Source organism: Micromonospora sp. WMMD1076 (assembly GCF_029581475.1).
Taxonomy (GTDB): Bacteria; Actinomycetota; Actinomycetes; order Mycobacteriales; family Micromonosporaceae; genus Micromonospora; species Micromonospora aurantiaca.
Genome location: NZ_CP120862.1, coordinates 3563285 through 4020621, shown reverse-complemented (window position 1 = coordinate 4020621; position 457337 = coordinate 3563285). Strand labels below are relative to the sequence as shown.

General features: G+C 73.5%; 419 protein-coding genes, 9 pseudogenes and 2 riboswitches (2 of these 430 running past the window's edge). Of the genes and pseudogenes, 186 read left to right on the top strand and 242 right to left on the bottom strand.

Translation table 11 applies throughout. From position 1 onward, the window contains the following. Window positions 1–222: the 3' end of a BTAD domain-containing putative transcriptional regulator gene (locus O7622_RS19085; RefSeq protein ID WP_282309520.1), read on the top strand. The gene continues 1746 nt to the left of window position 1, outside the view; 222 of the gene's 1968 nt are visible here — the last part of the coding sequence; its start codon lies beyond the left edge, outside the window; the stop codon is at window positions 220–222. Between the two features lie 41 nt (window positions 223–263). After that, the gene (locus tag O7622_RS19080; RefSeq protein WP_282309519.1) at window positions 264–1631 is read left to right on the top strand and encodes a pyridoxal-dependent decarboxylase; all 1368 of its coding nucleotides are present in this window, start codon (window positions 264–266) and stop codon (window positions 1629–1631) included. A gap of 6 nt (window positions 1632–1637) precedes the next feature. Here O7622_RS19080 and O7622_RS19075 read toward each other — a convergent pair whose 3' ends face one another. Genes O7622_RS19075 through O7622_RS19055 form a run of 5 tightly spaced genes read right to left on the bottom strand, consistent with a single transcriptional unit; the run spans window position 1638 to window position 4201 of the window. After that, window positions 1638–2051, bottom strand: coding sequence for a hypothetical protein (locus O7622_RS19075; protein ID WP_282309518.1), 414 nt, complete (start codon window positions 2049–2051; stop codon window positions 1638–1640). Between the two features lie 2 nt (window positions 2052–2053). Continuing rightward, window positions 2054–2539: an EndoU domain-containing protein gene (locus O7622_RS19070; RefSeq protein WP_194802462.1), complete on the bottom strand. Its 486-nt coding sequence runs from the start codon at window positions 2537–2539 to the stop codon at window positions 2054–2056. Further along, complete coding sequence (locus tag O7622_RS19065) at window positions 2532–3026, bottom strand: hypothetical protein (RefSeq protein ID WP_282309517.1); 495 nt, start codon at window positions 3024–3026, stop codon at window positions 2532–2534. Before O7622_RS19065 ends, O7622_RS19070 begins: the two co-directional genes overlap by 8 nt. A 1-nt stretch (window position 3027) precedes the next feature. Beyond that, window positions 3028–3354 carry a hypothetical protein gene (locus tag O7622_RS19060; RefSeq protein ID WP_282309515.1) on the bottom strand — a complete coding sequence of 109 codons (327 nt, stop codon included), beginning with the start codon at window positions 3352–3354 and terminating at the stop codon, window positions 3028–3030. A gap of 19 nt (window positions 3355–3373) precedes the next feature. Next, window positions 3374–4201, bottom strand: a complete 828-nt coding sequence (locus O7622_RS19055) for a hypothetical protein (RefSeq protein ID WP_282309514.1) — start codon at window positions 4199–4201, stop codon at window positions 3374–3376. Window positions 4202–4365: 164 nt separating this feature from the next. On the opposite strand from O7622_RS19055, the gene O7622_RS19050 reads away from it, so the two are divergent. From O7622_RS19050 to O7622_RS19035, 4 genes are read left to right on the top strand one after another with little or no spacing between them, the layout of a single operon-like run. After that, window positions 4366–4767 carry a YbaB/EbfC family nucleoid-associated protein gene (locus O7622_RS19050; RefSeq protein ID WP_282309513.1) on the top strand — a complete coding sequence of 134 codons (402 nt, stop codon included), beginning with the start codon at window positions 4366–4368 and terminating at the stop codon, window positions 4765–4767. Continuing rightward, window positions 4754–5074, top strand: coding sequence for a type VII secretion target (locus O7622_RS19045; RefSeq protein ID WP_282309512.1), 321 nt, complete (start codon window positions 4754–4756; stop codon window positions 5072–5074). The genes O7622_RS19050 and O7622_RS19045 overlap by 14 nt, the downstream gene beginning before the upstream one ends. Continuing rightward, a complete protein-coding gene (locus O7622_RS19040) occupies window positions 5071–6210 on the top strand; it encodes a hypothetical protein (protein WP_282309510.1) in 1140 nt (379 codons plus the stop codon). The genes O7622_RS19045 and O7622_RS19040 overlap by 4 nt, the downstream gene beginning before the upstream one ends. A 3-nt stretch (window positions 6211–6213) precedes the next feature. Then, the gene (locus O7622_RS19035) at window positions 6214–6498 is read left to right on the top strand and encodes a hypothetical protein (RefSeq protein WP_282309509.1); all 285 of its coding nucleotides are present in this window, start codon (window positions 6214–6216) and stop codon (window positions 6496–6498) included. Between the two features lie 24 nt (window positions 6499–6522). Here the strand turns inward: O7622_RS19035 and O7622_RS19030 are convergent, their stop codons facing one another. Continuing rightward, window positions 6523–7314, bottom strand: a complete 792-nt coding sequence (locus O7622_RS19030; protein WP_282309508.1) for a class I SAM-dependent methyltransferase — start codon at window positions 7312–7314, stop codon at window positions 6523–6525. Between the two features lie 203 nt (window positions 7315–7517). Here O7622_RS19030 and O7622_RS19025 point away from each other — a divergent pair, with 203 nt between their 5' ends. From O7622_RS19025 to O7622_RS19015, 3 genes are read left to right on the top strand one after another with little or no spacing between them, the layout of a single operon-like run. Continuing rightward, a complete protein-coding gene (locus O7622_RS19025; protein WP_282309507.1) occupies window positions 7518–8354 on the top strand; it encodes a CPBP family intramembrane glutamic endopeptidase in 837 nt (278 codons plus the stop codon). Further along, window positions 8354–9508 (top strand): histidine kinase, encoded by a 1155-nt coding sequence (locus tag O7622_RS19020; protein ID WP_282309506.1) that lies wholly within the window; start codon window positions 8354–8356, stop codon window positions 9506–9508. The genes O7622_RS19025 and O7622_RS19020 overlap by 1 nt, the downstream gene beginning before the upstream one ends. Continuing rightward, window positions 9505–10164 (top strand): response regulator transcription factor, encoded by a 660-nt coding sequence (locus O7622_RS19015; RefSeq protein WP_282309505.1) that lies wholly within the window; start codon window positions 9505–9507, stop codon window positions 10162–10164. The genes O7622_RS19020 and O7622_RS19015 overlap by 4 nt, the downstream gene beginning before the upstream one ends. Window positions 10165–10228: 64 nt before the next feature. Here O7622_RS19015 and O7622_RS19010 read toward each other — a convergent pair whose 3' ends face one another. From O7622_RS19010 to O7622_RS18985, 6 genes are all read right to left on the bottom strand, one after another. Further along, complete coding sequence (locus O7622_RS19010) at window positions 10229–10840, bottom strand: hypothetical protein (RefSeq protein ID WP_120569999.1); 612 nt, start codon at window positions 10838–10840, stop codon at window positions 10229–10231. A gap of 4 nt (window positions 10841–10844) precedes the next feature. After that, window positions 10845–14300, bottom strand: coding sequence for a protein kinase (locus O7622_RS19005; RefSeq protein ID WP_282309504.1), 3456 nt, complete (start codon window positions 14298–14300; stop codon window positions 10845–10847). A gap of 9 nt (window positions 14301–14309) precedes the next feature. Further along, window positions 14310–14900 carry an SAVMC3_10250 family protein gene (locus O7622_RS19000; protein ID WP_282309503.1) on the bottom strand — a complete coding sequence of 197 codons (591 nt, stop codon included), beginning with the start codon at window positions 14898–14900 and terminating at the stop codon, window positions 14310–14312. A gap of 141 nt (window positions 14901–15041) precedes the next feature. Further along, window positions 15042–15575, bottom strand: coding sequence for a hypothetical protein (locus tag O7622_RS18995; RefSeq protein WP_282309502.1), 534 nt, complete (start codon window positions 15573–15575; stop codon window positions 15042–15044). Window positions 15576–15723: 148 nt separating this feature from the next. Then, window positions 15724–15975, bottom strand: coding sequence for a hypothetical protein (locus tag O7622_RS18990; protein ID WP_282309501.1), 252 nt, complete (start codon window positions 15973–15975; stop codon window positions 15724–15726). Beyond that, window positions 15972–16253 (bottom strand): DivIVA domain-containing protein, encoded by a 282-nt coding sequence (locus O7622_RS18985; RefSeq protein WP_282309500.1) that lies wholly within the window; start codon window positions 16251–16253, stop codon window positions 15972–15974. Before O7622_RS18985 ends, O7622_RS18990 begins: the two co-directional genes overlap by 4 nt. 322 nt (window positions 16254–16575) lie before the next feature. On the opposite strand from O7622_RS18985, the gene O7622_RS18980 reads away from it, so the two are divergent. Together O7622_RS18980 and O7622_RS18975 are read left to right on the top strand one after the other, a co-directional pair. Continuing rightward, the gene (locus O7622_RS18980) at window positions 16576–17460 is read left to right on the top strand and encodes a helix-turn-helix transcriptional regulator (protein WP_282309499.1); all 885 of its coding nucleotides are present in this window, start codon (window positions 16576–16578) and stop codon (window positions 17458–17460) included. After that, on the top strand, window positions 17453–17653 hold the full coding sequence (locus tag O7622_RS18975) for a DUF397 domain-containing protein (RefSeq protein WP_282309498.1): 201 nt from the start codon (window positions 17453–17455) through the stop codon (window positions 17651–17653). Before O7622_RS18980 ends, O7622_RS18975 begins: the two co-directional genes overlap by 8 nt. Before the next feature lie 45 nt (window positions 17654–17698). Here the strand turns inward: O7622_RS18975 and O7622_RS18970 are convergent, their stop codons facing one another. The 8 genes from O7622_RS18970 to O7622_RS18935 all read right to left on the bottom strand — a co-directional run bounded on the left by O7622_RS18970 (window position 17699) and on the right by O7622_RS18935 (window position 30411). After that, complete coding sequence (locus tag O7622_RS18970) at window positions 17699–18391, bottom strand: DUF6308 family protein (RefSeq protein WP_282309497.1); 693 nt, start codon at window positions 18389–18391, stop codon at window positions 17699–17701. Continuing rightward, window positions 18388–19539: a hypothetical protein gene (locus tag O7622_RS18965; protein ID WP_282309496.1), complete on the bottom strand. Its 1152-nt coding sequence runs from the start codon at window positions 19537–19539 to the stop codon at window positions 18388–18390. Before O7622_RS18965 ends, O7622_RS18970 begins: the two co-directional genes overlap by 4 nt. A gap of 5 nt (window positions 19540–19544) precedes the next feature. Next, on the bottom strand, window positions 19545–21167 hold the full coding sequence (locus tag O7622_RS18960) for a serine/threonine-protein kinase (protein WP_282309495.1): 1623 nt from the start codon (window positions 21165–21167) through the stop codon (window positions 19545–19547). A gap of 46 nt (window positions 21168–21213) precedes the next feature. Beyond that, on the bottom strand, window positions 21214–21996 hold the full coding sequence (locus O7622_RS18955) for a hypothetical protein (RefSeq protein WP_282309494.1): 783 nt from the start codon (window positions 21994–21996) through the stop codon (window positions 21214–21216). A gap of 25 nt (window positions 21997–22021) precedes the next feature. After that, window positions 22022–25069 (bottom strand): type I restriction endonuclease, encoded by a 3048-nt coding sequence (locus O7622_RS18950; protein WP_282309493.1) that lies wholly within the window; start codon window positions 25067–25069, stop codon window positions 22022–22024. Then, complete coding sequence (locus O7622_RS18945) at window positions 25066–26235, bottom strand: restriction endonuclease subunit S (protein ID WP_282309492.1); 1170 nt, start codon at window positions 26233–26235, stop codon at window positions 25066–25068. Before O7622_RS18945 ends, O7622_RS18950 begins: the two co-directional genes overlap by 4 nt. A 95-nt stretch (window positions 26236–26330) precedes the next feature. After that, complete coding sequence (locus O7622_RS18940; protein ID WP_282309491.1) at window positions 26331–28343, bottom strand: class I SAM-dependent DNA methyltransferase; 2013 nt, start codon at window positions 28341–28343, stop codon at window positions 26331–26333. Window positions 28344–28509: 166 nt separating this feature from the next. Continuing rightward, complete coding sequence (locus O7622_RS18935; protein ID WP_282309490.1) at window positions 28510–30411, bottom strand: N-6 DNA methylase; 1902 nt, start codon at window positions 30409–30411, stop codon at window positions 28510–28512. A gap of 99 nt (window positions 30412–30510) precedes the next feature. On the opposite strand from O7622_RS18935, the gene O7622_RS18930 reads away from it, so the two are divergent. The 3 genes from O7622_RS18930 (at window position 30511) to O7622_RS18920 (ending at window position 33395) form a co-directional block, all read left to right on the top strand. Next, on the top strand, window positions 30511–31080 hold the full coding sequence (locus O7622_RS18930) for a DUF4352 domain-containing protein (protein WP_282309489.1): 570 nt from the start codon (window positions 30511–30513) through the stop codon (window positions 31078–31080). Between the two features lie 99 nt (window positions 31081–31179). Further along, entirely contained in the window at window positions 31180–32865 is a 1686-nt protein-coding gene (locus O7622_RS18925) for a DUF6119 family protein (RefSeq protein WP_282309488.1), read from the top strand. Window positions 32866–32963: 98 nt separating this feature from the next. Then, the gene (locus O7622_RS18920) at window positions 32964–33395 is read left to right on the top strand and encodes a hypothetical protein (RefSeq protein WP_282309487.1); all 432 of its coding nucleotides are present in this window, start codon (window positions 32964–32966) and stop codon (window positions 33393–33395) included. Here O7622_RS18920 and O7622_RS18915 read toward each other — a convergent pair. Beyond that, the gene (locus O7622_RS18915; protein WP_282309486.1) at window positions 33379–33804 is read right to left on the bottom strand and encodes a hypothetical protein; all 426 of its coding nucleotides are present in this window, start codon (window positions 33802–33804) and stop codon (window positions 33379–33381) included. The two genes, O7622_RS18920 and O7622_RS18915, sit on opposite strands and share 17 nt — an antisense overlap. Window positions 33805–33884: 80 nt before the next feature. Here O7622_RS18915 and O7622_RS18910 point away from each other — a divergent pair, with 80 nt between their 5' ends. Both O7622_RS18910 and O7622_RS18905 read left to right on the top strand, forming a co-directional pair. Further along, window positions 33885–34616, top strand: coding sequence for a class I SAM-dependent methyltransferase (locus tag O7622_RS18910; protein WP_282309485.1), 732 nt, complete (start codon window positions 33885–33887; stop codon window positions 34614–34616). A gap of 38 nt (window positions 34617–34654) precedes the next feature. Then, the gene (locus tag O7622_RS18905; protein WP_282309484.1) at window positions 34655–35545 is read left to right on the top strand and encodes an arginase family protein; all 891 of its coding nucleotides are present in this window, start codon (window positions 34655–34657) and stop codon (window positions 35543–35545) included. Here the strand turns inward: O7622_RS18905 and O7622_RS18900 are convergent, their stop codons facing one another. Further along, a complete protein-coding gene (locus O7622_RS18900; protein WP_282309483.1) occupies window positions 35546–35959 on the bottom strand; it encodes an NUDIX domain-containing protein in 414 nt (137 codons plus the stop codon). Window positions 35960–36106: 147 nt separating this feature from the next. Here O7622_RS18900 and O7622_RS18895 point away from each other — a divergent pair, with 147 nt between their 5' ends. Together O7622_RS18895 and O7622_RS18890 are read left to right on the top strand one after the other, a co-directional pair. Continuing rightward, the gene (locus tag O7622_RS18895) at window positions 36107–37051 is read left to right on the top strand and encodes a sugar phosphate isomerase/epimerase (protein WP_282309482.1); all 945 of its coding nucleotides are present in this window, start codon (window positions 36107–36109) and stop codon (window positions 37049–37051) included. Window positions 37052–37126: 75 nt separating this feature from the next. Beyond that, a complete protein-coding gene (locus O7622_RS18890) occupies window positions 37127–37747 on the top strand; it encodes a class I SAM-dependent methyltransferase (RefSeq protein ID WP_282309481.1) in 621 nt (206 codons plus the stop codon). A 72-nt stretch (window positions 37748–37819) separates the two neighbouring features. Here the strand turns inward: O7622_RS18890 and O7622_RS18885 are convergent, their stop codons facing one another. Both O7622_RS18885 and O7622_RS18880 read right to left on the bottom strand, forming a co-directional pair. Further along, window positions 37820–38329, bottom strand: coding sequence for a pyridoxamine 5'-phosphate oxidase family protein (locus tag O7622_RS18885; RefSeq protein WP_091427041.1), 510 nt, complete (start codon window positions 38327–38329; stop codon window positions 37820–37822). A gap of 39 nt (window positions 38330–38368) precedes the next feature. Beyond that, window positions 38369–39388 carry a LacI family DNA-binding transcriptional regulator gene (locus tag O7622_RS18880; RefSeq protein ID WP_282309480.1) on the bottom strand — a complete coding sequence of 340 codons (1020 nt, stop codon included), beginning with the start codon at window positions 39386–39388 and terminating at the stop codon, window positions 38369–38371. Window positions 39389–39491: 103 nt separating this feature from the next. On the opposite strand from O7622_RS18880, the gene O7622_RS18875 reads away from it, so the two are divergent. From O7622_RS18875 to O7622_RS18860, 4 genes are all read left to right on the top strand, one after another. Further along, entirely contained in the window at window positions 39492–40643 is a 1152-nt protein-coding gene (locus O7622_RS18875) for a Gfo/Idh/MocA family oxidoreductase (RefSeq protein ID WP_282309479.1), read from the top strand. Beyond that, the gene (locus O7622_RS18870) at window positions 40640–41803 is read left to right on the top strand and encodes a dihydrodipicolinate synthase family protein (protein WP_282309478.1); all 1164 of its coding nucleotides are present in this window, start codon (window positions 40640–40642) and stop codon (window positions 41801–41803) included. Before O7622_RS18875 ends, O7622_RS18870 begins: the two co-directional genes overlap by 4 nt. Next, window positions 41800–42639 carry a sugar phosphate isomerase/epimerase family protein gene (locus O7622_RS18865; protein ID WP_282309477.1) on the top strand — a complete coding sequence of 280 codons (840 nt, stop codon included), beginning with the start codon at window positions 41800–41802 and terminating at the stop codon, window positions 42637–42639. Before O7622_RS18870 ends, O7622_RS18865 begins: the two co-directional genes overlap by 4 nt. Window positions 42640–42713: 74 nt before the next feature. Next, entirely contained in the window at window positions 42714–43880 is a 1167-nt protein-coding gene (locus O7622_RS18860) for an SGNH/GDSL hydrolase family protein (RefSeq protein ID WP_282309476.1), read from the top strand. A 142-nt stretch (window positions 43881–44022) separates the two neighbouring features. Here O7622_RS18860 and O7622_RS18855 read toward each other — a convergent pair whose 3' ends face one another. From O7622_RS18855 to O7622_RS18845, 3 genes are all read right to left on the bottom strand, one after another. Further along, a complete protein-coding gene (locus O7622_RS18855; protein WP_282309475.1) occupies window positions 44023–45954 on the bottom strand; it encodes a beta-propeller domain-containing protein in 1932 nt (643 codons plus the stop codon). Between the two features lie 122 nt (window positions 45955–46076). Further along, the gene (locus tag O7622_RS18850) at window positions 46077–46373 is read right to left on the bottom strand and encodes a MoaD/ThiS family protein (protein ID WP_282309474.1); all 297 of its coding nucleotides are present in this window, start codon (window positions 46371–46373) and stop codon (window positions 46077–46079) included. Beyond that, complete coding sequence (locus O7622_RS18845) at window positions 46370–47485, bottom strand: sialidase family protein (RefSeq protein WP_282309473.1); 1116 nt, start codon at window positions 47483–47485, stop codon at window positions 46370–46372. Before O7622_RS18845 ends, O7622_RS18850 begins: the two co-directional genes overlap by 4 nt. Window positions 47486–47651: 166 nt before the next feature. On the opposite strand from O7622_RS18845, the gene O7622_RS18840 reads away from it, so the two are divergent. Further along, entirely contained in the window at window positions 47652–48062 is a 411-nt protein-coding gene (locus tag O7622_RS18840) for an MmcQ/YjbR family DNA-binding protein (protein ID WP_282309472.1), read from the top strand. 1 nt (window position 48063) lies between these two features. On the opposite strand, the gene O7622_RS18835 is transcribed toward O7622_RS18840, so the two are convergent. After that, on the bottom strand, window positions 48064–48600 hold the full coding sequence (locus O7622_RS18835; protein WP_282309471.1) for a GNAT family N-acetyltransferase: 537 nt from the start codon (window positions 48598–48600) through the stop codon (window positions 48064–48066). Window positions 48601–48741: 141 nt separating this feature from the next. Here O7622_RS18835 and O7622_RS18830 point away from each other — a divergent pair. Next, window positions 48742–48975: pseudogene (locus tag O7622_RS18830) on the top strand (ASCH domain-containing protein); the annotation flags it as partial. 15 nt (window positions 48976–48990) lie between these two features. Here the strand turns inward: O7622_RS18830 and O7622_RS18825 are convergent. Beyond that, the gene (locus O7622_RS18825; RefSeq protein WP_282309470.1) at window positions 48991–50118 is read right to left on the bottom strand and encodes a CoA transferase; all 1128 of its coding nucleotides are present in this window, start codon (window positions 50116–50118) and stop codon (window positions 48991–48993) included. Between the two features lie 132 nt (window positions 50119–50250). Between O7622_RS18825 and O7622_RS18820 the strand changes: the two genes are divergently transcribed. Then, on the top strand, window positions 50251–51651 hold the full coding sequence (locus tag O7622_RS18820) for an acyl-CoA synthetase (RefSeq protein WP_282309469.1): 1401 nt from the start codon (window positions 50251–50253) through the stop codon (window positions 51649–51651). A gap of 9 nt (window positions 51652–51660) precedes the next feature. On the opposite strand, the gene O7622_RS18815 is transcribed toward O7622_RS18820, so the two are convergent. Genes O7622_RS18815 through O7622_RS18805 form a run of 3 tightly spaced genes read right to left on the bottom strand, consistent with a single transcriptional unit; the run spans window position 51661 to window position 54371 of the window. Further along, window positions 51661–52761: an FUSC family protein gene (locus O7622_RS18815; protein WP_282309468.1), complete on the bottom strand. Its 1101-nt coding sequence runs from the start codon at window positions 52759–52761 to the stop codon at window positions 51661–51663. 33 nt (window positions 52762–52794) lie between these two features. Then, the gene (locus tag O7622_RS18810; RefSeq protein WP_282309467.1) at window positions 52795–53172 is read right to left on the bottom strand and encodes a sensory rhodopsin transducer; all 378 of its coding nucleotides are present in this window, start codon (window positions 53170–53172) and stop codon (window positions 52795–52797) included. Then, a complete protein-coding gene (locus tag O7622_RS18805) occupies window positions 53169–54371 on the bottom strand; it encodes a D-arabinono-1,4-lactone oxidase (protein WP_120570024.1) in 1203 nt (400 codons plus the stop codon). The genes O7622_RS18810 and O7622_RS18805 overlap by 4 nt, the downstream gene beginning before the upstream one ends. Window positions 54372–54422: 51 nt before the next feature. Between O7622_RS18805 and O7622_RS18800 the strand changes: the two genes are divergently transcribed. Together O7622_RS18800 and O7622_RS18795 are read left to right on the top strand one after the other, a co-directional pair. After that, entirely contained in the window at window positions 54423–56249 is a 1827-nt protein-coding gene (locus tag O7622_RS18800) for a glycoside hydrolase family 15 protein (RefSeq protein WP_282309466.1), read from the top strand. Window positions 56250–56298: 49 nt separating this feature from the next. Beyond that, window positions 56299–57033: a zf-HC2 domain-containing protein gene (locus tag O7622_RS18795; RefSeq protein ID WP_282309465.1), complete on the top strand. Its 735-nt coding sequence runs from the start codon at window positions 56299–56301 to the stop codon at window positions 57031–57033. A 105-nt stretch (window positions 57034–57138) separates the two neighbouring features. Here the strand turns inward: O7622_RS18795 and O7622_RS18790 are convergent, their stop codons facing one another. Further along, window positions 57139–57705, bottom strand: a complete 567-nt coding sequence (locus tag O7622_RS18790; RefSeq protein WP_282309464.1) for a sigma-70 family RNA polymerase sigma factor — start codon at window positions 57703–57705, stop codon at window positions 57139–57141. A 149-nt stretch (window positions 57706–57854) separates the two neighbouring features. Continuing rightward, entirely contained in the window at window positions 57855–58328 is a 474-nt protein-coding gene (locus tag O7622_RS18785; protein ID WP_282309463.1) for a molybdenum cofactor biosysynthesis protein, read from the bottom strand. A 147-nt stretch (window positions 58329–58475) separates the two neighbouring features. Here O7622_RS18785 and O7622_RS18780 point away from each other — a divergent pair, with 147 nt between their 5' ends. Continuing rightward, the gene (locus O7622_RS18780) at window positions 58476–59675 is read left to right on the top strand and encodes a hypothetical protein (protein WP_282309462.1); all 1200 of its coding nucleotides are present in this window, start codon (window positions 58476–58478) and stop codon (window positions 59673–59675) included. A 429-nt stretch (window positions 59676–60104) separates the two neighbouring features. Here O7622_RS18780 and O7622_RS18775 read toward each other — a convergent pair whose 3' ends face one another. The 5 genes from O7622_RS18775 to O7622_RS18755 all read right to left on the bottom strand — a co-directional run bounded on the left by O7622_RS18775 (window position 60105) and on the right by O7622_RS18755 (window position 64851). Further along, window positions 60105–61175, bottom strand: coding sequence for a PIN domain-containing protein (locus O7622_RS18775; protein WP_282309461.1), 1071 nt, complete (start codon window positions 61173–61175; stop codon window positions 60105–60107). 35 nt (window positions 61176–61210) lie between these two features. After that, on the bottom strand, window positions 61211–61435 hold the full coding sequence (locus tag O7622_RS18770; RefSeq protein ID WP_013286169.1) for a hypothetical protein: 225 nt from the start codon (window positions 61433–61435) through the stop codon (window positions 61211–61213). Window positions 61436–61562: 127 nt separating this feature from the next. Further along, complete coding sequence (locus O7622_RS18765; protein WP_282309460.1) at window positions 61563–63152, bottom strand: DHA2 family efflux MFS transporter permease subunit; 1590 nt, start codon at window positions 63150–63152, stop codon at window positions 61563–61565. A 317-nt stretch (window positions 63153–63469) separates the two neighbouring features. Then, window positions 63470–64117, bottom strand: coding sequence for a DUF305 domain-containing protein (locus O7622_RS18760; RefSeq protein WP_282309459.1), 648 nt, complete (start codon window positions 64115–64117; stop codon window positions 63470–63472). Continuing rightward, window positions 64102–64851, bottom strand: a complete 750-nt coding sequence (locus O7622_RS18755) for a lytic polysaccharide monooxygenase (protein WP_282309458.1) — start codon at window positions 64849–64851, stop codon at window positions 64102–64104. The genes O7622_RS18760 and O7622_RS18755 overlap by 16 nt, the downstream gene beginning before the upstream one ends. A 240-nt stretch (window positions 64852–65091) precedes the next feature. Between O7622_RS18755 and O7622_RS18750 the strand changes: the two genes are divergently transcribed. Beyond that, window positions 65092–67149: a cellulose binding domain-containing protein gene (locus O7622_RS18750; protein WP_282309457.1), complete on the top strand. Its 2058-nt coding sequence runs from the start codon at window positions 65092–65094 to the stop codon at window positions 67147–67149. Window positions 67150–67156: 7 nt separating this feature from the next. Here the strand turns inward: O7622_RS18750 and O7622_RS18745 are convergent, their stop codons facing one another. Both O7622_RS18745 and O7622_RS18740 read right to left on the bottom strand, forming a co-directional pair. Beyond that, complete coding sequence (locus tag O7622_RS18745) at window positions 67157–67999, bottom strand: phosphatase PAP2 family protein (RefSeq protein WP_282309456.1); 843 nt, start codon at window positions 67997–67999, stop codon at window positions 67157–67159. Between the two features lie 74 nt (window positions 68000–68073). After that, window positions 68074–69714 carry an MDR family MFS transporter gene (locus tag O7622_RS18740; RefSeq protein WP_282309455.1) on the bottom strand — a complete coding sequence of 547 codons (1641 nt, stop codon included), beginning with the start codon at window positions 69712–69714 and terminating at the stop codon, window positions 68074–68076. Between the two features lie 122 nt (window positions 69715–69836). Here O7622_RS18740 and O7622_RS18735 point away from each other — a divergent pair, with 122 nt between their 5' ends. The 5 genes from O7622_RS18735 (at window position 69837) to O7622_RS18715 (ending at window position 76335) form a co-directional block, all read left to right on the top strand. Beyond that, window positions 69837–70427 (top strand): TetR family transcriptional regulator, encoded by a 591-nt coding sequence (locus O7622_RS18735; RefSeq protein ID WP_282309454.1) that lies wholly within the window; start codon window positions 69837–69839, stop codon window positions 70425–70427. A gap of 80 nt (window positions 70428–70507) precedes the next feature. Beyond that, on the top strand, window positions 70508–71839 hold the full coding sequence (locus O7622_RS18730; protein WP_282309453.1) for a low temperature requirement protein A: 1332 nt from the start codon (window positions 70508–70510) through the stop codon (window positions 71837–71839). 21 nt (window positions 71840–71860) lie between these two features. Beyond that, window positions 71861–72925, top strand: coding sequence for an SRPBCC domain-containing protein (locus tag O7622_RS18725; protein ID WP_282309452.1), 1065 nt, complete (start codon window positions 71861–71863; stop codon window positions 72923–72925). A 229-nt stretch (window positions 72926–73154) separates the two neighbouring features. Continuing rightward, a complete protein-coding gene (locus O7622_RS18720) occupies window positions 73155–74582 on the top strand; it encodes a non-reducing end alpha-L-arabinofuranosidase family hydrolase (RefSeq protein ID WP_282309451.1) in 1428 nt (475 codons plus the stop codon). Window positions 74583–74610: 28 nt separating this feature from the next. After that, entirely contained in the window at window positions 74611–76335 is a 1725-nt protein-coding gene (locus tag O7622_RS18715) for a cellulose binding domain-containing protein (protein WP_282309450.1), read from the top strand. A 59-nt stretch (window positions 76336–76394) separates the two neighbouring features. Here O7622_RS18715 and O7622_RS18710 read toward each other — a convergent pair whose 3' ends face one another. After that, a complete protein-coding gene (locus O7622_RS18710; RefSeq protein ID WP_282309449.1) occupies window positions 76395–77960 on the bottom strand; it encodes a pectate lyase in 1566 nt (521 codons plus the stop codon). A gap of 331 nt (window positions 77961–78291) precedes the next feature. Between O7622_RS18710 and O7622_RS18705 the strand changes: the two genes are divergently transcribed. Together O7622_RS18705 and O7622_RS18700 are read left to right on the top strand one after the other, a co-directional pair. After that, a complete protein-coding gene (locus O7622_RS18705; protein WP_282309448.1) occupies window positions 78292–79026 on the top strand; it encodes a hypothetical protein in 735 nt (244 codons plus the stop codon). A 42-nt stretch (window positions 79027–79068) separates the two neighbouring features. Further along, on the top strand, window positions 79069–79500 hold the full coding sequence (locus O7622_RS18700) for a hypothetical protein (protein ID WP_282309447.1): 432 nt from the start codon (window positions 79069–79071) through the stop codon (window positions 79498–79500). Here the strand turns inward: O7622_RS18700 and O7622_RS18695 are convergent. Further along, a complete protein-coding gene (locus O7622_RS18695) occupies window positions 79438–80433 on the bottom strand; it encodes a DMT family transporter (RefSeq protein ID WP_282309446.1) in 996 nt (331 codons plus the stop codon). The two genes, O7622_RS18700 and O7622_RS18695, sit on opposite strands and share 63 nt — an antisense overlap. Window positions 80434–80473: 40 nt before the next feature. Here O7622_RS18695 and O7622_RS18690 point away from each other — a divergent pair, with 40 nt between their 5' ends. Beyond that, entirely contained in the window at window positions 80474–81910 is a 1437-nt protein-coding gene (locus O7622_RS18690) for a PLP-dependent aminotransferase family protein (RefSeq protein WP_282309445.1), read from the top strand. Between the two features lie 71 nt (window positions 81911–81981). On the opposite strand, the gene O7622_RS18685 is transcribed toward O7622_RS18690, so the two are convergent. The 7 genes from O7622_RS18685 to O7622_RS18655 form a co-directional block, all read right to left on the bottom strand. Then, window positions 81982–86268: a discoidin domain-containing protein gene (locus O7622_RS18685; protein WP_282309444.1), complete on the bottom strand. Its 4287-nt coding sequence runs from the start codon at window positions 86266–86268 to the stop codon at window positions 81982–81984. 98 nt (window positions 86269–86366) lie between these two features. Beyond that, window positions 86367–89237 (bottom strand): discoidin domain-containing protein, encoded by a 2871-nt coding sequence (locus O7622_RS18680; protein ID WP_282309442.1) that lies wholly within the window; start codon window positions 89235–89237, stop codon window positions 86367–86369. 149 nt (window positions 89238–89386) lie between these two features. After that, a complete protein-coding gene (locus tag O7622_RS18675; RefSeq protein ID WP_282314177.1) occupies window positions 89387–91012 on the bottom strand; it encodes a glycoside hydrolase family 13 protein in 1626 nt (541 codons plus the stop codon). Window positions 91013–91119: 107 nt separating this feature from the next. After that, window positions 91120–92007, bottom strand: coding sequence for a carbohydrate ABC transporter permease (locus O7622_RS18670; RefSeq protein WP_282309441.1), 888 nt, complete (start codon window positions 92005–92007; stop codon window positions 91120–91122). A 3-nt stretch (window positions 92008–92010) separates the two neighbouring features. After that, the gene (locus O7622_RS18665; RefSeq protein ID WP_282309439.1) at window positions 92011–92970 is read right to left on the bottom strand and encodes a sugar ABC transporter permease; all 960 of its coding nucleotides are present in this window, start codon (window positions 92968–92970) and stop codon (window positions 92011–92013) included. 59 nt (window positions 92971–93029) lie between these two features. Continuing rightward, window positions 93030–94406 (bottom strand): extracellular solute-binding protein, encoded by a 1377-nt coding sequence (locus O7622_RS18660; protein ID WP_282309438.1) that lies wholly within the window; start codon window positions 94404–94406, stop codon window positions 93030–93032. A 304-nt stretch (window positions 94407–94710) separates the two neighbouring features. After that, entirely contained in the window at window positions 94711–95712 is a 1002-nt protein-coding gene (locus tag O7622_RS18655; protein WP_135239990.1) for a LacI family DNA-binding transcriptional regulator, read from the bottom strand. A 199-nt stretch (window positions 95713–95911) separates the two neighbouring features. Between O7622_RS18655 and O7622_RS18650 the strand changes: the two genes are divergently transcribed. Continuing rightward, window positions 95912–97912 carry a glycosyl hydrolase family 28-related protein gene (locus tag O7622_RS18650; RefSeq protein WP_282309437.1) on the top strand — a complete coding sequence of 667 codons (2001 nt, stop codon included), beginning with the start codon at window positions 95912–95914 and terminating at the stop codon, window positions 97910–97912. A gap of 51 nt (window positions 97913–97963) precedes the next feature. Here the strand turns inward: O7622_RS18650 and O7622_RS18645 are convergent, their stop codons facing one another. From O7622_RS18645 to O7622_RS18630, 4 genes are all read right to left on the bottom strand, one after another. Beyond that, the gene (locus O7622_RS18645; protein WP_282309436.1) at window positions 97964–98773 is read right to left on the bottom strand and encodes a SigB/SigF/SigG family RNA polymerase sigma factor; all 810 of its coding nucleotides are present in this window, start codon (window positions 98771–98773) and stop codon (window positions 97964–97966) included. 132 nt (window positions 98774–98905) lie between these two features. Then, a complete protein-coding gene (locus tag O7622_RS18640; protein WP_282309435.1) occupies window positions 98906–99469 on the bottom strand; it encodes a GerMN domain-containing protein in 564 nt (187 codons plus the stop codon). Next, window positions 99466–100815 (bottom strand): HAMP domain-containing sensor histidine kinase, encoded by a 1350-nt coding sequence (locus tag O7622_RS18635; protein ID WP_282309434.1) that lies wholly within the window; start codon window positions 100813–100815, stop codon window positions 99466–99468. The genes O7622_RS18640 and O7622_RS18635 overlap by 4 nt, the downstream gene beginning before the upstream one ends. Further along, window positions 100812–101486 (bottom strand): response regulator transcription factor, encoded by a 675-nt coding sequence (locus O7622_RS18630; protein WP_128138374.1) that lies wholly within the window; start codon window positions 101484–101486, stop codon window positions 100812–100814. Before O7622_RS18630 ends, O7622_RS18635 begins: the two co-directional genes overlap by 4 nt. A 150-nt stretch (window positions 101487–101636) precedes the next feature. On the opposite strand from O7622_RS18630, the gene O7622_RS18625 reads away from it, so the two are divergent. The 5 genes from O7622_RS18625 to O7622_RS18605 all read left to right on the top strand — a co-directional run bounded on the left by O7622_RS18625 (window position 101637) and on the right by O7622_RS18605 (window position 104779). Continuing rightward, window positions 101637–102002, top strand: a complete 366-nt coding sequence (locus O7622_RS18625) for an STAS domain-containing protein (protein WP_282309433.1) — start codon at window positions 101637–101639, stop codon at window positions 102000–102002. A 9-nt stretch (window positions 102003–102011) separates the two neighbouring features. Then, entirely contained in the window at window positions 102012–102326 is a 315-nt protein-coding gene (locus O7622_RS18620; protein ID WP_282309432.1) for a hypothetical protein, read from the top strand. Continuing rightward, on the top strand, window positions 102323–102889 hold the full coding sequence (locus O7622_RS18615) for an STAS domain-containing protein (RefSeq protein WP_282309431.1): 567 nt from the start codon (window positions 102323–102325) through the stop codon (window positions 102887–102889). Before O7622_RS18620 ends, O7622_RS18615 begins: the two co-directional genes overlap by 4 nt. After that, a complete protein-coding gene (locus O7622_RS18610; protein ID WP_176739676.1) occupies window positions 102889–103173 on the top strand; it encodes a BON domain-containing protein in 285 nt (94 codons plus the stop codon). Before O7622_RS18615 ends, O7622_RS18610 begins: the two co-directional genes overlap by 1 nt. A 139-nt stretch (window positions 103174–103312) precedes the next feature. Next, window positions 103313–104779 carry a cellulase family glycosylhydrolase gene (locus tag O7622_RS18605; protein ID WP_282309430.1) on the top strand — a complete coding sequence of 489 codons (1467 nt, stop codon included), beginning with the start codon at window positions 103313–103315 and terminating at the stop codon, window positions 104777–104779. A 44-nt stretch (window positions 104780–104823) separates the two neighbouring features. Here the strand turns inward: O7622_RS18605 and O7622_RS18600 are convergent, their stop codons facing one another. Further along, window positions 104824–105726 carry a diiron oxygenase gene (locus tag O7622_RS18600; protein WP_282309429.1) on the bottom strand — a complete coding sequence of 301 codons (903 nt, stop codon included), beginning with the start codon at window positions 105724–105726 and terminating at the stop codon, window positions 104824–104826. Window positions 105727–105774: 48 nt separating this feature from the next. Here O7622_RS18600 and O7622_RS18595 point away from each other — a divergent pair, with 48 nt between their 5' ends. The 4 genes from O7622_RS18595 to O7622_RS18580 all read left to right on the top strand — a co-directional run bounded on the left by O7622_RS18595 (window position 105775) and on the right by O7622_RS18580 (window position 108265). Further along, window positions 105775–106491 carry a TetR/AcrR family transcriptional regulator gene (locus O7622_RS18595; protein ID WP_282309428.1) on the top strand — a complete coding sequence of 239 codons (717 nt, stop codon included), beginning with the start codon at window positions 105775–105777 and terminating at the stop codon, window positions 106489–106491. Continuing rightward, window positions 106488–106757: a DUF4873 domain-containing protein gene (locus tag O7622_RS18590; RefSeq protein WP_282309427.1), complete on the top strand. Its 270-nt coding sequence runs from the start codon at window positions 106488–106490 to the stop codon at window positions 106755–106757. The genes O7622_RS18595 and O7622_RS18590 overlap by 4 nt, the downstream gene beginning before the upstream one ends. A 21-nt stretch (window positions 106758–106778) precedes the next feature. Further along, window positions 106779–107417, top strand: a complete 639-nt coding sequence (locus O7622_RS18585) for a YdcF family protein (RefSeq protein ID WP_282309426.1) — start codon at window positions 106779–106781, stop codon at window positions 107415–107417. Between the two features lie 89 nt (window positions 107418–107506). Continuing rightward, window positions 107507–108265 (top strand): glycosyltransferase family 2 protein, encoded by a 759-nt coding sequence (locus O7622_RS18580; RefSeq protein WP_282309425.1) that lies wholly within the window; start codon window positions 107507–107509, stop codon window positions 108263–108265. 173 nt (window positions 108266–108438) lie between these two features. Here O7622_RS18580 and O7622_RS18575 read toward each other — a convergent pair whose 3' ends face one another. The 3 genes from O7622_RS18575 to O7622_RS18565 all read right to left on the bottom strand — a co-directional run bounded on the left by O7622_RS18575 (window position 108439) and on the right by O7622_RS18565 (window position 113865). Beyond that, complete coding sequence (locus O7622_RS18575) at window positions 108439–111027, bottom strand: discoidin domain-containing protein (RefSeq protein ID WP_282309424.1); 2589 nt, start codon at window positions 111025–111027, stop codon at window positions 108439–108441. Window positions 111028–111301: 274 nt separating this feature from the next. Further along, window positions 111302–112651: a PHB depolymerase family esterase gene (locus O7622_RS18570; RefSeq protein ID WP_282309423.1), complete on the bottom strand. Its 1350-nt coding sequence runs from the start codon at window positions 112649–112651 to the stop codon at window positions 111302–111304. Window positions 112652–112779: 128 nt separating this feature from the next. Further along, window positions 112780–113865, bottom strand: a complete 1086-nt coding sequence (locus tag O7622_RS18565; protein ID WP_282309422.1) for a DUF4037 domain-containing protein — start codon at window positions 113863–113865, stop codon at window positions 112780–112782. Window positions 113866–113964: 99 nt separating this feature from the next. Here O7622_RS18565 and O7622_RS18560 point away from each other — a divergent pair, with 99 nt between their 5' ends. Continuing rightward, a complete protein-coding gene (locus tag O7622_RS18560) occupies window positions 113965–114888 on the top strand; it encodes a 5'-3' exonuclease (RefSeq protein ID WP_135239974.1) in 924 nt (307 codons plus the stop codon). A gap of 8 nt (window positions 114889–114896) precedes the next feature. Here O7622_RS18560 and O7622_RS18555 read toward each other — a convergent pair whose 3' ends face one another. Together O7622_RS18555 and O7622_RS18550 are read right to left on the bottom strand one after the other, a co-directional pair. Beyond that, a complete protein-coding gene (locus O7622_RS18555; RefSeq protein WP_282309421.1) occupies window positions 114897–115784 on the bottom strand; it encodes an MHYT domain-containing protein in 888 nt (295 codons plus the stop codon). Between the two features lie 165 nt (window positions 115785–115949). Then, window positions 115950–118730, bottom strand: coding sequence for a DEAD/DEAH box helicase (locus O7622_RS18550; protein WP_282309420.1), 2781 nt, complete (start codon window positions 118728–118730; stop codon window positions 115950–115952). A gap of 103 nt (window positions 118731–118833) precedes the next feature. Here O7622_RS18550 and O7622_RS18545 point away from each other — a divergent pair, with 103 nt between their 5' ends. Next, window positions 118834–119580: an HAD-IA family hydrolase gene (locus tag O7622_RS18545; RefSeq protein WP_282314176.1), complete on the top strand. Its 747-nt coding sequence runs from the start codon at window positions 118834–118836 to the stop codon at window positions 119578–119580. Between the two features lie 57 nt (window positions 119581–119637). Continuing rightward, window positions 119638–120618, top strand: a complete 981-nt coding sequence (locus O7622_RS18540) for an EamA family transporter (RefSeq protein ID WP_282309419.1) — start codon at window positions 119638–119640, stop codon at window positions 120616–120618. Here the strand turns inward: O7622_RS18540 and O7622_RS18535 are convergent. The 3 genes from O7622_RS18535 to O7622_RS18525 all read right to left on the bottom strand — a co-directional run bounded on the left by O7622_RS18535 (window position 120581) and on the right by O7622_RS18525 (window position 123083). Further along, window positions 120581–121507, bottom strand: a complete 927-nt coding sequence (locus O7622_RS18535; protein WP_282309418.1) for a diacylglycerol kinase family protein — start codon at window positions 121505–121507, stop codon at window positions 120581–120583. The two genes, O7622_RS18540 and O7622_RS18535, sit on opposite strands and share 38 nt — an antisense overlap. Window positions 121508–121614: 107 nt before the next feature. Continuing rightward, on the bottom strand, window positions 121615–122265 hold the full coding sequence (locus O7622_RS18530) for a fasciclin domain-containing protein (protein WP_282309417.1): 651 nt from the start codon (window positions 122263–122265) through the stop codon (window positions 121615–121617). Between the two features lie 119 nt (window positions 122266–122384). After that, complete coding sequence (locus O7622_RS18525; RefSeq protein WP_282309416.1) at window positions 122385–123083, bottom strand: hypothetical protein; 699 nt, start codon at window positions 123081–123083, stop codon at window positions 122385–122387. A 139-nt stretch (window positions 123084–123222) separates the two neighbouring features. Here O7622_RS18525 and O7622_RS18520 point away from each other — a divergent pair, with 139 nt between their 5' ends. After that, entirely contained in the window at window positions 123223–124167 is a 945-nt protein-coding gene (locus tag O7622_RS18520; RefSeq protein WP_282309415.1) for an ABC transporter substrate-binding protein, read from the top strand. Window positions 124168–124260: 93 nt separating this feature from the next. Here O7622_RS18520 and tatC read toward each other — a convergent pair whose 3' ends face one another. The 5 genes from tatC to O7622_RS18495 all read right to left on the bottom strand — a co-directional run bounded on the left by tatC (window position 124261) and on the right by O7622_RS18495 (window position 128026). Next, window positions 124261–125214, bottom strand: a complete 954-nt coding sequence (tatC, locus tag O7622_RS18515; RefSeq protein ID WP_282309414.1) for a twin-arginine translocase subunit TatC — start codon at window positions 125212–125214, stop codon at window positions 124261–124263. Between the two features lie 21 nt (window positions 125215–125235). Continuing rightward, window positions 125236–125547, bottom strand: coding sequence for a Sec-independent protein translocase subunit TatA (tatA, locus tag O7622_RS18510; protein ID WP_282309413.1), 312 nt, complete (start codon window positions 125545–125547; stop codon window positions 125236–125238). 217 nt (window positions 125548–125764) lie between these two features. Then, window positions 125765–126013 carry a hypothetical protein gene (locus O7622_RS18505; protein ID WP_282309412.1) on the bottom strand — a complete coding sequence of 83 codons (249 nt, stop codon included), beginning with the start codon at window positions 126011–126013 and terminating at the stop codon, window positions 125765–125767. A gap of 10 nt (window positions 126014–126023) precedes the next feature. Beyond that, window positions 126024–127031, bottom strand: coding sequence for a YafY family protein (locus tag O7622_RS18500; protein ID WP_282309411.1), 1008 nt, complete (start codon window positions 127029–127031; stop codon window positions 126024–126026). Beyond that, window positions 127028–128026, bottom strand: a complete 999-nt coding sequence (locus O7622_RS18495) for a WYL domain-containing protein (protein WP_282309410.1) — start codon at window positions 128024–128026, stop codon at window positions 127028–127030. The genes O7622_RS18500 and O7622_RS18495 overlap by 4 nt, the downstream gene beginning before the upstream one ends. A gap of 104 nt (window positions 128027–128130) precedes the next feature. Between O7622_RS18495 and O7622_RS18490 the strand changes: the two genes are divergently transcribed. After that, a complete protein-coding gene (locus O7622_RS18490) occupies window positions 128131–129123 on the top strand; it encodes a cation diffusion facilitator family transporter (RefSeq protein WP_282309409.1) in 993 nt (330 codons plus the stop codon). A 44-nt stretch (window positions 129124–129167) separates the two neighbouring features. Beyond that, window positions 129168–130253, top strand: coding sequence for a DUF3866 family protein (locus tag O7622_RS18485; protein WP_282309408.1), 1086 nt, complete (start codon window positions 129168–129170; stop codon window positions 130251–130253). A 125-nt stretch (window positions 130254–130378) separates the two neighbouring features. Here the strand turns inward: O7622_RS18485 and O7622_RS18480 are convergent, their stop codons facing one another. From O7622_RS18480 to arc, 8 genes are all read right to left on the bottom strand, one after another. Continuing rightward, window positions 130379–130597: a hypothetical protein gene (locus tag O7622_RS18480; protein ID WP_282309407.1), complete on the bottom strand. Its 219-nt coding sequence runs from the start codon at window positions 130595–130597 to the stop codon at window positions 130379–130381. 59 nt (window positions 130598–130656) lie between these two features. Continuing rightward, window positions 130657–132015 carry a Pup--protein ligase gene (gene pafA / locus O7622_RS18475; protein ID WP_282309406.1) on the bottom strand — a complete coding sequence of 453 codons (1359 nt, stop codon included), beginning with the start codon at window positions 132013–132015 and terminating at the stop codon, window positions 130657–130659. A gap of 144 nt (window positions 132016–132159) precedes the next feature. After that, entirely contained in the window at window positions 132160–132993 is an 834-nt protein-coding gene (gene prcA, locus O7622_RS18470) for a proteasome subunit alpha (RefSeq protein ID WP_282309405.1), read from the bottom strand. Window positions 132994–133048: 55 nt separating this feature from the next. Beyond that, window positions 133049–133888 (bottom strand): proteasome subunit beta, encoded by an 840-nt coding sequence (gene prcB, locus O7622_RS18465; RefSeq protein WP_176739678.1) that lies wholly within the window; start codon window positions 133886–133888, stop codon window positions 133049–133051. Further along, window positions 133807–134070 carry an endonuclease VII domain-containing protein gene (locus O7622_RS18460; protein WP_282314175.1) on the bottom strand — a complete coding sequence of 88 codons (264 nt, stop codon included), beginning with the start codon at window positions 134068–134070 and terminating at the stop codon, window positions 133807–133809. The genes prcB and O7622_RS18460 overlap by 82 nt, the downstream gene beginning before the upstream one ends. Window positions 134071–134258: 188 nt before the next feature. Beyond that, window positions 134259–134465, bottom strand: coding sequence for a ubiquitin-like protein Pup (locus tag O7622_RS18455; RefSeq protein ID WP_282309404.1), 207 nt, complete (start codon window positions 134463–134465; stop codon window positions 134259–134261). 107 nt (window positions 134466–134572) lie between these two features. Continuing rightward, window positions 134573–136090: a depupylase/deamidase Dop gene (gene dop / locus O7622_RS18450; protein WP_348774033.1), complete on the bottom strand. Its 1518-nt coding sequence runs from the start codon at window positions 136088–136090 to the stop codon at window positions 134573–134575. 167 nt (window positions 136091–136257) lie between these two features. Further along, a complete protein-coding gene (gene arc, locus O7622_RS18445; RefSeq protein ID WP_282309403.1) occupies window positions 136258–138039 on the bottom strand; it encodes a proteasome ATPase in 1782 nt (593 codons plus the stop codon). A gap of 176 nt (window positions 138040–138215) precedes the next feature. Here arc and O7622_RS18440 point away from each other — a divergent pair, with 176 nt between their 5' ends. After that, on the top strand, window positions 138216–138509 hold the full coding sequence (locus O7622_RS18440) for a ferredoxin (protein WP_013286103.1): 294 nt from the start codon (window positions 138216–138218) through the stop codon (window positions 138507–138509). 59 nt (window positions 138510–138568) lie between these two features. On the opposite strand, the gene O7622_RS18435 is transcribed toward O7622_RS18440, so the two are convergent. The 3 genes from O7622_RS18435 to O7622_RS18425 form a co-directional block, all read right to left on the bottom strand. Then, window positions 138569–139141, bottom strand: coding sequence for a hypothetical protein (locus tag O7622_RS18435; protein WP_120570080.1), 573 nt, complete (start codon window positions 139139–139141; stop codon window positions 138569–138571). Between the two features lie 175 nt (window positions 139142–139316). Further along, window positions 139317–140261 carry a tRNA (adenine-N1)-methyltransferase gene (locus O7622_RS18430; RefSeq protein ID WP_282309401.1) on the bottom strand — a complete coding sequence of 315 codons (945 nt, stop codon included), beginning with the start codon at window positions 140259–140261 and terminating at the stop codon, window positions 139317–139319. Next, entirely contained in the window at window positions 140258–141316 is a 1059-nt protein-coding gene (locus O7622_RS18425) for a M50 family metallopeptidase (protein WP_282314173.1), read from the bottom strand. The genes O7622_RS18430 and O7622_RS18425 overlap by 4 nt, the downstream gene beginning before the upstream one ends. Before the next feature lie 227 nt (window positions 141317–141543). On the opposite strand from O7622_RS18425, the gene O7622_RS18420 reads away from it, so the two are divergent. The 4 genes from O7622_RS18420 (at window position 141544) to O7622_RS18405 (ending at window position 147239) form a co-directional block, all read left to right on the top strand. Next, window positions 141544–142443 (top strand): PD-(D/E)XK nuclease family protein, encoded by a 900-nt coding sequence (locus O7622_RS18420; protein ID WP_282314172.1) that lies wholly within the window; start codon window positions 141544–141546, stop codon window positions 142441–142443. A gap of 533 nt (window positions 142444–142976) precedes the next feature. After that, complete coding sequence (locus tag O7622_RS18415; protein ID WP_282309400.1) at window positions 142977–143705, top strand: response regulator transcription factor; 729 nt, start codon at window positions 142977–142979, stop codon at window positions 143703–143705. A 220-nt stretch (window positions 143706–143925) separates the two neighbouring features. After that, window positions 143926–144690, top strand: a complete 765-nt coding sequence (locus tag O7622_RS18410; protein WP_282309399.1) for an ABC transporter ATP-binding protein — start codon at window positions 143926–143928, stop codon at window positions 144688–144690. After that, window positions 144690–147239: an ABC transporter permease gene (locus O7622_RS18405; RefSeq protein WP_282309398.1), complete on the top strand. Its 2550-nt coding sequence runs from the start codon at window positions 144690–144692 to the stop codon at window positions 147237–147239. The genes O7622_RS18410 and O7622_RS18405 overlap by 1 nt, the downstream gene beginning before the upstream one ends. Before the next feature lie 52 nt (window positions 147240–147291). On the opposite strand, the gene O7622_RS18400 is transcribed toward O7622_RS18405, so the two are convergent. Together O7622_RS18400 and O7622_RS18395 are read right to left on the bottom strand one after the other, a co-directional pair. Then, the gene (locus O7622_RS18400) at window positions 147292–147930 is read right to left on the bottom strand and encodes an HAD family phosphatase (RefSeq protein WP_282309397.1); all 639 of its coding nucleotides are present in this window, start codon (window positions 147928–147930) and stop codon (window positions 147292–147294) included. 115 nt (window positions 147931–148045) lie between these two features. Beyond that, on the bottom strand, window positions 148046–148786 hold the full coding sequence (locus tag O7622_RS18395; protein WP_282309396.1) for a neutral zinc metallopeptidase: 741 nt from the start codon (window positions 148784–148786) through the stop codon (window positions 148046–148048). Between the two features lie 131 nt (window positions 148787–148917). On the opposite strand from O7622_RS18395, the gene O7622_RS18390 reads away from it, so the two are divergent. Further along, the gene (locus O7622_RS18390; RefSeq protein ID WP_282309395.1) at window positions 148918–149277 is read left to right on the top strand and encodes a hypothetical protein; all 360 of its coding nucleotides are present in this window, start codon (window positions 148918–148920) and stop codon (window positions 149275–149277) included. A 9-nt stretch (window positions 149278–149286) separates the two neighbouring features. Here the strand turns inward: O7622_RS18390 and O7622_RS18385 are convergent, their stop codons facing one another. Next, window positions 149287–149469, bottom strand: a complete 183-nt coding sequence (locus O7622_RS18385) for a hypothetical protein (protein ID WP_282309394.1) — start codon at window positions 149467–149469, stop codon at window positions 149287–149289. Window positions 149470–149845: 376 nt separating this feature from the next. On the opposite strand from O7622_RS18385, the gene O7622_RS18380 reads away from it, so the two are divergent. From O7622_RS18380 to O7622_RS18365, 4 genes are all read left to right on the top strand, one after another. After that, window positions 149846–150175 carry a hypothetical protein gene (locus O7622_RS18380; RefSeq protein WP_282309393.1) on the top strand — a complete coding sequence of 110 codons (330 nt, stop codon included), beginning with the start codon at window positions 149846–149848 and terminating at the stop codon, window positions 150173–150175. A gap of 208 nt (window positions 150176–150383) precedes the next feature. After that, window positions 150384–150719 carry a YnfA family protein gene (locus O7622_RS18375; protein ID WP_013286088.1) on the top strand — a complete coding sequence of 112 codons (336 nt, stop codon included), beginning with the start codon at window positions 150384–150386 and terminating at the stop codon, window positions 150717–150719. A gap of 75 nt (window positions 150720–150794) precedes the next feature. Next, on the top strand, window positions 150795–151793 hold the full coding sequence (locus tag O7622_RS18370; RefSeq protein WP_282309392.1) for an RNA polymerase subunit sigma-70: 999 nt from the start codon (window positions 150795–150797) through the stop codon (window positions 151791–151793). Further along, entirely contained in the window at window positions 151793–152479 is a 687-nt protein-coding gene (locus O7622_RS18365; RefSeq protein WP_282309391.1) for a DUF6069 family protein, read from the top strand. Before O7622_RS18370 ends, O7622_RS18365 begins: the two co-directional genes overlap by 1 nt. A 50-nt stretch (window positions 152480–152529) precedes the next feature. Here the strand turns inward: O7622_RS18365 and O7622_RS18360 are convergent, their stop codons facing one another. Beyond that, window positions 152530–153573, bottom strand: coding sequence for a hypothetical protein (locus tag O7622_RS18360; RefSeq protein ID WP_282309390.1), 1044 nt, complete (start codon window positions 153571–153573; stop codon window positions 152530–152532). 35 nt (window positions 153574–153608) lie between these two features. Between O7622_RS18360 and O7622_RS18355 the strand changes: the two genes are divergently transcribed. After that, entirely contained in the window at window positions 153609–154301 is a 693-nt protein-coding gene (locus O7622_RS18355; RefSeq protein WP_282309389.1) for a TetR/AcrR family transcriptional regulator, read from the top strand. Between the two features lie 195 nt (window positions 154302–154496). On the opposite strand, the gene O7622_RS18350 is transcribed toward O7622_RS18355, so the two are convergent. Then, window positions 154497–154844 carry a hypothetical protein gene (locus tag O7622_RS18350; protein ID WP_282309388.1) on the bottom strand — a complete coding sequence of 116 codons (348 nt, stop codon included), beginning with the start codon at window positions 154842–154844 and terminating at the stop codon, window positions 154497–154499. 936 nt (window positions 154845–155780) lie between these two features. Between O7622_RS18350 and O7622_RS18345 the strand changes: the two genes are divergently transcribed. Beyond that, window positions 155781–156212 carry a hypothetical protein gene (locus tag O7622_RS18345; RefSeq protein ID WP_282309386.1) on the top strand — a complete coding sequence of 144 codons (432 nt, stop codon included), beginning with the start codon at window positions 155781–155783 and terminating at the stop codon, window positions 156210–156212. A 428-nt stretch (window positions 156213–156640) separates the two neighbouring features. On the opposite strand, the gene O7622_RS18340 is transcribed toward O7622_RS18345, so the two are convergent. After that, the gene (locus O7622_RS18340; protein WP_282309385.1) at window positions 156641–158341 is read right to left on the bottom strand and encodes an IS1634 family transposase; all 1701 of its coding nucleotides are present in this window, start codon (window positions 158339–158341) and stop codon (window positions 156641–156643) included. 45 nt (window positions 158342–158386) lie between these two features. On the opposite strand from O7622_RS18340, the gene O7622_RS18335 reads away from it, so the two are divergent. Next, complete coding sequence (locus O7622_RS18335; RefSeq protein ID WP_282309384.1) at window positions 158387–158926, top strand: hypothetical protein; 540 nt, start codon at window positions 158387–158389, stop codon at window positions 158924–158926. On the opposite strand, the gene metH is transcribed toward O7622_RS18335, so the two are convergent. After that, complete coding sequence (metH, locus tag O7622_RS18330) at window positions 158913–162428, bottom strand: methionine synthase (RefSeq protein ID WP_282309382.1); 3516 nt, start codon at window positions 162426–162428, stop codon at window positions 158913–158915. The two genes, O7622_RS18335 and metH, sit on opposite strands and share 14 nt — an antisense overlap. A 241-nt stretch (window positions 162429–162669) precedes the next feature. Here metH and O7622_RS18325 point away from each other — a divergent pair, with 241 nt between their 5' ends. Together O7622_RS18325 and O7622_RS18320 are read left to right on the top strand one after the other, a co-directional pair. Further along, window positions 162670–163539: a PAC2 family protein gene (locus O7622_RS18325; protein WP_030504102.1), complete on the top strand. Its 870-nt coding sequence runs from the start codon at window positions 162670–162672 to the stop codon at window positions 163537–163539. Window positions 163540–163654: 115 nt separating this feature from the next. Then, window positions 163655–164446 carry a GntR family transcriptional regulator gene (locus O7622_RS18320; protein ID WP_013286080.1) on the top strand — a complete coding sequence of 264 codons (792 nt, stop codon included), beginning with the start codon at window positions 163655–163657 and terminating at the stop codon, window positions 164444–164446. Window positions 164447–164478: 32 nt separating this feature from the next. Here O7622_RS18320 and mshC read toward each other — a convergent pair whose 3' ends face one another. The 4 genes from mshC to O7622_RS18300 all read right to left on the bottom strand — a co-directional run bounded on the left by mshC (window position 164479) and on the right by O7622_RS18300 (window position 167982). Further along, the gene (mshC, locus tag O7622_RS18315) at window positions 164479–165717 is read right to left on the bottom strand and encodes a cysteine--1-D-myo-inosityl 2-amino-2-deoxy-alpha-D-glucopyranoside ligase (protein WP_282309381.1); all 1239 of its coding nucleotides are present in this window, start codon (window positions 165715–165717) and stop codon (window positions 164479–164481) included. A 67-nt stretch (window positions 165718–165784) separates the two neighbouring features. Then, window positions 165785–166603 carry an SCO1664 family protein gene (locus O7622_RS18310; RefSeq protein ID WP_282309380.1) on the bottom strand — a complete coding sequence of 273 codons (819 nt, stop codon included), beginning with the start codon at window positions 166601–166603 and terminating at the stop codon, window positions 165785–165787. Continuing rightward, the gene (locus O7622_RS18305) at window positions 166600–167181 is read right to left on the bottom strand and encodes a DUF3090 domain-containing protein (RefSeq protein ID WP_282309379.1); all 582 of its coding nucleotides are present in this window, start codon (window positions 167179–167181) and stop codon (window positions 166600–166602) included. The genes O7622_RS18310 and O7622_RS18305 overlap by 4 nt, the downstream gene beginning before the upstream one ends. An 87-nt stretch (window positions 167182–167268) precedes the next feature. Then, window positions 167269–167982 carry a histidine phosphatase family protein gene (locus O7622_RS18300; protein WP_282309378.1) on the bottom strand — a complete coding sequence of 238 codons (714 nt, stop codon included), beginning with the start codon at window positions 167980–167982 and terminating at the stop codon, window positions 167269–167271. A gap of 765 nt (window positions 167983–168747) precedes the next feature. Between O7622_RS18300 and O7622_RS18295 the strand changes: the two genes are divergently transcribed. Next, window positions 168748–169338, top strand: a complete 591-nt coding sequence (locus O7622_RS18295; RefSeq protein WP_282309377.1) for a hypothetical protein — start codon at window positions 168748–168750, stop codon at window positions 169336–169338. Between the two features lie 80 nt (window positions 169339–169418). On the opposite strand, the gene O7622_RS18290 is transcribed toward O7622_RS18295, so the two are convergent. Together O7622_RS18290 and O7622_RS18285 are read right to left on the bottom strand one after the other, a co-directional pair. After that, the gene (locus tag O7622_RS18290) at window positions 169419–170255 is read right to left on the bottom strand and encodes an undecaprenyl-diphosphate phosphatase (RefSeq protein ID WP_282309376.1); all 837 of its coding nucleotides are present in this window, start codon (window positions 170253–170255) and stop codon (window positions 169419–169421) included. Then, window positions 170252–171304, bottom strand: coding sequence for an LLM class F420-dependent oxidoreductase (locus tag O7622_RS18285; protein WP_282309375.1), 1053 nt, complete (start codon window positions 171302–171304; stop codon window positions 170252–170254). Before O7622_RS18285 ends, O7622_RS18290 begins: the two co-directional genes overlap by 4 nt. A gap of 164 nt (window positions 171305–171468) precedes the next feature. Between O7622_RS18285 and O7622_RS18280 the strand changes: the two genes are divergently transcribed. Both O7622_RS18280 and O7622_RS18275 read left to right on the top strand, forming a co-directional pair. Next, complete coding sequence (locus O7622_RS18280; RefSeq protein ID WP_013286071.1) at window positions 171469–172437, top strand: aldo/keto reductase; 969 nt, start codon at window positions 171469–171471, stop codon at window positions 172435–172437. Between the two features lie 70 nt (window positions 172438–172507). Further along, window positions 172508–172699 carry a DUF5703 family protein gene (locus tag O7622_RS18275; protein WP_030274256.1) on the top strand — a complete coding sequence of 64 codons (192 nt, stop codon included), beginning with the start codon at window positions 172508–172510 and terminating at the stop codon, window positions 172697–172699. A gap of 57 nt (window positions 172700–172756) precedes the next feature. Here the strand turns inward: O7622_RS18275 and O7622_RS18270 are convergent, their stop codons facing one another. Next, window positions 172757–173410, bottom strand: a complete 654-nt coding sequence (locus O7622_RS18270; RefSeq protein ID WP_013286069.1) for a hypothetical protein — start codon at window positions 173408–173410, stop codon at window positions 172757–172759. 61 nt (window positions 173411–173471) lie between these two features. After that, complete coding sequence (locus O7622_RS18265) at window positions 173472–174800, bottom strand: M20/M25/M40 family metallo-hydrolase (RefSeq protein ID WP_282309374.1); 1329 nt, start codon at window positions 174798–174800, stop codon at window positions 173472–173474. Between the two features lie 128 nt (window positions 174801–174928). Here O7622_RS18265 and O7622_RS18260 point away from each other — a divergent pair, with 128 nt between their 5' ends. From O7622_RS18260 to O7622_RS18250, 3 genes are read left to right on the top strand one after another with little or no spacing between them, the layout of a single operon-like run. Next, window positions 174929–175546, top strand: a complete 618-nt coding sequence (locus tag O7622_RS18260) for a hemerythrin domain-containing protein (protein ID WP_282309373.1) — start codon at window positions 174929–174931, stop codon at window positions 175544–175546. Window positions 175547–175593: 47 nt separating this feature from the next. Continuing rightward, window positions 175594–176580, top strand: a complete 987-nt coding sequence (locus tag O7622_RS18255; RefSeq protein ID WP_282309372.1) for a LysR family transcriptional regulator — start codon at window positions 175594–175596, stop codon at window positions 176578–176580. A gap of 20 nt (window positions 176581–176600) precedes the next feature. Next, the gene (locus O7622_RS18250; protein ID WP_013476980.1) at window positions 176601–176837 is read left to right on the top strand and encodes a hypothetical protein; all 237 of its coding nucleotides are present in this window, start codon (window positions 176601–176603) and stop codon (window positions 176835–176837) included. A 47-nt stretch (window positions 176838–176884) separates the two neighbouring features. Here the strand turns inward: O7622_RS18250 and O7622_RS18245 are convergent, their stop codons facing one another. From O7622_RS18245 to O7622_RS18235, 3 genes are all read right to left on the bottom strand, one after another. Then, the gene (locus O7622_RS18245) at window positions 176885–177235 is read right to left on the bottom strand and encodes a DUF3140 domain-containing protein (RefSeq protein WP_282309371.1); all 351 of its coding nucleotides are present in this window, start codon (window positions 177233–177235) and stop codon (window positions 176885–176887) included. After that, window positions 177235–177405: a hypothetical protein gene (locus O7622_RS18240; RefSeq protein WP_282309370.1), complete on the bottom strand. Its 171-nt coding sequence runs from the start codon at window positions 177403–177405 to the stop codon at window positions 177235–177237. The genes O7622_RS18245 and O7622_RS18240 overlap by 1 nt, the downstream gene beginning before the upstream one ends. Window positions 177406–177467: 62 nt before the next feature. Next, window positions 177468–180017, bottom strand: coding sequence for an ATP-dependent Clp protease ATP-binding subunit (locus O7622_RS18235; protein ID WP_282309369.1), 2550 nt, complete (start codon window positions 180015–180017; stop codon window positions 177468–177470). A gap of 112 nt (window positions 180018–180129) precedes the next feature. Here O7622_RS18235 and O7622_RS18230 point away from each other — a divergent pair, with 112 nt between their 5' ends. The 5 genes from O7622_RS18230 to O7622_RS18210 all read left to right on the top strand — a co-directional run bounded on the left by O7622_RS18230 (window position 180130) and on the right by O7622_RS18210 (window position 185163). Next, entirely contained in the window at window positions 180130–180507 is a 378-nt protein-coding gene (locus O7622_RS18230) for a hypothetical protein (RefSeq protein WP_282309368.1), read from the top strand. 175 nt (window positions 180508–180682) lie between these two features. Then, window positions 180683–180943 (top strand): hypothetical protein, encoded by a 261-nt coding sequence (locus O7622_RS18225; RefSeq protein WP_013286060.1) that lies wholly within the window; start codon window positions 180683–180685, stop codon window positions 180941–180943. A gap of 8 nt (window positions 180944–180951) precedes the next feature. After that, complete coding sequence (locus tag O7622_RS18220; protein ID WP_282309367.1) at window positions 180952–181830, top strand: hypothetical protein; 879 nt, start codon at window positions 180952–180954, stop codon at window positions 181828–181830. Beyond that, a complete protein-coding gene (locus tag O7622_RS18215; RefSeq protein ID WP_282309366.1) occupies window positions 181823–184495 on the top strand; it encodes an FtsK/SpoIIIE domain-containing protein in 2673 nt (890 codons plus the stop codon). Before O7622_RS18220 ends, O7622_RS18215 begins: the two co-directional genes overlap by 8 nt. Beyond that, window positions 184492–185163 (top strand): hypothetical protein, encoded by a 672-nt coding sequence (locus O7622_RS18210; RefSeq protein WP_282309365.1) that lies wholly within the window; start codon window positions 184492–184494, stop codon window positions 185161–185163. The genes O7622_RS18215 and O7622_RS18210 overlap by 4 nt, the downstream gene beginning before the upstream one ends. Before the next feature lie 93 nt (window positions 185164–185256). Here the strand turns inward: O7622_RS18210 and O7622_RS18205 are convergent, their stop codons facing one another. Both O7622_RS18205 and O7622_RS18200 read right to left on the bottom strand, forming a co-directional pair. Next, a complete protein-coding gene (locus O7622_RS18205) occupies window positions 185257–186534 on the bottom strand; it encodes a cupin domain-containing protein (RefSeq protein ID WP_282309364.1) in 1278 nt (425 codons plus the stop codon). A gap of 3 nt (window positions 186535–186537) precedes the next feature. Continuing rightward, window positions 186538–186840: a hypothetical protein gene (locus O7622_RS18200; protein ID WP_262015574.1), complete on the bottom strand. Its 303-nt coding sequence runs from the start codon at window positions 186838–186840 to the stop codon at window positions 186538–186540. 185 nt (window positions 186841–187025) lie between these two features. Here O7622_RS18200 and O7622_RS18195 point away from each other — a divergent pair, with 185 nt between their 5' ends. Then, window positions 187026–187769 (top strand): PIG-L deacetylase family protein, encoded by a 744-nt coding sequence (locus O7622_RS18195; protein ID WP_282309363.1) that lies wholly within the window; start codon window positions 187026–187028, stop codon window positions 187767–187769. A 9-nt stretch (window positions 187770–187778) separates the two neighbouring features. Continuing rightward, a complete protein-coding gene (locus O7622_RS18190) occupies window positions 187779–188075 on the top strand; it encodes a hypothetical protein (protein ID WP_282309362.1) in 297 nt (98 codons plus the stop codon). On the opposite strand, the gene O7622_RS18185 is transcribed toward O7622_RS18190, so the two are convergent. From O7622_RS18185 to O7622_RS29255, 9 genes and pseudogenes are all read right to left on the bottom strand, one after another. Further along, complete coding sequence (locus O7622_RS18185; RefSeq protein ID WP_282309361.1) at window positions 188060–188488, bottom strand: DUF2267 domain-containing protein; 429 nt, start codon at window positions 188486–188488, stop codon at window positions 188060–188062. The genes O7622_RS18190 and O7622_RS18185 overlap by 16 nt on opposite strands. Before the next feature lie 282 nt (window positions 188489–188770). Continuing rightward, window positions 188771–189640 carry a DUF72 domain-containing protein gene (locus O7622_RS18180; protein WP_282309360.1) on the bottom strand — a complete coding sequence of 290 codons (870 nt, stop codon included), beginning with the start codon at window positions 189638–189640 and terminating at the stop codon, window positions 188771–188773. A 48-nt stretch (window positions 189641–189688) separates the two neighbouring features. Beyond that, on the bottom strand, window positions 189689–190087 hold the full coding sequence (locus tag O7622_RS18175; RefSeq protein ID WP_013286049.1) for a TraR/DksA C4-type zinc finger protein: 399 nt from the start codon (window positions 190085–190087) through the stop codon (window positions 189689–189691). Between the two features lie 182 nt (window positions 190088–190269). Beyond that, complete coding sequence (locus O7622_RS18170; RefSeq protein ID WP_282309359.1) at window positions 190270–190899, bottom strand: uridine kinase; 630 nt, start codon at window positions 190897–190899, stop codon at window positions 190270–190272. Window positions 190900–190997: 98 nt separating this feature from the next. Beyond that, a complete protein-coding gene (locus O7622_RS18165) occupies window positions 190998–191609 on the bottom strand; it encodes a winged helix-turn-helix domain-containing protein (RefSeq protein ID WP_282309358.1) in 612 nt (203 codons plus the stop codon). A 291-nt stretch (window positions 191610–191900) separates the two neighbouring features. After that, complete coding sequence (locus tag O7622_RS18160; protein WP_282309357.1) at window positions 191901–192494, bottom strand: winged helix-turn-helix domain-containing protein; 594 nt, start codon at window positions 192492–192494, stop codon at window positions 191901–191903. A gap of 52 nt (window positions 192495–192546) precedes the next feature. Continuing rightward, window positions 192547–193038, bottom strand: coding sequence for a rhodanese-like domain-containing protein (locus O7622_RS18155; RefSeq protein WP_282309356.1), 492 nt, complete (start codon window positions 193036–193038; stop codon window positions 192547–192549). Between the two features lie 38 nt (window positions 193039–193076). Further along, window positions 193077–193529 (bottom strand): cysteine dioxygenase family protein, encoded by a 453-nt coding sequence (locus O7622_RS18150; protein WP_282309355.1) that lies wholly within the window; start codon window positions 193527–193529, stop codon window positions 193077–193079. Between the two features lie 105 nt (window positions 193530–193634). Continuing rightward, window positions 193635–193914: pseudogene (locus O7622_RS29255) on the bottom strand (signal peptidase I). Between the two features lie 70 nt (window positions 193915–193984). Here O7622_RS29255 and O7622_RS18140 point away from each other — a divergent pair. Both O7622_RS18140 and O7622_RS18135 read left to right on the top strand, forming a co-directional pair. After that, entirely contained in the window at window positions 193985–194377 is a 393-nt protein-coding gene (locus tag O7622_RS18140; RefSeq protein WP_282309353.1) for an ankyrin repeat domain-containing protein, read from the top strand. A 23-nt stretch (window positions 194378–194400) separates the two neighbouring features. Then, on the top strand, window positions 194401–195381 hold the full coding sequence (locus O7622_RS18135) for a DUF3500 domain-containing protein (protein ID WP_282309352.1): 981 nt from the start codon (window positions 194401–194403) through the stop codon (window positions 195379–195381). Here O7622_RS18135 and O7622_RS18130 read toward each other — a convergent pair. From O7622_RS18130 to O7622_RS18105, 6 genes are all read right to left on the bottom strand, one after another. Then, window positions 195359–195493, bottom strand: coding sequence for a hypothetical protein (locus O7622_RS18130; RefSeq protein WP_282309351.1), 135 nt, complete (start codon window positions 195491–195493; stop codon window positions 195359–195361). The two genes, O7622_RS18135 and O7622_RS18130, sit on opposite strands and share 23 nt — an antisense overlap. 62 nt (window positions 195494–195555) lie before the next feature. Beyond that, a complete protein-coding gene (locus O7622_RS18125; protein WP_282309350.1) occupies window positions 195556–196065 on the bottom strand; it encodes a DUF2231 domain-containing protein in 510 nt (169 codons plus the stop codon). Window positions 196066–196141: 76 nt separating this feature from the next. Then, window positions 196142–196882 (bottom strand): GAF and ANTAR domain-containing protein, encoded by a 741-nt coding sequence (locus tag O7622_RS18120; RefSeq protein ID WP_282309348.1) that lies wholly within the window; start codon window positions 196880–196882, stop codon window positions 196142–196144. A 179-nt stretch (window positions 196883–197061) separates the two neighbouring features. Beyond that, the gene (gene secA2 / locus O7622_RS18115; RefSeq protein WP_282309347.1) at window positions 197062–199356 is read right to left on the bottom strand and encodes an accessory Sec system translocase SecA2; all 2295 of its coding nucleotides are present in this window, start codon (window positions 199354–199356) and stop codon (window positions 197062–197064) included. Between the two features lie 163 nt (window positions 199357–199519). After that, window positions 199520–200608: a zinc-binding alcohol dehydrogenase gene (locus O7622_RS18110; RefSeq protein ID WP_282309346.1), complete on the bottom strand. Its 1089-nt coding sequence runs from the start codon at window positions 200606–200608 to the stop codon at window positions 199520–199522. Beyond that, window positions 200601–201623, bottom strand: coding sequence for a Gfo/Idh/MocA family oxidoreductase (locus tag O7622_RS18105; RefSeq protein ID WP_282309345.1), 1023 nt, complete (start codon window positions 201621–201623; stop codon window positions 200601–200603). The genes O7622_RS18110 and O7622_RS18105 overlap by 8 nt, the downstream gene beginning before the upstream one ends. A 213-nt stretch (window positions 201624–201836) precedes the next feature. On the opposite strand from O7622_RS18105, the gene O7622_RS18100 reads away from it, so the two are divergent. The 5 genes from O7622_RS18100 to ctaD all read left to right on the top strand — a co-directional run bounded on the left by O7622_RS18100 (window position 201837) and on the right by ctaD (window position 207585). Beyond that, window positions 201837–202850: a glucosyl-3-phosphoglycerate synthase gene (locus tag O7622_RS18100; protein WP_282309344.1), complete on the top strand. Its 1014-nt coding sequence runs from the start codon at window positions 201837–201839 to the stop codon at window positions 202848–202850. Between the two features lie 28 nt (window positions 202851–202878). Then, on the top strand, window positions 202879–204033 hold the full coding sequence (locus O7622_RS18095) for a glycosyltransferase (RefSeq protein WP_282309343.1): 1155 nt from the start codon (window positions 202879–202881) through the stop codon (window positions 204031–204033). Window positions 204034–204139: 106 nt separating this feature from the next. Continuing rightward, window positions 204140–204592, top strand: a complete 453-nt coding sequence (locus O7622_RS18090) for a DUF4383 domain-containing protein (protein WP_282314171.1) — start codon at window positions 204140–204142, stop codon at window positions 204590–204592. 170 nt (window positions 204593–204762) lie between these two features. After that, window positions 204763–205494, top strand: coding sequence for an ATP-binding protein (locus O7622_RS18085; RefSeq protein ID WP_282309342.1), 732 nt, complete (start codon window positions 204763–204765; stop codon window positions 205492–205494). Window positions 205495–205581: 87 nt separating this feature from the next. Next, a complete protein-coding gene (gene ctaD, locus O7622_RS18080) occupies window positions 205582–207585 on the top strand; it encodes a cytochrome c oxidase subunit I (protein ID WP_282309341.1) in 2004 nt (667 codons plus the stop codon). Between the two features lie 99 nt (window positions 207586–207684). Here the strand turns inward: ctaD and O7622_RS18075 are convergent, their stop codons facing one another. Both O7622_RS18075 and O7622_RS18070 read right to left on the bottom strand, forming a co-directional pair. Then, entirely contained in the window at window positions 207685–208818 is a 1134-nt protein-coding gene (locus O7622_RS18075) for a SigB/SigF/SigG family RNA polymerase sigma factor (RefSeq protein WP_282309340.1), read from the bottom strand. Window positions 208819–209062: 244 nt separating this feature from the next. Beyond that, window positions 209063–210478, bottom strand: a complete 1416-nt coding sequence (locus tag O7622_RS18070) for a hypothetical protein (protein WP_282309339.1) — start codon at window positions 210476–210478, stop codon at window positions 209063–209065. A gap of 188 nt (window positions 210479–210666) precedes the next feature. Here O7622_RS18070 and O7622_RS18065 point away from each other — a divergent pair, with 188 nt between their 5' ends. Next, window positions 210667–210891 carry a CDGSH iron-sulfur domain-containing protein gene (locus O7622_RS18065; protein WP_282309338.1) on the top strand — a complete coding sequence of 75 codons (225 nt, stop codon included), beginning with the start codon at window positions 210667–210669 and terminating at the stop codon, window positions 210889–210891. A gap of 284 nt (window positions 210892–211175) precedes the next feature. Here the strand turns inward: O7622_RS18065 and O7622_RS18060 are convergent, their stop codons facing one another. Continuing rightward, on the bottom strand, window positions 211176–212924 hold the full coding sequence (locus O7622_RS18060; RefSeq protein WP_282309337.1) for a thiamine pyrophosphate-binding protein: 1749 nt from the start codon (window positions 212922–212924) through the stop codon (window positions 211176–211178). After that, a complete protein-coding gene (locus O7622_RS18055) occupies window positions 212917–214041 on the bottom strand; it encodes a Vms1/Ankzf1 family peptidyl-tRNA hydrolase (protein WP_282309336.1) in 1125 nt (374 codons plus the stop codon). The genes O7622_RS18060 and O7622_RS18055 overlap by 8 nt, the downstream gene beginning before the upstream one ends. A 142-nt stretch (window positions 214042–214183) precedes the next feature. Between O7622_RS18055 and O7622_RS18050 the strand changes: the two genes are divergently transcribed. After that, window positions 214184–214729, top strand: coding sequence for a hypothetical protein (locus tag O7622_RS18050; RefSeq protein ID WP_282309335.1), 546 nt, complete (start codon window positions 214184–214186; stop codon window positions 214727–214729). Window positions 214730–214765: 36 nt separating this feature from the next. After that, entirely contained in the window at window positions 214766–215656 is an 891-nt protein-coding gene (locus tag O7622_RS18045; protein ID WP_282309334.1) for an alpha/beta hydrolase, read from the top strand. Here the strand turns inward: O7622_RS18045 and O7622_RS18040 are convergent. Next, a complete protein-coding gene (locus O7622_RS18040) occupies window positions 215637–215978 on the bottom strand; it encodes a DUF3817 domain-containing protein (protein WP_282309333.1) in 342 nt (113 codons plus the stop codon). The genes O7622_RS18045 and O7622_RS18040 overlap by 20 nt on opposite strands. A gap of 187 nt (window positions 215979–216165) precedes the next feature. On the opposite strand from O7622_RS18040, the gene O7622_RS18035 reads away from it, so the two are divergent. Further along, complete coding sequence (locus tag O7622_RS18035; RefSeq protein WP_282309332.1) at window positions 216166–217644, top strand: glutamate--cysteine ligase; 1479 nt, start codon at window positions 216166–216168, stop codon at window positions 217642–217644. A 113-nt stretch (window positions 217645–217757) separates the two neighbouring features. Here O7622_RS18035 and O7622_RS18030 read toward each other — a convergent pair whose 3' ends face one another. Together O7622_RS18030 and O7622_RS18025 are read right to left on the bottom strand one after the other, a co-directional pair. Beyond that, a complete protein-coding gene (locus tag O7622_RS18030; protein ID WP_282309331.1) occupies window positions 217758–218363 on the bottom strand; it encodes a DUF6518 family protein in 606 nt (201 codons plus the stop codon). Between the two features lie 70 nt (window positions 218364–218433). Beyond that, window positions 218434–218724, bottom strand: a complete 291-nt coding sequence (locus tag O7622_RS18025; RefSeq protein WP_282309330.1) for a helix-turn-helix transcriptional regulator — start codon at window positions 218722–218724, stop codon at window positions 218434–218436. Window positions 218725–218790: 66 nt separating this feature from the next. Between O7622_RS18025 and map the strand changes: the two genes are divergently transcribed. After that, window positions 218791–219564 (top strand): type I methionyl aminopeptidase, encoded by a 774-nt coding sequence (gene map / locus O7622_RS18020; RefSeq protein WP_282309329.1) that lies wholly within the window; start codon window positions 218791–218793, stop codon window positions 219562–219564. Between the two features lie 46 nt (window positions 219565–219610). On the opposite strand, the gene O7622_RS18015 is transcribed toward map, so the two are convergent. The 4 genes from O7622_RS18015 to glgX form a co-directional block, all read right to left on the bottom strand. Beyond that, window positions 219611–220258, bottom strand: a complete 648-nt coding sequence (locus tag O7622_RS18015; RefSeq protein ID WP_282309328.1) for a maleylpyruvate isomerase family mycothiol-dependent enzyme — start codon at window positions 220256–220258, stop codon at window positions 219611–219613. 174 nt (window positions 220259–220432) lie between these two features. Further along, the gene (gene treZ, locus O7622_RS18010; RefSeq protein WP_282309327.1) at window positions 220433–222163 is read right to left on the bottom strand and encodes a malto-oligosyltrehalose trehalohydrolase; all 1731 of its coding nucleotides are present in this window, start codon (window positions 222161–222163) and stop codon (window positions 220433–220435) included. Beyond that, window positions 222160–224460 carry a malto-oligosyltrehalose synthase gene (gene treY / locus O7622_RS18005; protein WP_282309326.1) on the bottom strand — a complete coding sequence of 767 codons (2301 nt, stop codon included), beginning with the start codon at window positions 224458–224460 and terminating at the stop codon, window positions 222160–222162. Before treY ends, treZ begins: the two co-directional genes overlap by 4 nt. A 3-nt stretch (window positions 224461–224463) precedes the next feature. Beyond that, window positions 224464–226584 (bottom strand): glycogen debranching protein GlgX, encoded by a 2121-nt coding sequence (gene glgX / locus O7622_RS18000; protein WP_282309325.1) that lies wholly within the window; start codon window positions 226582–226584, stop codon window positions 224464–224466. 317 nt (window positions 226585–226901) lie between these two features. On the opposite strand from glgX, the gene O7622_RS17995 reads away from it, so the two are divergent. Continuing rightward, window positions 226902–228299: a glycosyltransferase family 4 protein gene (locus tag O7622_RS17995; RefSeq protein ID WP_282309324.1), complete on the top strand. Its 1398-nt coding sequence runs from the start codon at window positions 226902–226904 to the stop codon at window positions 228297–228299. Between the two features lie 178 nt (window positions 228300–228477). Here O7622_RS17995 and O7622_RS17990 read toward each other — a convergent pair whose 3' ends face one another. The 4 genes from O7622_RS17990 to O7622_RS17975 form a co-directional block, all read right to left on the bottom strand. Next, window positions 228478–229761, bottom strand: a complete 1284-nt coding sequence (locus tag O7622_RS17990; RefSeq protein WP_013286008.1) for a citrate synthase — start codon at window positions 229759–229761, stop codon at window positions 228478–228480. A gap of 176 nt (window positions 229762–229937) precedes the next feature. Beyond that, complete coding sequence (locus tag O7622_RS17985) at window positions 229938–232001, bottom strand: sulfatase-like hydrolase/transferase (RefSeq protein ID WP_282309323.1); 2064 nt, start codon at window positions 231999–232001, stop codon at window positions 229938–229940. Further along, window positions 231994–233409 (bottom strand): methyltransferase domain-containing protein, encoded by a 1416-nt coding sequence (locus tag O7622_RS17980; protein ID WP_282309322.1) that lies wholly within the window; start codon window positions 233407–233409, stop codon window positions 231994–231996. The genes O7622_RS17985 and O7622_RS17980 overlap by 8 nt, the downstream gene beginning before the upstream one ends. Next, window positions 233406–233564: a hypothetical protein gene (locus O7622_RS17975; protein WP_282309321.1), complete on the bottom strand. Its 159-nt coding sequence runs from the start codon at window positions 233562–233564 to the stop codon at window positions 233406–233408. Before O7622_RS17975 ends, O7622_RS17980 begins: the two co-directional genes overlap by 4 nt. A gap of 183 nt (window positions 233565–233747) precedes the next feature. Between O7622_RS17975 and O7622_RS17970 the strand changes: the two genes are divergently transcribed. After that, window positions 233748–234149 (top strand): VOC family protein, encoded by a 402-nt coding sequence (locus tag O7622_RS17970; RefSeq protein WP_282309319.1) that lies wholly within the window; start codon window positions 233748–233750, stop codon window positions 234147–234149. A 7-nt stretch (window positions 234150–234156) separates the two neighbouring features. Here the strand turns inward: O7622_RS17970 and O7622_RS17965 are convergent, their stop codons facing one another. From O7622_RS17965 to O7622_RS17945, 5 genes are all read right to left on the bottom strand, one after another. After that, entirely contained in the window at window positions 234157–234861 is a 705-nt protein-coding gene (locus O7622_RS17965) for a helix-turn-helix transcriptional regulator (protein WP_282309318.1), read from the bottom strand. A 104-nt stretch (window positions 234862–234965) separates the two neighbouring features. Then, entirely contained in the window at window positions 234966–236189 is a 1224-nt protein-coding gene (locus O7622_RS17960; RefSeq protein ID WP_282309317.1) for a dolichyl-phosphate beta-glucosyltransferase, read from the bottom strand. A gap of 3 nt (window positions 236190–236192) precedes the next feature. Continuing rightward, window positions 236193–238541, bottom strand: a complete 2349-nt coding sequence (locus O7622_RS17955; RefSeq protein WP_282309316.1) for a glycosyltransferase family 39 protein — start codon at window positions 238539–238541, stop codon at window positions 236193–236195. 45 nt (window positions 238542–238586) lie between these two features. Further along, complete coding sequence (locus O7622_RS17950) at window positions 238587–240119, bottom strand: HAMP domain-containing sensor histidine kinase (RefSeq protein WP_282309315.1); 1533 nt, start codon at window positions 240117–240119, stop codon at window positions 238587–238589. After that, complete coding sequence (locus O7622_RS17945; protein ID WP_282314170.1) at window positions 240097–240837, bottom strand: response regulator transcription factor; 741 nt, start codon at window positions 240835–240837, stop codon at window positions 240097–240099. Before O7622_RS17945 ends, O7622_RS17950 begins: the two co-directional genes overlap by 23 nt. Before the next feature lie 141 nt (window positions 240838–240978). Between O7622_RS17945 and O7622_RS17940 the strand changes: the two genes are divergently transcribed. Both O7622_RS17940 and O7622_RS17935 read left to right on the top strand, forming a co-directional pair. After that, a complete protein-coding gene (locus O7622_RS17940; protein ID WP_282309314.1) occupies window positions 240979–241872 on the top strand; it encodes an SDR family oxidoreductase in 894 nt (297 codons plus the stop codon). Further along, a complete protein-coding gene (locus O7622_RS17935; RefSeq protein WP_282309313.1) occupies window positions 241869–242666 on the top strand; it encodes an alpha/beta fold hydrolase in 798 nt (265 codons plus the stop codon). Before O7622_RS17940 ends, O7622_RS17935 begins: the two co-directional genes overlap by 4 nt. Before the next feature lie 27 nt (window positions 242667–242693). On the opposite strand, the gene O7622_RS17930 is transcribed toward O7622_RS17935, so the two are convergent. After that, window positions 242694–242918: a hypothetical protein gene (locus tag O7622_RS17930; protein ID WP_282309312.1), complete on the bottom strand. Its 225-nt coding sequence runs from the start codon at window positions 242916–242918 to the stop codon at window positions 242694–242696. A 129-nt stretch (window positions 242919–243047) separates the two neighbouring features. Here O7622_RS17930 and O7622_RS17925 point away from each other — a divergent pair, with 129 nt between their 5' ends. Together O7622_RS17925 and O7622_RS17920 are read left to right on the top strand one after the other, a co-directional pair. Then, window positions 243048–243995, top strand: coding sequence for a serine/threonine-protein kinase (locus O7622_RS17925; RefSeq protein ID WP_282309311.1), 948 nt, complete (start codon window positions 243048–243050; stop codon window positions 243993–243995). A gap of 80 nt (window positions 243996–244075) precedes the next feature. Then, window positions 244076–244504 carry an OsmC family protein gene (locus O7622_RS17920; protein WP_013285994.1) on the top strand — a complete coding sequence of 143 codons (429 nt, stop codon included), beginning with the start codon at window positions 244076–244078 and terminating at the stop codon, window positions 244502–244504. 4 nt (window positions 244505–244508) lie between these two features. Here the strand turns inward: O7622_RS17920 and O7622_RS17915 are convergent, their stop codons facing one another. From O7622_RS17915 to O7622_RS17890, 6 genes and pseudogenes are all read right to left on the bottom strand, one after another. Continuing rightward, complete coding sequence (locus O7622_RS17915) at window positions 244509–245447, bottom strand: endonuclease/exonuclease/phosphatase family protein (protein ID WP_282309310.1); 939 nt, start codon at window positions 245445–245447, stop codon at window positions 244509–244511. 336 nt (window positions 245448–245783) lie between these two features. Then, entirely contained in the window at window positions 245784–245939 is a 156-nt protein-coding gene (locus O7622_RS17910; RefSeq protein WP_282309309.1) for a hypothetical protein, read from the bottom strand. 150 nt (window positions 245940–246089) lie between these two features. Then, window positions 246090–246869 (bottom strand): phosphotransferase, encoded by a 780-nt coding sequence (locus tag O7622_RS17905; RefSeq protein ID WP_282309308.1) that lies wholly within the window; start codon window positions 246867–246869, stop codon window positions 246090–246092. Window positions 246870–246884: 15 nt separating this feature from the next. Beyond that, complete coding sequence (locus tag O7622_RS17900) at window positions 246885–247376, bottom strand: hypothetical protein (RefSeq protein WP_282309307.1); 492 nt, start codon at window positions 247374–247376, stop codon at window positions 246885–246887. A gap of 168 nt (window positions 247377–247544) precedes the next feature. After that, a complete protein-coding gene (locus O7622_RS17895) occupies window positions 247545–247868 on the bottom strand; it encodes a hypothetical protein (protein WP_282314169.1) in 324 nt (107 codons plus the stop codon). A 268-nt stretch (window positions 247869–248136) separates the two neighbouring features. Next, a pseudogene (locus O7622_RS17890) lies at window positions 248137–248478 on the bottom strand (hypothetical protein); the annotation flags it as partial. Between the two features lie 412 nt (window positions 248479–248890). Between O7622_RS17890 and O7622_RS17885 the strand changes: the two are divergent. Continuing rightward, the gene (locus O7622_RS17885; RefSeq protein WP_282309305.1) at window positions 248891–249634 is read left to right on the top strand and encodes a hypothetical protein; all 744 of its coding nucleotides are present in this window, start codon (window positions 248891–248893) and stop codon (window positions 249632–249634) included. A gap of 11 nt (window positions 249635–249645) precedes the next feature. Here the strand turns inward: O7622_RS17885 and O7622_RS17880 are convergent, their stop codons facing one another. The 5 genes from O7622_RS17880 to O7622_RS17860 form a co-directional block, all read right to left on the bottom strand. Further along, a complete protein-coding gene (locus tag O7622_RS17880; RefSeq protein WP_282309304.1) occupies window positions 249646–250131 on the bottom strand; it encodes an ATPase in 486 nt (161 codons plus the stop codon). A gap of 118 nt (window positions 250132–250249) precedes the next feature. Beyond that, entirely contained in the window at window positions 250250–250696 is a 447-nt protein-coding gene (locus O7622_RS17875; protein WP_013285990.1) for a response regulator, read from the bottom strand. A 71-nt stretch (window positions 250697–250767) separates the two neighbouring features. Next, window positions 250768–251115 (bottom strand): STAS domain-containing protein, encoded by a 348-nt coding sequence (locus O7622_RS17870; protein ID WP_282309303.1) that lies wholly within the window; start codon window positions 251113–251115, stop codon window positions 250768–250770. Window positions 251116–251191: 76 nt separating this feature from the next. Beyond that, window positions 251192–252238, bottom strand: a complete 1047-nt coding sequence (locus O7622_RS17865) for a cobalamin-dependent protein (RefSeq protein ID WP_282309302.1) — start codon at window positions 252236–252238, stop codon at window positions 251192–251194. After that, on the bottom strand, window positions 252235–253995 hold the full coding sequence (locus O7622_RS17860) for a PP2C family protein-serine/threonine phosphatase (RefSeq protein WP_282309301.1): 1761 nt from the start codon (window positions 253993–253995) through the stop codon (window positions 252235–252237). Before O7622_RS17860 ends, O7622_RS17865 begins: the two co-directional genes overlap by 4 nt. 251 nt (window positions 253996–254246) lie before the next feature. Here O7622_RS17860 and O7622_RS17855 point away from each other — a divergent pair, with 251 nt between their 5' ends. Together O7622_RS17855 and O7622_RS17850 are read left to right on the top strand one after the other, a co-directional pair. After that, a complete protein-coding gene (locus tag O7622_RS17855; RefSeq protein ID WP_282309300.1) occupies window positions 254247–254591 on the top strand; it encodes an STAS domain-containing protein in 345 nt (114 codons plus the stop codon). Between the two features lie 99 nt (window positions 254592–254690). Next, a complete protein-coding gene (locus O7622_RS17850) occupies window positions 254691–254981 on the top strand; it encodes an STAS domain-containing protein (RefSeq protein ID WP_282309299.1) in 291 nt (96 codons plus the stop codon). A gap of 94 nt (window positions 254982–255075) precedes the next feature. On the opposite strand, the gene O7622_RS17845 is transcribed toward O7622_RS17850, so the two are convergent. Then, the gene (locus O7622_RS17845; protein ID WP_282309298.1) at window positions 255076–255390 is read right to left on the bottom strand and encodes a hypothetical protein; all 315 of its coding nucleotides are present in this window, start codon (window positions 255388–255390) and stop codon (window positions 255076–255078) included. Between the two features lie 184 nt (window positions 255391–255574). Between O7622_RS17845 and O7622_RS17840 the strand changes: the two genes are divergently transcribed. The 3 genes from O7622_RS17840 (at window position 255575) to O7622_RS17830 (ending at window position 258570) form a co-directional block, all read left to right on the top strand. Further along, entirely contained in the window at window positions 255575–256546 is a 972-nt protein-coding gene (locus tag O7622_RS17840) for a DUF2267 domain-containing protein (protein ID WP_282309297.1), read from the top strand. A gap of 71 nt (window positions 256547–256617) precedes the next feature. Next, complete coding sequence (locus O7622_RS17835; RefSeq protein WP_282309296.1) at window positions 256618–257406, top strand: fused MFS/spermidine synthase; 789 nt, start codon at window positions 256618–256620, stop codon at window positions 257404–257406. Window positions 257407–257445: 39 nt separating this feature from the next. After that, window positions 257446–258570, top strand: coding sequence for an AI-2E family transporter (locus O7622_RS17830; protein WP_282309295.1), 1125 nt, complete (start codon window positions 257446–257448; stop codon window positions 258568–258570). A gap of 27 nt (window positions 258571–258597) precedes the next feature. Here O7622_RS17830 and O7622_RS17825 read toward each other — a convergent pair whose 3' ends face one another. Continuing rightward, complete coding sequence (locus tag O7622_RS17825; protein WP_282309294.1) at window positions 258598–259896, bottom strand: NAD(P)/FAD-dependent oxidoreductase; 1299 nt, start codon at window positions 259894–259896, stop codon at window positions 258598–258600. Window positions 259897–259996: 100 nt separating this feature from the next. Here O7622_RS17825 and O7622_RS17820 point away from each other — a divergent pair, with 100 nt between their 5' ends. Then, window positions 259997–261424, top strand: coding sequence for a M20/M25/M40 family metallo-hydrolase (locus tag O7622_RS17820; RefSeq protein ID WP_282309293.1), 1428 nt, complete (start codon window positions 259997–259999; stop codon window positions 261422–261424). Between the two features lie 10 nt (window positions 261425–261434). Here the strand turns inward: O7622_RS17820 and O7622_RS17815 are convergent, their stop codons facing one another. After that, a complete protein-coding gene (locus O7622_RS17815; protein ID WP_282309292.1) occupies window positions 261435–261980 on the bottom strand; it encodes a GNAT family protein in 546 nt (181 codons plus the stop codon). 625 nt (window positions 261981–262605) lie between these two features. Between O7622_RS17815 and O7622_RS17810 the strand changes: the two genes are divergently transcribed. After that, window positions 262606–263256 carry a C39 family peptidase gene (locus O7622_RS17810; RefSeq protein WP_282309291.1) on the top strand — a complete coding sequence of 217 codons (651 nt, stop codon included), beginning with the start codon at window positions 262606–262608 and terminating at the stop codon, window positions 263254–263256. Window positions 263257–263514: 258 nt separating this feature from the next. Next, a pseudogene (locus O7622_RS17805) lies at window positions 263515–265089 on the top strand (glycosyltransferase family 2 protein); the annotation flags it as partial. 30 nt (window positions 265090–265119) lie between these two features. Here the strand turns inward: O7622_RS17805 and O7622_RS17800 are convergent. The 4 genes from O7622_RS17800 to O7622_RS17785 are packed head-to-tail and all read right to left on the bottom strand — an operon-like array spanning window position 265120 to window position 267875. Beyond that, window positions 265120–265413 (bottom strand): DUF6510 family protein, encoded by a 294-nt coding sequence (locus O7622_RS17800; protein ID WP_348774081.1) that lies wholly within the window; start codon window positions 265411–265413, stop codon window positions 265120–265122. 17 nt (window positions 265414–265430) lie between these two features. After that, window positions 265431–266150, bottom strand: coding sequence for a ferredoxin reductase (locus tag O7622_RS17795; RefSeq protein WP_282314167.1), 720 nt, complete (start codon window positions 266148–266150; stop codon window positions 265431–265433). Between the two features lie 40 nt (window positions 266151–266190). Next, entirely contained in the window at window positions 266191–266790 is a 600-nt protein-coding gene (locus tag O7622_RS17790) for a sulfite oxidase-like oxidoreductase (RefSeq protein WP_282309290.1), read from the bottom strand. Window positions 266791–266840: 50 nt separating this feature from the next. Then, window positions 266841–267875 (bottom strand): TerC/Alx family metal homeostasis membrane protein, encoded by a 1035-nt coding sequence (locus tag O7622_RS17785; protein WP_282309289.1) that lies wholly within the window; start codon window positions 267873–267875, stop codon window positions 266841–266843. A 242-nt stretch (window positions 267876–268117) separates the two neighbouring features. Between O7622_RS17785 and O7622_RS17780 the strand changes: the two genes are divergently transcribed. Beyond that, window positions 268118–269314, top strand: coding sequence for a CaiB/BaiF CoA-transferase family protein (locus O7622_RS17780; protein WP_282309288.1), 1197 nt, complete (start codon window positions 268118–268120; stop codon window positions 269312–269314). 16 nt (window positions 269315–269330) lie between these two features. Here O7622_RS17780 and O7622_RS17775 read toward each other — a convergent pair whose 3' ends face one another. Then, on the bottom strand, window positions 269331–269738 hold the full coding sequence (locus tag O7622_RS17775) for a DUF2267 domain-containing protein (RefSeq protein WP_282309287.1): 408 nt from the start codon (window positions 269736–269738) through the stop codon (window positions 269331–269333). Window positions 269739–269915: 177 nt separating this feature from the next. Between O7622_RS17775 and O7622_RS17770 the strand changes: the two genes are divergently transcribed. Beyond that, window positions 269916–270185, top strand: a complete 270-nt coding sequence (locus O7622_RS17770) for a DUF2795 domain-containing protein (RefSeq protein WP_013285970.1) — start codon at window positions 269916–269918, stop codon at window positions 270183–270185. Between the two features lie 331 nt (window positions 270186–270516). On the opposite strand, the gene O7622_RS17765 is transcribed toward O7622_RS17770, so the two are convergent. The 4 genes from O7622_RS17765 to O7622_RS17750 are packed head-to-tail and all read right to left on the bottom strand — an operon-like array spanning window position 270517 to window position 273426. After that, window positions 270517–271185, bottom strand: coding sequence for a hypothetical protein (locus tag O7622_RS17765; protein ID WP_282309286.1), 669 nt, complete (start codon window positions 271183–271185; stop codon window positions 270517–270519). A 44-nt stretch (window positions 271186–271229) separates the two neighbouring features. Then, window positions 271230–272201 carry a pirin family protein gene (locus tag O7622_RS17760; RefSeq protein ID WP_282309285.1) on the bottom strand — a complete coding sequence of 324 codons (972 nt, stop codon included), beginning with the start codon at window positions 272199–272201 and terminating at the stop codon, window positions 271230–271232. A gap of 16 nt (window positions 272202–272217) precedes the next feature. After that, window positions 272218–273054, bottom strand: coding sequence for a hypothetical protein (locus tag O7622_RS17755; RefSeq protein WP_282309284.1), 837 nt, complete (start codon window positions 273052–273054; stop codon window positions 272218–272220). 30 nt (window positions 273055–273084) lie between these two features. After that, window positions 273085–273426, bottom strand: coding sequence for a MazG-like family protein (locus O7622_RS17750; protein ID WP_013285966.1), 342 nt, complete (start codon window positions 273424–273426; stop codon window positions 273085–273087). A gap of 91 nt (window positions 273427–273517) precedes the next feature. On the opposite strand from O7622_RS17750, the gene gdhA reads away from it, so the two are divergent. After that, on the top strand, window positions 273518–274849 hold the full coding sequence (gene gdhA / locus O7622_RS17745; RefSeq protein WP_282309283.1) for an NADP-specific glutamate dehydrogenase: 1332 nt from the start codon (window positions 273518–273520) through the stop codon (window positions 274847–274849). 219 nt (window positions 274850–275068) lie between these two features. Here gdhA and O7622_RS17740 read toward each other — a convergent pair whose 3' ends face one another. Continuing rightward, the gene (locus O7622_RS17740; RefSeq protein WP_282309282.1) at window positions 275069–275842 is read right to left on the bottom strand and encodes a DedA family protein; all 774 of its coding nucleotides are present in this window, start codon (window positions 275840–275842) and stop codon (window positions 275069–275071) included. Between the two features lie 103 nt (window positions 275843–275945). Here O7622_RS17740 and O7622_RS17735 point away from each other — a divergent pair. Further along, window positions 275946–276227: pseudogene (locus O7622_RS17735) on the top strand (carbon-nitrogen hydrolase family protein); the annotation flags it as partial. Between the two features lie 25 nt (window positions 276228–276252). Next, window positions 276253–277014, top strand: coding sequence for a phosphotransferase (locus O7622_RS17730; protein ID WP_282309281.1), 762 nt, complete (start codon window positions 276253–276255; stop codon window positions 277012–277014). On the opposite strand, the gene O7622_RS17725 is transcribed toward O7622_RS17730, so the two are convergent. The 4 genes from O7622_RS17725 to O7622_RS17710 all read right to left on the bottom strand — a co-directional run bounded on the left by O7622_RS17725 (window position 276975) and on the right by O7622_RS17710 (window position 280409). Then, window positions 276975–278399 carry a serine/threonine-protein kinase gene (locus O7622_RS17725; protein WP_282309280.1) on the bottom strand — a complete coding sequence of 475 codons (1425 nt, stop codon included), beginning with the start codon at window positions 278397–278399 and terminating at the stop codon, window positions 276975–276977. The two genes, O7622_RS17730 and O7622_RS17725, sit on opposite strands and share 40 nt — an antisense overlap. A gap of 62 nt (window positions 278400–278461) precedes the next feature. Further along, entirely contained in the window at window positions 278462–279124 is a 663-nt protein-coding gene (locus O7622_RS17720) for an SAM-dependent methyltransferase (protein WP_282309279.1), read from the bottom strand. Between the two features lie 37 nt (window positions 279125–279161). Next, on the bottom strand, window positions 279162–280049 hold the full coding sequence (locus O7622_RS17715) for a helix-turn-helix transcriptional regulator (RefSeq protein WP_282309278.1): 888 nt from the start codon (window positions 280047–280049) through the stop codon (window positions 279162–279164). Between the two features lie 105 nt (window positions 280050–280154). Continuing rightward, the gene (locus O7622_RS17710) at window positions 280155–280409 is read right to left on the bottom strand and encodes a DUF397 domain-containing protein (protein WP_282309277.1); all 255 of its coding nucleotides are present in this window, start codon (window positions 280407–280409) and stop codon (window positions 280155–280157) included. A gap of 224 nt (window positions 280410–280633) precedes the next feature. On the opposite strand from O7622_RS17710, the gene O7622_RS17705 reads away from it, so the two are divergent. Next, window positions 280634–281269: a GGDEF domain-containing protein gene (locus tag O7622_RS17705; protein ID WP_282309276.1), complete on the top strand. Its 636-nt coding sequence runs from the start codon at window positions 280634–280636 to the stop codon at window positions 281267–281269. Window positions 281270–281422: 153 nt separating this feature from the next. Here the strand turns inward: O7622_RS17705 and O7622_RS17700 are convergent, their stop codons facing one another. Next, entirely contained in the window at window positions 281423–281917 is a 495-nt protein-coding gene (locus O7622_RS17700; RefSeq protein ID WP_282309275.1) for a type II toxin-antitoxin system PemK/MazF family toxin, read from the bottom strand. A gap of 58 nt (window positions 281918–281975) precedes the next feature. On the opposite strand from O7622_RS17700, the pseudogene O7622_RS17695 reads away from it, so the two are divergent. The 3 genes and pseudogenes from O7622_RS17695 (at window position 281976) to O7622_RS17685 (ending at window position 284458) form a co-directional block, all read left to right on the top strand. Further along, window positions 281976–282593: pseudogene (locus tag O7622_RS17695) on the top strand (DUF4291 domain-containing protein). Between the two features lie 94 nt (window positions 282594–282687). Further along, window positions 282688–283200, top strand: coding sequence for an NUDIX domain-containing protein (locus O7622_RS17690; protein WP_282309274.1), 513 nt, complete (start codon window positions 282688–282690; stop codon window positions 283198–283200). A 43-nt stretch (window positions 283201–283243) separates the two neighbouring features. Next, a complete protein-coding gene (locus O7622_RS17685) occupies window positions 283244–284458 on the top strand; it encodes a hypothetical protein (protein ID WP_282309273.1) in 1215 nt (404 codons plus the stop codon). A 20-nt stretch (window positions 284459–284478) separates the two neighbouring features. Here O7622_RS17685 and O7622_RS17680 read toward each other — a convergent pair whose 3' ends face one another. From O7622_RS17680 to O7622_RS17630, 11 genes are all read right to left on the bottom strand, one after another. Next, on the bottom strand, window positions 284479–284730 hold the full coding sequence (locus O7622_RS17680; protein WP_282309272.1) for a hypothetical protein: 252 nt from the start codon (window positions 284728–284730) through the stop codon (window positions 284479–284481). Window positions 284731–284824: 94 nt separating this feature from the next. Further along, entirely contained in the window at window positions 284825–290311 is a 5487-nt protein-coding gene (locus O7622_RS17675) for a non-ribosomal peptide synthetase/MFS transporter (RefSeq protein ID WP_282309271.1), read from the bottom strand. Beyond that, window positions 290311–293430, bottom strand: a complete 3120-nt coding sequence (locus O7622_RS17670; protein ID WP_282309270.1) for an amino acid adenylation domain-containing protein — start codon at window positions 293428–293430, stop codon at window positions 290311–290313. Before O7622_RS17670 ends, O7622_RS17675 begins: the two co-directional genes overlap by 1 nt. Further along, on the bottom strand, window positions 293427–293615 hold the full coding sequence (locus O7622_RS17665) for an MbtH family NRPS accessory protein (RefSeq protein ID WP_013285950.1): 189 nt from the start codon (window positions 293613–293615) through the stop codon (window positions 293427–293429). The genes O7622_RS17670 and O7622_RS17665 overlap by 4 nt, the downstream gene beginning before the upstream one ends. A 1-nt stretch (window position 293616) precedes the next feature. After that, the gene (locus O7622_RS17660) at window positions 293617–294570 is read right to left on the bottom strand and encodes a TauD/TfdA family dioxygenase (RefSeq protein ID WP_282309269.1); all 954 of its coding nucleotides are present in this window, start codon (window positions 294568–294570) and stop codon (window positions 293617–293619) included. A gap of 32 nt (window positions 294571–294602) precedes the next feature. Continuing rightward, a complete protein-coding gene (locus O7622_RS17655) occupies window positions 294603–300053 on the bottom strand; it encodes a type I polyketide synthase (RefSeq protein ID WP_282309268.1) in 5451 nt (1816 codons plus the stop codon). Between the two features lie 28 nt (window positions 300054–300081). After that, window positions 300082–303585, bottom strand: coding sequence for an amino acid adenylation domain-containing protein (locus tag O7622_RS17650; protein WP_282309267.1), 3504 nt, complete (start codon window positions 303583–303585; stop codon window positions 300082–300084). Further along, window positions 303582–305888 carry a lantibiotic dehydratase gene (locus O7622_RS17645; protein ID WP_282309266.1) on the bottom strand — a complete coding sequence of 769 codons (2307 nt, stop codon included), beginning with the start codon at window positions 305886–305888 and terminating at the stop codon, window positions 303582–303584. The genes O7622_RS17650 and O7622_RS17645 overlap by 4 nt, the downstream gene beginning before the upstream one ends. Continuing rightward, on the bottom strand, window positions 305885–308995 hold the full coding sequence (locus O7622_RS17640; protein ID WP_282309265.1) for a thioesterase domain-containing protein: 3111 nt from the start codon (window positions 308993–308995) through the stop codon (window positions 305885–305887). The genes O7622_RS17645 and O7622_RS17640 overlap by 4 nt, the downstream gene beginning before the upstream one ends. Then, window positions 308992–312453, bottom strand: a complete 3462-nt coding sequence (locus O7622_RS17635) for an AMP-binding protein (RefSeq protein ID WP_282309264.1) — start codon at window positions 312451–312453, stop codon at window positions 308992–308994. Before O7622_RS17635 ends, O7622_RS17640 begins: the two co-directional genes overlap by 4 nt. A gap of 329 nt (window positions 312454–312782) precedes the next feature. Further along, window positions 312783–313175, bottom strand: a complete 393-nt coding sequence (locus O7622_RS17630; RefSeq protein ID WP_282309263.1) for a DUF2267 domain-containing protein — start codon at window positions 313173–313175, stop codon at window positions 312783–312785. 180 nt (window positions 313176–313355) lie between these two features. Here O7622_RS17630 and O7622_RS17625 point away from each other — a divergent pair, with 180 nt between their 5' ends. Both O7622_RS17625 and O7622_RS17620 read left to right on the top strand, forming a co-directional pair. Beyond that, window positions 313356–314183 carry a molybdopterin dinucleotide binding domain-containing protein gene (locus tag O7622_RS17625; protein WP_282309262.1) on the top strand — a complete coding sequence of 276 codons (828 nt, stop codon included), beginning with the start codon at window positions 313356–313358 and terminating at the stop codon, window positions 314181–314183. Window positions 314184–314277: 94 nt separating this feature from the next. Then, complete coding sequence (locus O7622_RS17620) at window positions 314278–314982, top strand: CBS domain-containing protein (protein WP_282309261.1); 705 nt, start codon at window positions 314278–314280, stop codon at window positions 314980–314982. Window positions 314983–315026: 44 nt separating this feature from the next. On the opposite strand, the gene O7622_RS17615 is transcribed toward O7622_RS17620, so the two are convergent. Genes O7622_RS17615 through O7622_RS17605 form a run of 3 tightly spaced genes read right to left on the bottom strand, consistent with a single transcriptional unit; the run spans window position 315027 to window position 318216 of the window. Further along, the gene (locus O7622_RS17615; protein ID WP_282309260.1) at window positions 315027–316364 is read right to left on the bottom strand and encodes a hypothetical protein; all 1338 of its coding nucleotides are present in this window, start codon (window positions 316362–316364) and stop codon (window positions 315027–315029) included. Then, a complete protein-coding gene (locus O7622_RS17610) occupies window positions 316361–317179 on the bottom strand; it encodes a sugar phosphate isomerase/epimerase family protein (protein WP_282309259.1) in 819 nt (272 codons plus the stop codon). Before O7622_RS17610 ends, O7622_RS17615 begins: the two co-directional genes overlap by 4 nt. Further along, window positions 317179–318216, bottom strand: coding sequence for a zinc-binding dehydrogenase (locus O7622_RS17605; protein WP_282309258.1), 1038 nt, complete (start codon window positions 318214–318216; stop codon window positions 317179–317181). Before O7622_RS17605 ends, O7622_RS17610 begins: the two co-directional genes overlap by 1 nt. 121 nt (window positions 318217–318337) lie before the next feature. Here O7622_RS17605 and O7622_RS17600 point away from each other — a divergent pair, with 121 nt between their 5' ends. The 5 genes from O7622_RS17600 to O7622_RS17580 are packed head-to-tail and all read left to right on the top strand — an operon-like array spanning window position 318338 to window position 322814. Continuing rightward, the gene (locus O7622_RS17600; RefSeq protein WP_282309256.1) at window positions 318338–319729 is read left to right on the top strand and encodes an extracellular solute-binding protein; all 1392 of its coding nucleotides are present in this window, start codon (window positions 318338–318340) and stop codon (window positions 319727–319729) included. Then, window positions 319726–320685, top strand: a complete 960-nt coding sequence (locus O7622_RS17595) for a sugar ABC transporter permease (protein WP_013285936.1) — start codon at window positions 319726–319728, stop codon at window positions 320683–320685. Before O7622_RS17600 ends, O7622_RS17595 begins: the two co-directional genes overlap by 4 nt. Continuing rightward, window positions 320685–321551: a carbohydrate ABC transporter permease gene (locus O7622_RS17590; RefSeq protein ID WP_282309255.1), complete on the top strand. Its 867-nt coding sequence runs from the start codon at window positions 320685–320687 to the stop codon at window positions 321549–321551. Before O7622_RS17595 ends, O7622_RS17590 begins: the two co-directional genes overlap by 1 nt. Before the next feature lie 22 nt (window positions 321552–321573). Then, the gene (locus tag O7622_RS17585; protein WP_282309254.1) at window positions 321574–322176 is read left to right on the top strand and encodes a phosphatase PAP2 family protein; all 603 of its coding nucleotides are present in this window, start codon (window positions 321574–321576) and stop codon (window positions 322174–322176) included. Window positions 322177–322208: 32 nt separating this feature from the next. Next, window positions 322209–322814, top strand: coding sequence for a class I SAM-dependent methyltransferase (locus O7622_RS17580; protein WP_282309253.1), 606 nt, complete (start codon window positions 322209–322211; stop codon window positions 322812–322814). A 136-nt stretch (window positions 322815–322950) separates the two neighbouring features. On the opposite strand, the gene eccB is transcribed toward O7622_RS17580, so the two are convergent. Continuing rightward, complete coding sequence (gene eccB, locus O7622_RS17575) at window positions 322951–324360, bottom strand: type VII secretion protein EccB (protein ID WP_282309252.1); 1410 nt, start codon at window positions 324358–324360, stop codon at window positions 322951–322953. 623 nt (window positions 324361–324983) lie between these two features. On the opposite strand from eccB, the pseudogene O7622_RS17570 reads away from it, so the two are divergent. The 14 genes and pseudogenes from O7622_RS17570 to O7622_RS17505 all read left to right on the top strand — a co-directional run. Next, window positions 324984–325193, top strand: a pseudogene (locus tag O7622_RS17570) (thiol reductase thioredoxin); the annotation flags it as partial. Window positions 325194–325250: 57 nt separating this feature from the next. Then, window positions 325251–325520: a metal-sensitive transcriptional regulator gene (locus O7622_RS17565; protein ID WP_091427369.1), complete on the top strand. Its 270-nt coding sequence runs from the start codon at window positions 325251–325253 to the stop codon at window positions 325518–325520. Window positions 325521–325659: 139 nt separating this feature from the next. Next, window positions 325660–327060: an MBL fold metallo-hydrolase gene (locus tag O7622_RS17560; RefSeq protein WP_282309251.1), complete on the top strand. Its 1401-nt coding sequence runs from the start codon at window positions 325660–325662 to the stop codon at window positions 327058–327060. Between the two features lie 84 nt (window positions 327061–327144). Next, complete coding sequence (locus O7622_RS17555; protein ID WP_282309250.1) at window positions 327145–327729, top strand: rhodanese-like domain-containing protein; 585 nt, start codon at window positions 327145–327147, stop codon at window positions 327727–327729. Next, entirely contained in the window at window positions 327726–328622 is an 897-nt protein-coding gene (locus O7622_RS17550; protein ID WP_282309249.1) for a sulfite exporter TauE/SafE family protein, read from the top strand. The genes O7622_RS17555 and O7622_RS17550 overlap by 4 nt, the downstream gene beginning before the upstream one ends. Continuing rightward, the gene (locus tag O7622_RS17545; protein WP_282309248.1) at window positions 328561–329169 is read left to right on the top strand and encodes a class I SAM-dependent methyltransferase; all 609 of its coding nucleotides are present in this window, start codon (window positions 328561–328563) and stop codon (window positions 329167–329169) included. Before O7622_RS17550 ends, O7622_RS17545 begins: the two co-directional genes overlap by 62 nt. A gap of 81 nt (window positions 329170–329250) precedes the next feature. Next, entirely contained in the window at window positions 329251–329961 is a 711-nt protein-coding gene (locus tag O7622_RS17540) for a spermidine synthase (RefSeq protein WP_282309246.1), read from the top strand. Between the two features lie 72 nt (window positions 329962–330033). Further along, complete coding sequence (locus tag O7622_RS17535) at window positions 330034–330213, top strand: hypothetical protein (RefSeq protein WP_262015447.1); 180 nt, start codon at window positions 330034–330036, stop codon at window positions 330211–330213. A 101-nt stretch (window positions 330214–330314) separates the two neighbouring features. Then, on the top strand, window positions 330315–331994 hold the full coding sequence (locus O7622_RS17530) for a long-chain-fatty-acid--CoA ligase (protein ID WP_282309245.1): 1680 nt from the start codon (window positions 330315–330317) through the stop codon (window positions 331992–331994). Window positions 331995–332042: 48 nt separating this feature from the next. After that, the gene (locus tag O7622_RS17525) at window positions 332043–332261 is read left to right on the top strand and encodes a hypothetical protein (RefSeq protein ID WP_282309244.1); all 219 of its coding nucleotides are present in this window, start codon (window positions 332043–332045) and stop codon (window positions 332259–332261) included. A 50-nt stretch (window positions 332262–332311) separates the two neighbouring features. Then, window positions 332312–333403 (top strand): winged helix DNA-binding domain-containing protein, encoded by a 1092-nt coding sequence (locus tag O7622_RS17520; protein ID WP_282309243.1) that lies wholly within the window; start codon window positions 332312–332314, stop codon window positions 333401–333403. A 24-nt stretch (window positions 333404–333427) separates the two neighbouring features. Next, window positions 333428–333982, top strand: a complete 555-nt coding sequence (locus O7622_RS17515) for an AAA family ATPase (RefSeq protein ID WP_282309242.1) — start codon at window positions 333428–333430, stop codon at window positions 333980–333982. Further along, window positions 333979–334749, top strand: a complete 771-nt coding sequence (locus O7622_RS17510) for a maleylpyruvate isomerase N-terminal domain-containing protein (RefSeq protein WP_282309241.1) — start codon at window positions 333979–333981, stop codon at window positions 334747–334749. Before O7622_RS17515 ends, O7622_RS17510 begins: the two co-directional genes overlap by 4 nt. A 32-nt stretch (window positions 334750–334781) precedes the next feature. Beyond that, the gene (locus tag O7622_RS17505) at window positions 334782–335549 is read left to right on the top strand and encodes a class I SAM-dependent methyltransferase (protein ID WP_282309240.1); all 768 of its coding nucleotides are present in this window, start codon (window positions 334782–334784) and stop codon (window positions 335547–335549) included. On the opposite strand, the gene O7622_RS17500 is transcribed toward O7622_RS17505, so the two are convergent. After that, window positions 335550–336476 (bottom strand): LysR family transcriptional regulator, encoded by a 927-nt coding sequence (locus tag O7622_RS17500; protein ID WP_282309239.1) that lies wholly within the window; start codon window positions 336474–336476, stop codon window positions 335550–335552. Between the two features lie 112 nt (window positions 336477–336588). Here O7622_RS17500 and O7622_RS17495 point away from each other — a divergent pair, with 112 nt between their 5' ends. Further along, window positions 336589–337827 (top strand): MFS transporter, encoded by a 1239-nt coding sequence (locus tag O7622_RS17495; protein ID WP_282309238.1) that lies wholly within the window; start codon window positions 336589–336591, stop codon window positions 337825–337827. A 17-nt stretch (window positions 337828–337844) separates the two neighbouring features. On the opposite strand, the gene O7622_RS17490 is transcribed toward O7622_RS17495, so the two are convergent. The 3 genes from O7622_RS17490 to O7622_RS17480 are packed head-to-tail and all read right to left on the bottom strand — an operon-like array spanning window position 337845 to window position 339079. Next, the gene (locus O7622_RS17490) at window positions 337845–338489 is read right to left on the bottom strand and encodes an alpha/beta hydrolase (protein ID WP_282309237.1); all 645 of its coding nucleotides are present in this window, start codon (window positions 338487–338489) and stop codon (window positions 337845–337847) included. A gap of 39 nt (window positions 338490–338528) precedes the next feature. Then, window positions 338529–338690: a hypothetical protein gene (locus O7622_RS17485; protein ID WP_282309236.1), complete on the bottom strand. Its 162-nt coding sequence runs from the start codon at window positions 338688–338690 to the stop codon at window positions 338529–338531. 14 nt (window positions 338691–338704) lie between these two features. Further along, window positions 338705–339079, bottom strand: coding sequence for a hypothetical protein (locus tag O7622_RS17480; protein ID WP_282309235.1), 375 nt, complete (start codon window positions 339077–339079; stop codon window positions 338705–338707). 44 nt (window positions 339080–339123) lie between these two features. Here O7622_RS17480 and O7622_RS17475 point away from each other — a divergent pair, with 44 nt between their 5' ends. Then, the gene (locus tag O7622_RS17475; RefSeq protein ID WP_282309234.1) at window positions 339124–339780 is read left to right on the top strand and encodes an HAD family hydrolase; all 657 of its coding nucleotides are present in this window, start codon (window positions 339124–339126) and stop codon (window positions 339778–339780) included. On the opposite strand, the gene O7622_RS17470 is transcribed toward O7622_RS17475, so the two are convergent. Then, complete coding sequence (locus O7622_RS17470; protein WP_282309233.1) at window positions 339777–340073, bottom strand: hypothetical protein; 297 nt, start codon at window positions 340071–340073, stop codon at window positions 339777–339779. The two genes, O7622_RS17475 and O7622_RS17470, sit on opposite strands and share 4 nt — an antisense overlap. Before the next feature lie 41 nt (window positions 340074–340114). On the opposite strand from O7622_RS17470, the gene O7622_RS17465 reads away from it, so the two are divergent. From O7622_RS17465 to O7622_RS17455, 3 genes are all read left to right on the top strand, one after another. Then, window positions 340115–340720: a YdeI/OmpD-associated family protein gene (locus tag O7622_RS17465; RefSeq protein ID WP_282309232.1), complete on the top strand. Its 606-nt coding sequence runs from the start codon at window positions 340115–340117 to the stop codon at window positions 340718–340720. A 75-nt stretch (window positions 340721–340795) separates the two neighbouring features. After that, on the top strand, window positions 340796–341032 hold the full coding sequence (locus O7622_RS17460; RefSeq protein ID WP_282309231.1) for a hypothetical protein: 237 nt from the start codon (window positions 340796–340798) through the stop codon (window positions 341030–341032). 66 nt (window positions 341033–341098) lie between these two features. After that, complete coding sequence (locus O7622_RS17455) at window positions 341099–341323, top strand: hypothetical protein (RefSeq protein WP_282309230.1); 225 nt, start codon at window positions 341099–341101, stop codon at window positions 341321–341323. A 13-nt stretch (window positions 341324–341336) separates the two neighbouring features. On the opposite strand, the gene O7622_RS17450 is transcribed toward O7622_RS17455, so the two are convergent. Next, on the bottom strand, window positions 341337–341801 hold the full coding sequence (locus O7622_RS17450; RefSeq protein WP_282309229.1) for a MarR family transcriptional regulator: 465 nt from the start codon (window positions 341799–341801) through the stop codon (window positions 341337–341339). Between the two features lie 112 nt (window positions 341802–341913). Between O7622_RS17450 and O7622_RS17445 the strand changes: the two genes are divergently transcribed. From O7622_RS17445 to O7622_RS17420, 6 genes and pseudogenes are all read left to right on the top strand, one after another. Continuing rightward, a complete protein-coding gene (locus O7622_RS17445; protein ID WP_282309228.1) occupies window positions 341914–342690 on the top strand; it encodes a hypothetical protein in 777 nt (258 codons plus the stop codon). Between the two features lie 207 nt (window positions 342691–342897). Beyond that, a complete protein-coding gene (locus tag O7622_RS17440; protein WP_282309227.1) occupies window positions 342898–343488 on the top strand; it encodes a class I SAM-dependent methyltransferase in 591 nt (196 codons plus the stop codon). 169 nt (window positions 343489–343657) lie between these two features. Then, window positions 343658–344146 (top strand): YcxB family protein, encoded by a 489-nt coding sequence (locus tag O7622_RS17435; protein WP_282314166.1) that lies wholly within the window; start codon window positions 343658–343660, stop codon window positions 344144–344146. Between the two features lie 26 nt (window positions 344147–344172). Next, on the top strand, window positions 344173–344736 hold the full coding sequence (locus tag O7622_RS17430; RefSeq protein ID WP_282309226.1) for a hypothetical protein: 564 nt from the start codon (window positions 344173–344175) through the stop codon (window positions 344734–344736). Window positions 344737–344745: 9 nt separating this feature from the next. Beyond that, window positions 344746–344940, top strand: coding sequence for a DNA-binding protein (locus tag O7622_RS17425; protein WP_282309225.1), 195 nt, complete (start codon window positions 344746–344748; stop codon window positions 344938–344940). Between the two features lie 25 nt (window positions 344941–344965). Beyond that, window positions 344966–345139: pseudogene (locus O7622_RS17420) on the top strand (VOC family protein); the annotation flags it as partial. 116 nt (window positions 345140–345255) lie between these two features. On the opposite strand, the gene O7622_RS17415 reads toward O7622_RS17420, so the two are convergent. From O7622_RS17415 to O7622_RS17405, 3 genes are all read right to left on the bottom strand, one after another. Continuing rightward, window positions 345256–345420: a hypothetical protein gene (locus O7622_RS17415; protein ID WP_282314271.1), complete on the bottom strand. Its 165-nt coding sequence runs from the start codon at window positions 345418–345420 to the stop codon at window positions 345256–345258. Continuing rightward, window positions 345417–345785, bottom strand: a complete 369-nt coding sequence (locus tag O7622_RS17410; protein ID WP_282309224.1) for a YciI family protein — start codon at window positions 345783–345785, stop codon at window positions 345417–345419. Before O7622_RS17410 ends, O7622_RS17415 begins: the two co-directional genes overlap by 4 nt. Window positions 345786–345939: 154 nt before the next feature. Beyond that, complete coding sequence (locus O7622_RS17405; RefSeq protein WP_282309223.1) at window positions 345940–346794, bottom strand: PhzF family phenazine biosynthesis isomerase; 855 nt, start codon at window positions 346792–346794, stop codon at window positions 345940–345942. A 100-nt stretch (window positions 346795–346894) separates the two neighbouring features. Here O7622_RS17405 and O7622_RS17400 point away from each other — a divergent pair, with 100 nt between their 5' ends. Next, complete coding sequence (locus O7622_RS17400; protein WP_282309222.1) at window positions 346895–347362, top strand: SAM-dependent methyltransferase; 468 nt, start codon at window positions 346895–346897, stop codon at window positions 347360–347362. 323 nt (window positions 347363–347685) lie between these two features. Here O7622_RS17400 and O7622_RS17395 read toward each other — a convergent pair whose 3' ends face one another. The 4 genes from O7622_RS17395 to O7622_RS17380 form a co-directional block, all read right to left on the bottom strand. Further along, entirely contained in the window at window positions 347686–348063 is a 378-nt protein-coding gene (locus O7622_RS17395) for a hypothetical protein (protein WP_282309221.1), read from the bottom strand. Window positions 348064–348163: 100 nt separating this feature from the next. Then, window positions 348164–348907, bottom strand: coding sequence for an SDR family oxidoreductase (locus O7622_RS17390; RefSeq protein WP_282309220.1), 744 nt, complete (start codon window positions 348905–348907; stop codon window positions 348164–348166). Between the two features lie 106 nt (window positions 348908–349013). Then, window positions 349014–349349, bottom strand: coding sequence for a hypothetical protein (locus tag O7622_RS17385; protein ID WP_282309219.1), 336 nt, complete (start codon window positions 349347–349349; stop codon window positions 349014–349016). A gap of 190 nt (window positions 349350–349539) precedes the next feature. After that, entirely contained in the window at window positions 349540–350121 is a 582-nt protein-coding gene (locus tag O7622_RS17380; RefSeq protein WP_282309218.1) for a dihydrofolate reductase family protein, read from the bottom strand. Between the two features lie 298 nt (window positions 350122–350419). On the opposite strand from O7622_RS17380, the gene O7622_RS17375 reads away from it, so the two are divergent. After that, window positions 350420–351073, top strand: a complete 654-nt coding sequence (locus tag O7622_RS17375; RefSeq protein WP_282309217.1) for a Type 1 glutamine amidotransferase-like domain-containing protein — start codon at window positions 350420–350422, stop codon at window positions 351071–351073. A gap of 6 nt (window positions 351074–351079) precedes the next feature. Here O7622_RS17375 and O7622_RS17370 read toward each other — a convergent pair whose 3' ends face one another. Beyond that, window positions 351080–352003, bottom strand: coding sequence for an AEC family transporter (locus O7622_RS17370; protein WP_282309216.1), 924 nt, complete (start codon window positions 352001–352003; stop codon window positions 351080–351082). A gap of 483 nt (window positions 352004–352486) precedes the next feature. Here O7622_RS17370 and O7622_RS17365 point away from each other — a divergent pair, with 483 nt between their 5' ends. Further along, the gene (locus O7622_RS17365) at window positions 352487–353083 is read left to right on the top strand and encodes a GIY-YIG nuclease family protein (protein WP_282309215.1); all 597 of its coding nucleotides are present in this window, start codon (window positions 352487–352489) and stop codon (window positions 353081–353083) included. An 18-nt stretch (window positions 353084–353101) separates the two neighbouring features. Here the strand turns inward: O7622_RS17365 and O7622_RS17360 are convergent, their stop codons facing one another. Genes O7622_RS17360 through O7622_RS29250 form a run of 3 tightly spaced genes read right to left on the bottom strand, consistent with a single transcriptional unit; the run spans window position 353102 to window position 353846 of the window. After that, window positions 353102–353275: a hypothetical protein gene (locus O7622_RS17360; RefSeq protein WP_282309214.1), complete on the bottom strand. Its 174-nt coding sequence runs from the start codon at window positions 353273–353275 to the stop codon at window positions 353102–353104. Then, complete coding sequence (locus O7622_RS17355; RefSeq protein ID WP_282309213.1) at window positions 353272–353490, bottom strand: hypothetical protein; 219 nt, start codon at window positions 353488–353490, stop codon at window positions 353272–353274. The genes O7622_RS17360 and O7622_RS17355 overlap by 4 nt, the downstream gene beginning before the upstream one ends. Beyond that, window positions 353487–353846, bottom strand: a complete 360-nt coding sequence (locus O7622_RS29250) for a hypothetical protein (protein ID WP_348774032.1) — start codon at window positions 353844–353846, stop codon at window positions 353487–353489. Before O7622_RS29250 ends, O7622_RS17355 begins: the two co-directional genes overlap by 4 nt. A gap of 219 nt (window positions 353847–354065) precedes the next feature. Here O7622_RS29250 and O7622_RS17345 point away from each other — a divergent pair, with 219 nt between their 5' ends. Both O7622_RS17345 and O7622_RS17340 read left to right on the top strand, forming a co-directional pair. Further along, a complete protein-coding gene (locus O7622_RS17345) occupies window positions 354066–355193 on the top strand; it encodes a helix-turn-helix transcriptional regulator (protein WP_282309210.1) in 1128 nt (375 codons plus the stop codon). After that, complete coding sequence (locus O7622_RS17340) at window positions 355190–355765, top strand: HD domain-containing protein (protein WP_282309209.1); 576 nt, start codon at window positions 355190–355192, stop codon at window positions 355763–355765. Before O7622_RS17345 ends, O7622_RS17340 begins: the two co-directional genes overlap by 4 nt. A gap of 442 nt (window positions 355766–356207) precedes the next feature. On the opposite strand, the gene O7622_RS17335 is transcribed toward O7622_RS17340, so the two are convergent. The 7 genes from O7622_RS17335 to O7622_RS17305 all read right to left on the bottom strand — a co-directional run bounded on the left by O7622_RS17335 (window position 356208) and on the right by O7622_RS17305 (window position 366937). Beyond that, on the bottom strand, window positions 356208–357869 hold the full coding sequence (locus O7622_RS17335; protein WP_282309208.1) for an AIPR family protein: 1662 nt from the start codon (window positions 357867–357869) through the stop codon (window positions 356208–356210). Between the two features lie 146 nt (window positions 357870–358015). Further along, entirely contained in the window at window positions 358016–359836 is a 1821-nt protein-coding gene (locus O7622_RS17330; protein ID WP_282309207.1) for an acyl-CoA dehydrogenase, read from the bottom strand. A 16-nt stretch (window positions 359837–359852) separates the two neighbouring features. Then, window positions 359853–361313, bottom strand: a complete 1461-nt coding sequence (locus O7622_RS17325) for an ATP-binding protein (RefSeq protein ID WP_282309206.1) — start codon at window positions 361311–361313, stop codon at window positions 359853–359855. Between the two features lie 193 nt (window positions 361314–361506). Beyond that, window positions 361507–362700 carry an alanine--tRNA ligase-related protein gene (locus tag O7622_RS17320; protein ID WP_282309205.1) on the bottom strand — a complete coding sequence of 398 codons (1194 nt, stop codon included), beginning with the start codon at window positions 362698–362700 and terminating at the stop codon, window positions 361507–361509. A gap of 347 nt (window positions 362701–363047) precedes the next feature. Continuing rightward, complete coding sequence (locus O7622_RS17315; RefSeq protein WP_282309204.1) at window positions 363048–364523, bottom strand: glycosyltransferase family 4 protein; 1476 nt, start codon at window positions 364521–364523, stop codon at window positions 363048–363050. Between the two features lie 168 nt (window positions 364524–364691). Next, the gene (locus O7622_RS17310) at window positions 364692–365831 is read right to left on the bottom strand and encodes an acyl-CoA desaturase (RefSeq protein WP_282309203.1); all 1140 of its coding nucleotides are present in this window, start codon (window positions 365829–365831) and stop codon (window positions 364692–364694) included. Window positions 365832–365845: 14 nt separating this feature from the next. Then, entirely contained in the window at window positions 365846–366937 is a 1092-nt protein-coding gene (locus O7622_RS17305) for a ferredoxin reductase (RefSeq protein WP_114920191.1), read from the bottom strand. 83 nt (window positions 366938–367020) lie between these two features. Here O7622_RS17305 and O7622_RS17300 point away from each other — a divergent pair, with 83 nt between their 5' ends. The 11 genes from O7622_RS17300 to O7622_RS17250 all read left to right on the top strand — a co-directional run bounded on the left by O7622_RS17300 (window position 367021) and on the right by O7622_RS17250 (window position 378193). After that, window positions 367021–368244 (top strand): helix-turn-helix domain-containing protein, encoded by a 1224-nt coding sequence (locus O7622_RS17300; RefSeq protein ID WP_282309202.1) that lies wholly within the window; start codon window positions 367021–367023, stop codon window positions 368242–368244. A gap of 106 nt (window positions 368245–368350) precedes the next feature. Further along, on the top strand, window positions 368351–369364 hold the full coding sequence (locus O7622_RS17295) for a nitroreductase (RefSeq protein ID WP_282309201.1): 1014 nt from the start codon (window positions 368351–368353) through the stop codon (window positions 369362–369364). A 140-nt stretch (window positions 369365–369504) separates the two neighbouring features. Next, on the top strand, window positions 369505–369900 hold the full coding sequence (locus O7622_RS17290) for a hypothetical protein (RefSeq protein WP_282309200.1): 396 nt from the start codon (window positions 369505–369507) through the stop codon (window positions 369898–369900). Window positions 369901–370144: 244 nt separating this feature from the next. Continuing rightward, on the top strand, window positions 370145–371458 hold the full coding sequence (locus O7622_RS17285; protein ID WP_282309199.1) for an aminotransferase class I/II-fold pyridoxal phosphate-dependent enzyme: 1314 nt from the start codon (window positions 370145–370147) through the stop codon (window positions 371456–371458). Continuing rightward, window positions 371455–372636, top strand: a complete 1182-nt coding sequence (locus tag O7622_RS17280) for an MFS transporter (RefSeq protein WP_282309198.1) — start codon at window positions 371455–371457, stop codon at window positions 372634–372636. Before O7622_RS17285 ends, O7622_RS17280 begins: the two co-directional genes overlap by 4 nt. Further along, complete coding sequence (locus O7622_RS17275) at window positions 372633–373604, top strand: sulfotransferase (RefSeq protein ID WP_282309197.1); 972 nt, start codon at window positions 372633–372635, stop codon at window positions 373602–373604. Before O7622_RS17280 ends, O7622_RS17275 begins: the two co-directional genes overlap by 4 nt. A 4-nt stretch (window positions 373605–373608) precedes the next feature. Further along, window positions 373609–374439: an SDR family oxidoreductase gene (locus O7622_RS17270; protein WP_282309196.1), complete on the top strand. Its 831-nt coding sequence runs from the start codon at window positions 373609–373611 to the stop codon at window positions 374437–374439. A 29-nt stretch (window positions 374440–374468) separates the two neighbouring features. After that, window positions 374469–375308, top strand: coding sequence for a class I SAM-dependent methyltransferase (locus O7622_RS17265; protein WP_282309195.1), 840 nt, complete (start codon window positions 374469–374471; stop codon window positions 375306–375308). 14 nt (window positions 375309–375322) lie between these two features. Next, window positions 375323–376201 carry a family 3 encapsulin nanocompartment shell protein gene (locus tag O7622_RS17260; protein WP_282309193.1) on the top strand — a complete coding sequence of 293 codons (879 nt, stop codon included), beginning with the start codon at window positions 375323–375325 and terminating at the stop codon, window positions 376199–376201. A gap of 13 nt (window positions 376202–376214) precedes the next feature. Continuing rightward, on the top strand, window positions 376215–377495 hold the full coding sequence (locus O7622_RS17255) for an FAD-dependent oxidoreductase (protein ID WP_282309192.1): 1281 nt from the start codon (window positions 376215–376217) through the stop codon (window positions 377493–377495). Continuing rightward, entirely contained in the window at window positions 377492–378193 is a 702-nt protein-coding gene (locus tag O7622_RS17250; RefSeq protein ID WP_282309191.1) for an aspartate/glutamate racemase family protein, read from the top strand. The genes O7622_RS17255 and O7622_RS17250 overlap by 4 nt, the downstream gene beginning before the upstream one ends. Before the next feature lie 69 nt (window positions 378194–378262). Here O7622_RS17250 and O7622_RS17245 read toward each other — a convergent pair whose 3' ends face one another. Next, a complete protein-coding gene (locus O7622_RS17245) occupies window positions 378263–378523 on the bottom strand; it encodes a hypothetical protein (protein ID WP_282309190.1) in 261 nt (86 codons plus the stop codon). Window positions 378524–378542: 19 nt separating this feature from the next. Beyond that, complete coding sequence (locus O7622_RS17240; RefSeq protein WP_282314165.1) at window positions 378543–380327, bottom strand: N-acetylglutaminylglutamine amidotransferase; 1785 nt, start codon at window positions 380325–380327, stop codon at window positions 378543–378545. A 233-nt stretch (window positions 380328–380560) separates the two neighbouring features. Between O7622_RS17240 and glnA the strand changes: the two genes are divergently transcribed. Together glnA and O7622_RS17230 are read left to right on the top strand one after the other, a co-directional pair. Continuing rightward, window positions 380561–381985 (top strand): type I glutamate--ammonia ligase, encoded by a 1425-nt coding sequence (gene glnA, locus O7622_RS17235; RefSeq protein ID WP_282309189.1) that lies wholly within the window; start codon window positions 380561–380563, stop codon window positions 381983–381985. A 141-nt stretch (window positions 381986–382126) separates the two neighbouring features. Beyond that, the gene (locus O7622_RS17230) at window positions 382127–383266 is read left to right on the top strand and encodes a glutamate--cysteine ligase (RefSeq protein ID WP_282309188.1); all 1140 of its coding nucleotides are present in this window, start codon (window positions 382127–382129) and stop codon (window positions 383264–383266) included. Between the two features lie 34 nt (window positions 383267–383300). Here the strand turns inward: O7622_RS17230 and O7622_RS17225 are convergent, their stop codons facing one another. Further along, window positions 383301–384128, bottom strand: a complete 828-nt coding sequence (locus O7622_RS17225; protein ID WP_282309187.1) for a PIG-L family deacetylase — start codon at window positions 384126–384128, stop codon at window positions 383301–383303. A 73-nt stretch (window positions 384129–384201) separates the two neighbouring features. Between O7622_RS17225 and O7622_RS17220 the strand changes: the two genes are divergently transcribed. Further along, window positions 384202–384915 (top strand): hypothetical protein, encoded by a 714-nt coding sequence (locus O7622_RS17220; RefSeq protein WP_282309186.1) that lies wholly within the window; start codon window positions 384202–384204, stop codon window positions 384913–384915. A 109-nt stretch (window positions 384916–385024) separates the two neighbouring features. Here O7622_RS17220 and O7622_RS17215 read toward each other — a convergent pair whose 3' ends face one another. From O7622_RS17215 to O7622_RS17200, 4 genes are read right to left on the bottom strand one after another with little or no spacing between them, the layout of a single operon-like run. Continuing rightward, window positions 385025–386008 (bottom strand): nitroreductase, encoded by a 984-nt coding sequence (locus O7622_RS17215; RefSeq protein WP_282309185.1) that lies wholly within the window; start codon window positions 386006–386008, stop codon window positions 385025–385027. Between the two features lie 2 nt (window positions 386009–386010). Next, complete coding sequence (locus O7622_RS17210) at window positions 386011–387093, bottom strand: hypothetical protein (RefSeq protein ID WP_282309184.1); 1083 nt, start codon at window positions 387091–387093, stop codon at window positions 386011–386013. Further along, entirely contained in the window at window positions 387090–387530 is a 441-nt protein-coding gene (locus O7622_RS17205; protein ID WP_282309183.1) for a DUF4188 domain-containing protein, read from the bottom strand. Before O7622_RS17205 ends, O7622_RS17210 begins: the two co-directional genes overlap by 4 nt. Before the next feature lie 3 nt (window positions 387531–387533). Then, the gene (locus O7622_RS17200; RefSeq protein WP_282309182.1) at window positions 387534–389096 is read right to left on the bottom strand and encodes a phenylacetate--CoA ligase family protein; all 1563 of its coding nucleotides are present in this window, start codon (window positions 389094–389096) and stop codon (window positions 387534–387536) included. Window positions 389097–389256: 160 nt separating this feature from the next. On the opposite strand from O7622_RS17200, the gene O7622_RS17195 reads away from it, so the two are divergent. From O7622_RS17195 to O7622_RS17175, 5 genes are all read left to right on the top strand, one after another. Continuing rightward, window positions 389257–389667, top strand: a complete 411-nt coding sequence (locus O7622_RS17195; RefSeq protein ID WP_282309181.1) for a hypothetical protein — start codon at window positions 389257–389259, stop codon at window positions 389665–389667. A gap of 7 nt (window positions 389668–389674) precedes the next feature. After that, window positions 389675–390718, top strand: coding sequence for a polyprenyl synthetase family protein (locus tag O7622_RS17190; protein ID WP_282309180.1), 1044 nt, complete (start codon window positions 389675–389677; stop codon window positions 390716–390718). Window positions 390719–390914: 196 nt separating this feature from the next. Then, the gene (locus O7622_RS17185) at window positions 390915–391871 is read left to right on the top strand and encodes a hypothetical protein (RefSeq protein WP_282309179.1); all 957 of its coding nucleotides are present in this window, start codon (window positions 390915–390917) and stop codon (window positions 391869–391871) included. A gap of 59 nt (window positions 391872–391930) precedes the next feature. Then, on the top strand, window positions 391931–392422 hold the full coding sequence (locus tag O7622_RS17180) for a hypothetical protein (protein WP_282309178.1): 492 nt from the start codon (window positions 391931–391933) through the stop codon (window positions 392420–392422). A 121-nt stretch (window positions 392423–392543) separates the two neighbouring features. Next, window positions 392544–393542, top strand: a complete 999-nt coding sequence (locus O7622_RS17175) for a helix-turn-helix domain-containing protein (RefSeq protein WP_282309177.1) — start codon at window positions 392544–392546, stop codon at window positions 393540–393542. 74 nt (window positions 393543–393616) lie between these two features. On the opposite strand, the gene O7622_RS17170 is transcribed toward O7622_RS17175, so the two are convergent. Genes O7622_RS17170 through O7622_RS17140 form a run of 7 tightly spaced genes read right to left on the bottom strand, consistent with a single transcriptional unit; the run spans window position 393617 to window position 401359 of the window. After that, on the bottom strand, window positions 393617–395209 hold the full coding sequence (locus O7622_RS17170; RefSeq protein WP_282309176.1) for an amidohydrolase: 1593 nt from the start codon (window positions 395207–395209) through the stop codon (window positions 393617–393619). A 32-nt stretch (window positions 395210–395241) separates the two neighbouring features. Further along, window positions 395242–395640: a monovalent cation/H(+) antiporter subunit G gene (gene mnhG, locus O7622_RS17165; RefSeq protein WP_013477152.1), complete on the bottom strand. Its 399-nt coding sequence runs from the start codon at window positions 395638–395640 to the stop codon at window positions 395242–395244. Next, window positions 395637–395900: a monovalent cation/H+ antiporter complex subunit F gene (locus O7622_RS17160; RefSeq protein WP_013285827.1), complete on the bottom strand. Its 264-nt coding sequence runs from the start codon at window positions 395898–395900 to the stop codon at window positions 395637–395639. Before O7622_RS17160 ends, mnhG begins: the two co-directional genes overlap by 4 nt. Next, complete coding sequence (locus O7622_RS17155) at window positions 395897–396496, bottom strand: Na+/H+ antiporter subunit E (RefSeq protein ID WP_282309175.1); 600 nt, start codon at window positions 396494–396496, stop codon at window positions 395897–395899. Before O7622_RS17155 ends, O7622_RS17160 begins: the two co-directional genes overlap by 4 nt. Then, on the bottom strand, window positions 396493–398064 hold the full coding sequence (locus tag O7622_RS17150; protein WP_282309174.1) for a Na+/H+ antiporter subunit D: 1572 nt from the start codon (window positions 398062–398064) through the stop codon (window positions 396493–396495). The genes O7622_RS17155 and O7622_RS17150 overlap by 4 nt, the downstream gene beginning before the upstream one ends. Further along, window positions 398061–398528, bottom strand: coding sequence for a Na(+)/H(+) antiporter subunit C (locus tag O7622_RS17145; protein WP_282309173.1), 468 nt, complete (start codon window positions 398526–398528; stop codon window positions 398061–398063). Before O7622_RS17145 ends, O7622_RS17150 begins: the two co-directional genes overlap by 4 nt. Continuing rightward, the gene (locus O7622_RS17140; protein WP_282309172.1) at window positions 398525–401359 is read right to left on the bottom strand and encodes a Na+/H+ antiporter subunit A; all 2835 of its coding nucleotides are present in this window, start codon (window positions 401357–401359) and stop codon (window positions 398525–398527) included. The genes O7622_RS17145 and O7622_RS17140 overlap by 4 nt, the downstream gene beginning before the upstream one ends. Before the next feature lie 190 nt (window positions 401360–401549). On the opposite strand from O7622_RS17140, the gene O7622_RS17135 reads away from it, so the two are divergent. Beyond that, window positions 401550–402500 (top strand): hypothetical protein, encoded by a 951-nt coding sequence (locus tag O7622_RS17135; protein WP_282314164.1) that lies wholly within the window; start codon window positions 401550–401552, stop codon window positions 402498–402500. An 80-nt stretch (window positions 402501–402580) separates the two neighbouring features. Beyond that, window positions 402581–403807, top strand: coding sequence for a helix-turn-helix domain-containing protein (locus O7622_RS17130; protein ID WP_282309171.1), 1227 nt, complete (start codon window positions 402581–402583; stop codon window positions 403805–403807). 42 nt (window positions 403808–403849) lie between these two features. Here O7622_RS17130 and O7622_RS17125 read toward each other — a convergent pair whose 3' ends face one another. After that, window positions 403850–404080, bottom strand: a complete 231-nt coding sequence (locus O7622_RS17125; protein WP_282309170.1) for a potassium transporter TrkA — start codon at window positions 404078–404080, stop codon at window positions 403850–403852. A 495-nt stretch (window positions 404081–404575) separates the two neighbouring features. On the opposite strand from O7622_RS17125, the gene O7622_RS17120 reads away from it, so the two are divergent. From O7622_RS17120 to O7622_RS17110, 3 genes are read left to right on the top strand one after another with little or no spacing between them, the layout of a single operon-like run. After that, window positions 404576–405370 (top strand): rod shape-determining protein, encoded by a 795-nt coding sequence (locus O7622_RS17120; protein WP_282309169.1) that lies wholly within the window; start codon window positions 404576–404578, stop codon window positions 405368–405370. A gap of 2 nt (window positions 405371–405372) precedes the next feature. Then, window positions 405373–405684: a TraR/DksA C4-type zinc finger protein gene (locus tag O7622_RS17115; protein ID WP_013285817.1), complete on the top strand. Its 312-nt coding sequence runs from the start codon at window positions 405373–405375 to the stop codon at window positions 405682–405684. A 48-nt stretch (window positions 405685–405732) separates the two neighbouring features. Further along, window positions 405733–406698, top strand: a complete 966-nt coding sequence (locus O7622_RS17110; protein WP_282309168.1) for an acyltransferase domain-containing protein — start codon at window positions 405733–405735, stop codon at window positions 406696–406698. A gap of 33 nt (window positions 406699–406731) precedes the next feature. On the opposite strand, the gene O7622_RS17105 is transcribed toward O7622_RS17110, so the two are convergent. Next, window positions 406732–407343 carry a CGNR zinc finger domain-containing protein gene (locus O7622_RS17105; RefSeq protein WP_282309167.1) on the bottom strand — a complete coding sequence of 204 codons (612 nt, stop codon included), beginning with the start codon at window positions 407341–407343 and terminating at the stop codon, window positions 406732–406734. 84 nt (window positions 407344–407427) lie between these two features. Here O7622_RS17105 and O7622_RS17100 point away from each other — a divergent pair, with 84 nt between their 5' ends. Both O7622_RS17100 and O7622_RS17095 read left to right on the top strand, forming a co-directional pair. Continuing rightward, window positions 407428–408003, top strand: a complete 576-nt coding sequence (locus O7622_RS17100; protein WP_282309166.1) for a hypothetical protein — start codon at window positions 407428–407430, stop codon at window positions 408001–408003. A gap of 29 nt (window positions 408004–408032) precedes the next feature. Then, window positions 408033–410117, top strand: coding sequence for a cupin-like domain-containing protein (locus O7622_RS17095; protein ID WP_282309165.1), 2085 nt, complete (start codon window positions 408033–408035; stop codon window positions 410115–410117). Between the two features lie 48 nt (window positions 410118–410165). Here the strand turns inward: O7622_RS17095 and O7622_RS17090 are convergent, their stop codons facing one another. The 7 genes from O7622_RS17090 to O7622_RS17060 form a co-directional block, all read right to left on the bottom strand. Next, window positions 410166–410351: a hypothetical protein gene (locus tag O7622_RS17090; RefSeq protein WP_282309164.1), complete on the bottom strand. Its 186-nt coding sequence runs from the start codon at window positions 410349–410351 to the stop codon at window positions 410166–410168. 105 nt (window positions 410352–410456) lie between these two features. Next, window positions 410457–411008 (bottom strand): adenylate kinase, encoded by a 552-nt coding sequence (locus tag O7622_RS17085; RefSeq protein ID WP_282309163.1) that lies wholly within the window; start codon window positions 411006–411008, stop codon window positions 410457–410459. A gap of 49 nt (window positions 411009–411057) precedes the next feature. Further along, complete coding sequence (locus O7622_RS17080; protein ID WP_282314163.1) at window positions 411058–412281, bottom strand: multidrug effflux MFS transporter; 1224 nt, start codon at window positions 412279–412281, stop codon at window positions 411058–411060. A 179-nt stretch (window positions 412282–412460) separates the two neighbouring features. Next, window positions 412461–414479 carry a 2-oxo acid dehydrogenase subunit E2 gene (locus O7622_RS17075; RefSeq protein WP_282309162.1) on the bottom strand — a complete coding sequence of 673 codons (2019 nt, stop codon included), beginning with the start codon at window positions 414477–414479 and terminating at the stop codon, window positions 412461–412463. After that, window positions 414476–415378 (bottom strand): thiamine pyrophosphate-dependent dehydrogenase E1 component subunit alpha, encoded by a 903-nt coding sequence (locus tag O7622_RS17070; protein WP_282309161.1) that lies wholly within the window; start codon window positions 415376–415378, stop codon window positions 414476–414478. The genes O7622_RS17075 and O7622_RS17070 overlap by 4 nt, the downstream gene beginning before the upstream one ends. Beyond that, complete coding sequence (locus O7622_RS17065; protein WP_018786864.1) at window positions 415375–415614, bottom strand: acyl carrier protein; 240 nt, start codon at window positions 415612–415614, stop codon at window positions 415375–415377. The genes O7622_RS17070 and O7622_RS17065 overlap by 4 nt, the downstream gene beginning before the upstream one ends. Continuing rightward, window positions 415611–416621 carry a 3-oxoacyl-[acyl-carrier-protein] synthase III C-terminal domain-containing protein gene (locus O7622_RS17060; protein WP_282309160.1) on the bottom strand — a complete coding sequence of 337 codons (1011 nt, stop codon included), beginning with the start codon at window positions 416619–416621 and terminating at the stop codon, window positions 415611–415613. Before O7622_RS17060 ends, O7622_RS17065 begins: the two co-directional genes overlap by 4 nt. A 45-nt stretch (window positions 416622–416666) precedes the next feature. On the opposite strand from O7622_RS17060, the gene O7622_RS17055 reads away from it, so the two are divergent. Beyond that, window positions 416667–418982, top strand: coding sequence for a lantibiotic dehydratase (locus O7622_RS17055; protein WP_282309159.1), 2316 nt, complete (start codon window positions 416667–416669; stop codon window positions 418980–418982). On the opposite strand, the gene O7622_RS17050 is transcribed toward O7622_RS17055, so the two are convergent. The 11 genes from O7622_RS17050 to O7622_RS17000 all read right to left on the bottom strand — a co-directional run bounded on the left by O7622_RS17050 (window position 418950) and on the right by O7622_RS17000 (window position 445425). Then, on the bottom strand, window positions 418950–424256 hold the full coding sequence (locus tag O7622_RS17050) for a non-ribosomal peptide synthetase/MFS transporter (RefSeq protein WP_282309158.1): 5307 nt from the start codon (window positions 424254–424256) through the stop codon (window positions 418950–418952). The genes O7622_RS17055 and O7622_RS17050 overlap by 33 nt on opposite strands. After that, window positions 424253–428557, bottom strand: coding sequence for a type I polyketide synthase (locus O7622_RS17045; protein ID WP_282309156.1), 4305 nt, complete (start codon window positions 428555–428557; stop codon window positions 424253–424255). Before O7622_RS17045 ends, O7622_RS17050 begins: the two co-directional genes overlap by 4 nt. Then, window positions 428554–430869 carry a lantibiotic dehydratase gene (locus O7622_RS17040; protein ID WP_282309155.1) on the bottom strand — a complete coding sequence of 772 codons (2316 nt, stop codon included), beginning with the start codon at window positions 430867–430869 and terminating at the stop codon, window positions 428554–428556. The genes O7622_RS17045 and O7622_RS17040 overlap by 4 nt, the downstream gene beginning before the upstream one ends. After that, the gene (locus O7622_RS17035; protein WP_282309154.1) at window positions 430866–434375 is read right to left on the bottom strand and encodes an amino acid adenylation domain-containing protein; all 3510 of its coding nucleotides are present in this window, start codon (window positions 434373–434375) and stop codon (window positions 430866–430868) included. The genes O7622_RS17040 and O7622_RS17035 overlap by 4 nt, the downstream gene beginning before the upstream one ends. Then, a complete protein-coding gene (locus tag O7622_RS17030) occupies window positions 434372–436018 on the bottom strand; it encodes a polyketide synthase (protein ID WP_282309153.1) in 1647 nt (548 codons plus the stop codon). Before O7622_RS17030 ends, O7622_RS17035 begins: the two co-directional genes overlap by 4 nt. After that, a complete protein-coding gene (locus O7622_RS17025; RefSeq protein WP_282309152.1) occupies window positions 436015–438363 on the bottom strand; it encodes a non-ribosomal peptide synthetase in 2349 nt (782 codons plus the stop codon). The genes O7622_RS17030 and O7622_RS17025 overlap by 4 nt, the downstream gene beginning before the upstream one ends. Beyond that, on the bottom strand, window positions 438360–439715 hold the full coding sequence (locus tag O7622_RS17020; RefSeq protein WP_282309151.1) for a DUF6002 family protein: 1356 nt from the start codon (window positions 439713–439715) through the stop codon (window positions 438360–438362). The genes O7622_RS17025 and O7622_RS17020 overlap by 4 nt, the downstream gene beginning before the upstream one ends. Next, a complete protein-coding gene (locus O7622_RS17015) occupies window positions 439712–440863 on the bottom strand; it encodes a potassium transporter TrkA (protein ID WP_282309150.1) in 1152 nt (383 codons plus the stop codon). The genes O7622_RS17020 and O7622_RS17015 overlap by 4 nt, the downstream gene beginning before the upstream one ends. Further along, window positions 440844–443498 carry an amino acid adenylation domain-containing protein gene (locus tag O7622_RS17010; protein WP_282309149.1) on the bottom strand — a complete coding sequence of 885 codons (2655 nt, stop codon included), beginning with the start codon at window positions 443496–443498 and terminating at the stop codon, window positions 440844–440846. Before O7622_RS17010 ends, O7622_RS17015 begins: the two co-directional genes overlap by 20 nt. Further along, the gene (locus O7622_RS17005; protein WP_282309148.1) at window positions 443495–444499 is read right to left on the bottom strand and encodes a class I SAM-dependent methyltransferase; all 1005 of its coding nucleotides are present in this window, start codon (window positions 444497–444499) and stop codon (window positions 443495–443497) included. The genes O7622_RS17010 and O7622_RS17005 overlap by 4 nt, the downstream gene beginning before the upstream one ends. A 161-nt stretch (window positions 444500–444660) precedes the next feature. Next, on the bottom strand, window positions 444661–445425 hold the full coding sequence (locus O7622_RS17000) for an alpha/beta fold hydrolase (RefSeq protein ID WP_282309147.1): 765 nt from the start codon (window positions 445423–445425) through the stop codon (window positions 444661–444663). A gap of 312 nt (window positions 445426–445737) precedes the next feature. Here O7622_RS17000 and O7622_RS16995 point away from each other — a divergent pair, with 312 nt between their 5' ends. Then, on the top strand, window positions 445738–447375 hold the full coding sequence (locus tag O7622_RS16995; RefSeq protein ID WP_282309146.1) for an ABC-F family ATP-binding cassette domain-containing protein: 1638 nt from the start codon (window positions 445738–445740) through the stop codon (window positions 447373–447375). 9 nt (window positions 447376–447384) lie between these two features. Here O7622_RS16995 and O7622_RS16990 read toward each other — a convergent pair. Then, window positions 447385–447507: pseudogene (locus O7622_RS16990) on the bottom strand (ATP-binding protein); the annotation flags it as partial. Between the two features lie 40 nt (window positions 447508–447547). Continuing rightward, window positions 447548–447742: riboswitch (cobalamin riboswitch) on the top strand. A 130-nt stretch (window positions 447743–447872) separates the two neighbouring features. On the opposite strand from O7622_RS16990, the gene O7622_RS16985 reads away from it, so the two are divergent. Beyond that, complete coding sequence (locus tag O7622_RS16985) at window positions 447873–448385, top strand: acyl-CoA thioesterase (protein ID WP_282309145.1); 513 nt, start codon at window positions 447873–447875, stop codon at window positions 448383–448385. 3 nt (window positions 448386–448388) lie between these two features. Further along, window positions 448389–449012, top strand: coding sequence for a LysE family translocator (locus tag O7622_RS16980; RefSeq protein WP_282309144.1), 624 nt, complete (start codon window positions 448389–448391; stop codon window positions 449010–449012). A 6-nt stretch (window positions 449013–449018) separates the two neighbouring features. Here the strand turns inward: O7622_RS16980 and O7622_RS16975 are convergent, their stop codons facing one another. Further along, the gene (locus O7622_RS16975) at window positions 449019–449834 is read right to left on the bottom strand and encodes a PrsW family glutamic-type intramembrane protease (protein WP_282309143.1); all 816 of its coding nucleotides are present in this window, start codon (window positions 449832–449834) and stop codon (window positions 449019–449021) included. Window positions 449835–449955: 121 nt separating this feature from the next. Beyond that, window positions 449956–450173, top strand: a riboswitch (cobalamin riboswitch). Between the two features lie 177 nt (window positions 450174–450350). Between O7622_RS16975 and O7622_RS16970 the strand changes: the two genes are divergently transcribed. After that, window positions 450351–452684 (top strand): ribonucleoside-diphosphate reductase subunit alpha, encoded by a 2334-nt coding sequence (locus O7622_RS16970; protein ID WP_282314162.1) that lies wholly within the window; start codon window positions 450351–450353, stop codon window positions 452682–452684. Continuing rightward, on the top strand, window positions 452675–453703 hold the full coding sequence (locus O7622_RS16965) for a ribonucleotide-diphosphate reductase subunit beta (protein ID WP_282309142.1): 1029 nt from the start codon (window positions 452675–452677) through the stop codon (window positions 453701–453703). The genes O7622_RS16970 and O7622_RS16965 overlap by 10 nt, the downstream gene beginning before the upstream one ends. Before the next feature lie 21 nt (window positions 453704–453724). Here O7622_RS16965 and O7622_RS16960 read toward each other — a convergent pair whose 3' ends face one another. The 3 genes in view from O7622_RS16960 to O7622_RS16950 are tightly spaced (at most 38 nt apart) and all read right to left on the bottom strand, a layout consistent with a single transcriptional unit that may run on beyond the window. Next, on the bottom strand, window positions 453725–454960 hold the full coding sequence (locus O7622_RS16960; protein WP_282309141.1) for an MFS transporter: 1236 nt from the start codon (window positions 454958–454960) through the stop codon (window positions 453725–453727). Between the two features lie 38 nt (window positions 454961–454998). Next, a complete protein-coding gene (locus O7622_RS16955; RefSeq protein ID WP_282309140.1) occupies window positions 454999–456438 on the bottom strand; it encodes a condensation domain-containing protein in 1440 nt (479 codons plus the stop codon). Window positions 456439–456451: 13 nt separating this feature from the next. Further along, a protein-coding gene (locus O7622_RS16950; protein ID WP_282309139.1) for a glycosyltransferase crosses the window boundary here: on the bottom strand, window positions 456452–457337 show its 3' portion. It continues 293 nt past the right edge of the window; only the last 886 of its 1179 coding nucleotides appear in the window; its start codon lies off the right edge, out of view; the stop codon is at window positions 456452–456454.

Below are 457337 nucleotides of genomic sequence, written 5' to 3'. Positions count from 1 at the left end.
CCGCGTGACCTGCTCATGGAGGCCCTGTGGTGCCTGACCGGCCGCGCCGCCGTGACGCTCGGCGACCGGGACGCGGTGCTCCGGGCCCGGTCCGCGCTCGCCCCGGCGGCGCACGAACTGGCCGGGGCCGGCAGCGGCCTGCTCACCGTCGGGCCGGTCGCCGCGCACCTGGACCGCCTCGACGCCGCCCTCGGGGTGACCGACGGCCAGGACCGTTCATGAGTGCGACTCGGATGGAACCAACCCTCGGCTAGGGTGCGGCGATGGACGAGCTGAGGCACCTGTTCCGGCGCGCCGCCGACCACGCGGCCGACTACCGGCTGTCGCTGCCGGACCGGCCGGTCGGCGTACCCGTGGACCAGGCCGCGCTGAACAAGGCGTTCGCCGGCCCGCTGCCGCACGCGTCCACCCCGCCCGAGCAGGTGCTCGCGGAGCTGGTGGCCGCCGCCGAACCCGGACTCGTGGCCACCGCCGGGCCGCGCTACTTCGGCTTCGTCGTCGGCGGCGCCTCCCCGGCCGCCACGGCCGCGGACATGCTGGCCACCGGGTGGGACCAGATCGCGTTCAACGCGGTCACCTCCCCCGCCGCGGTGGCCGCCGAGACGGCCGCCGGGACCTGGCTCAAGGAGCTGCTCGGCATCCCGGCGACCGCGTCGGCCGGGTTCGTCACCGGCGGGCAGGCCGCCAACACCGCCGGGCTCGCCGCCGCCCGCCACCAGGTGCTCGCCGACGCCGGCTGGGACGTGGAACGACGCGGACTGCCCGGCGCGCCGGCGGTCCGCGTGTTCGCCGGCGCCGAACGGCACGCCACCATCGACAGGTCGCTGCGCCTGCTCGGTCTCGGCACCGACACGCTGCGCGCGGTGCCGACCGGCCCGCAGGGCGCGATCGACCCGCACGCGCTGGCCGCGGCGCTGCGCGACGCCGGTCCCGGCCCGACCATCGTGTGCCTGCAGGCGGGCAACGTGAACACCGGGGCGTGCGACGACCTGCGCCGCGCCTGCGACCTGGTTCACCGGTACGGCGGCTGGGCGCACGTGGACGGCGCATTCGGGCTGTGGGCGGGTGCCAGTCCGGTCACCCGGCACCTGGTGGACGGGCTGGAGGCGGCCGACTCGTGGGCCTGCGACGGGCACAAGTGGCTGAACCTGCCGTACGACACCGCGTTCGCGTTCTGCGCCCGGCCCGACGTGCACGCGGCGGCCATGTCGTACGCGGCCGCGTACCTCGTGGGATGCGGCGGCGTGCCCGCGGGCGCGGACCTGACCGCGGAGTCCTCCCGCCGTGCCCGTGGTTTCGCGGTCTGGGCGGGCCTGCGGGAGCTGGGCCGCGACGGCGTCGCCGCGCTTGTCGAGCGGTGTTGCGCGCTGGCCCGGCGGTTCGCCGACGGGCTGACCGCGGCCGGGTTCGAGGTGGTGAACGACGTGGTGCTCAACCAGGTGCTGGTCGGGTTCGGCGACGACGCGCGCACCGACCGGGTGGTGGCCGCGGTGCAGGCCGACGGGACGTGCTGGGCCGGTGGGACGACGTGGCGGGGACGGCGGCTGATGCGGATCTCGGTGTCGAACGCGACCACGACGGAGGCGGACGTGGACCGGTCGGTGGCGGCGATCGCCCGGCTGGCCCGCTGAGCTGCGTCAGCCGGGCAGACGCAGCAGGTGCCGCCCGGGGAACGGGCCGCCGTGCTCCCGCTCCCAGGTCGTGAGGTGGCGCTTCTTCTCCTCGGGCGAGGGGGCGAGGAAGTCGAAGTAGGCGAGGATCACCGTGCGGGCCTCGTCGACCGTGTACGACGCCCCCGACGGCACCGGTCCGAGGCTGTCCACGCTGACACCGGTCGGCGTGCAGCGCACAACGGCCGAGTTGCCCTCGTACTCCTCGTAGTCCGAGCGCCCGGACATCACGTCGTCGATGCACTGCAACAGCTCGAGGCAGTCCGGGGCGTAGGTCTGGATGTCGCTCACGAGCTGGGAGGCGAAGGGGCGGAAACGCGCGTCGCCGCTGGTCATGGTGGGCGCGCCGTTCTGATTGCGCCCGAACTGGATGTCACCCACAGCTAGCGTCCCCCCACCGGCCAAGCCGAGTACCACGTCGTGCCACCGGGATTGTAGAAGCCCTCGACGAGCAGCCCGTTGGCCCTCCCCTGCCACTTGTTGGGGTCGTCCGGGTGCGGGCCACCGGACCGGAACGCGCCCTCGATCGTCTCGTCGACCCGCTGCGGCGTCCAGTTGTCCGGGAAGAAGGTGCTCGAACCGCGCTTCTGACGCCAGACACCGCCGTCGTCCTGCACGTCGACGCGGGCGCGGTACGTACCGTCGGCGTGCCGTTCGAGGATCATCTCGCGGCCGTCCGCATCGACCCGGACCCGGGCACCCGGCGGGTTCTCCCCCATGAACCGATGGTGGAAGCCGGTACCCCGGGGCGGAGTGGCGTTGGTGTTCACGTGGCCGCGGAAGATGTGCGCGTAGCGGCGGTGCCGCATCCGGGCCCGGAGCCACTTCTCCACCGGCGTGAAGAGACCGGCCTTTCCCCGCTTACCCACCGAGCACCGCTTCGGTGGCCATGTTCAGCAACTGGTCGATGAGGACACCGGTGATGAGCTTGAAGATCGGGATCTCCAGCAGGGAGGCGCCGAACGTGACAGCGGCAGTGGCGACTGCCTGCGCGATCTGAATCGCCAGGAGCGTCAGTTGCACGATCACGTTGATCTTCAACGCGAGGACGATTCCGGCGCACACCATGAGCCCGGTTCCGATGAGCGCCGCCGCGGAGGCACCGTCGTCCAGGTTGGTCTTCGCCGAGTCGGCGGCCTGCCAGTTCGTCTGGAAGCGTTCGATGGCGTCGTCGCGGTTCTGGGTCCACATCTGCAGCGCCGACCGGTCGGCGTCGGCCACCGGAGTCCGGAGCCGGTCCGGGAAGGCGAGCCACGCCTGGCCCATCTCCAGCAGCTTCGTCTCGTCGGCCTCGGGCCAGGTGTAGCCGAGCATGCCGAGCAGGGACACCAGTTCGCCGGGCAGGGTCATTCCCATGTCAGCCGAGCACCTCGCGGAAACGGCCGAGGCTCTGGGTGATCATGCGTTCGGTCTCCTGGTAGTTGAGGCCCATCACCCGGCTCAGCTTGCCGATGTCCTCGATCTCGACGAGGTTCGCGTCGTAGCTCTCCAGCGCCAGGTCGCGGATCGTCTCGTACACCATCCCGATGAGCGAGCCGAGGTCGTCGTTGCCCCACGGCGTGCCGAAGGCCGCCAACTCGGCGTCGAACGCGGACAGTGCGGCGCGCATACGCTGCGCCGAGGCGACGATGTCGTCGCCCGCCCCGATGATCGATTCGGGGTCGATCTCGATCTCTCGGGCCATCAGTGCTCCCCTCCGCCGGTCATCGTCCCGGGTCCCGGATGGTCTGCATCACGCCGGTCAGCGCGCCGGTGAGCGCGGACATCTGGCGGACGCTCGCCTCCTGCAGCTCGCGCAGCCGCGCGTCGAGCGCGGCCGAGCCGAGCCCCTGCGGCGCCGCCGCCGGGGGGACCTGCTCCAGCGCGCGGTTGACCGCGACCACCACCGACTCGCCGAGATCCGCCGAGGACAGCCGGCGGGGCGGTCGGGTGACCTCCAGCCGGGTCAGCCGAGCCGAGCCGTCGACCTCCGCGCGCACGGTCCCGGCGTCGTCGCATCCGCTCCACCGCTCGTCCCCGCCGTCGTCGGGCGGCGTCCCGCCGGTCGTGGTGCCCAGCACCTCCATGACCTGGTGCAGGAGATCCGCCGGGCCGTTCGCCGGGACGTCCCCGCCGAGCCCGGTCGCCGGACCGGCCGTGGCGACGGCCTCGGCGATCGCGCCGTGGAGGCGGCGCATCGCCGCCTCGCTCTCGGCGAGGACGGCCCCGAGGCTTCCGGTCAGCGCGGACAGGTCGGCCACCGGTTCGCTGCTCGCCAGGCTGCCCCGGGACGCGGTCAACGCGTCGTTCACCGCCTGCTCGACCAGGGGGCCCAGCTCGTCCTCGGACAGCCGCATCAACGGCGCGGCCAGCTCGACGGAGCGCAGCCGCCCGTCCTCCGCCGTCACCTCGACCTGGCCGTCGGCGGCGCGGCCGCGCGCCTCGGCGGTCACGCCGCCGACGGGATGCCCGCCGACGCGCAGGGCCGCCAGCTCCTCGCGGTAGCCGGAGATGCGCAGCGCGTAGTCGCCGGCCGCGGCGTCCTGTGTCATCCCGTTGCCTCCCCGTCACGGTCAACCAGACCCTAGCAACGCCCGGCACGCCGGGACGTCCCTCCACAGGGGAGTGCGCTTGTCGCCGTGACGTCACGGGGTCCACACGCAGCGCGACGGGTTGCTACCGTGCCGGTGACCGCAGTCCTCTGGGGAGGGTCGTCATGTGGGCGGACGAGGCCGCGCTGGACGCGGCGGCACGACGGCTCGACGAATGGGAGTCGTCGCTGGCCGAACGGGCGGAGCGCGCCCGCGACCTGTCCGCCCGCACACAGGCGCTGACCGGCACCGCCCGCACCGCCGACGGGTTGATCGAGATCACCGTCGACGCGAACGGGCTGCTGGCGGATCTGCGCCTGGACGAGCGCGTCCGGCAGCACTCCGCCGCACACACCGCCCGGCAGATCCTGACGGTCACCCGGGACGCCCGGGCCGACCTGCTGCGGCGGCTCACCGATGCGACCACCGACGCCCTCGGCGCGGACGACCCGGCCGCGCGGGCCATCGTCGAGACCCACCAGCGGCGTCTCGACCCCGACCGGGGCACACCGGATGCCGGCCGGTGACGGCCTCCGGGTCGACCCGGACGACCTGACCGCACACGCCGCCCACCTCGGCCGCTGCGCCGACAGCATCGACACCGCGCGGCAGGCCGGACAGCACGTCCGGCTCAGCGCCGAGGCGTACGGGCAGCTCTGCGCGATCATGCCGGTCCTGCTCGACGGCCTCCAACGGACCCTGACCGACGGCATCGGCACCGCCGCCGCCTCGGTCCGGGACACCGCCGGGAGGCTGCGGTCCAGCGCCGAGCGCTACCGCGCGTCCGACGCGCACGCCGCCGACCTGCTCGACCGGGTACGGCAGCGGCGGTGACCACGAACCCGCTGGTCGCCGCCGCGGCGGACTCCGGACCGAGCCCCTGGGCCGGCGTATGGATCTGCGAGGACATCGAACTCATCGCCCAGGGCGTCCGCACCGGCAGCTGGATCGACGGCAGCCTCGGCGTCGTCAGCGCCGGCCTCGACGCGCTCGCCCTCGTGTCCGACCCCGCCGGGGTCCTCCTCCAGTACGGCATCGCCTGGCTCATCGAGCACGTCAAGCCGCTCAGCGAGGCCCTCGACTGGCTCGCCGGCGACCCCGCCGAGATCACCGCGCACGCGCAGACCTGGCGCAACGTCGCCGCGTCGCTGCGCGAGGACGCCGCCGAGCTGTCGCACGCCGTGCGTACCGAGGTCGCCGTCTGGACCGGCACCGCCGCCACCGGCTACCGCCGCTGGGCGGCCGAGCAGCAGCAGGCCGTCACCGGTCTGGCGCAGGGCGCCGAGGCGATGGCCGCGATCACCGAGGGCGCCGCCGGCCTGGTCGCGGCCGTGCGGCTGCTGGTCCGCGACGCCATCGCCGCCTGCGTGTCCCGGCTGATCGTGTACGCGGCCGAACTGGTCGCCACGGCCGGGCTGGCGACGCCGCTGGTGGTCGAGCAGGTGACGACGACCGTGGCGTCGTGGGCGGCGCGGATCGGGCGGTTGTTGCGGGGGTTGCTGGCGAGTCTGCGGCGGTTGATGCCGGAGATGCGGCGCCTCGGCGACCTGATCGGCAAGCTCCGCGAGGCGCTGAGCCGCTTGCGAGCGGCTGAGCCCGAAGCGGGAAACCTGAACCGGGTACGCGGCAGAGGACGCGGACCCCGCATGCCGATGACCATGGAGTCGGTGCAGCAGATCGCCGCGAAGTACGGCATCGAGACCTCCGACGTCCGGTTCGTGATCGACAAGGGAAGGTCGGGGATTCACGGCGTGACCAGGGCTGACCAGTCGGTCATGCTCTGCCGGAACGCCTTCCACAGCGAGGAGGACCTCGCTCGTACGCTCGCGCATGAGCGGTTCCACGTGGAGGAACTCCGCGCAGGGCGCCCGTATCCCCGAAACCGCGACGAGGCAATCGCATTCGAGGATCGTGCCTATGCTCACGAGGACCAGTGGTGGGAGAACCAACCGGTCAGACCGGAGGAGTAGCTGGTGGCTTCATTCGACGAGTGGCTGGATGCGTACGAGGTCGTCTATCGCCTGCTGCCGGCCGTGTCCGACCACCAGTGCCCGAACTGCGGTCACCGGACGCTGCGCATGGTGTTCACCACGCCGCCCGGCGCCGGGCACGGCTACGTCTCGTTCTGGTGCGACACCTGCCTGGAGGGCATCCACGTCTCCCGGGCGCCGGTTCCCGCCGGTGTGACGGCCCTGTCCACTGCCGCACCGATCGAGGAACGCACCAGAGGCATCCCCAACTACCGCCTGGTGACGTAGCTGAAACCCCGTCCGGCGATCGGGCTATGAGCTGGCGATCCCGCACTGCAACCGGACGGTGACCCGCTCGGTCACCACGTCCACTCCGCCGAGAGCGTCGCGCACGTCGGCGGCGAACGCCGCGCGTTGTTGCAGGCCAGGCAGCTTTTCGGCGGACATGGGGGAGAAGACGCCGCCGACCATGTCGTCAACGGTGAGCGGCGCGTCGTACCGCACCGACGTCTCCTCGTACCGATAGCCGGCACGCACGAGCGCCTCCCGATTGCGCCGACGCCCGTCCTCGTCGGTCTGGCATCTCGCCGTGACGGGGTGGCCGAGCATCCGCTCCAGGCATCCGCGCAGCGCGCGCGACCAATCGTCGTCCTGCGTCCACAGGGGGTCGCCGTTGGTGACGACGGCGATGCCACCGCCGGGGCGCAGCAACGGCCGGGCCGCCGCGAACAGGGCGTCGCGGTCCATGAAGTGAATGGCGACGGCGACGGTCAGCGCACCGACCGTCCGCTCGCCGAGCAGCCGGGACAACGCGGGCACATCGCCATCGCTGCCGAGCACCCAGGTGGCGTTGCCGATGCCCTGGTCGAGGGCGGCACGCCGGGCGATCGCCAGCATGTCCGGTTCCGGATCCACGCCGATGACCGCGGCCGCCCGATCGGCGAGCGGGAGGCTCAACTGACCGGTGCCGCAGCCGAGGTCGACCACCGTGTCGTCGCCGCCGAGACGGAAGGCTGCCGCCAGGGCGTCGAGCACCTCGGGCGGATAGCCGCGCCGATGCCGTGCGTAGTAGGTCGCCACCTCACCGCCGAATCCCGTCGCCATGTCCGGCAGCCTGCACGCCGCGACCGTCGTGAGGCCAGCCGTTCTGCTCAAGGCACGCCCCAAAACGCCCCGACCGCCGCGCCTGTCCCCCGTGCGAGCTACCCGCAAGTGTCCACCGCACGGTGACGATTCCCGACCTGCGAATCCATAGCGTTCCAGGTGAACCGCGGCGCTCCGGCCGCGGACCTCTCGAAGGAATCGTCATGCGTGTGGTGAAGCAGCTCCTGGCCGTCGTCGCGGTCAGTCTCGTCGGCAGCCGGGCGGTCGTCGCGGCACAGGACAACGCCTGGCTCAGCCTGATCCTCGGCGTCGCGACCGCCGCGGCGGCGATCATGGTGTACGGGTGGGTGGTGCGCCGCACCGAAGGCCGCGAGGTCACGGAGCTGGCCCGGGACGGCGCGGCGGCCCGGCTCCATCGCGGGGTGCTGATCGGTTTCGCCATGTTCGCGGCGGTCATCGTCAACATCGCCCTCATGGGCGGCTACCACGTACACGGCATCGGCTCGGTGTCCGGCGCGGTCGGCATGTTCGGGTTCATGGCCGCCGCGGCGGTGACCGAGGAGCTGATGTTCCGCGGCCTGCTGTTCCGCCTGGTCGAGGAACGGCTCGGTACGTGGCTCTCGCTGCTGCTGACCGGCGTACTGTTCGGCCTGATGCACCTGCTGAACCCGGACGCCAGCCTGTGGGGCGCGACCGCCATCGCGATCGAGGCGGGGTTCATGCTGGCGGCCTGCTACGCCGCGACCCGCAACCTGTGGGTGCCGATCGGCCTGCACTTCGGCTGGAACTTCGCCGCCGGCGGCGTCTTCAGTGTCGTCGTCTCCGGCAACGGCGAGTCGACCGGGCTGCTGGACGCCAGCACGTCGGGTTCGATGCTGCTCAGCGGCGGCGACTTCGGGCCGGAGGGCAGCCTCTACACGGTGGCCGCCGGGGCGGCGCTGACTGTGGTCTTCCTCTGGCTGGCCCACCGCCGCGGCCACATCGTGCGGCGCCGCCGCCGCGCGGTCGAGGCCCCGGCGGAGAGCGTTACGGTCTCCTGATGATCACCCGACGGATGCTCCCGGACTCGTGGCGGCACTGGCCCGTCACGGTCCGGGATCTCCCGCTCGCCCTGGTGATCGCGCTCGCGGCCGTGACCCCACCGCTGCGTGGCATCGGTACGCAGCTCGGCGACCTGCCCGCACGGCCGTTCGACGCGCTCACAGTGGTGGTGATCGCGCTGGAGTGCCTTCCGCTGGCGCTGCGCCGCAGCCGTCCGGCGCTGTCCCTCGCCCTCGTGTCGCTCGGCTTCGCCATCGACCAGGTGCGCGCGTACCACACCTTCGCCGGCGCCGCGCTCGCCGTCGCGCTGCTGAGCGCGGGCGCCCACCTGGACCGGGGCCGCCGTACCACGGTGCTCGCCGGCTCCCTCGCGTACGTCGGACTGGCCGTCGCCCTCGACCGGCAGGGGTCGAGCGAAGGGGTGGTCGGCTTCACCACGTTCTACCTGCTGCTGGCGCTCGCCTGGGGCACCGGGTCGTGGCTGCGGCAGAACCGCGCCGCCGAGGCCGAGCGCCGCCGGCACGTGGCCGAGACCGCCCGCGCCGCCGAACGCGCCCGCATCGCCGGTGAACTCCACGACGTGGTGACCCACCACGTGACGGCGATGGTGGTGCAGGCCGAGGCGGCCCGCTACCTGACCGCCGCGCCCGACCGCCTCGACGCCGCCCTGACCGCGGTCACCGACACCGGCCGCCGCGCCATCGGCGACCTGCGGGTGCTGCTCGACGTGCTCAACCCCGACCACGGTACGGAGGCACGCACCCCGTCGGTGGGCGACCTGCACGCCCTGGTGGAGCAGACCCGCCGGGCCGGGCAGCCGGTGGAGTTCACGCAGGAGGGCAGCCCGGCGGAGGTGACCGGCGGCGCGGAGGTGGCCGCGTACCGGGTGGTGCAGGAGGCGCTGACGAACGCGCTCAAGTACGCCCACGGCCGTCCCACCGCCGTCCACGTACACCATGGCGACAGGGAGATCACTGTGGAGATCAGCACGGACGGTCCCGGCACGCGCGCCGCGGGTCCGGGCGGCAGCGGACGCGGCCTGGCCGGGCTGCGCGAGCGCGTCACGGTGCTCGGCGGCGAGTTCGACGCCGGACGCTGGGCGGGCGACGGTTTCGTCGTTCGGGCCCGCATCCCCACCGGGAGCGCGTCGTGACCGCGCCGATCCGGGTGCTCGTCTGCGACGACCAGGCCCTGATCCGTACCGGATTCGCCACCATCGTCGGCGCGCAGCCGGACATGGAGGCGGTGGGTGAGTGCGGCGACGGCCGCGCCGCTGTCGACCTCGCCGGCCGCCTGCGGCCCGACGTGGTGGTGATGGACGTCCGCATGCCGGTGCTCGACGGCATCGAGGCGACCCGCCTGCTGGTCGGCGCCGGCGTCGCCCACCCGGTCAAGGTGCTGGTGGTGACGACGTTCAACCTCGACGAGTACGTCTACGAGGCGCTGCGCGCCGGCGCGAGCGGGTTCCTGCTCAAGGACGCCCCACCGGCGCAGCTGCTGCACGGCATCCGCACCGTCGCCTCCGGCGCCGCGCTGCTCGCGCCCGAGGTGACGCGGCAGCTCGTCGGCCGGTACGCGGCGCGCATCCGCCCGGCCGAGGGGACGCCTGCGGACGTCGGGCTGACGCCGCGTGAGCTGGAGGTGCTGCGGCTGATCGCCGACGGGCTGTCGAACAGTGAGATCGCGGCGCGGCTGGTGATCAGCCAGGAGACGGTGAAGACGTACGTGTCGCGGATCCTGACGAAGCTGGACCTGCGGGACCGGGTGCAGGCGGTGGTGTACGCGTACCGGACCGGCCTGGTCACCTGATTCGCCGGACGCGGTCAGCCCAGCCCAGTGGCCGATCACGGCCATGCCGCACAGTGCCCCTGGTCTAGGCGCCAGGAACCGACACCCCGTCGTCGTCGAGGGGTGAGCCGTCCAGGGCGCGGTCGGTCTCCGCTGCGGTCAGACGCACGATCACGTCCCCGTCGGAGGTCGGAAAGCGGGTGAACCGCAACAGGACGAACCCCGAACGTTTGCTGCCCCGCACACCGTTGTCGAGGGGCATGGTGTGCACACCCTCGACGAGCCATTGATAGAGCGGCTGCGCGTCGGCGTCACGCCAGCCCTTCAAGCCGGCGTGGTGAACCGCGAGGGTCAGCTTCTCGGCCAGGTACTCGGGGTCACAGACGCTGGTGATCGTCAGATCGAGTTCCGCGAACCGGTGTGCCGGCCCGAAGTGCCACAGTGCCCGCACCTCGCGGACCCCCGGGGTCAGCGGCCGTCCGACGAACAACCAGTCGTACGCGTCCAGGAAGGGTGCGTGGCGCTTGAGCCAGCTCTGCCTTTCCTGCTCCCGCACGACCCAGGGCAGAGGGATCTCGTTGAACTCGTCGGTCCACACCACTTCGGGAATCTCCCAGGCGTCGAGCCAGGTTCTGACGCGCTCCCGGTTGGCCAGGAACGCGGCTCGCAGTTCCTCGTGCTGACGGCGTCCGGTCATCGGATCACTCTCCGTAGTCCCAATCGAGGCCCCAGATGCGGACATTGCCCTGGTGGTCGCCGGTGACGACGGTGCCGAACGCGTCGTCGGCGCGTATCGCGTTGACCCGGACGTGGTGACCGTGCAGGGAGCGGATCCGGCGTCCGGCGCGCAGATCCCACACGTCGACGGTCTGCTCTCCCGGGTCTCCGGCCACCGCGAACCTCCCGTCGGGCGACACCACCACCTCCTCGACCCCGGAGAGGCTTCCGGCCGGGCCGTCGAGAGCCCTCCCGTCGAACACCAGCTCTCCGCTCGCGGCGTCCCACACGACGAAGCCGGTCAGCCCGGCGATGACGGCGAGCCGACGGGAGTCCGTGAAGGCCAACGCCGCCGACGAGCTGTGCTTGACCCGGTCGAGCCGGTACGACGGGCGCCTGTCCCCCGGTCGCCACGCGGTCAGGCGGGTCATCTCGGCCAGCAGCAGCATCCCGGAGGCGAACCGGATCTCCGTGTGCGGGTCGACGTCCGCAAAGGTCTTCACCGGCTTTCCGGTGTTCATCGACCGGACCTCCACGGTGGCCGCGTCGTGGGTTCGCAGCTGCACGGCGATCGAGCGAGACGCCTCGTCGGCCGTGACGCCGACGATCGTGCCGGGTCCGGTGCGGACCGTCGCGACGCAGGCGGCCGCCTCCAGCGACCACACCGTCGCCAATCCATGGCCGAAACCGACCGCCAGCAGGTCGCCCATGATGTCGAGCGTGGTGTTCCCGTCGTCGCGAGGCAGGGCGCCGGCCACCTTGAACCGGGGCTGGAACGTCCGGGTGTCGTGGCAGGCCACCGATCCGTCCGAGTAGCCGATGATCACGTCCCGGCCGCCCCTGGCGAAGGACAGGCTGGTGGCGGGGTTCCGCCGCTCGGTGACCCCGCCTGCCTTCTCCAGCGTCTCCAGGTCGAAGATCTCGACCTCGTCGACGTTGGCCGGGAAGGCGAACAACCGGCCGGAGGCGCCGACGTCGAAGGTGCCACGGGCGAGCATGACATCGGACAGCTCCTGCTCCAGCCAGATGCCGGTCAGCCCGGTGCGCCGCAGGTTCCGGCCCAGGGCCCCGGAGGCCCGGCGTAGCCGCGGGTGACGTTCATGGCCGGGAACGGCACGCGCCTCGCGGATCGCGTCTGCCGCGCGCCGATCCTCTCCGGCCGCGATCATCGCCTCGACGCGCTCCATGACCTGGTCGAACGCCCGCTCGTCGCGCGCGAGGGCACCGACCGGGCGGGGCGGCGCGTACGACCAGGGAGCGAGGTGCCCACTGAGCGGCATGGGAAGGCGGGAGAGCGAGGTCTGGCCGCTGTAGCCGTGCGATTCGGCGATGACGGCGTAGCCGCAGTCCCCGCTGAACGCTGTCGCGTCGCGACGTGCACCCCGCGCCCAGTCCTTCGGGAAGGTGCGGACGCATCGGCGGATGGCGAGTTCGAGGACCTGAAGGTCGCCGGTCCCGGGGTCGAGCAGCGCCCAACCGGCCCGGCCGGAGACGCCGAGCATGCGGTATCCGGTCAGCCAGGGGACCTCCCACCGTCGCGGTTCGTCCCAGACCCGCATGTCCACCACTGTCAGGGACTGGTAGCCGATCCTCAGGACCGTCGACCCGTCCGCCGCCAGGGCGACCTTCTGGCCGTCGCCGTCCATCTCGTCGGCGGGTATGTGCAGGCCCCGCATCCTCGTGGCCCGCAGGGGCCACCACTGCTCCACCCGGTGGTCGACAGCGGAGCCGGGGCGGCCCAGCGAGGCGGAGACGCACACCTCGGCGTCCGGGCCGAGGATCACCCGGGTGACTGTGCCGTCGTGGGGCCGGATGCCGGCGACCGGCTCCCACGCGCCGGTGCGGAAGACGAGGACGCGGCCGTCGGCCGTACCCACAGCCGCGAAGCCACCCTCAGGGCTGAGCGCCACGGCTGTTCCTCCATCCAGCCGGCCTTCGAGGTGGGCCGTGCCGTCGGCGAGCCGCCACCGCTCGACGCGGGAATCCTGGTAGCAGACGAGGATCCGCGCTCCGGCGTGGTCGATCGCGACGTCGACGGGAGCCGGGCCGGAAGCGGCGAGTTCCGCGACCACCCGGCCCGCGAAGGCGTCCCAGACCCGCACCCGCCCTGACTTCTCGGCCACCACCACGTGTGTCGCGTCGTGATCGCAGGCCATCGCGACGACCTGGCCGGACAGCTGCCCGAACACCTCGAGCATGCCCCTCGGCTCCAGCCGGGCGCAGCGCACCCGCGCGGCCGCGATCTCCGGCGAACCCGGATGCTTGCGGTCCGCCTCAGCCAGGTGCCGGGCCGCGAGGACGCCGTCACCGCGTTCCATGTGCACCATCGCGGCCAGGTAGTCCGCCTCCCAGGAGTCGCCCGTGGCGCGCAGTTCCGACAGGAGGGTCTCGTCGGTGACCATGCCGTCGGCCCATCTGAGGAGCCCGTGGTTGTAGACCGCGCGGACGTTGTGCGGGTCGATCGCCTTGGCCCGCTCGAACATCTCGATGGCCCGGCGTTGGTCGCCGAGGTCCCACAGGGACAACGCCTTGTTGGACAAGCCGTCGGCCTTGAGAGACGGCGGCACCCGGTCGGGGTGCGGGTAGGGACCCGATGTGCAGTCCGCGTAGACGCTCAGCAGGACGGCCTCCGCCTCGGCGGTGTCGCCGATCCTCGACCGGGGGTCGCGCGCCAGGCAGCCGGACAGGAGGTCGCGCAGCGGCCGCGGGAGACCGCCGCGTAGCGACGCCAGCGCATCCGCACCGTCGTGTCCCCACTTCCAGAGCCGGCGCCCGTGCAGCAGCTCGATCACCGTCAGCGCCCAGGACCACATGTCGCTGGTCCGGCCGATCCTTCCGTCCGGGTCGACCTGCTCCGGGGAGCAGTACTGCGGCGTGAATCCGCCGAGCGTCGCGTACGAGGTCTCGACGCCACCCGCTGCGCTGTGCGACACGGACGCTTTCGCCTTGGCCGTTCCGAAGTCGGTCACCCGTGCGGTCTCACCGTCGTACATGACGTTGGAGGGCTTGATGTCCTGATGCACCAGACCTGCCGCGTGCGCGTGGCCGATGCCGCGCAGCATCTGGATCGCGACGTCCAGGGCCCGCGGGAGATCGCGGCACCGCCCGTCCCGCACCGCCGCGGTCAGGTCGCCGCCCGCGACCCATTCGGCGAAGACCACCGGGTACGCCCCGACGCGCTGCACGTAGTTGCAGCCGACCACGTTCGGGTGCGGGTCGAGATCGGTCCAGGCCTGCGCCTCCTGCGCGAGCAGATCGAGGATCCCGGGCGCCGCTGCAAGGTCGGGGCGCGGCGTCTTCACCGCCAGGTCGACGCCCCAGGCGAGGTGATGCGCGCGGTAGACGAACCCAGTGCCGCCCGTCTCGACGACCTCCTCGATGCGGAACGTGTCGAGGACGGTCTCCCCCGGCCGCCACCGGATGACCTGCCCCGCGTCCACGCCGAGGCCCTAGCCGACAAGCGCCACGTAGATCGGGCTGCCCAGCAGCGTGCCGTTCGGGCCCGGCTTCTCGGCCAGCCGCTTCGCGACGAACTCGACCCGTTGCGCCGGCCCTGGGAGCGCGGCCCCGATCTGCGCCAGCGACTCGTGGAAGCGCTCGTCGTCGAACTCGCCCGGGTCGGCTCGCAGCTCCTGGAGCTTGCGGAACAGGTACGGCGGGACCGATCCGACCGGTTCGGCGTCGCCGCCACCGACCACGTGCGACGCCGACCCGCCGAGGACGATGACCTGGTCGTCGAGCGTCCCCGCGAAGACCACGATGCCGGCGGTCGGGAAGACCTGCCAGCGCATCTCCAGACAGGCCTGGACGTACGGGCACTCCTCGTCCGCGGCGCCGATCTGGTCGGCGTCCTGCAGGTGCCGGATGACCTTCTCCAGCTTGTCGAGGTCGTGGCGCTCGGGCAGCACCGCCTTGCGGCTGTAGCGGACGACCTTCAGGTCCACGGCCAGCTCGGTCTCGTGCTGCGCGGAGGAGGCGACCTGTGCGGCCAGGAGCCCGATCTTGAGATGCGACAGGTAGAGGTAGTACTTGAGGCTCAAGATGCACTCCGATTACGGGGAGACGTCCGAAGCCCACCCTACGTGGCGCACGCTCGCGATGCTGACCCTCGATCGACGATGATCGGTGTTCGCGTGGGCCGCGGAATTGGGGGCGGTAGTGGAGATGAGCTGCCCCACGTGTCACCGGCGGCGTTTGTTGATGCTTGGAAGGCCGCCCGACACCGTACCTATACTGCCGTCCGGGTCGCTCCGGTCGGGTTTCCGCATCGCCTCCACGACCCGCCGGCCCGACAGGTCCGAGGCGTCGAGGTTGGCCGCGATCCGGGCGGACCGACGCCAGCTCCGGAGGCAAGCCAACGCTTTCTCGTGGTCGGCAACCCCGGTCAGCGCACAGATGGCCGGCATCGCCCGGGACGGGTCGGCAAGCAGGAGCCGGGCGACGTCCGCGGGGCTCAGCCGACGCGGCGGCGTGTCGTCCACCGGGACGAGGGAGGCGTGGACCTCCTCATCCTGCAGCCACAGCCATACGGGCCTCCTGCCGTCGCCGGCCCGCATCGCCGGGATCTCCCAAGGGCCGCGTCGGACCGTGTATTCACGCTTCACCGTGGTATTGGGCGGCGGAGCGCCCTTACCGCCGACTTGTCGCGGCGCCCGTTTCGGCACCTTGTGGCCTTCCTTTTTGAACCGGGCGTCCCCTTGCACCAACGCGGCCACCTCCCCCGCCGAGCACGTTAGCCGAGCCAGTGATCTCTGCGGCATCTGACGCAACTGCCTGCGGGCCGACGGATCTACTGCCCAGGCCGAGCAGCCGGCGTCCGGGAAAAGCGGACGTGCGCCGACGATTCGGCAACGGCGAGCGGCGTCAGCGATGGACGCGGCGGAGGCAGGGGCCGTCGTGGTCGGCGCAGAGCAGGCACCGCCGGCCGCCGGGCATGAGCAGGTCGCAGAAGACCCGATGGCGTACGTTCTGGTCGTCCTCGGCCGACACGGTCGTCTCCCCCGGATCGGCCTGCGGCAGCATCCCGGTCCACCGGCCGACGACGCGGGCCAGCCGCTGCGCGGCGGGCAGGTCGGCGGCGGTCACCGGCAGGTGGATGACCCAGCGCCCGGTCACCGGCGCTCGCCGTTCGCCAGCCGCGCCTGCTCGGACTGCCAGCGCCGCAACGCCACCTTGATCCGCAGGGTCTCCTGGCGGTGCCTGGTGATCTCGGCGTGGAGCGAGGCCATGTCGCCGGCGACCCGGCCGAGGTAGGCGTACACCGCGTCGGGGTCGAGGCCGCGGCGCCCGAACCGGGCGGGCGGGAAGCGGCGCTCGCGCACCTGCCACGGCAGCAGTGAGGGGTACGCGGCCGTCGCGCTGCCCCGCCCCGGTCCATCGTTACGGACGCTCATCAACCTGTCCTCCTTGTCGTGGATGGGGTGGGCCCGCCTGCCCGTCCCGCGCCGGCGGGCCCACCCCGCCCTGACACCGCAGCTCCGTTCAGCGGTACGGCACCAGGGCTGCTCAACGAATCACCGATCGATAGGCACAACGGCCGGGCCGTGGAGATCGCCGGGCCATCGTGCCGGTAGTCATCCTGTGACAGTGCGCAGTGGATACGCAACGTTCCAACCACGACTTTCCGCGTTGTGCATTGACTTATTTCGTGGGAACGAGTAGACGTTGCAGAGCAATGTCACTCGTTGTTGCCGGATGGAACCAGGGAGTGCCCGGATGGCGGAAGACATCGGTTCGACCGTGCCGCGCCGACAGCTCGGCCGTCTGCTGCGCCAGTTCCGCAACGAGGCCGGCGTGACCCTCGACGCCGCGGCGGAGGCGCTGGAGTACAGCCGACAGAAGATCTGGCGCATCGAATGCGGCCTCGGGTCGGTGCGGGTGCTCGACGTCAAGGCGATGTGCGAGCTGTACGGCGTGTCCGCGGAGATGACCGAGGCGATGCGTGGGCTGGCCGCGGAGACGAAGTCGAAGGGGTGGTGGCACGCGTACGGAGACGCGGTGCCGAGCTGGTTCGAGCTTTACGTCGGCTTGGAATCCGCCGCCGCCCACCTTCGGGAATACGGCGACAATTTGATCCCCGGCCTGCTTCAGACTCGCGCCTACGCTCTGGGTCTCTACCAGCCCGGCAGCCGACTCAGCGTTGAAGAACGCGAGCGCGCGGTCGAGGTGCGACTCCAGCGGCAGAGTCTCCTAACCCGCAGGCTGCCGCAGCCCCCACGCTTGGGCACAGTGTTGTCCGAGGCGGTACTCCGGAGGACGGTTCATGGACCAGGGGTCATGACCGGCCAGCTCACCCGTTTGCTCGAAGTCTCCGAACTACCGAACGTCTCCCTGCGCGTCGTGCCCTTCGCGGCCGGCCCTCACCCGGGGTCAGTCGCCGGTTCGTTCGTCATCCTTGACTTTCCCATCAGCAAAGGAGGTCGAGCCCCCGAGCCGTCCGTCGTCTACAGCGAGTCCCTCACCGGAGCGCTCTACCTGGACAAGCCAGACGAGTTGCGCGCCTACGAGAACGCCTGGACCGGACTGGATGCGCTGGCGTTGAGTGAGGCAGAATCGAGAGACATGATCAAGAGGGTCATCGGAGAGATACGCCATGACTGACCTGACCGGCGCCGCCTGGCGCAAGAGCACCCGCAGCGGCGACAACGGCGGCAACTGCGTGGAGGTCGCCACCAACCTCCCCGGCATGATCGCGGTACGGGATTCGAAAGACCCCGGCGGCCCGCTGTTGAGCTTCGAGCCGGCTGCCTGGGCCGCGTTCGTGGCCACGATGAGAAGCGACAGGTCGGCCTGAGGCGAGCGTCAGGGTGTAGTCATCAGATCCGGGCACACGCGCACGCTACCGGCTCTGGCCGACACCTTGCGGCCGCAGACCAGGGCATCGGTATGCCGTGTGCTCGCTTCGGTGCCGCATCCAGAACACCACGTCGAGGGTGCGCAGGCGCGATACTTCCTGCGGCAACCTCGCCTGAGCCTGCAGCTCCGCGAGGCGCCCAACGAGCATGCCATTGTCCTCGCGAAGACGGCCGTGCAGCCAGCGCCAGAACCCCCTGCGGGTCCCGAACGCGCAGGAGACGACTTCGTCGTAAACGGGCACCAACGCGGGGCGCTTTCGCGCCAGCAGCTTTCCTGCAACCACCCAGCCGATACCGTCGGCCCTCTTGACAAGACGCCATGCTCGGTCGGCGTGGCTTCCATCGTCAACGAAGGCAAGGGCACCTTCATCGCTCAGGTCGACGCCGGTCGGGATCCCGGCCAGGTGAGCCGACAGCTCCCGGCCAAGCCGCCCCTGCAGCAGGTCGAGGGCCGTCTGAGGGGGCACCCGCACGCTGAGCAACTCGATCGCTATCAGGTCGTCGGCGGTGATGACGTTACAAGAATCCGGACGGTCCCCACCGCCACCGAGCCGCTCGAACTGGCTACCGGTACGAGGCGTCGCACCTCCGAGCCCGAAGTACGCTTGAAGCTCGGGTACCGAGCGAGGCCTATCCAAGACCACAAGGACTTCGACGAGAGACAGTGGACGTCTCATGCGCCACTTCCGATCGCCACGCGCCGCCGAATCTCCTTGAGCGCCACCACATCACCGGCTCGTGCATCCTCGGCGGACCAGAAGTCCAGCCCGTCGGTTGCCCTACGTGTGGCACTGATCTCTGGTCCGTACACATCGATCTTCACCGCCTCACCGGCGGCGCTGGGGGACGCATGAGTACGGTTGCCGTACCGGATGGTGCCATCGGCGAGCAGCTCGGCAACATACTGTTTGCCGAGGTATTTCGCATATAGCTTGGTACCGGGACGCAGTCGGCCAGCCCTGATCAGGTCGACAAGCTTGATTGCGCGCTCCGCATCCGAAACCGGTCGCTTGGCGGTACGACGGGTCGCGGACCCAGGTGGTTGCGATCGAGGAGGCCGCGGGGTCGGCAATACAGGCGGCGCAGCTGCTGGCGGCATTGCCGCACGGACCACCACCGCCGGACCGGTGCCACTGCCGGTGGCAGACGCGGCGGACGAAGGGAAATCGAAGCTGGCGCGCACTCTGACGAGGCTGGATCGTACCTCGTCCCGCGTCAGTCGGCCGAGCCGGCGAGCGAGCATCGCCACCATCTCGGGTGCAGGCTCTCCTGCCTCGAATAGCTTACGCAGCTCCGCATGTACCTGCCGATCGACGAAGTAGCTTTTCCACAACTCTTCGATACGGTTGTCGCGCATGTTCTCTTTGCTGAGCAAGGAGAGCAGCTCAACAGCGCCCTCGAAGTCCTCCTCGAGCCGCACCGCGCGAAAGAGCTTGTGCTCGATGGGGACCGGAGCGTGGGCGTTGTAGACGCGCCATTCCGCCCCGTCCGTCAGGGCAACCCACTCCACGCCCGCGACGGTGGCATAACTGATGGTCTGGTTGGCCCAGCGCGGATCGTCGAGGTTCTCGCCGAGCCCTTTGGCCTCAATGAACAAGCGTGGGGTGCGCAGCAGCAGGAGGGCGTAGTCCACGGGGTTGTCGGCACCGCGGCGCCGGTACTCGCGGTGCACCTCGTCGACGTCGAAGAGATCCCAGCCCAGCGCTCCGATGATCGGCTCGATGAGTCCGGCCTTGGTGTTCTGCTCACCGATGCGCTGGTGTTGGCGCCGGAAGCGCACCAACCGATCAAGGCATTGCTTGACGGCGTCTTCCAGTTCGAACATGCTCCTCATCCTTCACGCGGTGCGGCACTGAACGAACTTGGCCCAGCGAACCCGGGCGCTTCCTCCCTCAACCGCTGCAGGTGGCTCAGCAGCGATTCGATCTCGGCCGCCGGCGCGGACCCCGAGCCGTGCAGCGCGCTGATGTCAAGCCGTAGCCCCTCCAGTTGGCGCCGCGCCTCGGGCACGTCGCCCAATCCGGCGACGAGCATGGCGATCTGTTGCCGCAAGGGAAAAAGTTCCGGCGAGTCCGACCGCATCACCTGCTGTTCCTCGGCGAGAAGCGCGCGTAGTTCTCTCAACGCCTCGGTCGCCTCGCCCAGCTCCGCCTGGCAGCTCGCTGCCTGCTGCCGGCACTGCCAGATCAGTTCCTCGTCCGGCACGGGACGCTTGGCGAGATCGACGACGAGCCGCTGAAACTCCGGAAGCGCCTGCCGGAACGCCCCGGCCAGGACGTACAGGTTCGCCAGGTTAAGCCGCAGCTCCAAGATCCGCGGTTGTCTGGCCGCGTGCCCGCCGCTGATCGGCCGCAGCACCGATTCGAGCAGCTCGGCGGCCTGGGTGAACCGCTCTTCCTCGGCAAGTTCCCAGGCACGCTCCTCCACCTCGGCGAGCTGGTCGAGCGATGGCGGCTCGACGATCTCTGCCGCTGCTCGTGGACGGACGATGTCGACGCGCGTCGGCGGCAGCGCGGAGCGGGGCGGCAGCGGCCCGAACGGATACCGGTACGGCATTGTCGGGTCGACCCGCTGCCCGTCCGCCACCGTCGGGGCAGCGTCGGCTGCCTTCTCGGCATCGACCGCCCCGAACGGCGCCAGCGTCTCGTAGACCTCAGCCGCCGACTCGGGCCGGTGCTGCGGGTCCTTGGCGAGCAGCCGTACGAGGAGGTGCACCAGGACGTCCGGCACGCCCGCGCGGTGCTCCTGCACCGACGGGACAGGGTCGTTCAAGTGTCGGTGCAGCATGCCGAGCGGGTTGTCGGCCCGGTACGGCGGCTGACCGGTGAGCAGCTCGAACAACACGCAACCGAGCGCGTAGAGGTCGGTGCGCGGGCCCACGGCACTGTTCAGCGCCTGCTCGGGAGCCATGTATGTGGGCGTACCCAGCGTGTGGCCGGTGGCGGTCAGCCGGGGCACGTCCGGTCCGAGCAGAGCGGCCACCCCGAAGTCCAGAACTTTGACGGCGCCGCTGGGGGTCACCATGACGTTCTGCGGCTTCAGGTCACGGTGCACGAGTGAGGCGGCATGCGCCACCGCCAGTACCGAGCAGATCTGTGTGCCGATGGCGGCCGCCCACGGCACGGCGAGCCAGCCGCGCTCGGCGATCAGATCGGACAGAAGCACGCCCGGCACGAGCTGCATGACGATGTAGAGGTCGTCGCCATGGTGGCCGACATCGTGCACGCTCGGCACGCCGGGGTGGTCCAGGCGGGCGGTCACCCGTGCCTCACGGATGAACCGGTCGACAGCGGTGTCACGGTCGCCTTCGGACATGGCGATCTTACGCAGGAACTTGATGGCGACGGGCCGGTCCAGCTTCTCGTCGAAGCCCGCCCACACCTCCCCCATACCGCCGTGACCGATCGGATACGTCAGTTCGTATCGATCCGCGACTCGTTCTTGCGCGTGCATTCTTCTCCCCCGGCAGCCCTGTCAGACGACACCGACGAGTCGTCGGCTAGTACCGCTCGCCATAGATGTCGAGCAGCTCCTGATAAGCCTCCCGGACCGCATCGTCCGCACCGGGATCGTGTGCCGCGTTCTCGGCAGCCACGGCAGCGAGTTCGAGCGCGTTACGCACCCGGGTCAGTTCCGACTCCGTCTCGTCCCACAGCGTTGTCACGCGCTGCCGCTGTTCGGTCAGCGCCTTCCCCACGCTGCTCGTCGAATCCCCCGCCGGGCCGGGCTGCCGGCGCCCGATCTGAGTACGCAACTGCTGCCGGCGGCTGAGCACGTCGCTCGCCTCCCAGAGCGCCTGGGCCAGGATCTGCCCGCCCTCCGCGGCGTCCATCACACGGTCCACCTCGGGCAGCGCCCGTCCGGCTCGCTCCGCCAACTCCACCAGGTCGAGGAAGTCTTCCCGGTCCTCGGCATCGGTCAGGGTGTGGTGCAGAGCCGGAAAGGCCGCCTGGTCGGGCGCCTCGATCTGAGGTGGCGGCTTCGTCGCCGTGATGCCGGCGAGCCCGAGGCACAGCAGGAGTGCAACCAGAAACAGAATGACCAGCAGTGGCGCGCCCGCGGAGCAGAGCACGACGGAGATGAGCACCGCGACGGTGCAGAGCACGACGACGCCAGGAAGCTTGGACGGCTCCGGGGCGGTCGGGACCGCCCGCAGGTCGGTGATGCTGCCCCACTCGTGCCGACGTGGCGAGCGGGTCACTTTCAGCGGGGTGAGCGCGGTCATGACCCGGGACTCGTCCACCGCGATCCAGAGGTGGAAGGTGGGCTCGGACGGGGACAACCGTCCTCCTTTCGGCAAGTCTCGGTTAAGCGATGCCCTTGCGGCGACGGATCATCTGGTACGCCTGCCGGCGTGCGAACTGGTTGAGCTGCGACCGCAGGCTCTCGTCGTCGAGGTAGCGCTGCATCAGCTTGCCGTTGTCGTCGTGGCGGGACAGGATCACGTCCTCGATCCGCTTGTCGCAGACGACGCCGAAGTTGCTCTCGTCGTTGACGAGCGCTGCGGCTTCCAGCGTGCCGTCCTCGGCCAGGGCGACGATCTGCTGCTCGACCCAGACCTTGTCCGCCTCGCCCAAGCCGATGCCGAACCGGTCGTTGAACACGTCGATCAGTTCCGAGAGCGCGACCTTCTCCGGGTCGTGTTGCGAGCCGGCACCACCGCCGACGAAGCCGGGTAGCATCTGTTCCCCCTCGGGGGACAGCGAGGCGTCGTGCTCACCGGTCTTGCTGACCCGCAGGTGGGTCAGCTGCACCTCGCCGATATCGACGGACGGGTCCTGCCGTCGCGGGAGCCGGTTGAGCAGCGCCCGTCCGTACAGGTAGAGCCGCTCCAGTTCCTCGTCGTGGTAGGGCACCACCTGGCTGAGGAACGCGTACATCCGGGTGGAGTCGCGCAGCGCGGAACGGAAGCCGTCCGCGGCCTCCGGGTCGTCGGCGGCCAGGGCGTTGAAGCGCTGGACGGCCGGCTCGGTGAAGCGGTAGAGGGCGGCGTGGGCCCGCTGGAGACCGGTCTCCGTGGTCGCCTTCCGCTCCGCCTCCAGCAGTGCCTCGGCGTACGCCTGCATCTCCGAGTCGACGAGGACCGGGTAGCCCGTGACCGTGTTCTGCGCGGTGTAGAGCAGGTTCGGGTCGGTGGGGATGGTGGCGGCGGTTTCGAAGTACGGCTTGAACTGCTCGGCGATGTCGCCGGCCTCGTTGACGAAGTCCAGGACGAACACGTCGCCCTGCGTCTTGAGCGGATGGGTGCGGTTGAGCCGGGACAGGGTCTGCACCGCGGCGACGTTCTTGAGCAGCTTGTCGACGTACATCGTGGTGAGCAGCGGCTGGTCGAAGCCGGTCTGGTACTTCTCGGCAACGACCAGGATCTTGTACTCGGTGTCCTGCTTGGCCTTCGGCGTGCCGGCGTACTTGTCGTCGGCGGCGGTGTAGCCGAACTTGCCGGGAAGCTCACCCTCGCCGAACCCGTTGATCCGCGCCTCGGTGTGCTCGACGCCGTCGACCTCCAGGTCACCGGAGAACGCCACGAGGGAGTCGCAGCCGACATAGCCCTGCATCTCGACGTACTTCTTGATAGCGGTGTGCAGACGGACAGCGGCCTCGCGGGAGCCGGTGACCACCATGGCCTTGGCCCGCCCGCCGAGGCGCGGCGCGGTGTGCTTGCGGAAGTGCTCGACGATGATCTCCGCCTTCTGCGCCTGCATGGTGGGGTGCAGGCTGGCGAAGCGGGCGAGCTGGGCGCCGGCCTTCTTCGGGTCGACCTCCGGGTCGTCGGGGTTGGCGTTGGCCAGCTTCCAGTACGACTTGTAGGTCAAGTAGTTCCGCAGCACGTCGAGGATGAACCCCTCGTCGATGGCCTGCCGCATGGAGTAGGTGTGGAACGGGTGCGGGTTGCCGGTGACCGGGTGCGGCGTGCCGAACAGTTCGAGCGTCTTCGGCTTCGGGGTGGCGGTGAACGCGAAGTACGACAGCGTCTCGTGCCGGCCTCGGGCCAGCGCCGACGCCGTTAGCAGGTCACCGGACTCGTCGACGTCGTCGCTGCCGAGCTTGAGCAGCACCTTTTTCAACGCGGCGGCCGAGTCGCCGGACTGCGACGAGTGCGCCTCGTCGACGATGACCGCGAACCGCTTCCCCTTGAGCCCCTGCACCTGGTTGAGCACGTAGGGAAACTTCTGCATCGTGGTGATGACGACCTTGGCCGTCTCACCCTGAAGCGCGGCGGCGAGCTGCGCGGAGTCCTTGTCGATCCGCTGCACCACGCCAGGCACGTGCTCGAACTGGAACACGGTGTCCTGCAACTGCCGGTCGAGGACGACCCGGTCGGTGATGATGATGACCTTGTCGAAGACCGGCTCGTTGGGGCGCAGCCCGTCCTTAGCGACGTTCGGCGCGGTGTGCAGACTGGACAGCCGGTGCGCCAGCCACGCGATGGTGTTCGACTTGCCCGACCCGGCCGAGTGCATGACCAGGTAGTTGTGACCCGATCCGTGAAGGGCCGCGTGGTCAGTGAGCTGGGTGACCGCGTGCCACTGGTGGTAACGCGGGAAGATCAGCGCCTTGGATTCCTTGTCGTAGTGCAGGAACCGCCGGACCAGGTCCATGAACACGTCGGGGTGCCAGATCTGCTCCCACAGGTAGGAGCTGCGGTAACCCTTGTCAGTGGCCGGCGGGTTGCCGGCGCCACCGGACACGCCGGGTCCGTTCGACCCGGTGTTGAACGGCAGGAACCGGGTCTTCTCCCCCGCCAGCTTCGTCGTGACGAAGACCAGGTCGGGGTCGACGGCGAAATGCACGAGGGTACGGCGCGCGAAGATCAGTTCCTTCGGGTCGCGAGTCTTGCGGTACTGCTCCTTGGCGTCCTCAACGGTCTGGCCGGTGAGCGGATTCTTCAGCTCGGCGGTGGCGAGAGGGATGCCGTTGACGAAGAGGACTAGGTCGAGGGTGTTGTTGTTGCTTGTCGAGTACGCGAGCTGGCGGGTGACGGTGAGGCGGTTGGCGCGGTAGAGCTTGAGCGCGTCGTCGGTGATGGCGTGGGCGGGCTTGAAGTAGGCCAGCCGGATGAGCACGCCCTTGTCCTTGACGCCTCGTCGGAGGACATCGAGGGGACCGCGCTCGTCGATCTGCTTGGCGAGGTGCTGGGCGAACTGCCGCTGCGCCACGTTCGGGTCGTTCCCGTGGTACGCCAGTAGCTTGGCCCACTCGTCCGGCTGGGTCGCGCCTACGAACGCGAGCAACTCCGCCGTATCCAGCCCCATTTGCCGGTCGTAGTTACTGGATACGCCGCGCGACCAGCCCGACCCCAGCAACGCTCCCTCAATTGCCACCTCGAACGACCGCTCCCGACGAACGTTACTCATTCGTGTCCACCCCGCGCCGTAGTCGGATCGATCTGACCCGTTATCGCCGCAGTAATGAGCGCTTGTCGCCGCTCAGCAAGAAGATCTTGGCGCTTCCTCAAAGCCTCAATCTTAACCCTGGACACATTTTCTTGCCGCTGGATTGTCTGCACAATATTAACCTGCTCGCAGAGCGCCGGGGCAGGCATTTTGAGTTTGCGGATAAGCTCTTGACTCAGATTTGGCTGACCAGCACCCGCCGCCAGTCGGACAATGCCGTCACGATGGGAGCGGAACCAATAATAGGCAAATTCGGCAGTTATTCTCCCCATACTCATCAGCACACAGCATGCCTGATTCACGCATGCCGAGACGCTAAGAACGCCCACCCGCCCCTTCGTCGCGCCCGCGCCGTACATAGCAACAACGAGCGCGCCAGGGGGGAACATCTTGAGCGCCGGGTAATCGCGTAGAGCGGCGGACGTGACAGCTTTGACGGTAGTGGTGATAGGACCATCTGGAACGTCGCCGCTGTTCACCCAAGGCACATCGCCCTCGAAGTACTTGGCATCGTTCGAGCTCGGCGTCGTACCACTGCCGGTGGCGAAGGCGTAGCTGACCTTTAGCAGAGGCCAAGCAGTGGACGCCACGGGCATCCAGGAGAGCCCAGTTTCCCGGTTCGGAACTCCCGAAGAGGTGCTGGTCGCCAAGCGGAGAAACTCTGACAAACGCTTCGTCTCCAGCCATTGCTGACGCTGCGTCAGCTCACGTAGTTGGCTGATCCGCTTAGTCTCCAAATCAAGGAAATCCGCAATGCGCCGCTGCTCCTCCACGGCTGGCAGGTCCACCCTGAAGTCCCGAACGAAGTCGTCAGGTACGCGTTTCTGTCCTGCGACGCCATACATTTCAGCCTCACCGAGCTTTAGGAACGGCCGGCTTTGCGTGATGTAGGTCAAATACCTTGGATCAATCTCACGCGTTGGCCTCAGAACATGAAGCTCGGTCGTTCCAGCACCCACACCATTACGAAGCCCTGAAATTAGGACTGAGCGGCCCGCCTCGAACGTCGGAGTGATCTTTGGCAGCAGAACATCGCCATCTTGGAATCGAGTGTAACCCGTCGCTGCATCGCTCTTTAACGTCACTCGGGTGACGTCGAGCCTTGCATCGGCCCACACCGCCTCCATCGGCAAGAAGGTCAGCTCCGAACTTGGCGCCAATTTGTCAAATGTCGGACACGGCGGGTTGACGTGGACAACGTGCCGAAGGCGCACCCCGTTCATCACTTTGCAACCTCGCTCAGCAACATCTGAATCTTCGTCTCAAGCGCCCGAATCTCGGCATCGATCTCACCGAGCGAACGCGGCGGGGTGTAGACGTAAAAATGGCGGGTGAACGAGATCTCGTACCCAATCTTGGTTTTAGGCTCGTCAACCCAGGCATCCGGGACGTGTGGGAGCACCTCGCGCTTGAGGTAGTCCTGGATGTCCTCGTCCAGCGGCACGTTCTCGTTGTCGCGCAGGTCGGCATCCGGCAGTGGCTTGCCCTTGCGGTCGGTCTGCACCTCGCCCTCCGGGTCGCTGACCGAGAACGCCTCCCACACCGCCTTCTCCACCGCCGCCGGCAACTTCCCGAGCCCGTTCAGCTTCATCGCGAACTCAGCGCGAGTCGCGGACGACGTACCAATCAGCGACTTCGCCGCCGCCAGGAGCGACTCCCGCTCCGCGTACTTGAGGACCGCCTTCGTGTCCGCGAGCAGCGCCACCGTCTCCTCGGTCACCTCGAACCGCAGCCGCAGCGGCCGCTCGACGGTGATCCGCTGGTAGCCGAAGTCGGTGGTCTTGAAGACCTTCACTTTGGCGTGCTGCGGGTGCTCCGGGTCGTCCGCGATGGCCAGCGCGTTCACGTACGCCCGGGTCAGGTCGGCAATGTGCTCGTCGGTGAGCATCTTGCGCTTGTCACCGAGGCTCTTGCGCATCTTCGTCCAGTAGTCGCGGCCGTCGAGCAGCACGACCTTCCGACGGCGAGCCGGCGCCTTGCGGTTGGTGAGGATCCAGAAGTAGGTGAAGATGCCGGTGTTGTAGAAGAGCTGGTCGGGCAGCGCCACGATGCCTTCGAGGAGGTCGTTCTCCAGGATCCAGCGGCGGATCTCCGACTCCCCCGACCCGGCGGCGCCGGTGAACAGCGGCGAGCCGTTGAAGACAATCGCCAGACGGCTGCCGCCGTCCTCGGGGCGCTTCATCTTCGAGATCATGTGCTGGAGGAAGAGCAGCGAGCCGTCGTTGATCCGGGGCAGCCCGGCACCGAATCGGCCGGCGTGACCGCGGGCCGCCTCGTCCTTGACGAACGTCTCGACCTTCTTCCACTCCACCCCGAACGGCGGGTTGGCGAGCATGTAGTCGAACCGCTCGCCCTCGTGGCCGTCCTGGTTGAACGAGTTCCCGAAAGCGATCTTCGTCGGGTCGCCGCCTTTGAGCATCATGTCGGAGCGGCAGATCGCGTACGTCTCGCCGTTGAGCTCCTGACCGTAGACCTCAACGGTGGCGTGCGGGTTGTGGGCCTGGATGTGCTCCTGCGCCTCGGTGAGCATGCCGCCGGTGCCGCAGGCTGGGTCGTAGATCTTCCGGACGATGCCGGGGGTCACGAGGTCATCCTCGTCGGGAGCCAGCAGCAGGTTGACCATCAGCCGGATGACCTCGCGCGGCGTGAAGTGCTCACCGGCGGTCTCGTTGCTGATTTCCGAAAAGCGACGGATCAAGTCCTCGAAGACGTAGCCCATCTGGTGGTTGGACACCACGTCCGGGTGCAGATCCACTTCTGCAAACTTCGTGAGCACCTGGTAGAGCAACCCGGCTTCGGCGAGGCGGCTGATCTGGGTATCGAAGCCGTACTTGTCTAGCACGTCGACCGCACCTGGCGAAAACCCGCCGATATAGGCACGCAGGTTGAGCGCCGCATGGTCCTGGTCGCCGAACGAGGTCTTGAAGGACAACTCGCTGGTGTTGTAGAACGGCAGCCCGGCCGCCCTCCGCAGCACCGGTTCCATGTTCTGCACGCCGGCGTCCTGGAGCTGCTGGTACCGGGCGAGCACCGCGTCCTTCGTCGGCTCCAGCACGCAGTCAAGCCGTCGCAGCACTGTCAACGGGAGGATCACACGTCCGTACTCGGACTGCTTGTAGTCGCCGCGGAGCAGGTCGGCCACGGACCAGATGAAGTTGGCCAACTCTTGGTGCTTGGTGCTCACCAGTTTCCTTCCGATTGCCTTAAGACAAGCAGTATCACTGCCGTCCTGCATCGTTGTAGTCGCCCACTCGGCCGAAACGATCAACCGAGCGTCAGCGTGTCGTTTCAGGCGGAGGATGCACGGCGGGCCACCGGCACCGGCCCGCAGGCTTCCGCATCTGTCACCGAAGCGCCGCCCCCGCGTCGGGTATCTGACGGAAGGAACGTCCGCCGGGGAATCATGTTGGCCCATCCGAGGGGCGAACCGCGCCACGGGCCAACCCGTCGGCGGTGAGCTGCACCAGTTCCGCCCCGAGCGCTGCCGCCTGCCGCAGCGCCGACTCGAACGCGTGCAGCCGCCGGAACGCCTCCCCGTAAGCCTCTTGTTCCTCCCGCGACACCCGCCGCACCTGCGCCCGCCGCACGTCGAACCGCAGCGTCCCCGACAGGCTCGACGCCTGCCGCTCATTCGTCGACGTCCGAAGCTGGCCTGCCAAAAACCACGAATCCAGCGCCGCCGGATTCGGCCGCAGCAGATACAGGTTGCGCCCCAACAGCGCACCCTCCGCCGTCACCACCCGCGCGGTGAGCTGCCGCGCGATCATCGGCACCACCACGTCCCCTGCGGCCAGCGCGATCTCCTGTCCGAGCCGCCCGTCGTCGCGACCCGAGGGTTCGCCGCCGCCCAAGACGTCCGGCACGGTCAGCACCGGCCTGCCGTCACCGGCGAGCTCACCGTCGTCGCCGGAAGCACCCCGGATCGGCCCGAGGAGTTGCAACGCGCCAGCCCGCACCAGTTCGCCGACCGTGAGGAACTCCCCCTGACCCTCGTCGGCTACGGACGTGACCTGCGGCATCAGCGTGGGCAGGTCGGCGACCACGGCGGCGAGGCGCTCGCGTGTGCGTACCAGATGTTCGCCTGTCGCCTCGCCTGCGACGGCGGGCTGGCGACGTGCGGGGGTGAGGTCGATCTCCTCGTCGAGCAGTTCGATGACCGGGACGGCGCGGGCGTAGCCGGGCTCGTCGACCTCGCCGTCGTTGGCGAAGAACCGCCAGGTGTCGAGGATCCGGGTGTGGTCGCCGGTGGCGGCGTCGACGAGCAGCGTCCGCGCCGGTGGCGGCGCGTCGGCCGGTGGACGGCGCAGCACCCACAGGTGCAGGGGTACGCCGTGCGGCGCGGCCGCCCCCGGTGGCAGCGCGATGACGGCGCGTAGCACGCCGCGGCGCAGCAGTTCGGCGCGGATGCGGCGGCCGGGGCGGCGGCCGGCCACGGCGGGGGGCATGAGGAGTACGGCGTGGCCGCCGGGGCGCAGGTGGGCCAGCGCGTGCTGGCCCCAGGCCAGCTCCGGTTCGGTACGTGGGGTGGTGCCGACAATCCAGCGGGGGTCGTGGCCGAGTTCCTCGTCGCCCCAGTTGCTGGCGCCGAAGGGTGGGTGGCAGACAACCGCGTCGAATGTGCGTCCCTGGTAGTCGTCGGCGCGCAGCGAGTCGCCGGTGGTCACCTCGCCCGGCACGTCGCGCAGCGCCAGCCACAGTCCGGCCAGCCGGGCGAGGTCGGGGTCGAGTTCCTGCCCGTGCGCGGAGGTGCAGCCGGCGCGGACGGCGGCGCGCAGTGTGGCGCCGGTGCCGGCGGCGGGGTCGAGGACGGAGCCGCCCGCGACGGCGGCGAGCCCGGCCATCAGGTCGGCGATGTCGTCGGGGGTGGCGTGCGGGCGAGCCGGTCCGGGGGCGGAGAAGCATTGCCAGAGCGCGTCGAAGGCGCCCTGTGGACCGAGTTCGTCGGCGAGCGCATCGACGTCCGGCGCCAGCGCCTTCAGCTGTGGGTCTGCCGGGCGGGTGGGGCGCTGGCCGCGTTGCCGGGCGAGCAGCCGGGCGCCGACGGCGGCCAGCCCGGCGGCCGGTGACGTGCCGGCCGAGGCGAGGTGCCGCCAGAGCCGGTCGGCGGTGGTGAGTTCCGGGAGCTTGCCTTGGGCGTGCAGCCAGCGCTCGACCTGGGCGAGGTCGAACTCGGGGCTGGTGGCGCTGCCGCCGACCGGCGCGGGGAAGTCGCCGTGCCGTTTGCGCCAGTTGCTGACGGCGGCCCGGCCGACACCGGCGAGCCGGGCGATCTCCGCTGCGGTGATTGTCGGTGTCTCCTGCACGTTCGGAGTGTGTCACACCTGTCAAGCATCGTGCCTGTTGACACCGTTCACAGATAATGCTCTTATTGACGCCGCCACGTTCACAGCAGGAGGAAAACGATGCGCAAGACCACCACGCTCGCCCTGATCGCCGGCGCCCTCGTCGTCCTGGGCTGCGGTGCCGGCACCACCGACGACGCCACCGGCAAGGCGGAGACCGGCACCGAGGCGGCCGCCGGTGACACCGACAGCGGCAAGGCGGCCGCCGGCAAGAGCGACGACAAGCCGAAGACCGCGAAGATCGGCCAGCCGGCCCGCGACGGCAAGTTCGAGTTCACCGTCAAGTCCGCCAAGTGCGGCGTCAGCAAGGTCGGCACGTCGACGTTCGGCGCCAAGGCGCAGGGCCAGTTCTGCCTGGTCACCGTCAACGTGAAGAACGCCGGCAAGGAGTCGCAGATGTTCGACGGCAGCAGCCAGAAGGCGTACGCCGCAAACGGCACCGAGTACTCCGCCGACGGTTCGGCCGCCATCTACGCCAACAAGAACGCCGAGACGTTCCTCAACGACATCAACCCCGGCAACCAGGTCACCGGCGTGGTCGTCTTCGACATCCCGAAGGGCGTCAAGCTCGCCAAGCTCGAGCTGCACGACTCGCCGTTCTCCGGTGGCGTGACCGTCTCCTTGAGCTGACCTGACCTGCGCCGGCCGGGGCGGGATCCGCGAACCCCGCCCCCCGGCGCTACTCCACCGCACCACCGCCAGCACGAGTCTCTACGCGAGGAGATCGACATGCGCAGTGCGAACAACCCGGACGACGACCGCGACCGTCAGTCGCCGCCCGGCACCTACCCGACGACTGTCTACCGGCTCACCGTTCCGGCCACCGACGACGGCATCCGTACCGCGCTCAACCTGGACTACCTGCGGCGGCACGACTTCGAGCCCGCGCCGCACCGGGTCCTCGACACACCGGCGCTACTGGTGCACGGCAGCGCGCCGCGTGACCGGGCCGAGTGGTGCGGCGTCCTGTCCGGCCTGGTCGGCGCGGACGTGACAATCGGCTACAGCAGCGGAGGCGGCGCCCTGCTGCTTGCGGTGGACGACCGGGCGTACGCCCTGACCTTCGGCACCCTGGGTCGGTTCATGATCGAGCCGGAGAAGGTGGACCCGACGTTCGGCGTCTCCTTCGCCGTGCGGACGCTTCAGCCCGACGGCATCCGCCAGGTCCGTCGCCGGGTGGTGGGTGCCAGCGGCCGGGTGGACCGCAGCATGGTCCCGGGTGGCCAGCCCATCTGGAGGTACGGCATCGACAAGTGGGGGGAGATCGTCGGACAGGTGTGCGGCCGCGTCGACAACCCGAACCTGACGGCGTGCCAGGCGGCACGCGGTTCGGTGAAGGTCGAAGGCAGCGACGCCCTGCGCATCCCTCTCGGCGTCACCCCCGAGCGGCTGGTCGCCGATCTCCGGGAGATCGACCGGGTGTGCCGGCAGGAGTCGCCGCTCGCCGACCTGGAGTTCATCGAGCAGATCCGCCCTCTGCGGCCCAACGATCCCCGGCACACGGCGCTGACCGAGGTTCTCGACCGGCGGCTGGGCCTTCCCGACCCTCCGGATGTCGGTGTCGCGGTGCCGGGCAGCCTGGTGGCCGACGTCGAGCACGTCGGTTCGTACCGCGTTCGGGTGCCCCGCACCGGGCAACGCCCGAGCGTGACCCCCGACCTGGACCTGGGGACCATCCTGTCGCACACCTCCCACGCCCTGGACGGTGACCGGTGGACCGGGCTGCGCAACGGCACGCTGACGCTCTACGCCGACGCCGCCGGTACCGAGGAGATGACATCGACGCCGGTGTCCCGGTGGATCACCGCCGAGGTCGCCGTCGGCGGCAGTCACATGCTGCTGCACGAGGGCCAGTGGTACGAGATCGGCGACCGCCACCGCGAGTTCCTGCGCCAGGAGGTGGCTCGCATCCTGAACCGGCCGCCCACCGTGGTGTTGCCGCCGTGGACGAAGGAGCTGGTGAACGAGGACTGCTACAACCGCGAGGCCGCCGAGAATCACCCAGGGCTGGTGCTGCTGGACAAGAAGCTCCTCCGCACCGGGCAGCACCCGCGAGGCGTCGAGGCGTGCGACCTGCTCGGGCCGAACGGTGAGCTGATCCACGTCAAGCGGGCGTCGGGCAGCTCGCCGCTCAGTCACCTCTTCGCGCAGGGCGTCACGTCGTTCGACGCGTTGCGCTACGACAACCAGGCGCGTAACCGATTCCGCGACTTGGTGCGCGCACAACCTGGCGGACCCGACCTGCCCGAGGACTTCCGCCCGCGCACCGTGGTCTACGCCATCGCTCTGAGCGGCGGCCGCGCCGTCACCGTGGATTCGCTGTTCACCTTCGCCCAGGTCGCGCTCTACCAGGCGGTGAAGACGCTGCGCACGGAGGGCGTCGACGTCGAAGTCGTCGCCATCCCGCCCACCTGACCGGCACCGTTTCCGGATCCGACCGCCCGGCGCGCCGCGCGCCCGCCGGGCTGGTCACCCCTGCCTGCCGCCGCGCCATCGACCGCCCAGGAGGAACGATGCGACCCGACGAGTTCCGCCATGCCCTGAGCCTGCTCCCCGCTCCCCTGCGCGCCCACGCCCTTCCGCTGGGCCGGTGTGCCTTCCACACCGCCTGCCCGCAGTGCCAGCGCGTCGGCGACGCTGTCACGCTCGCGCTTACCGCGGCCCACTACGGCCAGGTCGCCTCGGCCGGGCACCTCCTCGACAACGCCGTCCGGCTCGCCGAGGAACACGGCACCATCCGTCCCCCGCAACCCGATCCGTCACCCGGCCACGGCCTGCCCGTCCAGCGGACGGTGGCGCCCGCGCCGGTCGTCGCCGTGACCGGCGCCAGGCGGCGAGGCCGCACCGGTGGCATCGGGTACGCGACCGGACGGTGGACCCGCCGGGTCACCAGTCTCGGGCCCAGTCCGGCGACGGTACGACGGCGAGCTACGGTTCCCCGCTGATCGGCTCCAGCGCGTGCGCGATCCGCAGGTCCCCGTCGGCGGCGGCGTCGGAGTCGGTCAGCACCCGGCCGATGCTGCCGTCGGCGCTCACCAGCACCCACCGGTCGGGGTGGATGCCGCCGTCGTCGACGAGCGCCCGTACGCCGAACGCGCGGGCGAGGGTGACCGCGAGGTCATGTTCGCGCAGACCGGTGGCGTCGGCCAGCTCGGTGTCACCGGTGAGGATCCACCCGAAGCCCTCGTCCTCGTCGGGCGGCGTGAGCATCGCCACCGGCCGCGGGTCGTCGACGGCCCGGTCCTCGATCCGCCCGACGTACACGGCCTCCGGCGCGACGCCGTACTGCAACAACAGGAACGCGCGCAGGGCGTCCGCAGGTAGCTCGGCGTCGAAGTGGATCCGATACCGCACCCTCTACCCCTCTCCGAGGTTCGCAGGTAACGCGTCACAATGCTTGCCCTGGCAGCCCGCCGGGGAGTTGGCTGTCGGGTATGGCCCGCATCGCGTACCACGACGCCGACGCCGAGGCGTTCGCCGCGACCCGGCACCTCACCGAGGACGGTCTCACGGCCTGGCGGGCCGCCGTCGCCCGCCACCTCGCCCCGTGTCCCGGCATGCGACTGCTCGACCTGGGCGCCGGGACCGGCAGCTGGGCACGCGCGTTCACCGACTGGTTCACCGGCGTCGAGGTGGTTGCCGTCGAGCCGTCGGCGGCGATGCGCGCCCGGTGCGCGTTCGCGCCACTGGTCGCGGGCAACGCCGGACACATCCCGCTGACGGACGGGAGCGTCGACGGCGCGTGGCTGTCCACGGTCATTCATCACGTGCCCGACCTGGCCGTCGCGGCGCGCGAGCTACGCCGGGTGCTGCGGCCCGGTGCCCCGGTGCTGATCCGGTCCGCGTTCGCCGGACGGCACGAGGCGATCACGCTGTTCGACTACTTCCCCGAGGCCGTTCGCGTGCTGGACACGTACCCGGGCATCGCCGACGTCGAGGCCACCTTCGCGGCCGCCGGTTTCGCCACCGCGGCGGTCGAGCAGGTCCCGCAGGTCACCGCGCCGTCGCTGCGGGAGGCGGCGGCCGGCCTGCGACGGGAGGCGCACACTCCGCTTCAGCTGATCACCGACGCGGAGTACGCCGCCGGCGTCCAGCGGTTGCACGAAGCAGCACAGGCGCAGAGCGGCCGGGTGATCGACGCGCTGGACCTGCTGGTGCTGCGCTGATTCCGGTGTCGGGCCCCACCCACGGTTAGGGTGGGGCGATGGATCATCGTCAGTGGACGGTCGTCGGAGCGCCGTCGAGCGCCGGCGCCCACACCCCCGGGATCGAGCGCGCACCCGCCGCCCTGCGCGCCGCCGGTCTGCTCGACCTGCTGGGCGCCGACGTCGAGGACGCCGGTGACGTGCCGGGCTTCCGGTGGCGACCGGATCCGGCGTACCCGAGGGGTCAGAACGCGGGCGCGGTGGCCGCCGTCGCCTCGGCGGTGGCCGACCGGGTCGCGGCGGCGCTGGGCCGGGGGCGTGCGCCGCTCGTGCTCGGCGGCGACTGCACAGTCACTGTCGGCCTGGTCGCCGGCTGCGCGCGGGCCGGGCTGTCGCCCGCGCTGGTGTACGTGGACGGCGGCCCGGATCTCTACACGCCGGAGACCCGCGCGAACGGCAACCTGGACGCCATGGGGTTGGCGCACATGCTCGGCCTGCCGGGGACGCTGCCCGAGGTGGCGGGTGTCGGGCCGGCGGTGCCGCTGCTGTCCCCGGAGCGCGTGGTGGTGTACGGGGATTCGCTGCCCCGCGGTGACCACGAGCGGGAGCTGGTGGCGGAGCTGGGGCTGGCGTACGTGCCGGCCGACGAGGTGCACGCCGACGCGCGGGCGGCGGCGCGACGGGCCCGGTCGGTGGCCGAGGGCGCGGCCAACCGGTTCGTGGTGCACTTCGACGTGGACGTGCTGAGTTTCGTGGACGCGCCGCTGGCGGACGTGCCGGAGCCGTTCGGGCTCAGGCTCGACGAGGCGGCGGCGACGCTGGCGGAGCTGGTGGCGAGCCCGCGGTTCGCCGGGCTGTCGGTCACCGAGATCAACCCGGATCATCTGCCCGACGACGAGCTGCTCCCCCGATTCGCCGGCGTGCTGGCGGGGGCGTTGGCCGGGCGCTAGCTAGGCGGTTTCCGCGAGGTGCAGCGGCAGCACCTTGGCCGCGCTGACCGCCAGGTCGCGGTCGAGCACCTCGTCGCGGGGCACGAACACCATCGCTTGTCCCTCGCCGAGCACCACGTCCTCCTGCCGGGCGTCGGTGGCGCCGCGGAAGACGTACACGGTGACGGCGTGCGCGAAGCCGTCCTCGTGCGGGCGGGGGCCGCTCCACAGCAGGTGCAGTTCACCGGCGGTCAGTCCGGTCTCCTCGCGTAGCTCGCGGCGGGCGGCCTGCTCCGGGGTCTCGCCGGGCTCGATGCTGCCGCCGGGCAGGCTCCACTGGTACGGGGAGACGGGCGCGTTGCCGTCGCGGTGCTGCATGAGGATCGCGCCGGTCGGGTCGACGAGCAGGACGAGAGCGACGTCGTATGCGGCCACGCCCCCGAGCCTGCCACGCGGTACCGGCAACGCGCAGTACCGACTTTCCGCCACTCCGATCGAAAGTTCTATTCACGGCACCGAAAGCCATAGACATATCGACATGCCTTTTGTAGCGTCGGTCACAGGCGACGAAGGAGTGCGATCATGTGCTACGGATTCGACGGACACGCCGCGCTGCGGCAGTCGCTGGACCGGCGCGACCTGCTGCGCGGCACCCTGGCGGCGCTGGCCGGGATCGGGCTCGCCACCGGGCTCGGCGCGACTGCCGCGCAGGCGGGCGGCGGACACCACCACGGCCGGCGCCCGGTGCCGAAGGAGCTGATCAGCCTCCAGCTCTGGACGGTCCGCGACGCGCTGAACGGCCCTCCCGGCTACGACGCGACGCTGGCGCACCTGGCCCGGATCGGCTACCCGCGGGTCGAGCTGGCACTCGGCTACTTCGGCCGTACCGCGCGGGAGCTGCGCCGCTTCCTGGACGGCATCGGCATCAAGGCCAGTTCCAGCCACGACGGCATCGCCGCCGACGCCGCCGCGCTGGAGGAGAAGATCGCGAACGCCCGGACGCTGGGCCAGCGGTTCATGGTGGTGCCGTACCTGAACTCCGACCGCGAGGACGACTGGAAGCGCTGGGCGGAGCAGATGAACGTCGAGGCCGTCGCGGCGCGCAAGGCGGGCCTGCGGTACGGCTACCACAACCACGCGCACGAGTTCACCATCGACTTCGGCAACGGCCGGCGGCCGTGGGACGTGCTGACCGAGGAACTCGACCCGCGCCTGGTACACCTGGAGATCGACATCTACTGGGCGGTCACCGGCGGCATCAACTCCGGTGAGGGCGTCGACGACCCGGAGGGCTTCACGCTCGACGTGATCCGCTCGGCGCCGCAGCGGGTGTTGCAGTACCACGTCAAGGACCGCGACCCGGCCACCGGCGACATGGCCGACCTGGGCACCGGGATGATCGACTTCGCGCGGATCTTCCGGGGGCACCAGGTCATGGAGTACATCGTGGAGAACGACACCCCTGATGTGACGCCGCAGCAGACCGCCGCCGTCGGCTACCGCTACCTGCGCCGCCTACGGTTCTGACCTCCGGCGGGGCACGGACCGCCGCCGGACGTGACACGCTCGGGGGTGGGCCGGCGCCGACCGAGGGGGTACGCGATGAGCGACGAGCCGGACGACGTCCACTACGACCGCCTCTACCGGGCCACCGACCGGCCGCCCTGGGAGATCGGCGGCCCGCAGCCGGCGCTCGCCGCGGTCCTCGACACCGGGGTACGCGGCCCGCGCGTGCTCGACGTCGGCTGCGGCACCGGTGAGCTGGCGCTCGCGCTGGCCCGCCGTGGATACGACGTGACGGGTGTCGACATCTCACCGGCGGCGATCGACCAGGCCCGGGCCAAGGCGTCGGCGGCGGGCCTGCCGGTGCGCTTCGAGGTGTGCGACGCGACGGCGATCCCGGTGCCGCCGGTGCCGTACGATTCGGTGTTCGACTCCGGGCTGCTGCACTCGCTGGACCGGCGGGGCGCTGCCGTAGGCGACTACCTGGCTCTGCTGCCACGGCTGACCGCGCCCGGCGGTGCGGTGTTCGTGCTGGCGGTGTCGCCGGACGCGGGCGAGGGCTGGGGCCTGGACGCGGACACGCTGCGCGCGGCCTTCCCCGACCCGCTCTGGACGCAGGTGACGGTCGAGCGGATCGACGTGCTCGCCCGGGTGGGCGGCGCGGACCTGCGCCTGGCTGGCAATCTGCTCCGCGCCACCCGCTCCCCCGCCGGTCCGTAGCGCGCCTCGGCCGTAGGTGGCGGGCCGCGGGCGACGCCCGCCGCGACACCACCGCAAGGACGGCGAGCGGCGTCAGCGACGCCAGTGCTGGCGTGGGGCGTAGCCCTCGCGGCGCAGCCAGTGTTCGGTGTAGACGATGCGGTCGGCCTCGATCACGACAAGGGGGTCCTCGGGTGGCTCGGACAGCGACCGGCCCCGCTCGGCATGTTCGTTCTCCCAGCGGAACGCGGCCCAGTGGCGGGCCCGGTCGGGGTGCTCGGGGCCGAGCACCCGGGCGGTGCCGAACACCTGGGCGCCGCGGCTGCTCGCCAGGCCGACCAGCGGCGCGAAGACGCCGACCGACACGCGCGGGTCGGCGGCGATGTTGCGCATCTTCGGTGAGCGCGGCGCGGCGGTGAACATCAGCGTGAAGTCGAGCGGGTAGTAGCGCACCGGCGTGGCCAGCGGCCCGTCCGGCCCGGCGGTGGCGAGCACGCACATGTTCTGCGACGACAGCAGGTTGAGGATGCGTTCGGCGAGGCGGTCCCGGTCCAGCTTCCGCGTCGGCGTCGGTCCGGTCAGCCAGGGGTTCGTCAGCGGCACGTGGCGTCCTCGATCATGACGGCACCCTACCGGCCGGGCTCAGGCGACCGGCGCGGTGCTGGCCCGCATCACCACCTCGCCGGGCAGCCGCACGATCCGGCGGCGGCGACCGGCGTTCTCGGTCAGGGCCAGCTTCATCGCCTCCTCGCCGAGCCGGTGCAGCGGCAGCGCCACTGTGGTCAGCGGCGGGGTGAGGTCGCGTACGACCGGGATGTCGTCGAAGCCGGCGACCGAGACGTCGCCGGGCACCGACAGCCCGCGGTCACGCAGCGCCGCGTACGCGCCGACGGCCATCACGTCGGTGCACGCGAACACGCAGGTGGCGTCGAGCCCGCGGTCGAGCAGCTCGGTCATCGCCCGGTAGCCGCCGTCGCGGGTGAACGCCGCCTCGGCCACCGCGCCCGGGTCGAGCGTCACACCGGCGGCGGTCAGCTCGTCGCGGAACCCGCCGAGCCGGTCGGCGACTGTGGTCAGCTCGGGCGGGCCGGAGAGCACCGCGAAGCGACGGTGTCCCAGGCTGAGCAGCGCGCGGGCCAGCTCGGCGGCGCCGGCCCGGTTCTCCGGCAGGACGCTGTCGACCTTCAGGGTGCGGTGCCGGCTGACCACCGCGACCCGGCCGCCGCCGTCGAGGTAGGGCGCCAGCTCGGCGGCCACGGCCCGCTCCCAGCGGGGATCCTCGAATCCGGAGCCGATGAGCAGGATGGCCGGTGCGCGTTCGGCGCGCAGCATCGACACGTACGCGATCTCGCGTTCCGGGTCGCGGAACGTGCTGGCGAGCATGACCAGCAGGTCGTTGTCGGCGGCGACGCGCATGACGCCGCCGGCGACGGCGGCGAAGTAGGGGTCGGTGACGTCGTGGCAGACGACGCCGACGCTGCGGCGGGACGCGCCGGCCAGCGCGCGGGCGTGGGCGTTCGGGGTGTACGCGAGGCGCGCGGCGGCGGCCAGGACCCGGTCGTGCAGGTGCGGGGTGACGCGCCGCCCGTTGAGCGCCCGGGAGGCGGTGGCCAGGGATACGTCGGCCGCCCTGGCCACGTCTTCCAGCGTCACGTGCGACATCGATGCGTCTCCCTGCGGAACGTCTTGACCCGGTGTTCCCGCGTGGCTACGGTAGCACCCTGAAAGCGCTTACTGAAAGCGCATTCAGCTGCGGGGAGGCCCAGTGGAACGCACGTCCGTCGGCATCATCCTCAACGGCGTCACCGGCCGGATGGGCTACCGGCAGCACCTCGTCCGGTCCCTGCTCGCCATCCGCGACCAGGGCGGCGTCCCGGCCTGCGACGGCAGCCGCATCTGGCCCGAGCTGACCCTGGTCGGCCGCGACGAGAACCGGCTCGCCGAGATCGCCCAGCGGCACGGGCTGTCGGCGTACACCACCGACCTGGACGCGGCGCTCGCCGACGACGCCCACCGGATCTACTTCGACGCGCAGGTGACCACCGCACGGGAGAAGGCGATCCGGGCGGCGATCGAGGCCGGCAAGCACGTCTACACCGAGAAGCCGCTCGCCGAGGGGTTCCTCGCCTCGCTGGAGCTGGCCCGGCTCGCCGCCGCCAAGGGCGTCCGCAACGGCGTCGTGCAGGACAAGCTGTTCCTGCCCGGCCTGCGCAAACTCAAGCGGCTCGTGGACGGCGGCTTCTTCGGCCGGATCCTGTCCGTGCGCGGCGAGTTCGGCTACTGGGTGTTCGAAGGCGACTGGCAGGCCGCTCAGCGTCCGAGCTGGAACTACCGCGCCGAGGACGGCGGCGGGATCACGCTGGACATGTTCCCGCACTGGCACTACGTGCTGGAGCAGATCATCGCCCCGGTCACCGCCGTCACGGCTGTCACCGCGACGCACATCCCCGTACGCGTCGACGAGACCGGCGCCCGCTACCGGGCCACCGCCGACGACGCCGCGTACGGCATCTTCGAGCTGGCCGGCGGCATCGTCGCGCAGGTCAACTCCTCCTGGGCGGTCCGTGTGCACCGGGACGAACTGGTCGAGTTCCAGGTCGACGGCACGCACGGCAGCGCTGTCGCCGGGCTGCGCGACTGCCGCATCCAGCACCGTGGCGCCACCCCGATGCCGGTGTGGAACCCCGACCTGCCGGTCACCGAGCCGTTCCGCGCGCAGTGGCAGACAGTGCCGGACAACGGCGAGCACGACAACGCGTTCAAGGTGCAGTGGGAGGCGTTCCTGCGCCACGTCGTCGACGACGAGCCGTTCCCGTGGGACTTCCTGGCCGGCGCCCGGGGCGTGCAACTGGCCGAGGCCGGGCTGCGCTCGGCCCGCGAGGGGCGGCGGGTGCGGATCGAGGAGATCCCCGGGTGAGCACACGGATCACGCTGCCGGTTCCGGGCGGCGGCACCGAGAAGCTGACGCTGCGCGAACCGCCCGCCTGGCGCCGGCCGCCCACGCCGCCGGTCACCCGGATCGCGTACGCGGCGGCGCACGTCGTCGCCGACCCGTACGCCGACAACTCCCCCGGCCGCCCGGCGGAGCTGGACTGGGACGCGACGCTCGCGGTGCGGCGCGACCTGTGGTCGTGGGGCCTCGGTGTGGCGGAGGCGATGGACACCGCGCAGCGCGGGATGGGGCTGGACTGGGCGGCCACCCGCGAGCTGATCCGGCGCAGCGCCGCCGAGGCCGCCGCGTGCGGCGGGCGGATCGTCGCCGGGGCCGGCACCGACCAGCTCACCGGTGTCCCCGGCACGCTCGACGAGGTGGTCGCCGCGTATGCCGAGCAGGTCGCCGTGGTCCAGGAGTGCGGTGCCACGCCGGTGCTGATGGCCAGCCGGCACCTCGCCGCGCTCGCCGCCGGGCCGGACGACTACCTGCGCGTCTACGAGCGAGTGCTGCGCGAGGCAGGCACGCCGGTGGTGCTGCACTGGCTCGGCGACATGTTCGACCCGGCGCTGTCCGGCTACTGGGGTTCGACCGACCCGGACGAGGCCACCGCGACGTTCGCCGCGCTGGTGCACGCCCACGCCGACCTGGTCGACGGGGTGAAGGTGTCGCTGCTGGACGCCGGCCGGGAGGTGCGGCTGCGGGAACTGCTGCCGCCGACCGTGCGGGTCTACACCGGCGACGACTACCACTACCCGGAGCTGATCGAGGGCGACGGGAAGCGGTTCAGCCACGCGCTGCTCGGCGCGTTCGCGGCCATCGCCCCGGCCGCGTCGGCCGCGCTGGGACGGCTCGACGCGGACGACCGGGCCGGTTTCCGGACGATCCTCGACCCGACGGTGCCGCTGTCCCGGCACCTGTTCGGCCCGCCCACGCCGTACTACAAGACCGGCATCGCGTTCCTGTCCTGGCTCAACGGGCGGCAGCCGGGCTTCACCATGGTCGGCGGCCTGCACGGCGGGCGCGGCGTCCCGCACCTGGTCGAGGCGTTCCGGCTGGCCGACGCCGCCGGGCTGCTGCACGACCCGGACCTGGCGGCGCGGCGGATGCGCGCGTACCTGGACGTCGCGGGCGTCCCCGGATGACCGCCGACCCCCGGCTGGCGCGGCTGTCGCTCAACCAGCGCACCACGCAGCGCTGGTCGGTGGTCGAGGCGGTCGACGGCTGCGTGCGCGCCGGCATCCCGGCGATCGGGCTGTGGCGCGAGCCGGTGGCCGAGATCGGCGTACCGGCCGCGGCGCGGCTCGTCGCGGATGCCGGGCTGCGGGTGTCGTCGCTGTGCCGGGGCGGGTTCCTCACCGCCGCCGACGAGGCCGGACGGGTCGCCGCGCTCGCGGGCAACCGGCGCGCGATCGACGAGGCAGCCGAGCTGCGTGCCGCCTGCCTGGTGCTGGTCGTCGGCGGCCTGCCGCCCGGCTCCCGCGACCTGGCGGGTGCCCGGCAGCGGGTCGCCGACGCGCTGGCCGAGCTGGCGCCGTACGCCGGCGATCGGGGGGTACGCCTCGCGCTGGAGCCGCTGCACCCGATGTACTGCGCCGACCGGGCGGTGCTGTCCACGCTCGGGCAAGCGCTCGACCTGGCCGAGGCGTTCCCGGCCGAGCAGGTCGGCGTCGTGGTGGACACGTTCCACGTCTGGTGGGATCCGGACGTGTGGCGGCAGATCGCCCGCGCCGGGGCACGGATCGCGAGCTTCCAGGTCTGCGACTTCCTCACCCCGCTGCCGGCCGACGTGCTGCTGGGCCGCGGCATGATGGGCGACGGGCACATCGACTTCCCGCCGCTGCGCCGCGCGGTGGAGGCCGCCGGGTACACCGGTGACGTCGAGGTGGAGATCTTCAACGCCGAGGTGTGGGCCACCGACCCGGACCGGGTCCTCGCCACCATGATCGCCCGGTACGTGGAGCGGGTGCTCACCGACTGACCCAGCGTGACGAGTCCGGCCTGTCGGATAAATCAGGTGGCCGCTCCCCGGGATCCGGGGGCAGGATCGGGATCATGCCCTCCCCGCACATCACCACCCCGATCACCACCGACCTGCTGCGCGGCGCGCTCGACCTGGAACAGACAGCGGACGGGGTGCTGCCGCACCGGCTGCCCGCGTGGGCCCGGGCGCAGAACACCGACCCGCAGCTGACGACGGCGGAGGCGATGCCCTCGGGCGTACGGCTGGTGTTCCGTACCCGCGCCACGGTCGTGGAGCTGGACGTGCTGCCCACGAAGATGGTCTACCGGGGCACCGGGCCGCGTCCCGACGGCCGCTACGACCTGGTCGTCGACGGTCGTCTCGCCGGCCAGGCCACCGCCGACGGCGGCAAGGTGCTCACCATCGACCTGGCCGCCGGCACGTCCGGCGTCGAGCCGGGTCCGGTCGGCACGGTGCGCTTCACCGACCTGCCCGCCAGCGCCAAGGAGGTGGTGATCTGGCTGCCGCACCGCGAGATCACCGAGCTGGTGGCGCTGCGCACGGACGCGCCGGTCGAGCCGGCCGGCACGGGCGGCCGCCGGGTGTGGCTGCACCACGGCAGCTCGATCAGCCACGGCTCGGACGCGGAGAGCCCCACCGGCACCTGGCCGGCCGTGGCCGCCACGCTCGCCGGCGTGGAACTGGTCAACCTGGGGTTCAGCGGCAGCGCGCTGCTCGATCCGTTCACCGCCCGCGCGATGCGCGACACCCCGGCCGACCTGATCAGCGTCAAGATCGGCATCAACCTGGTGAACAGCGACCTGATGCGGCTGCGCGCGTTCGGCCCCGCCGTGCACGGCTTCCTGGACACGATCCGGGAGGGTCATCCGCACACGCCGCTGCTGGTCGTGTCGTCGGTCCTGTGCCCGATCCAGGAGGACACGCCCGGCCCCGGCGCGGTCGAGTTCGTCGACGGGAAGGTCCGGTTCCGGGCCACCGGCGACCCGGCCGAAGCGGCCACCGGCCGGCTCACGCTGCGCGTCATCCGCGCCGGGCTGGCCCGGATCGTGGCGTCCCGGGCCGGGGCGGACCCGAACCTGCACTACCTCGACGGGCTGGAGCTGTACGGCGAGGCCGACTACGCCGAGCTGCCGCTGCCCGACGAGTTGCACCCCGACCCGGCCGCCGACCGCCGCATCGGCGAGCGGTTCGCCGCGCTGGCGTTCGGCCCGAAGGGACCGTTCGCCGCAGCGGGATGACTGACGGCACCTCACGGCGTGGTGCGACCCGGGTCACGCCGCGCCGTGATCCGCCGGAGGTGCCGTGCACGGCGCCCGCCGCCGCGACGGGTCTGCCCCGGGTCGACGTCAGACCGGCGGCGGGTCTCCTCCTCCGTCGTTGTCAGGTCAGCGGCACCCAGGCCAGCGTGGCCATGCCGGACAGGGCGGTCGCCTTGAGACCGGCGTCGGAGACCGTCCAGAGCACACCGTCGATCATCAGGGAGCGGCGGATCGGCGTCCACTCACCGCCGTCGTCCAGAACGCCCGGATGGTCGACCACGCCGGCCACCGTGAAGCCCTTGTCGCCGATGCGCAGCGCCAGCACACCTCCGGACGGCGTGCCCTTGACGCCCTCGGCCCGGTCGGTGACCACGCCCGGCCGGGTCACCGGGATCACCACCAGGCGCTCGGGCGGCCAGTACAGGAACGCGTGCGGGTCGTTCTCCGCCTCGGACCAGCCGCCCGGGACGTGGTGCTGGGCGATCCGCGCCGGCCGGGCCGGGTCGGCCACGTCGAACAGCGACACCTGGGTGCCCGTCACCCGTCCCCGGTCGGTCGCGTCCTGCCCGACCCCGATCAGGCGGCCGTCGCCGGCCGGATGCAGGTACGCCGAGTATCCGTTGATCTTCAGCTCGCCGGTGACCCGCGGCGCGGCCGGGTCGCGCAGGTCCACGCCGTACAGCGGGTCGGTCTGCCGGAACGTGACCACGTATCCGGTGCCGCCGACGAACCGCACCGCGAAGATCTGCTCACCCTTGCCGAGGCCGGTGACCGCGCCGACCCGCTTCAGCGTGGCCCCGTCGGCACGCAGCACGTAGACGCCGGACTGGGAGGACCTTTCCCGCCCCCACGTGTCGCCGGTGGTGGTGGCGACCCGCAGGTGACCGTCCCACTCGGACAGCGCGTACTGGTCGATCAGCCAGCCGGGCACCGACCCGGCGGCGACGAAGCGTGGCGTGGCCCCCGCGGTGTCGAACTGGTAGATCTCGGTACCGGCGTCACGTGCCCCGGACGACCCGCCACGCCACGTCCGCCAGCGCTGGTCGTTGGCGACGTAGAGGCGCGGGCCGTTGCTGTAGACGGTCTCACCGTCGGCGACCACGGTGACCGGGTCACCGGCGCCGAGCGCGGACGCACCCAGGTCGAAGCTGAGCACCGTGACCATCGAGGCGCCGGAGAAGCCGGTCGGCCGGCTGACCCGGTCGCAGCCCACCCGTCCGGTGCCGACGGTCCGGACGCTGTCGCGGATCTCGTAGCGGGGCAGCCAGTCGTCGAGCGCGGCCTTGCCGATGATCGCCCGGTTGGCGGCGATCCGCTGGGCGTCCGTCTTGCGGTCGGACTGGTAGGGGAAGTCGAGCCGGGGCGCGGACCGGATCACCACGCGGGCTGTCGCGCCGGACTGCCGGGCGTCGACCAGGAGGCCGTCGATCCGGTACTCCCCGACCACACGGGGCGGTCCGGCGAGGTCCAGCAGGACCAGCCGGGCCTGCGGGGTCGTGCCCCGGCGGGTCTGCCCGCCGGGTACGGGGCCCTTGACGGTCCGTCCGGCGTGCAGCAGGACGAGCGCCCGGTCACCGTGCAGCAGCAGGCTCCCCTCGTCGCCGGAGAACCGCTCGGTATCGGGATCGAGCGCCAGCCGGCCGGTCACGCGGCGGCTCGCCGGATCGACCACCGACAGCACGCCCCGGGTGACCGTGACGATCCGCCGCCCGTCGGTCTTGACCAGGTCCGGTTCGTCCACACCGGCCTCGTGCACGTTGGTGCCGGAGTAGCCCGGCGCGGACGCCGACACCGCATCCTTGGCGGCGCCGCCGAGCGCCGTCGCCCGTTCCGCGCTGAACTGCCGGAGGACGTCCGGCCCGAAGCCCCACGGGCCGACCGCCGCCTTCGCGGCCGTGCGGAGCTGCCGCAGCGCCTCGTCGCAGCTGTCGAACGCCACCAGCCGCAGCCCGCCGGCCGGTACGACCTGCCCGGCGGGCGGCGGGTCGGCGGCAGGCGGATCGTCGGCCGGGGGTGACGCGGTGCAGCCGGCGAGAGCCAGCGCGGCGGCCATCGTCCATCCGAGCGTCCGGGATCCGTGACGGGTCATGCCGGTCAGACGTGGCGGTGACGGGCGCGGTTCCCGGCCCTGCCGCGCAACCGCCGATCGTGCCGCGCGACCGCCGATCGTGCCGCTCAACCGCCCGCCATGGCGCCGAGCACGATGAACGGCTCCTTGCCGGCGACCACCTCCTCCGGCAGCGGCGCGTCCGGCGACTCGTTGGAGAGGTCCAGCTCGCAGGCGTAGAAGCGGACGAACGGCCGGCGCTGCCCGCTGTGCCGGTCGCGGATCGTGCCGAGCAGCATCGGGTACGCGCTCTCCAGCGCGTCGAGCACCTCCCGCTGGGTGGGCGGCCCGGCCACCTCGACGCGTACCTCGCCGGTGACGTGCGCCAGGTTCTTCAGGTGCGCCGGCAGCACCACCCGGATCACGGCAGCACCTGGACCTCGACCGAGAGCACGGCCGGCAGGTCCCGCACGATCGGTGCCCACGTGTCGCCGCCGTCGGCCGAGTGGTAGACCTGACCGCCCGTGGTGCCGAAGTAGACGCCGCACGGGTCGAGCGTGTCGACTGCCATCGCGTCGCGCAGCACGTTGACGTAGCAGTGCGACTGCGGCAGCCCTTCGGTCAGCGGTTCCCAGCACTCACCGCCGGTGCGGCTGCGGTAGACGCGCAGCTTGCCCTCCGGCGGGTAGTGCAGCGAGTCGCTGGTGATCGGCACCACGTAGACCGTCTCCGGCTCGTGCGCGTGCACCGCGATCGGGAAGCCGAAGTCAGTCGGCAGGTCGCCGCTGACCTCCCGCCAGTTCGCGCCGGCGTCGTCGGTGCGCATGACGTCCCAGTGCTTCTGCATGAACAGCGTGTCCGGCCGGGACGGATGCTGGGCGAGCCGGTGCACGCAGTGCCCGACCTCCGAGTCGGTGTCCGGGATCTCGCCCGAGCGCAGCCCCTTGTTGATCGGCAGCCAGCTCGCGCCGGCGTCGTCGCTGCGGAACGCGCCCGCCGCCGAGATCGCCACGTAGATCCGGTCCCGGTCGGCCGGGTCGAGCAGGATCGTGTGCAGGCACATGCCGCCCGCGCCGGGCTGCCAGGAGGGACCGGTCGGGTGCTGTCGCAGGGCGGTCAGCTCGGACCACTTCTGGCCGCCGTCGGTGGACAGGTAGAGAGCGGCGTCCTCGCCGCCCGCGTACACGGTGTCGGGGTCGTGGCGGGACGGCTCCAGGTGCCAGATCCGCTTGAACTCCCACGGCCGCGGAGTGCCGTCGTACCAGAGGTGCTGCCCCACCTCGCCGCTGTAGGCGAAGTCGTTGCCGGCCGTCGTCCAGGTCCGGCCGCCGTCGTCCGAGCGCTGGATCAGCTGCCCGAACCAGCCGCCGGACTGGGACGCGTACAGCCGGTCCGGTTCGACAGGCGAACCTGTCAGGTGGTATATCTCCCAGCCGCCGAAGTGCGGCCCGTCGACGGTCCAGTCGTCGCGCTTGCCGTCCGAGGTCAGGATGAACGCGCCCTTGCGCGTGCCGACCAGTACTCGTACGCCGCTCATGTCTCGTCCTCTCGTCCGAGGGGTTCTCCTCGCAATGACCGTGCGGCTCACCGAAACTCATCGCTGTCGTACTCCCCGGCTACGACATTTCCCGGTCGGACGCGCGGCGGCGGCGCCGCCACGCCGGTGCGGCCGGAATGTCGGGGGCTGCGGCTAGCCTGCGCGCATGACCGGCCCCGGAGACGCCCCGCCCGAGCACCTCGACCGCCTGCGGCCGGTCTGCCTCGGCCTGCCGGAGACCTACGAGGAGGCGGCCTGGGTGGGAGTCCGGTGGCGCGTCCGCGGCCGCACGTTCGCCCACGTGCTCACCGTCGACCCGGGCCACCAGGCGGCGTACGCGCGGGCCGCGGCGGCCGACGAGCCGGTCTGCGTGATGACGTTCCGTTCCCCCGGCGACGAGATCGCCGGGCTGCTCGCGGCCGGGCCGCACTTCTTCAAGCCGGACTGGGCCGCCGACGTGGTCGGGCTGCGCCTCGACGCGGACACGGACTGGACCGAGGTCGCCGAGCTGCTCACCGAGAGCTACTGCGTGCTGGCCCCGAAGAAACTGGTCGCGCTGGTCGACCGGCCGGGCTGAGTCAGCCGAGCTTCTTGCGCAGCGTCTCGAACGCCAGGTCCGCCCGCAGCGGCACGCCGAACCGCTCGTCGCCGTACGGGAACGGGCTCATCTCGCCGGTGCGGACGTAGCCGCGCCGCTCGTACCAGGCGATCAGGTCGTCGCGCTGGACGATCACGGTCATCCGCATCTCACCGGCGTGCCACCGCTCGGACGCGTAGCGCTCGGCCTCGGCCAGCAGATCCCGGCCCACGCCGCCGCCCTGCCGGCCGGGCGCGACAGCGAACATCCCGAAGTAGACGTGGTCGTCGCGGCGCTCCAGCTGGCAGCAGGCCACCAGGTCGCCGCCCTGCTCGGCGACCAGCACCACGCCGTCCGGGCCGGTGACCGCCGCGGTCACCATCTCCGGATCGGTGCGCTGCCCGGCCAGCAGGTCCGCCTCGTGGGTCCAGCCCTGCCGGCTGCGCTCGCCCCGGTACGCCGACTCGATCAGGTCGACGACGGCTGCGACGTCCTCGGGGCGGGCGACCCGGACGGCACGGGGTGCGGGGCTGGTCATGGCGGTTCTCCACGGTCGCGGCGGCGTACCCGGTCAGCGTACGCACGCGGGTGGCCCGGACGGCGGCCGGGACCACCGGGCGGGACGGCTCGTGGTTCACTGCACGCCATGGTGACGACCGTCGGCACGGCGGGCCTGCCCGCGGTCCTCGACCTGCCGGCCGGGCCGGTCCGCGTCACCCCGCTCGGCGACGTCGACCTCGACCACGCCCGGGACGAGGGCGAGGGGTTCGAGACGGTCGCCGCCTGGCGCGCCGGCCACGAGAGGTTCTGGCACGGCGACGACTACCGCGGCTGGCTCGGCGACCCCGGGTTCACAGTGGACGACGGCACCCCGGCCGTGCTGGAACGCTTCCGGCTGGTCGAGACGCTCTGACGGCGGCCGGGCTGGTCACTCCGCGGCGAGCCAGGCGCGCAGTTCGGCGCCGTGCTCGTCCAGCTCCGGCGGCGGCAGGTCGTAGCGGGGCGGCGCCCCGGACAGGCCGATCGGGTTCCGGATCCCCGGCACCCCGCCGGTCGTCGCCACCGGGTCCAGGCCCAGCCCCTGGGCCAGCGCCACCCCCTCGGCCACCGAGTTGATCGGGCTGCACGGCACACCGGCGGCGCGCAGCTCGGCGAACCACTCCGCACTGCCGCGCCGGGACAGCGCCGCCACCAGCAGCGGCCGCAGCTCGTCGCGGTGCGCGACCCGGTCGGCGTTGCGGCGGAACCGCGCCTCGTCGGCCAGCTCCGCCACGCCGAGCACCCGGCAGAGGGTACGGAACTGGCCGTCGTTCCCGGCGATCACCACCAGCTCGCCGTCGGCGGTGGGCAGTGGTTCGTACGGCACGATGCTCGGGTGCGCGTTGCCCATCCGGTGCGGCGCCGCCGCCCCCGCGACGTACGCGCTGGTGTGGTTGACCAGCCCGGACAGCGCCGATGAGAGCAGGTCCACGGTGACGTGCTGCCCGCGCCCGGTCTCCTCGCGGTGCCGCAGCGCGGCCAGGATCCCGACCGCCGCGTGCAGCCCGGCGATCACGTCGAACACTGCCACCCCGGCCTTGTAGGGCGGGCCGTCCGCGTCCCCGGTGAGGCTCATCAGCCCGGCGGCGGCCTGCACCATGAGGTCGTACCCGGGCAGGTCGGCGCCCCCGGCGTCGCCGAAGCCGCTGATCGAGGCGTACACCAGGCGGGCGTTGCGGGCGGTGACCGTGCCGTGGTCGAGGCCGAAGCGGCGCAGCGCGCCCGGGCGGAAGTTCTGGATCAGCACGTCCGCCCGGTCGGCCAGCCGGTGGGCCAGCGTCAGGTCGCCGGGATCGGTCAGGTCGAGCACCAGCGACCGCTTGTTGCGGTTGACCGCCAGGTAGTAGGTGGAGACGTCGTCGCGCGCCGGGGGCCGCCAGCCGCGGGTGTCGTCGCCCCCGGGCGCCTCCACCTTGACCACGTCCGCGCCGAGGTCGGCCAGCAGCATCGTGGCGTACGGCCCGGCGAGGATCCGGGAGAAGTCGGCGACCAGCACCCCGCGCAACGGACCCGACATGCCCATCCCTCCCTCGCCGCCGACCACGATGACACATTCCTGACGGCGCGCCGGGCCGGGGTGTCCGCCCCGGCTACGGTCACTGTGGGTCCGCCGACACGCCGGGCGGACGGACCGGTGAGAGGGGTGCCCGTGTCGCTGCTGAACCGGCTCGCCGAGGCCACCGACGACCGCCCGGGCGCGGTGCGCGTGGGAGACCGGTCGCTGTCCTGGGTGGAGCTGCGCCGGGCGGCCACCGCCGTCGCCGACGACCTGCGCGGCGCGGCCCGGGTGGCGGTGCCCGCCACGGCGAGCCTGGAGACGGTGGTCGGCGTGGTCGGCGGGCTGCTGGCAGGCGCGGCGGTGGTGCCGGTGCCGCCGGACGCCGGCCCGATGGAACGCGACCACATCCTGCGCGACTCCGGCGCGGAACTGCTGCTGGCGGCGCCGGGCGCACCGGACGCCGACGCCGGCTCGCCGCCGGTCGTGCCGCTGGACCTGGCCCGGCGCTCGGACACCCGGCACCCCGAGCCCGACCCGGCGGCCACCGCGTTGATCCTCTACACCTCCGGCACCACCGGCGCGCCGAAGGGCGCCTTGCTGTCCCGCCGCGCGATCGCGGCCTGCCTGGACGGGCTCGCCGACGCGTGGGCGTGGACCCCGGACGACGTGCTGGCACACGGCCTGCCGCTGTTCCACGTGCACGGACTGGTGCTCGGCGTGCTCGGCCCGCTGCGCGTCGGCAGCCGGCTGCGCCACGTCGGCCGGCCCCACCCCGAGCGGTACGCGGCGGCGGGCGCCACGATGTACTTCGGCGTACCCACGATCTGGTCGCGGATCGCGGCGCGACCGGCGGCGGCGCGGGCGCTGCGCGGCGCCCGGCTGCTGGTGTCCGGCAGCGCGGCACTGCCGGAGCCGGTCTTCGCGGCGCTGGCCGGGCTGACCGGGCACCGGCCGCTGGAGCGGTACGGGATGACCGAGACGCTCGTGACGGTGAGCGCCCGCGCGGACGGTCCCCGGCGGCCCGGCACGGTGGGCATGCCGCTGCCCGGCGTGCTGACGCGGGTGGTGGACGAGCACGGCGGCCCGCTGCCCGCCGAGGCGACGGGTGAGCTCCAGGTACGCGGCGGCACGTTGTTCGACGGCTACCTGAACCGGCCGGACGCCGACGCGGCCACCCGCACGGCGGACGGCTGGTTCCGCACCGGCGACGTCGCGACTGTCGGCCCGGACGGCGCCCACCGGATCGTCGGCCGGGCCGCCACCGACCTGATCAAGAGCGGCGGGTACCGGATCGGGGCCGGCGAGGTGGAGGACGCGCTGCTGGCCCACCCGGGGGTGCGGGAGGCGGCGGTGGTCGGCACGCCCCACCCCGACCTGGGGCAGCAGGTGACCGCGTACGTGGTCGGCGACGGCGTGGCCGAGGCGGAGCTGATCGACTTCGTGGCGCGGCACCTGTCCGCGCACAAGCGCCCCCGGCAGGTGCGGCTGGTCGGCGCGCTGCCCCGCAACGCGATGGGCAAGGTGCAGAAGTCCCGCCTGACCGAGGTGTGAGCGGCCCGTTCAGCGGGCCGCCGCCGCGCGGCGGACCTGGCGGCGGGCCTCGTCCGCGGGTACGCCCGTGGCGCGCAGCAGGTCGTTGGCGACGGTCCGCAGCTGCGACACCACGATGGTGCCGGAGAAGCCGATGTCCTGCCGGCACGCCTCGCCCGCGGCGCGGACCGCGCGCAGCACCCGTTCCCGGGCGGCGACCGGCTCGTCGGCGGCCAGGAACGCCCGGTGCAGCAGCCGGATCGCCTCGCTGAAGTGTTCCAGCGCGGCGGGCAGCTCCGGCGGCACCGGCTCCCGTTCCCGCAACATGGTGCCGATCCGGCGGACCATGCCGCGGCTGTTGCGGAACGCCCGGTCCAGGTGCTCGGCGCCGTGCCGGTACGCGGCCAGGGCCCGTCGCCGCCGCCAGCGCACCGGGGAGAACCGGACCACCTCGTCGGCGGCGGTGACCATCTCGTCGATCTGTTCCAGCTCCGTCTCGGCGGCGCGCATCCGGGCCAGCACCTCGTCGGCCGCGCGCACGTCGGCCCGCGCCAGCGCCTCCGCCGACTCGGTCATCTGGCTGGCGAACGTGTCTAGCGCCGGGTCGGCGACGCTGCGGACCGCGCGCAGCGGGTTCAGCGGCGCGATCACCAGCACCACGAGCAGGCCGACCACACCGCCGACGAGCGCGTTGACGGTCCGGGGCAGCTCCAGGTCGGGTGACACCGGGGTCAGCGTGGCGACCAGTACAGCCGTACCGCCGGCCTGGGTGACGAGCGCGCCGGTGCCGCGGACGAGCACCGCCGCGGTGACCGCCAGGAACACGATCACACCGGTCTGCCACGGCCCGGTACCCAGGAGACTCACCAGCAGGTCGCCGACGACGATACCGAGAACCACCCCGACCACCAGCTCCACCGTCCGCCGGGTGCGGTTGCCGAGCGAGGCGGCGATGACACTCACCGCGGCGGCCGGCGCGAACGTCGGGTCGGGGTTGCCGAGCACCTCGCGGGCCACCGTCCAGGCCAGCGCGGCGGCCAGGCCGGCCTGGACCGCCACGAGGAAGTACGTGCGCAGCCTCCGGCGGCTCGACCGCCCGGCGTCGCGTACCCGGTCGACGGCATCCCGCATGCGCCCGGGTACCCGCGGTCGCCCGCTCGAACCTCACCCGGGGTACGCCATCGTGCCGGTCAGCGCCACCACCCCGGGCAGCCGGGTGTCCTGGCGCAGGAACTGCACCACCACCGGGACCGGGGAGCGCAGCATGCAGCCGTACGGGCGGTCCAGCCGCACCGCCTCCGGGTCGATCAGGTCGTTCACCCGTACGTGCCGGATGCGTCGGGCACCGACCCGTATCCGGTACGGTCCGGCCGGTTCGGCGTCCTGGTAGTAGAAGTCCAGCTCCAGCTCGGCGTCCTCGTCGCCGGCGTTGAGCACGCAGAGCTGGTCGAAGGCGGTGAACGCCGGTTCCGGGCCGTGCGCGGGGAACGGCACGTGCCCGCCGGGCACCACCCAGATCCGGGCGCCGACCGGCCCGTTCACTGCTCCTCCAGCAGGCGGGCCAGGTCCGGGGTGAGGAACACCCCGTCCGGGTCGAGCCGGCGGCGCACCGCCTGGAAGTCGTCCCAGCGAGGAAAGAGGGGACGCAGGTCCCGCGCGCCGAGCCAGTGCTTCTTGCCCCAGTGCGGGCGTCCGCCGTAGTGCCGGAACACCGCCTCCACGTCCCGGAAGTACTCCTCGTACGGCAGCGAGGTGTTCTGCAGGCAGGCGATCGTGGTGGTGGGGCGGCCGTAGGCGTTGCTGAGCCAGATGTCGTCGGCGGCTATGGTGCGCACGAGCACCCGCCAGGCGGCCACCCGGCGGTGCCGGTCGCGTACCCGGCGGCGCACCTCGGCGAAGCAGGCCGGGAACGCCTCCGACGGCAGCATGTACTCGATCTCCTCGAAGCGCAGCTCCCGGTCCCGGGGAATGGTGCGGTGGGTCGGCCCGACCTGGCTCTGCCGGGGCTCGCCGTCCGGCAACCGGACCTCCGCCCGCTCCGGCGCGGCGTCCGTGTCGATGCGGTTGATCACCCGGATCTGCGTGCGATCGCTGCGCGGGTACCAGTAGAAGTCCATGTTGCGGTTGGTGTGCTGCAGCTCGGCGAGGTGGTCGAGGGTCCAGTCCAGGTGCGCGCACCAGGAGCGGCGGTGCAGCTGATAGGTCGGCTGCACGTCGAGCGTGATCCGGGTGACCACGCCCAGCGCGCCGAGGGAGAGACGGACGGCGGGCAGCAGGTCCGGGTTACGGCGCGCGTCGACGTCCAGCACGTCGCCGGTGCCGGTGACCAGGCGTACGCCGGTGACCTGCGTGCTCAGGTTCCCGAAGCCGATGCCGGTGCCGTGGGTGCCGGTGGCGGTCGCCCCGGCGATCGACTGGTAGTCGACGTCACCCAGGTTGTCCATGGCCAGCCCGGCGTCGTAGAGCCCTTCGCCGAGCGCCCTGAGCTTGGTGCCGGCCCACGCGGTCGCGAGGCGCCCGTCGTCGGAGATCACGCCGGACAGCCGGTCCAGGCTCAGCAGGATCCCGTCGGTACGCACCAGCGGGCTGGACGAGTGCCCGGAGCCGACCGGCCGGACGGTGGTGCCGCTCTCCCGGGCGCGGCGTACCAGCGCGCACACCTCCGCCTCGTCGGCGGGCTCGGCCCGCTCCGCCGGCGTGAAGCGGAGGCTGCCGGACCAGTTCACGAACTCGCGTGTCACAGCGGCCCTCCCCGGCCCGCTTACCCGTGCCCGCCCCGGGTAGTCACCGCCGTGCCCGAGTCGCCGCCGGCGTTCCCGCCGATCGACGCGTACGCGTTCCTGTCCGACACGCACACCACCGCGCTCGTCGCGCCGGACGGGGCGGTCGAGTGGTTCTGCGTACCGGACGCGGCGGGCGACGCGGTCGCGGCCCGGCTGCTCGACCGGGACGCGGGCGGCCGGTTCACGCTCACCGTCGCCGGCTGCCCGGCGCCGCGGCGCCGCTACCGGCCGGACACGCTGGTGCTGGAGAACGACTGGGCCGGCCCGTCCGGCGCGGCGGCCGGCGAGGACCTGCTCGCGGTCCGGCCCGGTTCCGCCGACCGGCCGATCCACGCCGAGCGGGTGCTGGTGCGCCGGCTGCGGGTCACCGACGGCCTGCTGCGGGTCCGCGCCGAGCTGACGCCCCGCCCCGGGTACGGGGCACGTCCGGTGCGCTGGCGGCGCGCCGGTACCGGCTGGCACGCCGACGGCACGCCGCTGCGGCTGTACACCGACCTGCCGGTCAGCGTCGAGGGCGGCACGCTCGTCGCCGAGGCGGAGCTGCGCGCCGGGCAGGACGCCACGCTGCTGCTCGGGTACGCCGACCCGGTGCCCGCCCTCGCCGACGCCGGCGAGCTGACCGAGCGGACCGCCGGCACCTGGCGGGCGTGGTCGGCGCGCGGCGACTACAGCGGCTTCGCGGCCGGCGCGGTCCGGCACAGCGCGCTGGTGCTGCGCGGCCTGTCCTACGACGAGACCGGCGCGCTGCTGGCCGCCCCGACCACGTCGCTGCCCGAGGAGCTCGGCGGGGTACGCAACTGGGACTACCGCTTCACCTGGCACCGGGACGCGGCGCTGCTGCTGCTCGCGCTGTTCCGCCTGGGCCACGCCGAGGAGGGCCGCCGCTACCTGCGTTTCCTGCTCGGCGTCTGCGCCCGGCAGCATCCGCTCGCCCCGCTCGTCGGCATCCACGGCCACCCCACCGAGGAGCGCGAGCTGCCGCACCTGTCCGGCTACGCCGGCTCGGCGCCGGTGCGGGTCGGCAACGAGGCGGCACACCAGATCCAGTTCGACACGTACGGGCACATCCTCGACGCGGCGCTGGCCTACCAGTTGCTCACCGGTGAGCTGACCGGCCCGCAGTGGGCGCTGCTGCGGCGTCACGTCGAGACCATGGCGCAGCGCTGGCGGGAACCGGACCACGGGGTGTGGGAGATCCGCGGCCCGTGCCGGCACTACGTCAACTCGAAGGTGATGACCTGGGTCTGCCTGGACCGGGGCATCCGCCTCGCCGGGCTGCTCGGTGACCGCACCGCCCCGGTGGACCGGTGGCGCCGGGAACGTGACGCGCTGCACGCCGAGGTGCTCGACCGCGGGTACGACGAGCGCGCCGGCAGCTTCGTCATGGCGTACGGCGACACCGAGCCGGACGCGTCGCTGCTGCGGATGCCGCTCGTCGGGTTCCTGCCCGGCGACGACCCGCGGATGGTCGCCACAGTCGAGCGGATCCGCGCCGACCTCGCCGTCGCGCCCGACCTGATCCGGCGCTACCGCGTCGACGACGGGCTGCCCGGCACCGAGGGCGCGTTCCTGCTCTGCTCCTTCGAACTGGTCTCCGCGCTGGTGCTGGCCGGCCGGCACGGCGAGGCGCGGGAGATCTTCGACCGGCTCGCCGGCCTGGCCGGGCCGCTCGGCCTGCACCCGGAGGAACGCGCGCCCGACGGCACCGCTCTGGGCAACTTCCCGCAGGCGTTCACCCATCTGGCGCTCATCGAGGCGGCGCTGAACCTCGACTCCGCCGGCGACCGGGACGCGCTGCACGCCTGGGCGGAACGGTCACCGGCCGCGCGGACGTGACCCGCACCCCGCCGGGAACCAGGCGGGGTGTCCCGACGACTATCCCTACATGGTGTGTGAGCAGTGGCGGGAGATCCTGTCGGCACAGCTGGACGGTGAGGCGTCCGGGTCGGAGAGCGAGGCGGCCGAGGCGCACCTGACCGGCTGCGCCGGCTGCCGCGGCTGGTTCGACTCGGCCGCGTCGGTGACCCGGCGGGCCCGTACGCAGCTCGCCCCGCGGGTGCCCGACCTGGTCGACGCGGTCCTGGCCGCCGCTCCCCCGCCCCGGCCCAGCCGCCGCCACCGGATCACGCTCGGGCTGCGCGGGGCGCTCGGCCTGCTCGGCGCGGTGCAGCTCGTACTCGGCCTGGCCCAGATCGGCCGGGAGGCGGTCGTCACGCACGCGCACGCCTCCGGCCAGCACCTGTGGCACGAGTCGGCGGCCTGGAACGTGGCGGTCGGCGCCGGGTTCCTCTACGTGGCGGCGCGCCGGTCCGCCCCGTCCGGCCTGCTGCCGATGCTCAGCGCGTTCGTCGCCACGCTCGTCCTGCTGTCGGTGAACGACCTGATCACCGGGCAGGTGGCGATGACCCGGCTGGTCAGCCACGGCTTCCTGCTGGTCGGCTGGGCCGTGATGCTGGTGCTGTCCCGCCTGGGCCGGCGCCCCGGCGACACCCCGCCCGGTCAGCGCCGGCCGGACGGATCCCGGTGGGCGCTGCCGGCCGAGGAACCCGCAGCGCCGGCGCTGCGGCTGGTGCCGCCCGGCCCGTACCCCGCACAGGCCCGCGACCGGCGCGCCGCCTGACGGTCACGCGGGTCTCCGGGTCGCCGCGTTCCGGCGGCCCCGGCGGTCACGGTCCCGCCGGGCCCCGGCCGGTCGCGGTCCCCGCAGGCCCCGGCGGTCGCTGCCTCAGCGGGCCCGGCGGTCGCGGGCGTCGCCGGACCAGGCGGCGACCAGGTCCTCCCGGGCGCGGGCCACGCGGGAGCGGATGGTGCCCACCGGGCAGCCGCACACCTCGGCCGCCTCGGCGTAGGACAGGCCGAGCACCTGGGTGGCCACGAACGCCTCCCGCCGGTCCGGCGCCAGCGTGGCGATGAGACCGCGCAGCACCACCCCGTCCTCCCCGCCGCCGGTCACCGCGCCGGCCGACTCGGCGGCGGCCTGCCAGTCCGGCAGCGCCGCGACCCGGGGCCGGGCGGTCGCCGCCCGCACGTGGTCCACCGCGACCCGGCGGGCGATGGTGAAGATCCAGGTACGCGCCGAGGACCGGCCCGCGAAGCCGGGCAGGCTGCGCAGCGCGCGCAGGAAGGTCTCCTGGGCGAGGTCGTCGGCCTCGGCGGGCCCGGCCAGGTGGGCGAGGAAACGCCACACCGGCCCCTGGAGGGCCCGGACGAACGCGGCGGCGGCCAGCTGGTCACCCCGGGCGGCGCGGCGCGCCCACCCGGTCACCTGCTCGTCGTCGGCGTCCGGGCTCATCCGCGGCCGGCCCGCCGGTCCGGCATGCTCATGCCGGACGGTACGGATGCGCGCCCCGCTCGGTTCATCAGTGGCGTCCCTCCTGCCGGCGCCGGAGTGCCGGTCGCCCCCGGTTGGTCGGCCGGCGGGGCAGGAAAGTTCCCTCGCTGTCAGTCGTCGACGGACACGGTGACCGGCCCGACCCGCAGGACGCCGTCGGTGAGCGGCGCGCACCGGACGCCGCCGCGGCGGCGCAGCGCCTTCCACGTGCCGGGGGCGACCACCACGTCGAGCCAGGCGCAGGGCGGCGCGGCCCGGTGCACCCGCAGCCGGACCGGGCCGTCGCCGCAGTCGAGCGTGAGCACGCGGCCGACCAGCTCGTCCACCGGGATGCCCTCGGTCAGTACGTTGCGCCGCAGCTGGGTGAGGTCCGCGCCGGGCGGCAGCGACTCCCGCGCGATCAGCGTGACGCTCGCCTGCCGGTGCGCGGGACGGCCGAAGTAGCGGTCACCGACGATGCCGAGCCCGGCGCGCAGCTCCACCCGGTCGACCAGTTCGCCCGGCGGCGCGGGGGCGGGTCCGTCCGCCGGGCGGCCCACGTACCGGTGCACGGGCGAGGCCAGCAACTGGACGATCCGCGGCATGCGCGAAGTCTAATCGCGGGCATACCACCGCCAAACCGGACGATAGCCGCGCTCACGTATCCGCGCTCTCCGCAGGGCGTTGTACCAGGTGTGACGGCGAGGCGACCCGACGCGATCGGGGCTCATCCGCAGCGGCGACTGGCCTGGGTGCGGCGCGAGAACGAGCGCCGGCGCCAGGCGTACGAGACGGCGGTCCGGACCTGGCGCCGCCGCGCCGAGCACCTCGACCGGCTGTCGATGGAGGCCGCGGGCTTCAGTGGGTGCGCGTTGCCGGGCACGACGCTCCCGGTGCCGCTGGGAGACGGCGAGGTCGTCTACCGCGTCCTGCCCACAGTCGACCTGGTCGAGGCCACAGCCCGGCACCTGCCCGGACTGCCGGCGCCGGGCCGCACGCTCGTCGGCTGTCTCGACCCGGCCGACGGCCCGCTACCGGCGGGACTACGCGTGGTCGACAGCGGCACCGCCGTGGTGACCGACCGGCGGGTGGCCTTCGCCGGGCAGGACGCCCGGAGGGACTGGCCCTTGCGGGACGTACGCGGCCTCGGCCATCACCCGGACCGTCCGGTCACCCTGCTGCACGACGCCGACGGCGGCACCCCGGCGGGCCTGCGCGTACCGGCCCCGGGCGCGGCGAACACCAGGTTCTACCTCACCCTCGCCCACGCCGGCGCCACCGGCACACGGCAGGCGGTCGTCGAAGACGTCGAGGCGCTGCGGTCCGCTCACCGGGCCGCCCGGCCCCGGCCACCCCGGCCGCTCGGCCCGTGGGACGCCCCGGCCGACCGGGCGCTCCCCCGGCGGCTGGCCGCAGCGGGCGTCGCGGCTGTGGCCGTACTGCTGGGCGTCACCTCCGCCGGCACCTGGACGGCCACAGCCGGGCAGACGGATCCGGCACACCGACCGGCCGCCCACCCGCTCGCTCCGGCCACGACGGCCGCTCCTGGGGTGCCGCCCGTGGCGACTCCGGTCGACCCGTCGTCGCCGTCGGTCCGGCCGACCCGGCCCGCGCCGCCACCGAAGCACCTCCCGGCGGCGACCGCTCGGTCCGGCGCACGAGTTCTCACCACCGCACCGCCCGTCGCCGGGTCGCCGCCGGCACGGGTCGGCGACCGCCCGCCGGCGCCCGTCGAGCCGCCCAGCCCTCCCGCCGGCCAGGTGACTCCGGCGCCGACCGCGAGCCCGACGGGCGACCCGAGCCCGACCGGAGAGCCCGGTCCCACCGGCGACCCGAGCCCGACCGCCTCGTCCGAGGCGGCCCCGCTGGACCTGATCGGCCAGCTGGGCCGACGGCTCGGCCTGACCGTAAGGCTCGGCGCGACAGCCCAGGTAGACGCGGCCCTCTCCTGACCCCGTGAAGTCGAGTGCCAGCCGGGGAATGAAGGTGCCACCATCCTCGACGTACCGGTCGAGGATGGCGAACCAGGTGGCCGCGCCCGGGCTGCTGATCGGCTGTGCCCGGGCGGTTGCCGTGGCGGCCGCTTGATCGACACCATTGCGCCGAGGTGGCGGCATGCGGCGGGCTCGGACCCCGCCACCTCGGCGAGCTGGCGTGGATCAAGCTGGGGTGCCCCCGAGCCCCGAGCCCCGAGCCCCGAGCCCCGAGCCCCGAGCCCCGAGCCCCGAGCCCCGAGCCCCGAGCCCCGACGATCTTGCACTCACTGCCCTCGGGATGGGCGATTCATCCCGCTTTCAGAGGTCAGCAAGTGCAAAATCTCGGAGGCGAAGGGCGGGGCGGCGGGCGACGGGGCGGAGCGGGGGCGGGGGCGGCGGAGTGGGTCAGGGGGTCTGGGGAGTCAGGAGGTAGTCGCCGTCGTCCGGGCTCCAGCGCAACTCCACCGCACCGCCCGTCGCCGCCGCCTTGCAGAACTGGAGGAAGCTGCGGTAGCCGAGCTTCTTCTCGCTGAAGTCGGGCCGGGCGCGCCGGAGCTGGTCCTTCAGCCCGGACAGCGCCACCGCTCCGCCGTCCGTGGCGAGGTCCACCACCACGGAGCGGAGCAGCCCGAACGCGACCTCCCGGTCGCCCCGCTCGGGAAGTGACACCTCCGGGTCACCCTTAGCGGGCCCGGCGGCCAGCTCCACCACGTTGTGCGCCGCGAGGTGGCGCAGCAGTTCCCCGAAGGTGCGGAAGCCGTAGTCGGACTCGCTGAACGTGGGGTCCTTGCGGAGCAGGGCGCGCTTGAGCGCGGAGGCGGTCACGTCGCCGCTGGAGCTGCCCTGCATGCCGGCCACTGTCTGCACGAGCTGCACGGCGAGCGTGTCGACGTCCCTCGCCGACTCCTCCTCGGCCGCGGTCTCCACCACGGGCTCGGGCGCCGGCTCCGCCGGTGAGGGGCGGGCGGGACGCGACCGGCGGGCGGCCGGTGGCGGTACGTCCACGCCTTCGAGGCGGTCGTAGTAGAGGAACTCGTCGCAGGCCGGCGGCAGCAGCGCGGAGGTGGACTTCTCCACCCCGACGCCGATCACCCGCTTGTTGAGTTCGCGCAGCTTGTGTACGAGCGGGGTGAAGTCGCTGTCCCCCGTGCAGATCACGAAGGTGGAGATGTAGCCGCGCTCGAACGCCAGCTCGACCGCGTCCACCGCCATCTTGATGTCGGCGGCGTTCTTCCGCGAGGCGCCCATCCGCTGCGGGATCTCGATCAGCTCGACGTGTGAGCGGGTGAGCATGCGCCGGTCCTCGTCGAAGTACGACCAGTCGGCGTACGCGCGGCGTACCACCACGCGTCCCCGCTCGGCGAGCGCGTCGGCGATCGGCCGGAAGTCGAACGGCCGGCCGCCGTGATGGTCCCGTACGCCCAGGGCCAGGTTCTCGTAGTCGAGGAACAGCGCGATGCGATCTTCGTGATCCACCGTGGCAGCCTAGCCCGGCCGGAGCGCCGGACCGGTCAGCGCCGCTCGTCGCGGTAGACGGTCTCGCGGCGGGCCACCCGCTGGATCGCGTAGCTGGTCACCAGCAGCAACAGCGCGAGCACCACCTCGACGCCCGCGACGGTGCCGGTGGCGACGGTGAGGCCGAGCAGCAGCAGGATCAGCCCGACGACGGCGAGCAGGCCCGCGAGCAGCAGCCGGTTACGCCGTCGCGCCGACCGCTGCGCGTCGTCTGCGCTCACGCTGGCCCGCCTTCCTCCGGTTCCGCCTCCGATCCTAGGTGCCGGCCGTCGCCGGGGAGGCGGATCGCGGCGCCGGAACGGCCCGGGGCCGGACGCGTCCGCGTCCGGCCCCGGGTCACGGCGGCGGTCAGTGGATCGGGACCGGCACCGGACGCTTGTCCTCGCCCGGGTCGCCGTCGAGCAGGTGCGACGGCTCGCGGCGGCGGGGCAGGAACGCGGCCGGAATGAAGGTCAGCAGCACCAGGCCGAAGGCGACCCAGAACGTGGTGGAGAAGGAGTTCGCCGCGTAGTCGAGCCCGCGCTCGATCAGCGACGGCGGCACCGGGAACTGCTGGATCAGCTCGGGCTGCTGCTGGGAGGCGATGGCGAGCTGGGCCTCGGTCAGCGGGGTGCCGGTGGCCGGGTCGGTGACGCCGGGGATCGGCCGCGAGCCGTTCAGCTCGCTGGTGAGGATGACCGACATGACCGCGGCCCCGACCGAGCCGCCGATCTGCTGGAGGATGTTGACGAGCGTGGAGCCGCGCGCCACCTCCGCCGCGCTGAGCGTCTTCAGCGCCGAGGTCATGATCGGCATCATCGTGCCGCCCATGCCGAGGCCCATCACGAACAGCGAGCCGCAGAGCAGCCAGTACGACGTGTCGGTGCCGAGCTGGGTGAAGGTGAAGAACCCGGCCGCGATGAGCACCAGCGCGAACGGCACCGTCCGGCCGACCGGCACGCGGTCGGCGAGCATGCCGGCGATCGGCATGGTCAGCATCGCGCCGATGCCCTGCGGCGCGATCAGCAGGCCCGCGGTCAGCGTCGTCTCGCCGCGCACCTGGAGGAAGTAGCTCGGGAACAGCAGGCCCGCGCCCATGAACGCGATGATGAACACGAACATGGTCACCGTGGCGATGGTCAGGTTGCGGTTGCGGAACAGCCGCAGGTCGAGCAGCGGGTGCCGGGGCCGGAACGAGTAGAGCACGAAGGCGACCACGAGCGCGCCGCCGGCAAGCATCGGCAGCCAGACCTTCGTATCGGCGACGGTGCCGGTCTCGGGCAGCGTGGAGATGCCGTAGAGGAACAGCGCGAGACCCGGCGAGAGCATGAGCATGCCGAGGAAGTCGAACGACTCGGACGGCTCGGCGTTGTCCCTGGGCAGCGCCATCTGGGCGTAGACCAGGGCGACCACGCCGATCGGCAGGTTGATCAGGAAGATCCAGTGCCAGCTCGCGACGTCGATCAGCCAGCCGCCGAGGATCGGGCCGGTGATCGGGCCGAGCAGCATCGGGATGCCGAGCACCGCCATCAGGCGGCCGATGCGGTGCGGGCCGGCGGCCCGGGTCATGATCGTCATGCCGAGCGGCATGAGCATGCCGCCGCCGAGGCCCTGGACCACCCGCCAGGCGATCAGCTCGCCGATCGAGTCGGCCGTGGCGCACAAGCCCGAGCCGATGGTGAACAGCGCCAATGCCACCATGTAGAGGCGTTTCGTGCCGAACCGGTCGGCGGCCCAGCCGCTGAGCGGGATCACCGTGGCGAGCGCGAGGGTGTAGCCGGTCATGGTCCACGCGACGCGGGCGTACGTGGCGTCGAACTCGCTCTGGAACGTCGGCAGCGCCACGCTGACGACTGTCACGTCGAGGATCGACATGATCGCACCGAGCACGACGACGCCGGCCACCTTGAGTACGGCGGCGTCGAGCTTGGTCGACGTCGCAACGGGTTGCTGGGTCACTGACGGTCTCCTGGATCCGGTCCGGCACTGGGAGGTGGTGGCGGCGCCGCGCGCCGTCTGCGGAACGCGCGGCGGGGCGGCGTCCGGGCGACAGCGTAGCCATGACCTGGGACGAGATGCGGCCGGTTTTGCCGACGGGAGGACCGCGGCGGCGCGCGAACCGGCCGCGCCACCGGCTCGGAAGTGGCCCGGCGGCTCGCGGAAAGGGCTGGTGCGCGCCGATTCGCCGGTCTTGTCGAGGCGGTCACCGGCGGCGACGACCGTGACGAAGGTCATGCCCCGTCCGGGCAGCCCCGGCGCCTCCGCGGGCCCGCCGCTCAGCCCAGGCCGGCCATCAGGTCGACCTCGGCCGTACGCGAGCGGTCGATGCGGCGGGCGAGGTCGCGTACCCGCTCGCTGGTCCCGGCGGCGACCTGGGCGCGGGCCAGGTCGGCCGCGGTGCGCTGGTGCCGGCTGAGCACGTCGAGCAGCACCCGGTCGGCGTCGGCGGGCGCGGCGGCGCGCAGCCGGGCCAGTCCGGCGGCGGCGTCGCTGTGCCCGGAGTGGTCGTGCCGGGCGGCCGCGGCGGCGGCCGACGGGCCGGCGTCGCGCAGCCAGCCGCGCATGGTGGCCAGTTCGTCGGTCTCGGTGGCCCGGACGGCGGCGATCAGCGTGCGGATCCGCGGATCGGTGGCCCGGTCGAGGCCGAGCCGGACGATCTCCAGCGTCTGCTCGGTGTGCGCCACCATCATGGCCAGGAACAGCGCGTCGATCCCGCTGGTCGTGGCGTCCGCGCCGGCCGGGACCGAGGCCGTGGCGGACGGGTTCGGCCGGGAGGGGTCGCCCGCGGGCGGGCCGCCGCACCCGGTCAGCGCCAGCACTCCCGCGAGCAGCGCCGCGGCCGGCCGGGCGGCGGCGGACGCGCGGCGGAGCCGGGGACCGGCCGGCTCCGCCGCGCGGGTACGCGGGCTCAGATCTGCTGCCACAGCGCCGGTACGTTCGGCGGCTCCCAGCCGGCGATCGCTGTGTGCGCCTGGCGGCAGCGGTAGCTGCGGCCGTCGTAGGTGACCGTGTCACCGACCTGGTACGCCCGCCCGGCCGTCCACGTGCCGCCCGGCGCCGGGGTGCTGGTCCGGGTGGGTGTGGGCGAGGGTGCGGGGGTGGTGGGCGCCGCGGTCGGCGTGGGCGACGGGTTCGGGTTGCCGCCTCCGCCGCCGATCTGGAGGTCGACGCAGGAGTAGAACGCGTTGGCGGTGTCGGAGATGTTCCAGATCGCGAGCAGCTTCTGCCGGCCGGAGAAGCCGCCGAGGTTGACCGTGTGCGACACGGTCGCGCCGGGCTGCCGGCCGCCGCCGTCGACCACGGCGACCCGGGTGCCGCCGATCCAGTACTCCCAGTTGGCGGTGGCGTGGCGGGCGGTGTTGACCCAGGTGAACGTGACGGTGCTGCCGACCGCCGTGGCCGGCCAGTTGCGGCTGTCGTCGTTGAGCACCGCGAACTGGGCGATGCCGGCGTGGCAGCTGCGCAGGCCCTTGGGGCCCTCGACGCTCTGCGGCTCGTACTTGATCTGACCGCAGTCGGGCACCCGGTTCTGCGCGCAGAGCGCCTGGCGGCTGGGCGGCGAGGAGACGTACCCGTGGGCCTGCGCGGGCGCGGCGAGCGCCAGCGTGCCGGTCACGGCACCGGCGGTGAGCAGCGGGAGGGTGATTCTTCGGCGCATGGTGGCAACTCCTTCGGGGGGATCGGAAGGTGCCCCGAACATAAATTAAACATTGTTAACAGTAAAGACTCCCGTCTATAAATTAAGTCCTGCACGCCCACCGCCGGGCGTATGATCCTCGTCGATGGCTCGCCGCGCGGAGCCGATCGTCGTTCGTGGGCACCCGCCGCCGTCACGGCTCCGGGAGGACGACGCAGACCGGGCATCGCCTCGTCGTCCCACTCCGAAGGACACCCCCGCATGAGGAGAACCACCGCGTTCGCGGCCAGCCTGCTGCTGCTCGCCGCCGCGCTCAGCACCGTCGGCGGGCCGGTCGCCGCCGCCGACCCCACCGACCCGGTCACCGTCACCGTGAACACCCGCGCCGGGCTGGCCACCGTCCCGGCCACCGCGCTCGGCGTCAACCACGCCATCTGGGACTCGCAGCTCGGCACCGCCGAGACGTCCGACCTGCTCAGGGCTGCGGGCGTGAAGATGCTGCGCTACCCCGGCGGCTCGTACGCCGACATCTACCACTGGGAGACCCACACCGCGCCCGGCGGCTACGTCGCCCCGAACACCGACTTCGACACGTTCATGGCCGGCGCCCGCCGGGTCGGCGCCGAGCCGATGATCATCGCGAACTACGGCACCGGCACGCCCGCCGAGGCGGCGGCGTGGGTCCGCTACGCCAACGTCACCAAGGGCTACGGCGCGAAGTGGTGGACCGTCGGCAACGAGAACTACGGCAACGGCCACTACGGCTCGGCCTGGGAGGCCGACGACCACCCGGACAAGAGCGCCTCCCAGTACGCCCGGCTGGTCGTCGAGTACGCCGACGCGATGAAGGCGGCCGACCCGAGCATCAAGGTCGGCGCGGTGCTCACCATGCCCGGCAACTGGCCGGACGGCATCACCGCCGGATCCGATCCGGGGCCGTGGAACCAGACAGTGCTGTCCATCGCCGGTCCGAAGATCGACTTCGTGGACGTGCACTGGTACCCGGGCGGCGCCGCCGCCGACTCGCTGGCCCGTACCAGCCACCTGCCCGACGCGGCCTGGCTGCTGCGCCAGCAGATCGCCCGGTACGCCGGCCCCGGCGCGGACCGGATCGGGATCAGCCTCACCGAGCTGAACGTGGACGCCGGCCGCACCACCGCGCCCGGCGCGCTGTTCCTGGCCGACGCCTACAGCGGCCTGCTGGAGCAGGGCGTGTTCACGGTGCAGTGGTGGAACGTGCACAACGGCATCGGCACCGTCTCCGAGGTGGCCGGGCAGACCGACTACGGCGACTTCGGGCTGCTGTCGAGCGGCAACTGCACCAGCGACGGCGAGGTGTGCCAGCCGGCGTTCAACACCCCGTTCGCGCCGTACCACGCGTTGTCCATGATGAACCTGTTCGTCCGGCCCGGTGACCAGCTCGTCCGCGCCGGGACCGATCAGCCGCTGGTCGCCGCGCACGCGGTCCGCCGGCCCGACGGCAGCGTCGCGGTCCTGCTGCTCAACAAGGATCCGGACACCGCCCACCCGGTGGCGCTCGGCTACGCCGGGTTCACCCCGGCCGACGAGGCGCCGACAGTGCACACGCTCACCAACGGCGCGACCGAGATCGGCACCGCCCGCTCCGGCAGCGCGACCGCGCGGACGCTGCCGCCGTACTCGCTCACCACGCTCGTGCTGCGACCGGCCGGCAGCTCGGCCGGGCGGCCCGGTGCCCCGGGGCGGCCGGCGGCGAGCGCGGTGACCGACCGCGCGGCGACCATCTCCTGGCCGGCGGCCACGCCGGGCGCGGCACCGATCGCCAAGTACGAGGTGCATCGGCAGTACGGCGCGGTGAGCGAGCAGCTCGGCGAGACCGCCGGCAGGTCGCTCACAGTGGGGAACCTCGAACCGGGCACCCGCTACACGGTCAACGTGCTGGCCCGGGACACCGCCGGGCGGGTCTCGTGGTCGTCGCCGCCGCTGACGTTCGCCACCGGCAGCCCCGCCGACAGCTCCTGCGCGGTGCGGTTCGACGACGACAACGACTGGGGCAACGGGTACGTGGCGAACGTCGAGGTGATCAACACGGGCACGAAGGCCGTCGACGGCTGGACGCTCACCTGGACCTGGCCTACCGCCTGGCAGCAGGTGAGCAGCGGGTGGGCCGCCACCTGGGACCAGCAGGGCCGCGATGTCCGGGTGACGCCTGCCGCCGACAACCGGCGGCTCGCCGCCGACGGCGGGAGCACGACAGTGGGCTTCGTCGGCGCGTACAGCGGGCCGAACGTACCGGTGGGTGCGTTCCGCCTCAACGGCACGGTCTGCACGCTGCGCTGAGCGGCCCTCAGCCGCGCCCGGGTGGCCGCAGCCGCACGTCGGCCGCCGCCGGGACCTTCGGGTTCCGGCGGCGGCCGGCACGGCGCGGCGCCGGCACCACGTGCGGGCGCACCGGTCCGGGCGGGAGCGTGGGCAGGTCCGGTGCGGGTGCCGGCAGGACGGCCAGGATCACCACGAGAAGCACCACCGCGACGGCGCCGTCGAGCCAGTAGTGGTTGCCGGTGACCACCACCACGAGCGCTGTCACCAGCGGATGAAGCAGCCAGAGCCAGCGGCGGCGTCCGGTGGTGACAGCCATCAGCGCCACCGCGATCGCCAGTGCCCAGCCCACGTGCAGCGACGGCATGGCCGCGTACTGGTTGCTCAGCTGGTCGGTGTCGGGAGGTCCGTAGACGCTCGGCCCGAACCGGGTGCCGGTGTCGACCAGCCCGGTGAGCGCGGTCAGCCGTGGCGGCGCGAGCGGGACGCAGACGTGCAGCACCAGCGCGACCGCTGTGAGCGCCGCCAGGGCCCGCCGCAGCCGCACGTAGTGCGCAGGGCGGCGCAGCCAGAGCCAGACGAGGCAGAGCACGGTGGCCGGGAAGTGCACATAGGCGTAGTAGGAGTTGGCGACACGTACCAGCAGATCGTGCGCCAGCAGCGGTCCCTGCACGAGCGTCTCGTCGGGCAGGCGCAGCAGCCGCTCCAGCCGCCAGACCCACTCGCCGTTGGCCAGGGCCACCCCGGCGTGCCCGGCCACCACCTGCCGGCCCGCCTTGTAGGCCAGGAAGAGCACGGCGACGAGCGCCAGCTCGCGCGCGGCCCGCTGCCATGCGGCGAGGCGGGCGGGCGCGGTCCGCGTGACGTCCACGGCTCCTCCTTCGGTTCGTCCCCGCATGGACCAGGGCCGCCGCCGGGGTCGGCGACGGCCCTGGGGGTACGGGCTCAGCGGCGGGCGCGTTCCTCCCGGCCGGCCGAGTCCACGCTCACCTCGTCGAAGGCGGGCGCGCCGTCGACGGCGTCCGCTCCCACCGCCACCGAACGGCCGGTGTCCGGCAGGTCGAGGCTGGAACGCAGGGTGACCGGGCGCAGCAGCAGCGCCGCAACGATACCCACCACCGCGATGGCGGCCGAGATCAGGAAGATGTGCCCCGTTGCGTCCCCGTACGCGGCCCGCACGATCTGCCGTACCGGCTCGGGCAGCGCGTCGAGGTTGAGCGTGCTGCCGCCGCCCCCGCCGGAGGTGGGGATGCCGGCCGCCGCGAGGTCGTGCGTGATCCGGTCGGTGACCCGGCGGGCCAGCACCGCGCCGAGGACCGACACGCCGATGGTGCCGCCGAGCGAGCGGAAGAACGCGACGCTGGCGCTGGCCGCGCCGATGTCCTTGAGCGCGACGGTGTTCTGCACGGCGAGCACCAGGTTCTGCATGGTCATGCCGACACCGACACCGACGATGAACATCGCGAGGCCGACGAGGACCAGCGACGTCTCGTGGTCGATGGTGCCGAGCATGGCGAACCCGACGACCAGCACGACGGAGCCGAACACGATGTACGGCTTGATCTTCCCGGTGGCGGTGATCATCCGGCCGGCCACGATCGAGGAGACCAGGACGCCGGCCATCATCGGGATGGTGAGCAGGCCGGCCTCGGTCGGGCTGTAGCCGCGGCCGATCTGGAAGTACTGGCCGAGGAAGACCGCGCCGCCGAACATCGCCATACCGACCGCCAGGCTGCCCAGGATCGCCAGTGCGGTGGTGCGCTCGCGGACGATGTGCAGCGGCACCACCGGCTCGGCGGCCCGTGCCTCCACCCAGACGGCGAGCGCGAGCAGCAGGACCGCGCCGCCGACCATGGCGCCGCTCTGCCAGGAGACCCAGGCGAACGAGTCGTCGACGAACGAGATCCAGATCAGCAGCACGCTGACACCGGCGGCGATGAGCGCGGCGCCCAGGTAGTCGATCTTGACGTTGTCCCGGCGCACGGTGGGCAGGTTCAGGGTGATCTGGAGCAGGAACAGCGCGACGGCCGCGACCGGTACGCCGACGAAGAAGCACCAGCGCCAGCCGAGCCAGGAGGTGTCCACGATGAGGCCGCCCAGCAGCGGGCCGCCGACTGTGGCCAGCGCCATGACGCCGCCCAGGTAGCCGTTGTAGCGGCCGCGCTCGCGCGGCGGGATCATGGCCGCGATGGCGACCTGGACCAGCGCCTGGAGACCACCGACACCGATGCCCTGGAACGCGCGGGCGGCGATGAGCTGCCCGGCGCTCTGCGCGAAGCCGGCCGCGACCGACCCGACCAGGAAGACCACGATGGCGACCTGGATCAGCAGCTTCTTGTTGAACAGGTCGGCCAGCTTGCCCCAGATCGGGGTGGTCGCGGTGGCGGTGAGCAGGGTGGCGGTGACCACCCAGGTGTACTGCGTCTGCGAGCCGTTGAGCGCTCCGATGATCTTCGGCAGGGCGGTCGAGACCACGGTGCCGCTCAGCATGGCGACGAACAGCACCAGCAGCAGACCGCTGAGTGCCTCCAGCGTCTGCCGCCGGTTCATGGGTGCGGCCTCAGCCGTCATGGTGGGTGCGCTCATGCGCGCGTCCTCCAGGTGTGTCGATGTCGGGTGGCCGCTTCGTTGCCTCAAGCAATCAACACTAAACCTTGCCCGGTAGGCAAGTTTGCCCATTGAGAAATGGGTCACCTACGCTGGCCCTCATGGACGAGTGCACCGGGCTGCGGGAGCGGAAGAAGGCGGCGACCCGCCTGGCGCTGCACGAGGCGGCGCTGTCCCTCGCCGTCGAGCACGGCCCCGACCAGATCACCGTCGAGGCGATCGCCGACGGCGCCAACGTCTCCCGGCGGACGTTCTCCAACTACTTCGGCGGCAAGGAGGAGGCCATCTTCCACGGCGACACGCTGCGGCTGCGCCGGCTCCTCAGGCTCGTCGCGGAACAACCGGCGGAGCTGTCGCCGTGGGCCGCGCTGACCCGGGCCGCCCTGGCCCAGGCCGAGGAGGGCTACGACGACCCGGCCGAGCCCTGGCTCAACCGGCGCCGCCGGCTGCACGGCCACCCGAGTCTGGCCGCGCACCAGGTCGGCGCGTACGCGGGCTTCGAACGGGAGATGGCCGCCGAACTGGCCCGCCGGCTGACCGGACCCGACGCGGCGCTACGGGCCCGGATCGTCGCCGCGACGTTCCTCGCGTCCCTGCGGATCGCCGCCCACGAGTGGCTGGAGCACCCCGGGCGGGCGCTGCGCGACGTGCTGCGCGACGTGCTCGCCCACGCCGCCCCGACCGCGGGCTGAACGCGCCGCTCCCCCGCCGGACCGGTGGAATGGCCGACGAAAGCGACACTCCGCCCGACCCGGGCTGACACACTCGCCCGGTGAGTGGCGACCGGTGGCGCAAAGGGCTCGGGCCGGCGACCGGCGTCGCCCCCGCCACCCGGGTGGACCGGTTCGAGATCTTCTTCGACCTCGTCTTCGTGGTGTCCTTCTTCATCATCACGCGCGCCACCGCCGCGAACGTGACCCCTGGGGAACTGCTGCACGCGCTGCTGGTGCTCGCCGTGCTCTGGTGGTGCTGGGTGGTGCACAGCGCGGTCGCCGCCCGGCTGCGTCTCGGCGAGGGCTTCGTGCCGATCCTCATGGTGGTCGGCATGATCGCGCTCTTCACGTTCGCGCTCGCACTGCCGCAGACGTTCGGCGACCTGGACAAGGGCAGCGCCGGGCCGATCCTGGTCACGATCAGCTACGTGGTGATCCGGCTCGTGCACACCGCCCTGTACTGGTACGCCACGAGCGGCGATCCACCGGCCCGGCGCAAGCTGCGACTGTTCCTGCCCGAGGCGCTGGTCACCGCCACCCTGCTGCTGGTGGCCGCGCTGCTGTCACCGCGCGTGTCCCCCGAGGTCGGCCCGTGGCTGCGCGACGGGCTGTGGATCGCGGTGGTGGCCATCCAGTACAGCAGCGGCCTGCTGGCCGGCACCGGCGGCTGGAAGATCACCTCGGCCGAGCACTGGACCGAACGGTACGACCTGATCCTGATCATCGCGCTCGGCGAGTCGGTCATCTCGGTCGGCGTCGGCGGCAACCTGCTCGGCCAGGCCGTGACCTGGCCGGCGATCCCGGCGGCGATCTTCGGCATCCTGTTCACCGCGGCGCTCTGGTGGGCGCACTTCGACATGATCGGCCCGGCCGCCCGGATCGCGCTGCACGCCGCCCAGGGCCACGCGCGGGTGACGCTGGCCCGCGACGCGTACGCCTACCTCTACCTGCCGATGATCGCCGGGGTGATCCTGTTCGCGATCGGCGCCGAGGAACTGGTCCGGATCGTCACCGACCCGGCGGGCGGCCCGATGGAACGCGGCCACGGGCCGGCGGTACCGCTGCTCTTCGGTGGCGTGATCGTCTACTTCGCCGCCAACATGGCGTTCCAGTGGCGCGCGCTGCGCACGCTGTCCTGGACCCGGCTCGGCACCCTGGTCCTGCTCGCCGCGGCGCTGCCGGTCGGACGGCACCTGCCGGCGCTCGGCGCGCTGGGCCTGCTCACCGCGATCTGCGTGGCACTGGTCGCGGCCGAGCTGGTGATCTTCGCAGACTCCCGGGCCGCGTTGCGCCGGCTGATACACGAGGAGAAGGCCAGCGCCGAGGAGAGCGAGGCCGCCTGGCGGGCTCGCTGGCACGACGACGGCGACAGCGCCCCGCACCGACCTTGACACAGGCCCTAGAGTCTCCGCGTGATCGAGATCGTCACCGAGGTCGACCTGTTCCACCCGCCCGCCCGGATCTGGCGGGCGCTCACGGAACGCGCGCTGCTGGCCAAGTGGTTCGCCGACAGCGCGCCCGGGTCCGATCGGTCGATCCTGGCCACCGCCGCGCTGCCCGGCTACGACGGCGACACCGAGGTGGAGACAGTCGAGCTGCGCGCGCCGGACCGGCTCGTGGTCCGCTGCCGGGAGACCGGCCGGGCCACCCGGCTCGCCTGCGACCTGACCCCCACCGCACACGGCACCCGGCTGTCCGTGCGGGAGGTGCTCGAAGAGGGCGACTGGGACGCCGACGCCCGCGCCGAGCAGCACGAGCAGGCCGTGACCGGACGGCTGCCGGCGATCCTCGACTGGCTGGCGTTCCAGAACGTCGACCTGCGCCGCGCCGAGGGCGGACTGACCGCCGAACTGCCTGTGATCCGGCTGCTCGGCGACGACGAGCGCAGCCCCGGGCGACGCCGCGTGCTGCTGGCGGCCGGCGCGGTGACGCTGGTCGCCGCCACGGCCGGGGCCACGGTGTGGGCCACCGCCGACGAGCCGCCCGCGCCGGCCGCGCCGACGCCCACGACCTCGCTGGTGATGCCGTCCAGCGCCACGCCGTCGGTCCGGCCCACGACCGCGCGACCCACGCCCGGTGCCAGCCGCCGCAGCGCGTCGCCCTCGCCGACGCCGCCAGTCACCCCCAGCCGTACGCCGAGCCCGACGCCCTCGGCGGTGGTGGCGGTACCGCTGACCGCCACCTACGAGACGGTCACCGACCGGGTATTCGGCTACCGGGGCGAGGTGGTGCTGCGCAATCCCGGCCCGTCACCGCGTCCGGGCTGGACGGTCACCGTGACGCTGCACGACGGCGCCACCGTGGGCAGCGTGAGCGGGGCCGAGGCCACCCAGGACGGCACCGTGGTCACGTTCACCGGTGGGGCGTTGCCGGGCGGTGAGTCCGCCACCATCCGGTTCGACGTCCGCGACCCGGACCCCCAGAACGACGCCCCGTCGGCGTGCACCGCCGACAACACCCCCTGCACCCCCGCCTGACCCCCACCCACCCCCTCTCCCTCCCCTTTCACCCCGTCGATCATGAAGTTGGACCGCGGATTTGTCCGCATTGAACCCGGCCAACTTCATGATCGACGGGGTCGGGCCGGTGGGTGGGTTGTTGAGTGTGTGGGAGCGCTCCCGTAACATCTCTGACGCGGCTGTTAACGCTCACAACACAATCGCCGCCGCCAATGTCGGAGCCGCTCCCCCCGCAGGAGGTCAATTCATGTTCAGATCCAGGTCAGTCAATGTCATATGGGCATCGGCCGGCGCCGCACTGCTGGCGTCGGCGTCGGTCGCCGTGGCACTGCCCGCCGGTGCGGCCGCCGCCGGCTGCTCGGTCGACTACGCGATCTCGTCGCAGTGGCAGGGCGGCTTCGGCGCCAACGTCACCATCACGAACCTCGGCGACCCGGTGTCGAGCTGGACGCTGACGTGGTCGTTCGGCGCCGGGCAGACGGTGACCCAGTCGTGGAACACCGAGCTGACCCAGAGCGGAGCCGCTGTGACCGCCCGCAACGTCAGCTACAACGGGTCCATCCCGACCAACGGCACCGCGTCGTTCGGCTTCAACGGCTCCTGGGGCAGCAGCAACCCGGCGCCGACCAGCTTCGCGCTCAACGGGGTGACCTGCACCGGCGGCACCACCACGCCGACCGGCGGCCCGACCGGCGCTCCCACCACCGCACCGCCGACCACCGCACCGCCGACCACCGCACCGCCGACGACGCCGCCGCCGGGTGGGACGTGCAGCCTGCCGTCGTCGTACCGGTGGTCGTCGACGGGCGCTCTGGCGCAGCCGCGGTCGGGATGGGTGTCGTTGAAGGACTTCACTGTGGTGCCGTACAACGGCCGGCACCTGGTCTACGCCACCACCCACGACACGGGGTCGTCGTGGGGGTCGATGAACTTCGGGCTGTTCTCCAACTGGTCGCAGATGGCCTCGGCATCGCAGAACGCGATGTCGTCGGGGACTGTGGCGCCCACGTTGTTCTACTTCGCGCCGCGCAACATCTGGGTGCTGGCCTACCAGTGGGGACCGACCGCGTTCTCCTACCGCACCTCCACCGACCCCACCAACCCGAACGGGTGGTCGTCGGCGCAGCCGCTGTTCACCGGCAGCATCTCCGGCTCCGGCACCGGCCCGATCGACCAGACCCTGATCGCCGACGACCAGAACATGTACCTGTTCTTCGCCGGTGACAACGGCAAGATCTACCGCTCCAGCATGCCGATCGGCAACTTCCCCGGCAGCTTCGGGTCCACCTACACCACGATCATGTCGGATTCGACGAACAACCTGTTCGAAGCAGTGCAGGTCTACAAGCTGCAGGGGCAGACCCGCTACCTGATGATCGTCGAGGCGATCGGCAGCCAGGGCCGCTACTTCCGCTCCTTCACCGCCACCAGCCTGGGCGGATCCTGGACCCCCCAGGCCGCCACCGAGTCCAACCCGTTCGCCGGCAAGGCCAACAGCGGCGCGACCTGGACCAACGACATCAGCCACGGCGAACTGATCCGCACCACCGCCGACCAGACCTTCACCGTCGACCCCTGCAACCTCCAACTGCTCTACCAGGGCCGCTCCCCCAACTCCGGCGGCGACTACGGCCTCCTGCCCTACCGACCCGGACTACTCACCCTCCAGCGCTGAGCCGGTCGATCGAGGAGAGAGAGGTCCGATGAGAAGGCACCAGACGACCCGTACCGCGGTGTTGTCGGCCGGGGCCGTCCTGCTGGCGTCGACAGCGGTCGCCGCGGCGCTGCCGGCCGGGGCGGCGGCCGCCGGCTGCGCGGTCACCTACGCCGTGTCCTCGCAGTGGCAGGGCGGCTTCGGCGCGAACGTCACAGTCACCAACCTCGGTGACCCGGTGAACGGCTGGACGCTCACGTGGTCCTACGCCGCCGGCCAGACGGTCACCCAGGCGTGGAACGCCACTGTGACGCAGAGCGGAGCGGCGGTCAGCGCCCGCAACGTCGACTACAACGGGTCCATCCCCACCAACGGCAGCACGTCGTTCGGCTTCAACGGGGCCTGGACCAGCAGCAACCCCGCTCCGACCAGCTTCGCGCTCAACGGGGTGACCTGCACCGGTGGCACGACGACGCCGACCACGTCACCGTCCACCTCCCCGCCGAGTTCGCCGACCAGCTCACCGAGCAGCCCGCCGCCAACCGGGGCGGCGGACATCACCGTCAACACCGCCAGCCGCTACCAGACGATCGACGGGTTCGGCGCCGCGGTGTCGATCTGGGGCGGCGCGTGGTCGACGGCCGAGACGCAGACACTCGTCGGGCTCGGCCCCAACCAGCTCGGCCTGTCCATCGTGCGTACCGGCGTCTCGCCGGTGTCCGGCGAGTGGGGCACCCAGGTCAGCGCGCTGCGGACGGCGAAGTCGTACGGGTCCGACGTGAAGATCATGGCGTCGCCGTGGACCGCCCCGGCGGCCTGGAAGACGAACAACAGCCGGATCAACGGCGGCAAGCTGCGCACCGACTACTACGACGACTACGCCAACCACCTCAGCAGCTACGTCCAGTACATGCGCAACCAGGGCGTGACGATCGACGTCACGTCCGTGCAGAACGAGCCGGACTGGCACCCGGACTACGACTCGATGGACTGGAGCGGCACCGAGCTGCAGACCTTCGTGCGGGAGCAGGGCGCCAAGGTGCAGAACACCAAGCTGATGGTCGCCGAGGCGGTGAACCTGAACTACGGCTACACCGACCCGACGCTCAACGACGCGGCGGCCCGCAACAACATCGGCTACATCGGCGGTCACCTGTACGGCACGGAGGCGTCCGGCCGGCTGAAGCCGTACACGCTGGCGCAGCAGTACGACAAGCCGGTGTGGATGACCGAGTGGAACCTGCACGAGGCCGACGGCGGCGGGTCCGACATCTGGGGCAACCCGGCCAACGCCGCGGTCTGGAACGAGACGCTCGACGACATCATGCGCACCGTGCACAAGTCGATGGAGTCGAACTGGAGCGCGTACGTCTGGTGGTACGGCAAGCGCTACTACTCGTTCATCGGTGACGGCGAGTCCGCGTACGGCACCGTGGCGGGCGCGCCGCTCAAGCGCGGGTACGCGTTCGCGCAGTACGCGAAGTACGTGCGGCCCGGCTACCAGCGGGTCGCCCTGACCAAGAGCTCGAAGGCGTCGCCGCTGGAGGTGACCGCCTACTCCGGCGACGGGAAGGTCACGCTGGTGATCCTCAACCGGTCCACGAGCGCGGTGAACAACGCGATCATCCAGGCGCCGCAGACCGTGAGCCGGGCCGAGTACGTGGCTACCTCGCAGAACGCCGGCGCGGCGAGCCAGCCGGTGGGCGTGAACGGCAACCAGGTGACGGTGAACGTCGGCGCGCGGAGCATCTCCACCGTCGTGCTCACCCTCTGACCGGGGGACACGCACGAGGGCGGGGGCGGCCGATCGGCCGCCCCCGCTCGTCACGCCTGCTAACCGGCGTACGTCTCGAACTCGCCGACTCTCGGCGTACCGCCGGAGCTGTTGATCTTGAAGTTGATCTTCTTCAGTGAGGTCGCGCCGAAGGTGATCTGGCCGGCCCCGCTGCCGGAGGCGAGCACCGCGCCGGTGTCGTTGTTGACGAGCTGCCACGACCCGATCGAACCCGAGGTGCCGGACGGCTCGCGGATGACCACGCGGGACACGGTGGTGGCCGAGCCCCACTTGATCGAGACGGTGCCGGTCGACCCGGACGGCGACCAGTACGTGCTCGGGTTGCCGTCGCGCACGTTGCCGTAACTGGTGCCGTCGGCCTTGCTGGACCCGTCCGCGCCGGCGCCGGAGACCAGGCTCAGGTTGGTCCCGCCGGACGGCGGCGGAGTGGTCGTCCCGGGCGGCGGCGCGGTGGGGGCGGGCGTGGTCGGCCCCGGCGTGGTGGGTGCCGGGGACTGCGGCGTGCAGTTGCCGTCGGAGACCCGCAGGCCGGTGTTGGCGCCCGCCGTCTGCCGCACGATGTCCGGCACGCAACTCGCCGCGTCGAGCCGGTACGAGTACGGGACGCTGACCGTGGTCGTCGAGGTCACGTTCGGCCCCGCCGGGTAGTTGTCGCTGCCGGGCGAGGACCAGGTCACGTTGTCGAAGATGTTGCCGCTGACCTGCCAGGTGCCGCGCTCGCTGGTGTAGAACGTGCCGAGCACGTCCTTGGAGTTGCGGAAGTAGTTGCTGTCCACCTTGGCCCGCGCCCCGGCCCGGGAGTTGATCCCCGACTCGTGCAGCCCGTTGTAGTGGTTGTTGAACATGTGGGCGATGCCGCCGCGCAGCAACGGCGTCCGGGAGTCGATGTTCTCGTACAGGTTGTGCTCGAACGTGATGTAGCCGTTCCCGCGGTCGCTCTCACTCGATCCGATGAGGCCACCCCGGCCGGAGTTGCGCAGGATGCTGTACGACAGCGTCACGTACTGGGTGTCGTCCTTCATGTCGAACAGGCCGTCGTAGCCCTCCGACTCCCCGCCGGACGCCTCCAGCGTCACGTGGTCGACCCACACGTTGCGGACGCTGCTCTCCATGCCGATCGCGTCGCCGCCGTTGGAGGTGGGCGAACCCGACTTCTTGACGTTCCGCACCGTCACGTTCCGGACGATGATGTTGCGGGAGTCGCGGATGTGGATGCCGAGCTGGTCGAAGACGGCGCCGCCGCCCACCCCGATGATGGTGACGTTGCTGATCTGCTTCAGCTCGATCACGCCGTCCGCGGTGTTGCAGCTCGACCCGGAGACCTTGCTGGTGTTGCCGTGGTTGATGGTCCCGGTCACCTCGATGACGATCGGGGTGCTGCTGCTGGCCCGGCCGCAGAGCGCGGCGTGGATGGCGGTGCCGGTGGTGGCGCGTACCGTCTGCCCGCCCGCACCGCCGGTGGTGCCGCCGTTCTGGGTGGCGTAGCCGGTGGCGCTGCCGGCCGCCGCCGACGCCTGCGGGGACGGCAGCACCACGGCGACGGCGATACCCACGACCGCCGTGGCCAGTGCCGCGTGGAGTCGCAGCGAGACTGGTCTTCTCATGTCGCCTCATTCCTTTTCGAGCATGCGGGAATTGCCGCCGAGCAGCGGCAGTCACCGAATGGGAATAATGAGGAGCCGCGACGCGATCAGGCGCGTCGCCAGCGAATGTCGTTCATCTGCGATGCCCGGCCCGCACATGAAACATCGATGTGACGCAATCGTATGAAAGCGCTTTCCAGGAAAGCAAGAGCTGGCGTTTGCAGGTTTTTTGCACTACTCCGGGCGGCCGGAGGCCGCGGACGCCTGCTTGACGGGACGCGCGATCGGTGATTGCCTGCACCTCACCCGGCAGATCGATGTTTGTCTACTTTCCGCCCGCACGAGGAGCGCCATGCCCCACCTCCGCAGGACCCTGCCGGCCGCTGTCGCCGGCGCGCTCGCCGCCGTCCTGGCCGTCTCCCCGGCGCCCGCCGCACCCCCGGCGGAACCGGCAGCCACCGGCAACGCGTGGACCGCCGACCTCACCGTCGTCGACGCCGACGACGTCGGCGTCCGCTGGACCGGTGCCGGGCTACGCCTCGCCGACACGGCGAGCCGACCGGCCGCCCAGCGCCGGCAGACGGCCGGGGGCATGCTCGTCACCGCGCCCCACCCGCTCGCCGCGCCGGCCAACCGGGTCCGGGCCGACGTCGACGCGACCACCGGCACCGGCACCGTCGAGGTGGCGGCACGCGGCTGGCGATCGGGCGCGTGGACCGAGTGGCGGTCGGTCTCCGGCCAGGCCGTCTTCGACCAGCCCGTCACCCGGGTGCAGATCCGGGTGGCCCTCACCGCCGAGCGGCCGTCCACCGCGCCCGCAGTGCGCGCGGTCCTGCTCGTCGCCGATTCGGTCGCCGCCGTCACGGCCGCGACCCCGGGCCTCACCTACCGGGTGTACGCCACCCGCGAGGGCCTGGTCGGCGGCACCACCGCCAACGGGCACGTGATCGTCTCGCGGGACCACTTCGTCGCGTTGCCGTCTGCTCGCGGCCTCGCGCCGAAGAACACCGGCGACTACACCGTGCGGGTCTGCACCACCACCCGCAGCCGCTGCGAGTACGCGCCGGTCTGGGACATCGGGCCGTAGAACACCAGGGACGACTACTGGAACCCCGGCGGTGTCCGGGAGATGTGGAAGGACCTGCCGCAGGGCCGGCCCGAGGCGCAGGCCGCGTACCAGAGCGGCTACAACGGCGGCCGGGACCAGTTCGGGCGCACGGTGGGCAGCCCGGCCGGCATCGACCTCGCCGACGGCACGTTCTGGGACGGCCTGCTGCTCACCGACAACGCCTGGGTCGACGTCGCCTACCTCTGGACCGGCACCGGCACCCGGGGCCGGATCGGCAGCGGCCCGCTCAACATCCGGTCCGGCCCCGGCACGGGCAATCCCGTCGTCGGCCTGGCCGCCACCTACGCCGACGTGCCGATCGAGTGCGCGGTCACCGGCCAGTCGGTGAGCGGCCCGTACCGGACCACCAGCCAGTGGAACCGCCTCGCGTCAGGACACTTCGTCAGCCACGCGTACGTCTCCAGCGTGACCGGCACGATCGCGGCCTGTTGAGGACGGCTCGCCCGGGGTGCGCCGTCCTGCCGCGGCCGGCTCGCCCGGGGTGCGCGCCGGTGTGGCGCCGCCCCGGGTGCGCTGGATGAGCACGACGCAGGCGAGCACCGCGCCCGCCACCACCAGCGCGCCGGGCGTGACCGCCTCGCCGAGCAGCACCGCCGACCAGATCAGCGTGAGTACCGGCTGGACGAGCTGGATCTGGCCCACCTTGGCGATGCCGCCCCGGGCCAGCCCGGCGTACCAGGCGAAGAAGCCCAGGAACATCGACACCACTGTGAGATAGCCGAACCCGGTCCAGGCGGCGACGCCGCCCCGCGGCGGGTGGACGAGCGCGGCCACCACAGTGACCGGCACGGTGACCGGGAGCGACAGCAGCAACGCCCAGCAGATCGTCCGGGCGCCGCCGAGGTCGCGGGCGAGCCGGCCACCCTCGGCGTACCCGAGTCCGCAGAGCACCACGGCGGCGAGCAGGAACACGTCGGCGGCCGACAGCGCGCCGCTCACCGCGCCGCTCGCGGCGAGGAACGCGAGCACCAGCACCAGGCCGGCGGCACCGGCGATCCAGAACAGCGGCGGCGGCCGTTCGCCGGCGCGCAGTACCGCGAACACGGCGGTCATGGCGGGCAGCACGGTGACGACCACGGCGCCGTGCGCGGACGTCTGCGTGGTGAGCGCCAGCGAGGTGAACAGCGGGAAGCCGACCACGACGCCGAGCGCGACGATCGACAGCCGTCGCCACTGGTCCCGGGTGGGGCGCGGCGCACCGGTCAGCCGCAGGTAGGCCCACGCGAGCAGCGCCGCGCCGACGGCCCGTCCGAACGCGACGAACCAGGGGTCGAGCGTGTGCACCGCGACGCGCGTGGCCGGCAGCGACATGCTGAAGGCCAGTACGCCCAGCGCGCCGAGGGCGATCCCGGCGCCCGGTCTCACCGTTACCGTGGTCGGGGCAGTAGCGCTACTCTGTGCTGTCATGAATGATGGTAGCGCTATCGACCGTGTGGTCCGGCATCTGGGTGCGCTGGCGGCCGACGCCGCGCCCGGCACGCGGCTGCCGTCGGTGCGGGAGCTGACCACGCACCATCACGTCTCCCCCGTGACGGTCGCCGAGGCGACCCGGCGGCTCGTCGCGGATGGGCTGGTCGAGACACGTCCGGGCCGTGGCGCGTACGTGGCGGCCCGGCGCGCCGGCCCACCGCGGGCGGACCTGTCGTGGCAGACCGTCGCGCTCGGCTCGCGGCGGGGCGGCGAGGAGGAGATGCAGGCGCTGCTGGCGCTACCGCCGTCGGGCGCGATCCCGTTGACCGGCGGCTACCTGGACCCGGATCTCCAGCCGGCCGCCGCGCTCGGTGCGGCGCTCGCCCGCGCGGCCCGGCAGCCGGCCGCGTGGCAGCGCGGCCCGGTCGAGGGACGCGCCGACCTGCGCGCCTGGTTCGCCCGCGAGGCGGGTGGCGGCCTGCGCGCCGAGGACATGGTGATCTGCCCGGGCGGGCAGGCCGCGCTCTCCTCCACGCTGCGGGCGCTCACCGTCCCCGGCGACACGATCCTGGTCGAGTCCCCCACCTACCTGGGCGCGCTCGCCGCCGCGCGCGCCGCCGGGCTGCGCGTGGTGCCCGTCCCCGCCGACACCGACGGGGTACGCCCCGACCAGCTCGCCGCCGCGTTCGCCCGCACCGGCGCCCGCCTGTTCTACTGCCAGCCGCTGTACGCCAACCCGCACGGCGCGACGCTCTCCCCCGCACGGCGCGCCCAGGTCGCCGACGCGGTCCGCGAGGCCGGGGCGTTCCTGGTCGAGGACGACTACGCCCGCGACCTCGCCATCGACGGCGAGGCACCGCCACCCCTGGCTGCCGACGACCCGGACGGGCACGTCGTCTACCTGCGTTCACTCACCAAGTCCACAGCACCCGGCCTGCGGATCGCCGCGATCGGCGCGCGGGGACCGGCCAGGGCACGGCTGCGGGCCGCCCGGCTGCTCGACGACCTCTTCGTCGCCGGGCCGCTGCAACAGGCCGCCGTGGAGTTCCTCACCGCGCCGGCCTGGGACCGGCACCGCCGCACGCTGCGCGTACAACTGCGGGCCCGCCGGGAGGCGCTGCTCGCCGCGCTGGACCGGCACCTGCCGTCGCTGGCCCCGCGCGACGTCCCGCGCGGTGGCCTGCACCTGTGGGTACGGCTGCCCGACGGCACCGACGACGTAGCAGTGACCACTGCGGCCGCGGCAGCAGGGGTGACCGTCTTCCCCGGCCGCCCCTGGCACGCCGCCGAACCCCCCGCCCCGCACCTGCGCCTCACTTACGCCGCCGCCCCACCCGAGCAGATGGACGAGGCCATCCGCCGCCTGTCCACCACCCTCCCCCACCCCCACACCCGCGATCTTGCAGTTTGGCACCCCGCATACCAGGAGTAATCCGGCATCCAAGGGGCCGAACATGCAAGATCGCGAGGGCGGAGGGGGCGGGGGCGGGGGTTAGGGCGGGGTTAGTTGCGGGTGATGGTGAATGTACTTGTGGTGTTCTTGATGTCCTGGAAGTTGTCGGTCAGGCGGAGGTTGGTGAATGTGGCCGCGCCGACCGCGGGGCCCTGACCGGCCTCGGGCATCTCGTTGACCCAGATGCCGAAGCCGGACTTCGCGTCGAACGCGTCACCGCTGCGCCGCGCACCGGAGATCGACACGTTCGTCAGCACCGTGTCGGTGATCGGGTTCTCCGGCTGGCTGCCGTTGTACTTGGTCTGGAACATGATCCCCGAGTACGTCGGATCGACGATGTCCACGTCGGTCACCCGGATGCCCCGGAACTCCTTCGACGCCGAGAACAACCACATCGCCGGGAACGTCTGCGCGCCCCAGAAGTGCCCGCCGGAGCGGATCAGCGAGATGTTCTCGAACCGGGTGGGCGGGCTGGCGCCGAACCCGACGAACGGGTAGCCGAAGTCCAGCGAGCTGATCGTGATGCCCGAGTACGTGAGCTGGTCGGCGATGTAGAGGTTGCGGAACACGTTGTCGTACCCGCCGTACACGGCCAGCCCTGCCGCCCGCCAGGTGAGCGTGGCGGTGAGGTTCTCGAACACGTTGCCGTGGTTGCCGCCGGATGCGCCCTGGTCGGTGGCGGAGAACAGCGCGAACGCGTCGTCGCCGTTGGAGCGGCCCTCCGAGTTGGTGACCAGGTTGCCGGTGCTGCCGTTCGTCATGTTCACGGCGTCGGCGAAGGTGTTGCGGAACCGGCTGTCCCTGATGGTCAGCCCGTCCACGCTCACCCCCCAGTACGCGCAGACGGTGTGCTCCACCCAGACGCTGTCGAGTGTCAGGTCGTCCACGTCCTTCAGTTCGCCCCACACCTTGCCGGGACCGTCGATCCGGTTGGTGTAGTTGCCGAAGAACGCCAGGTGGGCGAACGTGGAGCCGCCGGCCGAGGACTCGACCCGGAAACCGGCGTCGGTGTTCTGCTGGTTGCGCGGCGTCTGGAACCGGGTGTACCACATGCCGGCGCCGACGACCTTCACCGCCTTGCCGTACACCTGGAACTTCTGCGCGGTCTCGTACGTGCCGGCGGGCAGGTAGACGCCGACCAGGGTGCCGGTGGTGTCCATCCGGACCGCGTCGAGCGCGTTCTGCACGTCGGCGTGGCTGAACCCGGCCGGCACCTTGTAGCGGGCCGGGTCGGGGTTGGCGCGCGGCGACACCAGTTCGGTGTCGACGAAGTCGATCGCGTAGGTGGTGCTGTTCGCCGGGTCCTTCTGGAGCCGGATCCGGCTGCCCGCCGGGATCGTGGAGTCGAGCAGCACGTTCGCCTCGTCGTACAGGTGCCGGGGCGCGCCGGCGCTCGGCGAGTCGCTCGGACCGGCCTCGGCGCCGTAGAGCCAGATGTGCTTGGAGGTGAGGCTCATCGGCTTGTGCAGCACGCCGTTGACGTAGACGTTGATGGTCGAGTCGATCCCGCCGCCGCCCGGTGCGTCCGGGATGGAGTAGCGGGCGACCAGGGCGTTGGCCGCCGAGCGGGTGGTCCACTCGACGTACGCCCCGGTGGTGTCGAGCGTGACCGCGCGGCGTCCGGACGCCTCCCCGGCGAGGTCGCCGATGGTGCGGTTCGGGCCGATCACCTGCGCGCCGCCGCCGGTCGTGCCGTCCTCGGCCTCGTACGCGTCGTACGGCAGGTTGGCGCCGCGGCCGACGAACAGCGACCGCTCGCTGGTGTTGTTCTGCCGCTTGACCGGCAGTTCGTTGGCGTCGTCGGCGAGCACCACCCGCACCGTGTACCGGCCGTTGGCGGCGGTCCAGGTGCCGAGCGACACCGGGCCGGCGGTGGCACCGGCGGCGATCGTGCCGCTGTACGAGCCGGTGAGCGTGCGGACCACGGCGCCGGACTGGTCGCGCACCGTCAGGGTGATGCCGTGCGCGCCGCTCGCCGACGCGATGGTGCCCTGGTTGCGCAGCGTCACCGCGAAGGAGACGGCTGCGCCGGCGCTCGGCGTGCCGGGCGACCAGGTGACAGCGGAGGCGATCAGGTCCGAGCTGGCGACCGGGCTCACAGTCAGCGGGGTCGGGCTGGTGTAGGAGTTGTTCGCCTCGTTCTGCTCGATCACCGTGTTCGACTCGTCGACCTTCGCGGTGAGCGGGTAGCTGCCGGCGTCGCGTACGCCGATGCTCGCCGAGACGGTGCTCGACGCGCCTGCGGCGAGCGCGCCGACGGCGGCGGTGCCGACCTTCGCCGTACCCAGGTAGAGGTTGACAGTGGTGGCGGCGGAGGCCGCGGTGCCGGCGTTGCGCACGGTGGCGGACAGCGTGATCGTGTCGGTCTCCACCGGCGCGGACGGCGACGCGGTGACGGCAGTGACGGTGAGGTCCGGGTTCGGTGCCGGAACGCCGATGACCTGGAGTTCGGCGACCTGCCCGTTGGAGGAGCCGGAGTTCGCGGTGAACTGGAGCCGGACGTCGGCGGCGGTCGCGGAGACCGGGACGGTCACCGTGTTGGCGCTGTTCGGGTTGAAGGAGTACGTCGCGGAGCCGACCAGGCTGGTGAACCCGGATGCGGATTGCTCCCGGCCGAGGACCTGGAACGTCTGGGTGCGCGCGCCCCACGCCGGGTCCGGGTTGAGCTTCACGACGACGGCGCTGATGCTCGCGTTGGCGCCGAGCGCGACGGTGAGCGTGCTCGGGTACGCGCCGGGCGCGCCCTCCCAGTACGTGGTGACGTCGTTGTCGACGGCGTTGGCGGCGGCGAACACGTGCACCATCGACGACGCGGTCGCGGGTTTGCCGGCCGCCAGGTTGGTGCCGCCGGTGCCGCTGCCGGTGCGGGTGACCGTGTTGCTGTTCGCCGACACGTTCCCGGCCGCGTCGCGGGCCCGCACGTGGTACGAGACGGTGGCGCTGGCCGGCTGGCTGTCGGTCCAGGTCAGAGTGGACCCGCTCACTGTGGTGCGCAGCGTGCCGTTGGCGTACACCTCGTAGCCGGTGACGCCCACGTTGTCTGTCGACGCGGTCCAGGTCAGCCGGATCTGCCCGCTGGCTGGCTGCGTGTAGGCCAGGTTGCCGGGCGCTGTGGGCGCGACCGTGTCCCCGGTGTTGCCGGTACGGGTCACCGTGTTGCTGTTCGCCGACACGTTCCCGGCCGCGTCCCGCGCTCGCACGTAGTAGGCGACTGTGGTCCCGGCGGGCTGGGTGTCGGTGTACGTCAGCGTGGACCCGCCGACGCTCGTGCGCAGCACACCGTTGGCGTACACGTCGTAACCGGTCACGCCGACGTTGTCGGTGGACGCGGTCCAGGTCAGCCGCACCTGGTCGGTGGCGGGCTCGGTGAACGCGAGGTTGCCGGGCGCGCTCGGCGCCTGGGTGTCGCCGGTGGCCGGGCCGTACACCTCCAGTTCGGCGAGCTGCCCGGCGGGCCAGGCGCTGTTGGCGGTGAACAGCAGCCGCACGTACCGGGTGGACGCGGTGGGCACTGTCACAGTCACCGTGTTGCCGCCGGCCGGGTCGAACGCGTACGGCGCGGACCCGACGAGCGTGCCGAACGTGGAGCCGTTCGTGCTGCCCTGCACGGTGAGCGTCTGGGTGCGCGCGCCCCAGCCGGAGGGCAGCCGCAGCACCAGCCGGTTGACGCTGGTGGCGGCGCCCAGGTCGGCCTGGATCCACTGCGGGAACGCGTTGTTCGGGCTCTCCCAGTAGGTGGCCGCGTTGCCGTCGTTGGCGTTACCCGCGCCGTACACGTCGGCGTGGCCGCTCTCGGTCATGGTCCGGCCGAGCGCCAGGTTGGTCGAGGAGGTGGCCGCGCCGTACACCTCCAGCTCGGCGAGCTGCCCGGCGGCCCAGCCTGTGTTCGCGGTGATCACGACCCGCAGGTAGCGCGCGTCGGTGGCGGTGAAGCCGAGCGTCACGGTGTTGCCGGCGGCCGGGCTGAACGAGCGGCCCGCCGCGGCGACGACTGTGGTGAAGCCGCTGCCGTCGGCGCTGGCCTGCACCGACAGCGTCTGGGTGCGCGCCTCCCAGGCGGCCGGGAGTTTGAGCACGACCTGGTCGACGGCGCGGCTGGTGCCGAGGTCGACCTGCGCCCACTGGGGCAGCGCGCCGCTGCTCTCCCAGTAGCTGCCCTGGTTGCCGTCGGTCAGGTTCGCCGCGACGTAGGGGCCGTTGACGCTGCTGGCGGTGGCGGTGCGCCCGGCGGCGAGGTTCGGGCCGCCGGCGGCGAGGGCCGGTGGGGCGGGGGCCGCGGTGACGACCAGGCCGACCGCGGCGAGCACCGCGACGATTCCGGTACGGAGTCTGGACATGGTGGACGGACACCTTCTTCCCGGGGGAGGTGGAGAGGCGTTCGGGGGTGGGGGTGCGGTGGCGCGGCGGGGACCGGGCCGGTCCCCGCCGCGCCGGGTCAGGAGGCGTACACCTCGAACTCGGACAGCTGGCCGGCCGGCCAGCCGGTGTTGCCGGTGAAGGTCAGCCGCACGAAGCGGCGGTCACCGGCGGGCAGCGCGATCGACACGCTGTTGCCGCCCGCCGGGTCGAACGTGTAGCCCGCCGCCGCCTTGAGCGTCGAGAACGACGAGCCGTCGGTGGAGCCGAGCACGGAAACGGTCTGGGTGCGGGTCTGCCAGGCCGCCGACGGGGGCAGCTTCAGCACCACCCGGGCGACCGGCCGGACACTGCCCAGGTCGACTGTCACCGACTGGGGGAAGGCGTTGTTGGCGCTCTCCCAGTAGGTGTTCGCGTTGCCGTCGACGGTGTTGGCGGCGCCGTACACGTCGGCGTGGCTGGTCTCCGCGACCGGCCGCCCCGCCGCCAGGTTCCCGGCCGGCGGCGCGGTGGTGGGTGGCGGAGTCGTGGTGGGCGGCGGTGTGGTGGTGCCGCCGCCGTACACCTCCAGTTCGGCGAGCTGACCCGCCGGCCAGCCGGTGTTGCCGGTGACTGTGACCCGGACGAACCGCCGGTCGCCGGACGGCAGCGCGATCGACACCGTGTTGCCGGCGGCCGGGTCGAACACGCGGCCCGCCGACGCGGCGAGCGTGCTGTACGAGGAGCCGTCGGTGGAGCCGAGCACCGACAGCGTCTGGGTACGCCGTTCCCAGCCGGACGGCAGCTTGAGCACCACCCGGTCGACGGTGCGGGACGCGCCGAGGTCGACGGTGAGCGACTGCGGGAACACGTTGTTGGCGCTCTCCCAGTAGCTGGCCGGGTTGCCGTCGACGGCGTTGCCGGCGGCGTACGTCTGGGTGGTGCTGGTGGCGGTGGCCGGCCGGCCCAGGGCCAGGTTGCCGCCGGCCGGCGGCGGCGTGGTCGGCGGCGCGGTGGTCGGCGGGACCGTCGTCGGCGCTGCCGTGGTCGGCGCCGGGCTGGTGGGTGGCGGGCTGGACGGGCCGTTGCCCCACTGCGGCTGCGGCCACGGCCCGCAGTACGGGGTGGGCGTGTACCAGCCGGAGTTGCCGGCGCCCTGAGTGATCTGGAAGCCGCTGCCGACGCAGTTGTGGATCGGGTTGGACTGCGCGATGCCGGTGGCGCGCACGTTGGTGAACCTGACCTGGCTGGGCGCCTGCACCTGGAGCGCGTACGTGCCCGCGCCGTCGATGCGCACGTTGTCGAACGAGATGCCGCTGGTCTGCCCCTCGATCCAGTGCAGCGCCGCGTACGAGCTGTCCAGGATGTCGGTGTCGGTGACGTTGATCGCGGCGCCCTGGATCGGCTCGTTGAGCGCGGAGAACCAGATCGCACCCACGCCGAACTGCCAGTTGTAGTCGGAGTTGCCGTTACGGATCAGCGTGTTGCGGGCGACCGTGATGGTTCCGGCCACGGCGGTCGGCCCGGTGACGCCCGGATAGCGGTTCGCGACGTGGATGCCGCCGCCGTTGGTGACCGAGTCGGCTGTGACGTTGTCGGCGATGGTGATGTTCCGCCCGCCGTAGGTGACCAGGTGGTTCGCCAGGATCGTGACGCCGATGGTGTTGCGGGTGAAGGAGTTGTCGACGTTCGGCACGCTCTGCGCCCACATGGCCAGCGCGTCGTCCCCGGTGTTGCGGACGAACGTGTTGGTGACTGTGGAGTTGGTGACGCCCCAGTGGAAGTTCACCCCGTCGGCGGTCTGGTCGAGGATCCGGCTGTTGCGGATCGTGAAGTTGTCCATCGGCCCGTCCATCCAGGCGCCGACCTTGGTGTGCTGCAACCACAGGTTATCCACCACCGAGTTGGTCATCGCCCCGCCGATGGCGTTGACCTGGTCCTCGTCGACGCGTTCCCGGATGTCGCCGATGATGGCGAAGTCCCGCAGCGTGACGTTGCGGCTGGGCCCGCCGGCCTCGTGCGGGCGGATCTCGCCGGAGTAGCCGCCGCCCGGCACGTACTTGCCGTAGATGCCGGCGGCGCGTTTGCGGTCGGTGGGGTGCCGGCCGCCGAGGACCGAGTACCAGGGGCCGGCGCCGCGCAGCGTCACGCCGTCGACCACCACGTGGTCCCAGAGCGTGAACGTGCCGGCCGGGATCCACACCGCCCGGCCCTGCGCCTTGCCGGCGTCCACGGCGGCCTGGAACTTCGCCGTCGAGTCGGTGGCGCCGGTCGGGTCGGCGCCGAAGTCGGTCACCACGTCCAGCACGCCGGACGGCTTGGTGATCTGCGCGCCGACCAGCTCGAAGTCGGCCAGGTCGATGGTGAACGTGGGCGACTGGGCGGTCGAGGAGACCTGGAGGCGGATCTTCGTGCCGGCCGGGTAGGTGGTGCCGAACATGGTCCGGGTCTCGTCGTAGAAGTGGTGCGGGTTGGTGTCGCCCGGGTTGTTGTTGAACGGGTAGCCGCCGTAGTACCAGCCGTACCGGGAGGTGACCGGCACCGCCTTGACCAGTGTGCCGTTGGCGCGCAGGTCGATGGTGGCGTCGCGGCCGGTGCCGGCGGCGTTGTCCGGCAGGCTGTACCGGAACGTGACCGCGTTCGCCGGGGCGGTGAGCGTGAACTCGACGTACTCGCCGACGGCGTCGAGCGTGACCGCCTCCCGGCCGGACGCCTCGGACGGCAGCGTGCCGTAGCGCCGGTCGGGGCCGATCTTCGTGCCGGTGTGGGCGGCCTGTTCGGCCTCCTGCTCCCGGAACGGCACCGTGGCGCCGCGTCCGGTGATGTCGAACGGGGACAGTCCGGCGGCGCGCGCCGGGGTGGCGGTCGTGGTGAGCGCCACGACGACGAGTGTCGAGGCGGCGAGCGCGGCGGCGGCGAAGGCGGCCACGCCGGTGCTGCGGTGGCGGTGCGGGGTGCGGTGCTCGGCCATGCGGGGTGTGCTCCCTTTCGTCGGTGGCCAGATCCCCCCGTGCGGCGTTGCCTCTCCTTCCTCCTCCCCAGGTGTGTCACGTGGTGGCGGCCGGAACGGGCCGCCGGTGGCGCGGCGCCGGCGGCGGGACGGGACCGCCGGCGCCGCGGTCAGGCCGATCGGGTACGCAGCCAGACCGCGGTGTCCGGTGGCAGCCGGTCGTCGTCGAGTGGGCCGCTGGCGAGCAGCAGCCGGTCGTGCGCGGGCAGCGGCACCGCTGTGCCGCCGAGGTTGACCAGGCAGGTGAAGCCGGGTTCGCGGGCGAACGCCAGCACCCCGTCCGGTGCGGGCAGCCAGGTCAGGGTGCCGTCGCCGAGCCCGGGTTCGGCGCGGCGCAGCGTCAGCGCGGCCCGGTACAGCTCCAGCATCGAGTGCGGGTCGCCGGTCTGGGCGCGGACCGTGCGGTCCTTCCAGTCGGCCGGTTGCGGCAGCCAGGGCGCGGCGGCCGCACCGTCGGGGCTGAACCCGAACGGCGGGGTGTCCCCCTGCCAGGGCAGCGGCACCCGGCAGCCGTCGCGGCCGGGGTCGACCCGCCCGGACCGCTCCCACATCGGGTCCTGCCGCAGCTCGTACGGGATGTCCTCGACCTCCCAGAGTCCCAGTTCCTCGCCCTGGTAGACGTAGGCGGCGCCGGGCAGCGCGAGGGACAGCAGCGCGGCGGCCCGGGCGCGACGGGTGCCCAGTTCCAGGTCCGTGGGGATGCCCTCGCGCTTGGCGGCGAAGCTGAACCGGGTGTCGGCGCGGCCGTACCGGGTGACGTGCCGGGTGACGTCGTGGTTGGACAGCACCCAGGTGGCCGGCGCACCGACCGGGGCGTGCGCGGCGAGCGTGCCGTCGATGCTCTCCCGCAGCGCCGTGGCGTCCCAGGCGCAGCCGAGGAAGTCGAAGTTGAACGCGGTGTGCAGCTCGTCCGGGCGCAGGTAGTTCGCGAACCGCTGCCGGTCGGGCAGCCACACCTCGCCGACCAGGGCCCGCCCGCCCGGGTACGAGTCGGCGATGCGCCGCCAGGCGCGGTAGACGTCGTGTACGCCGTCCTGGTCGCGGAACGGGTGTGGCCGGTCCGGGCCGACCTCGGGCAGCGTGCCGTCCTTGACGAGCAGCCCGGCCGAGTCGATGCGGATGCCGTCCACGCCCCTGTCGAACCAGAAGCGCAGGATGTCCTCGAACTCGGCGCGGACCCGGGGGTGGTCCCAGTTGAAGTCGGGTTGCTGCGGGGCGAACAGGTGCAGGTACCAGTCGCCGGGGGTGCCGTCCGGGTCGGTGGTGCGGGTCCAGGTGGGGCCGCCGAACTCGCCGGTCCAGTCGGTGGGCGGAAGGTCGCCGCCCGGTCCCCGGCCGGCGCGGAACCAGAACAGGTCCCGCTCGGGCGCGCCCGGTCCGCCGGCGAGCGCGGCCCGGAACCAGGGGTGCGCGTCGGAACAGTGGTTGGGCACCACGTCGACGACGCTGCGGATGCCGAGCGCGTGTGCCTCCGCGATCAGCGCCTCCACCTCGGCGAGGGTGCCGAAGACCGGGTCGATGTCGCGGTAGTCGGACACGTCGTAGCCGGCGTCGGCCATCGGCGACGGGTACCAGGGGCTGAACCAGATCGCGTCGACGCCGAGCGCGGCGAGGTGATCCAGGCGGGAGCGGATGCCGGCGACGTCGCCGATCCCGTCGCCGTCGCCGTCGGCGAAGCTGCGCGGATAGACCTGGTAGATCACCGCGGAGCGCCACCACGGGCTGTTGTCGGCCATGGACACGGGCACCTGCTTTCTGCGGGGTCGGTTCTGCGGCGGCGGGGGTGCGGCGGGCTTACGGCCTGCCGGCGGGCCTGCGCCCGGCGGCGGGCGGCGGCGCCCGGTCAGCCCTTGAGGCCGCCGGTGGTCAGGCCGGACATGATGTTGCGCTGGAAGATCAGGAACAGCACGACTGTGGGGATCGCGGCGATCACCGACGCGGCGACGACGACGTTCATCGGGGTGCCGCCGGCGAAGGCGTAGATGCCGACGCTGACGGTCCGCGTCTCCGGTGACGGCATGACCAGCTTCGGCCAGAGGAAGTCCTTCCAGACCGCCGTCACCGCGAAGATCGCCACGACGCCGAGGATCGGGCGGGACATCGGCAGGACGATGGACCAGAGCGTGCGCAGCGGGGTGGCGCCGTCCATCACGGCGGCGGCCATCAGGTCCTCCGGGATCGAGTCGAAGAACCGTTTCAGCAGGAAGATGTTGAACGCGTTCGCCACCAGCGGCAGCCAGATCGCGAACGGCGAGTCGAGCAGGTTGACGTGCACGATCGGCAGGTCGATGACCGTGACGTACTGCGGGACGATGAGCACCATCGCCGGGATCATCAGCGTCGCCAGCATCATGCCGAGGATCAGCGTGCCCAGCACCGGGCGCAGCTTCGACAGCGCGTACGCCGCCGCGGTGTCGAAGACGAGCTGGAACACCACCGCGCCGGTGGCGTAGTAGAACGTGTTGAACAGCAGCTTCGCCAGGTCCAGGTTGGTCCAGGCGTCGACGTAGTTGCCCGGCTGCGGGTCGCGCGGGAACAGCGACGGCGGTGTCTGCGCGATCTCCTGGCCGGACTTCAGCGCTCCGGTGACCATCCAGTACAGCGGGCCGAGGAACACCAGCGTGAACCCGGCCACGACCACGGTGAGCACGACCCAGTAGAGGACGCGGCCGCGACCGCGGCGCAGCTGGGCGTGGGAGATGAGGGTCCGGGTGGTGGTGTCGGCGGCCATGTCCTAGTCCTGTCTCGCGGTCAGTCGCAGGTAGACGGCGGAGAACCCGGCCAGCACCACCAGCATGATCACGCCGAGCGCGGCCGCGCCGTTGAGGTCGTTCTGGAAGAACCCGTGCTGGTAGATCAGGTACGCCACGGAGGTCGCCGAGTCCTGCGTACCGGCGCCGTTGGCGAGGATCAGCGGTTCGATGAAAAGCTGCATGGTGGCGACGATCTGGAGCATCGCCAGCAGCGCGAGGATCAGCCGGGTCTGCGGGACTGTCACGTGCAGGATGCGCCGCCACACCCCGGCGCCGTCGATCTCGGCGGCCTCGTACAGCTCGCCGGGGATGTTCTGCAACGCGGCCAGGTAGATCAGCACGGCACCGCCCATGTTCATCCAGGTCGACGCGATCACCATCGCCGGCATCGTCATCGTGGACGACTGCATCCACTCCGACGTGGGCAGTCCCAGCGCGGTGAGGATCGCGTTGAACAGCCCCGCCTCGCTCGGGTCGTACGCGTAGAACTTGAACAGGAACAGCGCGGACGCCGGCGGCAGCATCACCGGCAGGTAGACGAGCACCCGCAGGTAGCCCTTGGCGTGGCGCAGCTCGTTGAGCAGGATCGCCACGAAGAACGGCACCAGGTAACCGAGCACGAGCGCCAGGCCGGTGAAGACGAACGTGTTCTTCCAGGCGGTCCAGAAGCTCGGATCGGCGATGATCCGGCTGTAGTTGTCCCAGCCCACCCAGGTGGTCTCGCCCCGGCGGGTGCGCTGGAAGCTCATCACGACGCCGCGGACCATCGGGTACCAAGAGAAGACGGCGAAGCACACGACGGCGCCGATGAGGAACGTGTGCCCGGTGAGGTTGTCCCGGACCTTGCGGCCGAGGCCGGCGCGGCGTCCGGCGGTACGCGACGGCGTCGGCGCGGCGGGACCGGGACGGCGGGTGGCGCCGGGGGCGGTGGTGAGCGCCAAGGCGACTCCTGCGGTGCTCGGGGAGGTGGGGCCGGTGCGCGGCCCCACCTCCGGTCGGGTCAGCTCTGCGCGGCCAGCAGCTGGTTGACCTTGTCCTCGGCGGTCTTGAGCAGCGCGTCGATGTTCGCGTTCGGGTTGGTCAGCACCCCGGACATCGCGGCGTCGAGCACCGCGTAGACGGCCTGGGCGTTACGCGGCTCCCCCTTGATCGGCACCGGGTTGGCCTCGAAGACCGCGAAGTTCGTGGTGTCCACGTTCGCGTTGGCCTTGCGCAGCTCCAGTTCCTGCTTCTGCGCGTCGCTGCCGTTCGAGAAGAGCAGCGGCTGCGGCAGGCCGACCGGGTAGTTCTGCGGCTTGGCGCGCACGTAGTCGAACTGGCCCTTGCCAGGGGTGAGCTTCTGGTAGGCGAGCCACTTCAGACCGGCCTTGACCTGCTCCGGGCTCAGGCCCTTCTTGAAGAAGTAGCCCTCGCCGCCGCCGAGCGTGGCCTTGGCCGGGCCGTCCTGGCCGGGCAGCGGGCCCATCGCCCAGTCCTGGTACTTGCCCTGGAACTGGCTGACGATCGCCTGGGTCGCGTCCGGCGCGCCGATGAACATGCCGACCTTGCCGGCGCCGGCGTTGGTGAGCAGGTCACCCCACTGGAGGAGCTGCCGGCTGCCCATGCTGTTGTCGCCGTACCGCATGTCCTTGAGGTTCTGCAGGACCTGCTTGCCCATCGCGTTGTTGAAGTCGGCCTTCTTGCCGTCGGCGCTGAGCACCTGGCCGCCCTGGGAGTAGAGCAGGGAGGTGAAGTGCCAGCCGCCGGTGTTGCCGGCGCTGTACTCGGCGTACCCGGCGACGCCGTCGCCGAGCGCGGAGATCTTCTTGGCCGCGGCCCGCACCTCGGGCCAGGTCTTCGGCGGGTTGTTCACGTCGAGCCCGGCCCGCTGGAACAGCGCCTTGTTGTAGATCAGGCCCATCGAGTAGTTCTTCACCGGTACCGCGTAGAGCTTGCCGCCGTCGGTGAAGACCTCCTTGAGCGCCGGGTCGACGCTGTCCCAGGTGGGGATGGTGTCCTTGGTGGCGTACTGGCCGATGTCCATCGCCTGGCCGGAGTCCAGCACCTGCTGGAGGTCGGTCATGTAGCCGTAGAACACGTCGGTGACTGTGCCGCCGGCGAGGCGGGCGGTGAAGTCCGGCGGGTTGTTGCACTGCTCGCCGACGCTGACGCTCTTGACGACGATGTCCGGGTTCTGCCGCTGGAACTCGGCGACGTCGTCGTTCCAGTTCTTCAGCAGCTCCTTCTGCGCGCCGACCGGCTGGCAGTCGACGGTGATGGTGACCTTGCCGCCGGCGTCGCTGCTGTCGTCGCTCTTGGTGGAGCACGCCGCAAGGCTGAGCCCGAGGCCGGCCGCGAGCGCGAGCGCCGCGACCTTCCGATACTGCGGTACGGACATCTGTCCATCCCTTCGGGAACGGGTGTATCCATGGCCTTCACTGATGTGCGGTGACCGCGCGGCTGCCTCCGGTGGGGGAACGGCAACCGGCGCGCGCCCTGCCTCCGGAAACCGCGCCCCGGGTCAGGTGTGAGTGGAGTCACTGTAACGACGCGATGCGAGGTCAGCAAGATGCGGACTCAGGAATGCAAGAACTCGACTTTCGCGCAAGAGGATGCGCGGGTTCACCCGGCTGCGGGCATGAGGCGTCCACCCGGGACCGGGGAGGGACGCGCGAGAGGGAGGCGGGTGGAACCGCCCGGGGTCAGCGGCGAGGGGCGGGGGCGGTGGAGCCGCGTACCACCAGTTCGGGCTCGAACAGCAGCTCGTCGTGCAGCACACCGGCACCCTCGATCTGGGTCACCAGCAGGTCCACGGCCGCCTGGCCCATCGTCTCGATCGGCTGTCGCACAGTGGTCAGCGGCGGATCGGTGCAGGTCATGAACGCCGAGTCGTCGAAGCCGACCACCGAGACGTCGGCCGGTACGGCGCAGCCCAGGCGGCGGGCGGCCCGGATGGTGCCCAGGGCCAGCACGTCGCTGGCGCAGACGATCCCGGTGGCGCCGCGCTCGATCAGCTTCGTGGCCGCGACCCGCGCGCCCTCCATGGAGAAGCTGGACCGCTCCACCAGGGACCGGTCCTCACCCCAGCCGGCGGCCCGGATCATGGCGTCGAGCTTGCGGCGTGAGGGCACGTGGTCGGCCGGGCCGAGCACCATGCCGATCCGCTCGTGGCCGAGGGAGCGCAGGTGCCCGTACGCCTGCTCGACGGCGACCGCGTCGTCGGTGGACACCCGCGGGAAGCCCAGCTCCTCGACGCCGGCGTTGACGAGCACCACGGGCAGGCCGCGGTCGGTCAGGCGCCGGTAGTGCTCGTGCGAGGCGTCGGCCAGGGCGTACGAGCCGCCGGCGAAGATGACGCCGCTGACCTGGTGGTCCAGCAGCATCTCCACGTACCCGGACTCCGGCACGCCGCCGATGGTGCGGGCACACAGCGCCGGGGTGAACCCGCGCTGGGCGAGGGAGCCGGTGACCACCTCGGCCAGCGCCGGGAAGATCGGGTTCTGCAGCTCCGGCAGCACCAGGCCGACCAGGCGGGCGCGCTCGCCGCGCAGCTTCGTCGGGCGCTCGTAGCCGAGCACGTCGAGGGCGGTCAGCACGGCGGTCCGGGTCGCCTCGGACACGCCGCCGCGGCCGTTGAGCACCCGGCTCACTGTCGCCTCGCTGACGCCCGCCTTGCGGGCCACCTCGGTCAGGCGCTTCGTCACGGCGGCAATCGTACGTCGAATTCTTGCAAGAAATGAACAGCCCGAGCGGTCAGTTCTTGCCACGATCGGTGGCAGTCGGTCCGAAAGATGCGAGCAGATTGATGCTTGAAAGACAACAGAGCACCGGAATAACATGAGGAACCTTGTCGATGGCCTGCGCCGCCGAGGCCACCCGTCCCCCGAGAAAGTGGGTGCTCCGATGTCGCGGAGCGTGCCGAGGATCCTCACGGCGCTGGTCGTCGCCACCGCCCTGCTCGTACCGCCCGGCGCCGCCACGGCGGGCCCGCCGCGCGGACCGGCTCCCGTGGTGACCCGCGCCGGGCTCGACCCCGCGCTCGTGGCCGGTCGCGGCGCGACGGTGGACTACGTCGAGCAGGAGGCGGAGAACGGCCGGACCACCGGCGCCGTGATCGGACCGGACCGGTCGGCGTACACACTCGCCGGTGAGGCGTCCGGCCGCCGGGCCGTACGCCTGCTTCCCGGTCAGTACGTCGAACTCACGCTCCCCCGGCCCACGAACGCGCTGACCGTGCGCTACAGCATCCCGGACGCGCCGGGTGGCGGCGGGATCACCGCGCCGCTGCGGGTGTCCGTCGGGCACGCGCCCGCTCGCACCATGACGCTGACCTCGCAGTACGCCTGGCTCTACAACCAGTACCCGTTCACCAACGACCCCGGCGCCGACCTGCTGCACCCGGACTGGTGGATCACCGAGTGCTCCTGCGTCCCGGCGGCCACCACGCCCGCGCCGGTGATCAGCAAGCCGTTCCGGCCGCACCACTTCTACGACGAGCAGCGGATGCTGCTCGGCCGGACCCACCGGGCCGGCGAGGTGGTCCGGCTGACCGCGCCGCGCGGCACCGCCGCCGCGTGGACCGTGATCGACCTGGTGGACGCGCACCTGGTCGCGCCGCCCCGCGTGGTCCCCCGCGCGGTGAACGCGCTGTCCTTCGGCGCCGACCCGACCGGCCGCCGGGAGTCCGCCGACGCGTTCGACCGCGCGATCGCGTACGCCCGCCGGGCGGACCGCCCGCTCTACCTGCCGCCCGGCACCTACCAGGTCAACCGGCACATAGTCGTCGACGACGTGACGATCGCCGGAGCCGGCAGCTGGTACACGATCGTGCGGGGACGCGAGGTCGAGCTGGACACACCCGCCCCCGACGGCTCCCGCCACACGGGCGTCGGCTTCTACGGCCGCGACGCCGCGGACGGCGGCAGCAGCGACGTGCACCTGTCCGGCTTCGCCGTCGAGGGCGACGTACGGGAGCGGATCGACACCGACCAGGTCAACGCCGTCGGCGGGGCGCTCAGCCACAGCACGATCGACGGCCTCTACCTGCACCACACGAAGGTCGGCATGTGGTTCGACGGGCCGATGACCGGCCTGCGGGTCACCGACACGGTGATCGCCGACCAGATCGCCGACGGGCTGAACTTCCACACCGGCGTCACCCACTCGTCGGTGACGAACTCGGTGGTCCGCAACAGCGGCGACGACGCGCTGGCGATGTGGTCGGAGGGCACTGCGAACGCGTCGAACACGTTCGCGTACAACACCGTGCAGTCACCGGTGCTCGCCAACGGCATCGCGCTGTACGGCGGCGCCGACCTGACCGTCGCGCACAACCTGATCGCCGACCCGGTACGCGAGGGCAGCGCGATCCAGGTGGGCTCCCGGTTCGGGGCCGAGCCGTTCACCGGCCGGCTGCGGATCACCGGCAACACCACTGTGCGGGCCGGCACGTACGACCTGAACTGGAACATCGGCCTCGGTGCGATCTGGTTCTACGCGCTGGACCGCAGTATCGACGCCGCCGACATCCAGGTGACCGGCGACGCGTACCTGGACAGCACCTACAACGCGATCATGCTGGTCAGCGACTGGCCGGTGAAGGACAGCGTCCGCATCGACAACGTCCGCTTCCGGGACATCCGGGTCGACGGCGCCGGGACGTCGGTGGTCAGCGCGCGTACGGCGGGCGGGGCGAGCTTCGCGAACGTCGACGCCCGCAACGTGGGCGCGGTGGGCGTGAACAACTGCGGGTCGTTCCACTTCACCCCGGCCGGGTCGGAGTTCGGCCTGACCGACCTCGGCGGCAACGACGGCGGCTGGCTGGCTCCGTGGCTGCTGCCGAACACCGTCACCTGTGACGACCGGCCGCCCGTGGTGCCGCCGCCCCCGCCCGCCCGCTGGTGACACGACGCGACCCCCGCCGGACGGGCCGGCGGGGGTCGCGGTACGGCCGGCTCAGGCCTCGGTGAGCTGGCCGCGCAGCTTGGTCAGGGCGCGGGCGAGCAGCCGGGACACGTGCATCTGGGAGACGCCGACCCGGGCGGCGATCTCGCTCTGGGTCAGGTTGCCGTAGAAGCGCAGCGTGAGGATCTTCTGCTCCCGCTCGTCGAGCGTGGCGAGCGCCGGGCCCAGCGAGGCGCGCAGGTCGGCCAGCTCGTACTCGTTGTCCTCGGTGCCGAGCGTGTCGCCCAGCTCGGTGGCGCTGTCGCCGTCGCCGATCGGGGTGGACAGCGAGACCGCGTTGTACGCGCGGGCGCCCTCCAGGCCCTCCAGCACCTCTTCCTCGGTGACGTCGAGGTGGGCGGCGATGTCGGCGACGGTCGGGGCCCGGTTGAGCGTCTGGGTCAGCGTGCTGTTGGCCTCGGAGATGCGCAGCCGCAGCTCCTGGAGGCGCCGCGGAACCCGGATGTTCCAGGTGCGGTCGCGGAAGTGCCGCTTGATCTCGCCGAGGATGGTCGGGATGGCGAAGCCGGCGAAGTCGACACCGCGCGAGGCGTCGAACCGGTCGACTGCCTTGATCAGGCCGAGCGCCGCGGTCTGGGCCAGGTCGCCGGCCGGCTCACCGCGACCGCTGTAGCGGGCGGCCAGGTGGTTCGCCAGCGGCAGCCACGCCTCGATGACCTGGTTACGCAGGGCGGCCCGCTGCGGGTGGTCGGCCGGCAGTGCGGCGAGCGCCGCGATCAGCTCGCTGGCGCGGGTCTCCTCGCCCGCCTGCGGCGCGCGGTGCACCTCGGTGGCGGTCGATCCCATGGTCATCGTGGTCATGCTGCCCTTCCTGTCCTCAGAGAACGGGTGGCCTCCCACACCGGTCGTGCCAGCCACACTAGACCAAAGGCCACCACCAAATCAACCGAACGGACGATGGAGATTGTGCCTCATATCCGGACATCGAGTGTGTCATCGGGGTAGCAACGGCCGGTAGTCGGCGGCGGTGAGCGGCAGCGCGGAGAGGCTCCCGTCCGCGCGTGGCACCTCCAGCGGCTGCCCGTCCCGGCGGAACGCCACGCTGTACACGTCGGGCCGCTGAGTGAGGCTGCACACGATCTGCCCGAAGGCCAGCACCTCGTCGTTGCGGCCGGTCTCCTCCCCGGCCTGGCGTACGTCGACCGTGGCGAGCGTGCCGGTGAGCGTCGCCCCGGCCACCGCGACCGTGCCGGGCAGCGCCGTGGCCAGTCCCTGACGGCGCTCGCCGCCGTCCGGACCGGCCAGCAGGTGCTGGAGGTGCGAATCCACCTCCGGCAGCCCGTCCACCCGGCGCTTGACCACGACCAGCCCGTCGTCCCGGACGAAGCAGAACGGCTCGTCCACCCGCCCGTCCCCGTCGGCCGTCGAGGACACCGCCGGGGTCGGGAACGCGCCCGGCGGCGTCTGCACCAGGCGGGGCTCGTCGTCCACCGGCACCCCGCAGCCGGCCAGCAGCACTGCCGCGAGCAGGGCGGGCAGGAGCCGCCGCCGGCTCATCGCAACGCTCCGGGCAGCTCGACCCGGAACCGGGCGCCGGGCTCGCGGTCCAGCACCGCGGCCGTACCGCCGTGCGCGGCGGCGTGCTGCGCCACCAGCGCGAGCCCGAGACCGGTGCCGTCGGTGCCGGCCCGGTCGTGCGCCGCCCGCCCCCGCACGAACCGGTCGAAGATGATCTCGCGGTCACCCGGCGGCACGCCCGGACCACCGTCGTCGACCTCCAGCACACCTACGCCGTCGCGCCCGCCGAGGCGTACGGCGACCGGCCCACCGCCGTACCGCTCGGCGTTCTCCACCAGGTTCAGCAGCGTCTGGGCGAACCGGCGCCGGTCGACCCACCACAGGCGCGGGACGTCGCCCTCGACCGTCACCAGGCTCTCCGGCAGCGACCGCTCCCGGCAGACGGTCCGGGCCAGCTCCACCACGTCGACCGTCTCGCGGTGCGCCGGCTGCTCGGTGCGGGCCAGCTGGATGAGATCGTCGACCAGGCGCTGGAACCGGGTCACCTCGCCGGCGACCAGACCCGCCGCGGTCGCGGTGCGTTCGTCCTGGTGCTCCCGGCGGCGGTTGAGCACACTCGCGGCGGCGGCCAGGGTCTGCAGCGGCGAGCGCAGCTCGTGGCTCACGTCGGCGGCGAAGCGCCGGTCCCGCTCGATGCGGTGCACCAGCTTGTCGACCATCTCGTTGAACGAGGTGGACAGGCGGGTGAGGTCGGGATCGGTGGTCGGGTCGAGCCGGGTGGCGAAGTCGCCGGCCGCGATCCGTTCCGCCGCGTCGGCGACCGCGGTGAGCGGCCGCAGACTGTGCCGGGTGGCGTACCAGCCGAGCGCCGCGCCCGCCCCGGCGACCATGATCGCCACGGCGATCAGCGCCAGGCCCACCACCTGGAACGTCTCCTCGACCTCCCGCAGCGAGGTCAGCTCGTAGTAGCCGAGCGCGCCGGGCAGCGGCACGCCGACCAGCAGCACGGGCTGCCCGTCGAGCCGGATCCGCTGCACCGCGGGCTTGCCGTCGGCCACCACGCGCTGCAACTCCACCGGCACCGACCTGGCGCCCACGTCCGCGGTACGGGCGTACCAGCCGTCGGGCAGGTGCAGCAGCGGGCGGCGGGCGCTGCCGGTGTCGAGCGAGCGCAGCACGGCCACCACGTCCGGGGTGCCGGTGTCCAGGCCGGAGCGGACCACCGCGGCGTCGTAGTAGGCGGCCCGCACCGCGGTGCGCTCCCGCTCGTCGAGCAGCGAGCGCCGGGTCAGGTCGTACGAGAAGAGGGCCATCAGCGCGGACAGCAGCAACGCCCCGACGGCGAACGCCGCGGTGACCCGGGCGCGCAGGCCGGGCCGGGTCATCGCTGGAGCTTGTAGCCGAGGCCGCGCAGCGTGACCAGGTGGCGCGGGTTGGCCGGGTCGGGTTCGATCTTCTGCCGGAGCCGGCCGACGTGCACGTCGACGAGCCGCTCGTCGCCGGTCTCGTAGCCCCAGACCCGGCTGAGCAACTGCTGGCGCGACAGCACCCGCCCGGCGTGCTCGGCCAGCTCGCAGAGCAGCCGGAACTCGGTGCGGGTGACCGGCACCGGCTGTCCCGAGCGCCGCACCTCGCCGGCCTCCGCGCTGATCTCCAGGTCGCCGAAGAACTGGGCGGGCACCGGCCCGGCCACCGTGCGTACGCGCCGGCGCAGCGCCCGCAGGCGGGCGGACAGCTCCTTGATCGCGACCGGCTTCACCACGTAGTCGTCGGCGCCCGCCTCCAGCGCGGCGACGATGTCGTGGGTGTCGTCGCGGGCGCTGATCACCACGACCGGCACGTCGTCGTCGCGACGCAGCTGACGGATGCAGTCGAACCCGTTCATGCCGGGCAGCATCAGATCGACGAGCACGTAGTCCGCCGGCTTCTCCCGCTGCCGGCGCAGGCCGTCCTCGGCGGTCGGCGCGCCGTACGCCTCGTAGCCCTCCTCCTCCAGGGCGAGCTGCAGCGCGAGCCGGATACGGTCGTCGTCCTCGATCACCAGTACGGCCGTCATATGGGCATCATGACCGGCCCGGCACGGGTCGCCCAATCACGTGGGCCGTTCGTGGTTTTTGTCATCGAACCGTCATACAACCGTCCGGTGACCTCCAAGGTCCCTGAGCAGAGTGGGGGTCTGACCCGATCCCACCACGGAAGCGACCCGATGCCTGCCAGCCTGCCGTCCCCGCCGGAGTCCGCCGTGCCGCACGTGCGCGTGGACATCACCGACGAGCTGGACCTCGCCGGGCTGCCCGAGGTCGCCCACGTGGTGGACCGCATCCTCGCGCTACGGCCCCGCGAGCTGACGATCGACCTCGCCGGGTGCCGGCATGTGGACGCCGCCGCCGTCGCGCTGCTGCTGGACGTGCACCGCCGGCTGGCGCGGCAGGGCGGCCTGCTCACGCTGAGCAATCCACATCCGCGGATCCGGCGCATCCTGGAGAACTCCGGGCTCGGCGCCGTACCCGTCGTCGACACGCCCCGTCCGGCCGCTCGCGGCCGGGCCCGGGTCGCGTCCGCATCACGCTGAGGAGGAGTGGTGACCGGCAGCACGCTCGTCGGAGCGCTCGTGGTGGGTCTGGCCGTCGGTGGGCTGGGCCGCCTCGTCCTGCCCGGACGCAAGGCCGTCCCGGTGTGGCTGACACTCGCGCTCGGCGTGGCGTCCGCGCTGCTCGGCGCGATCGTGGTCGGGCTGGTGGACCACCGCACCGACGGATCGCCCGTGCTGCCGCTGATGGTGCAGACCGGCTTCGCCGCCGTGGCGGTCGTGCTGGCGGTGGTCGCCGCCGGCCGGCCGGAGGCGGAGGGGCAGACGCCGCCCGGTACGGGCGACCGGCGGAAGGAGGAGGTGTGACAGTCGTACCCGCGGACCACCTCATGATGCTCATCTGCGACGGCTGCGGCGACAGCGTCACCGGCACTGGAGCCACGCTGCCCGACGCCGAGGTGGTGTGGACGCTCGTGTTCGAGCACGACTGGGTCGGCTCGCCGTTCGCCTCTGGACCGCATCACTGCCCCCGGTGCAGCGCCCGCGCGGCCGTCGCCGACGACGGTCTGGGCCTGGACGAGCTGGAACAGGTCGCCGGCACCCCGGCCGCCCACGACCTCGACCCGGCCACGGCGGTCCGCCGCGCTCTCGACGAGCGTTCCCTCCGCGACGACATGGAGCTGGTCGACCTGTCCGGGCTGGAGGTGATCGACCCCGCCGGGCTCAGCCTGCTGGTGCGCGCGCACCAGGACGCCCGGCGCGACGGCCGCCGGCTGTGCCTGCTGTCCCCGTCGCGGTTCGTGCTCACCGTGCTGCACACCATGCGGCTCGACGGCGTCTTCACAGTCGTCGACGGCCGCGTCCCGGCGCCGGGCCCCGCGTCCCGGCGACCGGTCCTGACCGAACAGAAGGAGTCCTCCCCGTGGTGATGCCCTGGCCGTACCCCGAGTTCCCGTACACCGGCGGCGGACCGGAGCCCGACGACGCGGACACCCGGCTCGCGTCGCTCGTCGCGCAGCGGCTCAGCGCCGACTGGACCACCCGCCGGCAGCAGATCACAGTGACGGTGCAGAACCGGGTGGTGATCCTGGCCGGCCTGGTGGCCGACCCGGAGACGCGCCTGGTCGCCGCCGAGCTGGCCTGGGACGTACCGGGTGTGTTCGACGTCTGCAACGCGCTGCGGCTCTACGGCGGGCGGCGCGGCGGCCGCTGAGCGGCCGGCTGTTGCACGCATCGGCGTCCACCTCTACGCTCGGCCGTGGGAGCGCTCCCCAGGCCGCCGCGTCGGACTTTCCGGGCAGGTTCACGACGGGCATCGTCCGATCACCACCCACCAGATGGGACCTTCCCGCATGTTCTCGATTCCCCGCCCGTCCCGGCGGCACCTGCTCGTCGGCGGCGCGGTCGGCGCGCTCGCCCTGGCGGCGACCGCGGTCCTGCCGTCCGCGAACGCGCTGGCGGCGACCGGCTGTGCCGTCACCTACACCACCAACTCCTGGCCCGGGGGCTTCACCGCCACTGTCGCGGTGAAGAACCTCGGCGACCCGGTGAGCAACTGGACGCTCGGCTTCACCTTCCCCGACGCGGGTCAGCGTGTGGTGCAGGGCTGGTCGGCCACCTGGCAGCAGAGCGGCTCGGCGGTCACCGCGCGCAGCATGGACTACAACGGCTCGCTCGGCACCGGCGCCAGCACCACAGTGGGCTTCAACGGCTCCTGGGCCGGGTCGAACCCGAGCCCCACGTCGTTCACGCTCAACGGCACTGTCTGCACCGGCGGCACCGGCACACCACCACCGAGCACGCCTCCGCCGAGCACCCCGCCGCCCAGCACTCCCCCGCCGCCGACAACTCCCCCGCCCACCACGCCGCCGCCGACCGGCACCACGCCGGTCGCGATCAACGGCCAGCTCCAGGTGTGCGGCGTCAACCTCTGCAACCAGTACGGACGGCCGATCCAGTTGCGCGGCATGAGCACGCACGGGTTGCAGTGGTTCGCCAACTGCTACACCGACGCCTCGCTCGACGTACTCGCCAACGAGTGGCGGTCCGACCTGCTGCGCATCTCCATGTACGTGCAGGAGCAGGGCTACGAGACCAACCCGGCCGGCTTCACCAACCAGGTGAACACGCTCGTGGACAAGGCCGAGGCCCGGGGCATGTACGCGCTCATCGACTTCCACACGCTGACGCCCGGCGACCCGATGTACAACCTGGACCGGGCCAAGACGTTCTTCGCCAACGTGTCCGCGCGCAACGCCGCCAAGAAGAACGTGATCTACGAGATCACCAACGAGCCCAACGGGGTGAGCTGGTCGACCATCCGCAACTACGCCGAGCAGGTCATCCCGGTGATCCGGGCCAACGACCCGGACGCGGTGGTCATCGTCGGCACCCGGGGCTGGTCCTCGCTGGGTGTCTCCGAGGGCGGCAACTCCGACGAGATCGTGAACAACCCGGTGCGGGCGCAGAACATCATGTACACGTTCCACTTCTACGCCGCGTCGCACAAGGACAACTACCGCAACGAGGTGCAGCGCGCGGCGAGCCGGCTCCCGCTGTTCGTCACCGAGTTCGGCACGGTCACCTACACCGGTGACGGCGCTGTCGACACCGCCAGCAGCAACGCCTGGCTCGACCTGCTCGACCGGTTGAAGATCAGCTACGCGAACTGGACGCTCTCCGACGCCTCCGAGGGCTCGGCGGCGCTCCGGCCGGGCACCTGCGCGTCCGGCTCGTTCGGCGGGACGTCGGTGCTCACCGAGTCCGGCGCGTACATGCGCGAGCGCATCCGTACCGCCGACAACTTCCCCACCTCCTGACCGGGCGGCCGGCGGCGATCCTTTCCCCTTCGGGTCGCCGCCGGTCAGCCCTCCACCAGCCCGGCCCGGCGCCACAGCGCCCGGCCCGGCCCGGCGACCAGGCCCAGTTCGGTCAGGTGGTCGGCGATCCGCTGCGCGGACCAGCGCAGCGTGGCCCGCCAGTGCGGGTTGGCCCGCGCCGCGGCCCGGCCGGCCGCCGGGTCGATCCCGACCGCCGCGTACGCCCGCGGGTGCACCAGGCGCCGCGTGATCGAGTGCGCGGCCCGGCCGATCACCAGCCGCGAGTACGCGAGCGCCACCGGCCCGGCGGCCTCGACCTGCCGGGTCAGCTCGTCGCGCGCGAAGCGCACGTGCCGGGCCTCCTCTACCACGTGGATGCGCGACACCATCCGGATCAGCGGCTGCAACGACTCGTCGGCCATGATCTCGCGCTGGAACGAGTCGAGGATCTCCTCGGCGATCAGGATGGCCGCGTACATCTGCGGGCCGGTCGCCGTGGACTTGAGCCAGCGCCCGAGCAGGTGGTCGAACGGCTCGGCCCGGTAGACCGGCGCGCCGGCGGCCTCGATGAGCCGGCCGAACATGATGGAGTGCCGGCACTCGTCGGCGACCTCGGTGAGCGCGTACTGGGCGTGCCGGCTGGTCGGATCGGCGTCGTAGTAGTGCCGGATCAGCATCTGCATGAGGATCGTCTCGAACCAGATCCCGGCGCTGGCCGCGCTGACGACCTCGTGCTTGGTCAGCTCGACCCGCTGGTCCTCGGTCATGGCGTCCCACAGTGGAGTGCCGTAGAGGCTGCTGCGCGACGGCGGCAGCCAGTACGCGCCGGGCACCGGTGGCGCCGACCAGTCGATGTCGACCACTGGGTCGTAGCTGGTGCGTACCGAGGCGGAGAGCAGGCGGTCGGCGACCGCCTCGCGCGGGAATCCGGCCGTCGTCCGCTCCATGACCCCTCCATATTGACGTAACTTCGAGTAACTGTTACGAGTGGCAGCATGCGACGGACCACCACCGATGTCAATGGCCCCGACGATCCCCCGGAGCCGGCCGCACCCCGTACCGGCGGGCGGCGCGACCGCTGGGCCGACCACCGCGAACAGCGACGGCAGGAACTGATCGCCGCCGCCGTGCAGGCGCTGCTGCGGCACGGCCCGAGCGTCGACATGGACCAGGTCGCCGCCACCGCCGGGGTCAGCAAGCCGGTGCTCTACCGCTACTTCGCCGACAGGGCACAGCTCTGGCTGGCGGTCAGCGAGGTGGTCGCGGAGCGCGTGGTGGCCGCCATCGCCCCGGCTGTGGAGCAGGTTCGCGAGGAGCGCGCGCTGGTCGAGGCGACCATCGACGCGTACCTGAGCGTGGTGGAGTACGAGCCGTCGCTCTACCGGTTCCTCGTGCACGAGTCCGGGCATCCCGGCATCCAGCAGGTGGTGACAGGCACCAGCCGGCGGGTCGCGACCGGGCTGGCCCGGGTCATCGGCGACCGGCTGCGCGCGCTCGGCCTCGACGCCGGCCCGGCCGAGCCGTGGGCGTACGGGCTGGTCGGGTTCGTGCAGGCGGTCGGCGACTGGTGGACCACACACGGGCAGCCGATCCACCGGGCCGCGCTCACCGAATACCTGACCACGCTGCTGTGGAGCGGCATCGAGGGGGTCCGCCGGGGCGCGGACCTGCCACCGGAGCTGACCCGCGCGCACGAACGGATCGACAGGTGACCTGGCAGGGCACGGCGCAGATCGCCGGCACCACGGTCCGGCTGCACGCCGGCGGGCGGTTCGAGCCGGTCGACGGCCGCTACCACTGGGCCGGGCGGGTCGAGCCGGAGCCGCGCCTGGTCCGGCTGCTGCGCTCCGGCCGCCGCGAGGTGGAGGTCCGCATCGGCGAGCGGGTCGCCAGGGCCCGGCTGGCCGAGGTGGACCCGTGGGGCGGCGTCCGCATCACCGGCGTCGGCATCCCGCCCTGGCCGCCGGACGACGAGTGATCCGGCCCGTACCGTGAAGGGATGACGCCTCCCGCCACCGTGCTGCTGGTCTTCGGCCGTGGGGTGGTGGCGGGCGACGACGGCTACCGGCTCACCGCGGAGAGCGTCGCGCGCACCGAGGCCGCGGTGGCCTACGTCCGCGCGCACGCCGAGGCGTTCCGCCGTACGCCCGGCGCCCGGGTGGTGTTCACCGGCGGCTGGCCGCACGGCCCGGCCGGCGCGCCCGGCCCGCCCGCCGGCTACCGGGAGGCGGAGCTGATGCGGGCGCTGGCGCGCGAGGCCGGGCTCGACGCGTACGCCTCGTCGGCGGCCGAGACCCGCTCCCGCACCACGGTGCAGAACCTGGCGCACACCGTCCAGGACGGGCTGCTCGACGCGGCGGAGTTCACCGCGCGGCGCCCGCTCGGGCTGGTCTCCCACCCGTGGCACCTGCCCCGCGTCCGGCTGCTCGCCGCGCGCGTGCTCGGGCTGTCCGGCCCGGCGCTGGCCGACGTGCCGGTGACCGCGCCCGACCCGGTGCCCGTCCGGCGGGAGCGGGCCGCCCGGGCGTTCAGCCGGATCGGCTTCCTCGGTGTGCGTACCCCGGAGGCATCGCTGCGCCGCGAGCGCGCGCTGGCCCGCGCCGCCGACCGCATCGGACGCCTCACGCCCCGCCGGTGATTCGCCGCCGGTCGCCCGGGGTACGAGCGTCCTCGATCGACCCGGCGGGCCGTGCCGGCGGGCAAGTCCACCCGGGAGGTTCAGTGATCGTGCTCGTGCCGGTGTACCGACCGGGTGACCGGCTGCCGCCGCTGGTCGGCGACCTGCGGGCGGCGCTGCCCGGCGCGGACGTGCTCGTCGTCGACGACGGCAGCGGTCCGGCCGCCGCCGGGGTGCTGCGCGCGGCCCGCGACCGGGGTGCGACTGTGCTGCGCCGCCGGGTCAACCGGGGCAAGGGCGTGGTGCTGCGCACCGGCTTCCGGTACGCCTCGACGCACCACCCGGGACGCGACGTGGTCTGTGTCGACGCCGACGGCCAGCACGGTGTGCCCGACGTGTGCGCCGTGGCGGACCGGATGCGCGCCACCGGAGCGCCGGCGCTCGGCGTCCGCGAGTTCGGCGGCGAGGTCCCGGCGCGCAGCCGGTTCGGCAACGCGGCGACCCGGGTGGCGTTCCGCCTGGCGACCGGCCGGGACGTGCGCGACACCCAGACCGGGCTGCGCGCCTACCCGGCCGCGCTGCTCGGCTGGCTCACCACGATTCCGGGCGACCGCTTCGAGTACGAGATGACGGTGCTGCTGCGGCTGGTGCGCGCCGGGCTGCCGGTCGAGCAGGTGGAGATCGCCACCCGCTACCACGGCGACAACTCGGGTTCGCACTTCTCCGCGCTCGCCGACTCGGTACGGATCTACCGGCCGCTGGCCGCCTCCGCGCTCGCCCGCCTGCTCTCCCCCACGCCGCCGGAGCCGCACCCACCGGTGGACGGCGTCACGCCCGCGCTTCCCGGACCGGTGACGCTTACTCCCTGACCTGATCGCGCCGCCGCCGGCGGGTGCGCGGCGCGGTAGGGGTGGGCGGTGGACTCGTCCCACCACTGCGCCCCTCCCGTTCCCGCGATGTCCGTCCGGCGCGGGTACCCGCCGGGGTGGCGGTCATGCCCGGGGGCGGCCGGCCCGTGCGACGGGCCGCCCCCGGGCCCCGGTCAGGGGTAGCTGACCACGTTCACCGGCACGGTGTTCGTGCCCTGCGCGGTGCCACCGGTGTCGTTGATGACGTGGGTGATCGACCCGTTCCCGCCGAGCGAGACGGTGAGCAGGTCGTGGAACCGGACGCCGGCCCTGGTGGGGGCCTCGAAGGAGTGGTAGGCCGCGATGGTGGGGTCGACGTTGAAGTAGCAGTAGCTGCCCATGCCCCACCCCTCGAACGTGGTGACCGTGTCGGCGACCTTGAACGCGGCGTAGCCCACCCGGGAGCCGTTCATCCAGGAGGCCGCGTTCGGCGGGTCGTACGGCAGCTCGTTCTGGAAGAAGATCGTCCGCCCGTTGTTCCCGTTCCAGATCACCTCGTACTTCTGGTAGTGCTCGACGAAGAGCCCGAGCGCGGTGACGTTGTCGCCGTTGACGATCAGGCCGGTGTCCGCGGTGTTGACGGTCCAGCCGATGCCGGTGCCGTGATCACCCCGCCAGGCCCAGATGTGGTCGATCAGCGCGTCGTCCTGGTTGACCACCAGGCTGGTGGTGGCCTTCCCGGCGTGGGCGCCACCGATGCGGAAGAAGACGTCCTGGATCGAGGTGGGGTTGGTGGCGTGGCTGGCGGTCGACCCGGCCGGGCCGACCTGGAGCAGCATCGGCGAGTTCACCGCGCCGGCGTCGAAGAGCAGCCCGGCGAGGCGGACGCCGTCGACGTCGGCGACCGTCATCGGCACCACGCCGTTCTGCGGCACCAGCGTCGGGTAGCCGATGCCGAGCACCACCGCGCCGGCCCGGTTGACCGCGATGGTCTGGTCGACGGCGTAGACGCCGGGGGTGAAGAGCAGGTTCAGGCCCTGGGCCAGGGCGGCGTTGATGGTGGCCGCCGAGTCGCCGGGCTTGGCCACGTAGAACTGGCTCAGCGGGATCGACGTGCCCGGGGTGGCGCCGCCCAGCCAGGACGCCCCGCTGGCGTTGGTCCGGGTGGACGGGGCGAAGACCTGGTAGGCGCCGCTTCCGTCGAGGTAGAGGTAGGGCACGTCGCGGCTGACCGGGGTCTGCGCCAGCGTGGTGTACGGCGGGTTCGGGAAGCTGGTCGCGGGCGCGCCGACCACCCCGGAGTTCGTCACGTTCCACACCGCGTTGAGGTAGCCGCCGACGTTGCTGTCCCGGGTGTACCACTGCTGCTGGGAGTACGGCTGCACCACGCCGGTCACCCGGCTGTCCGCGATGTAGCCGCCACTAGCCCAGCCGTAGCCGTTCGGGGCCAGGTTCAGGTCACCCTGGATGTCCATCCGGCGGAACGGCGCGGCCTGCGACACCGCCCAGCGGGTGAACCCGGCCGACGGGAAGACCTGCATGTTCGACGCCGAGCGCCAGAAGTTCTGGGTGGCGTTGCCGTTGAACCAGCCGGCGTCCACCGTGACGTCGCCGTGGATACGCACGTCACCGGGGTTCCGGCCGAGCCCCATGATCGAGGTGTAGAAGCCGATCTGCGCGTTGATCCCGGAGTAGTCGCCCGGCTTGAACATCAGCGCGTACCGCTGGGTGCCGAACTGGTTGGACTCCTGGGAGCGGAAGACGGAATCGAGCTGGGCCTGGATGCTGGCGGCCGACATCGACGGGTCGAACGTGATGACGTTGGGCCCGAGCGACCCGCCGCCCGGCAGGGTGCCGCCGCCGGTGGTGTGCACTGTGAACTCCCACAGCGAGTAGCCCCAGCCGGTGGCCCGGGCGGTGCCGTAGACACGCACGTAGCGACCGGAACCGTTGACCGTCAGGGTGTCGGTCCCACCGTCGCCGCTGGTGGTGCTGTAGACGGAGGTCCAGGTGGCGCCGTCGGTCGAGGTCTGGATCTGGTACGCGCGCCCGTAGGCCGCCTCCCAGCTCAGCACGACCCGGCAGATCGCGCGGACGCTGCCCAGGTCGACCTGGATCCACTGCGGGTCGGCGGCGGCGCTGGCCCAGCGGGTACCCGGGTTGCCGTCGACCGCCGCGCCGGCGGGGGTGCCGGCGTTCTCGGTCGAGGAGGCGGTGGCCGGCCGGCCCTGGGCCGCGTTCGTCGCGGTGTCGCAGCCGCCGCTGCCACCGCCGGTGCTGCCGTAGACCTGGAACTCCCAGAGCGAGTAGCCGTAGCCGGTGGCGCGGGCGGTGCCGTACACCCGCACGTAGCGGCCGGTGCCGCTGACGGTCAGGTCGTCGGTGCCACCGTCACCGTTGGTCGTGCTGAACACCGTGGTCCAGGTGGCGCCGTCGGTCGAGGTCTGCACCTGGTACGCCCGCGCGTAGGCCCCCTCCCAGGCCAGGCTGACCCGGGAGACGGTGGCGGTCGCGCCGAGGTCGACCTGGATCCACTGGGGATCGGCGAACGCGCTGGACCAGCGGGTGCCGGAGTTGCCGTCGGTGGCGTTGGACGCCGGGGTGCCGGCGTTCTCGGTCGAGGAGGCGGTGGTGGGCCGCCCCTGGGACAGCAGCGGGTCGGCGGCGCGGGCCGGACCGGGCGGGCCGGCCAGCGCCACGGCGGCGAGCAGTGCGGTCAGCGCGGCGACCGTCCGCCGGGCCGGCCGGCGGGGTGGGGACAGCAGGAGTCGTACGGGTGACATGGGCATCTCCGGGACGGGTGGAGTGCGGGACGGGGTTTGCGGTTCCGATGCGGCGCACGGGTTCCGGCCGGATGACCGGTGCCCGCCCGTGCGGTGGACCATCCCCGGACGCAGTGGCGCATGTCAATTCCCGGATGCCTCACCCGCTACTTTTTTCGCGCCTTGTGAAAAGTCCGGAACAAAGCCTCTCACCAGGTTCGCATCCGGCGTGCGGGGTGGCGGCGTCCGCGCGGAGCGATGCCGCCACCCCGACCGGCGGCCCGGGTCAGCGGATTCAGGCGACGGCGCAGGGGCTGCCGTTGAGCGTGAACGCGGCCGGACTACCGGTGTTGCCGGCGTGGGTGGCCTGGAAGCCGATGGTCACCGAGCCGCCCGGCGCGACGGTGCCGTTGTAGGAGACGTTGCGGGCGGTCACCGCCCCACTGGCCGGCGCGTACGTGGCGTTCCAGCCCCCGGTGATCGTCTGCCCGCCCGGCAGGGTGAAGGCCAGGCTCCAGCCGGTGACCGGCGAGGTGGCCGTGTTCGTGATCGTCACGGACGCGGTCAGCCCGGTGTTCCAGGCGTTCACCACGTACCCGACCCGGCAGGCCCCCGACGGCGGCGGTGTGGTCGGCGGTGCCGTGGTGGGCGGCGGCGTCGTGGGCGGTGCCGTCGTCGGCGGAGGCGTGGTGGGTGGCGCGGTGGTCGGCGGCTGGGCGTTGTCCAGGCCGAAGAAGCGGATCGCCTGGGCCGCGTCGACCGGCAGGTTGTGCGAGACGCCCTGCATGCTGATCGCCTCGACTGTCGCGGCGCCACCGGTGCCGCCGTAACGGGTACGCGTGTAGCCGGCCTGCGGACTGTCCGTGTACACGGGCGTCTGGCTCAGCCCGTTCACGTTCGTCCACTGGTCGATCTGCTCGCCGAAGTTCGGGTAGCGCAGCGTCTCGTCGTCGGTGCCGTGCCAGACCTGCATCCGCGGACGCGGGCCGGGGTAGCCCGGATACGCGTTGCGCACCAGGTCACCCCACTGCTGCGGGGTCTTCAGCACCTGGCCGTTGGCGCACTCGCTGTTCCACTCCGAGCCGTTGGTGGTGGCGAAGCAGCCGAACGGCACACCGGCGAAGGCGGCGCCGGCCCGGAACACGTCCGGGTAGTCGCCGAGCAGCACGTTCGTCATCATCGCGCCGGACGAGGTGCCGGTGGTGAAGATCCGCTGCGAGTCGACCGGGTAGCGCTGCCGCACGTAGTCCACCATCGACTTGATGCCCACCGGGTCGCTGCCGCCGTCGCGGCGCAGCGCCTGCGGCGAGGAGACGTCGAAGCACTTGCTGCTGCGGGTCACCGACGGGTAGACCACGATGTAGCCGTACCGGTCGGCGAGCGCCGCGAACTGGGTGCCGGAGTACATGGCCGGGCCGCTGCCGGTGCAGTAGTGGTTCACCACGAGCAGCCCGGGACGGGCCGCGACGGCGTCCGGGACGTACAGGTACATGCGCAGGTTGCTCGGGTTGGCGCCGAAGTTCGTCACCTCGGTCAGCGCGGCGGCCGAGGCCGGCCCGGGAACGGCGAGCGCCGCCCCGGCGGCGAGCCCGGCGGCGGCCAGCGCCGCGCCGAGCAGCCGGAGTCTGCTCCTTCTGGACAGCATGCTGTTCTCCTCGGTGGTGGGAACGCCGTGTGTCTCGGCGTTCTCGCCGGCGAGGCGCCTGCGACGGGCGGCCCGGACCCTCGGAGACGAGATAGACAGTCGCGGGTCGATGCGACTCGAATCGGAGTCTAGGCCCCCACCGGGGGGCCGACAACCGCCGCCGCCACCCGGCGGGCACGGTCGGGGTGGGTGAGCACGTCCACGCTGTCCACGTACTGGTCCACAGCGCCCACCGGCGGGCGGTCGCGCAGCTCCGGGACGGTGATGGCGGCACGCAGCGTCTCGACGAACCGGCAGGCGTGCAGCACCAGGAACGGCCGGGCGTGGAACGGCCGGGCGGCCGGGTCCACCGACGGCGCCAGCGCGGCGTCGTTGGTCCAGCCGGCCACCGTCTCCAGCGCCCGGACCAGGCCGGGCTCGCGGGCCGCCCAGTCACCCGGGCCGAGCGCGGCGGCGAGCCCGTCCACCACCGGCGCCGCGTCCGGCAGCGCCGCGGAAACCGTGCCGAGCCATTTCGCGTACGGGGGCCAGCGGCGGTGCAGCAGCAGGCCGAGGCGCATCAGGTCCCGGGCCAGACCGGCGACCACGACCCGGCTGCCGAGTTCGTCGCCGACCTCGGCGCACCGGCCGGCCAGGTGCTCGGCCTGCGCGACCCGCTGCCATCCGGAGGCGAGCACGTACCGCCACACGTCGTCCGGATACCAGGCAAGCCGGGCCCGGACGCCGGTGAGCGCGCCGTCGAGCCCGTCGTGGAACACCGCTCCCCCGGTCAGCTCGGCCAGCCGCTGCGTCGGCGTCGCCAGCCAGTCCGCCGCCGTCAGTCCGGCGCGCGGGTCGGCGCCGAGCCGCTCCCGCAGCCATCCGCCGAGTTCGTCCACCGTCACGCCGTGCCGGTCGCCGTCGGCGCGGACCGTGCCGAGCCGCGCCGCCGGGCCGCCCGCGTACCGGGTCGGCCAGTCGAGGAACCGCGCCGGCAACTCCGCGTCCAGCACCGCCCGTACCGGCGCGACGTCGCGCGCGTCCGCCACGAAGACCTGGGTACGCGGACCCCAGTCGTGGTCGGTGGAGCGGGGCGTGTCGAGGCCGAGCAGCTCGGAGCCGCCGTCGAGCAAGGCTGCGGAGTACGGCAGGCCGGGCAGCCGCCGCGCCAGCAGCGGACCCACCACCTCGTCGTGGAACAGGCGGGCCAGGATCAGGCCGGGTACGAAGCTCACCCCGCCAGTCTGCGCATCGGAGGCCCGTCGCGTGCCCGGCTTTCCGGTCCGGCGGTCGCCTCCCCCATCCCGTCGCAGGGCTGTGGAAGGCTTGTCCGCGTGGCACACCGACAGCCGATCCTCCTGATCGACTCCCCCAGCCTCTACTTCCGCGCCTACTTCGGCATCCCCGAGTCCGCCGCGAAGACCGGCGACGGCCAGCCGGTGAACGCCGTGCGCGGCTTCCTCGACATGCTCGCCCAGCTCGTGCGCACCCGCCGGCCCGACCGGATGATCTGCGCGCTCGACCACGACTGGCGGCCGGCGTGGCGGGTGGAGCTGCTGCCGTCGTACAAGGCGCACCGGGTCGCGCCCGAGGGTGGCGAGGTCGTGCCGGACACGTTGTCCCCGCAGGTGCCGATGATCCTGGAGGTGCTGGACGCGCTCGGCATCCCGGCCGTGGGGGCCACCGGCTACGAGGCCGACGACGTGCTCGGCACGCTCGCGGTGACCCAGCCGGGCCCGGTCGAGGTGGTCTCCGGAGACCGCGACCTGTTCCAGCTCGTCGACGACGCGCACCCGGTGCGCCTGCTCTACGTCGGCCGGGGCGTGGCCAAGCTGGACGACTGCGACGACGCGGCGGTCCGCACCCGCTACGGCGTGCCGGCCGACCGGTACGCCGACTTCGCGGCGCTGCGCGGCGACCCCAGCGACGGGCTGCCCGGCGTCGCCGGGGTCGGCGAGAAGACCGCCGCCCGGCTGATCGACCGCTACGGCGGGCTGGACGGCATCCTGGCCGCGCTGGACGACCCCCGTTCCGGTTTCGCGCCGGGGCTGCGGGCCAAGCTCGACGCGGCCCGCGACTACCTGGCCGTGGCGCCGAAGGTGGTCCGGGTCGCCACCGACGTGCCGCTGCCCGAGCTGGACCCGGCACTGCCGGCGTCGCCCGCCGACCCGGACCGGCTGCTGGAGCTGGCGCAGCGCTGGAACCTGGCCGGGTCGTGCCGCCGCCTGGTCGACGCGCTGGCGGGCGACCGGTCGTGATCAGTTGATCACGACCGGCGATCGGTGCTCCGGCGGGACGGGAACTGGGCGCCGGGCTGGGCCAGCGTCGAGTGGGCGCGCAGACCGACCGGGTCCGGCGCGGGCGCGGCAGCGCCGGCCGGCGGGGCCTCGCCGAGCCGCGAGCTGACGTAGGCGGCCCCGGCCCGGTCGTCGTCCGACGGCGCGGCGAGCAGCGCGTAGACGAGCCCGACCACGCCGAAGACCACTGCCAGCACGATCGGCACCAGCAGACCGCTCACCTCGGTGCCGGATGCCGGGCCGCGGCTCTCGTGCAGGTGCACCGACAGCGCGCTCATCCCGGTGAAGTGCATCCCGTTGACCGCGATGCCCATGACCAGCGCCGAGGCGGCGATGGCGAGCGCGCGCCGGACGGTCATCGCCAGCCAGAGCGCCACGGTGGCGGCCACGATCGCGATGACCACCGACAGCGTCACCCGCAGCGGGTCGTAGCCGAGTGAGCCGTCCAGGCGCATGGCGGCCATGCCGGTGTAGTGCATGGCGGCCACCCCGGCGCCGGTGAAGAACCCGCCGGCGAGCAGCCGGGGCGCGGCGAGCCGGCCGGTGCCCACGATCGCCAGCCCGATGCCGACCGACGCCACCGCGATCGCCGTGCTGGCGGCCGTCAGCGGCACGTCGTAGCGGATCCGGGTGCCGCCGACGGCGAAGCCGAGCATCGCCATGAAGTGCATGGCCCAGATGGCCGTGCCGCCCATCGCCCACGCGGCGAGCAGGCCCCACCAGGCCCGCTGGCCGGCACTGGTGGCGGTCCGGATCCGCCCGGCGCAGACCAGCCCGAGCGCCGAGCCGAGCACTGACAGCGCGTAGCTGAGCGCGGGTGTGATCCACCCGTACTCAAAGTGATTGATCTCGCCCACGACGTCCTTCCCCCACCATCGGCCGAGCGCGACCCAGGGCGCCCCGGGCAATGATGGGACAGGCCCTGACCAGGGCGCACATCGGCCCCCCGACAATTCGTGGGGTGGCAACGCCGTGACGCAGCGGTGCGTCGGTTTCCGGCAACCGGTGACCGAAAGTGACCGTTAGGCGGAGGCGTGGTAGGCCAGCACGCCCCGGTTGACCGCCGCGATGGCCTGCCGGGCGGTGCCGCGCAGCTCGGCCGAGGCGCCACCCGAGTCGGCGACCTGCCCGAGCAGGTCGACCACCTGGCGCGCCCAGCGGACGAAGTCGCCCGCCGGCATCTCCCCGTCGATCTGGTGACCACTGGCCAGCACCTTCGCCAGCGCCTCGCCGCGCGCCCACCGGTAGATCGGCCAGGCGAACCCGAGATCCGGCTCCCGGGTCACGGCCAGGCCGCGCGCCGCCTCGTCCGCCTCGATGTCGCCCCACAGCTTGAGCGTCTCGTCCACCGCGTCGGCCACCGCGCCGCGCGGCAGGGACGCCCGCTCGTCGACGTCCCGACGGGCCTCGAAGACCACCACCGACACGGCGGCGGCCAGCTCGGCCGGGGACAGGCCGTCCCACACCCGGCGGCGCAGGCACTCGGCCACCAGCAGATCCGCCTCGGTCCAGATCCGGGCCAGCATCCGCCCGGCGTCGGTGACCTCGCCGTCGGCGGCCAGGTAGCCGCGCGCCGTCAGCAACGCGACGATCCGGTCGAAGGTGCGGGCCAGCGAGCCGGTCCGCCCGGACACCCGCTGACGCAGCTCCTCGGTGTCGCGTTCCAGCCGGCGCCGCCGCTCCGCCCAGCGGGCGTGCTCCTCCCGGTCCGGGCAGGCGTGACACGGGTGCGCGCGCAGCTCCACGCGGAGCTGGCTGAGCCGGTGGTCCTCGCCCACCGCCTGACGGGACCGGCCGCCCCGGCGGCCGCCGTGCCGGTCCAGGCCGGTGCCGCTGACCGCGGCGGCCAGATCCCGCCGGGCCGCGGGCGAGCGGTGGTTGAAGTGCTTCGGCACCCGGATGCGGGTGAGTACCTCGGCCGGTGTGGTGAAGTCACCGGGGGTGACCCGCCCGGCCCAGCGGTCCTGGGTGAGGACCAGCGGCCGGGGCTCGCCGAACCCGCCGGTGGCCGGGTCCAGCACCACCGCCAGGCCGGCCCGCCGCCCGGACGGCACCCGGATCACGTCACCGACCCGCAGCCGCTCCAGCGAGGCGACGGCCGCCGCCTTGCGCTGCGTCTGCCCCTGCCGGGCGATGGCCCGTTCCCGGTCGGCGATCGCCACCCGCAGCGCGAAGTACTCGTCGAAGTCGCCGTGGTGGCAGGCGGCCTCCACGCCGTACGCGTCGATGGTCTCGGTGTTGCGCTGCACCTGCCGGGCCAGGCCGACCACCGACCGGTCGGCCTGGAACTGCGCGAACGAGGACTCCAGGAGTTCCCGGGCCGGCGCCGCGCCGACGCTGCCGACCAGGTTGACGGCCATGTTGTACGACGGCCGGAAGCTGGAGCGCAGCGGGTAGGTGCGGGTGGAGGCGAGCCCGGCGACGTGCCGGGGGTCGGTCTCCGGCGACCAGACGACCACCGCGTGGCCCTCCACGTCGATGCCCCGGCGGCCGGCCCGGCCGGTGAGCTGGGTGTACTCGCCGGGGGTGAGGTCGACGTGGGCCTCGCCGTTGAACTTCACCAGCCGTTCCAGCACCACGCAGCGGGCCGGCATGTTGATGCCCAGCGCGAGCGTCTCGGTGGCGAAGACGGCCTTGACCAGCCCGCGGACGAACAGCTCCTCGACGACCTCCTTGAACGCCGGGAGCATGCCGGCGTGGTGCGCGGCCAGGCCGCGCTCCAGGCCGTCGAGCCACTCCCAGTAGCCGAGCACCGACAGGTCCTCGCCGGGGATGGCGGTGACCCGGGACTCGACCACCCGGCGGATCTCCGCGCGTTCGTCAGGCGAGGTGAGCCGCAGCCCGGCGGCGAGGCACTGCTGCACGGCGGCGTCGCAGCCGGCCCGGCTGAAGATGAACAGGATGGCCGGGAGCAGCCCCTCCCGGTCGAGCCGGTCGACGACGTCCGGGCGCATCGGGCCCCGCCACCGGGGGCCGCGCCGCCCGCCCCCCGGGCCGGCGCTGCGGCCCTCGCCCAGCTCCAGGCGGCGCATCGTGTCGCGGGTGTAGCGCAGCAGCTCGGGGTGCACGTCGTGCTTGCGGGCCGCGTCGGCGTCGTGGAACAGGTCGAACATCCGCTTGCCGACGAGCATGTGCTGCCACAGCGGCACCGGGCGGTGCTCGGAGACCACCACGGCGGTCTCTCCGCGTACGGTGACCAGCCAGTCGGCGAACTCCTCGGCGTTGGAGACGGTGGCCGACAGCGACACGAGCGTGACCGACTCGGGCAGGTGGATGATCACCTCTTCCCAGACCCCGCCGCGGAACCGGTCGGCCAGGTAGTGGACCTCGTCCATCACCACGTACGCCAGGCCTTCGAGGGTGGCCGAGCCGGCGTAGAGCATGTTGCGCAGCACCTCGGTGGTCATCACCACCACCGGCGCGTCGCCGTTGATCGCGTTGTCGCCGGTGAGCAGGCCGACCTGCTCGGCGCCGTAGCGGTCCACCAGGTCGTGGTACTTCTGGTTGGACAGCGCCTTGATCGGCGTGGTGTAGAAGCACTTGCGCCGGGTCGCGGGCGCGTCGCCGCCGGGCCGGCCCCGCAGCGCCAGGTGCACCGCGAACTCGCCCACCACGGTCTTGCCGGCGCCGGTGGGCGCGCAGACGAGCACGCCGCTGCCGCGCTCCAGCGCCTCGCACGCCTCGCGCTGGAAGTCGTCGAGATCGAACCCGAGATCCAGGGAGAATTCGTCCAGGGCCGGGAAGGCGGAGGCCTGCGCGGCCCGGCGGCGCGCCGCGGCGTACCGCTCGGCGGGGCTCGACATGGATCCAAGATTAATCGGTGCTGCCGAGGAGTACCGGTCAAGGCCATCCGGCAGGACGGTCGGAGCGGTCGGTAGGGTGCACGACGTGCCGGACCGTACCGAACTGCCCCACGCCTCGAGCGGCGCCGACGACGCCGTCCGCCCGGGCCCGTCCCGCCGGCCCGTGGAGGCGGTGCTCTTCGACTTCCACGGCACCCTCGCCCAGGTGGAGGAGCCGCGGGCCTGGGTGCTCGCCGCCGCGTCCGCCTGCGGCGTGGAGCTGGACCGGATCCGGGCCACGTCGCTGGCCGACCGGCTGCTCACCGCCGGGCGTGCCGGCGGCCCGCTGCCGGCACGGGTGCCGCCCCGGCTGGCCGAGCTGTGGGCCGACCGTGACCTCTACCCGCACGCGCACCGGGGCGCGTACACCGGGCTGGCCGAGACCGTGGACACCGGCATCGACGGGTTCGCCGACGCGCTCTACGAGCGGGTGCTGGTGCCCGAGGGCTGGGTGCCGTACCCGGACACCGCCCCGGTGCTGGGTGCGCTGCGCTCCGCCGGGGTGAAGGTGGCGGTGGTCAGCAACATCGGCTTCGACCTGCGGCCGCTGTTCGCCGCCTGGGACCTCGACGCGCTCGTCGACGCGTACGCGCTGTCGTACGAGGTGGGGCGCTGCAAGCCGGACCCGGGCATCTTCCTGCGGGCCTGCGGGATGCTCGGCGTCGACCCGGAGCGCACGCTCATGGTGGGCGACACGCCGGCCGACGCGGGCGCGGTGGCGGCCGGGTGCGGGGTGCTGGTGCTGCCCTGCGCCGACGCGGGCCGCCCGAACGGGCTCGGCGCGGTGCTGGACCTGGCCGGGGCCGGCTGAGCGTTCCCCTGCCCAGCGGCGCGAACCCGCCGCGGCGCACCGGCTACCGTCAGGGGCATGATCGGTGCCCACCCCTTGCCGCCGCGTGCGCCGGGACGGCTCGGCGGGGTCGCGCTGGTGCTCGGCGGGGCGCTGTCGGTGCAGTTCGGCTCCGCGCTGGCCGCGCTGCTGTTCCCGCGTACCGGGGTGGCCGGGGCGGTGACGTTGCGCCTGACCATCGGCGCGCTGCTGATGCTCGTGGTCTGCCGCCCCCGGGTACGCGGGTACGGGCGACGCGACTGGGCGGCGGTGCTGGCGTTCGGGCTGGCCCTGGCCGGCATGAACTCGATCTTCTACCAGGCGATCGAGCGGATCCCGCTCGGCCCGGCCGTCACGCTGGAGGTGCTCGGCCCGCTGGCGCTGTCCGTGATCGCCGCGCGCCGGGTGGCCGCCTGGTGCTGGGCCGCGCTGGCGCTGGCCGGGGTGGTCCTGCTCGGGCAGGGCGGGTTCGACCGGCTCGACCCGGCCGGCGCCGCGCTGGCGCTGACGGCGGGCGCCATGTGGGCCGCGTACATCGTCTGCTCGGCGCGGATCGGCGCACGGTTCCCCGGCGCGGACGGGCTGGCGCTCGCGCTGACCGTCGCGGCGCTGCTCACGTTGCCGTTCGGGCTGGCCGACGGCGGCGGTCGCCTGGCCGATCCGGTGGTGCTGGGGCTCGGTACCGGGCTGGCGCTGCTCGCCTCGGTGCTGCCGTACAGCCTGGAACTGGCCGCGCTGCGGCGGCTGCCGACCGCGACGTTCGCGGTGATGATGAGTCTCGGTCCGGCGATCGCCGCCGTGGCCGGCTGGCTGGTCCTCGGCCAGGCGCTGCGCCCGGTCGAAGTGCTCGCCATCGCGCTCGTGGTCGCCGCGAGCGCCGGCGCGGTCCGCGCTGCCGCGCCTGCGCCGTCGTCCTCGCCGCCGCCTTCTCCCGCGCCGCCGCCCGTGCCCGGCCCGCCGGGTGCCCCGGACCCGGCGGCGGTCAGCGCAGCAGCCGCAGCGCCGCCGGCACCGCGGTGACGGTCACCGGCAGGTCGAGGGAGCGTTCCCCGTCGGCGTACGTGGTGATGCCGTCGGCGGACAGCTCCACCGTCCGCGCCCGGTAGACGCGCGCCAGCGGGTGCGTGACGTGGGTGCCCTGGTAGATCTGCGGCTTGACCCGCATCAGCGTGCGCCTGTCGAACCGCCCACCGACCACCACGTCCAGCAGGCCGTCGTGCGGGTCGGCGTCCGGGCAGATCCGCATGCCGCCGCCGTAGCTGGCCGTGTTGCCCACAGCGACCAGCACCGCGTCGACCTCCTGCGCCACCCCGTCGAGGACCAGCCGGTAGCGGCGCGGCCGCAGCCGGGCCAGCTCCACCACTATCGCCAGGTCGTACCGGCGAGGGCCGCGCGGCCAGCGCATCCGGTTCGCGCGTTCGTTGACGATCGCGTCGAAGCCGGCCGCCAGCACCGCGCCGAACCAGCGGTCCGCCTCGCCGGGCCGGGACAGCCGTGCCAGGTCGACCGGGCGGGTGCGGCCGGTGGCGAGCGCCGCGGTGATCACCTCGACGGCGGCCGTCGGGTCGGCCGGGAAGCCGGTCTCCACCGCGAAGTCGTTGCCGGTGCCCGCCGGGACCGGCCCGAACGGCACAGCGGTGCCGGCGACCGCCTGCATCGCCCGGTGCACCGTGCCGTCGCCGCCCACCGCGACGAGCGCCCCGGCGCCGCCGGCGACCGCGGCGTGGCACGCCGCCTCCGCCTCCTCGGGGGTACGCGCGCGCAGCAGCTCGACCGGGCGGCCCGGTCGGGCGAGGCGCTCCAGGATCCCGGGCAGCAGACCGCGGTGCCGCCCCCGGCCCGCGTCCGGGTTGGCGAGCACGGCGACGGGGCCGGGCGGGACATGATCGTGCGCGGTCACGGCGAGCACCGTACGGCACGGCTCGCGCCGCCCACCAGCGCCAGGTCACGCCGCGGGTGGGCGGCACACGCCGACGGCGCCCGGCAGGGGGTGCCGGGCGCCGTGGCGGGGGTGGTTCAGGGCAGGTCGATCGGGCGCAGCACCCGGTCCACCGCGTGCGCGATCTGCTTGTTGCCCCTGTTGATGTCGTACCGCACCACCTTCGCGTTACGGTCGCTGGTGTCGGCGTCGACCAGGCGCACCTCGCGGCCGTACCAGCAGCGCTTCACGTCCACCTCGACGGTGGCGCCGAGCGCGGTGGTCAGGTCCACGCCGTCGGCCTTCAGCGCCGCCTTGCGGTCGATCGTCGCGCCGGGCACGACGTGGTAGAGCAGGACGTCCTCCACGGTGTCCACGCCCAGGCCGGCGACCGCGTCGAACGCGGCCTTCTCGCCGGGCAGCTTCTTCGCGGCGGTGATGTCCCGCACCAGCTCGCGGAACGCGTAGTCGTCCGGCACGAACGCGGTCAGCGCGACCGTGCCGTCGGTGAGCACCTTCACCGGCGAGTCCGGCTTGGCCCGCAGCACCGTCAGGACCGCCCTGGTGAGGACGTCGAAGTCCCGCGAGTCGCGGTCGAAGCCGCTCTTGTCGGCGGTGAGCACGGCGGCCAGCGACCGCGTACCCGGCTGCTTGGCGCCGGCCTGGGCGGGCACGGCGACGGCGGTGGTGGCCACCGCCGTCGCGGTGGCGCCCACGGCCAGCCGGGCGGCGAGACGAGCGATGTTCATCGGGGAGCCTTTCGTCGGAGCGACCAGGTCCGTGACTGTCGTCACGACCACTGCTTCGCCCGGACCGTCCCCGGTGGATGCACCCGGATCGACCGGCTTCGGATCGGCGTCCCGGTGCCTCAGCGGACCACCAGCGGCTTGCTCACCGACGGCACCCCGTCGCCCTTGACCTTCAGCGACCAGTCCCCCGCCGCGCCCAGCGTCACCACAGTCTCGGCGGTGCCGTTGGCCTCGGCCTTCATCTCGGCGACCCGCTTGCCCTCGGGGTTGAGCACGTACAGCGTCCGGGCCCCGGCGGTCTTGTTCGTCACCTTGAACGCGATCTTCTCGCCGGGCTCGGCGATCAGGGCGTCCACGCCGGTCATCGCGTCGTCGGTCAGCTCGATCGTCACCGAGCGGTCGTAGGCCACCTCGGCCGCGGCGCTGGCGAGGTTGCCGTCGTCGGACACGGTGATCTTCGTGCGCACGCCGTCGCCCTGCCGGCCGGGCTTGCAGGCCACCTCGTACGTGCCGGTCTGCAGCGACGCGCGCAGGTCACCGGTACGGCCCGCCGGCACGTCCGCGACCTCGGCGATCACCTTGGTGAAGGCGTCGCCCTCCCGGCCGTAGACGTAGACCCCGGTGGCCTGCTGACCCCGGTTGGTCACGGTGAAGGTGACTGTGCCCGGGGTGAACAGCGTGGTGGTGACCTCGCAGCTGGTGTCGGTGGCTGTCACCGGCACCTGCTGGCCTTTCGGCGCGGGCTCGTCGTCACCGCAGGCGGTGAGCGCGGTGGCCGCGCAGAGGACGGTCAGGACGGCGGCGGTACGGCTCTTCATCGGGTTCTCCGGAGCGCAGGTCAGACGGGCTGACCGGAACGGGGCGCCGACGCACCCCGGCACACCCGCCCGGGGGGCTCGGCGGAGTCAGCAGAGTCTAAGCGGGTACGGCGTCCCGGCAAGGCCCGAGGGCGACCCGATGTCCGGTCCGGACCCGCCCCGGGGCGCGGCGGCCGGCGCGAGGGGCATGATGGCGGGCATGCGGCTGGTCTCCCTGCTCCCCTCGGCCACCGAGATCGCGTACGCGCTCGGCCTCGGCGACGACCTGGTCGGCGTCACCTTCGAGTGCGAGGTGCCCGCGCGCTACCGGTCGGGCACCACAGTGGTGGTCGGCGGCCGGGACACCCGGGGCATGAGTCCCGGCGACATCGACTCGTACGTCCGGGCGCAGGTCGCGGCCGGTGCCGACCTCTACACGCTGCACGCCGGCGCGCTGGCCGGGCTGGACCCGGGCCTGATCCTCACCCAGGACCTGTGCCGCGTCTGCGCGCTGCCGTCGGGCCGGGTCGCCGACGCCGTGGACCACCTGGGATGCCGGGCCGACGTGTTGTCGCTCGACCCGTACACCCTGGACGACGTGCTGGAGTCGATCCGCGCGGTCGGCGCGGCGGCCCGGGTGCCGGACCGCGCGGAGGCACTGGTCGACGGTCTGCGCGCCCGGCTCGCGGCGGTCGGCGCGGCGGTGGCGGGCCGGCCCCGGCCACGGGTCGCGGTGGTCGAGTGGGTGGACCCGCCGTTCGGCGCCGGGCACTGGATCCCGGACCTCGTCGACGTCGCGGGTGGCGAACCGGTGGGCACCCATCGCGGCGCCCGCTCCACGCCCACCACCTGGGAGGCCCTGCGAGCCGCCCGCCCGGAGGTGGTGCTGGTGGCGCCGTGCGGGTTCCGTCTCGACGGCGCGGCCGAGCAGGCCGCCGCGGTGGCCGGGCATTTCCCGGGCGCGCAGGTGTGGGCGCTGGACGCGGACGGGCTGATCGTGCGCGCCGGCCCGCGCCTGGTCGACGGCGCGGAGACGATAGCCGCGATCCTGCACCCCGGCACCGTCCCCCCACCCCGCCCCGACACAGCCCACCACCTAACCTGACCCCCGCCCCGCCCCGCCTCGGAGGGGCCGCATCGAGAACGCGGACGCCGTCCCCGTGAGGCGGGGACGGCGTCCGGCGGTTAGCGGGGTCGGTCAGGTCATGTCGTCGTAGCGGCGCTCGATCGGCTTCGGGGCGACGATCGGCTCGGGTGCGCCGATCGGCTCGGACGCCTCGATCCGGCCGCCGGCAGGCACCGGCTCGTCCGACAGGTCCAGCGGTGACACCTCGTCGTCGGCGATGCCGGCGTAGACCTCACGCCCGCGACCGCGCCGCCTGTCGTTGAGGAACGCCACCCCCACCGCGGCGAAGTAGAGCGCGCAGAGGCAGATCGCCAGCGCGGTCATACCGAACGGGTCGGGTGTCGGCGTGACCACCGCGGAGAACGCGAAGAACACGAACACCGCCACCCGCCACCAGCTCAGCAGCCGCTTGGCGCTGGCCAGGCCGACGAAGTTGAGCATCAGCACGATCAGCGGGAACTCGAACGCCACACCGAACAGCAGGATCAGGTTCGTGACGAACCCGATGTAGCGGGTGATGTCGAGGGTGGTGGTCACGTCGCCGCCGCCGGAGACGTTGAGCAGGAACTCCAGGCCCTTGGACGTGACGAAGTACGCGAGCACCGCGCCGGCACCGAACAGCGGGGCGGCCAGGGCGGTGAAGAAGTACGCGTACCGCCGCTCGTGCCGGTGCAGGCCCGGCGCAATGAACGCCCAGAGCTGGTAGAGCCAGACCGGCGCGGCGATGATCAGGCCGACCCAGAGGGCAACCTTCATCTGTAGAAGGAACAGGTCGGCGGGACCGAGCTGGACGAAGTTGCAGTTGCCGTCGATCAAACGCGCCTTGGGCAGGTCGCAGTAGGGCTTCTGCAGGATGTGCAGCACGGGCCCGGCCAGCCAGATGCCGAACCCGAAACCGACAAGGATCGCCAGCGACGCGCGGAACAGCCGGTTGCGCAGCTCCCGGACGTGCTCGATGAGCGTCATCGAGCCGTCGGCCGCGCGCGCGAAACTGCTCGGGCCGCGCTTCTTCAACCCGAAGGCCACGGTGGTTGGGGCCCTCTCGGATCAGTTCTCGCGGACGCGCTGCACCGGGTCGGCCGGCGGGGCCACCGGCTGCTGCGGCTGCTGCGCGTACTGCTGCTGCACGTACGGCTGACCCTGCACCGGCTGCTGCGGCGTGAGCGGCTGGTAGCCGGCCTGCGCGTCGGCCTTCTCGGCGAGATCGCGGTCGTCGTCGTGCAGGCTCTTGGTCTCGGCCTTGATGATCCGCAGCGAGCGGCCCAGCGAGCGGGCCGCGTCGGGGAGCCGCTTCGCGCCGAACAGCAGGATCAGCACGACCACGAGTACGGCGATGTGCCACGGCTTGAGGGCACCCATGGGAAGCTCCAGTCGCTCTGTGTCGGTAAGGGGTGGGTCGTCGCCCATCGTACGTGTGTCGCAGCGGCTTGCCACCCCCGCGGGCCTGCTCGTGCGGGCCCGATCGGTGAAGTTTCGACCAACCCGAAGTGTCCCGTCAACCGTCCAGGTCCGCGCATTCCTGCGCGTAACCACCCGGGAACGCGCAGCCGACGCTCACCGGGCCGATCGGCGTCGATCAGCCGCCGCGCTTGGCCTTGATCAACGTGATCCGCTCCTGCGCGAGCGCCGCCCGCTCCTGGAGCGACTCGGCCCGCGCCTGCAACTGCTCGGCGGCCGACCGCAGCGACTCCGCCTCGACCGCCCGGCGCTGCAACGCCAGCGCGGAACGGCGCAGCCCCGGCAGGCGGCTCACCACCGGACGGATCGCCAGGGCCAGTACGACCAGCGCGAACACCACGACCCCGAGCACGATCCACGTCACCACGACGGTCAGCCTATCGGGTGCCGCCGACGGCTGCCGGGTCGGCGCTGCCGGCCGGACTGGCGTACGCGTCGAGCGCTGCCACGGCCTGGGCGCGTACCTGCTCGGCCAGCTCGGCCGGGGCCACCACAGTCACCTCGGGGCCGAGCCCGAGCACGAACCGCCGGGCCCACCCGAGGTCGGTGACGCGCAGCGACACCAGCCACTGCTCGCCGTCGGCCTCGACCCGCTCGCACGGATAATATTCGGTGATCCACCGCTCGCCCCGGCCGATCCGCAGCGTGATCAGCGGCAGGTCCGCCGACGGGCGGAACACGCCGTCGCTGAGATCGTGCGGGCGGGCCTGCGGCGGCACCACAGCCTGCTCCGGCAGCTCGGTCACCGCGTCGATCCGGTCGGCCCGGAACAGGCGTACCCCCTCGGCGCGGCGGCACCACGCCTCCACGTACGCCCGGCCGCCGACCATCAGCATCCGCAGCGGGTCGATGGTGCGTTCGGTGGTCTCGTCCCGCGCCGCTGTGTAGTAGGTGATCCGCAGCGCCCGGCCGCGCTCGACGGCGGCACGCAGCTCGCGTACCCGGGCGCTGTCGCCGGGCAGGCGGACCTCGACCGGCGCGCCGGCCAGGTCACCGGCGGCATTCTCGATCTTGGCGAGCGCCCGTTCGACCGCCTCCCGGTTGGCCACGCCGGGCGTCTCGGCGATCATCCGCAGCGCCACCACCAGGGCCAGGGCCTCGTCCGGGGTGAGCCGCAGCGGGCGGTCGATGCCGGCGTCGTAGGTGATGGTCACCCGGTCGCCGTCGAACGCCATGTCGATCAGGTCACCGGGGCCGTAGCCGGGCAGCCCGCACACCCAGAGCAGTTCCAGGTCCTCCCGGAGCTGCCTCTCGGTCACCCCGAGGTCGTGCGCCGCCTCGGCGATCTCGATGCCGGGGCGGGCCAGCAGGTAGGGCACCAGGTTGAGCAGCCGGGCCAGCCGGTCGGCGGAGGCACGGCCCGCGCGGGCCGCCGGGCGGGTCACCGGGCACCTCCGGTCACTGCCAGCTCGTCGTGGCGGGCGGCGACCTCCTTGAGGCGCTGGATGACCGCCTCCCGTACCTCCGGTGGCTCCAGCACGCGGACGTCCGGGCCGTACCCGACGATCTGCCCGGCCAGGTAGTCGGCGTCGGCGTACGGCAGCACCAGCCGGTCACCGTCCGGACCGGCCTGGCACTCCACCGCCCAGCGGCGCAGCCCGGCGGCGCGCCCGGGTGTGGCCAGCACGGTGGCCCGGCCGGTGCGCTCCACCGGCCCGGACCAGCGGGCCACGTGGCTGATCAGGTCGACCCCGGCGGGCGGCTCGTAGGCGCCCGGCTCACCGGTCGCCCGGACCGCGCCGACCACCCGGGACAGCCGGAAGCAGCGGGTCGCCGCCCGGTCCAGGTCGTGGCCGACGACGTACCACCGGCCGCGCCAGCAGACCACGCCCCACGGCTGGACCCGGCGGCGGGTGGGCGCGTCGCGGTCCGGCACGCGGTAGTCGAAGCTGACCTCGCGCCGGTCCCGCGCGGCGGCGGTGAGCGGCGCGAACGCCGGGTCGACGGTGACCATCGGCTCCAGGCCCAGCGTCGCCTGCGGGTCGACGTCGATGCCGGCGGCGCGCAGCTTCGCCAGCCCCGACGACGCGGCGGCGGCCAGCCCGGCGTGCTGCCACAGCCGGGCGGCGATGCCCACCGCGGCGGCCTCGTCCGGTTCGAGCGGGATGTCGGGCAACGCGTACGCGCGCGGCGCGATCCGGTAGCCCGGCTCGGCGTCGAAGACGCTCGCCGTGCCCGTCTCCAGCGGCACGCCCAGCTCACGCAGCTCGGCCTTGTCGCGCTCGAACTTGCGCTGGAACGCCTCGTGGTCCTTGACGTCGTCCGGATCGTGCTCGTAACCGGGCACGGTCGCGGCGATCTGCGCGGCGGTCAGGAAACGTCGCGTCGACAGCAGGCAGATCACCAGGTTGACCAGGCGTTCGGTACGGGTCCGGGACACGCCCAAACGCTAGCAGCCCGCGCGTCGGGCGCGGGCACCCGCGCGGCGCGGCGCGGGGGTCTTCCCATCCGGCGGCGCGCATCGACCGGTCATAGGGTGATCGCATGGCGGAACCGGAGGTCAGGACCGAGAGTGTCGGCACTGTCGTGGTGGCCGGCGCGGCGAACCTCGCCATCGCTGTCGCGAAGCTGGTCGCGGGCCTGATCTCGGGCTCCGCGGCAATGCTCTCCGAGGCCGCCCACTCGCTCGCCGACACCACCACCGAGGTGCTGCTCTACCTGGCGCTGCGCCGCGGCGCGCGGCCCGCCGACACCCGGCACCCCTTCGGGTACGGCAAGGAGAGCTACGTCTGGGCGTTCCTCGCCGCGCTGTTCACCTTCGTCGCCGGGGCCGGCTTCGCCGTCACGCACGGCGTCACCACCATCCTGGTGCACGAGCACAGCGGCGAGTACCTCGTCGCGTACGTGGTGCTGGCGGTCTCCTTCGCGATCGAGTCGGTGTCGCTGGCCCGGGCGGTCCGGCAGGTGCGCGGCGAGTCGCGCCGCTGGGGCACCACCCCGCGCCGCTACCTGCGCCTGACCGCCGACACCACCGTCAAGGCGGTCTTCCTGGAGGACAGCGCCGCGCTGGTCGGCCTGCTGATCGCCGCGGGCGGGCTCACCCTGTCGCACCTGACCGGTGACGAGCTGTACGACGGCATCGCCTCGATCCTCATCGGCGTGCTGCTGCTGGTGGTCGCCGCCGTCCTGGCGCACAGCAACATCTCGCTGCTGGTGGGCCGCTCGGTGTCGGACCGGCTGCACCGGCGCATCGAGCGGGAACTGGCCGACGTGCCGACTGTGGACCGGGTCGACACGCTGATGACCATGTTCCTCGGCCCGGACGACATCCTCGTCGCCGCCAAGGTCGACTTCCGCGACGACGCCACCGGCGCCGACATCGAGGCCGCCGCCGACGAGGCCGAACGCCGGCTCACCGGGCACTTCCCGGAGATCGCGTACGTCTTCCTCGACCCCACCCGGTCCCGCTCGGCCGGCCGGACCGCCCGCACCACCCAGGACGAGGCGGGCCGCCCGGTCGACGACCGGAACCCCTGACCCGCCCGGGGGCCGGCCCGGCGGCGGCCGATACCGTGCACCGCATGGTGCGATGGCGGTCCGGCACGGTCACGGCGGTACGGCGACGGTGGGCCGGCGCTGTCGAACTCGACGTCGACCTGCCCGACGGCGCCCGGATGCGCGCCCTGGCCTACCCGGCCCTGGTCGGCGAGCCCGAACCCGGCGACCGGGTGCTGCTCAACGCCGGCGCGCTGCTGATGGGCCTCGGCACCGGCGGCTACGCGCTGGTCGTGGCGCTGCCCGACCGGCTGCCGCCGGACCCGCCGCAGGCCGGTGACAGCCGCGACGCCGGGCACCTGGTCAAGGCCCGCTACACGCCGCTGCAACCGATCCTGCTCGGCGTGGACGAGGAGGCGTCGCCGCACCACGACCGGCTGGCCGCAGCCGACTCGGTCGACGGCATGCCGGTGGTCACCGCCGACCTGCACTCCGCGCTGCCGGCGATCCTGGCCGGGGTACGCGCCGACGCGCCCGACGCCCGGGTGGCGTACGTGCTGACCGACGGCGGTGCGCTGCCGGCCTGGTTCTCCCGCACCCTGGCCGGGCTGTCCGGGCACCTCGCCGGCACGGTGAGCGTGGGCCAGGCGTTCGGCGGCGACCTGGAGGCGAGCACGCTGCACAGCGGCCTGCTCGCCGCCCGGCACGTGCTCGACGCCGACCTGACGATCGTCGCCCAGGGGCCGGGCAACCTCGGCACCGGCACCCGCTGGGGCTTCTCCGGCGTCGCGGTCGGCGAGGCGGTGAACGCGATCGCCACGCTGGGCGGGCGCCCGGTCGGCTCGCTGCGCATCTCCGACGCCGACGCCCGGCCCCGGCACCGTGGCGTCTCCCACCACAGCCTGACCGCGTACGGCCGGGTCGCGCTGGCCCCCGCGGAACTGGTCGTGCCGGACGGTCTCGACCCCGGCCTGGCCGCGGAGGTCACCGCGGCGCTGACGCCGCTGGCCGACCGGCACCGGATCGTCACCGTGCCTGCCGACGGCCTGGACGCGGCGCTGCGGGCCACCCCGGTCGGCCTGTCCACGATGGGCCGGGGCCTGGACGCCGACCACGCCTACTTCCTGGCCGCGGCCGCCGCCGGGCGGTACGCGGCGGGCCTGCTGAACTGACCGGCGCAGCCCGCTGCCGGATCGCACGCTCCGCGAGCCTGTACGTGGCAGGCGTCGCGGGACCGGCTGACCGACGTCGCGGGACGCGTGGCCGGCGTCGCGAACCGGGGTGACCGGCGCGGCGCTCAGCCCAGGAACAGGATCAGCCCGAGCCAGGCGCCCACGATCACCACCAGCGCCGCCGCCAGCACCCAGGTCGGCACCGTGTAGTCGCCGCGCCTGTTGCGCTCGATCTCGGCGCGGATCTTCTCCCGCCGGCGGTCGATCCAGTTGAGCTTCTCGGTGCCGTCACGGTCCGAGGACGTCTCGCGGCCGGACCCACCGGCGGATTCGGAAGTGTTCATCGCGACGCCAGCGTACCTGTGGAGGGGCGGCCGGTGCCGGGCACCGGCCGCCCGCACGATCACATGCTGGCGATCAGCCGCTCCACCCGCTCGTCGTAGGCCCGGAACGGGTCCTTGCACAGCACCGTGCGCTGCGCCTGGTCGTTCAGCTTCAGGTGCACCCAGTCCACGGTGAAGTCGCGCCGCTTCTCCTGGGCGTGGCGGATGAACTCGCCGCGCAGCCGCGCCCGGGTCGTCTGCGGCGGCGTCTCCTTCGCCTCGAAGATCTCCGGGTCGGTCGCCACCCGGTCCACCTCGCGACGGCGCTCCAGCAGCCCGTACAGGCCGCGCCCGCGCCGCAGGTCGTGGTAGGCCAGGTCCATCTGCGCCACCCGCGGGTGCGACAACGGCAGGTCGTGCTTGCGCTGGTAACGCTCGATCAGCTTCAGCTTCGTGATCCAGTCGATCTCCCGGGCCACCGGGTCCAGGTCGCCGGTCTCGACCGCGCGCAGCACCCGGCCCCACAGGTCGACCACCCGCTTCGCGGTCTGGTCACCGCCCCGGCGCTCCACGAACTCCGTCGCCTTGGCCAGGTATTCCTGCTGGATCTCCAGCGCCGAGACCTCCTTGCCGGAGGCCAGGCGCACCTTGCGCCGGCCGGTGATGTCGTGCGACACCTCGCGGATGGCCCGGATCGGGTTCTCCAGCGTCAGGTCGCGCATCACCACGCCGGCCTCGATCATCCGCAGCACGATGTCGGCGGTGCCGACCTTCAGCAGTGTGGTGACCTCGTTCATGTTCGAGTCGCCGACGATCACGTGCAGCCGGCGGTAGCGCTCGGCGTCCGCGTGCGGCTCGTCACGGGTGTTGATGATCGGCCGGCTGCGGGTGGTCGCCGACGAGACGCCCTCCCAGATGTGCTCGGCCCGCTGGGACAGGCAGTAGACCGCGCCGCGCGGCGTCTGCAGCACCTTGCCCGCGCCGCAGATCAACTGCCGGGTGACCAGGAACGGGATGAGCACGTCGGCGAGCCGGCCGAACTCGCCGTGCCGGGACACCAGGTAGTTCTCGTGGCAGCCGTACGAGTTGCCGGCCGAGTCGGTGTTGTTCTTGAACAGGTAGATCTCGCCCGCGATGCCCTCGTCGTGCAGCCGCTTCTCCGCGTCGACGAGCAGCCCCTCCAGGATCCGCTCACCGGCCCGGTCGTGTGCGACCAGGTCGGTCACCGAGTCGCACTCCGGAGTCGCGTACTCCGGGTGCGAACCGACGTCGAGATAGAGGCGGGCGCCGTTGCGCAGGAACACGTTGCTCGACCGGCCCCACGACACCACCCGCCGGAACAGGTACCGCGCGACCTCGTCGGGGGACAGTCGGCGTTGCCCGCGATAGGTGCAGGTGACGCCGTACTCGGTTTCGAGGCCGAAGATTCGCCGCTCCATGATGAGACATTAGCCGCCCGGAGCCTCCGATGGGCAGCGCCGACGCTCGCCGCTTGCGATCTCCCCGCGCAGATCGGCGAGGTGGCGGCATCCGTACGCGAAGAACCCGCCACCTCGGCGAGGTGGCGGGTTCCGCGACGGTCGTCACTCGGCGGGCTTGTCCTCCGCGTTGCCCTCCAGGTCGGCCGAACCCGCCGACGTGGTCGGCTTCTTCGCCTCCTCCGTCGGCACGGTCGGCGTCTTCGCCCGGCCGGGCGCCGGCGCGGTGTCGGCCTCGGCGTCCCCCTCCAGCAGCGCGGTGAGCGCCGCGCCGGTCACCCGCCGGAACGTACGCCCCACCCGGCGCCGGTCCAGGACCGCCACCTCCAGCTGGTTCGCGGCGATCGTGCGGGCCGCCCCGCCCTCGCCGCCGACGCTGCTCAGCGCCTTCATGGCGGCGCGGACCGCCTCCGACAGCGACATCTCCGGCCGGTGCTCGTTCTTCAGCACCCCGCTGATCGCCTCGGCCTGTCCGCCCATCGCCATCCGGCCCGGCTCGTCGTTCACCGAGCCGTCGTAGGTCACCCGGTAGAGGGAGTCGTCCTCGGGCGTGGCGCCCACTTCGGCCACGCAGATCTCCACCTCGAACGGCTTCGACTGCTCCGTGAAGATCGCCCCGAGCGTCTGCGCGTACGCGTTGGCGAGCGCCAGGCCGGTCACGTCCCGGCGGTCGTAGCTGAGCCCGTTGAGGTCGGCCATCCGCACGCCCGCGCGGCGCAGGTTCTCGAACTCGTTGTACCGGCCGACGGCGGCGAAGCCGATCCGGTCGTAGATCTCGCTGACCTTGTGCAGCGTGCTGGACAGGTTCTCGGCGACGAAGAGCACCCCGCCCGCGTAGCTCAGGACCACCGCGCTGCGGCCCCGGGCGATGCCCTTGCGGGCCAGCTCGGAGCGGTCGCGCATGATCTGCTCGGGCGAGGCGTAGAACTGCATGGCCACGGCGGCGGTTCTCCTTCTGCGGGACTGCTGACTCGGTGGACGGTGCGGGGCGGCCTCAGCCGCCGGGGTTCTCCATCCGGCCGGACACCACGCTCTCCGCGATCGCCGCCGTCTCGGCGTCGGTGAGGCGGTGGGTGCCCTCGGCGGTAGCGGTCATCACGACCGGGTAGATCCGCCGGGTCAGGTCGGGGCCGCCGGTGGCGGTGTCGTCGTCCGCCGCGTCGTAGAGCGCCTCGACCGCCAGCCGCGTCGCGTCCTCGACCGACAGGCCGGCCCGGAACCGCTTCTTCAGCGCGGACTTGGCGAACAGCGAACCGGAGCCGATGGCGTCGTAACCGGTCTCCTCGTACGGGCCGCCGGTCACGTCGAAGCTGAAGATCCGCCCGGCCCGCTGCGGGTCACTGGCGGCCAGGTCGAAGCCGGCGAACAGCGGGATCACGGCGAGGCCCTGCATGGCCGCGCCCAGGTTGCCGCGGATCATCGACGCCAGCCGGTTGGCCTTGCCGTCGAGCGAGAGCATCGCGCCCTCGATCTTCTCGTAGTGCTCCAGCTCCACCTGGAACAGTCGCATCAGCTCGATGCCGATGCCGGCGGTGCCCGCGATGCCGACGAGCGAGTACGCGTCGGCCGGGTGCACCTTCTCGATGTCGCGCTGGGCGATCAGGTTGCCCATCGTGGCGCGCCGGTCGCCGGCCATGACCACGCCACCGGCGGCCGAGATGGCCACGATCGTGGTCGCGTGCGGCGCCATGTCGGCGGCCATGCCGGGCGGCAGCGGCCGACGGCCGGGCAGCATCTCGGGGGCCACCTTGCTCAGGAACGCTGTGAAGGAGGACGTCCCCGCGTTGGTGAACACATCTGGAAGACGCCCGGATGGATCAAAACCCGCTGCCACGTGGTTCCTCTCAGGTACGTGATCGCCCTGGCCAGGACGTCGGGGTTGTCCTTGAACTGACCAAGACCACCGTTGCAGTTGAAGCAGAGTATCCCGCGCACCCATCCGGTGCGATGACCGTGGTCCAGATGTTCCGGATCGGGGCGCCGGCAGATCGCGCAGACGCCGCCCTGCTCGGCCAGGAGCGTCTGGAACTCCTTCTCCCCGGCCCCGCACCGACGGCGCAGGTGATACTCGCGGCTACCGTCAGGGCGACGACTGTTGGCGCAGAACTCCTCGAGCGGCTTCCACTCGTCGCAGTCCCGGCAACGGCGGCAACCGTCCCGGTCGTCAAGCGCCTCAGGAATGCCCGATTTGATCCGGCTACGCCCTACTCGCCGCCTTTCTGTACATAGCCCCTCACGAATTCCTCGGCGTTCTCTTCCAGGACGGAGTCGATCTCGTCGAGCAGGTCGTCCACGTCCTCGGTGATCTCGGCGTGCCGCTCGGCCACCTCGGGGTTGGCCTCCGCGGTGACCTCCTCGACCTCGTCACGGGACTTGCCGGACTGGGTCTGCCCACCCTCTTGCGTCGCCATGGTGGTGCCTCCTCCACGATCGCCTGCGATCAACTTACCTCGCGGGAGCGACGAAAGGCCCGTCGCGTGCCCGTTTCCGGCACCCGGCGGGCCTTCCGGCATCGGGGTCACCCGCCGGTGAGCGTCTCCAGCAGATCCTTGGCGCTCGCGCAGCGGTCGAACAGCTCGCCGACGTGCGCTCGGGTGCCCCGCTCGGGCTCCATCATCGGCACCCGGACCAGCGACTCCCGGCCCACGTCGAAGATGACCGAGTCCCAGCTCGCGGCGACCACCTCGGAGGCGTACCGGTCCAGGCAGCGGCCCCGGAAGTAGGCCCGCGTGTCCTCCGGCGGCTCGGTCATCGCGGTGCGGGTCTGCTCGTCGGTGAGCAGCGTCTTCATCGAGCCGCGCTGCACGAGCCGGTGGTAGAGGCCCTTCTCCGGCCGCACGTCGGAGTACTGCAGGTCGACCAGTTGCAGCTTGTGCGAGCCCCAGGCGAGCTTCTCCCGCTCCCGGTAGCCCTCCAGCAGCCGCAGCTTGGCCACCCAGTCCAGCTCGTCGGCGCACTCGAACGCGTCCCGGCCGAGCCGGTCGAGCACGCTCTCCCAGCGGCGCAGCACGTCGGCGGTCTGCGCGTCCACGTCCTCGCCGTGGCGGTCGTCCACGAAGGAGCTCACCCGCTCCAGATACGCCCACTGCACGTCCAGCGCGGTGAGCCTGCGGCCGTCGCGCATCCGCATCAGGTGCTTCAGCGACGGGTCGTGGCTGACCGCGCGCAGCTCGGCCACCGGGTCGGCGATGCCCAGGTCCGCGCCGAGCGCCTTCTCCTCGATCATGGCGAGGATCAGCGAGGTGGTACCGACCTTGAGGAACGTGGAGATCTCGGAGAGGTTGGCGTCGCCGATGATGACGTGCAGCCGGCGGTACTTGTCGGCGTCGGCGTGCGGCTCGTCCCGCGTGTTGATGATGGGCCGCTTGAGCGTCGTCTCCAATCCCACCTCGACCTCGAAGAAGTCGGCCCGCTGGGAGATCTGGAAACCGGCCTGGCCGCCGTCCTGGCCGATGCCGACCCGCCCGGCGCCGCAGACGATCTGCCGGGTGACGAAGAACGGCGTCAGGTACGCCACGATGTCGGCGAACGGCGTCTGCCGGCGCATCAGGTAGTTCTCGTGCGCGCCGTAGCTGGCGCCCTTGTTGTCGGTGTTGTTCTTGTACAGGTGGATCGGGTGGGTGCCCGGGATGGTCGCGGCCCGGCGGGCCGCCTCCGCCATCACCCGCTCCCCCGCCTTGTCCCACCGCACCACGTCCAACGGGTTCGTCACCTCGGGCGTGGAGTACTCCGGGTGCGCGTGGTCGACGTAGAGGCGGGCGCCGTTGGTGAGTATGACGTTGGCGAGCCCGAGGTCCTCGTCGGCGAGCGCCTCGGCCGGGTCGTACGCGGCGCCGGAGTAGGTGAACCCGCGGGCGTCGCGCAGTGGCGACTCCTCCTCGTAGTCCCAGCGGGCCCGGCCGCCCCGGTTGAGTTCCGGTCGCGCCCCGTAGGCGTTGACCACCTGGGAGGAGGTGACCATCGGGTTGGCTCCGGCCTGACCGGGCACGGAGATGCCGTACTCGACCTCGGTGCCCATGATCCTTCTGACGCTCATCGACCTGCCCGCTCCGCTCGCCGTCCCGGTCCCCGTCACGTCGAGCGTAGTCGGCGTGACGCGCCGAGGGGGCGTGGCGGCAGCGCCGGGTCCGGTGTGGCGGCTTCCCCGGGTACGCGCGAAGGCCCGTGGCGCGTACGCCACGGGCCTTCGCCGACGCGGTCGGACTACAGGTACTGGCCGGTGTTGCTGGCGGTCTCGATGGACCGTCCGGCCTCGGCGCCCTTGCCGCCGGAGACGAGCGTGCGGATGTAGACGATCCGCTCGCCCTTCTTGCCGGAGATGCGGGCCCAGTCGTCGGGGTTGGTGGTGTTGGGCAGGTCCTCGTTCTCGCGGAACTCGTCGACGCAGGCGTCGAGCAGGTGCTGCAGGCGCAGACCCTTGCGGCCGGAGGTGAGGAACTCCTTGATGGCCATCTTCTTGCCCCGGTCGACGATGTTCTGGATCATCGCGCCGGAGTTGAAGTCCTTGAAGTAGAGGACTTCCTTGTCCCCGTTGGCGTAGGTGACCTCGAGGAAGCGGTTCTCCTCGGTCTCGGAGTACATCCGCAGGACCACCGCGTCGATCATCGCCGCGACCGTGGCCTGGGGTTCGCCGCCGTGTTCGGCCAGGTCGTCGGCGTGCAGCGGCAGGCCGGCGAGGATGTACTTGGAGAAGATGTCCTTCGCCGCCTCGGCGTCCGGCCGCTCGATCTTGATCTTCACGTCGAGCCGGCCGGGGCGCAGGATCGCCGGGTCGATCATGTCTTCCCGGTTGGAGGCGCCGATGACGATGACGTTCTCCAGGCCCTCGACGCCGTCGATCTCGCTGAGCAGCTGCGGGACGATGGTGTTCTCCACGTCGGAGGAGACGCCGGAGCCGCGGGTGCGGAACACCGAGTCCATCTCGTCGAAGAACACGATCACCGGAGTGCCCTCACCGGCCTTCTCCCGTGCCCGCTGGAAGATCAGCCGGATGTGCCGCTCGGTCTCGCCGACGTACTTGTTGAGCAGCTCGGGGCCCTTGATGTTGAGGAAGAAGCTGGTGTGCCGGTCCTTGCCCTCACGCTCGGCGATCTTCTTGGCCAGCGAGTTGGCCACCGCCTTGGCGATGAGCGTCTTGCCGCAGCCGGGCGGGCCGTAGAGCAGGATGCCCTTCGGCGGCCGGAGCTGGTGCTCGCGGAACAGGTCGGAGTGCAGGAAGGGCAGTTCCACCGCGTCGCGGATCTGCTCGATCTGCGCCTGGAGGCCACCGATGTCCTCGTAGTCGACGTCGGGCACCTCCTCCAGGACCAGTTCCTCGACCTCGCTCTTCGGGATCCGCTCGTACGCGTACGCCGAGCGGGGCTCGATCATGAGCGAGTCGCCGGCCCGGATCGCGCTGCCGATCAGGGTCTCGGCGAGGTGCACGATCCGCTCCTCGTCGGAGTGGGAGACCACGAGTGCCCGGTCACCCGGAGCGCCCTCGGGGCCCGCCAGGATCTCCTTGAGCATCACCACCTCGCCGACCCGCTCGTAGCCGAACGCGTCGACGATGTTGAGCGCGTCGTTGAGCAGGACCTCCTGACCCCGGCGAAGCTCGTCGACCTCCAGCGAGGGCGAGACGGCCACCCGGAGCTTGCGCCCGCCGGTGAACACGTCCACCGTGCCGTCGTCGTGCCTGGCCAGGAAGACGCCGTAGCCACTCGGCGGCTGGGCGAGCCGGTCGATCTCCTCCTTGAGCGTCACGATCTGCGCGCGAGCCTCCTTGAGGGTGCTCACGAGCCGTTCGTTGTTCTCGGTCAGCCGCGCCAACTGTGCCTGGGTGGCCGCCAGCCGCTCTTCGAGCTGCCGGACGTGTCGGGGGCTCTCGGTCAACTTGCGCCGCACCAGGGCGAGTTCCTCTTGCAGGAACGCGACCTGCGTGGAGAGATCGTGGGCTTCCTTTTCCCACCGTGCGGCGCGCGAGTCCGCGTCGTCGCTGCGTGCCACGTCCCACCTCCCCGGGGGCTTGAACGTTCTGACCTAACACTAGCCGCTATGAGCCCGATTCGGTCCACAGCAACGCGCTCGTCACCGAAGCTTGATCGCGAAGGGCTGGTCGCGGGGCGGGTACGGGCGTTCGGGTACCGTCGGAGCGTGGGACGGGAGAACATGGGGGGTGCTTCGTGACCGACGTCGCGACCGACCAGTTGCAGGTCTGGGTGGATCAGGATCTCTGCACCGGTGACGGGCTCTGCGTGCAGTACGCGCCGGAGGTCTTCGAGTTCGACGTCGACGGCCTGGCGTACGTGAAGGGCCCCGACGGCGAGCTGCGGCAGGCCCCCGGCGCCCGGGTGGACGTGCCGGAGCACCTACGCCTCGAGGTGATCGACTCGGCGAAGGAGTGCCCGGGCGAGTGCATCCACGTCGTACGCGGCAGCGACGGCGTCGAGGTGGCCGGCCCGGAGGCCGAGGACTGAGGCGGAGACGGACACGACGGGCCGGGGACGTGTGGTCCCCGGCCCGTCGTGCGTCCGCCTCAGAGCAGGGGCCGGCCGACGACCGAGGCGACCAGCCGGGCGAACTCCTCCAGCCGGGCGATCTGCCCCGCGCCGCCGTCGTCGAGGGTCTTGCCGAATCGCAGCGCGTCGTGCCGGGGCGCGCCGACCGCCTCGTCGCTGGGCGGCGCCTCGTCCAGCGAGCTGAGCAGCAGGTACACGTCGATGCTGTCGACCCGTACGGTGCCGTTGTCGGCGCGCATGAGCCGCCGCCGGCAGCCGACCTCGGTGACGGTGGACAGCGGCACCACCCGCAGCGACGAGGTCATCGCGCCGGGCGGCCCCTCCCCCGGCGGCACGTCCTCGCCGTGCCAGAGCACCAGCCGGCTGCCGTCGCAGACGACGACCTCCTGCCACACCCCGTTCACCTCGTTGACGAAGCGCTCCAGCGTGAAGCCGAGCACCGACGCGCCGCGCAGCACGCCGTCGAGCGCCTCCAGCGCGATGTCCGGGTCGCGCAGGTACGCCCGCGCGGCCGACTCCAGGTCGGTGTAGGGCGACCAGTCCGGGAAGACGGCGGGCAGGTCGCCGTTGCCGTAGCCGGGGTTGCTCACGCCGCCTCCCGCCGGCCCGCGCCGCGGCGCCGCCATCGGTTCCGGTCACCGGCACGGGCGCGCCGCCCGACGCGCACCCCGATCCGCTCGCTCATGCCACCGTCTCCACCCGCTCAGGTGTCGTCCCCACCGGCACACATGATCCGCCCGTGCGCGCGCGGGCGCGCGGCGGGGGTCAGGACTGCTCCGGCTCCTCCGCCGCGCGGGCCGCGGCGGCGGCGCGCAGGGCGTCGCGGCGCTGCGCGTACGCCTCGGCGCCCTTGCTGGGCTTGCGCCGGCGCGGCGGCGCGGTGACCCCGGGGGCGAGCTTGCGCGCGGAGACCAGGAACGCGGTGTGGGCGATCATCCGGTGGTCCGGTCGGACCGCCAGCCCTTCGGCGTGCCAGTCGCGCACCAGCGACTCCCAGGCGCGCGGCTCGGTCCAGCCGCCGTGCTCGCGCAGCGCCTCGACCAGCTCGGACAGCTGCGGGGTGGTGGCCACGTAGCCGATCAGCACGCCGCCGGGCACGAGTGCCCGCTCGACCATGTCGAGCATCTCCCACGGGGTGAGCATGTCGAGGATGATCCGGTCGAATCCGGTCTCGGCGCAGTCGGCGACGTCGCCGACGTGCAGGTTCCAGGCCGGGTGCGGGCCGTTGAAGAACGCCTCGACGTTGCGGCGGGCGATCTGGGCGAAGTCGTCGCGCAGCTCGAACGAGTGCAGCTCACCCTCGGTGCCGACGGCCCGCAGCAGCGAGCAGGACAGCGCGCCGGATCCGGCGCCGGCCTCCAGCACCTTGGCGCCGGGGAAGACGTCGCCCATGGCGACGATCTGCGCCGAGTCCTTCGGGTAGATCACCTGGGCGCCGCGCGGCATGGACAGCACGTAGTCCGACAGCAGCGGCCGCAGCGCCAGGAACGCGGTGCCGCCGCCGGCGGTGGTGACCACGCTGCCGTCGGGCAGGCCGATCAGGGTGTCGTGCCGGAGGATCCCGCGGTGGGTGTGGAACTCCTTGCCGGGCTCCAGCGTCACGGTGTGCATCCGGCCCTTCGGGTCGGTCAGCTGGACCCGGTCGCCCGGCCGGAACGGCCCGCGGTGGACCGGGGGCAACGCCGGGACGGTGGAGATCTCTGCGGTCACGTGTTCGTCTTCCGTTCGGGTTCCAGGAGCTGGGCGAGATCCGCGATGTGCAGCACGCCGACCACATCTTCGCCTGCCGTCACGACGTACTGCGCGCCCGGGTGGGTGCGCACCGTCTCCAGCACCCGCTCGCCGTCGGCCCCGAGCGGCAGGGCCGGCACGGCGGCCAGGTCGCGGGCCACCTCGTCCACCGCGACCCACGGCCTGCGTTCCGGGGGTACGCGGGCGGCGCGCGCCGGGTCGACCAGGGCGACGGTACGGCCGGCCGAGTCGGCCACGCCGAGCGCCGCCTCGGGGGTGCCCGCCTCGTCGCGGCGGCGCTTGGCCTCGGCCAGCGGCGTGCCGGCGGGCACCGGCAGCACCGGGCGGGCCAGCCGGGCCAGGTCGACCAGGTGCAGCCGGCGGCCGATGCGCGCCATCCGGATCGACTGGCCGGCGCCGCGCCACAGCGTCAGCGCGACGAGCAGCAGCAGCGGCAGGGCCAGTGGGGCCAGCGCCCGGCGCATGGTGAGCACCACGACCAGCGCCAGCGTGCCCAGCGCGACGGCCCGGCCCACCCAGCCGGCCACCTCGGTGCCGCGGTGCCGGTCGCGGGTGAGCGCCCACACGGCGGCGCGCAGCGCCCGGCCGCCGTCCAGCGGCAGGCCGGGCAGGCTGTTGAAGATCGCCACCACCACGTTGCTGACCGCGAGCTGGAAGGCGAGCTGGTGGCCGAGCGTGCCGGCGGGCAGGGCGAGGGTGGCGGCGACCGCGCCGGCGCCGAGCACGGCGGAGACGGCCGGACCGGCCAGGGAGATCAGCAGCTCGACCCGGGGGCTGGGGGCGTCGCGGTCCATCTCGGTGTAGCCGCCGAGCAGTTCCAGCGTGATCCCCCGCACACCGATGCCGTAGCGGCGGGCGGTCAGCGCGTGGCCCAGCTCGTGCAGCAGCACGGAGCCGAGCAGGGAGATCACGAAGCCGAGGCCGACCAGGTAACCGCCGAGCGGGCCGAGGTCGAGCTGGCGGCGGGCCAGCGCCGCGTACAGCACCGTGACCACGACGGTGAGCAGCAGCATCGAGGCGTCGACGCGCAGCGGCACCCCGAGGACCCGGCCGAGACTGAGCCCCGGCCGGCGGGGTCCTCGGCTCCGCTGCTGCACCGGCCCGATGCTACGTGAGCTGAGCCTCGGCGAGCCCGCAGCCGTGGACGACCCAGGGCGCCGCGATCCCGATCATGCTTCGGTGCGGCGACGCCGGCCTGTCACACGCGTGCCCTAACCTTCCGGTCATGACGGCGGAACCGATGATCGACAGTCACGGCGGCCAGACGGCGGCACCGGCGCCGGTCACCGTGCGGGCCTCGTTGTCGCCGTCGCGGGCGGCCGACTTCAAGACCTGCCCGCTGCTCTACCGGTTCCGCAGCATCGACCGGCTGCCCGAGCGGCCGACCGTCGAGCAGGCCCGGGGCACGCTCGTGCACGCCGTGCTGGAGCGGCTGTTCGACCTGCCGGCCGCCGCCCGCACCCCGGAGTCGGCGGGCGATCTGGTCGCCCCGCAGTGGGACCGGCTGGTCACCGAGGAGCCGGAGCTGGCGACGCTGTTCGCCGACGGCGACGCCGTCGGGCCGCAGGAGTTCCTCCGGTCGGCGACGGCGCTGCTGGACGGCTACTTCGCGGTGGAGGACCCGCGCCGGCTGGAGCCGGCCGAGCGCGAGGCGCTGATCTCCGCGGTGGTGGACGACGAGTTGCTCATCCGGGGTTACCTCGACCGGCTCGACGTGGCGCCGGACGGCGCGCTGCGGGTGGTCGACTACAAGACCGGCGGGGCGCCGCGCGAGGCGTTCGAGGCGCGGGCGCTGTTCCAGCTCAAGTTCTACGCCCTGGTGCTGTGGCGCACCCGGGGCGTGGTGCCGCGCGTGCTGCGCCTGCTCTACCTCAAGGACGCCGAGGTCTGCGACTACGCGCCGGACGCCGACGAGCTGGTGCGTTTCGAGCGCACAGTGGTGGCGCTGTGGCGGGCGATCGAGCAGGCCACCGCCCGGCAGGACTTCCGTCCCCGGCCGAGCCGCCTGTGCGACTGGTGCAACCACCAGGCGCTGTGCCCGAGCTACGGCGGGACGCCGCCGCCGTTCCCGGTGGCCGCCGCACCCGACCCGCTCGTGGACGCCCGCTCCCGCCCGGTGTCGCCCGGCGCCGACGAGTGACCTCCGCTCCCGCCGGAGGGTGCCCGGGCTGACGCCCGGCCGGGCGGCCCCGCTTCGGCGGGCGATCCCGCGCAGGGCCAGCACGCATGCGGGCCACCTCGGGGAGGTGGCGGGGTCGACAGGGGTGGGATGCAGCTACCTCGGCGAAGTGGAGTCGATCATGTGTGCGGGTGGTGCACGCGTGCACCACCGGTCGGGACGGGCTCGCCGAGCCGGCGCGCGGCGTTCCCCGAGCCGGGCGAGTCCGGTGTCAGGTCCCTGCGGGGCGGATCGGGTGCCGGGTCACCCTCGGACGAATGCGCCGCCGGGTCACCGTGGGCGCCCGCGGTCCCGTGAGGGCCGGCGCGCAGAGCCGGCCAACCTGCGGGATCGGGGCGGCCTGATCGGCGACCGGGGGCTGCGGGCCGAGGGCGCCTCCGAGCAGAGCGGCCGGCTCCCTCTACGGTGGTTCGCGGCGGCCCGGTTCCACGCCGGGCGGCTCGCGGGCGCGTGCCGGCGCCGACGGGCCCCGGCCGGACGAGGGAGGGGGACGCATGACCGAGGGCGCCGTCGCCCGGCCGGTGCGGATCCTGCTCGCCGACGACCAGCCGCTGCTGCGTACCGGATTCCGGATGGTGCTCGGCGCCGAGGACGACCTCGACGTGGTGGGTGAGGCCGGCGACGGCGTGGAGGCGGTGGAGCTGTCCCGGCGGCTGCTGCCCGACGTGGTGCTGATGGACATCCGGATGCCGCGCCTGGACGGGGTGGCCGCCACCCGGGCGATCGTGTCGGCCCGGCTGCCGGTCCGCGTGCTCGTGCTCGTGCTCACCACGTTCGAGCAGGACGAACACGTCGTCGGTGCGCTGCGGGCCGGGGCGAGCGGCTTCCTCACCAAGGACGTGCCGGCCGAGGACCTCGTCGCCGCGATCCGCGCGGTGGCCGCCGGGGGCGCGGTGATGTCCCCGCGCATCCTGCGCCGGCTGCTCGACCGCTTCGCCCAGGTGCTGCCGGACCCGGCCGCCGCGCCGGCGCGGGCGCTGGAGCCGCTGACCGACCGGGAACGCGAGGTGCTCACCCACATGGCGCGCGGACTGTCGAACGCGGAGATCGCCCGGTTGCTGTCGGTCAGCGAGACCACTGTGAAAACCCATGTCGGTCATGTGCTGACGAAGCTACGGTTGCGCGACCGGGTCCAGGCGGTCGTGCTCGCGTACGAGACGGGCCTGGTCCGTCCCGGCGGCCAGGTGGCGTGGGTCGCCTACCGTGACCAGCGGCGGGGCTGATGTGTTGACCATCACGCGAGGTCAGGCCCTGACGTCGGCGTCGCCTGCCGGTCAGGGGTCACCCTGAGGCCGGATGGGGGTCGACCCTCACCGGAAGATCGGCGCGGATTCCACCCCGGGTCGGAGGGCTTTCGGGCGCGCGACCCCGAGGATGGATTCCGCCGCACCGGCCAGCGGGGGCGGTGCGGCATGAGAACGACATACGGAAGAGGTAGATGACGTGACCGCGACGGTAGGCCGAGAGCAGGCCGCGGCCCGGGCGAACGACGTGTGGAAGGTGTACGGCAGCGGTGAGGCGCAGGTCGTCGCGCTGCGGGGGGTGACCGCCGAGTTCGAACGCGGCCGGTTCACCGCGATCATGGGGCCCTCCGGTTCCGGGAAGTCCACACTCATGCACTGCCTCGCCGGTCTGGACACGGTGACAAAGGGCACCGTGATGATCGGCGACACCACGGTGACCGGTCTCAACGACGCGGGTCTGACGAAGCTGCGCCGGGACAAGGTGGGCTTCATCTTCCAGCAGTTCAACCTGCTGCCCACGCTCACCGCGCAGGAGAACATCCTGCTGCCGCTGTCGATCGCCGGGCGCAGGCCCGACCCGGCCTGGTACGACACGGTGATCGACACGGTCGGGCTGCGGGAGCGGCTCGGGCACCGCCCGGCTCAGCTCTCCGGCGGCCAGCAGCAGCGCGTGGCGTGCGCCCGGGCGCTCGTCGCCCGCCCCGAGGTGATCTTCGCGGACGAGCCGACCGGCAACCTGGACTCCCGCTCCGGCGCCGAGGTGCTCAAGTTCCTGCGCAACTCGGTCCGCGAACACGGCCAGACCATCGTGATGGTCACGCACGACCCGACCGCCGCCGCGTACGCCGACCGGGTGGTCTTCCTCGCCGACGGGCAGATCGTCTCGGAGCTGATCGAGCCGACCGCCGAGACGGTGCTGGACACGATGAAGAAGCTGGACGCCCCGGTCGAGGTGGGCAACTGATGCTGCGGGCAACGCTCAAGAGCCTGCTGGCGCGCAAGCTGCGCCTGCTGCTGTCCGGCCTGGCGGTGGTGCTCGGCGTCATGTTCGTCTCCGGCGCGTTCGTGCTCACCGACACGCTCGGGCGGTCCTTCGACGCGGTCTTCACCGACGCGTACGCCGAGGTCGACGTGAACATCGCGGCGAAGCCCAAGGTCGCGATCTCGGAGACCGAGGGCGAGCAGGTCGCTCCCCCGTTGCCGGCGTCGCTGCTCGACCGGGTGAAGGCCGTGCCGGGCGTCGCCGACGCCGAGGGCGTGGTCGCCGCCGACGGCGCCCGCATGATCGGCAGCAACGGCAAGGTGGTGACCTCGTTCGGCCCGCCGCAGCTGGGCCAGAACTGGCTCGGTGAGAGCGACCTGCTGGAGCTGCGCGAGGGCCGCGCGCCACAGGCCGACGACGAGATCGTGGTCAACGCGGCGCTGGCCGAGGCGGGCAAGGTCAAGGTCGGCGACCGGGTCGGCGTGCTGACCCTCGCCCCGAAGAAGGAGTTCACGCTCGTCGGCGTGTTCGGCTACAGCGGCGGCCGGGACTCGATCGGTGGCGCCAACGAGGTCTACTTCACCACCCCGGTGGCGCAGCAGTTGATGCTGGGCAAGCCGGACGTGTTCAGCAACGTCAGCGTCCAGGCCGCCGACGGCACCACGCCGGCCGCGCTGCGCGACGAGCTGGCCCGCACGCTGGGCGCCGACTACCAGGTCAAGACCGGCGAGCAGCTCGCCGCCGACGCCTCGGCCGGCCTCAAGGAGGGGCTGTCGTTCTTCAACAAGATCCTCCTCGGGTTCGCCGCGGTGGCGCTGCTGGTCGGCACGTTCCTGATCCTCAACACGTTCTCGATCATCGTGGCCCAGCGCACCCGTGAGCTGGCCCTGATGCGCGCGATCGGGGCCAGCGGCAAGCAGGTCGTCGGCTCGGTGGTGCTGGAGGCGCTCGCTGTCGGCCTGATCGCCTCGGTGCTGGGGCTCGCCGCCGGCATCGGCGTGGGCGCGCTGCTGGCGTACCTGTTCGGTCAGCTCGCCGGGGGTCTGACCCTGGCCGGGCTGGGTGTGCCGGCCTCGGCGGTGATCGGCGCGTTCGCGGTCGGCATGCTGATCACGGTGATCGCCGCGCTGCTGCCGGCGGTGCGCGCCTCGCGCATCCCGCCGATCGCCGCGATGCAGGACGTCGCCACCCCGGACCGGCCGCTCACCAAGGTCACCATCGGTGGCGCTGTGGTCACCGGCATCGGCGCGGTGCTGCTGTTCCTCGGTCTCGGCGGTCACGCCGGCGACAGCACCCTGGCGACCATCCTCGGCGGCGTGCTGTTCGCGTTCATCGGCGTGGCGCTGCTGACGCCGATCATCAGCCGGCCGGTGGTCTCGCTGCTGGGCGCGATGTTCTCCTGGTCGGTGCCGGGCAAGCTGGGCCGGCTCAACTCGGGGCGCAACCCGCGCCGCACCGCGATCACCGCCGCCGCGCTGATGGTGGGCATCGCCCTGGTCACCGGCGTGACGGTGATCCTGGACTCGGCCAAGGGCAGCATCGGCGCGCTGGCCGAGGACACCATCAAGGCGGAACTGGTGATCTCCGGGGCGTCGTCCGGGCCGCGCCCGGCGAGCTTCGACCCGGCGGTGCTAGAGAAGGCCGCCGCGATCCCGGGCGTGCAGCTGGTCGACGGCGAGTACGGCGACATGGCAGTGGTCGGCGGCGAGCGGACCTGGGTGGCCGTGTCGAGCAACGTGGCGGCGCTCCAGCAGATCTTCGGGGCGAAGGCCACCGCCGGTGACATCAGCAAGCTGGCGCCGGATCAGATGCTGCTCAGCTCGGACACCGCGAAGGCACGCAACCTCACCGTCGGTTCGACGGTGCCGGTGCAGCTGGCCCGCGGCGACGCCCGCACCTACACGGTCAGCGGCATCTACGAGAGTTCGCAGCTGACCAACCCGGTGACGCTGCCGCCGCAGGCCGCGGCGGACTTCACCATTCCCCAGCCGATCCAGGGTTTCCTCCAGCTCGCCCCCGGCACGTCGGTGGACGCGGTGCAGCCGCAGGTCGAGCGGTTGCTGGCGGACAGCCCCGAGGTGTCGGTGGCCGACCGGGCCGCGTTCATCGAGCAGCAGACCGGCCAGCTGGACTCCCTGCTCCAGATGATCCAGATCCTGCTGGCGCTGGCCATCGTGATCGCCGTGCTGGGCATCATCAACACGCTCGCGCTGTCGGTGCTGGAACGGACCCGCGAGCTGGGCCTGCTGCGGGCGATCGGCCTGCGCCGCGCCCAGACCATGCGCATGATCACGGTCGAGGCGGTGGTGATCTCCATCTTCGGCGCCCTGCTCGGCGTGGTGGTCGGCACCGGTCTCGGCGCGGCGGTGGTCGAGGCGCTCAAGGACGAGGGCATCACCGACCTGGTCCTGCCGTGGGGTCAGATGGTGACGTTCCTGATCCTGGCCGCGATCATCGGCGTGGTCGCCGCCGTGCTGCCGGCGATCCGCGCCGCGCGGATCAACGTCCTGGGCGCCATCGCCCACGACTGACGTGAAAGGAAGGGCCCCTTCTTAACGCCTCGCGCAGAGGAAGGGGCCCTTCTTAACGGTTGAGCAGAGCCGCGAGCAGCTCCAGGTCCGCCGCGAGCAGGCTCTCCACCTGGTGTACGCCGTCGGCGGGCGCCAGCGGCACCTCGGCCGGTACGGCCAGCACCGCCGCCCCGGCGGCGAGCGCGCTCGCCACCCCGGTCGGTGAGTCCTCGATCGCCACGCACCGCTCGACCGGCACACCCAGCAGACGCGCGGCGGTCAGGTACGGCTCCGGGTGCGGCTTGGCCGCGTCCACCTCGTCGCCGCACACCACCGCGTCGAAGCTGTCCCGGCCCAGCGTGTCCAGTGCCACCTCGACCAGGGACCGGCCGCTGGAGGTGACGAGCGCGGTGGGGATGCCGGCGGTTCGTACCGCCCGCAGCAGCGCCAGCGCGCCGGGACGCCAGCGCAGCCCGGTGCGGAACAGGTCCAGGATCCGGGCGCTGATCCAGTCGGCGCTGGCCTGCACGTCCCGCTCCGGCTGGCCCAGGTCGTCGTGCACGATGCGCATCGCGTCGGCCATCCCGGTGCCGACGATCGCGCGGCGGGCGGAGTCGGACAGGACACCGCCGTACACGGCGGCCAGTTCCTGCAACGCGACGTCCCACAGCTTCTCGCTGTCGACCAGGGTGCCGTCCATGTCGAAGAGCACGGCGGCGGGGTGTGGGCTGCTCAGCGGGGGCCTCCTTCGATACACGTACCCCGCCGATCCTGCCAGCCCCGCCCGGTGCGCCCGCCACCGTCCCCGGGCGGGGTGACCCGCGGCATCACCCGAGACCGCAGGCGCCGAGCGACTTCTCGTACCCCCGGAAGAACGACTCGCTGCGCTGCTCGGCGGTGCCGTGCGAGCCCTCGGCGAACCACGGCTGGTCCGGGTCGTCTCCGACCGCCAGCAGCCCTTCCCGGAACTCCTCCAGGTCACCGTCCTCCAGTTCCAGCGCCCCGGACCGCACGCTGTCACCGAGGTACGCCCCGGCCATGCAGTCGGCCTGCAGTTCCTGCTGGATGGTGAAGTTGTAGCGGATGCCCAGCCGCACCTGCATGCCGTGGGCGTACTCGTGGCCGAGCAGGTAGAACAGGAACGCGTCGCCGATCTGCCGGAACGCCGCCACCGACCAGTTCACGTCGTAGGCGATGAAGTCGCCGGCCGAGCAGTAGACCGCGTTGTTGCGCGGCAGCCCCTGCCCGGCACAGGCCACCTCGCCCTCGCGGCTGTAGGCCACCACCCGCCGGATCGGGGTGAACCGCTCACCGGAGGCGCGGAACCGCTCCGCCCAGTAGCGTTCGGCCAGCCGGACCGCGTCCTGGATGTCCTGCTTGAACTCGGCCACGCTGGTGGTGCCGTCCGCCCGGGTGGTCTGCGACTCCGGCTGCGCGCTCCGCGGCGGTGCGGACTGCCGCGACTCGCCCTGGTCGTAGCCGCCGGCCATGCAGCCGGCCGCCACCAGTGCGGCCACCACCAGTCCGGCGATCGGCCCGCGCCCCTGACGTCCCGCCCTGTCCCCCACCGTGACCTCCCGGCTGTTCGCACCCGTGTCCCGCAGCAGTACCCCCGGCGGCCGCCGGTGACGCTCACCGGCTCTCACGCACCGCCGCCGGGAATCGTTCACCGGCGCGCGGGAACGGTACGGTCGGCGGCATGGACCGGTCGTACGCGGGAATCGTCTACTGGCGACGCAGCCTCTGGAACGGTATGCGGTGCGTACCGGTGCTGCTGACGCTCGACGAGGGCCGGCTGCGCGCCTGCGACCGGCGCGGCGCGGAGGTGTTCGCCGCGCTCGCCGGGCAGGTCGAGGCCCGGGGAACGATCGTCGGCACGATGCTGCTCACAGCCGGCGGCGACCGGTACGCCCTGGTCGGCGTGGGCGCCACCGTCTCACCGTCGCCGAGCGCGGAGCAGCGGCGGCGGCTGGAGGAGTACACGGCCCGCACCGAGCCTGTTCCCGACCTCGCGTCCTGGTGGGAGGTGCTGGCGCGGGCCGGCGTGACGGTGCGCTGACCGGCGCGGTCAGTCCAGGCCGCGCATGATGTGCGACTCGCCGTCGTCGTCGCCGAAGCAGCGGTGCAGCACCTGGGCGCGCGCCCACAGGTCCAGGCTGCTCGGCGGTCCGACCGGCCCGGTTCCGGCGGGCGTGGTGGTCAGCACGGGCGCCGGTTCCGGCGGGACCTGCGACGTCACCTCGTCGGTCATGTCCGCCCCTTTCGTCGTACCCATGCTCGTCCACGGGCGTTTCCGCCACGTCAACTCCGACGGCGCGGGCGTGGACGCGGCGCGCCTGACCCACGCCGGCCCGTACTCCGGTGACGGTAGCCCGCCGGGCCGTCGAGCACAGCCGTATTCCCGACGTCGCCGCAGGTCGCGGCCGGTGATCAGGCCCGCGCGTCGCGCCCGCCGCCCGGGCCGCAGGTGGCGCAGCAGGCGTCGCCGCGCCAGGCGTCGCGGACCGCGACCACGGCGAGCACCAGGGCGGCTCACCCGGCGTCCGCCTGCCGCGACCATACGACGCGTGCTTCCTCCGGGTGACGGGCCTGCATCCGGTACCGCGGTACGGGCTTACCGTCGAGACGTGACCGACGATTCCTGGGTGCCCGACACCTGCACGCTGCCCACCGCCGACCGGCCGTTGCGGCTGGCCGAGTTCGACTGGTTGTTCCACGACGCGCTGCGCGGCGCCGACCGGCCGGCCGCCGGGCATCTGCGGCTGCACCTCGACGGCAGCGCCGAAGCGGTCGTCCGGGACCTGATCGCCCGCGAGTCGGCCTGCTGCTCCTTCTTCACGTTCGACCTCGCCGGCCCGGACGGCGACACGCTGACGCTCGACATCCGGGTGCCGGAGGGCCGTGTCGCCGTACTCGATGCCCTGGCCCTGCGGGCCACGGCCGCGCGGGGCCGGTGACGGGCGGGCCGGAGCTGCGCAGCGGAGCGGCGGCCGGCGGATCTCGCCATCGTCCGCGACACGCTCCGGGCCGCCGTCTCGGCCGGCTGCGACGACCCGGTCGAGTGCGCCGGCAGCGCCTGCCGCCCCTGCCGTTCGCCGAGCGCGCCGGGCCCGCCGCCCGGGCCGTCCGGCCGGTCCCCGACCCGGTGTCGCTACGGTCTGACGCATGACGGTCGTGCGTTCCATCCTGCTGTTCCTGCTCGCCGCGCTCGCCGAGATCGGCGGCGCCTGGCTGGTGTGGCAGGGCTGGCGGGAGAACCGCGGGCTGCTCTGGATCGCCGCCGGGGTGATCGCGCTCGGCGCCTACGGGTTCGTGGCCACGTTCCAGCCGGACGCGAACTTCGGCCGCATCCTCGCCGCCTACGGCGGCGTCTTCGTCGCCGGGTCGCTCGCCTGGGGCATGGTCGTCGACAAGTTCCGGCCCGACCGCTACGACCTCGTCGGCGCGGCCATCTGCCTGGTCGGCGTCGCCGTCATCATGTACGCCCCGCGCGCGAGCTGACGTCGCGGTGATGAGTTTCCGCGCCCGTGCCCGTCACACCTACGACGGGACACGACGACGCGGAAGGATGACGTCATGGGTACGGACACGCGGCTGCAGGAGCTGGGCGTACGCGATCTGGCTGAGGTCGACGAACCGGCGTTCACCGGGCTGGCGCAGCGGCACCGGCGGGAACTGCACGTGCACTGCTACCGGATGCTCGGGTCGTTCGAGGACGCCGAGGACACCGTCCAGGAGACGTTCCTGCGGGCGTGGCGGCGGCGGGAGACGTTCGCGGGACGGTCGACGTTCCGGGCCTGGCTGTACCGGATCGCCACCAACGCCTGCCTGGACCTGCTCGCCAAGTGCCGGCCCGAGCCGGCGACCGGCGGTGAGGTGCGGTGGCTCCAGCCGTACCCGGACCGGCTGCTCGACGAACTGCCCGCCGCCGACGCGGACGAGCCGGAGACGGTCGCCGTGGCGCGGGAGACGATCGAGCTGGCGTACCTGGTCGCGGTGCAGCACCTGGCGCCGCGCCCGCGCGCCGTGCTGATCCTGCGCGACGTGCTCGGCTGGCCCGCCAAGGACGTCGCGGAACTCCTGGGCGACTCGGTCAACTCGGTGAACAGCGCGTTGCAGCGGGCCCGCGCGGGCATGCGGGAACACCTGCCGGCGCAGCGGCAGGACTGGACCGGCGACGAGACGGACACCCGGACCCGCGAGCTGGTACGCCGCTTCACCGACGCCAGCATCGCCAAGGACGTCGACGGGCTCGCCGCCATGCTGCGCGACGACGTACGCTGCTCGATGCCGCCCACCCCGGGCCTCCAGATCGGCCGCGACGCCGTGGTGAACGACTGGATCGCGGACGGCTTCGAGAACCTGGGCAGCCTGCGAGCAGTGCCCACGGCCGTGAACCGGCAGCCCGCCGTCGCGTTCTACCTGTGGCAGGACAGCGACGGCGCGTACCTGCCGCTCACAGTCGACGCCCTGCGCATCACCGGCGGGGCGATCACCGAGATCGTCACGTTCCACGCCGACCAGTTCCCGCGGCTCGGGCTGCCCGAACGCCTGCCCGCCGGCCGAACGCCGTAGTGTCCGCGCGGACGCTCGCGCTGCCCGGCGGCGCGCGCGTACCGGTGGTCGCGGCCCAGTGGCGTCACGCGTACGGCGTGGTCACGCGCGGCCGGGTGCAGCTGGAGCTGCGCGACGGCACCCCCGGGCCGGTCCTCGGCCGCGACGCCGGCTTCTGGCTGCGGGGCACCGGCGTACGCGCGCTGCGCAACCCCGGCCGTCGGACCGCGACGGTGCGGATCCTCACCCCCGGCTCCTGGAGGAACGACATGATCAGCAGCACTGACACCGGCATCGTCTCGGACCGTGCGCACGGCTTCCGGCGGCTCGCCGTCACTGGCCTGGTCGCCACGATCACCGCGATGGTGGTCACCACGCTCGCGGCCGCGCTCGCCCGGGCCGCCGGTGTGGACTACGAGATCCCCGACGGCGGCGGCGAGACCATCCCGTTGGGCGGGTTCGCCGTGGTGACCGGATTCTTCTCGCTCGTGGGCGTCGTCATCGCCGCCGTACTGCTGCGGTTCAGCGCGCGCCCCGCGCGGCGGTTCGTGTGGACGGCGGTGGCTCTGACCGCGCTGTCGATGCTCCCGCCGTTGATCGCCGGGGGCGACGCAGCCACCGCTGTCACGCTGATCGGGTTGCACCTGGTCGCGGCGGCGGTGATGATCCCCGCCCTGGCGCGGAGCCTGCGAGTCCGGACGGGTTGACGTTCGACGACGGCGCTGTCCGCGAGCGCGCCGTTCCACCGCTCGGCTTCTCAGGCCCCCGCCCCCACTGGCACGGCGGGCTCGGGGAGCGCAGCCTTGGTGGCACGGCGACCGCGGAGTCCACCGGTGACACACAGCGCCACTCCGACGGCGAGCCAGGTGGTCAGGACGATGATCGAGTGGGCGCTGCCGTGCCCGTCGAAGAAGGCGGTGGAGCGCAGCAGCTGGCTACCGGCGCCCGGTGGGAGCAGTTGACCAAGCGCGCCTGACCAGCCGGGAAGCATCTCCGGGGCGGTACCGGTGCCGGACAGCGGGTTGCCGATGAGCATCATGATCGCGGAGCCGAGACCCAAACCAGGAAGGCCGAGCAGGGACTCCAGGCCCAGGAGGGTGAGCGAGGTGGCGGCGATGGTGAGGCTGACGGCGCCGACGTTGATCAGGTAGGTACCGGCGAGGGAACCGAACCAGAACTGCAGGATCGCCGTGATCGCCAGGGCGCCGGTGACCGCGAAGATCAGCGCTCCCGTGATCCGCCGACCGGTGCCGCGTACCAGTTGGGTCAGCAGGACCGCGGCGAGCATGCCGCTCATGACCAGTGGCAGGGCGGCTGCGGCGAGTCCGGTGCCGCGGGGGTCGTCGACGGTCAGGGCCACCAGGTCGCGGACCGCAGGGGCCGAGCCGGCGTCCGGCGTCGGCGCCCGACCGAGGGCGGTCCCCACGTTCTGCAGGGTCTGCGCGACCGCGGCGCTGGCGGCGGAGGCCGTGATGATCTGCGGAGCGCCGGAGGTGAGGTCGATCGCCCCGTACACGTCCCGGTCGAGGATCAGCCGCTCGGCGGCATCGGTGTCGGCGACCGCGGTGATGGCGAAGGCATCCGGCATCTTCGTCTCGAGAGCCGCGGCGACCTGCTGAACCGCGGCAGGCGGGCCGGCGACAGCGATCGGTACGTGATGAACCGAGGAGCGCACCGACGGCCAGGCGAAGGCGGTGAGCAGCACGCTGATGATCACCGTGAGCAGGGCGGCTGCCCCGAACACCTTCGACCACGGCGACGGCGTCGCCGAGTCGGCTACCGGGGTGGCCTGAGCCGTCATGGCATCTCCTTGAAGAACGAGCGTTCGCTTTAAGCGTGCAGTCAGCAGCGTTCCTTGTCAAGAACGAACGTTCGCTTTACTATCGGTGCATGCCTCGCGTCTCCGAGCAGTACCGGGCGGATCGCCGATCCGAGATCCTCGTCGCGGCCGCCCGCCTGTTCGCCATAAACGGCTTCCACGCCACCTCGATGGCCGACGTCATCGCGGAGTGCGGGCTGTCCGCAGGAGCCGTCTACCGCTACTTCCGCAGCAAGGAGGAGTTGATCGCGGCAGCGGCGGAGGAGGCCCTGTCGGCTGCGGACGAGGTGTTCCAGAACCTCCTCGCCGACAGCGCCACGCCCTCCCCTGAGCAGGCACTGACCGCGATCATCACGACGATCGACGAACGGATCGTCGATCGGCAGATCACCGGCGTCGACGTCACCCGCATCGGCGTTCAGGTGTGGGCCGAGGCACTACGCAGCCCGATGCTCGCAGCCCGGGCCGGCGAGGTCTACCGGCGTCTCCGGGACAATTACGCGGAGGTGATCCGGCGCTGGCAGGCAGCCGGCAACACGCCCGCGGACGTCATGCCGGATCAGGTGGCTGCGGCGATGCTGAGCCTCGTGCAGGGATTCATCCTGCAGCGCCTCCTGGTCGACGGCACCGACATCACCTTCTACCTCGCCGGCGTGCGAGCGCTGCTCTCCCCGGCAGCCGCACCGCAGCAGGAGCCGGCCGCGGGCTGACGTCCCGCCCGGAATCACCGGCTGAGGAGAGCGACTTCCGCGGGTCGCGCTGCGGCGGTACGCCGGACGCCGTAGCGAGCGTCGTCGCGGAAGCCTGACTACTCTCCCAGGCGACGAACAGGGCGCCGGGCTGTGCTGGTGTCACCGGCGCTACGCCACGAGCCGTGTCGCAAGCCCTCGCGATGTGCCTGGCCGTTACTCGGCCATAGTTCCGGAACGACAGCCAGCTACCTTCGTGCCGCCGAACGCGACGAACCAGGGCAACACCAGGAAGCCGTCGCAACCCATGACGATCAGCCATAGATTCTCACCCGGCTTTTCCTGGTGCCCCAGTTCGGGCCACGCGAAGGCACTGCCGAGCAGCGACAACGCGTAGAACAGGATGATCGCGACCGCGGCGGCCGCACCGATCCGGCGGCTGAGCCCACTGCCCGCAGCGCAGAGAAACCCGAGCCCGGACATGACGATCGGGGCGAGGTACAGAACGGACAGGACGACGAGGGTGAAGTACGCCGCGACGGGGCCGAGATCCGATTCCGCCAACGGCGGTGGCCGGAGCGCAACGGACCCTGAGCAGCTATGTGTCGTACTGCGAGAACGGGCAGACCGCGACGTACTCGGTGACCGGGACGACGTACAACCACTCGGTCACGCTGATCGGCTGGCGCGTCGACCCTTCGGGGCGTCCGCCATCCCGGCGGGGCGCCCCGCGCTCGTCCGTGCCGAGACGGGTAACCGGCGAGGGCCGCCGGTAGACACGTCGTCCGATCACGCGTCAGCCGATCGAGTCACAGAATGCCAGGCGTCGAAGCCCATTCGAGGCCGTCCGTATTCGCACCGGCGAAGACCGTTTCCGGTACGCGCCGTCGACGAATGTGAATCCGTAAAAAGTGAACTCGATGCCGTCGTCGCGCGGCCGGATGCACACCGCCTGGTGACACCGTCGTCGGTGGCCTCCCGCGTCCAGGAGTTGGAAAGCCCGATCGACCAACCGTCGCCCAGAGATCGCCGCACGCCCGAGGTGTCACCTACGCCCAGCGTTCCGTGTGGTGACCTCAATCGGTGTGGACGCCGCCGGTCAGCCGTTGCTGGGGCTGGAGATCCCGCGTTCTGTGAAGGACGCCGCGACCTCATCGAAGACACCGCCGGCAGGCTCGGCCTGCGCGAGAGCATCGGACAACGGCAGCTCCAATTGAGGGTCGTACCCGGGGCGGTTCACTGCGCTGTCGGACGCTTCCGCCGCGTCCAGGGCGTCCTCCTGGGACTGGTCGCCGCATCGAGGAACGAAGATCAGGTCATATCCCCATGGCCGTGGACGGTACATCCATCGGGCCTCACCGAAGGGGGCGCCAGGATCCCCGGTATCGGACGGTGCCTCGACTCGCGGGTGCGACGCTGCGCTGATCGGTGCGCTCTCTCTGCCCCGCGAGGCGGTCGGGCTTGTTGACGCTGTTGATCGGCCTCGCGGTATGACGGCCAATGCCACGCTTGTTGCTACGGTCGGGCTATGCGATCCGGCAGCCGTTCATGGTTGCCCGCGCTGGCGGTCGTGCTCGGATCGGCTTCGGGCTGGTTTTCGGCCGGCGCTGGCGGATCGCTACAACGCGCCCCACCGCTCTCCTCGTGATATTGGTCGGGCTCGGCAGCGCCGGCTTGTTGGTCGGCTTGGTATCGGGCCGTCAGGGCGGCGGCAGGTGGTTCATGCCGGCCCTTGCACTGCTGTCCGGCTTCTACGTCGGCACATGGCTGAACTCGCCCCACCACAGCTTCGCCGGTGATCCTGTCGTCATGGCCCTCGCCACCGTCCCCGCGTGCGTCAGCGCCGCGCTTGGGTCCGCAGTCGGCCCGCACCTCGCGACTCGACAGCGAGAACGAAAGACGCGCAACGACCTACCCGAGGAGGCAATGTGACTCAGCGCCCGCGTCGGCAGCGGGGCCGGTGCCCCGTCTGCAAACGCCTGGTACCCCTCACTGCCGAGGGAGAAGCCGCGCGCCACAACGGCACCGTCCGTGCGTACGCCCCGCCTGAGGAATGTCCCGGGGGTGGACAGAGAGCGGATGCCGCGAGGTCTTAGCGACAGCGAGGTCCGGGGGGGGCATCCGTTTGCTCGTACCTTCGTTGCCGGAACTGTGCTCAACGCAGTGATGGATCGAGCCATCTGGACAGGTCGTAGGCGAGGGTGCAGTAGCCGTCGCCGCGATCGGTGACGGGATCGCACACCCGGGTTCCGCAGCTTGTAGTTGAACGATCATCGGAATCTGGGTGCGGATCAGCGGAAATTGATGTTCGTCGTGGAAGGGTTGTGTGTCTACGCCCTCGCGCTGGTGCCTGATCTTGGCTAGCGGGGGTCGAAGGCGGTGACGCGGGCCGGTGGCTGGACGGAAAGTGCCTGGTAGATGGCCTTGTGTTCGGGTCGTAGCGGGGTGGTCTGCACGACGGTGCCGGCGGGTCCGGCGAGGGTGACCTGGCTGATTCGTCCGAGTTGCCGGTTGGTGTTTCGCCATGTTTGGCCGGTGGTCCGCTCGGCGACGCGGATGAGCAGTAGGGCCAGCCAGCAGATCAGGACGTGGGCGCGGATGCGGTGCTCGAGGCGGTGGAACACCGGCCGGAGCAGCAGCTGCGACTTCAGGTCCCGGAACCCTCGTTCGGCCTCGAGGAGGTTCTTGTAGCCCAGGGCGGTGTCCTCGGCGGTGATGGCGGGGTCGGAGGTGGCGATGAGGTACTTGCCGTCGAGCCGTTCCTCGGCTTTGACCTTGGCCTTGTTGACCTTCAGACGCCCGTTGGGCTGCTGGGTCAGCCACCTGCCCAGGGTGGGATGGTCGCGCAACGCGCACTCGGCTCGCACGTGTGCGGCTTCGTTGCGCCGGCGGGTCTTGTCGCCGGGTGGGCGTTTGGCGTCGCGTTCGCGCTGGTCACGGATGCGTGCGAGGTCGGCTTCGATGCGGGCGATCGCGTCGTCGCGTTGCTGCTTGTCCCGGGCGGCTTGGTCGGGGTTGTGGCAGATGACGAACCGCACGTCGGCGCCGTCGATGCGTACTTCCTTGACTCGCAGGTTGTCCTTGACCTGCTGGTAGCGGCCTTGGCGGGCCAGGACCTGTTCGACGAGGGGGTTGCCGTCGCGCATGCGCATCCCGGCGATGTAGTGCCCGCCGGCGCGGCGCAGGTAGGCCAGGTTGTCGGCGGAGGAGAAGCCGCGGTCGACCACGGTGATGACCCGGCCGAGCTTCCAGTCGCGCATGTCGTCGCGGACCTCGGCGAGGACCTGCTGGTCGCTGCTGTTTCCGGGCCAGCACCAGCAGCGCACGGGGATGCCTTCCTTCGTCACGGCCAGGCCGATGACGATCTGGGGCAGGTCGCCGCGGTGGTCCTTGGAGTGCCCGAACCGGCGGAACGCGTCCTCGCCGTCGTCTTCGGTGTCGCGTTCGAAGTAGGTGCTGGTGGTGTCGAAGAACAGCAGGTCGACTTCGAGGTTGAGCAGGTTCGCCACGGCGAAGAACACCGCCTCCTGCACCCGGCCGGCGGTGTCGGCATCCACCAGCAGGTCCATCGCCCGGTAGGCATGGTCGTCGTCCATGGTCGCCAGGCCCGGGATGACGGTGTCCTCGCCGACCCATTCGGCGGCCGACAGCTTGCTCATCGGTGCCACCGCCCGGTTGGCGACCAGCGCGAACAACACCCGTTCCATGTTCGTCGTGAACCTGCGCGCGTCTGCGGCGGCGCGCACCGCCGCGGCAACGTCCAGCCGCCGCCACAGCCCATCGAGCAGCCACGTCGACCCGATCGAGCGGGAGTCGACGACCTCCAACGCAGCCGTCCCCATGGTCAGGCTCGCCTCCACGCCTGCGCCGTCGCCGCCGTCGCCGAAGTGCTTGTTGATCGACGCGGCGAGCCGGCGCAGCCCGTCGATGTCGACCTGGTCGACACGGCCCAGGTTCATCAGCACATCGGGTTTGACCTTGCCGTCCACGCGACGGTTGTGCGCCAAGGCGACGTAGCGCACGACGCTGCCATCGGCGTTGGTCCGCGACGTGAACCGCAAGTACATGACCACGAAGGAACCACATCACCACTGACAGCACAAGATGTGAATCTCTGGTCGTGTTACTACACTTTCCAGCCTGCAGGCCCAACCGCAGCCGTCCGCGAGCTCTTGACCAGCACAGGGACAGAACCGATCAAGCTCGTGTTCCTACGAACTGCGGAACTCGGGGCACAGTTCGCGGTCGTTACCCAACTTCATCGTCAACTCGGTCTCAAAGCTCGCTGCCATAACGCGGACGAACTGCATTGGTACGTCGAGACCATACGACACGCCGCTGCTGATGACTTCGACGTAAATGCGGAAGATTCCGTCACCGCGCAGCATGAAGCCGGTGAATCGGAGGACGTCTCGCACCGAGGTGAGCAGCGGGTCCCGCTGCATGAGCTGAAAGACCGCAAAGAGTTCCTGCTCGGGCGCGACATCGACGGAAACAGCGGTGAGCCCTTCACCCGGCAGGCTGACAAGCCGGTTGCCGTGGTTGTCGCGGCACCGGAAGGGCCAGACGGCGGCATGATCATCAAATCACGGCCACTTCTGGCACTCCACCGCAGGTCAGAGCCTGCGGTGATCACTTGGCGTTGAAGTAGTTCGCCTCCGGATGGTGCACGACGATCGCATCCGTGGCCTGCTCCGGCACCAGCTGGAACTCCTCCGACAACTGCACCCCGATCCGCTCCGCGCCCAGCAACTCCACGATCTTCGCCCGGTCCTCAAGGTCCGGGCAGGCCGGGTAGCCGAACGCGTACCGGCAGCCCCGGTAGTCGGTGCGCAGCAGACCGGCCAGGTCGGCCGGGTCCTCGTCGGCGACCGTACCGCCGCCGGGCAGCACCAGCTCGGCCCGGATCCGCCGGTGCCAGTACTCGGCCAGGGCCTCGGTGAGCTGCACGGACAGGCCGTGCACCTCCAGGTAGTCGCGGTACTCGTTGCCGGCGAACATCTTCGCCGTGTACTCGCTGATCGGCTGCCCGACGGTGACCAGTTGCAACGCCACCACGTCGAGATGGTCGCCCTTGGGCCGGAAGAAGTCGGCCAGGCACAGCCGCCGCTCCTGCCGCTGCCGGGGGAAGGAGAACCGGGCCCGCTCGCTGTGCCCGTTCTCGTCCAGCACCACCAGGTCGTTGCCCTCCGAGTACGCGGGGAAGTAGCCGTACACCACGGCCGCCTCCAGCACCTGGTCGGAGATCAGGCGGTCCAGCCAGTACCGCAGCCGGGGCCGGCCCTCGGTTTCCACCAGTTCCTCGTACGACGGTCCCTTGCCGCCGCGTGCGCCGCGCAGCCCCCACTGGCCCAGGAACGTGGCGCGCTCGTCGAGCAGTGCCGCGTAGTCGGCCAGCGGTACGCCCTTGACGACGCGGGTGCCGAAGAACGGCGGCTTCGGCACCGTCACGTCCACCGCCACGTCCGAGCGGACCGACGCGTCGTCCAGCTCGGGCAGCGCCTCGCGCACCTGCGCCCGCTGCCGCTCGCGGCGCTCCCGGCGGGCCGCCAGTGCCGCCTCGCGCTCCGGGTCGACCACCGGCGCTCCGCCGCGCTTGGCCGCCATCACGCGGTCCATCAGGGACAGCCCTTCGAACGCGTCTCGGGCGTAGTGCACCTGGCCCGGGTAGATCGACCGGAGGTCGTCCTCGACGTACGCCCGGGTCAGCGCCGCGCCGCCGAGCAGCACCGGCCAGCGCTCGGCCACGCCCCGGGAGGCCATCTCGGCCAGGTTCTCCTTCATGATGACTGTGCTCTTGACCAGCAGGCCGGACATGCCGATCGCGTCGGCCCGGTGTTCCTCGGCGGCGTCGAGGATCGCGTTGATCGGCTGCTTGATGCCGATGTTCACCACGTCGTAGCCGTTGTTGGACAGGATGATGTCGACCAGGTTCTTGCCGATGTCGTGCACGTCGCCCTTGACGGTGGCGAGCACGATCCGGCCCTTGCCGTCGTCATCGGTCTTCTCCATGTGCGGCTCCAGGTAGGCCACCGCGGTCTTCATCACCTCGGCGGACTGGAGCACGAACGGCAACTGCATCTGGCCGGAGCCGAACAGCTCGCCGACCACCTTCATGCCGTCCAGCAGCAGGTCGTTGATGATGGACAGCGGCGTACGCCCCTGCGCCATCGCGGTGTCCAGGTCGGCCTCCAGGCCGTTGCGCTCGCCGTCGATGATCCGCCGCTTGAGCCGCTCGTCGAGCGGCAGCGCGGCCAGTTCCTCGGCCCGCGTGGCGCGCGCCGACGCCGCGTCCACGCCCTCGAATGCCTCGATGAACCGCTGCACCGGGTCGTAGCCCTCGCGGCGGCGGTCGTACACCAGGTCGAGCGCCACCTCGCGCTGCTCGTCCGGGATGCGCGACATCGGCAGGATCTTGCTGGCGTGCACGATCGCCGAGGTCAGCCCGGCCTGGGCGCACTCGTGCAGGAACACCGAGTTGAGCACCTGCCGGGCCGCCGGGTTGAGGCCGAACGAGACGTTCGAGATGCCGGCGGTGAAGTTGACGCCCGGATAGCGCGCGGCGATCTCCCGGATCGCCTCGATCGTCTCGATGCCGTCGCGGCGGGTCTCCTCCTGCCCGGTGGCGATCGGGAACGTCAGCGCGTCGATGAGGATGTCCTCCCGGCGCATCCCCCACCGGCCGGTCAGGTCGTCGATGAGCCGGCAGGCGACCCGTACCTTCCACTCGCGGGTGCGGGCCTGGCCCTCCTCGTCGATGAGCAGCGCCACGACGGCGGCGCCGTGCTCCCTGACCACCGGCATGATCCGCGCGTAACGGGAGTCGGGGCCGTCGCCGTCCTCGAAGTTGACCGAGTTGACCACGCACCGGCCGCCGAGCATCTCCAGCCCGGCCTCGATCACGGCCGGCTCGGTGGAGTCCAGCACGATCGGCAGCGTCGAGGCGGTCGCGAAGCGGCCGGCCAGCTCCCGCATGTCCTGCGTACCGTCGCGGCCCACGTAGTCGACGCAGAGGTCCAGCAGGTGCGAGCCGTCCCGGGCCTGGCTGCGGGCGACCTCCACGCATGCCTGCCAGTCCCCGGCGAGCATGGACTCGCGGAACGCCTTCGAGCCGTTGGCGTTGGTCCGCTCCCCCACCATCAGGATGCTGGCGTCCTGGGCGAACGGCACGTGGTGGTAGATCGAGGAGACCCCGGCCTCCGGCTTCGGCTCCCGCTCCACCGGCGACCGCCCGCCGAGTCGCTCCACCAGCACCCGGATGTGCTCCGGGGTGGTGCCGCAGCAGCCGCCGATCAGGGCCACGCCGTAGTCGGTGACGAACTGCTCCAGCGCGTCGGCCAGCTCGTCCGGGCTGAGCGGGAAGTACGCCCCGTCGGCGGTCAGCACCGGCAGGCCGGCGTTCGGCATCACCGAGATCGGGATGCGGGAGTGCTGCGCCAGGTAGCGCAGGTGCTCGCCCATCTCGGCCGGGCCGGTGGAGCAGTTCAGCCCGATCAGGTCGACGCCGAGCGGCTCGATCGCGGTCAGCGCGGCGCCGATCTCGCTGCCGAGCAGCATGGTGCCGGTCGTCTCCACCGCGACCTGGCAGATGATCGGGACGTCCCGGCCGGCCTCGGCGCGCGCCCGCTTCGACCCGACCACCGCCGCCTTGACCTGGAGCAGGTCCTGGCAGGTCTCGATGATCAGCGCGTCCGCCCCGCCGGCGATCAGGCCGGCGGCGTTCTCCTGGTACGCGTCGCGCAGCGAGGCGTAGCTCGCGTGGCCGAGGGTGGGCAGCTTGGTGCCCGGGCCCATCGAACCGAGCACGAACCGGGGGTGCTCCTCCGTCGCGTACGCGTCGGCTGCCTCCCGCGCGATCTGCGCGCCCGCCTCGGACAGCTCCCGGATGCGGCCGGGGATGCCGTACTCGGCGAGGTTGGGCAGGTTGGCGCCGAACGTGTTGGTCTCCACGCAGTCCGCGCCGGCGGCCAGGTAGGCGTCGTGCACGCCGCGGACCACGTCCGGGCGGGTCACGTTGAGGATCTCGTTGCAGCCTTCGAGGCCGTCGAAGTCGTCGAGAGTGAGGTCGGCGGCCTGGAGCATCGTCCCCATCGCGCCGTCCGCGATCAGGATCCGATCGGCCAGCAGGTCACGCAACGAAATAGGCACATGCCCCAGGTTAGTGCGCCCGAGCGCGGCAGAGTCACCCGAACCGGGCCTTCCCACATTCTGCCCGCCGGGCCGGCGTACACCTTTCCGCCGGTTCGCCCGGGTGGTCCGGCCCGGCGACCGGCGCGGCCGACGGGCCGGGCCCGGCGGCGGCACGTAGGCTGACGGACGTGAAGGACAACTGGGGTGCGACAGTGCGACGGGGCGGCGCCGCGCCCGACGAGCAGGGTGAGGTGACGGCGTGACCGAGTTCGACGGGCTGCCGGTACTGCGCTCGCCGGTCGCCATCGCGGCCTTCGAGGGCTGGAACGACGCCGCCGACGCCTCCACCGCCGCCGTGGAACACCTGGAACAGGTCTGGCAGGCCCGGCAGGTGACCGAGCTGGACCCGGAGGACTTCTACGACTTCCAGGTGAGCCGGCCGACGATCACCATGGCCGACGGGGAGACCCGGCGCGTCGAGTGGCCCACCACGCGGTTCATGGTGGCCAGCCCGGAGGGCACCGAGCGCGACGTGGTGCTGATCCGCGGCATCGAGCCGAGCATGCGCTGGCGGACGTTCTGCGAGCAGGTGCTGGAGATCTGCCACAGCCTGGAGGTCGAGCGGGTGGTGCTGCTCGGCGCGTTGCTGGCCGACGTGCCGTACACCCGGCCGTTGCCGATCAGCGGCAGCGCGTCGGACGCCGACGCGGCCAAGCGCTACCAGCTCACCCCCACCCGGTACGACGGGCCGACGGGCATCGTCGGTGTGCTGCACGACGCCTGCACCCGGGCCGAGGTCGACGCGGTGTCGTTCTGGGTGCACGTGCCGCACTACGCCAACAACCCGCCCTGCCCGAAGGCCACCCTCGCCCTGCTGCACCGGGTCGAGGAGGTGCTCGACCTGCCGGTGCCGATGGCCGACCTGGCCGAGGAGGCAGCCGAGTGGGAGCAGCGGGTGCGCAGCGCCGCCGAGCAGGACGCCGAACTCGGCGAGTACGTGCGTGAGCTGGAGGAACGGGTCGGCGACGCCGGCATCACCCCGTTGACCGGGGACGAGATCGCCCAGGAGTTCGAGAAGTACCTGCGCCGCCGCGGCGGTTCCGCCGGGCCGACAGCGGGTTCCTGGTAGCACAGTTCCGTCGAAGCCGGGTTCCCCCGCCGGGGCCCGGCTTCTTCGTGTCCGGGGTGGCGCCGTCACACCCTCTAGGGCATCCTAGGAACCTAGCTGTTATGAGGAGGCGGGCATGCAGATCAACCCCGGCGCGGCCGAGTTCCCGCACCGGCAGATCGCCGCGCAGCTCAAGGCCCAGGTGCGCCGCGGCGACTGGGGTCCGGGCGAGCGGCTGCCGTCCATACCGGCCATCGCCGAGATGTTCGGCGTCGCGAAGCAGACCGTGCAACGCGCCGTCGACCAGCTGCGGGTCGAGGGCATCCTGATCACCAAACCCGGCTCCGGTACGTACGTCCGGGGCACCCGGCGCCGCCTCAACCGCCTGTCCCGGGGCCGGTACGGCGGCTTCCGCGGCTACCACACCGACCTGGCCGCCCGGTACCGCCAGCAGCTCGTCTCCGTCGGCCGCTCCCCCGCCCCGTCCGAGGTGGCCGACGCGTTCGGCGTCGCCGACGGCACCGAGCTGCTGTGCCGGCGGCACCTGGTACGCACCGACGACTCCCCCGTCGAGGTCGGCGCGTCCTGGTTCCTGCCCGCCGACACCGCCGGCACCTCACTGGAGCGGGCCGAGGCGTTCGGCCGGCCGCTCTACCAGGAGGCCGAGGAGGTCACCGGCCGGCGGTACGTCACCGCCACCGACACGATCAGCGCCCGCCAGCCCAGCCGGGAGGAGGCCGAGATCCTCCAGATCCGCCCGGACACGCCGGTGCTGCACCTGCTGCACGTCGCCTACGACGAACGGCACAAGCCGATCGAGGTCGCCCAGGCCACGTGGCCCGGCCCGATGACCACGCTCACCGAGGAGTACAAGATCCCCGCCCCCGCTCCCGACCAGGACCCCGACCCCGGCCTGGTCCTGGGCTGACCCGGCGCCCCGGCACCGAGGGACCGGGCGGGCTAGAGGGCGATGCCCAGGAGGGCGTCGACCGTGTCCCGGAAAAGGGCCGGGGCATCCGGGTCGTCGGCGACGCCGGTCAGGGCGCCTTCGGCCCAGCTGTCGGCCACCGCCAGAGCACCCGACGTGTCCAGGTCGTCGGCCAAGCGCCCGCGTACCTCGGCCAGCAACGCCGCCCCCGACGGCCCGGCCGGCGCGGCGGCGGCCCGCCGCCAGCGGCCAAGCCGCTCCTGCGCCTCGGTGAGCAGGTCGTCGGTCCAGGAGCGGTCAGTGCGGTAGTGCCCGCCCATCAGCGCCAGCCGGACCGCCATCGAGTCCACCTTGTCGGCCCGCAGCCGGGACACGAAGACCAGGTTGCCCTGGGACTTCGACATCTTCTCGCCGTCCAGGCCGATCATGCCGGCGTGCACGTAGTGGTCGGCGAACGGCGCCTCGCCGGTCAGCCGCTCGGCGTGCGCGGCGGAGCACTCGTGGTGCGGGAAGATCAGGTCGTTGCCGCCGCCCTGCACGTCGATCCGGTCGCCGAGCAGGTTCAACGCGATGACGGCGCACTCGATGTGCCAGCCGGGACGGCCCGGGCCCAGGTCGCCGCCGGGCCAGGACGGCTCGTCCTCGCGAGCACCGCGCCACAGCAGCGGGTCGAGCGCGTCGCGCTTGCCGGCGCGTTCCGGGTCGCCGCCGCGCTCGGCGAACAGCTCGATCATCTGCTCGCGGGTCAGGTTCGACTCGTAGCCGAAGCGGGGCGCGGCGGAGATGTCGAAGTAGACGTCGCCGGTGCCGTCGTCGAGCCGGTACGCCGCGCCGTCCTTGAGCAGCATCAGCACCTTCTCGGCGATGTCCGGGATCGACTCGACCGCGCCGACGTAGTGCGCCGGCGGGATCATCCGCAGCGCCTCCATGTCCTCGCGGAACAGCGCAGTCTCCCGCATGGCCAGGACCTTCCAGTCCTCGCCGTCGCGCTCGGCGCGCTCCAGCAGCGGGTCGTCGATGTCGGTGACGTTCTGCACGTACCGCACGTCGAGGCCGGCGTCGCGCCACATCCGCTGCACGAGGTCGAACGTGATCATGGTGGCGGCGTGTCCGAGGTGCGTCGCGTCGTACGGGGTGATGCCGCAGACGTACATCGAGGCCGCGCCCTCGGGCCGGCTGGGATGGGCGCCCTGCCGCGCCGAGTCGTACAACCTCAGCGACACGCCCTCGCCGGGCAGCCGTGGCACCTCGTGTCCCGCCCAAGACTCCATGACCGCCAGCCTAACGATCCGTCAGACGCCCGGGTGCCGCCCCACAAGTGATCAACGCGACAGCAGCTCACATGGGCGGCCAGGGCATCGCCGGCCACTCCTGCGGCGGCAGCGGGAACCGGCCGCTCTCGCCCAGCCGCTCGACCCGTTCCGCCAGCGCGGCCAGCTCACCGATGGTCAGGTGCTCGGCCAGTTCCTCACCGAGCGGCCCGCGCAGCTGCCCGGCCAGGCCGTCGAGCATCTCCACCGCGTCCGGCGGCAGTTCGCGACCGGCCCAGCCCCACAGCACCGTACGCAGCTTCTCCTCGACGTGGAAGCTCACGCCGTGGTCGACGCCGTAGATCCGGTCGTCCGGGCCGGCGAGCACGTGCCCGCCCTTGCGGTCGGCGTTGTTGATGATCGCGTCGAGCACGACGAGCCGGGCCAGGCGGGGGTCGTCGGCGTGCGCCAGCGCGTACGCCGCCCCGTCGTCGTCGCGGGCCGCGGCGACCGGGAACCAGCGCGGCGGGATCTCCTGCGCCGGCACGAACCCGACGAGCGGCTCGGCGTCGTCCGGCTCATCGATCCAGAGCTGGCACGAGCCGGGACCGAACGGGCCGTCGCGCAGCACCGTCGGTGGCACCAGATCCCAGCCGGTGGCCCGGGACACCAGGTAGGCGGACACCTCCCGCCCGGCGAGCGTGCCGTCCGGGAAGTCCCAGAGCGGGCGCTCGCCGCGTACCGGCTTGTAGACGCAGTGCGCACTCGCGTCGCCGAGCGCGATGACGCCGCGCAGCGTCGCGTTGGAGGCGTCGACGAGCCGCCCTTCCAGGGTCAGCTCACCGTCGGCGAGCAGCCGTAGCGCCTCGGCGCCGTCCTGTCGGGGCTGCAGTTCCGACGAGGTCACCGGTGATAGCCGTTGTGCCGGGGGCAGAGGTGACCGGCCGGGTCGAGCGGCTGGCCGCACAGCGGGCAGGGGGGCCGGCCGGCGTTCACGACGCGCTTGGCCCGTTCGATGAACTCGCGGGTCGCCTCCGGGGTCAGCCGCACCCGCAGGCGGTCGAGGTCGTCGTCCGGCTCGTCCGGGTCCTCGTCGGCGTCGTCGTCCGCGTCGCCCAGTTCGACCTCGGCCTCCGCCTCACCGACGGCGATCGCCTCGATCACCACGGTGGCGGTGTCCACGTCGAAGGCCAGGCCCAGCGTGCCGACCCGGAACTCCTCGTCCACAGGCGTGTCGAGCGGCTCGTTGTCACCGCTCACCGTGGTGATCGGCTCCGGCAGCTTCACGCCGAAGCGGCGCTGCGCCTCGGCGAGCAGCTCCTCCAGCTTCTCGGCGAGCAACGACACCTGGACCTTCTCCAGCGACACGCTGACCAACCGGCCGCCGCCGCGCGCCTGGAGGAAGAACGTGCGCTCCCCCGGCGGGCCGACCGTACCGGCGACGAACCGCTCCGGCGGCTCGAAGGCGTGCACCTGGTGCGTCATACCCACGACCCTATCCGGCGTGTGGAAGCACCGCGCAGCCCACCGACGGCGAATCCGCCCAGAGCGAACGCGCCGCGTACTCCTGTCTCACCCGGCCGCGCCCGCGCCTCCACCGACCGCCGCGTCGGACTCGGCCGCCCGCACCGGTCGCCGGCGCCGCTTGCGCGGCGGCGGGACCAGCGCCGACAGGTCACCGCCGGTGTCGTTGAGCCGGACCAGGAACGGCCGCAACGGGGTGTAGCGGATCGCCGTCACCGATGCCGGGTCGGCCACGATCCGCTGAAAAAGATCAAGGTGTACGCCGAGCGAGTCCGCCACGATCGCCTTGATCACGTCGCCGTGGCTGCACGCCAGCCAGACCGCCTCCGGCCCGTGCTCGGCGGTGACCCGGGCGTCCCACGACCGTACCGCGGCGACCGCGCGCGCCGACATCGCCGCCATCGACTCTCCCTGCGGGAACGCCGCGGCGCTCGGGTGCTGCTGCACCACCGGCCAGAGCGGCTCCTTCGCCAGCTTCTTCAGCGACTGCCCCTCCCAGTCGCCGTACCCGCACTCGATCAGCCCGTCCTCGACGATCGGCTCGGCACCGGGCAGCGCCAGCTCCAGGGTCTGCCGGCAGCGGATGAGCGGGCTGGTCACCACCGCCGCCAGCGGCAGCGCGGCGAGGCGCCCGCCGACCGCCGTCGCCTGCGCCCGGCCGGTGTCGTCCAGCTCGACCGGTTGCCGCCCGGCCAGGCCGCCGTCGGCGTTCGCGGTGGTCCGGCCGTGTCGCAGAAGCAGAAGGGTCGCCACGCAAACCACCCTAGGCCGTGCGTTCCCCGACGATCGTCCCGCCACGACACCCCGTTCCGCGGCGCTCCCCGTTACCGGGACCGCCCCCGTCCCCCGTCGGCGTCGATCATGAGGTTGACCCGGACAAATCGGACGGCGATCCAGGTCAACTTCATGATCGACCGATGGAAGCATCCCGGTTGGCGACGCCCGGCCCGCGCTCGACGGGTTCAGGTGCCTGGCGGCGGAGATCTTGGAAGGTTTGGGCCCCTCTGAGGGCCTTTTCGTACCAAGATCTCCCCGCCGAGCGTGGCCCGGACGCCGGGCGCGCCGCGCTGAGGGCTCGCGCCACTAGCTCCGCCCTCGCGGGCCCACCCACTCGGCCGATCATGAGGTTGGCGGAGACAAAACGGGACAGACGATGCCGTCAACTTCATGATCGGCGGGGCGCGGCGCGGGCGGGCGGGGTGCCGGGCGGCGGCGGGGGCATCGCGGGCCTGGGTGGGTGGGGGTGGTGTGTGGGCGGGGCCGGGGCGTTGTACCCGGTGAACGACCGCAGCAGCACCCCGTCGCGTGATGGCGGGTGGCAGTGTCCGGGAATGATCCCGGGCCGGTGGTCGTTGTGTATGGCTCCGGCGCCGCCAGCCGAACCCCGCCCGTCCCCCACGGGTGTTGCGGGTCGCGTGAGCAGGACGCCGGATCCCCCGAAGACTTCTCCGAGTGCCTGACGGTGCTCGCACCCGCACCGACCCCCCTGTCGGTGTGGGCGTCGACCCCCGAACGGAGCCCCCCTTCATGAACACGATCCTGCGGAACAGCATCCTCGGTATCGCCGGTCTGACCGTCGCCGGTGGCCTCGCCGCCGGCCCCCTCAACCACGACACCAACACCCCCACCGTGCGGGACGCCGCGGTCACCACCACACAGGCCGCCGGCACGCTCGACACCGCCGCGCTCATCCCGCACGGCGTGCAGGGCACCCAGTCCCACATCGATTTGAACGACGAGCAGGTCAAGAACGTGAAGGCGATCATCGCCGCCACCAAGAAGGCCGGCATGGACGAGCGTGCCGCTGTGGTGTCGATCGCGACGGCGTTGCAGGAGTCGAAGCTGGAGAACCTCGGCCACCTCGGTGACCGCAACGACCACGACTCGCAGGGCCTGTTCCAGCAGCGCCCCTCCTCCGGCTGGGGCACGGTCGAACAGATCACCGACCCCGAATACTCCACCACCGCGTTCCTCAAGGCCCTCAAGCAGGTCGACGGCTGGCAGGACATGCCCCTGACCAAGGCCGCCCAGACCGTCCAGGTCAGTGCCTACCCCGACCACTACGCCCAGTGGGAACAGCAGGCCGCCGACCTCGTCGCCCAGCACTGGAACAGCTAAGACGAACAAGTAAGACACAGCGAAAGGCCGGCACCCCGGACCAACGGGGTGCCGGCCTTCTCGCGTGCCAGGAGACAGCGTCAGGTCGCGCTGATCGTGCCGGTCGCCAGCAGGCAGATCACCAGGCTGCCCAGCGCCACCCGGTACAGCACGAAGACGTACAGCGTGTGGTGTGCGACGTAGCGCAGCAGCCACGCGATGGCCGCGTAGCCGACGGCGAACGCGATGAGCGTGGCGATCACCATCTGCGCCACGCTCGGCGCGGCGGTGCCCGGCGCGGACGGCTCGAAGACGTCCGGGAGGCTGAACACGCCGGAGATCACCACGGCCGGGATGGCCAGCAGGAACGAGTAGCGGGCCGCGGTCTCCCGGGTGAGGTTGAGCAGCAGGCCCGCGGTCAGGGTGCCGCCCGAGCGGGAGACGCCGGGGATCAGCGCCGCGGCCTGGGCGAAGCCCATGACGACGCCGTCGCGCATCCGGAAGTTCTCCAGCGTACGGGTCTGCCGGCCCCAGTACTCGGCGAAGGCCAGCAGCATCGCGCCGATGATCAGCGTGCCGGAGATCAGCCAGAGGTTCCGGCCGGCGGTGCGGATCTGGTCCTTGAAGATCAGCCCGAAGATGCCGATCGGGATGGTGCCGATGATGACGTACCAGCCCATCCGGTAGTCGAGGCTGGACCGCACCGAACGGTCGACCAGGCCGACGAACCAGGTGCGGACGATCCGCCAGATGTCCTTGGCGAAGTAGATCAGGACGGCGGCCTCGGTGCCGAGCTGGGTCACCGCGGTGAACGACGCGCCCGCGTCCCGGCCGAAGAACAGGGCCGAGGTGATCCGCAGGTGCCCGGACGAGGACACCGGAAGGAACTCGGTCAGCCCCTGGACGATGCCCAGGACGATGGCCTCGATCCAGGTCACTCGCCGACTCCGGACAACTCCAGCGCCTCGGCGACGGTACGCAGGGTCTGCACCCCGCTGTCCCGGTCGGCCACGAACAGCGACACCGACAGCGTGGTCACGCCCGCGGCGGCGTACTCCCGCATCCGCTCGGCGATGCGCTCCTTCGGGCCGAGCAGCGAGGTGCGGTCGATGAACTCCATCGGTACGGCGGCGGCCGCGTCGCGCTGCCGCTTGGCCAGGTAGAGGTCCTGGACCTCGCGGGCCGCGTCGCCGTAGCCCATCCGGGTGGCGAGCTGGTTGTAGAAGTTCTGCTTGCGGCTGCCCATGCCGCCCATGTACAGCGCGGCGTACCAGCGCACCAGCTCGGCGCAGGTGGCGATGTCGTCGCCGACCACGACCGGCACGGACGGCACCACGTCGAACCCGGCCAGTTCCTTGCCCGCCGCCGCGCGGCCGGCGCGCACCGAGGCGAGGTGCTCCTCGGCGAACTCCGGGGAGTAGAAGACGGCCAGCCAGCCGTCGGCGATCTCGCCGGCCAGCTCCAGGTTCTTCGGGCCGACGGCGGCCAGGTAGATCGGGATGTGCTCGCGGGGCGGGTGGAAGCCCAGCCGCAGCGCCTTGCCGGGGCCGTCGGGCAGCGGCAGCGTGTAGTGCTCGCCGTCGTACGCGACCTCCTTGCGGGCGACCGCCAGCTTGACGATGTCGACGTACTCCCGGGTGCGGGCCAGCGGCTTGGCGAACCGGACGCCGTGCCAGCCCTCGGAGACCTGCGGGCCGGACACGCCCAGGCCGAGCCGGAACCGGCCGCCGGAGAGCGTGTCGATGGTCGCGGCGGTCATCGCGGTCATGGCGGGGGTACGGGCCGGGATCTGCATGACCGCGGCGCCCACGTCGATGCGCTCCGTCTGACCGGCGATCCAGGCCAGCATGCTCGGCGAGTCCGAGCCGTACGCCTCCGCGGCCCAGACCACCGAGTAGCCGAGCCGGTCCGCCTCCTGGGCCAGCGCCAGGTGGTCGAAGGGCGTGCTCCACGCCGTCTGGTATCCGAGGTTGAGCCCGAGTCGCACTGATCCTCCCACCGTCCGCACCACAGGTCGCATCAGGTTACGCAATGAGCGTGGCGCCCTCGACGTCCGGCTCGCCCCGAACATGTCACACCGGGTGGAGGTCGCGCGGGAAGTTGACTGCGGCGAGGATTTCCGTGACGCCGGGTTCGAAATAAGGTTCACGCATGCAACAGCGACCGCTCGGCCGAAGCGGGCTGGCGGTTTCGCGGCTCGCGCTCGGCACCATGACCTGGGGACGGGACACCGACGCCGACGACGCGGCCGCCCAGCTGAAGAGTTACCTCGACGCGGGCGGCAACCTCGTCGACACCGCCGACGTGTACGCCGACGGCGACGCCGAGTCGGTGATCGGCTCGCTGCTGGGCAGCCTGGTGGACCGCGACGAGCTGCTGATCGCCACCAAGGCGGGCCTGCGGCCGGGCAGCCGCCGCCGGGACGGCTCGCGCGGGCACCTGCTGCGGACGCTGGACGCCTCGCTGCGCCGGCTGGGCACCGACCACGTCGACCTGTGGCAGGTGCACGGGTACGACCCGGACACCCCGCTGGAGGAGACGCTCTCGGCGCTGGACCACGCGGTGTCCAGCGGGAAGGCCCGCTACGTGGGTGTGTCGAACTTCTCCGGGTGGCAGACCGCCCGGGCGGCCGCCTGGCAGGCCGCCTGGCCGGGGCGCGCCCCGGTGGTCGCCGCGCAGGTGGAGTACTCGCTGCTGGAGCGCGGCGTGGAGCGCGAGGTGCTGCCCGCCTGCGCCGGGATGGGGCTGGGCGTGCTGCCCTGGTCGCCGCTGGGCCGGGGCGTGCTCACCGGCAAGTACCGCAACGGCCGCCCGGCCGACTCGCGGGCGGTGTCGCCGCACTTCGAGCGGTTCGTCGCGACGTACCTGGAGCCGCGCTGCTCCAGCATCGTGGAGGCGGTCGCGATCGCGGCCGGCGGGCTCGGCGTGTCGCCACTGGAGGTGGCGCTGGCCTGGGTGCGGGACCGGCCGGGCGTGACCGCGCCGATCCTGGGCGCCCGCACCGTCGGGCAACTGCTCGGCGCGTTGCAGGTGGAGCGGATGACGCTGCCGGAGGAGATCGTCACGGCGCTGGACGACGTGTCGGCGGTGCCGGTGGGCTATCCGGAGCGCGACGGCTGAGCCGGGCGGGGGCGATCCGGGTCACCCGCAGGGGGTGGCGGAGGGCCCGCGACCTGGGCAGCATAGGGGCATGGACTACGAATACGCGCCGCTGCGGTTGCCCTCGAACGTCGATCGGCTGACCGCCGCGGCGCAGTTGGCGATCCAGGCCGAGTTCTCCGGCTGGGAGCTGGCCCGGGTGCGGCTCTACCGGGACGGCACGCGGCAGGTGGTGCTGCGGCGCCGCCTGGTCAACCAGTCGCAGCCGGGCCTGTCGTACTGACGAGGGGCCCGTCCCCGGGGCCGCGCGACGCGGCGCCGCCCCGGGGACGCGCACGGCCTAGTGTGCGTGGTCGTGCTCCTCGTCGAGCTCCATGAACGGGTGCTCGTCGAGCCGGCCGACCAGCCGGTCGTCGGCGGCCGGCTGGAACGGGCCGACCGGGTCGTCGTCGTCGAAGGACTCCAGGTCGACGGGGGTGCCGACCTCGCTGACCATCACCACACCGTCCAGCGGCTCCAGCTCCGGCACGTCGAGCGCGGACAGCGAACCGTCGCCGCTCTGCAGCAGCTCCAGCACCGCCTCGCCGACCCCTTCGACCGGCGCCGGCTCGTCCTCCTCCGGGGTGCCCTCCCGGCGGGCCGCCTCGGCCGCGCGCAGCAGTGCGGCGACGCTGGGCACCCGGTAGTCGCGCCGCTGCCGCACCGAGATGACCCGCGGGTGCGGGTCGGTGGGCTCGCCGCCCTCGACGGCGCCGAAGCGCTCGTCGGCCTCGTCCGGGTCGATCGACTCCACGTCCCAGGGCGTCACCTCGCCGAACGCGTCGAGCAGCTGCTCGTCGTAGGCGAACGAGGCGTTGTTCAACGCGACGTACGCCTGCCAGACGGCGTCGTCGTCGATCCGGCCCTGGGCGGCCCGGACGGCGGCCAGGTGGGCGCGGGCGGCGTCGATCACGCGCTCGAGGGCGGCGTCCAGCTCACCGTGCTGGTCGGTCATGTGTGGCAGTCCCTTCGCGATGGGGGGAGGTTCCGCGCCGGCGGCGCCGCGGCGGGCGCGGTCAGCAGGTACGGAGGAAGCGGTCCAGAACCCGCACGCCGAACTGTAGTCCGTCCAGCGGAACCCGCTCGTCGATGCCGTGGAACAGGCCGGAGAAATTGAGGTCGGCGGGCAGCCGCAGCGGCGCGAACCCGAAGCAGCGGATGCCGAGCTGGGAGAACGCCTTGGCGTCGGTGCCGCCGGAGAGCATGTACGGCACGGGGTGGGCGCCCGGATCCTCGGCGCGCAGCGCCTCCGACATGTGCGCCACCAGGTCACCGTCGAACGTGGTCTCCAGGGCCGGCTGGCGCTGGACGTACTCGATGGCGATGTCCGGACCGACCAGCTCGCGCAGCTGCCGCTCGAGTTCCTCGCTCTGCCCGGGCAGGCTGCGGCAGTCGATGGTGGCGGTGGCCCGGCCGGGGATGACGTTGTCCTTGTATCCGGCGGCCAGCCGGGTCGGGTTGGCGGTGTTGCGGACGGTCGCGCCGATGATGTTGGCGATCGGGCCGAGCTTGGCGATCGCGGTCTCCGGGTCGTCCGGGTCGATCTCGATGCCGAGCACGTCTGCGACCTCGGCGAGGAACGCGCGTACGGTGTCGGTCATCACGACCGGGAAGCGGTGCCGCCCGATCCGGGCGACCGCCTCGGCGAGCGCGGTGACGGCGTTGTCGTCGTGCACCATCGAGCCGTGGCCGGGCCGGCCCTTGGCGTGCAGGCGCAGCCAGTCGATGCCCTTCTCGGCGGTCTCGATCAGGTAGAGGCGGCGCTGCTCGTCGACGGAGTAGGAGAAGCCGCCGACCTCGCCGATCGCCTCGGTGCAGCCGTCGAACAGGTCGCGGTGGCGCTGGGTGAGGAAGTGCGCGCCGTAGTCGCTGCCGGCTTCCTCGTCGGCGGTGAACGCGAGCACGACGTCGCGCCGGGGGCGGACGCCGGTGCGCTGCCAGTCGCGGACCACGGCGAGCACCATCGCGTCGAAGTCCTTCATGTCGATCGCGCCGCGGCCCCACAGGTAGCCGTCGCGGATCTCGCCGGAGAACGGGTGCACCGACCACTCGTCGGGGTCGGCGGGCACCACGTCGAGGTGGCCGTGCACCAGCAGCGCGTCGCGGCCGGGTTCGGTGCCGGGGATCCGGGCGACCAGGTTGGCCCTGCCGGGCGCGGATTCGTGGATCTCGGCGTCGACGCCGACCTCGGCGAGCTTCTCCGCGACGTACTCGGCGGCGCGCCGCTCCCCCGCGCTGGTGTCGTTGTCGCCGGTGTTGGTGGTGTCGATGCGCAGCAGGTCGCGGCAGAGGTCCACGACCTCGTCGGTGGCGTCGGGTCGGGCGGGGGCGGCGTCGCTCGTCATCGCTTCCTTATACCAGCAGGTGAGGTGATCGCGGGCCGCCGGTGGCCCGGCGGCGGTTTCGCGGAGCGCCGGGCCGGGTACCGCCGGACCGCCCGGACATCGACTCCGGCCGTCACGAGGAGGGCACCATGACCGTCCCCCTGCCGCCGCTGCCGCCCGCCGCCGACGACGCGTACCGGCCGGGCGGGCGAAGCGTCGCCGACCTCGTGGACACCGAGCACCGGGTGCTGCTGGGGCTGGCCGACCGGGTCACCGACCCGGCGCTGGACGCCGCCGGCCGGCGCGAGGTGCTCGACGTCCTGACCGCTGCGGTGTCCCGGCACCTGTCCGCCGAGGAGCAGTACCTGTTCCCGGCGGCCCGCGCCGCGATGCCGGACGCCGCCGAGTTGGTCGAGCGGGAGATCGAGGCGGACGCCGGGCTGCTGACCGCGCTCAAGGAGCTGTCCGGCCCGGACGATCCGGCGGTCGCCGACGTGGCCGAGCGGGTACGCCGGCACGTCAGCCGCGTCGCGGCGCTGGTCACGCCGCTGCGGGAGGTGGCCAGCGACGCCGAGCTGATCCGGCTGGGCAACCGGTGGGAGATCGCGGAGGAGGCCGCGCCGACCCGCCCGCACCCCGGCACGCCCGCCACGCCGCCCTGGAACAAGATCGTCGAGCCGGCGGTCGGGGTGCTGGACAAGGTGCGCGACGTGGTCACCGGACGGCGTACCCGGGTGAGCGACCTGGAGCATCGCCGCGAGGGGTGAGCCGATCGCCCCTTCCGTGTATCGGTTCGTGGTCCTACCGTCACGGTATGGATCTGGAGCTGCGACACCTGCGTGTGGTCTGCGCGATCGCGGAGACGGGGAGCGTCACCAAGGCCGCCTCGGCGCTCGGCCTGGCCCAGCCGGCGCTGACCGCCCAGCTTCAGCGGATCGAACGGGCGCTGGGCGGGCCGTTGTTCGAACGGGACCGCCGCGGCGCCCGCCCCACCGCGCTGGGTGAGCTGGTGCTGGACCGGGCCCGGGTGCTGCTGCCGGCGATGAAGGGCCTGCGGGACGAGGCGGCCCGGATGGCCGGTGCGGGCGACCCGCTGCGCCGGTACCGCTTCGGCGGCGTGAACAGCCCGATCATGGGCCGGCTGGTGCACCGCCTCGCCGCAGAGCGGCCGGACGCGCAGATCACCACGTACGCCTCCTGGTCGGTGGACGAGCTGGCGCAGATGGTGGCCGGCGGCCGGCTCGACTTCGCGCTGACCGGTGTGTGCGGCGACTCGACGCCGTCGGCGGGGTTCGGGCTGAGCTGGCGGGAGGTTGCGGTGGAGCCGATCTGCGTGCTGCTGCCGCAGACCCACCCGCTGGCCGGCCGCACCGAGATCGACCTGGTCGACCTGGGCCGCGAGCGGTGGGTGGCCGCGCCGGGCGAGGGTTGCTTCGGCGACTGCTTCGCCGCCGCCTGCGCCCGCGCCGGCTTCACCCCCACGAAGGTGTACGAGGCGGACGTGCGGGCCGCCCTGGAGCTGGTGGACGCGGGCGAGGCGGTGGCGTTGTGCCAGGCCACGTTCCGTCCGGTGGCCGGGCTGGTCACCCGCAGGCTCGCCGGTACGCCGCTGCGCTGGCGGCTGCTGCTGGGCTGGCATCCGGACGTGCCGGCCGCGGCGGTGGCCGAGCCGGTGCTGGCGGCGGCGGTCGCCGCGTACACGGATGCGCTGGCGAACCATCCGGAGTACCTGGGCTGGCTGCTGGCGCACCCGGAGTTCGGCGTGCAGCCCAACGGCTCGGGCGGGGTGCGAATCGCCTGAACCCGGGTATCACCGGCGACATGACTGATCTGTATCCGGCCGCCGACCAGCGGGAGCTGCTGCGCCAGGCGGCCACCGCGCACACCACCGCCTCCGCCGAGGTGGAGGCGTTCCTGCGCCGGTTGCCGGAGGTGCCGGGCCCGGCCGACGTGACCGAGTACGCCAACCTGCTCAGCCGCGAGGAACGCGCCCGGGCCGACCGGCAGGCCGCGGCGGACGCGGCCGGGCTGCGGCTGCCCAGCCTGGAGTCGGAGTAGCGGGCGGCGCCCGGGCGGGTGGTCCGCCCGGGCGCCGCCGCACCGGCTCAGCGTTCGACCAGTACGTCGTGACCGAGGTCGAGCAGGGCGTGGCGCCACTCGTCGTCGGCGTTGCCCCGGCGGGGCCGCTGCGCGGTCAGCTCCCGGATCCGGCTGATCGCCTCCCGCATCACCTCGATGTCCTCCGGCGTGAGGTCCACCTTGCGCTTGCGCAGCACGGCGAGGATCTGCCGGCCGGGCTCGGGCAGGTCGAGGTCCGGGTCCGGCCCGAACGCCTCCTCCCCCGAGCCGCGGGTCAGCAGCCACTGCCGCAGCGTCTCGGAGGGCACGTTCACCTCGGCGTGGAAGTCGTCCCAGATCACCTCGACCTCGGGGTCGAGTCGCGCCTCGCGTACCATCACGCCTCCTCTCCCGGCGGCGGCCCGGGTGCCGGCTCGCCCTCGTTCGGTGTGTGCTGCTTCAGGCCCTCCGGCGGCACCCGGACCCGGGACGGGTTCGCGGTCGGGGCCGCCTCGATCGGTTCACCGGCCCCGGTGTCGTCGTCGGAGACTTCCTCGGGTTCGGTCATGTCCGTCCTCCGGTCCTTCGGTGACGGTCCGTCCCGGCCCGGCCGGGACGGACCCCGGCCGGTCATCGGGGATGGGACGTGGTGGCGGGCGTGTAGCCCCGCTCACCGGCGGCGACGTCGAAGACGAGCTGGTCGTCACGGGTGTCGACGGTGACCTTCTGCCCCGGTGAGACCTCGTTCCCCAGCAGCATCCGGGACAGCCGGTTGTCGACCTCGCGCTGGATCACCCGGCGCAGCGGGCGGGCGCCGAACTCCGGCTGGTAGCCGTGCTCGGCGAGCCAGTCGACGCCCGCCGTGCTGAAGTCGACCTGGATGTCCTGGGCGTGCATGCGGCGGCGGGTCTCCTCCAGCAGCAGCCCGGTGATCTGGCGGAGCTGCTCGGCCTCCAGCCGCTGGAAGATGATCACCTCGTCGATGCGGTTGAGGAACTCCGGGCGGAAGTTCTCCTGGAGCCGGCGCATCAGCCGCTCCCGCAGCTCGTCGCTCTCCTGCTCGCCGGGCGCGCCGGTGGCGAAGCCGACCGTGCGCTGGGTGCCGGTGATCAGCTCCGAGCCGAGGTTGCTGGTCATGATCAGGACGGTGTTCTTGAAGTTCACGGTGCGGCCCTGGCTGTCGGTGAGCCGGCCGTCGTCGAGCACCTGGAGCAGGATGTTGAACACGTCCGGGTGCGCCTTCTCGATCTCGTCGAGCAGCACCACCGCGTACGGGCGTCGGCGGACCGCCTCGGTGAGCTGACCGGCCTCCTCGTAGCCGACGTACCCGGGCGGGGCGCCGACCAGCCGGCTGACCGTGTGCCGTTCCTGGAACTCGCTCATGTCCACCCGGACCATCCGGTCCGCCTCGCCGAACAGCGCCTCGGCCAGCGCGCGGGCCAGCTCGGTCTTGCCGACGCCGGTCGGGCCGAGGAACAGGAAGCTGCCCATCGGCCGGTTCGGGTCGGCCAGCCCGGTGCGGGAGCGGCGTACCGCCTCGGCGACGGCGCTGACCGCGTCGTCCTGGCCGATCACCTTCTCGTGCAGGTGCCCCTCCAGGCGCAGCAGCCGGTCGCGCTCCTCCTCGGTGAGCTGGGTGACCGGGATGCCGGTGGCCCGGGAGACCACCTCGGCGATCTCCGTCGGCCCCACCTCGGGCACGTGGTTGGGAACCTCGTCGCCGCGGGCGCGGCGGACCTGGTCCTCCAGTTCGGCGAGCCGGTCGCGCAGCGCGGAGGCCCGCTCGTACTGCTCGTCGGAGACCGCCTGCTCCTTGTCCCGGCGTGTCTCGTCGAGCTGCTGTTCCAGCTCGCGCACGTCCTCGGCGGGGGTACGGGTGCGCAGCCGCACCCGGGCGCCGGCCTGGTCGATCAGGTCGATCGCCTTGTCCGGCAGGAACCGGTCGGTGACGTACCGGTCGGACAGCTCTCCGGCGGCGACCAGCGCCTCGTCGGTGAACCGGACCTGGTGGTGCGCCTCGTACCGGTCGCGCAGGCCGCGCAGGATCGAGATGGTGTCGTCGACTGTCGGCTCGGGCACCAGCACCGGCTGGAACCGGCGGGCCAGTGCGGCGTCCTTCTCGATGCTGCGCCGGTACTCGTCGAGCGTGGTCGCGCCGATCACCCGCAGCTCGCCGCGCGCCAGGGCGGGCTTGAGCATGTTCGACGCGTCCATTCCGCCCTCGCTGCCGGCGCCGCCCGCGCCGACGAGCGTGTGGATCTCGTCCAGGAAGATGATCAGCTCCTCGCGGTGGGCGCGGATCTCGTCGATCACCTTCTTCAGGCGCTCCTCGAAGTCACCCCGGTAGCGGGTGCCGGCGACCAGGCCGGCCAGGTCGAGCTGGATCACCCGCTTGCCGACCAGCGTCTGCGGCACGTCGCCGTCGCAGATCCGCTCGGCCAGGCCCTCCACGATCGCGGTCTTGCCGACACCGGCCTCACCGATCAGCACCGGGTTGTTCTTGGTCCGCCGGGACAGGATCTCCACCGCCTGCTCGATCTCGTCGGCCCGGCCGATCACCGGGTCGATCTGGTCCATCCGGGCCAGCTCGGTGAGGTCCTGGCCGTACTGGTCGAGCGTCGGGGTGCCCCGGTCCGGGCGCGGGGCGTTCGCCGTGCCGCGCTCGGCGCTGGCCGCCTGCAACGACTCGGGCTGGATCCGGCCGGCGGCGAGCATCCGGCCGGCCGGCGACTCGGGGTTCAGCGGCAACGCCATCAGGATGTGCTCGGGACCGATGTAGTTGGCGCCCATCGCGCGGGACAGCTGGTGCGCGTCGAGCAGCGCCCGCTTCGCGGCCGGGGTCAGCGACAGGTTCGGCGGCACCTCGCCGCGCGGTGCGCCCTCACCGCGCCCGCCCAGCGCGCCCAGCAGCGCGTCCGGGTCGGCGCCGGCCCGGCGGACCAGGTCACGCAACGGCTCGCGCTGCAACGCCGCCCACAGCAGATGGTCGGTGTCCAGGTCGTTGCTGTGCTTCTGGGCGGCGCGGCGGGCCGCGTCGGCGAGCATCTCCCGGGCGTCGGCGGTCATCAGGCGCGTGATGTCGACCCGGTGCGCCGGCCGGCGACCCCCCTCGCCCCGGCCGAAGTATCGGGCCAGGAACTCGTCCCAGGGGTCGTTGCCGAAGTCACCCGGTCCCATCATCTCGTCCTCCGCAGTCAGTCGGCACGACCGGCACCCGGCACGCGCGGCACGGTCGGCGGTGGCTACCCGGCGGTCGGCGCGACAAACGCGACCGGATGGCAGGCTGGGGGGCATGGAGAGCAGACCGCTGCTGATCGTGGACGGCGCGAACGTGGTGGGCTCGCGCCCGGACGGCTGGTGGCGGGACCGGGCCGGCGCGGCGGTCCGGCTGCGCGACGCGCTGGTGCCCGTCGGCGCGGCGGGCGTGCCGCCGGAACTGCCGCCACCGGTGCAGGTGGTGCTGGTGGTGGAGGGCGCGGCCCGGCACGTGGCGCCCGCGCCCGGCGTGGAGGTGGTCTCCGCGCCCGGCTCCGGCGACGACACGATGGTCGAGCTGGTCGCGGCCGCACCGGATCGGCGGCGGGTGGTGGTCACCGCCGACCGGGAGCTGCGCGAGCGGGTGACCGCGCTGGGGGCGGAGGTACGCGGCCCGCGCTGGCTGGTCCGTTAGGTCGCCCGGTCCCGTCAGCAGGACCGAGGAGTCCACCGACGGGACCAGCGACGGGGTCTTCGCGCACGTCAGGGCCGGAACCGGACACCGGGGTCGCAACGCCGCGAGGGTGGATGTTCGTCCACCCGCCGGGATGGGTTGTAATGGAGATCTCTTCCGCCCCCAGGAGGTCCCCGTGGCGAGCGTCGCCGAGCTGAAGGCCGCCATCGATGTCGCTCTCCAGCAGATCGGTGACGGCCAGACAGCGGTGCAGGCAGCCGGCGAGAAGCTGGCCGAGGCGCAGCAGACACTGGCCGGCGCGCTGGAGGGCAGCGGTCACGAGACGGTCGAGGCGGCCCAGGCCTCGCTGACACAGGCGGGCCAGGAACTGGAGGAGTGTCTGGCCGCGACACTGGTCGCGGTGGAACAGGCACAGCTCTACGTCGCGACGCTCTGAGGCCGGCCGTGTCCATCATCGAGGACATCGGCGCGCAGGTGCGCGCCGCCGCCGAGGAACTGCCGCTGGCGCAGCTCGCCGCCGCGCTGGAGAAGCTCGGCCAGGCGCAGGAGCGGCTGCGCTGGGTGCGCCAGGAGTCGTCCGACCCGATGGGGGTGCCGGAGCTGTCCTCGGCCACCGAGCACGCCGAGACCGCCGGCTACGCGCTGCGCGTGGCGCAGGAGCAGCTCACCGCGTACCTGGCCGCGATCGGGCTGGCGTCCGACGGCTCGCGCCCGGCCCCGCCGGGCGAGCGGCCGCCGAAGCACGACACGCCGCGCGGCGAGGAGCCGCCCGCGGCCGGCCCGGCCGCCGAGCCGGGCGAGCAGCCGGCGGTACGGCGCTGGTGGGCGGTGCGGGTGGCGGAGCTGACCGGCGGCCGGGAGGGCGCGCCGGACGAGCCGGACGAACGCGTCGAGGACTCCCACGAGCTGCTGCGCCGGGTGGTCGCCGGGATCCGCTCCGGTGACCGGGACCGGCTGCACCGCGAGCTGCGCCGGGCGCACGCCGACGTGGGGCTGGGGCTGGCCGCGATCACCCCGCCGCTGCTGCGCGAGCTGGCCGGTGAGCTGCTCGGCCATCCGCCCCGCGCGGACGACCTGCCCCGGCTGCGCGGCGCGCTGGACTCCCGGGTCCGCGACCTGCTGCCCGGGCTGCCGCGGCCGGTGCTGGACACGCTGCTGACCCGGGTGTGCCGGATGCCCCCACCGCGGCGCGACGACGACGCGGAGCAGCCGCACGCGGCCGACCCGGCGGTCACCGCTGGCGTGCTCACCGGTGTGCTGCTCGACCGGCTCGGCCGGGACCTGCCCAAGGACACCGACGATCGGGAGCCGTCCCGTGGCTGACATCCGCGCTCAACTGGTGACGCGGGTCCGGGGGATGCTCTCCGAGGCCCTGGGCGCCACCCGTACCCGGCTCACCGCCGCCGAGGCCGAGCTGGCGGCCGGGCGGGACCGGCTGGCCCGTACCCGCCGGGCCGCCGCCGCGGTGCCCGCCCGGGTGGGCGCGGCCCGCGACCGGCGCCTGGCCGAGATCGACGCCCGGCACACCGCCCGTCTCGCCGAACTGGCTCGGCGGGCCGCCGCCGCGGCGCAACGGGAGGCGCCGGGCGCGGCGTCCGCGCCATGGGACCGCTGGCAGGCCACGCCCGCCGGCCGGTCCGAGCCGCCCGGCGCGTCGCGCGTCGGCACGGTACGCCTCGACGGCGCCGAACCGGTCCCGGCGCTGGTCCCGCTCCTGGACGCCGGGCACGCGCACCTGGCCGGCGGCGACCGGGACGGGCTCGCCGCCGTGGTCCCCGCGCTGCTGCTGCGCTCGGTCGGGCGGGCCGACCCGGGCGCGGTGCGGCTGTACGGGTACGACCCGGAGCACCTGGGTGGCGGCCTGGCCGGATTCGCGCCGCTGGGTACGGCCGGGCTGCTCACGTTCGTCGGGCCGGGCGGGCTGGGCCGCCTGCTGGACGACCTGGTGGAGCAGATCCGCCGGATCAACGCCACGGTGCTCGCCGGTGAGTACGGCTCGCTGCGCGAGCTGGCCGCCGCCACCGGACGCCGGCCGGAGCCGTGGCGGGTGGCGGTGCTGCTCGGCGGCGACGAGCTGTCCCGGCACGAGCGCGGCCAGCTCGACCGGGTGGTGCGTACCGGGGCGGCCTGCGGCGTGCACCTGGTGGTCCGCGGCATCGAGCTGCCCGACGACCCGACTGTCACCCGGATCACCGTGGAGCGGGACGACGCCCGGGTGGCCGGACTGCCGGTGGTGCTCGACGCGCCGCCGCCGCCCGCCCTGGTCACCGAGACCTGCCGCGCCGTCGCCTCCCGGGTGGCCGCCGGCCCGCCGCCGACGCCGTTCACCGACCTGCTCCCGCCGCCGGACGAGTACTGGCGGGAGGACTCGGCGCACGGGCTCAGCGCCCCGATCGGCGAGGGTCCGCACGGGCGGCAGGTGCTGCTCACGCTCGGCGACTACCCGCCGCACGCGTTGATCGGCGGCCCGTCGGGCACCGGCAAGACGAACCTGATCTTCGCCTGGATCGGCGCGCTCGCCGCCCGCTACTCCCCCGCCGAGCTGGAGTTCTATCTGCTCGACTTCAAGGAGGGCGTGTCCTTCGCCCGGTTCGCGCAGGGCCGGCGCGACCCGAGCTGGCTGCCGCACATGCGGCTGGTCGGCATCAACGTCAACACCGACCGGGAGTTTGGCCTGGCGCTGCTGCGCTTCCTCGCCGAGGAGCTGCGCCGGCGCGCCGACGCCGCGAAGAAGCACGAGGTCACCAAGCTGGCCGAGCTGCGCGCGGTGGACCCGGACGGGCACTGGCCGCGCATCGTGGCGGTGGTCGACGAGTTCCAGGCGCTGCTCGCCGGCCGGGACGTGGTCGCCCGGGAGGCCGCCGACCTGCTGGAGGACCTGGCCCGGCGGGGCCGGTCGCAGGGCATCCACCTGGTGCTGGCCTCGCAGGACGTGCGCGGCATCGAGGCGCTGTGGGGGCGGCCCGCGCTGGTCGCCCAGTTCACCCTGCGGATCGCGCTGCCGAAGGCGCTGCGCATCCTGGCCGAGCGCAACGACGCGGCGCAGTCGCTGCCCCGCCACCACGCGGTGCTCAACGCCGAGTCGGGCCTGGCCGAGGGGAACGAGGTGGCCCGGATCCCGTCGGCGAGCGACTGGGAGACGTGGAGCGAGCTTCAGCACCGGCTGTGGCGGATGCGCCCGCAGGACGCCGCCCCGGCCCGGCTGTTCGACGGCGACGCGATCCCGAAGCTGGCCGACGCGCCGGACTTCCGCGCGCTGACCGCGCCGGAGCAGGGCGTGCCGCGCAGCCCGGTGGCGCTGCTCGGCGAGATCATCGACGTGCAGTCCCGCTCGGCGGCGCTGCGGCTGCCCCGCGCCCCGGGCCGCAACCTCGCAGTGCTCGGCACCCGCGTGGACGAGGCGTGCGCGGTGCTCGACGCCGCCGCCCGGTCGCTGGCCCGGCAGTACCGGCCCGGCACCGCCCGGTTCTCCATCGCCTGCCTGGACCCGGACGCCGACCCGGCGGCCCGCGCCCTGTACGAGGACCTGGAAGGCGACGCCTCCTGGTACGACGAGGAGACGGTGCCGGAGCTGATGGCCGAGGTGGGCGACGGGCTGGGCGCACCGGGTGCGGCGCGGACCCCGCACTTCCTGCTGCTGTACGCGGTGGACGCGGCGGCCGCGGCGCTCGCCGGCAAGGCCGGTACGCGCACCGGGCTGGAGCAGTTGCGCCGGATCCTGCACGACGGGCCGGAACGGCGTACGCACGTGCTGGCGTGGTGGCGCGGCGTGGCCCGGATGCGCGTCGACCTGGGCGGCGCGGGCGCGCGCACCGACCAGATCGGCGCCTGGGTGGCGCTGGACGTGCAGGGCGGTGAGCTGGGCTCCTCGCTCTACCCGGGCAGCGGCGGGCCGGACTGGTATCCCCGGCCGTGGCGCGGTCTCTACTTCGACCGGGCGGTGCACCGCACCGGACAGGTGATCATCCCTTATGGTCCGTCCCGATGAACGAACCGGTTGCCAGTGAGACGTACAGCGCGCAGATCCGCCGGCTCGCCGAGCTGACCGCCCGGGTGTCCGCCCAGCGGGCCGAGGCGCACACCTGGTACGCCCAACAGGTGGCCGTCGCCGATCGGGCGGTCGCCGAGGCCGCCGAGCAGGTGCGGCAGGCCGAGGCGGAGGTGGCGGAGGCGTCCCGGATGGTGGAGCGCGTCGACGGCGAGGTCACTCACCTGTGGACGCAGTTGCGGGCCCGGCTCGGGGTGGGCGCCCGGCGGCTCGGCGACCCGCCCGGCCCGGTGCGCGGCGCCGCCGGTGACCCGGTGCCGCTGCTACGGGCGGTCCGGGAACTGCTGGAACGCACCGGGGCACCGGGCGAGCTGCCCGGCTCGGTGAACCCGCTGCTGGTCGCGTGCGGGATCGGCGGGGCGCTGGTGGCGTACGCGCTGGGGGTGGGGGCGCGGGCGCTGGCCGCCGGCGCGAGCGGCGACCTGGCGGTGGGTCTACCGGTGCTGGCGCTGGTGGTCACGTTGCTCGGCCCGGTGATCGGGCTGGCGCCGGCCCGCCTGCTGGCCGACCGCCGCCACGCGGTGCTGACCCCCCGCCCGATGATCGTGGTGGCCGTCTCCGGCCTGGTGACGACGCTGCTCCTGCTGACCGTGACATACACCCGCTGACCACCGGCGATGGCTGGCCCCCGCCCGCGTCGATCATGGGGTTGGCGGCGCGACACGCCGTCGCGCCGCCGGTCAACCTCATGATCGTGCCCGTCAGGCGGGGGTCAGGACGGCCTCCTTCAGGAGGCGGCGGGTCAGGGTCAGGCGGTCGGCGTCGTCGTCCAGGCCGGGCAGGTCGCCGACCCTCGTGACCTCGCCGGTGAGCAGCGCCCGCAGCGCCGCCTCGCAGGTGCCGGGGAGCGTGAGCGTCCGGTCCGGCACGCGCAGCGTGACCCGTCCGCCGGCGGCCGGGGTGAGCTGCCAGCGCAGCCCGCCGCGCACCGCGACCTCGCTGTCCGCTGTGAGCCGGGCCAGCGCCTGCGCCTGGGCCAGCGGCCGGATCGGCGCCGGGCGGGCGGCCGGCCAGACCCGGGCGCGCAGCCGGCCGGCCACCGCCGCCGGGTCGGCCCGCAGCAGCCAGTCGCGCAGCGCCTCGACGGTCTCGGTCAGCTCCGGTTCGATCGCGTCCGGGTCGGCCAGGTCGAGACCGAACGGCAGGCTCGCACGAAGCCGCGCGTCCTCGGCGGCGAGCGCCAGCAGCTCCTCGACCACTGCGTACCGGGTCAGCGCCCGGATGCCCACTGTCAGGTGCAGCGAGCTGGACTCCTGCGCCTGGGCGCTGTGCAGCCAGCCACGCGGCAGGTAGAGCGCGTCGCCCGGTTCGAGCACCACGTCCAGCTCGGGGCGGCCCTCGGCGGTCGCGGACACCTCGTCGGCCCGGCCGCCCCAGGGCTGGCGCTCCAGCGGGTCGGCCAGCACCGGCGGGTGGATCCGCCAGTGCTTGCGCCCGTCCACCTGGAGCACGAACACGTCGTGCGTGTCGTAGTGGGTGGCGAAGCCCTGACTGCCGGCCGGGGTCAGGTAGGCGTTCACCTGCAACGGCTGGGCCAGCGCGCCGCCCAGGTCGCGGGCGAAGTCCACGAGCGCCGGCCAGGTGCGGTGCAGGCCCTGCAACACCAGCGTCGCGCCGTCGGCGTACAGCCCCAGCACCTTCTCGTCGAGGACCTGGTCGCCGATCTCGGCGCCCGCGCCACCCCCGCCGGTGAACCGCGCCGCCGGCACGAGCTGGCCGTCCTTGGCCACCCGCAGGAACGGGGTACGCAGACCGCGGCGGCTGAGCAGCTCGTCGGCGTCGGCGGGGCTGAGCAGGTCGGTGAAGCCGTCCGGGCCGGGCAGTTCGGCGGCGCGGGACAGCAGCGGGCTGCGCCCCCAGTGGTCGGCGGCGAACTTGGCCGGCTCCACCGCCACGCACCGGGCCAGCGCCTCGGTCGCGGAGAACGGAACCGCCGGGCGGCCGTGGCCACCCGGCGGGTCGACGTGCGTGGTGCTCATGTGTCAGGCGCTGCCGTCGGCGCCGCCGTCGTGCTGGCCGGGGGTCGCGCCGCCGTCGGCCGGACCCTCGGCGCTGCCGTCCGCGCCGCCGTCGTGCTGACCCGGAGTCGCGCCGCCGTCAGCGGGGCCCTCGGCGCTGCCGTCCGCGCCGCCGTCGTGCTGACCCGGAGTCGCGCCGCCGTCGGCCGGACCCTCCGCGCCGCCGTCCGCGCCGCCGTCGTGCTGACCCGGGGTGGCACCGCCGTCGGCCGGGCCCTCCAGGCCGCTGCCGCCGCTGCTCTGGATGTCGTCGTCGTTCAATGCCATGGGTGCTCCCTCGGTGTGCCGCCCCGCGTGGTGCCGGGGTCCGTGTGCAGCGGGTGGTACCCCACGCCCGATCTTCTCTAACCACACCGTAGACGCCCGGACGCCGTCGTACGGACGGTTCGCGGGGCAAGCGGCCGGGACGGGTGGATGCCAGGATGGCGGGAGGACGACGCGAGGAGACGCACGTGACGCAGCCGGAGCCGCTCACCCCGCTGACCGAGGACTGGCAGCGGGCGCTCGCAGTGGTGGCCCACCCCGACGACCTGGAGTTCGGCGCCGCCGCCGCGGTGGCGCGCTGGACCGGGCAGGGCAAGGAGGTCGTCTACTGCCTGCTCACCAGTGGCGAGGCGGGCATCGACGGGATGTCGCCGGAGCGCGCCCGGGTGGTGCGCGAGGAGGAGCAGCGGGCCTCCGCCGCGGTGGTCGGGGTGTCGGAGGTCGAGGTCCTCGGCCTGCCCGACGGGCTGCTGGAGTACGGCGTGCCGCTGCGCCGGGCCATCGCCGCCGTGGTGCGCCGGCACCGGCCGGACGTGGTGCTGACGAACAACTTCCGGGAGACGTGGGACGGGGCGTACGCGCTGAACCAGGCCGACCACATCGCCTGCGGCCGGGCCACGCTGGACGCGGTCCGCGACGCCGGCAACCGGTGGATCTTCCCCGAGCAGCTCACCGACGGCACGCAGCCGTGGTCGCGGGTGCGTGAGGTGTGGGCGGCCGGGTCGCCGGTGGCCCGGCACGGGGTGGACGTGACCGGCACGTTCGACCGGGGCGTGGCGTCGCTGCGGGCGCACGGGGCGTACCTGAGCGGGCTCGGCGACGGCGGCTTCGACGCCGAGGAGTTCCTGGAGGGCATGGCCCGGCCGGCGGGCAGCCGGCTCGGCGCGCGGTTCGGTGCCACGTTCGAGGTCTTCCAGATCAACCTCCAGTAGGGCGCGGCGATGTTCCTGGTCGGCACGTCGGGCCGGCAGTACCGGGGCGGTTCCACCCGGCCGTGGCCCCGGTACGGGCGGGCCGCGCCGGCCGGCTGGGTGCGCCGGCTCGCCGAGGCGTTCGGCGACGGCGTGCCGGTGTACGTCTACGTCAACGACGACCCCGGCGGCGCGGCGATCGTCGACGCGGTCGCGGTCGCCGGGCCGGCCGGGCGGGCCGGGCTGCCGGTGTCGCGGACGCCGGCGGTCCGCCCCGCCGAGGGGGCGGGACGGGCCGGTCCGGTGCCGGATCAGGGAATCATCTGACGCAGGTCACCCGGCATGGTGGCCTTCACGTCCTCCCACTCGCCCTGGGTGACGTGCCGGCGCAGCGTGTCCAGCACGACCTGCACCACCCGCTGCGCGCCGCCCTCGACGTCGTACGGGAAGCCCTGGCGCACCTCGTACAGGAAGTCGTCGCGGTTGAGCTTGATCGGCACGTTCTCCGGCTGCCAGCCGTCGAAGTAGACCCCGCGCACCAGCACCGGCAACTGCTGGGCGAACTCGGCGCTCTCCTGCACCGGGAGCCGGTCCCGCAGCAGGTGCAGCACGGTACGCAGCGCCGCGTAGGACTGGTTGCGCCGCTCCTTCGGCCAGCCGTACGCGGACTCGATCTCCTTGAGGATCACGTTCGTCTTGTCCAGCGAGGACTCGAACGCGGACAACAGCTGCTCGGCCATCGGGCTCACCCCCGTGCTTCGGTCTCCCAGCGTCGGTCGTCGGCGCGGCGCGGCGGACCGCTGGGGCCCCGCCACAGCCGGGTCGGACTGAACCGGCCGGGCCGTTCGCCCCGCCGTGGCGCCTCGGAGCTGCCGACCACGTGCAGTACGCCACCGCGGCGCCGATCCGCCACCACCCGTACCGTCATGACCCACCTCCTCGTCGCGGCGCCCGAGCCGGCGCCCGCATTCCATGCTGCGGCGGGGCGGGTGAGCGGGCCTCACCCGTACCGGGTGAGCCGCTCAGGAGTCCAGCAGGCCGGCGAGCGTGGTGGCGTTGCGCTGCGCGTAGTCCTGGTAGCAGTTGTTCATCAGCACGTGCGTCTGCTCGGCCTGGCCGGCCAGCTCGCGCAGCTTCGGCGCCCAGTCGCGCAGTTCCCGCTTGGAGTAGTCGTAGCCGAACTTCTCGTGGATGTCCTTGCTCGTCCACTTGTCGCTGTGCCCGTGGAACCGGACCACGGCGAGGTCCGCGGTGGCCGCCAGCACCGGCGGGATGGACGACTTGTGTCCCTGCGGCATGTCCACGCAGACGAACGGCAGCTCGTGCTCGCGCAGGAAACCGAGCGTCTCCTCGGCGTTGTCGCCGTCGAACCAGGAGGCGTGCCGGAACTCGAAGACCGGGCGCAGCGGCGCGCACCGCCGCTCCACCTCCAGCAGGTATTCCTTGTTGGCCCGCTTGATGGTGAACCAGGGCGGGAACTGGAACAGCAGAGCGCCCAGCTTGCCGGCCTCGACGAGCGGGTCGAGGGCGGACAGGAACCGGGTCCAGACCTCCTCGTACGCCTGCGCGGGCAGGTTGTCCGGGTAGACGTTGCGCTTGTCCGTCTCCGGGCGCAGGTCCTTGTAGAGCGCGGAGACGCGGGTGGGGTGGCCGGTCAGCAGGCTGAACGCCTTGACGTTGAACGTGAACCCGGCCGGGGTGCGTTCGGCCCACAGCCGGGCGGTCCGCTCGGCCGGTGGGGAGTAGTAGGTGGCGTCCACCTCGACCAGCGGGAACTGCCGGGCGTAGTAGGACAGCCGCTTCTCCGGTGTGTCGGCGCTCACCGGGTACCAGCCGGAGTCGAGCAGGGTCCGGTCGGTCCACGAGGCGGTGCCCACCTTGATCTCATCCATGGGGACAGTCCACCGCGTCGGAGGACCGACCGGCAACCGGAACGGCGTTCAGGCCGCCCGCCGCTCCCGGGTCTGCTTGCAGGCCACGCAGGAGGTGGCGGACGGGAAGATCTCCAGCCGCTCCACCGGGATGGGCGCGGTGCAGCCCTCGCAGAAGCCGTAGGTGCCCTCGTCCAGGCGGGTCAGCGCATGCTCGAACTGCGCCCGCCGGTCCAGGATGGTGCGCAGCAGCGACTGCGCGGTGTCCCGCTCGGCGGTCTTGGTGCCGCTGTCGGCCTGGTCGTCGCCGGCGGTGTCGCCGACCTCCACCAGCCGCAGCACCTGGCTCTGCGCCACGGTCTGCTCGTACTCGGCGGTCAGCTCGTCGTACCGCGACCGCAGGGACTGCCGGATCTGGTCGACCTCCGCCTGGGAGCGGCCCGTGGCTGTCGTGTCGTGGACGAGCATCGCTGCCTGCCTTTCCTGCGCCCTCGTACCGGACCGGGGCGGCCGGCGCCCCGGATCCGGTCCGACTGTGGATGCGCGGGCGACGAGATCACCCGTGCTCTGTGAGCCGGGCGATTACCCCCGCCCTCGGCCGGTCAAACCGGCTGTTTCCTGAGTGTTTCCGGTGAGTCCGCAGCCGCTGGTCAGGCGGCCTCGACAAGCGCCGGACGGCGCGGGTCGTCGGCCCGGACCACCACGTCGGCGAAGGACGCGGGGTCGACCTCGCCGGCGTAGCGGGCGAACGCGGGCAGGGTCCACCGCAGCGCCGGGTCGGTGCGCCGCGCAAGCGCCGCCGGGGAGAGCACGAGGTGGACTGTGACGTCGAACGGCAGCGCGCCGCCAAGCAGCAACGCGCCGCTGACCAGGACCACCCCGCCGGGCGGCAGATCCACGTACGCGGCGCGGCTGGCCCGGTCGGCGCCGGCGTCCCACAGCGACGGCAGCAGCCGGCCGGAGCCGGCCGGGCCGGCCGGGTCGAGCACCTCGCGGCGCAGTCCCGGTTCGTCGAGCCAGCCCTCGTAGTACGCGTCGGGGTCGGTGCGGCCGTGCTCCAGGCGCACCGAGGCGGGCCGGAGGAAGTCGTCGGCGCGGACGTGCAGCACCGGACGGCCGGCGGCGCGCAGCGGTGCGACCAGCGCTTCGGCGAGCGTGTCCGGCCCGGCGGCGGGCGGGCCGTCCACGGCGACCCGCAGCCGGCCGGGCGTCCCGGTGCGGGCGAGACGCTCGGCCAGCTCGGTGACGAGCCGGTCGGGGCTGATCGGGCGCACGCGCATCGGACCATCGTGCCGCGCGGGCGGGCGGGTCACCACATGATCGGTTCGGGCGGTCGGGGCTCCGTCCGGCGGCGATCGTCGGTGGTGGTCCCGGGTGGTCAGCCGGTGCGGTCGATGGTGACGCGGGCGTCGTCGGCGAGCCGGTAGCCGACGCCGTAGACGGTGGTGACGAGCGGGACGTCCACACCGACCTTGCCGCGCAGCCGGCGCACGTGCACGTCGACGGTGCGGACGCCGGCGTGCTCGTAGCCCCAGACCGCGTTGAGCAGTTGCAGCCGGGTGAACACCCGGCGCGGGTGGGCGACCAGGTGCAGCAGCAGGTCGAACTCCAGGCGGGTCAGCGGCAGCGGCTCACCGTCGCGCAGCACGGACCGGGACGACGCGAGGATGTGCAGGGTCGGGATGGTCGGGGCGAGCGGGCGGGCCGGAGCGCGGCCGGCCGGGACGGTGTCGGGCCGGCGCTCGGCCGGGACGGTACCAGCGCTGACCACCGCGTCGCCGCGTTCGAGCATCTCGCGGGCGGCGTCGAGCAGCCGGCGGGCGGCCGGGGTGAGCGACTCCTCGCAGGCCAGGGGGATGTTGAGGGTGACGGTGAGCATGGGCGCGGCGGCGGTGTTGGCGGGACGACGCTGGCCGCCGGGGGGACGACCGGGGACCGCGGGTTGGGACGTATGCCATCCGGCGCGCGACGAGGCGGGGCTGACCGACATGGTCCTCCTTGGGCTGGTCCGGGTATCTCCCCACGGCCCGGGACGCCGCTTCATCGATGCTTCCCGGCGTCTCTGCGAGGGTCAAGGGGCGGCCGCGTTGCATGAATGTGACATTTGACGAACACATCGCAGCCGTGCGCTCGCTCTGCGTGCGAGGCCCGTTGATTACAGCAGAGCACCGATTCGAGATGGTACGGGGGGTCTCCCCCGGGGTTCACAATGGCGGATCAGCCGCAGACGTGAACGCGGCGCACCCCCGAGACCGGGTGCGCCGCGTGCCGGTCGGCCGGGTCAGGCGTCGCGGTCCACGACGATCTCGGCGTCGTCGGCGAGGCGGTAGCCCACGCCGTACACGGTGGTCACCAGCGGCGTGTCCGGCCCGAACTTGGCCCGCAGCCGGCGCACGTGCACGTCGACGGTGCGCGCCACGGCGTGCTCGTAGCCCCAGACGTTCGCGAGAAGTTGCAGACGGGTGAACACGCGGCGGGGATGTTCGGCCAGGAACAGCAGCAGGTCGTACTCGATGCGGGTCAGTGGGATCTCGGCGCCGCCGCGGCGGACGCGCCGGGTGCCGGTGAGGATGCGCACGCCGCCGGGGGCGGGCGCCGCGGGGGCGGGCGCGTCGCCGCGGCGCAGGTCGAGCACGGTACGGGCGGCCGGGCGGCCGTCCGGTCCGGTCGGTCCTTCGCCGAAGGCGGCATGCCCTTCGCCGGTGGCGGCGAGTTCGTCGAGCAGGTCGACCAGGCGCGCGAGGCCCGGCGTCAGCGGCCCGGTACCCAGGTCGAGCGTGATGGTGAGCGTCGGTGCGGTACGCGGCCGGGGCGGCACGGCCCGGTCGGGGCGGCCCGATCGGGCCGGACGGGTGGTGAGGGCGACGACGGACATGGGAGCCTCCTGTGCGGGCGGTCGCCCCGCCCCGCCGGATGTGGCGGGGCGGTCAGCGGAGCGCCCCGCCGGCGGTGACCGGGGGCGCGGCGGACGAGGATCGGGTCGGCGGGGTGGGACCGAGGGTGGGCAGGCCGGCGATCTGCCAGGCGGCGAAGCCGCCGACGACGTCGGTGGCCCGGTGCAGGCCGATGTCCTGGAGCGCGGCGGCGGCCAGCGACGAGGTGTAGCCCTCCTGGCAGAGCACGATCACCGGGACGTCGTATCCGGACGCCTGCGGCAGCCGTGCCGCGCAGCGCGGGTCGAAGCGCCACTCCAGCACGTTGCGCTCGACCACGAGCGAGCCGGGTACGGTGCCCTGCGCGGCGCGCTGGGCGGCCGGGCGGATGTCCACCAGCAGCGCGCCGCCCCGGCATGCCAGGTGGGCCTGCTCCGGGTCGAGGCGGCGGAGGCGGGCCCGGGCGGCGGCGAGGATCTCGTCGATGCCCCGCGAGCCGGGCGGCGGGACCGGACAGCGCTCGGTGCGGGTGGGGGTCTGCGCCATCGTGGCGTCCTTCCGTTCGTCGGGGTTGCGGGTGCGGCTCACCAGGCCACGCCGGCTCGGGCCACCTCGGCGACCCGGAGCCGGCCGGCGACGAGGTGGTAGCGGGTCATCCGGGTCAGCGCCGGCCGGTACACGTGCACGCTGACGGCGGGCTCGTCCCCGCGGTTGGTGACCTGGTGCACGTGCCGGACGCCGAAACGCCGGCCGGCTCCGGCGGCGAGCCGGTGCGGGCGCAGCCGTCCGCCGCTCACCGTCTCCTCGGTGAGCGCGCCGGCCACGACCAGGAACGCGCCTGCGGATCCGCCGTGGTCGTGCAGGTCGGTGGCCTGTCCGGGCAGCCAGCTCAGCGCCCACACCTCGTGCGCGTCGTCGGCGTCCAGCCGGGCGTACCAGCGTTGCGGCGCCTCGAACCGCAACGGCACCGGCCAGCCGTCCGGGTTCGCCCAGCGGGCGGCGACGGCGAGGAGGTCGAGCGGTGCGGCGCTGGTCATCGGCGGTGCGTCCTCACGGTGCGGAGCGGATGTACCCACACAGCTTAGACGGTAAAGCCTATCGGTTTAGTAGGTAATACCAGATGTTGGGACGCCGGGTGCGGCTCAGCGGAGCACCGGCGGGCCCACCCCGTACCCCGGCACCGAGGGCCAGCGGACGGTGAGCACCGTGGACTCCCGCTCGGCGTACCAGGAGTGGTCCACGCCCCGCCCCCACACCACGTAGTCACCGGGACCGGGTCTCCCCCGCCGGGTGCACGCCCCACTTCACCTCGACGTCGGTGCTGTGCCGCACGTCCCCGGCCGGCTTGAAGTGGCCCAGCAACCAGCCCGCGTCGGTCGCGCCGTCCATTGCCGCGTTGCCCACGTACACCCGATCGTCCATGCGCGCGCCTCCCGTGCCCGGCTGCGCAAGCTACCAGGCGCGTCCGGCCGCGACGCCATAGCCTGGGCGGATGCCCGACGAACTCGACGACGAGACCGTCGCCTTCGCCCACCGGATGTTCGACCTGGCCCGGGCCGGTGCCACCGAGGATCTGGCGGCCAACGTGGACGCCGGGCTGCCGGTCAACCTCACCAACGCCAAGGGCGACACGCTGCTGATCCTCGCCGCGTACCACGCCCACCCGGACACGGTGGCCGCGCTGCTGGCCCGGGGCGCCGACCCGGCCCGGGTCAACGACAGGGGGCAGACAGCGCTCGCCGCGGCCGTGTTCCGCCGTCAGGAGGCAGCGGTCCGCACGCTGCTCGACGCCGGCGCCGACCCGGACCACGGCGGCCCGTCCGCGGTCGAGACCGCGCGGTTCTTCGAACTGCCCGACATGCTGGCGCTGCTCGGCCGCGCGTGAGCGGCGGGCGGTATACAGGGACGGTGGAGGATCCCGTACCCGAGCAGATGCGCACGGCCGCCGCGGCGTTCCTGGCCGCGCTGGACGAGCCGGCCCGCGACGCCGCCCGGCACGCCTTCGACGACGAGCCGGCCCGGCGGTGGCTGGAGTACCGGCCGCGGCCCCGGCCCGGCGTCGCGCTCGCCGGCCTGGACGTCGACGCCCGCAAGGCCGCGCACCGGCTGCTCGCCACCGCGCTCAGCCCGGCAGCGTACGCGCAGGCCATGACCGTGATGGCCCTGGAGGAGGTGCTGGACCGGGCCGAGGACTGGCGGCGCGGCCGGCACAGCGGCGACTACTGGGTGGCGGTCTTCGGCGACCCGGCCCGCGACGACGACTGGGCGTGGCGGTTCGAGGGCCACCACCTGTCGGTGAGCATGACAGTCGCCGACGACCGCGTCTCCCCCGCGCCGGTCTTCCTGGGCGCCAACCCGGCCACGGTCCGGCACGCCGGGCGCCCGGTCTCCCGGCCCCTGGGCCCCGAGGAGGACCTGGCCCGCGAGCTGCTCGACGCGCTCGGACCGGCCGGCCGGTCCGCCGCGATCATCGCCGAGGAGGCACCAGCCGACATCATCAGCGCCACCCGGGCCACCGCGCCGGGCCGGCTCGACCCGCCCGGCGTACCCCGGGGGCGGCTGCGACCGACCGGCCGGGCGCTGCTCGACCGGCTGGTCGCGCTCTACCTGGACCGGCTGCCGCCGGAACTGGCGGCCCGGGAGGCCGACCGGCTCGACGGCGGCGAGCTGCACTTCGCCTGGGCCGGGCCGGTCGAGCCGGGCCGGCGGCACTACTACCGGGTGCAGGGCGAGGACCTGCTGATCGAGTACGACAACACCACCGACGACGGCAACCACGCGCACACCGTGCTGCGCCGCCCCGCCGGTGACTTCGGCGCCGACGTGCTGGCCGCGCACCACGCCGCGGCGCACCGGCCCGGCCCGCTCAGCCCCGGCGCGCCTCGATGAGGAAACGGCGGGCGTACGCGACGGACCGCCCCTCGGCGCGGATCCGCTCGTCCAGGCGCCGCAGCTCGTCGGTGTAGCGGCCGACTGTGAAGCCGGGCACCGTCCAGACCACCTTGCGCAGGAACCGGGCCGCCTCTCCCCGGCGACGGCCGCGGCGACGGATCTCGACCCGGGTCAGAACGGGCGCGGGCGGGCGATCTCGACTGTGGACCCGGCGGGCACGTCGCCGAACGTCTCGAAGCCGGTCGGCTCGCCGGCCCGGACCCGGTCGAACTGCTGCATCAGCCGCGCGCCCAGGGCAACGCCGACCGCGCCGACGGCGAGCGCGACGAGTTCGGCGGCGAGCAGGGCGCCGTTCGCGCCCCGCTGCGGGGCGTTCGCCCGGATCAGGCAGGAGAGCAGGAACAGCGCCGCCATCACGGCGTTCACGAGGTTGAACGTCAGGACGGTCCGGCTGGTACGCCCGGCGCGGACGTCCCACAGGTCGACCAGACCCGCGACGGTGGTGAGGCCGGCGGCGACGAGCGCGGCCACAGCGGTCCAGTAGCCCACCTCACCCAGGAACGCCGGACCGCCCGCCACGTCGGCCAGGTCGAAGACCGCGGCGCAGACGAACAGGCCGAACGGGAACGTGACAAGCATCGGTTGGATGGGATGCCCCTGCACCCGCAGCCGGCTCTGCATCGCTTCCTCCCCAGGTCGGCGCAGCTCACCAGTCCAGAGTGCTACCCGAGGCGCCGCGAGGCGAAACGACTGTCGCTCAGTTGTCCCGGGGCCGGGAGACGGTCAGCACGAGCCGCTCGGCCACCTCGCGCAGCGGGATGTCCAGCGAGGACGCGGCGCTGCGCAGCACCCGCAGCGCCTCCGGGGCGGGACAGCCGCGCTGCGTCATGATCACGCCGACGGCCTGCCCGACCACGCCCTCGGCCAGCAGCGAGTCGTCGATCTCACCGGCCCGGGAGGTGGCCCGCTCGCGGTCGCGCGCGGCGGCCAGCAGCAGCCCGGCGTGCTCGGCGAGCAGCATCGCGGTGAGCTGGTGCCGGGGGGTGAGCGCGCCGGGCGCCTCCGTGTACAGGTTGATCGCGCCGATGACCTGCTCGTCCACGTCGACCGGCGCGGAGATCACCCCGTGGACGCCGAGCACGCGGGCCCGCTCGCTCCAGGCCGGCCAGCGCGTCTCGTCGGACAGCCCGCCCGCGATGATCATCTCCCGGCGGTGGATCGCCGTCATCGCCGGCGTGTCCGGGCCGTGCCGCAGGTCGTCCAGCTCGGCCCGGTCCGGGTCGGAGGCGGCCACCCCGGCGGGCTCACCGGCGCGCAGCGCGGTGAAGCCGCAGCAGTCCACGCCCGGCACGGCGTCGCGGGCGATCCGGACCAGGCGGTCGAGCGCCTCGTCGAACCCGGCCACGCCGATCAGGCCGGCGGTCAGCTCGCGCAGCAGCGCGGCCGTCTCCAGCACACCAAGGTTGTCGATCATGGGTTGGCGCGTGTCGAGGTTCACCGGGCCGGGGCCTCCACCGTTCCCGCGTACGTCCACGCGGTCTCCCCGTCCGGCACCGTTGCCTGTCCCATGTCCGTCCCTCCTGTGGCCGGGCCCCGGCCTACTACCCTCGCAGACCGCGGGCGAAACCGCGCAAAAAGGCCCCTCCCGGTCGCACCGGAAGGGGCCTTCGGTGCGGGTCAGCGCGACCCGGAGATGAGCCGCCGGCCCACCGAGGCGATCAGCCGGTCCAGCTCCGAGCCGAACGGGTTGTCGTGCACCAGGTACGTCCAGGTGGCGCTCGGCCGCACCAGCTTCGCCGAGTCCGGCTCCCAGCCCTCGTCGAACTCGGTCTCCTCGAACGTGGCCACGGTCCGCGTCTCGATCTCGGGCACCAGCGCGTTGAACGCCGGCACCGCGCTCCGGTGGAACTCGTCGAGCGGGTCGAGCCGGCCCAGCGCCCGCAGGTGCACGCCCTCGCGCACCTCGGACAGCTCGGCCAGGTGGTCGGCCCAGAGCCGGTCCAGGTGGTAGAGGGCGATCTTGCGGGCCACGTCGGCGAGCAGGTCCTCGTCCATCTCGCCGGCCTTCTCCGGCACCCGCTCCAGCAGCATCAGCGCGGCGATGTCGCTGGTCAGCAGCCGCTCCCGGCGCTCGGCGAGCGCCTTGCGCTGCTGCTCGATCACCTGGCTGTAGCGCCACGTGTTGCGGTGGATCTCGTGGTTGACGCCCTCGGCGACGCGCTGGGCGTGCTCGACCGCGTAGTCGACCTGCGGGTCGGTGACCAGGCCGTCGGCGTTCATCCGGGGCGAGGCCGGCACGGTGTCTCCGGCGTGCCGGACCACCAGGTCGTCCTCCAGGCTGACGAAGAACACCGACCCGCCCGGGTCGCCCTGCCGGCCGGCCCGGCCGCGGAGCTGGTCGTCGACCCGGCGGCTGTCGTGCCGGCCGCTGCCGATCACGTACAGGCCGCCCAGCTCCGCCACCCGGTCCCGGTCGGCCTGGTCGCTGCCGCCCAGCCGGATGTCCACGCCCCGGCCGGCCATCTGGGTGGAGACCGTCACCGCGCCGTACGCACCGGCCTCCGCGATGATGCCGGCCTCCTCGTCGTCGTTCTTGGCGTTGAGCACCACGCAGGAGACGCCGGCGGCGTTGAGCGCGGCGGCCAGCCCTTCGGACTCCTTGACGTCGAGCGTGCCGACCAGCACCGGCCGCCCCGCCTCGTGACAGCGCGTGATCTCGTCGACCAGCGCCTCCTCCTTCTCGGCGAGGGTGGCGTAGATCCGGTCCGGCTCGTCCTCGCGGACGCAGGGGGTGTTCGGCGGGATCACCGCGACCTCGAGGCCGAAGAACTCGCGGAGCTGGTCGCCGACGAGCACCGCGGTCGCCGTCATGCCGCAGACAGTCGGGTAGAGCGCGATGTACGCCTGCACGGTGATCGTGCCCAGCACCTCGCCCTCGGCGGTGGCGTCCAGGCCCTCCTTCGCCTCGACCGCGGCCTGGAGCCCGTCCGGCCAGCGGCGGCGCTGCGCGACCCGGCCGCGCATCTCGTCGATCAGCTCGACCGAGTCGTCCCGGACGATGTAGTCCACGTCCCGGTGCAGCAGGGCGTGCGCGTGCAGCGCCACGTTCACCGCGGAGAGCTGCCCGACGTGCTCCTCGTCGTACAGGTCGATGCCGCCGAGCTTGGCCTCGACTGTGGCCAGGCCGACCGAGGTGAAGGCGACGCTGCGGCCGTCCTCGGCGATCGTGTAGTGCTTGCCCTTGCGCAGCCCGCGCACGAGCGCGGCCGCGGCGTGCACCGGGTCCTGCTCGCCGCCGACCGCGCCGGCCAGCACCATCGGCACCCGGGCCTCGTCGATCAGGATCGAGTCGGCCTCGTCCACGATCGCGGTCTTCAACGGCGGCTGCACCCGGTCGGCCAGGTCGGTGACGAGCTGGTCGCGCAGGAAGTCGAAGCCGGCCTCGCTGACCGACACGTAGGTGACGTCGCAGCCGTACGCGGCGCGCCGCTCCTCGGGCGTGGACGCCTCGTTGACCCAGCCGACGGTCAGCCCGAGCAGGTCGTAGACGGGCGTCATCCACTCGGCGTCGCGGCGGGCCAGGTAGTCGTTGACGGTGAGCACGTGCACCGGGCCGTTGCCCAGCCGGACGTGCCCGTACGCGGCGACAGTCGCGGTGAGCGTCTTGCCCTCACCGGTGGCCATCTCGGCGACCTTGCCGGACAGCAGCGCCATCGCGCCGAGCAGCTGCACGTCGTAGGGGCGCTGGTCGAGCCCGCGCCGGGCCGCCTCGCGGCCGATCGCGCAGATCTCCTCGTACCCCGTGGCCCGGCCGGCGGCCTCGGTCAGCTCGGCGTCGGAGAGCTGCTCCAGGTCCGCCTCGCGCGCCTCGATCGCCGGCAGCAGCTTCTCCAGCGGCGCCAGGTCGACAGTCGTCCCCGGGCGCTGGAGGAACCGGCGGAACCTGGTCTTCAACCGTTGCGACACACCCATGAGCGGCAACGGTACGCGAACCGGAGCCGATTGTGACCCCCGGCCGCCGCGCGCCGGGTTCCGCCCTTCGCGTCCGCTTCGGTCGATCATGAGGTCGGCGGCGCCCGGGCGTCCGTTTTGTCGCCGCCAACCCCATGATCGACGCTCTGGGAAGGGGAGCAGGTCAGGGGGTGAGGACCACCTGGAGTTCGGTGCGGCGGCGGTCGGCCAGGGCGGTCAGCAGGGCCGGGGCCTCGTCCAGCGGGACCACGGCCGAGATCAGGTGCTTGCGGATCACGTCCCCGTACTGGCGCAGCAACTCCACCGTCTCCGCCGACAGCCGCTCCCGGTCCCAGGTGGGGGCCAGGCCGCGCGGCACCCGGCCGATCTGCGCGCAGCGCAGCGACAGCCCGTTGTGGTGGAACTCCTCGCCGAGCCGGACCGCCTCCGCGCCGCCCTGGTAGAAGGCCAGGTCGACCACCGTGCCCTGCGGGCGCAGCAGGCGCAGCGCGAGCTGCAACGCCCAGTCCTGGCCGCGGCACTGGAAGACCACGTCGGCACCCCGGTCCCCGGCGGCGTGGTTCCACCGCGTCTTGAGCACCACCGCCGGGTCGTCCGCGTCCGGGTCGAGCGTGTCCAGGCCGAGCGCCTCGGCCACCTGCCGCCGGGCCGGCGTCGGGTCGACCACCACCACCGAGGCGGCACCGTGCCGGCGGGCGAACAGCGCGGTCAGCAGCGCCACCACACCGCCGCCGACCACTGCCACCCGGCGCCCGCGTACGCCGTCACCGAGCGTCCGCACATCGGCGCCGCACAGGTCGGCGGCGGCGTGCAGCAGCCCGTTGGCGCAGATCGGGCCCATGTGCGCGACGTACACGCCGAGCAGCGGATCGAGGTCGTCGGGCAGCGGCACGAACCGCTCGGTGAGCGGGTCGGCGACCCAGCCGCTGCGGTGGCCGTACGTCATGGCCCCGACCTGGCCCACGGTGACGGCCGGGGTACGGCTCTCCACCACGCGCCCGACCTGCATGTAGCCGAGCCGGGTCACCGGGTACGGCGTGCTCGCCCCGCCGGGCCGGAACAGCCCGAGCCCGGCGTCCCACGTGACGTGCAGGTAGGGGTTGGTGCCCTTGACGAAGCTCAGTTCGGTGCCGGCGGAGACGCCGCTGTAGAGCGTCTCCACCCGGAACGTGCCCTCGCGCAGCTCCGGCGCGTCCAGTTCGGCCAGCTCGACCCGGCCGGGGCCGCCGACCACCACCACCCGGTCACGCATCGACGCTCACCCCCGCGTCCGCGACCGCCGCGGACAGTCGGGACGCCCGCCCGGTCGGCAACGCCACCGGCCGCCCGGTACGCGCCGACTCGGCCACCGCGAGCGCGAGCCGGTGGGTGCGCAGCGCCTCGGCGTACGGCACCCGCACGTCGTCGCCGAGGCCGCACACGGCGTCGACGAAGGCCCTGTCGACGGCGACCCGCGCACCGTCCGGGTCGGCGGGCACGTGCCGCTCACCGTCGGCGTCACGCACGGTCAGGCCGTCCTCGGCCAGCCACAACGCCAGCCCGTCGGCGAGGATCTCCAGGCCGGCCCGGTGCTTCCAGCCGAGCACGCAGGACGCGGCGAGCGTGCCGACCGCACCGGAGCCGAACCGCAGCGTGGCGGCGGTCACCGAGTCGATGTCGGCGCCGTCGACGGGCGGCGGGCTGCCGTCGCCGTACGCGGTCACCTCGACCGCCTCGCCGGCCAGCAGCCGGACCAGGTCCAGCACGTGCGCGGCCTGCTCGACCACCGGGCCGCCGGAGCGGTCCCGCCGCGCCCACCACGCCACCGGTGGCACCTTGTCCAGCCAGGCGCCGTTGACCATCCGCACCGGACGGCCGGCGAGCAGCCGCCGGGCCTCCTCCACCACGTGCAGGTAGCGCCAGTGGTGCCCGACGCCGGTGAGCAGCCCCCGCTGCTCCACGAGCGCCGCGACCCGCTCGGCGGTCTCCAGGTCCAGCGCCACCGGCTTCTCCACGAACATCGGCACCCGAGCGGCCACCACCGCCTCCTCGACCGGGCCGTGCGCGAACGGCGGCACGCAGACGTACACCGCGTCCGGGCCGGCCGCGAGCAGCTCGTCCACGTCGCGGAACACCCGGCCGCCGTACGTGCCGGCGAGTGCCCCCGCCGCGTCCGGCGCGACGTCGGTCACACCGAGCAGCTCCACGTCCTCGAAGCCCGTGAGCACCCGGGCGTGGCGGTGCGCCACCCCACCGGCTCCGACTAGCCCCACCCGGCAGGTACGCATCCGACCAACCCTCTCGCCATGACTGGAAGACTGCGGTCACCACTCCCCCCGGCGGCCGCGTGCGAAACGCCGCCGGGGGCGCAACGCAACGTTCATCCGCCCGGAACCGCCCGGTACGCACCTGGTGATCAGGTTGTTAGGCAAGATCCGGTTAGCGCGGATGTGGGATTGGGAAAACCATGATTCGCGATTCCACCACTAATGGGGGTGCCCGTGCGGGAATCAGATTCGACTGTCTCACCTGTGGTGGAGGCGTGGGCCACGTACCGCACCAGCACCGCCGACGACTGGCCGGCCCGGCGACTGGTACGGGCCAAGGGCGCGAGCCGGGTCAGCGTGGTGCTGCCGGCCCGCAACGAGGAGGCGACGGTCGGCGCGATCGTGTCGACCGTCCGGGAACACCTGATGGACCGTGTGCCGCTCGTCGACGAGCTGATCGTGGTGGACTCCCGGTCCACCGACCGGACCGCGCAGGTGGCGCGCGCCGCCGGCGCCGAGGTGGTCGGCCAGGACGCGATGACGCGCGGGCTGCCCCGCCTGACCGGCAAGGGCGACGCGCTCTGGGCCGGGCTGGCCGCGGCCGAGGGGGACGTGGTCGCGTTCGTCGACGCCGACCTGCGCGAGTTCCGGCCGCACTTCGTGACCGGGCTGCTCGGGCCGCTGCTGACCGATCCGGGCGTGGAGTTCGTGAAGGGCTTCTACCACCGGCCGCTGGTCGGTGCGACGAGTGTGGAGCCCGACGGTGGCGGGCGGGTGACGGAGCTGATGGCCCGGCCGCTGCTGAACCTGTTCTGGCCGGAGCTGGCCGGTTTCGTGCAACCGCTCGCGGGCGAGTACGCCGGCCGCCGCGAGGTGCTGGAGCGGGTGCCGTTCGTCACCGGGTACGGCGTCGAGACGGCCATGCTGATCGACCTGCTGGAGCTGGTCGGGCTGGACGCGCTGGCCCAGGTCGACCTGGGTGAGCGCAAGCACCGGCACCAGGACACCGCCGCGCTGGGCCGGATGTCCGCGCAGATCATGCTGACCGCCTGGTCGCGGCTGCAACGACGCGGGTGGGCGGCGCCGGGGGTGGCGCCGACCGCGTTGCTGACCCAGTTCCGCCGGGGCGGCTCGGAGACGCTGCCCAACCTGGACCGCGAGATCGTGGTCAACGACGTGTCGGTGCAGGAACGCCCGCCGCTGGCGCAGATGCGGCACCGCCTTCCCCGCCGCCGGGTGGCCGCGTGAGCGGGGAGACCCGGAGAGAGGACAGCGCATGACGCTCACCGTGCTGATGAACGCCGGGCCGTGGCTGTCCGTGCCGCCGCCGGGATACGGCGGCATCGAGAACGTGATCGCCACGCTGGTGCCGGAGCTGCGCCGCCTGGGCGTACGGGTGGTGCTCGCCTCGGTGGAGAGCAGCACCCTGCCTGTGGACGAGCGGATCGCGGTCTTCTCGGACGGCCAGTTCCACGCGTTGCAGCGGCCGTACAACCAGGTCTGCGGCGTCTCCCAGGCGCACCTGTCCGGGGTGGTGCGGGCGCTGCACGCCCGCGACGACATCGACCTGGTGCACGACCACGTGGAGGCGGTCGGGCTGGCCACGCTCGCCGCGATGGGCCCGGACGCCCCGCCGGTGCTGCACACGCTGCACTGGGACCTGGCCAAGCACCCGGAGCTGTACGGCAACCTCGACGGCGGCGACCGGGTACGGGTCAACGGCGTGTCCGCGTCGCAGCTGGCGCGCGCTCCGGAGGCGCTGCGCGCGCACTCGGTGGGGCACGTGCACCTGTCCACACCGCTCGCTGTGGACGCGGACCGGCACGCGCCGGTGGCCGAGGGCGACCACGTGGTGATCCTCGGCCGGATCAACCCGGGCAAGGGGCAGGACGTGGGCGCCCGGCTGGCGCAGGAGACCGGCTTCCGGCTGGTTCTGGCCGGGCCGGTCGGCCCGTACCACCGGCCGGAGGATCTCGCCGCGGCCGGCGACGAGGCCCGGCAGAACCCGGACGTCCGTTTCTTCTACGACCAGGTGGCGCCGTACGTCGACGGCGACCGGGTGCGCTGGGTCGGCACGGTGGCCGGGCGGGAGCGCGACGACCTGGTCGCCTCGGCACGGGCGTCGCTGTTCCCGCTGCGCTGGGAGGAACCGGGCGGCACGGCGGTGGTCGAGTCGCTGTCGCTCGGCACGCCGGTGGTCGCCACCGGCCGGGGCTGCCTGCCGGAGCTGATCGAGCACGGCCGCACCGGCCTGCTCACCGGCGACGAGGAGGAGCTGGGTGACCTGGTGCTCGCCGCCGCCGGGCTGGAGCCGGCCGAGTGCCGGCGGGAGGCGGCCCGGCGGTTCACCCCGGCGCGGATGGCACAGCGGTACGTGGAGCTGTACGACCGGGTCCGGGCGGGCGTGACGCAGCCGCTGCAGCCCGCCTGAGCCGCACCGGCCCGGCCGCCCGCGCGGCCGGGCCGGCGTTTGCCCCCGCCGGCCGCGGGAAACCGGCGCTTCCCGCGGTGGCGAGGAGGCCGGCGTGACGAACTCGATGGCGCACTCCCGGGCGCGGCGCAACCCGGCCGACGGGCGGGCGCCGGTGCGCCGGATCGCCTCCGGGTTCGCCGTACTCCTGCTGCTGCTCGGCGCGCTGGGTTTCGTGCCGGGCGTCACCAGCCACTTCGCGGATCTGCGCTTCGCCGGGCCGGGTTCCGGCGCCCGGTTGTTCGGTGTGTTCCAGGTCTCGGTGGTGCACAACCTGGTGCACCTGGTGCTCGGCGTGGCCGGGCTGGTGCTGGCCCGTACCGTCGCCGGGGCCCGCGCGTTCCTGGTCGGCGCCGGCGCGGTCTACCTGGCGCTGTGGCTCTACGGGCTGGCTGTCGACAGGCGCGACGCGGCGAACGCGCTCGCGGTCAACCGCGCCGACTCGTGGCTGCACCTGCTGCTGGGCGCCGCCATGCTGGCGCTGGGGCTGCTCGCGGCGCGGCGCGGGGACCGCCGCTGACCTGCGCCCCGGCGGGCCCGATGCCCGGTTTCGCCGGTCCGGGGCCCGGGTACCTCCGTAGTCCTCCGGCTGCGGGAGGCGGCGACCGCCCCGGCCGGGGCGACCCTCCGGACGAGGGCGACCCTCCGGACGAGGGCGACCCTCCCCGACGAGAAGGAAACGAGGCGGCGATGGTGACCCGGATCAGGTGCGAGGTCCGCGACGAGTCGCCGGTCACTGTCGTACGGCTGGCCGGAGCGCTCGACCTGGGGACGATGCGCGCGGTGCACGAGGTGCTCGACAGGTGCCTCGCCGCGCAGCCGGACGCCCTGGTGGTCGACCTGGAGGAGATCGAGGTCGGCGAGCCGCTGGCCCTGTCCGTCTTCGCCGCCGCCGCGCGGCGCGCGGCCGACTGGCCGGCGGTGCCGATGGTCCTCGCCGCTCCCTGCGCCGAGACGGCGGCGTGGCTGAACGAGACCACCGCCTGCCGGGTGGTGCCGGTGCGCCGGGACTGCGCCGAGGCGACCGCGCTGGCCGGCGCGTCGGCAGCGCCCCGGCTGCGGGCACGGCTGGAGCCGGTCGCCGGCGCCTGCCGGCGGGCCCGGGAACTGGTCACCGAGGCCTGCGGCAGGTGGAACGTGCCGGAGCTGGCGGGCCCGGCCTCGCTGGTGCTCAGCGAGCTGGTGGGCAACGTGGTGCGGCACGCCGGCACCCCGATGCAGGTGACGCTGACGCTGCGCCGGCCGTACCTGCGGGTGGCGGTGATGGACGGCAGCCCGGCCGACGCCCGCGCCGCGAGCAGCCGCGATCCGCGTGCCGAGGGCGGCCGCGGGCTGATGCTGGTACGGGAGCTGACCCAGCGCTGGGGCAGCACCCCGGTCGGCGCCGGCAAGGTCGTCTGGGCCATGCTCCCGGCTAATTGACCGAATTCTCCGCTCTCGCCTGGTTACATGGGCAGAGGGCCGGGTACGCCCGCCCGTCCTGTCTGTCGTCACACGGGGTGAGATGCCATGCCCAAGCGGGTAGTCACGGAACCGGCACGAGACCGGGGGCCCGCGATCCTGGCGCCGGCCCGGTTCGGGGGATTCCCCGGGCCCGTACGGGAGGCGGTGAGGGGCAACGCGCTGTGGCGGTTGCTGCGCACCACCGACGCCAAGCAGATCGGCCTGCTCTACCTGGTCACGTCGTTCGGGTACTTCATCGTCGGCGGGATCATGGCGTTGATCATCCGGGCGGAGCTGGCCCGGCCGGGGATGCAGATCGTCTCCCCCGAGCAGTACAACCAGATGTTCACCATGCACGGCACGGTGATGCTGCTGCTGTTCGCCACCCCGCTGTTCTTCGGGTTCGCCAACTACCTGGTGCCGCTGCAGATCGGCGCCGCCGACGTGGCGTTCCCCCGGCTGAACGCGTTCGCGTACTGGCTCTACTTCCTGGGCGCGCTGATGGTCGTGGGCGGGTTCGCCACCCCGGGCGGCGCGGCGGACTTCGGCTGGACCGCGTACACGCCGTTGAGCACCGCGCAGCACTCCCCCGGCGTCGGCGGGAACCTGTGGGTGGTCGGCCTGGCCGTGTCCGGCCTGGGCACGATCCTCGGCGCGGTCAACCTGATCACCACCATCGTGACGCTGCGCGCGCCGGGCATGACCATGTTCCGGATGCCGATCTTCACCTGGAACGCACTGCTCACCAGCGTCCTGGTGATCTTCGTGTTCCCACTGCTGGCCGCGGCGCTGATGGCGCTCGCCTCGGACCGGCTGCTGCACTCGCACGTCTACGACCCGGCGACCGCCGGGCCGATGCTCTGGCAGCACCTGTTCTGGTTCTTCGGCCATCCCGAGGTCTACATCATCGCGCTGCCGTTCTTCGGCATCATCACCGAGATCATCCCGGTGTTCGCCCGCAAGCCGATCTTCGGCTACACCGGCCTGGTGCTGGCCACCGTCGCCATCACTGTGCTGTCCATGACGGTCTGGGCGCACCACATGTTCGCCACCGGGCAGGTGCTGCTGCCGTTCTTCAGCATCCTGAGCTACCTGATCGCGGTGCCCACGGGGGTGAAGTTCTTCAACTGGATCGGCACCATGTGGAAGGGACAGCTCACGTTCGAGACGCCGATGCTGTTCGCCATCGGCTTCCTGGTGACGTTCCTGCTCGGCGGCCTGACCGGGGTGCTGCTGGCCAGCCCGCCGGTCGACTTCCACGTGACCGACAGCTACTTCGTGGTGGCGCACTTCCACTACGTCATGTTCGGGACCATCGTGTTCGCCGCGTTCGGCGGTCTCTACTTCTGGTTCCCGAAGATGACCGGGCGGCTGCTGGACGAGCGGCTGGGCAAGATGCACTTCTGGACCATGTTCATCGGCTTCCACGCCACCTTCCTGGTGCAGCACTGGCTGGGCAGCGAGGGCATGCCCCGCCGGTACGCCGACTACCTGCCCGGCGACGGCTTCACCACGCTGAACACCATCTCCAGCATCGGCTCGTTCGTGCTCGGCGCGTCCACCCTGTTCGTGATCTGGAACGTCTGGAAGTCGTGGCGGTACGGCGCGATGGTCACAGTGGACGACCCGTGGGGTTTCGGCAACTCGCTGGAGTGGGCCACCACCTGCCCGCCGCCGCTGCGCAACTTCGACCGGATGCCGCGCATCCGCTCCGAGCGGCCGGCGTTCGACCTCAAGTACGGCCCGCTCGTCTCCGACCTGGGCCGCGACCTGCCGCAGCGCACCACCAAGCCGCCGCAGTCGTTCCGCGAGGAGATGCACCACGAGCGGCACGTGCCGGAGTCCCCGTCGGCCGGCGGCGCGTACGGCGCGCCCGAGGCGGTGGACTACCAGCCCGCTCCGCAGTCCGGGGCGCGCCCGGTGGAGGTGCCGGAGCCGGAGGAGGTGCGCCGGCCCAGCTTCGAGGAGACCGACGAGCCGGAGGGCAGCGCGCTCAACGCCGAACGCGACGAGCAGCCCAACGACAGGTGGCGGCACCCGCGCGGGCACGGGGACACCCCGGAGAACTGAGACACCGGACGAGGGCCGGCGCCGTCGGGCGCCGGCCCTCTCGTCGTACGCCTCGCGCCGGCTCCCGTGCTGGGAAGCCGGCGCGTACGTGCTGGCCGGTCAGTCGGCGGCCGGCAGTCCGGCCGCGGTGAGCGAGCGGCGCACCGCCGGCTGCACCCGGGTCAGCCGCAGCGGCACCCCGGTACGCGCGGCGGCCTCCCGGCCGGCCATCAGCGCGGCGATCCCGCCGGCGTCGAAGCCACCGGCGCCGACCAGGTCGACCACCACCTCGCGGGGTTGCCCGGTGACCGCCTGGAGCACGGCCCGGCGCAACTGGTCCGCGCCGGCCCGGTCCACCTCGCCGCCGACCTCGACGACCACCCGGTCGCCGTTCTGCTTCACCGAGATCCGCGCCTTGCCCGGTTCGGCCTCGGCCGCGCCGTTCTGCCAGGGCGGCGGCGCGTCGGCGAGCATCGCCTGACGCAGCCAGGTCAGCGCCCGCGACAGCAGCCGGGACACGTGCATCTGCGAGATGCCGAACCGGGCGGCGATCTCCGCCTGGGTCTGGTTGCCGTAGAAGCGCATCGCCAGGATGCGGCGCTCCCGCCAGGGCAGCCGGTGCAGCAGGCCGCTGACGGTGACCCGGTCGTCCACCGACTCCAGCGCGTGGTCGGACTCGCCGACCAGGTCGCCGAACTCGGCCGAGCTCTCCCCGCCCACCGGCGCGTTCAGCGAGGCCGGGCTGTAGCCGGCCGCCGACTCCAGCGCGGCGAGGATCTCCTCCTCCGGTGTCTCCAGCCGGGCGGACAGCTCCGCCACTGTGGGGGCGCGGGACAACTCGCTGGTCAGCGTCGCCGTCGCCTGTCCCACCTCGAGGATCAGGTCCCGCAGCCGGCGGGGCACGTGCACGCCCCAGGTGCGGTCGCGGAAGTGCCGTTTGATCTCGCCGACGATGGTGATCGCCGCGTACGCGGTGAACGAACCGCGTTCCGGATCGTATCTGTCGACCGCGTTGACCAGGCCGAGACGGGCCACCTGCTCCAGGTCCTCCAGCGGCTCACCGCGGCCGCGGTAGCGGCGGGCGAGCCGGCCGGCGAACGGCAGCGCGAACCGGACCAGGTCGTCCCGCGCCTCCTGCCGCCGCTCCGGTGGCAGGCCCTCGATCCGGGCCGCGTACGCGAGCGCCGCCGCGTCCAGGTCCTCCAGACCCCGGTCGGTGGTCGGTGGTGTGGGTGTGGTGGTCTGTCCGAACATCCGCGCCCCCTCGCCGAAGAGCCCCCGCCCGGTCGGAACCGGTCGTGCGCGTGGTCGGACCACGCACCGGGTGAGGAAGTTGGGTTACGTGACGGATACGTCGAAAGCGGTGGCTGCCCGCCGCACGGCGTCGTGGGCCGTTTCGCGGCGAGCGGTCTTCCCGCTCCGTAGGTACTCAATCACGGACCGCAGGATCGCGAGGAAGTTTCGCCAGGTTGGCCGGCAGCCCGGTCCCGGCGGCGGTTCAGCGGACCAGCAGGCCCTGGTGTGCGCCCCCGTCACGCAGCGCGGTGAGGGCCTCGGCCATCCGCAGCGGCGGCGGCGCGGGCAGGTCGCAGGGCTGGTTGCGCAACACCTCCGTGGCACGTCGGGTGGGCACCGAGGCGACGGGGTAGCCGCGGGCGGCGCCTCGGTCCAGGGCCCGCCGGCGGTGCCCGAAGCCGGCCACCGCCAGCCACTGGGGCAGTCCCGCGTACGCGGGCGAGCGCAGGCCGGGCGGCTCGGGCAGCACGTCCACCGAGCTGAACGGCTCGCTGCCGGCCAGCCACCACTCGACGCCCGCGACCCGGCGCGCGGTCGCGTTCTCGCACCAGTAGGGCACCAGGCCGGCCCGCAGCACCTGCGCCGGGTCGAGCAGCCGGCCGCACTCCACCACCAGCCGGTTGCCGGTCTTGCCGGCCCGCCGCAGCCAGCGCCGGTACAGGTCGGCGGTCACCGCACTCAGCGCGTCCGGCTGCGGCACGACCACCAGGTGCAGCGGATGCCCGTGCCGGTCGCCCCAGGAGCGGGCGTCGTGCTCGAAACCGGACTCCACACCGTGTTCGGCGAACGCGCCCGCCACCGTGACCTCCGGCGCGGTCCAGCGCGTCTCCTCCCCGCCGGCCGCGCGCAGCACCTGGCCCAGCGCGCGGGCGTCCGGGTGGAACTCGACCGGGTCGAGGCCGCCGCCCGGGCAGCCGGCCTGGAAGCTGTGCCCGTCGCCGCCGTCGCGTACCGGCCAGGTGCGGGCGTCGTGCAGCAGCAGCACCGGCGCGGCCGGTTCCAGCCGGTCGGCCAGGAAGCGCGCGTACGCCTCCGGCAGCGTGCGCCAGCGCACGGCGAACGTCACCGCCGCGCCGGCTGCCGCGCCCCGGCTGGCCGGGCAGTGCACCTGGCGTACGTGCACGCGCGGGTTGGCGTCGAGCAGCCCGGCGGCCAGCGTGGCGCCGTGCGCGTACGCGGCGTCCGGGCGGTCCACCGCCCCCCGGGTCCACCGCCCGGCCAGTTCGAACCCGGCCGGGAGCCAGGGGACGCCCAGCGCCACCGCGAGGTGGGCGGCGGCGCCGTGCGGCGAGCCGAGCACCACGCCGGGCCAGCGCCGGTCCGGGTACTGCCCGGCGAACCACCCGGCCACCCGCTCGGCGTCCACGGCGGCGATCTGGCCGGCGGTGAGCGCCGCCCGCCCGGCGGCCCGGACGGCGGCGGCGCGGCGTACCGGCTCGGGTGCGCCGGTGAGGCGGGACAGCGCGCCCGGGTGGCCGAGGTCGCCGCAGTCGTCGCCGCGCAGCGCCCGGGCGGTCGCGGCGACCAGGATCCGGGCGGCGCTGCCCGCCGCCACCACCCGCTCCGCGGGCAGCCCCGCGCCGCTGACCGGCGTCCGTTCGACTCGTTCGCTCACCACGCGGCCCGGCTTCCCGTCCCTCTGGGGTCTAAACGGGGCATCTCCCCACGGGTGAGGACCAAGGCCCGCCCGGTAACCGCACCGCCCGCGACACCCAGGTACGCCGTCGCGCCGCGTGCCCGCCGTCGCGGGCGCAACAGCGCTCGGGTGCGGGTTTGGGCCGGACCGGGACGGGCACTGCACCGCGCATGCCCGACGACGAGAGCACCCCGGCGGCGACCATCACCCCGTACCGGGACGGACCACTGCTGGTACGCGGCGACTTCGCGCTGGTCACGCCGGAGGGCACGCCGATCGAGACGCGCCGGGGCGCCGTCGCGCTGTGCCGGTGCGGCAGGAGCGCGATCAAGCGGTTCTGCGACGGCACGCACAAGGTGGCCGGTTTCCGGGCCGGCGGCGACCGCTCGACCTGACCCCCCTCGGCCACGCCGGACCAGCGCCGGTAGTGCAGCTCGTAGCAGAGGAACAGGGTGAGCTGGAGGTCCTCGTCGGTCAGCGGCGCGGCCACCGCGTCCAGGTGCGCGCCCAGCCCGGCCGGCAACTCGCCCGGCGCCTCGCGCAGCGCGGCCAGCAGCGCGGCGGAGACCGGCCCGCGCGCCACGGGCAGCGGGGCGGGGCCGTGACGACTGTCGGCGGCGACGGACACGTGACCTCCCGGGACGGTTGCGCCCGGTCGCGGTGCCCCGCCCGAATGCCGCTAAACGATTTCGTCCGCCGCGATGGCCTCGGTCTGGATCACCCGCTCCCGCACCCGGCGGGCGGCGTCCCCGTCGGCCACCAGGCCGCGCAGGTCCGCAAGCGCCGGTTCGGGCGCGTCCAGCGGCACGGCCGGGTCCACCACCGCCTCCAGGACGGCGGGCCGGTCGGCCGCCAGCACCTCGTCCCACGCGGGTCCGACCAGGTCCGGCCGGTCCACCCGGACGCCGTGCAGCCCGAGCAGGCGGGCCCACCCGGCGTACGGCACCTCGGGCCCCCGCTCCCCGGGTGACCGGCCGCCGCCGACCCCGGACCGGTCCCTGTTGTTCAGCACCAGCACGATCAGCCGGGGATCGCGCCAGGCCGTCCAGTGATGCGCCACAGTGATCAGCTCGGCCAGGCCGTTGAGCTGCATGGCACCGTCGCCGAGCAGCGCGAGCACCGGCTCGTCCGGGCGGGCCAGCTTGGCCGCGACCGCGTACGGCAGGGCGCAGCCCATCGAGCCGAGCGTGCCGCACAGCCGCGCCTGCACCCCCGGCGGCAGTTGCAGGTGCCGGGCGTACCAGTAGACGACCGAACCGACGTCGACGGCGACGCCGGCGTGCCGGGGCAGCCGGGTGGACAGCTCGCGCAGCACGAGCCGCGGGTCGACCGGCTCGGCGGGCGTGGCGGCGCGCTCGGCGGCGGCCTCGCGCCACCGGTCCACCATCTTCTCCACCATGGCGCGCCACTCGCGGTGGGGATTCTCCGGCACCCGGGTCAGCAGCGCCCGCAGCGTCTCGGCGGCGTCGCCGACCAGCGGCACGTCCACCGGGTAGCGGGTGCCGATGCGCCGGCCGTCGATGTCGATCTGGATGGTGCGCACCTGGCCCGGCAGCGGGAACCAGTCGGTCCACGGATCGTTGGTGCCGATCATCAGCAGCGTGTCGCAGGAGCCCATGAGCTGCGCGGCGGCGGTGGTGCCGACCTCGCCGAGCACGCCGGTGTGGAACGGCAGCCGCTCGTCGAGCACCGGCTTGCCCAGCAGCGAGGTGGCCACGCCCGCCCCGAGCCGGTCGGCCAGCGCGACGATCTCCTCGGCCGCGCCGTGCGCGCCCTGACCGACGAGCACCGCCACCCGCCGCCCGTTGCCGAGCAGCGAGGCGGCGGCGTCCAGGTCGGCGTCGTGCGGCAGCACCCGGGCCAGCGGATCGCCGGGCGTCGCGGTGACCACCCCGGCGGTCTGCGGCAGCAGATCCGGTACGGCGGTGACCTGCAACGCCCGCGGCAGCACCACGCAGGTCGGGCTGCGGGTCGCCGCCGCGGTACGGAACGCCTGGTCCAGCAGCGCGGGCACCTGTTCCGGGCTGCGGCCGTAGCGGACGAACTGGTTGCACACGTCGCCGAACAGCCGGCTCAGCCCGATCTCCTCGTGCGCGCCGCCGAGCGGGCCGGTGACGTCCTCGCCGATGATCGCGACCACCGGCTTGCTGTCGAGCTTGGCGTCGTACAGCCCGTTGAGCAGCTGCACCGCGCTGGGCCCCTGGGTCGCCAGGCACACCCCGACGCCGCCGGTGAACTTCGCGTGCCCGGTGGCCATGTACGAGGCGGTCTCCTCGTGCCGGGCGGGGACGAACGCCGGATCCCCGCCCGCGTCGTCGAGCGCGCCCACGAGCGGGGCGATCGCCGCGCCCGGGCAGCCGAACACCCGCGGCACCCGCCAGGCCCGCAGGCGTTCGACCACCAGGTCGGCGACTATGCGCTCAGCCATTACCCCGCCCCGGGGTGCTCCCGTCGACGTAGCGCAGCACCGCGCCGACCCCGTCGGTCAGCTCCGGCGCCTCGTCGGGCGCGAGCACTGTGAGGTCCGCGTCGGTGCCGATCAGCGCGCGCAGCAGCGCCGCGTCGGCGCGTACCCGCTGGGGGTCGGCCACCGACATGCCGGCCAGTTGCGCCGGGTCGGTGGCGATCTCGGTCGGCTCGGGGCCCACCCACAGCTCGCCGTCGGCCGACGGGTCGTCCACGATGAGCATCGTGTCGACCTGGTTGCGTTGCAGCGCGGAGACCACGGCGTCGAGTCCGGCCCCGACGTCCTCCTGGACGCCGAAGCGGTCCAGCGCGGCGGTGATCCGGCGGTCGGCGACCTCGGCGACGGTCTGCACCGTGATGTCGTCCATCAGCGTGTCGTCCGCGCCCACGTCGCGGGCGCCCGCGTCGGTGCGCACCAGCACGTCCTGCCAGCGCGCGGGGAGCTGGGCGGCGATCATGCCGGTGGCCCGGACGTCCCCGGCCACCACGACGACGTCCGCGCCGACGCGCTCGGCCAGGTCGGCGGTGGCCGCTGCGGCGTCACCGGCGTTCTGGTGCCACGCCTCCACGGCGGCGCGCTGGTAGCGGGACTGGGACCAGCCGCCCGGCTGCACCCGGCGCAACTGGCGGCTCTGCCCGCCCTGCACCTGCGCCCGCCGCGGAACCCCGCCGGCGCTGACCGCCATCGCGTCCGCGCCGGTACGGTCGGCCAGTACCCGCACCCAGGCCACCTGCTCGCCGCGCTGGGCCACGAGCGGCATGGTGTGCGGCAGCGCCGACCAGCTCGCCAGGTCGCGCAGCGGCGGCGCGGACAGGTACTCGGTGAGCACCACACGGCCGCGGCTGGCGAACACCGCGATGCCGTAGTCGCCGGGCATCGGCTGGTGCCGGCGGACGACCTCCTCCACCGCCTCGACGGTGACCGGGTCGGCGCCCTGCCCCAGCAGGTCGCCCTTGAGGGCCCGCCAGCGCAGGTCGACCTGCGCTCGCGCGTCCTGGGTGTCGCGGGAGGCGTCCATGTAGACCGAGCACCACGGCCCGGGACGGTCGTAGAGCGGGCGCAGGAAGGACAGCTGCATGCTCGACCCCTTTCCGGCTCGGCCGCACGCATACCCGCGCCCCGGCGGAGTTCACCTGCCGGCTCCCCGGGCGTGACCACCGTTCATTCACGTCGTTCAACCCGAAGGGCCGATACCATCTGTGCACGGAACGGGACTCTCGGTGGTGAACATGGATACGGAGTTGTACACCCGACGCGCCGTCCACCCGACGGAACGCGTCGTCACCGGGCGTCTGGTCCGGCTGATGGAGGGTTACGCCCGGGAGGTCCGGGTCGGGCAGCCCGCGCTGGTCGCGGTGCTCACCGCCGCGGGGGTGGTGGGGCTGCTGCTGAAGGTGGTGCGCGCGTTGCTCAGCAGCGGCGGCGGGGCCCGGCGCAGCTTCAAGGAGCTGAAGAAGGGGCCGGAGTTCCTGGTCACCCCGGTCCGGGTGCGCGACGCGACCGGCCGGCTGGTCGAAGTCGAGATGCACGGCCACCTGCCGCAGAGCGCGCTGCACCCCGGCGACCACGTCCAGCTCACGCTGCGGGCGCAGCGCGACGAGGACCTGCCGCCGCGGATCGAGCGGATCGTCAACCTGACCACCGGGCAACTGCTCACCCCGCGTACGGCGACGCTCTGGTCCCACCTGGGTCCGGCGCTGCTGCTCCAGGCGATGCTGGGCGCCGTGCTGCTGGTCGGCGTGGCCGCCTGCTCGGCCCTGACCTAGGTTTCCCCGTCGCCGGTGGTGGGCACCGCTGCGGCCATGTTCCCCGGATTCACGCTCACCGAGATCGACACCGGCACGGTCCGCCTGCGGGTACGCCACGGCGGCTCCGGGTCGCCGGTCGTGCTGCTGCACGGGCACCCGCGTACCCATGCGACCTGGCACCGGGTGGCGCCGCGGCTCGCCTCGCGGCACACGGTGATCTGCCCGGACCTGCGCGGTTACGGCGGCTCGTCGAAGCCGCCGAGCGACCCGGAGCACACCGTCTACTCCAAACGGGCGATGGCCGCCGACGTGGTCGGGCTGCTCGACGCGCTCGGCCACCGCCGGGCCGCCGTGATCGGTCACGACCGCGGCGCGTACGTGGCCATGCGGACCGCCCTGGACCACCCGGACCGGGTGAGCCGCCTCGGCGTGCTGGACGGGGTGCCGATCGGTGAGGCGCTGGCCCGCTGCGACGCCCGGTTCGCCGCCCGCTGGTGGCACTGGTTCTTCCTCGGTCAGCTCGCCAAGCCGGCCGAGCGGGTGATCAACGCCGACCCGGACGCCTGGTACGGCGGATCACCGGAGGAGATGGGCGAGCAGGCGTACGCCGACTACCGGCGGGCCATCCACGACCCGGCGACGGTGCACGCCATGTGCGAGGACTACCGGGCCGGGCTCGGGCCGGACCGGGCGGCGGACGACGCGGACCGGGCCGCCGGGCGCCGGATCGGCTGCCCGGTGCTGTTCGCCTGGTCCGAGCGCGACGACATGGTCGACCTCTACGGCGACCCGGCCGAAATCTGGCGCGGCTGGGCGGACGACGTGCGGACCGCGTCGATCCCGTCCGGGCACCACATGGCCGAGGAGGCGCCGCGGGAGCTGACCGACGTGCTGGCCGGTTTCCTCGCGGAGGACGTCGCCGCGGTCAGCGACCGGCGGGGGTGAGCGGCCGCTGCGCGACAGCCGGCGCGTCGAGCAGGCCCCGGCGGCTCGCCCAGCGCTCGAACAGCACGGTGGCGAACGGTGGCACCGCGCTGGCCAGGGCCAGCCCGGTCTGCACCAGCGTCCAGCGGCGCCGCCGGGCCACCACGAGCGCCAGCAGGCCGTAGACCACGAACAGCGCGCCGTGGATCGGGCCGAAGATCTTCACGCCGATCTCGTCGCCGGGCGGGCCGTACTTGACCGCCATGCCGGCCAGCAGCGCCGCCCACGAGCTGGCCTCGGCGAACGCCGCCACCACGAACGCCCGGATCCACCCGTCGCGCATTCCGCCACTCCCCTTCGCCGTCGGCGGCCATGCTAGCCGTCCGGGCCGGGCCGCCCGGACGGAACCCGCTGCCCCGCGACGGGGATCACCGGGGCCGCCACGGGGTACAGAAAAGAACCTCCGGGCCTTTCCTGACCCGCCACTCCGTGCGAGGTTGGGAAGAACCAACGGTGACAGGGTGGTGACCATGGGCGAGGACGTCGGCGTGCGTACCTTCAGCCGGGAGGACCGGGCCCGCTATCGCGAGAAGGTCCGGCGGTGCCTGGACGTGTTCGCCGAGATGCTGCGCGAGTCCCGGTTCGACGTGGAGCGGCCGATGACCGGCCTGGAGATCGAGCTGAACCTGGTCGACGACGGCTTCGACCCGGCCATGCGCAACGCCGACGTGCTGGAGGCGATCGCCGACCCGGCGTTCCAGACCGAGCTGGGCCAGTTCAACGTGGAGATCAACGTCGAGCCGCGGCGGCTCGCCGGTACCGGCACGGCGGCGTTCGAGGAGCACGTCCGGGCCAGCCTGAACGCCGCCGAGGAGAAGGCCCGCGCGGTGGGCGCGCACATGGTGATGATCGGGATCCTGCCGACGCTGCGCCCGGAGCACCTGACCGCCGAGACGCTGTCGGCCAATCCCCGGTACGCGCTGCTCAACGAGCAGATCTTCGCCGCCCGGGGCGAGGACCTGCCGATCGCGATCAGCGGGGTGGAGCGGCTGGCCACCACCGCCGACACCATCACGCCGGAGGCGGCGTGCACCAGCACCCAGTTCCACCTCCAGGTCAGCCCGGCGCAGTTCGCCGACTACTGGAACGCGGCCCAGGCGGTCGCCGGGATCCAGGTGGCGCTCGGCGCGAACTCCCCGCTGTTCTTCGGCCGGGAGCTGTGGCGCGAGACCCGGGTGCCGCTGTTCCAGCAGGCCACCGACACCCGGGCGGAGGAGATCAAGGCCCAGGGGGTACGCCCGCGGGTGTGGTTCGGCGAACGCTGGATCACCTCGGTGTTCGACCTGTTCGAGGAGAACGTCCGCTACTTCCCGGCGCTGCTGCCGGTCTGCGACCCGGAGGATCCGGCGGCCACGCTGCACAGCGGCGGCGTGCCGAAGCTGGCCGAGCTGCGGTTGCACAACGGCACCATCTACCGGTGGAACCGGCCGGTCTACGACGTGCTCAAGGGCCGGCCGCACCTGCGGGTGGAGAACCGGGTGCTGCCGGCCGGGCCGACGGTGCTGGACACCGTCGCCAACGGCGCGTTCTACTTCGGCCTGGTACGGGCGCTCGCCGAGTCCGACCGCCCGTTGTGGTCGCAGATGTCGTTCAGCGCGGCCGAGGAGAACTTCAACGCCTGCGCCCGGTACGGCATCGACGCCCAGGTGTACTGGCCCGGACTGGGCTACCTGCCGGTGACCGAGATGGTGCTGCGGCGGCTGCTGCCGATGGCCCACCACGGGCTGGACCGGTGGGGCCTGGACCCGGCGGAGCGGGACCGGTTGCTCGGCATCGTTGAGCAGCGCTGCCTGACCGGCCGCAACGGCGCGACGTGGCAGGTGGAGACGCTGCATCGGCTGGAGTCGGCCGACCACATGGACCGGCCGGCGGCGCTGCGCGAGGTGGTCCGCCACTACGTCGACCTGATGCACAGCAACCGGCCCGTGCACGAGTGGCCGATCCCCTGAGCCGGGCCGGCGCGGCGCCTCGCGTCAGCGCAGTGCGGTCACCGTCGCCCGCGCGGCCTGGGCGACCAGCGCGTTCGCCGCAGGACCGGCGGTCCGCCGGCCGGCGCGGTGGGTCAGCCGGCGACGGCGGAGAACGTGACCGCGCCCGCCGCGGCCAGCGGCAGCGCCACCGCGGCGGCCAGCAGCCGCACCCGGGCGGACCGGCCGATCAGCGCCACCAGCAGCACGGCGAGCCCGAGGTCGATCGCCACGTTCCACCACGCTCCGGGATAGGACCCCGACTTCAACGCGAACCGCAGCGCCTCCTCGACGAACACGGCCACCGGCAGCGCGGTCCCCACGACGCGCCGCCATCCCCCGGTGCGCGCCCAGATGCCGGCCACGCCGAACACCACGCCCGCCACCACGCCGAACGCCATCCACACGATCGAGGTGGACGACCAGATCACGGCGAGGTCGTCGCCCTGGAGCAGCGTCGCCGCCAGGTAGTAGCTGGGCACCGCGACGATCAGCAGGACGCCGGCCGCCACGGCGGCGCGCACCGCGCCCGACCGGATCCACCAGGCCAGCGCGAACGCGGCGACCGCCCAGGTGGCTGTGGAGTTGCCGAGTTCGGCGAACGGGAACGGCACCCACTTGATCCAGACGAAGTCCAGGAAGCCGAGCAGGAAACCGGCGACGGGGACGACGAGCGCGACGGCGCGACGCGAGGGTGGCATGCGTGAGAGCATACTCAGTATGCTCCCACGGGCTCGGCAGGGTGGGCCTGCGAGGCTCGGCAGGGTGGCCCTACGAGGCGAGACGCGGCTCGGACGGCGCGAGACGCACCGCGGCGTCGGATCGGTTGATCTCGGACCACACCTCGTCGAGGGAGAGGCCGAGCACGTCGGCGATGGCCGCGATGGTGGGGAACGCCGGCGTGGCGACCCGGCCGGACTCGATCTTCCGGAGCGTCTCCGGGGAGACACCCGCGTCGAGCGCGGTGAGCAGCATCGAACGCTCTCCCCGGGCGCGGCGCAGGAGCGCACCGAGACGCTGCCCGCGCTCGACCTCGGCGGGGGTGAGGGGCAACCTGACCATGCCAGGATTCTAATACCGGGATAACATGACCGGGATACTTATTGGTCGAGCGAGGAAGGCGCCTGAATGATCGAGATCCTGAGCCTCACCGACGTGCGGCGGGCGCGGGACACCGGCGCCCTGGTCGCCCACATCCTCCAGACGCTGCGCAGCCGCACCACCGTCGGCACGAACCTGCTCGACATCGACAGGCAGGCGCGGCGCATGATCGCCGAGGCCGGGGCGCAGTCCTGCTACGTCGACTACGAGCCGTCCTTCGGGCGCGGGCCGTTCGGCCACTACATCTGCACCTCAGTGAACGACGCGGTGCTGCACGGGCTGCCGCACGACTACGCACTCACCGACGGCGACCTGCTGAGCCTCGACCTGGCCGTCTCCCTGGGCGGGGTGGTGGCCGACTCCGCGATCAGTTTCCTCGTCGGCGACGACCGGCCCGCCGAGAGCGTCGCGCTCGTCGACGCGACCGAGCGGGCGCTGCGGGCCGGGATCGCCGCGGCCCGTCCCGGTGCCCGCGTCGGCGACCTCTCGCACGCCATCGGCTCCGTCCTCACCGAAGCCGGCTACTCGGTCAACACCGAGTTCGGCGGCCACGGCGTCGGGTCGACGATGCACCAGGATCCGCACGTGTCGAACACCGGGCGGCCCGGTCGCGGCTACACGCTGCGTCCCGGGCTGCTGCTGGCGCTGGAACCGTGGGTGATGGCGGACACCGCGACGCTGGTCACCGACGCCGACGGGTGGACGCTGCGCAGCGCGACGGGCTGCCGCACCGCGCACAGCGAGCACACCATCGCCATCACCGACGACGGCGCGGAGATCCTGACGCTGCCGGAGCAGTGACCTTCGCTGCGGCAGGCGTCCACGGCTCCCCCGCCGCCGGGCGTCGTCAGGCGGACGCGCAGCGCTCCCGCAGCGTCGGCACGCCGGGGCCGGTGAGGTCGTCGCAGTAGGCGGCCCGCCCGGCCATCGCCATCGTCAGCGCGACGGTGGTGCCGCTGACCAGCGGGCCGGCGCCGGCGGTGAACGGCCCGTCGGTCGCCTCCACCCGCAGACCGTCGATCGCGCTGCGCCCGGCCACCGTGAAGTCCCGCCCGGCGTAGAACCGGGCGACCGGGGTGACGGCCTCGACCGACGGCGTACGTGTCAGGCCGAGCGGCTGCCGGATGTCCTGGGCGTGCACGACCACCTCACCGAGCCATGCCTCGGTCGGCCCGAACGTGGACGTGGTGCTGCCGATGATCCGCCGGAACCGGTCCAGCGTCTCCCCCGGGTCGGCGCCCCGGTGCTTGGCCAGCCGGCGGTCGTTGTGCAGATCGAAGTCGAACCGGGCGCCGAGCACGCTCGCGAGCCAGCGGACGCGGCCGATGCTCGCCGCCGCCGTCATGTGCGCCAGCGTCTCCTCCACCGTCCACCGACCGCACAGCGAGCGGCGCGCCCACTGCGCCGCGTCGAGCCCGGCGAGATCGTCGGCCAGGGCGGCGCGCTCGGCGTGCGCGAGCGCCCACAGCTCGCGGCGGGTCAGCGTGTCGGACATGGGACCTCCAGAGTCGGGCCGTCGGAGGTTGGACCGCGCCGCCGCGGCGAACTCACCGCTCCGACGCTGCGGGCCGGATTCGACGTTCGCCGCGCGTACGTCACTCGCGCTGTACGAGGAACCCGGTCACGCCGACGCCGAGGCGGTACGGCGGAAGCTGAGCGGATGAGGTGGTCAGAGCGCCACGATCGCGGCCGACTCCGGCGGCAGCTCGATTCCGTCGCGCATGACGGTGACGCCCTCGGACGTGGCGAGCAGCACCCGGCGTACCACCCCGGGCAGGTTGATCCGCTGCGCCCGGCCGGCCAGGTTCGCCACCACGAGCGTGTCGCCGCGCCGCATCACCAGGAACCGGTCGCCGTGGCGTACGTCGATCCGGTCCAGCCGGGGGTCGGACAGGTCGGCCCGGGAGCGGCGCAGCGCGATCAGCCGCCGGTAGAGGTCGTACGTCTCGCGGTGGTCCGGCTTGTCCAGCTCGGCCCAGTCCAGCCGGGACCGCAGGAACGTCTGCGGGTCCTGCGGGTCTGGTACGTCCTCGGTGGCCCAGCCGTGGTCGGCGAACTCGCGCCGGCGGCCGGTGGCGACCGCCGCGGCGAGTTCCGGCTCGGGGTGGCTGGTGAAGAACTGCCACGGCGTGGAGGCCGCCCACTCCTCCCCCATGAACAGCATCGGCGTGAACGGCGCGGTCATCAGCAGCGTCGCGCCGACGCGCAGCAGGCCGGGCGACAGCGTGGCGGAGATCCGGTCGCCGGTGGCCCGGTTGCCGATCTGGTCGTGGTTCTGCAGGTACGCCACGAAGCGGTGACCGGGCGTGCGCTGCCTGTCGACCGGGCGGCCGTGACTGCGGCCCCGGAAGCTGGACCACGTGCCGGCGTGGAAGAACCCGCCGGTCAGCACGTCGGTGAGGCATTCCAGGGAGCCGAAGTCGCCGTAGTAGCCCTGCCGCTCACCGGTGAGCAGCGTGTGCAGCGCGTGGTGGGCGTCGTCGTTCCACTGGGCCTGCAGGCCGTACCCGCCCGCCTCCCGGGGCGTGATCAGGCGCGGGTCGTTGAGGTCGCTCTCGGCGATCAGCGACAGCGGCCGCCCGAGGTGCGTGGACAGCGCCTCGACCTCGGCGGCGACCTCCTCCAGCCAGTGCACGGCCCGGCCGTCCGGCATGGCGTGCACGGCGTCCAGCCGCAACCCGTCGACGTGGTAGTCGCGCAGCCAGCCCAGCACGCTGCCGGCGATGTAGCGGCGTACCCCGTCGGAGTGCGGGCCGTCCAGGTTGACGGTGCGGCCCCAGGTGTTGCTCTGCTCGGTGAGGTACGGCGCGAACCGCGGCGCGTAGGCCCCGGAGGGCCCGAAATGGTTGTAGACGACGTCGAGGATCACCCCCAGGCCCTTGGCGTGGGCGGCGTCGACGAACCGTTTCAGCCCGTCCGGGCCGCCGTACGGCTCGTGCGGGGCGTACCAGCAGACGCCGTCGTAGCCCCAGTTGTACTCGCCGTTGAACGCGTTCACCGGCAGCAGCTCGACCATGTCGACGCCGAGGCCGACCAGGTGGTCGAGCTTCGCGATCGCCCCGTCGAACGTGCCCTCCGGGGTGAACGTGCCGATGTGCAGCTCGTACAGCACGCTGCCGGGTAGCTGCCGGCCGGTCCAGGCGGCGTCGGACCAGGCGAACGCGGCGTGGTCGTAGAGCCGGCTGGGCCCGTGCACCCCGGCCGGCTGCCAGGCCGAGCGGGGGTCGGGCAACGCCTGGTCGTCGTCGAGCAGGAACGCGTAGTCGGTTCCCGGCCCGGCGCCGGGCACCTCGACCCGCCACCAGCCGTCCGGCCCCTGACGCATCGCGTGGTCGGCGACGCCGGGCAGGCGCAGCCGCACCCGCGCGGCCTCGGGCGCCCACACCGTGAACTCGGTCATGCGGCGGCCTCCACAGAGTCGGTGGGTGCGAGGAGGGCGACGGGATAGGTGCTCAGCAGATCATCCAGGAGCAGCTCAGAACCACTGTAGACCCGCCCGGTGAACAAGTCGGTGCACTGATGAACGGGAAGTGACACGGTCGTGTCCCGCCAGCCGCCGGAGCGGGCCAGCCGCAGCGGCAGCCGGGTCGCCACAGCCACCGCGCCGCCCCGGTCGAAGGCGACCGCGTGCGCGGCGGCCGGGCCGCGCGCCGGCACCGGCCGGTAGCCGCCGAACAAATCCGGGCGGTCGCGGCGCAGCCGCAGCGTCCGGGACACCACGAGCAGCTTGGCCGCGCCGTCGTCGGCCACCGCGGGCCGCCGGCCGGCGTCGAGCCGGGCCAGCATGTCCCGGCGTACGGCGAAGTCGACCGGCCGCCTGTTGTCCGGGTCGACGAGCGAGTTCTCCCACAGCTCGGTGCCCTGGTAGACGTCGGGCACACCGGGCATGGCGAGCTGCACCAGCTTCTGCCCGAGCGCGTTCGACCAGCCGGGCGGGGTGATCTCGGCGGCGAACGCGGTGATCTGGGCGTGCAGTTCCGGGTCGTCGTACATCCGGTCGACCAGGGCGTGCAGCTCGTGTTCGAAGGCCGGGTCCGGGTCGGCCCAACTGGTGGTGACCGACGCCTCCCGGGCGGCCTTCTCGGCGTACCCGTGGAGTCGTTCCCGTTCGATCGGCCACGCCCCGACGGCGGTCTGCCAGAGCAGGTGGGCCAGCGCGGGGTCGGCCAGCGGCGCCCGGGACATCCAGTCGGCGACCCGCTCGGCCCAGCGGCCGGGCAGCTCGGACAGCACCGCGAGCCGGGCGCGGACGTCCTCGCCGCGCTTGGTGTCGTGGGTGGAGAGCGCGGTCATGCTCGCCGGCCACCGCACCTGCCGGGTGGCGGCGAACCGGTGCAGCTCGGCCGCTGGTACGCCGAAGTGGGCCGGGCTGCCGCCGACCTCGTTGAGGGCGACGAACCGGCTCCACCTGTAGTACGCGGTGTCCTCCACGCCCTTGGCCATCACCGCGCCGGTGAACTGCGGGAACCGGGCGGCCAGCTCGTGTCCGGGGTCGCGCAGCCGGGCGGTGACCTGATCGAGTACGCCGGTCAGGTCGGGGCGGCGGCGACCTGCCTCGCTGCGGGCGGCGGCCAGGTGCCGCGCCCCCTCGGGCGGGTAGCCGCGGTAGACCGGGAAGCAGGCGGCCAGCTCGGCCAGGGCCGCGCGGACCTGCTCGCCGGGCAGCTCCGGCACGAGCGCGGCCAGCCGGGTCAGCTCGGCGGCGAGCAGCCGGGTGGCGGCCTCCAGCTTGGTGGCGTGCGTCAGGTCCGGCCAGGAGGTGTGCCGCCCGGTCAGCCGGCCGTCGAGCGTGGTGAACTCCGGTTCGGCGTCCGGGTCGACGAACAGCCCGGACACGGCGGCCAGCGCGTCGTAGCCGGTGGTGCCGTCGACCGGCCAGTCCGGCAGGTCCTCGCCGTACTCCAGGATCTTCTCCACCACCAGCCAGCTCTCCGGCGCGGCGGCGCGCAACCGGGCCAGGTAGCCGGCCGGGTCGCGCAGCCCGTCCGGGTGGTCGACGCGGATCCCGTCGACCTCCCCGGCGCCGACCCAGCGCAGGATCTCCGCGTGGGTGGCGTCGAAGACCTCCGGGTCCTCCACCCGCAGGCCGGCCAGGTCGGACACGGCGAAGAACCGGCGGTACGTCAGCTCGGCGTCGCCGCGCCGCCAGTTGACCAGCTCGTAGTGCTGCCGGTCGTGCACCTGGCGGGGTGTGCCGTCACCGGTGCCGTCGGCGACCGGGAAGCGGTGCTCGTGGTAGCGCAGCTCCCCGTCGACGAGCTTCAGGTCGTCGAGCGCGTCGGCGGTGTCGGCGAGCACCGGCAGCAGCAGCCGCCCGCGGTCCCAGTCGATGTCGAACCAGCGCGCGTACGCCGAGTCGCGTCCCCGCCGCAGCACGTCCCACCAGGCCGGGTTGGCCTCGGGCCGGGCCACCCCGGCGTGGTTGGGCACGATGTCCACGACCAGGCCCAGCCCGGCCGCGCGCAGCGCCCGGACCAGCCGCGCCCGGGCGGCCTCGCCGCCGAGCTGCGGGTTGACCGCGCGGTGGTCCACCACGTCGTAGCCGTGGGTGGAGCCGGGGGTGGCGGTGAGCAGGGGCGCGGTGTAGAGGTGGGTGACGCCGAGCGCGGCGAGGTAGCCCGCCAGCCCGGCCGTGGCGTCCAGGTCGAAGCCGGGACGCACCTGGACCCGGTAGGTCGAGCGAGGGGTGTCGGGCATCGGTCAGGCCGTCCTCTCCAGGACCAGCAGCGAACGGTCCGGCACGCAGACCGTGCCGCCCGCCTCGACGAGCATCGTCTTCTCCGGATCGGGTTCCGCGGTGCTGATGACCAGCTCCCACCGGGTGCCGAACTCCTCGCCGGGCAGCGTGAAGTCCAGCGGCGCGTCGTGCGCGTTGAACAGCAGCAGGAACGAGCTGTCCCGGTGACGCTGGCCGTACTGGCCACGTTCGCCGATGCCGTCGCCGTTGACGAACAGGGCCACCGAGCGGCCGAAGTCGTTGCCCCAGTCCTCACCGGTCATCTCCCGGCCGTCCGGGGTGTACCAGGCCAGGTCCGGCAGCGCGGAGCCGGCGGCCCGGCCGCCCACCGGCAGGCCGGTGAAGAACCGGCGGCGGCGGAACACCTGGTGCCGGTTGCGGAAATCGGTGAGCCGGCGGACGAAGTCCAGCAGCTCGCCGTCGGCCCGGTCCCAGTCGACCCAGGCGATCTCGCTGTCCTGGCAGTAGGCGTTGTTGTTGCCGCGCTGGGTGCGGCCCAGCTCGTCGCCGTGGCCGAGCATCGGCACGCCCTGGGACAGGATCAGCGTGGCGAGGAAGTTGCGCCGCTGCCGGGCGCGCAGCGCGCGTACGCCCGGGTCGTCGGTCTCCCCCTCGACGCCGCAGTTCCAGGACCGGTTGTGGCTCTCCCCGTCCCGGTTGTCCTCGCCGTTCGCGTCGTTGTGCTTGTCGTTGTAGGAGACCAGGTCGGCCAGCGTGAACCCGTCGTGGCAGGTGACGAAGTTGATGCTGTGGAACGGGCGGCGGCCGTCGTCCTGGTAGAGGTCGGCGGAGCCGGAGATGCGGGAGGCGAACTCGGCGAGCGTGGCCGGCTCGCCGCGCCAGAAGTCGCGGACGGTGTCGCGGTACTTGCCGTTCCACTCGGTCCACTGCGGCGGGAAGTTGCCGACCTGGTAGCCGCCGGGGCCGACGTCCCACGGCTCGGCGATCAGCTTCACCCGGCCGACCACCGGGTCCTGCTGCACCACCTCGAAGAACGTGGACAGCCGGTCCACCTCGTAGAACTCGCGGGCGAGCGTGGCCGCCAGGTCGAACCGGAAGCCGTCGACGTGCATCTCGGTGACCCAGTAGCGCAACGAATCCATGATCAGTTGCAGCGAGTGCGGGCTGCGCACGTTGAGGCTGTTGCCGGTGCCGGTGTAGTCGACGAAGTAGCGCCTGTCCTCCTCGGAGAGGCGGTAGTAGCTCGGGGTGTCGATGCCCTTGAAGCTCAGCGACGGCCCGAGGTGGTTGCCCTCGGCGGTGTGGTTGTAGACCACGTCGAGGATGACCTCGATGCCGGCGGCGTGCAGCGCCTTGACCATGCCCCGGAACTCCTGCACCTGCTGGCCCAGGCGGCCCAGCGCGGAGTAGCCGTGGTGCGGGGCGAAGAAGCCGATGGTGTTGTAGCCCCAGTAGTTGCGCAGCCCCAGGTCGGCCAGGCGGTGGTCGTGCACGAACTCGTGCACCGGCATCAGCTCCACCGCCGTCACGCCGAGCCGCTTGAAGTGCTCGATCATCACCGGTGAGGCGATCGCCGCGTACGTGCCGCGCAACTCCTCCGGGATGCCCGGGTGGCGCATGGTCAGGCCGCGCACGTGCGCCTCGTAGATCACCGAGTGGTGGTACGGGGTGCGCGGCGGCCGGTCGTTGCCCCAGTCGAAGTACGGGTTCACCACCACCGACTTCGGCATGTACGGCGCCGAGTCGGCGGTGTTCATCACGTCCGGGTCGCCGCCGACCTCGTAGTCGTAGACCGACGGGTGCCAGGTGACCTCCCCGTCGACCGCCTTCGCGTACGGGTCGAGCAGCAGCTTGTGCGGATTGCCGCGCAGCCCCTCGGCCGGGTTCCACGGCCCGTGCACCCGGTAGCCGTAGCGCTGGCCGGGCTCGACACCGGGGATGTAGGCGTGCCAGACGTACGCGTCGACCTCGCGCAGCTCCACCCGCCGCTCGGTGCCGATGTCCCACTCGTCGAACAGGCACAGCTCGATCTTCTCCGCCACCTCGGAGAAGATCGCGAAGTTGGTGCCCATCCCGTCGTACGTGGCGCCGAGGGGGTAGCTCTCGCCCGGCCAGACCTGCATGTCGCTCCTTCGGCCCATGATCGTGAGCGCACCGGACAGGGGGAACCGCCGATGCGCACGCCGGTGATGCCCAGTCGTACCCGCCGTCAATCCACCCGTTCGGACCGTAACCGAATCCGCCCTCCTGCGAACGGACAGACGTTCGGGTGTCATCCGTCACGATCGCCCTTTTCGAGATGCGGACCGGCGACGGATGGACTTTCCTGGATCCGGGCCCACGCGCGCGCGGGCCCGCCCGGCCGTTCGGCCACCCCTCACCACCGCTCGACGCCGCCACCGAAGCCGGCGTGCCTCACCATGCATGGACGGAGATCCACGTGACCACTCTGCGGGTCGGCGCTCAGCCCGCCGCCGCGACGGACCGGCTCCACCGGCCCACCCTCACCTCCCGCCCGGCGCCCCCGTCGCCGGCCGGGTCCGCGCCCCGGACCCGGCGCATCCTGATGCTGTCGTGGGAGTACCCGCCGGTGCTCGTCGGCGGCCTCGGCCGCCACGTGCACGCGCTGTCCGTCGCCCTGGCCGCCGCCGGACACGAGGTCACAGTCGTCACCCGCCACGCCGAGGGCGCTCCCCTGGAGGAATACGCCGACGGCGTCCGCGTCATCCGCGCCGCCGAAGACCCGGTCACCTTCCCCCTCGCCACCGGCTCCCTGCTCGCCTGGACGATGGCGTTCAACCACACACTCACCCGGACCGCACTGCGCGCCACCTCCGCCGGCACCTACGACGTCATCCACGCCCACGACTGGCTCGTCGCGCACACCGCGATGACGCTGCGCGAACACCTGGACGTACCGCTGGTCAGCACCATCCACGCCACCGAGGCGGGCCGGCACCAGGGCTGGCTGCCCGAGGAGATGAACCGCACCATCCACGGCGTCGAGCACTGGCTCGCCGGCGAGTCCGGCCGCGTGATCGTCTGCTCCGGCTACATGCGCGACGAGGTGGGCGCGCTGTTCGGCGTGGACGCCGCCCGCGTCGACGTGGTCCCCAACGGCGTCGAGCCGCACCGCTGGCGGGTGCCCGCGTCGGCGGTCGCCGACGCCCGGGCCCGGTTCGCCGGCGACGGCCCGCTGGTCACGTTCGCCGGGCGCCTGGTGTACGAGAAGGGCGTGCAGCACCTGCTGGCCGGGCTGCCCCGGCTGCGCGACCGGCACCCCGGGCTGCGCGCGGTGATCGTCGGCGACGGGCCGTACAAGGCGGACCTGGAGGCCGAGGTGCACCGCCTCGGGCTGGGCGCCACTGTGAGCATGCCCGGGTTCCTCGGCGGCACCGACCTGCCCGCCGTCATGGCCGCCTCGGACTGCTTCGCGGTGCCGAGCATCTACGAGCCGTTCGGCATGGTGGCGCTGGAGGGGGCCGCCGCCGGTGCGCCGCTGGCTGTCGCCCGTACCGGCGGGCTGGCCGAGATCGTGGAGCCGGGCGTCACCGGGATGACGTTCGCCCCGCACGACCCGGACGGGCTGGCCGAGGCGGTGCACACGCTGCTGTCCGACCGGGACCGGGCGCGTGCGCTCGCCCGGCGGGCCCGCAGCATGGTGCACGAGCAGTACGGCTGGGCGGCCATCGCGTCCCGCACGGCCGCCGCGTACGCCGCCGCCATCGCCGGCGACCCGGCGTTCACCGCCGCCCGCGCCCAGCACCGCATGGCACACGGCCACGCGACCCCTCACGTCCCCGACGGCAACCTCCTCACCGCCGCCGCCCTGAGGTAAGGAAGGGCCCCTTATTAACGCCTCGGGTAGAGGAAGGGCCCCTTGTTAACGCCGCCCACCCCGGCGCGCACGACGAAGGCCGCCGACCCTGCTCGGGTCGGCGGCCTTCGTCGTGCGCGTGTTAAAAGGGGGCCCCTCCGCTACCTGAGGCGTTAAGAGGGGGCCCTTCCTTGCACACTCAGCGCTGGGCGGCGGGGACGTAGTCCCGCTCGGTGGCGCCGGTGTAGATCTGCCGCGGGCGACCGATCTTGGTCTCCGGGTCGTTGATCATCTCGCGCCACTGCGCGATCCAGCCGGGCAGCCGGCCGAGCGCGAACAGCACCGTGAACATCTTCGTCGGGAAGCCCATGGCCTTGTAGATCAGGCCGGTGTAGAAGTCCACGTTCGGGTAGAGCCGCCGGGACACGAAGAAGTCGTCGGCGAGCGCGATCTCCTCCAGTTGCACCGCGAGGTCCAGCAGCGGATCCGGCTTGGCCATCCGGCCGAGCACGTCCTGGGCGGCCTTCTTCACGATGGCGGCGCGCGGGTCGTAGTTCTTGTAGACCCGGTGCCCGAAGCCCATCAGCTTCACGCCGTCCTGCTTGTCCTTCACCTTCTGCACGAAGGAGCGGACGTCGCCGCCGTCGGCCTGGATCTTCTGGAGCATCTCCAGGACGGCCTGGTTGGCGCCGCCGTGCAGCGGGCCGAACAGCGCGTTCACGCCGGCCGAGACCGAGGCGAACAGGTTGGCGTTGCTGGAGCCGACCAGCCGCACGGTCGAGGTGGAGCAGTTCTGCTCGTGGTCGGCGTGCAGGATGAACAGCATGTCCAGCACCCGGGCCACCACCGGGTCGACCTCGTACGGCTCGGCCGGCACGCCGAACGTCATCCGCAGGAAGTTCTCGACGTAGCCAAGCGAGTTGTCCGGGTACAGCAGCGGCTGCCCGATCGACTTCTTGTACGCGTACGACGCGATGGTCGGGACCTTCGCCATCAGCCGCACCGTGGACATCTCCACGTGCTCGGAGTCGAACGGGTCCAGGCTGTCCTGGTAGAAGGTCGAGATGGCGCTGACGGCCGAGGAGAGCACGGCCATCGGGTGCGCGTCGCGGGGGAACCCGTCGAAGAAGCGGCGCATCTCCTCGTGCAGCAGCGAGTGCCGCCGGATCCGCTCGCTGAACTCGGTGAGCTGCGTCTGCGACGGCAGCTCACCGTAGATCAGCAGGTAGGAGACCTCCAGGAAGGAGGACTTCTCGGCCAGCTGGTCGATCGGGTAACCGCGGTACCGCAGGATGCCGGCATCACCGTCGATGTAGGTGATGGCGGACGAGCAGGACGCGGTGTTCACGAAACCGGGGTCGTACGTGGTCATCCCGGTTTCCTTGAGCAGCTTGCTCACCCCGATCCCGGCGGGGCCCTCAACCGCGGACTGCACCGGCATCGACAGCTGCCCACCGGGGTGGTCGAGCTTGACTTCCGTCATCTGTTCCTCGCTTCGCCGGCAAGATCTTCGTTGAATTGCCTTCGCTTCTACCGTAATCACGGCGCGGGGAACACCGCTCGTCATGGTTTCGGGGTGAGGTGTGCGTCACCTGTTTCCCGGCCAGCCGGTCCGGAAACCGGATGGGAGCGCGGCCATGGGCACGTTCGGGAGGTCCGTCACGACAGCGTGAGCCGCCGCAGCGTCCCGTCGCCACCGACCCGGTAGAGGCCGAGCCGGTTGGCCCCGGCGGCGAACAGCCGGTCGTCGGCGAGCAGCGCCGCGAACCGCCTTCCGGCGGCGTCCGGCGGCACCACCGGCACCACAGCGCCGACCGTCCCGTTGACCGTCACGGCGAGCCGGGTGCCGTCGGGCACGTCGTCCGGCACGGTGCCCCAGACCAGCGCCGGCAGGCCGCCGCCGGCCGGGTCGACCGCGTCGAACGCGTCCCGGTTGGCCACCGTGGCGGACCCGCCCACCGGCACGTCACCGACCCGGGTGCCGACGAGCGGGTCGGCCGGAACCGGCGGGAGCGGGGCGGGCACGCCGCCGGTCACGGTGACCGGCTGGCCGGGGCGGTCGTAGAAGCGTTTGTCGGCCCGTTCGCGCGGGGCCGCCTTCGCCGACCGGCCGTCCATCCGCCAGGGCACCCGCATGTGCGTCTCGTCGGCGATCGTGGGCAGCAGGTCGACGTGCTCCCAGTTGCGGTCGTCCACCCGTCCGGCGCGCTGGCCGGGCTCCTTGACGAACATCGGCACCCAGGCCACCTCGTTCGCGGCGTGGTTGATGGCGTCCATCCCCCGGCCCTGCCAGTCGCGGCGGAAGCTCACGCCGTGGTCGGCGGTGACCACCACCAGCGCCTTGTCGTAGAGGCCGGTGGCGCGCAGCGTCCGCAGCGTCTCGCCGATCAGCCGGTCGGTGTAGCCGAGCTGGGCGAGGTGCCGGGCGCGGGCCAGGTCGACCCAGCCGGCGCCGTCGTTCGGCAGATCCTCCGGCGCCGCGTAGTGCGCCCCGGACGGCAGGTACGCCCACGGCGAGTGCGGCATCAGCAGGTGCAGGAAGTGCAGCGTGGGCCGGGTGTCGGGGCGCAGACCGGCCAGGAACGAGGTGAACCGGGCCGGCTGGTTGTCGTCGAGGGTGTCCCAGCGGAACTTCGGGTCGTCCGGTACCGGCTCGGCGGCGTCCAGCCCGGCCTCGGCCGCGGTCCGCTCGCGGTAGGAGTCCTCCGGGTCGATCCGGCTGTCCACCGGCGCGGCGATCCGGCCGAGCAGTCTGCCGCTCTCCCGGACCAGCACGCCGAGTCCCTGCTCCGGGGTGGTGGCCTGTTCGCAACGGCTCGGCGGGCAGAGCCGGGTGATGCTCTCCTCGGCCTTGATCCGGTAGAGGCCGCCGAGCGCGGTGAACAGGTTGTCCGGGTACTGCGAGTAGTGCGGCGCCGCCCCCCGTTCCGGGTAGCGCCCGGTGAGCATCGCCGGCAGCGCGTAGGGCGTCCAGCCGCTGACGCCGGTGGCGTTGCGGTACCACGTCGACCCGCCGGCCAGCGCCGCGAAGTTCGGATAGCGCTCGGCGTCGATCCGGCCGTCCGAGCCGAGCAGTGAGACCAGCGGCAGCTCGTCCAGCACGATCATGACCACCGGCGGGTGCGTGCCCGCGCCGGCGATCCCGGCGGCGCCGCCCTCGCCACGCGGCAGCACCACCGCCGAGGCGGGCGAGGCGAACAGGAACAGTCCGACGAACACCAGCGGCCCGGCGGCGGCGACCCGGAGCACCCGCCGGGGCGCCCGCCACCGCCGGTGCGCGGCCGCCCCCGCGGCTCCTGCCACAGCGGCGACGACAAGCAGGGGTACGCCCCGGAGCGGCGTGACGTGCCGGCCGACCTGGACCGCCAGCGCGGCGAGCAGCAGGCCCACGAACGTGGTGTGCACGGCGGCCCGGGCGAGGCGTCCGGCGGGCAGCACGAGCGCGCCGAGCAGCGCAAACGCGCCCAGCAACGCGAACAGCGCTGTCGGCGCGAGCGCGATCAGGGCGACCAGCAGCAGCACGTCGGCCCGGGAGGCGCGGTGGAACAGGAAGAAGTCGGGACTGCGGCCGAGCACGTCGAGCAGCGGCTGGGTGACCACCAGGCCGACCAGCGCCACCACCTCGGCCAGCCGGGCCGCCTCGGCCCGCCACCACTGCCGCCGTTCCCGCCGGTCCGGGACGGCCGTGTGGTCGCGGGGTGGCGCGAGGGTGTCCTCAGTCACCCACCACCACCTGGTAGAGCGTGCGGGTGCCGGACGGCAGCTCGGTCCGGGCGACCACCCGGCCCCGGCGGGCGAGCAGCGCCTCGAAGGCGTCCCGCCGGTAGTCCGGGAACAGGCCGTCGGGCTTGTTCGCCAGCAGCCGGCGGGCCATCGGGTCGTCCGGGTGGACGAACTCCACCACCAGGCTGCCGCCGGTGGCGGTGAGCGCGGTGAGCTGGTCGAGCACCTCGGGCAGCGGCACGTTGCGCCCGATGGCGAGGTGGTGCACCACGGCCAGGGCCAGGACGGTGTCCGCGCGGGCCCGATCGGCGAACGCGGCCCGCTCGACGCCGCGCCAGCCGCCGCCCGGGGACGGGTCGGCCAGGTCCATCACCAGCGGCAGGATCCGTGTCCCGCCCTCGTCGCGCAGCGCGCGGTAGAGCGTGTCGACCACCGCCGGGTCCTGCTCGACGGCGACGACGTGCGCGGCGTGCCGGGCGGCGATGCGGGCGTACCGGCCGTCGTTGGCGCCCAGGTCCAGCGCCGAGCCGGGCCCGGTGGCGGCCACCGCCCGGTCGACGAACTCCTCCTTGGCCTGCCGGTCGGGCACCGAGTACGCGCAGGTGCGCTGGTAGTCCGACCAGTGGCTGTCGCCGGGCCGGTGGTCGAGGCGGCGGACCAGCTTCGTCAGTCCGCGTACCGTTGCCAGCGCCAGCTCGCGGGAGAACCCGGCGGCGCGCAACTGGGCGCGGACGTCGGAGGTGCTCGCGGCGGAGTTGCGGGCCTGCATGGCGCCGTGCAGGTGCACGTGGGTGGGCACGCCCGCCCGCCAGCGCCGGGTGCCGCCGAACAGCCGGCGCATCTGGTCCGGCTCGACGCCGTCGACGCGGGCGCGCAGGAACGGCTGGAAGTCCAGCCCGAGGTGGGCCTGGATCAGCAGCGGATAGAGCAGCGTCTGGCAGAACTGCCGGTAACCGGCCCAGGGTTCGCCGTCGCGCAGCGCCTCGAACGAGCCGACGTCGATGAAGACCGGCCGGGCGCCGCACCACTGCACGTTGTACGCCGAGCCGTCCTTGGTGGTGAAGCCTGCTTCCAGGGCGGCCCGCAGCACGTCCAGATGCAGCAGCGCGGCGTCGCGCAGCATCGCGTACGACCACTCGTACGGGTGCGAGACGAACGGGATCCGCTCGTGCCGCAGCACCGCGGTCCAGGGCGCGTCCACCGGGGTGGGTGTCAGTTCCTCGGTGCCGACGATCTGACCGGTGCCGGTGGCCTGCCGGAAGAAGTCGGTGACGGACAGCGCCCGCCAGTCGCGGGCGGAGCGTTCGTCGAGCCCGCGCAGCACCTCCTCGCCCCGGTGGAACACCCGGTTGCCGGGGTCGCGGAAGGAGGCGGGTTCGACCCGGACGCCGGTGTCGGGGATCGTCACGCCGCCGGGCCCTGGTCGGTGGGCTGACGCCGGAACCGGGACACCAGACGGCGCCAGTAGAGCTTGGTGGCCACCGCCACCCCGGCCACCCCGCCGACCACCGCCTGCACGATGAGACTGCCGGATCCCGCGTCCAGGTAGGCCAGATGCGTCACGGCTGATTTTCCTTCCCTCGCCGGGTCATCGGAGCACGCCCGGAATGCGAGCTTTGATGCTCGGAGCCGGACTTGTACCCCACCGTAACGTCTCGGTGACCGGCCGCGCGGTCACACCGGCCACTCGTCCCCCGTCCGATCCGTTCAAGACGGGCCGGGCCGGTCACGCCTACCGTGGCCGGCATGACACCGCAGTTCGATCTGGTCGGGACCGTGGTCACCGACATGGCCCGCACGCTCGACTTCTACCGGCGGCTGGGGCTGCCCATCCCGGCCGGCGCCGAGACGGAAGGGCACGTCGAGGTCACCCTGCCGAACGGCGTACGGCTGGCCTGGGACACGGTCGAGGTGATCCGCAGCTTCCACCCCGGCTTCGACCCGTCCGGCGGCAACAACCGGATGAGCCTGGCCTTCCGGTGCGCCGGCCCGGCCGAGGTGGACCGCTGGTACGCCGAGCTGACCGGCGCCGGGCACCACGGTGAGATGCCGCCGTGGGACGCGTTCTGGGGCCAGCGGTACGCGGTCCTGCACGACCCGGACGGCAACGGCGTGGACCTGTTCGCCCCGCTGCCCCCAGGCGACTGACCGGCGCTCAGTCGCGGCCGAGCAGCCGGGTCGGCGGCACCCCGGCCAGCTCCCGCACCTCGCGGGTCAGGTGGGCCTGGTCGGCGTACCCGCTGCGCACCGCCACCTCGGCGAGCGGCGCACCGGCGCGGGCCAGGTCCAGCGCGCGGCGCATCCGCAGGATGCGGGCCAGCGTCTTCGGGCCGTACCCGAAGAGGGCCCGGCTGCGCCGGTGCAGGGCGCGCGGGCCGAGGCCGATCTCGGCGGCGGTCGCGGCGACGGTGGCCCCGGCGGCCAGGCGGGCGGCGACGTGCGCGCCGATCGGGTCGGGGCCGCCGGCCCCGCGCAGCCGGTCGCGGGCGACCCGGGTGAGCACCCCGGCGGCCTCGTCGCCCGGCGCGGCCAGCGCCGCCTCGACCCGCTCGGTCACCTCGGCGGCGGCGCGGCCCCACAGGTCGGCCAGCGGTACGCGGCGGTCCCGCAGCTCGTCGGCCGGCACCCCGAACACGGCCGGGCCGGTCCCCGGCGGCAGGCGCAACCCGATCCACCGGTCCCCCGGCGCCGACAGCGACAGGTGCGCGGTGCGGTCCGGACCCGCGACCAGCAGTCCGTTCCGGCTGGACCAGAGCAGGTCCAGGCACCCGTCCGGCAGCACCCGCGTCTCACTCCCGCCCGAGACGCTGCTCCACAGCACCCCGCCCGGAACCCCCGCCGCCGCCCACTCCCGGTACACGCCCCCACCCTGCCACCCACCCCGTCGATCATGAAGTTGACGGTGCCGGCACCCGGCGTGTCGCACCGCCAACCTCATGATCGGCGGGGTGGGGATGGGGTGGGTCAGGGGCGGTGGTGCATGGCCAGGCGGAGCAGGAGGAAGCGCAGGGCCGTGGCGGCCAGGTTGGCCGTAACCAGGACGGTCAGCTCCAGTGCGCGGTCCGGGGTTGTCGTGGCGTGCAGCGCCGCCAGGGAACCGCTGGTCACTGCCAGGCCGAGCGCGAACGCCAGCAGCCCCTGGAGGTGGTGCCTTGCGGCGTGCCGGCGCCCGGTGACGCCGAACGTGAGCCGCCGGTTGGCCGTCGTGTTGGCCACCGCGGTGAGCAGCAGCGCCAGCAGGTTCGCCGGTTGCGCCCCGAGCGGGCCGCGGGCCAGCAGGAACAACAGCAGGTACGCGAGCGTGCTCGCCACGCCCACCGCGGCGAACCGGGCGAGCTGGCGCGGCAACCCGATCGGCACCTGCGCCGGCGGTGCCGGCAACGGCCCCCGGCCGAGCTGGGCGCGCAACTGCGCCAGCGGCAGCGCCCCGGTCACCAGCGCCCGGCCCAGCCGCCCGATGCCACGCAGATCGGCCAGCGCGGTGGCGACGATGTCGACCCGGCTGTCCGGATCGTCCACCCAGTCCACCGGCACCTCGTGGATGCGCAGACCGGCCCGCTGCGCCAGGACCAGCAGCTCGGTGTCGAAGAACCAGCCGGTGTCGCGTACCAGCGGCAGCAGCTCGGCGGCGACGTCGGCGCGGATCGCCTTGAACCCGCACTGGGCGTCCGAGAAACGGGCCGCCAGGGCGCCGCGCAGCAGCAGGTTGTAGCCGCGCGAGATGACCTCCCGCTTGGTGCCCCGGACCACCCGGCTGGTCCGCGCCAGCCGGGTGCCGATGGCCAGGTCCGAGTGCCCGGAGATGAGCGGGGCGACCAGCGGCAGCAGCGCGGCCAGGTCGGTGGACAGGTCCACGTCCATGTACGCGAGCACCGGCGCCGGCGAGGCCGACCAGGCGGCGCGCAGCGCCCGCCCGCGGCCCTTCTCGTCCAGGCGCAGCACCCCCACCCCGGGCAGCTCGTCGGCGAGCGCCCGGGCCACCGCCGGGGTGCCGTCCACGCTGGCGTTGTCGGCCACGGTGATCCGGAACGGGTACGGGAAGTGCGCGGTCAGGTGCGCGTGCAGCCGCCGGACGCAGGGCCCGAGGTCGGCCTCCTCGTTGTAGACCGGAACCACCACGTCGAGCACCGCGCTGGCGGCGGCGGGCCGGGCCTGCACGGCGGCCCGCGGCGCGTACGTGTCAGTCATCGCTCAGCCCTGCTTTCCGCTGCTCAGGTCGTACACGGTCACGCCGTCGACGGTGGTCGCGGTGAAGTTCTCGGCGACCCACGCGGCGATCTCGGCCGAGGCGTTGCTGCCGCCGTCGGCCCGGAACCCGCCGCCACCGAGGAAGTAGTGGATCCGCCCGTCGGCGACGTACCGCTGGAACTGGGCGAGCGTCGGGGACGGGTCACTGCCGTTGAAGCCGCCGATCGGCATGACCGGGCGACCGGTCGCCAGCTGGTAGCCGGAGGCGTTGTTCGAACCGACGGTCGCGGCGACCCAGGTGTAGTGGTCGGCGTCGGCGGTGAGCAGCGCGGTCATCTCGGCGCTCGGCTCGCGGGCGTCGAGCAGCCCGCCCATGCCGCCGCCGCGCTGCCCCCGGCCGTCCTGCCCGCCGCTCTCCGGACCGGCGCCGCCGGGTGCACCGGGAGCCTGGCCACCGCCCGGGAAGCCGGGGAATCCACCGGCGTTCGCCCCGCCGTCCCGGCCGGTGCCGCCCGAGCCCGTGCCGTCCCGGCCGGTTCCGTCCGAACCCGTGCCGTCCTGGCCGGTTCCGCCCGAACCCGTGCCGTCCTGGCCGGTGCCGCCCGGGAAGCCCGGGAACTGCCCGTCGTTCCCGCCACCGGGACCACCGGGGAACTGCCCGTTCGCGCCACCCGGCATCCGCCCGCCCGGTCCGCCGGGGCCGCCGAAGCGTCCCGCCCCGGCCGGCCCGGCGCTCGGGATCGAGCCGCTGTGCGGGGTGGCAGCGGTCTGCGTCGCGTATGCGGCCGGTCCGGCCAGCGCCACCGCGATCCCGGCGACCGACACCACCGGCACCACCCACCGCACAACCCGCCGCCCCGCCGAGGCCGCCCGCGTCGGGTCGACCACGGAGTTCGCGTCGCCCCGAACGCCGTTCCCGGACACACGCTCCCTGATCACCGCCGAGGTGGCCAGGGCGGCCAGGAGGGCGGCTGCGGTCAGGCCCAGGGCCAGCACCGAGGGGCGCAGCCACGGATACCAGTCGGGGGTGCGGCCGAGCAGGCGCCAGGACCACCAGGCGGTGACCGCCAGCGTGCCGGCCGGGACCAGCCCGGCGGCGAACCGGCGCCACCGGCCCGGTGCCGAGCGGGCGCGCCACAGCAGGGTGGTCCCGATGCCGGCCAGCGCGCCGACCGCCGGGGCCAGGGCGACCGTGTAGTACGCGTGGAAGATCCCGGACATGAAGCTGAAGATCAGACCGGTGACCAGCAGCCAGCCGCCCCACAACAGCAGACCGGCCCGGGTGCGGTCGGTACGCGGCGCCCGCCCGGCCAGCCACAGCCCCGCGACCAGCAGGATCAGCGCGGCCGGCAGCAGCCAGGAGATCTGCCCGCCGACCTCAGTGTCGAACATCCGCAGGAGACCGGTCTGACCGGAGAACGGCCCGCCGCCTCCCCCACCGGGCCGGCCGCCACCGCCGCCGACGCTGCCCACCTCGTCGCCGGTGATGCGGCCCAGCCCGTTGTAGCCGAGCGTCAGCTCCAGGATGCTGTTGTCCTGCGAGCCGCCGATGTACGGGCGGGCGCTCGCCGGCGCCAGCTCGACGATCGCCACCCACCAGCCGGCGGAGACGACCACTGCGAGCCCGGCCAGCAGGAGTTGCCGGATCCGCCGTCCGAGTCCGGTCGGCGCGGCCAGCAGGTAGACCCCGGCGAAGACCGGGATCACCAGGAACGCCTGGAGCATCTTGGTGAGGAAGCCGAAGCCGACGAGCACTCCGGTCAGCGCGATCCACCGGGTGCTCGCCGTCTCGACCGCGCGCACCGTGGCGTACGCGGCGGCGACGAGCAGGAACACCAGCAGCGCGTCCGGGTTGTTGAACCGGAACATCAGCGTCGCCACCGGGGTGAGCGCGAGCACCGCGCCGGCGAGCAGGCCGGCGGCCGGGCCGTACCAGCGGCGGACGGTCGCGTACAGCACGCCGACCGAGGCGACGCCGAGCAGCGCCTGCGGCACCAGGATCGACCAGCCGCTCAGGCCGAAGATCCGCACGGAGAGCGCCATCAGCCAGAGCGACGCCGGGGTCTTGTCCACGGTGATCGAGTTGGCCGCGTCCGAGGAGCCGTAGAAGAACGCCGTCCAGCTCTGCGACCCGGCCTGCACGGCGGCCGAGTAGAACGCGTTGGCCCAGCCGGAGGCGCCCAGGCCCCACAGGTAGAGCAGCGCGGTCGCGACCAGCAGGCCGGCCAGGGCCGGCCGGGCCCAGCGCGGATCGCGGCCGGTGCGGGTCTCCTCGGGTACGGGCGCGGGGGCCGGCTCGGTGCCGGGTGGACCGGCCGTGGGCGCGGTCGGCAGGCTCTCGGTTCTGTCCATGCCGGCAAGCCTCGGCGGACCCGCTGGCCCGCTCCCGTGAGTGGCCTATGCGTCTGCTGTGGATCCCGGCAGCCAGACCGTGAACGCGGTGTGGCCGGGCCGGCTGACCACCTCGACCCGCCCGTGGTGCGCCTCGACCACGGCGGCGACGATGGCCAGGCCCAGGCCGGTGCTGCCCTGGGCCCGGGAGCGTGAGCTGTCGCCGCGCGCGAACCGCTCGAAGACCTCCGGCTGCAACTGCTCCGGGATGCCCGGCCCGTCGTCGGTGACGCGCAGCTCGACGCCGCCGGGCGCGGGCGCGAGCCGGACGGTGACGGTGGTGCCGGCCGGGGTGTGCACCCGCGCGTTCGCCAGCAGGTTCGCCAGCACCTGGTGCAGCCGGTGGGCGTCGCCGGTGACCGTGAGCGGCTCGTCGGGCAGGTCGAGTTGCCAGCGGTGCCCGGGCCCGGCGACGTGCGCGTCACTGACCGCGTTGACCGCCATGGCGGTCAGGTCGACCGGCTCGGCGGCGAGCGGGCGGCCGGAGTCCAGCCGGGCCAGCAGCAGCAGGTCGTCGACGAGGCTCGTCATCCGGGTGCTCTCCGACTCGACGCGGCGCAGCGCGTGCGCCACGTCGGGCGGCACCTCCTGGCGGCCCCGGCGGGCCACCTCGGCGTACCCGCGGATGGCAGCCAGCGGCGTACGCAGCTCGTGGCTGGCGTCGGCGACGAACTGGCGTACCCGGGTCTCGCTGGCCTGCCGGGCGGCGAGCGCGGCTGCGACGTGGCCGAGCATCCGGTTGAGCGCGCCGCCGACCTGCCCGACCTCGGTGCGGGGGTCGGTGTCGGCGGCCGGCACCCGCACGGACAGGGCGACCTCGCCGCGGTCCAGCGGCAGTTCGGTGACCCGGGCGGCGGTGGCGGCGACGCGGTTGAGCGGCCGCAGCGTCACCCGGACGATGAGGGTGCCGAGGGCGCCGGCGATGACCAGACCGGCGCCGATCACCCCGGCCTGCGCGACGAGCATCCACATGACGGTGTCGTCGACCTGGGCCAGCGGGATCGCGAGGACCAGCACGTCGCCGTCGCCGCGCGGCGACCGCAGCGCGATCGCGCGGTAGTCGCCCCGGTCGCCGACGACGACGGTGCGCGGGCGGTCGCCGACGGGTACGCGGGCCAGCGCGGTCAGGTCGGCGGCGGGCACCTCCTCGCTGCCGCCGCTCTCGGACCGGACCCGGCCGACGGGTTCGGCGGTGGCGGGCACCCGGACGGCGATGGAGCCCGGCGGGAAGCCGCCAGGGGGGTCCGGCGCCACCTCGTCGGAATTCGGCGGGGTGGGCCGCTGGTCCGGGCGCGGCGGGTCGATGCCGCGGCGGGCCCAGCGTTCGAAGTCGTCGGGCCGCCGGTCGCCGAAGGTGAGCTGGTTGTCGATCTGGTCGATCAGAAAGTGCCGCAGCGCGACTGTGGTGAGGCCACCGATGCCGACGCTCACCAGCGCGAGCAGCGCCACCACGGAGAGCACCAGGCGGCGGCGCAGGGACCAGCCGGCCAGGCGACGGCGCAGCCGGCCGCCCCTGTCACTCGGCGGGTTTGAGGACATAGCCCGCCCCGCGCAGCGTGTGGATCATGGGCGCGCGGCCCGCGTCGATCTTCTTGCGCAGGTACGAGATGTACAGCTCGACCACGTTGGCCTGGCCGCCGAAGTCGTAGTTCCACACCCGGTCGAGGATCTGCGCCTTGCTGAGCACGCGGCGAGGGTTGCGCATGAGGTAGCGCAGCAGCTCGAACTCGGTGGCGGTGAGCGTGATCAGGTCGTCGCCGCGGCGTACCTCGTGGCTGTCCTCGTCGAGGGTGAGGTCGCCGACGGTGAGCACCGCCTCCTGGCGGGCGGCGACCGCGAAGCCGGAACGGCGCAGCAGCGCGCGCAGCCGGGCGATCACCTCCTCCAGGCTGAACGGCTTGGTGACGTAGTCGTCGCCGCCGACGGTGAGCCCGGCGACGCGTTCCTCCACCGCGTCGCGGGCGGTCAGGAACAGCACCGGCACGCTCGGGAACTGCTCGCGCAGGCGGCGCAGCACCTGGAAGCCGTCCAGGTCGGGCAGCATCACGTCGAGCACCACGGCGTCCGGGCGGAACTGGCGGGCGGTGGTGACAGCCGCCATGCCGCTGCCGGCGATGGCGACCTGCCAGCCCTCGTACCGCAGCGCCATCGAGAGCAGGTCGGTGAGTGTCGGCTCGTCGTCGACGACGAGCACCCGCACCGGTTCGCCGTCCGGTCGGCGCAGCTCGATGCGACCCTGCGCGGACTGCGCGTTCATGACCATGCCCCCATCGTGGGCGGACCCGCTGTCGGCGGGCTGTCCCGATCCTGTGTACCAGCTGTGCGCGCCGCGCGGTGGCGATCCGGGCAGGCCGGCGGGGTCTTCCGCACCCGGGCTACCCGGTGGTAACTTCCCGGCATGTCCATCGATGGTCGTGTTTCCGGCCGGTTGGCCGGCAAGGTGGTGCTGGTGACCGGCGCGGCCCGGGGCATCGGCGAGCACACCGCCCGCCTCGCCGCGGCGCGCGGCGCCCGGTTGTCCCTCGTCGGGCTGGAACCCGACCGGCTCGCCGCGCTCGCCGCCGAGCTGGGCCCGGGGCACGCCTGGTTCGCCGCCGACGTCACCGACCAGAACGCCCTCGCCGCGGCGGTGGACGGGACACTCGCGACGCTGGGCGGGATCGACGCGGTGGTGGCGAACGCCGGGGTGGCCAACCGCGGCACGATCGCCGTCGGCGACGTCGAGGCGCTGGTGCGTACCGTCGAGGTCAACCTGATCGGGGTGATGCGCACCGCGGCGGCGACCGTGCCCGCGCTCGTCGACCGGGGTGGCTATCTGCTGATCGTCTCCTCGGCCGCGGCGTTCGCCGCGCTGCCCGGCATGGCCGCCTACTGCGCCTCCAAGGCCGGCGTCGAGCAGTTCGGCAACGCGGTCCGCCTGGAGCTGGCACACCGCGGCGTGGCGGTGGGCACCGCCCATCCGTCGTGGGTGGACACCGACCTGGTCCGCGAGGCGCGCGCCGACCTGCCGGCCTTCTCCACGGCGCTGGCGAAGCTGCCCTGGCCGCTGCGGCGTACCACGACGGTGACCGAGTGCGCCGAGGCGTTCGTCCGGGCGATCGAACGCCGCAGCCGCCGGGTGTACGTGCCGCGCGCCGTGGCCGGCGTGCAGGCGATGCGATCGGTGCTGGTCAGCCCGCTGGCCGACCGGTTGGTGGGCCGCACCGCCCGGGCCACCGTCCCGCTGATCGAGGAGCAGTCCCGGGCGCTGGGCCGGGGCTTCGGCGCCAGCACGCCGCAGGAGCGGCAGTGACCGCGCCGGTGGACGTCGTCTACGAGCGGCGGGGCGCCGGGCCGACGCTGGTGCTGCTGCACGGCATCGGCCACCACGGCGGCGCCTGGCGGCCGGTGCTGGACCGCCTCGCCGAGACGCACGACGTGATCGCCGTCGACCTGCCGGGCTTCGGCCGCTCCCCGGTGCCCGCCGCCGGGCTGCCCGCCGACATGCCCGGCCTGGCCGTGGCCATGGTCGAGCTGTTCGCCGCGTTCGGGCTGGAACGCCCGCACGTCGCGGGCAACAGCCTGGGCGGCGCGATAGCCCTCGAACTGGCCGCGCTCGGCGCGGTCTCCTCGGCCACCGCGCTGTCGCCGGCCGGGTTCTGCACCGCGCGCGAGCTGCGCTGGGCGCTGACCGTGCTCGCCCTGCACCGCAACGCGGCCCGGCTGCCCGAACCGGTGCTGCGCCGCCTGTTCGCCGCGCCCGCGCTGCGGATGCTGGCGATGGGCATGATCCTGGCCCGGCCCAACCGGATGGCCCTCGACGACGCGCTCGCCGACGCCCGCGCGCTGCGCCAGGCACGGGCGTTCCGCGCCGTCGCCCGCGCCGGCCGGGGGTACGCCTACGCGGGCGCGCCGACAGTGCCGGTCACAGTCGCGTGGGGTACTCGGGACCGGATCCTGCCGTACCGGCAGGCGGCGCTGGCGCGTACCCGGCTGCCCGCCGCGCGGCACCTGGACCTGCCCGGGTGCGGGCACGTGCCGATGCACGACGACCCGGAGCTGGTCGCCTCGGTCATCCTCGGCACCACCGGCGTCCGGCCGGCCTGACGCGCCGCGCCCGGCCGCGGCGAGACCTCACTCGGTCGCGCCGAACGGGAACGTGTGCACGTACCGCATCGTCCAGCCACCTGGGGGCGCGTGGTCGTCGCGCTCGTAGAGGTGGTCGGCAATCCCCTCGGCCGGTTCCTTCGGATGACGCAGCACCCACCGGGGCGGCGGCGCGCCGTCCGGCCCGGCGGGCAGGTCCCGGGTCAGCTCGTCGGCCGGCCCGCCGACGAACCGTACGCGCACCACGGCCACCGCTGCCCTCCGTCCGTCGACGTCCTCGCCGCGAAGCTACCCCGCCGCGGTGCGGACCCTCGGCGGTTTGCACAGCTCCGGGGCCGGGTAGCGGGACCGGAGGGCACCGGACGAGGCGAGGAGTGGGCGATGAGGACGCTGGGCGGGCGGTACGAGCTCGAACAGCGGGCCGGCCTCGGTGGCATGTCGGAGGTGTGGCGCGCGCACGACCGTGTGCTGGACCGGACCGTCGCGGTGAAGCTCATCTCGCCCGCACTGGACGGCGACGCCGGCTCGGTGGACCGGATCCGGGCCGAGGCCCGTTCGGCGGCGCGGCTGGTGCACCCGAACGTCGCGAGCGTGCACGACTTCGGCACCGCGACGCTGCCGGACGGACGCCCGGTGCCGTACATCGTGATGGAGCTGGCCGAGGGCGAGACGCTCGCCGCGCACCTGCGCACCGGGCCGCTGGACTGGCGGATCGCGGTACGGGTCTGCGCCGAGGTGTGCGCCGCGCTCGCCGCCGCGCACGCGCACGACATCGTGCACCGGGACGTCAAGCCCGCGAACGTGATCCTCACCCCGTGCGGGGTGAAGGTGCTCGACTTCGGCATCGCCACTCCGGCCGGCGCACCGGACCACACTCCGGACGGCGTCGTCGTGGGCACCCCGGCGTACCTGGCGCCGGAGCAGCTCGACCGCCGGCCGGCCACCCCGGCCGCCGACATGTACGCCCTGGGCGTGCTGCTGTACTACTGCCTCACCGGCGAACTGCCGTACGAGGCCGGCAGCACCACCCAGCTGCTCGGGTCGCGCCGCCGCCGGCCGCCCCGCCCGCTGCCCGAGGTTCCCGGCCTGCCGGGCGAGGTGGCCGAGCTCGTCCGCCGCTGCCTCGACGCCGACCCGTGCGCCCGGCCGACCAGCCCGATGGCCGCGCTGCTGCTGGCCGAGGCCGTGGACGCCTGGGTCTACGTACCGATGACCGCGATGCTGCCCCGGCAGCGCGCGCCGCAGGTGTCGCCGTGGACCAGCCGGGCCGCCGCGGAGGTTACCGAGGCGATGGCCGTCGACGCCGCGCCCGGCGGCCGGATCGGCTGAGCGCTCCTACTGCCCGCCCGGGCACGGTTTCGCCGCTGCGGGTCCGGGAACGCGGTCCGGTGAGTGACGGGAGGAACGCGATGCCGGATCCGAGTTCCTGGCTGGCCGAGACGGCCACGGCGACCGCGGCGGGCGGTCACGTACGCACCGACGACGGCGGGCTCTCCTCCGCCCTGGCGTCCCCGCTGGCGCCGCACTGCACCGGTCTGACGCCGGAACAGCTCCTGGCCGCGGCGTTCGCCTCCTGCCTGCACCACGCGGCGGTGGAGGCGGCCGGGGAGATCACCGACGAGGCGCACACGGTGCAGGTGACCGCCGAGGCGAAGCTGGGCCGCGACGACGACGGCCGCTACCGGGCCGACGTGCACGCCGAGATCTCCTCGGCCGGACTGACCCGGGACCAGCTGGCCGACCTGGTCGCGTACGCCGACCGGCTCTGGCCGTTCTCCAGCGGAGATCCGAGCCGGCACCGGCTCACCGTGACCCCGGCGGAGAACGGCCGCCACTGAGCGGTCACCAGCGGAAGCCGGCGGTCACCGCGCGGTGGTCGCTGTCCGGGGTGCGCAGCACCCCGGCGGCGGTCGGCGTCAGTCCCCGGTAGAGGACGTGGTCGGGACGGGTGACCGGCAGCTCGGCCGGCCAGGTGAACCCGAATCCCTGCCCGGCCTCGGCCTGGGCGTCACCGAGCAGCCGGGTCAGCGGATCGAAGACCCGGTCGGTGGTGGCGGTGTTCAGGTCGCCGAGCACCACCAGCCGGTCGGCCGGGTCGGCACGCACGGCGTCGGCCAGCGCGGCGACTGTCTGGTCCCGGGTGGCGGTGTGCCCGGCCCGCGCGGAGCCGAGGTGGACCACGTACACGGTCAGGTCGCCCGGAGGCGCGGCGACCACGGCCCGCAGCGCGCGGTCCCAGCCCAGCCCGGTGTCCACGCCGTGCGCGTCGCGGATCGGCCACCGGCTCCACAGCACGACAGTCGACACCACCGCCCGGTGCGGGTAGCGCTCGGCCAGCACGGGCGCCACCCGGTCGCCGTCGGCGACCTCCTGGAGCCCGATCAGGTCCGGGGCGTCGCCGGTGAGCGCGCCGACGGTGGCGGCCGGGTCGGGGTTGCCCACGCGCAGGTTCTGGCTCACCACGCGGACCGCGGCGCCGTCCGCGCCGGCGGCCGGGGGCAGCCACGCGCGGCCGTACAGCCCGGCCCAGACCAGGGCCGGCAGCAGCACCGCCAGCAGCGCCGGCCGGGAGCGGCGCAGCAGCGCCGCGAGCGCGAGCAGCGGTACGGCGATCCCGAGCAGCGGGGTGACGCTGTCCACCAGGCTGCCCAGTCCGTGCACGTTCGGCACCAGCCGGTGCCCGGCCAGCAGCAGCGTGAGCAGCACGGCGCAGACGATGACGACGGCGCCACGCCGGCTGCGGGGGCCGGGCGGGCGCTCGTCGACCATCCGCTGCGTCACCGTCGGAATCGTATCGAGCGCCCGGCCCGCCGCGCGGTGGCCTCACCATGATCCGCGGTGCCCGGCCGGATCGCGAGGAGGTCGACCACGCGAAGGACCGCGTCGACCCGCTCGCGAAACGGCGCAGTCCCATCACTGTAGCCACGGGCGTTCGTCGTTGGCGCGAGCCGGGCTACCGTCTCCTCGGCCAGCTTCAGGGCCTCAGCGCGAGTCACACGGCACCCCCGGACAGCTCGAAGACGGCAATCCACGCAGCGGCCGTCGCCAGCAGTACCGCCGCCGCAAGAGTGAGACTCGCGACCAGGGCGACCACGACAGCCCGCACCACGCGGGCCATCACAGGCGGCCCCCGTCAAGCAGCGCGGCGAGCCGGACGAACGGGCGGGCGATCGTCGCGTAGCCCTCGGCAAGGGCCTCGTCGGCGAACGGACAGTCGACGACGCTCGCTTCGCGCAGGCGCTCGACCAGGGCGGCGGTAGCGGGCTTCGACACGGGGGCCTCCTTGGGCCGTTGTGGCTTGGACATCAAGCCAGTCGGCCAGCGCCACCCGAGGCGTTCAGGGCAAAACGAAGCCCGCCCTGGGCCCGTCTCCCACGGGGGAAGGAGACGGGCCCAGGGCGGGCGGCTCGGGGCAGGCTTGCGTCAGCCGGTGCGGCTCCGGTGCGCGGCCCAGGCGCCGGTCCATGCCGCCAGGTCGTGCACCCATCCGAGCGTGCTCCGTTCGGACTTGGCGGCCCACTTCGCGGCGTTCATGGCGGCGAAGGCGTCGAGCACATCGGGGCGAACGGAGGCCCACGCGGGGAACTGGCCTAGCCACTCTTCGGCCTGCGCGGGGGCGTGGCCGCTGCCGACCAGCCACTGTGTGAGCAAGGCCAGCTCGACCCACGCGGCAGCCTTGGTCGCCCACGCCCAGTCAACGATCCGTAGACCGCCCGCCGTCAGGATGAGATTGCTCGGGTTGATGTCTGAGTGCACAAACGCCCGGCCCTCCATCTCCGGCAGGGCGAACCCCAGGCGACCTGCTGGGGTGAACCAGGTCCCAGGCGGCGCGGGGGTCTCCTGAAGGGCCTTCAGGGTCACCCGAAGAAGGTCCAGGTCGGGACTGCCGGGGGACAAGTCGGGGTGGGGACCGTCCAGCAGTTCGGCCCCCACCAACAACCAGCCGTCGCACTCGAAGTGCCACAGGACGGCCGGTGGGAACCAGTCTGCCGCTCTGGTTGCCGCCAGCTCGTAGCGCAGCGTTTGAACGCTCAGCCCAGTTGAGGCGGCCTTGACGAAGACTCGGCCGGTCGAGCCGACGACAGTCGACGCGATCTCCGCATGGTTGCCAGTCGGAGCCGGGTACACGGCGACGATGCCGCCGACTCGCTCGGCTATCTCTGTCGTGGCCGCCTCCGGCAGAGCGGTCCATTCGCTGCGCATGGGTTACCTCTCGGGTTACTTGCCGCCGCCGGGCTGCGGCGGGTTGGGCGGGCAGCACGACTCCGCCTCGCCGTACCAGAATTCCATGTCCACCCGGTAGCCCGTCGCGTGCAGGGCCGTGAGGGTGAACGTCTTGGCGGTGCCATCCATCATCCCCTCGGTCAGGATGGGGATGTGGTGGACGAAGCCCCCGGCGATCTGCTCGCACGCCGAGGCGTACGGCACGGTGTGCTGCAACACGGAGTGCCACACCGCGTCGACCGGGAGGGTCGGCACGACGCGGCCGATCGACCCGTCCGGCAGCGGCATTCCGAAGTCCTCGTTCGTCACGTTGTCGGCGTGCGCCTTCAGGAAGATCAGGAACTGCTCGACGGCGCGCTCCGCGTACGTGCGGGTGACATGGGCGTCGGCGGCGAAGTAGTCGACCAGCTTGCCGAACGTCTCGGCGTCGACCAGGGTCCGGGGGTCGGCGGCGATCTTGCTCGACGTGTCTGCGGTGACAGTCACGACTTCTCCTTCAACCTGTGAGTGGCGGCGCGGCATTGGCTGCGCCGTACGCGGGGGAGCCGGCCCCCGCTCCGTAGCGGTCCTGTTCAGGGGTGCGGCGATCATGTGTGCGGCTACTCGCGGCGGACCCGGACGGAGGACCCCTCACCCGAGGTCGGCGGCGCGGGCTCACAACTTCCTAACCGACGACCGCCGAAACGGCCCCCACGCCACGAAGCGTTCGAACATCTCGGGCGGGCTCAGCCCGTCGTGCGGGTTCAGGTGATAGAGATCCCGCATCGCCTCGAACATCAGCCCGGCCAGGTAGATCGACAGGCCCGGCGGGTTGTTCTCGTACTCCACCCGCAGCAGTAGCCGGGCGTCCGGGCACGGCCACGGGTTGCCGCACGACCGGCACGCCCACACCGGACGCAGCGGCGTGTGCGGCGGGACCGTCTCGGTACGGTAGCGCGGCCGGTCCGGCGTGGGGCCGGTGGACGGGAACGGCAGCATGGACGAGATCACCACCGGCCCCCGTTCGCCCGGTACATCTGGGCCGGTGTCAGGTTGCCGGCGCGGCCCGGACACGTGGTCGGAAAGAGATCGGTCGGGGCGGTCGCCCACGCCGGGCGCTGCGGTACCGGACGCGGGCCGGGCTTCGGCGAATCGGGGTCACGGTGCCAGAACCGAAGTCGCATGGTGGTGTCTCCTTCGCGGTGGCCTCATGTGGGGCCGCTCCGCTCACCCTCGGAGCGGCCCCGGTACGCACACGACCGCCGGGCTATTCGCCTCCACCGGCCGCGCCGTCTACAGGGGCACCCTGCCGAGGGTTGCCGTCCAAACACACTCCGTAAGACAATGTCTTCCGCCCGGTCCGCTTGCGCGCGTCGGGGGAGGGTTCAAGGATCTTCCGCAGCTCGACCACCGTCGGCAGGTCCAGCACTTCAGGGAACGGCGTAAGGGCACGGCCCTTGCCGTCCCGCTGGACCACGCCGCCGACCTTGATGCGGCCGAGAATGTGATTCCCGGTGAGCGCCTGCCGCAGCGTCACCCGCGACCATTCGGGAGCGCGGCGCGGCCTCACGCCGTGCATGTTCATCCATCGAACCGTGCGGCTCAGCGTGTGCCCGCCGAGGGATGCGCGAGGCGCAGACTTTCAGAGCGTCAACCTCGTTGTCGATCCGGGCGGGTCGGTGGACCGCCGCCGGGCGGGGACGGCCGACCAGGGCACCCTCGGCCGAACGGTGGAATCCGGACCGGGCCACCGCAGGCCGCGCCGAGCATCCGTTTCACACCGCCGAAACCGACATAAGCGTTCTTCCGGGTACGCGCGATTAGCGGTCTTCATGATCCGCCACCCCTGATGTCACCCGCGAATCCGGCAGATTGTGGCGCATGCCACCAATCACCCCGATGGCAAAGGCCCGGAAGCTTTCTAGCCTCGGCGGGTGCAGCCCGACCACCCCGATCATCAGCCGTTGCCCGCCAACCGCCCGGTTCGCCGAACGATTGACCCGGCATCAGCCGAACGGAGGGTGGGGCGTCACCGCGCCCCGGAACCGCCACGACGCGGCCCGGCCCGGTCCGTACCCGGCCGGATCGCGGTGGCCACCGGCGTCACCTGCTGCCTCGGCCTGATCGGCGTGGCAGGCGTCGCCGAGACCGGCCCGGCGCACCCGGAGGTACGCGAGGCGGTCGCCGACCGGGCCGCCGCCGACCAGCGCGCCTCCCGCGACGTCACCCGGGTCGCGCCACCGGCCGCCGCGGCCCTGCCGCCGCCGGCTCCCACGCCCAGCGCCACGGCGACGAAGAAGCCGCCGCGCAAGCCCGTGCTGCCCAAGCGCCCCCGGCCGGTCGCCGGCCTGGACCAGCGGCAGATGGACAACGCCAAGGCCATCGTCGACGTGGGGCGGGAGATGAAGATGCCCCGCCGGGCCCTGGTCGTCGCAGTGGCCACCGCCATGCAGGAGAGCAACCTCTACAACCTGGCCAGCGACGTGCTGCCGGAGTCCTTCGACCACCCGCACCAGGGCAGCGGCTCCGACCACGACTCGGTCGGGCTGTTCCAGCAGCGGCCCAGCAGCGGCTGGGGCACAGTCGCCCAGCTCATGCGGCCGGCGTACGCGGCCCGGGCCTTCTACGCCGCGCTGCGCGAGGTGCCGGGCTGGGAGGACATGAGCGTGACCGCCGCCGCCCAGGCGGTGCAGGTGTCCGCCTACCCCGACGCGTACGCCCGGCACGAGAAGCGCGCCACGACTGTCGTGTCGGCGCTGGTCTGACCCGGCGCCGGTCAGGCGGCGCTGCGCCCGGCGCCACCGGGCCGTACGCTCGCCGCGGCCGTGGGGGTGTCCACCGCCACCCGCTCGCCACGCGCGCCGGCCAGGATCTCGTCGACCCGGGACTCCCGTCGGCGACGCGCCAGCAGGGCCGCCTCGAACTCGCGGCGCGCCCGCACGGCCTCGGCGTACGCCTCCTCCCGCAACCGGCGGGCCTCCTCGCGTGCGGCCTCCAGCTCGGCGCGGGCCTGCGCCAGCAGCTCGGCGGCCTCCCGTTCGGCGGCGGACGGGTGGGACGCGGCCGTCTCGACCGGCGCGGTACGGCGATGCAGGAAGTCGCACAGGTGCGCGGCGTCCGACCGGATCTGGTCCCACTCCCGGCCGGCCCCGGCAGCGCCCTCCGCACGCGCCGCCAGCCGGCCCAGCCGCAGGCTCAGCTCGTCCAGGCAGGCGTCGACCTGCCGCCTGTCGTAGCCGGTCTCCACCACCGAGAACCTCATGCGTCGCCCCCCAGGCAGCCGGTGTGCGTCCCCACCTGCCGATCCTGCGGTCCCCGCGCTCCCGGGCGCGGCCGTTCCCACAAAATGTTCAGGATGCGGAGGCCCGGACTTCCCGCCCCTACGGGTGCTTCGGGAGCACGACCACCCGTCCGAAGAACTCGTCGATCCGGCGTACCACGTCGTTGAAGTCGTCCAGGTCGATCGGCTTGGTCACGTACGCGTTGGCCTGCAGCGTGTAGCTGCTGACCACGTCGGTGTCGGCGTTGGAGGTGGTGAGCACGACGATCGGGATGGTCCGCAGGCTCTCGTCACCCTTGACCTCGCCGAGCACCTGCCGCCCGTCCATCCGGGGCATGTTCAGGTCGAGCAGGATCACGTCCGGGCGCTGCGCCTCGGTGTGCCGGCCCTCGCGGCGGAGGAACTCCATCGCCTCCTGGCCGTCGGCGACCACGTCGATGACCTTGTCGACGTCGGAGTCGGCCAGCGCCTCCTCGATCATCAGGACGTCACCCGGATCGTCGTCCACCACCAGGATGCGAACGGGGCTGGGGCTGGTCTGACCCATCGGTTTACCTGCTTCGTGGTGAGGAGGGCGTCCGGCCGCACGGCCGGCTGCTGGCGGGGAAATGTACCGGATCAGGAGGCGGCCGGCGCGGTCGGGTCGACCGTGTCGCGGTCGTGGTGGAGCACCTCGGCCAGCCCGGTCACCTGCAGCACCCGGGCCACCCGGCCGGTCGCCCCGGTGAGCCGCAGCCAGCCGCCGTCGGCGGCGACGAGGTTGTCCCCCCTGACGAACGCCGCGATGCCGGTGGAGTCGCAGAACGTCAGTTCGGTGAGGTCGAGCAGCAGCTCGCGGTGCCCCTCGGCGATCAGCCGGTCGATCGCCGAGCTCAGCTCTCCGGCCGTGCCGAGGTCGAGTTCGCCGGCCAGCCGGAGGCGGACACCGCCCCCGTCCCGCTGGGCGTACGTGACGGTGAACGTCACAGCGGCCCCTCTCGCTCCCACCGCAGGCGAACCCTTGCAGTGGTGCAAGTATATGCGACGGCCGGCCCGGCGCCCGTCAGCGGCCCGCCGCCGACAGTCCGCCCACCAGAGCCCGGCCCCGGTCGAGGAAGGCAGCGGCGCGCGGGAAGTCGCGTAGCTGCTGTCCATAGTGCTCCAGCGTCAGCCGGACCGCGCCCGCCGGCACCCCGCGGCCGACCAGGATCTCCACCAGCCACTCGACGAACCCGGTGAACAGCGTCGCGTCGTCCACGTAGAGCGCGGCGGCCAGGAAGTCCACGATGTAGCCGAGGTCGCTGATCGTGGAGTCGAGCTGCGCCGGGGTGTAGCCGGCCGTCGACGGCACCCGCTCGCGCAGGTCGGCCAGGGCGCTGTCGATCAGCTCGCCGCGCCGTTTGACCAGGCTGACGTACTCGTCGTCGGCCAGGTGGTCCAGCCGCGCGGGCGGCGTCTCGCGCAGCGCCCGCTCGTCGGCCACCAGGTCCGCCGCGGCCGGCGCGTCGGGCGCCCACGGCACACCGAGCACGCGGGCCCAGCGGCCGTCGTCGCCGAAGCCCCGGCCACCGACCACCACCGGCACGTCGGAGCGGCGGCACGCCTCCACCATCCGGTGGGCGTGCGGCAGCCGCATCGGCAGCGCGCAGGCCAGCGCCACCGCGTCGGCGTCGTAGCGGTGCAGGTAGGACACCAGGTGCGCGGCCGGGACGCTGGCGCCGAGGAAGACCACCTGCCAGCCGCGCAGCCGCAGCACCTCGGCCACCAGCCGGGCCGGCAGCGCGTGCCACTCGCCGTCCATGCAGGCCATCACGATCCGCCCGCGGGTCGGGCGGGGATCGGCGTGCGCGGCCACAGCTGCCACCACCCGCTCGCTGATGTGGGTGGCGGCGTGCTCCTGGGCGACGCTCCACTCGTTGCGGGCCCAGCGTTCGCCCACCTCGGCCTGGGCCGGGGCGATCAGGTCCAGCAGCACCCGCTCGGCCGGCACGCCCGCCTCCAGCAGACCGCGGGCCACCGCCACGGCGGCGGACTCGTCGGCGTCGGCCAGGCACTCCAGGTAGCGGGGGAAGGCGTGGCCCGGGCCGGCCTCGACGGTCGGCACGGTCACGCGGACAACTCCCTCGTCGGTTCGGTCACGGCCGGTTCCGGCACCGCGTGCAGGTGCCGCGGCGCCCGCCCGTCCGGGCCGGTGGCCCGCAACGCCAGCACCGCGATGTCGTCGTGGTCGCCGTGCGCGAGCCAGTCGCAGGTCACCTGCTCGACCCGCTCGGCGAGCGCCGGCGCGGGCATCCGGTGGCAGCCGGTCACCGCGTGGAGCAGCCGCTCGGCGCCGAACTGCTCGTCGCCGCGCCGGCCGCCGCGCGCCTCGGTCACCCCGTCGCTGTAGAACAGGCAGGTCTCCCCCGGCGCCAGGTGCACCGTCACCTCGCCGATCCGGGGATCGGGCACCACGCCGATCAGCATGCCGCGCAACGGCACCACCTCGACCTCGCCGGACTCCCGCAGCACCAGCGGCGGCAGATGCCCGCCGCCGGCCAGGGTCAGCGTCAGGCCGCCGTCGCGGTGCGGCCGGGCCACGCCGAGCACCACGGTGGCGAACCGGCCCTGCCCGTGCGCCTGCGTGGTCTCCAGCAGCGCGTCGTTCAGCAGCTTCAGCAGCCGCCCCGGCTGGGTCTCGACCCGGTGCAACGCCTGGAGGCACTGGCGCAGCTGGCCGGTGAACACGGCCGCCTCCACGCCCTTGCCCGACACGTCGCCGAGGAAGAAGACCGAGCCGCCGTCGGCGAGCCGGTGCGAGCCGTAGAAGTCACCGCCGATGCGCAGACCGGCCTGCGCCGGCCGGTACGCGGTGCCCCACTGCACGCCCGTCGCCGAGGCCGGCTCGACCGGCAGCAGGCTGGCCTGCAACGTGTCGGCGACCTCGGCCTGGTCGCGGTAGAGCATGGCGGTGGTCAGCGCCGCGCCGGCCCGGGCCGCGAACGCGCGGACCAGGTCCACGTCGGCCTCGTCGTACCAGCGGTCGGCACGCCGGGCCACCAGCAGCGCACCGGCCGGCGCCTCCCGGCCGGGCAGCGGCACCACCCGGGCCGTGGCGCCGGAGGTGTCCAGGCCGGGCAGCCAGCCCGCCTCGGCGGCCTGCTCGACCAGCCAGTCCAGCTCGTGCGGCTCGGCGCCGGCCAGGCCGGCCTCGATGGCCGCGGGGAGCGCCGTGGCGGGCAGCACCCCGCTGTCCACCACCGGCGGCCGGTCGTCCGCGCGTACCGCCCGCCACCAGCGGGCCCGGCCGGAACGGGGGGCGAGGACCAGGACCGCCACGTCGGCCGCCGTGGGCACGGCCAGGCGCACCACCGCGGCGGCGGCCCGGTCCGGGTGCAGCGGGTTGCCGAGCTTCTCGCCGACCACGGCGAGGAACGCCGAGCGGGCCCGCTCGGCCAGCAGCGCGTCGGCCCGGCTGACGATCTCGGTGACGTCGTCGACGTACCAGCAGCGCCGGCGGTGGGACAACGCGACCGGGCGCACGCGCAGCCGCCGCCCGTGGTGGGTGAACTCGGCCGGCCCGTCGCCGCGCAGCGGGGCCGGGCCGGCGGCGGCCAGCACCTCGCCGGGCGTCACCTCGGGGATGAGCCGCTCCGCGACCGGGCTCACGTGCTGGACGACGCCGTCGGCGCCGCACACGACCAGGCCCTCACGGAAGTGCTCGACCACCTCGGACCAGTTCGGGACGGTGAGGTCACGGTCGGCGGCCAGCGGCGGCAGGGCGGACGGCACTGGCGCGGCGGCGGACCATGCGGGAGCCCGTGCGGTGCTCGGCGTGGAGATCCGTCCGTCGCCCGGGTCGGCACCCCTGACGTCGGCAGCAGTCACCAGCTGAGCCCCACTCTCCTCGTCGAACCCGGAGGCCCCGGACCGGCGCCTGTGGTCACGTCTCACCGCCCACCCTACGCCGGTATGCCGGGACCGCCACCCCACGGCGCTGCGGCCCGCTCGCGCGTCCAGCGAGGTGATGCCGCTGTTGTTACGATCCTGTCAACACCGGCCTGACCGGCACCCCCGCGGAAAGGCGTGACGTGGTTCCTCAACGGAGAAGGCCCGAGGCGAGCCCGCTGAGCATCTCCGTGGATCGTTCCGACCCGGCCGTTCCGGTGGTGGCCGTCGGCGGCGACCTGGCGTACGCCACGGCGGGTCCGCTGCGCGCCGAGATCGACCGGCTGCTCGCCGCGCGTCCGGTGACGCTGGTGTTCGACTTCGGCGACCTGCGGTTCATGGACAGCACCGGCCTGTCCGTGATCGTGCACGCCTGGCGGGAGGGCCAGCACGCGGGCACCGCCATCGAGCTGCGCGCGGTCCCGCGCTTCCTGGAGACCATCCTCGACCTGACCGGCGTCACCGGCCTGCTCGACCGCTCGCCGGTCGACGACGCGCCGGGCCTGTCCGCGCCGGGTTCGACAGCGTTCGCGTGACCCCGGGGGTTTCCCGGCGGTGCCCGGCTGGGAACATGGACACGTGCCCTCCCAGATGTTGACCATCGAGGTGGACCGGCTCGACGCGGTTCCGCGCGGGTGCGGCTGGCCGGAGAGCTGGACTTCGACACCGCGCCGGAACTCGTCGAAACCGCGGCCGGACTGCGCCGCGACGGTCACCAGGAGCTGGAACTCGACTTCGCCGGGGTGGGCCTATGCGACTCCTCCGGCCTCAGCGCGCTCGTGGTGATCCACCGGGCCGGCACCGGGGCGATCCGCCTGCTGAACCTGAACCCGCAGGTGCGGCACCTGCTGGACCGCACCGGCCTGGCCGAGTTGCTGGCCGCCCCGCCGCAGGAGCTGACCGGCGGCGCCCGCGAGGCGGGCTGACCCGGCCGGCGGTGCCCGCGAGACGGGCTGGACGCCGGGCGGACAGGGGTGGCCCCCGACCCTGGGACCAGGGGCCGGGGGCCGGGAGGATGGCTCAGGCGGCGGGCGCGGCCTGCCGGTGCGGCGCCTCGTCGCGCGACTGCCCCGCGACTGGAGGCTCGACGTCCTCCGGCGCGCCGGAATCGGGCGTCTGGAACAGATAACGGACGAAGTCCCCGCTCATGTCGTCGTCGTCCGCTCCGGGCCACTGCCCGACACAGTCGACGCCGACCACCTCGCGTCCGCTGCCGTCGTGGTGCTCCAGCAGGGCCCAGAGGGTCACGGGGTAGGAGCGGGTGTCGTCCGGGCCGATCCGCCAACGGGCGTACCAGCCGGGACGGGCGGGGACGATCTCCACGATCCGTTTCATGTCGACCTGCCCTTCCGCGTGCATCGGAAGTTGTCCGGTCCGTCCGAGCCTGCCGCCCGCCGGGGTGAGCGCTCCTCACCCGCAGCGAATGAAGCGTCCGCCGGGCGGTCCGCCGTTACCTTCCCGGCAGCGCCGGGAACGCGGTCGGCGACAAGCGCAACCGACCCAGGAACGAGGTGCGACGATGCGCAAGCAGATGGAGGGCGACAACCAGCGCCGCCGGGCCCTGGCCCGCGAGGCCCGCGAACGAGGGCTGCGGCCGAGCCAGATCGGCGCCAGCCTGAGCGCGTCCAAGCAGGTCACCTCGCTGGACCAGCACGACCGGTCCGGCCCGCCGCCGGCCGGACGGCACAAGCCGGACACCACCCGGGGTGGCCCGGCGCCGCCGCCGGTCGCCGTCGCGGCGCGTCCGCGCCCGCTGCCGGACCCGGCGCCGGCACCCGGGGTCTCGATGGGCTACCGGGATCTCGTCGACGACGTGAGCCGGCGCGCCGGGGTGGACTTCTCCGCGGCCAAGGTCGCGGCGGAGGCCACCGTGCTGGCCCTGGCCCGGTCGCTGGACGAGGCGGAACGGGAGCGGCTGCTGGAGGCGGTGCCGCTGACCCTGCACGACGTGGTGCCGGTGCACGGCCTGGAACGCCGCCGCGACCTGCCCGGCTTCCTGGCCGAGGTCGGCCGGTACAGCCGCCTCACCCCGGAGCAGGCCCGCTACCAGGCCGAGGCGACGCTCGCCGCGCTCGCCGAGGCCGACGCGGACCTGGTCGAGTCGCTGCGCGTACCCGACGAGTTGCGTGACCTGCTCGGGCCGACCGACTTCGGCGGCGGCCTGGTGGGCGCGTCCTCGGCCACCGCGCCGCTGACCGAGGCGGAGCTGCGCGACGCGCTCGCGACGCTGCCCTACTGGTCCAGCGACAGGCGCTCGCTCGTGCGCACGATCGAGCTGCCCGGCGGCAACCTGGACCGGGTGCTCGACCGGCTGGACCGGCTCAAGTCCGATGTCGGACGGTCGCCGCAGATCGGGCGGCCGGACCCGGACAACGCCGTGCTGACGGTCCGGACCCAGCAGGTCGACGGCGTGACGGCTGCGGACGTGGACCTCGCGCACCGGGTGGACGCGGCAGTCGACGAGGCCGGCGCCGGGATGGCGGCCGGCTGACCCGGCGGCGGAACGGCCCCGGTCCCGGGCGGGCCGGGGCCGCCCGTGGCCGCGCGGTACCGTGTCCCGCCGTGGATCACGACGACACCGAGACCCTGGAGATCGTGGTGGACCCGGCCCGCCCGTCCGGGCGCACGCTGCTGGCCGACGGGGTCGAGCAGTCGTACGTGGACGTGGCCGACGCCCGGTACCTGCACTTCGAGTACGTGCGGCGGATCGCCGCCGCGATCGACCTGGCCGCCCCGCGTGGCGCGGCGCTGACCGCCCTGCACCTCGGCGGCGGCGCGCTCACGCTGCCGCGCTGGCTCGCGAGCACCCGGCCCGGTTCGGCGCAGCGGGTGATCGAGCGCGATCCGGGCGTGGTCGAGCTGGTCCGGCGGAGGCTGCCGCGGCTGCCGCCGGAGGTGGTGGTGGCGCTCGGCGACGCCCGGGAGGCGGTCGCCGACGAGCCGGCCGGGGCGTACGACGTGGTGGTGGCCGACGTGTACCGGGCGGCCCGGATGCCGCCGCAGGTGGCGGCGGTCGAGTTCGCGGCGCGGGTGGCCCGGGTGCTGCGCCCGGACGGCCTCTACCTGCTCAACCTCACCGACCTGCCGCCGCTGGCGCACACCCGGGCGCAGGTGGCGACGCTGCGCGCGGTGTTCGCCGACGTCTGCCTGGTCGCCGACCGGCGGATGCTGCGCGGGCGCCGCTACGGCAACGTGGTGCTCGCCGCCACACCCACGGCGGGCCGGATCCCGGTGGTTCGGCTCGCCACCCGCGTCGCCGCCGATCCGATGCCCGGAACGGTGCTGCACGCCGCGACGCTCGACGCGTTCGCCGCGGGCGCCCACCCGGTCACCGACGCCGACCTGGGCTGAGCCGGGTTTTCGTACCTCCAGCGCGGGTAGCCGCGCCGGATGAGCGCCGCCGACGATCGGTCCACCGCGCGCCGGACGCTGATCGTGATCGGTCTGGTCCTCGCCACCGGGGTCGGGCTGGCGCTGGTCTGGGCCACCCGGCGGGTGCTGGTGTGGGGACTGGTGGCGGTGTTCTTCGCGGTCGCCCTCAAACCGCTCGTGGACCGTCTCGAACGGCGGGTACGCCGCCGCGCGCTCGCCACGCTGCTGGTGTTCCTGGCCGCGTTCGCGCTGTTCGCCGCCGTCGGCGCGCTGATCGTGGTGCCGCTGGTGGACGAGGTGGGCCGGTTCGCCGACCGGGCGCCGGAGCTGGTACGCGAGGCACAGGCCGGGCGGGGACCGCTCGGGCGGCTGCTGGACCGCTTCCACCTGCTCCGGTACGCCGAACCCGGTCAGCTCCGCCGGTACGGCGCCCGGCTCGGCGACCCGACCGTCGGGGTGGTCCGCAGCGTGGCCCAGGCGGTCGCCGCGCTGGTCACCGTGGTGGTGCTGGCGTACCTGATGGTCCTGGAGGCGCCGAAGATCGTGGCCGCCACGCTGCGGCTCACCGGCGACGGCGCGGGGGCGCGGCTGCGGCGGATCGGGCGCGACTCGTCCCGGATCGTCACCGGCTACCTGAGCGGCAACCTGCTGATCAGCGTGATCTGCGGCGGTCTGACGTTCGTCGTGCTGTTCCTGCTCGATGTGCCGTTCGCCGCGGTGATCGCGCTGACGGTCGCCGTGTTCGACCTGATCCCGCTCGTCGGCGCCACGCTCGGCGCGCTCGCCGCGGCCGGCGCGGCGTTCCTGCACTCCCCCACCGCCGGCCTCGTCGTGCTGGTCTTCTTCGTGGTCTACCAGCAGGTGGAGAATCATCTGCTGCAACCGGTCATCATGGCCCGCGCGGTGCGGTTGAACCCGTTGACGGTCCTGGTCAGCGTGCTGCTGTCGGTCGAGCTGGCCGGGCTGGTGGGGGCGCTGCTGGCGATCCCGGCCGCCGGGATCGTCCAGGTGCTGCTGCGCGAGTTCGCAGCCGCCGGGCGCCAGGCCCTGCCGCGGCCCGCCGACGGCGAACCGGCCGAGCCGCCCGGCACAGGTCCGGCCGGTAGTGCCAGAGCGCCGGAACGGCCGCCGGCCGGCGGGTGAGAGCCGGCCGGCGGGTGCGTGCGGCGATCAGCGGCGGCGGGCCAGCTCCGGTGACTCGCTCTCCAGCGGCACCGCGTTCGCCGGGACCAGGCCGAGCTGCACGGCGGGCCGGGGCAGCGTCGCGTCGAGCGCCCAGTCCGCCGCGACCCGGGGACGGTTGCCCGGCATGGCCAGCAGGTGGTACCCGCGGGTGACGGCCTTGGCGGGCAGCCCGGCCAGCGGCACCTTCAGCGGGTTCGCCGCCGCGTCCTTACCGCCCAGGTCCACCACCCAGCCCAGGTCGTGGTGCTTGTACGACTTGCGCACGCCCTGCCCGTACGAGGCGGCGATGTTGTGCGCGGCCAGCTTGCCCTGCCGCTGGGCGTGCTGCGCGGTCATCGCGCACACCTGCCCGGGGCGGGTCGGGTCGGGCACGGCGGCGGCGTCGCCGCAGGCGAACACCTCCGGGTAGCCGGGCACGTTGAGGAACTCGTCTACTACCAGCCGGCCCTTCTCGGTGCGCAGCCCCAGCTCGGCCACGAACGGGTCGGGGCGTACGCCGACGCACCAGATGAGGCTGCACGTCGGGACGTACTCGCCGTCGGTGAGCATCACCCCGTCCGGGGTCGCCTCGGCGACCGAGGTGCCCATCCGCACGTCCACGCCGCGCTTGCGAAGCACCCGGTCGGCGGTGACCGACATGCGCCGGTCCAGTTCGGGCAGCACGCGGGGCGCCACGTCCAGCAGCATCCAGCGCGGCCGGACGTTCAGATGCGGGCGCTGGGCCACCAGCCGGTCGGTGAACAGCTGCCCGTGCGCGGCCACCTCCGTACCGGTGTAGCCGGCGCCGACCACGACGAACGTGGTGCGGGCCCGCTGCTCGGCCGGGTCGTCGGTCAGCTCCGCCAGCTCGATCTGCCGGACCACGTGGTCGTGCAGGTACAGCGCCTCGGGCAGCCCGCGGAAACCGTGGGCGTACTCGGTCACGCCGGGGATGGGCAGCAGCTTGTTGACGCTGCCGACGCAGAGCACCAGCCGGTCGTACGCGAGCTGCCCGTTGTCGCCCTCGACCGAGCGGTAGCCGACCCACCGGTTCTGCAGGTCGACCCGGTCCGCCTCGCCGACCACCACGCGGACGCCGTCGAGCGTGCCGGCGAGCGGCACGGCGATCCGGGTCGGCTCCACCACGCCGGCCGCAACCTCGGGCAGCAGCGGCAGGTAGAGGAAGTAGTCCGTCGTGTTCAGCAGGACGATCTCGGCCCGGTCGCGGGCCAGTCGGCGCAACGTCTTGGCCGCGTGGTACCCGGCGAACCCGGCCCCCACGATCACCACCCGTGGTTTCGTCATGCCTGCTGCCGTTCCCGGGCAGACCTGCGACAAACGTACTCATGATTCATCCATCAGCGCCTATATGGACATTCCTCGTGACCGGCGCGAGGATGCCGGGATGGGAAACCACGAGACCGCCGAGGGTCGGCCCACGAGGTCCAGCCGGCGTACCTTCTCACCGCCTCCGCCGCGGCCACCGCCGCCGTCGCCACCCCGCTCACCGCCGCCCCGGCCGCCGCCGCGACCGGCGCTCCCCCCGGGCCGGGCCGTCCGGCCCGGCCGCGAGCTGACCGCGCTGCTGCGCGAGATCGACAGCCGCCGGATCGAGGCCGTCGTGCGCCGGCTCGCCGCGTTCGGCACCCGCCATACCCTGTCCAGCCAGACAGATCCGGTACGCGGCATCGGCGCCGCCCGCGACTGGATCCACGCCCAGCTCTCCGGGTACGCGGCCGCGTCCGGCGGCCGGATGAGCGTCGAACTGCAGTCGTACGTGCAGCAGCCCGCCTCCCGCATCCCCGTCCCGACCACCATCACCAACGTGGTGGCGACCCTGCGCGGCGACGTCACGCCCGAGCGGGTGTACGTCATCACCGGCCACTACGACTCCCGGGCGACCGACGTGATGGACGCGGTCAGCGACGCGCCCGGCGCCGACGACGACGCCTCCGGCGTGGCGGTGGTGACGGAGCTGGCCCGGGTGCTGTCGACCCGCCGCACCGAGGCGACCATCGTCCTCGCCGCCGTCGCCGCCGAGGAGCAGGGACTGTACGGCTCGGCGTACCTGGCGTCGCAGCTGAAGGCGGCCGGCGTGGACGTCCAGGCCATGTTCGGCAACGACATCGTCGGGTCCAGCACCGCCGACGACGGCACCCGCGACCCGCGTACCGTGCGGTTGTTCGCCGAGGGCGTGCCGACCGCCGAGACCCCGGCCGAGGCGAGCGTCCGGCAGTCCGTCGGCGGCGAGAACGACTCGCCGTCGCGGCAGCTCGCCCGGTTCGTCACCGACGTGGCCGAGAACTCCGCCACCGGCATGGACGTGCGCGTCATCTACCGGCGGGACCGCTACCTGCGCGGCAGCGACCACATCTCGTTCCTGCGCGAGGGCTGGCCGGCGGGCCGGTTCACCGAGCCCAACGAGGACTTCGCCCACCAGCACCAGGACGTGCGCGTCGTCGACGGGGTGCAGTACGGCGACCTGCCCGAGTTCTGCGACTTCGGCTACATCACCCGGGTGGCGCGGGTGAACGCCGCGACGCTGTGGTCGCTGGCCCAGGCGCCGGGTACGCCCAGGGGCGTCACCGTGGTGACCACGAACCTGACCAACGACACCACGCTGCGGTGGCAGCGCGGCCCCGAGCCGGACCTCGCCGGGTACGAGGTGGTGTGGCGGGAGACCACCGCCGACCAGTGGCAGAAGGTGCTGCCGGTCGGCGACGTCACCAAGGTGACGATCGACCTGTCCAAGGACAACGTGTTCTTCGGCGTGCGGGCGGTGGACCGGGACGGGCACCGCAGCCCGGTCGCCTTCCCGAAGCCCGGTAGCTGAGGCCGGCCGGTCACCGCCCCGGCACCCGGTCCACCCCGTCCGGGGCGGTGATCGCCCAGCGTTCGTGGTCGCGCCACGCGCCGTCGATGAACAGGTAGTCCGGCGAGAACCCCTCCAGCCGGAAGCCGAGCCGGCGCGCCAGCCGCTTCGACGGCTCGTTGCCGGGCTGGATGTTCGCCTCCAGCCGGTGCAGACCGAGCGGCCCGAACGCGTACTCGATCACCAGCCGCACCCCGGCCGAGGCGTGCCCGGTGCCCGCGTACGGGCGGAACGCCGCGTATCCGAGGTAACCGCCACGCAGTGCGCCGAGCACGATGCCGCTGATGTTCGCGTATCCGGCGATCTCCCCGGTGGCCCGGTCGCAGAGCAGGAACCCGGAGCTGTCCCGCGCTCGGATCTTGCGCAGGTACGCCGCGTACCGCTGCGCGTCATCGGGCGCGGACAGCCACGGATGGTGCAGGTCGCGGCTGCGCCGGGCGGCGGCGACGAACTCCGCCTCGTCGGCCGGACGGGGACGGCGGATGGCGACGCGTCCGTCACTGCGCAGATATCGCACAGCCCCACTCTCGGACACCGCCCCCAGCCCACCCCACCCGGGGTGCACTCTCCCGAAGGTCCTTCGCAGATCTTGGTACGAAACGGCCCCCATGAGGGCCCTTTCGTACCAAGATCTCCCCCGGGCATCCGACTCTCACGCGATCTTGCACTTGATGCCCGCGAGATGTCCGCTTTACATGGGTTCAGCGGGGACCAAAGTGCAAGATCGCGCGGTGGTGCAGTCCGCCCGGGCGACGGGGTGACGGGTTTGGTGGTTTGTGTCCGGTTCGGTTCCGGGGCGTGGGTGTGGTCGGTGCCATCGTGAGGGTGGAATCGGTGGCGGGCGCGGGGCGTTGTACGTGGCTGACCGCCCAGGCACCAGGGTCGAGCGCCGGACACCGGCCGGCCCGGCGCCCCGGCAGGTCGGGGAATCGGCCCGGCCCGGTCGTCGTTACATCCCCGAGCGACGGGCATCCCGCCGTCCCCGGGAATGGCCCCGGCCCGCCCGTCGTTACACCCCCGAGCCGCGGAGCAGGCCCTCCCAGCCGCCCGCGCGCCAGCCCCTTTGACGGGCACCCCCCGAGACTTTTCCCCTCCGTGGCACCCCCGCCGCGGCTATCCCTCACTTCAGGGAGGCAACCATCATGGCTACCACTCTGCTGCGTAAGACCGTTCTGACCGCTGTCGGTATCGCCGCCACCGCCGGAGGCATCGCCGGCCCCGCGATCGCGGCCCACGCCGCCCCCACCACCACGAGCGTGGTGGCCGACCGCAAGGGCCACGGCGAGCGGGAACTGGACGTGCGCTACGAGGCCCAGCCCAACTTCTACTTCTGCGGCCCCGCCGCCGCCCGCAACGCCCTGTCCGTGCAGGGCAAGAACATCGACGTGCACGCCATGGCCCGCGAAATGGGCACCACCGAGGCCGGCACCAACAGCATCAACGACATCACCCCCGTGCTGAACAAGGAAACCGGCGCCAGCAACGCCTACAAGTCGGTCGAGATCAGCACCCCCAAGGCCGACGACAAGCAGACCGACACCCTGCGCACCGACGTGGTCAAGACCGTCGACGCCGGCCGGGCCGTGGTCGCCAACATCGCCGGCACCGCCACCGACACCGACGGCACCACCCACTCCTTCGAAGGCGGCCACTACATCAGCGTCATCGGCTACCGCGACAACGGCAACACCGTCACCATCGCCGACAGCGCCGACCCCACCACCGCCACCTACCGCATGACCATCGACAACCTCGCCGACTGGATCGCCACCCGCGGCTACAGCACCAACTAAGAACACCACCCCACCGCACACACGGCTGCACAGCAAGAACAAGGCCAGCGGCCAGAGCAAACACATGGCGGACCAGAGCAAGATGGCGTGAAGCAACACGCGAAAGGGCCCGACCCCACCAGGGGGTCGGGCCCTTTCGCGCATATCCAACGGCTGCCTGCCGGTCACCTCGCCGTCACGCCGGTGTCGTCACCCGGACGGCTCGCTCCACCACGCTGGGTCGCGCCGGATCGTCCGGGCGAGCGCGAAGGAGCAGCAGTGGCAGCCGAGGAGGCGACGCACCGCCCACCGACCACCCACCGCCCACCCGCGACGAGCCGCCCCGACGTGAGCGTGGTCGTGCCTGTCTACGACACGCTGCGCTACCTGCGGTCCTGCCTCGACTCGGTGCTGCGGCAGACGATCGGGCCGGGCCGGATGGAGATCGTGGCGGTGGACGACGGGTCCGCCGACGGCAGCGGCCGCCTGCTGGACCGGTACGCCGCGAAGCACCCCGGCACGGTGCGGGTGGTCCACCAGCCCAACTCCGGTGGCCCGGCGTCGCCCTGCAACCGGGGACTGGACCTGGCCACCGGCCGGTACGTGTTCTTCCTCGGCTCGGACGACCGGCTCGGCCCGGAGGCCCTGGAACGTCTGGTCGCCGCAGCCGACCGGTACGGCTCGGACGTGGTGCTCGGCAAGGTGGTCGGGGTCAACGGCCGGCACGTGTTCGCCGACGTGTTCGCCGACGGCAACGCGGTCGACGTGAGCCTGTTCGACTCGGCGCTGCCCTGGTCGCTGGCGAACACGAAGCTGTTCCGGCGCGACCTCGTGGACCGGCTCGGGCTGCGGTTCCCGGAGGACATGCCGGTGCTCAGCGACCAGCCGTTCACGCTCGCCGCCTGCTACCACGCCCGGCGGATCTCGGTGCTCGCCGACTACGACCACTACCACGCGGTACGGCGGCTGGACGCCCGCAACATCACGTACCACAGCCGGGTCGAGCAGCGCCTGGTCAGCGTGGAGCGGCTGTTCGCGTACGTGGCCGACCTGATCCCCGCGGGGGCGCGCCGGGACGCGGTGTTGCGCCGCCACGTCGGGCTGGAGCTGGCGAACCTCGTCGGCGACGACTTCCGGCACCTGGACCGGGCCGCGCAGGAGCGGGTGCACGCGACGGTCGGCCGCCTGGTGCGGCGGCACGTCACCGACGGTCTGCGGGACCGGCTCGGCATCGAGGCCCGGCTGCGCCTGGGCGCGGTGACCGCGGGCGGGGTCGACGACCTGCTGGCGGTGATCGAGCAGGACAGCGGCCGGGGCGTGCCGGCGACGGTGTTCGCCGGTGACCGCTGGCACGCGGGCTACCCGGGTGCCCCGGCGCGGTGGACCGACGTCACCGACGTGCGCGCCGACTGGCTGGCGCGGCTGGACACCGTCGACGTGAGCTGGGTCGACGGGCACACGTTGACGGTGACGACGCGCAGCCCGTACCCCCGCTTCGCCACGGAGGCCGGGCCGGTGCGGATGCTGGCCGGTCCGGTCGTGGGCGCCACCCGCATGGACGCCGCCGATCCGACCGGCCGCACGCTCCGCACGGACTTCGCGCTCGACCGGCTCCTGGCCGCAAGCTCCGCCAGCGGGCAGCGCCATCCGGTCCGCGCCGAGCTGGACGGCGGTCACGGACGCGGCGGTGCCGCGGTGCGCGCGCCCCGGCTCGCCGCCGGACGGCCCCGGCTGGTGCGGCACGGCGCCCGGCTGTACGGGGTGGCGGCGACTGTCGACCCGCGCAACGGTCAGCTCGTCCTGTCGGTGGTGCCGGTGACGGCCGGGCAGCTCATCGGGCGGCTGCGCCGGCGCGGCCGGCGCGTCGCGGCCGGAGCGCAGGTGTCAGGGCGCGGCCCGGAAGCCCTGCTCGGCCGGCATGGGCACCTGGAGGTACGTGGTGCCGCGCAGGTCCAGCCAGGCCCGCTGCGGCGCGCGGACCAGGCGCACCATCACCGCGGTGCAGGCGGGGCAGCGCCCGACCAGGCCAGGGGCGTGCGAGTAGACGTGCAGCCCGGCCATCGGGCCGGTCGTCCCGCAGGTGTCGCAGCGCCCGGTGGTGGCGCTCAGGTCGACGGCGAACAGCTCGCGCAGCGGCCCGTCGAGCATGTTGCCGTCCAGGTAGGACAGGTCGGTCATACGCCCTCCTCGGGTTCTCAGCCGGTCGGGCCGAACCGTTCGGTCCGCACGCGCCGGGTCGGGTGACCCAGCCCCACCAGCAGGTCGGCCACGGTCTCCACGAATCCGGTGGGGCCGCACACGTAGCACAGCGGCTCCAGGTCGGGCGGCCAGCCGTGGCTGTTCACGTCGGCCAGGCCGATCCGGTGCGGCTCGCCGCGCCAGCCCTCGGGCGCGGACCGGGTGTAGACGTACGCGACGTCGAGGCCCTGGTCGTCGCGGGCGCGGCGGCGCAGCTCGTCGGCGTAGACGACGTCGTCCGGGGTGCGCACCGAGTAGACGAGCCGGAACGGCGTACGGCTGCCCGCGGCGCGGCGCGCGCGGATCATCGCCATCAGCGGCACCACGCCGGACCCGCCGCCCACGAGCAGCACCGGCGCGGTGTCGTCGGTACGCCAGACGAACCAGCCGCCGACCGGGCCGCGTACCTCCAGCGGGTCGCCCTCGGCGTAGGTGCCGGTCAGGTACGGCGACACCTCACCGTCGGGTACCCGCTGCACCGTCACAGCGATCCGCTCGCCGTCGGCGGGACCGGCCAGCGAGTACGACCGGGCGGCCTGGTAGCCGTCCTCGGCGGTGAGGCGCAGGTCGACGTGCTGCCCGGGCAGGTGTCCGGGCCAGCCGGGCACGTCCAGCACGAGTGTCTGCGCGGTGGGCGTCTCGATCCGCCGCTCGACCAGCCGGGCCACCCGCCACATCAGCGGCGCGACGCGGCGGCCCTCGGCCTGCGCCGTCACCTCAGTCGCCCTGGTAGCGCTGCTCGCGCCACGGGTCGCCGTAGTCGTGGTAGCCGGCGGTCTCCCAGAAGCCGGGCCGGTCGTCGGCGAGCAGCCGGATGCCGTGCACCCACTTGGCCGACTTCCACAGGTACAGGTGCGGTACGAGCAGCCGCGCCGGTCCGCCGTGCTCGGCCGGCAGCGGCCCCCCGTCGTACGTGTGCACCACCCAGGCCCGCCCGCCGCGCAGGTCGTCCAGCGGCAGGTTGGTGGTGTAGCCGCCGTAGGAGTGCGCCAGCGCGTACCGGGCGCTCGTGCCGACGCCGTCGAGCAGTGTGTCCAGGGAGACGCCCTGCCAGGTGGTGCCGAGCTTGGACCAGCGGGTGACGCAGTGCAGGTCCACAGTCGGGGTGTCCTGCGGCAGACCCATCAGCTCGTCCCAGGACCAACGGTACTCCGCGCCGGTCTCGCCGGTCAGCACGAACTCCCAGGTGTCCAGCGGCACGCGCGGCGTCGGGCCCGCGGAGAGCACGGGGAAGTCCTCGGTGAGGTACTGCCCCGGCGGCAGGTCGGGCGCGGACGAACGGGGCCGGCCCTGGAAGCCGGGCGAGACGATTCCCACCCGTCAGTCGTACCACCGTCGGTCCCGCCGGGGCAGGTGTTCCGGCCGAGTCAGGCGGAGCCTCCGCCCTGCACCTCGTGCACGACTGTGCGCTTGCCGTCGCCGCTGTCGCGGGTGGCCCGCAGGCTGGTGATGGTGACGATCACCAGGACACCGATGATCACGCCGAGCGAGGCTAGCGTCGGGATCTCCGGTACGCCCTCCCAGATGCCGTGCGCCCAGTGCAGGCCGAGCTTGACGCCGATGAACGCCAGGATGGCGGCCAGGCCGTAGCTGAGGTGCACGAGCCGGCTCAGCGCGGCGTGCAGCACGAAGTAGAGCGCCCGCAGACCCAGCAGCGCGAAGGCGTTGGTGGCGAAGACCAGGTACGGGTCCTCGGTGATGCCGTAGACGGCCGGCACCGAGTCGACGGCGAACACGATGTCCGTGGCCAGCACGGCGACCACGACGAGCGCGAACGGGGTGAGCGCCCGCCGGCCGGCCTGCCGGATCGTCATCCGGGTGCCGTGGTAGTCGTCGACCACCGGCATGATCTTGCGGAGCAGGCGTACCGACCGCATCTTGTTGATGTCGACCTCCTGCTCGTGCCCGGAGAGGGCGTCGCGCAGCAGCTTGACCGCGGTGGCGATCAGGATGAGCGCGAACAGCAGGAAGGCGAAGTCGAGCGTCTGGAGCGCGGCGGCGCCGAGCGCGATGAACACACCGCGCAGCACCAGGGCGCCCGCGATGCCGTAGAGCAGCACCCGCTGGGCGAGTACGGCGGGCACCGCGAACGCGGCCAGCAGCAGCATGAACACGAACAGGTTGTCGACCGAGAGGGACTTCTCGACCAGGTAACCGGTGAGGTACTCGATGCCCTGCTGGCTGCCGTAGCGGGACCAGATCCAGGCGCCGAAGGCCAGCGGCAGGGCGATGTAGAAGGCCGACCAGCCCAGCGCCTCACGGATCGAGACCTCGTGCGGCTTTCTGGTGACCAGGAAGTCGAGCACCAGCAGGACGAGCACGCCGACGATCGTCACGGCCCACAGCGTGGGCGTGCCGACAGACGACAACCCGGCCGCGGCCAGGGGCGACAATTCGGGCATGGAGCCTCCTCGAACACCGTGTCATGTTCGAGGTCTCCTTCACCCACGCTTTCGTGGGCAACCACCCGGGGCTCGCCTCGGCGGCTTGCCGTACTGACCGGAATGATTCGTGGGAAGTACTCCCCTCGCCTGCACAAGGCTAGGTCACCGCCGGACCGGACGCCAAGTCGGGACACGGTTGATTGCCCTGATCAACCGCTGCGCGGCGGTGAAGGGCATGGCGCCAGGTCACCGGGGCCCCTATGGTGACGCGGGTGACCAATCAGGGACCACTGACCGGCGTACGGGTGATCGAGCTGGCCGGGATCGGCCCCGGTCCGTTCGCGTCGATGATGCTGGCCGACCTCGGCGCCGACGTGGTGCGCGTCGACCGGCCCGGCGGCGGCGGATTCGGCGCCTTCCCCGGTGACCTGCTGAACCGCAACCGCCGCTCGATCGGTGTGGACCTGAAGCAGCCCGAGGGGCGTGACCTGGTGCTCGGCCTGGTCGCCGGCGCGGACGCGCTGGTGGAGGGCTTCCGGCCCGGGGTGACCGAACGACTCGGCCTCGGCCCGGACGACTGCCTCGCCGCCAACCCCGAGCTGGTGTACGGGCGGATGACCGGCTGGGGGCAGGACGGGCCGCTGGCCCACAGCGCCGGGCACGACATCGACTACCTGGCGCTGACCGGCGCGCTGCACGGCGTGGGCCGGGCCGGTGAGCGTCCGGTGCCGCCGATGAACCTGCTCGGCGACTTCGGCGGCGGGGGCATGATGCTGGCGCTCGGCGTGGTAGCCGCGCTGTACGCGGTGCGCGGCGGCGCGCCCGGCCAGGTGGTCGACGCGGCCATCGTGGACGGCGTGTCGGTGCTGGCCACCCAGATCCACGCACTGCGCGGGATCGGGCTGTGGCAGGACCCGCGCGGGGTGAACCTGCTCGACGGCGGCGCGCCCTTCTACGACACGTACGAGTGCGCCGACGGGCGGTACGTGGCGGTGGGCGCGCTGGAGCCGCAGTTCTACGCCGAACTGGTCCGGCTCACCGGCTTCCCGCTCGACGGCGGCGACGGTCCGGCGGACCCCGGCGCGGCGGGCGGCGGTGAGGCGCTGGACCGGGACGACCCGGCGAACTGGCCGGCGCTGCGGGCCGCCTGGGCGCGGCTGTTCCGCACCCGGACCCGGGACGAGTGGACGGCGCTGCTGGCCGGAACCGATGCCTGCGTGGCCCCGGTGCTCGACTGGGCCGAGGCGCCGGCGCATCCGCACCTGCGCGCGCGGGAGGTCTTCGTGGCGCCGGACGGCGTCATCCAGCCCGCTCCCGCGCCGCGTTTCTCCGCCACCCCGACCTCGGTCCGGCGCCCGCCGCCGTCCCCGGGCGAGCACACCGGCGAGGTGCTCGCCGACGCCGGGATCGACGCGGGCCGGATCGCCGCGCTGCGCGCCGCGGGCGTGATCGGCTGACCGCCCGCCGGCCCGCTCAGCGGCGGTACGCGGCGGCCGGGGCGAGGGCCGGTTCGACCATGTCCCGGTAGTCGCGCGGGAACTGGACCACGACCTCCTGGAACTCCCCGCCGCGGATCGCCTCGCGCATCGTGACGAACACCGCGCGTACCGCGTCCCGGGCGGTGTTCTCGTCGCAGTCCGCCCGGCGGGCGACCCGGGCGACGAACTCCGCCGCGCCGAACCGTTCCGCCGCCTCGTCGCGCGGATACGGGCTGAGCAGCCCCTGTAGTGGCTTCGGCAGCTGCGCGGCCAGGTCCAGCACCTCGCCGCCGGTCAGCCGCTCGGCGAACGTCTCCAGCGTGGCCCCGGTGAGCGTGGCGGCCCGGTCCTCGCTGGTGCCGGTGAGCCGGGCGACCCGGCTCACGAAGGTCAGGTAGTGCATGCGTGGTACCCCCTTCGGTGCGCCCACAGCGGCTACCCGCGACGGCGCGCCGGAAACAGCGCCGGTCACCGGCACGAGACGGCGGCGGCATTTCCGTGCTCGCGGGCGTGAGCGGCGGCGCGACGGGTAACCGCCGCCCGGTCATGACCCCGACTACTGCCACGAGGAGCCCGACCCATGGCGAGTTACACGGATGTCCTTGACTACCTGTCCGCGCTGGACTATCCGGCCGGCAAGGACGACGTCATCCGCGAGGCGGAACGGGAGGGCGCGCCGCCGGACGTGTTGCGGGCGCTGCGCGCGCTGCCCCCGGTGGACTACGCCAACGGAACCGAGGTGGCCCGCTCGGCCGGCATCGACGCGGCTCCCGAGGTGAGCCGGTCGCAGCGCGCGGCGCAGGCCCGGGACAACCACCCGCGCGTCTCGCAACACCTGCGCGGCATCTGAGTACGGCGTTGGGCCGGCGGGCGACACGGCCGCCGGCCTCTGCGCGTGCCGAAGGAAGCCCGCCGTGCGACGGTGTCGGGTGGGCGGTCGTGCGTACTCGCCTGTGGGCGGCCGGCACCCCTGGAACAGGCGAGCGCCCCGGGTCACGAACCGCGGCCTGGGGCGCCACGCAGCACCTGTCCTCAGCGGTTCACGCCCGAACCGGGTCGCGACCGCAGAGCGGTGAGATGTTCGCCCGAACCGGGCGGGCATCGCTGCCACGATCATCATACGACGCGGCATCAGCCGAACGGGTGAGAATCGCGGAAGTGTGTACGGGCGCACGCCTGGCTCAGGCGGTCACCTCGGCGTACCGGCGCTCCAGGTCCACCCGCGCCAGCGCTCCGACCAGCCACGACAGTTGCTCCGACTCGCCGCTGCCGGTCAGTCCGGCGAGGTCGCGCGCGGTGCGGCCCAGCCCGAGCCGCCGGGCCGCCGCGAGCGCCCGCCGGTCGGCCACCGGCGCCGCCTCGCGCCACAGCGCCTGCGCCTCGCGCAGGAACAGGTCGCACACCTCGTCGTCCACTCCGGGCAGCGCGATCAGCAGCCGCCGCTCCTGACCCGGATCCTGGTGCGCGGCGGTCCGCAACCGGCGCAGGTCGCCCCGGTACGTCTCGACGACAGTGCGGGCCAGGTCGCCGAGGATATCGGCGATCCCGGCCAGGTCACCGCGCAGCCCGGCGGCGCGCAGCACGCGTACCCGGTCCTCGTGCCGGGATCGGGCCATCCGGGCCGCGGTGTCCCACCCGGCGTCGCGCAGCGCGGTGGCCGCGTCGACGGACCGGTGGAAGTCGCCCCGGCGGGCCAGCAGGACGGCCAGGTACAGCACCTGGAACAACTGGGCCGGGTTGTTCGTCACCCGGAACCCGAAGCACTCGGCGAACCCGCGGCCGTCTCCGGCGAGCCGGCGGGCGAGCCGCTTCTTGTCCGCGACGTCGCGCGGGGCGGTCTGTGTCGGCATGCCGCCGACTACCCCGGCGACGGCGCGGCATTCGGGTACGACGGTCAGCCGCGGACGTCGCCGCCGCGGTCACGCGCCTTGAGACGGGTGGTGGGCAGCGCGGGCGCGGGCAGCGGCGGCGCCGCGTCGTCGGCGACCACGCCGAAGCGGCGGCCGGCCATCCAGTCCTCGCGGGCGGCCACCACCTCATCGTGCGAGCGGCCGACGAAGTTCCACCACATCACCAGCGGCTCCTCGAACGGGGTGCCGCCGAGCAGCAGCAGCCGGGTGCCCGGCTCGGCGCGCAGCGTCAGCGCGCCCCGTCCGAGGCCCAGGTAGAGCAGCGCGCCGGGGGCCAGCGCCGTGCCGTCGCACTCGGCGGCGCCGGACATGGCCAGCAGCCCGTACTCGAAGTCCGGGCGCAGCGGCAGCGTGGCCGGCGCCGGACCGCGGACCTCGATCTGCGCGCCGACCAGCGGGGTGTGCACGACCGCGGGCGAGCGTTCCCCGCCGAGGTCGCCGACGAGCAGCGTGACGTCCAATTCGCCGTCGCGGAAGCGGGGCAGGTCGGCGTGGTGGGCGAAGTCCGGGTCACCGGCGCGGGCCGGGTCGGGCAGCGCCACCCACAGCTGCACGCCGTGCATCAGCGGCGGGTGGACCAGCGGGGACCGCTCGGAGTGGGCGATGCCGCGCCCGGAGGTCATCACGTTGAGCTGGCCCGGGCGGATGGGCTGCACGTTGCCGAGGCTGTCGCGGTGCAGGATCTCCCCGTCGAGCAGCCAGGTGACGGTCTGGAGCCCGGTGTGCGGGTGCGGCGGCACCTCCATGCCGGGCCGGTCGGCCACGTCGTCGGGCCCGAAGTGGTCGACGAAGCACCAGGCGCCGACCATCCGGCGCTGCCGCTGCGGCAGCAGCCGGCGCACAGTGGTGTAGCGGCCGAGCGGGACGTCGTGGCCGGGCAGCAGCACGCTGCCCGGGTCGGTCGGGCCGACGCCCGGCGGGAGCGTCTGCGCGGGCAGGGATTCGGTGCGGTCCACCGCCCCGACTGTACGCTCACTCCGCGGTGACGCTCACCGCGTTCGCGCCCCCGACCAGGTCGAGGTAGAGCCGGTCGGCAGCCCGGTCCCAGCCCGGTGAGCTGACCAGGTCACCGGCGGCGGTCCCGCCGCGACGCTGGTCGTACAGGGTCAGGGAGCCGGCGCCGGCGGCCACCCGCACCCGGGCCGGCGGCCCGCCGGGCACTGTGACTGTGAGTTCGCTGACCCCGCCGGTCATCCGGACGGTGAGCGAGCCGTCGAGCCGGGGCAGCAGCAGCCGGGTACGCGAGGCGCCGCCGACCAGGTCGATCCCGGCGAGCCGGGCCTCGCCCAGGTCGAGCCGCTGCTCGCTGACGCCGCCGATCAGCCGCAGCCGCCAGGTGACCCGGGAGTTGAGCACCACCTCGACGGCGGCCGGGCCGGGGCGGCCGTTCTCCTCGATCCGCAGCCGGACCCGGTCGCCCACGAACTGCGGGCGGGGCGTCACGCCCGAGCCGTCCGGCGCGCCGATCCGGTACAGGTCGTCGCCGAGGTCGGCGGCCCGCAGCGTGAACCGGGTCAGCCCGTCGACCAGTTCGAACTGGGCGCGCTGCCGGTCCCCGCGGGGCGCGGCGAGTGTCTGGGCACCGGCCACCTCGGCGGCGCCCGCCCCGCCCGAGCCGCCGCTCCCGGTGACCGGTGACGGCGGCGCGCCGCCGGAGAAGACCACGCCGAGGCGGGCCGGGTTGGACAGCGTCACCGCCACGGCCACCGCGCCGAGCATCACCACCAGCACCGCCGCGGCGGCCAGCAGCCGGGCTCCGCCGGACCAGCGGGGCCGGGCCGGGCCGGGGTCGTCCTCGGATGCGGTCATGGTCGTCCCCTCTCGCCGGTCCCCATCGGGTCATACGTCTGCGTCGGCGTCCCGGTTCATTCCCACTCCGGTACGCGAGCGCACCTTGCCGGCGCACGCGGCCAGCACGGCGTGCGCGTCCAGGCCGAGACTCTCGATGGCGACCAGCGCGGTGAACGCCACGTCGGCCAGCTCGGCTGCGACCTCCTCGCGGGTATGCGTCACCCCCTTGCGCGGGTTCTGCCCGAGCAGGCCGATCCAGGCCGCGGCGACCTCACCGGCCTCCTCGCCGATCTTGAGGATGCGACAGGTCAGTTCGGTGTCGCCGCGGCCGTTCGCGGCGTCGAGCCAGGCGCGCGCGTCGCGCGCCGTCGTCCAGATGGTGGCGTCCACGCGGACCAGTGAACCGCACCTCGCACACGTTCGTATCCTGGGGCGACGCCGGCCAGGCGGCCTGCGTCCCAGGCGAGAGGAGGTGCCCGTGATGCCGGAGACCGTCGAGTCGGTGTTCGCCGGCGTGGTCGCCCGGAACCCGGGAGAGCCCGAGTTCCACCAGGCGGTCCGCGAGGTGCTGGAGAGCATCGGTCCGGCCCTGGCCCGGCATCCGGAGTACGCCGAGGTGGTCGAGCGCGTCTGCGAACCCGAGCGGCAGGTCATCTTCCGCGTGCCGTGGGAGGACGACCGGGGCCGGGTGCGGGTCAACCGCGGGTTCCGGGTGGAGTTCAACAGCGCGCTCGGCCCGTTCAAGGGCGGCCTGCGCTTCCACCCGTCGGTCTACCTGGGCATCGTGAAGTTCCTCGGGTTCGAGCAGATCTTCAAGAACGCGCTGACCGGGCTGTCCATCGGCGGCGGCAAGGGCGGCGCGGACTTCGACCCGAAGGGCCGCTCCGACCGGGAGGTGATGCGGTTCTGCCAGAGCTTCATGACCGAGCTGTACCGGCACATCGGCCCGCAGACCGACGTGCCCGCAGGTGACATCGGGGTGGGCGGCCGGGAGATCGGCTACCTGTTCGGGCAGTACAAGCGCATCACCAACCGGTACGACGCGGGCGTGCTCACCGGCAAGGGCCTGGCGTACGGGGGCGCGCAGGTCCGCCGGGAGGCGACCGGGTACGGGGCGGTGTTCTTCGCCGACGAGATGCTCCGCCAGGCCGGGGACAGCCTGGCGGGCAAGCGGGTGGTGGTGTCCGGCTCCGGCAACGTGGTCATCTACGCGATCGAGAAGGTGCACCAGCTCGGCGGCATCGTGGTGGCGTGCTCGGACTCCGGCGGCTACGTGGTCGACGAGAAGGGCATCGACCTGGCGTTGCTGCGCGAGCTGAAGGAGCAGCGCCGGGGACGGCTGTCCGGGTACGCGGAGCACGCGCGCAACGCGGTGGCGGTCGCGGACCGCACCGTGTGGGAGGTGCCCTGCGACCTGGCGCTGCCCTGCGCCACGCAGAACGAGATCGGCGGCGCGGAGGCGGCCGCGCTGGTAGCGGGCGGCTGCGTCGCGGTGGTGGAGGGGGCGAACATGCCCACCACGCCGGAGGCGGTGCGGATCCTCGGCCGGGCCGGGGTGCGGTTCGCCCCGGGCAAGGCCGCCAACGCCGGCGGGGTGGCGGTGAGCGGGCTGGAGATGCAGCAGAACGCCAGCCGCGACACGTGGACGTTCGGCGAGTCGGAGCAGCGGTTGCGCGAGATCATGCGGGACGTGCACGACAGGTGCTGGGCGACCGCCGAGGAGTTCGGCCTGCCCGGCGACTACGTGGCCGGGGCGAACATCCAGGGGTTCCGGCGGGTGGCCGAGGCGATGCTGGCGCACGGCCTGGTCTGAGCGGTCCGCGGGACGGACGCTGACGGAGCGGTCGGTCAGCGACTGACAGATCTCGACGCCCCGCCTAGGTTCCAGGGCGCTACCGGCGGGTAGGCATCCGTCCCGCGTCGTCACCCAGTCCCGGGGTGGCACCCGTCCCCGGGGAGCAGCGATGCAGCCCGCACCCCCGGGCCGCCGGCACCCGCACCCGCCAGCTCTACCCGCCGTGCTGATCCTGCCTCAGTCCTCCGCCCGGGAGTACCAGCCGCCCCGGTAGACGGTGCCCTGCGAGGTCGGCTGCGGCTCCGGCGGCGCCTCCGCCTCCTGCGGCACGTCGCCGGCGGTGCGACGGGAGCGGCGGACGCGGCTGACCACGAACCAGCAGACACCTGCTACCACGGCCACGATGACGACCTTCTGGAACGTGCCCGCGTACGCCTCGACCACGTGCCACTGCTCGCCGAGCAGGTAACCGGCGAGCACGAACGTGGTGTTCCAGATCAGGCTGCCCAGCGCGGTGTAGAGCAGGAAGACCGGAACCGGCATCCGTTCCACTCCGGCCGGGATGGAGATGAGACTGCGGAAGATCGGAATCATCCGGCCGAAGAACACCGCCTTGACGCCGTGGCGCAGGAACCACGCCTCGGTCCGGTCCACGTCCTCCAGCTTGATCAGCGGCAGCCGCGCGGCCAGGGCGCGCATCCGGTCCCGCCCGAGGGCCGCGCCGATGTAGTACAGCGCCAGCGCGCCCACGATCGACCCGAGCGTGGTCCAGAAGATGGCGCCCGCCAGGCTCATCCGGCCCTGGCTCGCGGTGAAGCCGGCCAACGGCAGGATCACCTCGCTGGGGATGGGCGGGAACAGGTTCTCCAGGGCCACCGCGAGGCCGGCGCCGGGCCCACCGAGCCGTTCCATCAGGCCGGTCACCCAGCCGGCTACTCCGTCGCCGGACGGTTCCGCGGCCCGCGCGGTGCTCGCCCGGGGGACGGCGAGCAGCTGTGCGTTTCCGATCATCGGACCAACGTTACGGTGCGAAGCCGCGGACGACCACGCGTCATGGAAACCATTATCGCGTACGCCATGCGTACGCCGTTGCGGATCGCCGTCGCCCAGCCACACCGGCACGCCGGAGCACGCGGTGGCGACGGCGGCGCTCGGCGCGGACGCCTACCCGGCCGGGGTGCTGGAGTCGGCCGGCGACGCGGTCGTGCCGGACGAACGCGCCCGCCGCGTCGCCGCCGAGCACGGCGTGTGGGTGGTGACTGCCAGTTTCGCCGGCTCGGCCGGAGGCGGGTACGCGCGGGCCGCGGGTGGTTCCGGGATCTGGTCGCCGGCCGGTGGGCCGGTGGGCCGCGCCGGCACGGGCGCCGGCGAGGTGGTCGCCGGGACGTTGCACTGAGGACGGATCACCTACGCTGGGCGGGATGGCACCGTCGGAGGGTGCCGGCCCAGGTTCGGCCCCGGACAGCTTCTCGGCGGCGACCCCGCTCGCCACCGGTCGCACCGCCGACGTGTGGCTGCTGCCCGGCGGGCGGGTCCTGCGCCGTTACCGCGACGGCGGCGACGTGCGGGCCGAGGCCGAGGTGATGCGGTACCTGCACCGGGCCGGCTATCCCGTGCCCCGGGTGCACCACGCCGACGGCGCCGGCCTGGTGCTCGACCGGGTCACCGGCCCGACGCTCGTGGAGGCGTTCCACGCGGGCACGGTCACCGCGCCCGTGGTCGCCCGCATGCTGGTCGACCTGCATGCCCGGCTGCACGCGCTCCCGGCCCTCCGGTCGGCCGATCCGGCGGTCCGCCTCCTGCACCTCGATCTGCATCCGCACAACGTGCTGCTGGCCGCCACCGGTCCGGTGGTCGTCGACTGGACCGACAGCGCCGAGGGTCCGCCGGCGCTGGACCGGACGACGACCGCGTTAATTCTCGCGGAGGTCGCCGTCGCTCCGGGTCACCCGCTGGCGACGGCGGCAGGTGAGTTGCTGTCCGCGTACGTCGCCGCGTCCGGGCCGCTCGACCGGCTGGCGGAGGCGGTCCGGCACCGCGCCGCCGGTCACGCACCCGATCCGGAACGGCTGCCCGAAGCGGCCGCCCTGCTGACGGAGTCGATCCGGGCTGTCACACCGACGGCGAGGGGCCGCAGGGCGCCTCAGCCCTCGTCGGCGGCGCCGCCGCGCAGCCGCTCGTAGCCGTCGAGCAGCTTACGCAGCGCGGTGGCGGTGACCGGGTCGATCTTGTCGTCCTCGGCCGCGTCCTCGATCTTCTCGCGCAGGTCCTCGACCCGCTTGCCCCGGTCCAGCTCGGCGGCCTTCTTCCGCAGGTCGTCGGCGGTCTTGCGGTCGATCAGCCCGATCGCCTCGGCCCGGTCGAGCAGCTCACCGAACCGGTCGCCGAGCTGACGCAGCGTCACCGTTTCGGGTGCCGCCGACGTCGGCGCGGCACTGCTGGGCTCCGGGGCGGGCGGTTCGGCGGCGCGCGTCGACGGGCCTGCGGTGGGCGCGGCGGCCGGCGACGTGCCGGAGCCGTCGCCCCACACCAGCGAGCCGATCACCGCGAGCAGCAGCACCAGGGCACCGGCGACGAGCAGCCCGAGTAGCCGGTTCGACGAGACCGCCGGGCGCGGCGGTGCGACGGGGCGGGCCGGCGGGACCGGGCGGGACGCGGCGGCCGGGGACCGCTCGATCAGGGTGGGCGGGTGCGCCGCCGGCGCCACGGTGGGCAGGATCGCGGTCGGCGGGTCCACCGGGCGGCCCGCGCCGAGCCGGTCGGCGAGCCGGGCCGCTGTGGGCCGCCGCTCCGGGTCCGCTGCCAGGCAGGCCAGGACCAGGCCGGCGATCTCCGGCGCCAGGCCGGGCACCCGCAGCGGCGGGACCGGCGGCCGGTTGCGCCGCACGTCCAGCACGTCGTCCCAGCTGCGCACCGGCAGCGGCGCCCGGCCGGTGAGACTGCGGTACAGCAGCACGCCGAGCGCGTATACGTCGCCGGCCGGGTTCGCCGGACCGGGGTCGAGGCGTTCCGGGGCGAAGTAGGCGGGAGTGCCCATCAGCAGCGCGCCGGTCTGCCCGGTGACCGGGTGCGGGCCGGCGGGCGCGGCGATGCCGAAGTCGAGCACCTTCGCGCCGGTCTCGGTGAGCATCACGTTCGCCGGCTTGACGTCGCGGTGCACCACGCCGATCCGGTGCGCCGCGGCCAGCGCCCCGGCGACCTGCCCGGCCGTGCGGACCGCGTCCGGCCAGGCCAGCGGCCCGCCGGCCAGCCGGTCGGCGAGCGTCTGCCCCTCCACCAGCTCCATCACCAGGTACGGGACGACGCCGCCGTCCAGCGTCGCCTCGCCGTAGTCGTACACCTGGGTCACGTGCGGGTGGGTGAGCCGCGCCGCCGCGCGGGCCTCGCGCTGGATGACCGCCCGCAGTTGCGGATCGGCGGGAAGCTGCCCGGCGAGGGCCTTGACCGCGACGGGCCGGTGCAGCACCTCGTCGTCGGCGCGCCACACCTCGGACATCCCGCCGAGGCCGATGCGTTCGCGCAGGACATACCGGTCGTTCAGGCGCAGGGCGGGCGTGAACGGCGACATGATGCCTCCAGTCTGCCCGTCCGGTCCCCGTGCCCGCCAACCGCCCGGCCCGGAGCCCGGAGTCAGGGCTTGCGGGCGACCCCGCCGTACATGCTGACGTCGACCACCGACGGGCGCGGCTCGGGCTCGCCGTCGGCGCGCCACTCGGCGACCGAGCAGACGCCCGGCTCGACCGGCTCCAGGCCGTCGAAGAAGCGCACGACCTCCTCCCGGCTGCGCAGGTTGATCACGCCGTGCGGGCCGCCGCCGCGGGCCGCCGCCTTCACCTCGGCGGCCACCTCCGCCGGCAGGTAGTCGTGGGTGGCGTGCGAGGCGGCCAGGTAACTGCCGGCCGGTAACGCGTCCAGCAGGCGGCCGACGATCGCGTGCGGACCTTCGCCGTCGGGCACGAAGTGCAGCACCGCCAGCAGCATCAACGCCACCGGCTGGGAGAAGTCCAGCGTGCGGCGCAGGTCGGGGTGGGCGAGGATGCGCTCCGGGTCACGCAGGTCCGCGTCGAGGTACGCGGTGGCGCCCTCCGGCGAACTGGTGAGCAGCGCGCGGGCGTGGGCCAGCACGATCGGGTCGTTGTCGACGTAGACCACCCGGGCGCGCGGGTCGGTCGACTGCGCGACCTCGTGCGTGTTGTCGGCGGTGGGGATGCCGGTGCCGATGTCCAGGAACTGCCGGATGCCCGCCTCGCCGGCCAGGTGCCGCACCGCGCGGCGCAGGAACCGCCGGTCCACTGTCTCCGGTCGCCGTCATGCTACTGTCCCGCGCCGCTCAGGCCGGGTACAGCTCGTCGCGCATGCGGGCCAGCAACTCGGGGGTCCGCTCCGGCGGCGCGGCCTCCACGCACAACCTTTCCATCGCCTCGGCGTAGAAGTCGAGGTCGTCGCGCTTGTCCAGATAGATGGCGCTGGTGAGCTGCTCGATGTAGACGATGTCGGGCAGGTCGGGGTCACCGAAGCGCAGGATGCTGAACGCTCCGCTGGCCGCGGCGTGGCCGCCCGCGGCGAACGGGACGATCTGCAACCGCACGTGCGGGCCCGAGGTCGCCTCGATCAACGCGTCCATCTGCTCGCGCATCACCGCGGCACCGCCGATCGGGCGGCGCAGCACCGCCTCGTCGAGCACCGCCCACAACTGCGGCGGGTTGGGGCGCCGCAGCAGTTCCTTGCGCTGCATCCGCAGCTCCACCCGCCGGTCCAGCTCCGCCGCCGACGCGCTGCGGTGGCCGAGCAGGATCACCTCCCGGGCGTACGCGGCGGTCTGCAACAGGCCGGGCACGAACTGCACCTCGTACGTGCGGATCAGCGCGGCGGCCGCCTCCAGGCCCAGGTACGACTGGAACCAGGCGGGGAGCACATCGCCATAGCGGTGCCACCAGCCCGGGCTGTTCGCGTCCCGGGCCAGCCTGAGCAGCGCGTCACGGTCCTCCGGCGCGGTGACGCCGTAGAGCGTGAGCAGGTCGGCCACGTCGCGCTCCTTGAAGCCGACCCGGCCCAGTTCCATCCGGCTGATCTTCGACTCCGACGAGCGGATCTCCCAGCCGGCTGCCTCGCGGCTGACCCCCGCGTTCTCCCGCAGCCGGCGCAACTGCCCGCCGAGGAGCATGCGCAGCACTGTCGGACCGCTTGTCGGACCACCCTCGACGGGCACCGTCGCCACCTGACCGCCCTCGCATCCCGACCGCCCCGGCCGGGCACCCTCCCGGACCGACGAGTAAGCATGCCATGAACCGACAGTGAGGTGAACTCCTCCGGACGGACGGAGTCAGTCCCGTGTACGAGACGGCGGGATCAGGTGGTCGAAGTCGCCGTCCCGGGCGCCGAGCACGAACGCGGCGATCTCGTCCACCGTGTAGATCAGGGCCGGCCCCTCGGGGTGCCGGGAGTTGCGGACCGCGATGCCGCCGCCGGGCAACTCGGCCAGTTCGACGCAGTTGCCGCTGGGGTTGCTGCGGCGGCTCTTGAGCCAGCGCATCGGTGGCAACTCGGTCACGGGCACGCCGTTCGGGGGTTGCTGCATGGGCGTCCTTCGGGATGAGCCAGCCGAGGCCGCGGGAGGAGCGGTGGGTGGCGACGTCTGTCGACTGAGGAGTGAGATGCACGTGCATCTGCTATTGCATCTGCAATGGACAGAGAGCATGATAACCGAAATACGGTGTGCCGGTTCGTTCACGCACGGTGACCCGAGCCCGGCCCCGGGGACGCCGCTCCACGCGGCTTCGGGACTGCGGTGAGGAGGGCGCGTTGGCGGATCCGATGACCATCGCCTCCGGCATCTCCGCGGCGGGCGCGCTCGTCTCCGCCTGGCAGTTACGCCGCCGCGCGCTGCGCGCCGAAGCCGAGATCGAGCTGCTCCAGGCCGAGCTGGCCGCCGAGCGGCACGCCGCCAGCCACGACCCGCTCACCGGGCTGCCGAACCGCCGCGCGTTCTTCCGGCTGGCCGCCGCCCTCCTAACCGACCCCGCCGGGCAGCCACTCGTCGCGGTGGTGCTCGACCTGGACAACTTCAAGCAGGTCAACGACCGCTACGGGCACGCCGCCGGAGACCAGGTGCTGGTCAGCGTGGCGCAGCGGCTCGCCGCGTTCGCCGGCCCCAACCTGGTGGCCCGGCTCGGCGGCGACGAGTTCGCCGGTCTGCTGGCCAGCCCGACGGCTGACCGCCGGTGGATCGAGCACGCCACCCGGCGGCTCTGCGAGGCGCTCGCCGCACCGATCCCCCTCGGCGCGCGCAGCATCCAGGTCACCGCCTCGGTCGGGCTGGCACCGGTGCACTGCCCCACGCAGCTCGCCGACGCGCTCTGCCGCGCCGACGCGGCCATGTACGAGGCGAAGACGCTCGACGCCGCCCGTCCGACCCGCCAGCTCGTGGCGGAGTGCTGAGTCCGGCTCGTCCGCTAGCTCGTCGCGGGGTGCCGGGCACGGTCCGCCTTGACTCCCCGGCTCGTCGCGGGGTGCTGGGCGGCTCGCCCGTCGCGGGCCGCCTTGCCTGCCCCAGCTCGTCGCGGGGTGCCGGGGCGGGCTCCGTCCGGTGGATCAGCGCCAGCCGTAGCCGGCGCGCAACGCCTGCCCGACCCGGTCGAACCGGGGCCGGTCCAGCACCGCGCCCTCGCGGCGGATGCTGTCCTCGCGCATGGTGAGCACCCGGTCCAGGCGTACCCAGCTCGGCCGGCTGTCCCGGTCCCACTCCCCCGGGCCGAGCGCCAGCCAGTGCCGCTGGCCGTCCCGGTCGCTCTGGCTGGACAGCATCAGCCCGAACAGCGTGCGGCTGTGCCGGCCCACCACCAGCACCGGGCGGTCCTTGCCCTGGCGCGGGTCGTCCTCGTACGGCACCCAGGTCCAGACGATCTCGCCCGGGTCGGCCTGCCCGTCCGGCTCCGGGGCGTACGACAGCTCGCGGCGCTGCAACACGCTGACCTGGCGGCGGCGCGCGACCTGCGCCGGGATCGGCCCGCCGGTGCGGGTGGGGGCGGGTACGCCCCGGGTGATCCGGCCGAGCTTCGACGCCACGTTCCTCAACAGACCTGCCACGGCGGGCAGCCTATCGGTCGGGGGGTGCCGGGCCCGGAATCGGGTCGCCGGGCCGGCTATGCGGTGCGACGATGCCCCGGTGACAGTGCCCCGCCACCAGATCCGCGCCGCGTACACCGGCACCGCCGTCACCGTCTACCAGGCGTACCCGCCGGAGGTCGCCGACGCGGCGCTGCGCGCGGGCCGGTTCGTGCCGCCCTTCAAGCGGGAGCGGATGACCTGGATCAAGCCCTCGTTCCGCTGGATGATGTATCGCTGCGGCTGGGCGCTCAAGCCGGGCCAGGAGCGGGTGCTGGCGGTCGACATCAGCCGGGCGGGCTTCGAGTAGGCCCTGCGGCACGCCTGCCTCAGCAGCTACGACCAGCGCCTGCACCCGGACCGGGACGCCTGGCGGCACCGCCTGCGGGTCAGCCCGGTGCGGGTGCAGTGGGATCCGGAACGCTCGCTGCGGCTGGCGCCCCTGCCGTATCGCTCGCTACAGGTCGGGCTGACCGGCGACGCGGTACGCCGGTACGTCGACGAGTGGGTGGTCGGGCTCACCGACGTCACCGGGCTGGCCCGGTCGGTGCACGGCCGGCTCACCGACGGCGACGAGGCCGGGGCTGCGGCGCTGCTGCCGGTGGAGCGGCCGTACCCGTTGCCGGCCGAGGTGGCGCGCGTCGTCGACGCGGGCTGAGCTGGTCCGGTGCCGCGCCGGGCGGCGCGATGTTGATAAGGGGCCCTTCTACTACCGGAGGCGTTAATGGGGGGCCCTTCCTTACGCTGGGGGCGTGGAGTTGCCCGACGATCTGCCGCTGTTCGAGCGCAGCGCGGTGCGGCTGGTGGTGCTCGACGCCGCCGACCGCCTGCTGCTGTTCCACACCCGCGACCCGGACCACCCGGACCTCGGCGTGTGGTGGGAGCTGCCGGGCGGTGGGCTGGACCCGGGCGAGACGTACCGGGAGGCGGCGGTACGCGAGCTGCGCGAGGAGACGGGTATCCCGATCAGCCCGGACGAGGTGGGCGCGCCGACGTGGCGCCGGCGGGCCAGCTTCCGGCACCGGCAGCGCCGCCACCTCCAGGACGAGGTGGTGGTGACGGTACGGCTGCCCGGCCCGGGGCCGGACGTGGACGAGGCGCTGCGGCTGGACTACGAGGTGGAGGACTACTTCGGGTTCCGCTGGTGGCCGCTGACCGAGGTGCTCGCCGAGCGGCCGCGCTGCTACCCCGGGCGGCTGCCGGAACTGCTGCCGGCGTTCCTGGCCGGGACGGAGATCGACGAGCCGTTCGAACTGTGGTCCTGACTCGGGGCGTGCCGGCGGGCGCGGCGGCGGGCAGAGTGGAGCCGTGACTCCTCTGCGCGCACCCCTGGCCCGTTACGCCGAGCGGCTGCACCGCGCCGCCGGTGACACCCACCACGTCGCCTCCCCGCTGGGCGCCTGGCTGCTGCTGGCGCTGACCGGCCCGGCCGCCACCGGCGAGACCCGCGCGGCGCTGGCCGAGGCGCTCGACGCCGACCCGGACGACGCCGCCGCCGAGGCCCGGGCGCTGCTCGCCGCGCCGCACCCGATGATCGCCGCCGCCACCGCGCTGTGGGAACGCAGCCCGGCCGCCGAGCTGGCCGCGTGGCGGGCCGCCCTGCCGGAGGCCACCGAGCGTGGTCCGCTGCCGGACCAGGCGGCGCTCGACGCCTGGGCCCGGGAGCGTACCGGTGGGCTGATCGACCGCTTCCCGGTCGACGTCGCCCCGGACACCCTGCTGGTCCTGGCCAGCGCGCTCGCGACCCGGGTGTCGTGGGCCGACCCGTTCGACACGGCCCCGGGCACGGACCTGGGCGCGGGCAGCGCCTGGGCCGGCCGGCTGAGCCGGGTGCTGCGGACACCGCCGTTCGGGCACCGCTGCTGGGTGGCGGCCACCGACCGGGCCGGTGACGTGGTCGTGCACGCGGTGCCGGCCCGCACCGGCGACGACGGCGCCGGGATGCTCGTGGTGTCGGTGGCCGCCGCGCCCGAGGTGCCTGCGGCCGACGTGCTGGCCGCCGCGCAGGAGCTGGCGAGCGCCGCCGCGCTCATCCCGGACTCCATGCCGGGCCGCCGATCGCTGTTCGACCTGCCGCTGGGCGAGACGCCGCTGTGGACGGTGCGGGAGAAGCCGGTCAACACGTTCGCCCCGGACGGCCGGGAGGAACGCGCCACGGCCGTGCTGCCCTGCTGGTCGGCGCGCAGCCGGCACGACCTGACCGCACCCGGGTTCGGCTTCGACGCGGCGGCCCGGGCGCTCGGCGAGCTGCTGGGCCTGGCCGGGCCGGGTTTCGACGCCGCGCAGTCCGCGGCGGCCCGCTTCGGCCGCTACGGCTTCGAGGCCGCCGCGGTGACCGCGTTCGGCATGGTGGCCGGTTTGCCGCCGGAGGGCGTCGCCCGCGTCGCCGAGCTGCGGTTCGGTCACCCGTACGCGGTGGTCGCGGTGACCACCGACCCGGCCGGTGGGCCGTGGCACGCGCTGCCTGTCTACTCCGCGTGGGTGGCCGACCCGGAGGAGTTGCCCGCCGACGAGGCCGGATAGGCGGCGAGCGCGCTCGTAGGTCAGCGCCGGACCGGCAGGCGACCGCGCCCGGCGGCGAGCACGAGGCTCCGGGCGTACCCGTCGAGCGCGGCCGGGATCGCGGCCTGGCGCGCGGCGACGCGGGCCCAGCCGTCCTCGGAGGCCGCGCCCCCGGCGTCGCGGCCCGGCGCCGCGGACTCGACGCACTGGCGGACGAGCCGGAGCGGGCCGGTGGCCACGGTGTGCAGTTCCCGCATGGTGACCAGCAACGCGTCGGTGACGTCCTCGCTCACCGCGCCGATGCCGGCCCGGTGATCAAGGAGTTCGCGTCGGCCGGGAGACCCGGAACCGACGCGAACTCCTTGATCGACCGGATGGGAGGCGGGGTCAGACCGAGGCGAGTTCCTTCTTCTCGGCCTTCGCGGCCAGGCGCTTCTCGCGCTCCTGGGCGCCGATCAGGTCGTCCGGCAGGGAGTCCTCCACCTCCAGGTCGAACCGGCGCAGCAGCCGGATCGCGAACCCGCCCAGCGTGATGAGGATCAGCGCCGCGCCGAAGCAGATGTACGCGAAGCCGATGCCCCGGCCCGGTCCGGTGCCGATCACCGTGCCCACCGACCCGGCGAGCGCCCCGCCCGGGGCGAGCATCGGCTCGAACAGCGCTGTGGCACCCGGCGCGAGCAGGGCGAACCCGATCGGCAGCGTCGACCAGGAGATGGTCTGGTTGAGACTGAACACCCGGCCGTGGAAGCGCTGCGGCACCTTCACCTGGACGATCGTCGCGTAGATCGACTGCGCGGTGGTCATCGACATGGCCAGCCAGCAGAAGCCGACGCAGATCATCGCCACCGACGCGTCCAGGCCGATCAGCACGCAGCCGATCGCGGTGCCCAGGTTGCCGACCAGCACGCCGATCATGCGGCGCTTGCGCGGACCGCCCCACAGCGACATCAGCACGCCGCCGAGCACCGCGCCGACCGCCTCGGCCAGCGCCACCTGCGCCACCTGCGTCGGGCTGCCGAACGACAGCACCAGCGGCGTGATGAGCACCAGCGCGGGCGCCAGGAAGACGTTGCCCAGCGCGAAGTAGCCGAGCATCAGCCGGAAGCCGCGGTGCCGCCACGAGTAGCGCATGCCGTTGGCGATGGCCACCAGCAGCCGTTCCCGGGGCCGCCAGCCCAGCGCGTCCGGGAAGCGGACCACGGCGAGGGTGAGCACCGCGAACACGTAGCTGGCCACGTCGACCAGCAGGATGCCCTTCAGCTCGATGGTGGCGAGCAGGCCGGCCGCGAACGCCGGCATGAGCAGCGTGGCCACGCCGGTGGAGAGCTGGGTGATGCCCATGGCGTGCCCGAGGTAGCGCTTGGGCACCAGCTGCGGCACCGCCGACTGGAACGCGATGCGCTGGAACGAACCGGCCACCGAACTCAGCGCCACCAGCATGTAGATGTGCCAGAGCACCAGGTTGTCGGTCCACAACAGGGTGGCCAGCACGAGCTGGACGGAACCGGCGAAGCAGCTCGCCGTCATCATGATCCGGCGCCGGCTGACCCGGTCGACCAGGGCGCCGGCCACCGGCAGCATGAGCACGCCGCAGATCAGCGCGAGCGCCCAGAGCAGGCCGAGGTCCGCCACCGAGCCGGTGCGGTTGAACAGCCAGATCGGCAGCGCGAACGCGGTCAGCGCGGAACCGGTGCTGGAGATGAGCTGGCCGGTCGTGATGGCCATGAAGCGGCCCATGCTCGGCTTGACCGTCCTGGTGGGCTTGCGGTCCTCGCCCACCCGCAGCGTGTCGGCCACCACCCAGCCGGCGTCCTCGCCGCGTGCCTCCGGCGTCAGCGCGCTGACGTCACCGGCGACCACCGCCGGGTGCACCTGCGTGACGATCTCGGCCAGCTCCTCGGCCCGGTACTTGAGGAAGAAGTGCCCGGCCTGGTCGAGCACCACGAGCCCGAGCGTGTCGCTGAGGAACTGCCACTCGGCGTACCGCTCGCGGTAGTAGTCGGTCACCGGATCCTCGGAGCCGACCACCGAGATGATCGGCGTCCGGAGCTTCGCCGCGTGCTGGTCCAGCAGCCGGGTGAAGTACTCCTCCGAGGCGCGGGAGTCGGCCCGCATGTTGCTGATGATCCGGTCGGCCTGCTCCGGGTCCAGCTCGTCGGTGTCCACACCCATCGACTTGAGCCAGCTCGCGGAGTGCCTGTTGCTGCTGAGCCGCTCGAGGCGGTCGCGGAGCGCCGCGATCACGCCCTTCGGGCGGGCGAACGGGAACATGGCGCCGATGTAGACGGCCTCCAGGTCCCGGCCGGCCGCCTCGACCTTGCGGGCCACGTCGGCGAGGATGGCGCTGCCCACGCCGCAGTGGCCGTACAGGGCGATCGGCCCCTCGACCCGCTCCAGGATCTCGTCGGCGACCCGGCTGGTCAGCTCGTCGAACGGCAGCGCGTCCTCGCTCAGACCCACGTCGTGGCCGGGGATCGCCAGCGACCACAGCCCGTACCCGGCCGGCAGCGCGTCGGCGAGCGGCTGGTAGACGATGGCGCTGCCGCCGCCGTAGGGGACGCAGACGTACGTCAGCACCCGCTTGTCCGCCGGGATCGGCTTGGTCAGCTCGTAGAGCAGCCGGCGCGGCCCCTCCTGGGCGGCGTCGCCGGAGATGAACGCGGCGAGGTCGCGGATGGTGCGCTGCTGGAACAGGTCCATCACGCCGACCGCCCGGCCGCCCAGCTCCGCCTTACGGATCTTGGCGACCACCTGGGTGGCGAGCATCGAGTGCCCGCCCAGGTCGAAGAAGTCGTCGTCGATGCCGAGCGTGTCCACGCCCAGCACCTCGGACCAGATCGCGGCCAGCGTCCGCTCGGTGTCGTCGCGCGGCTCGACGAGCGCCACCGACGCCTCGCGGGTGACCACCGGCGCGGGCAGCGCCTTGCGGTCCAGCTTGCCGTTGGGGGTCAGGGGCAGCGCGTCGAGCGTGACGAACGCGGCCGGCACCATGTACTCGGGCAGCGTGTCCTTCAGCGCCGCCCTCAGCGTGGCGTGCTCGGCCTCCCCCACCAGGTACGCGGTGAGCCGCTTGTCGCCCGGGCTGTCCTCGCGGACGATCACTGTGGCCTCGGTGACGCCCGGCTGGTCGCGCAGCGCGCTCTCGATCTCGCCCAGTTCGATGCGCAGACCGCGCAGCTTGACCTGGTGGTCGATGCGGCCCAGGAACTCGATCACCCCGGCACCGTCCGGACCGACGACCCAGCGGGCCAGGTCACCGGTGCGGTAGAGGCGCGCGCCCGGCTCGAAGGAGAACGGGTCGGGGACGAACTTCTCCGCTGTCAGCGCCGGCCGGCGGTGGTAGCCGCGGGCCAGCCCGGCACCGCCGATGTGCAGCTCGCCGGCCACCCCGACCGGGCACTGGGCGCCGGACGGGTCGAGCACGTGCAGCCGCAGGTTGGCGATCGGCGCGCCGATCGGCACGCTCGTCACCTGCGCCAGCCGGTCCGGCTCGCACGCCCAGGCGGTCACGTCGATGGCCGCCTCGGTCGGGCCGTACAGGTTGTGCAGGCCGCACCAGGGCAGCCGGGCGGTGAAGTCGACGGCCGAGGCCAGCGGCAGCTCCTCGCCGGAGCAGATCACCCGGCGCAGCGCGGTGGCCGCCTCCACGCCGTCCTCGGCGAGGAAGACGGTCAGCATCGACGGGACGAAGTGGGCGGTGGTGATCCGCTCGGACACCAGCAGGTCACGCAGGTAACCGGCGTCCTTGTGGCCGCCCGGCTTGGCCAGCACCAGGCGGGCACCGGTGCGCAGCGGCCAGAAGAACTCCCACACCGACACGTCGAAGCTCGCCGGGGTCTTCTGGAGCACCGCGTCGTCGGCGCCGAGGCCGTACGTCTTCTGCATCCAGTCGAGCCGGTTGACGATGCCCCGGTGCGTGTTCGGCACGCCCTTCGGGCGGCCGGTGGAACCGGAGGTGTAGATGACGTACGCCAGGTTCTCCGGCCCGGCGGCCGGTGCCGGGTCGGTGTCGGGCCGGCCGGCCCAGACGGTGGCGTCGTCGAGTTCGAGCACCGTGGCGCCGGTGTCGGGCAGCACGTCGCGCAGGTGCGACTGGACCAGCACCACAGGCGCGTCCGCGTCGCCGACCATGAACGCGAGCCGGTCGGACGGATACTCCGGATCCAGCGGCAGGTACGCGCCGCCGGCCTTGAGCACGCCGAGCAGGCCGGCGACCAGTTCCACCGACCGTTCCGCGCAGACCCCGACGAGCGTCTCCGGGCCGACACCGGCCGCGCGCAGCCGGTGCGCGACGCGGTTGGCCTGCGCGTTCAGCTCGGCGTACGTGCGGCTGTGCCCGTCGATGGTGACCGCCACCGCGTCCGGGGTGGCCGCGGCGCGCTCCTCGATCGAGCCGTGCAGCGTCTCGGCGCGCGGGAAGTCCGCTGTGGTGTCGTTCCAGGCGGCCAGCAGGTCCCGTTCGGCGCCCGGCAGGAGCGGCAGCCGGGACACCGGAGTGTCCGGCGCGGCGACGACCGCGTCCAGCAGCGCGGTCCACCGCTGCGCCATCCGCTCCACCGTCGCCCGGTCGAACAGGTCGGTGTTGAAGACCAGCTTGCCCCAGAGCCCGTCGACTGTCTCCACCGCGTGCAGCTCGAAGTCGAACCGGGTGGCCTGCAACTCCATCGGGGTCCAGGAGAACGTGACCTCGTCGGTGCGGGACACGCCGCGGAAGCGGCCCATCTCGTAGTTCTGCAGCACGAACATGGTCTGGAACACCGGGGAGCGGCTGACGTCGCGGGGCAGGCCCAGCTCGTGGACCACCTTGGCGAACGGCACCTCGGCGTGCTCGAACCCGTCGAGCACGGTACGGCGGGTGCGCTCCAGCAGCTCGGCGAACGTCGGGTCGTCGGCCAGGTCGGCGCGCAGCGGCAGCATGTTGATGAACATGCCGACGACGTTCTCCAGCTCCGGCGCCGACCGGCCGGCCACCGACGCGCCGATGGCGAAGTCGTCCTGGCCGGCGTGCCGGGCCAGCAGCACCTGGTACGCGGCGAGCAGCGTCATGAACAGCGTGCCGCCGCTGTCCCGGGTGAGCGCGTTGAGCGCCTCGGTGGCGGCCGGGTCGAGCTGGAACTCGACGAAGTCACCCCGGTAGGTCTGGGTGGCCGGGCGGGGCCGGTCCACCGGCAGTTCCAGCGGGGTGATGCCGGCCAGCCGCTGCTTCCAGTAGTCGACGTGCGCCCGCGCCTGCGGGCCGTCCAGCTCCTGGGCCTCCCAGACGGCGAAGTCGCCGTACTGGATCGGCAGGGCGGGCGGCTCGCCGCCCCGGTAGAGCGTGATCAGGTCGCGCAGCAGCACGTCCACCGACCAGCCGTCGCCGACGATGTGGTGCTGGGCGAGGAACAGCACGTGGTCGTCGGCGGCGAGCCGGATCAGCAGGGCCCGCAGCAGCGGCCCGTTGGCCAGGTCGAACGGCTCGGCCGCCGCGGCGTCGACGAGCGCCTGCGCGGCGGCCTCGTCGGGCGCGCCCACCACTGTGAGCGGCACGTCGGCCGTGTCCGCGACGACCACAGTGGGACGGCCGTCGGCGTCGGCCGGGAAGCGGGTGCGCTGCGACTCGTGCCGGTCGGCGAGCGCGGTCAGGGCGGCACGCAGCGCGTCCACGTCGAGTGGTCCGCGTACCCGCAGCGGCACGGCGATGTGGTACGCCGCCTCGCCCGGGGCGAGCTGGTCCATGAACCAGACCCGCTCCTGGGCGTAGGACAGCGGCACCTCCGCGCCGGACGGGCGGGGGGTGATCTGGGCCGCGGGGGCGGTCTGGCGGGCGCGTAGCCGTCGGGCGATCAGCGCCTGCCGGGCCGCCTCGCGGGCCGGATCCTTCAGGTCGGTCATCAGTCGGTTCCCTCTTCCGCCGCGAGCAGCGCGGCGACCTCGGTGTCGGAGAGCCCGTCGATCTCGGCGGCGATCCGCTGTTCGATCTGGGCGGCCAGGTCCGCCACCACGGGGCTGCTGAACAGCGCCCGCATGGGCAGGTCGACGTCCACCTCGGCGCGGATCCGGGCCATCGCCCGCATGCCGCGCAGCGAGTTGCCGCCGAGGGCGAAGAAGTCGTCCAGGGCACCGACCTTCTCCACCTGGAGGATCTCGGCGTACACCTCGGCGACCAGACCCTCGGCCTCGGTGCGGGGGGCGACGTAGCTGTCCTGGGCCTGCTCGGCCGCCGCCGGGGCGGGCAGCGCGGCGCGGTCCAGCTTGCCGTTCGGCGTGAGCGGCAGCGCGTCCAGCCGGACCAGGGCGGCCGGCACCAGGTGCGCGGGCAGTTCGCGGGCCAGTTCGGCGCGGACCGAGTCCTCGTGGGCCGGGCCCACCAGGTAGCCGACGAGCGTCGGCTCACCGCCGTCGGTGCGGACCGCAGCGGCGGCGGCGCGCACGTCCGGGTGGGCCAGCAGCGCCGCCTCGACCTCGCCCAGCTCGATCCGCATGCCGCGCACCTTGACCTGGTCGTCGCGGCGGCCCAGGTAGTCCAGCGTGCCGTCGGCACGCCAGCGGGCCAGGTCGCCGGTGGCGTACATCCGGGCGCCGGGCGGGCCGTACGGGCAGGGCAGGAACCGATCGGCGGTCAGGGCGGGCCGGTCGTGGTAGCCGCGCGCGAGCTGGGTGCCGGTGACGTACAGCTCCCCCACCACGCCCGGGGGCACCGGCCGCAGCGCGGCGTCGAGCAGCAGCGCCCGGGTGTTCCAGGTGGGCGTGCCGATCGGCACCGGACCGGCCGGGACCGGCTCGCCGGGGGCGATGCGGGCCGCGACGCAGCCCACTGTGGCCTCCGTCGGGCCGTACTCGTTGATCACCGCCACGTCGGGGTGCGCGGCCCGCCAGGCGGCGAGCTGCTCCCCGGTCAGCGCCTCGCCGCCGATCACCAGGTCGGCCGTCGGCGACAGCTCGCCGTCGAGCAGCGGCAGGTGGCTCGGCGTGACCTTGAGGAAGGCCGGCCGGCCACCGGCGCGGGCGGCGGGCTCGTCGATCGCGGCGAGCCGTACCGTGCCGCCGGCGGTGAGGGTGCCGAGCAGACCGGTGACTGTCAGGTCGAACGACACCGGCGAGTGCAGCAGCGCCACCCCGGCCAGCCCCGGGTAGGTGGCGCGGGCCCAGGCCAGGTACGCGGTCACCGCCCGGTGCTCGACCACCACGCCCTTCGGGCGGCCGGTGGAGCCGGAGGTGTAGAGCACGTACGCCGGGTGCTCCGGGCGCAGCGGCGCGACCCGGTCGGCGTCGGTGAGGTCGTCGCCGGACTGGTCCGAGCCGACCTCGCCGTCGAGCACCAGCGCGTCGCCGGGCACCAGGGCGGCCGTGTCCGGCGCGGTCACCACCAGCGCGGGCGCGGCGTCCGCCACGAGGTACGCGATCCGGCCGGCCGGGTACGCGGTGTCCACCGGCACGTACGCGGCGCCGGCCTTGAGCACCGCCAGCATCGCCACCACCAGGTCGCAGGAGCGGGGCAACGCCAGCGCGACCCGGGTCTCCGGGCCGGCACCGCGTGCCACCAGCAGCCGGGCCAGCCGGTTCGCGGCGGTGTTCAGCTCACCGTAGCCGAGCGTCACACCGTCGCAGATCAGCGCCGCCGCGTCCGGGGTGGCGGCGGCCTGCCGCTGCACCTCGTCGACCACAGTGGTCACCGGCACGTCGCGGGCGGTGTCGTTCCAGGTGCCGAGCACCCGGTCCCGCTCGGTGTCGGTGAGCAGCGGCAGCGCGCCGACAGTACGCTCCGGCTCGGCGACGGCGGCGGCGAGCAGCCGTACGTAGCGGCGGACCACGGTCTCGGCCGTGGCCCGGTCGAACAGCTCGGTGCGGTACACCAGGCGGCAGTCGCCGGTGGTGATGTCGAAGGCCAGGTCGTCCTTCGACGTGCCCAGCTCGACCGGGTCGAGGCCGGAGTCCGGGATCCAGTTCAGCGCGGTCTGGAAGATCGGCTGCACCGACGGGTCACGCTGCGGGTCGACCGCCTCGACGATCTTCTGGAACGGCGTCTGCCCGTGCTCCATGGCGTCGATCAGGCCGTTGCGGACCCGGCCCAGCAGCGCCGCGAACGTCGGGTCGCCGGAGACGTCGCAGCGCAGCGCCACCGGGTTGACGAACATGCCGATCAGCGGCGTCAGCTCCGGGTTGTCCCGGCCCGCGGTGGAGACGCCGACCACCACGTCGGCGTCGCCGGAGATCCGCGACAGCAGCGCCGCGAAACCCGCCAGCAGCACCATGTACGGGGTGGCCTGCGCGCCGGTGGCCAGCGCGCCGACGCGGTCCAGCAGCCCGTCGGGCAGCGTGAAACGCACCTCGTCACCGGCGAAGCCGAGCTGGGCCGGGCGGGGCCGGTCCAGCGGCAGCCCGATGACCGGCGGCGCGCCGGCCAGGTGACCGGTCCAGAACGCGAGCTGCCGGTCCAGTTCCTCACCGGTGAGCTGCTGGCGCTGCCAGACCGCGAAGTCGGCGTACTGGACGGGCAGCTCGGGCACGGCGGGCACGGCGCCGGTGCGCGCGGCCTCGCAGAACGCGACCAGCTCGGCGTGGAACAGCACCGCCGAGTGGCTGTCGAAGACGGCGTGGTGCACCACGAACGCCAGCGCCAGCCCCTCCTCCATGCGGATCAGCCGGGCCCGCCACAGCGGCGCGGCGTCCAGCGGGATCGGCGTGCGGGCCATCTCGCCGCGGATGCGCTCGAACTCGGCCCGCTGCTCACCGGCCGGCAGGTGGCTGATGTCGGTGACGGGCAGCGGCGCCGGCTCGTGGGCGCGCACCACCTGCACCGGTGCGCCGTCGCCGGTCCGCAGATGGGTACGCAGCGCCTCGTGCCGGGCGACGACCCGGTTGACCACGTCGCCGGCCGTGTCGGCGTCCACGCCGGCCGGGAACAGCCACGGGAAGGACACGTTGAACACCGGCGACCCGGCGTCGAGCTGGTTGGCCATCCACACCCGCTCCTGGGCGTACGAGGCCGGAAAGGTCCACTCCTGCGTCATGAGAGGGCCTCGCGCACCGAGCGGGGACGCATGTCGGTCCAGACCTCGTCCACGTGGGCCAGACACTCCTCGCGGCTGCCGGCGAAGCCGGTGTCGTGCCAGCCGGCGGGCAGGTCCCGGTCGGCCGACCAGATCGAGTACTGCTCCTCGTCGTTGCGGACGACCAGGAATCGGGGTTCGGCCATGTCAGTTCGCTCCTGCGTTCTCGGGGGTGTACGGCTCGGCCATCGCCACGGCGATCTTGCGGGGACCGGTGAACGGCTCCCGGCCGTGCGCGGCGGTCATGTTGTCCACCACCAGCACGTCGTCGCGCCGGTAGTCGAAGCGAACGGTCGCGGCCCGGTAGGCGGCGCGCAGGTGGTCCATGACGTCGGCGGGGATCTCGCCGCCGTCGCCGTAGTAGGTGTTCGACGGCAGCCCGTCGGCGCCGAACATGGCCAGCAGCCCCTCCTGGTAGTCCTTCGGCAGGGTGCTGAGGTGGAAGAAGGTGGCGTGGTTGAACCAGCGCGGGGTGTCCGAGCCGGGCCGGTGGTGCACCACGTCGCGGACCGCGCGGGTACGCAGGCCGTCCTTGCCGACCCACTCCACTGTGATCCCGTTGTCCGCCGCGTACGCCTCGACCTCGGCGCGGCTCTCGGTGTTGAACACCTCCTGCCAGCGGGTGCCGAAGTCGCCGTGGAAGTTGCGCACCAGCATCCACCGGCGGCTGACGAACTCCTCGCGGACCGCCGGGTCGATCAGCTCGTACACCCGGCGCACGTCGGCCAGCGGCGTGGCGCCCTGGCTGTCCGGCGGCGTGACGCAGTAGAAGAACAGCGTCAGCGGCCAGCGCGCCTGGTACGAGTTCTCGTTGTGCAGGAAGATCTCCTCGTCCGGCGGGTAGTCGGTCGAGGTGTAGACCCGGCCCTTGATGGAGTGCCGGGGCGAGGAGCGCTCGGTGTAGGTCAGCGGCTCGCCGGCGAGTGCGCGGACGGCCTGGTCGAAGCCGTCCACGCCGCCCACGTCGAAGCCGCGGAACAGCAGCCCTCCGCTGGTGACGAGGGTGTCCCGCAGCTCGGCACGCCGGGCCGTGATCAGGTCGGTCAGCGCCCGGCCGTCGCTCTCGACGACCACCGGCAGCGTCGTGGTTGTCTCGCTCATGGTGCGGTGTCTCCTGGTTCTGGTCGGGGATGTCAGCCGCGGGGCAGCCGCGGGATGGCCGGGATCGCCGCCGGGGCGGCCGGTGCGTCGGCGGGCGCCTCGGCGCGCAGCTCCTCGATCCGGGCGGCCAGGCCGGCCACCGTGGGGGTCTCGAAGAGGCTGCGCATCGGCAGCCGTACGCCTGTCGCCTTGCGCATGGCGGCGATGAGCTGCACGGCCACCAGCGAGTTGCCGCCGAGGGCGAAGAAGTCGTCGTCCACGCCGACATCGGTGACGCCGAGACCGTCGCGCCACACCTGGGCGATCGTCTTCTCCAGCTCGGTGCCGGGCGCCGCCGAGCCGCCGCCGGTGACCCCGGCCGGGCCGGCCGGCGCGTCGGTCTCCTCGGCGAGGCTGTCGGTGGTGACCCGGGCCGCCCGGCGCCGGATGTCGGCGACGGTGCGGGTGCTGATCACCACCTGGGCGCCGAGGCCGGCGGCGAGGCTGCGGCGGAACGCCTCCGCGCCGTCGACCGGGCGGATGTCCTCGGTGACCGACGCCGGGGCGTCACCGTCCGCCGCCGGGTTCTCGGCCAGGTTGCCGGTGACCGCGTCCTGGTCGACCCGGCGCAGCACGAAGTCGCTGATCGCGACCAGCTCCCGCCCGTCCGGGTCGCGCAGCGACAGGTCGGCGGCGACCACCTCGTCGGTGGCGGCGGGCCGGTGCCGCAGGTGACTGTGGAACGTCGCCGGCAGCGCGCCGCGCACCACGATCCGGCCGTACGACAGCGGCAGGTAGGTGCCGGAGCCCTGGCCTCGGCCGAACGCGGTGGCCACGTCCAGCAGTGCCGGGTGCATGCCCCAGGAGGGCAGGTCGCCGAGCGCGGCGGCGGGCGCCTGCACCCGGGCCAGTTCCTCGCCGTCGGCGAGGTGGTGCTCGGCCAGCGCCGCCCAGCGCGGCCCGAACGTGAGCATGCTGGTGCGTCCCCGGCCGAACGAGGCGTCGTCGTCGACCCGCCGCCCGGCCACAGCGGGCACGGCGGCCAGCGGGGCCGCGTCGGTGGTCCACCCGGCGGTGCCGCGTACGTGGGTGCGCGCCTGGCCCGCGGCGAGGCTGGCGACTGTGAAGTCGGTGCCGTCCTCGGCCGGGGTCAGCTCGACCCGGTACTGGGCCACGGTGCCGTCCGGCACCGAGAACGGCTCCAGGAACACCACGTCCCGCAGTTCCACGGCGGCGTCAGGCCCCGGCGCGGGCAGCGCGGCGACCACGGCGGCGCGCACCGACTCCAGGTGGGCGGTGCCCGGCACCACAGGCACCCCGCCGATCCGGTGCTCGTCGAGCAGCCAGTGGGTGTCGGCCGAGACCAGGCCGTGCAGCACCGTGCCGTCCGGGCCGGTGACCATCGTGGTGAGCACCGGGTGGGCGACCGCCGTGGTCACGGTGTCCCGCCCGGCGGCCCGGAACGCGGCCGGCGCGGCGGTCTCCACCGCCATGCCGACCTCGGCCCAGCCGCCCCAGTTCTGCGACACCACCGGCGCGCGGAACCCGGTGCCCGAACGCGCGAACGCGTCCAGGAAGTTGTTCGCGGCGCAGTAGTCGACCTGGCCGAACCCGCCGATCACCGCGGTGATCGAGGAGCAGAGCACCACGAAGTCCAACGGCAGGTCGCCGAACACCCGGGCCAGCGCCAGGGTGCCGGCCAGCTTCGGGGCCAGCACGCGCCGCGCCTCGTCGCGCTCCTTCACCTCGGCCATGCCGCCGCCGGGCAGACCGGCGGCGTGCACGATGCCGTCCAGCCCGCCGAACCGGCGCTCCGCCTCGTCGCGGACCCGGCGCAGGTCGTCGGCGTCGGTGACGTCCGCGGCGAGCACCAGCACCTCGGCGCCCGCGGCCTCCATCCGGCGGATCGCCGCGATGGCCCGCCCGGCCCGGTCGGCGCCGCCGTGCACCGCGAGGTGCGCGTCCCACTCGTCCCGCTCGGGCAGCCCGGAACGGGCCAGCAGCACCAGCTTGGCGCGGACCCGGCGGGCGAAGTCCTCGGCGAGGGTGACGCCGATGCCGCCGAGACCGCCGGTGATCAGGTAGCGGCCCTCCTCGCGCAGCACGCCCGGCTCGTCCTCGGCGGCAACTGTGACCTGCTCGTAGCCGGCCAGCCAGCGGCGGTCGCCGCGCAGCGCCACCTCCGGGTGCTCGGCGTCGACCGGGCTGCGCAGCTCGGCCACCAGGGCGGCGACGCCACGCGCGGCCGGGTCGGTGTCGAGCAGCCGCACGCTCAGGCCGGGCAGCTCGGCCGGGAGCACCCGGGCCAGGCCGGCCAGCGTGGCGTGCTCGGGGCGGGTCAGGTCGTCGCCGCGTACGTCGCCGATGCCGGCGGTGACCAGGTCCAGGCGTACGCCCGCCTCGTCGGCCGTCACACCGGCGCCGGCCAGGGCCTGCACCAGGTGCAGCGCGCCGAAGAAGCCGCGCTCCTGCGCCGCCCAGGCGGCCGCCGCGTCGGTGCCGGCCGGGTCGCCGTCGAGCGCGAACGCGTGCACGATCCGCCGGGGCAGGTCGGCCCCGAGCGCGGCGACCAGTTCCTCGGCGTCGGCGCGTACGCCGGGGCGCAGCCGGAAGCCGTTCGCGGTGGCGGTGAACGCCTCGCCGGCGCGTACCTCGACCGGGTCGTCGCCGGCGGCGCGCAACGCGGCCACGAGCGCCTCGCCGCGCGGACCGTCGGCCAGCACCAGGCAGCGGCCCAGCGGCTCGGCCGTGCGGACCGGCGGGGCCTGCCGCCACGCCGGCACCGCGAACCACTCCGGCAGCGGGCGCGGGCCGGTCTCGGCGGGCGCCGCGGCGGCCTCCTGCTCCGGGTCCGGGTCGATCCAGTAGCGGCGCCGCTCGAACGGGTACGTGGGCAGCGGCACCCGCCGCGCGTGCGGGTCGGCCGGTACTTTCACCGCCACCCCGGCGCACCACAGCGCGCCGGCCGTGCCGAGCAGCGCGGCCAGGTCACCGGTCTGCTCGCCGGGGCCGGGCATGCTGCCCAGCGGGGTCAGCGCGCGCTGCGCCTCACCGGCCTTGGCGACCTGCATCCGGGCCAGGTTGGCCAGTTGCCGGCCGGGGCCGCACTCGACGAGCGCCCAGGTGCCCTCGGCGAGCAGCGTCGCCACGCACGCGCCGAAGCGGACCGGGCGGCGCAGGTGCGCGGCCCAGTACGCCGGGTCGGTGGCCTGCGCCTCGGTGATCCAGGTGCCTGTCACGTTCGAGACGAACGGCACCGCCGGGGCGCGCAGCGGCACCGTGGCCATCAGCGCGGTGAACTCGTCCAGGATCGGGTCCATCATCGGCGAGTGGAACGCGTGCGAGGTGCGCAGCACCTTCGACTTGTTCTTGCCGCCGAGGCTCGCCGCGAACTCCTCGACGAGCGCCGTCTCACCGGCGACCACGCAGGTGCCGGGGCCGTTGACAGTGGCCATCGACAGGCCCTCGGGCAGCTTGCCGGTCACCTCCGACTCGTCGAGCGTGACCGCCAGCATCGAACCGGCGGGCAGGGAGTGCATGAGCCGGCCCCGGGCGGCCACCACGCGCAGCGCGTCGGCGAGGTCGAGCACCCCGGCGACCGTCGCGGCGACGTACTCGCCGATGGAGTGGCCGGTCATCGCGGCCGGGGTGACACCGGCGGCCCGCCAGGCGGCGGCGAGGGCGTACTCGACTGTGAACAGGGCGGGCTGGGTGTAGCGGGTCTCGGTGAGCTTGTCCGCCGCCTCCGGGTCGCGGTCGAGGATCAGATCGCGGATGTCCAGGCCCAGCTCGGGGCGGAGCAGTTCGGCGCACTCGTCGACGGCGGCGGCGTACGCGCCGTCCTGCGCGTACAGTTCGGCGCCCATCCCGGCGTACTGCGAGCCCTGGCCGCTGAACAGGAACGCCACCCGGGGCGCGGGGCCGTCGGCGACGCCCCGGTGGCCCTTGCGCCGCTCGCGCAGCGCGGCGGCGGCGGACACCGGGTCACCGGCGACCACAGCGGTGCGGTGGGCGTACACCTGGCGGCCGACGCGCAGCGTGTGCGCCACGTCGGCGAGCGCCACGTCGCTGCCGTTCTGCAGGTGTTCGGCGAGCCGCCGCACGGCGGTGTCCAGCGCGGTCGGCGTCTTCGCCGACACCTGGAGCAGGTGCGCCGGGCGGACGGACGGCTCGTGCCGGCCCGCGGCCGGAGCCTCCTCCAGCACCACGTGCGCGTTGGTGCCGCCGATGCCGAAGGAGCTGACGCCGGCCCGGCGCGGTCCGCCGTCGGTGTCCCACTTGGTCAGCGTGTTCGCCATGTAGAACGGGGTGTCGGCGAAGTCGATGGCCGGGTTCGGCGTCTCGTAGTTGATGGTCGGCGGGATCAGCCCGTGCTCCATCGCCAGCACCGTCTTGATCACGCTGACGATGCCGGAGGGCTGGCTGAGGTGGCCGATGTTCGACTTCACCGAGCCGATGCCGCACCAGCCGCGCTCGTCGGTGTCATTGGTGTAGACGGCGGACAGCGCGGCGACCTCGATCGGGTCGCCGAGCGCGGTGCCGGTGCCGTGCGCCTCCACGTAGCTGATGCTGCGCGGGTCGACGCCGGCCAGCTCGACGGCCTGGGCGACGGCCTCCATCTGCCCGTCGATGCTGGGGGCGGTGAAGCCGACCTTCCCGGCGCCGTCGTTGTTGATCGCGTTACCGAGCACGACCGCGCGGATGGTGTCGCCGTCGGCGATCGCGTCGGAGAGCCGCTTGAGCAGCGTCACCCCGACGCCGCTGCCCCACACGGTGCCGTTCGCTCCGGCGTCGAACGGCCGGCACCGCCCGTCCGGCGAGGTGAAGCCGTCCATGCCGAGGTAGCCGATGTGCGGCAGCTCGATGTTGACGCCGCCGGCCAGTGCCATGTCGCACTCGCCGTTGCGCAGCGCCTCGCAGGCCAGGTGGAACGCGACCAGCGAGGTGGAGCAGGCGGTGTGCACGGTCAGGCTGGGGCCGCGCAGGTCCAGCCGGTACGACACGTTCGTGGCCACGTAGTTCGGCGAGTTGCCGGTGGCCAGCGAGACGGCGCCGTGCGGGTTGCCGCCGACCCGCTTGTTGCGCATCACGTTGCGGTGCAGGTACGTGTTGCCACCGGTGCCGGCGTACACGCCGACCGCGCCGTCGTAGCGGCCCGGGTCGTAGCCGGCGTCCTGCAACGCGGTGTAGCAGGTCTCCAGGAACAGCCGGTGCTGCGGGTCGGTGATCTCGGCCTCGCGGGCGGTCATCCCGAACAGGCCGGCGTCGAACTCGTCGTAGCCGTCCACCAGCGGGGCGCGGTTGACCCAGCCCGGGTCGTCGACCTCATCGGGGCGGGCGCCGCGGGCGAGCTGCTCCTCGCGGGTCAGTTCGGTCGCCGACTCCACGCCGTCGACCAGGTTGCGCCAGAACTCGTCGACGTCGGCCGCGCCGGGCAGGCGGGCGGCGAGCCCGACGATGGCGATGGGCTCGACGCCGTCGTCGGCGGGAATGTCGTTCTGCATGGGAGTTCCTTCATTCACAAGGGATGCGTCACGGGTGAGGTCGGCGAGGTGGCGGGGTACGGCGGGCGCGGCCCCGCCGGGCGGCGGCGCGCATCGCGGCGCGGGCCAGCTCCGGCCGGTCGGCGGCCCCGTCGAGGCTGGCGGCGAGCGCCCGCACGGTCGGGTGGCGGAACAGGTCGAGCATGGTGATCGAGCGGCCGGTGGCCTCGGTGAGGCGGGCGTGCACGGAGGCCAGGGCCATCGAGTGGCCGCCGATGTCGAAGAAGTTGTCGCTCACGCCCACCGCGTCGCGGCCGAGCACGTCCCGCCAGATCCCGGCGATCAGCTCCTCGGTCGCGGTGAGCGCGTCCGACCCGGCGGGCAGCGGCGCGCGGGCCGGTTCGGCAGTGGCGACGGTCATCGCGCCGAGCGCCGCGACCCGTACCGCCGGGCGGGGCAGCTCGGGCGCGACCTCGGCGGCCGGTGCGTCCGGGTCGGCGGCGAGCGCGCCGACCAGGGCGGCCAGGTCGGCCAGGAGCGCGGTGATCCGCTCGCCCTCGAACAGGTCCGGGTTGTGCACCACCTCGACGCCGGCCCGCCCGTCGCGCTCCACCACGTAGACGGTCAGGTCGAACGGCGATCCGGGCTTGGGCACCGGCACCGGCTCGACGGCCAGGCCGGTCAGCGTCAGCCGGGGCGCGACGAAGTTGAGCACGTTGAACAGCACCTGCACCAGCGGGGCGCGGGAGGTGTCCCGGCCCACGCCGAGCGCCTCGACGACGCGTTCCAGTGGCGCGCCCGGGTGGGCGGTGACCTCGTGCAGCTCGGCGGCGGCCCGGTCGACCTGCTCGGCGAAGCTCGCGCCGCCGGAGCGGACCCGCACCGGCACGGTGTCGATGAAGAACCCGATCACCTCGTCGAACGCGGCCAGCCGCCGGTCGGCGACGATCGCGCCGAGCACGTGCTCGTCGCCGCCGGTGACCCGGCGCAGCAGCTCGCCGAACGCGGCCAGCAGCACCGCCGCGACAGTGGTGCCGCGCCGGCCGGCCAGCTCGCGCACGGCCCGGTCGGCGGTCTCGTCCAGCCGCACCGCGGCCTCCGCGCCGGCATACGTCTGCACGGCCGGGCGGGGACGGTCGCGGGGCAGGTCCAGCACTGTGGGCGCGCCGGCCAGGTGCGCGGTCCACCAGGCCAGGTCCGTCTCGCCCCGGCGCCGGTCCCGGTCGGCGCGCCACACCGCGTAGTCGGCGTACGTGGCGGGCAGCGGTGGGCGGCCCGGCACCGACCGGCCGAGCGCGCGGGCGTACGCGAGCGCCAGCTCGTCGTAGAGCAGCGCCTCGGACCAGCCGTCGAAGACCGCGTGGTGCACGGTGACCGCGAGCACGTGTTCCTCGGCGGCGAGCCGGAACACGGTCACCTGCCAGGGCGGGCCGGTGGCCAGGTCGAACGCGTGCCCGGCACCGGCCGCGAGCATGCCGGCCAGTTCGGTGTCCGGGTCGGCGGCGACGGTCAGGTCCACCACGGGCACCGCGACGTCGGTGGGCTCCTCGCGGACCGCGTACGGCACGCCGCCGTTCTGCGGGATGCGCCAGCGCAGCACGTCGTGCCGTTCGGCCACGGCCCGCAGCGCGGCGCCGAGCGCGGTGACGTCCAGCGGCCCGCGCAGCCGGTGCGCGACGGCGATGTTGTACGGCGCGCTGGACGGCGCGAGCTGGTCCATGAACCACAGCCGCCGCTGCGGCGGGGACAGCGTCGGCGGGTTGCCGGTGGTCAGCCCGTCGGCGTCGGCGGGGTCGGCGGCGCGGACCCGGTCCACCAGTGCGGCGAACGTGCGGTCGGCGAACAGCACCCGCGTGTCCACCTGCCGGCCCAGCTCCGCGCGCAGCGCGGCGACCAGCCGCATCGCGGCGACGGAGTTGCCGCCGGCGGCGAGGAAGTCGCTGTCCGGGGCGGGCGCGGCGCCGAGCAGCCGGGTCCAGATCCGCCGGACCGCCGCCGTTACCGGGTCGTCGTCGGCGGGCGCGGCGGCGACTGCGGCCGGGGCGGCCGCGGCCAGCTCGCGCAGCGCCGGCCGGTCCAGCTTGCCGGTGGTCGCGCTGACCGGCAGCGCGTCCAGCCGCACCGTCCGGGCGGGCAGCATCGCCGTGGTCAGCCGCGTCCGCGCGTACGCCCGCAGTTCGTCGTCGTCCGGCGCGCCGGCCGGGGTGAGGAACGCGACCAGCTCGGCGCCGGCCGGGCCGGGTACCGCCTCCACCGCGACGCGCTCGACGCCCGGGTGGGCGGCCAGCACCGCTTCGATCTCGCCCAGCTCGATGCGCTGGCCGCGGACCTTCACCTGCCGGTCGGCGCGGCCGAGGTAGACGATCCGGCCGTCCGGGCCCTGCCGGACCAGGTCACCGGTGCGGTAGAGCCGCTCGCCGGGAGCCTCGCCGAACGGGTCGGGCACGAACCGCTCGGCGGTCAGGCCGGGCCGGTTGAGGTAGCCGTCGGCCAGGCCGGGCCCGCCGATCAGCAACTCGCCGGTCTCCCCCGCCGGCACCGGGCGCAGGTCGGCGTCGACCACGTACGCCCGGTGGTTGGGCAGCGGCCGGCCGATCGGCATCGGGTCGGTGTCGGCCGGGGCGAGGTCGCAGGTGACCGCCAGCACGGTGGTCTCGGTCGGGCCGTAGCCGTTGAGGAACCGCCGGCCGGGCGCCCAGCGGGCGACCAGCTCGGCCGGAACCGCCTCGCCGCCGCAGAGCAGCACCCGCCACGACGGGAACCCGGCCGGGTCCAGCAGCGACAGCACGGTCGGGGTGATGAAGCCCCAGGTGACCTCGTGCTCTTCGACGAACCGGGCCAGCCGCACCGGGTCGGCCCGGTCGCCGGCGCCGAGCAGTTGCACCGCGCCGCCGAGCGTGAGCGGCACGAACAGGTCCATGGTGGCCGCGTCGAAGCCGAGCGAGGCGATGCCGAGGCTGCGGACCGAGGCGTCGGCGCCGGTCAGCGCGCTCACGCCGGTGACGAACTCGACGGCGTTGCGGTGGGTGGTCAGCACGCCCTTCGGGCGGCCGGTGGAACCGGAGGTGAACAGCACGTACGCCGGGTCGCCGGGGCGGGCCGGGCAGGGCGCGAGCGGGGCCGGGCCGGGCAGGCCGAGCGCCGTCACGCCGGGTTCGTCGCCGAACTCGGCCACCGCCGCGTCACCGACCACCACGCGAACACCCGCGTCGCGGGCGATGCCGCGCAGCCGGGCCCGGGGGCCGCCCGGCTCCAGCGGCACGTACGCGGCGCCGGCCAGCAGCACGCCGACCACTGTGACCACCAGGTCCGGGGTACGCGCGCCACACACGCCGACCCGGTCGCCCCGGCCGACGCCCTGCTCGCGCAGTGCGGCGGCCACACCGGCGGCCCGGTCGACGAGCTGCCGGTAGGTGAGCCGGGTGTCCCACTGGCGCACCGCCACCGCGTCCGGGGTACGGGCCGCCTGCGCGGTGACCAGGTCGGCCAGGGTGGCGTCCGGCCACTGCAGGTCCGGACCGTGGACGGCGCTGACGGTCAGGGTGTCGGTCACCGGAGTGCTCCAAGGTGCTCGGCCGGGTCGGTGATCTGGAGGCGCAGTTCGCTGACGTAACCGCGCCCCCGGGCGTCGGGCACCCACGCCTCGGTGGGTGCGGGCAGCAGTTCGGAGACCACCACCGGCACGTCCGGGCCGGTACGCAGCGCGGCGTCGACCATCGCGCACAGCGACTGCGCGTACAGCGGGCCGGTCAGGTCCACGTAGCAGGGCTTGATCTCGGTGCCGACCTTGACGAAGACCCGCTCCGGCAGGCCGGTCTCGGCGCGCCAGCGGCGTACCGCCAGGTAGCGGGCGGTCTCGTCGGAATGGCCGCCCAGCCCGCACGCCCCGGCCGTGGTGCGCCAGGTACGCCGGGCCACGACCAGCCGGTCGATGGTGATGCGGGGCGTGTGCGCGGCGGCGCCGAGCAGCTTGAACGCGTCCAGCAGCAGCGAGCCGAGCAGCGTGGCGAACACCTCCATCAACGGCCAGCGGGCACCGTCGGGGAAGACAGCGGTGAGCGTGTCGCCGGTGCGCTCGACCAGCACCGTGGTGGCCGGGACGAGGCGGTCCACGTCGGCGCCGTGCGCGGTGTCGATACCGAGCTGGCGGTCCGCCGGACCGGTCAGCGCGTACGTGGTGCGGGTGGTGCGGCGGGGGAAGCTGTCCGGCCAGAGCACCCGCAGCCGGGCCGGGCCCAGGTCGGCGTCGAGGTCGGCGCGCAGCGCGGCCGGGTCCGGGTGGAACGGGCTGAGCACCGCGCTGTCGAACGCCACCGAGGCCGGGTGCAGCTCGCCGAGCACCAGCAGGAAGTCGCCGCGCTCGACGGCCTCCGGCGAGGCGGCACTGAGCTGCACGTCGGGGTTGTGCAGCCGGGCCGACGGCCAGCCGGGCCGCTCGGCCGGGAAGAGTTCCCGGGCCCGTTCGGTCAGGTCCGCGGCGCGCAGCCGCAGCTCCGCCTGCCCCTCGGGCAGGTCGGCCAGGCCGAACAGCTCGGCCCAGCGTGCGGTCAGCGTGGCGCCGGCCCGGCCGATCGGACCGTCCGGGGCCACGAGCGTGCCCTGGGCCAGCAGCCACAGGTCGGCCAGCCGCACCGGCTCGCCGTCGGCGGCCAGTTCCTCGTGCAGCTCGGTGAAGAGGTCGCCGCAGCGCGCGGCGACCTCGCCGGTGAACCAGCGGGCGGTACGCAGCACCACCGCCATCGGCTCGGCGAGCGCGTCGATCACCGCCGACCCGATCCGGAACTCCAGGTCGCGGGCGGTCTCCTCGTAGCAGACCGTGCGGGCGGCGTACATCTGTCCGCTGTGCCGGGTGGCCGGACGGCCGGTGACTGCGGTGAACTCGGCGTTGAGCGCGGCGAGCGCGGCGCCGAGCCGGTCCGGGTCGCCGGCCGCGGCGGCCACCTCGTCACGGGCGGCGCGCAGCCGGCCGAACTCGGCCGCCGTCGCGGCACGGACCGCCTGGTCGCCGATCGCGGCGATCCGCGCGGCCAGCACCTGCTCGGCGTCCGGCGCGACCGGCAGGTTCGCGCCCCAGCTGAGCTGCCCGCGTTCCACCCACCGGTCCAGCAGCAGGTAGACGTCGTCGGCGCCGTGCACCTCGCCGGCGTCGTGCAGCCGCTCCGCCAGCTCCACCGCGGGCGTCCGCCCGTCGCAGGCGCCGAGCACCAGCGCCTCGACCGGGGTCAGCGCGATCGGCGGGTGCAGCGGCCAGCGCAGCTCCCGCCCGGCGACGGTCAGGTGCGGTTGCAGCGCGGGCGCCCACCAGCGGCGGACCGCCAGGTCGTCGGCGAGCCGGTCGGCGTACGCGATGAGCGCCCACGCCTCGAAGTACACCCGCCGCCGGTGCACGAGCAGGTCACCGGGTGCGGTGCGCACGCCGCGCTGCGAGGTGTCGAACGTGCCCCAGCAGACCGGGCCGAAGAAGCCGATGGTCTCGGCCTTGCCGCAGTAGCGCTGCCAGTAGCGCAACAGGCTCAGCTCGCGCTTGCGCCGGCGCACGTTGCGGACCTGCGGGTCGGTGCGCAGCAGCCCGTCGAGCGCGATGAGCATGTCCGGGTTCTGCCAGGTCACCGCCTCGCGCAGCAGCGGGTCGGCGGCCAGCTCGCCGGCCACCGCCGAGGACTCGGCGAACGCGTCGCCCAGCGCCTTGCCGAACACCTCGGGGCTGGTGTCGCCGGCGAGCAGCGCGTCCGCGGCGGCGGCGCAGTCCGGCGCGGCGAACCGGTCCAGCCCGGCAGCCGGGAACCCGGCGGTACGCAGGACCACGTCCCGCCACACCGACCAGCCGGTGTCGCCCAGGGGCAGCAGGTGGCTCACCGGTGGTCCTCCCGCCGGGCGTCGGTGATGTGCAGGCGCAACTCGCTGAAGTAGCGGCGGCCCTGTCCGTCGGGCACCCACGCCTGCTCCGGTGCGGGCAGCATCTCGCTGACCGTGAACGACACGTCGTCGCCGCCGTCGACCCGGGCGGCGCGCACCATCGCGCAGAGCGTGGTGGCGAACGCCGGCGCGGCCAGGTCCACGAAGCAGGGCTTGGTCTCGGTGCCGAGCTTGACGTACACCTGCTCGGGCAGGCCGAGGCGGCGGCGCCAGTCCCGGACGGCGAGGAACCGGTCCCGCTCGCCGTCGGGTACGGCGAGGCCGCTCTCACCCACAGTGGTCCGCCACGTCCGCCGGGCCAGCACCAGCCGGTCCACTGTGATCCGGGGCGTGTACGGCGCGGCGGCGACCAGCTTGAACCCGTCCACGGCGTGCGCGCTGAGCGGCTCGGCGAAGACCTCGACGAGTGGCCAGCGCTGCCCCTCCGAGGCGGTGGCGACCAGTTCGCCGTCCACCTCGTCGACGACCAGGTCGACTGTGGGCAGCACGCGGGCCGGGTCGGCGCCCGGGGCGTCGAGGAACGCCAGGTGCCTGTCGGTCGGCCCGGTCAGCGACTCGGCGGTACGGCTGGTGCGCCGCGGCCAGTCGGCCGGGAACAGCAGCCGCACCCGCCGCTGCCCCATGTCCACCGCGAGCGCCTCGCGCAGCCGTTCGACGTCCGGGTGCGACGGGGTGAACACCGCGCAGTCGAACGACGACCAGGCGGCGTGCAGCTCACCGAGCACCACGGTGTAGTCGCCGCGCCGCAGCGCGTCCGCGTCGGTGGCACAGATCTGCAGGTCGGGGCTGTGCATGGCGGCGTTGGACCACTCCGGGCCGTCGCCGGGGAACACCGCGTCGATCCGGCCGGCGAGGTCGGCCGCGCGCAGCCGTACGTCGGTGGTGCCGGCGGGCAGCGTGTCCAGGCCGAACAGTCCGGCCCACCGGGCCGCGAAGTCCGCCGCGACCGCGTCGACCGGCCGGTCCCCGTCGCCCCAGAACATCCCCTGGGCCAGGAACCACAGGTCGGCCAGCGGCACCGGGCCGCCGGACTCGGCGCGCAGTTCCTCGTACAGGCTGCGCAGCACGTCCAGGTAGGCGCGGGCGAGCGCGTTGGCCAGCCAGCGGGCGGCGCGCAGCAGCACGTCGAGCGGGGCGGCCAGTTCGGCCAGCAGCGGCGCGCCGAACACCACGTCGAGGTCCCGGGCGCTGTCCTCGTAGCAGACCGTGCGGCCGGCGTACATCTGCCCGGCCCGGCGCACCGCGGGCACGCCGGTCAGCTCGGTGAACGTGGCGTCGAGGGCGTCCAGGGCGGTCCGCAGCCGGTCCGCGTCACCGGCCGCGGCGGCGACGTCGTCGCGGGCGGCGCGCAGCCGGTCGAACCCGGCGCGGGCGGCGGCGCGGGCCGGCTCGTCGCCGATCGCGTCGATCCGGTCGGCCAGCACCCGCTCGGCGTCCGGGCTCACCGGCAGGGCCGCGTCCCAGGTGATCAGTTCCCGCTCGACCAGCCGGTCGAGCAGCGCGTAGCCGTCCTCCGGGCGGCGCAGCCCGATCGCCGGGTCGGCGACCAGGTCGGCGGCGGCGCGCCGGCCGTCGGCCGCGCGCAGCAGCGCGGCCTCGACCGGGGTCAGCGTCAGCGGCGGGCGGCCGGGCCGCAGCACGTCGCGGTCCCGGACGGTCAGGTGGGCCCGCAGCATCGGCGGCCACCACCGGCGCACCGCCAGGTCCGCGCCGATCCGTTCGGCGTACGCGGACAGCGCCCACGACTCGAACCACACCCAGCGCCGCCGGGTCAGGCTGTCGCCGGGGTTGACTCGGGCAACCTCCGGCTGTGCGGGATCGACTGTGACCCAGCAGCTGGGGCCGAAGAAGCCCACGGTCTCGTTCTTGCCGCAGTAGCGCTGCCAGTACTTCAGCAGCGCCCGTTCCCGGTCGCGGCGGCGCACGTTGCGGGCCGCGTCGGGGCCGCCGCGCACCAGCCCGTCGAACGCCACCAGCGCGCCCCGGTTCTGCCAGGTGACCGCCTCGCGCAGCAGCGGGTCGGCGGCCAGCTCGCTGAACCGCTGCGCGCCGGCGCGCAGCGCCTCCTCGAACTCCTTGGTGAACCGGTCCTCGCCGGCGCCGGTGGCCAGCAGCTCGTCGGCGGCAGCGGCGGCCCGGGGCGCGGTGAACAGCTCCAGCCCGTCGGCCGGGAAACCGGTGGTCCGCAGCACCGCGTCGTGCCACACCGACCAGCCGGTGCCGCCGAGCGGAACCCGGTGCGCGGCGCCGGCGGTCCCGCGACCGGCGGCGCGCACCGGGTCCGGACCCGCGTCCGGCGTGCCGGGGCGGGTGTCGGTGGGCGCGGCGGTCAGGTCGGCCCGGATCAGCGCGGCCAGCTCGGTCAGCCGGTCGTGCAGGAAGAAGTGCCCGCCGTCCAGCTCGTGCAGGGTGAACCCGGCCGCCGTGTGCTCGGCCCAGGCTGCGCTCTGCTCGCGGCTGACCGCCCGGTCGGTACGGCCGGCGAACACGACGATCGGTACCGGCAGCGGCTCGCCCGGCACGTGGCGGTAGTCGTCGACCCGGCCGAAGTCGGCGCGCAGCAGCGGCAGCAGCAGTTCCACCAGCTCGGGGTGGTCGAGCAGTTCGGCGGGTAGGCCGCCGCCCTCGCCGAGGCGGCGCAGCAGCTCGTCGTCGCCGGCCCGGGACAGCCCGTCGAACGGGCCGGGTGTGGCGACGTGCGGGGCGCGGGCGCCGCCGACGTAGAGCCGCAGCGGCAGCGGGCGGCCGGTCCGGCGCAGCTCACGGACCACGTCGAAGCCGAGCCGTCCGCCCATCGAGTGGCCGTAGATCGCGTACGGGCGGTCGGCACGGGAGGCGATGGCGTCGGTCACCTCGCCGACGCTGAAGCGCGGGTCCTCGGTGATCCGGTTCTCCCGGCCGGGCAGTTGCACCGGCACCACGTCGACGCTCGGACCGAACTCGGCCGCCCAGCGCCGGAACGCGCTGGCGCCCGCTCCGGCGTAGGGCAGGCAGAACAACCGCACCGGCGCCTCGGGTCGGCTTCCGGCGGAGACGAACCAGTTCACCGCGGACCTTTCTGCACGGGGTCGATCCAGTGCCGGCGGCGCTGGAACGGGTAGGTGGGCAGTCCGGCGCGCCGGACCGTGCCCTCGGGGTGCAGCGCGTGCCAGTCGACGTCGCGCCCGGCGACCCACTCGGCGGCCGTCTCGCGCAGCGGGCCGCCGTCACCGGCGATGCGGGCGTCGGTGTCCAGCAGCACGTCCAGCGCGGAGAGCGCGGCCGGCAGGTCGGCGGCGACCACCGCCGCCCGGTGGGCGAACGCCCGCCGGCCCAGCGCCAGCGTGGCGGCCACGTCGGACAGTGCCGGGGCGGCCCCGGCGAGGTGGCCGCGCAGGCGGGCCAGCACGGCCCGCAGCCCCGCCGGGGTACGCGCGGAGACCGGCAGCAGCCACGGTCCCCCGCCGGGCGGGTCGGCCGGCTCGGCGGGCGGCGGCTGTTCCACCACGACGTGCGCGTTGGTGCCGCCCAGGCCGAACGCGCTCACCCCGGCGACCCGGCGCGCGTCGTCCGGCCAGTCCCGCGCCTTGGTGGGCACGTAGAAGGGTCCGGCGGCCAGGTCGATCTCCGGGTGCGGTCGGGTGAAGTGCAGGTTCGGCGGGATAACACCGTGCCGGACGGCCAGCACCGCCTTGATCAGCCCGGCGATGCCGGCGGCGGCGTCGAGGTGGCCGATGTTGGTCTTCACCGAGCCGAGCGCTGTGGACTCGGCGGGCGCGGCGCCCGCGTACACCTCGTGCAGCGCGGCGACCTCGATGGCGTCGCCGAGAGGCGTGCCGCTGCCGTGGCCCTCGACGAAGCGGACCTCGCCGGGTGCGACCTCGGCGGTGGCGAGCGCGTTCGCGACGGCGGCAGCCTGTCCGGCCGGGCCGGGTACGGCGAAACCGGCCCGGTCCGGTCCGTCGTTGGTGACCGCCCAGCCCGGCAGGATCGCGTAGATGCGGTCGCCGTCGGCCTGCGCGTCGGCGAGCCGGCGCAACGCCACCACGCCCGCCCCAGAGCCGAAGCCGGAGCCGGCGGCGGCCTCGTCGAAGGCACGGCACCGGCCGTCGGGCGAGGCGAGCCCGCCCGCCCGGTGCCGGGGCCACATCACCGTCGACCCGCCGGCCAGCGCCAGGTCGCACTGGTAGTCGGCGAGGCTCTGCGCGGCCACGCACACCGCGACGAGCGAGCTGGAGCAGGCGCTCTGCACGGCCATCGCCGGGCCGGTCAGGCCGAGCCGGTAGGCCACCTGCCCGGGCAGGTGGTCGGTGAACTGGCGGCCGACGAGCCGGGCCTCCCAGTCGTCCGGGTCGACGTCGCCGACCACAGCCGGGTTGTCCATGAGGTGGAACAGGAAGTAGCGGTTGGCCGAGGTGGCGGCGTAGACGCCGACCAGCCCGGGGAAGCGCGCCGGGTCGTGCCCGGCGTCCTCCAGGGCCTCCCAGGCGGTCTCCAGGAACAGCCGGTGCTGCGGGTCGGTGCGGGCGGCCTCGTCGGCGCCGAAGCCGAAGAACTCGGCGTCGAAGTCGGCCACCCCGTCGAGCCGGCCGGTGGCGCGGACGTGCCGGGGGTCGGCGCGCAGGGCGGGGCCGACGCCGAGCGCGGCCAGTTCCTCGTCGGTGTGGTCGTGCACCGAGTCGACGCCGGTGCACAGGTTCCACCAGAACGTGGCCACGTCGGGCGCGCCGGGGAACCGCCCGGCGACGCCGACCACGGCGATCTCGTCGCCGGTGTACTCGCGGGCGGCGCGCACCGGCGCGGCGGGCGCGGGCAGCACCGGGGCGCGGACCGCCTCGGGCGGGGCGTCCAGCAGCGCCGCCTGGGCGGCGACGGTCGGGTGGTCGAACAGGCGCAGCATCGGCAGGCGTACGCCGAACCGCTCGGCGAGGCGCTGCTGCACCTGGCCCAGCAGCAGCGACTGCCCGCCCACATCGAAGAAGCTGGCCGTGCGGGCGACCGCGTCGCGGCCCAGCACCGCGCACCAGATGTCGTGCACGGCGCGTTCGGTGCCGGTGGCCGGGGCCTCCTCGGCGGGCACCTCGGTGACCGGGTCGGGCAGCGCACGCTCGTCGATCTTGCCGGTGACGGTGAGCGGGAACCCGTCGACCACCACGACCGCGCGGGGCACGGCGTAGTCGGGCAGCGCGGCGGTCAGCGCCGCGCGCAGCGCCGCCGGGTCCGGGCGGGCGCCGGCCGGGCGGGCATACGCGAGCAGCTCGCCGTCGCGCACGATCGCGCGGACGCCCGCCACGCCGGGCTGGGCGGACAGCACCGCTTCGATCTCGGTCAGCTCGACCCGGTGCCCGCGTACCTTGACCTGCCGGTCCAGCCGGCCGAGGCAGACCAGTTCCCCGCCGGGCAGCAGCCGGCCCAGGTCACCGGTGCGGTACGACAGCACCCCGTCGGCGTCGGCGCCGAACCGGTCGCTGTCCTGGTTGAGGTAGCCGGGGGCGAGGTGGCGGCTGCGGACCACGATCTCGCCGGTGTCCGGGGCGAGGTCCAGCCGGTAGCCGGGGAACGCGACGCCCACCGGCAGCGGCCCGCGGGCGTCCGGGTCCACCTCGGACAGCTGCTGCACGTGCCGGGCGGCGAACGTCATCTCGGTGGCGCCGTAGCCGTTGACGAGCACGCAGCCGGGGGCGAACCGGTCCCGGCCGCGGGCCGCGTCGGCCCAGGTGGCCTGCTCGCCGCCGAGCAGCACCGCCCGCACCGTGGGCAGCCGGCGCGCGCCGAGCGTGTCGAGCAGGAAGCGGTAGACAGTGGGCGTGCAGTGCAGCACCGTGGCGCGGTGCCGGTCGAGCTGGTCGACGGCGTGCGCGAGCCCTTGGCGGCGCAGGTCGACCGGGACGACGGCGGCGCCGGTGAGCAGCGCCGGGTAGAGGTCGGGGATGGCGGCGTCGAAGCTGAACGACGCGAGCAGGCTGAGCCGGTCGTCCGGGCCGACGCCGAGCGCGGCGATCTGGTTGTCGACGACGTGGGCCAGGTTGCGGTGGGTCTGCCCGACCGCCTTGGGCACGCCTGTCGAGCCGGAGGTGAACAGCACGTACGCCAGCGCGTCCGGGTCGGCCGCGACCGGGCGCAGCGGAGCCGGCGGCGCCTCGTCCAGCGCTACGACCGGCCGCCCGGCGGCCAGTGTGGACGCCAGGTCGCGGTGCTCGGCGGCGCAGGCCACGGCGGTGACCCCGGCGGCGTCGACCATGTGGCGCAGCCGGGCGACCGGGAAGCCCGGGTCCAGCGGAACATACGCGCATCCGCTCGCGAGGGCGCCGAGCATCGCCGCCACGGTCGGCGCACCGTGTGCGGTGAGCAGCGCGATCCGGTCTCCGGCGCGCAGGCCCGCGGCGGCGAACACGGCAGCGTGCCCGCCGGCCGCCCCGGTCAGCTCGGTGTACGTGACCTCGTGGGTCTCACCGAGAAGTGCCGGACGTCCGCCGTGTACCGCCGAGATCGCGCCGAAACGATTGATGATCATCGTCTCTGCCATGTCAGGAAGCGGGTTGCGCTCCACAGAGGGCAGGCAGGCGGCAATCGACGAATGTGATCATTGATCCCCCCCAGGACTTCACATTGAAAGCAGAATATGGCTCGATCCGTGCGCCGGAAGAGCGGCGATGAGGCTTGAGCCGAAGAGGGGACGGCACCTTGGAACCTCGGACGGAGGAAATCGTCCGATCATCCCTCTAGCGCGTAGACGTTTTTCAGCGTACGTGTCAACCGGCAAATTATTTTACGGTGAAAATACTTCCAGGCCGTGGAATCTTTCGCCGCCGCGGCCTCGGTGCCGCAGCTCAACCCGGATCGCGGGGAGCCTGCTCAGACATCGTACGGCGGTCGCGGGATGGGGTCCACCATGGCGTCGAAGCCCTTCGGGAGCTGCGCGACGAGGTCGTGGAACTCCCCCACCGTCACCGTGTCGCGCAGCGTCGCGAGCACCGCGACGGCACCCACCTCGGCGACCGCGGGATCCACCGCCGCGCGTTCGGCCACCCGGTAGAGGAAATCCACCGCGCCACCGGTCATAGCGGTCCCGCCCGGCTCCAGGTAGCCGCCCACGTCGTCCGGCAGCTGCGCGGCCAGGTCCGTCGCCTCGTCCGCGGTGATCCGGTCGGCGAGCGTCTGCAACACCGCGCGGGAGACGGTCGCGGCCTCGTCAGCGGGCAACTCGGCCCGCCGCGCCACCGCCTCGACGAACAGGGGGAACCGCATCCCACCCCTCCCCTCGCCGCCGGTGGGCACCACGCCCGCAGCGGTCGGCCCCGGCGGGTACCCGCCCCCACCCCGGCCAAACGCCGCACCCGCCGCGAGGCGGAAAAGCCGGAGGGCGGGTGGCCGGTCGCGTCGGTGGCATCCGCCCATGGCCCCCGTCACGACCCATCCCCGGCGACGATGCAGCCCGAGCACCTGGACCTCCAGACGTCCTACGGGCACCACTACACGACGCTGAACCTGCCGGTGACCCGCGCGCCGGGCGAGGCGCTGCCGAACACCGAGATCTTCCGGCGGATCGCCGCCGCGCTCGGGATCGACGACCCGGCGTTCCGGGACAGCGACGAGGACCTGGCCCGGCAGTTGCTGGCCGGCGCGCCGATCACGTACGAGGAGCTGCGCGAGCGCACGTACGCCCGGCTCACCGGCGTACCGGTGGGTTCCGCGCCGTACGCCGAGGGCGGTTTCCCCACCCCGGACGGGCGGGCCCGGCTGCACGACCCGGAGCTGGCCGCGCTCGGGGTGGACCCGCTGCCCGGGTACACGCCACCGGCCGAGGCGGCCGACCCGGAGCTGGCCCGCCGGTTCCCGCTGACGCTGCTCGCCCCGGCCAACCGTTACCTGATGAACTCCACGTTCGCCTCGCTGCCGTGGCACACCCGCCGCGCCGGGCCGCCCCGGGTGCACCTGCACCCGGCCGACGCGGCGCCGCGCGGGCTCGCCGACGGCGACGCGGTACGCGTGCACAACGACAGGGGCGCGTTCCTCGCCGCCGTGGCGGTGGACGAGGCGGCCCGGCCGGGCCTGGCGTTCACGTACAAGACGTACTGGGCGCGACGCAGCCCCGGGCGGTCCACCGTCAACGCGGTCACCGGCGTCCGGGACACCGACCTGGGCGAGGCACCGACGTTCCACGACCGCCGGGTGGAGGTCGAGCCGGTGGCGGCCGGACTGCTGACCGCCGAGCCGCCCGCCGACGAGGTCGCCGAGCCCGTCGCGGCCGGGTGATTCGGGACCTCCGGCCCCCTGACCTGGTCTTTGCGCCCCTGCTCCGGCCCGGTGCCGCCGCCTAGCGTCGGAGGCGGACACAGGGAGGTTCGCCATGCGTACGTGGCAGGTGCAGGACGTGATGACCAGGGACGTGGCGTCGGTACGGGAGGGCACTGAGTACCGGGAGATCGTCGACGTGCTGACCGAACGGCACGTCACGGCGGCGCCGGTGGTGGACGAGACCCGCCGGGTGCTCGGCGTGGTGTCCGAGACGGACCTGATGTACAAGGTGGAGTTCCTGGGCCGGCCCCGGGAGCGGCGGATCCTGCCGGACCGGCACCGCCGCGAGGCGCGGGCGAAGGCCGGCGCGACGCTCGCCGCCGACCTGATGACAGCTCCCCCGGTCACCGTCACGCCGGACGCGACGATCGTCGAGGCGGCCCGGCTGATGGACGCGCGCGGCGTGAAGCGGCTGCCGGTGGTGAACGACGTCGGCCGACTGGTCGGCATCGTCACCCGCGGCGACCTGCTCAAGGTGCACCTGCGCCCGGACGCGGGCATCCGGCGGGACGTGGTCGAGGAGGTGTTGTGGCGCAGCCTCGGCGTCCGCGACGGCGTGGTGGACGTGACAGTCGACAGGGGCGTGGTGACGCTCACCGGCCAGGTGGAGCGCCGGTCCACCGCGCAGCTCGCGGTACGCCTGACCCGGCAGGTCAGCGGCGTGGTGGAGGTGGTCGACGCGCTCGGCTACGCGATCGACGACGCGCCGATGTCGGCGTTGCGCATGGGCGGCGGCACCCCGGCCGGCATCGCGTGAGCCCGGACGCGCCGGTGCGTCGGCCCGTACCGGCGCCACCGGTGTCACTCCTGGGCGAGCGCGTCGAGCACCAGCGCGGCGGTCCAGCTGAACGCCGGTGAGCCGAGACCGGCTCCGGTGTCCGGGTGGAAGTACTCGTGGCAGCCGGCCCGGTCGACCAGGTCGAGCAGCGACTCGCGCAGCCCGGCGGCCAGGTCGGCGCGGCGGTGGGTACGCAGTCCCTGCCAGAGCAGCCAGCCGGTGTTGATCCAGCTCGGGCCGCGCCAGTAGCGCAGCGGCTCGAAGTCCGGCGCGGTGCGGTCGTACGTGGGCAGCGGCCGGTCCATCCGTGCGGCCAGCCCGAAGCGCGGCGAGCACGCCTCGGCCAGGACCGCCGACACCTGCGCGGCGGGCAGTTCGGGCAGCGCCAGCGGCATCAGTCCGAGCACGGTCCGGGCCGGCACGAGCCGGTCGGCGTGGACGTCGCGGGGGCGGAACGTGCCGGTGGCCGGATCCCAGAGGCGGGTGACGAGCGCCTCGGTGATCCGGGCGCCCCGGTCGCGGTGCGGCCCCGGGTCGGCGCCGATGACGGCGGCGATGCGGGCGAGGGCGTACTCGGAGACGCCGAGCGCGGCGTTCACCAGCGGGCACTCCACCAGGAACGGGTGCCGTCCGAGCAGGCCCTCGTCCCGGTAGCGGCCGGCCCGGTAGCTATCCACCAGCGCGACGTAGCGCGCGTAGTCCAGGTCGGTGGGGCGCTGCGCCGCGTCGGCGTGCGCGGTGTCGTGCCGGCGGTACGCGCGCATCACCGCCTCGTCGGCGGGCACCCCGGCCAGCGGCGCGTCCCAGGCGGGGCTGTTGTCCAGCCCGGACTCCCACGGGTGCACGATCGACGCCAGCCCGCCGCCCCCGGCGTCGCGGCGACCGGTCAGGTAGCGCTGCTGCGCGACCAGCCTCGGGTAGAGCCGCCGCAGCGCGGCCACCGACGCCTCGCCGGGCGCGCGGCGGTGCACCAGCCAGGCGGCCGGGGCGTGCACCGGTGGCTGGACGATCCCGGAGGTGGCCCGGGCCGGCGAGCCGTCGGCGCGTGCCGAGTCCCAGAACTGCGGCCCGGGGAAGTACGGCCCGGCACGCGAGGCCGGGTTGAACACGATGTGCGGCACCCGCCCGTCGACCCACTGCGCGGCGAACAGCGTGCGCAGCTCCCGCCAGGCCCGGTCCGGGCGGACGTGGGACAGGCCGATCGCGATGAACGCCGAGTCCCAGCTCCACTGGTGCGGGTAGAGCGTGCGGGAGGGGACGGTGTGATCGTGTTCCCAGTTGGCGTCGAGGGTGGTCAGCGCGAGGCGGCGCAGCCGGGCGTGGCGGTCGGCTCCGGCGCGTACCCCTGTGGTCAGCGTCATGCGGCGGCCCGCCGGGGACGGGCCTGGGCCAGCGCGGTGGCGGCCTGGCGCAGCGCGGCGACCGGCTCGCCGCGCAGCCGGCACTCCAGCGCCAGCCAGCCGGTGTAGCCGATCGCGTCGAGCGTGGCCAGCAGCGCACCCCAGTCCAGGTGCCCGGCGCCGGGCTGGTGCCGGTTGGAGTCGCTGACCTGGATGTGCCCGAGGTACGGCGCGGCGGCGCGCAGCGCGGCGTGCGGATCGTCCTCCTCAATGTTCATGTGGTACGTGTCGGCGGCCACCCGCAGCGCCGGTGACCCGACCGCGCGGCACAGCTCGACCGCCTGGTCGAGCCGGTTGACCATGTGGTCCTCGTACCGGTTGAGCGGTTCCAGGAACACCGTGACCCCCTCGGCGCGGGCGTGCCCGGCCAGCTCGCCCAGGGCGTCGACGAGCACCCGCCGGTCGCCGTCGGCCGAGCGTGGTGGTTCGAACGGGGGCAGACGGCGGGAGAACATGCCCCACGCGGCGGGGGTCATCGCGCCGGCGCCGCCCAGCTCGGCGATCACCGACAGCTGGGAGCGCAGGTTGTCGACCGCGTCGCGGGAGCGGGCCGGGTCGAAGTCGCCGACGAAGTGGTCCATCTCGACGCAGACGGTCGGCATGACCACGCCGGCGGCGCGGGCGCGGCGCAGCTCCGGCAGCCGCCGGGCCAGCGCGTGGTCACCCCGCCCGCGCAGCTCGATGCCCTGGTAGCCGAGGGAGACGGCGAGGGCGTACTTCCGGGTCAGGTCGGCGCCGGGAAGCAGCTGCTCCTGGCACGAGAGCGGAATGTCCATCAGAACCTCAGCACCACTTGGAGGACGTCACAGTCACCGCGGTCGAGCAACGCCAGCGCGTCGGCCACCGCGCCCGCGTCGACGACGTGGCTCACCAGCGGCAGCGGGTCGACGCTGCCCTCGGCCACCAGGTCCATGAAGGTGTGTGCGATCCGCGTCCCGGACCACCGGCCGGCCGTGCCGGGTGCCGGGTCCGGCCCGGAGACCTGGGCGGCCACGAGCTGGATCCGGTTGTGGTGGAACTCCTCGCCGAGTTCCAGCCCGTGGGCGTACCCCTGGTAGAAGCCGGCCGCGACGACGCGACCGGCGTGCGCGGTGGCGCGGATCGCCTCGTGCAGCGCCGGGTACGACCCGGACAGCTCCAGGCAGACGTCGGCGCCCCGGCCGTCGGTGGCGGTCCGCAGCGCGGCGGCGGGCGAGTCGGCGGCGGCGTCGACCACCCGGCGCGCGCCGAGCCGCACGGCGTGCGCGAGCCGGCCCGGCATCCGGTCGACGGCGACCACGCGGGCGCCGGACAGCGCGGCCAGGCGCGTGCCGAGCAGCCCGATCACGCCCTGCCCGAACACGCCCACCCAGTCGCCCAGGTGCAGGTCACCGGCGAGCACGGCGGTCAGCGCGATGGCGCCGGGCCGGGCGAACACGGCGGCGAGCGGGTCGAGGCCCGGTGGCAGCGGATGCGCGGCCGTCGCGGGGAGCACGGCTTCGGCGCGGTGCCCCCAGATGCCCCAGACGAGCTGGCCGGGCCGCCGCCCGGCCACGTCGGGCGCGACCTCGACGATCTCGCCGACCTCCTCGTAACCGAAACCCACCACCGGGTACGCGGGCGTGGCCTGGCGGGGCACGAACATGCGGGAGCCGGCGTCCCAGTCCTTGCGCAGCCGCGGGTTGCTGCCCCGGTAGAGCGTCAGCTCGGTGCCGGCGGAGATGCCCGAGTAGCGGGTGCGGACGCGGACCTGGCCCGGACCGAGCCGGTCGGTGGGGCAGGGCTCCAGGCGTACGTGCCGGGGCCCGGCCAGAGAGACAACCCAGTTGCTCATGGCGTCGCTCCGAGGGAAGTGCCGACCCCGATTCTAACCCAAAAAATGGGCATATGTGATTAGACTGATATATCGATGGGTATTAGCGGCAGGCCGTGCTCTTTCGAGAGGAGTGCCACCGATGTCATCACCCTCCACGCGGCGGCTCGCAATCAGCCTGATCCTGGCACTGGCCGGGACCGGCATGGCCGCATGCAGCGACGACGGGCAGAAATCCGACAGTTCGCAGATCACCGTCTGGAGCCTGGAAGACGTGGCGGACCGCGTCGCCGCCACCAAGACGATCATCGCCGACTACACCGCCAAAACCGGCGTCAAGGTCAACCTGGTCACCGTCAACGAGGACCAGTTCCCGTCCCTGATCGCCTCCAGCGCCGCCGCCGGCGACCTGCCCGACGTGGTCGGCTCGGTCTCGCTGGCCGGGGTGCGCACGCTGTCCGCGAACGAACTCCTCGACGCCGACGCCAACGCCGCCGTCGTCGACCGGCTCGGCCGGGACACGTTCACGCCTCGCGCGCTGGAACTCACCAGCGACGGCGGCACGCAGCTCGCCGTGCCGAGCGACGGGTGGGGCCAACTGCTTGTCTACCGCAAGGACCTGTTCGCCGCCGCCGGCCTGCCGGCGCCCGACACGTACGAGAAGATCGCCGCCGCGGCGGCGAAGCTGAAGATCGGCGGCGTCGCCGGCATCACCGCGGCCACCTCCCCCGGCGACGTGTTCACCCAGCAGACGTTCGAGCACCTGGCACTGGCGAACAACTGCCGGCTCACCGACGACTCCGGCAAGGTCACTCTCGACTCCCCCGAGTGCGTCGAGGCGTTCCGCTTCTACGGCGACCTGATGCGGAACAACTCCGTCAAGGGCGCCCAGGACGTCGACACCACCCGGGCCACCTACTTCGCCGGCAAGGCGGCCATGCTGATCTGGTCGCCGTTCATCCTCGACGAGCTGGCCGGGCTGCGCGCCGACGCGCGGCCCACCTGCCCGCAGTGCCAGTCCGACCCGGCCTGGCTCGCGAAGAACAGCGGCTTCGTCACCGCGATCAAGGGCCCGAACGGCACCGAACCGGCCCAGTACGGCGAGGTCAGCTCCTGGGCCGTGCTCGACGGCGCGGCCGACCCGGCGAAGTCGTTCGTGGAGTACATGCTCTCCGACGGCTACCCGCGCTGGTTCGGCATGTCCCCCGAGGGACGTTTCCCGGTGCGCACCGGCACCCCGGAGGACAAGCAGAAGTTCCGGACCGCCTGGAACACCAGCCCCGCCGGCGTGGACACCAAGAAGCCGCTGTCGGAGGTCTACGGCGAGGACGTGCTCGCCACGCTGCGGCGCAGTCCCGACACGTTCCAGCGCTGGGGCCTGACCGAGAACCAGGGCAAGCTCGTCGGCGCCATCCTCGGTGAACTGCCCGTACCCAAGGCGCTCGCCGACGTCGTCGGCGGCAGGTCCGACGCCCGCGCCGCCGCCGAACGCGCCCGCAAGGACGTCGAGGCGATAGCCAAGGGCGTCAATTGACCACCACCGCGCCGGAGGCCGGCCGCTCCCCCGCGCCGGAGCGACCCCGCCGACCCGGCCGCCGCCCGCTGACACTGCGCCGCCGCGAGTCCCGCGCCGGGCTCGCGCTGGTCACCCCGACCCTGCTCGTCGTGGTCGCGGTGATCGGCATACCCATCGTCTGGACGGTGGTACTGGCCTTCCAGCGGGTACGCCTGGCCACACTGCGCAAGACCGGCCTGTTCGGCGAGCTGACCCTGGACAACATCGACCGGGTGCTGCACACGCCCGGGTTCGCCGACACGCTCTGGACCACTGTGCTCTACAGCGTCGGCGGCACCGCCGGCTCGATAGTGGTCGGCCTCGCGGCGGCGCTCGCAGTACGCGGGCCGTTCCGGGGCCGCACGCTGGTACGCGCGTCGATGCTGCTGCCGTACGTGGCGCCGGTGGTCGCCATGACGTTCGTCTGGCAGGTGATGCTCGACCCGCAGCTCGGCATCGTCAACGACTGGGGGCGGCGCTTCCTCGGCTGGGACTCGCCGGTGCCGTTCCTGTCCCAGGAGTCCACCGCGCTGTGGACGGTGATCGCGTTCGAGGCGTGGCGCTACTTCCCGTTCGCGTTCCTGTTCCTGCTGGCCCGGCTCCAGGCGGTGCCCGGCGAACTGGAGGAGGCCGCCCGGGTCGACGGGGCCACCCCCACGCAGCGGTTCCGGCACATCCTGCTGCCGCAGCTCATGCCGGTGATCGCGCTGATCGGCGTGCTGCGGTTCATCATGACGTTCAACAAGTTCGACGACGTCTACCTGCTCACCGGCGGCGCGGCCGGCACCGAGGTGGTGAGCGTACGGGTCTACCAGTTCCTCACCGCCCGCACCGACATCGGCGCGGCCGCCGCCCAGGCCGTCGTGCTGGCCGTGGTGCTGCTCGTGTTCGTGGCGATCTACCTGCGCTTCTTCGGCGCGCGGCGGGAGGCGTGATGGACCGGGACCGGATCGAGACGGTGAGCCTGCGCTGGCTGCGCCGGCTGGTGATCGCCGGGTTCCTGGTGGTCACGCTGCTGCCGTTCTGGTACATGCTGGTGCTGTCGGTACGCCCGATCGAACGCCTGCTGCTCGAACCCGGCTCGCTCTGGGTGCCGTTCGGCGAGCTGACCGTCGCCACGTACGCCGAGGTGCTGAAGTCCGTCTCCGACGGCGGCCAGGGCTTCCTCACCTTCATCCGCAACAGCGGCCTGGTGGCGCTGGCCGCCACCGCGCTCACCCTGGTGATCGCCATTCCCGGCGCGTACGCGGTGTCCCGCCTGCGGTTCTTCGGCCGCCGGCAGGTCAGCGCACTGTTCCTGGCGGTCTACCTGTTCCCGTCCATCGTCATCGCGATCCCGCTGTTCGTGGTCTTCACCCGGGCCGGGCTGCGCGGATCGCTGACCGGCCTGGTGCTCGTCTACATCTCGCAGACGCTGCCGGTGTCGGTCTACATGCTGAAGAACTACTTCGAGACGATCCCGGTCAGCCTGGAGGAGTCAGCGGCGATCGACGGCGCCGGCCGGCTCGGCATCATCCGCCGGGTCAGCCTGCCCCTCGCCGCCCCGTCGGTGATGGCGGTCGCGCTGTACGACTTCATGATCGCGTGGAACGAATACCTGTTCGCACTGCTGTTCCTGGTCGACCGGCCGGACCGGTGGACCGTGTCGCTGGGCCTGTCGCTGCTCTCCGACGGCGTCGAGGTGCCCAAGACCGTACTGATGGCCGGCTCGGTCATCCTCACGCTGCCGATCGTGGTGCTGTTCTTCGCCGGGGAACGCCTGCTCACCGAGGGACTCACCAGCGGGGCCGAGAAGGGCTGAGCGTCCGTGCCAGGATGATCGGGTGCGATCATCACGGGAGCGCCGGGCCGGCGCGCGGGCGGCCCGGCTGCTCACCGAGGCGCTCGCCCCGACCGTTCTGGTCACCGCGCTGCCGCTGATCGCCGCCGCCCGGGTCAGCCGCTCGGCGGGCCAGTTCCTGCTCTGGGGCGGCATCGCGCTGACGTTCTGCGCCGTCATCCCGATCGGTGTGCTCGTGCACGGCGTACGCCGAGGGCGCCTCACCGACCGGCACGTCGGCGACCGCACGCAGCGGGCCCGGCCGCTGTCGATCGGGCTGGCCTCGGTCGCGGCCGGGTTGCTGCTGCTGGCGGCGGTGCGCGCGCCGGCCGAACTGTTCGCCGTGATCGTCGTGGTCTTCGTGGTCGGCGCGGCCTGCGCGCTGGTTAACCACTGGTGGAAGCTGAGCATCCACGCGGCGGTCGCCGCCGCCACAGTCGCCGTGCTGGTGCCGCTGGCCGGCCCGGCCGCGAACCTCGGCTGGGTGCTCGTCGCGGCCGTCGGCTGGTCCCGGGTACGGCTGGCCGACCACACCTGGCCGCAGGTGCTGGCCGGCGTCGCGCTCGGCGGGCCGCTCGCCGCCGGCACGTTCCTGGCGCTCGCCTGACCCGCTGCCACAAGATCAGCTACGGTGGCCCCATGGCCAAGCCGACCCGCTGGGTGACCGACACGAAGCCCGGCCACTCGCAGTGGTACGTGGACCGGTTCCGTCAGCTCGCCGCCGAGGGCGCCGACCTGTCCGGTGAGGCGCGGCTGCTCGACGCGCTCGTGCCGCCCGGCGCCCGCGTCCTGGACGCCGGCTGCGGCACCGGCCGGGTCGCCGCCGCGCTCGCCGCACGCGGGCACGACGTCGTGGGTGTGGACGCCGACCCGACGCTCGTCGAGGCGGCCCGCGCCGACCACCGCGGCCCCCGCTTCCTGGTCGCCGACCTGGCCGAGCTGGACCTGGCCGCGCAGGGCGAGGCCGAGCCGTTCGACGCCGCCGTGCTGGCCGGCAACGTGATGGTCTTCGTCGCCCCCGGCACCGAACGCGACGTGCTGGCCCGCGTCGCCGCACACGTGCGCCCGGACGGCCTGGTCGTGGTCGGCTTCGCCACCGACCGCGGCTACCCGGTGGCCGACCTGGACGCCGACGCGGTGGCCGCCGGGCTGCGCCCCGAGCACCGCTTCGCCACCTGGGACCTGCGGCCGTGGCGGGACGACGCCGACTTCGCGGTGACGGTGCTGCGCCGCCCCGCCGGCTGACCCTCGGCTCGGCTCGGCTCGGCTCGACCCGTCCCGGCCGGGTAGGCACCTCTGGTGGTGACGGTCAGCCAGTGCCTCGTCCCGTCCCGTCCCGGGCCGCGCCGGTGCACCGGTGCGCCCGTGCGGTGGCCGGCGCTCAGGCGGGTGCGGCCACCGTGCGGGCGGCCTCCGGATCGAGCGGGCTGCCGGACGGCAGCAGGTCCACCAGGCCCGCCGGCAGCCGCGCCGGGCGCACCCCCGCGTACCCGAGCATGCCCGGCACGTCGGCACCGGTCAGCGCGTACCGCCTGCCCAGGTCGGTGACCACGCAGATCGCGCCGCCGGTCGCGCCCGGCGCCGCCACCGCCTCCACCAGCGCGCCGCGTCCCGGCTCGACCACCACCTCGTCGGCGAGCCCGGCCCGGCCGCCCGGTGTCCGCGCGGCGGCGTTCGGGTCCGGCGCGGTGACGCCGAGGCGGAGCTCGCGTACGCCGCTGTCGTCGCCGGCCCGCGCGCAGAGCGCGCCCTCGGCGGCGGCCAGCCGGGGCGGTACGGCGGGCGGCGCGGTCGGCCCGCCGGGCACCAGACCGGGCAGCTTCGGCAGCGCGGCGAACCGGCCGAGCGTGATCGGTTCCGGATCCCGCTGGCCGGTGCGGGCCAGCAGCAACGCGGCCTGCAACTCGGTGATCGCCGCCAGCCCGCCCCGCTGGGCCACCGCGTACTGCCGTCCGCCGCCGGAGTTGCGCACCAGGTAGACGTCGCCCACGCTCGCGCCGGTGACCCGCTCGGACGGCTCGCCGAGGTCGTCCACCGGCGGCGGGGCAAGATCGGCGCCGGCCGGGAGCGTGTTCAGCAGCGCCGCCGCCACCGGCACCGCCCGTTCCCTGGTGGCGGCGAGCGCGGCGAGCACCCGGTCGGTGTCGCGCAGCAGGTAGCGCCGGTCGTGCCAGAGCAGGTGCAGGCCGCCGTCCGGGTGCCGGGCGAGCAGGCCCTGGTCGCCGAGCGCCCGGCCGCCGGTGGCCTCCCGCCCGATCAGCAGCACCGAGCGGGCCTCGTCACGCCCCGCCGCCTGGCGCCCGGTCTCGCCGCGTCCGGCCTCGTCGCCCGCCACCGAGCAGAGCGTCCAGGCGTCGCGGACGAGCCGGTTCGGCGCGGGCAGCGAGTCCGGCGCGTCGGCGATGCCGAGCGGCAGGCCACGCGGCACGCCGTCGATGGCGCGGCGGCCGACCAGCACCGTCCTCGGCCGCTCCGCCCCGATGATCAGCAGGGCGGAGGCGTAGTTGAGCACCGGGTGCAGCCTGTCGTCCCGGTAGACGAACCGCGCCCCTGACTCCTTCTCCACGATCACCGCGCCGGTCTCGCGCCACGAGTCACCGCCGCCGGTGAACAGGCCGTAGAGCGCGACGCCGCCGAGCGCGATCGCCGCGACCAGGACGCTGGCCAGACCGGCGCCGGCCAGCCGGCGGAACGGGGACTGCGGCGGGTCCGTCTCCCGCATGACGAGCGCGGCGACCGCCCGCTGGACGGTGAACTGGTACGAGTGCAGCTGGTCCTGCCGCGACGCCATCGTGTCCCTTCCCGCCGGGATGGTCGGCGCACAGGATAAGCGCTCCGTCGATGCCCCGGCGACCCTGCGTGTCCCTCGCCGGCCCTTCGCCGTCGGCCCGCCCCGCCAGTACGCCGAGGTCGCTGGATCCCACCCACCCGGACCCCACCACCTCCCCGACCGGTAGTCGATCAAGCCACGGGTGAGCGCCCGCCCCCTCGCTCGGACACCGCCACAGGCGCGCCCGCACCCAGTCCCCGGCGGAATCACGCCGAGGTGGCTGCATCACACCCACCCGGATCCCACCACCTCCCCGAGCTGGAGTCGATCAAGGCAGGGAACACAGGCAGGCCCGGTCATCGGCCGACGCCCGCGCTCCGCACATGCACCCCACCGTGCCCTGGCCGGACAGCTCATTCGCCACCCCGAAACGCTCGCCCCCCGACGTGGCCACATCACACCGGCCCGGACCCGTCCACCTCCCCGAGGTGGAGTGGATCAAGACAGGGGCAGCCCAGCGAGGCACCCCCGCCCGAAGCACCCGCCCCGCCAGCTCCCGGAAGTGGCTGCATCACACCCGTCCGGACCCCACCACCTCCCCGAGGTGGAGTGGATCAGGGCGTTCGCGCCCGTCTACGAGGGGGGCCAGCGAGCAGCACCCGGGTGTCATCTTCGGCGAGGTCGACACCGAGGCCGAGCCGGCCCTCGCGGCCGCCGCCCAGATCCGGTCGATCCCGACACTGGTGGCGTTCCGGGACGGCGTGCTGGTGTTCGCCCAGCCGGGCGCCCTGCCGACGGCCGGGCCGGAGGAGCCGATCCGGGCCGTACGCGACCTCGACATGGACGAGGTCCGCCTGACGGGTGGCGGCACGGGTACCCCCTGGGGTATGTTTGGAGGCAGGAGGTGGGACGTGAAGCTTCGACCGGAGATGACAGGTGAGGCGCTGACCCGGCTCAAGCGGGCCCGGGGGCAGCTCAACGCCGTCATCGAGATGATGGAGAACGGCGAGGACTGCCGCGCCGCGCTGACCCAGCTCGCCGCGGTCTCCAAGGCCATCGACCGGGCCGGCTTCAAGATCATCGCCTCCGGCATGCGCTACTGCGACGCCGCCCGCCAGGCGGGCGAGGAGCCGGAGATGACCGAGGAGGAGCTGGAGAAGCTCTTCCTGTCCCTGGCCTGACGGCGCCCGCCTGATCGGCTGAGCCCCACCCGCGCCGCGTGTCCGCGACGCGGGTGGGTAGACACCTGCCTGGAGACCCCAGGCCGCAGACTGTCCTTCGAATACCCCCGGGGGTATATAGGCAATGAGAGGAAACGGCATGACTCTCGACGTGTCCGTCATCGCGACCTCCTCGCTCGGCGACCGCAGCTACCTCGCCTCCGACGGCCGGGTGGCGATCGTGGTCGACCCGCAGCGCGACATCGACCGCATCCTGTACCTGGCCGGCGCCGAGGGCGTACGGATCACTCACGTGGTGGAGACGCACATCCACAACGACTACGTCTCCGGCGGCCTGGAGCTGGCCCGGATCACCGGCGCGCGGTACCTGGTGGCCGCCGCCGACACGGTCGGGTTCGACCGGACCCCGGTGTCCGACGGCGACACCGTGCCGGTGTCGGACACGATGCGGCTGCGGGTGATCGGCACCCCGGGCCACACGTTCCACCACCTGTCGTACGCGATCGACGAGGCCTCCGACGGCGGCTGGACGCCGGCCGGCGTGTTCACCGGCGGCTCGCTGCTGTTCGGCACCACCGGCCGCACCGACCTGCTCGGCCAGCAGCACGCCCACGATCTGGCGCACCACCAGCACGCCTCGGCGCGCAGGCTGGCCGACCTGCTGCCCGACGGCGCGCAGGTGTGGCCCACGCACGGCTTCGGCAGCTTCTGCTCGGCCAGCCAGGCCGACGCCCCCGAGTCGACGATCGGCCGGGAGAAGGAGGCCAACCCGGTGCTGCGGCTGGCCGCCGACCGGTTCGTCACCGAGACGCTGGCCGGGCTGGACGCCTACCCGGCGTACTACGCCCACATGGGCGTCGCCAACACCGCCGGTCCCGCCCCGGTCGACCTCACGCCGGTGGCCCGCGCCGACGCCGACGAGCTGCGCCGCCGCATCGCCGCCGGCGAGTGGGTGGTCGACCTGCGCCACCGCAGGGCGTACGCGGCCTCGCACCTGGCCGGCACCGTCAGCCTCGGCCTGGACGGGCCGATGTCGACGTGGCTCGGCTGGCTGATCGACTGGGGTGTACCGATCACGTTCCTGGCGCAGACACCGGAGCAGGTCGCCGACGCCCAGCGGGAACTGGCGCGCATCGGCATCGACCGTCCGGCCGCCCAGGCCACCGGCGAGCCCGAGCAGTGGACCGGCGACCCGTCGCAGCTGCGGGAGCTGGCGGTGGCCGACTTCGGCGCGCTCGCCGCCGCGCAGGCCGGGAAGACCCCGGCCGGGCTGCCCGAGCCGCAGGTCGTCCTCGACGTGCGGATGACCAACGAGTGGACGGCCGGGCACATCGACGGCGCGGTGCACGTGCCGCTGCCGGACGTGCCGAAGCGCCTCGCCGACATCCCCGCCGGGACGGTCTGGGTGCACTGCGGCTCCGGCTACCGGGCCACCGCCGCCGCGTCCCTGCTCGCCAACGCCGGCCGTGACGTGGTGCTGATCGACGACTCGTACGCCCGGGCCGAGGCGGCCGGCGTACGCATGGCGCCCACCGCCTGACCTCTCCCGAGCGCCCGGCCGGCGTGTCCCTACGCCGGCCGGCGCCCGACCCTGCCCGGAAACACGCCGTGAAGGAGACACAGCATGACCACGACCACCCCCGCCACCATCGACGCGGCGGCCCTGCGCGAGCTGATCGCCGCCGGCCGTACGCCCCGGATGCTCGACGTGCGCACGCCCGGTGAGTTCGAGGCGGCGCACATCCCCGGCGCGTACAACGTGCCGCTGGACCTGCTCCGGGAGCACCGCGCGGAGCTGCGCAGCCACCTGGACGAGGACGTGGTGCTGATCTGCCGCTCCGGCGTCCGGGCCGGCCAGGCCGGGCAGGCGCTCGGCACCGTCGGCCTGCCCAACGTCAAGGTGCTCGACGGCGGCATGCTGGCCTGGCAGGCCACCAACGCCCCGGTCAACCAGGGCCGGTCGCGCTGGGACCTGGAGCGCCAGGTACGCCTCGTCGCCGGCTCGATCGTGCTCGCCGCCGTCGTCGGGTCGGTGTTCGTGCCCGGCCTGAAGTGGGTCGCCGCGTTCATCGGCGCGGGCCTCACGTTCGCCGCGCTCACCAACACCTGCGCCATGGGCATGCTGCTGGGCAAGCTGCCGTACAACCGCGGCGCGAGCTGCGACCTGGACACGATCGTGGGGCAGTTGCGCGACGGGAGCCGCAAGTGACGACCCTCGTCCTGACGCTGGCCGGCGCGGCGCTGATCGGCGTGACGCTGGGCCTGCTCGGCGGCGGCGGGTCGATCCTCGCCGTGCCGCTGCTGGTCTACGTCGCCGACCTGCCCGCCAAGGAGGCGATCGCCACCTCGCTGCTCGTCGTCGGCGTGACCAGCGCCGTCGCCGTACTGCCGCACGCCCGGACGAACCGGGTCCGCTGGCGTACCGGGCTCATCTTCGGCGTGGCCGGCATGACCGGCGCGTACGCGGGCGGCCGGCTGGCCGAGTTCGTCCCGGCCGGCCTCCTGCTGACCGTGTTCGCCCTGATGATGCTCGCCACCGCGGTCGCGATGATCCGGGGCCGCCGGTCCACCGAGGCCCGGCCGGTGCCGCACGAGCTGCCGATGCCGCGGGTCGTCGGGGACGGCGTGGTCGTCGGCCTGGTCACCGGCCTGGTCGGCGCCGGCGGTGGCTTCCTGGTCGTACCCGCCCTGGCCCTGCTGGGCGGGTTGCCGATGCCGGTAGCGGTCGGCACCTCGCTGGTCGTCATCGCGATGAAGTCGTTCGCCGGCCTGGCCGGCTACCTGTCCAGCGTGCAGATCCACTGGGGTCTGGCCGCCGGGGTCACCGCCGCCGCCGTCGCCGGCAGCCTGCTCGGTGGCCGCCTCGCCGGGCGGATCCCGGCCGACCTGCTGCGCCGGGGGTTCGGCTGGTTCGTCGTGGTGATGGGCGTGTTCGTGCTCGCGCAGCAGTTGCCGCCGGTATGGGGACTCGCCGTGGGAGCGCTTGCCGTGGCCGGTACGGTCACCATGGCGGTGTGGGGCCGCCGGAGGAGGGAACACAGTGGACAGCAGCGCCTGGGACAGCCGGTACGCCGACACGCCCGGACTGGTGTGGAGCGCTGAGCCCAACCGTTTCGTGGTCGAGTCGGTCACCGGGCTGACCCCCGGGTCAGCGCTGGACATCGCCGCCGGCGAGGGCCGCAACGCGGTCTGGCTGGCCGGTCAGGGCTGGCGGGTCAACGCGGTGGACTTCTCCGCGGTGGCCGTCGACCGGGGGCGGGAGCTGGCCGCCGCGCGGGGCGTCACAGTCGACTGGCGGGTCGCGGACGTGACCGCGTACCGGCCGGTGCCGAACAGCTACGACCTGGTACTGATCAGCTACCTGCACCTGCCCGCGCCGGAGTTCGCCGGGGTGCTGGCCGCGGCGAAGTCCGCGCTGCGCCCCGGCGGCACGCTCGTGGTGGTGGGCCACGACCTGGCCAACCTCTCCGGCGGCATCGGCGGCCCGCAGGACCCGGACGTGCTGCTCACGCCGGAGTCGGTGGTCGACGGGCTGGCCGGGCTGCGTGTGCAACGGGCCGAGACGACCCGCCGGCCGGTCCCGGCCACCGACGGCGGCACCGTCGACGCGCTGGACACCGTCGTGGTGGCCACCCGCCCCGCCGACTGACCGCCGTCCGCCCCCGTTCCACCGGGCCGGGCCGGGACCGGCCGGTAGCATCCGGGGACGGATCGGCGGAGAGGACACCGGGTGGGCGCGCGCTTCGAGGAACTGGCCTGGCGGGAGACGCCGATCGGCGAGATCAGCCTGCGGCGGCGCCGTGACCCGGCACTGGACTCCGACGTGTACGAGGTGAAGCTCGACGACGAGTACCTCATGTCCAGCGCCTTCCCGGTCGCGGAGATCGAACTGGCCCGGCTCGGGCTGGCTCCGCTGACCGGTGACGCGCTGGACGTGGTGGTCGGCGGGCTCGGCCTCGGCTACACCGCGCGTACCGCGCTGGAGGATTCCCGGGTGCGCTCGCTGGTGGTGGTCGAGGCGATCGAGGACGTGATCGACTGGCACCGCCGGGATCTGCTGCCGTTCGCCGCCGGGCTGGCCACCGATCCGCGTACCCGGTTCGTCCGGGCGGACTTCTTCGCCGCGGTCGCCGGCGGCGGCCTCGACCCCGACGAGCCGGGGCGCCGCTTCCACGCGGTGCTGCTGGACGTGGACCACTCCCCCCGCCAGGTGCTGCACCCCAGCCATGCCCCGTTCTACACGGTCGACGGGCTGCGCCGGCTGGCCGCGCTGCTGCACCCGGAGGGCGTCTTCGCGCTGTGGTCGAACGACCCGCCGGACACGGCGTTCCAGCGCACGCTGACCGAGGTGTTCCCGACCTCGGTGGCGCACGTCGTCCGGTTCCCGAACCCGTTGCAGGGCCGGGAGGCGGCGAACACCGTGTACGTGGCCCGGCACTGACCCGCCCGGCGGCGCATGGCCGCACGAGCAGCGGGAAAGCGCACGGCCCACCGTACGACGGGAGGCTGGGACATGCGCGCGTTGCTCTGGGTGGTCGGCGTGGTCGCCGGTGTGCTCATCCTGCTCGGGCTGCTGCTGGAGGCGGTCCGCTGGCTCGTCGTCATCGGCGTGATCGCACTCGCCGCGGTCATCGTCTTCGGGATCGTGAAGGGCCGGCGGGTGGTGCACCAGCATTCGACCCGCCGACGCTGACCTGCGGAGAGTGTGACCCACCCGGCAACCTACGTGAGCGTAGGTTACCGGGCGGTCAAGTTACGCTGGGGGCGTCATCCGCGCGACGAGGAGTAACGGCGATGGACGCGACCACCCAGCGACCCTGGACCCGCAGCTACGCACCCGGGGTACCGGCCGAGATCGCCGAACCGGACGGCTCACTCGTCGACCTGCTCACCGAGGCGGCCGGGCGGTTCGGTCCCCGGGTCGCGCTCGACTTCTACGGCGCCACCACCACCTTCACCGAACTGGCCGACCAGGTGGCCCGCGCCGCCGAGGCGCTGCGCCGGCTCGGCGTCGGCCCGGGCGACCGGGTGGCCCTGGTGCTGCCGAACTGCCCGCAGCACGTGGTCGCGTTCTACGCCGTGCTGCGCCTCGGCGCGGTGGTCGTCGAGCACAACCCGCTCTACACCGCCGACGAGCTGGACCGGCAGCTCACCGACCACGGCGCGGCAGTCGCGATCGTGTGGGACAAGGTCGCGCCGCTGGTGGCGGGCCGCGGCGCCGTGCGTACCGTGGTGGCTGTCGACCTGACCGCGGCGCTGCCGCGGCTCAAGCGGTGGGCGCTGCGGGTGCCGCTGCCGAAGGTCCGCGCCGCCCGAGCCGCGATGACCGCCCCCGCGCCCGGCGCCCTGCCCTGGTCGGAGCTGGTCGCCGCCGCCGGGCCGCTGCCCGCCGGGCATCCCGCGCCGGAGGCCGGGGACGTGGCGCTGCTCCAGTACACCGGCGGCACCACGGGTGAGCCGAAGGGCGCGGTGCTGACGCATCGCAACCTGCGCGCCAACGCCGCGCAGGGCCGCGCCTGGGTACCGGGCCTGCGCGACGGCGCGGAGACGGTGTACGCGGTGCTGCCGCTGTTCCACGCCTACGGGCTGACGCTCTGCCTCACCTTCGCCGTCAGCATCGGGGCGACGCTGGTGCTGTTCCCCCGCTTCGACGCCGACCAGGTGCTCGACGCGGTCCGCCGCCGCCCGCCGACGTTCCTGCCCGCGGTGCCGCCGGTCTACGGGAAGCTGGCCAACGTCGCCCGGGAACGCGGCGTCGACCTCACCTCCATCCGGTACGCGCTGTCCGGCGCGATGTCGCTGCCACCGGCCACAGTGGAACTGTGGGAGCAGGTGACCGGCGGCCTGCTGGTCGAGGGGTACGGAATGACCGAGACGTCCCCGATCACGGTGGGCAACCCGGTCGCGCCGACCCGCCGCCCCGGCACCGTGGGCGTGCCGTTCCCCTCCACCGACGTGCGCATCGCCGACCCGGAGGACCCGTCCCGCGACCGCGCGCCGGGCGAGGCCGGCGAGCTGCTGGTCCGCGGGCCGCAGGTGTTCACCGGCTACTGGCACCGGCCCGAGGAGACGGCCAAGGTGCTGCTGCCGGGCGGCTGGCTGCGTACCGGCGACATCGTCACCATGGACGCCGACGGCTTCGTGACGGTTGTCGACCGGATCAAGGAGCTGATCATCACGGGCGGCTTCAACGTCTACCCGTCCGAGGTGGAGGAGGCGCTGTGCCGCGTTCCCGGCGTACGCGAGGCCGCCGCCGTGGGCATGCCCACCGACGACGGCGAGGAGGTCGTCGTCGCGGTGGTGGTCGACCCGGCGGTGGCCGGCAGCCCGGAGGCGATCCGGACCTCGTGCCGCACCCACCTGGCCGGGTACAAGGTGCCGCGCCGGGTCGTGGTGGTCGACGAGCTGCCCCACTCCCAGATCGGCAAGATCCTGCGCCGCGAGGTCCGCGAACGGCTGCTCGCCGACCGCTGACCCGGGCCGCCCGTTTGCCGGCGCGGCGGCGGGGGTAGACGGGCGTCCATGGTGGATTCACGGGGCAGCGCAGTCGGTCGTCACGTCATGCGCCTGGTCGGGGGTGTGGCCGTCATCCTCGGCCTGCTCGGCATCTTCGCCACGCTCGCCGACGGCAACCTGGTCGGGATAGTGCTCAGCGTCCTGTTCATCGGCGGCGGGGTGTTCCTGCTCGAGCGCTCGGGCGGCGGCCGCCGGACGGACTCCGTGCCGCGCCCCGCTCGCTGACGGCACGCGGCCGCGCCGGACGTGTCGGTGCCCCCGCCTACGCTGTGGTGATGACCGACAGGCGTCAGGTGATGGCCTTCCGGGCCCGCGCTCAGCAGCTCGACCGGGCCGAGGGCTCGCTCGCCGACACCGCCGTGCTCGACATCGGCGTGCAGGACACCGGTCCCGACGGCGGCCGGTGGGCGCTCGCCACGCGCGGTGTCGACGTGGCCTCGCTGACCGGCGACGACCTGGTCCTGCTCTGGACCATACGCGGCGCCCCGCACCTCTACCGCCGCGCCGACGTGAGCGCGGTGGCCGCCGCGGTCGAGCCGTTCTCCGACGCCGACGCCGGCAAGCGCATCTACGACGCGGCGAAGCCGTTGAAGGCCGCGGGCATCGGCATCGTCGCCGCGCTGGACGAGGTGGCCGCGCGGATGCGGGAGATCGTCCGCGAGCCGACGGTCAAGGGCGAGGTCTCCGGCCGCCTGGCCGAGGTGCTGCCCGAGCCCTACCTGCGGCACTGCCGGCCGTGCGACGCGATCCACCTCTACGAGATGCCGTTCCGGCTCGCCGCCGTGCGCGCCGGGCTGGAGCTGCGGCTCGACACGTCACCGCCGGTCCTGGAACGCATCCGCGGCTTCCGTCCGGCCGCCGCGCCCGGCGACCGGTTCGAGCTCATCCGCGCCTACCTGCGGCTGCTCGGCCCGGCCACGCCCAAGCATGTCGCCGACTACCTCGACGCTTCGGTCAAGGAGGTGAAGGCCCACTGGCCGCACGACGCGGTCGAGGTGAGTGTCGACGGTGAGACGCGCTGGCTGCTCGCCGCCGACGAGGCGGCGCTGGCGTCGGCGGAGACCACGACGACGCGCCTGCTCGGCCCGTTCGACCTGTTCCTGCAGGCGAAGGACCGGGCGACGCTGGTGCCGGACGCGGCTCGGGTCAAGGAGCTGTGGCCGGTGCTGGGCCGCCCCGGCGCGGTGCTGGCCGACGGTGATCTGGTGGGCGCCTGGCGGCCTCGCAAGTCCGGCCGGACGTTCACCGTCGCCGTCCAGCCCTGGGGCAAGATCCCGGAGCGCACCCGCCGGGAGGTGGTCGCGGAGGCCGAGCGCCTCGCCGCGTACCGGGGTGTGCCGCTGGCCGGCGTCGACTTCGCCGGCTGACCGCCCACTGGCACGATCACCGTCATGATTGTCTGGATCAACGGCGCGTTCGGTGTCGGCAAGACGACCACCGCGCGGCTTCTCACGAGCGCGCTGCCGGACGCGCGGCTGTTCGACCCGGAGTTCCTCGGCTCGATGCTCACCGCGTTCGTCACCCCGCCGACCGGCGACTTCCAGGACCTGCCGCTGTGGCGTCACCTCGTCGTGCAGACGGTCACCGGGCTGGACCGGCACCACGCGGGCGTCTGGATCGTGCCGATGAGCCTGCTCGACCCGGCGTACCGCGCGGAGATCCTCGGCGGCATCCGCGCCGCGGGCGTCGACGTCCGAGAGGTGGTGCTCACGCTCCCCGAGGACCGGTTGCGGGCCCGGATCGACGCCGACCAGGTCGAGTCCGCCGCGCGCGGCTGGCGGCACGACCACGTCACCCGGGCGCTCGCCGCGTTCGCGTCGGTGACCGACGCCCGTCTGGTCGACGCCTCCGCCCCGCCCGAGCAGGTGGCCGACGCCGTCGCCGCGCACGTGCGCGCCGAAACTCGCTGTCGGGCCTCCGGGCACGGTGGTAGACAGCCGGAGTGACCGAGCCCCTGACGTTTCCCGATCGACTGCGGCTGATCGACGACCGGTCGGCCGCGTTCCGGGACGCGGTCGCCGCCGCGCCGGACCTCGACGCGCCGGTGCCGACCTGCCCGGGGTGGACGCTGTTCGACCTGGCCCGGCACATCGGCGAGGGACGCCGCTCGTGGGCGGCCACCGTCGCCGCCGGTCCCGGGGCGTCCGGGCGGGCCGCGCCCAGCGGTCCGGGCGCACCCCGGGAGCGTACGGCGCTGCGGGACTGGCTGGCCGAGTCGACCGAGCAGTTGCTGGTCGCGCTGCGCGACGCCGGACCCGATCGTGGCTGCTGGACGTGGTGGGACACGTCGCAGTCGCCGCAGACCTGCGGCGCCGTCGCCCGGCACCAGCTCCAGGAGATCACTGTGCACACCTACGACGCCCAGCTCACGGCGGGCGCGCCGCAGCCGCTGCCGGTCGGGGTGGCTCTCGACGGCGTGGAGGACTTCCTGTTCACCTGCTGCGCGACCGCTGTGCCGTGGCCGTACGAGCCCGCCGTCCTCGACTACCACGTCACCGAGGGCGGATCGTGGCGCACGCGGCTCTCCCCCGAGGGTGCACGGGTCACCCGCCTGCAGGCCGGAGACGACGCGGGCCCGGCCGACACCTCCGCCCGTTCCACCGCCGCTGACCTCGTCCTGGCCTTCTACGGCCGGATACCGCTGGACGCGCTCGCCATCGAGGGCGACCGGCGCGTGCTCGACCGGATCGCGGCGTGGGATCCGGACGCGTAGCCGGGCGGCCCGAGCGTGGAAGGATGCCCGGTATGCCGGATCGTGCGTTGACATTCGGAGCGGCGGCGCAGGCGTACGAGCGGTTCCGGCCCGGCTATCCGGAGGAACTGGCCGACCTGGTGCTGGCGTACGCGGGCCGGCCCGTCCGGACCGCTCTGGAGATCGGTGCCGGGACCGGCAAGGCGACAAGGCTGTTCGCCCGGCGCGGCGTCGCGGTCACCGCCACCGACCCGGACGCCGCGATGCTCGCCGAACTGCGGCGACACGTCCCGGCCGAGGTGCGGGTCCGGCAGGCCGCGTTCGAGCAGTTGCGCGCCGGCGAGCGTCACGACATGGTGTACGCGGCGGCGGCCCTGCACTGGACGGACCCGGACCGGCGGTGGGAGCGGATCGCCGGGCTGCTCACGCCCGATGGTGTGTTCGCGTCGTTCGGCGGGCCGCTGCGGCCGGCCGACCCGGCCGTGCGCGACGCGGTGGCCGCGGCCCGGTCCGAGTTCCTCGCCGACGACGAGATCCCGTCGCCGGACGGGACGCCACCGGAGGCCGGCATGCAGTGGCCCGGCACCGAGCTGCGCGCGTCCGAGTGGTTCACCGACGTGCGCCAGTCGGAGATCGAGCGGCGGATCACGATGAGCGCCGACGACTACGTCGGTCTCCTGTCGACGGTCTCGGCCTATCTCGAACTGCCGCCGCCCGTACGTGAGCAGGTGTTCCGCCGCGTCCGGGATGTGCTGCCCGGCACGGTCGAGGTCACCACGGACGTCACGGTCCACCTGGCACGGCGGACGTCGCAGCCCTGATCACCCCGGCCAGGAGGGCCGCCAGACCGGCCCGGGCAGCGGTGGCAGGCCCGCGAAGTGGCGGATCACCGGCCGCAGCCCCGGGTGCGGACCGGTCCGGGGCAGCATCAGGTTGATCGGGTACGCGAGCACCGGATCCGTGATCGGGATGCGGCGCAGGTCGTGGCCGGCGGGCCAGAGGTAGCGGTCCCGGGCACCGACGAGCGTCGCCACGTCCGCCGAGTCCGCGAGGTCGTCCAGGAGCACCTCGGTGCCGAAGTTCGGCCCGGTCGCGTCCACCCACAGGCCGAAGGTGTCGGCGAGCTGCTCGTAGAACTCGCCCCACTCGCTTCCGGGCACGATGCCCGGCACCCGGAGCCGGTGTCCGCGCAGCTCGGACGGCGTGAGCGTGGGCGCGGACGCGAGCGGGTGCCGGGGGCCGGCGAGCAGTTGCAGCGGCGAGTCGAAGGCGCGGACCATCCGTACCTCGGGCGGCAGCGCGGCCGGGTCGGTGACGGTGCGGAACGCGGCGTCGACGTCGCCGGCCCGGACCGCGGCGGCGACCTGCCGGGGGTCGTCGGCCCGCAGCGTCACCACGTCGAGGGCGACGCCCGGGTGGGCGCGCCAGTAGTCGTGCAGGAGGACTGCCTGCGCGCTGCGCAGGCCGAGCACGTCGACGCGCGGCGCCCGCGCGCCGGGCCGGACCGCGGCGACCGCGCGGTCCGCGCCCGCGACGACGCCCCGGGCGTGCGGGAGGAACGCCCGGCCGTCGCCTGTCAGCTCGACCCCCCGGGGTGTACGGGTGAACAGGCGCACCCCCAGCTCCCGCTCCAGCGTGGCGATCCGCTTCGACACGGCCTGCTGGGTGACGCCCAGCTCGTCGGCGGCGTGCCGGAACTGCCCGAGTTCTGCCGCCCGCACGAACGACCGCACCGCCTCGCTGTCCACCGGCTCACAGTAGGCGGGTCCAGCCGATGGTTGTGACGCGCCGGGCGGCGGTTGTTTGCCCCGGCGTCCGCGCGGCCGGTCTGATGCGCGGGGCATCGGTGACGGGGGCGGCGTGCGGAAGCTGGGATCGGATCTCGGGTGGCTCTGGTCGGCCTACGCGGTGAGCACGTACGGCACCTGGCTGGCGTTCGGCGCGTTCCCACTGATCGCGGTGCGGGTGCTGGATTCGTCGGCGTTCGCGGTGTCGCTCCTGGAGGCGGCGGGGCTGGCAGTGGCGGCGGTGCTGGCGGTCCCGCTCGGGCCCTGGGTGGCCTACCGGCGGAAGCTGCCGGTGATGATCGCGACGGATCTGGTCCGGTTCGCGGCGCTGGCGAGCGTGCCGGCCGCGTACGCGCTCGGGGTGTTGTCCTACGGCCAGCTGCTCGTCGTCGCGGTGGTCTGCGGGACGGCCGGCATCACGTTCACCGCCGCGTCCGGGGCGTACCTGAAGGGCCTGGTCCGTGGTGATCGGCTGCTGGCGGCGAACGGACGGTTCGAGGCGACGAGCTGGGCCGCGACGGCGGCCGGGCCGCCGCTCGGGGGCGCGCTCGTCGGGCTGCTCGGCCCGGTCGTCACCATCACCGCCGACGCCGTGAGCCACCTTCTGTCGGCGCTCGCGGTACGGCGGATCCGGGCCGGCGACACGGCCGCGCCCCGCGACCCGGCGGGCGCCTCACGGGTCGCCGACCTGGGCGCCGGCTGGCGGTTCGTGCGCCGCGACCCGGTGCTGTGGCGGTTGTTCCTCAACTCGGTGCTGGTCGGCGGCCTGATCATGGCGACCGCGCCGTTGCTCGCCGTGCTCCTGCTGGGTGGGTACCGGGTGGCGGCGTGGCAGTACGGGCTGGTCTTCGGTGTCTCCGCGCTCGGCGGCGTGCTCGGCGCACGGCTGAGCCCGCGCCTGGTGCGGCGCTACGGGCGGCAGCGGGTCATGACGGTGTCCGGCTGGCTGCGGTCGACCGTCCCGCTCGGTCTCGCGTTCACCCACTCGGGGACCACCGGACTGCTGACCGTGGTCGCCGTCGAATCGGTGCTCATCACGTGCATGGGCGTGTTCAACCCGATCTACGCGACCGAGCGCCTGCGCCGGACCCCGCAGGCCCACACCGCGCAGGTCCTGACCGCGTGGAGCGTCACCGGCCGGCTCACCCAGGCCACGATGATGGCCGGGTGGGGCGTCCTCGCCACTGTCGTCGGCCCGCTCGCCGCGATCACCGTGTCCGGGGTGCTGCTGCTCGGCACGCCGCTGCTGCTGCCGACGCGCCGGCACACGCGCGACCCGGAGCCCGCACGCCCGGCCACTGTGGTCTCGTAGGCCCGGCGGCCGGACGGTCAGGACGTCAGGTAGGCGGTCAGCCGGTCGGCGAGCAGACCCGGGTGACTGAGCGCCACCGAATGGCCGCCGTCGATCTCGTCCGGAACCACGCCGAGCCGGTCGGCGGCCACCCGGCGTTGGAAGTCGGCCGGGAAGAACCGGTCGTCGCGGCCGATGAGCACCGCCGTCGGCACGGCCGGCCAGGTGGCCGGCGGCCACGGCTCGTCCCACTCCGCGCTGACCTGATCCCGGGCGTGCGCGGGCGCTTCGGCGACGATCTCGGCCGGCACTCCGTTGTAGAACTGCTGCTCCTCGCTGAGCCCTTCCGGCTCGCGGTAGCCGGTGTTGCCCCACCAGTCCCCCGGCTTCTCGCCCGGCCGCGGGATCATCGGCGTGAGCAGGACCAGCAGGCGCACCGGCAGCCGGTCGGCGACCAGCGTTGCGGTGAACGCGCCGTACGAGTGCCCGACCACCACGAGGTCGTCGCGGCCGCCGACGGCGTCGACCACCGCCTGGCGGAAGTCGGCGAACCCCGCCGACCGGTCACCGATCGGCAGCTCCGGCACCACCGCGTCGTGGCCCCGGGCGGCCAGCTCGGGAACCAGCAGATGCCAGTCCCACGCGCTGCCCCCGCCACCGTGGATGAGCACGAACGTCGCCATGCCCGGACCCTCCCACACCGGTACGACATGCCGTGTCCGTCAGTGCGGATACGCCCGGGGCGCCCGGCCGGCCCGCGGCTCGTCGCGGAACGCCTCGATGCGGCTGACGGCCTGACGCCGCCCGATCGTGTTCTCGGCCCGGTCGAGGTAGGGGCAGGCGGCGGCGAGCCGGGGCAGGTCGACCGAGAAGCAGATCGCCATGAGGAGGTCGACGATCAGGTCCCCCGGGGCGGGGGCCGGTCGCTCAGGCCGGCCTCGCGCAGGCGTCGCGTGTCGGCCTCGGTGGTGGCGTTCGGGTCCGTCACGACCCGGCGGGACCAGTCCGCGAGCGCCGTCTCCCGCTCCGACAGGTCCGCCTCGTCGCCGCGCAGCACCCCGGCGGCTGTCTCCTCGTCGCTCATCCCGGCCAGCCGCGCACCCCAGGCCAGCGACTGGAACGACATCAGCACGTCGGGTCGCCAGCACCAGACGCGGGTGAGGTTGTTGACGTACCCGTCGGAGGCGAGGTCGTCCTCGTAGACGGCTTTCGCCGCCGGGCTCTGCGGCGGTTCGGGGAGGAAGGCCGCATTCGTGCGGGCAGTCTGCGCCACCCGAGCGCCCCCCACGGGCTGATCGACGACAGTACGATCCGCGGATGATCCGGGCGGTCTTCTTCGACGTGGGCGGGACGATCCTCGACGAGACGCGCGAGTTCGCGACCTGGGCGGACTGGCTCGGCGTGCCCCGGCACACGTTCTCCGCGGTCTTCGGCGCGGTGATCGCCCGCGGGCTGGACTACCAGGAGGTGTTCCGGGCGTTCCGGCCGGACTTCGACCTCACCGCCGAACTCGCGCGCCGGGTCGCGGCCGGTGACCCGGAGTCGTTCGGCGCCGACGACCTCTACCCGGACGCGCGGGCGTGCCTGGCCGCCCTGCGGGAGCAGGGATTGCGCGTCGGCCTGGCCGGCAACCAGCCGGAGCACGCCGAGGCGACACTGCGGGCGCTGGGCCTGGCGGTGGACGTGATCGGCACGTCGGCGGCCTGGGGCGTGGCGAAGCCGGCACCGGAGTTCTTCGACCGGGTCGTCCGCGAGGGCGGCGGTGACGCGTCGGCGATCCTGTATGTGGGCGACCGGCCGGACAACGACGCCGCTGCGGCGATGGCCGCCGGCATGACGGCGTGCCTGATCCGGCGCGGACCGTGGGGCCACATCCTCGACATGCCGGACGTCGCCGACCGGTGCCTGTTCCGCATCGACTCGCTGGACGAGCTGCCGACTCTGGTCGCGCGGCACAACGCGGCGGGCGGCTAGTCCGGCACGTCCCCGAAGATCGAGACCCGGGTGCGGTGGTGGCACGGTGACTCGATCCCGTCGACCACCGCGACCGCCAGATCAGCGTACGACAGGTGCGCGAGCGCCGGGGCGTGCTCGCCGCGGCCGCCGGGCTGCTCCCCCGCGCCCCGGCGCTGATCCTCGCGGCGCTGTTCCTCGGCGGGTGGATGGCGGTCGCCCTCGGTGCGCCGATCCCGACCTCTGCCGTGACGTACGCGTTCCGTGAACGCGACCCGTCGCCCGACGGCGGCCGGCGGGCGGCTGAGCCGCACGCCCGGCCTTGGCGTCGTACCCCTGGCATAGCCTTCCGGCCATGGCGAGCGACGAGTTGGACGAGCTGATCGTGCCCGACGCGGACGCGCTGCGCGCGTGGCTGTCCACCAACCACGACACGTCGCCCGGTGTCTGGCTCGCGCTGGGCCGTAAGGGCGGCACGATCACCACGCTGACCTGGCAGCAGGCGGTCGACGAGGCGCTGTGCTTCGGCTGGATCGACGGGCAGGGCCGCAAGCGCGACCACGAGAGTTCCTGGATCCGCTACACCCCGCGCCGGGCGCGCAGCTCCTGGTCGCAACGCAACGTCGCGCACGTGGCCCGGCTGGAGTCGGAGGGGCGGATGACGCCAGCGGGCCGGGCCGCGGTGGAGGCCGCGAAGACGGACGGCCGGTGGGCGGCGGCCTACGCACCGCCGTCGGAGGCCGAGGTGCCCGCCGACCTGCTCGCCGCCGTCGCGGCCGAGCCCGCCGCCCAGGCCATGTTCGACGTCCTCACCAGTGCCAACAGGTTCACGCTCATCCACCGGGTCAACGCGGTCAAGCGCGCGGAGACCCGGGAGCGGAAGATCCGCGAGTTCGTCGCCATGCTGGCCCGCCACGAGACGATCCACCCGCAGAAGGCGAAGCCCTCGACCACGCCGTGACGTCGTGGGCCCCCTCGCCACGTCTCGCGAGGTGTCGATGACGAACGCGCGCATGAGCGTGGCGCACTCGCCCGCGTGGGTCTCCAGCAGCAGGTGGCCGCCGTCGTAGAGGTGCGCGTCCATCCGGTCGAGCGCGCGGTGGTACGCGAGCACCTCGTCCACGTCGCCGAAGCCGGGCAGGTCGGGCGCGAGCACGTACGCGACCTCGGCGAGTGCGGGCATGACCTCGCGGAACGTGTGCGACGAGAGCACCTCCAGACCGTCGACGTCGGCGTGCCGATGGCGGATCTTCGGCGCGGCCCGGGACCATGACCGGCGGCTGAAACGGGGTGAGCCGGGCGTACGCTCGAACGAACCGACGGCAGGAGGTCGCCCGCGATGATCCCGGTGCTGATCCTGTTCGGGCTTCTCCTCGGGCGCTGGTGGCGGTCGTCGCTCGTCGCCGCCGCGCTGGGCTGGCCGGTCCTGCTGGTCGCGACCGACGTGATGGACGTCGGCGCCGGGCTGCTCGGCACGGCCGCGCTCGCCGTCGCCAACACCGCTGCCGGGGTGCTGCTCCACCAGGGAGCCCGCCTGGCGATCCGGAGCCTTCGGGCGTCCTGAGCCGGGCCGTGCGCTACACGGTGCCGCCGGTGTTCCGGATCATCCGGCGGAGCACCTTGAGCGTGGTGACGTAGTCCGCGTTGTCGACGCCCTCGTGGATGCGGGCCCGGATCCCCGGCGCGTGCTGCTTGAGGCGGATCCGGGCGGCCTCCCCCGCCTCGGTGATCCGCAGCCGGCCGTCCGTGTCGCGGGTCAGCCAGCCGCGTTCCCGCAGCACCTCCGCCTCGGCGTCCAGGTCGTCCTCGGCGCGCAGGTACGAGCGCATCGCGTGCCGCAGCTCGGGGACTGTGAGTCCACCGCCGCCGGGCAGGAGGTCGTTCGGGGACAGGTTGCGCAGGAGCCAGAACTGGGGCTGGGTGAAGCCGTGCGCGGCCTGCTGGGCCCGGGTGAAGGCGATGAGCGACTCGTACGCGACGCCCGTCCAGTAGGCGGCCGGCTGGCCCGCGAGTTCGGCGTCGGACAGGTGCGGCGTCGTCATGGTGGTCTACCTCCGGCAGTGGTCGGGTGCCCACGACGCTAGGACCTCAACCACGCTTCAGATCAAGGCGCGAGGGGCATCGCGTTCCGTCCGGCCCCGGCATGATGAGCCGATGCGGGCAGCGATGGCGACCGACGCGGGGCATCCGGGCCGGGCCAATGAGGACTTCGCCGGCGCCGTACCGTGCGGCATGGTCCTGGTCGACGGCGCCGGTGGCATCGCCGGCGCGGACGAGGTCTGCCGTCACGGCATCGCCTGGTACGCGACCCGGCTCGGCGGCGCCCTCCTCGGTGCGCTCCCGGAGGAGCGGAGCCTGCGCGACGTGCTGGCCGAGGGCATCGAGCGGATCACCGACGCGCACCGTCAGACGTGCGACGTCGCCCATCCGATCAGCCCGTTCGCGGCGGTGGCGATGCTCCGATTCTCCGGCGACAGTGTCGAGCACCTGGTCCTCGGCGACGCGGTGGCCGTCGTCGGCCGGGCGCATGGTGAGCCGCTCGTCGCCCACGATCCGCGTGAGGTGGTGATCGCGCGGTCCTTCGAGGAGCGGCTGACGGACGTGCCGGAGGGCGGCGACGAGTACCGGCGGCTGCTGATGGAGCTGCGGTCCCGCCGCAACAGCCCTGGCGGCTTCTGGGTCGCCAAGGACGACCCGACGGTGGTGGCCGAGGCGGTCACCGGGGAGTGCCCGGCCGGCGAGGTCCGCACGACGGCTCTGCTCAGCAACGGCGCGAGCCGGCTCGTGGACACCTTCGGCCTGACCGGCTGGCCGGGGCTGCTGCGCCTGCTGGAGACCGACGGTCCCGCCGAGGTCGTCCGCCGGGTGCGCGAGGCCGAGGCGCGCGAGGGCGCCGCCACCGACGACGCCACGATCGTCTGCCGATACTGACCGGCGCGGCAACCCACGTGCGCGGGCCCGCAGTCCTCGTGTTGACTGCGGCGATGGACCGTCAACGCCTGAGCAGCATCGCGCACTCGCACCACCCGATCGCGGCCCCGATCTCCGGTCTCAACCTCAACCGGCTGCTGCGCCGGGCGGGCCGGCGGGCCGGCGGCCCGGATCCTCGATCTCGGCTGCGGCGAGGGCGCCTGGGCGTTGCAGGCCCTCGCGCACTACCCGGACGGGCACGCCGACGGCGTTGACCTCAGCCCGTACGCGCTCGAACGCGCCGCCGAGGCCGCCACCGAACGCGGACTCGCCGACCGGCTCACGCTGCACGAGCGCGACGCCCGGTCGTACGTGCCGGACGGCGACTACGACCTGGTGCTCTGCGTCGGGTCGACGCACGCGTTCGGCGGCTTCGGTGGAACGCTGGATCTGGCCGGCCGGCACGTGAACCCCGACGGCGTCCTGATGGTGGGTGAGGGATTCTGGCAGGTGCCGCCGACGCCGGAGGCGTTGGCGGCGCTGGGCGCGAAACCGGACGACCACACCGACCTCGCCGGTCTGGTCGCGGCCGCCGAGCGGGCCGGCTGGACCCCGGTGTACGCGCACGTCAGCGACAGCGCCGAGTGGGACGACTACGAGTGGTCGTGGGTCGGTTCGCTCACCGAGTGGGCGCTGGACAACCCCGGTCATCCGGACTCGGCCGGGACGCTGACCGCCGCCCGCGAGCACCGTGACCAGTGGCTGCGCGGGTACCGGAACACGCTGGGCTTCGTGACGTTCGTGCTGCGCCGGATCTGAGCCCTCAGGAGCAGAGGTGGCGCAGGCGTCAGGCCGCCGCGCGGGCGCCGAGCCGCTCCCTCACGAGCCGCACCCCCGCCGGTCACCGGTACCGTGGAGCCGCACGTCTTCGCGGGGCGACGCTCCCGTCGTCCAGAATCACGAGTCCGGTGGGTGGTCCTCGGTGCCGATGCAGATCCGTTTCGCCGTACCGGCCGATCCCGCCTATCCGGCCCGCGTGGCCGCCGCGCTCGCCGCCGCCCGGCTGCGCCGGTTCGGCTACATCGGCGCGGCCCTCGCCGCGATCGGGGTGATCGGCTGGATCGCCTCGCGGGCGTCGGCGCGGTTCGCGTCGCTGTGGACCGCGTTGATCGTGGCCGGCGTGCTGTCGATGCTGTACGCGCCGTGGGTACGGTGGCGGGCCCGGCGCCGCTCGGGGGGTTACGCGGTCGAGGGCGGCTACGACATCGACGATCGCAACATCATGATGCGCAGCGGTTCGGAGTCCGGCGGCATCGCCTGGGACGGCGTCGCGCGCGTCACCGAGACCCCTGACTTCTGGATCGTGTACGTCGGACGGATGCCGGCCACGGTGATCCCCCGCTGGCTGATGTCCGCCGAGGACGCCCGGACGCTGCGCGCCTTCATGGCCGAGCGGCGACTACTCGGCGATCATTGACCATATACTGATTGGTGGATACCCGGGTGGGAGCGGAGCAAGCCCGTCGGATCCGACGCGCGCGCGGCTGCGTCCCCGGCAGTCCGCTGTGCGACCCGGCGTCGATCCCCTCCGGCATCACCGCGTACGCCGAACGCGGCGACCACATCCTCGCGGTGCAGATCAACGCCGAGGGCTCCATGAGCCTCACCCTCAGCCGCGCCACCCCCGGCGCCGCCTACCCCGCCGGTGTGCTTGCCTTCGCGCTGGGCGCGCTGGGCGGCTGGGTGCTGTTCGGCTGGGCCAGCCGCCGCACCGAGGGACGGCGCCCGCCGGCGCAGGGCCCGGCGAAGATCCTGTACGGCGTCGCGATGGTGTTCTGGGCCGCGCCGATCCTGCTGAGCGCGCCGCTGATGCTCACGCACCACCTGAGCGAGCCGCATCCCCGCTGGCACGTGCCGTGGGAGTGGCTCGGCCAGCCCACCCTGTCGCTGCCGTTCCTGCTCGGCGCGTTCCTGCTGATCGTCGCGCTGGGGCTGGCAGCGCTGCCGCACCGGCGCTCGGCCGGCCGTACGCTCGCCGGGGCATCGGACCCGGGGCCGGCGGTCTAGCATCGGGCGATGACGTCGTCCCTGGACAGCCTGCCGAAGATCAGCGCACCGGCCACGCGGGCGCTGACCGCCGCCGGCTACACCACGCTGCGCCGTCTCGCCGGGGTGCCGCGCGCGGAGCTGGCACGGCTGCACGGCATGGGGCCGAAGGCACTGGGCATCATCGAGGCCGCCCTCGCCGAACACGATCTGCGGCTGAGCTGACCCGGTCGGGAACGGCGTGATCGCGATGCCGGTCGGCAGCCTCCACCACCTGATCGTCGACTGCCCGGATCCGCTGGCCGAGGCCCGGTTCTGGAGCGCGGTCCTCGGCGACCCGATCACGTATGCGGACGACGACTTCACAGTCGTGTCGGCGAGCACGGCGGCGTCCGGACTGGCGTTCCAGCGCTCCCCCGGGCTGGTGCCGCCGACGTGGCCGGATCCGGCGGTGCCGCAGCAGATGCGCCCGCCAACCGGTTTTCGCGGTTCACCGCGGTCGCCGCGGCCTGCCAGCGCGGATTGTTCCACGCCGGACCGTCAGCCGTGCTCGAAGCCGGCGAAGACGACAGCCAGCGTCCGGGCTTGCAGGTGCTCGTCCCATCCACCGTGCAGGGCGCCCTGGCACATGCCGGCGAGCAGCGCCATCACCTCGGGCAGCCGTACCGAGCCGGCGACGATTCCGCGCCTCTCATAACCTGTCACCGGCCCGCCGCGCGGAGCATCGCCTCCGTCTCGGGGTCGGGTATGACCTCCCGAACCTCCTGGGCGCAGCGGCACGAGACGGCGATCTTGGCAGCCCACTTCAGCGCCTCGTCGCGTGAGGCCACGTCGAGGACCACGAAACCGCCGATGACCTCCTTGGTCTCCGGGAACGGCCCGTCGGTGACCATCCCGTCCGTACCGACGATGCTCGCCTGCTGCCGTTCGAGCCCGGTGCCGTACACGAACACGCCCGCGTTCACGGCCTCCTGGATGACCGCGTGCGCGTCCTTGCCCACCTCGGGGATCTCCTCGGCGGGGATGTGGTCCATCGCGCCGTCGTTGAACGAGACCAGGTACCGCGGCATGCCATGACTCCCTTGTCCGGGCGGCCCGGTCCGGCCGCCTCTCACCCGTACTACGAACGAGCCGCCCCGGATCCGACGCTATGCGCCCGTTCAGTGCGCTTCGAGGACGAAGAAGAGGAAGCGAACCCGGCGAAGCCGTCGTCGTGGTCCGGCCTCATCCGGCGTCCTCCGGGATGGGCACGGCGGTGCCGGTCACCGCGATCCCGGCGCCGGGTCCGGCGGGGATGCCGACGGTGAGCAGGCTCGGACGCCCCATGTCCTCGCCCTGCCGCACGGTCACAGTCGCGGGCGGCTGCACCAGGCCGAGCTCGCGCAGGTAGCCGCCGAACGCGGCGGCCGCCGCCCCGGTCGCGGCGTCCTCGACCACGCCGCCGGGCGGGAACGGGTTGCGCGCGTGGAACACCAGCGGGGACTCCCGGTGCACCAGACCGATCGTCGTCCAGTCACGCTCGGCCATCAACGCGCTCAGCGCCGCCAGGTCGTAGTCCAGGTCCGCCAGGCGCTGCCGGGTCGCGGCGGCCACGATCGGATGCCAGGCCCCGGCGTACGCGACACGCGGCGGCAGCGTCGCGTCGAGATCGTCCGGCGACCAGCGCAACGCGGCGAGCAGCGCCGCCAGGTCCTCGGCGGCCAGGGGTACGGTACGCGGCGCGACGCTTGTCAGCGTGGCGGTGGTGGTGCCGTCGGCCTGCACGCTCGTGGCGACCTCGACCAGCCCGGCGCGGGTGTCCAGGTGCAGCACACCGGGGCCGTGCCGCTCGGCGTGCGCGACCGCCGACGCGATCGTCGCGTGGCCGCAGAACGGCACCTCCGCCTTCGGGCTGAAGTAACGCACAGTGAACTGGCCGTCCCCGCCCGCGGGCACGAGGAACGCCGTCTCGGAGTAGCCGACCTGCGCCGCCACCTGCTGCATCTCGGTGTCGCCCGCACCGGTGGCGTCCAGGACGACACCGGCCGGGTTGCCACCGGCAGGGTCGGCGGTGAACGCCGCGTATCGGAGAACGTCCATGATCACGAGCCTAGCGCCGGCCGTCCGGCTCGTGTGCCCCGTGACCGGCTCACGGCGACACGGGGCCCCGGGGCGATCGACACGGAACTAGTCTCCGGTCATGAGCGGCTTCGAGATCACTGCGGTCGGCACGGTCCGCAACGACCGGACGGACATCCAGCTCAGCGACAACTGGGGTCCCGTCCGCAGCGCGATCGTCGTCGACGAGCGCTTCGGCGAGGCGTGTCTCCAGGGCCTGGAGGAGTTCTCCCACGTGGAGGTCCTGTTCGTCTTCGACCGGTTCCCGGACGACGGCGACCACCGCGAGCCCCGCCCCTACCGGGGCCGGGCCGACCTGCCGCCGATGGGCGTGTTCGCCGGTCGTGGCCCGCGCCGCCCGAACCGGATCGGCGTGACGTGCTGCCGGATCGAGTCCGTCGACGGCCGCGAACTGACGGTGGTGGGCCTCGACGCGGTGTCGGGCACACCCGTGATCGACCTGAAGCCGGTGCTGACGGAGTTCGTCCCCGCCGACGTCAGGCAGCCGGAGTGGGTCAGCGGCATGATGTCCGACTACTTCCAGCCGTAGCCCACCGTCGACCGGCAGCTCCGCGTCGGCGAGGCCGGAGAGGATCTCCCTCGACGACAGCGGCCGGTCCACCAGGCACTTGCCGTCGGACAGCAGCAGCGCCGGTACCGTCGTCGCGAGTTCGGCCTCGCTCAGCATCGCGCCGGACCCGGTGGGTCGTTGGTGGCCTCCCGGAGCACGCTGCCGGGCCCGGTGGAGCACGCGACCGTCGAGAGGGTCTGGTTCGACGAAGCCGTCACAGGCCGGTAGCGCGCCGGGATCGGCATCCCCGAGCGGTCGGAGGACTCGTCCCCTCCTCGACGACGGCGACACGTTCGCCGGCGTCACGCGCCGGCGGCCTCGTCCGGGTCACCGGTGAGCGATTCGGGAGCACGCATCCGCCACGCGTCGGTGACCAGCTCCGTCAGGCGCTCGACGCCGACGTGCGCCAGCCGCAGCATGACCAGGGGCGACCCGTCGTAGGCGGGCGTGGTGAAGAAGAGGTCGGGCTCGCCGAGGAGCAACGCCTGCTTCTCCGCCTCGTCGCCCACGTACAGCACCGCGATGTCGGTGCGAATGCGCCGCGGTCTGCCGGGCGTACGCTCGGGGTAGGACCAGACGAACCCCTTGCCGGCGACCCGGAAGTCGAAGCCGTCACTGTCGATCTCCACCACATCTGGTAGCGACAGCGCCAGCCGACGGACGTCGTCCGCGTCAACCATGACGGCCACCAGGGGACACCGCCTTCCACACCGGCACAGCCTAGCCGCCGCGCCGCCGCGCGGTGGGCAGGCCGTCAACGCCCGGTCCCGTTCCCGATGGTCAGATGGTGAATCCGCCGTCGACGTTCACAGTCGCCCCCGTGACGTAGCACCCGTCCGGGCCGGCGAGGAACGCCACCGCGGCGGCCACGTCGGCCGGCTGCGCGTAGTGGCCGAGCGCGGTGAAACCGTTGATCGCGTCGGCGTTCGGACCGTCGGCCGGATTCAGCTCGGTGTCCGTGGCACCGGGATTCACCAGGTTCACGGTGATCGCTCTGCCGCCGAGTTCGCGCCCGAGCGCCTTGGTCAGGCCGATCAGGGCGGTCTTGCTCATCGCGTACAGCGAGAAGCCCGGGAAGACCGTCCGCTCGGCCGTGTTGCTGCCGATGTTGACGATCCGTCCACCGGCCGACATGTGGCGCACCGCGGCCTGCGTCGCGACGAACGGCGCCCGGACGTTGACCGCAACGGTCTGGTCGAACTCGTCGAGACCCAACTGCTCCAGCGACCCGAGCAGGAACGCTCCCGCGTTGTTGACCAGAATGTCCAGCCTGCCCAGCTCACCGACGGCCCGGTCCACCGCCGCGACCACCGCCGCCGGGTCGGCGCTGTCGGCCCGCACGGCGATCGCCCGCCGCCCCGCCGCCTTGATCCGGTCCACCACGTCGTCGGCGCGTCGCTGATTCTGCTGGAACGTCAGCGCCACGTCGGCGCCGTCCTCGGCCAGGCGCAGGGCCACCGCCGCGCCGATGCCACGGCCACCGCCGGTGACGAGAGCTACCTTGCCGTCGAGTGCGTTGTTCATGCGGGAAAGCCTGGTCGACGACGAGCCGGGTGTCCGGCGGGGATCGGACGTCGCGTTCGCGACGCCGCAGGGACGTCGCGAGCGGCCGGCGACCGCGTGCGGCGGCTCAGTCCGCGCGGTCCAGCGTGACGGCGATACGCACGGGAGTGCTCGACCACAGTGCTTGCAGTGCCGGGTGGTGCCGCAGCTCCCGTTCGGCTTCGCCGACCGCGCGTTCCCGTTCGGGGCCGGTCCGGCTGAAATCGAAGCCGGTGTCCTGCACGTCGAGCCGGTCGAGGTCGGCGAGTGCGGGCGCGTCCGGAAACAGCAGGTCCAGGCTCACCTGCCAGTGCTCCGGCTGGTACCAGTCCGCCTCGCTCCAGGTTTCCCGCACGTCGACGGCGAACTGCCGGGTGCGATCTCCGCCACGCGATACCCACGACGTCGCTGACGCGTCGAGCATCCTGACGCAGGGCGTGCACGACTGGAGCATTCTCCTCCTGCGTGTCCGGACGGACGATGCCACCGTGCAGGAGGTCCAGGTAGCGAGCGCTGTCCCGCTCCGACGGGGCGATGACATAGCGGCGGATGGTGCCGTCAGCCGAATCCGGCATCGGCGGCGGATGATCCACGGTGACATCATCTCGGATCGGTCAGCGGCGCACCCGATAGCGCAGGTGCAGTACCCGGTCACCTGGAATCACCACGTCGGGATCCGCCAGCAGGTGCTGCGCGTCGACCGACCCGAAGAAGCGCTTGCCGGATCCGAACACCACGGGTACGACGTCCATGCGTACCTCGTCGACCAGGCCCGCGGCGAGCACCTGGCCTCCGACGTCGCCGGCGGCGACCTCGACGACCCGGTCACCGGCGAGCTTCTGCGCCCTGGCCACTGCTGCCTCGACGCCCTCGACGAAGTGGAACGGCGCCGCGGCGTCCCAGCCCTCGGGCGCGGGCCGGTGCGTCACGACGACCACGTGGTCGATCCCGCTCGGCGGCGTCCCGTCCCAGCCGTCGGTCAGGTCGAAGACGTGCCGGCCGACGACGGTCACCCCGATCCGGTCCCAGTACGGCCGGATGTAGTCGTGGGACGTCTGCGACACCCTCAACGCACCGTCGGCGTCCAACGCGACGTCACCGCTGGTCAACCAGTCGAACAGCGGGCCGGGCTGATCGTTGTCGTCCGCGACGAAGCCGTCCACCGACACCGCTGGCCGCCATGGCGCCGTCGTCACGCCGACGGCGTTCCGCACGGAGGCCGACGGCCGGATCGCCGTCACCGTTCATCAGGTGGTCCACGACAAGGCCGGAGCGAAGCTCGCCGGCCACACGGTCACGCACGTCTACCGCCTCGGCTACGGCTTGGCGACAGAGATGGAGATCCGCGAGTGACGCCACGTCCTCGCCGACGCCCGCTGGGCATACATCCGAATCGGCGATGAGTTTCGTCATGGCTTCCGGTCTGTATTCCCGCGCACCCGATCTCACGACTCTCGGGGAGAACGTCATGACCGCTACGTACCGGAGGCAAGCGTGAAACTTCTCCTCACATCCGCAGGCGTCCAGAACCCGAGCATCCGCGACGCGCTGGTGGACCTGCTCGGCAAGCCCATCGCCGAGTCCAGCGCCCTCTGCATCCCCACGGCGGCCTACCCGATGGGCGGACCGGCCTCCGCCTGGCGCTTCATCACCGGTCAGACACCACTACCCATGAGCGGCCTCGGCTGGAAATCGCTGGGCGTCCTCGAACTGACAGCGCTACCCAGCATCGGCCAGAAGCACTGGATCCCCTGGGTCCACGAGACCGACGTCCTGCTCGTGCACGGCGGCGACGCGACGTACCTGTGCCACTGGATGCGGCAGTCCGCGCTGGCAGAGCTCCTGCCGTCACTGACGGACACCGTCTGGGTCGGACTGAGCGCCGGCAGCATGGTGCTCACCCCCCGAATCGGTACGGACTTCGTCCAGTGGCAGTCCGCACCCGACGACCGCACACTCGGGCTCGTCGACTTCTCGATCTTCCCGCACCTGGGCCTCGAACCGGACAACACCCTGGCCGCCGCCGAGAAATGGGCGACCGAGATCGCCGGTCCGGCATACGCGATCGACGACCAGACGGCCATCAAGGTGACCGACGGCACCATCGAGGTCGTCTCCGAGGGGCACTGGAAGCAGTTCCCCTCGTAGCGGTAGCTACCCGAGCAGCGTCGCCGCTGCGGCCAGTGTGGCCAGCGACAGCGTTGTGGTCACTACCACCGCCCGGTTGGCGACCGCCTCGCCGACGCCGTACTCCTGGGCGAAGATGAACGTGTTCTGCGCCGTCGGCAGGCCCGCGCACACCACCACGGCGAGCAACTGCGGCGCGGACAGGTGCAGGGCCAGTCCGGCCGCGTACGCGATGACCGGCTGTACGACCAGCTTCAGCGCGGTGATCACGGCCAGCTCGGCGGGCTCGGCCGGCTCTACCCGCGACGGTCCCGTGCGGTGCAGCGACGCGCCGAGCGCAACCAGGGCGGCCGGAACCGCGGCACCGGCCAGCAGCGTCAGCGACGCGTCGGCCGCCGACGGCAGACGCAGGCCGGCAGCCGAGCACGCGACACCGAGCAGCGACGCCAGGATCACCGGGTTGCGTACGGGCAGGGAGGCGATCCGGCGCACCCTGATCCGCCCGGCCGGGTCGCTGCGCCGGTCCAGGGCGACCAGGATCACGGGCGCCACCACCAGCACTTGCAGCAGCACCACCACCGCCAGGAACGACACGTCGCCGAGAACCTGCGTCGCGATCGGGATGCCGAGGTTCGCCGAGTTCACGTACCCGGCGGTCATGCCCCAAATCGGCCGTTCGCCGGGCTCGCGACCGAACAGCCGGCTCGCGCCGGCCCACCCGAACCCGACGACCGCGACTGTGCTCACCCCGAAGGCGAACAGCGAGCGGCCGGCGAACCCGGACAGCGGCATCCGGGCCAGGGCCAGGAACAGGGCGGACGGCATCGCGAGCTGGAACACGAACCGGCCGAGCACCGACGCCGCCGCCTCCCCCAGCAGGCCCCAGCGGCAGGCCGCGTAACCCACCGCGGTAAGGATCCAGATCGGTACGAACGCCGACACCAGACTCATGCGGGCGTCACCGGCGGGCGGGCGTCGCGCCGGCTCTGGGACCGGCGGGCATCCGGGGTGTACGAGTCGAGAGACGCGCCGGCCAAGATCAGGTGCGCTGATCGGTCGCGGAGCGCGTGGGCGCCTCGGTCACCTCGGCTCCCTCTGTCGAGCTGGTCGCGAGAGATCACTCAACCTGATCCTCCGCACGCGTGATCAGCTCCCGCACCTGCTCCGATGAGAGCCGGCTGGCAACAGCTACCAGCCTGCCGGCTGATCGCTCGTGGAGTGAGACGACGGTTCGCCACGAGGCCGCGCAGGACCGAGGCGGCCTCATGGTTCACCCGGCCAGACTACCGACATGGACACTGTGGTTCGTCGACGCTGCGCGTCCTGGCTCGCCCCGTGCCGCCGGCGCGTCGCCACCCCCTGTCGGCATCCCGGAGCCTTGCGGGGAGCGTCCGGTCGCCCTGCCACCCGATCTCGACCCGCCAAGCGCCTAGGATGGTCCCGGTGACCATTCCCGAACGGCGATCCGCCGACGTCCCGACCGACGAAGCCCGGGTCGACGAGGCCCTGCGGCTGCTCTCCGGCGTGCCGGTCGCCCTCGACGTCGCCGTCAAGCGGCTCAGCCGTGGCAGTGGTGTGTACGCCTGGTGGGCTGCTCCCTCGGTCCTCCCGGACCTTCCCGGACCGTCGAACGACAGTGACCCGTCGCGGCGGATGCTCTATCTCGGCCGGGCGACCAGCCTGCGTGGCCGGATCCTGCGCAACCATCTGCGGCGTTCGGGCAGCTCGACGCTGCGCCGTACGCTGGCCGGCCTCCTCGTGTCCGAGGGTTACCGGACGACGTGGACCGACCAGGTCGTCCTGGTCCCCGAGGACGAGGCTCGGCTGACCGCGTGGATGCACGAGCACCTGCGCCTGACCTGGGCGGAGGACCCCGAGCCGGCGATCATCGAGGCCGAACTCGTCCGGCGTCTGCACCCGCCGCTCAACGTCCACGGCGTCGACCCCGAGCACATCCAGGCCGCCGTGGTCACCGCCAAGAACTCGTACAACACCGGCAGCGGCCCGGCCCAGCCCTGGCGCACGCCGTAGCCCGGCACGCTGCTGGAATCACATGATCCGTCGTATGCGTACCCTCGGGCGCTCGTTGCGCAGGTGACCCAGCTTGTGCTGGCGGACCTGCTCCTCCCACACCTCCTGGTCGTACTCCGGATCCGGCGCCGTCCACCGGTGCGACCCGTCGCTGTAGTGGAACTTCTCGTCGCCCGCCCGCAACACGCTCACCGCACCCACCCCAGGAACCGCCGGTGCAACGCCCCCGCCGGCGCCCAACTCAGATCCGCAGTCGCCCGGACCAGCTGCGCCCCCAGGTACACCGCCAGCGACACCGGCGCGCCCTCGTACTCCGCAAGAAGCTCCCGCCGCCGCGTCGCGCACGGCCACGGCGCACCGCACCCGCCGCACGTCCAGATCGGCAGCACCGGCCCGTGGGTGCTCACCCGCGCACCCCCAGGAAGCGGGCGACGCTCGCGCGCGCCTGCCGGCTGGTCGCCCACGCGACCTGCCAGCAGGGGTACGGAGTCAGCCGCGCCCACCACAGCCGGCAACCCACGCACATCCCGCCCAGACCCCGTACGTGCACCGCCAGGATCGCCTGTTCCGCAGTTCTCACTGGTCCTCCTGCGACGGCCAGTGACCGCGATTGATCGGTACGCGGTGGCGGCTGCGGCACGGCAGCTCCGCCCCGCAGCGGCACACCCACTGCCACTTCCGCCACGACCAGGCCGGGCGATGCCGGCGTGCGAGCGTCAAAGCAGCAGCGATCACGTACTGGTCGTAGGTGACTCGTCTCCACGGTGGTGTCCTCTCCCGCATCGCCGTTTCCTCCGCAGGGCAGCGGAATTCGACCGGGCCGCGAATCGCGGACCGGATCTGGAACGTTCGGTAACTACGACGCTACGATCACGGCGTCGATCACTGGACTCACCAGCGGTACGAGTGAGCCGATCAGGAACGCCACCTCGCGGTCCGCTTCCGGCGAAACGTCGACCACCGGTCAACGTAGGGATGTCAGTTGGCAGGTCACCGCAGTTCCATGCCGCAACGCGGCGAGGTGACGGGCTACCTCCTGAAGCTCATTCGGGAATCCGTGCCGCTCACCCAGGAACAACTCGCCGCGCATCTGGACGTGGATCGGGTGACCGTTCAGAGCTGGGAGTCGGGGCGCAGGCCGTTCACCGCCGTGCCATTCGGTCAGGCCGTTGCGATTCGCCAGCGCCTCGGACGGCTCGGAGCGAACACGAAGCTGCTGGCCGCTCTCGACGATGCCGCTGAGGCAGACCTCATCCTTGCGGCGCTCCTCCGGGACGAGGCGGACCGATCCCCCATCGCCGAGCAACCCCTCGGCTGGTCGGTGCTGACGCACCGTCTGACCGACCTGATCCTTTGGAGCGTCCTCGGACAGACGCCGACCTTCATCAGGAGCATCCCCACACCCCGCCGACGCGGCCCCGTGGCGAACGCCCCGATCCTGTCCGCCGACGAGAGACGGGCCTTCTTCGTACGCCTTCGCGAGCTGGCCGAGCGCTCAGCCTTCGAACGCGAGCCAGATGTCCTGCTGCACCGGCAAGCCTGCTTCCTTGCTGGCATGGACCCCACAGGCGCGTCCGCGTCATGGCTCGCCGACGGCACCACCCGGATAGCCCGCCGGATCACCGGCTTCCACACCTGGTCGCCGTTGTGGCCCGACATCCGGTCGATGGTGACCTCCCTGGCGAACCAGGGAGACCCGGAGCCGCTGAGAGACTTCATCACCCGCGCTCACCCGGACGATGCCTGCGAGCGGGCCGCGCTCAACTACTCCGCCTACTGGGTCGGTGAGATCCCGTACCGGCATCGCGACGACTCGTTCATGCCCGCCGCGCTAGGAGACTGGCGAGGAGTCGTGCTGTTCCGGCACCTGGTTCAGCGCCTCACCATCGGCCATCCGTTTGTCGACCTCAACGTGCACAACCTCTGGGCTCTGCTCATGGCGAGGCGCGGCCTCACCCACGACGACCTCGCGACCGGGCAGGTACTGGCCGACCGGTGCGCCACGCTGCTCGACAGTGACCAGCTATCCACGCAGTCACGACAAGAACTAACGTCTATCCTCTACAGCCTCCGTGCTGACGGAGTCACCGGTACAGGGACGGGCAGATGAGCGAGGACCAGGACGCCGCAGGAGCCATGAGCTTCATCTTCGAGGCCGGCGTGCTCAAGCGCGCTGCCCGTACCGGCTGGTGGTTCGCAGGCGTGAAGCACCCCGAGTCGATCGCCGAACACTCGTTCCGCACGGCGCTCATCGGCATGATGCTCGCAGCCATGGAAGGCGCCGACCCGGCCCGAGTCTCGATGTTGTGCGTCCTGCACGACACGCAGGAAACCCGGATCACCGACATCCCGCACATCGCCAAGCGCTACCTCACCGCCGCGCCCAACACAGCCGTCACCGCCGACCAAGTCGCCGACTGCCCGCCCGCCGTCGCCGACGTGATCACCGCTGCCGTCGCCGAGTATGAGGCCGGCGAAACCCTGGAGGCGGTGGTGGCCCGCGACGCTGACAAGTTGGAGTGTCTCGTTCAAGCGGTCGAGTACCGGCATCAGGGAGTCGCGGACGTGCAGCGCTGGATCGACAGCTCGCGGGCGGCGCTCAGAACAGCCTCTGCTCACCGGCTCGCCGACGCCACCCTTACCGGCTCTCCTACGGCATGGTTGAGTCCGCCCCGTTCATGAAGTAATCGTCCAGCCGATCGCCGTTCGCCCACGCCGCATCCCATGATCATGACCCTGCTCGGCGCTCCCGCCGCTGCACCAAGCAATGTTTACTCATTGGTCTTAGTGATCGCCGGGATACTGCCGAAGTCACGGTCTTGAACCAGGACACGCCGCCCTTCGCCGAGATGACCTTCGTTTGATGACTAGACCGTGTCATCGCAGCGACGACACCGTCGCCGAACACCTCGCCTCCGGTCGAAGGGCAGCGCGTCCGCCAATAACTTGATTCGGAAACCGGTCGGATCGGCCCCGGCTGGCAACTACATGCCTGTTTGCGAGCACTACGATTCGACCCACGCGTACTTAGCGACCAACGTTCACAGAGTAGGCCATCGATCGCCTGGCAAGACGCAGGACCAGCACGCGTGGCTCATCGACAGACTGAGCGCCCGGCTCCATCTCAAAGAACACCTGACGCTTCGATCAGGTAGCTGACTCGGCCTTGATTCTTGAAGACATTCCCCGGGTAAGAGTTTTCAGGAAAAACCCCCACAAATGCCGATATGTAACCAAGAACTTCGTCCTCTAGATTGGTGAGGGCAGCCTTCACATCACTCGCAGGCTCCTTCAAGAACTTGTCACCCAGCTTGCGCATGACAATATGCGCGATAACGCGCCTACCGTGAACCGCGATTCCCGCCTGCACACCATCGGCCTGGCGCTCAAGCTTGTCCAAGACCTCATCAACTGCGGCAGTGATTTCAACCGCGCGACTGAGCCGCAACGGATCTGTCTGCTCATTGAAGAGAGTCTTGTAGAATGATGGGTTCGAGAAGAGAAGCGATACCTCTCTTTTTGCGACAACAGCGAGGTTGACACTCGGCGCAGCACAGGCTAGTGCAACAGCCGCCTCCCGTAGCTCGATAATCTTCTCCGGGTTCTTGGATTTCGGAATCTCGGCCGAGCGCAGAATATACTCGTATCCCAAGACACCCAATTCACGCACTAGACGATGCTGCTCCTTGTCTAGGAACGCAAAATCCTGACTGGAAACCTCATTTTGAGTATTAGCATATCGAGTGATCGATCGCCCGAGTTCCTCTTCCGCCTCAGGAACTTCGATGCAGCGAACAAGGACGAACGCACTTCCCAGACCCGCTTCATACTCTGTGCCCATCGCCGCACCAAGCGTCGAGACTGTCTGCGCCCCATTCACGATGCTTGCACGCTTCAGCTCAAAGTAACCCACATCTCGATTCAGAGCTCCACCTGGACCAATTTCGATTGAGCCCGCGAGAACAGTTACGCCGTTGTTGTAGAAGACGAAGTTCTGTGGCTCGTCCCGAATGGTCTGCAGAATACCTTCATTGATGTCGGAACGAGGGATCACTACGCGAATATTCTCGGCAAAGAGCTCATCACGATGGGTTGTGTACCATCCAGCCAGTTCTGCTGCACTGACCCGGCCATAGTACATTTTTTGCGGCTCGGCAGCGCGACCCCAGTCAATCATCTGAAGTTTGAGATTGACGGCTGGCCGCGCTTGATCTGAGATGGAACTGAAGAGCGCCGCTTGAGCAATATGGACGTGCGACGCAAGTGGCTCGATACCTTCAAGGTCATTAAGCTGATCTAGCAGCTCGACGATCGGAGCAGCTACCTCCTCCGAGAGAGGATCCGCTGCCGTCGTCACCGTTACGAGCCGAATCTTCGCACCCGGCGTCTTGAGTAGATCGCTAACTGCCAACCGCGTGGTCTCACTCGCATGAGCGGGCTCCGCATCTGACTTCATCCCTAAAAGCGATCTCACACCTTGAAGGAACTTAAGAACATCACCAAGAGCCATCGACCCAGTTCCATCTTGGCGCCATTTCGATTGAACAAATACGACAAGCTTCGCACCAAAATCTACACCAACCGCATCAATGCCGCGATCGTCGCCTCCGTCGGTGATTTCGATCACACGGTTTGTGTCGTCAGCCGAAGAGAGGGAAAGGTGGACCGCATGGAGAGCGAGAATCCTAGAAAGGTTGGCAAAATCGTCTAGCTTCGCGGTCCAGTAATTATCACCGTACAGGGCGCGCACGCGAGTCTCAATTTGACTGACGTGGAATTTGCTCACAGCAACCTCTTTCGAAGGACCGCTCAACCGTGAAGCGAGCGAGAGAGATGGTACATTGCCGCCTGCATTCCTCGCTGGTCCGCCTACTTGGGTTTCCTGCGCCACCGATGCTCCCAGGCGCCCGCGGTCAATCGCTTACCTTCCCGTCAGAACCAGCCCTCCCGCATGTCCAGCGTGGTCCGGTCCAGCCCTTCCAGCAGGTCGAACTGGGCCCCCACCTTCGGCAACTCCCACCGGTAGAAGTACCTCGCCGCCTGCCTCTTCCCCGCCAGGAACTCCCCCTCGGCCCCGTCCGGCGACCCCAGCGCCTCCACCACCAGCACCTGCTCCAGCCACATCCACGCGATCACCACGTGCCCGACCGCCTCCAGGTACACCGACGCGTTCGCCAGCGCCAGCTCCGGATCACCAGGAGCCCACAACCGCCGCGTCACCACGGCGATCCGGTCCACCGCCGCGCCGAGCTGACCGGCCAGCTCGGAGGCGGACCCCTCCGCCTTCCACGCCCGGGTCACGGTGCCGCGGATGGTCTCCAGCAGCAGCTCCAGCGCTGCGCCGTCGCGCATGGTGACCTTGCGGCCGAGCAGGTCCAGCGCCTGGATGCCGTGGGTGCCCTCGTGGATGGCGTTGAGCCGGTTGTCCCGCCAGTGCTGCTCGACGTCGTAGTCGCGGGTGTAGCCGTACCCGCCGTGCACCTGGATGGCCAGGTCGTTGGCGGCCAGGCACCACTGCGCCGGCCAGCTCTTGGTGATCGGGGTGAGCAGGTCCAGCAACAGCTGTGCCCGGTCGCGGTCGGCCTCGGCGGGTGCGGTCTTCTGCTCGTCGAGCAGCCGTCCGCAGTAGAGCACCAGCGCGAGCGCGCCCTCCACGTAGCTCTTCTGCGCCAGCAGCATCCGGCGTACGTCGCTGTGGGCCACGATCGGCACCTGCGGCGTGGTCGGGTCCTTGTCGGCGACCGGGCGGCCCTGCGGGCGTTGCCGGGCGTACGCGACGGACTTCAGGTACGCGGTGTAGCCGAGCGCCGTGGCGCCGGCCCCGATGCCGATGCGCGCCTCGTTCATCATGTGGAACATCACCGCGAGCCCCTGGTGCGGCTGCCCCACCAGGTAGCCGACCGCCCCGGCCCGCCCGTACGGCCGGTGCACGCCCTCGCCGAAGTTCAGCAGCGTGTTGGTGGTGCCCCGGTAGCCGAGCTTGTGGTTGAGGCCGACCAGCACCACGTCGTTGCGCGGCCCGAGGTTGCCGCCGTCGTCGAGCAGCACCTTCGGCACGATGAACAGCGACAGCCCCTTCACGCCGGGCGGCGCGCCGGGAATGCGGGCGAGGACCAGGTGGACGATGTTCTCGGCCAGTTCGTGGTCGCCGCCGGAGATCCACATCTTGGTGCCGACGATCCGGTACGTGCCGTCGTCCTGCGGCTCCGCCCGCGTGGTGAGGTCGGCCAGCGAGCTGCCGGCCTGCGGCTCGGACAGGCACATGGTGCCGAAGAACCGTCCCTCGACCATCGGGCGTACCCAGGTGTCGATCTGCTCGGCGCTGCCGTGGGCGAGCAGCAGGTTGGCGTTGCCGAGGGTGAGCATCGGGTACGCCGACGTGCCCACGTTGGCGGCCTGGAACCAGGCGAAGGCGGCGGCGGCCACGGTGTGCGGCAGTTGCAGGCCGCCGACCGACTCGTCCATGGTGGCGGCGAGCAGCCCGGTCTCGGCGAACGCCTCCAGGGCGGCCTTCACCTGCGGGATGGTCCGCACGCGCTGCCCGTCGAACGCGGGTTCGCCGGTGTCGGCGGCCCGGTTGTGCGGGGCGAACCGTTCGGCGGCGACCCGGGCGGCGAGGTCCAGCACCTCGTCTACGGTCTCCCGGGAGTGCTCGGCGTAGCGGGGCCGTTCGGTCAGCCGGGTCACGTCAAGCCAGTCGTGCAGCAGGAACGCGAGGTCACGGCGGGACAGCAGCAGATCGGACGAGGACAACGTGGACTCCTTCCGGTCAGCCGCGGCGCAACCCGGCGACGGCCTCCCGCAGGTCATCCTGACCGATCGGAGCCGGTGGCGCACCCTCCGCCGCCTCCCGGAGCGCCTTGGCGAGTTGCACCCGGCGTAGCGCCTCCCGCAGGTCCGCGCCGGTCAGCCCGGCCGTGTCGGCGGCGAGCGCGGCCGGGTCGAGGTCGTCGGCGAACATCCGGAAACCCGGCCGTTCGTGCCGGTCGATCAGCTCGCGGACCATCTTGGTGAGGATCTCCGCGCGTCCGGCTTCGTCGGGTGCCGGAATGGCGATCTTCAGGTCGAAGCGGCCGGAGCGGATCAGCGAGGCGTCCACGCGCTGCGGGAAGTTGGTGGTGGCCACCACGATGACGTCGGGGTTCTCCTCGAACAGCGTGTTCATCTCCTGCTTGAAGATGCCCGCGACCGCGTTGACGGCCTGGCTGGCCGCGTCGCCGCCCGCCCCGGCGTAGCTGATGATCGAGTCGAACTCGTCGAACAGCATCACCGTGGGCCGCCGGTAGCGGCGTGCCTCCCGGAAGATGCGCTTGATGTTGCGTTCCGAGCCGCCGAGGTACTTGTCCAGGATCTCCGGGGTACGGATCTCCACGAAGTCCGCGCCGACCTCGTTCGCCAGCGCCCGGGCCAGCATCGTCTTGCCGGTGCCGGGCGGCCCGTACATCAGGATGCCCTGCGGCCGGCGCGCACCCCACCGGGCCATCGCCTGCGGGTGCCGGAACGACACCGCCACCTCGCGGAACCGCGCGACCACGTCGGGCAGGCCGCCGACCTGGTCGAGGGTCACCGCCACGCTGCGCGGCCCGGCCGCCGCGACCGGTCGCCGCCCCACGAGGTACGTCCGCCCGCGCAGCACCGTCGGCTCCTCGCTGTCGCCGGACAGCTCGCGTACGGCCTGGAGCAGCAGGCCCAGCATGGCCCGCAGGTGCGCCGGATCCACGTCGGCGCTCGGCACGTCGACGCGGATGCGTACCGTGCCGTTGTCCTGGTCGACGCGGGGCCGCAGCCCCGCCTCCTCGGCGGCGCGCAGCACCTCCCGGCCGGCCGGGTCGCGCGGCGGCCCGACGAGCGTGGCGACCGGCCGCGGCCAGATCCGCCGCCCGGCCTCCGCGGCGATCCGGCCCACAGCGGCGGCCGGGCCGTCGCCCCCGCGGGCGGCCAGCCGCTCGGCGAGCAGCAGGCCGACCGGCCCGGCCAGCCCGAGGGCGATCAGGCCCGCCGGTGCGGCCTCCACCCGGAGGTACGCCTCGAAGCGGTGCACCGGCGGCTCGGCGGCGGTGTCGGCGCGCACGGTGCAGCGGACCTCCCGCAGCGGGGCGGGGAAGTCGCCGCCGGACAGCAGGTCCACCGGCCCGTCGGTGGCGGCGGCGAGCAGCCCGGCCGCGTCGGTGATGCGCACCTCGGCGCCGAGCAGCGGCACCGTCTCCTCGTCCGGCCGTACCTCGGTCATCGGCAGCCCTCTCCTCGCGGCGGCGTCCGCTTCCCTCGCGTGGCGTCCGCCTCCGAGTCTGGCACCGGCCCGGCCGGGCGGCCACCGCTGCGCCGCCGCCGCTGACCTGGCCGCCGCCCGTCCAGCCGCTGTTCAGCCGGGCACCGCTCAACCGCCCGCTGCTCGCCCCGGCCGCTACTCGCCCGGCCGTCGCTCAGCTCGCCTCGGCGAGCAGGCCGTCGACCAGGTCGCGGGGCAGCCCGTGGGTGTCGTGCAGCCAGTGGTAGTCGCGTTCGGTCAGCGGCCCGCGCTCCCGTACCCGGTCCACGAGCGGCCGTCCGCGTCGCAGCAGTCCACGGAAGCGGCGTTCCTCGTCCACCAGCGTCGCGTGCAGCGAGCCGACGTCGACCGGCCGCGTGCTCGGATCGGGCAGCTGGCGGAAGCGGCGCAGCGTGTCCGCGTACACCTGGGATGGCAGGTCGTCCAGGGTGCGCGCCGGGTCGTCGCGCCACAGCACTGTGAGTGCGCGGCGCAGCAGCCGTCGCAGCACGTACCCGCGGCCGGTGTTGCCGGGGCGTACCCCGTCACCGAGCACGACCACAGCGGACCGCAGGTGGTCGGAGACCACGCGCAGGTCCTCACCGCGCTGGTCCCATCGCTCCCCCACCTCGTCCACCCACCGGCGCAGCCCGTCGCCGGTGAACACGGACCGGTCGCCGCGCAGCACCATCTCCAGCCGTTCCAGGCCCATGCCGGTGTCGATGCTGGAGTGCGGCAGCGGCGTGAGCCGGCCGTCGGGGTGCCTGTGGTAGCGCATCTGCACGTGGTTCCACACCTCCACCCAGCGCGCGTCGGTGCTCGGTGTGCCGGTGGGCGGGCCGTCGCCGGTCCAGACGAAGATCTCCGAGTCCGGTCCGCAGGGGCCGGTCGGGCCGTTGGACCACCAGTTGTCCTCGCCCAGCGCCTCCACCGGCACGCCGAGCGCGGTCCAGGTGTCTCGCGCGGTGTCGTCCGGGCCGAGCCGGTCGTCGCCGCCGAACACCGTCGCGTGCAGTTTCCCCGCCGGGATGCCGAAGCCGTCGGTGAGCAGGTCGAAGCCCCAGCGCAGGCTGGTCACGATGTCGTAGTCGCCGAGCGACCACGAGCCGAGCATCTGGAACACGGTCAGGTGGGTGCTGTCGCCCACCTCGTCCAGGTCCGTGGTGCGCAGGCACCGCTGCGCGTTCGCCAGTCGCCGTCCGCCCGGGTGCGGGCGCCCCAGCAGGTACGGCGTGAGCGGGTGCATGCCGGACGTGGTGAACAGCACCGGGTCGCCGGGCGGCGGAATGAGCGAACTCTCCGGCGCACGCCGGTGGTCGTGCCGGTGGTAGTGGTCGAGGAACGTCCGGGTGATGTCGTCGGGTGTCATGGCGGGTGCCTTCCGGGTACGGGTGACCGGACGGCCCGCCGCGCGCGTTTCACGGCGTCGACACGACGACGCCGGCGGACCGTTTCCGGTCGCCGGCGTGGGTGTGGGGCAGGTCAGGCGGCGGCAACCGGCGAGCGGGAAGCTCGCGCGGCTGCGGCGGTGAGGGTGCGCCTGCTCTGCATACCGCCACGGTAGCCCGGTCCGCCTGTCCCCGCCCACCGCATTTCCCGCGCGCTCCCGCGCAAGATCGACACCACTCCCCCGAGATGGCGGGGTCACCGGCGCTCGGATGCCGTCACTTCGGCGAGATGGAGTTGACCATGCTCCCCAAGGCGCGGCGGCGGGCGTCAGCGGGCGGGGGTGAGCAGGCGGCGGTAGAGGGCGGTCAGGCGCTCGGCCTGTGCCTCCCACGTCCATTCCTGGAGCGGGGAGTCCTCGCCCTCGTAGGCGGCGCGGTAGCGCGGCGGGTCGGCGAGCACCGCCCGGACCGCGCGGGCCAGGTCGGCGGCGTCGCGGGCCCGGAACACCTCGCCCTGCCCGGTGGCCCGGACCGTCTCGGCCATGGTCCGGACGTCGCTGACCACGATCGGCAGCCGCGCGTGTGCGTACTCGAAGAACTTCGTGATCAGCGCGATCTCGTGGTTGGGCCAGTGGTGCAGCGGGATCAGCCCGACGTCGGCGGTGGCGAGGAACGCGACGAGTTGCCGGTGCGGCACGTACGGCAGCACGTGCACCCGGTCGGCCACCCCGTGCCGGGCGGCGCGGGCGACGACCTGGCGGACGTAGGCGGCGTCCGGGTCGGCGACGACGAGCGCCAGGTGTACGCCGGGCAGCAGCGGCAACGCCTCGACCACCGTGTCCACGCCGCGCTGGGCGGCCATCGCCCCGCTGTACACCAGCAGCGGCGTCTCGGCGGCCACGCCGCAACGCTGCCGCAGGTCGGGGGCGGACGCGTCGGAGGCGGCGGTGACCGGGGCGTTCAGGACCACTGTCGGGCGTTCGGGCAGGTCGTGGTCGCGTACCAGCAGGTCGGCGAGCGTGTCGGAGACGGTGACCACCGCGTCGGCGGCACCGGCGTACTCGCGGACGTAGCCGAGGTGCGCGGGCAGCCAGCGGGCGTTGTCGCGGCGGGGCCGCGCGCCCGGCAGCCACTCGTGCGCGTCCCAGACCAGCTTCACGTCGCGCCCGGCCGCGCGGGCACGGTCCACGGCGCGGGCGGCCACGCCCAGCATCCGGAAGTCGTGCGCGTGGATCAGGTCGGGACGCAGCTCGTCGACGACCGGACCGGCCGCCCGTTCGTAGTCCCAGAGCCCCGGCTCCAGCCGCCGCCAGGCCCCGTCGCGCAGCCGGGCCCGCCAGTAGCGGACCTGGGCGTGCTCGATCGGCCGGCGTGCCAGCCGGGCCGCGCGCAGCGGCAGTCCGCCCCGGGCCACCAGCCGCGCCCGCAGCCCGGACAGGCCGCGCAGGCCGGGGCCGTCGGGCGAGCCGGACTCACGGCCCGGTGCGGAGACATCGCTGCCCCCGGGACCGGAGATTGCGAGGACACCGGAGCCGGCGACACCGTCGCCCGTGCCAGCGAGGACGGTCGGTGCGGTAACGGGCGGGAGGGCGCAAGCCGCGGCGAGCGGCAGGACGCGTGCCTCGGCGTCGCCGAGCCGCCAGCGGCGTTCGGCGCCGACGTGGGCGCAGCCGATCAGCGTGACGTCCCAGCCCGCGTCGGCGGCCGAGCGGGCCGCCTTTTGCACCCGCGAGTCACCCTCGACCGCGTTGTCGACGAGCATGACCACGCGCCGGCCGAACCGCGTCGTGTCGTCGCGCCGCATCGGCGATCCACCCTTCACCCGTACGCCCGGACGGGCGCGAGTGTACGGGGGCGCGGGACCGTCCCGACGGCCGCGAAACCGGCTCTGAGCTGCGGTGACGCCGAATGTGCGGCAGATGGTCAGGTGCCGGCCGGTGGACGTTCACCGGCCGTGCACCGAACGGGCGGGTCAGGCCGTGCCGGGGGAGACCAGCGGGGCCGGGGCGATCGGCTCCCGGCTGTCCTTGCGGTTGGGCAGCGACAGGCGGATGACCTTCCACCACGCGGAGGCGACCTGCTTGGGCAGCGGACCAGTGGTGTAGTGCAGGCCGTACCTGTCGAACAGCGCCCGCACCTGCGGGGCGATCTCCTGGTAGCGGTTGCTGGGCAGGTCGGGGAACAGGTGGTGCTCGATCTGGTACGACAGGTTGCCGGTCATGATGTGCAGCAGCCGGCTGCCGCTGATGTTGGCCGAGCCGAGCATCTGCCGCAGGTACCACTCGCCGCGGGTCTCGCCGTCGATGGAGGTCTTCTCGAACGTCTCCACGCCGTTGGGGAAGTGCCCGCACATGATCACGGAGTGGCTCCACACGTTGCGCAGCAGGTTCGCGGTGAACGTGGCGGCGAGCGTGGACAGGAACGACGGCCCGGACAGCAGCGGGTGCACCACGTAGTCCTTGAGCACCTGGCGGCGGATCTTGCGTCCGACGGCCCTGGCCTTGGCGCGGAACTTGGGGTCCTTGAGCCTGCGCTGCTTGAGGTGGTCGCCCAGCTCCATGTCGTACGCGGCGATGCCGTACTCGAAGAACGCGGCGTTGAGCAGGTTCCAGAGCGGCTGGCCGAGGTGCATCGGGTGCCAGGGCTGGTCCTCGTCGACGCGCATGATGCCGTACCCGAGGTCGTTGTCCTTGCCGACCACGTTGGTGTACCTGTGGTGCAGCTCGTTGTGCGACTGCTTCCACTGGTCGGCCGGCGAGACGTGGTCCCACTCCCAGGTGGTGGAGTGGATCTTCGGGTCGCGCATCCAGTCCCACTGGCCGTGCAGGACGTTGTGCCCGATCTCCATGTTCTCCAGGATCTTGGCGACCGTGAGCCCGGCCGTGCCGACGATCCAGGCCGGCGGGAACAGCGAGAACAGCAGCACCGCACGGCTGCTCATCTCCAGTGTCCGCTGGGTCTTGACCACCTTGCGGATGTAGCGGGCGTCCCGCTCCCCCCGGTCGGCGAGGACCCGGTCCCGGATCGCGTCCAGTTCCTTGCCGATGATCTCGATGTCCTCGGCGCTCAGGTGGGCGATCGGGTTGACGGCCTTCTTCTGGATGACGGTCACGTGGGTGGCTCCTGTCAGATATCGATGTCGCAGGTACCGGCGGCGGCCGACACGCACGTCTGGACCAGCACGCCGTCCCCCGGTACGGCAGTGGTGACGTCGCCGTTGCGCAGGTCGCGGACAGCTCCCTGGCGCAGCGGTACGACGCAGCCGAAGCAGATGCCCATCCGGCATCCGGAGGGCATCAGCACTCCGGCGTTCTCCCCCGCGTCGAGCAGTGTGGTGGCGCCGTCGGACTCGACTGTCACGCCCGCCCCGGTGAAGGTCACGGTGCCTCCCTCGCCCGGCGTGATCACCGTCGGGCGGAACCGCTCGGTGTGCAACCGCTCGACGAGACCGTTCGAGGACCAGTACCCCTCGACCGCGTCGAGCATGCCGATCGGTCCGCAGGCCCACGCCTCCCGGTCGAGGTGGTCGGGCACCAGCCCGGCCAGCTCGGCGACGTCGAGCAGCCCGTCGGTGTCGGTGTGCCGCTCGACCAGACGCAGCGCGCCACGGTCGGCGAGCGCGCGCAGCTCCGTACCGAAGATGACGTCGTCGCGGGTGGGCGCGGAGTGCACGAGCACCACGTCGGCCCGGTCGGCCAGCCCGGAGCGCAGCATCCCCATGACCGGTGTGATGCCGCTGCCGGCGGTGAGGAACAGGACGCGCTCGGGCGTCGCGGCGGGCAGCACGAACTCGCCCTGGGCCTGGTCGAGGTGCACGATCGTGCCGGGCCGCAGCCGGCGTACGAGATGGTTGCTGACCTTGCCGTCCGGGATGGCCTTCACGGTGACGGAGATCCGGCCGTCCGCGGCGTCCGGCGGCGAGGTGAGCGAGTACGCGCGCCACTGCCGCACCCCGTCGACGTCCACGCCGAGGCGGATGTATTGCCCGGGCGTGTGGCCCTGCCAGGCGCGGCCGGGTTGGATCACCAGCGTGGCCGCGTCCCGGGTCTCCGGGCGTACCGCGACGATCTTACCGCGCAGCGGGGCGCCCGCGCGCAGCGGCGCGATCAGGTCGAGATAGTCGTCCGGCAGCACCGGCGTGGTGACCGTTCCGGCCAGCCGCAGCAGCCTGTCCCGGAAGGTGACCTTCTGAGGGCGCCGGGAGGCAGTTGTGGTCATATGACCAGCGTGACCGCACGATCGCATAACATCTTGACCGACGAAGGTGAAACGGTCGCGGGTTTTTGTTCGGAGGGAACAACATGACGCTGGAGGCCGGCACGGGGCAGCGCGCCGCGCACCTCAACCTCGACGCCGGCATGGCCGAGACGCTGCGCGCCCGGCTGCCGATGGTCGCCGAGCGGACCGTCTCCGCGATCACCGCCGAGGTGCCTGACTACTCCGGCGCGCTCACCGGCGCCATGCGGGCGAAGATCGAGAACGCGGTACGCATCGCGCTGGGAACGTTCCTCCAGCTCATCGAGGGTACCCAGGCGTTCGACCCGAGCACTCCCCTGGCCCCGGCGCTGGAGGCGGCGTACGCGCTGGGCAGCGGCGAGGCCCGCTCGGGGCGCAGCATGGACGCGCTGCTGGCGGCGTACCGGGTCGGCGCCCGGGTGGCCTGGCGTGAGGTGTCGACCACGACGGTACGCAGCGGGCTGGCCGCCGAGACGGTGGCCGAGTTCGCCGAGCTGATGTTCGCCTACATCGACGAGCTGTCCGCGGCGAGCGTGGCCGGGCACGCCGACGAGCTGGCCAGCGCCGGCCGGATGCGCCGTCGCAGCCTGGAACGGCTCACCCAGCAGTTGCTGGCGGGCGAGCCGGAGGAGTCGTTGCGGCGCAGTGCGGAGCGCGCCGACTGGCCGCCGCCGCAGACCCTGACAGTGGTGCTGCTGTCCCGCCGGCACCTGCGCGCGGTGCTGGCGCTGCTCAGCCCGTACACGCTGGAGAGCGGCGAGGACCTGCCCGGCATGAACCCGGTCGAGGAGCTGGCCGTACTGCTGGTGCCGGACATGCACGGCGGCCGGCGCCGCCAGCTCACCCGGCTGCTGCACGGGCACCGGGCGGTGCTCGGCCCGGCCCGGCCCTGGCACCGGGTCGCCGCGTCGTACCAGCGGGCCACCCGGGCGCTCGCGCTGGGCCTCGGCGAGCCGGACGCCGGGCCGGTCGACACCGAGCGTCACCTGGCGACGCTGCTGCTCAGCATGGACGCGGAAGCCCTGGCCGACCTGCGCGCGCAGGCGCTCGCGCCGCTGGCCGCGCTGCCCCCGGCCACCGCGCACCGGCTGGCCGAGACGCTGCGGTCGTGGCTACTGCACCAGGGACGCCGCGACGACGTGGCGGCCGACCTGTTCGTGCACCCGCAGACCGTCCGCTACCGGATGGGCAAGCTGCGCGAGCTGTTCGGCGACCGGCTGCACGACCCCGCCACGGTCCTCGACCTCACCATCGCCCTGGCCGTACCTCCGGAGCCGGACGACGCCTGACGCCGCGCCGGGGCGCACGGCCCGGTACGGCCGGGACCTCCGGCCCTGTCCGCCCGCGACGGCGGCGGGCAGGGTCGGAAGGGGACGAGCAACCAGGAGGGCCGCCATGAACAGCTCATCGACCCGCATCGACCAGGACTCGAGGGTACGGGTGCTGGAGGCGGCCGCCCGGCAGTCCCTGCACGCCCCGTCGGTGTTCAACACCCAGCCCTGGCGCTGGCGGGTCACCGGCGACGCGCTGGAACTGCGTGCCGACGCGGACCGGCAGCTCGTCCACACCGACCCGGACGGCCGGCTGCTCATGCTGAGCTGCGGCGCCGCCCTGCACCACGCGCGCGTGTCGCTGACGGCGCTCGGCTGGGCGGTCACCGTGGAGCGGCTGCCCGACCCGGGCGACCCGTCGCTGCTCGCCCGGGTGCGTACCACCGGCCCGGCCGACCTGGACGTCCCGGCGGGTCGCCTGGTCGACGCCATTCCGCGCCGCCGCACCGACCGCCGGGCGTACGGGGACCGGCCGGTCCCGGAGGCGGTGCTGGCCCGGCTCGGGGACGCCGTCGAGGCCGAGGGCGCGCACCTGCACGTGGTACGGCCGGACCAGATGCCGATGCTCGCCGTCTCCACCGGTCGCGCCGCCGACGCGGAGCTGGCCGACCCCGCGTACCGGGAGGAGCTGCACCGCTGGACCCACCGGCCGGCGGACAGCGGCGACGGGGTGCCCGCCGCCACCACCGTGCGGCCGTCCCCGCGCCGGGTGCCGCTGCGCGACTACACCCCCGGCGAGGCGGCCGGGCTCACCGCGGGCACTGAGTTCGACCGGGGCGCGGCGTATCTGATCCTGTTCGGCGGGTCCGACGAGCCGGCGGCCTGGCTGCGCGGCGGCGAGGCGCTGTCGGCGCTGCTGCTCAGCGCCACCGCCGAGGGTCTGGCCAGCGCGCCGCTCAGCGACGCCGTGGAGCTGGCCTGGCCGCGCCGGATGATGCGCGACCTGCTCGCCGGCATCGGCGACCCGTACCTGGTGGTGCGCGTGGGCTGGGGTCCGGACGCGGAGCTGCCGCCCGCGCCGCGCCGCGCGCCCGCCGACGTCATCGAGGTGGTGGACCCGCCGCGGCGGTCGTCGTAGCCTCGACGAGTGTGGGATCTGGACCCGGCCGCCGCGTTCGTGGTCTTCGGCGACCAGGACTCCGGATGCGTCTCCTACGGCGTGGAGTCGGCGGGCCGGCGCTGGTTCGTCAAGCGGGCCGAGAGTCGCCGACCCGCGCGTTGGGCCTGCACGCCGCGGTCCGGCACCCGGCAGTGGTCCGGCCCGAGCTGGTACGGGACGGCACCGACGGACCGACGCTGGTGTACCCGTGGTGCGACGGCGTCGTGCTCAACCACGCCACCGTCGGCGGCCGCAGTGACCGGAGCGGCCTGGACCGCTTCCAGCGGCTGCCGGTCGCCGAGGTACGGGACGAGTACCGGCCGGGGCCGTTCGTGCTCGACTCCGACCGGCTGCCCGGCTCCCGTCACTACCTGTCGCCCGAGGAGCTGACCCGGGGCGCGTCGGGGCACCCCCGGCGGCGGGTCGAACGCGGCGTGGCGACGCCGGGGTGCGGCGGTAGGAAGCACCGGCGCAGGCCGACGGATCAGCGGGACGGCAGCGACAATTCCGCATAGTCCACTGTCGGCACGGGCCGGCGCCGAACATATTCACGCCCATCTGTTGACGAGTACGGGATCGACGACAATCATTACTCTCACTGGATCGACGTACCACGAATGTCGGATCTGGTGGCATTTCTTACCCCTCGACGGGGATCGCGCCGGGACTGCGATTCCGCCGGGCACCATGCCCGGCGCACGCCCGGCCAATCCTATCGAGTGAATAGGAATTGTCGCCGCTCGCCCGAGGAGTCCGCCGGTGGACGGGAACAACGACGCTCCCGCACCGAGCCCGCCGAGGCCGGTGCAGAACGGCTCTGAGCTGCCCGAACATCTCGCCCTGCACGGCGGACAGCCGGTGCGGCGCACGCCCTGGCCGACGTACGACAAGGGCGCCGTGTTCGTGCACACCGAGGACGAGGACGCGGCTATTCGCGCCGTCCGCAGTCACCTCTACTTCCGATACGACCATCGGCCGCCTAACGAAACCGAATGCGGGCGGTTCGAGGACGAGCTGTGTCGCTATTTCGGCACCCGGCACGCGCTGGCCGTTTCCAGCGGGACCGCCGCGCTGGCGCTCGCCCTGATGGGCGCCGGAGTGCCACCGGGGTCATTGGTGGCCTGCCCCGGATTCACTTTCGTCGCCACCCCCAGCGCCATTGTCCTGGCCGGCTGCCGGCCATTCCTGGTCGAGGTGGACGACGACCTGCGGATGGACCTCGACGACCTGCGCCGCCGCTGGCGCCCCGAGATCCGCGCCGTCATGGTCGTGCACATGCGCGGCTTCGCCGCCGACGTCGAGGCGCTGTCCGCGTTCGCCGCCGAGATGGGCGTGCCCCTCATCGAGGACGCGGTGCCCGCGCTCGGCGCCGAACTCAACGGCCGCAAGCTCGGCACGTTCGGGGCCGCCGGGGCGTTCAGCACCCAGTCCGACAAGGCGCTCAACTGCGGCGAGGGCGGCTTCCTGATCACCGACGACAGCACGCTGTTCGCGCGGGCGGTGGCGCTGTCCGGGGCGTACGAGGGGCGGCTGCGGCGGCACTTCCCGCACGGCGAGCCGCCGCTGACCGGCCTGGACCTGCCGCTGCTGAGCCTGCGGATGGACGAGATCCGGGCGGCCCTGCTGCGCGCCGAGCTGACCCGGCTGCCACAGCGGCTGGCGCTGTTCCACCGCAACTACGCGCACGTCAGCGCCGCCCTGGCCGGACTGCCCGGGATCGCGGTGCGGCGGCCGGTCGCGCCCGGGGCGTACCTCGGGGAGGCGTTCGTGTTCCGCGTACCCGGCGGCGACGCGGGCTGGTTCGCCCGCGCGCTGCGGGCCGAGGGGATCGACGCCCGCAACATCGGCGCGGACGACGACCTCAACGTGCGGGCGTTCTGGAACTGGCGGTTCCTGTACGACAGCGCCGACCCGGGCGAGATCCGCGCGACGCTGCCGCGCACCGCGCGCCTGCTGACCGAGACCGTCGACGTGCCGCTGTCGTCGAACCTCACGCCCGGGGACTGCGACGACCTGGTCCGCGCGGTCCGCAAGGTGGCCGCCGCCCGTGAGACCGCCCTGGTCGGGTCGTGACCGGCGCGCAGACCCCCGCCCGGCCCCTGCCCCGGCTAGCGCTGGCCGGGCTGCTCGGCGGGCTGTTCACCGGCTACCTCGGACTGACAGCGGTGATCCCGGTGCTGCCCGGCTTCCTGCGCGAACGGCACGACGCCGGTGACCTGACAGTCGGCGTGGTGGTCACGGTGACCGCGGTGACCGCGCTGCTGGTCCGGCCGGTCGCGGGCGCGCTCGCCGACCGGCACGGCCATCGGACGGTGATGCTGGCCGGGGCGCTCGTGGTGGCCGGAGGCGGCCTGCTCTACCTGGCCCCGCTGGGCGTGCCCGCGCTGGTGGCGGTCCGGCTGCTGCTCGGCGCCGGTGAGGCGGCACTGTTCACCGCCGGTGCGGTGTGGATCGTGCACCTCGCCCCGCACGAGCGGCGCGGCCAGCTCATCGGCCTGTACGGGGTGAGCATGTGGGGCGGCATCTCCGCCGGCACGTTCCTCGGCGCGACAGTGCAGCAGGCCGGCTATCAGGCGGTGTGGCTGCTCAGCGCGGTCGCCCCGGCGGTCGGCGCGGCGCTCGTCGCGCTGGTGCCCGCGCCGGCGCGTACCGCACCCGCTGCCAAGGGCGCCGGGCTGCTGCTGCGCCCGGCGCTGCTGCCCGGCATCGCACTCACCTTCGGCGCCGCCGGGTACGCGGGCCTGGCCGCGTTCGTCGTGCTGCACCTGGACGCCCGGGGCATCGGCCACGGCGTGGTGGTGCTGAGCTGCTTCAGTGCCGTGTACGCCGGCACCCGCCTGGTCATCGGGCACCTGCCGGACCGGCTCGGCCCGCGCCGGGTGGCCACCTGGTGCGGGGTGGGCGAGGCGGTCGGGCTGCTGGTCATCGCCGTCGCGCCGAACCTGCCGGTGGCGGTCGCCGGCAGCGTGGTGATGGGCGTCGGGTTCTCCCTGCTGCACCCGTCGCTGGCGCTGATGGTGATGAACCGCACCGACCCGGCGCGGCAGGGCGCGGCGATCGGGGCGTACACCTCGTTCTGGGATCTGGGCCTGGCGGTGTGGGGGCCGGCGATCGGTCTGGTCGCGGCCGGTCTCGGCTATCCGGCGGTGTTCGTCGCGGGCGCGGCCGGCGCGGCCGTCGCCGCCGCGATGGCGCTGCGCATCGGCCGGGTCGCCCCCGCGCCGGCTCCGGCGGAGGTACGCGCGGCATGAGCGCACCGGTGACCGTCCTGAGCGTCAACGGCTGGTGCCGTAACGGCAGCACCATCATCGGCAACGTCCTCGGCGAGGCGCCCGGCGTGGTGCACGTCGGTGAGCTGCACTTCCTGTGGAAGAACTCGACCGGGCGCGGAGTGAACGACAGGTGCGGGTGCGGCGCCGCGCTGACCGCGTGTCCGCTGTGGTCGGCGGTGCTGCCGGTCTGCCGCCCGGCCGGGATGCCGGCGGACGCGCACGCCGCCGAGGTGATCCGGCGGCAACGGGCCCGGCTGCGGACCCGGCACACGTGGCGGGTGCTGCGCCGGGGCGCGTACGACGCGGACACCCGGGCGCACGCCGACCTGCTCGGCGCGGTCTACCGGGAGGTGGCCGCGCGCACCGGTGCCCGCGTGATCGTGGACAGCACCAAGATCCCCGGCGAGTCGGCGTTGCTGCCGCACGTGCCGGGTGTCGAGGCGTACTGGCTGCACCTGGTGCGCGACCCGCGTGCGGTGGCGCACTCGTGGCGGGAGCCGAAGGAGTACGTCTACGCGATGTCGGCGGCGCGCAGCACCGCGTACTGGCACGGGTTCAACCTCGCGTCGGCGGCGATCAACAGGCGTTATCCGGACCGGTCGGCGTTCCTGCGCTACGAGGACTTCACCGCCGACCCGGCCGGGACGATCGGCGCCCTGCTGCGGCTGGTCGGCGTCGACCCGGCGGTCAACCCGGTGCGGAACCGGAGCGTCGAGCTGCGCGGCAACCACACGGTCACCGGCAACCCGGACCGGTTCCGGACCGGCCCGACCGTCATCCGGGACCGCGACGACGGGTGGCGGCGCACGCTCACCGGCCGGCAGCGGCTCGCGGTGGCGGCGTTGGCCTGGCCGCTGTCCACCCGGTACGGCTACCGGTCCGGCGGGTCGGACGGCGACCCGGCGTACCCCGGCGCGGCGGCCCGCGTCGGCGAGACGGAGAGGTGAGGACGTGGATCTGGGGCTCAAGGGCCGGGTGGCGCTCGTCGCCGGCGGCACCAGCGGCATCGGGCTGGCCTGTGCGCGGGAGTTCGCCGCGGAGGGCGCGCACGTGGCGGTCTGCGGGCGTGATCCGCAGCGGCTGGCCGCCGCCGAGCGGGAGCTGACGGCGATGGCCTCCGGCCGGGTCAGCGCGACCGGCGTGGACCTCACCGACACCGAGGCCGCCGCCCGCTGGGTGGACCGGGTCGCCGACGAGCTGGGCGGCGTGGACGTGCTGCTGGTCAGCGGCGGCAGCCCGCCGGTGGGCACCGCCACCGGCTTCGGCGTGGACGACTACCGGGCGGCCGTGGACCGGGTGCTGCTGCCGGCGGTCGCGGTGTCGATGGCCGCGCTGCCGCACATGCGCGCGGCGGGCTGGGGCCGGCTGCTGCTGGTGGCCTCCGAGACCGCCTGCGTGCCGATCGGCCCGCTCGTGCTGTCCGGGGTGACCCGGGCGGCGCTGGTCCGCTTCGCCCAGGGCCTCGCCGTCGACGTGGGCCGCGACGGCATCACCGTGAACGTGCTCGCGCCCGGCGGGGTGCGGACGCCGCCGATGGAACGCGCCGCGGCCCGGCTCGCGGGCGCGGACGGCGACGTCGAGGCGCGGCTGGCCGCGATGGGCCACCACAGCGCCGCCGGGCGGCTGGCCCGGCCCGAGGAGGTCGCCGCGGTGGCCGCGTTCCTGGCCGGCGAGCGCGCGTCGTACGTGACCGCCGGGGTGCACCTGATCGACGGCGGCGCCGCCGCCACCGGACCCGACCTGCCCCACCTCACCGGCGTCCGCAAGGACACCTACGCCTGACCCACCGACCGCCGCACGAGGGAGTGCCCATGTCCACGACCAGCCGGTTCACCGAGCGGGACGTCTCCGAGTTCTTCGACCAGACCACGCAGACGTACCTCAGCTTCTGGGACAGCGAGGGCGTGCTGCATACCGGCTACTTCGCCGGGGAGGACGACAGCGACTACCACGCGGCGGCCGACCGGACCTCCGACATCCTGGCCGCGGACGCCGGGATCGACGCGTCGTCGAACGTGCTCGACGTGGGCTGCGGCTGCGGCAACTTCCTGCTGCGCCTGGCCGAACGCACCGGATGCCGGGGCGAGGGGCTGGACCTGAGCATCGAGCGGGTGCGCTTCGCCGAGCAGCGGCGCGCCGAGCGGGGCGCCTCGCTTCCCGTGTCGTTCCGGCACGGCTCGGCCACCGCCCTGCCGTACGACGACGGCACGTTCACGCACGTGGTCAGCCAGGACGCGCTGTTCCTGGTGCCGGACAAGGCGCGCAGCCACGCCGAGATGTTCCGGGTGCTCGCCCCCGGCGGGGTGCTCGCGGTGTCCGACTTCCTCCAGCCCACCGAGCGGATCGGCGAGGCGGCCCGCAGGCACGTCTACGACCGGGTGCGCTGGAACGACGGCTACTCGCTCGACGGCTACCGCCGGGCGCTGACCGAGGCCGGGTTCGTGGACGTCGTCGCGCGCAGTCTCGACGCGCACATCAGGCAGACGTACCGGGTGCTGGGCCGCACCGCCCGGGAGCGCGCGGAGACGACGGCGGACGAGGCGGCGCGGACCTGGATCCTCGGCTTCGCCGCCTCGTGCGACGAGATCCAGGCGGCGATCGACAGGGGCGAGTTCGGCTGGGGCATGTTCGTCGCCCGTAAGCCGGCCTGAGGGAGGGACAGCAGATGTCGCAGCGCACCGACACCGTGAAGCGGACGATCGCCGAGGTGGTCGCCGAGCGGAGGACGCAGATGTCGCCCGGCGCGACGTTCGTCGAGGCGTTCGCCAAGGACGGCTTCGACACCAGCGTCGACTACGACGTGACGATCACCGACTCGCTGACCAGTTCCCGGCGCAAGCCCCGCTACCCGTCGCGGAACATGCTCAAGGTGGTGGACCTGTCCCGGGATCCGCAGGACTACTACTGGCACGAGAGCCCGCCCCGCCCGGACGACCCGGCGGTGGACGGCGCGGACCTGCGCCGGGAGGCGGCCAACCACTTCCACCGCTCCCCCATCCCGCCGCTGCTCACCACCACCGCGTGGGTGCAGGTGCCGGACACGTTGTGGGAGGACCCGGTCAGCTTCGCCCAGTTCATCGACTACCGGCTGGTGGTGCGGCTGGCCACGGCCGAGAACCACACCATCCTGCGCGGCGAGGGCGGGCTGCTGACCATGCCGGACCTGGGCCGGCTCACCGACCCGGGACCGTTCGCGTCCACCGTCCTGGCCGCGTGCAACGAGGTCGAGCAGATGGGCAGCACCGCCGACGGGCTGATCATCAACCCGGCCGACTACTACCGGCTGCTGGGTAGCGGCTCGCTGATGCGGGACGTGGAGGACAACGGCGTGTTCATCGTGCGTACCCGGCTGGTCGACCCGGGCACCGCGATCGTCGGGGACTTCGGCCACGGCGCGCTGCTGTTCGACGCCGGCCGGTCCACCATCGCGTTCGCCGAGCCGCCGCCGGGCACGTTCGCCGGACCCGGTGTGGCGCTGCGCGCCGAGATCTGGGAGCGGGTCGTGGTGAACCTGCCCACCTGCTTCTTCGTCGTGACGCTCTGACCGGCGGCGACTGATGACGACGCCGGGCCGTACCGACCCCGACGTGCTGGTGGTCGGCGCGGGCGTGGTGGGCCTGTGCTGCGCCTGGTTCCTGCGCCGCACCGGGCTCAGCGTGACGGTGGTGGACCGGGGCGAGGTCGGCGACCCGGCGGCCTGCTCGGCCGGGAACACCGGTTTCGTCGGCACCCAGGGCTCGGCGCCGCTGGCCGAGCCGGGGGTGCCGGCCACCGGGATCCGCTGGCTGTTCAGCCCGGAGAGCCCGTTCGCGGTCCGGCCCCGGCTCGACGGCGCGCTGCTGGCCTGGCTGTGGCACTTCCGCCGGCACTGCACCGAACGGCACGCCCGCGCCGGGTTCGAGACGCTGCTCGCGCTCAAGCAGCGCAGCCTCGCGCTGCTGCGCGAGATGTGCGCCGAGGACGAGCTGGCCGGAACGCTCACCGAACGCGGCATGATCCTGGCCTGCCACACCGAGCAGGGGTACGCGAAGGCGCGCCGGACGATCCCGGCGGCGACCGCGCGTGGCGTGCCGCTACGCGAGCTGGACCGGGCCGAACTGGTCCGGCTGGAACCCGGCGTCGACTTCGCGGTGGCCGGGACGCTGCTCAACGAGGAGGGGGCCGCGCTGCGCATCCCGGCGTTCCTGGTCGCGCTCGCGGCGGCGCTGCGGGCGCGGGGCGTGGACGTCGTCACCGGCGCGGAGGTACGCGACTTCGAGGTGACCGGGCGGCGGGTGCGCGCGGTGCGCACCACCAGGGGCGAGCTGCGCCCGGCCGAGGTGGTGATCGCCGCCGGGGTGTGGTCGGCGGCCTGCGCCCGGATGCTCGGCGTCGGGCTGACGCTGCAACCGGCGAAGGGCTACACCGTCACGCTGCCCGCCGGGCCGGGCACGCCCACCCGGCCGGTGCTGCTCAGCGAGGGCAAGGTCGCGGTGATGCCGCTGGGTGACCGGGTACGCGTCGGCGGCACGCTGGAACTGTCCGGGCTGGACACGTCGGTCTCGCCGCGCCGCGTCGACGGGATCCTGCACACCGCGCGGCGGTACCTGCCGGCGCTGGACACCGGTCGCCGCCTGGACGTGTGGAGCGGCCTGCGGCCGTGCACCCCGGACAGCCTGCCGCTGATCGGGCGGGCCGGCGGCTACGACAACGTCAGCGTGGCCACCGGGCACGGCCACATCGGTATGGGCCTGGCCCCGGCCGGTGGGAAACTGCTCGCCCAGCTCGTCTCCGGCGCCGAGCCGGACCTGCCGCTGGAGACGTTCGCGGTGGACCGCTTCCAGAGGGGGATCTCGTGAGCGACCGGCCGGAGATCGGCGTGCTCTGCCTCGACACCAGCTTCGACAAGATCCCCGGGCACATCCGCAACCCGGACACGTTCGACTTCCCGGTGCGCTACCGGGTGGTGGAGGGCGCCACGCCGCGGCGGCTGGTCCGCGAGGCCGACCCGACGCTGCTGCGACCGTTCGTCGACGCGGCCCGCGACCTGGAGGCCGCCGGGGTCGCCGGGATCACCGGGGCGTGCGGGTTCCTCGTGCTGTTCCAGGCCGAACTCGCCGCCGCCGTGCGCGTGCCGCTGTGGTCGTCGAGCCTGGTGCAACTGCCGATGGTGCACCGGATGGTCGGGCGTCCGGTCGGGCTGCTGGTCGCCGACGAGGCCGCGCTGACCCCGCGCCACCTGGCCGCGATCGGCGCCGCCGACGTCCCGGTGGCGGTCACCGGCATGGCCGGGCAGCCGGAGTTCCGCGAGGTGATGCTGGAGGGGCGGCGCGACGCCCTCGACGTCGGGCGGCTGGCTGCCGAGGTGGACCAGCGGGTCGACGCGCTGGCCGACGCCCACCCGGATCTGGGGGCGCTGGTCGTCGAGTGCACCGACCTGGTGCCGTTCGCCCACCGGATCCAGGCGCGACTGGGCGTGCCGGTGTTCGACATCGTCACGCTGACCACGATGGCGTACGCGAGCCTCACCCGGCGGCCGTACCGTCCCGGTGGGTGACCGCGGGGAAAGCGGCCAGCGAGCGCGCCGTCCCGCCCGGGCTCGCCGGCCGGGCGGGACGTGCCGCGGTCAGACCGGCGGGATGCCGGAGCGGCCGATGTCCGACATGTCGTCGCCGATCTCGGTCCGGGTGCGGGCCACCGGCCCGGCGCCGGCCTCGGTCCGGTCCTCGACGCAGGCGTCGCCCAGCCCGTGCATCAGCTCGCCGACGACGGCGAGCGCCGAGCCCTTGTCCGGGCAGGGCTCCCCGGTGGCGAGCACCTGACCGTCGTCGCCGACGACGGTGAATCCCACAGTGCCGTCGCCCTCGCTCTCGATGACGAACTTCACAGTGCTCCTCCCGACCCGCTCAGCTCACGCCGTGCGTCTGCAACCACAGCTCCAGCAGGCCCAGTTGCCACAGCTTGTTGCTGCCGGCGGCGGCCTGGGCCCGGTCCGGCTCGGCCAGCAGCTCGTCGACGTACGCCCGGCGGAACAGCCCGCGCCGGCGCGCCTCGGGCGCACCCAGCGCCTCGACCACCAACTCTCGCACGGGACCGTCGACGTTGCGCAGCGCCGGCACCGGGAAGTAGCCCTTCGGCCGGTCGATGACCTCGGCCGGCAGCACCTCGCGGGCCACCTCCTTGAGCACACCCTTGCCGCCCTGCGCCAGCTTGTGCTCGGGCGGGCACGCCGCGGCGAGCGTGACCAGGTCCTGGTCGAGGAAGGGCGTGCGCACCTCCAGCCCCCACGCCATGCTCATGCTGTCCACCCGCTTGACCGGGTCGTCGGGCAGCATCAGGTGCGTGTCCAGGCGCAGCACCGCGTCCACGGCGGTCTGCGCTCCGGGCGCGGCCAGGTCCGCGGCGACCAGCTCGCCGGAGGCGTCGCCGTCGCAGGCGTACGCCGCTTCGACCACCTCGTTCAGCTCGGCGTGGTCGCGGTCGAAGAACGCGGCGGTGAACTCGGCCGCCGCGTGCTCGCGGGGCGAGCGGGCCAACCGGTGGTGGTAGCCGTAGCCGGCGAACACCTCGTCGGCGCCCTGGCCGGACTGCGCCACCTTCACGTGCCGGGCGACCTGCTCGGAGAGCAGGTGGAACGCCACCACGTCGTGGCTGCCCATCGGTTCGGTCATGGCCGCCACTGTGGCGCGTACGGCCGGGCCGAGATCGCCGTCGGCGAGCCGGATACGGTGGTGGTCGGTGCCGAACGTGCGGGCCACCAGGTCGGAGTAGTGGAACTCGTCGCCGGTCTCGTCGCCGCGGCTGTCGAAGCCGATGCTGAACGTCTGGAGGTGGTGCTGTCCGGCGCCGTCGAGCAGCGCCACGATCATGCTGGAGTCGAGCCCGCCGGAGAGCAGCACCCCGACCGGCACGTCCGCGACCAGCCGGCGGCGTACGGCGGTGCGCAGCGCGTCCCCGACGGCGGCCCGCCAGTCGGCGGCGTCCATGCCCTCGTGGGCCGGGTCGCGCCGGTAGTCGGGCCGCCAGTAGACGCGCTCCCGGCTGCGCCCGTCGGCCTCGATCACCCGGACGGTGGCCGGGGGCAGCTTGCGAATCCCGCGCAGGATCGTGCGCGGCGCCGGCACGATCGAGTGCCAGGACAGGTAGTGGTGCAGCGCGACCGGATCGATGCCGGTGTCGACGTCACCGCCGGCCAGCAGCGCCGGCAGCGTGGAGGCGAACCGGAGCCGGCCGGGCGACTCGGCGAGGTAGAGCGGTTTGATGCCGAGCCGGTCGCGGGCCAGCACGAGGCGGCGCCGCCGCCGGTCCACCAGCGCGACCGCGAACATGCCGACCAGGTGGTCGACGAACCGCTCCCCCCACTGCGCGTACGCCACCATGATCACCTCGGTGTCGCTGGTGCTGTGGAAGGTGTGCCCGGCCGCGCGCAGTTCGTCGCGCAGCTCCGGGTAGTTGTAGACGCAGCCGTTGAAGACCAGGGCCAGGCCGAGGTCGTCGCGGACCATCGGCTGGGCGCCGGCCTCGGACAGGTCGATCACCGTCAACCGGCGGTGCCCGAGGGTGATCCAGCCGTCACTCCACGTACCCTCGCCGTCCGGGCCGCGTGAGCGCATGGCGGCGGTCATCCGGGTCACCGCGGCGGCGTCGGGGGCGGCCCCGTCGAATCTGGCCTCACCGCTGATCCCGCACATCTCAGCGTCCACCGGTCGGTCGAGGAGCACCCACCACGCCAACCTCCCGCCACGTCGTCTCCCGGGCGGTCCGCCGGGTACGGCGACTACCCGGCCTGTGGCGAAGGAAACCCGGATGGGCTGTTGGCGAGCCGGGCACGGCGAGCCGTCGTACGGTGGCGGTACGGGCCATGTCCCCGGGCGGTCCGGCCACGGGACGTGGCCAGGATCAACGACGCCTGCCAGGAGGACGTGTGTTCGCCAATTCCGAGGAACTCCTGCGATACCTCGCCGACGAGGACGTGAAGTTCGTCGACGTACGTTTCTGTGACCTGCCCGGCGTGATGCAGCACTTCAACCTGCCGGTCGAGTCGTTCGACGACAGCGTCTTCACCGACGGCCTCGCCTTCGACGGCTCCTCGATCCGTGGTTTCCAGTCGATCCACGAGTCGGACATGCTGCTGCTGCCGGACGTGGCGACCGCGTTCGTGGACCCGTTCCGCACGCAGAAGACCCTCGCGTTGAACTTCTTCGTCCACGACCCGTTCACCCGCGAGGCGTACTCCCGCGACCCCCGTAACGTCGCGAAGAAGGCCGAGGCGTACCTGGCGGCGAGCGGCATCGCCGACACCGCGTACTTCGGGGCGGAGGCGGAGTTCTACATCTTCGACTCCATCCGCCACGAAACCTCCGCGCACCAGTCGTTCTACTACATCGACTCGACCGAGGGCGCCTGGAACAGCGGCCGGATCGAGGACGGCGGCAACCGCGGCTACAAGACCGCCTACAAGGGCGGCTACTTCCCGGTACCCCCGGTCGACCACTACGCCGACCTACGCGACAGCATGGTCCGCCGGATGGTGGACGCCGGTTTCACAGTCGAGCGTTCGCACCACGAGGTGGGCACGGGTGGGCAGTCCGAGATCAACTACAGGTTCTCGACGCTGCTGCACTCGGCCGACGAGCTTCAGCTCTTCAAATACCTGATCAAGAACGAGGCGTGGGCGCACGGCAAGACCGCCACGTTCATGCCCAAGCCACTGTTCGGCGACAACGGCTCCGGCATGCACACCCACCAGAGCCTCTGGCGCGGCGGCGAACCGCTGTTCTACGACGAGACCGGCTACGCCGGCCTGTCCGACACCGCCCGCTGGTACATCGGCGGCCTCCTGCACCACGCCCCGTCGCTGCTGGCCTTCACCAACCCGACGGTGAACTCCTACCGTCGTCTCGTCCCCGGCTTCGAGGCGCCGGTGAACCTGGTCTACTCCCAGCGCAACCGCTCCGCCTGCACCCGCATCCCGGTCACCGGCAGCAACCCCAAGGCCAAGCGCGTCGAGTTCCGCGTCCCCGACCCGTCCAGCAACCCGTACCTGGCCTTCTCCGCCATGATGATGGCCGGCCTCGACGGCATCAAGAACAAGATCGAGCCGCCCGCCCCGATCGACAAAGACCTCTACGACCTACCCCCGGAGGAGTGGGGCGACGTCAAGCAGGTCCCGGGCTCGCTGCCCGAGGCGCTGGCGGCGCTGGAGACCGACCACGACTACCTGCTCGACGGCAACGTCTTCACCGCCGACCTGATCTCCACCTGGGTCGACTGGAAGAACGCCAACGAGGTCGACCCGGTCCGGCTGCGGCCCACTCCGCACGAGTTCGCGCTCTACTTCGACTGCTGAGCCGCACCGCCACCGCCCCCGCCACCCGCGGGGGCGGTGGTCGGCGGAAACGGCCTCGGGCCGGCCCCCGCCCTCGTACCGTCGAGACATGACTCCGCCTCACGACGACACGCCGACCGTTCCGTGCCGGTGGAGCCGTCGGTGAGGCCGCGGCCCGCCACCACCGCCACCACCCCGCAGATCCCCACCGTCCTGACCCTCGGGGTGGAAGAGGAGTTCCTGCTGCTGGACCCGGCCACCGGCGAGAGCATGCCGGTCGCCGACCGGGTACGCGGCGCGCTGTCCGGCACCGCCCGCGAGCAGAGCCGGCAGGAGTTCCGGCACAGCATGGTCGAGATGGTGACGCCGGTCAGCCCTGATCTCGGAGAGCTGCGGGAGCACCTGGTCACGCTGCGCCGGGCGGCCGCCCGGGCGGCCGACGCGGCCGGAGCGCGGCTGGTCGCGGTCGGCGCCACGCCGGTCTGCGAGGCCCACCGCACAGTGCCCGACGAGCAGCGCTACCACGACATGTCCCGCCGGTTCGGCCCGGTGGCCCACGACCCGGCGGTCTGCGGCTGCCACGTCCACGTCGGCGTGCCCGACCGGGAACTGGCAGTGCAGGTCTGCAACCACCTGCGCCCGTGGCTGCCGGTGGTGCAGGCGCTCACCGCGAACTCGCCGCTGCACGACGGGCGGGACACCGGGCACGCGAGCTGGCGCTCGATGCAGCTGGAACGGTGGCCGAGCATCGGGCCGACGCCGCACTTCGACTCCGCCGCCGACTACGACGCCACGGTGGCGGACCTGATCACCGCCGGGATCATGCTCGACGCCGCGATGGTCTACTGGTACGCCCGCCCGTCCGCGTCGTACCCCACAGTCGAGGTCCGCGTCGGCGACGTCTGCCCCACAGTCGACGACACAGTGCTGGTCGCCGGGCTGGTCCGGGCGCTCGTGGCCACCCTGACCGACGACGTCCGCGCGGGCGTACCGGCACCCCGCATCCGGGACTGTCTCGTCGCCGCCGCGCACTGGCGAGCCGCCCACGACGGCGTCGACGGCAAGCTCGTGGACCTGCGCTCCGGTCGGCCCCGGCCCGCCTGGGACCTCGTCGACGACCTGGTCGTCACCGTCACGCCCGCGCTGACCCGCCACGGTGACCTGGATCTGGTCCGGCGCGAGCTGGACCGGGTACGCCGCGACGGCACCGGCGCCACCCGGCAACGACGGATCATGGCCGAGACCGACGGGGACGTCCGCGCCGTGCTGGCGCACCTGGCCGCACAGACCGTCTCGACGTGAGTCGATGACCTCCCCGGACCGGACCCGCGACCGGTCAGCGCAACCCGGCGAACAGGTCGTCCTCGGGTGTGGCCGCGCCGGTGGTGTCCCGCACCCGCACGAACGTCTCCATGCCCATCAGCTCGGTGAACCGCTCCTGCCCCAGGCGCAGGAAGAAGATGTTCTCCGCCTGGCTGGCGTGCGCGGCGAGCGAGGCGAACTTCTGCCCGCCGTAGCAGCCGGTGTCGACCCACGTGGTGATCTCGTCGTCCGGCAGGCCCAGCGCCGGCATCTCGTCGGTCGCCTCCGGCTCGGGGAACTCCACCCCGATCTCCTTCATGACGGTGCCGAACTGCTGGAACGCGCTGCGCGGCACGGTGGTCCAGTAGACCTTGGCCGGGATGCCGGTCTGCTCCACAGCGGCCATGGTGATCCGGTGGGCCTGGATGTGGTCCGGGTGGCCGTAGAAGCCGATCTCGTCGTAGGTGACCACGACGTCGGGGCGATAGCGCCGGATCAGCTCGGCCAGCCGGTCGGCCGCCTCGGCCACCGGCGTGTTCCAGAACGCGCCGGGGGCCTCGTTCGTCGCCCAGCCCATCATCCCGGAGTCGCCGTAGCCGAGCGTCTCCAGGTGGGTGACCTTGAGCGCCTCGCAGCTCGCGGCCAGCTCGGCGCGGCGCATCTCGACCACGGCCTGCGGGTCGTGCCCGGGGTCGCCCGGCTTGATCCCGCCGGGGCCGTCGCCGCACCCCCCGTCGGTGCACGTCACGAGCACTGTGGTGACGCCCTCGGCCGCGTAGCGCGCCAGGACGCCGCCGGTGCTCGTCGCCTCGTCGTCGGGGTGCGCGTGCACCGCCATCAGGGTCAGGGATCGATCGGTCACCCCGTCACCATACGAGCATCGGCCGACGAACTAGCATTGCCCGGTCCGCAGACGGCGACGGAAGCGAGGCGCGATGGGTTGGCTCCAGCGGTTGCTCGGTGGCGGACGGGTCGAACTGGACCCCGCACGTCAGCAGGAGCTGCTGCGGGACGTGCGGCGGTCCTACGGGGCGCACGCCCGCCTCCGGTTCCCGGAGCAGGCCGACGCGATCACCCGGCTGCTGTCCGATGACGACGGTCTCGTGGTGGCCGCCGGGATCGTCTGCGAGGCCGCCGACCAGGCGCACGCCGACCTCCAGGGGCAGGCGCAGGAGGTGTTCCGGCGCACCGGGCGGCGGCTGCTGGTGCACCGCCGCAACTACCGGCCCCTGTGGAAGGAGGCCGGACCCGCGCTGCGCTGGCCGCTCGGCGCGCTGCCCAGCGGGCTGCACCCGTACGCGCAGGTCAGCGCCGCCGTGGCGGTGGTCGGCGGGCGGGCCGACCGGCTGGACCGGGTGACCGACCCGCAGCCGTTCGTGACACGCCTGTTCGAGGTGCTCGACCTGACCACCGCCGGCTGGGAGTTCGGCCGGGTGCGTGTGGACACCGACAGCGCGACGCTGGCGGAGCGGCTGATGGGCACCGGCGCGCGGGTGCTCGCCACGATGGACGACCCGCCCCGGCTGCCGCCGGCGGTACGGGAGATGATGCGCCGCAACCACCGCATCGCCGTGTACGACCCGGCCGGTCCCCGCGTGGTCGGCGAGCTGAACCTGGGCGCGCGGCTGCGCGAGACGCTGCTGGCCTGACCGGCGGCCCACCCCACGCCCGGCCGGTGGCTACGCGACCAGGGCCGGCCGGGCGGCACGTCGGCCGACACGGGCTCTCGTCGGCGAAGTGACACCGCGTCAAGGGGTGTTATCGCTGACAGATCCGTCCGTGGCTCACCCGGCGGGCCGAGCGGGGCGCGGGCGCGGCCGGCCGGCCCACCCGGGCCACGTGCACGATCCGCTCCGGCGCAACGTCCAGCAGCGTGCCGAGCGCGTCCCGGGTGGCGGCCACGTCGACGAGTTGACTGAGCGGATGCGCGGCCAGCCCGGCCGTGTGCAGCGTCAGCCACATCCGCATCAGCACGCGTCCGAACTCGACCTGCCCGGCCCCGTCCAGACCGGGCGGCGCCACGAGCGCCAGCACCCCGCCGCCCTGCGCCAGCGGATCACCGCCCGTGGCGGCGAGCAGCCGGGGCAGCCCCAGCGGGCGCAACGCCGGGTACGCCGCGAGCGCCGCCCGCAGTCCGGTGGCCGCCGCCCGGCCCAGCCCGAGGCAGCTGTCGGTGAGCCCGTCCGCCCGGTAGCGCGGGCCCGACCGGTCCAGGCGCAGCCAGCGGCGCAGCTCCGCGACCACGGCCGGGTCGGCGTACACCTGCCGGTCGGCCGTGCGCAGCAGCGCGCGCAGCCGCCCGGTCGCCGGCACGGCGCGGACCGCGCCACCGGCCCGCCGGGCGACCGCGTCCGCGGCCGCGACCACGTCGGCGTCCGGGCCGGCGGTGAACCGGCCCCGGTGGGTACGCCGGTCCCACACGTCGGCGGTGCGGAACGGCGTCCGGTACGGCTGCCGCGCCGGCCGCAGCCGCCCCGCCCGCCGATCGGACCCGTCGTGGTCGGCGGCCCAGTCCAGCCGCAGCCCCGCGTCGGCGGCGACGATCAGGCAGGTCTCCACGAACGCGCCCAGCGACAGCCGCAGATCCCGCCCGGTCGGGTCGCCCGCTGGCAGCGCGTCGGCCGGATCCCAGCCGACGGTGATCGCCCAGCGCTCGTAGCGCAGCCGCCACGGCTGGGTGTTGTGCGCGCTCGGGGCCCGCCAGCACAGCGGCTCCAGCGCGTGGAACGCGGCGAGATCCATGCTCACCGCTCCCTGGCGTAGAACGTGTAGCCGTGCAGCGGGCGCCCGCCGAGACGCCGGTACTGGGCGGCCGACGCCGGGTTGTCCCGCCCGACGTAGGTGCTGCGCAGCGCCGTGTAGCCGCCGTCGTGCAGGTTGCGGTGCAGGTGCGCGGACAGCAGCCGCTGGTAGCCGCGCCCCTGGAACTCCGGCACGACGCCCTTGACGATCAGCACCGCCTCCCGCCGGTACCGGCGCCGGGTGGCCAGCAGCCGAAGCTGGTTGACCGGGTTCAGGTCGCCGCGGACCGCGACCAGGAAGTCGCTGATGTCCGGTACGCAGAGCACGAACGCCACCGGTCGCCCGTCGCGGGTCAGGTAGAGCAGCAGCGCGGAGTCCAGCAGGTACGCCAGGCCGTCGGTCTGCCGCCGCAGCTGTGCCGCGGAGATCGGCGTGTAGTAGCCGAGCTGGGCGAAGGAGTCGTTGAGCATCACGCGCAGCAGGTCGAGCTGCTCGTCGAGCCGCCTGGTGTTCCCCCGGTGCAGTTCCAGCCGGGCGCCGTCGGGCTCGACCCCCGGCGCGGGCGGCGGCTCGACCGGCGGCGGGACCGGGCAGATCCAGGTGTCGGAGACGAACCGCCCGGTGAACCCGTTCTCCTCGTACGCGTCCGGGTAGTACGGCGGGTTCCACGCGCTGTCCACGAAACCCCGGTCGGCGTACCCGGAGGTGATCACGCCGCCGGCCTGGTTGGGCAGCAGCGCCACCGGCCCGAACAGCAGGTCCCGGCCGGGCGTCGTGTGCGCGGCGATCGCGTCGAACAGTGGCCGGGCGGCCGGCGCGGTGAACTCGGTGAGCCCGAACAGCTGGCAGCGGCGGCCCAGCTCGGCGTCGAGGTCCGCGTCGGTGTGCAGCGTGGTCCGACCGGCCACGGCGCCGGTGGCGTCGCGCAGCACGTACATCGGCACGCCGTCGCGCCACCAGCGGCGGATCTGCTGCCGGGGCGTCGGCACGTACCGGGGTTCGTCGGCGTACAGCCGGTCGGTGAGGGTGAGGAAGTCGCGCAGGCCGCGCCGGCCGGTCACGCGCTCGAACCGGTGGCCGGTCACCGGCGCACCGCCGGTCCGGTCGTCTCCGCGCCCAGCGGCGTGAACCGCTCGATGTGCCCCATCGCGCCGTCCTCGGCCCGCCACGCGCCGTTGGAGTAGCCGTCCGGGGAGGCGGTGTAGAGCCGGATGAACCCGGCGGTGGCGTTGCGGTCGCCGTCGGTCAGCCACATCATCAGCCTGCGGTGGTGCCGCGTGCGGGCGAAGCGCAGCAGCGCGTCCCGGTCGGTGAAGAACGCGATGGTGCCGAGCGTCAGCGGGAACTGCCAGTAGACGGTGTGCCAGCAGTAGCCGGACATCCGGCGCATGTCCCGCACCATCCGGATCCAGTCGGGGGCCAGGCGCAGCAGCACCAGCGGGTTCGCGTAACGGGTGCCGCCGATGAACATGGCGCCGGCGCGGGCCTGGGCCGGGGCACGGGAGAAGTCACGGGTACGCATCGGTCACCTCACCAGGTAGACGTTCTTGATCTTCTGCATGCCGGCGAACGGGCCGCCGCCCGGCTCGTGCAGCTCGACCCGCAGGTCACCGGCGGTCGGGTCCTCCACCAGGGACTGCGCGAAGTCGCGCGACACAGTGGTCAGGTGCGCGCGTACGCCGTCGCGGCACGCCTCGGCGAGCGCCGCGCGTGCCGTGGTGTCCAGCGGGCGGCGCAGCTCGACGTGGATCACCGGCCGGGTCTCCAGCGCCGCGTCCTCGTGCAGCGTCAGGCAGAACCGGTTGATCTCGGCGGCGTACGGGTTGCCGGTGTAGAGGCCGTACTCGACGTCCTGCGGGTAGAGGTTCGCGCCCAGGTAGGACACGGTGGAGTCGCTGCGGCCGAACAACAGCAGCAGCGGCAGCGTCATCCGTTCCTCGGACACCGCGGTACGGAACTCGGCGCGGCGTACCGGGTCGGCGTGGGCCAGTTCGACGATCCGCCGGTACGGCACCAGCAGCGCCTCGTCGCCGACGTTGTAGCGCAGCCGGGGCTGGAGCACGTGCGGGCTCGTCACAGTGCAGAGCAGTTCCCGTCGCTCGTTGGTCTCCAGATAGGTGGCGAACGGGTTGTACTGGAACACCATCGGCAGCCGCTGCTCGCCGCGGCCGAGCAGTTCCGCGCGCAGCCCCGCGTCGGTGCGCAGCCGCCGCCGCAGCCACACCGTGAACCGGGTCTCCGCGCCGATGCCGATGGTCAGGTCCGACGCGCCGTACGCCGACCGCACCCGCACGAACCGCTGCTCCAGGTAGTCGCGCAGCGCCTCGGTCATCCCCTCGCCGCCGCAACTGGCGAAGATCCGGTACCGCGACCAGGGGAAGTCCTCGGCGTCGAGCCGGTCCCGCAGGTGCTTGAGGAACGGCGGGTACGCGGTCACCAGGTAGTCGTGGCCGGGACCGAACTCGCGCAGCGTGTCGACGACCTTCCCGAGGTCCGGGCCGGTGTTCTTCACGGTGGCGATCCGGGCCATCGCCGCGCCGGTGGTGGTGCCGGTCGCCCAGGCGCCCATCGAGTACGCGTTGATCACGAACGGCCGGCGCATCGGGAACGCCAGCCCGGTGTAGCCGGCGATGTCGCGGTGCACCGCCCGCAGCTCCCGCTCGCCGCGCGGCCAGTTGAACGGCCGCCCGGACGAGCCGGCCGACTCGTCGACCACCACGCCCCGCTCCGGCATCCGCCCACCCCGGCACCGGGCCGAGGCGTCGTACGCCATGACGTACCCGTGCTTGTCGGTCTCCGGGAAGTCCCGCAGCCGGCGGCGCAGGCCGCCCGGGCGGGCCCGCAGGAACGCCTGGTAGGCCGGCACCCGCCGGGCGGCCCGGACGCAGGTCGACCGCGCGTTCGCGGTGGCGAGGCGGTCCAGGACCGGGTGGTGGCGCCGGGCCAGCCACCGCCAGCCGGCGGGGTGGTGGGCGACGAGCCGGGCCAGCGCGGCGACCGCGCGGCCGGCGGGGGCCAGCGCGGCCTCGGCGGGCAGGGGCGTGTCGACGGTACGCAGTGCGGTGTGTCGGTGCAGCGTCTCGGCCATGAGAAGCATCCTGTCGACGCCGCCGCGCCCGCACATGAGCGACGGGACGGTACTGCGCTGAGTACGCGTACCCAGTGGCGCGACCACCCGGCTGGCCACGCCCAGTCACCATGGCGACACTCGTCTGGCATGACGTCCCTGGTCAGGTGACACTTCGCCCATGACGGACGGCAAGCGTGAACGCACGAACGAGCGCTTCGAGAAGGTGGCCGAGGAGACCTCGGAGACCGTGACCCACGCGGCCACGGTGCTGGAGGAGGAACTCGCGGCGGGGCTGGCCGGCGCCCGGCGGCTCGAGGAGAAGCTGACCGAGAGCCGGCGGGTGGACCCGGAGGCGTTCGACGAACTCGTCGCCCGGGTCCGCACCGACGGGCACGCCCTGATCGACACCGTGGTCGGGCAGTTGAAGATGGCCGACGACCAGCGCGGTGAGGTGATCCGGCGGTACACGTCGGACGCGCACGACGCGCTGGACACCGTACTCAATCTGGCGCGGCTGGCTCCCGAGATGGCGAACGGGCTCGCGGACCGGCTGGCGTCGCCGGCCCCGAAGCGGCCGGCGGACCGGTAGCCGCGCGATGGCGCCGACCGCCGGGGTGGCCGGCGGGCACGTGGAACGGATGCTGGAGCGCTATCGCGGGCTCGCCCTCGGCGCGCTGCTCGACGACGTGCCCGACGGCGGCCCGCGATACCTCTACGACCTGGTCGCGGAGTACCCCCGGCGCTGGGGCAAGGGGCTGCGCGCCGCGCTGTGCCTGGCCACGTGCCGGGCGTTCGGCGGCGGCGACGCGGTGGGCCTCAACGCCGCCGTGACCGTGGAGCTGTTCCACAACGCCTTCCTCATCCACGACGACATCCAGGACGAAAGCGAGCAGCGGCGCGGCGGGCGGACGCTGCACGCCGAGTACGGCGTCGGCGTGGCCCTGAACGTCGGCAACATGACGAACCTGCTGGCGTTGCGGCGGCTTGCGGCGAACCGGGCGGCGCTCGGCTCCGGGATCGCCTGGCGGCTGTTCACCGAGACCGAGCTGATGATGCGCCACTCCCTGGAGGGGCAGGCCATCGAGATCGGCTGGATCCGCGACAACGTGTGCGACCTGGACGCCGACGACTACTACCGGATGTGCCTGAAGAAGACGTCCTGGTACACGTGCATCTACCCGTGCCGCACCGGCATCCTCGTGGCGACCGGCCGGGAGAGCGCGGTCGACGTGCTGGACCGGTACGGCTGGTACCTGGGCGCGGCGTTCCAGATCCAGGACGACGCGCTGAACCTGACCGGCGACTACGCCCGGTACGGCAAGGAGATCGCCGGTGACCTGTGGGAGGGCAAGCGCACGCTGATCCTGATCGACTTCATGCGGCGGTGCACACCGGAGGAACGCGAACGGCTCGTGCGGCTGCTGAACCGGACCCGGGCGGAGCGCCCCGACGCCGAGGTGCGCTGGCTGCACGGGCGGCTGCTCGCGTACGACTGCGTGGAGTCGGCGCGGCGCAGCGCCCGGGATCTCGCGCTGGCCGCCCGGCGCGAGGGTGAACGGGCGCTGGGCGCCGCGGCCGGCACCGAGGACGGCCGTTTCCTGCTGGAGCTGACCGACTACGTGGTGGAACGAGCCCGCTAGGCGCCCAGGATCCCGCGCCGCCAGGTGAGCTGTCAGCGGTGGCAGGCGGCGAAGCCAGGTCGACGGCGGGCCGGAGCTGGTCGCCGGGCCCTGTCGTTCGAGCCTGATCGAAGGTCTCTGTCCCGGCGCACGCCCCGCGCCGAAGCTGTCTTCTGACGGGCGCGACCGGCGCCCCCGGACGGCCGAGGTGCATGTCATGGCGGTGGTGTCGCGCCGAACGCGGTCCTGGTGGTACGCCGTCGCGGTCCCCGCCGCTCTCGCGGCGGCGGTGGCCGGGGCGCTGGGCGCCCGCCCGGACATCGCGCCGCCGTCCGAGGCTCACGCCTCGGCCGGGCCGCCCCCGGCGAGCACGGCCGCCGTGCCGGTCCCGCCCGTTCCCGGCACGCCCGCCGAGGTGCGGTACGCCGCCACGCAGGTGCTGATCCGCGACTGCATGCAGCATCGCGGGTTCCGCTACTGGCCGGTGCCCCGGCAGCCGGTGCCCGAGCTGCGGGAGTTCCCGTACGTCCTCGACGACGTCTCCTACGCCCGCCGGCACGGGTACGGCGGTGCCCTGGAACGCCGGCTCCAGGAGACGATGGCAGCCGACCCGAACGCGCGGTACGTCCGGGACCTGCCTCCGGAGCGCGGTGCCGCCGCCGTACGCGCGGTGAACGGCGACCCCGGCGAGCCCGACGCCCTGCGCGCGACGCTGCCGGCCGGTGGGGTGCTGCGCCGCAGCAGTCACAGCTGCACGTCCGAGGCGGAGCGACAGCTCTATCGCGACCTGCCCGGCTGGTACCGCGTCACCAGGATCACCGACAACCTGGCCGGGCTGCGCGTCGGCCGGGTGCTCGCCGACCCCCGCTACGCCGACGGTGTGACCGCGTGGCGGCGGTGCATGCGTGATGCCGGGCACGACGCCACCGATCCGGCGTCGGCCCGCGCGTCGGCACCCGAGCCGGCGTCCGGCTCCGTCACGCCCGGCGAGATCGGGCTCGCGGTGGCCGAGGCGACCTGCGCGACGCGGACCGGGCTCGGCCGGCTCACCCGGCGGCTCGACGCCGAGCACCGCCGCGCCCTCGACCGGCAGTTCCACACCGAGGTCGCCGAACGGCTCCGCCTCGAGGCCGACGCGCTGCCGCGGGCCCGCGCCGTGCTGGCCGCCGGCTGACCCGCCCCAAGACTTCCGTGGCGGCCCGCCACGGCAGGACCCGACCGGAGGGAAACACCATGAGAGCAGTACGGTCCGTGCTGGCCACAGTGGCCGCGGCGGCAGCCGCGCTGGCCTTCACCGCCACCGCCGCCCAGGCCGCGCCGCGGCCGACCCCGCACGCCGACGCGCAGCGTGCCGCCGCGGGCAGCGGCTACCTGTACGTCAGCCAGGACGCGGGGTGGGCCGGCCGGTGGTGCTGGTGGTACAACGCCGACAACAACTGGGACACGATCAACACGGCGGAGAACGCCAACTGCGACAACAACAACCGGGCCAGCATGCGCAACCTGGCGTCCTCGGCGTGGAACGACTCGAACGGCGGCCGGCCGGTCGCCCTCTACATCCACCCCGACTACACCGGCGCGTACGCCTGCCTGGGCGCCGGCGACGCGTGGGACGACCTCACCGGGGTCTGGTTCAGCTGGGGCTCCAACCGGGACGGCTACATGGCGAACGCCAACGACAACATCGCCTCCCACCGGTGGCGCACGAGCTGCAGCGCGGGCTGAGCTGACACACGGCGGGGCGGCAGCCGCACGGCTGCCGCCCCACCCCATCCCCATTCAGCGATAGATGTCAATGTCGCAGACGAGACTGAGCGCGGCGGCACACGTCGGAACACTGTGCGTCATGGGGACGCTACGCATCCACTTCACGGCCGGAGACCTCAGCCGCACCCGGCTGGCGGCCCGGCCCGATCCACTGTGGGAGATCATCTGTAGCCTGCACCGCCTCCAGACCCGGGCCGGTTACGCGGGCTACGCCCGGTGGCACCGGCAGATCCGCCCGGACCTGGAGCGGGCCGGTCTCGTCCCGGTCGTCCGCGAGCGGCTGCTGCCCGTCGCGCCGCTCAAGCGGTACTTCCCCGACTTCCTCACCCCCGGCCCGGTCACCGAACTCGACGAGGGGATCGACCGGGTGCTCGGCACCCCGGCCCGGCGGATCCGCACCGAACTGGGGCGGATGGTGACGCCCGTCGACAGCGCCTGGATGCTCGACCTGGCCGCCGGCCGGCCCGCCGCGCGGCACGGCCTCGGCGACGCGCTGCGCGCCTACTTCCGGGTCGCGCTCGCTCCGTACTGGACGCAGATCACCTCCGCCGTCTCCGGCGACCGGGCCCTGCGCGGGGCCTGGGTCCTCGACAACGGCGCCGGGCAGATCCTCGACGACCTGAGCCCGGAGACCTCCTGGGATCCGCCGGTGCTGTCCGTGCACGGCTACCCGGAGGACCGGGACATGCACCTGGACGGGCGGGGCATCACGCTGGTCCCGTCGTACTTCTGCTGGCACGCGCCGATCACGCTGGCCGACCCCGAGCTGCCACCGACGCTCGTCTATCCGGCCCGCCGGCAGCGACCGGAACCGACACCGACGGCGGGCTCGCAACGCCGGCTCGGGCCACTACTCGGCCACACCCGGGTGGCGGTCCTGCGCGCCGCCGCGAGCGGCGCCACCACCGGTGAGCTGGCCCGGCGAGCCCGCATCTCGCCGGCCACCACCAGCCATCACACCACCATCCTGCGCGAGGCCGGGCTGATCACCAGCCAGCGGCACGGCAACCTCGTGCTGCACCGGCTCACCGCGATGGGCGAGGCGCTGCTCGGCGAGACGCCCGGGCAGGACGGCTGACGGCTCGCGAACCGGACGGCACGACCTGACCGCGTGTCCCGCCCGGACCGCGTCGTCCGGGCGGGACACGGCGGTCAGCGCTGCCAGCGGACGACGCCACCGACCACCGTCAGCGCCACTGTCAGGTCCCGCAGCCGCGCCGGGTCGACCCGGTACGGGTCGGTGGGCAGCACGATGAAGTCGGCGAGCATGCCGGGGCGTAACCGGCCCTTCAGGTGCTCCTCGTAGGAGGCGTACGCGCCGGCCTCGGTGAAGCAGCGCAACGCCGTGTCCAGGTCGAGCCGCTCGTGCGGGTCGACGCCGCCGGGCGGGGTGCCGTCGGGCTGCTGGCGGGTCACCGCGGCGTGGACGCCGAAGAACGGGTCGGGGTCCTCCACCGGGGCGTCCGACCCGAACGCCACAGTGGCCCCGGCGTCGAGCAGGCTGCGCCAGGCGTACGAGGCGAGCCCCCGGCCGGCGAGCATCCGGGTGGTGAGCGGGATGTCGCTGGTGCAGTGCGTGGGCTGCATCGAGGCGATCACGCCGCTGCGGGCGAGCAACGGCACGTCCTCCGGCAGCAGGTGCTGGGTGTGCTCGATCCGGTGCCGCAGCCGCGCCACCGGGCCCGGGCCGGCCGTCTCGCGCCAGCGCGCGTACGCCCGCAGCACCATCCGGTTCGCCGCGTCGCCGATGGCGTGCGCCGCCACCGCGATCCCGGCCCCGGCGGCGGTCGCCACCAGCCGCTCGAACTCCTCGGCCGGGGTGACGGCGATGCCGTGGTTGCCGGGCTCGCCGTCGTACGGCTCGGTCATCAGGCAGGTGTGTGAGCCGAGCGCGCCGTCGGTGAAGATCTTCACCGGGCCGGTGCTCAGCCAGCGGTCCCCGTCCCCGGTGGCCCAGCCGCTGTCGATCGCCTCGTCCAGCGCCGTGGCGGGGATCGTCTTGTGCACCCGCAGCGGCAGCTCGCCCCGGGCGTACAGCGTCTCGTAGGCGGCCCGGGCGTCCTGCCCGTCGAGGTCGTGGATGCCGGTCAGCCCGGCGGCGAGCAGCCGGGGCAGGTGGTCGCGCAGCTGCGCGACCAGGTCACCGGCGTGCGGGGAGCGCACCACCGCGTACGCCGCGTCGGCCGCCGCCTCGCGCAGGATGCCGGTCGGCTCGCCGTGCTCGTCCCGCGCGATCTGCCCGCCGGGCGGGTCGGGGGTGGCGGCGTCGATGCCGAGCCGGGCCAGGGCCGCGGTGTTCACCCAGATGGTGTGGCCGTCGATGCTTGGTAGCGCCGCCGGCCGGTCCGGGCAGACCCGGTCCAGGTCGGTGCGGGCCGGCTGTACCGGCCGGGTCCATCTGTTGCTGTCCCACCCGCCGCCGAGCAGCCAGGCGTCGGGCGGCATCGTGGCGGCGTGCCGCCCGATCCGGGTCAGCGCCTCGTCGAGGCTCGCCGTGCCGCGCAGGTCCACCTGGTCCAGCCCGCGCACGTAGGACGCCGCGTGGATGTGGCTGTCGATCAGGCCGGGCAGCACGGCCATCCCGCCGAGGTCGACCCGGCGCGCGCCGGCGCCGGCCCGGTCCCGGCATCCGGCGAGGTCACCGACGGCGACGATCCGCTCGCCGCGGACCAGCATCGCCTCGGCGTACGGTCGGTCCGGGTCGAGGGTGTGGATGCGGGCGTTCTCGTAGACCGTGCCGCTCATGGGCTCCCCTGCCTCGGCGCTCGTACGGAGTGTCAGGACGTGCGGACCGGCGCCGTCTCCTCCGGCTCACCGGCCCGGTCGGCGCGGATCCGGTCGATGTGGTCGGCCAGCTCGTCGGTGATCAGCAGGTCCCGCCGGATGTCGTCGTGCGGGTACGCGGTCCGCCCGACCATGTGCGCCGCGACCGGGGCGGTGGCGAGCTGGAACAGGCCCACCAGGACCAGCGTGGTGATGTCCACCCCGGTACGCAGCCGCAGCGCGCAGCCGAGCAGCACCAGCAGCAGCCCGAGCACCTGCGGCTTGGCGGCCGCGTGCATGCGCGACAGCACGTCCGGGAAGCGGACCAGCGCGATGCCGGCGGCGAGGCAGAGCAGGGCGCCGGCGATCAGGCAGACGCTGGCGACGATGTCCAGGATCGCGTCGGCAGTCACTTCGGGCTTCTCCGGGACGCGAACCGGGCGACGCTCACCGAGCCGACGAAGCCGACAAGCGCGAGGACGACGAGGACCGGCAGCGCTGTGGCGTCCCGGCTGTAGGCCGCCTCGGTGGCGATGGCCGCGACCGCGACGGCGAGCAGCACGTCGGTGGCGACGGCCCGGTCGAGGATGGACGGCCCGCGGATGATGCGGACGAGGGTGAGTCCACCGGCCGCGACGAGCAGCGCGGTGACGATCACGGCGACGACGGTCACGTCGGTGCTCCTTCCAGTTCGACCGAACCGGAGGGTTCGGCCTCGTCGTGGCGGATCCGGTCGCGCTCCTCGGCCGAGCCGACGGCGGCGACGATGCGCGCCTCCAGCTCCAGCACGCCGCGCCGGAACCGCTCCACCTCGTCGGGGCTCCGGATCCCGATGACGTGCACGTAGAGCGTCCCGGTACTCCGGTCGGCCTCCAGGATGAGACTGCCCGGCACCAGCGACAGCGCCTCGGCGTTGAGGGTCAGGTTGAGGTCGGTGTTCACCCGCAGGCGCACCGCGATGATGGCCGAGTGCGGGTGCCCGGGCCGGACGGCCAGCCAGGCCACCTGGGCGGACGCGACCACCAGGTCGTACAGGAAGCGGATCACGAACCGCAGCAGCGGCACCGGCCGGATCCGGCCGGCGAACGTGACAGGGGGGAGCGGGAAGACGACCAGCAGCACGGCAGCGACCACGAGTCCGCTGATCACGTTGGCCCAGCTGAAGGTGCCCCACAGCAGCACCCAGACGGTGACCAGGCCGGTAACCGCTACGGCCCGGTTGCGCCAGCGGTCACGGCGGGTCAGTGGCGCTTTCGGCTGACTGGTCACGGCGGTCCCTCCGGGAACACGGCCTCGACGTACGGGGCACGGCGCAACAGGTCGTCGGCGGCGTCGGTGCTGATGTCGAACAGCGGCCCGGCCACCACCGTCAGCGCCAGGCCGAGCACCACGAGGGCGGCGGTGGACACCGTCATCAGCCGGGGCAGCACCGCACCGGCCGCCGACGGGCCGTCGTGCGGCTGCTCGGCGCCGTCGGTGCGGGCCGCCTGGTCGGCGTCACCGGCCTCCGGCATGTCCGCGTGCGGGGCCCGCCAGAAGGCGAGGTTCCACACCCGGGCGATGGCGTAGAGCGTGAGCAGGCTGGTGAGCAGTCCCCCGGCGACGAGCGACCAGGCCAGGAACCCGCCGTCGTCGACGCCGGCCTGCACCAGGCCGAGCTTGCCGAGGAACCCGGAGAACGGTGGTATGCCGGCCAGGTTCAGCGCGGGCACGAAGAACAGCACCGCCAGCAGTGGCGACAGCCGGGCCAGCCCGCCGAGGCGGTCCAGCGCGGTGCTGCCACCGCGTCGTTCGACCAGGCCGGCGGCGAGGAACAGGGTGGTCTGGATGGTGATGTGGTGCACCACGTAGAAGATCGCCGCGGACAGGCCGAGCGGGGTGGTCAGCCCGACCCCGAACAGCATGTACCCGATGTGGCTGACGAGCGTGAACGACAACAGCCGTTTGATGTCCGACTGGGCGACCGCGCCGAGGATGCCGACCACCATGGTCAGCGCCGCTATCACCATGAGCAGGTCGGCGGTGCGGCCGCCGGGGAACAGCAGCGTCTCGGTGCGGATGATCGCGTACACGCCGACCTTGGTGAGCAGGCCGGCGAAGACCGCCGTCACCGGGGCGGGCGCGGTCGGGTAGCTGTCCGGCAGCCACGCCGACAGCGGGAACACCGCCGCCTTGATCCCGAACGCGAGCAGCAGCATGCCCTGGAGCACCAGGCGGATGTCGTCGGGCAGCGCGTCCAGGCGGTCGGCGAGCTGCGCCAGGTTCAGCGTGCCGGTGGCGGAGTAGACCAGTCCGATCGCCACCAGGAAGATCAGCGACGAGAGCAGGCTGACCACGACGTACGTGGTGCCGGCCCGGATCCGCGTCTCGGTGCTGCCGAGCGTCAGCAGCACGTAGCTCGCCACGAGCAGGATCTCGAAGCCGACGTAGAGGTTGAACAGGTCACCGGACAGGAAGGCGTTGCAGACGCCCGCGGTCAGCACCAGATAGGTCGGGTGGTAGACCGACAGCGGCGTCTCCTCGTTGCCGTCGGCCATACCCTGCCCGATGGAGTAGACGAGCACGCACAGGGTGACCGAGGCGGACACGACGAGCATCAGCGCGGCGAGCTGGTCGGCGACGAGCACGATGCCCATCGGCGCCACCCAGCCGCCCACCTCCACCACGAGCGGGCCGTCCAGCGACGAGCGGACCAGGAGCATCGCGGCCACCGCGACGGTGGCGGTGAGCACGATGATGCTGACCCACCGCTGGGCGCGGGCCCTGCGGGCGAGCAGCAGGGTGAGGGCGGCGCCGAGCAGCGGCATCACCACCGGCAGCGGGACGAGCCAGGTCATCGGACGGCCTCCGCCTCACCGGCGGCGAGCACCCGCGCCTCGGGGCCGCCGTCGGCGGTGTCGACACCGTCGGTGTCCGAGGTGCCCGGGCCCTCGTCCCGGTCGGCCAGCTCCATGATCCGGCGGTCCTCGACGTCGTCCTGCACCTCGTCGTGCCCGTTGAGGTGCCAGCTCCGGTAGGCCAGCGCGAGCAGGAACGCGGTCATGCCGAGCGTGATCACGATCGCGGTCAGCACCATCGCCTGCGGCAGCGGGTCGGACATGTCCTCCTCGGCGGTGGAGCCGACGATCGGCGGACCTCCGGCCCGGCCGCCGGTGAGCAGCAGCAGGTTCGCGCCGTTGCCGAGCAGGATGACCCCCATCAGGACGCGGGTGAGGCTGCGTTCCAGCAGCAGGGTGACGCCGGTGGCGAAAAGGACGCCGATCACCAGGATGTAGACCAGGTTGGGGATGTTCGGGCTCATACCAGCTCCTCTTCCCGTACGCCGGCCGGCTCGTTCTCCTGCTCGTCGTCCTCCTCCTGGCGGTCCATCTCGGCGCCCAGGCTGCGCAGGATGTCCAGCACCAGGCCGACCACGATGAGGTAGACGCCCACGTCGAAGAAGACGGACGTGACGAAGTGGACGTGGCCCAGCAGCGGCAGGTGGAAGTCGAGCGTCGCGCTCTGGAGGAACTCGCCGCCCAGCAGCATCGCGGCCACGCCGGTGCCGACCGCCACGAACAGGCCCGCGCCGAGCACCAGGCCGGCGTCCACCGGCGCGGCGCCGTTGAGTTCGGTACGCCCGCCCGCCAGATACCGCACCGCGAGCCCGAGACCGGCGACCAGCCCGGCGGCGAACCCGCCACCCGGCGCGTTGTGGCCGGAGAAGAGCAGGTAGATGGAGAACAGCAGGATGGCGTGGAAGAGCAGCCGGGTGACGACCTGGAGGATCACCGACTGCTGCCGGGAGGTCGCGCCGCTGGTGAGCCAGCGCGGGCGCGACGACTGCTGCCGGCCGGCGCCGGGGATGCCGCTGCGCAGGTCCAGCGCGCGGGAGCGCCGGAAGATCAGGCTGGCCACGCCGGTGGCGGCCACCACCAGCACGGCGATCTCGCCCATCGTGTCCCAGGCGCGGATGTCGACGAGCGTCACGTTCACGACGTTCTTGCCGCCGCCGTAGGAGACAGCCTCCGCCGGGAAGCCGACCGAGATCGGGACGGCCGTCCGGCTGCCCGCCGCCACGTACGCCATCCCGGCGGTGACCACGCCCACTGCGACGCCGAGCGCGACCCGGAACCGCCGGGTGGCGCGGATCGGGCGGGCCGAGAACCGCCGCGGCAGCCGGCGCAGCACCAGCACGAACATCACGATCGTGACGGTCTCCACCAGGAACTGGGTGAGCGCGAGATCGGGCGCGCCGTGCAGGATGAACATCAGCGCCGTGCCGTAGCCGGTCACGCCGACCAGGATCATCGCGGTCAGCCGGCGGCGGGCGCGCGCGGCCACCAGCGCCGCGACGACGATGACCGCGCCGGCGACGGCCTGCAACGGCGTGTCCCAGAGCTGGAACCGCCGGGCCCACGGCGCGCCGGCGAGCACCGCGCCGCCGGGCAACACGACCAGGACCAGCAGGATGACACCGAGGTAGAACGGCAGCGAGCCACGCTGGGTGGCGCCGGTCAGCTCCACCGCGGCGCGGTCGACCGCGCCGGCCAGCCGGTGGTAGCCGGTGGCGCCGTCGAAGGGCAGCCGCGGCAGGTACGGCCGGCGCCGGTGCAGCAGCAGGAACAGCCCGAGACCGGCGGCCACTGCCACCGCCGACAGGCCGAGCGCCGGGGTCAGCCCGTGCCAGAGCGCGAGGTGGTAGCCGGGGTCGGCGGTCGGGAACTGGTCGGCGTACGGGGCCAGCACCCGGTCCACAGCGGGGGCGAGGACGCCGACCGCGAGGCCGGCGAGGGCGAGCACCGCCGCCGGGCCGATGAACGCCGGCTCGATCCGGTGCGGCCGGGTCTCCGCCACGCCGGGCTTGGCGGCGAACGCGCCCCAGAGGAACCGCGCCGTGTACGCGACGGTCAGCGCCGAGCCGGTCACCACTCCGGCGAGCACCACCAGTTCGGCGGCGCCGCCGTGCAGGAACGCCTCGAGCGCGGCCTCCTTGGCCACGAAGCCGATCAGCGGCGGCAGGCCCGCCATCGAGGCGGCCGCGAGTCCGGCGACCGCCGCGAGCACCGGGGCGCGCCGGCCCAGGCCGCTGAGCTCCCGCAGGTCCCGGGTGCCGGTGACGTGGTCGACGACGCCGACGACGAGGAACAGTGTGGCTTTGAACAGGGCGTGTGCCAGCAGCATCGCGGCGCCGGCCAGCGCGGTGTCGCGGGTGCCCGCGCCGAGGATCACCATGAGCAGGCCGAGCTGGCTCACGGTGCCGTACGCCAGCAGCAGCTTCAGGTCGACCTGCCGCAGCGCCGTCCAGCCGCCGAGGAACAGCGTGATCAGGCCGCCGGCCAGCAGGACGCCGCGCCACACGGTGGTCTGGCCCACCGCCGGACCCATGAGCGCGGCCAGGAAGACGCCCGCCTTGACCATGGCGGCGGCGTGCAGGTACGCGCTGACCGGCGTGGGCGCTGCCATCGCGCGCGGCAGCCAGAAGCTGAACGGGAAGATCGCCGACTTACTTGTCACGCCGAGCAGGACGAGCACCAGCGCGACGGTGAGGTAGCCGCCCTCGGGCAGGTTCCCGGCGATCTCCGACCACCGGTACGAGCCGGCGTGCTGGCCGAGCATCACGAAACCGGCGAGCATCGCCAGGCCGCCCAGTGTGGTCACCAGCAGGGCCTGCATCGCCGCGCGGCGGCTGGCCCGTTTGGTCGGGTCGCTGCCGATCAGCAGGTACGAGAAGACCGTGGTGAGTTCCCAGAACACGTACAGCAGCAGCAGGTCGTCGGAGACGACCAGGCCGAGCATCGCGCCGGCGAACGCGACGAACACCGCGGCGAACCGGCCGAGGCCGGGATCGTCGGAGCGGAAGTAGCGCGCGCTGTAGGCCAGCACGAGGGCGCCGACGCCGCCGACGAGCAGCACCAGCAGCCAGGACAGCGTGCCCATGCGCAGCGCGAGTTCCAGGCCGAGCTGCGGCACCCAGGTGACCGTCTCGACGACCGGCCGGCCCGCGCGGACCGATTCGGTCCGGGTCAGCGCCCAGATCAGCGCCGCCGCCGGAACGGCCGCCAGCAGGTAGAGAGCCCGCCGACCGAGGAGGCGTACCAGCACGGGGGCGGTCACGGCTGCGAACGCATGGACCGCCACCAGAACCAGCACACACACTCCTCAAGATCGACCTGCGGTACGTCAACCCTAACCGGCGATCCGGCGAGGCGGTATGTCGAGAGAATCACGCGAACGTGTCGTGTCGGCTCCGCTCTGTTTCGGGTAAGGAGTGAGGTTCACTCCGCCCGGTACACCGGTCGGCGTCCGGCGGCGCCCCGATAGGGTGGTCGGCGTGCTACCGATGCGAGCCGCCCTGGCGGGCACCACCGGGAACGCGATGCTGATGGGCCTCGCCGAGGTCAGCACGCCGGTCGGCTGGGTGCTGCTGCCCGGCCTGCTCGGCGTCTCGGCCCGGCCCCGGGTCGCGGCGCTGGTGTCGGCGTGGGCGGGCGTGCTGGTCGCGCTGTCGGTCGTCGTGCCGGTGATCCCCGGCCACCGCAGTGACCCGCAGGCGCTGCTCGCCTCGGCGGCCGGCCTGGCCGCGGTGCCGGTCCTGGCCTGGGCCCGCCGCCGGACGCGCACCGCGACAGTGGCGCGCGCCGCCGCGCCGCCGGACGTCGCCGTGTTCACCGTGCCGGCCGGGGCCGGGAGCGCCGCGCTGGCGATCTGCGGCACGGCGGGCGAGATCGGCGCCGCCGTCCCGGTCCGCGGCGGTGGGCTGCGCGTCCTGCTCGGCACTGTCAGCGGCGCCACGCTGGACACCCCCGCCGGACGCCGGGCGATCGAGCAGGCGTTCCGCCGGGCCGCCGCCGGACCGCGGCGCACAGTGCCGCACCTGGCCGGCGCGCTCGACCGGTTGGTCCGCGATCTCGCCCCGGCGGGTCACCTGCGCGCCACGATCGTGGACGTGGACCGCGCCGGGTCGGTCCGGGCGGTGCGGTGCGGATCGCCGGATCTCGTGGTCGCCGCCGGGAACCGCGCCGAACCCGCAGGGGTGCCGGAAGGTCCGGCGATCGGGTCGACGGAACCGGCCGGACGCGCCACACCAGGCCCGGTCACCGGTCGCCGGGTCGCCGTCGTCGGTACCGGCTTCACCGACGCGCACGGAGAGCGCTGGTTGCGCGTACTCGATCAGGTGGCCGCCGGCGACGACCCGGCGCGGACGGCGCAGCTGCTGACCCGCGGCCCTCGCGGCGGGCGGCGGACCGGCCCGGCGCTGGTGATCCACCCGGAACCACAGTCGCGGGGATGACCGGCGGACCGGCCGGACCCGCCGCCTAGGCTGGTGCGGTGGGCCGGCGTCCGGTGCCGGCCCCGTCCGGGGAGATGGCGATGACCGACAACGTCCGCCGGCCGGCACCGGTGGCGGGCGGCGAGGACGAGCAGTGGCTGGCCGAGGTGGCCCGTGAGGCGGGCGCCGACGCGGGCGGCGTGCCGGTGGAGCTGCTCGGCGACTACCTGCGGCTGCTGACCGACGCGGCGGTGACCGGCCGCCGTCCCCGCCGCGCCGAACTCGACGCGGTCGGCGCGCTGGGCCGGCGCGCGGCCGAGCAGGGGATCTCCGCCGGCCGCGCGGTACGCCTCTACCTGTCCGCGGCGCGGCGTGTCTGGCGGCAGCTTCCCCACCTGGACCGGTCCGACGACAGCGAGGCGGTCCGCGCCGCCGCCGACGCCGTCCTGCACGTGGTCGACACCGCGGTGGCCACGCTCGCCGAGGGGTACGCGGTGGCCCGCCGGGAACTCGTCCGGCGCGAGGAGTCGCTGCGCAGGGAACTCGTCGACGACCTGCTGCGCGGCGACTCCGACCTGGGCGGGCTGGTGGAACGGGCCGAGCCGTTCGGCCTGGACCTGGCCCGGGTGCACCAGGTCGCGCTGGCCGCGCCCGGTCGGCGGCTGCCGGACACGGAGGCGGCGATCAGCGCGCTGGAGCGGGTCATCTTCGACCGGCTCGGTGACCGGGACGTGCTGGTGGCCACCAAGGAAGGGCTGCTCGTGGTGATCGCCCCGGCGGACCCGGTGACCGCCGACCAGGGCCGCGGCGCCGGCGCGACCGGCAACCTGGGCACGTTGATGCACGGCGAGCTGGACCGGCTGGTGCGGGGCCGGCCGTGGCAGGTGGCGGCGGGCCGCCCGCACCCGGGCGTCTACGGCATCGCCCGCTCGTACGAGGAGGCCCGGGAGGCGCTCACCACGGCGCGGCGCCTGCACAGCGAGGCATCCGTGATCGACGCGCACGACCTGCTGATCTACCGGGTGCTGCTGCGCGACCAGCCCGCCATGGTCGACCTGGTGCGGGCGGTGCTGACGCCACTGGCCCAGGCGCGCGGCGGCGCCGAGCCGCTGCTGGACACGCTGACCGAGTACTTCGCCTGCGGCGAGGTCGCCACCGAGGCCGCCCGCCGGCTGCACGTGTCGGTGCGCACCGTCACCTACCGGCTGGCCCGGATCCGGGCGATGAGCGGCTACGACCCCGCCGACGCGCGGGACCGGTTCACGCTGCACGCCGCCGTGCTCGGCGCGCGGGCGCTGGACTGGCCGCGCCGGCCGCTGCCGGCGTAGCGCCGCCGCCGGCCCAGGTTCGCCGCCGGTGTGACCGGCGGCTCAGGCCGGTACGGCGACCAGCTCCGGGAAGCCGAGCAGGTTGGCCAGGGCCGACGCCTCGTCACGGGTGAGGGTGAGGGCGACCATCCGGTCCGGGTCCTCCGGGTCGTCGTGGACGACGTCGCGCCGGCCGCCCACCTGGTAGTCGATCACCCCGATGCGACGGCCCTCCTCGGTGACCAGCGTGTGCCGGACCCCGATGCCGGGGAGGTTCGTACGTTCGATGATCACGGGGACCTCCTTCGCACGCGGCCGCCGAGGGCCTGCCGGAGCCAGCCGGCGCTAGGGCGACGCGGTGGACGTTCGAGCTGAGCTCGCGTTCTCCATGTGTCAACCATAGCCACGGGGGATGGGCGGATCCGGGTTCCGGCCACCGGCAATCATTGCGCCCTTTGTTGGCCGGTGGCGTGCACTGCCGCGCGTGGTGTTCCAGGCGACGCTGGAGGTCCGAGGCGGTACCCGAGCAGCGAGGAGGTGGGGAGCATGACCCGCACGTCGACGGCTCCGCCGCCGGTGTCCGCCGGACTCCTCGCCTTCCGATCTGCGAGCGGCGACCAGAAGCGCGCCTGAGCCCTCGGCCGACGGCGTCGTCGAGTGAATCCGACGCCCGCGGCCCCGGCCACGCCCCTTCCCCGCACCGTCCACCGCCCGGTTGGGCACCCTGATCCGAGAGAGGTCGGTATGCCGCACCCTGTCACAGCCATTCGCCCTCCGGCCCGTACCGGCATGCTGATCGGCCGCTCCCACGGCAGCCGCCCGCCGGTCACGGCCGACGCGGCGCCGATCGCCGTGGACCTCGGCAGCAGCCTGCTGCGGATCTGGCTGGGACCGGGCCGGACGCTGAGCGTCCCGCTCGGTCACGGCCTGCGCAGTCCGGTCGTCCGGCGCGGCCGGATCGTCGACGGTCCGGCCTGCGTCACCGAGCTGCGCCGGATCCTGCGCGACCACCGCACCCCGGTCCCGGTCGGGGCGCTGGTCGTGGTCTGCCGTCCGGTGCTCGCCGTGCCGGCCGAGCAGGAGGCGACGCGCCGTGTGCTCACCGCCGTGCTCGCGCCGTCCCGGCTGCTGTTCCTCGACAGCGTCCGGGCGGGCGCGATCGGCGCCGGTGCCGCCGCCGGCACCCTGCTGGTCGCCGACATCGGCGCCCAGCTCACCGAGGTGGCGCTGCTGGAGGACGGCCGGGTGGTCGCCGCCCGCCGGGCCGAGGTCGGCACCCGGGACCTCAACCACGCGACGACCGCCGCCATGCTCGCCGACACCGCCTCCCGGCTGGTACGCGAGCTGCGTCAGGACGCGACACTGCGACCCATGGTCCGCGACGCGCTGGCCCGTGGCCCGATCGTCATCGGTGACGGCGCCACCCGGCCCGACGTGACCGCCCGTCTGGTCGCCACGCTCGGCGCGACTGTGCACCGGGCCGCGTCACCCCGTACCGCCGCGCTGACCGGCGCCGGCATGGCCGCCATCTCGGCCCTGCGACACCCGCACGACACCCCGCGCCGCCCGGAAAGGAGCGCCTGACCATGACGCACGCCCTCGACCGCACCGACACGTTGCGCGAACTGCTGGACCGGCAGTTCGGCGAGTACACCGACCAGCTCACCGAGCTGACGCTGCACACGCGGCAGCCCGACTACGGCGGCCACGACCCGGACACGCTGCGCCGGCTGATCGAGACCGCCCGGCAGGGCGTCGCGGACACCGCCCAGGCGCTGAAGCGGATGTCCGAGGGTACGTACGGCGTCTGCGAGCGGTGCGGGCAGGACATCCCGACCGCCCGCCTGGAGATCCTGCCCTCGGCCCGCTTCTGCGTGCCGTGCCAGCAACGCCGCTGAGCACGCACGGGGCTGTCCGGGCAGGCACCGGCCGGTAGCGTCACCGCCATGGATGTCGATGACGTCGCCGGCCGGCTCGGCGTGCCCGCCGAGGAGGTCGACCGGGTGCGGCGGCTCGCCGGTGACCGGCTCTCCGCGCCGCTGCCCGGCCGGGCGGACGCGCCAGCGCTGCTGGACCGGCTCGCCGTCCGCCCCGACGACGCCGCCGAGATCCTGGCGGGCTGGCCGGAGCCCGGCTCGCCACTGTGGACCCCGGAGCTGCGCTGGCTGCTCGACCGCTCGATCGCCCTGGTCCGCGCCGACCTCGGCGGCCACGCCTGGCTACCGCCCGGCCCGGCGCTGCCCCGCGAGCGGGGCCCGGCCTGGCGGCACCTCTACGCGTACGCGTACCTCGCGCTGGTCGACGTCGTCCGGGTCTACCACCGCGACCACGGCGTCCCCGACGACGTGTCCTGGGCCACGCTCGCCGACCTGGGCGCCAACCTCGCCGTCGACAGGCGGATGAACGGCGAGGGCTGGCCGGTCATGCAGTGCTGGCTGACGCTGCACGCGCGCGGCGGCATCTACGCGCTGGGCCGGATCCAGCACCAGCGCGGCGACGCCGAGGCGATCGACCTGCACATCCCGGACTCGGGACCGCTGACCCCGGAGGCGGTCGACGCGTCGCTGGACCGGGCCCGCGTGTTCTTCCCGCGCCACTTCCCCGGCGAGCGCTACACCGCGTTCTCCTGCGGCTCCTGGCTGCTCGACCCGCAGCTACGCGAATACCTGCCGGCGGACTCCAACATCGTCCGGTTCCAGCGGCGGTTCACTCTGGAGCCCTACCAGGAACAACCCGGGCTGGACGGCGACACGGAGGTGCTGCGGTTCGTGTTCCGCACCCTGGACTCGCCGCTGGACCGGCTGCCGCGCCGCACCGTGCTCCAGCGCGCGGTCGTCGACCACCTCCGGGCCGGGCGACACTGGCAGTGGCGCCGGGGCCGCTTCCCGATCGCCGGACCGGCCGGGCGGTAGCCGTACCGGGGCCGGCACGACCGGCCGTGACGCTCAGTCGGGGTGGCGGCGGGCGGCGTAGGCCCGCACCTTGGCGCGGTTGCCGCACGTGGCCATGCTGCACCAGCGACGCCGGCCCCGAGGGTCCAGGAACAGCCATCCGCAGTCGGCGGCCGGACAGGCGCGCACCTCGGTGCGGGCCGCCGAGGTGAGCAGGTCGGCGGCCGCCCGGGCACCGGCCAGCAACGGCAGGCGCAGCCCGGCGTCGTCGGGCAGCGTCCAGTGGGCGATCCCGTCCGGGCCCGTCTCCAGGACGGATGCGGCGGCAGCCTCCCGGGCCGGCCCGGCGACCCGCCGGAAGGCCGCGGTGTCGTCCGGGTCGAGCAGGACGTCGTGCAGCGCGGTGCGCAGCTCCCGGGTCTCCGCCAGCACCTCGCCCGCGGCGGACGGCCGGCGTCGGCTCGCCTCCCGCAGGCGGCCGACGATGGCCGGGGCGAGCAGCCCGACGTGACCGGCCCACACCGCGAGCCGGTCGTAGTCGCGCAGCCAGTCCCGGTCCGGGCTCGGGGGCGCGGCCCAGCCGGCCCAGGTGTTGCAGAGCTCCAGCGCGGGATGGCCGCCGACCGGGATCGGCATCGGATAGCCCTCGACGTTCACCCAGTGCATCCCGACAGTGTGCCTTGACGCGGCCGCGCTAACCAGTCAATGTCATCACACCGGTTAATCAGCTCTCACTGGTTAGGTGATGCCATGCGCCCCGGAAAGACAGTCGGTCGGTTCCTGCTCGGCATGCTCGTCGCGTCCGCAGCCCTCGTGGCCGCTCCGCCCGGCCCGGTGCTCGCGTACGGCGACGCCTCCCCGGCCGCCCGGTCGAGCGGTCGGCCCGAGCCCTGGCGTCCGTCGATCCAGGAGGACTGGACCGGTCCGGCGGGCCGCTACTGCTCCTTCCCGCTCCAGGTCCGCGTCGTCTCCCAGGACGTCCGGGTCCGGGTGCTCGCCCGGTACGCCACCGGCGCCGTCCGGCGCGAGGAGTACGCCGGGCCGCTGACAGTCGAGTTCGTCGACGCCGACACCGGACGGGCGGTGCGCCGCGACGCGGGCGGCTCCGGCCTGCTGGAGTACCGGCCCGACGGCGGGTGGCTGCGCTACACCATCGTCGGGCCGGCCGGGTTCGGCTTCCGTCCCGGCGACCACTACCGGCGTGGCTATTACATCCTCGACGGACTGCACGTGATCTCGGTCGACCCGGACGGCACCCGTGCGCTGACGCTGGGAATCGGGCGGCAGGACGACATCTGCCTGGCGCTCGGCGACCCCGCCGCCTGACCCGGCTGCCCGCGACGGTGGTGGATGGGATGACCGACGTACGGCTGTCGGTACTCGGGCCCCTGGTCGCGCACCGCGACGGCGCGGACGTGCCGCTCGGCGGCCGGCGGCAGCGCATGGTGCTCGCCACGCTGCTGGTCGCGCGGGGACGGATGCTCCCCGCCGAGCGGCTGCGGGACCTGGTCTGGAGTGACGGCCGGCGGACGGCCGGAGCGGCGACCCTGCACGGGTACGTGGCCGCGCTGCGGCGGGCGCTCGAACCGGACCGGCCGCCGCGCTCACCGGGCCGGGTGCTGCGCCGCGAGGGCCCCGGGTACGCCCTGCGGGTGCCGCCCGCGCAGGTCGACGCGGAACGGTTCGCCGCGCTCGTCGCGCACGGCGTCACCCTGCTGGACCGGGGCCACGCCGCCGCGGCCCTGGCCGGTCTGACCGGGGCGCTCGGATTGTGGCGCGGGCCGGCGTACGCCGATCTGGCGGAGGCGCCGTTCGCGCTGCCGGAGATCGCCCGCCTGGAGGGAATGCGGGCCGCCGCCGCCGAGTCGCGGCTGGCCGCCCTGCTGGCGCTGGGGCGGCACACCGAGATCCTCGGCGACCTGGAGGCGCTCGTGCTGGAGCAGCCGTTGCGGGAGCGCGGCTGGGAGATGCTGGCGGTCGCGCTGTACCGGGCCGGCCGGCAGGGCGACGCGCTCGCCGTGGTACGCCGCGCGCGGGCCCGGCTCGCCCGGGACCTCGGGGTCGACCCGGGAACCGGACTGCTGCGCCTGGAGACGGCGATCCTTCGCCAGGACGCCGCTCTCGACCTCGTGCCCGGCCCGGCCACGCCGCCGCGACCACGAGGTGACGGCGGCGATCCCAGTGGGATCCCAGTCGACGCCGGCACCGTGGGCGGCACGACCATCCACAGTGAAGGGGGACGGCATGCGTGGGCTGCGACCGATGACCGAGGCGGATCCGGAGTTCGAGGTCAACGTCAAGAACAACTACGTCGACTGCGTCGATCTGCGGGCCGCACGTACCCGGCAGCGGCTGCCGCTGCCCGGGGGAACCGCCGCCGCCGAGCCGGCCGGCGCGGGCCGGGACCGGTCGCCGGAGCCCCGGTGACCCGATCGGCCGGGCTCGCGCCCCGGTGGCGGGCGTGGGCCGCCGAGAACCTGGCCCTCGGCGTACCGGCCGAGGAGGTCCGGGAGGCGTTGCTGGCCGCCGGGCTGCCCGGGCCGGAGGTCGACGAGGAGCTGACCGGCGCGCCCGGGCACCCGTACTTCCGGGCCTGCCTGCGCCTGGCCCGGGAGTACGCCTGGACGGAGTCCCTGCTCGACCTCTACGGCGACCTCCGCTCGGCGCAACTGGCCGGCGGGCTGGAACGGCGCTCCGACCTGTCCCCCACCGAGTTCTTCGACAGGTACTACGTCGCCAACCGTCCGGTGATCCTGGCCGGTGCGGTCGACGACTGGCCGGCGCGGCGGGAGTGGACGACGACCCGGCTGCGGGACCGGCTCGGCGCCGTCGAGGTCGAGGTGATGACCGGACGGGACAGCAACCCGGAGCACGGCTGGCAGCACGACGCGCACCGGACCCGGATGACGTTCGCCGACTACCTCACCCTGGTCGAGACGGGCGGGGAGACGAACGACTACTACATGGTCGCGCGCAACGACAACTGGCAGCACGGACTCAAACCGCTGGCCCAGGACATCAGGCCGGTGCACGGGATCATCGATCCGGCTCTGCTGCCGGAGACGGTGACCCTGCTGCTGGGGCCGGCCGGCACGGTCACCGCCCTGCACCACGACAACATGAACATCCTGCTGTGCCAGGTGATGGGCCGCAAGCACGTCCGTCTGGTGCCGTCCTATCAGCGAGGGCGGGTCTATCCCCGTGGCGGGACGTACAGCCGGGTCGACGCCGCTCGGCCCGATCTCGACCAGCACCCGCTGTACGAGCGGGCCACCGTCCTGTCGGAGGTGCTGGAGCCGGGTGACGCGCTGTTCGTACCGGCCGGGTGGTGGCACTGGGTACGGGCCCTGGACGTCAGCGCCACGGTGAGCCTGCACCACTTCCGGGTGCCCGCCGGCAATCACTACCTGCACCCGCCGCTGGTGCACAGCGAACCCTGACGGCGGCGGCTGTCGGGGGCGCCGGTGCCGGTGCCCCCGGCATCCGGTCTATCCCTTGTCCCGCTCCGGTGGCGGATCCGGGATCTCGTCCACGGCCAGCCCGGGTGGTCCGGCCGGTGGCGGATCGCGTACGTCGGCGCGGTATCGCACGGCCGGCGGCTCACCGGCCGACGGCACCGGTCCCGCGGTGAGGGCGATGGCGGCCAGCATCACGACGATCACCGACCTCCGCATACGTCACCTCCTCTCGTCGTCGCCGCACGGGCGGCACCGGGAGGCGCGCCCGCGGCCAGCCTGCGCCCGCCCACTGGGATCCGGCTGGGAACACGACGGCTCCGGTCAGCCGCCCGGCGGACGGACCGTCACCGGCGCGCCACGGGCCAGCCAGGCGTCGAGCGCGGCCTGGTCGCCGAACAGCAGCACCGGCGGCCCGGCCGGGTCGGCCGCCCAGGCCCGCATCCGCCGCCGCGCCCGGCCGAACCCGGTCAGGTGCCACACCAGGACGGAGTCGCGGGACAGCACGCTGCGCAGCGTCTCCCGGTTGCCGTTGCAGATCAGTTCGCCGCCGGCCAGACGCCGCAGCGTGCGCCGCAGCAGCCGCCGGAACGAGACGCCGCGCGGATAGTCCAGGCCGATCACCAGGTCGGCGCGGCCGAGGACCACGTCCCGCCAGCCGTGGTACGCGCCGTCGACGATCCACCTGTCGCGCCGGCAGATCGCCTCGATCCGGCGACGCTGCTCGGCCACCGGCACCTCGACCCAGCCGGGCTCCCACAGCAGGTCGTCGACCGGATGCCAGGGCAGGCCGAACCGCTGCGCCAGATGCGCGGCGAGCGTCGACTTGCCGGAGCCGTGGATCCCCTCGACCAGGACGCGGGCCGGGTCGCTCATGGCAGCAGCGTAGGCACTGCGCGCGCCCGGCGCGATCCGGGCGGCCGGGTCAGTGCGCGACGGCGACCGCCGGGGCCGCCTCCAGGGCGGCGAGCTGGGACGGCCGGACGACGACGAGCAGCACCAGCAGCGCCGCCACCATCCCGCCGGCCACCACCAGGGCCATCGCCACCGCGCCGGTGCCGAGCACGCCCACCAGCGGCGCGGCCACCGCGCCCACGCCGAACTGCACCGCACCGAGCAGGGCCGAGGCGGTGCCGGCCGCCTCACCGTGGCGGGACAGCGCCAGCGCCGGGGCGTTCGGCATGGCCAGGCCCGCCGCCGCGAGTACCAGCCACAGCGACACCAGCAGGGCGGGCAGCCCGCCGAAGCCGGTCGCGGCGAACACCACCAGGGCCAGCCCGGCCACCGCTCCCGCCACCAGCGAGGTCACCAGGATCCACTGCGACGGGTAGCGGCGCAGCAGCCGCACGTTGTACTGGGTGGCGCCGATCAGGCCCACCGCGCCCGCGCCGAACGCCAGGCCGAACTCCTGCTCGTCGAGCCCGTACCCGTCCTGGAGGACGAAGGACGACCCCGCGACGTACGCGAACAGCGCGGCCATCGCGAGCCCGGCGACCAGGACCAGACCGACGAAGACCCGGTCCCGCAGCAGCCCCCCGTACGTCATCACGGTCGCGACGACTCCGCCGCGCCGGCGGCGCGCGGGCGGCAGCGTCTCGGGCAGCGCGACCGTGGCCAGCGCGACGAGCAGCACCCCGAAGACGGCCAGGACCACGAAGACACCGCGCCAGTCGGTCCACCGCAGCACGCCGCCGCCCAGCGTCGGCGCGAGGACCGGCGCCGCGCCCATCACCAGCAGCAGCCGGGACAGCAGGGTGGCGAACGCCGCCCCGCTGAACAGGTCACGCACCACAGCCATCGCCACCACGGCGGTCGCGGCGACACCGAGGCCCTGCACGACGCGCAGGACGCCGAGGACGGCGATGTTCGGGGCGACCACGCACAGCGCCGACGCGACGACGTGCAGCAGGAGACCGGCGATCAGCGGACGGCGTCGCCCGACCGCGTCCGACAGCGGCCCGATCAGCAACTGCCCGACGGCGAGCCCGGCGAGCGTGCCGGTGAGCGTCAACTGGACCGCCGCCGACGTGGTCGCGAAGTCGGTGACGATCGCGGGCAGCGCGGGCAGGTACATGTCGATGGTCAGCGGACCCACCGCGATCAGCGAGCCGAGGACCAGCACGAGCTTGAGCCGCTGGCTCCGGCTTATCAGGTCGCCCGGGGTGGGCGTCGGGGTGGCATCGGTCGTCTGGGGCATCCCGGCCCGGTCGGCGTGCGGCCGGGCGCGAGAGGGTGCGGTGCTCACACCTTGAGTCAAATGCGCCTCCGGTGATCACATTCCCGTCCCGGCGAGAGGTAACGCAGGTCACGCGCCCCGGTCGGGCCTTCTCACGCTTGCAGCGCGTCGCCGAGCGCGGCCAGGTACGCCCCGGCCTGCGCCCCGTTGACCAGCCGGTGGTCGTAGGCCAGGCCGAGGTCCGCCACCGAGCGCTCGCGTACCCCGCCGTCGCCGTCGAGCACGACCTCGCGGTGCACGTCCGGCACCGAAAGGGCGCAGGTGACGCCGGGCGGGATGATCGGCCGGGCCACCGTCACGCCGGGTGTGTCGTTGAGCGCGACCAGGACGTTCATGCCGGCCATGTCCTCCTCGCGCAGCCGGCCGCGCAGCGCCTTCATCCGCAGCGCGACCACGGCGTCGGCGAGGTCGCCGAGGTCCAGCCCGGCCGCGTCCCGGATCACCGGCAGGAACAGCCCGGTGCCGACGTCGACGGTGAGCCCGATCGACGGCGCTTCCGCGTCGAGGACCAGGCCGTCGCCGGTGAGCCGGGCGTAGAGGGCGGGGAACCGCTCATGCAGCGCGGCCACGGCGGCGATGACGACCTCGGTCAGGCCGACCGCGGCGCCGGTCTCGTCGGCGGCGCGGCGGGCGTACGCGAGCGCTGCCGTCACGTCGACGCGGACGGCGGTGAAGGCCACCGGGATCTCCCGGTGCGAGGTGGACACCACGTCGGCGATGCGGCGCTGCGCGGGCGGCAGCGGCCGTGCCAGCGGCACGGTCCGCGTCCCCGCGGCCTCCACCGGCTCCGGGTACGCCGCGGGCAGGATCCGGCCGATGGGTGCGCCAGGCGCGCAGTCGGCGCCGGCGGCCACGTCCTGACGCAGCACGCCGGCCTGCGCCGCGGCCAGCTCCTCGATCGCCTTGGACGTCTCGACCGCCGCGATCGGCTCACCGGCCTCGACCGTGGCGCCGTCCGGGACCAGCCATTCCAGCAGCACGTAGCTGTCGTCGTTGGGGTTGAGCCGGGGTACGTCCACCGGGACGCCCGACGGCGCCGCCGAGGTCGGGGCGGGCGGCGGCGGACCGGCAGGCGAGGAGTCGGTGCGCGGCACCGGAACCGCGTCGGGCAGGCGCATGATCCGGTCCAGGATCGCCTCCGTGCCGAGCAGCACCGTCCGTTCCAGGTGCGGCGCGGACGGGATGACGCGGTCGGCGGAGCTGACCAGCTCGACCGGGCCGCGCAGCAGCGGCCAGGCCTCGGCGTGCAGGCGGGCGGCGACCTCGCTCCCCCACGTGCCGCCCGCGGTGCTCTCCTCGGCGACGATCACGCCGTGCGCGCCGGCGAGCAGGTCGCGCAGGCCGTCCACGTCCACCGGGTAGAGCCGCGCCGGCACCAGCACCTCGACCGTACGTCCCCGCTCGGCGGCCCGCGTGGCGGCGGCTATCGCCCGGTTCGCGACCCCGCCCGGCGCGATGACGAGCGTCGGCGCGCCGGTGGCGTCCGGGTCGTGGACGCGGGCCCAGTTGCCGTCCGCGCCGCGCGGTTCGAAGGCGAGGCGGTCGTCGACGCGGCCGTCCACGTACCGCCGCTGGGTGTAGAGGACCTTGTCCTCGAACAGCATCGCCGGTTCGTCCCGGCGCAGCGCGGCGGACAGCACGTCGGCCGCGTCGTGCAGCGGGGACAGCTCGTACAGCGCGAGGTGCGGGATGCCGATGAAGTGCTTCTGCGGGCTCTGGCTGTGCGTCGCGCCGTAGCCCCGCCCGCCGCCGACCGGGCAGCGGATCACCACCCGCATCGGGGTGCGCTCGCCGTACATGGCGACGGACTTGGTGATCAGGTTGAGGATCGGGTCGAAGGCGAGACCGGCGAAGTCCCCGAACATGATCTCGACGATCACCGTGTCGCCGCACAGCGCCAGGCCACCCGCGACGCCGGTGATGCCGTTCTCGCTCAGCGGCGTCGACAGCACCCGGTCCGGGTAGGCGGTGGAGAGTCCCTGGGTCACCTTGAACGCCCCGCCGTACGGGTCGGCGACGTCCTCGCCCAGCAGCCAGGCCCGCTCGTCGGCGGCGAACAGCGCGTGCAGCGCCCGGTTGAGGTTGCGGCTGACCCGTTCGGCGCGCGTCACGCCGCCGCTCCGCGCGCGAGCGGCCGGGCCAGCACCTCGGCCGAGACCTCCGCGACCCGCTGCCGGGCCCGCGCGTCGGCGGCCGCGAACCGCTCCGGGTACGCCTCGGCGTACCGCTGGAGCCAGTCGAGGCGGCGCAGCCGGTCGAGTTCGTCGGCGGGCCGGGTGTCGTCGCCCTTGCTGTGCGGGCCGAGCCGGACCGTGTGCTGCACGAGCACGTGCGGCGTCCGGGTGGCGCGGACCCGCTCGACGTGCGGGGCGGCGGCGGCGCGTACCTCGGTGAGGTCGAGCGAGCCGGACTCGCTGACGGTGATCCCGAACCCGGCGACCCGCCCGGCGATGGTGCCGGCGAGCTGCGCGGTGGTCGGGGTGGACTGGGCGATCCGGTTGTGCTCGACCACGACGAGCAGCGGCACCCGCCACAGCGCGGCCATGTTCAGCGCCTCGTAGACAGCGCCCTCGCCCCAGGTGCCGTCACCGATGTACGCCACCACGATCGCGTCCTGCCCGGTGCGGTCGAGGTGCAGGCCCACGCCGACAGCGGCGGGCAGGCTCTCCCCCTGCACGCCGGTGGACAGGAACCGGTCCCGGCGCAGGTGCTGGCTGCCGCCGTAGCCGTGGCACACCCCGCCGTCGCGGCCCAGCAGTTCCGCCAGCAGGCCCTCCGGGTCGCCGCAGTGCGCCAGGTAGTGCCCGTGGCCGCGGTGGTTGCTGAACACGAAGTCGCCGGTCAGCAGCGGGGCCAGCGCGACCGGGACGTACTCCTGACCGAGGCAGGTGTGCGTGGTGCCGGCGAGGTGACCGTCGGCGTACAGGCGCAGCAGGTGCTCCTCGAAGCGGCGGATGAGCAGCCCCGCGTCGAGGTCGGCGTCGTCGAGCGGGGCCGGCGCGGCTGTCACTCCGGCACACCCCGCTGGGCGAGCAGCGCGCGCAGGTCGGCCACCGACCGCACGGTCCGGATCTCCCGGGGCGTCAGCGAGATCCGGTATGCGTCCTCGACGGCCGCGACGATCTGGAGGTGACGCAGGCTCACCCACGCGGCGGTGGTCGCGGGGCCGGTCTGCGCGTCGACCTGGTCGACGGGCAGTTCCAGCACGTCGGCGACGAGCCGCACCAGCCGGCTGGACATGCTCATACCTCGATGATCGTACAGGCCCAGTGGGTGCCCCGGCCCAACGAGATCAACGCGACCCGGTCGCCGTCGTGCAGCTCACCGGCGTCGAGCAGGCGGCTCAGTCCGAACAGCTGGTCCGCCGCGCCGAGGTGCCCGTACTCGGCCGCCAGCTCCCGGTTGGTCCGCTCCGGCGGCACCTTGTGGGCCTCGGCGAGCGACGTCATCGCGCGTTCGTTGTCGGCGACCAGGATCAGCCGCGCCAGGTCGGCGACTGTGACGCCGGCCCGCTCGCAGGCGCGTTCGGTGACCCGCACCATCCGCTCGTCGAGGTGGCGGGCGTACTGCGCGAACTGCTCGGGGTCGTAGTCGAAGAACTCCATCACGTGCCACACGTCGCGGGCGGCGGGCGGCTCGGCGCCGGGTGTGAACGGCGCCGCCGCGCCGCCGCCGTCGAGCCGGTAGAACCCGGCGTAACGGCCGTCGGTGGCGGCCTCGGTGACCTGCCAGCGCAGCCGGTGATGGCCGCGCCGGGCCACTGTGGCCACCGCGCCGTCGGAGAACACCATCGGCTGGGTGTCCATCCGGTTCCAGTACGCCTCGCAGGTCCGGTTGGCGGCGACCACGAGCGCGGTGGCGTACTCCGGGTGGGTGACGAACCTGCCGGCGACGGTGTCGAGGCTGAGCACGCCGGTGGTGCACGCCTGGGTGAGCAGCACCGCTTCGGCGCCGGCCGCGCCGAGCCGGTACGCCAGGTCGGCGGCGGCGTCCCAGTAGAGGTGTTCGGTGAGGTCGGTGACGGCGAGCACCAGCAGGTCCACCCGCGCGGCGGGCAGCGTGGCGGCGTCCAGGGCCCGGCGGGCGGCCCGCTCGGCGAGGTCGGTCAGGCCGACGTCCGGCGCGGCGCGGTGCACCCGCCGGTAGCCGTAGCCGAGGACGCGGTCGACGTCGTCGGTGTACTGCGCCACCACGTCGGCGACGGGCGCCGGGTCGCCGAGCGCCTCACCGAAGGACACCAGCCCGAAGCTCATGCTCGACCGTCCCGCCGCAGATCCGCCGCTGCTTACCATTCCCCCATGCCCCGAGAGCATCTCACGTCCCTGCCCGGAACCCCTTGGCACGTATGGCGTTCGGCGTTGCTCCGGTCGGCCGGTTTTCCGGCCGACGGGATGAGCCGGTTCGCCGCTCCGGCGCTCGCGGAGGCAGCCGACCGGCACCTGCGCGGGGACGTCGACGCCGCGGAGTTCGCCGCCGCGTTCGACGCCGCCGCGGGCGATCTCGGCCAGGCGGTCTACGACATCGCCTGCGACGACGCCTTCCGTACGGCGCTGACCTGGCAGAACCCGGCGGTCCTGCTCGCCGTCGACGCGATCCGGCGCGACGGCCCGCACGCCCCGCGCAACCTGCGCCGGCGGCACCGGGAGGAGGTCGTCGCGAAGTACTGGCAGCGGTACTGCCTGAAGAACGACACGGTCGGCTTCTTCGGCCCGATCTGCTGGACCGAGCTGGGCGGCGGCGGTCCGATCGCGACGGTGCGTCCCGGCGCGGCGTTGACGCGTACCCGGAAGGTGTTCCTGGAGCGGTGGGGCCTGGACGCGCTCGCGGAGGCCTTCGCCCGCGTGCCCGGCGTGCGGGACTGGCTGCCGGTGCGGCTCGCCCCGCACCTGAGCCTGCGCGGCCGCGTGCTGCGGCACCCGCACCATCCACCGCAGACGATCCCGGCGGCGACGGCCGCGCTGCTCGCGCTGGCGCGGCGCGGTCCGCGCGTGGCCGACCTGGTCGCCGCGCTGCTCGCGGACCCGGCGAGCGGCTTCCGCCGGGCCGCTGACGTGCACGCGCAGCTCGACGACCTGGCCGGGCGCGGCGTGCTGCGGATCGGCTTCGACGTGCCGGTCGACCTCACCGCCGAGGACGCGTTGCGCGAGCAGCTCGCCGCGATCGGCGACGACACGGCCCGCGAGCGGGTGCTCGGTGACCTGGCCACGGTGCGCGAGCTGCGCGACGCGGTGGCCGCCGCCGCCGGCCCGGACGCGCTGGCCGCGGCGATGGCCGCGCTGGACCGGCGGTTCGTGGAACTGACCGGCCGGGACGCGCGGCAGCAGCCCGGCGAGGTGTACGCGGGGCGCACGCTGTGCCACCTGGAGACGGTCCGCGACCTGGACGTCCGCTTCGGTGACGCGCTGCTGGAACGGCTCGCGCCGCTGGCACCGCTGCTGCTGTCGGCGCGGTGGCTGACCGCGGCGATCGGGCAGGCGTACGCCGGCGCGCTGGCCGCCCTCTACCGCGACCTGGCGGCGGAGTCGGCCAGCGGCGACGTACCCCTGGCCGACCTGTGGTTCCTGGCGCAGGCGGTGGTGTTCGGGGCGGACCCGCCCGCCGCCGCCGTGACCGCCGAGTTCCTGGACCGGTGGGCCAGGGTGCTGGGCCTGGCCGACGCCGACGCGGACGCCCGGGAGCTGCGGTTCGACGCCGCCGCGCTGACCGAGCGGGTCGCCGCCGCGTTCCCCGCCGACGCGCCCGGCTGGGCCGCCGCCCGCATCCACAGCCCGGACGTGCACGTGTGCGCCCCGGACAAGGCGGCGCTGCTGCGCGGGGACTTCACAGTCGTGCTCGGCGAACTGCACGTGGCCCTCGCCGCGTTCGACACGCACTTCTTCGCGTACGGGCACCCGGACCCGCAGCGGCTGCGCGACGGGATGCGCGCCGACCTGCCCGGCGGCCGGGTCCGGCTGCTGCCGCCGGCGGACTGGCCCCGGCACACCGCCCGGATCGCGGAGTGGCTGCACGGGCCCGCCGACGCCCAGCTCGGGTTCGTCGACGCGCCCGGCGCCGACCCGGACCGCCTCGTGCCGATCACCACCTTGACCGTGCGGCCGGACGACGACGGCACGCCGGCCGCGCACGCCGACGACGGGCGGCGGTGGCCGCTGCTGGAGGTGTTCGCGCCGCTGTTCGACTACCAGGTGTTCGACACGTGGAAGCTGGCCGGCAACGCCGGGCGCACGCCTCGCGTCACAGTCGACGACCTGGTGCTGGTCCGCGAGACGTGGCGCACCACAGTGGGCGAGACCGGCCTGCACACGGTCAAGGGCGAGCGGGAACGCTACCTCGCGGTACGGCGCTGGCGGCTCGCGCTCGGCCTGCCCGAACGGATCTTCGTGCGGGTCGACACCGAACTCAAACCCAGCTACGTGGACCTGACCAGCGGCGTCTACACCCGGCTGCTGTGCACGCTGCTGCGCGGCGCGCACGCCAAGGGCGGCGACGGGGGCGGACTCACAGTCACCGAGCTGCTGCCCGGCCCGGACGACGCCTGGCTGACCGACAGGGCCGGCCGGGCGTACGCCTCGGAGCTGCGGCTACAGATCGTCGACCCGGCGCAGGTGCGGTAGCCACTCGGTGGCGTCCGCCGGCGCGTCGGGGGTCTCGGTGTCGAACAGGCGCAGCCGGCGTACGCCGTAGGCGCCGAGCGCCACCACGGCCAGGGCCAGCCCGGACACCACGAACGCGAACCCGAGTCCCCGGCCGGGGCCGGTGCCGATCAGCGCGCCGACGCTGCCGGCCAGCGCGCCGCCGGGGGCGAACATCGGTTCCAGCAGCGACCCGCTCAGCGGCACCAGCACGGCGAAGCCCAGCGGCAGCGTCGCCCAGGTCAGCGTCTGGATGATCGCCAGCACCCGGCCGTGGAACCGCTGCGGCACCTTCACCTGGATGATCGACAGGTAGATGCCGTTGTGCAGGCCCAGGCCCAGCCCCACGCCGAAGCTGCCGAGCGCCACCAGCAGCAGGCTCGGGCGGACGCCGCTGAGCACCAGGCTGACCGCCACGCCGAACGCGATGGCGATCAGCGCGGGCATCCGGCGCCGGGTCGGGCCGCCCCAGACCGCGATGGCGAGCCCGCCGAGGACGGCACCCAGCGCCTCGGCGAACGCCACGGTACCGACCTGGCCCATCGTGCCGAACGCGAGCACCATCGGCGGCACCAGCAGCAGGCTCGCCAGGCACAGGTTGTAGAGCGAGAAGAAGCCGAGCATGGCCCGGAACCCCGGCTCCGCCCACGCCATCCGCGCGCCGCCGACCAGCTCGGCCAGGAACGGCTCCTTGCGGCGGCGGCCGAGCAGGTCGGGGAAGCGCACCGCGGCCAGCACACCGATCGCGACCACGTAGCTGACGATGTCGATCACCAGGACGCCGGCCAGGCCGATCGCGGCGAGCAGGCCCGCAGCCAGCAGCGGCACCGCGAGCGAGCTGAGCCCGACCGCGAGCTGGGCGATGCCGTTGGCGTGCCCCAGGTAGCGCTTCGGCACCACCTGCGGGATCGCGGCCAGGTAGGTGATGCGTTGGAACACCGACGCCGCGCCGAGCACGCACACGAGCGTGTAGACGGCCGCGAGTCCCAGCCGGTCGGTCCACAGCAGCAGGGCCAGCAGCGCCTCCGCTGTCACCGCCGTCGCGCACGCTGCCAGCAGCACCCGGCGCCTGTCGAACCGGTCCGCGACCGCGCCCGCGACCGGCAGCGTCAGCAGTGCCGGCAGGTACGCGATCACCCCGGACAGGCCGAACCACAGCATCGACCCGGTCTCGAGGTAGACCCAGACCGGCACCGCCCACTGGGTCAGCGCCGAGCCGGTCGACGAGATGAGCTGGCTGGCGGTGATCGCCAGGAACCGGCGTACGCCCGGTTGCACGACCGTCTCGGCGGTGACCGGATCGGTGCTGGTGGCGGCCAGTGCCCAGCCGGCACCGGCGAGCTGTCGCGGCGCGGCGGACGGCTCGGTGAGCCGGGGATGCGTGCGGGTGAGCACCTCGGCGAGCGCCTCGGCCCGCTGCTTGACGAAGTAGTGCCCGGCCCCGTCCAGCACCACGAGCGCTGTGGACTCGCCGAGGAAACTCCACTCGCGGTACCGCTCCTCGTAGTACTCGGTGAGCACGTCGTGGGTGCCGACGACGGAGATCACCGGTGCGGGCACCCGGACCGGATCGCCGTCCAGCCACTCGGTGAACCGCTCCTGCGCCTCGGCGGCCTCCCGGCGTACGTGGTGGACGAACCGGTCGACCTGCGCCTGGTCCAGGTCGGCCAGTTCCGCGCCGATCGAGCGCAGGAACGTCTCGTACCGCCGGTCGGCGCCCCGGGAGTCGGCCCAGTCGACGAGCCGGCCGAGCATGTTGTCCGGCCGGGCCGTCGGGAACACGCCACCGGCGTAGATCGCCTCGATCGGGCGTCCCCGCTCGTGCAGGCACCGGGCGATGCCGGTCAGCAGCGCGCCGCCGACGCAGTGGCCGTACAGGACCAGCGGGCCGTCCACCCGCTCCTGGATCTCGGCCACGCACCGCTCGACCAGCTCGTCGAAGGGCAGCTCGGTGTCGCGGACGCCGACGTCGTGGCCGGGGACCGCCACGGAGAACAGCGTGTGCCCGGCCGGCAGCGCGTCCGCGAGCGGCTGGTAGATGCTGGCGAGCCCGCCGCCGTACGGCACGCACACGTACGAGCGCACCCGCTGGTCCGCCGGGACCGGCCGGGTCAGTTCGTACAGCAGCGGACGCTGCCGCTCCCCGTCCACCGGGGCGTCGATCAGCGCGGCCAGTCCCTGCACCGTCGGGTGCGCGAACACGTCCATCACGCCGACGTCGACCTGCCCGTACGCCTCGCGCAGCAGCGCCAGCATCCGGATCGCCAGCAGCGAGTGCCCGCCCAGCTCGAAGAAGTCGTCGTCCAGGCCGACCTCGGGCACGCCCAGCACGTCGCGCCAGGTGGCGGCGACAGTCTGCTCGACCGGGCTCACCGGGGGACGGCGCTGCGCGGGGGTGATGCCGGACGAGGGTGCGGGCAGCGCGGCGGTGTCGAGTTTGCCGTTGGCGGACAGCGGCAGGGCGTCGAGCGTGACGAACGCCGACGGCACCATGTACTCGGGCAGCCGCCGCTTCAGCGCCGCCCGCAGCTCCGCCGGGTCCGGGGCGTCGCCCGTCAGGTACGCCACGAGACGCTGCCCGGCGGGCGTGGCGCCGCGGACGACGACGGCGGCGGAGCCGACGCCCGGCTGTTCGCGCAGCACCGCGGCGATCTCCCCCAGCTCGATCCGCAGGCCCCGCAGTTTCACCTGGTCGTCGATGCGGCCGAGGAACTCCAGCGTCCCGTCGGTACGCCAGCGGGCCAGGTCGCCGGTGGCGTACAGCCGGCCGCCGGGCTCGCCGAACGGGTCGGGGACGAACGAGCCCGCGGTGAGCCCGGGACGGTTGAGGTAGCCGCGGGCCACCTGCACGCCGCCGAGGTGCAGCTGCCCGGCCACGCCGGCCGGCACCGGGCGCATCGCCTCGTCGAGCACGTAGGTGCGGACGTTGCGGATCGGCCCGCCGATCGGCACCCGTGTCACGCCGGCCAGCGCGTCGGGCGTGGCCGCCCAGGCGGTGACGTCGATCGCCGCCTCGGTGGGTCCGTACAGGTTGTGCAGCGCCGCCGACGGGATCGTGGCGACGGCGCGGCGGGCCAGGTCCGCGGGCAGCTCCTCGCCGCTGCACACGATCCGCCGCAGCGACCCGCAGCGGGTCGGGTCGGCCGGACCGGCCGTGGACAGGAACGCGTCGAGCATCGACGGCACGAAGTGGACAATGGTGATCCGCTCCCGCTCGATCAGGTCCCGCAGGTACGCCGGGTCGCGGTGCCCGCCCGGCGCGGCCAGCACCAGCCGCGCGCCCACGAGCAGCGGCCAGAACACCTCCCACACCGACACGTCGAACCCGATCGGCGTCTTGTGCAGCACCGCGTCGTCCGGTCCGAGCGCGAAGGCGTCCTGCATCCAGTCGAGCCGGTTGACGATCGCCGCGTGCTCGTTGACCACGCCCTTCGGCCGCCCGGTGGACCCCGACGTGTAGATCACGTACGCCGCGTTCCCCGGTCCGGCGGCAGTGCCCCCGGCGGTGCGCGGCCGGTCCGGCGCGGTCAGCGGCAGCACGGTCCCCGGGACGGTCAGCGCGTCCGGCACCTCGTCGGCCAGCAGCACCCCGGCGCCGGCGTCGGCGAGCATGAAGGCGAGCCGCTGCGGCGGGTGGTCCGGGTCCAGCGGCAGGTACGCCGCACCGGCCCGGAGGATGCCGAGCAGCCCGGCGATCAGGCGGCGGGAACGGGGCTCGTGGATCGCGACGACCGACTCCGGTCCCACACCGTGCGCGACCAGCCGCGACGCCACCTGCTCGGCGGCGTCGGACAACTCGGCGTACGTCATCCGGGTGTTGCCGTCGACCAGCGCTACCGCGTCCGGCGTACGCCGGGCCTGGGCGTCGAACAGCTCCCCCAGCGTGGTCCGGCGCACCGGTGCGCCGGTGGCGTTCCAGCCGGTCACGACCGCCGCGTGCTCGGCGTCCGGCATGACCGGCAGCGCGCTCACCCGGGTCCGGGGCGCCGCCACGGCGGCGGCGAACAGCAGCAGGTAGCGGTCCGCGAACGCCTCCATCGCGGCGCGCTCGAACAGCGCGGTGCGGTACTCCAGCCGCAGCTCGTCCCCGGCGATCTCCAGCGACAGGTCGTCCATGGCGCCGCCGAACGCCTCACCCCGGCCGGTCGGCAGGTGGTGGAAGGTGAGCTGGTACAGCGGCGGCACGCCGGGGTCGCGCCGTACCGCCAGTTCCTCAACGAGTTTCTGGAACGGCATGTCCTGGTGGTCCCAGGCGTCCAGCACGACCCGGCGGACCCGGCGCACCAGGGTCAGGAACGGTGGATCGCCCGACACGTCGACCCGCAGCACCAGCATGTTCATGAACATGCCGAGCAGCGGTTCCAGCTCGGCCCGGTCCCGGCCGGCCACCGGCATGCCGACCACCACGTCGTCGCTTCCGGACAGCCGGTGCAGCAACGCGACGTAGGCGGCGAGCTGCACCATGAACGGGGTCGCGGCGGCCTGCTGGGACAGCTCCGGCAGCGCCGCCGTCACGGGCCCGGGCAGCGTCCGGCGGACGTCGGCGCCGTCGAACGTGAGCGTCGCCGGGCGCGGACGGTCGGTGGTCAGCGCGTGCACGGCGGGCAGGCCGGTCAGCGCCTCCCGCCAGTAGTCGCGCAGCTCGTCCCACCGGGGCCCGTCGAGGCGGTCGCGTTCCCAGGCCGCGTAGTCGGCGTACTGGATCGGCAGCTCGGGCAGGTCCGGCGCACGGCCCGCGACGGCGGCGGCGCACAGCTCGGTCAGCTCGGCGCGCAGGTGGAGCAGGGACGTGCCGTCGAGGACGACGTGGTGCCCGGCGAACAGCAGCCACCAGGTGTCCGGGTCGAACCGCAGCAGCCGGGCCCGCCACAGCGGGGCCGCGTCCATCGGCAGGTCGAGGCGGGCGTACTCGGCGACGATCCGGGCGCGGGCGGCGTCCCGCTCCGGCTCGGGCAGCGCGGACAGGTCGGTGACCGGCAGCTCCACCGGGACGGTGGGGTGGACGTCCTGGTAGAGCCGCCCGTCGTCCAGGCGCAGCGTGGTGCGCATGGCCTCGTGCCGGTCGGTGACCGCTCGCAGCGCGGCGAGCGCCTGCTCCGGCCCGGCGCCCGCCGGCAGGGTGACCGCGTCGGTCATCGTGAACAGCGGCTGCCCCGGGCTGAGCTGGGCGGTGAACCAGACCCGCTCCTGGGCGTACGACGCGGGAACGGTGTAGACGTCGTCCACCGGCGTGACGTCGTGGCGCGACTCGGTCATCCCGGCCGCCCCGGTCGGCGCAGGCGCGGGATGGGCGCCTCGGCCGGTGGGGCGACGCGCAGCGACTCGATCCGGGCGGCCATCGCCGCGACTGTGGGCGCGTCGAACAGCACCCGCATGGACAGCCGGGCACCCACCGCCTGCCGGATGCGCAGCACCAGCTGCGCGGCCACGAGCGAGGTGCCGCCGAGCCGGAAGAAGTCGTCGTGCGGGCCGACCTCGGTCACGCCCAGCACGTCGCGCCAGATCCGGGCGACGGTGTCCTGCAGGTCGCCGTCGGCGGCGGTGACCGTCGAGGCGGTGGCCGCCGTGGTCGCGGCGAGCCGCCGCTCGTGCCCGGCGACCGCCTCCACCGTGTAGGCGCCGACCGCCACCGAGCCGGTCCGCCCCTCGGCGAGGACCCGGCACGCCGCGCGCACCGCCGCGTCCGGGGCCAGCCCGTCGTGGTCGGGTACGCCCTCCTCCCGCCACGCGCCCCAGGCCACCGACAGCACGGGCGCCCGCCAGCCGTGCGGGCTGCGCGCGTACGCGTCGAGGAACGCGTTGGCGGCCGTGTCGTCGGCGCGGCCCAGGCCACCGGCGAGCGCTGTCACCGAGGAGCTGAGCAGCACGAAGTCGAGCGGCAGGTCGCCGAAGACCGCGCGCAGCGCCAGCGTGCCGGTGACCTTCGGCAGCAGTTCGGCTGTCGCCTCGGCCGGCCGCGACCCGGTGGACAGCCCGGTGTCGGGCAGCCGCGCGGCGTGCACGATGCCGTCGAGTCCGCCGAGGTCGTCCTCGATGCCGGCGCGCACCGCCCGCAACGCGTCCACGTCTGTGACGTCGGCGCGCACGTGGCGGACCCGCGCCCCGGCTCGTTCCAGCGCCTCGACCAGGTCCGGCCGGGCGGTGCGGCCGACCAGCACCAGCCGGGCGCCCCGGCGGGCCAGTTCGGTGGCGAACGCCCCGCCGATCCGGCCCAGTCCGCCGGTGATCAGGTAGCGCCCGCCGTCGCGCACTACCGGCCCGGTACGACCGCGAACCGGCGCCGCCGCGAACCCGCGCGTCCAGCGGCGCCCGCCCAGCCGCAGCGCGACCGCCTCGGCCCGCTCGGCGCCGAGCAGTTCGTCCGCCAGCGCGTCCGCGCTCGGCTCGGCCGGGTCGGCGTCGACCCAGTGGCAGCGCAGTCCCGGGCGTTCCAGCGGCACCGAGCGCACCACCCCGGCGACTGTGGCGTGTTCCGGGCGCAGCAGGTCGGATCCGGTCACGTCGGCCGTTCCGGCGGTCACCACGTCCAGCGCCACGTCGGCGGCCGGCAATGCCTCCAGCAGGGTCAGCAGCGCGAGGTACCCGTGTTCCTGGGCCGCCGTCACGGCGTCGGCGTCCGGGCCGGCCGGGTCGCCGTCGAGCGCCCACGCGTGCACGATCCGGGCGGCGCGGCCGTCGTCGGCGCACTCGTCGAGCAGGCGCTGGTGGTCGGCGACGCTGGCCGGGCGCAGCCGGTAGCCGTCCGGGCGGACCGCGAAGGCCGTTCCGGGGCGGACCACTGTGACGTCCGCGCCGCGCTCGCGCAGCCGGTCCGCGAGCGCCGTGCCGCGCTCACCGGCCGCGAACAGCAGCAGCGGGCCGGGCGCCTCCGCGGACCCGGCGTCGGGCAGCTGACGCCAGATCGGCACCTCGACCACGCCGTCGTCGTACCGCTCGTCGGTGGCCGGTTCGGCGGGCGCGGCCACCGGTTCCGGGTCGATCCAGTACCGGGCCCGCTGGTACGGGTAGCCGGGCAGCGGCACCCGGCGCGGCGTGCCGGAGGCGGGCAGCCGCACCGGCACCCCGGCCGTCCACAGGCGGCCCGCCGCCTCGTACGCGGTCTGCCTGCCGGTCAGCCGCTCCCCCGGCGCGGGCAGCGTGCGCAGCGGCGCCCGGGCCCCCGCCGGCAGGCTGAGCCGGGCGAGACCGGCGAGCTGCCGGCCGGGGCCGCACTCCAGCAGCAGCCAGTCGTCGGCGGCGCCGGTCGCGGCGAGCGCGGCCACTGTGGCCCCGAACCGCACCGGACGGCAGAGCTGGCCGGCCCAGTACGCCGGGTCGGTGATCTGCTCGTCGGTGAACGGCGCGGCGGTCGCGGCCGAGAACACCGGCAGGTCCGGCGCCCGGCGCGGCACCGCCGCCACGAGCGCTTCGAACTCGTCGCGCACCGCCGCGAGCAGCGGCACGTGCATCGCGTACGGCGAGCGCAGCGGCGTGCAGCCGATGCCGCGTTCGCGCAGGAGGTCGGCGGCGGCGGCGACCGGTTCCGGCGCGCCGCCCACCACGCAGGTGTGCGGGCCGTTGCTGATCGCCACCGTCACACCGCCGGGCAGCAGCGGCGCGATCTCGTCGGCGCCGCGCTGCACGGCGAGCATCCGGCCCTCCGGCGCGGCCTGCACGAGGCGGCCCCGGGCGGCGGCGAGCCGCAGCGCGTCCGGCAGGTCGAACACCCCGGCCACGGTCGCGGCGACCAGTTCGCCGACGGAGTGGCCGATCATCGCGGCGGGCGTGACGCCCCAGTGCCGCCACAGCGCCGCGAGCGCGTACTCGACGGCGAACAGCGCGGGCTGCGCCACCGCCGGTCCGGCCAGCCGTTCGTCCGCGTTCCAGCCGAGGATCGCGGCGCACTCGTCGACGGCGGCGGCGAACACCGGCTCGGTGGCGGCCAGGTGCGCGCCCATGCCGGGGTGCTGCGCGCCCTGTCCGGGCAGGAGCAGACCCACCCGGGGCGGCGTGGCGGCGTCCCCGGCGGCCCGGCGTTTCGGGTCGGTGAGCGCCGCCGCCGCCCGGGCCCGGTCGACAGCGACGACGGCGGCCCGGTGCCGGTAGGCCGGCCGGCCCTCCCGCAACGTGTACGCCACGTCGCGCAGCTCCACGTCGGGCGCGCCGGTGAGCCGCTCGGCCAGCCGGGCACAGGCAGCGGCCAGCGCGTCGGGGGTCGCTGCCGACACCTGGAGCAGCTCGCCGCCGCCGTGATCCGGCTCCGGGGGTACGCGCGGCGGCGCCTCCTGGAGCACCAGGTGCGCGTTGGTGCCGCCGAGGCCGAGCGAGCTGACGCCGGCCCGCAGCGGTCGCTGGTCCTCGGGCTCCCACTTGGTCAGCGTGGACACCACGTAGAACGGGCTCGCCTCGATGTCGATGCCCGGGTGCGGCCGGTCGTGGTTGACGGTGGGCGGGATGAGCCGGTGCCGCATCGACAGCACGGTCTTGATCAGGCCGATCACGCCGCCGGCCGCGCTGAGGTGACCGATGTTGGCCTTGGTGGAGCCGACGCCGCACCAGCCGCGCTCGGCGGTCCGCCGCCCGTACGCCGTGCTCAGCGCCGCCAGCTCGATCGAGTCGCCGAGGACGGTGCCGGTGCCGTGCGCCTCGACGTACCCGACCGAACGGGGGGCGACGCCGGCGACGGCGAGCGCCTGCGTGACCACCTCCACCTGCCCGGTGACGCTCGGCGCGGTGAAGCTCGCCTTGGCCGACCCGTCGTTGTTCACCGCGTTGCCGATGACCAGTGCCCGGATGTCGTCGCCGTCGGCGAGCGCGTCGGAGAGCCGCTTGAGCACGACCACGCCGACGCCGCTGCCGTAGACGGTGCCGTCGGCGTCCGCGTCGAACGGACGGCAGTGCCCGTCGGCGGAGGTGTAGCCCTCGTCGGCGGCGTACCCGACGCCGTGCGGCAGTTCCACGCACACGCCGCCGGCGAGCGCCGTGTCGCACTCGCCGCTGCGCAGCGCCTCGGCGGCCAGGTGCACCGCGACGAGCGACGACGAGCAGGCGGTCTGCACTGTCATCGCCGGGCCGCGCAGGCCGAGCCGGAACGCGACGGTGCTGGCCAGGTAGTCCGGCTTGTTGCCGAGCGACACGCGCAGCTCACCCGCGTCCGCGAGCGCCCGCGGGTTCCGCCGGACGTTGAGCCACTGGTACAGGTCGGCGTTGCCGCCCGCGTACACGCCGATCTCGCCGTCGTAGCGGGCCGGGTCGCAGCCCGCGTCGGTGAGCGCGGCGTGCGCGTGTTCCAGGAACAGCCGCTGCTGCGGGTCGGTCAGCTCCGCGTCGCGGGGGCTCATCCCGAACAGTTCCGCGTCGAACCGGTCCACGCCGTCGAGCACGGCGGCCACCGGCACGTACGCCGGGTCGTCGAGCTGCTCCGGGGTGACGCCCCGGGCCAGCAGCTCCGCGCGGGTGAACCGGGTGAGCGACTCGGCGCCGACGACCAGGTTGCGCCAGAACTCCTCCGCCGACGCCGCCCCCGGCACGCGCAGGCTGAGCCCGACGATCGCGATCGGCTCCACTGTCTCGTTCACGCCATGACCTCCGGCTCGGCCGAGTCGCTGATGTGCAGGCGCAGTTCGCTGACGTAGCGGCGGCCCGCGCCGTCGGGCAGCCACGCCTGCCCGAGCGCGGGCAGCAGCTCCGACACGGTCACCGCCACGTCGTCGCCGCCGGCCCGCCGGGCGGCGCGCAGCAGCAGGCAGAGCCGGTCGGCGTAGAGCGGGCTGGTCAGGTCCACGTAGGTGGGTTTGAGTTCGGTGGCCACCCGGACGAAGACCCGTTCCGGCAGGCCCAGCGCGGCCCGCCACCGGCGTACCGCGAGGTAGCGGCGCGCCTGGTCGACGGCGTCGGCCAGGCCGGTCGCCCCCACAGTGGTGCGCCACGTCTCCCGGGCCAGCACGAGGCGGTCGACAGTCACCCGGGGGCTGTGCGGGCGATCGGTCATCAGCTTGAACGCGTCGCCCGCGTGCACAGCGATCAGGTCGGAGAACACCTCGACCAGCGGCCAGCGCGTGCCGTCCGGGCCGGTCGCCACCAGGACGCCGTCCACCTCGGACACGATCGCCGCGTTCGCCGGCACGAGCCGGTCGCGCGGCGCGCCGGGCGCGTCGGCGAACGCGAGCCGGTGGTCGTCCGGCCCGTGCAGGGACGCGGACAGCCGCCCGCCGACGCGGGGGAAGTCGACCGGGTAGAGCGGGCGCAGCCGTCCCGGGCCCAGGTCGGCCGCGTACGCGCGCCGCAGCCGGTCCAGGTCGGGATGGCAGTGCGTGAACAGCTCGGCGTTGAACGTGGCGTACGCGGCGTGCAGCTCGCCGAGCACCGCCCCGAACTCGCCGGCGGCCAGCGCCTCGGGTGATGCGGCGAACAGTTGCAGGTCGGGGCTGTGCACCCGGCCCGCGCTCCAGCCCGGGCGGGTCGCCGGGAACCGGTCGGCCACCAGGGGCGCCAGCTCGGCCGCGCCGAACTCCACGCGGGCCGTCCCCTCGGGCAGTCCGGCCAGTCCGAGCACCCGTTCCCAGCGGGCGGCGAACTCGGCCGCGACCCGGTCCACCGGCCGGTCGCCGGGCCCGAACAGTGGCCCCTGCGCGACGAACCACAGGTCGCCGAGCCGGACCGGCCCGTCGCCGCTCAGGTCGTCGTACAGGTCGCGCAGCGCGTCGCCGTACGCCGTGGCCAGTTCGGCGGTGAGCCAGCGCGCGGCCCGCAGCGGCAGGTCCAGCGCCGGGGCCAGGGAGTCGAGCAGGCCGCCGCCGACCGTGAGGTCCACGTCGCGTGCGGTCTCCTCGTGGCACAGCGCCCGCCCGGCGTAGTTCTGCCCGGCCCGGCGGCGCGGCGGCAGCCCGGTGAGCGCTGTGAACCCGGCGTCCAGCGCGGACAGCGCGCCGGTGAGGGCGGCCGGGTCACCGGCGGCGTCGGCGACGCGGGTCCGGGCGGCGGCCAGCCGGTCCAGCCCGGCCAGCGCCCGCGCACGGCAGTCCCTGTCGCCGATAGCGGCGATCCGCTCCCGCAGGCGGTCCTGCGCGACGAAGCCCTGCGGCAGGTCGAAGTCCCACCGCAGCAGCCCTCGTTCGGCGAGCTGGGCGAGCAGCAGGAACCCCTCCTCGGCGCGGCGTACGCCGGTCCGCCCGTCGCGTACGAGTTCGTCGACGACGTCCCGGGCCGGGCGGGTGCCGTCGCAGCGGCACAGCGCGATCGACTCGCTCAGCGACACCGGTTCCGGGCGCTGGGCGGGCCGGTGCACGATCCGGCCGTCCAGGTGGACGTGCGGCGCCCGGACCGGGGCGAGCCACTGCCGGACCTGCGGGTCGGCGGCCAGCCGGTCCGCGTACGCGGCCAGCGCCCAGTGTTCGAGGTGGACGGCGCGGCGGCGGAGCAGCCCGGGGCCGGGTACGGCGGTGACGCCGGACGCACCAGGTGCCACGGTGCCCCAGCACACCGGCCCGAAGAAGCCGATGGTCTCGCACTTGGCGACGTAGCGCTGCCAGTACCCGGCGACGACGTTCTCCCGGCCCCGGCGGCGGACGTTGCGGGGCGCGTCCGGGCCGTCGCGGACCAGCCCGTCCAGCGCCACCAGCGCCTCCGGGTTCTGCCAGGCGACGGCCTCGCGGAACAGCGGGTCGGCGGCGATCCCGCACAGCGCCACCGACGACGCCCGGACGGCGGCGGCGTACGCGGCGGTGAACGCCGTTTCGTCCAGGTCACCGTTCAGGTGCCGGTCGGCGGCGTCGGCGCAGTCCGGCGCGGCGAAGCGGTCCAGTCCGTCGGCGGGGAACCCGGCGCTGCGCAGCAGCACGTCCCGCCACACCGACCAGCCGGTGTCGCCGAGGGGAACCAGGTACGTCACCGCGGCTCCTCCTCCACCACCGGGCGGCGCTGGACCCGCTGGCGGCGCAGCGCGCCCCGGCGCGCCGCCCGTTCCACCGCCTCGTCCTCGGCGTCCTCGCCGGACGACGGCGCAGCGAGGCTGTCCAGGTGCGCGGCGAGCGCGCGGACGGTCGGGTGGTGGAACAGGTCAACGACCCGCAGGTTCGTGCCGAGCAGCCGGTTGAGCTGCCGTTGCACGACCGCGACCGCGAGCGAGCCGCCGCCGACGTCGAAGAAGCTGTCGGTCGCGGCCACCTCCGGTACGCCGAGCACGTCGCACCAGACCGAGGCGATCCGCCGCTCGGTGGCGGTGGCCGGGCGGGCGGCCGGAGCGCCGGCACGACCCACGGCCCGGGTGATCCGGGCGGCCCGGGGTACGTCGCCGGGCGTTCCGGCCGGGACGGCGGTCCAGGCGGGCAGCTCGGCCAGCGGCCGCTCCGGGTCGGCGGCGCCGGCCCGCAGCAACCGCTCGACGTCGGCGAGCACGTCGGTGATCAGGGCCTCGCCGTAGACGTCCGGGTTGAAGACGATCTCCACGCGCAGCCGCCCGTCCCGGGTGACGCCGTAGAGCGTGAGGTCGAACGGTGAGCCGGGGGCGGGCACCGGCACCGGTTCGGCGGCCGGCCCGGCCAGGTCCAGCCGCGGCTCGTCGAACGTGTACATGTTGAAGAGCACCTGCACCAGCGGGCTGCGGTCGAGCAGGCCGCCCAGCCCGAGGCCGCCGACGATGCGTTCGACAGGCGCCTCCGGGTGGGCGAGCGCGGCGAGCAGTTCCTCCCAGGCGGCGCGGACGTGCGCGGCGAAGCCCGCTCCGGGCGTCCGGCCCAGCCGCAGCGGCGCGATCTCGATGAAGAAGCCGACCATCGGTTCGAAGTCGGCGGCTCGCCGGTCCACAGTGGGGGTGCCGACCACCAGGTCGGGCAGGCCGGTGCGCCGGGCCAGCACCAGCGCGAACGCGGCGAGCACGGCGGCGGCGGGGGTCGCGCCGAGCCCGGCGGCGAGGTCGGAGAGCGCGGCGGTGGCGGCCCGGTCCAGCCGGGTGCCCACCGTGGCGCTGGTGTACGTCTGTTCGGCCGGCCGGTCCCGTCCCCCGGGTAGTCGCAGCACCACCGGTGCCCCGGTCAGGTGGTCCAGCCACCAGTCGAGGTCGGCGGCGGCGCGGCGCCGGGACCGGTCGGCCCGCCAGGCCACGTAGTCGCCGTACGTGGCGGGCAGCGGCGGCAGCGGCGGCCCGTCCCCGAGCGCGGCCCGGTACGCGGCGGCCAGGTCGGCGTAGAACAGCGACTGCGACCAGCCGTCGAACACGGCGTGGTGGGCGTAGACGGCCAGCACGTGCTCGTCGGCGCCGGTGCGGATCAGTTCGGCCCGCCACAGCGTGTCGGTCGCCAGCGCGAACGGCGTGGCGGCGCTCGCCGCGAGGTAGGTGGTGAGGTCCGTGCCCGGGGCGAGGTCACGCACCGGCAGCGGCACCGGTGTGGACGGGTCGGCGACCGCGTACGGCACACCGTCGCGCTCCGGGATGCGCCAGCGCAGGATCTGCTGACGGTCCGCGACGGCGGTGAGCGCCGTGGCGAGCGCCGCCACATCGAGCGGGCCGGTGATCCGTTCGGCGAACGCGACGTTGTACGCCGACGCGGCGGCCGGGAAGTAGCGGTCGAGGAACCACAGCCGCTGCTGCGCCGGGGACAGCGCCGGTGGCCGTCCCCTGACGACAGGGGCCGGGCCGGTTCCGGCGGCGGCGTCGGCGCGGGCGGCGATGCCGCGTGGCGTCCGCCCGACCAGCACGTCCTCGACGGCGAGGTCGCGGCCCAGCCGCTCGCGCAGGTCGGCGACCAGCCGCATCGCGGTGATCGAGTGCCCGCCCTGGTGGAAGAAGTCGTCGTCGCGGCCGACCGCGGGCACGTCCAGCAGCGCCGTCCACGCCTGCGCGACGAGGCGTTCGGTGTCGGTGGCGGGCGCCTCGCCGGACGGCACGGGAGCCGGTCCGGCGACGTCGTACGCGGCCAGCCGCTCGGTGTCGATCTTGCCGTTGATGGTGACGGGCAGCGCGGGCATGGTGTGCATCCGGGCCGGTACGGCGGCGGGCGGCAGCAGCCGGGCGCAGTATTCGCGCAGCTCGGCGGCTTCCAGCCCGGTCGCCGCGTACGCGACGAGTTCCTGACCGCCCGGGCCGGCGCGGACCTGGACGCTGGCCAGGTCGACGTCCGGGTGGCGGCGCAGCACGGCCTCGACCTCGCCCAGCTCGATCCGCTGCCCGCGGATCTTGACCTGCCGGTCGGCCCGGCCGAGGAACTCCAGGCTCCCGTCCGGCAGCCACCGGGCCAGGTCACCGGTGCGGTAGAGGCGCTCCCCCGGCTTGCCGGAGAACGGGTCCGGGAGGAACCGTCCCGCAGTTCGGGCGGCGTCGAAGAGGTATCCGCGGCCGAGCCCGGGACCACCGGCGAGCACCTCGCCGATCTCCCCCGGGCCGACCTCGCGCAGCTCGTCGTCGACCAGGTGGATGCGGTGGTTGGCGGCGGGCCGTCCGATCGGGATGGGCCTTGTCCAGTCGCCGCTGCCCTCGAACCAGGTCACCAGCACCGTCGCCTCGGTCGGGCCGTACACGCTGACGAAGCGGCGACCGCCCGCGGTCCAGCGGCCGACCTGTTCCGGGCCGGTCGCCTCGCCGCCGGTGACGACCAGCCGTACGCCGGGCAGCCGGGCCGGGTCCAGCAGCGGCAGGATCGGCGGCGGCAGCACCACCACGTCGACTGCCTGCTCGGCGCAGATCCGGTAGAGCCGGGTCGGGTCGGCCCGCTCGGCGTCACCGGCGAGCACGACTGTGCCCCCGGCGGCGAGCGGGGCGAGCATGTCGACCACCGAGGCGTCGAACCCGATCGAGGCGAACGCCAGGCACCGGGTCGCCGTGTCGAACCCGGAGAACTCCGCGATCGAGGTGACCTTCTCGGTCAGCGCCCGGTGCTCGATCACCGCACCCTTCGGTTGCCCGGTCGACCCGGACGTGAACATCGCGTACGCCGTGGTGCCGAGCGTCGCCGGGGTCGGCTGCCAGGGCGCGGTAGCGGCGGGGACGTCCAGCACGGTGCGGCCGGTGAACGCCTCGGCGGCGGGCGTACCCACGACGACGCGCAGCCGGGCCTCGGCGGCCAGCTCCCGCAACCGCCCGGACGGCAGCGCCGGGTCGAGCGGGACGTACCCGGCACCGGCCGCCTGCACGCCGATCAGCGCGACCACCAGGTCCGGGCGGCGGTCCACGCAGACCCCGACGAGGTCGTCCGCGCCGATGCCGTGCTCCCGCAGCGACGCGGCGAGCGCGGCGGCCCGGCCGACCAGGTCGGCGTAGCTGAGCGTCAGGTCGCCCTGCACCACGGCCCGCGCGCCGGGACGCCGCCGGGCGTGCGCGGCGACCAGGTCGGGCAGGCACGCCTGCGGGTAGGGCAGCTCGGGGCCGACCTGCTGATCGCGCTGATGGTCGCCGCCGGTCATCGTCGTGCCTCGATCCAGTGCCGGGCCCGCCGGAACGGGTAGCCGGGCAGCGGCACCCGCCGGCCGAGTGGCACGGGCAGGTCGGCACCGGCACGCCAGGCGCGGACTGCCTCGTCGCCGTCCACCGGCTCGCCGGCCGCGAGCGCGCTCAGCCGTGTCACCGCCTCCCCGGCGTCGGCGCAGCGGACCGCGTCCCGGTACGCCAGCCGCCGCCGTCCCACCGCGAGCGTGTGCGCCACGTCGGCAACCGCCAGGTCGCCCTCGGCCAGCCGGACGGCCAGCCGCCGGGCCAGGTCCCGAAGCCCCGCCGGGCTGCCCGCTGACAGTCCCAGCACCACCGGGCCGGATGCGCCGTCGCGGTCCGGTGCGTCCGGCGCGGGCTCGACCAGTACGTGCGCGTTGGTGCCGCCGAGACCGAACGAGCTGACACCGGCGCGCCGCTGTCCCGCCCACGGCCGGCTCTCCGCGTCCACCTCGGCGCCCGCGGCGGCCAGGTCGACGTCGCCGTGCGCGGCGGTGAAGTGCGCGGTACCCGGAACCTGCCCGGAGCGCACCGCGTACACGGCCTTGATCAGCGAGATCACGCCCGCCGCGGCGTCCAGGTTGCCGAGGTTGCCCTTCACCGAACCGAGCAGCAGCGGGGCGCGGGCGCCCCGGCGTACCCGGGCCAGCGCGTCCACCTCGATCGCGTCGCCCACCGGCGTGCCGGTGCCGTGCCCCTCCAGGTACCCCACGTCGGCCGCGTCCCACCCGACCGACGCCAGCGCCTCCGCCAGCACCGCCGCCTGGCCGGACACGCCCGGCACTGTGAAGCCGGGCCGGTCGGCGCCGTCGTTGTTCACCGCCCACCCGGCGAGCACGGCGTACACGTGGTCGCCGTCGGCGCGGGCGTCGGCGAGCCGCTTCAGCACCACCGCCCCGGCGCCGTTGCCGAACACCTGCCCGGTGGCGGCGGCGTCGTACGGGCGGCACACCCCGTCGGTGGCCAGCAGCCCGCCCGGCCGCAGCCGGTAACCGGCCTGCCGGGTGGACACCACCGCCGCGCCGCCCGCTATCGCCACGTCGCAGCGGTAGTCCAGCAGGCTCTGCCCGGCCTGGCACACCGCGACGAGTGAGGTCGAGCAGGCGGTCTGGACCGCCACGGCCGGGCCGGACAGCCCCAGCGCGAACGCGGTCCGCGTCGGCAGGTAGTCGCAGCCGGAACCGCTCAGCGCGTCGTCCCAGTCCTCGGCGAGCGTGCCCGCCGCCGGTGCCAGTGCGGGGTTGCCCAGCAGGTGGTGGTGCAGGTAACGGTTGGGTCCGCACCCGGCGAACACGCCGATCTGGGCCGGGTCGCGGTCCGGGTCGATCGCGGCGTCCTCCAGGGCGTGCCAGGCGACCTCCAGGAACAGCCGGTGCTGCGGGTCGAGCAACGCCGCCGCCTCGGCGGCGTAGCCGAACAGGTCCGCGTCGAAGCCGTCCAGGTCGTCGAGCCGGCCGAACGCCGGCACCCAGCCGGGGCCGCCTGGCGCGCCCTCCCCGGCCGGGCTCCGGCGCACCGAGTCCACCCCCGACAGCAGGTTGCGCCACAGCGTCGGCGCGTCGTCCGCGCCGGGTACCCGGCAGGACAGGCCCACCACCGCGATCCGGTCGTCCTCGCTCACGCCCGTCCCTCCCCGCCACCGGCGGCCCGCGCGGCGGCGCGGCGGGCCATCCGGCGTCCGACCGCGGCCAGCCGGCCGTCCTCCGGTACGCCCGCGGCGTCCCCTGACGTCTCCAGGTACGCCGCCAGCGCCGCCACTGTCGGGAACTCCACCAGCCGCGCCAGCGGCACCCGGCGGCCGAGGTGTTCCTCCAGGTGCCCCTGCACCAGGGCGAGCTGGAGCGAGTGCCCGCCCGCTTCGAAGAAGTTCACCAGCCGGTCCACAGCGGGCAGTCCGAGCACCGCGCACCAGCCCGCGGCGATGGTCTGCTCGACCGGCCCGGAAGGCGGTCCACCGGCGGCCGCCCGTCCCGCGTCCGGGCCGCCGCCGTCCGGGTGCCCGGCGTCCGGATCGGGCAGGGCGGCCTGGTCGAGCTTGCCGGTCGGCCCGATCGGCAGCTCCGGCACCGCCACCACCGCCCGGGGCACCATGAAGTCCGGCAGCACACCGGCCAGCCGTTCCCGCAGCGCTCCCGGCTCGACGTGCGTCCCGGCGACGCCGACCACGTACGCGACGATCTCCTGCTCGCCCGCACCGGACGCGCCGCGCCGCGCCACCACCGCCGCGTGGGCCACGCCGGGCAGCGCCGCCAGGTGGGCCTCGATCTCGCCCAGCTCCACCCGGTAACCGCGGATCTTCACCATCCGGTCGCCGCGACCCAGGTAGACGAGCATGCCGTCGGGCAGCCGCCGCGCGACGTCCCCGGTCCGGTACGCGCGCACCCCGTCGTGCTCGGTGAACCGGGCCGCGGTCAGCTCCGGCAGGCCCAGGTATCCGAGCGCGACGTGCGGAGTCCGCACGACCACCTCGCCGGTGAGGCAGGCCGGGCGTCCGGCCGGGTCGGTCAGCACCACCTCGACGCCCGGCAGCGGGTGCCCGATCGGCACGACGGCCCGCTCCGGGTCCGCGTCCGGCGGCAGGTGGTGCTGCGCGGCGAAGCTGATCTCGGTGGTGCCGTACCCGTTGACGAACACCATACCCGGCGCGCACGACCGCCGGGCCAGCACCACGTCGTGCCGGGTGACCTCCTCGCCGCCGAGGACCACGGCGCGGACCGACGGCAGCCGCCCGTGCTCGCCGAGACTCGCCACCACGTACCGGAAGACGGTCGGGGTGGAGTGGTAGACGGTGACGCCCCGGTCGGCGAGCGCGCCGGTCAGGTGGCCGAGGCCGTGCGTGCGGACGTCGACCGGGACGGCGGCGGCGCCGGACAGCAGCGCGCTGAACGTGTCGGTGACCGCCATGTCGTAGCCGAACGACGTGAGCACGCTCGTGCGGTCGTCCGGCCGGACGGCGAAGTTGCGCACGTGGTTGCGGACGCCGAACAGCACGTTGCGGTGGCTCTGCACCACGCCCTTCGGTTTCCCGGTGGAACCGGAGGTGTAGAGCACGTACGCCGGGTCGTCCGGTCGCGCGGGCCCGGCCGGCACCGGCACGCCGGGCGCGCCCCGGCGCAACGGCACCACCGGCAGCTCCAGCCCGGCGTCGGCCGCGAGCGCGGCGGCCCTCCCTTCGTGGCCGGGGTCCGCGACGATCGCCCGGACGCCCGCGTCGCGCAGCATCGCGGCCAGCCGGGCCGCCGGGTACGCCGGGTCCAGCGGCACGTACGGCGAACCCGACGCCAGCGCCGCCAGGATGCCGGTGACCGTGGCGACGCCGTGACGGCACAGCACCGCCACCGGCGCCGTGACGTCACCCGGCCCGGCCAGCGCTTCGGCGGTCGCGGCGACTGCGGCGCCGAGTTCCCGGTAGGTCACAGTCGCGTCGTCGGCGAGCACCGCCGGCCTTTCCGGGTACGCCCGCACCGCCGCGGCGAACGCGGCCGGGATGGTGTCGCCGCGGACCCGGCCGGCCTCGGTGCCGTCGCCGCCGTGCAGCCGCCAGAGGTCCGGGGCCGGACGCCGCTCGTAGCGGGCCGACGGCAGCACCCCCGCCGACGAGGCGTCCGGGTCCAGCGTGGACAGGAACTCGGCCAGGTCGGCGCGGAGGTCGTCGGCGTACGCGGCGGGCAGCCCGGACACGGTGACGCCGGCCAGGTCGGGGCTCACCCCGACGGTGGCGTCGACCGGGTGGTCCGGCGGCGCCGGGCGCAGCGACCGGCACAACTCCCGGATCGGTGCGTCGGCGGTCAGGTCGAGCGTCACCGGGTGGTCGCCGTGCCGCAGTGTCACCACAGGGGATCCGGTGTAGCGGCGCACCAGCAGGGCGGTGGCGGCGAGGACGACGGCGGCCGGGTCGACGCCCGCGGCGCGCGCCCGGGCGGCGAGCCGCGGCGGCAGGCCGAGCGGCTGCGGGGACGGGCTCACCGCTGGTCCAGGACGGCGGCGACCACGTCGGCGAGCGTGGTCACCTCGGCGTCGGCCTCGGCGATCCGGAAGTCGTCGCGGTAGCTGCCGGTGCCGTGCACCACGATCTCGTGCCCGGCCGGCACCAGGCCCCGGTCGACGGCGTTGCAGACGCCGGTCAGCGCCATCAGGATCGACCACTCCCGCAGCCGGGCCGGGTCGTCGGGCAGCGTCAGACCGGCGTCGGCGAGCCACTGCCGGGCGACCGGGTAGCGCTGGACGCACTCGCGCCGCGACACCACGATGCCGTCGCCGCCGTGCCGCCGCACGAGCGCGTTCATGGCCGGGGAGGTCACCGGGCGGTGGGTGTAGAACGTCGGGTCGAGCACCTCGGCCGGGTCGTCGGTGACGGCCGGGAAGCGCAGGTCGGCGTCCTGCGTCCAGACGCCCCGGCTCTCGTCGAGCGTGTACGCCGGGCAGTGGCGCCGCTCGAACGAGCCGTGGCGCAGGCTGAGCACCATGTCCGGCGTGCCGAGGTGCTGCACGAGCAGGAAACCGGGGCGGTCGGCCGGGTCGGCGTCGCCGGCCGCCTCCAGCACGTCGCGGCCCAGGTTGTAGCCGAGCAGGCCGAACGCGCTGGACACGGCGTGCGCGTGCCAGCGCGCACCGGCGGCGGGCGACACGTCGGCCTCGAAGGCGGCCCGGGCGGCGTCGGCGACCAGGTAGTTGCGCAGGTCCAGCGTGTACCAGAGCGTGACGCCGTGCTTGTCGTACACGGTGGCGGCGTACTCGTCGACAAACGCGCGGCCGAGCGCCTTGACGCCCTCCGGGTCCGCGCCGGTGTATCGCAGCAGCGGGTTGACCGCGCGGGTCGCGGGATCGTCGGCGAGCGCGTCGTGGCGGAACTTGTGCCGGGTCGCCGCCGGAGCGAGGACCACGATGGACAGCTGCTCCGGGGTCACCAGCCCGGCCGCGTACGCGCGGGCCACCGAGTCGCGCAGCGCCACGCCCTTGTTGCCGGAGGTCGGGGTGACGATGCACAGCCGCTCACCGGTACGCCGGATGTGCTCCACCGCGCGGGCGACGATCACCATGGAGGCGAACGTCTTCGTGGTCCGGGTGCCGGGGTTGGCGGTCAGGTCGAGCATCGTCAGGTCGTGCCCGCCGTAGTGGCCCAGCGGGGACCAGCTGACCGTGGCGGCGGCGTAGAACTCGCGTACCGCGGGGGTCAGCTCGGGCAGGTCGAAGCCGGGCGCGAAGCCGGGTGTGCCGGGCGCGTCGCCGGGGACCGCGCCGCACCGGCGCACCGCCGACGCGATGACGTCGTAGTAGTCGGTGATCATGTTGCGGGTGGCCGGGGTGGTCACGGTCATCGGGCTTCCTCCAACACACTCCGGGCCGGCGCCGGCGGCACCGTTCGCAGATGGTCGCGCAGGGCGGTGAACCGGCAGGCGATCTCGGGCAGCTCGCTCGCGTGCCAGCCGCCGGCCAGATCGGGCCGGTACGCCGCCAGCGCCGCCCGGGCGCGCTCCGGGTAGCGGACGTGGCCGCCGCCGACCTCGACGCCGTCGCGGCGCCCGGCGCCGGTGTTCCAGGCGACCGCCTGCGCCACCGGCAGCTCGGCCGGCAACCGCAGCTCGATCCGGCCGCCGGTGAGCCGGACCGGATAGCCGCCCGGCAGTCCCAGCGGCCCGGGCAGGCTCGCCGTCACCTCGTCACCGGCGGCGAGCGCCGCCACCAGTGTGGCCCCGGCGTGCCCGGCGAGCGCGTTCAGCTCCGGCCGGGGCAGCGCGCGGTAGCCGGCGAGCAGCCCGGTGACGTCCGGGACGGGCCGGCCGTCCAGCCAGGCGCGTACCTCGGCGGTGTCGTCGCCGTCCGGGCCGGGCGCGGCCAGGTGGGCGTGGTGGCCGAGCACCGCCAGCCGGCGCGGCCCGGGACGGCCGAGCGCGGCGTCCAGGCACGCGGCGAGCGTCGCCACGTTGCCGATGCCGCAGCACACCGGCAGGTCCAGCGCGGCGAGCAGCGGGTTGACCGCGTCCGGGAACGCGCCGTTGACGAGCGTCGCACCGGGCGCGCCGCCGGCCAGCGCGGCGGCCAGGCGGGACACCAGTTCGGCCTGCAACGCCAGCGTCACCCCGAAGCCGGCCGCGGCGATCAGGTCCGTCCAGGCCGACGGTGCCGCCGCCCGCTCGTACGGCGACTGCGCGGACGCGGCGCAGACCAGCACGTCGGGCCGGAGCCGGGCCATCGAGGCGGCGTCGGCGGCGTACCCCTCCCCCGGGTCGGCGCCGGGTCCGGCGGTGAACGGCCGGGCGGTGAAGGCGACGGGGGTTCCGGCGACTGTGGCGCGCACCCGCGCGGCGCGGGCGAGCGCGTGCGCCGCGTCCGGGTCGCGGGCCAGGACCGTCACGCGCAGCGGCGCCGGGACGGGCGTCGCGGCCAGGCTGTGGCAGAGCGAGCGGGCCAGCCGGCCGGCGCCCACCACGACGACGTGCCGCGCGTCAGCGGGCCGGGCTGACATCGCGTCCCGCCTCCGTGACCCGGTCGACCCAGTCGGCGAACGATCCGGCGCGCAGGCAGCTCGCCGGTGACACCTCCAGTCCGGCCATCTCCCGTACCCGCAGCGCCATCCGCAGCGCGGTCAGCGAGTGCCCGCCGAGGGCGGCGAACGTGTCGTCGTCGTGCACCGCGTCGACGCCGAGCGTGGCCCGCCACGCCTCGCGCAGCCGGTCGGTGAGGGCACCGCCGCCGGGTTCCGCCGCGGCCCCGGCGGGCCGGGTCGGTGGCGGTGGCAGCTCCAGCCGTGCGACCTTGCCGTTGGGCAGGCGGGGCAGCCGGTCGACCAGGACGATCTGGTCCGGGCGCATCGCGGGCGGCAGCGCCGAGGCCAGGTAGCCCTGGAGCAGACCGGTGGTCAGCAGGTGGTCGGCGGGTTCGTCCCGGGGCGTCGCCGCCGGCGGCGGGTCCTGCGGCCGTACGGCGTACACGTAGCTGACGTCGGCGTCCGCGCCGACGTTCCAGTCGCCGATGTCGTGCACCTCGAACCCGGCCGCGCACAGCAGCTCGCGCACCTGCGGGGTGGTCACGCTGCTGCGCTCGACCTCCAGGCAGACCTGGCGGATGCGGGGCCAGTGCCCGGGGCGCAGCCCGCGCAGCACGCTCAGCTCGGCGCCCTCTGTGTTGATCTTCAGCAGGTCGACGCGGTCCAGCCCGAAGCGGTCCAGCAGGTCCGACAGCGTCACAGTCGGCACCACGTGCGCCACCGGGGCGAGGCGGCGGCGGGCGTCCGCCAGGAGCGCTGCCTGTTCGGTCTCGTCGGCGTCGCCGCCACCGTGGCGGTAGTGCGACCGGACCAGGTCGGAGGCGGCGCCGGCCCGGTCGGCGCCGAGGCCGGACAGGTAGCTCAGCTCGGGGAACGAGGTCAGCTCGGCGGTGCCCGCCGCGTCGGTCACGGCGGCCTCGACGACCGACGCGGACCCGGCGTAGAGGCCGAGGTTGGCGCGCAGGTACGGCAGCGTGTCCGGGTTCGGCTCGACCGCGACGAGGCGCACGTCGCGCGCCTGCCGGGACGCCCAGAGCGAGAACAGGCCGATGTTGGCACCGACGTCGAGGACGACGGCGCCGTCACCGACGCGGACGCCGAAGCGCGCGTACTCGGCCTGGTCGAAGATCTGCCGGTAGAGGAAGACCGCCTCGTCCGGCGACGCCGCCGTGACCGCCATGCCGTTGGGTAGCGGGAACCGCGGCAGCCCGCCGACCGCCGGGGCCCGCCGGGGCTGCGGCACCACGTAGCCGACCAGGCGTGGACCGTCGTCGGTGTCCGGGACTGTCACCACCACCGCGTCGTGCACTGCCGGATGCTCGCGCAGCACGGCCGCCACCTCGCCCGGCTCGACCCGGACACCCCGGATCTTGACCTGCTCGTCGGCCCGGCCGCGGAACTCCAGGAAGCCCTGCGGCGCAATCCGCACCAGGTCACCGGTGCGGTAGAGCCGCGCGCCCGGCCGCGCCGGGTCGGGGCGGAAACGCTCCGCCGTCCGCTCGTCGTCGCGCAGGTAACCCAGCCCGACCGCGACCCCGCCGATCCATAGCTCGCCGGTCCCGCCCTCGGGCACCGGGCGCAGGTCGTCGTCGAGCACGTGGGCGGTGACGCCGTCGATGATCCGGCCGATCGGGGCGATGCTGCCCGCGTACGGCTCGGCGCAGTCCCAGTACGACACGTTGATCGAGGTCTCGCTCGGGCCGTACCCGTTGAACAGCCCGCACGGCAGCACCTCGCGCAGCCGCCGGACCAGCCGCATGTCCAGCGCCTCGCCGCCGCACAGCACCCGCCGCAGCGTGACGCAGCCGGCGAACTCGGGCTCGTCGAGCACGTGCCGCAGCATGGTCGGTACGAAGTGCGCGGTGGTGACCGCCGCCCGCTGGATCAGCCGGACCAGCCCGAGGCTGTCGAACTGCAGGCCCGGCCCGGCGACGACCACGGCGCCGCCCGCGATCAGCGGGGAGAGGATCTCGTGCACCGACGCGTCGAACCCGGTCGACGCCTTGTGCAGCACCCGGTCGTCGGCGCCGAAGCCGAACCACTCGTGACCCCAGGCCAGCCGGTTGACCAGCCCGGCGTGGTGCAGCACCACGCCCTTCGGCCGGCCGGTGGAGCCGGAGGTGAACAGCACGAGCGCGGCGTGCTCGCCCGGCGGCAGCCAGCCGGTGCGATCGGTCAGGTCGGCCGGCGGCCCGGCCCGCGCGGTACGCACGTCCCGCCACCCGGTGGACGCGGGTGCGGCGACGGCGGGCGGACGGTCGGCGTACAGGACGAACCGGGGCGCGGCGGCCGCGAGCATCTGCTCGGCCCGGCCGGAGGGCAGCTCGGGGTCGACCGGCACCGCCACCGCGCCCACCGCGAGCGTCGCCAGCAGCGACGTGACGTAGTCGGCGGACCGGTTCAGATACAGGCCCACCAGGTCACCCGGCCGCACGCGGGCGCGCCGCAGCAGGTCGGCCGTCGCGCCGACCCGCTCCCACAGCGCGGTGTAGCTCAGCTCGCCGTCCGGGCCGACGATCGCGGGCCGGTCGCCGTCGGCGCCCGCGGGCCGGTGCACCAGGTCGGTCAGGTAGCGGGGGCCGGTCGGGTAGCGCGGGCCGGTCACGGCTGTCACCGCGTCCTCGTCGCGACCGCGACGATCGCCATCCGGGGCACCTCGGCCACGAACTGCCCGTCGGCCCGGTAGACCAGCGGACGGGCCGGCACGTCGTCGCGGCCGATCCCGGCGAGGTAGCGGGTGTGGTCGAAGTGGCGGGTCAGCAGCCGCCACACCTCGTCGTCGGTGAGCGTCGCGAAGTAGTCGCGCACGCCGTACATGTCGCCGACGTAGTCACGCATGCCGGCGGACGCGGACCCGGCGCTGTCGGCGCGCACGATCAGCGGGTCGTACAGGTCGACGACGCGTACCGGCAGCCCGGCCCCGGTGAACAGGCCGGTCAGCTCGGCGCGGCTGAAGTGCCGGTAGCCGTGGCCGCCGGCGGCGTGCGGGTGCACCACCTCGCCGAAGAACCCGGCCATCGGGCTGGACTCGTCGAAGTCGTGCAGCACGATCCGGCCACCGGGGCGGACCACCCGGGCCGCCTCCGCGACCGCCTGCGGCCGCCGGCCGGCCGGGATGTGGTGGGTGCCGTACGCCAGCAGCACCGCGTCCACGCCCGCGTCGCGCAGGAACAGGAAGTGCGCGGCCTGGCGGACGGCGGGCAGGCCGTGGGCGAGCGCCTTGTCGACCATGTGGCCGGACAGGTCGCCGGTGATGAACGCCAGTTTGGACTCGAAGCAGGCGGACTGGCTGCTCGCGGCACGGGCCACAGTGCCGTCGCCGCCGAGCACGTCGAGGATGAGCGTCACCGGGGCGGCGGCGTCCGGTGTGGCGAGGTCGAGCAGCCGCCGCATGCCGGTCCAGCGGACGAGCGTGTCCCGCTGGGCCCGGCGGTAGGAATCGCCCCGGCCGGTGGAGTCGGTGTCGAACTCGCTGACCGTACCGGCCAGTTCCGCGAGGGCCTCGTCGGCACCGGGACGCCCGAAGTCGAGCAGCTCGCGCAGTTGCGGGTGAAGGGTCGCCACGGTGTGCAGGTAATCGCGCAGGACCAGGGACGGAAGGTACGGCCGGCTCATGAACACCTCGGCGCACGCGACAGTATGCCGCCTCGTCAGCGACGTCCCTTCGGCGAACGGATGGCGAACTTTAACACCGCTTCTCGACCGTTCACCAGGTCGAATACCGGACATTGTGGAAGGTCCGGTGCGGGTACGAGTCCTTACCCGTTCTTTGTCGCTTATTCCGCCACAGGGGTGTGACTGGCGACGATGTGTCGCATTAGTTCGATGATTTCCGGCAGATGGTCGGTAAGGAAGAAATGCCCGCCGGGAAACACGTGCCACAACGGCTCGGTCACGCATTCCCGTGCCCACCCCGCGGCCCGCTCCCGGTCCACGTGCTCGTCCCGGTCGCCGAGCAGCACGTGCACCGGCACCTCCAGCGGCGGCTCCGGACGGTAGGCGTACCGCTCGGACAGCGCGAAGTCGGCCCGTACCCCGGGCAGGATCAGTTCCATCAGGTCGCGGTCGGCCAGCAGCGCGGCCGGCGTGGCCCCGAAGTCGCGCAACGCGTCGATCAGACCGGCGTCGTCCAGGTCGTGCACGCGCCGCCGCACCAGCCGGGTCTGCGGCGCCTCCGCGCCGCCGACCAGCAACGCCAGTGGCGCGGGCGCGCCGCGACGGCGCAGCTCCCGCGTCACCTCGAACGCCACCAGCGCCCCCAGGCTGTGGCCGAACAGCAGGAACGGCCCGGCCGCCCGCTCGGCGACGGCTGTGGTCAGCGCGTCCACCAGCTCCGCGAGGTCGTCCACCGGTGGCTCGTGCAGCCGGGCGCCCCGGCCCGGCATCAGCGCGACCTGCACCGGCAGCTCCGGCGCGGCCAGTTCCCGCCACTGCGCGAAGGAGGCGGCGACGCCACCGGCGTACGGGAAGACGAACACCTGGGCGTCGCCGGCCGGGGAACCGCCCGGCCCGAACCAGCGGCTCGCAGTCACCTGGGACATGGCCAGGAGCATAGGGCCGGACCACTCCCGGCTCGGCGCCCTGGGTGGCCTGGTGGGGCGGCTCGCCGGGTCGGCGGACGGTGGCATCGCCCGTGGCATCGCCGCCGGTGCTACGGTGGACCGGAGTGATCCAGTGGCGATCAGGCAGGCAGGGAGACCAGACATGGCGGGTGACGACGACATCTCCGGGTGAGACCGGACATGTGACCGACCGCGGGCGAGCGCCGTGGTCGTTTCGTCGTATCCCCGAGACCGTGTCCCCCGCCGGGCGGCTGAGGTCCGCCCGCCCTCATCTTCGAGGTCGCCTTCCCGATGTCCGATTCCTTCATCGTCTGCTCGAACCTGACCTTCTCCTGGCCGGACGACACCCCGGTCTTCCAGAACCTCTCCTTCACCCTCGGCGGCGGCCGGACCGGTCTGGTCGCGCCGAACGGCGCCGGCAAGAGCACGCTGCTCAAGCTGATCGCCGGCGAGTACCGCCCGGCCGCCGGGTCGGTGACCGTCGACGGCGTGCTGGGCTACCTCCCGCAGAGCCTGCCGCTGGCCGCCGACCTCACCGTGGCCGAGGTCCTGGAGATCGCCCCGCTGATCGCGGCGCTGCACGCCATCGAGGCCGGCGACGCCGACGAGAAGCACTTCACCACCATCGGCGCCGACTGGGACATCGAGGAGCGCACGCGCGCGCAACTCGACCGGCTCGGCCTCGGCGACCTCGCCTTCGACAGGCGCCTGGGCACGCTCAGCGGCGGGCAGGTGGTCTCGCTCGGCCTGGCGGCGCAACTGCTCAAGCAGCCCGACGTGCTGCTGCTGGACGAGCCGACGAACAACCTCGACCTGGGCGCCCGGCACCGGCTCTACGACGTGCTGGAACAGTGGCACGGCTGCCTGCTGCTGGTCAGCCACGACCGGGCGCTGCTGGACCGGATGGACCGCATCGCCGAACTCGACAGTGGTGAGATGCGCTTCCACGGCGGCGACTTCACCTCGTACGAGGCGGCCGTGCGGGCCGCGCAGGAGGTGGCGGAGAAGAACGTCCGCAGCGCCGGACAGGAGCTCAAGCGGGAGAAGCGGGAGTTGCAGGAGGCCCGCGAGCGGGCGGCCCGGCGAGCCGGCAACGCCGCCCGCAACCTGAAGAACGCGGGTCTGGCGAGGATCGTCGCCGGCGGCTTGAAGCGGGACGCGCAGGTGGCAGCGGGCAAGGCGAACGAGATGCACTCCGGGCGGGTCGACGACGCCCGGGCACGGCTGGACGAGGCCGAGCGGGCGCTGCGCAACGAGAAGACGATCACGGTGGAGTTGCCCGCCACCACTGTCCCGGCCGGACGCACGCTGCTGACAGCCGAACGGGTCCGGGCCCGGCACGGCGAACGGTCGCTGTTCGCCGCCGACGGTGTCGACCTGACGATCCGCGGTCCGGAGCGGATCGCCCTGCTCGGCGACAACGGCGCGGGCAAGTCGACGCTACTGCGCCTGATCGACGGCGACCTGGAGCCCGAGAGCGGCCGGATCACCCGCGCCGACGGCCGGATCGCGTACCTGTCGCAGCGGCTGGACCTGCTGGACCTGGACCGTACCGTGGCGGAGAACCTGGCCGCGTTCGCGCCGCAGGCCCCTGACGCGCAGCGGATGAACCTGCTCGCCCGCTTCCTGTTCCGCGGCCCGCGCGCGCATCTTCCGGTCGGGGTGCTCTCCGGCGGGGAGCGGCTGCGCGCCACGCTCGCCTGCGTGCTGGGCGCCGAACCGGCCCCGCAGCTCCTACTGCTCGACGAGCCGACGAACAACCTCGACCTGGTCAGCGTCGGGCAGTTGGAGAGCGCGCTGCACGCCTACCGGGGCGCGCTGCTGGTGGTCAGCCACGACGAGCGGTTCCTCGCCGCGATCAACGTGGGCCGCTGGCTGCGCCTGGCCGACGGACGCCTGGTGGAGACCGGTGCCCCGGACGCCGTCTGACCGGCCCGGTCAGACCGCCGGCAGGCGGGCCACGAACCGGCACCCGCCGGACACGTCGTGCGCGTGCACCCGCCCGCCGTGCGCCTCGACCAGTCCGCACACGATCGCCAGGCCCAGCCCGCCGCCTGACGCCTGTGCCACCGGCCCCGGGCGCTGGGCTAGGCTGCGGGAAGCGCTGGTTCACCCGGTCGGCGACGGCCGGGTGTCGTAAGAGGGAACCCGGTGGAAGTCCGGGACTGCCCCGCAGCGGTGAGTGGGAACGACAGCCGTCAACAGCACTGGGCCACGGCCTGGGAAGCGACGGCCAGTAGGCGACCTCGTGTCATGCCCGCGAGTCCGAAGACCTGCCCGCGTCGCGCGTACCACCGGTGCGCGCCGCCGTCGACCTCGCGGGTGGGTCGGGCGGGTGACACGCCGTACGGAGCGCCGTCGGCGTGCCCTCGACGTGCACACCCCGGCCGGTCGGCGGTCCGCTTCTGCGAGGACGGAACCGCACAGTGCCCGACACCATCACGCTCACCGGCCGACCACCGTCGGCCTCGCACCTCACCCTGTCGCAGATCATGGACCAGCACCACACCAACCTGATGGGCACGGTCCACGGCGGGCGGATCCTCAACCTGATCGACTCGGTCGCCGGTGTGGTCGCCGCCCGCCACTCCGACGGCCCGGCCGTCACCGCCGCCATCGACGAGACCGCGTTCCTGCGGGCGGTACGCGTCGGGGACGTGGTCCACGTGGACGCCCGGATCACCTGGGCCGGCCGCAGCTCGATGGAGGTGGCGGTGAAGGTCAGCGCGGACCGGTGGGACCGCGCGGTGCCGCCGGTGGACGTGGCGACCGCGCACCTGGTGATGGTGGCGGTGGACGACGACGGGCAGCCCCGGCCGGTGCCGCCGCTGCGTACCGAGACCGACGGCGACCGGCGGCGCTACCGGGAGGCGCAGATCCGGCGCGAACACCGGCTGGCGCTGCGCCGGGCGCTGCTCGACGGCGCCGGGGAGGACTGAGCGGTGCTCGGACTCTCAGCGGCCACGCTCGCGGGTTACCTGGCCGCCATCGTGGTGCTCATGCTCACCCCGGGGCCGGACATGATGTTCGTGCTCGCCAACGCCACCCGGTACGGCCCACGGGCGGGCGCGGTGGCAGCGCTCGGGGTCGCCGCCGGGGAGGCGGTGCACGTCGCCGCCGTGGTGGCCGGGCTCGCCACGCTGATCGCCGCGTCCCCGGTGCTGTTCACCGCGATCCGGTGGGCCGGTGCGGCGTACCTGATCGTGCTGGGCCTGCGGGCGCTGCGCGGCACGGACCGGGGCGGCGCCCCGGCGGACCGGCCGGACGGCGGCGCCGGGCGGGCGTTCCGGCGCGGCCTGCTGACGAACCTGCTCAACCCGAAGATGATCCTGTTCAGCGTGGCGTTCCTGCCGCAGTTCGTCCGGCCCGAGGCGGGGCCGGTGGCGGCGCAGCTGGTGCTGCTCGGCGCGCTGTTCGTCGCGGTGCAGCTCGCCGTGGACCTGGCGCTCGGCGTGGGCGCCGGGCGGTTCGCCAGCCGGTGGGGCGACAGCCGCTGGTCACGGCGCGTCGACCGGCTCTGCGCTGTCGCCTTCGTCGCGCTCGGCGTCCGGCTGGCCGCCGGCTGACGGACGTCAGCCGGCATTCGCCGCCGTCTCCCGGGGCGCCGGCGCGACCGGCGTCCCGGACGCGGCCGGCCGCTCCCGGTCCAGGTGCAGGCGCAGCAGCACCCAGCCCAGCGACACGGCGCCGATGAACACGTACGCGGGCTGGGTGCCGAACGTGTCCCAGCAGGTGTGCAGCGTGACGGCCGCGGCGAAGGTGAGCAGCAACGCCGCCAGTTTCCGGCCGCCGGGCGCGGCGGCGAACGTGAACAGCGCGGCGGCGGTCAGCCCGGTCCAGGCCAGGTGCGCGGCGGGCGCGGTCAGACCGCGTACCAGCAGCGTCCGCTCGACCGCGCCGAGGTTGCCCTCCGACTCGACGAACGCGGCGAACGCGTAGCCCATGGTCTCCAGCGCGGCGAACCCGGCGCCGGACGCCACGCCGATCACCAGCCCCTGCGCCGGGGACGGGTGCCGCCGCCACAGCAGCAGGATGCCGGCCGGCACGATCAGCTTGGCGGTCTCCTCGGCCAGGCCGACGAGCGCCATCGGCAGGACGCCGAGGCGGTGCAGGGTGCCGTACTCCAGCCAGCCGGCGGCGACCACGCCGATCACGCCGCCGAGGAGCGCGGCGGCCCCGACGACGGCGCCGGGGACCGGGCGGCGGTCCGGCCGTCCCTGGGCGAAGGCCAGGAACGCGGCGGGCGCGACGCACGCGCCGAGCACGATCAGCGCCGGCACGAACGTGACGGTCCCGGTGCCGGCGAGTGTCTCCAGCACCAGCAGGTGAAGCCCGACACCGACGAGCAGGACCGCCACCCACGCCCAGCGGCGCCCGGTATTCCCCATACCGCCGAGTATCGCGTCCGGCGGCGAGCGCCGGAATCGGGGGTAGGCACTGTGGACGGTGAGATCAATCCGACACGCCGACACGACATCTGGTGTTGCACGGAAGCCATCACCGCCATATATGGTGTCTCTCGCAGCTGGTTCGGCCGGGGCCTTCACTGGTCCGTCCGAGGCAAGAGGGAACCCGGTGGAAGTCCGGGACTGCCCCGCAGCGGTGAGTGGGAACGACAGCCGTCAACAGCACTGGGCCACCGGCCTGGGAAGCGACGGCCAGTAGGCGACCGGCGACCCCGGTCGGGCCCGCGAGTCCGAAGACCTGCCAGCGCGCCGTGCGCCTCCGCGTACGGCGGTCGGAGGTCGCGCGGGACGACCGACGCCAGCAGCCGGGCCGGCCGCGCGCCGCGCCCGTTGGCGTCTCCCGCCGTCTCCAGACGGTGACAGCGAGGAGAGGTCATGACTGTCGTGCAGGAGAGTCCCCCGTCCGGGACCGGCGGGTCCGAGACCCGCCGGCCGGCGATGCGGGTACGCAAGCGGGACGGCGACACCGAGCCGGTGGACGTCAACAAGATCGTCCGGGCGGTCGAGCGCTGGGTCGCCGACCTGGACGAGGTGGATCCGCTGCGGGTGGCCACGAAGACGATCAGCGGGCTCTACGACGGGGCGACCACCGCCGAGCTGGACCGGTTGTCGATCCAGACCGCGGCTGAGCTGATCGGCGAGGAGCCGCAGTACTCGAAGCTGGCGGCGCGGCTGCTCGCCGCGTACGTGGACAAGGAGGTCCGCGGTCAGGGCGTGGCGAGCTTCAGCCAGTCGATCGCGTACGCGCACGGGCTGGGACTGATCGGCGACGAGACGGCCGCGTTCGTGGCCCGGCACGCCCGCAAGCTCGACGACGCCGTGGACCCGGACGGCGACCTGCGGTTCGAGTACTTCGGGCTGCGCACGGTGGCCGACCGCTACCTGCTGCGGCACCCGCAGTCGCGGCTGGTGGTGGAGACGCCGCAGTACTGGCTGCTGCGGGTGGCCTGCGGGCTGTCCCGCACCCCGGGCGAGGCGGTCGGCTTCTACCGGCTGATGTCCGCCCTGGCCTACCTGCCCAGCTCCCCCACGCTGTTCAACTCCGGCACCCGGCACACCCAGATGTCGTCGTGCTTCCTGGTCGACTCGCCGCGCGACGAGCTGGACTCGATCTACGAGCGGTACCACCAGGTGGCGAAACTGTCGAAGTTCTCCGGCGGCATCGGCATCTCCTGGTCGCGGGTGCGCGGCCGGGGCGCGCTGATCCGGGGCACGAACGGCCGGTCCAACGGCATCGTGCCGTTCCTCAAGACGCTCGACGCCGGGGTGGCCGCGGTCAACCAGGGCGGCCGGCGCAAGGGCGCGGCCTGCGTCTACCTGGAGCCGTGGCACCCGGACGTGGAGGAGTTCCTGGAGCTGCGGGACAACACCGGCGAGGAGTCCCGGCGTACCCACAACCTCAACCTGGCCAACTGGATCCCGGACGAGTTCATGCGCCGGGTCGAGGCCGACGGCGAGTGGTCGCTGATCGACCCGTCGGACGCGCCGGAGCTGCCCGACCTGTACGGCGAGGCGTTCGACGACGCGTACCGGGCGGCGGAGAAGAAGGCGGTCCGCACGGTCCGGGCCCGGGACCTGTACGGGCGGATGATGCGCACGCTCGCGCAGACCGGCAACGGCTGGATGACGTTCAAGGACGCCGCCAACCGGCTGTCCAACCAGACCGGCGAGCCGGGCAACGTCATCCACCTGTCCAACCTGTGCACCGAGATCCTGGAGGTGAACGACGACGCCGAGACGGCCGTGTGCAACCTCGGCTCGGTGAACCTCGGCGCGCACGTCACCGCCGACGGGGTGGACTGGGAGCGGCTGCGCGCCACGGTACGCACGGCTGTGGTGTTCCTCGACCGGGTGATCGACATCAACTACTACCCGGCCGAGCAGGCGGCGGCGTCCAACCCGCGCTGGCGGCCGGTCGGGCTCGGCCTGATGGGGTTGCAGGACGCGTTCTTCACGCTGCGCCTGCCGTTCGACTCGGCGCAGGCCAGGGAGCTGTCCACCCGCGTCCAGGAGGAGATCCTGCTGACCGCGCTGGAGACCTCCGCCGGGCTGGCCGAGCAGTTCGGCCCGCATCCGGCGTACCCGCAGACCCGGGCCGCGAAGGGTGACCTGCACCCGGACCTGTGGGGCGCGGAGCCGGCGCAGGCCGGACGGTGGGCGGCGCTGCGCGAGCGGATCGCCGCCCACGGGCTGCGCAACTCGCTGCTGGTGGCGATCGCGCCGACCGCCACCATCGCCTCCATCGCGGGCTGCTACGAGTGCGTCGAGCCGCAGGTGTCCAACCTGTTCAAGCGCGAGACCATGTCCGGGGAGTTCCTCCAGGTCAACACGTACCTGGTGCGGGAGCTGAAGGCGCGCGGGCTGTGGACGCCGCAGGTCCGCGACCGGATCAAGCGGGCCGAGGGCTCGGTGCAGGACATCACCGAGCTGCCCGCGCCGGTGCGGGAGCTGTTCCGCACCGCCTGGGAGCTGCCGCAGCGGGCGCTGATCGACCTGGCCGCCGCGCGGGCGCCCTTCATCGACCAGTCCCAGTCGCTGAACCTGTTCCTGAGCGCGCCGACCATCGGCAAGCTGTCCTCGATGTACCTGTACGCCTGGAAGGCCGGGCTGAAGACCACCTACTACCTGCGATCCCGTCCCGCCACCCGCATCCAGCAGGCCACCGTCGCGCCGGTGCTCGCCCCGGTCCCCGGCGTGGTCTCCGCCGTGAGCGACGACGAGGCGCTGGCCTGTTCCCTGGAGAACCCCGAGAGCTGCGAGGCATGCCAGTGACCACCACCGCACCGACCCGACACATGCTGCTCGACCCCGGCATGGACCTGACCCTGCGGCCGATGCGCTACCCGCGCTTCTTCGACCGGTTCAAGGACGCGATCAAGAACACCTGGACGGTCGAGGAGGTGGACCTGCACGGCGACCTGGCCGACCTGGCGAAGCTGTCCCCGGCCGAACGGCACCTGGTGTCGCGGCTGGTGGCGTTCTTCGCCACCGGCGACACCATCGTCGCCAACAACCTGGTGCTCAACCTCTACCAGCACGTCAACTCCCCGGAGGGCCGGCTCTACCTGTCCCGGCAGCTGTTCGAGGAGGCGGTGCACGTCCAGTTCTACCTGAACCTGCTCGACACGTACGTGCCGGACGAGAAGGAACGGTTCGCCGCGTTCGCCGCGGTGGAGAACATCCCGTCGATCGCCCGCAAGGCCGAGTTCTGTTTCCGGTGGATCGACTCCGTCTTCGAGCTGCGCGAGCTCCGGACCCGCGCGGACCGGCGGGCGTTCCTGCTCAACCTGATCTGCTTCGCCGCGTGCATCGAGGGCCTGTTCTTCTACGGCGCGTTCGCCTACGTCTACTTCCTGCGGTCCCGGGGCCTGCTCAACGGGCTGGCCTCCGGCACCAACTGGGTGTTCCGGGACGAGTCGATGCACATGGCGTTCGCCTTCGACGTGGTGGAGACCGTACGCGCCGAGGAGCCGGACCTGTTCGACGACGAGATGGAGAAGCAGGTGAGGGAGATGCTGGCCGAGGCGGTGGAGTGCGAGGTGGGCTTCGCCGAGGACCTGCTGGGGCAGGGCGTGCCCGGGATGTCGCTGGCGGACATGCGCGAGTACCTCCAGCACGTGGCCGACCGGCGCCTGGCCGTGCTCGGCATCGCCCCCGTGTACGGCAGCGGCAACCCGTTCGCGTTCATGGAGTTGCAGGACGTGCAGGAGTTGTCCAACTTCTTCGAGCGCCGGGTGTCGGCGTACCAGGTCGGTGTCACCGGCAGCGTCAGTTTCGACGACGACTTCTGACCGCCGCCCCCGCCCCGGCCGTCACGGCCGGGGCGGGACCGCGCTCTCGCCGGGCAACGCCGTGGCACGGACCCGCCCGATCAGCGCCACCACGGCGATCGCCATCACGGCCACCACCACGAACGCGCTGCGCAGGTCCAGGGCACCGGCGAGCAGGCCGATCACCGGCGCCGCGAGCAACGCGCCCGGCCACTGGCCCATCGCCACCACCGAGACGCCCTCGCCCGAGGTGAGGCCCGGCTGCTCACCGGCGAAGCCGAGCACCGTCGGGGTCACGCACGCCAGGCCGAACCCGAGCAGTCCGAAGCCGGCCATCACCGCGGCCGGATGGGGGTACCCCACCGGCAGCGCCACGCCGACGGTGGCCACGAGCGCGGACAGCCGGACGAAGCGGATCCGTCCGAACCGGCCGGCCAACCGGTCGCCGAACAGCCGGGCGACGGTGGCGGCCAGCGACAGACAGGTGTACGTGGCCGCGGCCAGCACCGCGGCGGCGCCCGCGACCTCGGTCGCGTACAGCGCGCTCCACTGCGCGCCGGCCATCTCGATGAACGAGGCGAGGAAGGCGATCACCGCGAGCAGCAGCAGCTGCGGGGTGAACCGGTCGCGCAGCCGCCGCCGGTCCTCGCCGTCCTTCGTCTCCTGCCGGGGCGTGTCAGGCAGCCAGCGGTGCGTGCCGACCAGCAGCGCGCCCAGCAGGACGCTGGTGACAGCCATCTGCGCCGACGGGGACATCCCGATCGCCGCGGCACCGGTGCCGCAGAGGCCGCCGGCCAGCATGCCGATGCTGAAGCCGGCGTGGAAGGTGGACAGGATGGGCCGCCCGTAGCGCTTCTGCACCTCGACCGACTGGGCGTTCATCGGCGTGGCCAGCAGGTTCGCCGCGAAGCCCCAGACCGCCAGCCCGCCGACCAGCGCCACCACTGTGGTGGACGCGGCCAGCAGCGGCGCGTTGACCAGGATCAGCGCGGCCCCGGCCAGCGCCAGCCGGCGGGTGTTGATCCGGCTGATCAGCACCGCCACCACGACCAGGGAGACCAACTCCCCGGCGTTCGTGGCGATGTTGGCCAGGCCCCAGCCGGTGTTGCCGACGCCTACCGCGTCCCGCACCTCCGGCACGCGGGCCGACCACCCGCCGATGGCCAGGCCCATGATGACGAAGAGCAGCGCCACCGACCAGCGGGCCCGTACGGCCGAGCGGGGCACCGGCGGCGCGGGCTGCTCCGTCGTGTGCTGGTTCGTCGAGGTGTCCGTCATGGTCGTCGTACCTCTCTCCGATCGGTCCGTCGGAACTCCTACCCGATCGCGTGGTCGAGGAAGCACGCACCGTCAGGAAGGCGTACCTGCGCCGGGGTGGTCCCGGGGTCGGTGACGAGCGCCGACACCACAGCGACGTAGTCGTCGACCAGTCCGCGCACCAGGTCGTCGCCGAAGACGCCCCGGTTGCGGATCACCACGCCGCCGGCCCGGTCGTCGTCCACCACGACGATCGGTGAGCCCCGCTTGACCCAGACGGGCAGGCATCCGGGCGGCACGTCGGCGACGACCACCGGCGGCGGTGTGCCGGGCGCGGGCCGGGCGGTGATGTCGACCGGCTCCACCCGCAGCCCCGGGCAGTGCAGCACCGGCGACGCCGACGCGGCGGACTGGAACCAGGCGTCGAACAGGTGGTTGTCCGGCCAGGGACGGATCGCTGCGAAGTCGGGGCGGACCGCCCGGGCCAGCCGGTGGAACGCGGTGGCGTGCGCGACGGCCTCGGCCAGCGAGCCGTGCGCGGCGTCGACCACCGCGCCCATCGGCGCGTCCGGCGCCACCGTGACCGGCAGGTAGACGTTGTTGGTGAACTGACCGACGAGCTGCCGGGACAGCGGGCTCTCCCGGCCCAGCGTGGTGGTGCCCAGCACCACCCGGGACCGGCCGGCCCGCCGCGACAGCAGCACCAGGTAGGCGGCGAGCAGCAGCACGTACGGGCTGGTGCGGGCCCGCCGGGCGGCCGGGCGCAGCCGCGCGGTGACCTCGGGCGGGAACGCGAACCGGGTGGCCACCTCCGCGCTGAGCGCGACGTCCGGCGCCGGTGGCGGCGCGGGGAACAGCTGGTACGGCTCCACCGGCCGCAGCCGGTCCCGCCAGTACGCGGCCCGGGCGGCGGCGTCGACGCCGTTGGCGGCCTGCTCCGCCTCCTGGAGCGCGCCGAGCGCGGTGTGGTCCACGCCCAGCGGCGGCTGCGGATCGGCCGCGCCGAGCCGAGCCGCGTACGCGTGGCACAGGTCCTCCACCACGACGCGGCACGACCAGCCGTCGGAGACCATGTGGAAGAAGCAGAGCGCGAGCACGTGCTCGGTCTCGGAGAGCCGGACCAGGGCGGCCCGCCACAGCGGCGCCCGGCCGGGGTCGAACTCGTCGTTGCGGTGCGCGTACGCGATCCGCTCGACGCGGGCCTGCTGCTCGGCGGGCGGCAGGCCGGACAGGTCGACGTACTCCAGCGGCGACTCCACGTGCGGCAGGATCCGCACCTCGGGCTCCACGCCGATGCGGTCGAACCGCATCCGCAACGCGTCGTGCCGGTCCACCACGTCCTGCATCGCCTGCCGCAGCACGTCGACCCGCAGGGTGCCCCGCAGCCGGCGGAACTCCACCACCACGAGCCGGGCGGCACCGGGACGGGCCGGGTCGAGCGCGGTCATGAACTCCCACATCATCTGCTGGCCCGGGGCCAGCGGGTACGTCGTCGGCACTGCCACTCCCCCGTCAGGCCGCCACCGGCGGCACGGCCACCGGCGGGACCGGTCGTCGGTCCACCTCGTCGGGCCGGTGGTCCGCTTCCTCCGGCTGGTAGTCCACCTGGTCCGGCTGGTAGTCCGCCTCGTCCGGCGCGCGGAAGCCGGTGAAGAGCAGGTCGGGGCGGCCGAGCCGGAGCGAGGTGACGAACGCGGCGCCGTCGAAGAGCGTCTCGACGGCCGCGCAGGCGACCGACTCGGCCACCGCACGCGGTCCCCGGTCGCCGCCGAGCCGGCCGGGTGTCTTCGCGGCGATCACGGCCGCCGCGACCGCCGGTACCGCGAGCAGGCTGCGCCCCCCGCTGCGCCGGGCGGTGAGCAGCCCGGCCAGGGCGGTCACCGCGAGCGTGCTGGCGGTGTTGAACACGAACCGGCGCCGGTGCGGGTGGGCGAGGCAGAGCCACTGCTCGGAGCGACCGTACGTGGTGAACCGGTAGGCGACCGCGCGGAAGGTGTCGGCGACGCCGGTGTCGTGGGTGATCACCCCGTCCGGGTCGGTGACCAGCGCGTAGCCGGCATCGGTGAGGAGCAGCCCGAGATGCAGGTCCTCCCCGCCCAGCGGCATCGGGGAGTCCTCCGGGAATCCGCCGACCGCCTCGAAGACGGAGCGTTTCAGGGCCATGTTCGCCCCGGCGCCCCAGGACACGCGCTCGTAGTGCAGCGGCCGGGTCAGGTCGCCGAGCAGCAGGTAGGAGCGGCGCATCACGCGGAAGAACGCGCTGTCGCCGGGCTCGACGATCACCGGGCCGGTGACGCCGGCGACCTCCTCGCCGGAGGCGCGCAGCCGGGCCGCGTACCGGGTGATCAAATCGGCCGGCACCCGGCAGTCGGAGTCGGTGAACAGCAGCAGGTCGTAG

Coding starts and splice junctions, on each gene's coding strand:
- O7622_RS19080 (WP_282309519.1), top strand. CDS start 264: ATGGACGAGCTGAGGCACCTGTTCCGGCGCGCCGCCGACCACGCGGCC.
- O7622_RS19065 (WP_282309517.1), bottom strand. CDS start 3,026: ATGGGAATGACCCTGCCCGGCGAACTGGTGTCCCTGCTCGGCATGCTC.
- O7622_RS19060 (WP_282309515.1), bottom strand. CDS start 3,354: ATGGCCCGAGAGATCGAGATCGACCCCGAATCGATCATCGGGGCGGGC.
- O7622_RS19055 (WP_282309514.1), bottom strand. CDS start 4,201: ATGACACAGGACGCCGCGGCCGGCGACTACGCGCTGCGCATCTCCGGC.
- O7622_RS19050 (WP_282309513.1), top strand. CDS start 4,366: ATGTGGGCGGACGAGGCCGCGCTGGACGCGGCGGCACGACGGCTCGAC.
- O7622_RS19045 (WP_282309512.1), top strand. CDS start 4,754: ATGCCGGCCGGTGACGGCCTCCGGGTCGACCCGGACGACCTGACCGCA.
- O7622_RS19030 (WP_282309508.1), bottom strand. CDS start 7,314: ATGGCGACGGGATTCGGCGGTGAGGTGGCGACCTACTACGCACGGCAT.
- O7622_RS19025 (WP_282309507.1), top strand. CDS start 7,518: ATGCGTGTGGTGAAGCAGCTCCTGGCCGTCGTCGCGGTCAGTCTCGTC.
- O7622_RS19020 (WP_282309506.1), top strand. CDS start 8,354: ATGATCACCCGACGGATGCTCCCGGACTCGTGGCGGCACTGGCCCGTC.
- O7622_RS19010 (WP_120569999.1), bottom strand. CDS start 10,840: ATGACCGGACGCCGTCAGCACGAGGAACTGCGAGCCGCGTTCCTGGCC.
- O7622_RS18985 (WP_282309500.1), bottom strand. CDS start 16,253: ATGAGCGTCCGTAACGATGGACCGGGGCGGGGCAGCGCGACGGCCGCG.
- O7622_RS18980 (WP_282309499.1), top strand. CDS start 16,576: ATGGCGGAAGACATCGGTTCGACCGTGCCGCGCCGACAGCTCGGCCGT.
- O7622_RS18975 (WP_282309498.1), top strand. CDS start 17,453: ATGACTGACCTGACCGGCGCCGCCTGGCGCAAGAGCACCCGCAGCGGC.
- O7622_RS18970 (WP_282309497.1), bottom strand. CDS start 18,391: ATGAGACGTCCACTGTCTCTCGTCGAAGTCCTTGTGGTCTTGGATAGG.
- O7622_RS18965 (WP_282309496.1), bottom strand. CDS start 19,539: ATGTTCGAACTGGAAGACGCCGTCAAGCAATGCCTTGATCGGTTGGTG.
- O7622_RS18960 (WP_282309495.1), bottom strand. CDS start 21,167: ATGCACGCGCAAGAACGAGTCGCGGATCGATACGAACTGACGTATCCG.
- O7622_RS18950 (WP_282309493.1), bottom strand. CDS start 25,069: ATGAGTAACGTTCGTCGGGAGCGGTCGTTCGAGGTGGCAATTGAGGGA.
- O7622_RS18945 (WP_282309492.1), bottom strand. CDS start 26,235: ATGGAGGCGGTGTGGGCCGATGCAAGGCTCGACGTCACCCGAGTGACG.
- O7622_RS18940 (WP_282309491.1), bottom strand. CDS start 28,343: ATGCAGGACGGCAGTGATACTGCTTGTCTTAAGGCAATCGGAAGGAAA.
- O7622_RS18930 (WP_282309489.1), top strand. CDS start 30,511: ATGCGCAAGACCACCACGCTCGCCCTGATCGCCGGCGCCCTCGTCGTC.
- O7622_RS18925 (WP_282309488.1), top strand. CDS start 31,180: ATGCGCAGTGCGAACAACCCGGACGACGACCGCGACCGTCAGTCGCCG.
- O7622_RS18920 (WP_282309487.1), top strand. CDS start 32,964: ATGCGACCCGACGAGTTCCGCCATGCCCTGAGCCTGCTCCCCGCTCCC.
- O7622_RS18910 (WP_282309485.1), top strand. CDS start 33,885: ATGGCCCGCATCGCGTACCACGACGCCGACGCCGAGGCGTTCGCCGCG.
- O7622_RS18905 (WP_282309484.1), top strand. CDS start 34,655: ATGGATCATCGTCAGTGGACGGTCGTCGGAGCGCCGTCGAGCGCCGGC.
- O7622_RS18895 (WP_282309482.1), top strand. CDS start 36,107: ATGTGCTACGGATTCGACGGACACGCCGCGCTGCGGCAGTCGCTGGAC.
- O7622_RS18890 (WP_282309481.1), top strand. CDS start 37,127: ATGAGCGACGAGCCGGACGACGTCCACTACGACCGCCTCTACCGGGCC.
- O7622_RS18880 (WP_282309480.1), bottom strand. CDS start 39,388: ATGTCGCACGTGACGCTGGAAGACGTGGCCAGGGCGGCCGACGTATCC.
- O7622_RS18865 (WP_282309477.1), top strand. CDS start 41,800: ATGACCGCCGACCCCCGGCTGGCGCGGCTGTCGCTCAACCAGCGCACC.
- O7622_RS18860 (WP_282309476.1), top strand. CDS start 42,714: ATGCCCTCCCCGCACATCACCACCCCGATCACCACCGACCTGCTGCGC.
- O7622_RS18855 (WP_282309475.1), bottom strand. CDS start 45,954: ATGGCCGCCGCGCTGGCTCTCGCCGGCTGCACCGCGTCACCCCCGGCC.
- O7622_RS18845 (WP_282309473.1), bottom strand. CDS start 47,485: ATGAGCGGCGTACGAGTACTGGTCGGCACGCGCAAGGGCGCGTTCATC.
- O7622_RS18840 (WP_282309472.1), top strand. CDS start 47,652: ATGACCGGCCCCGGAGACGCCCCGCCCGAGCACCTCGACCGCCTGCGG.
- O7622_RS18835 (WP_282309471.1), bottom strand. CDS start 48,600: ATGACCAGCCCCGCACCCCGTGCCGTCCGGGTCGCCCGCCCCGAGGAC.
- O7622_RS18825 (WP_282309470.1), bottom strand. CDS start 50,118: ATGTCGGGTCCGTTGCGCGGGGTGCTGGTCGCCGACTTCTCCCGGATC.
- O7622_RS18815 (WP_282309468.1), bottom strand. CDS start 52,761: ATGCGGGATGCCGTCGACCGGGTACGCGACGCCGGGCGGTCGAGCCGC.
- O7622_RS18795 (WP_282309465.1), top strand. CDS start 56,299: ATGGTGTGTGAGCAGTGGCGGGAGATCCTGTCGGCACAGCTGGACGGT.
- O7622_RS18790 (WP_282309464.1), bottom strand. CDS start 57,705: ATGAGCCCGGACGCCGACGACGAGCAGGTGACCGGGTGGGCGCGCCGC.
- O7622_RS18785 (WP_282309463.1), bottom strand. CDS start 58,328: ATGCCGCGGATCGTCCAGTTGCTGGCCTCGCCCGTGCACCGGTACGTG.
- O7622_RS18755 (WP_282309458.1), bottom strand. CDS start 64,851: ATGCGCCGAAGAATCACCCTCCCGCTGCTCACCGCCGGTGCCGTGACC.
- O7622_RS18750 (WP_282309457.1), top strand. CDS start 65,092: ATGAGGAGAACCACCGCGTTCGCGGCCAGCCTGCTGCTGCTCGCCGCC.
- O7622_RS18740 (WP_282309455.1), bottom strand. CDS start 69,714: ATGAGCGCACCCACCATGACGGCTGAGGCCGCACCCATGAACCGGCGG.
- O7622_RS18735 (WP_282309454.1), top strand. CDS start 69,837: ATGGACGAGTGCACCGGGCTGCGGGAGCGGAAGAAGGCGGCGACCCGC.
- O7622_RS18720 (WP_282309451.1), top strand. CDS start 73,155: ATGTTCAGATCCAGGTCAGTCAATGTCATATGGGCATCGGCCGGCGCC.
- O7622_RS18715 (WP_282309450.1), top strand. CDS start 74,611: ATGAGAAGGCACCAGACGACCCGTACCGCGGTGTTGTCGGCCGGGGCC.
- O7622_RS18710 (WP_282309449.1), bottom strand. CDS start 77,960: ATGAGAAGACCAGTCTCGCTGCGACTCCACGCGGCACTGGCCACGGCG.
- O7622_RS18705 (WP_282309448.1), top strand. CDS start 78,292: ATGCCCCACCTCCGCAGGACCCTGCCGGCCGCTGTCGCCGGCGCGCTC.
- O7622_RS18700 (WP_282309447.1), top strand. CDS start 79,069: ATGTGGAAGGACCTGCCGCAGGGCCGGCCCGAGGCGCAGGCCGCGTAC.
- O7622_RS18690 (WP_282309445.1), top strand. CDS start 80,474: ATGAATGATGGTAGCGCTATCGACCGTGTGGTCCGGCATCTGGGTGCG.
- O7622_RS18685 (WP_282309444.1), bottom strand. CDS start 86,268: ATGTCCAGACTCCGTACCGGAATCGTCGCGGTGCTCGCCGCGGTCGGC.
- O7622_RS18680 (WP_282309442.1), bottom strand. CDS start 89,237: ATGGCCGAGCACCGCACCCCGCACCGCCACCGCAGCACCGGCGTGGCC.
- O7622_RS18675 (WP_282314177.1), bottom strand. CDS start 91,012: ATGGCCGACAACAGCCCGTGGTGGCGCTCCGCGGTGATCTACCAGGTC.
- O7622_RS18670 (WP_282309441.1), bottom strand. CDS start 92,007: ATGGCCGCCGACACCACCACCCGGACCCTCATCTCCCACGCCCAGCTG.
- O7622_RS18660 (WP_282309438.1), bottom strand. CDS start 94,406: ATGTCCGTACCGCAGTATCGGAAGGTCGCGGCGCTCGCGCTCGCGGCC.
- O7622_RS18650 (WP_282309437.1), top strand. CDS start 95,912: ATGTCGCGGAGCGTGCCGAGGATCCTCACGGCGCTGGTCGTCGCCACC.
- O7622_RS18645 (WP_282309436.1), bottom strand. CDS start 98,773: ATGACCACGATGACCATGGGATCGACCGCCACCGAGGTGCACCGCGCG.
- O7622_RS18640 (WP_282309435.1), bottom strand. CDS start 99,469: ATGAGCCGGCGGCGGCTCCTGCCCGCCCTGCTCGCGGCAGTGCTGCTG.
- O7622_RS18635 (WP_282309434.1), bottom strand. CDS start 100,815: ATGACCCGGCCCGGCCTGCGCGCCCGGGTCACCGCGGCGTTCGCCGTC.
- O7622_RS18630 (WP_128138374.1), bottom strand. CDS start 101,486: ATGACGGCCGTACTGGTGATCGAGGACGACGACCGTATCCGGCTCGCG.
- O7622_RS18625 (WP_282309433.1), top strand. CDS start 101,637: ATGCCTGCCAGCCTGCCGTCCCCGCCGGAGTCCGCCGTGCCGCACGTG.
- O7622_RS18610 (WP_176739676.1), top strand. CDS start 102,889: ATGCCCTGGCCGTACCCCGAGTTCCCGTACACCGGCGGCGGACCGGAG.
- O7622_RS18605 (WP_282309430.1), top strand. CDS start 103,313: ATGTTCTCGATTCCCCGCCCGTCCCGGCGGCACCTGCTCGTCGGCGGC.
- O7622_RS18600 (WP_282309429.1), bottom strand. CDS start 105,726: ATGGAGCGGACGACGGCCGGATTCCCGCGCGAGGCGGTCGCCGACCGC.
- O7622_RS18595 (WP_282309428.1), top strand. CDS start 105,775: ATGCGACGGACCACCACCGATGTCAATGGCCCCGACGATCCCCCGGAG.
- O7622_RS18585 (WP_282309426.1), top strand. CDS start 106,779: ATGACGCCTCCCGCCACCGTGCTGCTGGTCTTCGGCCGTGGGGTGGTG.
- O7622_RS18575 (WP_282309424.1), bottom strand. CDS start 111,027: ATGTCACCCGTACGACTCCTGCTGTCCCCACCCCGCCGGCCGGCCCGG.
- O7622_RS18570 (WP_282309423.1), bottom strand. CDS start 112,651: ATGCTGTCCAGAAGGAGCAGACTCCGGCTGCTCGGCGCGGCGCTGGCC.
- O7622_RS18550 (WP_282309420.1), bottom strand. CDS start 118,730: ATGTCGAGCCCCGCCGAGCGGTACGCCGCGGCGCGCCGCCGGGCCGCG.
- O7622_RS18540 (WP_282309419.1), top strand. CDS start 119,638: ATGATCGGTGCCCACCCCTTGCCGCCGCGTGCGCCGGGACGGCTCGGC.
- O7622_RS18530 (WP_282309417.1), bottom strand. CDS start 122,265: ATGAACATCGCTCGTCTCGCCGCCCGGCTGGCCGTGGGCGCCACCGCG.
- O7622_RS18525 (WP_282309416.1), bottom strand. CDS start 123,083: ATGAAGAGCCGTACCGCCGCCGTCCTGACCGTCCTCTGCGCGGCCACC.
- O7622_RS18520 (WP_282309415.1), top strand. CDS start 123,223: ATGTCCGGTCCGGACCCGCCCCGGGGCGCGGCGGCCGGCGCGAGGGGC.
- tatA (WP_282309413.1), bottom strand. CDS start 125,547: ATGGGTGCCCTCAAGCCGTGGCACATCGCCGTACTCGTGGTCGTGCTG.
- O7622_RS18490 (WP_282309409.1), top strand. CDS start 128,131: ATGGCGGAACCGGAGGTCAGGACCGAGAGTGTCGGCACTGTCGTGGTG.
- O7622_RS18485 (WP_282309408.1), top strand. CDS start 129,168: ATGGTGCGATGGCGGTCCGGCACGGTCACGGCGGTACGGCGACGGTGG.
- O7622_RS18480 (WP_282309407.1), bottom strand. CDS start 130,597: ATGAACACTTCCGAATCCGCCGGTGGGTCCGGCCGCGAGACGTCCTCG.
- pafA (WP_282309406.1), bottom strand. CDS start 132,015: ATGGAGCGGCGAATCTTCGGCCTCGAAACCGAGTACGGCGTCACCTGC.
- O7622_RS18455 (WP_282309404.1), bottom strand. CDS start 134,465: ATGGCGACGCAAGAGGGTGGGCAGACCCAGTCCGGCAAGTCCCGTGAC.
- dop (WP_348774033.1), bottom strand. CDS start 136,090: ATGAGCGTCAGAAGGATCATGGGCACCGAGGTCGAGTACGGCATCTCC.
- O7622_RS18425 (WP_282314173.1), bottom strand. CDS start 141,316: ATGCTGCTGCTCACCGTCGTGGTCACGGTGCTGTACGCGGCGCTGGCC.
- O7622_RS18420 (WP_282314172.1), top strand. CDS start 141,544: ATGATCGACAGTCACGGCGGCCAGACGGCGGCACCGGCGCCGGTCACC.
- O7622_RS18415 (WP_282309400.1), top strand. CDS start 142,977: ATGACCGAGGGCGCCGTCGCCCGGCCGGTGCGGATCCTGCTCGCCGAC.
- O7622_RS18405 (WP_282309398.1), top strand. CDS start 144,690: ATGCTGCGGGCAACGCTCAAGAGCCTGCTGGCGCGCAAGCTGCGCCTG.
- O7622_RS18390 (WP_282309395.1), top strand. CDS start 148,918: ATGGACCGGTCGTACGCGGGAATCGTCTACTGGCGACGCAGCCTCTGG.
- O7622_RS18385 (WP_282309394.1), bottom strand. CDS start 149,469: ATGACCGACGAGGTGACGTCGCAGGTCCCGCCGGAACCGGCGCCCGTG.
- O7622_RS18375 (WP_013286088.1), top strand. CDS start 150,384: ATGACGGTCGTGCGTTCCATCCTGCTGTTCCTGCTCGCCGCGCTCGCC.
- O7622_RS18370 (WP_282309392.1), top strand. CDS start 150,795: ATGGGTACGGACACGCGGCTGCAGGAGCTGGGCGTACGCGATCTGGCT.
- O7622_RS18360 (WP_282309390.1), bottom strand. CDS start 153,573: ATGACGGCTCAGGCCACCCCGGTAGCCGACTCGGCGACGCCGTCGCCG.
- O7622_RS18345 (WP_282309386.1), top strand. CDS start 155,781: ATGCCACGCTTGTTGCTACGGTCGGGCTATGCGATCCGGCAGCCGTTC.
- O7622_RS18320 (WP_013286080.1), top strand. CDS start 163,655: ATGCAGATCAACCCCGGCGCGGCCGAGTTCCCGCACCGGCAGATCGCC.
- mshC (WP_282309381.1), bottom strand. CDS start 165,717: ATGGAGTCTTGGGCGGGACACGAGGTGCCACGGCTGCCCGGCGAGGGC.
- O7622_RS18305 (WP_282309379.1), bottom strand. CDS start 167,181: ATGACGCACCAGGTGCACGCCTTCGAGCCGCCGGAGCGGTTCGTCGCC.
- O7622_RS18295 (WP_282309377.1), top strand. CDS start 168,748: ATGAACACGATCCTGCGGAACAGCATCCTCGGTATCGCCGGTCTGACC.
- O7622_RS18280 (WP_013286071.1), top strand. CDS start 171,469: ATGCAACAGCGACCGCTCGGCCGAAGCGGGCTGGCGGTTTCGCGGCTC.
- O7622_RS18275 (WP_030274256.1), top strand. CDS start 172,508: ATGGACTACGAATACGCGCCGCTGCGGTTGCCCTCGAACGTCGATCGG.
- O7622_RS18270 (WP_013286069.1), bottom strand. CDS start 173,410: ATGACCGACCAGCACGGTGAGCTGGACGCCGCCCTCGAGCGCGTGATC.
- O7622_RS18265 (WP_282309374.1), bottom strand. CDS start 174,800: ATGACGAGCGACGCCGCCCCCGCCCGACCCGACGCCACCGACGAGGTC.
- O7622_RS18260 (WP_282309373.1), top strand. CDS start 174,929: ATGACCGTCCCCCTGCCGCCGCTGCCGCCCGCCGCCGACGACGCGTAC.
- O7622_RS18255 (WP_282309372.1), top strand. CDS start 175,594: ATGGATCTGGAGCTGCGACACCTGCGTGTGGTCTGCGCGATCGCGGAG.
- O7622_RS18250 (WP_013476980.1), top strand. CDS start 176,601: ATGACTGATCTGTATCCGGCCGCCGACCAGCGGGAGCTGCTGCGCCAG.
- O7622_RS18245 (WP_282309371.1), bottom strand. CDS start 177,235: ATGGTACGCGAGGCGCGACTCGACCCCGAGGTCGAGGTGATCTGGGAC.
- O7622_RS18240 (WP_282309370.1), bottom strand. CDS start 177,405: ATGACCGAACCCGAGGAAGTCTCCGACGACGACACCGGGGCCGGTGAA.
- O7622_RS18235 (WP_282309369.1), bottom strand. CDS start 180,017: ATGATGGGACCGGGTGACTTCGGCAACGACCCCTGGGACGAGTTCCTG.
- O7622_RS18230 (WP_282309368.1), top strand. CDS start 180,130: ATGGAGAGCAGACCGCTGCTGATCGTGGACGGCGCGAACGTGGTGGGC.
- O7622_RS18210 (WP_282309365.1), top strand. CDS start 184,492: ATGAACGAACCGGTTGCCAGTGAGACGTACAGCGCGCAGATCCGCCGG.
- O7622_RS18205 (WP_282309364.1), bottom strand. CDS start 186,534: ATGAGCACCACGCACGTCGACCCGCCGGGTGGCCACGGCCGCCCGGCG.
- O7622_RS18200 (WP_262015574.1), bottom strand. CDS start 186,840: ATGGCATTGAACGACGACGACATCCAGAGCAGCGGCGGCAGCGGCCTG.
- O7622_RS18190 (WP_282309362.1), top strand. CDS start 187,779: ATGTTCCTGGTCGGCACGTCGGGCCGGCAGTACCGGGGCGGTTCCACC.
- O7622_RS18185 (WP_282309361.1), bottom strand. CDS start 188,488: ATGGCCGAGCAGCTGTTGTCCGCGTTCGAGTCCTCGCTGGACAAGACG.
- O7622_RS18180 (WP_282309360.1), bottom strand. CDS start 189,640: ATGGATGAGATCAAGGTGGGCACCGCCTCGTGGACCGACCGGACCCTG.
- O7622_RS18175 (WP_013286049.1), bottom strand. CDS start 190,087: ATGCTCGTCCACGACACGACAGCCACGGGCCGCTCCCAGGCGGAGGTC.
- O7622_RS18170 (WP_282309359.1), bottom strand. CDS start 190,899: ATGCGCGTGCGCCCGATCAGCCCCGACCGGCTCGTCACCGAGCTGGCC.
- O7622_RS18165 (WP_282309358.1), bottom strand. CDS start 191,609: ATGTCGGTCAGCCCCGCCTCGTCGCGCGCCGGATGGCATACGTCCCAA.
- O7622_RS18160 (WP_282309357.1), bottom strand. CDS start 192,494: ATGTCCGTCGTCGCCCTCACCACCCGTCCGGCCCGATCGGGCCGCCCC.
- O7622_RS18155 (WP_282309356.1), bottom strand. CDS start 193,038: ATGGCGCAGACCCCCACCCGCACCGAGCGCTGTCCGGTCCCGCCGCCC.
- O7622_RS18150 (WP_282309355.1), bottom strand. CDS start 193,529: ATGACCAGCGCCGCACCGCTCGACCTCCTCGCCGTCGCCGCCCGCTGG.
- O7622_RS18140 (WP_282309353.1), top strand. CDS start 193,985: ATGCCCGACGAACTCGACGACGAGACCGTCGCCTTCGCCCACCGGATG.
- O7622_RS18125 (WP_282309350.1), bottom strand. CDS start 196,065: ATGCAGAGCCGGCTGCGGGTGCAGGGGCATCCCATCCAACCGATGCTT.
- secA2 (WP_282309347.1), bottom strand. CDS start 199,356: ATGGGTGTGTCGCAACGGTTGAAGACCAGGTTCCGCCGGTTCCTCCAG.
- O7622_RS18110 (WP_282309346.1), bottom strand. CDS start 200,608: ATGCGTGACCGGGTGGTGGTGGTCGGCGGCCCCGGCCGGGTCGAGCTG.
- O7622_RS18105 (WP_282309345.1), bottom strand. CDS start 201,623: ATGCGTACCTGCCGGGTGGGGCTAGTCGGAGCCGGTGGGGTGGCGCAC.
- O7622_RS18095 (WP_282309343.1), top strand. CDS start 202,879: ATGACGCTCACCGTGCTGATGAACGCCGGGCCGTGGCTGTCCGTGCCG.
- O7622_RS18090 (WP_282314171.1), top strand. CDS start 204,140: ATGGCGCACTCCCGGGCGCGGCGCAACCCGGCCGACGGGCGGGCGCCG.
- O7622_RS18085 (WP_282309342.1), top strand. CDS start 204,763: ATGGTGACCCGGATCAGGTGCGAGGTCCGCGACGAGTCGCCGGTCACT.
- ctaD (WP_282309341.1), top strand. CDS start 205,582: ATGCCCAAGCGGGTAGTCACGGAACCGGCACGAGACCGGGGGCCCGCG.
- O7622_RS18075 (WP_282309340.1), bottom strand. CDS start 208,818: ATGTTCGGACAGACCACCACACCCACACCACCGACCACCGACCGGGGT.
- O7622_RS18065 (WP_282309338.1), top strand. CDS start 210,667: ATGCCCGACGACGAGAGCACCCCGGCGGCGACCATCACCCCGTACCGG.
- O7622_RS18060 (WP_282309337.1), bottom strand. CDS start 212,924: ATGGCTGAGCGCATAGTCGCCGACCTGGTGGTCGAACGCCTGCGGGCC.
- O7622_RS18055 (WP_282309336.1), bottom strand. CDS start 214,041: ATGCAGCTGTCCTTCCTGCGCCCGCTCTACGACCGTCCCGGGCCGTGG.
- O7622_RS18045 (WP_282309334.1), top strand. CDS start 214,766: ATGTTCCCCGGATTCACGCTCACCGAGATCGACACCGGCACGGTCCGC.
- O7622_RS18040 (WP_282309333.1), bottom strand. CDS start 215,978: ATGCGCGACGGGTGGATCCGGGCGTTCGTGGTGGCGGCGTTCGCCGAG.
- O7622_RS18035 (WP_282309332.1), top strand. CDS start 216,166: ATGGGCGAGGACGTCGGCGTGCGTACCTTCAGCCGGGAGGACCGGGCC.
- O7622_RS18030 (WP_282309331.1), bottom strand. CDS start 218,363: ATGCCACCCTCGCGTCGCGCCGTCGCGCTCGTCGTCCCCGTCGCCGGT.
- O7622_RS18025 (WP_282309330.1), bottom strand. CDS start 218,724: ATGGTCAGGTTGCCCCTCACCCCCGCCGAGGTCGAGCGCGGGCAGCGT.
- map (WP_282309329.1), top strand. CDS start 218,791: ATGATCGAGATCCTGAGCCTCACCGACGTGCGGCGGGCGCGGGACACC.
- O7622_RS18015 (WP_282309328.1), bottom strand. CDS start 220,258: ATGTCCGACACGCTGACCCGCCGCGAGCTGTGGGCGCTCGCGCACGCC.
- treZ (WP_282309327.1), bottom strand. CDS start 222,163: ATGACCGAGTTCACGGTGTGGGCGCCCGAGGCCGCGCGGGTGCGGCTG.
- treY (WP_282309326.1), bottom strand. CDS start 224,460: ATGCCCGACACCCCTCGCTCGACCTACCGGGTCCAGGTGCGTCCCGGC.
- glgX (WP_282309325.1), bottom strand. CDS start 226,584: ATGCAGGTCTGGCCGGGCGAGAGCTACCCCCTCGGCGCCACGTACGAC.
- O7622_RS17990 (WP_013286008.1), bottom strand. CDS start 229,761: ATGACGGAAGTCAAGCTCGACCACCCCGGTGGGCAGCTGTCGATGCCG.
- O7622_RS17970 (WP_282309319.1), top strand. CDS start 233,748: ATGACACCGCAGTTCGATCTGGTCGGGACCGTGGTCACCGACATGGCC.
- O7622_RS17960 (WP_282309317.1), bottom strand. CDS start 236,189: ATGACTGACACGTACGCGCCGCGGGCCGCCGTGCAGGCCCGGCCCGCC.
- O7622_RS17955 (WP_282309316.1), bottom strand. CDS start 238,541: ATGGACAGAACCGAGAGCCTGCCGACCGCGCCCACGGCCGGTCCACCC.
- O7622_RS17950 (WP_282309315.1), bottom strand. CDS start 240,119: ATGTCCTCAAACCCGCCGAGTGACAGGGGCGGCCGGCTGCGCCGTCGC.
- O7622_RS17945 (WP_282314170.1), bottom strand. CDS start 240,837: ATGAACGCGCAGTCCGCGCAGGGTCGCATCGAGCTGCGCCGACCGGAC.
- O7622_RS17940 (WP_282309314.1), top strand. CDS start 240,979: ATGTCCATCGATGGTCGTGTTTCCGGCCGGTTGGCCGGCAAGGTGGTG.
- O7622_RS17925 (WP_282309311.1), top strand. CDS start 243,048: ATGAGGACGCTGGGCGGGCGGTACGAGCTCGAACAGCGGGCCGGCCTC.
- O7622_RS17920 (WP_013285994.1), top strand. CDS start 244,076: ATGCCGGATCCGAGTTCCTGGCTGGCCGAGACGGCCACGGCGACCGCG.
- O7622_RS17905 (WP_282309308.1), bottom strand. CDS start 246,869: ATGCGCAGCGAATGGACCGCTCTGCCGGAGGCGGCCACGACAGAGATA.
- O7622_RS17895 (WP_282314169.1), bottom strand. CDS start 247,868: ATGCTGCCGTTCCCGTCCACCGGCCCCACGCCGGACCGGCCGCGCTAC.
- O7622_RS17880 (WP_282309304.1), bottom strand. CDS start 250,131: ATGAGGTTCTCGGTGGTGGAGACCGGCTACGACAGGCGGCAGGTCGAC.
- O7622_RS17875 (WP_013285990.1), bottom strand. CDS start 250,696: ATGGGTCAGACCAGCCCCAGCCCCGTTCGCATCCTGGTGGTGGACGAC.
- O7622_RS17845 (WP_282309298.1), bottom strand. CDS start 255,390: ATGAAACGGATCGTGGAGATCGTCCCCGCCCGTCCCGGCTGGTACGCC.
- O7622_RS17840 (WP_282309297.1), top strand. CDS start 255,575: ATGCGCAAGCAGATGGAGGGCGACAACCAGCGCCGCCGGGCCCTGGCC.
- O7622_RS17830 (WP_282309295.1), top strand. CDS start 257,446: ATGAGCGCCGCCGACGATCGGTCCACCGCGCGCCGGACGCTGATCGTG.
- O7622_RS17825 (WP_282309294.1), bottom strand. CDS start 259,896: ATGACGAAACCACGGGTGGTGATCGTGGGGGCCGGGTTCGCCGGGTAC.
- O7622_RS17820 (WP_282309293.1), top strand. CDS start 259,997: ATGGGAAACCACGAGACCGCCGAGGGTCGGCCCACGAGGTCCAGCCGG.
- O7622_RS17810 (WP_282309291.1), top strand. CDS start 262,606: ATGGCTACCACTCTGCTGCGTAAGACCGTTCTGACCGCTGTCGGTATC.
- O7622_RS17800 (WP_348774081.1), bottom strand. CDS start 265,413: ATGACCGACCTGTCCTACCTGGACGGCAACATGCTCGACGGGCCGCTG.
- O7622_RS17795 (WP_282314167.1), bottom strand. CDS start 266,150: ATGTGGCGGGTGGCCCGGCTGGTCGAGCGGCGGATCGAGACGCCCACC.
- O7622_RS17785 (WP_282309289.1), bottom strand. CDS start 267,875: ATGCCCGAATTGTCGCCCCTGGCCGCGGCCGGGTTGTCGTCTGTCGGC.
- O7622_RS17780 (WP_282309288.1), top strand. CDS start 268,118: ATGGTGACGCGGGTGACCAATCAGGGACCACTGACCGGCGTACGGGTG.
- O7622_RS17775 (WP_282309287.1), bottom strand. CDS start 269,738: ATGCACTACCTGACCTTCGTGAGCCGGGTCGCCCGGCTCACCGGCACC.
- O7622_RS17770 (WP_013285970.1), top strand. CDS start 269,916: ATGGCGAGTTACACGGATGTCCTTGACTACCTGTCCGCGCTGGACTAT.
- O7622_RS17765 (WP_282309286.1), bottom strand. CDS start 271,185: ATGCCGACACAGACCGCCCCGCGCGACGTCGCGGACAAGAAGCGGCTC.
- O7622_RS17755 (WP_282309284.1), bottom strand. CDS start 273,054: ATGACCGCATCCGAGGACGACCCCGGCCCGGCCCGGCCCCGCTGGTCC.
- gdhA (WP_282309283.1), top strand. CDS start 273,518: ATGCCGGAGACCGTCGAGTCGGTGTTCGCCGGCGTGGTCGCCCGGAAC.
- O7622_RS17740 (WP_282309282.1), bottom strand. CDS start 275,842: ATGATCGGAAACGCACAGCTGCTCGCCGTCCCCCGGGCGAGCACCGCG.
- O7622_RS17730 (WP_282309281.1), top strand. CDS start 276,253: ATGGCACCGTCGGAGGGTGCCGGCCCAGGTTCGGCCCCGGACAGCTTC.
- O7622_RS17725 (WP_282309280.1), bottom strand. CDS start 278,399: ATGTCGCCGTTCACGCCCGCCCTGCGCCTGAACGACCGGTATGTCCTG.
- O7622_RS17710 (WP_282309277.1), bottom strand. CDS start 280,409: ATGCAGCAACCCCCGAACGGCGTGCCCGTGACCGAGTTGCCACCGATG.
- O7622_RS17675 (WP_282309271.1), bottom strand. CDS start 290,311: ATGACCGACCTGAAGGATCCGGCCCGCGAGGCGGCCCGGCAGGCGCTG.
- O7622_RS17670 (WP_282309270.1), bottom strand. CDS start 293,430: ATGACGCAGGAGTGGACCTTTCCGGCCTCGTACGCCCAGGAGCGGGTG.
- O7622_RS17665 (WP_013285950.1), bottom strand. CDS start 293,615: ATGGCCGAACCCCGATTCCTGGTCGTCCGCAACGACGAGGAGCAGTAC.
- O7622_RS17660 (WP_282309269.1), bottom strand. CDS start 294,570: ATGAGCGAGACAACCACGACGCTGCCGGTGGTCGTCGAGAGCGACGGC.
- O7622_RS17655 (WP_282309268.1), bottom strand. CDS start 300,053: ATGCAGAACGACATTCCCGCCGACGACGGCGTCGAGCCCATCGCCATC.
- O7622_RS17635 (WP_282309264.1), bottom strand. CDS start 312,453: ATGGCAGAGACGATGATCATCAATCGTTTCGGCGCGATCTCGGCGGTA.
- O7622_RS17630 (WP_282309263.1), bottom strand. CDS start 313,175: ATGCGGTTCCCCCTGTTCGTCGAGGCGGTGGCGCGGCGGGCCGAGTTG.
- O7622_RS17625 (WP_282309262.1), top strand. CDS start 313,356: ATGCAGCCCGAGCACCTGGACCTCCAGACGTCCTACGGGCACCACTAC.
- O7622_RS17620 (WP_282309261.1), top strand. CDS start 314,278: ATGCGTACGTGGCAGGTGCAGGACGTGATGACCAGGGACGTGGCGTCG.
- O7622_RS17615 (WP_282309260.1), bottom strand. CDS start 316,364: ATGACGCTGACCACAGGGGTACGCGCCGGAGCCGACCGCCACGCCCGG.
- O7622_RS17610 (WP_282309259.1), bottom strand. CDS start 317,179: ATGGACATTCCGCTCTCGTGCCAGGAGCAGCTGCTTCCCGGCGCCGAC.
- O7622_RS17605 (WP_282309258.1), bottom strand. CDS start 318,216: ATGAGCAACTGGGTTGTCTCTCTGGCCGGGCCCCGGCACGTACGCCTG.
- O7622_RS17600 (WP_282309256.1), top strand. CDS start 318,338: ATGTCATCACCCTCCACGCGGCGGCTCGCAATCAGCCTGATCCTGGCA.
- O7622_RS17590 (WP_282309255.1), top strand. CDS start 320,685: ATGGACCGGGACCGGATCGAGACGGTGAGCCTGCGCTGGCTGCGCCGG.
- O7622_RS17580 (WP_282309253.1), top strand. CDS start 322,209: ATGGCCAAGCCGACCCGCTGGGTGACCGACACGAAGCCCGGCCACTCG.
- eccB (WP_282309252.1), bottom strand. CDS start 324,360: ATGGCGTCGCGGCAGGACCAGCTGCACTCGTACCAGTTCACCGTCCAG.
- O7622_RS17560 (WP_282309251.1), top strand. CDS start 325,660: ATGACTCTCGACGTGTCCGTCATCGCGACCTCCTCGCTCGGCGACCGC.
- O7622_RS17555 (WP_282309250.1), top strand. CDS start 327,145: ATGACCACGACCACCCCCGCCACCATCGACGCGGCGGCCCTGCGCGAG.
- O7622_RS17535 (WP_262015447.1), top strand. CDS start 330,034: ATGCGCGCGTTGCTCTGGGTGGTCGGCGTGGTCGCCGGTGTGCTCATC.
- O7622_RS17530 (WP_282309245.1), top strand. CDS start 330,315: ATGGACGCGACCACCCAGCGACCCTGGACCCGCAGCTACGCACCCGGG.
- O7622_RS17525 (WP_282309244.1), top strand. CDS start 332,043: ATGGTGGATTCACGGGGCAGCGCAGTCGGTCGTCACGTCATGCGCCTG.
- O7622_RS17520 (WP_282309243.1), top strand. CDS start 332,312: ATGACCGACAGGCGTCAGGTGATGGCCTTCCGGGCCCGCGCTCAGCAG.
- O7622_RS17515 (WP_282309242.1), top strand. CDS start 333,428: ATGATTGTCTGGATCAACGGCGCGTTCGGTGTCGGCAAGACGACCACC.
- O7622_RS17505 (WP_282309240.1), top strand. CDS start 334,782: ATGCCGGATCGTGCGTTGACATTCGGAGCGGCGGCGCAGGCGTACGAG.
- O7622_RS17490 (WP_282309237.1), bottom strand. CDS start 338,489: ATGGCGACGTTCGTGCTCATCCACGGTGGCGGGGGCAGCGCGTGGGAC.
- O7622_RS17485 (WP_282309236.1), bottom strand. CDS start 338,690: ATGGCGATCTGCTTCTCGGTCGACCTGCCCCGGCTCGCCGCCGCCTGC.
- O7622_RS17475 (WP_282309234.1), top strand. CDS start 339,124: ATGATCCGGGCGGTCTTCTTCGACGTGGGCGGGACGATCCTCGACGAG.
- O7622_RS17465 (WP_282309232.1), top strand. CDS start 340,115: ATGGCGAGCGACGAGTTGGACGAGCTGATCGTGCCCGACGCGGACGCG.
- O7622_RS17455 (WP_282309230.1), top strand. CDS start 341,099: ATGATCCCGGTGCTGATCCTGTTCGGGCTTCTCCTCGGGCGCTGGTGG.
- O7622_RS17450 (WP_282309229.1), bottom strand. CDS start 341,801: ATGACGACGCCGCACCTGTCCGACGCCGAACTCGCGGGCCAGCCGGCC.
- O7622_RS17445 (WP_282309228.1), top strand. CDS start 341,914: ATGCGGGCAGCGATGGCGACCGACGCGGGGCATCCGGGCCGGGCCAAT.
- O7622_RS17435 (WP_282314166.1), top strand. CDS start 343,658: ATGCAGATCCGTTTCGCCGTACCGGCCGATCCCGCCTATCCGGCCCGC.
- O7622_RS17425 (WP_282309225.1), top strand. CDS start 344,746: ATGACGTCGTCCCTGGACAGCCTGCCGAAGATCAGCGCACCGGCCACG.
- O7622_RS17410 (WP_282309224.1), bottom strand. CDS start 345,785: ATGCCGCGGTACCTGGTCTCGTTCAACGACGGCGCGATGGACCACATC.
- O7622_RS17405 (WP_282309223.1), bottom strand. CDS start 346,794: ATGGACGTTCTCCGATACGCGGCGTTCACCGCCGACCCTGCCGGTGGC.
- O7622_RS17400 (WP_282309222.1), top strand. CDS start 346,895: ATGAGCGGCTTCGAGATCACTGCGGTCGGCACGGTCCGCAACGACCGG.
- O7622_RS17395 (WP_282309221.1), bottom strand. CDS start 348,063: ATGGTTGACGCGGACGACGTCCGTCGGCTGGCGCTGTCGCTACCAGAT.
- O7622_RS17390 (WP_282309220.1), bottom strand. CDS start 348,907: ATGAACAACGCACTCGACGGCAAGGTAGCTCTCGTCACCGGCGGTGGC.
- O7622_RS17385 (WP_282309219.1), bottom strand. CDS start 349,349: ATGCTCGACGCGTCAGCGACGTCGTGGGTATCGCGTGGCGGAGATCGC.
- O7622_RS17370 (WP_282309216.1), bottom strand. CDS start 352,003: ATGAGTCTGGTGTCGGCGTTCGTACCGATCTGGATCCTTACCGCGGTG.
- O7622_RS17365 (WP_282309215.1), top strand. CDS start 352,487: ATGGTCCCGGTGACCATTCCCGAACGGCGATCCGCCGACGTCCCGACC.
- O7622_RS17340 (WP_282309209.1), top strand. CDS start 355,190: ATGAGCGAGGACCAGGACGCCGCAGGAGCCATGAGCTTCATCTTCGAG.
- O7622_RS17325 (WP_282309206.1), bottom strand. CDS start 361,313: ATGACCGAGGTACGGCCGGACGAGGAGACGGTGCCGCTGCTCGGCGCC.
- O7622_RS17320 (WP_282309205.1), bottom strand. CDS start 362,700: ATGACACCCGACGACATCACCCGGACGTTCCTCGACCACTACCACCGG.
- O7622_RS17315 (WP_282309204.1), bottom strand. CDS start 364,523: ATGCGGCGCGACGACACGACGCGGTTCGGCCGGCGCGTGGTCATGCTC.
- O7622_RS17305 (WP_114920191.1), bottom strand. CDS start 366,937: ATGACCACAACTGCCTCCCGGCGCCCTCAGAAGGTCACCTTCCGGGAC.
- O7622_RS17300 (WP_282309202.1), top strand. CDS start 367,021: ATGACGCTGGAGGCCGGCACGGGGCAGCGCGCCGCGCACCTCAACCTC.
- O7622_RS17295 (WP_282309201.1), top strand. CDS start 368,351: ATGAACAGCTCATCGACCCGCATCGACCAGGACTCGAGGGTACGGGTG.
- O7622_RS17275 (WP_282309197.1), top strand. CDS start 372,633: ATGAGCGCACCGGTGACCGTCCTGAGCGTCAACGGCTGGTGCCGTAAC.
- O7622_RS17265 (WP_282309195.1), top strand. CDS start 374,469: ATGTCCACGACCAGCCGGTTCACCGAGCGGGACGTCTCCGAGTTCTTC.
- O7622_RS17260 (WP_282309193.1), top strand. CDS start 375,323: ATGTCGCAGCGCACCGACACCGTGAAGCGGACGATCGCCGAGGTGGTC.
- O7622_RS17255 (WP_282309192.1), top strand. CDS start 376,215: ATGACGACGCCGGGCCGTACCGACCCCGACGTGCTGGTGGTCGGCGCG.
- O7622_RS17240 (WP_282314165.1), bottom strand. CDS start 380,327: ATGTGCGGGATCAGCGGTGAGGCCAGATTCGACGGGGCCGCCCCCGAC.
- O7622_RS17220 (WP_282309186.1), top strand. CDS start 384,202: ATGGGTTGGCTCCAGCGGTTGCTCGGTGGCGGACGGGTCGAACTGGAC.
- O7622_RS17215 (WP_282309185.1), bottom strand. CDS start 386,008: ATGGATCTCGCCGCGTTCCACGCGCTGGAGCCGCTGTGCTGGCGGGCC.
- O7622_RS17205 (WP_282309183.1), bottom strand. CDS start 387,530: ATGCGTACCCGTGACTTCTCCCGTGCCCCGGCCCAGGCCCGCGCCGGC.
- O7622_RS17200 (WP_282309182.1), bottom strand. CDS start 389,096: ATGGCCGAGACGCTGCACCGACACACCGCACTGCGTACCGTCGACACG.
- O7622_RS17195 (WP_282309181.1), top strand. CDS start 389,257: ATGACGGACGGCAAGCGTGAACGCACGAACGAGCGCTTCGAGAAGGTG.
- O7622_RS17190 (WP_282309180.1), top strand. CDS start 389,675: ATGGCGCCGACCGCCGGGGTGGCCGGCGGGCACGTGGAACGGATGCTG.
- O7622_RS17185 (WP_282309179.1), top strand. CDS start 390,915: ATGGCGGTGGTGTCGCGCCGAACGCGGTCCTGGTGGTACGCCGTCGCG.
- O7622_RS17180 (WP_282309178.1), top strand. CDS start 391,931: ATGAGAGCAGTACGGTCCGTGCTGGCCACAGTGGCCGCGGCGGCAGCC.
- O7622_RS17175 (WP_282309177.1), top strand. CDS start 392,544: ATGGGGACGCTACGCATCCACTTCACGGCCGGAGACCTCAGCCGCACC.
- O7622_RS17170 (WP_282309176.1), bottom strand. CDS start 395,209: ATGAGCGGCACGGTCTACGAGAACGCCCGCATCCACACCCTCGACCCG.
- O7622_RS17150 (WP_282309174.1), bottom strand. CDS start 398,064: ATGACCTGGCTCGTCCCGCTGCCGGTGGTGATGCCGCTGCTCGGCGCC.
- O7622_RS17145 (WP_282309173.1), bottom strand. CDS start 398,528: ATGAGCCCGAACATCCCCAACCTGGTCTACATCCTGGTGATCGGCGTC.
- O7622_RS17135 (WP_282314164.1), top strand. CDS start 401,550: ATGCGAGCCGCCCTGGCGGGCACCACCGGGAACGCGATGCTGATGGGC.
- O7622_RS17130 (WP_282309171.1), top strand. CDS start 402,581: ATGACCGACAACGTCCGCCGGCCGGCACCGGTGGCGGGCGGCGAGGAC.
- O7622_RS17120 (WP_282309169.1), top strand. CDS start 404,576: ATGCTGATCGGCCGCTCCCACGGCAGCCGCCCGCCGGTCACGGCCGAC.
- O7622_RS17115 (WP_013285817.1), top strand. CDS start 405,373: ATGACGCACGCCCTCGACCGCACCGACACGTTGCGCGAACTGCTGGAC.
- O7622_RS17110 (WP_282309168.1), top strand. CDS start 405,733: ATGGATGTCGATGACGTCGCCGGCCGGCTCGGCGTGCCCGCCGAGGAG.
- O7622_RS17105 (WP_282309167.1), bottom strand. CDS start 407,343: ATGCACTGGGTGAACGTCGAGGGCTATCCGATGCCGATCCCGGTCGGC.
- O7622_RS17100 (WP_282309166.1), top strand. CDS start 407,428: ATGCGCCCCGGAAAGACAGTCGGTCGGTTCCTGCTCGGCATGCTCGTC.
- O7622_RS17095 (WP_282309165.1), top strand. CDS start 408,033: ATGACCGACGTACGGCTGTCGGTACTCGGGCCCCTGGTCGCGCACCGC.
- O7622_RS17090 (WP_282309164.1), bottom strand. CDS start 410,351: ATGCGGAGGTCGGTGATCGTCGTGATGCTGGCCGCCATCGCCCTCACC.
- O7622_RS17085 (WP_282309163.1), bottom strand. CDS start 411,008: ATGAGCGACCCGGCCCGCGTCCTGGTCGAGGGGATCCACGGCTCCGGC.
- O7622_RS17065 (WP_018786864.1), bottom strand. CDS start 415,614: ATGAGCATGTCCAGCCGGCTGGTGCGGCTCGTCGCCGACGTGCTGGAA.
- O7622_RS17060 (WP_282309160.1), bottom strand. CDS start 416,621: ATGAGCTTCGGGCTGGTGTCCTTCGGTGAGGCGCTCGGCGACCCGGCG.
- O7622_RS17055 (WP_282309159.1), top strand. CDS start 416,667: ATGCCCCGAGAGCATCTCACGTCCCTGCCCGGAACCCCTTGGCACGTA.
- O7622_RS17050 (WP_282309158.1), bottom strand. CDS start 424,256: ATGACCGAGTCGCGCCACGACGTCACGCCGGTGGACGACGTCTACACC.
- O7622_RS17035 (WP_282309154.1), bottom strand. CDS start 434,375: ATGACCGGCGGCGACCATCAGCGCGATCAGCAGGTCGGCCCCGAGCTG.
- O7622_RS17020 (WP_282309151.1), bottom strand. CDS start 439,715: ATGACCGTGACCACCCCGGCCACCCGCAACATGATCACCGACTACTAC.
- O7622_RS17015 (WP_282309150.1), bottom strand. CDS start 440,863: ATGTCAGCCCGGCCCGCTGACGCGCGGCACGTCGTCGTGGTGGGCGCC.
- O7622_RS17005 (WP_282309148.1), bottom strand. CDS start 444,499: ATGAGCCGGCCGTACCTTCCGTCCCTGGTCCTGCGCGATTACCTGCAC.
- O7622_RS17000 (WP_282309147.1), bottom strand. CDS start 445,425: ATGTCCCAGGTGACTGCGAGCCGCTGGTTCGGGCCGGGCGGTTCCCCG.
- O7622_RS16995 (WP_282309146.1), top strand. CDS start 445,738: ATGTCCGATTCCTTCATCGTCTGCTCGAACCTGACCTTCTCCTGGCCG.
- O7622_RS16975 (WP_282309143.1), bottom strand. CDS start 449,834: ATGGGGAATACCGGGCGCCGCTGGGCGTGGGTGGCGGTCCTGCTCGTC.
- O7622_RS16970 (WP_282314162.1), top strand. CDS start 450,351: ATGCGGGTACGCAAGCGGGACGGCGACACCGAGCCGGTGGACGTCAAC.
- O7622_RS16965 (WP_282309142.1), top strand. CDS start 452,675: ATGCCAGTGACCACCACCGCACCGACCCGACACATGCTGCTCGACCCC.
- O7622_RS16960 (WP_282309141.1), bottom strand. CDS start 454,960: ATGACGGACACCTCGACGAACCAGCACACGACGGAGCAGCCCGCGCCG.